Source organism: Aquimarina callyspongiae, assembly GCF_034322225.1.
GTDB lineage: Bacteria > Bacteroidota > Bacteroidia > Flavobacteriales > Flavobacteriaceae > Aquimarina.
In genome coordinates, this window is record NZ_JAXLPA010000005.1 from 230,687 (window position 1) to 576,268 (window position 345,582).

Sequence of the window (345,582 nt, forward strand, 5' to 3'; positions counted from 1 at the left end):
TGCTCTCGTGTAATAGCATTCCATACCAATTGGCCAATTGTTCTTTCCAGTATTGCTGCCATTTGGTTAACACATGTTTTTCTAAGAGATGATGTGCTTTTATAATAATAATAGGTGCGGCAGCTTCAAAACCAACTCTTCCTTTAATACCTATAATAGTATCTCCTACGTGGATATCTCTACCTATCGCAAAAGTGCTTGCCAACTCATTAAGTTTTTGAATGTTTTTTACAGGATCATCATTAACCCCATCTAACCCGATCAACTCTCCTTTCTTAAAGTTTAGAGTTATCGTTTCTTCATGAATTTTATTTAATTGGCTTGGGTATGCTGCATCGGGTAAAGAACGATGAGAGGTTAAAGTTTCTTTTCCTCCAACACTAGTACCCCAAATACCTTTATTGATTGAATATTGAGCCTTCTCCCAGCTATAATTAACTCCGTGTTTTATTAGGTATTCTACTTCTTCCTGACGAGAAAGTCTTAGATCTCTTATAGGAGTAATAATTTCAATTTCTGGGGCTAAAGTTTGGAAAATCACATCGAATCTAATCTGATCATTTCCTGCTCCAGTACTACCATGAGCTATATATTTTGCTCCAATTTTCTTTGCATAATTGATTACTTCTATTGCCTGAAAAATTCGCTCGGCACTTACAGAAAGTGGGTATGTATTGTTTTTTAATACGTTCCCAAAAATCAAGTATTTTATCGCTTTTTGGTAGAATTCATTTAGTATTGTTTTATTTACATGAGAAGAGCTTCCTAGCTCATAGGCTCTTTTTTCTGTATGTTCTAATTCTTCTTCAGAAAAACCTCCCGTATTTACCAAAATGGTATGAACTTCAAGTTTTTTTTCATGAATTAAATATTTTACACAATATGAGGTATCTAAACCTCCACTATAGGCTACTACTACTTTTTCCATAACAACAATTGTTTATTGTTTGTTAGCATTGTTTGCTTAATTTTTTTTAATCTTTTTAGTACTTTTTTATCGTACCATTTATCTTTTTTCTTAGCTATATTTCTAGGATCATACAACATTCCTGTGCAAAGGCACATTTTGTGGTCTTTTGAGGTTAAAATGTCGTAATTGGTACAAGTCTTACAGCCAGCCCAAAATTTTGGGTCATCTGTGAGTTCTGAAAATGTAACTGGTTTATAGCCCAGATCAGAGTTAATCTTCATTACTGCTAATCCGGTTGTTATCCCAAATACTTTTGAAGTAGGATATTTCTTCAGAGAATAATTGAATGTGAACTCTTTTATTTTTTTGGCTAATCCTTTATTTCTAAAACTTGGATGTACAATCAGTCCAGAATGGGCCACATATTTCTCATGTCCCCAAACCTCTATATAACAGAATCCTGCAAATTGATTTCCGGATAAAGCGATGATTGCATTTCCGTTTAGCATTTTGGTTTGTATATATTCTGGAGTACGCTTAGCAATACCAGTTCCTCTTATTTTGGCAGAATCTGATATTACTTCACATATTTCCTGAGCATATGCAAAATGATCCTTATTGGCTATTATGAGATGTACTTTTTCCATAAACGTAGTTCCGCTTACCAAAAGTTGTAATATTTAAAAATTGAAATTGATTTTGTGATATCGAAAACTGAATTCAGAGATATGACAGGAATACATACGATATATAAACTATATCATAAAGATTCTGTGATACTTCTAAAATGAGTTTGAATGTTTCCCGGGGAAGCAGGACGCACCTACTTCAAATAGAATTAGACCCCCAAGGGGCGACGAAAGCGGCGTACAGGAATTGTAGTATTACCTGATATGTTCAATGATTGAACTCTTACTTCTCTTGATATGTTATTTGCCGTTTTCATAATAGTAACTCTAAATCGTCGGCCGAAGCCCCTTTCGTTAACTAGATAGTGCAATATTACGTAAAAATAAATTTACTATTTATACAATTATAATAAACTTTATAATTTTTAGGAATATGTAAAAAAAGAGTTGAATTATTTAATTAATTATAATTCAACTCTTTAATTGTATGATAAAATATAATTTATTCGAAAATTATATTGGTTTTAAAAACCAATAATGAAATCTACTCCTTCACCATTCGGAATATATTTGATTTGTTATCCGATTCTACCTTAACAAAATAAACTCCTGTAATAAGGTTTGATACATTTATATTTATATCAGATTCGTTCACATATTGATTATTCATGATCACTTGCCCATTGAGGTTAATAATCTTAATGGTAGCATTATTATAATTAAAGTTTTTTAAATCAATTGTTACGTTGTTTCGAGTTGGGTTAGGAAATAAAACTCCAGTATCTTCTAGATGATTATCGGTTACTCCTAGACTGGTTCCAAAAATATTTTCAAAACTTTGAGCATATTCATAGGCTCCTGCACATCCGCTGGTCGCATCCCAGTTGATTGACCAAGTCATCATTCCTCCTAAATCCGGATACCCTGAAGCATTTGCTAATGTATAATTTCCTGGTTTTGAACCATTGCCCATCAAATAATCCATTGCTTCTTTTACATCTGTTGGATTAATATATCCACCAGCTGGAGCTGCAGATGTACAAGATGGTAGTCCTACAGCTAATTTACTGGCAGGAAGTCCGTTAAATTGCCCTCCTGAAGTATTAAATCCTTGTATTAACGCTTCGGTCATTGCAATAATAAAATCTCCTGTTGCTGCATTATACGAATTACCATCGATACCTACTTGCCCTCCTGTATTATATAACTGCACTTGAAGCATATCTATTGAATCTCGTAAGGCATGAATTATAGGTAAGTATGCACCCCAAATTCCTGCAAAAGCAGATATTCCTCCTTGAACATATGCTGTCTCAGGTGCCATAGTAAGCAATAGTTTTTTTCCGTTTGCAGTTTGATAATCCGCCATAATCTGCTCTATAGCATCTATCATATTAAGGATTACGGTATCTGTCGGGTTAGTAATATTTGTTCCACCACTAATGGAGATAGAACTTCCCTCTAAATCTATATCCATACCATCAAAACCGTATGTACTTATTATAGAATTCATAGAGTTAATAAATTCATTCTTCTCTGTATCGTTTGTTAATCTAACTTCTGCATTAGCTCCTCCAATACTAATTAATACTTTTTTTCCTTGGTTTTGTAATTCCTGAATTTGTGAAATGAACTCTGACTGACTTTGTAAAGCTGGGGAGAATTGCATATCAGAATGTGATCCTGGTTTAGGTTCTGCAAAAGCAATTTCGATAATATTATATCTATTATCTATTTGATTTAGGTTTATATAGGGCGCACTTGCATTTTCCCAATTATGAAAATAACCGACAAGTCCCGGATTTGGTAATTGAGAAAAGCTTTTAGAGGTAAAAACTACTAATAGTAGTAAGGTAATTTTTGTTTTCATCTGTGTATAAGATTGTTTTAGAGGTCATATGGAACTCGCCAAAACTATCTTGATATGTTTCAAAAATTTAGTTATGACTCGTTTCATTAGTTAAGTTTAAAATGATTGTGAAATATCACCTAACTAACGGTCAGAATTATAAATTATTTCTTCAAAGACTTTTGGTCTTAACCACTTATCCTAGTTTTAAAATGAAGTAATTCTTACTTCTACTACAAAACAATCAAAACTAATAGTATCCTAACTTTTAAGTGAGAATAGAATAAACTTAAAGGTTATATATTACATATAAAAATCGTTATAAATCCTATAAAAAATTGTCGATTTATACAATGTATATTATAAAAACAGATTAAAACAAAAAAGACGGTATAAAACCGTCTTTTAAATTAATTCTTTTAGTAGTATGTCAATTATTATTTTCCTCCACCGAAAGTAAATAATAATCCTAAATTAAATGCAATATCACTTACAGAAGCATCTCCTGTTTTACCTGCATTTAAGTACGTAGCATTAACATTAAGTACCCCGTATTTGAATCCTAAAGCAGGACGGAAGGCAAAATTAGAAGTACTTGCTGCCAACTCAGCTGAGGTTCCATCTATTTCGATTGCTCCAATGGATGCTAGACCTACTGCTAAACTACCATAAGGTCTAAAACCAGATTCAGTAAAGTAATAACGACCATTTATCATATACGTACCAACAGCTACATTACCGATAGATCCAGTTACCGCTCCAGCAGTTAGATCAGATCCTACTAAGAAATCTCCTGTATAAAGAAAAGAGACATCTATGTTATCGGTAACTCCATATCCAAGTTCTACGTGTGCAGAAAGACCACCATCAGTAAAATCTGCAACATCTCCAGACGGTATTGCATAACCAACTCCAAAACCAAGTTTAACCTGAGCGTTCATAGCAGTTAGTCCTAATAAAGCAAATGCAATAAAAAATAATTGTTTTTTCATAATAGATTTAGGTTTTTATCGTTTAAGTGCGTAAATCTATCGATAAAAAACATATTTTAACAATTTTTTATGGAAAAAAGTCCAAGCAAAAAAATAAATAACTGATTACCAGATACTTATGCGAAGTATTTTTTTACCGCTGAAAATCCATTGAATTTAACAAATTGAAGTCTAAGTTTTGCCAACTATTCAAGTTTTGATTTATACCAAAAACTGAAATAGATCTGGCTTATTATTAAGGTAATCTCCAAAAAAGTTGAGCTCTTTCATTCTATCTATAAGAGGTTCGAGATCTTTTTTGTCTTTTAATTCTATTCCAACAACTGCTGGGCCATTTTCTCTACTCGACTTTTTAGAATATTCAAAATGGGTGATATCATCATTTGGACCTAATACTTCTCCAACAAACTGCTTTAAAGCCCCAGCTCTTTGAGGAAATCTAACTATAAAATAATGTTTTAAATCTGCGTATAAAAGTGCTCTTTCTTTGATTTCTGCGGTACGAGTAATATCATTATTACTTCCGCCAACTATACAAACTACATTTTTACCTTTGATTTTATCTTTATAAAACTCTAATGCAGCTAAAGTCAATGCTCCTGCTGGTTCTACTACGATTGCATCTCTATTGTATAAATCCAAAATAGTTTGACAAACCTGCCCTTCTGGTACGGTATACATATCAGAAAGGTGTTCTTTACAAACTTCAAAATTTAAATCTCCTACCTTTTGTACTGCAGCTCCATCAATAAATTTATCAATATCATAAACTTTAGTATTCTTATTATTTTGTATCGAAGTAAACATTGAGGGTGCTCCCTGAGGTTCTACACCAATAATTTTTGTTTCAGGTGACAATGCTTTGAATGCTCCGCATAATCCTGAAGCTAACCCTCCTCCTCCGATAGCTACAAATACATAATCAATAGGAACATCTGATTGTTTACATATTTCTAATCCTATTGTTCCCTGACCTTCTATAATTTTAGGATCGTCAAATGGATGTACAAGAGTCTTTCCTTCTAATTCACAAGCTTTTTTTGCTGCTTTTGATGAGTCGTCAAAAGTATCTCCTTCTAAAACTATTTTTACCTGATCTCCTCCAAACATCTGTGTTTGTTCTACCTTTTGTTTTGGAGTTACAGAAGGCATATAAATAGTTCCTTTGATTCCTAAATGGTTACAGGCAAAAGCTACTCCTTGTGCATGATTTCCTGCACTGGCACAAACAACTCCTTTGGCCAATTGTTCTTCTGTAAGAGAGCTAATTTTATTAAATGCTCCTCGGATTTTATAAGATCGAACACGTTGAAGATCTTCTCTTTTTAGTAAGATATTAGCATCATACTTTAGAGAATAACGAATACTATTCATCAACGGTGTCACCATTGCTACTTCTTTTATAGTAGTTTCTGCTTTTTGTATATCCTCTAACAGAGGAAAATATGTTGTAGTAAGAGTATTCATAAATTAATAATTCTACTTTTTTATAGCTTTCAATATATTCTCTAATCAAATAGGTATATACCAGATTTAAAGCTTCTAAAAAAGAATTAAAACCAAAGCCTGCCAAAGATTACACAATACACATCTCAAAACTTCAACAGGCCCGGTTAAACAAAATGATTACGAAACCAAAACAGGTTCCATTATTGTACTATTTATAGGTTTCATTGCTGTCATAGATGCTCTTAATCTCGCACCTACTTCTTCAATAGGGTGGTTTCTTAATGCTGTATTTACTTCTATAAGCTTTGCATTATCTACACCATTATTTTTACCATTATCATAAGCTTCTCCGATAACATCAGTATCGATTTTCTTCATAAAATCTGTTAATAATGGTTTGCAGGCGTGGTCAAATAAATAACAACCATATTCTGCTGTATCAGAAATCACACGATTCATCTCAAATAATTTCTTACGGGCAATAGTATTTGCGATAAGAGGAGTTTCATGTAGTGATTCATAGTAAGCTGATTCTTCAATAATACCTGATTCAGTCATTGCTTCAAAAGCTAATTCTACTCCTGCTCTAACCATTGCAACCATAAGTACTCCATTGTCATAAAACTCTTGTTCTGAAATCTCTACACCTCCTGCTGGAGTTTTTTCAAAAGCTGTTTCTCCTGTTGCCGCTCTCCAGGATAATAGGTTTCTATCATCATTTGCCCAGTCCTCCATCATAGTTTTCGAAAAATGACCAGTCATAATATCATCCATATGTTTTTGAAACAATGGACGCATAATTTCTTTTAATTCTTCAGATAATTCAAAAGCTTTTATTTTAGAAATATTAGATAGACGATCCATCATATTAGTGATTCCTCCATATTTCATTCCTTCTGTAATAGTTTCCCATCCATACTGAATTAATTTTGAAGCATATCCTGGATCAATTCCTTTTTCTACCATCTTATCAAAACAAAGAATAGATCCTGTTTGTAGCAATCCACAAAGAATAGTTTGCTCTCCCATAAGATCAGATTTAACCTCTGCGACGAATGAAGATTCTAATACTCCTGCTCTATGCCCTCCAGTTCCTGCTGCATAAGCTTTTGCTTGATCCAAACCATGTTTTTGAGGATCATTTTCTGGATGCACTGCAATTAATGTAGGTACTCCAAACCCCCTTTTATACTCTTCTCTTACTTCTGATCCTGGGCATTTGGGTGCTACCATAATTACAGTAAGGTCTTCTCTAACCTGCATTCCTTCTTCTACAATATTAAATCCATGAGAATATGATAATGTAGCTCCTTTTTTCATTAAAGGCATTACTGCATTGACTACCTTAGTATGTTGCTTATCTGGTGTAAGGTTAATCACTACATCAGCTTCTGGTATTAATTCTTCATAAGTTCCTGTATTAAAACCATTATCTGTAGCATTTTTATACGATTGTCTTTTTTCTTCAATCGCAGCTGCTCTAAGTGCATATGAAATATCCAGTCCAGAATCTCTCATATTTAATCCTTGGTTAAGGCCTTGAGCTCCACAACCGACGATTACGATTTTTTTTCCATCAAGGGCTTTTACTCCTTCAGAAAATTCTGAAGCTTCCATAAATCTACACTTTCCTAATTGTGTAAGCTGGTCTCTTAATGATAGCGTATTAAAATAATTTGCCATTTCCTTATTAATTTGATATGTTTTTCCGTTTGGAAATTTGGTTTAATTTTGATTTTATTTTTTTCGATGCTTTTACCTAAATCGATACTTTTAGGTTTTATACTGCTTCGGGTGCAAAATTTTCTAGTATTTTAGAAATATGCATTTTATCTTTTGTTACTGAGATGCGTCCTGAACGTACAAACTGCATTAAACCATATGGTTCTAATTTATGGTATAAAGCTTCTACTTCTCTACGTCTTCCTGTTTTCTCTAAAACAAAATATTCTGGAGTTACAGTGACGATATTAGCATTACTATTTTTTATTACATTTTGTATCTGGCGTTCTTCAAACAACAATTTTGAAGCTACCTTGAACAAAGCTGTTTCTTGGTAAATAGTTTCTTCATCTTTATGATAGAATGCTTTGATTACTTCTATTTGTTTTTCGATCTGTCCAATGATTTTCTTTACTTGTTCTTCAGTTACTTTTACTACAATAGTAAAACGAAATACATCTTTGATCTCTGACGCCGAAGCGGTCATACTATCTAAGTTAATGTGTCTTCTAAGGAATATCGCAGATATTCTATTCAATAAACCGATATTGTTTTCGGTATATACTGATATTGTATAATTTTCTTTGTTCATTACTAACTCATTATATGATTCTGGCTCTCACCATAATGATGAAATTATCTTACTCTAATCTTATATCTGAAACTGATGCTCCCGTTGGAATCATCGGAAATACATTATTTTCTTTTTCTACACATACTTCTAAGAAATATGGTTGATCAGAAGCAATCATTTCTTTGATTGCATCACCTAGGTTCTCTCTTTCTGTTACTCTCTTTGATTCTATATGATATCCTTCTGCTATCTTTATAAAATCAGGATTAGTCATTTCTGTAGAAGCATATCGTTTATCAAAAAACAGCTGTTGCCATTGTCTTACCATTCCTAGAAAATCATTATTAAGAACTACAATTTTTACTGGAACTCTGGTCTGAAAAATGGTGCCTAATTCTTGAATGGTCATTTGATAACCTCCATCACCTATAATTGCAATTACTTCTCTATCTGGTGCTCCCATTTTTGCTCCTATCGCAGCGGGTAAAGCGAATCCCATAGTACCTAATCCTCCAGAAGTCACATTACTTTTGGTTCTGGTGAAATTAGCGTAACGACAAGCTATCATTTGATGTTGACCTACATCAGAAACAATCACTGCATCTCCTTTTGTCTCTTCATTAATTCTCCTTAATACTTCGCCCATAGAAAGACCATCTTTTGATGGATACAACTCTTCTTTTATGACTTTATCATACTCTATTGTATCATAATCTTTGAACTCTTTTAACCAGGATTCGTGGGTATTTGGTTTTACTAAAGAAAGTATTTGGGATAATGTATTTTTAACATTACCCATTACAGCAACATCTGCTTTTACATTCTTATTTACTTCTGCAGGATCTATTTCAAAGTGAATCACATCAGCCTGTTTAGCATAGGTCTCTAAATTGCCTGTAACTCTATCATCAAAGCGCATTCCTATCGCTATAAGTAAATCACACTCGTTAGTTAATTTATTAGGGCCATAATTACCATGCATTCCTACCATACCCACATTAAGTGGGTGAGATGTTGGTAATGCTGAAAGTCCTAAAATTGTCCACGCTGATGGAATTCCAGATTTTTCTATGAAATTCTTTAGTTCTTCTTCAGCTTCTCCAAGGATAACTCCTTGCCCAAAAACAACTAATGGTTTTTTGGCTTTATTAATAAGCTGAGCCGCATTTGTAAGACTTTCTGGATCTGTTTCTGGAACCGGTATATAACTTCTTACTCCTTTGCATTTTTCATAAGTAAAGTCTAATTCTCCAAACTGAGCATCTTTGGTGATATCAATTAATACTGGTCCAGGTCGACCAGATCTTGCTACAAAAAATGCTTTTGCTAATACCGTAGGAATATCTTCGGCTTTAGTAATCTGGTGATTCCATTTAGTAATAGGTGTAGAAATACCGATAATATCAGTTTCCTGGAAAGCATCAGACCCTAATAAGTGAGATCCTACCTGCCCGGTAATACATACCATAGGTGTAGAATCAATTTGGGCATCTGCAATTCCAGTAACAAAGTTTGTAGCACCAGGACCAGATGTTGCTATTGCCACACCTACTCTACCACTTGCTCTGGCATATCCTTGTGCTGCATGAGTTGCACCTTGCTCATGTCGTGTTAATACATGATGCAACTTATCCTGATATTTATATAATTCGTCATACACTGGCATAATGGCTCCACCGGGGTATCCATAGATTAAGTCTACTCCTTCTGCCAAAAGGCATTTGATAACTGCTTCTGCACCAGTCATACGCTCTGTTACTACTTTTGTTTTTTTCTTTACTGTCTGCGTTTGTGTTTCCATACGCGATTTATTTAGAGTCTTTAATACCGAAAGTTCGGATCTGGACTTTTGTTTTATTTAGATTTAGACTTACGTCACTATTTTTTTTAAAACTCATCTGTCACGCATCCTAAAGATGCAGACGAAACTGTATTTGCATATTTATACAAGACCCCTTTGTCAAATTTTAATGATGGTTGCACCCAGGATGCTTTTCTTTTTTCTATTTCTGCATCACTAATATCTACTGAAATAGAATTAGTTTCTGCATCGATTGTAATATGATCCCCATCTTTGACTAATGCTATTACTCCTCCTTCTTGCGCTTCGGGAGTGATGTGTCCAACTACAAATCCGTGAGTTCCTCCAGAGAATCTTCCATCGGTTATAAGTGCAACATCTTTTCCTAATCCAGCTCCCATAATAGCAGCTGTAGGTTTTAGCATCTCGGGCATTCCAGGACCTCCTTTAGGACCTTCATATCGAATGACGACTACATCTCCTTTCTCTACTTTTCCATCTCTAATACCGTCATTTGCGTCATACTCACCATTAAATACTTTTGCTTTTCCGCTAAAACGCAATCCTTCTTTACCAGTTATTTTAGCAACACAACCATCTTTTGCAAGATTTCCAAACATTATTCTTAAATGCCCTGTTGTTTTGATCGGGTTCTCTAATGGTTTTATAACATCCTGTCCTTCTGTTAGATCAGGAACATCTAATAGGTTTTCTGCAAGGGTTTTTCCTGTAACTGTTAAACAGTCTCCATGAAGTAATCCTTTTTTCAATAGATATTTCAATACTGCTGGAATACCTCCTACCTCATGAACATCTTCCATTAGGTATTTACCACTTGGTTTCAAATCTGCCAGAAAAGGAGTCTCGTCACTAATTCTTTGAAAATCTGCTAATGTAAATTCTACATCTGCAGCTCTAGCTATAGCAAGAAAATGTAATACTGCATTGGTAGATCCTCCAAGTATTGTTACCAAACGAATCGCATTCTCTAAGGACTCTTTTGTTACTATATCTTTGGGCTTAATATCTTTTTCAAGTAAAATTCTCATTGCTCTTCCTGCTGCAATGCTTTCTTCTTCTTTATTTTTACTTATCGCTGGATTAGAGGAATTATAAGGTAAAGACATTCCTAAAGCTTCAATTGCAGAAGCCATTGTATTGGCAGTATACATTCCACCGCAAGCTCCTGCTCCAGGGCAGGCTTTTTCTATAACACTTTTATACTCATTCTGAGTAATGGTTCCTGCTACTTTTTCTCCCCAGGCTTCAAAAGCTGATACTACATCTAACTTTTTTCCTTCGTGACATCCTGAAGCAATCGTTCCTCCATATACTAATATAGAAGGACGGTTTAATCGTAACATAGCCATTAAAGCTCCCGGCATATTTTTATCGCATCCTACAACGGTTACCATTCCATCATAACTCATTGCCTGTACAACAGTTTCCATTGAGTCTGCAATAACATCTCTGGACGGAAGTGAGAAACGCATTCCAGGAGTTCCCATAGAAATTCCATCACTTACCCCAATGGTATTGAATATCAATCCCACAACATCTTCATCTTGCGTACCTCGCTTAACTAGTTTTGCCAGATCATTAAGATGCATATTGCACGGGTTACCTTCATAACCGGTACTAGCAATCCCAACTAATGGTTTATTAAAATCTTCGTCTGTTAAACCAATTGCATGAAGCATTGCTTGTGCTGCTGGTTGTGTGTCGTCTTGTGTAACTTGTTTACTGTATTTATTGATGCTCATCCTTTTTGAATGTAAATTATTTACGAATTATTCAATATTTTAACTTTTATTTTATCATATTCCCATAGTATCAAATAAACCGCAGTATAAAATTATTTTGTTGCGATCAAACCATTGCGCTTTATTCAATACTCTTACAATATTCAACCTTTGTTTTAACATATTTAATAACTGATTATCAGCTAATTAACCCTCTTTCATTTACAATCACTATTTGTTAATTTTTGATAAAAAAAATTCCCTTCAAAAATTTGAAGGGAATCTGATACTTCTTAAATCTTATCAATATCCCTTCATCCTGATGAAATAATCACCACGACAATAATGACATTAATAATTATGTTTTTATGTATATTCATTTTAGTAATTCTTATTCTTTAGCTATCTATATTCTAAATAGTGTTATAAAAAAAAGTCCCTTTACTTTCGCAAAGGGACTTTATATATATTTATATTAATAACACCCCTTCATCATCGTGAAATAATCACGACCATGCTAATGACATTAATAATATTTGTATTGTTTGTTTTCATTTACAGATCAAATATAATGAATTATATTTTTGAAAAACAAGCTCTTTGCTATTTTTAATTTAAATTCTATCATTCTTTAAAAAAGAAGCTACCATAAAGGTAGCCTCCTTCTTCATTAAAATGTACTCAACTCAATTTTAATACTTAATAAGTCTTAATGTTTCTGTATCGTTATTAGTCTGTATTTTCACGAAATAATTCCCTGAAGCTGGTATTTGACTTCCTAAGGTTATTTTACCAGGGTTTTTACTGTATTCCCTATTAACTATTTCTTTTCCTACTATATCATAAACACGTATCGTAAATGCATCTTTACCTAACTTTGATACATTTATTGTTACCGTTTCTTCGAACGGATTAGGATACGCTGTAAATATTTTTGCTATAGTTCTTGCTTTTGTATTTGCTGGTCTTTCTGTTATTAAACTTTGCCCAGCAGTAGTATTATAAGCATAATCTAAAATAGTATACGAGGATCCATTAGCGGTTACACTTGCATAGAACCATCCATAATGTGTTGCTCCATTTATTTTAAAAGTAAACCCTATATAACCAGATTTTCCATTCCACTCGGTATATGATGAAGAGCTTATAATAAAATTATTAGAGTTCGCAACAAAATTGCTTGCTGCTCCAACTTCTACACCTTCTCCTAGAATTGTAATTTTATCAGACGTTCCTTCGCAAATAACATCTTTTCCGTAATTAACTAACCTAAGAGTATTTCCTGAAAACCAAGGACCAAAATGCCTATCATCTCCTACTTCTATCTGAAATGGATTCCAGGTGCTTGATGAATTTGTAGTTTTATCAGCCATATCTACATATACAACTGTACCACTATTACCACAAGGAGAACAAGATCCTCCACAATCTACTCCTGTTTCATCTCCATTTTGGATTCCGTCTGTACAGCTAAATCCAGAGCTATCAGTAATCGTTACTGTGTAATCTTCAGTTTCTCCATAATTATGATTGGTCTTACAGACTTCTGGCAAACTGGTTGTATTGTTAAAATATTCCATAATAATACGCATCCTTGTATCTCCAGTAGTTGCTGTATTAGGAATTGTAAAAGTTCCTGTTACAGGAGTGTCTTTAGAAGGTGTTTTTGTAAATACACGCTCTCCTGCATCGGCAAAATCTCCATCTTGATTATAATCAATCCAAACCCCATATCCTTCATTATATGCAGTGCCTCCACCCCAATCTGGAGTAATAGTTATCGTATTAGAACTTCCTTTTGTCAAATTCGTTGAAAGAGAAGTATGGTCACCATATCCATTTGTAGAACGAGTAGTCGTATTACTAATGGTTCCTAATTCTACTTTACTAATAAATTCTCCTGATGTTCTAGTAGATCTATCTTCGCAATAATTTACCGTGGTCGTTCCACCAGCTGTTGTAGCATTAGCTGTATTACTTGAGGTTGATTCGTTTCCAGCTGCATCTTTAGCCTTTACAGAAAAAGTGTATGCTGTATCTGCTGTCAAACCTGTTACATTATATGATGTTGTTGTAACGGTAGCTAATCTTGTAGATCCGTTATACACATCATACCCAGTAACTCCCGTATTATCTGTAGAAGCCGCCCAGTTCAAAGTTAATGTTGTCTCTGCTATATTAGAAACAGTCAAATTACCGGGTGCGGTAGGTGCTTGAGTATCTGTTGTTCCTCCAGAAACATTGATCGTATAATCTTCTACTTCTCCATAAGATATGGATCCACAAGGACTGTTACCATCTCCACTACTATATCCTAAAACTATACGCATTCTTGTTGTTCCTGTTTTGGCAGTAGAAGGGATATTAATGCCTAATTCACGAATAGTGTTACTGGTATTTGTCGTGATTTCAAATTTCTCATCCGCATCTGTAAAATCTCCATCCTGGTTCCAGTCAAACCACGCATATGCTTCGTTATTTGCTCCTCCTTGATACCCAACGAGAGTTACTTTCAGATTTTCAGAAGCTCCTGTAACAACATTACCAGAAATAGTTGTGTAATCGTGATATCCTGCTGCAGTATTAGATGATGTATTATTTATTCCTGCAAAATTTACATTTGTTATATAATCATCTGCACTATTATCTCCTTTCATATCACAATAAGTAGGAGTAGTTGTATCTCCGGTTGTAGTGACATCTACTACGTTACTTGAAGGTGATTCATTTCCTGCAGCATCTTTAGCTTTTACAGAAAAAGAATAGTTAGTATTTGCCGTTAAGCCGGTAACATTATAAGATGTTCCTGTAATCGTAGTTAATCTTGTAGCTCCTCTATATACATCATATCCTGTTACTGCAACATTATCAGTAGAAGCAGTCCAATTTAATGTCAATGTTGTTTGACCAATACTCGAAGCGGTAAGGTTACCTGGCACAGAAGGAGCTTGGGTATCCGAAGTTTGACCTCCATTAACTGTTACTGTATAATCTTCTACTTCTCCTATTCCTGTATCTGCACCACAAGGGTCTGGAGCAAATGTATATCCAGCACGAACCCGCATTCTTAATACAGTATTGGTTACTGCATCAGCTGGAGGTGTTACTGAAGCTGTATATGCAACTGCTCCTGACTTTTTAAGAACCACATCTTCTGTATTGAAAAAGTCATTATCATTATACCAATCAATCCAAACCATTACTTGATTAGGATCCCACTGATTGTTGAGAGTTACCGTCAATGTAGTTGCTTCTCCTTTTTGCAAATTCGTAGTTTGACTGGTAAAATCAGAATAAGGCTGATGTGTACTTGTATTATTAATACTACCAAACTCTACCTTAGTTATCTGTAATGTATTTGAGGCTGTTGACGCTTCGCAAATCTCTGTAAAAACCTGGCAAGGTTCGCAAGATCCACCACAATCTATTTTTTCTTCGTCTCCATTTTTAATCCCATCATCACAAGTAGCAATCTCTTCATTTGAAATGTAGAGCGTATAATCTTCTACTTCTCCGGTTCCTGATGTACCGCAAGGATTGTTATTATTACTTCTGGATACTCTAAGACGCATTCTTGTACCTTCTAATTGAGCATTTGTAGGAACATTGATTGAAACTTCACCAGTGGTTCCTCCTGAAGCTATAGTAACTTGTACTCTTTCATTAGGGTCACTAAAATCTTTATCCTGATTCCAGTCAAACCAGGCATATACTTCATTTGTACTGTTTCCTACAATATCCACTTTTAATGTATAACTATTACCTCTCACTAATTTTGCAACATGATCTGTTTGATTATCATATCCAGTACTGTTTCTTGTAGGGGTTGATACATCTATATTTGCCAGAGTAACTCTTTTTATAGCATCTGGACCAAAATTGCTCGCTGCCTCACAATAGGTAGTTACATCATCTGAAATTAATTGCCCAGCTCTTATACTGGCATCAGGGGTTCCATTAATACCATATTCTTCCATAACGATTTGAGTTCCATTAGAGCTTACTCTCATTTTACCCCAACCATAATGCATTCTACCAGATCTTCTTAAACGAATTCCGAAGTACGCTGTTCTACCTCTCCAGGCTGTATATGTTTCTGAGTCTACCATATGTTGTCCTCTTCCTAAATGGTGTTGTTTACCATTTTTCCATGAACTATTAGGTCCTATTATGGTTCCTTGTGAAAGAGGAGTTAACTCATAGTTATTATTAGCAATAGCATCTTTTCTGAATGTGATCAACTTCACACCAGGATATGTATTATTAGGATTATCGTTTGGATACAACTGCAATTGATAACCTGCACCTGCACCTGACACTTGATCTAATCCAGGCACTAATGTAAATTGTCCTGGTGGCGATGTATATGTTTGTCCTACATTAAATGTAGCATTAGATATTGTATTTCCTGTATATGAACTTCCTACTTTTTCTATACTAAAGTTAAAATCTTTTAACTCTACATTAGATCCTGCTCCAGCTGCAAATGCCGCGTCTAAGAGTTTAAATTTTATACCTAATATAGCTCTCCAACCACTTCCTCCAGAAACACCTTCTAACACACCTTCCATTTTCAGTTTAACCTGAGTAGTGCTTACAGCATTTACTTTTAATAATAATCCGGCTGGTACATTTTCAACGGTATAATGTTTTCCTCTTTCAAGGCCACCTATTTTTACAAACGAAGCATTCTTAAGATCTACGGTAATTTCATTTTCTATACTCCCATCATTTTTTACACTTTCCAAAAATCTATCTGATGAAAACAATACGTGTGGTCTTTCAATTCTAGCTAAAATAGCTTGTCCTGGATCAGGGTTTAAAGCAAAAGTTGTTATATCTGCTTCTTCTCCATCAGAAGATACTTCTGCTCTCAGCCATCCATAAACATATGTATTTGTGGGTGTAGGTATTCTAATAGCCACGTACCCAGTTCTATTACGCCAAGCAGTGTAACTAGGACTTGATAATACTGGTGGCGAATCAACTGAAGATGTTGTTTTTGTCACCCAGGTCCCAGAAGAATTAGCATTTAAGCTACTTCCTTCGGCAAAATATTTTGCATTGATCGTATTTGTATTACACAAAACTTCAAAACCTTGTGCAAAATTATCTATGGTTATATTATCACCATCATATACTTTTAGCTTTGTTCTAAAACGTCCTCCTATTACTAATGAACTAAATTTTGAATTTACATCACTTACAATATTTGATGCAGAATATCCCATATGTAAAAATGGTGAGTATCCCTCATAATACACTTCGTATGTATCTAAGAATTTTATTTTAAAAGTTCCGGATGCAGTATGCAGAGAACCAACACCTCCTGTAATAGCAGGGTTTAAAAATGTAATTGTTACTGTTGAAGAATCAGCTTCTTCACTACTGTTTGCTTTTCCTGTAAAGGCAATTGTTGCATTATTATTATCAATAACATTAATAACCGGAGTTAAACCTCCTGGTACTCCTGTTGCATTAAAATGTGTACCTAATTGTAAATTTCCGGTAACAGCAAATTGAGCACCATCAACCGCTTTTAACCTTTTTTTATTCTGAATCGATCCATCATTTGCAAATGCCTCTAAAAAGTTTAAGGATTTATCTATATCACTATCATTTCTATCCTGATAATTAAACAGAATTCTTGCTCCTAAATCTTTATCTACTCCTGTAGCTATAAGGTTTGCATTTTGCCATAACGGTTTTCTTGCATCGTGATCCAGGAAAGATGTCATACGATTTACTTGCCCAATGGTAAACATTGATTCACAAGGATTGTAGTCCATATGATTTTCGTGATTAATCAACTGGTTAAAACAATTCGTTTTTCCAGTAACACATGATCTACTACCATCTGCATGGGCAGTCCCAGCTTCTGTTGGAGGAGTATCTGCAACTTTATCTCCATTATCATCTCCTGCAACACAACCTCCACCACCAAAAGTGTGGTCTAAACCTAGCCAATGACCGAATTCGTGTGTTAAAGAAGATGCTGGAGGAGTATAAATCATATATCTCCCGTTGTATACCACTCTCGCGATTCCTTCATCAGACATACCTGTAGCTGGAAACCAAGCAATTCCTGATTGCGTGTTACTACCAGCTTTGATTATCAATTGTATATGTACATTCATATACTTATAATTATCCCAGGCAAACTTAGCTATCTCATCATCGTTAACTCCATTAAGCCCGAAACCTTCTTTAGTTTCATGAAAAATGACACCATTTGTTGTGTTTCCATCTGGGTCAATTTGAGCAAGTTTAAACTCGATGTCCATTCCACCTTCTATATTAGCAAAAGCGGGATCGACAGCATCATTAAACCCTTTAAAGTCTTCATTAATATCTTTCACTGCTTGAACAACTAGTTCTTCAGTAACATCTACATTTTGACCACTGGTTAGCGGCCATTCGTTACCATAAATATGAAATACTACAGGGATGACATATTTACTTGCAGCTTTGTATGATCCTGACTTTCTTTGTGCAGCATCTTGCTGCACCTTTTTTTCAAAGGCTTGTGATTTTTTTAATTCTTCAGGGTGGTTTTTATAATATTCTTTTGTTGTTTTATCAAAAGAACAAGATTCTTCTTCTTGAGCATTTATTGAGTAACCAATAAAAAACAAACATATTAGCAATGTTTTGTAATAAAATTTCATAAAAATGTAACGTTTGTGTTAAAAAAACAAAGTTAAAACAACAAGGATTTTTGAATAATAACATCCTATCATATGTTAATACTATATACACTAAGTGTAAGTAAATTCGTATAAGCTTTTGTGGGAAAAACATATTTAAGCTTATTCTATATCATTTCTTTACAAAAGGGAATACAGTAATTTTTACATTCATCTATACGTAATTAGTATAATATATATGCGAGCAGTACATCTTTTATTAAAGAAGAATTTAGGCCAATTATAAATAAGGTTTATATTCCAATTTCAGATAATGGAGATACCAATTATATTTAATTTAAGTACTCATTTTAAGTTAACATATAAAAGCCCCAGTACACGATTGTGCACTGAGGCTTCATTCTTATCTAACTATTTAATCCAAAATTGGTCTTAGTTATACTGGATAATCCATATACCTGTTAATTAGTTTGAACTTTTTACAATTCTAACTACTTCACTTTCTTTATTGGTTTGAATCTTTATAAAGTAGTTTCCTGCTTGTGTAATCTGTTCTCCTAAGCTGATTTTACCGGATTTCTTACTATACTCTTTTTCTATCAACTTTTTTCCTAGTATATCATAAACACTCACAGTTACCATATCTCCATCTAATTTTGATACATCTATTGTAAATGTTTTTCCAAATGGATTAGGGTACACAGTAAGCTTGTTTACCTTATTAAATGCGAACTGTCTATTACTATTAATTACAATCGTATAATCTTCATATTCCCCATAACGTACATCGTTACTACCTGTATCACAGGGATTGTTTTCATTATTATAATAAGAAACCAATAATCGCATTCGGGTGGCCCCCGCTACAGCTGTTTGAGGTACAGATACAGATGTACTTCCTCTCAGGTTCGTGGTTTTGGTTAAAGTGTAAGATTCATCATTATCCGAAAAATCTCCATCTTTATTCCAATCGATCCAAGCATATATCTCATCTGCAGCACCTCCGTTATAACCTGCAATATCAACAGTAAGATTATAACTTGATCCAGTATTTACGTTCCCTGACAGAGAGGTAAAGTCATCATATCCCGTTGAATTCCTAGAAGAGGAATTGTTAATTCCTGCAAAAGTAACATTAGTTACTCCTTCCGGTCCATCGTTCCCTGTTGCTGGGCAATAGGTAACATCGGTCTGACAAGGACTACAAGAGCCGCCACAATCTACACCAGTCTCATCCCCATTCTGGATACCATCATTACAAGTTGGATCAGTCGTACAAGGCTCGCAAGAACCTCCACAATCTACTCCGGTCTCATCTCCATTCTGAACTCCATCGTTACAACTTGGGCCAGAGCCTCCAACTATTACTGTATAATCTTCTACTTCACCTAAATAAGTATCCACACCACAAGGGGTAATCTTAGATGCAGCACCATATCCAATACGTACTCTCATACGTAATGGAGCATTGCTAACAGCTCCTGCTGGGGGTGTAACGTTTGCAGTATAAGGACCTGCTGCAAATCTAGAAAGTACTAATTCTCCAGAATCTGTAAAATCTCCATTACGATTCCAGTCGATCCATACTCCAACAGCATTAAATGTCCAATGTTCATTATTAACCTTTACTGTTAAGGTCGTAGCCTGTCCTGCTGTTAAGTTAGCAGACTGGCTTGTATAATCTGTATATGCTGCATTGGTCGATGTATTATCTATGTTACCAAAATTAACATTGGTAATATGCAACGTTCCATGGGCAGTGGTAGATGCATCACAATAAACAACATCATTTGGATTCTGTGTCGTTGTCACATTTACCGTATTACTCGAAGCGGATTCATTTCCTGCCGCATCTTTCGCTTTTACCGAGAATGAATACGATGTATTGGCCGTTAACCCTGAAACATTATATGATGTTCCCGTTACGGTTGTTAATCTGGTAGCACCTCGATATACATCATATCCTGTTACTCCTATATTATCAGTAGAAGCAGTCCAACTTAAGCTCAACGTTGTTTGCGCTACATTAGACGCTGTCAAATTACCAGGTGCCGTTGGTGCTTGGGTATCATCAGGATTACTAGTAGTAGTTACATTAACTACATTACTTGATCCAGAGATATTACCTGCAGCATCCTTAGCTCTAACAGAGAAATCATAAGCTGTTCCGGCAGCTAAACCGGTAACATTATAAGTAGTTCCTGTAACGGTACCTATGTTCGTACTTCCTCGATACACATCATATCCGGTTACCCCTACATTATCGGTAGAAGCATTCCAATTAAGAGTTAAAAAAGTATTCCCCACACCTGAGGCTGCCAAATTAGTCGGTGTACTTGGAGCCTGTGTATCGGGAGTTCCACTACCTTTAATAAACACAAAATAATCTTCTACTTCATCACCATTGGTTGATGATGTTCCACAAGGATCAGGGGCAGTGTGTAGTTTATAACGCACTCTTAATCTGGTTGCACCATTTTTTGCGGTATTAGGAACTACCACTGTGGTTGTTATACCACCAGCGCCATTGGTTGCCAGTAAAATTTCTTCACCTGCGTCTGTAAAATCTCCATCTTTATTCCAATCCACCCAAGCCCCAAAATAATTAGGGTCCCAGGATTCAATTCCCGGATTAACTGTTAATGTAACAGACTCGCCTTTAACAAGATTGGTTCCCAGACTCGTAAAATCAGAATACGAACTATTATCACTTTTATTATTGATATCAGCAAAGATAACTTCGGCTATATAATTTGTGCCTTGATAACCCGCTGCACAATAATTTGTAGGCATAGGATCAGAGTTTCCATCGGTGATACTAAAATTAGCATTGGTAATATCGAAAAAGATATTATTGGTTCCTCTTACCATAATTCTATTTACACCTCCTTCATTGTTTGGTATAGTAACTTGATGAGAACCATCATTAGGCACCGCAGATGCTAACGTTATTGGGTATGTATTTCCACCATCTGTAGATAATAAAATATCTACATTTGCTGTATTAACTCCATTTCCTGTGGTTCCCGCTACGTTCCAGGTTACTGTTTGTGTAGAACCTACGGGTGCATCAAACCTACTGTTTTGAGAAGTGATCGCAAAAGGGCCGGCATTTCCAGCTACCGTAATAACAGCATCTCTAGAATCTGTATTACCTCCTCCCGGATGGTTATCTCTTACCGTAAATCTAAAATTCATCGTTCTGGAAACAGAAGGTGTTACCTCCCATTCTGATGAAGAATTTCCAGCTTTTACAGCAGAAAGGTCAGGCATATATCGAATTGGAGATGCTGAAGGAGGCTTAAAACGAAATAGAGGGCCGTTAGTTGACGTAGCACGAGGAGGCATCGGAGCTATTTCTTTATCCATTTGGCCCCAAGTATACGTTAGTTGATTAGCAGGAGTATTGGCATCAGTAGCTGACCCTTCTAATATAAATGGAGTAGATCTTGGAATCGTATAATTACCTCCTATACTAGCTACTGGCGCACTATTACCTATTGATCTTAGGGTAGCACAACTTTGAACACTTAAAATATGATTCCACATTTCATCTATTTGTTTCGCATGGAAAAAAACATATGACAACCTTAAATCATAATTAGGAGCACAACCTTGATATGCCATGATACTATTACCTCCTCCAGGTTCAACGGCACCTTCGTCAAGACGATTACCACCACATGAGTTGTTAAACGAATGGTTAGCACCAAATTGATGGCCTATTTCATGAACAAATGTACGATAGAAATATTCATTAACAGATGTGAAAGGATGTGCACCGGTAGCTCCTTCTGCTTTTTTACTATCATTACATACAGCTCTTAAAGCTCCACGTCCAGTCCCATCTGAATCCAAAACATGACCAATATCATAGTTAGCGTTACCAATTGTAGCATCAAGAATAGCTTGAACCTCATTTACTGATGCTGAAGTATTACCATGTGTAAAACCGTCAGTTACTGGGTCAAGAAAAAGAGAATTCTCTATATTAGGTACTAACTCAAATGTAGTTCCAAGATCTCGTTCATAAACCGCATTCACTCTTGTCATCAGTTCATTCAATTCAGAAAGTACTGCGGCTTTCCTTTGTTGAGTTGAACCATTGGTAACGCCTGCCTTATCTGTATAAATTTTAGACAATTCTCCCGTGGTTGCTATAGCCATTCGGTAGACTCTAACACGACCATCATTAGCGTCTCTTCTTGCTTTGTTTAATTTTTCAATTTGCTCTGTACTTTTTTCTAAAAAAGGCCCAACTGCTTGATCTGTTGCTTGACAGCTAATTGGTGCTGATTCTCCCATTTTTGAAGTAACCACATACGTTTTACTATTACCAGTATAAGGTTTGATATTCGTTATGGTAGCATCAGGTTTCATAATCATAGCCCTAAAGTTATTATGCCCCAAACTAAAATGTACCACTTCATTTTCTCCACTAACAGATGTACCAACATAAGATTTAATATCTGGAAACTTTTGAGCTAAATCCGGATGCAAAACATTTGTTTCCTTTACACGGTATTCTTTAAATTTTCCGTCTTCGGCAGGAAGTATAATAATGACATTTGATTGACCAAATGAATTGAATCTTTTTGGACAATGGGATAAAACTTCTTTTAATTTTTCAACACTAAGATCATAAGTGTTTTGGTGTAAAGTTTCTGTATCCTCCTTAGTAGAAGAAATGTTTTCGTTTTCAATTGGGCTACTATTTTGTTTCCAAAAATTATTGGTTTGTGAAAACCCAAAATGGAAAACAAATAAGCCTATAAATAAGACAAGTTGATTTTTCATAATTTAAATTTTAGTAGTTAATGAAGTTTTTGTTAAACAGGAAGCAATACCTTTTGTAGAAGCAAGCAGTGAATTTGAAAACTCACTGTAGCCTTTAGCTATAATACTTTCGTTGTTCACTTGTCCGAAAGTAAACACACGTATATTGCTGTTCCTTTTTTGAGTAATCCTAAAGGTTTACTCTTTTTTAAGTTCTGTCTTCTTTTTAATGATTTTTTCGAATTCTCTAGCTTCTAGTAAAGCTTTTGGGTTCTGTTTGTAGTATTCTTGTTGAGCCTCTTCAAAAAAGTAGCTTTTGTCTTGTTGCCGTCCGAAAATCGGCCACATTATCAATACCATAAGGATTGATAAAAACGAGTTATTTTTCTTCATTAGATAGTTGAATTTGTGTTAGTACACAAAATTAATTCTATTCTAATCCACTGAATTACACTATACTAACAATACTCAATACTATATTACCTATTAAAAGAATATTCATATGATTTTAACATAAAACTTAAATTAACAAATGTTAGTTAATTAAATTTTAAAACATTTATTAATAAAAATGTTAATTTGGAGAAAAATAAGCTCAATGAACTAAATACTATCTCTTTATATTTAACCTCTTCAAATGGAAAGAAAATAACACATATACTTAATACCACCCTCAAACTAATTAGAGCAGATAAATTGGTATCAAACAAACAAAAAAATAATATTAATAACGTTCAAAACTCATTCAAAATTAACCTTAGCAATACCACAAAATAGTTGAAGGTATTACATAGAAAGTTTTAGGTTTTATGAGATTAAAACCACCTTAAAAATATTCAAAGTTATATTTTGAAAAAAAATGTGAGTTTATTGTTTTTTTATCCTTTTTAAGGCTAACTACCTAAACCTTAAAAAGATTATTTTTCATACAGTAGATTACCAATCCGACCCTGGTTTTTACTTCTAGCTTTTTAAATACTGTTTCCCGGTAATTCTCTACTGTTTTAGGACTTAATCCCATTTCTCCTGCAATATCCTTATAGGTAAGTTCTGAGCAAGCATGCTTTAAAAACACCCATTCTCGATCCGTCAATCGTTGTTCTAAGGTTTTAGTGTTTTCTAACGCTATTGCTTCAGAATGCTTAAGTGCGCTTTCTACTTTTCCGGAGTAATAAAACCCTTGTTCGATCACCATTTTCATAGCAAATTCAAAATTCTCTGGATGAATATCTTTTAACAGATACCCTCTTGCTCCACCTCTCAGCATTTTGATAATGGTTTCTTCATCATCCTCCATTGTCAGTGCCAATACTTTTTGTTGTGGTTGATTTTCTTTAAGCCATTGCATGGTTTGTATCCCATCCATTACTGGCATCTTTACATCCAACAATACCAAATCTGGTTTTTTTCTTTTATGCAGATAGTATCGGGTTAGTTCTTTCCCGTTTTTTAGAATTTCTAATACTTCATACCCCTCAAGTTTAGAGATCAGACTCTCTAGCGATTGCGCAAAGAGAAGGTGATCATCTACAATTACAACAGTCTTATTCTTCATTATCAATCGTGTTTGCGTTAAACCTTATCAATATCTTTTAAGGGGTAGTGCAATTTAAGTAATACTCCTTTATTAGGAGCAGACTCATAATCCAATGTTGCTTCAATTAAAGATGCGCGGCTTTTCATATTGAGCAGTCCTGAATTGGCTTGTACGGAGTCCATATCAAAACCAAGCCCGTCATCTTTGATTGTAATTTTTAGGTCTTTATTAGTATAGGCCAAATTTACTAAAAGATTTGTTGCCTCTGCATGTTTTATCGTATTAGAAAAAAACTCTTGTACAATACGGTAGATAATAATCTCATCCTTAGGGTTTATATATAGAGTATCACCGGTAACATTAAACTCTGTATGTAAGAAATTAAGTTTTTTAAATCGATCTAATTCTACCTGTATTGATTTTTCTAGACCAATATTCTCAATTACCTCATGATTTAAGGTTTTAGACAGGCTTCTGATTTCTTGTAAACTATCGCCTACCAGTTTTTTAACATCTTGTAAAGATTCTGAAGATTCTTGTGCTATTGAAGATCCTAATATATTAATTTGCATGACCGCTGTAGATAGTAACTGCCCTATATTATCATGCAACTCCCAACTTACATTCTTAAGGGTTTGCTCTTGTATCTCTAATTTCGAGTTTTGCAGCTCTTCTTCAAAACGTTGTTCTGCTTTGAGTTTTTCAAGTAATAGTTTATTCTTGCGTCGCTGAAAGGCAATAAAAAATGTTATACCAAATATTACAAAAAACAATATAATAACGGTAAAATATACTATTAATAGGATTTGTTCTTTCTCGAGCATACTATAAAACCAATTGTATAGCAAGTATACAGAAAAAAGATTGCAGTATTCAAAATTATCATTCGAATATTCACAAAATTTGGGCTTTCTGACCTAAAATACCTGCTATAAATAAAAATTGGAGTTGCAATCAGATGAAAAACTATCGCTCCAATTGTTATATAAAATGATATCATTTTATAAAATACTAATATCTTATCACTTTGAAGTATTTCGTATAAATAAAGAAGTCCTCCTAACATGATAAGTAATGTTCCAATAATATATGTAAAAGATGAAATTGCTTCAAAATATACATTGGAAAAAATCAAATTCACTATTGCTCCAACTACAAAAATAGCAACCAGAATTTTCATCAACTTTCTAAAAAATAGAGATTTATAATGAAATGCAAAGTAAAGAACATAAAATGAAAAATTTATTATCAAAAAGACATTTTGTAACCAATGGTTTTTTTCCAAAAACGTTCCTTTCAAGAATGGAAACATATCTGCATAATAAATTAACCCTGGTAAAGTACCAAAAAGTTCAATTAGAAAAGTAAACCATAAAAAGTAAACAAAATACCGAGAAGGTTTATCTTCTCGGTATTTTGTAATATAATAAGTTCCTGATAATGCTGCTATCGATTCAAACAGCAAATATGAAAACAAAAATATCATATATTCTAAAAATTCTTCGGTGGAATCCCACTAGATCCGCTATTAAAACTATCTATGTTATAATTATTAGGTTCATCTCCTCCATCTTTTCCTCCACTTCTTGCCGGTGCTCCCGTGGGAGTTAAAAACAATGTTGAGTACCCTCTACCCATTTTACATTTTTTTTCAGGATAGGCTCCATAATACATACGGATTCCAGGGTTTTTGATTCCTTGTTCTGCCGATTCTTGTTTTACATAAGCCAAATACTCTTCTAATTCAGCAACAGACCAATGAAATTCTCGTGCATCTTCAAAGCCTAGCTTCTTTTTTAAATGTCCTCCTTTTCTATTACACCAGCTTTCCTGAAGTTCTCTAGCTTCCTCTACACTAATGCATTTTTTCGGTTTTTGTATTTTTTTTGCCATAACATTGTATTTTTAGGTTACATATATCGCTAATATACCTAAAAAGCTTTCTTAATCACAAGGAACGCCTCCCTTTTTAACATTAAAACTACGGAAAACCCGTAACTATAATCAATTGATATTCAAAAACTTATGAAATCATAAAAAAAACTTAAATTTCTCAACATAGGGGGTTTTCCCCCTATGCGTTCAGGGTTGATATCCCCCTAAAATAAATGTTCAGTTCTAACCAAAACTCTTATTTCTCCTAATGATTCTATATAATTCATTTAAAATCAATCTAAAACCACTACAATATAAATCAGAAATCTAAAAAATCAATTCTCTCAAGGAATACCTATCAAATAATAGACAGGCAGTATACTTTTGATTTTTCTTATAAAAAGAGTAGAAAAAATTATGATCGGATTTTTTTTAGAAACACATCCTATTTGCCGTCTTTCTCAAGGTAATCTACCTAAAAACACACATTTTTTAATATTAAACACCAGCTCCATATAACTTAACAGGAGTTTCCAACCTAAAACGTGTCAATTTGAGTGAAATTCTGTTAAGAATTTTATATTGTCCCTTCGATAAACTCTGGATGTCAAATATTTCAGTACTAAAAACCTATTCTCGATACAATTTTTCTTCTTTTTAATACGAAAAACCACTCGAATTGACGGTTTTCACAATATACCTGATAGTAATCGAGTTCAGGTTAATACACTTTCATTTCCATTTCGTATTGATCGACTGTGTTTTTTAAACCAATTGAATTCAAGAAATTAATTTTATCGGCTAAACGCTCATCTACATTATTAATCTTAATAACATTTGCCATTTTCTGAATTGCAAAAAATAATCTTTCCCAACTTTTATTATCTGGCATTAATACATCGAATTGCGCAAGATACCCAACCTCAGAATCTATAATAAAAAATGACTCCAGGTTATCATTTTTAAAAACTTTAAAAAATCTATATCTTCCTTTTTGGATTGTCTTTAATTGGTTATCCCAAGAATAATACTCCTGATTCGGCAAACTATCTACATCTGCTTCTTTGACACCTATTTCTTTAATATCAACCTGATGTTCTTTATTCACAGTAATGACCCCACTAAAACATTTATAATGTTTACAGATATCAAAACCTATACTTTTATATAATCTTATTGCAATTAAATTTTCCTTGATAACTTCTAAAGAACATTTAGTAATGCCATTTTGTTTTAAATCTTGTAATGCCTCTTTGTATATAGATTTTACAATTTTTCTACCTCTATATTCAGGAAGCACTCCTGTTCCTGTATTAAAAGCGGTTAACTTTCCATTTCTATGATCAATCGCATGTATAATAAATCCAACCAATTTGTTTTGATCAAACATTCCATACGAAAAGCGAAAGTCAACATTAGCCTGTTTCCATCTTTGGATATAATATGCTTTATTCGTTGGCATTTTTACATAATAGCTCTCAAAAGCCTGTAAAAAACAATGTAGTAAATCATCAAAATCTATTTTATCCAAATTCTTAACTATCATTTTTATTACTATTTAAATACATTAAAATTACGCATTTAGAAAAATTATGATGAAAATATCAATTCCAATATTTTGCCTTAATAAATTGAGACAAAATGTATCTAAAATACCTCTTTAAACCAAACACCCTATTCTGGATACATTTCTCCTAAAGTCCAAGCACTCGAACCGACAGGTTTTGTATAAAATATCAAAATACACAACACGTTAAAATCATGTAATTATCTTGAATTTGATATTTTCTCCTGTTCTTTTTTGAGCTATATTATTTATATCCTCTTGAAACAATTGTAAGATTCTAGGATACCCTCCTGTAGTTTGACAATCTCTCATCAAAACGATTAATTTTCCAGAAGGAGTTAATTGAATAGTTCCAGGCAAAACTGGCGAAGTTAACATCGAAGAAATTTTATTGACAATTGTTTCATTCAGTTGAATTGCCATTCTACTTCTTATATTAGAAATAGTAAAATTCATATTTTTCAAACTCTCTTTTTCACTTGAAGTTAACAAGTCAAATTCCGGACCTTTAAAGGCTTTTAAAACTAAAGAATTCTGATCATAATCCTGTCTTAAAACTGAGGCATATTGTTCTTCAAAATTTTCATTTTTTTGATACGGAACAACATCACCTTTTTTCAACTTTTCTAACCTTGTTATCCCCTTAAAAAAAGATCTACTATTAAAAGTAATTTCTGTTTTAAATCCATTTTTAATTCCTACATATCCATACATGTTATTCTTACAATATTTTAATTCCAAAATATCATTTTTATCCACCGAAAATTGTTTATTTTTTTTAATCTTTTTTTTATTCAAAAAAGCATCAACTTCTGCTCCAGTAAGTACAATAATCGTTTGTTCTGAAAATTGTAAAATTGGTCCTTGCATTGTCCATTCCAAAACTGCATCATTTTCATCATTTCCTAAAATAGCATTTGCTAATTTAACAGACATCTGATCCATGGCTCCACTTTTGGGAATTCCATATTTTGAAAAACCAAATCTACCCAAATCCTGAATAGAAGTATAAATTCCTGGTCGTATTATTTTCACTTCTCCATTCATACATTTTCACTTTCTATCACATAAACCCCTTCTTTTAACAACATATTTATATCGTTATATTTTTTTTCTTCTATCGCTATAAATTGAATTTTATCTCCAGGATTTACAAAACAAGGATCATCTGATTTTGGATCAAAAAAATTCAATGGAGTTTTACCAATCACATGCCAACCACCTGGGCTATTTGAAGGATACACTCCTGTTTGACTTCCTCCAATTGCAACAGAGCCTTTTTCAACACTTAAAGATGGAGTCGTTTTCCTAGGCAATATTAATTCATCTTTCAAGCCACCTAAGTATAAAAAACCAGGAAGAAAACCAATAAAATAAACTGTATAAATAGGAGAGGCATGCAATGCAATTACCTCATCAATAGTTAACGATTTTTCTTGAGCAAATTCATCTAAATCAGGAGCCAGATTACTTGAATAACAAATTGGTATTTTCCACAATGTTTTTTTTTGAGCGTTTTCAGAAGCATTATCAGAATACAGTGTTTTTAGCTTCAAAACCTCACTATAGAGATCCTTTATAGCTGATATGTAGTAAATTAACAACGAGTTATATGATGAGATTACTTCAACAATTAGTTTATCATATAAAATTTCAATCGCTTTTTTATAAAAAAGCACATCTTCCAGTAAAATTTCATTAATTTCTGAAGGCCATTCTATCAAAATTGCATTCTCGGCATATCTTTTATACTGTAATTTATACTTCATTATTCTTTATTTCACCCTAAAATTTCTTTCTAAAAACTCATTATATATATATCGTAAAATCTCAACCGATTTTGGATTATCCCCATGCACACATATCGTATCAAAAAAAATAGACAACTTCTCTCCTTCTTTCGTTTTTACCTTCCCTTCAGAAATCATTTTAAACACATGATCAAACACTTTTTTTGGATCTGTGATCACTGCATTGTTTTCCTTTCTAGAAACAAGAGACAGGTCTTTATTATAATTACGATCCGCAAATGCTTCGTGTTTAATATTAAAATTCTCGCCTCCTAATAAAGAAATCATAGAATCTTTTTGCGTAACAATTATTAAACTTTTATCGATATTTTTTACAGATTCTAAAATAGCTTCTCCCACCAATCTATTTTTCATTGCTTCATTATAAAGTGCTCCATGTGGTTTTACATGATGTAGCTTTTGTCCTTTCTCCTCAGTGCATTTTTTAACAAGTTGTATTTGCCTTGTAATTGTATCTATTAAATTGGCATATGAAATTTGCATGACCTCTCTTCCAAAATTCATTCTATCCGGATATGATGGATGCGCTCCAATTTTTACATTATGATGAATTGCTAAATCGATTGTTTTGTTTATAACTTCTTCACCACCTGCATGTGCTCCACAAGCAATATTACACCAAGAGATATATGGCATAATTTCATCATCAAAACCTGTCTCTTCTCCTATATCAGCATTGAAAATAATTGGTTTCATATTCTTACATTTTACAAAACAACTTCCTACAAATTTTCTAACACTTTCCAGGCACTTCTAAAACCAAGGAAAATTGCAATTCCAAGAATCACTAAACCAAGTAAATTTTGCTTCCAGGAATTACGATATTCACCAAGTAAGTTTTCCCTGTTCATCACCCATAATAAAAAGCCCGCAATGATGGGTAATAATATCCCATTAGCTACCTGAGCAAATTGTATAATTTCGATTGATTTTATTCCTAAAGAAGAGAACAAAACTCCAAGTACTAAAATGAAGATCCATACCGATCTGAACTTTTTACTTTTCAAATCACTACTCCAACCTAAACATCCTTTTACTACATATGCGGCTGCTAATGGTGCAGTGATTGCAGATGTAATTCCGGCAGCAAATAAACCAAGAGAAAGCACATATTTTGCCGAAGTTCCAAATACTGGCTCTATGCTTTTTGCTAAATCTGCAGCATTATTGACTTCCATATTTTGCATAGATCCTCCAGCAATAATAATTGCCATGGAAACGAGTCCTCCTAATACGATTGCAATTACTGTATCTTTTCTAACGAGAGGTAAATCTTCTGGAGATTTCCACTTTTCTTTGACTAAAGATGCATGAAGAAACAAGTTATATGGTACCACTGTTGTGCCAATAAGACCTATAATAGTAAGTAATTTATCTGATGAAAAATCTGGAACAAACCCTTTAAAAATTAAACTTAAATCCGGCTTGGTGGCAATCGCAGCTATTATAAAAGCAATACTCATAAAAAGTACAAGTACAATCAAACTGCGTTCTAATATTTTGTAATTACCTATGTATAGAAGTATAAATGCCAATATACCGATCAGGATACTTACGTAATTAATATTAACTCCTGCAACAGTAACTATTGGTGAACCTACTATTGTAGATAATCCCAATACACCGCCACTAATATTTCCAGCTTCGTAAGCAGCGTTACCGACAAAAATTGCTGAAAGGATCACCCCTATTAAAACCCATCTTATGATTTTATTATCAAACTGAGATTTTAATACTTCGCTAAGACCGTTTTGAGTAATTACCCCCAATCGAGCTGCCATCTCTTGTAAAACAATACAAGCAATAATGGATAATACCAATGCCCATAAAAGTGTATATCCAAACTTCACTCCTGCCAGTGTACATACTGTAACTGTTCCTGGACCTATAAAAGCTGCTGTAACTAATGTTCCTGGTCCAATGTTTGAAAACCACTTTTTCATTGTACCGTTCCTTTATCTAATGCATAAATTGCAAAAGAACCTAACCAATGACCTCCTTCATAGCTATCTCCTGCTAAGTTGGGTAACGAGTATTGCACATGATCATTAGCTATATTAATTAAATGTTCATACTCCTTATATTGGTTTGCTAACCCATAAAGCACCCAGGCTCTACTAAAATTAAGTCCATCTAAATGAACCAATTTACCGTCTGTACGATCAGATACTTCTCCAGTTTTTAAAGTAAAACTGGTAGATTTCAGTTCTGGCATAAATTTGTTGATCCAAGTATCAAATGCTGGTTTCTCTAATACTCTGCGCATAAGATCTATTTCTTCAAAACAAGGAGATAAAAAATCATATCCGCTGGGTTCCCATCCTAATGGACAACCAACATCATTCATATAAAAATCTTTTGCTCTAGAGCTTATTGCATTTTTTAACTCTATATTTTGCAAGGTGATTGCATAATCCAGAGCAAAGGATAAACCGAAGGCTGTGTTGGTATGCTCTCCAACTCGAATAGGATAGTTTAGTTTTGGCAAAAATTCTAAATATCGATCTACTATCAGATCAGTCAAAGGTTGTAAGTTTTGCTCTAATTCTCTTGCGATTGGTGCATCCCAGGTATGTAATTCTTCTGCTAGTTTTAATAGCCAAGCCCATCCATAGGTACGTTCATATGAGGTATTATGTTTTCCTTGAAAATATGCTACTTCTTTTTCAATATTATCTTTAGAAATATTTTTTTGCAGTTTTGCTCGTATACTATGTGAATCCTGTAGTTGCGGAAATTCTTTTAGTAACTTTACTAAGGACCAATGTCCGTGTACCGAAGAATGCCAGTCGAAACATCCATAAAATGCAGGGTGTAATTCCTGTGGAGTTCTAATATCCGACTTATCTCCTAGCGTTTGCCCCAATTTATTAGGATATTCGGTTTCAAGACAAGCAAAAGGAAGTTTTGCTAAATTATTAGCCTGATCTAATGTAAGCTGTAAAGATTTTTGGATATCAACTTTTACGGTTTCATCAATATCACTCTCTTTATCTGAATTTTGAGATGTATTGGTTTTATCATTCTGGCAGCTCATTATCAAAGCTGCTATCACAACAATATAGATTCGATTCATGTATCAATAGTTTAGAATTAGACACTATGTGTATTCTAAAGTATCGATTTCTCTATGGATATAAATAGAATTGTTAATAACACGCCTTAATAGTTTATAAACTATTAAATCGTGATCATTTTACCTTCTTTTAAGTACTCTTTTTTGATTCCTTCTAGTATTGTCTCCTGCTGGATAGTTTCATGTTTTAAAGCAATTGTTTTTAAGCAGGTGTATTGTATAACATTAATAATATTGGCTCCGGTAAGTGCATATTTTTTTGACAACTCCTGAAGAGAAACTGTCTCATCTAAAGGTACTTTATCTGGTAAATTTTTCTTCCAGAGAGATAATCGTTCCTGATATGAAGGGTTTTCAAATTCGATAATAGATTGAAACCTACGAGTAAATGCGGTATCTATATTATTCTTGAAATTAGATGCCAGAATAACAAGACCTGGATGTGCTTCTATGCGTTGTAATAAATAGGATACCTCTTGATTAGCATATTTATCATGAGCATCTCTTACATTAGTACGTTTACCAAAAATCGCATCTGCTTCATCAAAAAACAGTATCCACGATTTATTTCTCGCTTTATCAAATAACTTAGATAAGTTCTTTTCTGTTTCTCCAATATATTTTGAGACAATCATTGACAAATCTATTCTATATACGTCTTCTCCGGTATATTTACCTAACAAAGTGGCTGTGAGTGTTTTACCGGTTCCTGGTGGTCCCGAAAACAAAATACGATATCCGGGTTTGATCCTAGACTTCATATTCCAGTCATTTAATACTACGTCATTATAATTTAACCAGGTTTCTATTTCTTTTACCTGGTTTAACGTCTTGGTATTTAATACCAAATCATCCCAACTTAATTGGGTTTCTATACGTTCTGCCGGAAAGTCTTTGCTTAACGTAGGTTTTAGCAATTGCCCCGTAGTAAAAAACTCAACAAATTCTTCATCCAACACAAGTCTTCCACTCATTCTGGGTTCATTATTAGGTACACTATCCAAATACAAAACTCCAGCTGAAGTAAATAGATGAGAAGAGTCAAAATACCTGGTAAGTTCTATTCTTTTATGAATATCATCTCCTGCAATTATAAATTGTAGTGTTTCGCCTGTCGGAATAATCCCTCTATGGTTTTTACCTTTAACTCCTCCAAACTCTGGGAGTTCTCCTCCATTCGGAAAAAAATCGGTAATTATAGCAGTAAAAAAGTTTGGAGATAAGTGCGGAATAAGTGCAAGTAATAAAATAATGACCTCTTCGATAGACAGTTCATGTTTTCTTACAAAAAGTGAGAATGATGAATTATCAGATACTATATTACTAAACTCAGGAAAATTTACAACCTCATTTGTATATGATGCTTTTAATCGATATTCTATTACTTCTCTTATAAAAGAGAGCTTACTATTATAATGTGTTGTATTATGTTCTAGGACTTTCTTCATATTAATATTATACTAAAGGCTCTATTGAAAACACATCTATTTTGGATTTCATAAAACTCCGTGTTCTTTTCATTACCGCGATACCATTTCTGGAACCTTGAAAATTTGTATTTCCCTCAATAGTTTCTATCACTCCTCCTTCTATATCAGTGATAATTCCAGTATGTGTCCAATCAAATGTTGACTTTTGATTTAAAAATATATCTCCCTTCTTAATGAGTGACGGATCTTTTCTTGCTTTACGAAACCTGGTAAGCAACCCTTTATTAAGTCCTGTTGTGCCCACAGTATCACAACTATAAGTAAGCGGCATCAAAGTTTTGAAATTTTTACCTAATGCACTTGCCGCCTGATCAATAATAGCTTGTACAAACCCCATACACCAAAACCAAGGAGAACCATCATTACCATCCATATAACTACGTACCCAAGGACCACTATTAGATTGTCCTTTAATCTGTAATTCATACGGGTGATTTTGTAAGTGATTCTCTGCAACTTCTACAACCAAATCTCTTAAGTTGGTACTTTGTAATGGAGCTTCAAAAGCTTTTTTAAGATATGATGATAATTCGTTAAAAACTTCCTGACTAACAATACCATTTTGAGACAACCCATGAATTTCCTGAAACTTTTTTACAGCTCTCTCTGTTGCAGGTCCAAAATCTCCATCAATTTCTGTAGCTGTTCCACTGGTAGGGTTCCATACAGAAAACAGCGTAAGCCAGGATTGAATTTTCATGACATCTTTTCTGTTATTAGTTCCTCTTCTTTTTTGTGTGTTTTTAATTACTAATTCCTTTTGATATGCTGTCTTTTTCATCTGTATATGTTTATTACAAGAGATCAGATAAAATCTGCAACAATTAAATAATCATTGTTATATGTTTAGTGATTATATTAATCATACAGGTTTCATTTGGCTCAAATTTTAATTAATAAAGTTATTGTTATCAGATTAGTACTTAAAGGGGCAAATCACTGTACTTACCCTAGTGTTTTAACGGTATTTTATCTCAGCATATCTTTTATCTTATTAATTTCGATATTAACTACTTCGTGTTCATTTAACATCTTTTTGAAGTATTCATAACTGGTCACATTCATATGACGAGAAAGTGTAGGCTCATAATATTCCCAAGCTTTTAAGAACGATGTTTGATCCGTCTTGGTAACATCAAGAATCTGTTTATTGTATGTATCTAATTTTTTCTGAAGCTTTTCCAGATCATCCTTTTCATACGCTCCTACCATATGAGCTTCTATATCATCTGTAGTAATTTTATGAGGCAAATAAATACGAATATGATGTATTTTACCAAAAGGTGCTATCGTGGTGGTTTTATCTTTTCCTGCCCAATTTTTAAAAAAATCTCCGAGATATCTTGGGATTTTATTATAATCTAATCCTGTTTTTATATTAACGGCTATATTATCTTTTTCATACTCGTCCTTATTATTCCTATCAAATTCTGATTCAGAAATCTGGCTTAGAACATAATCGACGTATAACTCCTTTCCATTAATAATCTCAACAAATACAATATTCTTATTGTTGAACAATAGATCTTTTTCTCTTAAATGATTATATACATCCAAATTACCTAATAACCCGCTATTATCGATAGCACCTGCATCCATATAGTGACCGTATCCTTCGATTTTAGCTGCTGGACTAAACACCGGAAAACGATTGGTTGTAGAGACGGCTTGATAAAATGGTAGTGTTTTATCTTTATTACTGTATAAATCTGCCAGGTTTTCAGAATACGGAAATATTTTTTCAAAATCTCCTTTATTGTGTTTTACAGACCATAATATCCCACGATTAACTCTTATTCCTGAAGTATTCATTATAAGTGATGGAAAATATCCGGTTTTATTAAAAGCTTTACCCCAATACGTTCTGTAAGGAACATTGCTCAAAGAAGCATTGGTTTTTCCTTCAATTAAGTTTTGATATTTGATCATAGAATAATACGATCTGTCTTGTAAAGGCGTTTTATATGTGAAAGGCCACAGCTTCCTGTAAAAATCCATTCCTAATGCAAAACTTAGATCTGCTGATGCATAATTTTTAAGTGCTATTTTGTTAATCTTTTCTTTTATAGCATTTGTATTTTTCCCATCTTCAGCATACAACCCTGTATATAAAGCTAATCCTAAAGAACCTCCCGAAGCTCCTGACATGGCAACTGTATGATCCAGAAATTTACCTTGGGTCTCTTTTTGTAATTTGTTTAATACAATCAGTGTCCACACATTAGCTTTGAGTCCTCCTCCATAAGAGGATACAAAAAATAAGGTGTTTGCATTTTTTTCTTTTATTGAGGAAACAAAGGGGTTTTCATTAATTATATTCTTACCCGTTACAATGTTTTTCACAGGTTCTAACTCGTGAGTGTTTTGTTCTGCAAACTTAAAACTAACAAAAACCATTATAGCAAATAGTATTACTAACATATAAGTCCAACGAAAAGATTTTGTTTGATTATACGTGCTATGATCATCAAGGTTTTCAGGATTTCTTCTAGCTTTTCTCGCTGCGAAAAAGTACTTACTAATATTTGCCAGAATCCAATAATACGCATACATATAGGCTAATAAAATTGGAATTACACTCGTCATTTCAAAACCAAATACTACGGCTATATTGCAATAAAAAATATAAAATACAGCAATGATGAAATAAACACTGAACATTTTGAGGTATGCTACTGAAGATGTTAGATATCGTATAGGACCAATAAACCATCTAAGTTTACTTTTTTTGTCAAGCGTATCATACATATCTTTTAATTCTCCTCTCGTAAGTCTGAAAAAAACGTAGGAGAACATCATTGTATAAGTAATCAACAGCATAATAATCAAGCCTAGTCTGCTAAATCTACTTCCTGGAATTATTAAGAATATCAAGAATATTACAGTTAGAAAGACACTTAAAAAGAAAGCTTTGGCTAATGTTCTATAGAACTTTTTTATGTCTTGAATTAAATCTTTTTCAATACGATATTTTAATCTCCAATAAATTACAAAAGGAACCATGAAAAATGCTCCTATAATCCAGGGAATCCATTTGACAGGAACCAGAAGGTGTTCATTGAATTTTAAGTTAGGTTCAAAACTATTATAAACAAATACGATCCAAACAGCATATATAAAAATCCCAAGAGCATATCTAAAGTAATTTGCTAATATATCTGCTTGGTATGGTTTACTATTTCTTTTAAATATGAAGAAAGGGTATTTTTTTAGTACTCTTTTAAAGGGATAATGTGTTTCCCAATCAAATTTATCTTTACTATCGTTAAGATCCATTGAATAATAATTATAGATCGGATAGTGAGATAATGCCAAAGCCAGAGCATATACAAAAAAGAAACAAATGACTAACGATATTTTATTGTCTTGTTCCAGCATATATACCATCATAGTATACGCCTGATCCATATTGAGAAGGATCAATAATATGATTGCTATTACTATAAGACTGAGGAAAGATGATTTATAAAAGAACTTAAAAGATCGTATCAAACGATTAAATCCCTGGATAAATTTAGCGAGTCGAGTATCCATATTTGTGTGTTGTGTAGTTATGCCTCAACCAAGTTACAGATAAGTATATTTATACACAATGGGGTTTTTACCCCTTTTTTTGAGGGTTATTAATTAAGGTTTTTATGTCTCATTTTTGTTATTTCTTAGCTCATCTGAAGACTCTTTTATTTCTTTTCTAATTTCAACCTGCTCCATATAGATAGCTTCGAATTTTTCTGAATAATCTTTAAACAAATTTGAATTTGTCATCACCCACATAGATGCTTTATCCTGAACCGCATCAGCTATAATATACCATTCATTATATTCTTCTTCTGCCCAATCTTTTTTATTTAATATTTTTTGTACTTTTTCTACTGATTCCTTATCAAAAAAAGCGATCGCATCGTAAAATTTTGGTGTATTAAATTCTGAATCTAAAAACCAATCAATCCCTTTACTTTCTAAAAGGTCAAAAACCACAAAGCATTTATACAAATATTGAAACACTTTTCCTTTTTTTGAAAGCTCTTCATCTTTATAAAACCTTAGTAGAAATGTGTACAAAACGCTGTACATCTGATCCACTCCTATTCTATCTAGTACTTTTTTAATCATTTTCAATATTTATTAATCAATCGAAGCATTAAACACAAGTATTGAGGTAACATAGTTTGATTTCCAGCTGTTATTGTCATTCTTATCGTCGACGCCCCTTTGTTTTTTAGTTTAAAATCAATTCCTTCAAATGTATAATCTCCCTCATTCATTCCTAAAGATAATTGTTGGGCAAGGGCTCTTTGAGATAATCCTTTTTCATTTTTATAAGATTCAATAAGACTTAATGCTCCTGAAGCTTTTTGACTGATCGTTTGAAGAGATTCTATTTTACTTTCAATTGCAGAAATATCAGCATTCTTATCAGTACTTGTATCAAAAAGTTGGATTGTAGCATCTTGATAAGCTTCATCAGTGTTATTTAAAGCGCCTATAATTTGACCTAAATATGAAATAACATCATTGACATTTCTTTCCGTAGGATCAGTGAAATAACCATTTACCAGATCATTTACATTTGTTTTACTTCTACCTGTTCCTGTAAGATATGCTTGATTACCGCTTGCTATTCCTAATCCAGATAGTTCTCCAGAAGCCTTATTCAGAATAATTTTGATTGAGTTCGGGTCTCTTGCGATATCCAATGATTCTTCGAATGTAAAAATTCTATTATCATGAATTTTTTCTCCCTCTGTAAAACCATCACCATTCTTTTCTAAATACCCTGCATTTACGGTTAATTGAGTTGGAAACTTACTATAAAGTCCATGGTAATTTGTTTGAGTTTCTTCTGATAATGCTTTAAATTTCTCATGATTCGCATAAAGATCAGGAACTCCGTTATGATATCCAGATACTCGCACATCAAAAAACATGATTTTACCATCATTTACTTGATTTAAAATTGGTGTTTCAATCTCTGGTAAGTATCTATTTCTGTTATCCCTGGTATGGGCAGGTACCAAGTTCCATAATGTAGCCGGTCCATGCATTCCATCATGTAGTAGATGGAACCTAATCCAAAACTGTGAATCCCATCTATCTTCTTGTTCTCTGAAAATATAATCATATTGTCTAACTAAGGACCATCCTTGAATTTCTAATCCTCCTGGTGCTGCTCCTGTTGTATTACCAGCTTTATTGGTTAATGGATAAGCCGCAACCATTCCAGCTTTATCTCCTTGCATTCCATGGGTAACTTCAGTCGCAGGAAGCTCTCCATCACTATCTATACCTCCCTGAACTACTTTATCTCTAATCTCATTTAATCGTCTTTGTATTTCGGCTCTTACAGTTTCCATATCCTGATCTTCAGAATTTAACAAGTTAGTTTCAATATAAGTAACCAGTTGTGCTCTCAATTGATCTGCTGTTACCAGTTCTGCTTCCTGCTCAGGAGTATCCGTTTCATCGGTTGTTTGTTCATTTTGAATTTTATTATGTAAATCATCCGGATTATTACTCGCCATCATCACTGTGGCATTAGTTCCTTGAACCGTTATATACAATCTATGGTCTTCTTCCTCCTCATCCTGAAATGTGGCTTCTACAGACCCTAGCTCAAGACCAGAGCCATCATCTGCCTCTTCTTCTCCTTCGCCTTCTTCACCGCCTCCCAATCCAAGCATATTCAAAAATGCTGTACCTGCAGCCATGGCCTTATCGATTAGCCAATCTATACCTTCATTGATTTTCTCACGAGCCAGTTCAATCATTTCTGATATCTTTTCTCCCAGATTACCTAAACCAACCTGATTTGCAAGGAAACTGATCGCCACCGGAATCCCATCGGCTAAAGCAGATTCAAGGAAATTGGCTGCTGATGCTATTGATCCTCTTGCTATTTCTGCAACTCCCGCAATAAAAGAGTTTAATATCTCCAGCATTTCACGGAGCTTCTCTATAAAGGATTGTACAGCATTAAAAAAGGCAATTGCACTATTCACTACCGCCATGATTCCTGTAGGATCCAACATGGATAATAATTTGGTAGTTACTCTTTGAATAATAGTGGTCATGATCCAACCTTTTATTCCATCTACTACAACATTCCACAGATTGCTTATTTTTTCTTGTATATACTCCCAAATAGCGATAGGACCACGTTCTATAACATCTTTTACAAAAGTCCAGATGCCCGTTAGCATATCCAATCCTGCACGTATTTTATCTACTTTATCCTGACCTATCTTTAAAGCCAAACGATCTAAAATATTATCAACGGTAATACCCAATATTTCCATAGACATTCCTAAAATCGATTGGAATGATATATCTGGTGGTGGTTGAATACCTGCTTCTCCCAACTCGCCAAAAAGCCATTTTTGAAGTCCTCCTAACAGGTGATTTACAATATTATTAAAGAATTGTATAAATCCTTGCTTAACAGCTGCTATCAAATTAAGTAGAAAAGCTACTGGATCACGTTTGATATCATTAAATGCCTGTACGGTATTGGCAATAATAGACCCTATCAATTCTGTAGGGAAGTTCATCATAGCCAATATCAATTCGATTATGATTTTTACTACTTCTACTACAAAAGTGAAAAGACGACTTATCGGTTCTCCAAACTGTGCGGCAATTCTCTGGAAAGTTTCAATTGGGCTTATCAGATCTTGAATAGATACAGAATTCCATACATCTGTAAACAACTGTACTATGAATGCTACCGAAATTCCTAAACGCGCTACTAAGGCATCAATACGTTGAGCTGCATTGGTAACTACACCTGTTTGTTGTAATTCCTGGAATTTAGCCTCACCTCCAGGAACAAGTCCCATAAATCCTCGTATAATATTCTCTGTAGTTCGCGCTACGGCTTCACCAGTAAATGGATTTCTTCTTATAATGACTGTAAGTAAGTGAAATCCTGGAATATCATCTGCAAATGTGCTTAACCACGCCAATAAAGCATTCTTAATAATCTCAAGTACTTTGATTGCTACTTCTGCAGCAAAAACGGAAAAATCTTGTAGTAATTCTCCAAAATCTGTGAGTATACCACTAAAAACAGCTGGTATATCTCTTAGGTTTTCTAATGAAAAAGCATCCCAAGCTCTTGTAAATAATGCATTAAATCGTCCTAATAAAGCAAAGAAAGTGGCTAATTGGGTATCAATCCAATCTGCAGTTTCCTGCAAAGTTCCTTTGTTTTTCATTTCTTCGACCTCAGTCTCTTTACCTATTAAAACAAGGAAATCTTCTAAAATCTCTACTGTAGGTGCATTTACCTCTTCATCCAAAGGAAACTTGCGTCCGAGTACTTTGGTTGCTAATACATAGGTTGGGCTATTCGCTTCCAGAAATCCAACTAATGGAGATACCACTGCGTCCTTTATAAAACCTAACACCTGATCTTTTAAAGAATCTGCAAAAGAAACCACATCATTATATAATCCCTGGAAGGTGTTTACCAAAACTCCTACGTTGTAATCAAACGGATCTAAACGTAAGAAATCCATATCATCCCAAGCCTGATTGATCAAACTTTCAATCCTACTGGTTGTAAGATTGAGACGTGTGAGTTCGCCTTCAATCCAATCAAATGCCGTTTGAAGTGCATTATATTCTCTTAGTTTATTTACCAAAAGAACTCCCCAGATAGGAACCAATTCTAGTAACCCTTCTACTATATTGGTAGGTGTTCTCTGTACATCTGCTCCCAAAATAGGATTATACCCAATAATCACTGTTAATAGTGAGTATCCCGGAATAAATCGAGCATATTCATTAAGTCTACTGGCAATAAAACCTGGTAATAACTGAACAGAATTAGATGTTTTTGATATTTCTGGTTTACGTTGCACCGAATCACTTTGTTGTACTGTATGCGTTAATTCGTGTGCTAATAAATGCTGACCTGAATTGGAAGAAGTATCATATTTTCCTTCATTAAAATATATATCGTTTCCGTGAGTAAAAGCCTGTGCTCCCAAATCTCTATTCATTTGTACTGCACTAGAATCAGTATGCACTCTTACATTTCCAAAATCTGCTCCAAATCCAGATTCCATTTGGTTTCTCGCTCCTTCAGGAAGTGGAGAACCGCCTCCTTTAGAACTGTTTAAACGAGATTCAATTGAAGGTTTTCTAGTTTCGTTTGACGAAACACTCTCCGATTTTTGTTGAATAACCGAAGTACTCTCGTCAGCTTCGTGATCTTCACTTTTTTGTAAAAAGCTTTTTTCTTGTATAGATTCTTCCTCTTCTTCTTTTTCCTGAACTTCTTCTTCCTGTTTTTGTATATCTGTAGTTATTCCTGAATCAGCAACTTGTTCGACTCGATCAATGGATTCTTTCTTTTGTATTTCTTCCTCAGGTTGCTTTTGTATTTCTTCTGTTTCTTCTTCTGATTGTTTCTGAACCAATGGTGTTATAGTATCAACAAGTGGCTTTTGTTGTACATCCTGCTCTGTTTCTTCTTGCTGTTTCTGGATAACTGGAGAAGGAGAGAAGAAAGTATTAGTGGTATCATTGCCTTTGGCTACCACAGTATCTGCCATACGATCTGCTTCCACCTCATACTTGTCACCCGTTTTCCCCATATTAAGTTTCGGCTGAATAAAAGCACTATCATCTTTCTCTCCCTTAAAAGGTGAAGAATTATGAGAAGTAGCACTCGAATTATTTAAATTTGCCGATCTAAACATTTTTAAGGTTTTATAAAACTATTTTCATTAATTAAATGGTATTGGTATTCGAATTGAGTTCTTTTTTATTTATCTCCATATAGATATTCACCAGCTAGCATTTTTTTTAAGAATGCTTCTATAAAGTTTTTAAAACTTTTATAGATCATTGATCGTTCTTCTTTTGTATGCCAATAGGTAATAATTTGTCCATCAATCTCTGTTTCTGATTGAGATAAATCAATACACAAAAAATCCCCTGCTCCATTATACGCTATTGGTATCCACTTCTTATTCCACCAATCATATTTCTCCCAATTATCTTTACTGTTTTTATTATCATCCGGAAATAAACGATTAAGGGCCTTCCATTCTTTTATTGTTGCCTCTAAACGGAGTAACCTCCAATCTCCTATCAAATTATCTTTCATCCCTAATTGACCATTACATTGCTTCAAAGATTCTTTATATTCTTTAGGGAATTCTATCTCAAGTTCTTTTTCTGCTCGATCGATTTCAATCTTCGATAAGCCTGGTAATAAATCTCTATATACCTCTGGGGCATTACTTTGTAGCCATTTTTTTATTTGAATCCATTCTTTTTTCATTAATATTCGAATCTTATTATCCTGAAATAGTATTTTCTTAGTTTTTGTTTCAGGTCTTTAATTTTTGCTTCTTTACCAGTTTTAGGATACATAATTTTTGCATCCTTAAGTGTGCGACCTGACTCCTGATTAATATCACTGTCCAATGGCCATAAGTTTGCTACTACGTCTTTTCCTCCAAATTGAATCTCTACTATGTGATCAGCATCCATTCCATCTCCATCACGTCCTGGAAGATATCCGTACTTTTTCAAAATCCTATTGAGTTTACCTCCTCCAGGTGTACCTTCTGTAGATAAAGGCCCTACAATTCTCTTGTCAAAAGTTCTAAAACCTCTTGAAATTCCTATTTTTTCACCTCCTGATAAAGTTCCACCGACATGCGGAGTATATTTTTTAACCTTATTACCTGTACTATCTTTAGCTCCTTTAGCGTACAATCCTTTCATAATCCCCTGAGATCTCGGTTTATCCAAACGTCCACCAAAATATAAAGGTTCGTAATTGGCACTACGGGGTTTTGGCCATACAATCTCAAAAGGATTTTCTTGAGTACCAGGAGTATCTGTTTTGGTTAGTATCCCTGATAAATCGTCAACTCCATACCTTGTCCCGTAATCAGAAATTAAGTCTCCAAGCTCCTCAAATCCAGGTACATTAGATTTTTTCAACTTTGACATTCCCACTCCTAATTGAGTAGCATGTTTTATTACCTTATTTGCCGCTGTTTTAATCTTTTCCAGATCTTTCAATCGATCTTCCATCAACTTAGCATCATCTGCATCTAAATCAGGAATTTCTGCAGATAGCCTATTTCTGGCAATCTCTACCTTTTTCAATATTAATTCAGGATTTGAAGCCATTTTGAGTTTTGGAGGTTTATCACCTTCTTCAAATTGTAATATCAAATGGTGTATGGTACCTAGCATTCTAAAATCATCTTTTACTTCTCTTTCTGGAGTGTTATTTTCTGGAATAGGGATTTTTTCGTCATCTATTGTTCCCATTTCCTTTTTACCTTCTTTAAATCCACCTTTTAATTGATCTGTTTCTTTTGCTTTTTGTTTTTTGAACATTTCCCTCATCATTTTTGGAGGGTTGAATTTTCCTTTTTTGATTTTTGTCATTTTTTGAAGCGACTCCATGGTTATTGGATCTCCCAAAATATAATCCCAATCCATAGTAACAGCTGCTCCCGGAATCGTACGCTTAGCAAAAGGATATTCTCCTTTGAAATCTGTTCCTACTACCGATAAAGAAGCAATAAATGCTCCTACGATATCCAATTCTCCTCCCACAGTAAGGCTTCCTTTAAAGAAATATTTAGGGATGTTTTCGGCATCTTTCTCAGCGGCATTCCCTTTTTTAACACCAATAGTAGGAGCAAAATCCATGTACCCTCTCAATTCTCCTGTTGCATTAACTCCTAGTTTTACATCTGCTGGGGACACTCCTAAATAATTCCATCTTGTGCCTAATCTAAGTTCTATAGCCCCAGAAATTCCAGCTTCGGCTTTTAGTCCGGCAACACCGTTGATACGAGTAGTAAATTCAAGTTGTTTATTAATGTTGGGATTATTTGAATAGATTCCTTTAATAGATATTTCATATAGTTCAACAGGTCCTATTTGATAACCTAACTTTAAGTAAGCTTCTGCCATTACTCTTACGCCAATACCTGGATACACGTTTACATAAGCAAGACGTTGTCTTCCTTTTTTATAGACGTCTTTCATATCGCCTCCAATCTCATTCAATAAACGAACTTTATCGCTAAAAATCATTTCTCCGCTCATAGTCAAGAATCCATCTGGATCTATAACCGCAGCTACTTTACCTGTTAAGAAATTATCATCAGGAGTTGCTCCAGCTCCTCCTTTTCCTTTTTTCTGTGGTTTATCTTTTATGATAATTACATCCATAGATCCCCAACCTGTTATTGCTAACTCATCTTCGTTTTCAAATTTGCGATCTTCTTGTTTTGCTTCTGGTGGAAGTCGTTTTTCTGCTGCTTCCCAAGCTTGTTGTTTAGTAGTAACCCATAATGTTAAGTTTGCCTGTGGTATTCTATCAGAACTATAGGTAACATCTCCTCTGATATCCAGAAGTCCGTTAATATAAGAAGCTTCTAAAGTACCCGTAAAGTTACCCACTTTAATATTCCAATCCCCAGCAAGAGAAAGTCCGGATAGTGCACCTGTAATCCTCGATTTTGAATCCCTTTCTATAGGAATCTCGGTATTACTAATTCCTTTAATTTGAGTTTGGATATTACCTGACCAGGCGTGAACATCATTAATTAATACAAAAGCTCCTATTAATGTCTGATTCCCACTCGCATTCTGATAGCCTGCTAATTGAAAATGTAAACCTCCTGCCAGCACATCATTAATATAAATTACATCTTTGAAACTCTCTTTGTCATAATCTTCTCCAAAAACAAGCCTAGCCAACTCTTCCTTATTCATCATCTTACGCATTAGTGCCTTACTCTTTGCACGCAAAGAAAATGGACCTCCTAACAAAGGTGCTATTCCTCCATAAACTGAACTATCTGCTTTATCGATACCTAATGCTAAATGAGGAACAAGTTTTTTACCTTCAGTACTAAATGCACTATGTTTTAAATGCATAAAATGAGGATCCATCTCATAGGTTTGCGTACTTTCATGCCAACGAATAGGTACTTCATTACGACTACCTAGCGTCCCAAACTTGATATTTAATTTTGGGCCTTCTAAAATTTCGTTTTTGAACTTGATCCCAAATTTATTGGCTACTTCTTTATTGGCTAAATACCAGTCTGACATCAGGCCAAAGGTTTGAATATGTTTTGCTATATATGAAGGAGGGCTAAATTTACTTTGTCCTTTTAAATCAATTGGAATACTGCGCAACTCTTTTAAAATAATTGCGCTGTAATCAACCATTTCTTTTTCTTCTTCAAATATTTTCTTTATTCCCCACTTTGCTAAACGTCTTGTGAGATAACTTCCACCAAAAACTATTACTGGGGTTACTACAGGAGCTACAATGACAGGAACTATTCTTTGAATATCAGGAACCGATGAATTAGAAGATATGTTTAAATTCTTTTTTCTAATAACTGCTCCTTGTTGAACCGTATGTGTAAGTTCGTGAGCTAATAAATGCTGTCCCGAAGTAGAAGAGGTGTCATATTTTCCTTCATTAAAATAGATATCATTTCCATGTGTAAAAGCTTGAGCTCCCAAATCTTTATTCATTTGTACTGCATTAGCATCTGTATGAATTCGAACTCCGCTAAAATCAGTACCAAAACCAGATTCCATCTGTGATTGGGTATTTTTAGGAAGTGGAGAGCCTCCTCCTGTTGAACTATTCAAATTGTTCTCAATATTTGCGCTATTATCTACACCATCTGCCTTTGCTTGTACTTTTATTTCTTCTTTTTCCTGAATCTCTTCTTCCTCTTCTAATTCTTGTATATCTTCATCTTGTTTTTGAATATCAGGAGCTACTATGTTATGTTCAGGTTCTTTTTGAACCTGTTTTTCGGGCTCAAAGGTTTGTATTTCTTCGGTTGCCTGTTCTTGTATTTCTTTTTCAGGTTGCTTTTGTACTTCTTCGACTTCTTCTTCTGACTGACGCTGAATTTGTGCTGTTGTAGTCTCTACATTTTGTTTTTGTTGTATTTCTATATCAGTTTCAGGCTTTGTTTGAACTTCTTCTAAAGGTTGATGTTCCTCCTCTTGTTTTTGAAGATGCTGTATGAGAGTTTCTGACTCTTCCTTTTTCAAAACCTGATCTTCTGATTCTTTCTTTTGTATTTCTTTTTCTGGTTGTTCTTGTAATTCTTCAGAATTTTCTGATTGAGGTTGAATTAATGATATATTATTTTCAACAAATGGTTTTTCTTGAACTTCTAAATCCGCTGTAGTATCTTGCTGTACTTCTTCTGATTGCTGTTGAACAGAAGGCAAAGGATTCATAGATACATTATTATCGTCTTTTCCTTTAGCGATTATTGTATCTGCCATTCTATCGGCTTCGACTTCATATTTATCTCCAGCTTTTCCGATATTTAATTTAGGTTGTATAAAAGCATTTTCCCCTTTCTCATTTTGAAAAAGAGAAGGGTGTGTCGTTGTAGTAGTATTATGTATAGACGCTGCTTTAAACATAAATCAGAGTATCATCATTTAAATTATTAATTAGTTTTTCTAGCTCGCTTCAAAGCATCACTACTGATTATTCTTTTTGTTCCTTTTAATTCATCACTGACTTTAATACTTTTTATCTTAGCCTTTAAGACCGCAGTATCTTTTTCGCTCAACACTAAGTTTTGGATCTTTGCTAATTGTTTCAATTGTGTTGCTTGAGTAATTGCATTTTGTTTTTCTACCCCTCTATTTATAGTATCTCTAGAAACACTTGTCTCTGATAATTCATCTTTTATTTTTTCTTTCTCTGCTTCAATAGCTTTATTTGCATATTTTATAGCTTCTTGGGTATCACCCAACAATAGTTTTGTTTTACTGATCTCAACAATATCTTCTGGGGATTGTGCTCTTTCTTCTAGTCTTCCTGCTAGCTCTTCTAGCTTTTGTCTTGCAATGGTATCATTTGGGTTTTCAATATATTTTTCTTGATACTTAGATAATTCAATCTTTTCGCTTGAAATTGTAATCTCCTGAATGCTAGGATATGCAATCATTATAATGGGTATCGGAAAAAATAAAAGCAATCTCTTTATTGCTTCTTTTTTAATAATATAGTATACCAATCCTGCACTCAGGATCATGAATAAAAATATTCCTAAGAAAAGAAGCACTAGTTCATAAAGATGTAAATCATTTAGTAGTGTTTTCATTTGTTTATTTTTATCGGTTATCTATTCAAAAACAATTACATTTTGTAATAATGTCTTATTCTTCAATTCTAATCTTAATAGATATTTCCCTTCTTCAGAAAACAATGCTTCGCCCATTAGCCATTGTACCGTTTCGAATCGTTTTGGGAGTATCTTAAGATTAATAATCGTACCGTTTTGCACGGTTAAATCCCAAGCAAAACTTCTTATATCATTTACAAATAGCTCTGTTTGAGAAATATCAAAATAATTGACCCCATTACTTGTATTATGTATCTCTAATCCTATCTTAAAAGTGTTCAAATCTCTTTTTGAGATTCTGTCTGAACTGATCACTAATTTTATGATAAGATTCTCGTTCATTTTAAATAACTAAGTTATTTATGGTTCTGATTACAGAGGCTGTACCTGCTTTTGTAATCATCATAGTTCCTCCCGGAAACATAAAAAATGCTTGAACTGTATTCGTAAACACTCTTCCTTGAGCGTCTGATTCTCCATCGATTTTATATTGGTTAGGGATTACCCATTCAAAAGTTCCAAACGAAAAAGGAGACGGTACAGCGTGCCATGCAGCGTGATCTGTTAATCCAGTATTGTTATCATTAAATGGTAAAAAATCTGGATTTGGATTATGAAAAATGGTCGCCGCATTAAACTGGTTAAAATAACCAGACACATTTGTTGCTGGTCCAGGAACTTCTAACCATTGTGTTCTTCCTAAGTTTACGTTTAATGGATTAACTGTTACACTAAGCAACATACATGCTCCTGCTGTTCCTGCCGGAATTGGGTCATGATTGCTTACCACCATATTCAATGAATTTGGTGGTACAACGGTAAACGGAGTTACCTTAGTTCCTCCTGGAGTAGTAATTGTAATGGTTGGGCTTGAAGCCACTGCTGGGGCTTCCCAAACTACAGAAGCTCCGTTATTAATCCCTATGATATGCCCATCTGACACAGTCCAGGTTCCTGCTGTATTAGCCGTAAGTCGTATTCTTTCTCCAACACCAACGGTTGTTCGAGTATCCGGAGAACCATCTGGTGCTGATTTTATTGTTTCTGTGGTAACAGTTGGCGGTGTTGTAGGTGGAGGATTTACTGGTGTTACTGGTGGTAAGGATGGCGCTCCTCCTGTAAAAAGGCTATCAAGAGCAGACATCGTACTTGGTCCTAAAACACCATCTGCTCCCAATGAGGATGCTCTTTGAAAGTTTTGCAGAGCTCTTTTTGTTTCACTACCAAAAATACCATCTACTCCAAATCTTGGAAGCGGAAATCCTGCATCTACCAATCCTTGTTGCATTAATGATACTGCAGCTCCTGTATTTCCTTTTCTTAAAGTTTGTTCATTATCCAGACAAGCTTCTAACACATTATTACCAGAAAACCTTGCTGCAGAAAGATCATGCCCGTCACCAATGGTAAATTGAAGCTTACTAGGAACCATCCCTTCTTGCTGAATAGTATGTGTAAGCTCATGAGCCAATAAGTGTTTGCCTTCTTGAGAATCTGGATTGAATTTTCCTTTATTAAAATAAATATCATTTCCGTGAGTAAAAGCTTGAGCTCCTAATTCTTTGGTCATTTGTTCTGCTGAACTATCTGTATGGATATTTACATTGCTAAAATCTGCTCCAAAACCAGTTTCCATTTCTGCTCTGGTACCACCAGACATTCTTTTTCCTTTTCCTTTTCTACTTTTAAGTTTAGGTTCTATAGAAGCAGAAGGATTTGGATTATTAGATTTAGTTTGTACTTCTTCTTCCTCTTGTTTTTGTACTGATTCTTCCTCTTCCATTTTCTGAACAGGTTCTTCCTCTTCCATCTTTTGAACAGACTCCTCCTCTTCCATTTTCTGAACAGGTTCCTCCTCTTCCATCTTTTGAACAGGCTCTTCTTCTTCCATCTTCTGCACAGACTCTTCCTCTTCCATTTTCTGGACAGGTTCCTCCTCTTCCATTGTCTGAACAGATTCTTCCTCTTCCATCTTCTGAACAGGTTCTTCCTCCTCAGCTCCTCCTTTATTTTTCTCTTTAAACATACTGGGTTGTACCTGTTCTTCTTCTGTAGATTCTTGTTTTTGGATCAATGGAGTTACTGAAGCTGCCAATGGTTTTTTCTGCATCTCATCTTCTGTTTGTCCAATCTTTTTACCACTATCAGAGGTATTTTTATTAACCACCTGATCAGCCATTTTATCCGCTTCTACCTCATATTTATCTCCTGGTTTACCTACATTCAGTTTTTTCTGAATAGTAGGTTTGACAAACGGAGTTTGATTTGATGCCTTGCTATCTTCTCTTTGTCTTCTAAAAAATCTCATCGGTACATTGTTTTTTAATTACTTTAAAACAAGTTGAATACAATCCATCTATATTTATACCATTTACAACTGGTATTACAGATGTTTAACTAGGGATCATGTTTCTTCTTTTATTTCTTTTCGTTTTGCTTTGGTTACTTCACTAATTAAACTTACTAACTGATGCCAACCATCTGCACCTCCAGCAATCACTGAAGCCGTTAACAGGCAATCTAAACTTCTGAATGCGACGTTTTGAAAAATTAATTCTTCTGAAGGAGGGCTCATAAATGTTTCTAAAATTCTAAACCCCACAATAGCTAATAATAACCCTACTGTAAAAGACGTATAGGATGTTTTCATGAAGTTTTTCTTTGACTCTTCTTTCTTATTCTCCTCTCCATCTTCCTGATCTTTATCCTTTTTAGTAATCACAAAAAGCTCATTAAATCTTTCTACCAATGCTAGTATGATAGGAAACGATATTAACAAGGTGCTTAAATCAATCTCTTTAATCGGTTTAAGCTCTAAAATCTCTATCTCTAATCTAGACAATAGAATAACTGTTATAGCAAGAAGAGTTATTATATACAATGTTGCTTTCATCTGTTTATATTTATTGTTTTTCAAAGGTCAGATGGAATCTTTGACGATTACAATAATCATTCGACTGTGTATTTAAAGATTATTTTAATCGTGTCGGTTTCATCTGTTTATATTTATTGTTTTTCAAAGGTCAGATGGAATCTTTGACGATTACAATAATCATTCGACTTTGTATTTAAAGATTATTTTAATCGTGTCGGTTTCATCTGTTTATATTTATTGTTTTTCAAAGGTCAGATGGAATCTTTGACGATGTCATCTGTTTATATTTTAAGAGTATTCGTTAATTCTATAATTATGTTTTGTTCAAGTATTTTAATATTTACCATTCAACAAAAATTAATCTATCTATCCATGGCAATCTAATTATGGTGAGATTCCATGGTAATTTCTCTAGGAGAATATCTTGTGTTTTGCGTTCAACAACAATTCTATATTTGGAATCGTCATTGAGAATTAATTTACCTTCTCGTTTTATGAATCCTTCTCTTAAACCATCTGGTGTAGTGTTTTTAAGAACTTCCCAGTTTTTAAGAATTGCCTCTAATAATTCTTCTGCTTCCTGCTTCAGTTCTTTGGACAACCTTATCGCTTTTTTAATCGGTTTTTGTATCGGGAATCCACATAAAAATTTCTCAAAAACCATATTACTCTCTGGTTGCTGTTCTTTTTTGGTTGCCAGATAGTGTAACAAGTGTATCGCCAATTCTATTTTATCGGGCTTAATATTTCCTGAATCATCTGCTAATTTTGTTGCTATGAAAAAGCGATGTAAATACGGATGTAACAGTACTAGTCCTGCATTGTTTATATATACCTCATCAATTTTTGTTTCATCTTCTATTTTTTCTTCTCTATCAACTATAAAATCTTCTAATTTTATATCGTCTTTATATTCCTTTTGGGGGTTTTGGAATTTTTCAAATTGAAAAACCCCGATTTCTTCACGTATAACATCCGAAGTAATTGATAGAATTTCTGAGCTTACTTTCTTGATTTCTTTTCCCCTCTTTTTAAGGAGTATATTTATAATTTCTAGTGCTAATTCTTTTAAATCGGTTTGTTTGTTATTAGGATATTTATCTATAAAACTGAATACATTATTAATAATGATTTCAGGTTTTTTATCTGATTTCAATTCTTTAACAAGAACTATTTTTAAATCCTTTAGATCCTCTTGCGTAATTGAAGTACTTTGAGATATTTTGTTTAATTCTTCTCTTAAAAATCTTATGGAGAATTGATTTAAAAGTGTTCCTGTTATGTGCCTTTCTTTTATAATTGTTGCAATTAGACTGTAGAGTTCTTGTTTTATATCAATTTGTTTATTACTTGCTATATGCTTAATAATAATTTTCCAAAATTGATCTCTGAACTTTGATGAACCAATGTATTGTTTGAATAATTTACTGTTTTTCTTAGTTGGTATTTTTTTACTAAATATGTTTATCAACATCGCATCGGAGAACTGGTAGATCAGTCTCTGTTGAGCTGTTTTTTTAGATAAAATTACTCTCAGTTTTTGTTCAAAACCTTTATCTAAAACTAGAGCTTTAATAAATTCTAAATCAAAAAAATTATTTCCTGAAGCTATATTCCACCAAGGATTTTGGCCTGTTTTAAGAAAATAGAAGAAAGTATCCAGATCACTTTTTTTCTGATTAGTAATGGGTGAAGATTCTTCAGTTTTTAATGGATTAGATGCTTTTTTTTCAATTATTTGTTTCTGAATTGACTTGATAATATCAAGTTGTAATTGTATCTGATCTTTTACATTTTTGCTATTAATGTTTAGTTCTAATGTATCAAATCTCAAAATCTGATCATCAGTTCCTGAAAGGTTATCAAAAAATGCTTGTAGAGTTGGTAAAAGGCTTTGTTTTAAAAACACATCAAGGTTATCTCTAAGGTAATACGCCGTTTTTGTATCCGGCGTATTTACCTCAAAGAATACTTTATTGATGATGTGTGTTTTATTGGCCATCTATTCTATTAATTGTATTTAAGAAACCTTTGAAATTTATTTTGTTATCTATAACATTACGTGTAATATCTGTCACACTTATTTCTCGAGAAATATTGACACTATCCCCAGCTGTGTTAGTAATTGATCCTACGATAAATCCGGTATTATTATTTCCAGGGTTGATCCCTAGTATTTCAAAAATTGTAAGTATTCTTTCTGAGTATCTACTGACATTTACATCAGCGCAATTAGTCACTAAGGTGATCAATAAGAATTCATACTGTATCAAATCTGAGAAGAATTGTTTATCTGTATCGGTTTTGATATTATCTGGTATCCAATCTCTTTGGTTATTATCAAAGAATGCATCAAATCTTGCAAATGTCTCATCAAGTGGTCGTTCATAACGTTTGATATTCTCTATATCTGAAAAGAAACTATATTCTTCTAATATGAGTGTTATTAGTTTTTGAAGTGTCGGATTATCAGTATTAAGTCCTCCATCTTCATTTACCAGGTTTCTTAAGGTTTCGTGTACAAAATTCACGGTTCCGAACTGTGAAGTTTCACAAGGAATTTCTCTCAGAACAATTTCTTCTGACAAGGTAGATCCGCAGAGTTCTTCATTAGGAATAAACCTATTAACTACTACCTTAACCGTTGCTTGATTAAAACTAATGTTCTCGCCAGTCCATCTTGCTATATTATCTGTTATTTTTATAATGGATGGATCGATCTCTGTTCCGTTATCATCAAGAAGTTGGATTTCCCAATTAAATGACCATCGTTCTCTAGGGTCGCTTTGAACTCCAACAAAGAAATCACTTCTATTACCTCCATAGAACAATAGAGATTCTGCAGCTCTATGAACGGTTATATTATAATCTGAAGGATCTCCATCTACTGTAAATGGGACGTTCCCTAAGTTACTATTAGATGGAGTAAACTCAAATCTATTGTTTCTTCTTGCTACCCCATTGCCTGCTATGGTAGGATCAACTCCGTCTGGAGTTACAATAAACGCGTATCTTCTGCTATCATTAATACAGAAATCATCTTTTTCAAGGCGTATTCCTATAATTGGAGCAGGGATTATGGTTATGGGGATTTCTATACGTACACTATCGGGTCCGCAAGGATCTCCATCTCCTTCAACACTTAACTCTACATTTAAGATCGGGTTTTGAGAGTCACTTAAACCTGTAAATGTATTGGTTACACTTAATCCTGATAGTGTATTATCACCACCAAAACTCCATGTATAATCAAATAAATCCTGATTAAACTCATTTTGATTATCTAACGTAAATGTAACCTCAACTTCATCTGTTCCTTCTTGGATTTCTATTGGATTTGGTGAGAATATTATTCCGAATTGAGGTTTTTTCCATACTGTGATTGTGGAACCAATATCTGTTTGCAATTCACCATTCACTGAAAAAGAAATGGTTTCATTAAAAATATCAAAGACAGTTGGATCTATTTCAATACGATTACCATCTAAAATAGTAATCCCTTGAATACCTGTTGTTATTGATGCATTAGGAGGTGTCAATGTGTATGCAATAATTTCAGTACTTTCTCCTAAACAAACGATATCAGGGTCAAATAAAAGTGTAATCTCCTGTTCTTCAAACACTATATCTTTTGTTATTGCAGGTTCACAAGGGCCATTTGAACCAGTCAAGGAAACTGTAACTGTATTATTCTGTATTGTTTCCAATCGATATGTATGTATAATAGCATCTTGAGTAGTTACACTATTTGGCGTACCATCACCAAAATCCCATTCGAAACTAATACCATCAGGGAGATTGGTTCCTGTAACGCTAAAAGTTACCTGAGCTGTGCCTTCTTCAAAATCATAAACAATTGCATCTACTTCAAAATCAAATTGCGGTTTTTCATACACCGTTATTTTGGCATCGGTAAATTGATCATTTACAGTAAATGAGATTTCTGTTCCGTATAGTTCTGGACTAACTTCTTTAGCATCAAAAACATATCTGTTATCATCATTTAATCTTACTCCACCATTAAATTGTTCTTCGACATCAGCCTTAACTTCTCCATCTTCTGGAATGACTTCGAAAAGTATAGGTTGTGTATCATCATCTAAACAGATAAAAGCAACTGGTAATCTAAGTGATACTTTTTGAGCTGGTATAATAAAATTAACCGGAGCACAATCAGAACAGCATAAATATGGCAATGCAAAATCTGCTAATACGGTTCCTTGGGGTAAATTTGCCGCACTGGCAACTCTTAATCCATCTTCTCGAACCAATAGATCTTTGATTTGTTTTTCTAATTCTACATTAACAATAGTTTCTCCTCTTAGCACCCCTATCCTTTCTCTAAAAGCAACAATTTCTCTTTCAAACACTCCTATTTCCGGACGTATAGTATCTACTGTATTAGGCTTCCCTTTGTATACCATAATAAAAGTTCCACCAGGTTGCACTCCTGCTTTATGTTCTAATCCAGGATGTTTTTCTACAAATTTGGCTAGGGTTTTTTGTGCTAAAATCTCTTCTTTTCGCTTTTGAATATCATCCAATAAAACCTGGATTTTTTCTGCAGCGCAACAATTGACTGTTAACTGGTTTAATAGTAGTTCTACTCTTGACTCAAAACCTCTACGTATATAGCTGCTTTGTTGACTTCTATACAATATGGTATTGATTCTTTTTTGATAACGATCTACTAATGTGCATAATTCTTTTACTGAAGCTGAAAATCTATCCAATCTTGAGGAGTTTAATTCTGAGATCGTTGTAGGAATCAATCTTGCTGTTGCTCTAGCATAGGTTAATAATTCATACGGTAATCTTACAGTAACCGTTCTGGTTTCTTCGTCAAGCTCATTGATTGCTACGTTATCCTTTATCTTATCCTCTATCACCCTTATCAAGGTATCAGCCTCTCTATCTGGATTTTCGGCAATGGCTTCCATAATTACCACACCAATCACATCTTCATCTGTATAGATACTTTCTTCTACAACTTCTACTGGTTGATATACGATTGGTTGGGAAGCAATAAATTCAAAATCAGTAGTACCTTCGAATCTGGCTCTATCTTCTATAAAGGTAAGATCACTAGCTATTCTGAATTCTTTCTTAGGTTCTGTTTCTGTTTTTTCTCTAAAATCGGTTCCGACAGTTCTTCCAAAATCATCTACAGTATAGTATTTGTTTTTTCCTGGTTCTGTAATACTGAAACCTGAAAAGAATTGTGCCACGTCTTGATACAGACATTTTTGTTCTTTTAAAAATGCTAACAGAATAGTATTCAGATCTTCAAAATGACAATTGTATTCTGTAATATCAATATCATCCAGCGTTTCATCGATACTCAAAACCTTAACATCAAATGCAAGTCCTTTTTCTACTTTGATCTCATTAATTTCTTTAAGCGCATCTCTATAATCACGTCCTAAATGCCCTTCAATACGATAGAAATCAAACTTATTAAGACAATAATCTAATGGATTTTGAATATCATCATTGGTTGATAAGTTAGCTGTTTGATACCCTATATTTCTTTGATATTGATATTTAATAGTTTTATTATAATCCCAAACTTTTATAAGGTTATTAGTTGTTTTAAAGTAATAAGGTATTGATCGATCACTTAAGTCGTAGATACAATCTTTTGAAGGTGTTATTTTTATCAGTTCTTCGATATTAACCACATATTCATTTACCATATGATACATACGATCCATGAGGTTTCTGATCTCTTTTAATCGCTCATCTCTATGAGGGATAATAATGGAAGGATAAAATTTATGTCTGCAAATCAAGTATTCTTTATCAGTTACTAACTCTCCTAATAATAAATGTTTAGGAAATGAAGTTTCTGATGGACAGCAGACAATTTTAAGATCAAACAACAATCTTTTTATTTCTTCATACGTGTCATCCAGATCTTTTAAAACATCGTATCTATACTGTATATCTAATGGTATTTTATTTATTGAAAACCCAAAAATCTTTTTAAAGCCATTAGAAATCGCGGCTAATTTTATTGCAGATTGATCGATCTGTAGTAATTTACTAAAGTCAGTAAATAAGCTTGTGATTCCTGTCATCAAATTGAATGATGCAGAAGGTGCGTTATTAATAGAACGAAAATAGCTAGAAATTAAACCTACATATTTCTTTGTGTTATTTTGATTAAGTATCACTCTTTTTACTGCAACCTTTGGCAATCCTAAATAGGATTCTATATTGTTATGTTTTGTAAAGACAGTGTCTGTAATATTCATGGCTTCGACATCTGTTTTGTTGAGCAATAACATTCTTATTTTGGCAACTTGTTCTCTACCTTGCGTATCACAATCTATAGAAGTACATGGCGTTTCTTCTTTAGCATAATTTTCAAGATATAGTACTACAACTTTATTGGCTATACTTTCTAGAGTGTTTAAAGCTGCTGCCTCAACTTCTGTAGCTTCTTCTGAAGTGAATAATTCCAGAATATTTCCGTTATCCTGAAATTTTGGATACTCTGCATCCCTATCTTCAAATAATTTAAAATGTGTATAGGTTTTACCTTCATACTTAACAAGGTCTCCATCTGTTGTAACTCCAGATCCCGCTGATACAGCAATTGAAGTATTTGCTATATATTTTATCTCCAAACCACAAACGATTCCTACTCCACTGAGACATACTCGTGTTAATCTATTTTGATCTTCAAAATAATCAATGATCGTATTAAGTTGTTCTGCAGTCAACACCTGATCTGGAACAAATGATCGATATTGCGTTGTGATTTCTTCTAATTTTATTGTTGCCATGACGTTTCTTCTTTAAAGGTTGCCAATATTCGTTCTTCCTAATATTATTTTATTTCCTGTTTCTTCTGTATTATCATTATCGCAATCATGCAATCTACCTGTGTGATAAATAGTATGAACACTATTCATACAGTTTACTAATTCGTTTACAGAGGTTCTGTAGTTTTCTATATCCGACTTGCTATCAATTATGTTATCACAATGCAATAGCTCTAAAAAGGTTTTATATTTTTCCTGCAGATTAAGCATTTCATTATCTCCATCCGGAACTAGTCCTTTTGGATATCCAATCCAGCAAATTTTTGCCAGAACATGAGCCGGTAGTTCTTCACGAATCAATTGTTCTGCAAAAGTTCTGAAGTCTTTGTTACCAAATCTTTCTGTCCAACCTGGCAAGATAATCGTTACTCTATATGAATACGGATCTACCGGACTACAGGTTTTACAATCAGAGTCCAGACAGGTAGGCATAAAATCTTCTGGAGCCGCATCGGGTAATAAATCTTCTGGCGGATCCGGATCAAATTGATTAAGATTGTATGTATCCGGACGTAATAAAATATGTTCGATCACATACATACCTTCATCTGCACTAATCTCTTTTATCAATTCGATTAGTTTATCTCTAGCTACAACAGATTCTTCTTCTGTATCCGTGAAAGCTATTCTTCTTGCAATTATTCTATTCTCATTTTCTGGGTCTGTAACTTTAGGATTGATCAGGTTAAAATAGGTCTTGGTACCATCAACTGTTAGTTTGAACTCATAGTTATCCGGGTTTTTTGAGAGATGATACGCCAGAAATAATTCTTCGAAAGCATCAGAAAGATTATGATAATGCTTACTTGATGATAATAACACCTGGGTTTCATTTTTTATTCTCCATCGATACTCTGTTATATCATCATCATCTTCTTCTTCATATACTTCTAAAAATTCTGTAACCAGATCTCTTCTCTTATAATCAAGTATTCCTAAAAGTCTAGAAACTCTTTTTTGAAATCCAGAAATGTTAAATGTATCCCAGATTCCATTATCCGTATCTGTAGTTTCTGGGTTACAATAATTAAAGCCTAGTCCTCTTTCACAGCTTATCTGTTTATAATCTTGTAAAAAATTAAGTTTAGCTCTCAAAATCTCATCATTCGCACTTTCATTATCACCATACAATATTTTCATGATGAATACATAATCTGAGAATCGTTCTGCAAAACGCCCTATTAAATGATCCAAAAGTTCATTTCTTCTCTTATAGAATACATCATCTCCAGTATCTTTTCCTTTGACGTTATTCATAATCTCAATAAGATCATGTTCATAGGTAGGATGCTCTGTAATTATCTTTTTTATATCAGTGATATCTTCTACCTCCTGCGTATAAAATGTTTGTTTTGCTCTTAATTCTTCTTCTTCGTTGAGTATCGTATTTTCTAAATACAGTTTTTTTAAATCTTCATCTACAGATAAAAGATCTTTTACCTTTGATAGTTGTTTCAGGTAGTTTGCTAATATCTGATCAAAAAATAGCAAGTATGCTTTTAATTGTTCTGCCTTTGCTTTACGAGCAACTGTTGCATTACCTGGGAGTCCAATAGAAGATATCCCATAAGTATCAGGAAAATCATTCTGAATTGTTGTATAGCTTTCTGGTGTCTGATAAGATCCTTGAGGTATTTCTACGTCTTCGATATCAACACTTTGTTGTTTTGCTTTTTCTTCGGCCTTTAACTGCTCTAAGTACTCCTCGACCTTAGATTGATTTATACCAATAGGTAGTAATCCTTTTGTGAAATTAAAAATGCTTTTATCACAACGAATCGGTTTATGCCAATCTTTAACACATATATTCCAATCACCTCCAAGACCAATTGGACCATCACAGTTTCCGATAGAAATATCCTTGATAACATTGACTCCTTCTATATTCATTATTATTTGAATGATATCAGAAAGTCTTACCTGTTTTCTAAGGTCTGCTTCAATCAATTCTTTTGTATCAATAAATCCTCCTTTTACATCTTCAAAATCAACACATCCCCCTTTAAAAGGTATAGGTCCTTCAAAAATCTGATCAGTAGTATATCCTTTATCAAACATTTGCTCAAGGGAATAAAAACTAATCGTTGGAGAAAAGTAAAAATCTATTGCCTGATAAATAAGTGCCAAAACATATTCTTCATCTGCTCCTGGTTTAAGGTCTATATATGCACAAATAGCTATTGGATCTTCTTGTACCAAGGTAATATCTACAATATCTTCACAAAGGTTTCTGTTTTGATGATAAATATCTCTTACTTTATTTATAACAACATCTGGATCTTCTACATCTTCTTCTAAATCTAATATGATATCATTAAGTCCTTGCAGTTTAAAAGGTGCCGGTATCGTCTGATCCTCATCAAAGGCATTGTACGAAAGCTGGGCTGGATGAACATCACAATTAATATGTATGTATTGTTCATGTGCTTTGATCCATGCGTTTTTAACTCCTTGAACATGTACAAACAAGTTTCTATAATCTAATGCCGTAATTGGTTTGGTTGGAAGTATATTTATTGCTGAGAGAAACTGCTCATGCATTTTAGCAAAATTATTCTCTTTGGATGCCAAAAGGTTTTGTATAGGCATCTCAATACGTTGAGAAAGATCTGTAATGGCATAAGACAACATTTCTAAGATAGTTACACCCGGATCATGAACATTATAATCGGTCCAGAGTTTACTTCCTATCTTCTCGATATATTCTATACCGGTTTCTCTTAGATATTCATAATCCAGATCATTTCCGGTATTTACATTTTTTGGTATGGATATCGTCTCGTTCATTGTGATCTATTGTTATTATACAGATACTACTGCTGGGCATTCTTTATCAGGAGTAACTATTCCTATTTTATGACTAGTAAATTTTACAGATGTAAGAATTACCTTTGCACTTGAAGGCACTACTTTTTTCACTTTTTTGAATTTCTTTTTTCCTTCATCATCAACTCCATCTTCTTGTTTTAATTCAAAATCAGTGATATAGTCTACATATTCGAGTTTCTCGATATAATCTATTACTGAGCTCTCATGTAAAGTTGTTCCAAAATCTATCGATGTTGTTTCCTCAAACGCCCAGGGCGCCAATAATTTGGCTATATCTTTTTGCAATTGAGTAGAGTAAAAATTTTCATCTTTCCCTTTATAAAACTTAGCATTGAGTATGATTTTTACTTCTTCATATACAGGATTAATTACCTGGGTTGTAACATGAAGTGTGTTAAGTTGGTTTATAAAATTCTGAATATCGTTTCTTTTAGTTTTACTAATCCTGGGTTTATAAGGATCATAAACATTTTGATTAATTGTATTAGGAATCACTACCAAAGTCACATCTCCAGGAGATAAAAAAGAGGTTAATGAGGTATGGTTTAAGCAATTTACCTTATAGATATCCGGAAACTCTTGTAATACTAAGTGTTCATAATCCCAAATGGTGATTGCTCTTTGCTTATGTCGCAATCGCTCACTAATTCTTCTGTAAAATTCTGTGTCTGTTTCTTTGAGTTTACCATCAAAAGATCCATATTCCTGGATAGCGCCTTTTACATTAGCTAGGCGTTCGACCAGCTTAGATATAGTTCCTGCCGGAATACCATATTGTAAATGACTTAGATCTTCATTATTGTTTTCAAATTGGGCTAATACCGCTTGTGCTTTAATATCTATTAACTGACTTACTGTATCAAAATCTCTAGGATTATCAATTCTGATCCAATGAAAACCCGATGGGAGTTTGGTATTATCTTTTGTTGCCTCTTTAGGAATAGAGAATTTAACTATTCCTGATTTTAAGAAGTTATCAGTATTGTTGGTAATAATATAATCATCATTAAGAGATAGCCACTCATTATTACAGAGTATGGACCATTTTAATTTTTCTCCTTCGGCAAAATCATTAGTAGTTTCTGGGTTTTCACTACCCTCCAAAGTTTGAATTAAAAGAGAAACACTTTGTAGGCTTTCTGCATTTTCCAAACCAATGTATAATGATCCATTTTTATATATGGGGAGTAGTCTTATTGTCTTATCATCGTTAGTGCCTAAAACAGAGTTTTTCTTTAATTCACTATCTTCTTCTGATATACCAAAAGGATGTTCATGAAAAAGCTTTACATCTTCTTTTCCTAAACTTGCCTGGGCATCATACCCTACTTTTATAGTTTCAACTAATGGAGAGTATGGTTCATTAGGTATTAGTGGTGGATTTGATGTATTAAAAATATCTGTAATTGATAATGCTACAGAAAAGATTCTAGGAAACATTTCATGTAAGAAGGACTGGTTTAAAATAAGCTTAACAAATCCTTTTTTTGAAGAAGCACTAAACTTCTCTTTTGGTACAGGTTTGGTTTGTCTTTTAGGACTATCCTGCCGAAATAAATTTATACTCTGTTCTTCTTGAAGTTTTATAGGAGTAAAAAACAGATCTAAAGTATCTAAAGACTCAGTTGTTGTTTCCGGATCTTTGGTAATCTCAATGGTTCCGCCGGTAAATAATTCATGATCTGTTACTTTGGAGTTCCATTCTCCATTTTCTAAAACTTGTACTTCTGTTTTAAAATAATTATCTCCTTCAACAATTGATGTAAGACTATCGCCTCCTTCAACTTGTCCCTCTGGAGTAACAACAAGTGTGTATATTGATTTACTCAGAATACCTCTGAATTCATTTTTATAAGCGAGGTATTTATCCTTAAAAACTTCTGGTTTATCTTTCCAACTAAGATCTATTGCTACTTTTGTCCAGTTTTTATCCAGTGCCTCTGTAATTCCTATAAAAAAGTTAGATCCTTTTACAGGTTGTGGACCAAAAGGATAGAATGGTTTTGAAGCATCTAATGCCCCCAAATCACTTTCTACAACTATGTCCTGAATAGAGTCAACAGATACATTAATAACAATATCAGTTACCGTAGTTTCAGAAAACAGACTTTGAAATATTGCTCCTTTATTTACTAGATTCGCCTCACTTATTGCTTTGTTTTTCACTATAAATCTAGCAACGGGATCTTGTGTATTATATGATTCTAAGAGTACTTCTTTATCATAATTAACTATTGGATCTGCTCCTTCATCTAGTTTAACCACTAGTTTTAGTTCTTCAGATTTTATTGAGGATGCATTACTACCTTCTACTACAATTGTACCTTCTATCCATTCTTTTTCTCCACTGAACAGAACTGCAACAGAATCTGTAAGATCATTAACACTTAATTTTGAGGTATCAAAACTGCTTAATTTTATAGTAAAAGTGATGGTTCTATTTCCTTCTTTAAGTAATAATACTGGAGAAGAAATACCAAAGCCTGTTTTTGCAAACGGAAGATTAGGATATGCTCCAGTATCCTGTGTAGCACCAGGTGTATCAGTTGGATATCCAAAAGGCCACCATCTGATCTCATCATCTGGAAATCCTTCTCCCAATCCATCAAATGAATTGGCTACAAAAGCATTTTTAATACCTACATTAGTTTCATTAAATATGTTTCTTAAAGAAGCTATAGAGGTTTTATTAGCTACAATCTCATCCTGAGTTTTATATATTCGTTTTTGTCCATTGCTGTCTTTTCCTCCATCCAATGCAGTTCCTTGATCTATTTTTACTCCTGTTGCTTTTTTTGCTAATTCAAACAGAATATGCACTTTATCCTCAACCGGAGCTTTATTATCCAACTTCAATACTTCTTTGTAGTAAAAGTCTAGATGCTTTTTTGATAAAGCATTTAATCTTTCCTGCGAAAATGAGGTTAGTTTTAAAAATGAAGCAAACAGCGTAAGATGTGGTTCTATATTTTTTTGAAGATTACTTTCGTCTTTTGGTTCTTCAAGGTTTTTTAGTTTCTCTACAAAAGCTTTAATCTCTTCTTCATTGATAAAAAAATCATTCCAATCTCCTGATACTGTATTGGTTTCTGTATCAAAATAATTGACTTTCTTTGAGAATAGTATAGCAAATCGCATCCAATCCTCTGTAGTGAGATCATGTAATTTAACGCTTGCGGGATCCAAAGCCTCTATGAATCGCTGACTTTGTGCGGTACCGTTTCGCATCAACAATAAATCATTATGTTCGCAATTGCTACTCATTAATATTTCTTTTTATATTTTCTTAAATATTCGTTCCTTCTTCTTTATAGAATGGAAATACTAGATTGCTTCTGGAATTGGTTGCTCTAATCCTATAATCAAGAATGATCAATAGTTCTCCATCTAATTCATTGGTTTGATCCATATCTATTTTCTCCAGGTCAATTCTAGGTTCGTAATAAAGGATTGCATTTTTGATCAATTCTTTTACAAAAGTTTTTAAAGTAAGATTTAAAGGCTTGAATAATAACTCATCAAGATTACATCCATAATTAGGTACCATAACTCGTTCGCCTAAACGTGTAGATAGTAGGATTTCAAGGCTGCTTTTGATATCAGCTTCATCTGATAACATTTCTACTCTTCCCTTTCCTTTTTTACTAAATTCGGGAGGAAAGCCCCAACCTGTACCTAAAAAAGATGTATTCGTATCCATTTGTGTTATATAATATTATTCTTAAGTTTTGTTTTAGAAATTATCCTCCTATTAAAACTGTAGGTAGGCCTAAAACTATCGTGCCTCCGTGAGCTGTGCTATCGCCCATTCGGGCTGCAGGCATACCTCCAATCATTACGGTTCCTGATCCTACAATTATAGTATCTGGTGGCCCAACACAGGTTGCCATATCACCCACTCTGGCTGCGGGTAATCCTCCTATTAATACGGTCGGTTCTCCCGCTGGTAATATTGGTCCTCCAACGTGTGGAATTATTCCAGTAACCATAGGACATACATGCATATCTGTTACTCTTGCTGCTGGTGGCATATTTTTATCGTTTATAGTTATTAGTTCTTAATTAATGTGATTCATATCGAAACACCTCCCTTACCCTCCTCAAGGAGGGAATTAATTCTCTTTTAACTCTTAGTTTATACTAGTACTGTTTTTTAATTAATCTGTACCAAAGAACCTTTAAGGGTTGCAGTAGCACTAGAAGACATTTCTACTCCTGCGGAGCCTTCTGCCTTAAATTGTGCATTTGCGGTAATATTTACATTGGTTCCTTCTATATTTACATCTCCAGAAGCTGTCATATTGATATCACTTGCGCTTTCGATTGCTATTCCTGAATCATCGATCGTAATGATATTAGAGTTATCATCCTCAATAACTATGGAGCCTGCATCTTCATCCAAAATCATTTTTTTACCTGCTGGTGTTTCAATAGTTATTGATTTTTTATCGTCATCAAATAACACTTTCATTTCGCTACGCGTGATAAATCCTTTTTCATGATTATCATCTGTTGCGGTAATCGGCGCTGGCTTTGCACTACTATGAAGCATTCCTAAAACTACTGCATCATTAGGGTCATCATTAATAAACCCTATGATTACCTCATCCTCTATTTCGGGTCTAAAAAAAGCTCCTCTATTCTCTCCTGCATCCAAAGAAGCTACGCGACACCATATTCCTTGTTCTTCACTATTGACAATAGGTATTTGTACAAGGATTCTATCTTCTCCATCAGGATCTTCTTCTAATTGACTTACAATCCCCACTTGAAGCCCACAAACTCCTGATAATAATCCTGATGCCGGCATTGGGTTAATATCATATGTTTCTGAAAACCATTTAGGGTTTACTCCAAATTGTGCATCGACTGTCCAGTTTCCCTCAGAGATATGATGACTCACAGCGGTTACATAAATTTTTCCGTTAAACCGATCGCCTACTCCTTGTAAATTCAAGATAACTCCTGGTTTTGCCGCTGGTATGCCTTGAAATTTTACTCTTCCTCGTATTTTGGATAATTGTTGAAACATCCATTTAGCATCACTCCAATCCTGCAACTCTGCAGTAGAAAGTGAGCCTCCATGTCTCAATTCTAAATTTTCCAATGCTATTACTGAAGACAAATCTGATGGAGTCAGGTTTCCGTTTAGAGCTACTGAAGGATCTGCTCCTTCTGCTTCTACAATTTCCTGATCGGCATAATTCCAGCTATAGGATGTAACTTTATCTATTTGATGCCTTGCATCTATTTCTGCATCTAAGTTTAAAAGAGTAGCTCCAAAAGTTACAGTCTCTATTGATTCTGCGCCAAAATCAGGTTTTTTGATAGTCAACTTCCCTTCATCCACAAAACACAATTTACCATTAGCTTGTGCTCTGCTTATAATAAAATCCCAATCTGAAATATTATACTGTACGAGTTCTTTATGCTCGTGATTAGTTGCTTCTACATCTTTATCAAGGCCATAACTATCAATGATTTCTTCTATAATTCCGCTATCCTTATTTTCATAGAAATACTTACTTTTTCTTCCTATGGTAAGTTTTACTGCTTCATCTTTACATTCAAGAATCAGATAAGAGCCATTGGTTTTAATCTTAATATTATGCTTGATTACAATTCCTTTAAAAATAGATTCTTCATCAGAATGATACCCTGCTGTTATTTCGATTTCAGCTCCTGGAATGAGTAATTCTTCATTACTTAATTCAAAATCCTGTTTTGCAGGTTCTCCATCGATTAAAATAATCTTGGCAGTAGAAATTCTATTGACTTCTTTTTCTACAACTATAGTTTTTACTTGATATTTCTTAGACAATTCCTGTCCACCAACAAGTACTTTATGAGTAACTAAGTCTGCACTTTTTGAAGTTTGTATTACACTGCCTTCTGCCATTGTTATGATATTTTTTCGATTGGTGGAAAGAAAATTTCTTTTCCTACTTCTAGTTTTCTAAATGATGTTAACTGATTTACTTTTGCAACCTCGAGATAATACTTTGAATCCCCGTATATACGATGTGACATCAGTGGTAACGTATCCCCTTCTTTAACTACTCTTAAATGTGTTAGATCTGGAGATTGGTTGTTTTCTCTTGCTACTCGTAGATCATCTTCTACAAATCCCTGGAATTTTGCTTTTGCTACCGCTCTAATTGGTGTACCATCTGGTTTGAAAAGTTTAAACTCTATACTCATCTCTGTGAGCTTACCTTTAAATAGTAAAGCTCCCCAAGAGATCATCACATAGTTAGGTTCGTGTTCATCTCCGTTATAGTCAAGTATTACTTTTTTAAATTTTTCAATATCATCGATAATCCCTTCTCCTTCATCTTTTAACACCTTATTATCTTCACTACTATTGGGATCACCGCCATAATGCACTAGTACTCCTGATCGGTCAAATAGAAATTCTAATTCTAGATCTTCGGGTAACTTTTTATTAAACCTTGGAGATAAATCACTGGTACCGGAAGCCTGATCCTCGTTTTGTTCAATCTTATAATTGAACGTATACTTCTCGGGATTAATCAAAGTAGTAAATTCGCCATCTCCAACTTTATTATTGAATTCGGGATCGCTGTAGGCTACTACCTTTAATTTTGTTAATTCTCCTGTACTCATGATTACCTTTCAGTTTGTTTAGCTATGATGTCCATAACTTGTTCTACACATTCTGCAATAATGGCATCTTTATCGGCTCCAGAGGCTTTTTTACTTCCGGGATTATCAGCTCCTTTTTTAGCATTATTATCCACATTTATTTTTATGTGTAACTCTTTGATCTCTATAGCTCCCATTTATGTGATAGTGTTATAATAGTTATACACCAGTTCAATAGTTTCTATGACTACTTTGCTTTCTTCTGCATTAAAATCTGCGATTGACCATTTTATTGGATAGGCATGAACAATATTCCAAGAAAGGAGAGGTTCATGCTTTTCGTTCAACAATTTGACAATCATATTGATAGGCTCAAAATCAAAGTTTTCTACTGCCTTTTTACACCAATCTACAACCTTAGAATCCACTAATAATCCTCTTTTAAGAACCAAATTTGGATATTTGGTTCTTACCGGGATTTTATGCTTGAATCTATTTTCTCCACCCTCAGTAATTTCTTCGGTTTCGATATCAACTGTCAACCCTGATACGGATTGGAATTGATGATCTTTTTCACTGGTTGATAAACCGGTGAATTCTACACTGAAGTGAAACCCTACGGGTGGATAATAGGTAGCCATTAGGATGCTAGTTTAAGACTGTTAATTGCAAATTCTGCTGATTCTATTGCTATTTCGTTACCATCTGCTTTAAGATCTGTAGATTGGATTTTTAATAACCACGCATCAGACGCTTCCCAGGTTACAACAGGCTCGTGTTTTTCATCCAGTAAACTAATGGTAAGATCACTTCTATACTGCTCTTCCCCTTCCTGGAAGAATACATTTTTCTTCCACATATCAAAGAATTGCCCTTTTGTAGATACAAATGTTCCTCTTTTGATGGAGATGTTGGCAAACTTGGTCATTCCTGGTTGTTTTTTCTTGAAATAATCATTGTCTGCTCCTCCTCTATACTCGATAAGTTCAGTTTCAAAATCTAAACCCGATACTTCTGTACAATTTAATTCGGTATCACCTCCTATTGTTACTTTAAAATGAAACTTGGGTAATGGATATTCTGCCATGATTTCTATGTATTTTATTGTTTATTTTTATTATTATTTTCTATCGTTTATACAGATTATGCTTCCTGCATTTTGTGAGAGAATTTAAGAATGATAAATTCTGCCGGACGCACTACAGCCATACCTATCTCGATAATCATATTACCATCCAGGATATCGTTTGCGGTCATTGTTTCTCCTAGTCCTACGTTTACATAAAAAGCTTTATCTGGTGTTGGACCTGCTAATGCTCCTGCTCTCCATTGTAATGTTAAGAAGTTATTGATCATTGCTTTTACTCGAACCCAGGTATTCATATCATTTGGTTCAAAAACAAATTGCTCTGTTGCTTTTTTGATAGATTCTTCTGCCATATTAAAGAACCTTCTTACAGGCACATATCTCCATTCTTTATCATTTCCTGCAAGTGTTCTCGCTCCCCATACCATAACACCTTTTCCTGTAAAAGTTCTGATAGCATTAATAGATTTTCCTGCTACTGCATCCACATTTAATCCATCTTGTTGTGTATTGGTAACCTTTACTGTCGGTTTGATCACGTAGTTTACACTTACGTTTGCCGGTGCTTTCCATACGCCTCTATCGCTATCTACCTTGGCGTATATTCCTGCCATTGTACAACTTGGTGGTAACTCCATTGGAAGATTTCCTATTTCTGACAATATTCTGTTATAAGTTGCATTATCTACAGCTTCTACATCACTTAAATTTCTTCCGTTAAGATCACCGTTATTTCTATCTTGCCCTTCAACATTTTTGATCTCTGTGGTAAGATTTGTAAGATTGGTTGCTATATTGGCAAATGCATCAAATGTTGATGTTATCCCTGTTTGCGTATCCAAATCTGTATATGTCTCAAGTTTCTGAAGCTCATCACTAAAGTTTGATGCATTTACATCCAAAAGATTTTTAACTTTTGTATCTGTATTGGCATTTTGCATTTTGGTATATAGCTCTTGTAAATTAGCATACACTTCGTCAATCTTATCTGCCCCTTCAAAATCTATATTAAATGTTGCTAATTCTCCTTCAATTGTTGCGGCCAAAGCTGGGTCTTCATCTTTTATGGTACTTGCTGCAGCATTGGCTTCATCATTTAATGATTCTTTAAAATCTATTAACTCTTTTAAGGATGTTAATAATGTTTCTACCGATGACAAAAAAGCAGTTTTTTGTGCAGGTGTAATTGTAAAAACGGCTGGTGCTACTATTGGTGTTGCTAAATCCAGACCTGCTGCTCCATACATATAGAACAATACATTACTAACATCTCCGGATATGTCTCCTGGAGAAGTTACCAGATCTACCAGTTTAGCTACCGTAGCATTCATACCAGAAGTAGGATCCTCAATAGCAGCTATATTAGTTTTAATCAACTCATATGCATCTGCTTCATAAGAAAAGTGGTTTAATACAATCTCACTTGCATCAAAACTATAATCCAAAATTGTTTCTAAGTACGGATAATAGGCAGCTCCATATTTGATATAATCTTTATCAGAACTAATATTATTCCTTAAATCATTGATATTTGTATCTGTAGGACTAGTTCCATCATAGTTTAATGTATCAATAATAGTAAACCTATCCTGTAGTTCATTACACTGATCTAATGCATCATTATACAAACCATAAAAGTCTGTGGCTGTAATTGCAGTTACTCGTGTTGCATCTGGAAATAGAATTAACGTAGGTTCGTCTACTTTTTTTAACTCTGCCAAACCTGATTTTAAAGCGTTGGTATTATTTATGGCAGTAACCGGAGTATCAGAATCATCTAAATCATTTCCATATCGTCCTACTGAAACAATGTAACAAGGACCTCCTCCATTTGCAAAATACATTTGCAAAGAGTAATACATTAAAAATGGTTGTTTTTCGGTTGGTTGATCAACAATTATTGATCGCTCTTCTGCACCGTTTACCAGCTCATCATTAATGGTTACACTAATAGTTGTTTCTGGTTTTGCAAAACCGAAAAATGTCTCGTATTCTAACATAGATGTTATTCGAGTAGGAATATCTTTTAAATCCCCTTTGATTTTATTGGTTGCTTTCTCGGTATATCCTATAAAAGCCGGAATTGCAGTTTCTACTTGGGCTACGGATGGAGGAAATTTTACAATCTCCTCGATATAGACCCCTGGTGTTTTGTACGTAGTTGCCATAATTTTAATTGTTTTTAAATATAAATTTCAGAATATGTTGTTATCGTATTTGTATTCTCGTCAGTCACTTGTTTTATGATATTTGCCGTCGGATTAGGAAATACGTATTTTTCAATATCATCTGGAAGCGGTGCCACCAGATCATCTTCGGGTTCTATTTCTATAAAACCATTTCGGGTAAGTGGTTTTACTGAGGATGTTTCTAATTCGTTGTCATCTGATTTCTTAATATATTTCCAGATGGTTTTTCTATTATCAAAATGGAGTTTATATACTGGTATTGGATCCAAAAGAAAATTTTTGATATCCTCAGGATCGGTATTATCAATTTCAATAACATCTCTGTTATTGTCACCTATCATTTGTAGTCGAATGATCCCAATTAGTCCTTTACCTTGTTCTTTTTGTATGGATTGATTTATGATCTGTTTCCCCTCATCAGAATCAATATCCTCTGGTTCTATTTCTGCAATAAGATTTAATCGAGCTTTTATCTCTGCTCGTATATTATCTTGCTCTATCTCATACCATAATTGCTGAGTACTTTCTTCTGTCAATAATAAATCTTCTGTTACTAGATCATTAGAAGAATTTAATGATATGTATGTATAAGGATCAGCTTCGGTATCTGGTTTGATATTTGAGAAATAATAAAGTCGGTTTGCTTCTTGAGGTAATGCTGTGTAATTGTCAAATAAATAATCGTTTGAATACAGTAAGAAGGTCAGTGTTAGGTTATCACTTAGAAAGATCTTAGATCTAAACTTTTCATCTTCTTCAGTAACACTATTAAGAATTCTAAAACCATCGTTGTTCTTTCTTAGTATCAATTTATGATTCTCCATTTCTGAGAAAGTACTATAAGAAGGAACAATAGTAAGGTACTGAGAAAAGTCATATTTTTTAAGTTGTTCTTTTTTCTCATCTTCATTCATTGATATGAAAGAAGATTCTCCATCATCTAAGAAATAAGAGTGATGTACCATTACCTGAAAAAGAGTTTTATAAAGTGTTCTAAATGCCATTTAATTATGATTTAGACTTCCATTAATTTCTGTAATAACACTACCTTCAGACTGGGTTACATCTCTTTCGATATGAAGTACACTTACTTTATAGATCACTGAAGGATATTGTTTGCCTCCTAAGGTTCCCCATATAAAATTCATTTCTTCAAAAGAAGGAGTAAATAACTCAACATTGAATTTGAAATCTTTTATGTTATCCATTCCATTCAATTCTCTATCAAAACTGGTATTGGATTGTGTAAAGACTCTCTTGGATTGAAAAAACTCAATGATCTTTGATATACTCTTTAAAGATTCTGTATAATCACTCCTATTTGCGGAAAACATAATATAGAGGTTGAGATAAATCTTATGATTTTTATAAATTACTCTGGTTCCTTCAATCTCATGATTAGGGATATTTTTAAGTGTGGCTTCTTCTTCTGCATGTAATAATGATAACACTACATTATTTGAATCTCCCTGATCATTATTTTCGGATTCTACAAAGGCGATATTATCCAATGAGACTGGTTTTTCTTCAATTTCTATATCAAAGAAATTATTTACTTCTTCAGTAATAATCTGCAATACTTCGAATATCATATTCTTTGCTGTTATAGAATTAAACTTGTTATCAACGCATACCAATATTGTTTCATAACATATGAATAACAATAGGTTCTAATCTTTTACAACATGTTCACACTGCGAATTATGGGGTGGCAATTCTTAATCAATTAAAAGAGGAATAATGTTCTTGATTAAGATGATATAAATGTAGGATGAAGTATGAAAAATTGTTATAGTTAAAACACCAATTCTCCATAGGAAAACAACTTTTTTATAAAGGGGTAAATCTCCCTATATCGTTACTGTTTTATTGTAGTTTTTTAACCAAAAAGAATATAACAAACTCATAATCAACATAAAACATAAAACACTCCCTGAATTCAGTGAGGCTACTTTCACCGAAACAGGTGTGTTTAGAAAGGAAATAGAGTTGAATCTTTGTACTATAAATACAACAGAACTTTTATTATGAAAAATATAACCCACATCATTTTCTTTTTATTGAATCTTGTAGTCATTATTGAAGTTAATGCTCAAGAAACATATTCAGATAACCAACAATCAGAAACTCAAAACAAGTTAGTAACCTATTCTTCTGAACAGAAAAGAGTATTAAAAAAATTATACTACAGTAATGGAAAACTTAAAGAAACCAGGGAAACTTTACTTGGTAGATTAGATGGTTCCTGGAGGTATTATTATCCTAGTGGGCAATTAAAAAAAGAAGGGCAATTTACTAAAGATAGACCTGAAGGTATCTGGAAATGTTATTCTGAAAAAGGAGAGCTTATGATGATCGAAAAATACAATAATGGACTTGAACACGGACAATGGAAATCCTTTTACGATAGTGGAACAGTAAAAATCCAAGGATCTTTTATAAATGGAAAAAGAGAAGGAAAATGGGAGATATTTGATGATCAGGGAATCCTAAGAAGAGTTGTAACTTTTGAAAATGATCACGAAAAAGGCGAAAAGATTATGTTTCAAAACTCTTTAGAGTTAGAAAATTTTTCCACACATCAATCTCTAACTAATTACTAAAACAAAGGATTTATAGTTGATATTATCAAATTTAAAATATGTATTATGATGACTTTCATTTTAATTGGCTTATTCATTTTTTTTATCCTTATCGTATTGTTTTATCAATCTTATTGGTCTAAAGCAGAACAATACTACGATTGTATCAATTATGAAAACTATCAACTTATTAAAGAATCTCCTTTTTCTGAAGAATGCAGTACTTATGAAATTAATAAAAAAGAAGATCAGATTTTATTTAGAAAAAAAGGGTACTCATTATTCTATATACAACTTAAATCAATAAGTAATAAACATGTCGAGTTAATTGGACTTGATGGATATGGAATGAGAAATTCTGAATTCAAGAAATACATTTGCAAGTTGGTACATAAAATTAAGTCAAAACATAACAGAGAATTAGCTGGTTTATAAAATGCGCAAAACAATTATTATCATGGGACTCTTCAGTTTATTATTTGGTGGAAAAACAAAAGCTCAATCTTCAGGTAACTTAAGAGAAATAGCATTAAATGAATTTCTGGGTCAATATGTACCTACTAATTGTATAAAAGCATCACCAGAAACTATAGAAAAGTATAAAAACAAAGTTCCAGATGCTTTGATTAAATTATGGAAAAGCAATGGGTTTGGTAAATATAATAACGGTCTTATTGAAATCATTAATCCAGATGATTTTAACAAAACCCTATGGACCTGGTTAGGTAAAGAAGTAGCTAATTATGTTCCCATCGCAATAAATGGTTTTGGAGATTTATTTTATTATAGAAAACTAACAGAATCGGATGAAGATGTCTGTGTAATCGAACCGCATTATAGGGATATTACAACTTGTGCGTGGAGTCTAGATCTTTTTTTTAATGATTATTTATGTCACAAAACTACTATTGAACACTTATTAAGAGAAGACTTGTTTTATGAAGCTATCGGTAAATATGGCGAATTATATAAAAATGAGATTTTTTATTTTGCTCCAGCGTTGGGTATTGGTGGTAGTGAGGAATTAAAAAACATTAAAAAAGGAAATGCTCAAATACATTTGGATATACTTTTTCAATTGTATTAGAAAACAAAAAAGGTTAAAAACTTGCCTCTACTTATTTTTTACTACCTGTATTCTTAAAATTAAATTTGATAACAAAAATTCCTTATAGAAGCTATTCTTATACTTTATCATTTCATCTTCACTGATGGTTTTCAATTCAAGAATAGTATTAACACTCATACTACACTATGAAGTATTTTCTTAATATTGGTGTTAGGATCTTTATGTTTTATTTATGTTAAATCTGCCTTTCCTTTCTCTATTCTAACAATTCATGAGGGCTAATTCATTATTTTTAAAGGATATATTCTACATTAATATTTTTGCTCTTAAAACCTAAATATCAAGCAATTATATTTATGTCATGTACTTTTAAAAGTTAACTCTTAATTCTAAAAATCATGAAATTAATAAAGAGAATAGGGCTCAAGTCCTTTTTTTTATTGCTTTGTATATTCTATACAACAACTTCTAATGGACAAATGCCTAATGAAATAGAAATCAATAATGGCATTATCAAATTAAAACTAGATCTAACAAGTGGAGGTGCCATCTCCTACCTATCTGATGCTAATAATAATTATAATGTGGTAAACATCCACGATAAAGGAAGATACATCCAACAATCTTATTATAATGGACAACATCTGGATCGTAGAGCTGAAGGGCAACATCCAAATTTTTCGCCTTGGAACTGGAATCCTATACAAGCAGGTGATATTTATGGAAATCGTTCTCAAGTAATCACTTATAGAAGAAATGCTAATGAATTGTATGTTAAAAATCGTCCTATGTTATGGGATATGAATAATAGCCCTTGTGAATGTTATTTTGAAACCTGGGTAACATTTAGTGGAACAGCAGCACACGTCAAAAACAAATTAACCGTATTTCGTACTGATAATCTTTGGCAAACTAGACCTTATCATCAGGAATTACCGGCTTTATATACAGTTGGTGATTTATATAAACTTTATACCTATAGAGGCTCAGCTCCTTGGACGAATGATGGACTGAGTAGAATTAATAATAGCGGACCTCCATGGGCATATTGGAATACTAATGAAAGTTGGGCTGCATTAGTTAATAATAATAACTGGGGAGTAGGTATATACAATCCTATCAGTACTTATTTTGTGGGTGGGTTTAGTGGTTCGCCTGGTGGTGGTCCTTATGATAACCCTACGGGATATTTTTCTCCTCTAATTACAAAGGCCTTAAGTAAAAATGGTACTTTTCAATACGAATATGATCTGATTCTTGGTAACCTTAATGATATAAGAACCTACGTTTATCAAAAACGAGGTGTTAATCCTGGTGGCAATACACTATCCTGGGAGTTTAATCAATCTGGAAATAATGAAGGGTGGATACGTTCTGGGGGAACCAACTCTATTGCTACAACAGGAGGATCACTCAACGTAGGTATTACATCTGGAGATCCACAAATTATCAACCAAAATGTATCTTTTAATCCTAATTCGTTTGATTATTTAAAGATTGGAATTAGAAATTTCACTAATAATGGAGATATGGATTTCTTTTGGAGTAATAGTTCTGGAGGGTTTTCTGCCAGTAAAAGAATAAGAGTATCAGTCGCGCCTAACAATAATAACCTAAATGAATATGTGTTTGATCTAAGAAATGTATCACTATGGAATAATGGTGGTACTATCAATGCAATCAGGATAGACCCTCCTGGTGACGGTAATCCATCCGGAGAAAATGTCAAAATCGATTACATTCGTTTTACAGGAAATACCAGATCCAAAGAAGTTTCAGTTTTAAAAATAGATGAAACTGATAATATTTTAAAAGTATTTCCTAATCCTTTTGCAGAAGAGCTAAATATACATACTAAAGAAAAAAGCTTTATACTTTACAATCTCAGAGGAAAAAAAATCATTACACCACATACAAAGACTAAAAATGGTTTTAATATCATTACCAATAACTTAACCTCTGGTTTATATTATATAAAAGTTGGTAAAGAAGTATTTAAAATTTATAAATCAAAGAATAGATAAGAAAGATATCTCTTTACCTTCGGTCTCTGAAATGTAAAAATACTTAAATGAATTTAAGAGATTCTCGTTTTAGTAAAAAAGCTAAATCTATTTTATAGAAATAAAAAGAGCCCATCTAATAAAATTAAATGGGCTCTTTTATTTAAGTATATTAGGATATTACATCTTCACTTCAGAGAGTTTAACCTCTTTTGCTTCTTTATCCAGTAATACTACCTCATCAAAACCAGCATTCTTGAATTGCTCAAACTGCGTAGCGGCATCACCAATAACTAGATACGCCATTTTGGTTTCATCCAGGTATTTATTTGCTAGTGCTTTATGTTGTTCTAATGTCATTCCTTGGATTATAGCTTCTTCTTTTGCTATATAATCAGTTGTCAGATCATATCTACCTATTTCCTGAAGCATTCCTAGTAATGCACCCTGAGTTTCGAATCTTCTGGCATTAGATTTAATTAATGCATTCTTTGTAAACGAAAGATCTTCTTCTGATATACCATTTTTATACTTCGTAATTTCATCTTTAAAGATCTTTACAGATTCAAATGTAGTATTGGTTCTTACACTTGAAGAAGCTGTAAAAGTACCTGGTATTTTGCTTCCTCCAAATCTTGTTCTTGCACCATACGTATATCCTTTTTCTTCTCTAAGAATAAGGTTAACATTACCTGAGAATGATCCTCCAAGCTTATAATTCATTACAGTCGCAGGAAAATAGTCATCATCTGTACGTGCCATAGAAAGATAACCTATATTGATCACAGACTGTTTTGCATTAGGAATATCAACAAAATAAAGAGAAGCTTTATCTCTATTGTTTACAATTTCGTATTCTGGAATCGTAACTTCTTTTGCTGCCCATTTACTTTCTAAATCTTTAAGAGTAGTAAGCACATTGTCTTTATTGATATTACCTACTATTTGAAATTTACTCACTGATGGAGAAAAATTGTCTTGATAAAATTTCTTAAGATCATCGATAGTTATTGCTTCTACAGATGCAACGGTTCCAGACGTTGGATGAGCAAACATATGCTTCTCACCATAAAGTACTTTATTGTATACGTTTCTTGCTACTACGTTAGGATTTGCATCAGATCTTTTAATACCATTAATAGTTTTGGTTTTAATTCTGGCAAATTCTTCTTCATCCCATCTTGGTTCTAATAAAATTTCTTCTATTAAGTCTACCGTTTTATCAAAATTACGTACTAAGGTATTTCCGCGAATAATAATTGATTCTCTGGTTGTAAACATATTGATAGAAGCTCCTAATAATTCTATTTCTTCTTCTAGCTGCTCTGGAGTTTTAGTTGCGGTACCTTCCATCATAATATCTGTCATAAGGTTTGCAACACCTACCTTATCAAACGAATCTAATAGATGACCTCCTGATATAATTAAACTAAAGTTCACTAACGGAAGTTCATTTTGCTCAATTCCGTATACTTTAATACCATTTGATAAAGAAGTATTCCAGGATGTTGGAATATTTAACTTTGGAGCTTCTCCTTGAGCAGGTTGTACAGAACGATCAAAAGCCGAGGGCGTTTTTTTAATCTCTTCTTCTGCATCAACCACTGCAGTTTCTACATTGTCTTTAATTTCTTCTTCTACAATTGCTGCTTTTTCTGAATCATTGGCAGCAAGATCTGTTTTTCCTTTAGGAACAAAACTTGTTATAACATAAGGCTTGTCCTTAATATATGTATTATAAGCTCTAACCACATCATCTTTTGTTACTGCTTTGATATTTTCGATATCTTGAGTAATAAAACCAGGATCTCCTGCAAATACATTATACTGTGCTAACTGAAATGATTTTCCGAGAACACTACCAATACCATTATAGAATTGTGTTTCGAGACCTGCTTTTATACGCTCAATATCAGTATCTGTAATTCCTTCTTCTTCAAACTTTTTAAAAGCCTCAAATACTCCTGCTTCAATATCAGCCAGGCTCTTACCATCGTTTGCTGTGATATTAACTCTAAATTTACCTGCTAGCTCCATAGAACTGTTCCAGGCATTAGTATCTGATGTTAGTTCTTTTTCTTTTACTAAAACCTTATATAAAGGTGCTTTTTTTCCTTCAGATAATAATTCTCCTAAGAAATCAAGCGCATAAGCATCTTTTGAATATTGTTCTACTGTAGGCCATACCATATTTAATTGTGCTGTTGTAGCAAAATTATCCTCGTGATAAAACCTTTTTGTTTCTGACAACGTAACATTTTGTACAGCCAGTTTTTCTACAGGCTGACGTTTTTTAATTTCGCCAAAATACTTCTCGATCATTGCTTTGGCATCAGCAACCTCAAAATCTCCTGCTAATACCAAAGTGGCATTATTAGGACCATAGAATTTATCATAAAATTCTTTCACATCATCTATAGTAGCATTTTGAAGATCTACTAGCTCACCTATCACCTGCCAGTTATAAGGGTGTCCTTCTGGGAAAATGTTTTTATCAATAACCCAATTAGTATGCCCATAAGGATTGTTATCTACACGTTGTCTTTTTTCGTTCTGAACAACTTCTTGTTGGTTTTTAAAAGCACTATTTGTAACAGTATTAATCAAAAACCCCATTCTATCAGATTCTAACCACATAACGGTTTCCATAGCATTTTTAGGAACTACTTCATAGTAGATAGTTCCGTCTTGCCAGGTTCCTCCATTTAAGGTTCCTCCAACATCCTGGATTTTCTTAAAAAACTGATCCTGAGGAACATTTTCAGATTCCTGGAACAACATATGTTCAAATAAGTGAGCAAAACCAGTTCTTCCAGTTTTTTCTCTATTAGATCCTACTCCATATTGTATTGCTACCGAAACTATCGGATCAGATTTATCCTGATGCAATACTACTTCAAGTCCATTTTCTAACTCATATTTTTCAAAATCGATTGATAGTTTACCGACTTCGTCATTAGATGGTTCTGTTTTTGTTTCCTTATTACAAGAAACAAATCCCAGAAATAAAAAGGATGCTAGTATAACCAACCTCCCAAAGATGTGAGTTTTCATGATTTTGTTTTTTGATTTAAAGGCTAAAATTAACGGATGTGTTTGACTATTCTTATTGAAGTATTAATAAAAAAACGTTAAAAAAGATGTTTTTATCAAAATTTCAGAGCTATTTTAAAGGGTTCTCTTGAGATATCCCTTTTTTATCAATTGCTACCTTGAGTAATACTCTGGTTACATTTAATGTTCTAATTTTATTGAAGTATCGATTTTAAGGTACCAAAATAAAAATCTATTATAAAAAAACAGAGGAGCTTATCCCTCCTCTGTCGCCTATCGTTATACCTGATTATACGCAACCGGCAGTCCCGAAATTTAAGAATCTACAGTTTCTACCATTGTAATTAGGATTTACATAGCAGCAACTTAGGGCTGGATCACAACATCTTGATATTGTTAACATACCCCCGTTAACAGCTTTTTGTTCTCCTTTACTTATTGATTGAACCCCATTTAGATTTGCAATATTTTTCAACATAATTTCAAAATTTAAAAAGTTAATCCATCCAAAACATTTAAAGACACTTTGGATTTGTGTCTATTCTTGCAAGAATATCTTATTGAAAATGTTAATTTTTTATAACATTTGCTTAAATGTTACCTATAAAGGAAATTCTTACCCCTCATTTTAACTTTTTTTCAAAAAAAAAGAGTAACAATCTGATTAACAAGGCTTATCTAATTAGAAAAAACGTTTAATGAAGATAATAGATGCAGATATTAATAAGATACCTATTAACAGCCACCATAAAGAAAAAGTAGAGTCATTTTGTAAAGTATCATCTTCTCCTAGCAATATAAAAGAAGCCCAGAAGTGTGGAGAAGCTTCAGAAAAACTATGAGATTCTAAGTATTTAACTTTGGCATTGTGTAAAGCACTGGATTTGGTTTGTCCTTTACTTAGGTTATTATAAAAAGATTGGATGATAAATGAAGTAGATTGATCGTCGATACTCCATAGAGTAGATACCACACTTTTTGAACCAGAATAAAAGAATCCTCTGGCCAGACTTCTGACACCTTCTCCTATTTCTTGCTCTCCAAGAGTAGTATTACAACCACTTAATACTACTAGAGATGCATTATTTCTTAAAAGATATAACTCTTCTAATGTAAGTTTTTCTTCTTTAAAAGATATCCAGGGTGTAGGTATCTCTACATCTGTATGAGTAGCAAGATGGATAATATTATGATTAGAAAAAGAATTGATAAAATTGGATTTACTGGCCTGATTTCCTAATAATAATTCTCCATCAAAATACTTTTCTAAAATCTTCACCTCTTCATCACTATTTAATAAAGGAGGTAAAGAAGTATCTTTAAAATATTTAGGAGCGAGTCCAAGAAAAGTATTTTTATCAGATACTTTTATGTCATTATTTTTTAAAAACGAATAAGAATACCAATAGCTAATTTCGCTATCCTTTATCAAATATGATTTTAATTGTTCTGAAGTTGATAAAGCCTCAAAAGGAATAAAGGATAGATAACTATCAGGAATCAATCTTACTTTTTTCTTTTTAAGTTTTTTTCTGATACGTTCAGGAAACAAGGTTTCAAACACTTTTAAAGATAGTTGATGATATAACTGTTCTGTTTCTCTTGTGGTAATAGGTTTTTTACATAGAGGTAATAATGTTCTAATATCTTTTCTTAACTCTAAGGTATTACTTGTTTCAAAAAAGTCAACATTATCTTTTGAGATAAACAATGAATATACTCTATTCATATTAGTATATATACCATAACCATCATCAACAGAAACGTGAAACTCAACAATGACTTCTTTATCATTAATTTGGTCTCTTAATGATTTTAAAGAATAAATTTTTGGCTCAGAATACGTTATACCTATACTATCCTGTAACTCTTTTATTTGTCTTTCTTGTAGAATCGATATTCTTTTAAGAGAATCTATAAAAGGTGATCTCTCTAACTTACGGTTTTTAAGAAGGTTTTGAGTTTTAAAGTATTGCTCTTTATATAAACGATCTTTTTCTAATACTTTACCTGGAAGTGCTGCTCTTTGAGTTAGTTTTTGAAGTGTTATATCTTCCATTAAGAGCAAAGCCTTATTTTTTTCCATAAAATAAAAAGCCTGTTCTGGGTTATTACTCAGATAACAAGCTCTGATCGCTTTACCATAAATATCAGTACCTAGTTTACGCCAAAAAAGCCGAGATCTAAACTCTCGTGTATCTACTTTTAGTATATCAATAACAAAGTCAGCAAGTTTAAAATACCGTATACTCTTATCAAGCAGTTCTACTTGCTCCGTTGCTTCATAATTTTTAAGATAAAGCTCTGCTAATTGAGGAAATATTCTTAATAATCTATCCTTATATTTTGATTGAATCAAAATCTCAACATTGCTATCTTCATCAATCTTAAAATCTTTACCTATAAGATACTCTAGGCCTTTATGAGTATGCTCTATTGCTTTTTTGTATTCTTTTTTTAAACCATAACAAAAGCCTATATTAAAATAAATCTGGTATTGTCTAACATTATCTGAAGTGTCTGTAATTTTAAGTGCCTGACTCTGAAACTCTATAGATCGATCAGGGTCCGTTGTATTAAAAAGGTTTCCTTTTCCAATATAAATATCTCTTATTTTAGAAGAATCTTTACTTTCTTCTGCTATCCTCAAAGCTTTATCGTAATACTTCAAGGATTTTGGGATATTTAATATTTCATTTTGATTGTATAAAGAAGCAATAGAAAGATTAACAAAATAACGTGATCGATTAGGTATCTTTATTTTTTGTAAAATTGCTTCTGCTTCTGTAGCGTATAAAATCGCTTTTTGATATCCTTCATCTGATTTAATACTTAATAATACATTAATAGAGTTGTTTAAAGTAAGAAGTCTCTTTCTCATTAATGTATTATCCTCCTGTGATAATAATAGAAACTGTTCAAAATGATCTAATGCTTTATAATAGTCATGGATACTTTTATAAATAAGTCCCAGTTCATTATAAGTTAAAACTCCTTGCCTATTTTTATTGTTAATCTTAAGGACCTCATTAAATGTTTTTATAGCGCTAAGTATCTGGTTATTTTTGCGATAATAATACCCAAGATCAAATAAAATTTTTTGAATAAAAGAAAGGTTATTTGCATTTTGGTTTTTAGCAAAGTTTAGAGCTTTCTTCTCATAAAATATTGCTTCCTTCTTTTCTTTTATCTTATATAACCAATAGGCATAGTCATGATAAAAAAAATGTAGTGAATCTGATTCTTTTTTTTCAAGGGCATTTATCAATGAATCTATTTTAACGATTCTTTCTTTTACAGAAATTTTAGATTCAATAACCAATTTTAAAGTTGCGGTATTTTGAGAAAAAAGTGTGACAAAAAAAAGTAAAAACACCCAAACCACACTCGTTTTTAAACAAGTAAAGTTTAGGTGTCTTAATTTATTTTTCATACAAGAGGTAATATCTATAAGTTATCCTCCTACTTCCATTCCATCTAATCTAGGATCTTCTTCTAGTGTTTCTCCCAAATCTCCATCTCCTTCAGGACGCCCTGGTTTTCTTACAAGCCACATATCTAGATGAGTATCTGTTGGCTGTAAAGGAGTTAATATTATTTGATCCAAAAAATTATCAAAATATTCTTGCCTTACAATAAGAACCTCACGTGCTGTTAAAGAAGGGTCATATTCTACTCTTACCGTCTTTGGCCAAATAGTTGGTCCATCAACTCTTGAGTTTTTTTGATTTAATTCTTTTTTAATTTCCAGAGTCTCAGTTTCTATATTTTCTGTGCTACATGCAAATAGTAATACCGTAATTAAAAGGGGTAAAAAGTGTTTATTTTTCATAAAATAATAATTCTTGATTTGTAAAAATATTTTTTTTTCGTAAAATGTGCTTGATTTTTAGTCTTTTGTTATAATTATACCAAAATCTTACCCTCCTTAGGAGGTATTTATGAGCTTTTTTTCTAATAATTCTCAAATAAATGCGCTTGTAACTGGTGATGACTCTGTTATTCGCCTCTTATATAATACCCTTTTCCCAAAAGTTTTGTCTTTTGTTAAAAATAATAAAGGGTCTAAAGATGATGCTCAAGAAATTTTTAATGATGCCATTTATCAATTAATTGTCCGAGCCAAAGTTAAAGGAGTTCAAATAAATACTTCTTTTGAGGCCTATTTTTATACCATTTGTAAAAATTTATGGTACAAAGAGTTAAATAAAAGAAAAAAAGAGGTAAGAAATGAAGGTATATTAGAACTTAAAGAAAATGACAATCATCAAGAGACAATTTCTGCTATTTTGGAACAAGAACGCTGGGAGTTGTTTGAAGAGATGATTTCAAAATTATCGGGCAATTGTGCAGAGTTATTAAAAGATTATTTTAACAAAGTACCTTATAACGAAATTGTAGATAAATTTTCATACGCCTCTGAAAATGCTGCTTTTCAAAGAGTCTTTAAATGTAAAAAACGACTTATGGAACTTATAAAAAAAGATGCTCGTTATAAAAACCTACGTGAGTGATGAAAGAAGATATACAACTTAAAATAGAACGATATATCAGCGGTTCAATGTCTGCTGAAGAAGTCCGTTTATTTGAAGAGCAAATAGCCAAAGATATTTCTTTAAGAGATGAAGTTCTTTTATCTAAACAAATTAATCATCATTACAAAAACAATAAAAACCAAACGTTATCTCCAGATAATCAATTCACCAGAGATCTTAAAGATTTTATAGAAAGTGAAGAATCTGAACAAATTAAAACCCGAATTAGCAGTATCAGTAAAACCTATCATAACAAAAACACTTTCTCTAGAAAGAAGTTTTTGTTTGTTGCCGCAACAATCGTTTTACTAGCTATGACTACTTTTAGTTTAATTCTATTTAACACAGATACTCCTGATGAATTATTTGCTCAATATTATCATAAAGAAGATCTTCCCTCTTTAGTCAAAAGAGAACGTCAGGTTTCTATTTTAACTCAAGGTGTTATTGCTTTTCACGAAAATGATTTTGAAAAAAGTGCTAAACTTTTACAAGAATATCAAACACAAGAAAAAAACCTCAATCCATCCGTATATATCTATTCTGGAATGGCCTATACCCAATTAGAGGATTACGACTTAGCTCTTAAAGAATTTGATAAAATGATTAATGCTAATACAATTGATAGTTCTAAAGGATTATGGTTTAAAGCATTGGCATATTTAAAAATGAATGATCTTAAAAACCTAGAAACTACTTTAAAATCGATTACTTCATCTTCTTCTAATTTTAAATATTTAGAAGCAAAAGAGCTTCTTGATAAATTATAATTTACAAATACTTCGTTCTTTTTTAATTCGATAAACTCTTATAAACAAACTGATTATCTAATCACTTCTTTCTATTCTTCATTTTCTAAAATTTCAAAAATTTCAATTTTTTTCTCATTCTATGTTTACTTTTCATTTTTGATACTCACTAACTATTAGTTAGATGAAAAAAATATGAAAACACTCTTAGTTACAATCCTCATTAAAGATCAGAAGCTGATCTAATAATTTACTAAGAGAAATTGGCACTCATCTATACTACGATAATAGGTTTTTAACCCCTCTATTAAGTTGTTTCCCCCAAAAACAAAAACAGTAAACCCCCTGAAAAAAATCAGGGATAAAACTGTAAACACCTATTAATCAGTAATATAATTTTGAAAAATTAAAATTCAATATCATGAAAAATAGAAATATTAAACTTTATCTCCTGGAGATAATACTGCTCTTTCTAGCGCTACATTTATCGCATCGAGCGCATTCGCAAGTACATTACGACGAAGGTAGAATGATCATTAATGGGGTACAATTACTTCAAGATAGTAACGATCCCAGTGCTTATTATTATCAACCTGATTTTCCTAGACTAGCTACAAAAGAAGATGGTGATTTTGAACTTATGTGTATGAAATATATAGGTCAAGGCGGCAATGCCAGCGGTGGTCTTTTTCATACTTTAATACAATTTGATCTTCCAGAAGATGTACTTAAAGAAGTAGAAAAAGAACTCAAAGAACAAAAGGGAGGTGCAAGAATTGTTGGACCAATTCCTATGAAACAAGCCCTAAAAGATGGTGAAGATGGTATCGCTAGTTTCAAAATTGTTTCTTCTATCCTCAACAATGTTGATGGTGATAATCCTTTTACACAGAATGTCATTACTTCTGGTCATGCTCCTTTGTATAAAAACTCTAAAGCTGCCATTGCAGCAAAATTAAGTCAGGAAGGAGCTACATTATTGTGGGAATCTTTACAAGGTAAAACATCAGATGTATCTGTAGTAGTTAGTGGATTCTATGAAGCCAAAGTCAAAGGATATAATGCTATTGTCTCTGCTGATATGTCAACTATCTATGAACATTATAGCAAAGTATACAGCTACCAGAAAGATTATACCAAAAGGCAATTACGTAAAGTAACAGACGAAATGGTACAGGATCAAAAACTGAATATTGATGTTTTTGATAGATCTCAAGGTTTAGGTATTAAAACCGATGATATGAGTAGTATACTGTCATTAGTTACTGATAAACTGATTGAACTTATGTTTGATGCAGAAACCGGTTGGGCAAAACAACCTGAAAAAGAAACAGCTGTAGAACAAGGTCAACTTCAAGGAAGAAGAAAAAGAGGATTTTTTAGTAAGCTTTTTGGAGGAGATCAAAATGAAAAATATGTCACTGATAATCAGTTTGTGCTTAAAAAGCGTACTGATATTAAAGTCAATAAATTTTACTTAAATCTCAGTAAGTCTACAACCATTAAAGTACCTGTATATTCTTCTGGTAATATAAGTGGATTGTATGATGTATTTAAAGAAGATCCTGCAAGTAAAGATAAATATTTCAGGGTTGTAGATCTGGAAGATATAGATTTCTTAAAACGAGAAGTCATTTTTCAATTGGATGGAGAATACATTGATTCTTTTGGTGAAATATTAAATTCTGTAAGTGTCAGTTTTAAAAAACAATATGGAGGCGATCAAAACGATGTAACCAGAGACGTTATTATAAAAAGAGGTGATCTGGAAAATGGTTCTGATTATAAGAATATCTTTTATCCCAGACTCGGTATCAAAGGATCTGATTGGTTGGATTATGAATACAAATTAAGTTGGAATTTAAAAGGAGATGATAAAACCATACAGCTACCAAAAGGAAAAGACAATTGGATAAAAACCAATGATGCTGCTGTAGCATTAACCCCTCCGTTTACAAAAAGAGTCGTACAAATTGATGCAGACAGAACATTTTTTAAGGAGTCTAATACTCAGGCCTGCTCTGTAAAATTTTACACCATACTTAATGGGCAACCAAAACCTCAACGTACTGTAATCTTACGAAAAAACGATGCAGAAAATACCACCAAAGTTAATCTGTATCACGATAAAGACGAACCCGTTGTCTATCAAGTGAGTTGGTATAATACTACTGGACAAACCGAACAAAATCCACAACCATTGGATAATGACTATCTGTTTTTAATCCCTCCTCAGGAGTAGAAAAGCAATATCATATAATACATCTTATTAGTTATGAATTATTTAAAAAATCACATACTTGTATTTGTGCTATTTGGGCTATGTATTAGTACAAACGCACAAACAATCTTAATCGATCAAGGAGTTAATGCAGACGGATTATGGTGTTTTCCTATACACAAAAAAGAAAACACATACCTGTATTTACCGCAACGAGCACGTTTATCATTAAACAACGATAGTATTCCTGAGTTTTCATTTTTACGTTATGTACTTGAAAAACCTTCAGAAAATACTACTAATACCATTACAGAAGCTGGAGGTGGAGGGATTCTTAATTTTCTGGTACTATATGATACACCAAAAGAATTAATATCTAATGCAGAACGCTTTTTAAAGAAAAAACTAGAAAATGATGAAATCATACTTAGGGGTCCAATCATTTTTGATAGCGGTAAATACACATTGGTTTCGTCCATTCTTAATCCATCCTCTGGAACTTCTAAAAAAGAAATCTTAGGAACAGGAGTCGCTCCAATTATTGAAAACAGTAAAATCCCGCTTTCATTTGATATCGACCCTGTCAAATCCAAACTATTACTAGAAAGTTTTAAAATGTCGACTCCCGATGTCTCCCTGGTTTTTGAATTAGGATTCTCTGGACTGACAGAAAGTTACGAAGCCGAACTTGAGATAGATTGGTCAGAGGTAAAAAAGAGTCATGCATTTGATGCTGGAGGAAGCATCTACTTTGTGGGCGCCGATGTAGGGTTAGGTTTTGATAAGCTAAGAAAAGATAATGCAATAAAGTTTACTAGTACCGGAAGCGATGAATCTATGGAGAGCCTAGTGCAAACTGTATATAACAAACTATTGGAACTTATGTTTAAACCCACACCTTTAGAACAGGTGCCAGAAGAACATCGTGGAGGTCTTGAAGATGCTATTAGTTCTATGATCAGTCCAGATGGTATGATGGGGAGTAGAAATACCACAGGATTCGGAATTAACGTGGGATATCAATATAAAGAACATAAAACAACCGGAAAAAGTAATATGGTTTTTAAAGGGCGTAGTACCGTAAACAGAAATCACTATATCACTTTTAATGCCGGAAATCTTTACAAGAAATATGGTGATAATAAAGAGATATTTAAAGATGTTCCTCTTTGGGATCCCGCTTTTCAACAGCGCGATGTATATGTAGGTGTTGATGGAAACATCGAAAAAGAATTTGATAAAATGCTGAACAGCGTTACTGTCAAACTAAACAAACAGCATCAAAACGGAGACAACACTCTAAAAGAAGTATTACTCACCAAAGACACTTATAAATCCTCAAACGGAAAAATAGCAATGAAGTATCTCAACCACGAGGATGCTGATAAAAATGAGTGGCTTAACTATCAATATAAAACAACCTGGAAATTTATTGGCGGTGGCACTTTTAATGAAGAATGGAAAACAGAATCAGCTTCAATGATAAATCTATATACACCTTTTCAAAGACGAAGAATCGACCTTTCAGGAGATCTTAAAGTATTTCAAGAGAATAATATTAGAGCTGTTGCTGTAAAAATTAATTATGACTTTTTTGGAGATCCAAAATCCAAACATCTCACTCTCTACCCAACAGATAATATCAGTGATAAATTTTTTGAAATAACGCTTCCAAAAGGAAAAGATGATGTGGATTATACCATCACCTGGTATGTAAAAAATGATGCCCCAATACAAAAAAAAGGGGTCGATCAATATGGATTGATCTTCATAGACGAAATACCAAATTAAAACTTTGAATTATGAATACAATACTTAAACATAGCATACAGATATTTCTTTTTGCATATTCATTTTGTGGATTTGCCCAGGTATTAGATATCGAAAAAGGAATACGAATAGCACTCTCAGATAGTTCTGAAGTACAGCTTTATAAGAAAATTGATGCTTTTGATGAGAATTCTCAGGAATATTATTACCTGCCAACTCATCTTAAATTTTCTACCTCAAAAGATAAAGCACCTGAGTTTTCTCTACTTATGTATGAAGAAGAGAATAAAAACAAAGGAGCTATACTTCATTTTTTGGTAAGCTGGGGACTTGCAAAAGAACAACTTGAAGAAGTTGATTTAGCTCTTAAGAATGCAAAAGGAGAAGATGCAAGACTTATGGGAGCTGTAATCCCAGAACTTGATCAGGAACAAACACAATTATATATCAAGGGAGCTTCTCCCCTGGTTTCAATACTAAATAATTCTATTACCGCAATAGGAAAAACTACCGTATTCCCTAATTCTAAAATTGCTGGTTCATTCAAGTTAAATAGCGAAGAATCTCAAACATTTAATAAGGCCATTCAAGAAAATTCAGAAAGCTTAAAAGAAACATTTCTAGCTATGAATTTCGTAATCAGTTTTAGAAAAAATAAAGAAGTCTATCCTCAAAAGATTTCATACCAATTAGAGCAGAATTTACACGAACTATTAAATAAATCATTATGAAAACAAAAATCAAACAATTATTATGGGGAGCAACGATATGTTTCCTGATGATGCCATTGTTATCATCTCACGCACAGATCGTTGATGATAATAATAAATTAAGCCTCACATTAAGTGATGGTACACAAGTCGTACTTTACGGAGCAGCTTCAAGCTTATCCGATAGAAAATCAAAAAACTACTATTATTTACCGGTTTCACTGAGATTAGGAGCAAAACCAGATAAGACACCAGAGTTTCTTTTCATGAAATATATCACTGAAGAAAAAGAAGCTGATGGAGGAATTGGAGGTGCTTTATTACATATGTTAATGGAATGGGGATTAACACCTGCTCAACAAAAAGAAGTTGAGCAAATTCTAGCAAGCGGCCAGCAAGGTGCTCGTAAAAAAAGTGTTCTCAAAGGAGCTTTGGACGTAAAACCAGATGGAGATAAATCATTAAGAATTATCTCAGCTACATTAACAGATGATAAATTAGCGCCATCAGTAGTACAATCTTTAAGTGCTCCAGTATTACCAGGAGCAAAAGTAGCCGTAGCCTCTAATCTTAGTCCTAATGGGGCTCAACTATTGGCAGCAACTTTTGAGAAAACTAAATCGATCACAGATTTATCTATTGAAATGGGATTTAAATACACTACTCGTATTCCGGCAGCCAAAGGAAGAGTAATCGTTAACTGGAGTCAGATTCAAAGTCATTTTGAAAAAGATTATGCTCAATACAAAGAAAAACGAGGAAAGAAAAGTAGAGGTGGAATCTTTGGTGGTGTTATCGATGCCGTATTTGGTAAAAAAACAGAGGTTAAAAGTAGATCCTATGACGAAGTAAGAACCGTTATAGACCGTATGGTTGAAAAGGAATACATCAGAGTAGATTTTGATGAAAACATTGCAGACGAGCGTGTGACCAAAATCAGAGAAGCCTTTTTTGATTTCTTTCTACAAAAAATGACAGAATCAGGAGATTCTGATGTATTGGCACCGCCAACAGAAAAAGAAAAGAAAGCCATGCCAAATATTAAATATGGTAAAAAATACACCTACAATAGAAAATTCTTTCAAGCTAGTTTTAAAAAGAAAACCGAAACCTATTATCTAAACTATCGATTAGCAGTAGAAAAACCTTTTACCCTAACAGCAAATCTTGCCAGTTGGTATGATGGTGTAAAGAATAATAAAAAATGCGTGTCCTCTATATTCATGAATGATCCATTCTTCAAACATAGAGATATCAATTTAATACTAGATCTTGAAGCTAAAGAGATGTTTGACAAAGAGGTGAACTATGTAACGGTAAACGTTAAGAAAAAACGTAGTTCAGGAAATAGTTTTAATGATTCTCGGACCATTGATACAGAATATCTTAAAAACAATGGTTTAAAAGCCACCATTACCTATGCTCGTGGCGAAGATAAAAACTCAGATGTGTATGAATACAAGACACAATGGAGTTTAAGAGGTGGCAATATCTATCCCAAAGATCCTGAGTGGATCAAAGGAGACTGGCAAGGAGTAACTCTTGAGCCACCTATTGTACCGAGAACAATCGAATTTGAATCTGATCTTGAAGAACTAAGTGCACTAGGTATTGTGAGAGCTACTTTACTCCTACGCTATTATAAATTTGGACAAGAAGTAGAAACCAATATTCCCCTTACAGTATCCAAAGGAGAACCGCTGATTGAAAAAATGATTTTTACAGATCGGGACACACAAGGCTACGCCTATCAATTAGTTCTTACACACAAAGAAAAAGGAAAAATGGCCTTAGGATGGGATGATAAAATCAATGATGATTATGTATATGCTACAATCCCACAAGAGTTAAAAGATGACGATCCTGATTATATCGAAAAGATCATAAAAGCAGGAGAAGCCATTCTAAAACCAGGAGCAGATGGTAAGGTAAGTAAAGCTGCCGGAATTCTTGAAAAATTTAAGGATGTAATCAGTGTAGTTAAAAGTGATTAACATTAAAAGACAACACCTTTTAAACAATTACAAAATTTTAAACAGATGAAAAATTCATATAAAATCATATATGCCTTTATAGCTGTATTCATGGTATCCATGACAATAAAGGCACAACAACAAATATTACTGGATAAACCAGTACGCGCTGGAGAGCTTATTCTCTTTCCAGACTTGAACAAAAAAAGTAATTATTACTATCTACCAGATAAACCTCAGTTAGCATCGCATCCAGATGGAGATCCTATATTTTCATTCCTGCGATATGTGAAAAATGAAAAAACGGCAGCCGACGCTAATGATGGGATTTCAGAAAGTGAAGTTGGTGGAGGAATTGTACACGCTCTTGTTGAGCTAAAAGTTCCTGATAAAATGATTAAAGACGCAGAAAGAGCATTGAGTCGTGTAGATAGTAACGGAAAAATCATTGGACCAGTAGTTTTTAAATCTGGAACAGTATCACTAATATCTTCTGTCGCTAAACCTAATGGAGAATTCGAAGCCAAAGTAATTGGTTTAGGTAATGCTCCTATTCTAGAGAATCAACGTTCGGCAGTATCTGTTCAAGTCAATAAATTAGGATCAAAAATTCTTTGGGAGACATTTAATACTCCTACTCCTGATTTTAGTGTTCACTTTGAAATGGAGGTTGAAGGATATCAGTCACCAAAACGTGTATTAATCGAAGCAAATTTTGATCGAATTTATAAACATCAATCTTTTGAAGCAGCAATTGCAGCACCTGTACTTTCTGCAGAAATTAAAGCCACATTTGATGACCTTATGGATTCTGGGGCAATTAAACTTACCCAGGTAGGAGATGATGAAGAGCTCAATAAACTCAAAGAAGCAGCTTATACACAGCTAATGAATCTGATGTTTGATAAAGTAGGTGGTACAGGAGTGCCTCAGCTAAATCAATTGTTACCTAATAATCAACAAAGTATGTTAGATAGAGCTACCTCACAATTACAGAGAGCTCGCCAGGAAACTAGAGCAGAAAATCATCGTATTGAAAACTTAGAAAGAAGTCGTGAAGAGAGAGAAAGAGCTACTAGACAAAACTCGCAATCAAGAGCAGATTCTGTAAGAACCAATAATGGATTAGCTCCTATTGCCAGAGCTGAAAACAGTGATGAAGACGAAGACGAAAATGATGAAAATAGACCTCAGAGAGAAGCTATGCCTAGTTTATCGATAGCGGTATCATACCAAATGAAACAAGTGCGTAGACGAGGAACATATCGTATAGATTTAAACAAATATACTCAAACGGTGAAGACTCTACCTTTTGATTATAATCTTGGGAATGTAAAAAGTATCTGTGCTTCGTGCTTTAGAGAAATCAATGCCGATGATCCACTAATGAAACAACGACAAGTTAATGCAACTCTAGGTGGTGTCAATATTGACGATTTCAACCATGTCAATTTTGTAAACGTAATTATGCGTAAAAAACATGAGAATGATCAACAAACAGTTGATGAAATCAAAATTGACAAATCTGCCTTTAACAGCAATGGTAACTTCTTTAAAATGCTGTACGGTTGGAAAGGAGATAATGACAGAGATAAATGGTTAGCCTATGACTTTAAAACGATGTGGAGTTTTAGAGGTAATCATAAAGTAGAATCAGAATGGGAAACCACCAAGTTTGGTAGTATCGCATTAGAGCCACCTTTGGTCAAAAAACCTATCTATATAGAAGTCGATGAAGACTTTACACTCGATGAAAACATAAAAGCTGTAGAAATAAAAATATACAGTAAGCTTGGAGAAAAACAAGAAATTAATAGTGTAAACCTTCGCACCAATAAAGCAGAGTTATCAAAAACTATGGAGATCTTACTTCCTAGAGACGTCGAAGATTATGAATATGAGGTTACTTACTTCATAAAAGGGGAAAACCCTAAAAAATCTGACAAACAAAAGTCTGATTACGGTAGGATAGATATAGACAGGTTTATGTAAAGCATAAAAATTGAAAAATCATGAAAACAATATATAAAAAAATAAAAGTAATAGTATTCCTCTTTAGTATATGTACTCTTGGTGCCTATGCTCAAGAAGGTAAAACAACTGTAGAAAATCCAACTACAAGACAAATCTCATTAAAACTACCTTTTACAGGTAATAATGTATCTACCGTTACCGTAGCAGAGATCAACGGAGACCTTATTTATCAAGGAGATATCATTGTAGAGCAACAAGGACGTGGTGGCGCTGCTACGGCAGACGACGATTTAAAATGGCCTGGTTCTAAGGTTCCTTATGTAATTGCCAGTGGTCACCCAAAAAGATCTGATATCTTGGCTGCTATCAGTAGACTAAATTCAAGTACCAATGTTTGTATAGTACCTAAAACTTCAGAAAGTGATTATGTCGAGTTTATTTATGAAGCTGGACGATGTGGTGCTTCCAGAATCGGTAAAAAACCTGGAGGAGGAAGACAAGTTATTAAAGTAGGTAATTTATGTGGCAATACTCAAGGTAGTACGATGCATGAAATTATGCATGCACTAGGGTTTTATCATGAACAAAGTAGAGATGACAGAGATACTTACGTTACGATAAATACTGCGAACATTACTTCTGGGCACGCTCATAATTTTGAAAAATACAATCAAAGTTTCTGGCATTACTTTTTTCCTGAAGGAGAAAATATCGGTGCCTATGATTATGGTTCTATTATGCATTATGGATCAAAAGCTTTTGGTAAACCTGCTCCTGGAGGAGGAAGAATGACCACTATTGTTCCTAAGAGAAGTGGAGTAACTATAGGACAAAGAAGTAGGTTAAGTACTCGTGATATACGAAGCATTAACAGATTATATCCTACTGCATGTAGCAGTGGATCATCTAGCAGTTCTGATACAGCTTCTGATGACGATTCTGGAGGAAGCTCTTTAAACATTTCTTATTCAGTGAGCCTGGTTCCACAAACCACAAGAGTATCGTGCTGGGCTGCCTCTGCTGCAATGATTGTAGGTTGGAGAGATCAGATAAGTATCAATCCAGAAGATATTGCCAGAGGTATTGGCGGTTGGAGAAATTATTTTCACAATGGAGGACTTCCTGCTGATAATGTAGAAATGTTTCATCATTGGGGTTTAACTTATGTTCATCCTCAAAGTTATACTGTACAAGGATTTGCTGATCTGTTAAATAATGGACCTCTTTGGGTAGCAACAAACCTTGACAACGATCCTCATGTAGTAGTAGTTACGGGTATGAGTGGTGACGGAACACCAGATGGAACCATGCTTACAGTACAAGATCCTTGGGAACAAGGTATGACAAGATTTAGATCTTCTAACCGTGGATCTACTTATCAAAAAACGTATCGAGAGTTTATGCTTAATCAGGAGAACCTAGCTCATAGAGAACTAAGTGAACCTACAGCATTTTATGTAGCATACTAAAGTAATAGTAAAGAAAGAAAATCATGAAAAACTTAATTCATATAAAAAGATACCTTCTCATAGGTATACTCTCCATAGCGCTGAGCGTTATGGAGGGTGTATTTGCCCAAACTGTATTTAAACATACAGCTAATACAGGCAATACAAAGGGGCATATCTCTTCTATTAATCATAATAGTACCAATGGTAAAAAAGATAAGATTCTCATAGTTACTCATAATTATGGTAAATCCGGACCTTATGTAACCAAAGCCATTGGTGTATGGTATAATGGTAGTAAATGGACTATCTTTAATCAGGATAGAACACCTTTAAAAGCAAAAACACAATTTAATGTTTTAGTAACTAATAAAAGTTCAAAGGCTTTTGTGGTTAAATCTGGTGCTAATAGTAACTCTATTAAAATCAATCATGCTTCATTAAATAATAATCCAAATGCAACATTTCTAATTACTCCAAATTGGGGAACAAAAGGGCCTTATAATCCTAACCATACTGGAGTAATGTATAGCAAAGGATTCTGGCATGTATTCAATACTAATGGGAAGCCATTTAAAGCCGGAACAAAATTCAACATTTTGATTCACCAAAAGGTATTTAAACACTCGGTTACCAATGCAACAAAAAAGAACCATATTACTTATATAAATAGTTCTAAGACGAACAATCAGGTTAAAGCTGCGGTCTTTACCACTTTTAATTCACAAAATTCAAGGAAAAACTATAACAACCCTATTGGGGTTTGGTATTCTTCTAATAAATGGACTGTATATAATGAAAATAGAACTCCTCTTAAAGGTAATGAGGCATTCAATGTACTTTCTGTAACCAATCCTTCTGGAAACACTGTTGCAGTTATTAAAAAACCAATATATGTTCGCAGACCTCCCGTTGTTAAAAAGGATACTAAACCAGTAAAAGTAAATTCAACAGGGTTAAAGAATATTGGACTTGTAAAGTACATACCTATTAGAACCAATACTTCTACAGCAAGTAAAGAACGTGAAGGGCCAGATATTACCAAATATGAAGATGTAGGATCCTTGTTAGAAGGTGATCAGTATGTTTCATTTATTGAGAAACTGAATGTCTTCAGAAAAATCTATAAAGACAAAAACAGTAACGCTAATGTATATTACTATTTTCCTGCAGAATATACCTTAAAATGGAATAAAGAATCTAACGAATATGCTTTTAATATCTATTATATGTCTTCTGAAGATGGAAAAGGAAGTGTCCTGATCAATGCAGAGCTTACTCCACATATTAGTAGTGATGATGTAAAATTAGCAGAGAGTCTGCTTGCTACAAAACTTAGAAAACCAGTAAAATTAATGCCAATGGACCTTCGGGATGTTCCTAAAGTAGATTTTGGCGCTACACTAACCAATTTTAATGTAAAACCAGAGAGTATTAATGCTAGTATTCCTTCAGATTATCATAAACCAATTATTCTTGATTGGAGAATGGATAGTAATGTTGATGATTTTGTAGGAGCCATGCTTAACAATATTGGAGTAAACATCAATTTAGAGTTCAGGCCGTACGGAGATGAAACTACGGTAATCAATGTACCTATCAATCTTGAGGTTAATTCTCCAATGACATTTGGTAAAATAGAATTCTCGCAAGCTTCAGAAATAGCCAATGGTTGGACAAATACGCTGGATTATCCAGTTATTCCAAAACAACTGGTTTTACTACGTAAACAAGGTAGTAGAAAGTATTTTGAAACTATCGATCTTACCTCTGATGAAGTTGGTAAAGGCGCAAATTTTGAAATCAATAGCGAAGCCAAAACCAAATTATCCAGCGGATCAAATATTGCTGGTATTTGGATGGACTATTCTTTAAATAAAGATTGTAATGAATGTAATCAAGAAGTAAAGAAAAAAATCATTGGTGGTACATCGGGAAGCCAAATTAGCAATTTAGAGATTCAGGTGCTTAATGCCCTAGAATATTCTGAAGCTCACTCTATGAAATTGTTGATCAAATCAATACAAGGAGATCCTAATGGAGTTAGCGAAATTACATTTCCTGCAATTAATATAACTGAAGATGATCAATCACTTGATGGTGTTCAATTATTTGTACCAGAAGGAAAAGAACTCTCTTATAACTATCAGTTAGTCACTATTATGAACGATGGAGAAATACAAACCAGTGCCTGGCAGAAAAGTAATTCAAATCTTTTGGTATTAGGAGAAAATCAAATCAAAAAACTCTATAACCACAAAGAAAAATCTGGAATGGAAAAAGCCAAGGATTCTATACTTGATAAAGGAAAAGATGAGCTTATAGAGAAAGGAAAAGAATTACTTGGAGGCCTTTTTGGCAAGAAAAAGAAAGAAGAAGAAAAAAGTGAAGATGAAAAAGAAAATGATAACCAATAACATTTTAAATTTTAATCACTTTTAACCAATTACATCTGGAAAAACTCCAGAAAATTAAATTCCACGATGTGGATTAAAACATAAAGACATGAGGATCAGTCAATTTTCAGCCAACATAATTTTTGTTTTCATATTATGTTCATTCAATCTATTATTAGCGCAACCAGAATACAGTTCTAAGCAACTAATAGAAGGAATAGCTATTTTTCATGATAAGACTGATCCTCTTTTATTTTATTATCAACCAGGAGATCTCATTTTAAATCATACTGATAACGGAGATCCTGATTTTAGGTTTCTTGATATGCGATATACTGGTTCCAAATGTTATAATGATATAGGAGAAAAGGGGTTTATGAGTATTGTTCAATTTGGTGTCACCATGAAAAAAATTGAAGCTAATGTTTTAAAAAATATAAAAATTCAACTTAAAAAACGCGGCGCTATAAAACTAAAACCTTTACCGATATCTCACATTAATACAAGACTCATTCTACCTGTAGAAGGCAACGATGAGAAAAAATATGAAACTATAGATAATGACGGGGCTTTAGAAGCAAATGACAAATCAGGATATACAAGTTCAAAATCGTTTTGGACCAAAAGAACGTATACCGTAAAACTCACCAAATATGAATCTCAAATACTTAGCAAACAATTAAAAGATGATCTACTAGCGCTAAACTTAAGTTATTCTTATTACTCTGATGTATGGATAAATGACGAGCAAATAAATGGCTCAAAAGAGTTATTAGAGCAATTTAAAAAAGATAGTATAGTAGATGATCAAAATAACCTTCAGAATCGGGTCATAAAAAGTAATACATTAACTATTGGCATTGACACTAAAAAATATCCTAAAGCTATCAAACAAATAGATCTCAATGAAGAGATCCCTCCAACATATGCAGCAATAGAAGTAAAATGTCATGATTTTCTGGAAGAGTTACGTCCTGATTTATATATGAAAATTATTGAGGTTGAAGCAATAACTGTTAATAATAATAAAACCACACAAATAGAGACCAAATTCTTACGTAAACATAAAGATCTATACACACAGCATATAAATTTTCCTTATGCAATACAGATGAATGCTCCAATGCGCTATAGAGTAACAGAAATAGATATTAATGGTGAAAGAACGATTTCTAAATGGAAAGATAAACCTGAATGTTCATCTATTATAGATGTTACTTCAACCGATAAAGAACAGAAAATAACTAACGAAATTGTAGATGTAGAAATTGATAATCAAATTTTTGATAATGAATCATTTACAAAATTAGAATTCTATTTATTTTACAGTATTAATAATAAAATACAAAGCCAAGAATTAATATTCTCTGATAGTGATGATATTCCTTTACAATCTATTAGATATAAAAAGGATAAGAGCACTCCTATATATTACCTTATCAAAAAACATACAATTGATGGTGAAACTATTATAGAAAATGAAACAGAACTAACAGATAATTATTTATATATAAGTAACTAATTTAATGATCATTCTTCCAGCCAGGCATCTGCAATACCTTTTCTGTGAATATTGAAAGGAAACATTTCATTAAAATCTCCAAATTTCGCTTTATAATCATCATCATCTTCAGTGTGTTTCAAATCATCATTAATAGGTTCTTCAACACCTGATATCTCAGTATCTTTTGTTTCTAGATTCCGAAATTCTTTTATTTTCATCACAAGATATTGACCAGCCTCTTCGGGAATTGCTTTGATAATATGTTCGCCAAAAAAAGTGATTATATGCAATTTTCTTTTTAACTTTTTAGTGTATTCTATAGATACTATTTGAGAAAGATATAGTTCTATAATCTCTGAGGAGAAAAAATTCTTATAAGCCATTATTATTCTCTCATCTGTAAGTATTAAAGCTCCAAATTTAGATTTAAAGAAGCAAGAAGTAACTAATGAAACTTGTTCCTTTTCTTCTAAGTATTCAAAAATTAAGTTCACTGATCTTTTAGGGTATAATATCAGTGATCCCTTATATAGCTTTTTTTTAAAAAGATCTTTTAGTTCCATATTATTTACTTTTTTGAAAAAACCGGGAACTATATAATAAGTTCCCGGAAACAGCACCATAGAAAATGAAAGGGGGAATTGTTTTTAATCAATTTTCAAAATCCTATGGGTGTTAATTAATATTCAATACAGATCTATCATTTGTTGCAAGGATAATCTTGAATTAAGATCATTAGATAAGAAGAAGTTCTCTACTTCTCATCAAAAAGGAATCGATATCATTATATAAATTAACTATTTATACTACAGTTAAAAACAAAAGATAATTGAAACGCTTTGATCTCAACCTTTTTTGCATAGTAAATAGCGAGAAGTCATGTGTTTTGAGTTCGTTTTTTTGATGGTTTGGTGTCATGTGATAGATTTATGGGGTAATTGTTTTCATTACAAATGATAGATCAAGGAAAGCTAATATTCGCATTTTCAGCTTCTTCCTTTTCTATTTTTTTCCATTTCTTATAATTTTCTTCATCATTTATCCTCAAAAAAGTAGTGGCTACCAATCCAGCTTGATTATATGCATCTGCTGCAGAACCATGTCTTTTTGCCATTTCATATTGTTTAATAGCGTCCTTAGTAAATTGAAGTTGGTAAGCTTTCAGTTGGTTTTGTACCGGTAGTTCTTTATTAGAACTAAGAGCCGAATACATAAACCATATAAAAATGAGGGCAAGAAGGATTTTGACAATTGTTTTCATAGTTAGTTAGGTTAGGTAAAATGATTCTATTTTACCATGATTCACTATCTTAACAATTCCCCGTACAAATGTAGGTAATAGCTCTCTACCTCGATTACGCTTTAATAACATTATTTTTATGGTTTTACCATAATTTTATACAGCAAATTTACTCATAAAAAAAATAAGTATCTAATAAACAACTAATTAAAATAAAAAAGAAGTTTAAAAACATAATTGCTCGTATCCAAACGCTGCACTTTAGAAAGGTGAATTCTCACTTATAGATATCATACAAAAACCCAAAAAAACCGATAAATAGCACAAATATTTTAGTTAAAATCGATGAAGTTTATTGACAAAACATTTAAAAAAATATAAAAAATCAATAAATCTATTGAAGAAAAAAACCGTTTAAACAATGTTTAAACGGTCTTTAACCTTTAAAGTTAATAACATATTACATTACCCAGGAATGCAATGACCGTTATTGCTACATACTGGCCACAAAAACGGACAATCTGAATCTGAATTACAATTAATTTTTATTCCTCCTTTAATTGTAGTAAGTTCTTTTCTTTTTAATTGTTGCGTGCCTTTAAGGTTTAAAATGTTTTTTAACATAACTGTAAGTTTTAAAATTATATTTATACGATTAATAACTAAGAAGAGCTTCATCTGATTATTATAAAATGACTTATAATTTAAGAATTGATCTTCCGTTTTTTCCAATTACATTTCCCGTTGTTTATTCTTGTTTTCGTATTGCTTTTAGATAAAAATCTTCATTAGCAATCATTCCTCTCACAAAACCCTGAATCACTACAAATAGGAAACATTGGAGGGCAATTTTCACTTGCTCTACACGATATAAAACCATTACCTCCTTTAATAAGGTTTTGTTCTTCTCTATTCAGTTTTCTAGTATTATCAAGGTTTACAATGTTTTTTAACATGACTATTATTTTTTAAAAGTTTTACGTATTGATTTTTGATCGAAACCAGTTATTAGAATGTTTTCTGATTTCTATAGTTTTTTTAAAGAATTGAGAATTATAATAGGTATTCCTACTATAATTATATTAACATGGTCTAATGACTACACGACATATACAACCATTATTAACCCAATTACACTCTAATTCACCAGGCCTACTTTTGGCTTCACAATCTTCTTGGTTGGTAACGCCTCCATTAATACTTACTTTTTGTTGTCTGGTAAGCATTTTAACGTTTGCGAGATTAAAATTCTTTAATGCTTTCATATTTAAAATGATTTGATTATTCCTACTCTTTTATAAGGATTTTCGGATTCCTCCTTGCTCAGATGATATCAGATCAGAGGTCTTCTGATCTAAAAATCCGGTTTTCTGCAAAATCCTACCTCCTCATCACAAAATGGATACCAAGGGGGGCAATCTGCACTTGTTCTACAAGCAAAAGAAATTCCTCCTCCTTTGATACGATTTTGTTCAGTTCGGTTTAGCTTTTTGGTTCCATTGAGATTTACAATGTTCTTTAACATGATTTTTGAATTTAGATTTATACTTTTTTGATTAAAAACAGATGCTAATACAACTACTCGATTTTTTTTTTGGATTTCTCCTGGTTTGGGTAGTATCTGATCAGAGATTATTTGTCCTATTAAACTTGTGTATACTTTTTCAAAGTTGAGGACTTACTTACTAGCATACAAAGGGTTTACATCCATATTTATAAAATTGTACACATATAGATATCGAATAATTTATGTGGGTAAAAGAATTACAATAAAGTTTATTAATTGTGTTTACAATAAAGGCCATTAGCATCTCTATATCTCATTGTAACAAATAAAAAAACCGTCAAATCAAATTGACGGTTTACTATTATAATGCGAATTCTATGTAAGCTAGAAAGTGGATAAAAGCGTCAATTCGAGTGGTATTTCATAGTGAAACGGAGAAAAATTGTATCGAGAATAGTGATTTTTTCTCAAAAAAAGCTATTCTCGATACAATCTTCCCTTGTCGGATCACTCGAATTGACGTGATTTTCTTATATCGAAAATTTATCAGTATTTCCTAATGCTCTTAATGCTTAATTACGGTTTTAAAATAAGTCTTAGATTTTGATTTGATTTGACAATAATAAATCCCTTTTTCTAATTCTGAAGTATTTAAAGTATAAGAATTATTTATTTTCAATTTCTGTAGTTGTGTTGATTTTTTTGCAAAAGCCTGCTTACCAATATGATTAAATAATGTTACTCCTGAAATTATATCACTTTTACCAATTGTTATTGTAATACTATCAGAAAAAGGATTAGGGTAGGTTATAAAAGAACCAGAGCTATCTTCTAATTTAGATCTCACCGCGTCAAGAATATATACTGTTATTGTAACTATGGCTACTTTTTCTCCATCGTCTCCATTTTCATCTTCCAAGTACGTTTTTTTATCTTCATACTCCAATAGATAAAATATCAATTCCTGTTTTTTTGCCATAAACCATAAAGGTTTCTTTATTATGTGAGGATATTTTTTATCTCCAATCTCAGTATCAATTTCAAGGTTATTACTTGTTTCTTCTCCTTCTTCACCTTTTCCAATAGGAGGAATTATTACAGGATCCGTCACACCTATGTTATCATCTACCTTCATTCCTAGTCTGAAATATCTATTTTTTTTCAAACTAGATTTATTTTCTAAGTGCACTTTAGGGTATATAATATCATCCTTATAAAACACCATTTCACGCGATGCTCTTAATTCGATTATTTCTTTCCTAATATTTCCTGGATCAGGTGATTCGGTAATTGATAAAATTACATCAGCAGTTACATAGGGAGTAGATAAAGAATTATTTTGAGAATAAATCTCACAACATATTAGTATCCCTAATAAAGTAAAAAAGTGTTTTGTTTTCATTTGTATATGTTTTTTTGTTGTCGAAAAATCAAATAGAATCAATCTATAATTATTTGAGTTGACATCAACTTATTGATTATGATTTATTCTATAATGAAAGTTCTAAGGTCTTAATTGAAAACAAAGTATCAATTATAACTTGATTCTGGTAAATTCAAGTTTTCATATTTATAAATTTAAACAACGAAAGCACTATGCAAGCCCTAATTTCTTTATGTAATAAGAAGGAGTAACTCCTGTTTTTTCTTTAAATACCTTGATAAAAGTAGTATGGCTTTTATACCCAATCTCTGAAGCTACGGCTCTAATAGTATAAGATCTGAAAACAGGATCTTCTTTTAACTTTAGTAAAACATAATTAACTCTTAGCTCATTTAAATATTGATTAAATGATTGTTTACTTCTTTCATTCAAAGCTTTTGAAAGATATGTTGTATTAGTATGTAATAGCTTAGCAGTAGAATATAAATTGCAATCTTGAGATAAATAAAAGTGTGTATTTTCTAAATCCTGCAGTTCTTTTAGAATTTTTTTAGCCTTTTCATCTTTTATCTCTTGTTTTAAATGAATCGGTTTCTTTTCTTTTTTTACCTCTTTAGTTTCTAATTCTTTTATCAATTCCAAGAATCGTTTCTCGTTATTTTTTGTTTTCCTCCAGTATCTCCCAAAAACAAATAGTAGTATAAGAAAAACACCTATTGACACCAATAAAATTACTTTATTACTTAAGATTGATTTATCTTTTTCCTTTTCAAGATCTTCATTTCTTTTTGCAAAATTCTTAATATCGTCTTCATATAAAAGATCTTTGGCCATAAGCTGTTTATCACTTTTTGCCTTGATAGCATTTTGTAATTTATCGTAGTAAAAAATCTGTTTTGACTGATCTCCAATATCTTTTGAAGTATCTATAGCAAGTTGATACATATCCTCTATCTTATCTATATCGGTATTCTCTCCTATCATAGAAAAATTTGTATCCAGTATTTTCAGCGTTTTTTGATATTCTTTTTGCACATAGTAACATCGAGCAATATAAAAATTAGCTATAACCAGGTTTGTTTTTTGAGCTTCAGAATTTTTAATTAAAATTTCTTTTCCTTCATTAAGAAAACCAAGAGCTTTATGATATTCTTTCTTTTTGTAGTATACATCTCCAATATTGATATAAGCGTACCCTTTAGATACTTCAATATTGTTTTGCTCTGCAAATTTGATTAACATATTATCAACCTCTAAAGCTTCTTCAAACCTATTAAGTTCTGCAAGGCATTTTCCTTTTCCCAATAATGCACTTTTATAGTTTCTTTTATAAACTCCAGAGTTCTCATCAGTTTCTTTGAGCATATCAAGAACTATATTAAATCCCTCTAATGCATCTTTAAACCGGTTTAATTTTAATCTGTTATTCGCTATGTTTGTTAAACTGGAAATCTGAAGTGATCTATTTTCTTTTATTTCGGAAAGTTTTTTAGCTTCTAAATAACATTGGATGGATTCTTCATAAAATCCTAACAAATAATAAGAACTACCTAACATAAGGTTACTACCAATAATCCCAGAAGTATCTTTTAATTTTTGTGCAGCTTTTAATGATCGCTCTGCACTTTTTATAGCAGGAATATGATTAGATTGTAGATATTCTATGTAAGCTATTTGATATGCAGAAAAATATTGAATATCAAAATTATCTTCTTTTATTCCTCTATCTAAAAATACCTTAGACAGCATAAAGGATTTTACAGTATCCTTTTCAATATATAAGGCATCAGTAATGAGGTTTCTTATTTTTTTAATCGAATCAGATTGTGATATAAATAATCTTAGTTCATCTGATATTAAATCAGAAGTATCAACTTCTGTTTCTTTCTGTTGTCCTATAACATTAATTGAAAAAAAAACAGAAAAACACAATATAACGGAACGAAATAAATACACTGAACTAACAGAAGATGAATTGGACATATAAGGTTTTAAGCATCGATTCATTAGTAGTTCTAAAATTAATATTTTTTCCTATACCCTTTCTTTATAACAAGACTAATTTTGTCTATTATAGTTACAGTTTTAAAGAGTCAATATTTAAAAATAGATCTTATCTAATTGTAATAGAGCAATTTTTGTATTACTTCGCAAATAACAAAAACATAATTAACTCTATAATTTTATTATCAATAGGATGCTATATCAACGGAATTTCACTAGGTTCAATAAAATTATTTTGAATCGCATAAATTACAAGGCCCGCAATATTTTTTGCCTCTGTTTTTATAAATAAATTATTTTTGTGTCCTTCTACAGTGCGAGGCGTAATAAATAATTGTTCTCCTATTTCTTTTGCCGTTTTTTGAAAACAAATCAATTTTAATATTTCTATTTCTCTTTCAGTAAGTACATTCTTTTGAATCAAGGTAGGTTGAGGAATTCTAGGTGATACTTGATCTCTTAAAACTCCTACTTGATCTTCCATAAAATAAAACCCCTTTTGATATACCTCATTAATAATCTCTACAAGCTGTTGTGGAGAAATTCCTTTAGGTACAAATGCTGAGGCTCCAGCTTTTAACATAAACCCCATAAAAGACTTCTTATAATGAGATGACATAATAATCGTCTTTATATTGGGGTAATTTGATTTTAAAAATGTGGCTACTTCTGCTCCATTTTTGTTTTTCATATTAAGATCAAGAATTAATACTTCTGGCAATTCTTTTTCAGAGGTCAATTTACTTAATAACTCCTCTCCACTATCTGCTGTAAAGCATACTTGTATTTCGTCTTGTTTTCTTAAGTACTCTTCTAATAATGAAACAATAAGTGCATCATCATCGACAATAGTAACAGATATTTTATTCATAACATATTGTTTTTAAACAGAAATAAAAATGAAGTGCCTTGATTTACTTTTGATTTTAAACGATAGTGTCCTTTTAAATATTGAACTCTTGTCTCAATATTTGTAAGCCCTAATCCTTTGTGTTTATTTTCAACGATAAAACCCTTTCCGTTATCTTCTACAAATAGTGATATCGTACTATTTGTACTTCGTAAATGCAGGTTTATAATTGTAGCATTTGCATGTTTTGTAATATTGGTCAATAACTCCTGAATGATACGAGTTAATTGTATTTTTAAATCATTAGTATGTGAATCATTTCCTCTTATATCATATCGATCATCAATAGGAATATTTTTTTTCCACGGATCTAACAGGTCCTTTATAAGATCATCAAGAGGTGTATACTCTAACAAAGGTGGACTAAGGTCATGTGATATATTTCTTGCTACAGTAATACTCTCCTGGATCAAACTTGTAAATTCCTGGTTTTCTTGATTGATTTCTTGTTGCATTTTAAGTACGGTGAGCTTTCCTATTAAGGCATCATGTAAATCTTTTGCTATTCGTTCACGTTCCTTTTCTTGTGTTTTAATCGTATTTTCTAAAAGGTTTTGTTGATATTCTAATTTAGTTTTTGCTTCTGCTATTTGAGTTTTTGCTATTTTTTGAAAAAAAGCTCGAACCAATACTATTATAAATGTCAATAACAGAAGTAAAAATGATACTATGATTACAATCCATAATGTAATCGTTTCTGGCTTTTGCCATTCTTGCATATGCGATTAGTTAGATATAAATAAAACAGGATTAAAACTAAAAGATGGCCCATCCAAACATAAAATACAAGATCGGAACCACTATCTATCAAAAAATTCATTGGTAAAAGAAGAATAAACTCCAGTGCAAAATAGGATAATATAGAACTATGTAAATATACATCTTGTTTACCCATTTTAAACTCTCCTTTGATTTGCTCAAAGAAATATATGAATACCATAATTACCATTAAACCAGATGTCACTACCTTAGCATAGGATTGAAAAGTAGTAATCGCATTAGAGTCTACGTATATAAATTCGATAAGCATATATAGTATTCCTAGTATTGCTAAACTCCATACCTTTCTTTTATTAATAAAATTAAGATAGAACATTGAGAAAATAATAAGTTCTAAAAAACTCCATATAATAAATGAGATCAGGTTACTACCAATAATCTCTGCAACAATTCTGGACATCAAGTCAATAATTAGACCGGCACCCAAATACCACAAAAATATTCGATTGATTTTATTTAAAAACCTAAAATAATATATCCCCGCAAACAGTCCTATACTGAGCACTAACGGGGAGAGGTATGTTAGAATTTTAAAAAAAAAAGCAAAACTCATATCTAATTATTAAGATATTCCTAATTCACTTAATATTCCAAAATCTGAATTTGGAGGAAAAGGAGGAACAGGTTGTGCCACATCTCTATATATTGATGTCTTATTAAAGTTTTTATTTTCTTCCAACAAGTTTAATACCTGGTTATTGTTTGTGTTAACAACTACCAAATCAGCTACATGTTTTACTGGTTTACTATTGGATATTTGTTTTAATGATAAATAGCAATTATGAATGCATCCTGCCATAAAATCACTTGTTCGAATTACAAAAGCTTGAAAAATTGCATTTTCTAAAGGGTTATTTTTGTATTGTTCATCTATCCAATTATTCCTAAATGTATGATCATTCCAGTTTTGTATCCAGGATATATATTCCTGATAAGATTTATCATATCCTATAAGTTCTTCTATATCCTGATTTAGTGAATCCTTGATTGTTTCTTTTACAGACGAAAATGGAATTGAATACAAATTTCCTTGAATTGGTTTTTGATCAGAAGCAGAAGGGATCACATATAGTTTTAACTGGCCATTGTTATATCCCAGGTAAATATGCAAATAATCAATATTCAAACTAATATTTCCCATGTTAATAGAGAAATAATTGCCAGAATACATAAAAGCTTTTTTAACCAAATCTATTCTGTGTTTTCTTATAAAATCCCATTGCTTAATCGGATGATCTAGTGGGTTAGGTTTCAACGCTCTTTTTCCAGAAATGTTATCGTTTTTTTCTAGTTCAATAGTAGTGTATTTATCCATTTTACTTATTATTAAGGGTTATTAAATAAGAAGGTGATTGTAGTTAGTTTCTACTACTACAAATTACTAAAAAAGCAGTAAAACAAATTATGGATGTTTCCCCATATCAATAAGGCAAAACCATAGCTATTATTAGAAATTCTATTAATTACTATGTTTTATCTTCTGTATTATTTTCATAAATAACACTAAGTTTATACGCTTATTCTTGTCTTATCCAAATTATCTAATAAACAATTATTATTATCTATTTCTCTACTTTCTTATACTAAACAAATTAAAGGGAAATAAGCGTTTTTTAAAACAAGTAATTATACCCGTTTCTTCTAAAAAAATAATTCCGTATTACGGGGAAATAATCGCTTTTATAATAACCATAACTTATTAAAAAAGAAGCATCCACTTATCTTCTTTATCTGAATAAAAAGTGATCAAGTAATTCTACCTGTTTGTTAGATACAGGTAAAACCTTACTTAAAAGACTTTCTTCAATTATAGAAATTTACATATGGGTTAAATAACAAAATACTGGATTGACCAAATAGACATTAAAACGAACTTAAACACCAGAACTATGAAATCTTTAAAAAAAAATCCCCTTATACTAACATTAGTTTGCTGCTGTATTGTAGCCTTTTTAATTATAGGATTTAAATCAGAAAAGAAAAATGACTATATCAATACTCCGACAGATGCAATAACATTTAGTAATCAGGTCCCAAATGGACCAGAAAAAAATGCTACGAAGGACGAATTGTATACATTTGCCTGGAAACAATTTGCTGCATTAAATTGGCCAGCTCAAACTCCTAACAAATATGTAGAAAGAAGTACTCCTAGTAATCATGCAGATTCTTCTTTTTATAGTGTTGAACAAAAGAGCTCTGAAAATATGGACTTGCCTTTAGTAGTGTGGAGTACATTTGCTAGCAAGGCCGAAATGTTTGGTCCTAAATATAATACCAGTAAAAATAAGCAATTACCTGCCTGGAAAGATATATACACTCCTTCTTATTCCTACTCTGATCAACCTACTTCTTTATCATCAACTCCGTCTTCAAAATATACTTTATTTAATAACCTGGATGAAAACGACGAAATTGGAGAAGCCAAAGTGTATGGTGGTAGTGGAAAAGGAAGCAAAACCGGAGGAAATCAAATATTATATGAAGCCAAAGTTAATCAGGTAGAATACGATTATATCAGAGAGTTTAAGCTTCAAAATAAAGATATCGTTCAACATTGGAGCGCCAATACCAAAAGTAAATTAAATAAATTTGGAGGTACTTGCAAGACTGAAGAAGCTAGTAGAGAGGCTGTAATTTGTTTCCCTTGTGCCGATACAAGTTCTGAAGGGGTTATAGAAATAAAAGCAGCCTGGAGAGCATTAACTAATAAAGATAAAGCCGATCGTTTCTACACTAAACAGGTTATTGTTTATGAAGAAGTTAAAGGTAAAATTAAATATACCAATAAAATATATGCTCTGGTTGGTTTACATATTATCCGAAAAACCAAACATCACCCTACTCTTATTTTTACCACTTTTAATCACGTAGATAATATAAATAATGGGATTTACTACGAGAATACACTAAGTGACCAAGGAAAACATCAATATTACAAAAAGGATAAAACTGGTCATCCTAAACCGTATACCGATGCTATTAATGGAGTCTCGAACCCACAATACACCATCCCATCTGGGTACCAATCTGTTAAAAATCAAGATGAAATCCATACTATTCCAACAGATTTGACAGCTTTTAATAAAAAAATACAAAAACAAATCTCTGGAAAAAATAAAAAATCAGTTTGGCAATATTATGAGTTATTAGGAGTACAAGCAATTCCTGTAGATTATGATAACATTACAATAGAAAATATTAAAACCACCTATTCTTCTTATTATCTGGCAAATGATGTTATTGAAACAGATTATACTTTACGAAAGTTTACTGGCACATTTGGTCCTAGAGGTGTAGGGATTTTATTAGAAACTGATAATATCACTGTAGCTTCAAACCCGGATCTAGTGACTCCAATCGAACTACCTCCAAAAAGATATGCTATGGGTGGATGTATGGGATGTCACGGTAATGCACAACAAGGAGGAACGGACTTTAGTTTTCTATTAGGTGGTGGCCCTTTACAAAAACCAGCTGTTCTTGATTATAGCATAACCACCTCGCCAGAAATTGAGAAGTATATTAAGGAGATAAAAAATTAACCTTTTTTACTTAGTACTATCAGTAAACTTTAAAAAACAGAGTACTTCAAACCTATAAATTACTACTTAGTAATTATCCTCATTAGCAAACCAAAAGCAGTTACAAAAATGTAGCTGCTTTTTTTCTGGAATTCAATGGATTTTTAAATAAAATAATAATTTTCGTTACATTTTTTCTGTTTTAAAGATCTTCAAAAAAAACAAAAATATTACTCCGGTAATTTTACCTGATTCTATCAAACAGGTACTTCCATCCTACTCTGAACAAACACATTAACCTAATTTTATTCTATAACCATAAAGATATATGAGATGGCAAAATTACTAATATCGTAAAGGTTATAAAGGCGAAAATCCGAAAAGCCAATTTCAAAGAGAGTAGGAAAAATTAAATACCAAAATCATGAGCAACGAAATTTTAAAAGTAGATCTAATTGAATCAAATGGAAGTCTTAATGTATTTGTTACAAATACAAGTGATAGTGATTATGCATTTATTGCAGAAATCAGCGTTACAATAGGAAACGGAACTAGTTATCATTATGGGCCAGATTTTCAGGTTGGAGGAAGAATGATTCCACCTGGATTAGGGCAATCTAAATTAATTCTTCATACTGGTGGTAATAAAAATTATTCTGCTCAGGTACACTATTGGGTAGCTGATCAAGTAGCTGCTGCTTCATCGTAAATATCTAATGATATATGAAAAAGAAATAAATCGCCTTGTATTTTCTATACAGGGCGATTTATTTCTTTTGATCTATACTGTTTTTCAATACTTCACTTGGTCAGTTTTTTAATTTATTGGCCAGAAAACAATCATTAATTCGACATCCTTGTGTCATAGTTAATTGTCAATATAACCTGGATTATTATAAAGGCTTTTGAGTTTATCTAATAAACGTTCACATCTTCTTTTTAACCCTTGTCTGTTTTTACCACAATTGTCAATAACCATCCTTATATCCATTAAAGCCTGTATTATTTTTTTTCGATATTTAGTATCTGTATCTTTAGGAAAATACAAAGAATTCCTTAATTCATAATATTCTAAAAACACCTCTGTATGAATATATTCTGGTAATTTCTCCATCTTTTCTTTCTTATCATTTATACTCTTTACATCTAAGCATTTTTTTAGTTCATTGATATAATCTCTTGATTTTTTCAGATATTTTTGTGGTGTATTTCTTAAACCTTTTTTAATTACCCCCACCTCTTGTTTTTGATCAATTTGGTCTAACTCAATTTTATAGGCGGCAGCATAAGAAAAGGCTGTTAAATTAAGTAATGCCAAATACAAATGCTTTACCGTACTAGAGGTAGTAATGTCTTCTCTTTTCTTTAGTTTCAAGATACCTTCTTCACAATAATTTAGTATCTTTTTATTGTCATAGTACTCTGCATACTCCCATTCATAGCGATGAATTGTATCAAATTCATATCTCCAACAATACCCGGTCAATGCTAAGGAAAAATCAAATCTTGGGTCAAGGGGAAAATACTCAATTGCTTCAATAGATAATTCATAAGCAAATTTATATTTTCTACACCTTCTAGCAGCCCAACATCCAATAGCATAAATATCTGCTTTATGCTTTTTTGATAGCTTAATATTTTTTATAATTTTTTTTACGTAATTAAAAACTATAAAATTATTAGAATATCTCCTTGTAGGATGTTCGTATCTTACTAATAGAAGCATATATAAAATATATGATATTAAAACATAAGTACGCGAATTTTCTTTATCAAAACAATTTCTTGGTAAAGACGTCAATATACTTGCTTCTACAACAATGTTATCCTGAACATCTAATAATGTTGGAAATATTCTCTTAGCATAGAAGTCATACTCAAATAATATTGGAAAAGCACTAAATATGCTTTCTATAGGGTCAGCACCTCGATCCAACTTTATTTCATCCTTTTTGTATAACTCGTTTGCTAAAAAATCATCTATTACATCCATTTCAAATAATAAATGATCAATCATCTTTTTGGTTTCTTGATATTGTCTATTTACATCTATCAGATTAGCTTCTTTTACTAACGAATTTACTCTATCAATAAAATCCTGTACATGCTCTTCAAAATACTTTTTATCTTTTTCTGTTTTTCTTATTCTAAATAATCTTTCGAAACTTTCTACTTTTAAAGCTATTCTTTGTTCTTCATTCTCTACTTTTTCTTTTCTATTATTAATAATTGTATAATTCTCAATAATCTCAAGATTTGTATTTCTGTTTTCCTTAAGTAACGCAATCAACTCTGAATCACTATCGTTTCTACTAAGTCTATTAGTTATTTTATCTATTGCCTGAGAAAAGCTATTAAAATCTTTTATCCCAAATTCGAACGTATTAAATATAAGTTGAGCAAATAACTGAGGTTTATTTCTAATTACGGATATTCCTATTGGCCTATTTTTAGACTTATTAGGTTCTTCCATTGTCAAATTAGATATCCTTTTTTTAATTTTCTTTATCCCTGTTGTTGAAGAAGACAAGAAGTAAAATATTTTATTTTGATTTTCAAAATGAGATGAAAGGAAGTATGTTTTCAAAATCCCATTTACATCATTATGTTTGGATATTTCTTTTCTGTCAAAGATTTTGAGAAACCCATCAAATTTATATACGTCTTTATTATATAGCTTAAAAGCTTTTTCAAGCTCCATTATCTTGCTTTTACTTTCGTAAAGTATTGAATGAGAAAGTAAGTAGTTTAATTTTGATAAATTGGTTACATATTTACCTTCCGAAATATACATTAGATATGATAACGATTCATTTAAATTTTCGAAGTAATCTTCATTATCTTGGTTTTCATTATTAACCTTTACAAAATATTCTATTCTTTCTAAATGATACTCAATTTCTTTTTTAGAGTTTTTTAAACTTGCAATACTCAATAGTTTAGATCTAAGGTCAAATATTTCCTTTATATAATCATCAATAATGATAATTTTATGTCTTTTAGATAAAAACAGGTATTCTATAATAAATTGTTCATCGGCAATTTCAGAGTCACTTTTATTCTTATTTCTTTTTGGGTAGCAATAATCGACGAGCTCATCAGCATCAATAATATAATAAAACTCAAAATCATCAGATCTTTTTTGAAGTTCATAATCATAATATAATTCTCTTATCTCATCTGTAGTAAGATTATTAAGAATCGAGTTTGATTTATTATCCTTATACATATTCTTCCAGATTCTGTTTTTTAAGGAGGTCTTTTTGAAAATTTTCCATACCTAATAACGGATCAGTTTCTATGATTTCCGCTTCAGAGATATTATTATTCCATCTTATAATTGTATTTATTACTAAAGAAGAAGTTCGATATTGTTCTAACTTTTTCCTTAAAAACTTGATATCTTTTACTGTAAATTTGTTAAACAGTTTATGATCGACTCCTATCGTTAAAGGTTCAATCAAATTTGAAAACTCCATTAAATAATTTTCTGACAATTCGTTATCCACAAAAAGTTGAATTAGTATATCAATAAATTCTTGCTTAGAAAAAAATGGGAGATACTTGTGTAAAAGATATTCATTATCATAATTAAAAATCATAAAATAAATAAGTGAATTTTCTGGGTCTAAGCGCTTCAAATCTTGCATTGAAAATTTATCAAATAATTCTTCCAGGACTTCCTCCGCGTAACCATAGATTTTTTCATTGTTAATTTTCAGAAAATAATAACGGCTAAAAATCATATTTTCATATTCAATAAGTTCAATTACCTCTGTAATTAAATCTACTTTATCTTTAAGATTATAAGGAATTAAACTTTCTAAATGTGAGTTTATTTCTACATCAGGGTTTAGCTTACTTTTTTTAAAACTTATCCAATAATATTCTTCCTCATTTTTACAAAAAATTGGTTTTACAAATTTTAAATTAAGATTATCTTTTTTCTGCTGTAGCTCTAAAGAACCATAAAGTCTTATTGTACTCAAAGTATTATTTTTTACTTAGCCTTTTTTCAGTTACTTTCTCAACCCATTTCATTCCTTTTTCTATAATGCAATCATTTGGATTTCCAGTTTCACTTGGGAGATATGTTTCAATAATTTTTTCTCCCTTTTCTTTACTTATATTAAAATAGTCCATAACGTCTTGCTTTTTTGATTTAGGTATATAACAAGCAACTAGCTCTAGCATGGCGATTGGTAAATCAATTTTTGTACTCCCTTCTATTATTTTGGCTCGTCTATCAATCTTAGTATATTCTTCTAAAACCTCCTGTTTACAATTTATCTTATCAAAGGAATCCAGAGATTTAAAAAAATCTTTAATAGTGCTAAATTCTATATCTTCGCTTTCATTTTTAGGAAGATCACAATTCCCTTGATAATAATTATAATTATCTTTAAAAAAATTCTTAATGTGGCTTTTTAGATAGGATAATGTTTTGTTTTCGCCTGCCCCTCTTTTTAATACAAAAGCATCTTCAAAAGTGTCTTGAGAAATTGTTCTAAAACAATTGAAAATTGATTTCTCCTTAACAATACGGTATGCTCCCGAATCAATAGGGCTCCAATCTAATTCTGAGAAAAAAGATTCCTTTATATTGTCAAAAACAAAAATTGAAGGCCAGGCATGATCACCAATATATGCTGGGACTCCATAAAAAAAGAATATTTTTTTGATATCAAATACCTCATCTTTTTTTGCAGGTTCAACACGGAAAGCTCTATCATTTAATATATTCTCGAATGTATAGAAACAAGTATTATGAGCCAATGGCAATGTATCTATATCATTATCATTCGATAACTTATCAATTATTTCTTTACTTTTCCAATACATACTTAATTTAGATCTGTAATTAAAATATCATTTCACATCCATGAAGGTTTCCCAACTTCCATTGCTGTTGTCCAAAACTTCTTGAATTCTTTTTTTAAAAATATCTATATCCTCTTTATTAATGTTTTTTTCATTCTTACCTGCTAAGTAATAATCAAAATCAGATTTTATTTTTTTTAAGGAATTTGTTGTCATGGTATATTTGACCCATAAATCTCGATTATTAAAAAAAGTTTTGTATGCTCCTATAGCAGTAATTGTAGCTCCAAAAACGAGAATTATAAATCTGGTAATATCATTAAGGCAAATAGTCCCCTCTAAGCAATCAACATTAATTCCGGAAAATATTGTAATAAGTGCTCCTATTAAAGTTATAACACGATGGCTTCGGATAGATTTTCTACGATTATACTTTCTTTTATCATCAAAACTAGATAATTGTTCTTCTAACAAGTTTTTAATAAAGTCTCGTTTTGCAATAACTTCTTCCTCCATAAAATAAGTATTTATATGTATCTATTAAAGGATACACTTATAATGCTAATTTCAAATTGGGGTAAACGTAAACAGTAAAACATTGAGGGGTAATTATCAAATATATAATTTTTTTTCAAAAACTACTATTATTTCCCCATATCCGAAAAAGACTCAATATTAAATCCAAGTATATTATATAAATTTTATAGTAAAAGAATAATGATTTGAATTCATCCCAACCACCCATCGCGATCGAGGCTTCGGTATTGAATCGCTTCAGAAATATGATTACTTTCTATCTGTTCTGCTCCTTCAAGATCGGCAATAGTCCTTGAAACTTTTAAAATTCTATCATAAGCTCTGGCCGATAAGTTTAATCGCTCCATAGCTGTTTTTAATAGTTCTTTTGAAGTATCATTTAATTCACAATATTCTCTTATTTGTTTTACTCCCATCTGAGCATTGTAATGTATCTTCTCTAATTTTGAAAAACGATTGGTTTGAACATCTCTTGCGGATATCACTCTTTTTCTAATATCTACGCTAGATTCTCCTCTTCGCTCTTCACTAAGCTTGTCAAATGGTACTGGTGTTACTTCTATATGAATATCTATTCGATCTAATAACGGGCCAGAAATTTTACTCAAATATCGCTGCATCTCTGCTGGAGAAGAAGTTACTGGCGCATCTGGATCATTAAAATATCCTCCAGGACTCGGATTCATACTAGCTACTAACATAAAACTAGATGGATACGTTACAGTAAATTTAGCTCTGGATATGGTCACTTCTCTATCTTCAAGTGGTTGACGCATTACTTCTAAAACTTCTCTTTTAAATTCTGGCAGTTCATCCAAAAATAACACCCCATTATGTGATAAAGAGATTTCTCCAGGTTGAGGATAACTCCCTCCACCAACTAACGCTACATTAGATATAGTATGGTGAGGACTACGAAATGGTCGTTGCGCCATTAATCCTACTTGTTCTTTTATTCTACCTACAACGCTATGAATCTTTGTTGTTTCCAAAGCTTCTTGAAGAGACATTGGTGGTAAAATACTGGGCAATCGTTTACTAAGCATAGTTTTCCCACTACCTGGCGGTCCTACCAATATGATATTATGACCTCCAGCCGCAGCGATTTCCATACATCGCTTTATACTTTCTTGTCCTTTTACATCGGCAAAATCAAACTCTGGATTATCAAGTTCTTTAAAAAACTCTTCTCTTGTATCTACTATAGTTTGCTCAAGATCTCCTTCTTCATCAAAATAATCAATAACTTCTTTGATATTTTCAATTCCGTATACCTCAAGGTTATCAACGATAGCGGCTTCTTTTGCATTTTGTTTGGGTAAAATAAATCCTTTAAATCCCTCTTCTCTAGCTTTTATCGCAATTGGTAACACTCCTTTTATAGGCTGTAAACTACCATCCAAAGAAAGCTCTCCCATGATCAGGTAATCCGAAATGTTTTTGCCTTTGATTTGAGAGCTTGCGGCTAAAATCCCTAATGCCAGGGTTAGATCATAAGCAGATCCTTCTTTCCTTAAATCTGCAGGAGCCATATTAATGGTAATCTTCTTCCCTGGAAGTTTATATCCATTATTTTGCAATGCGGCAGCAATACGAAAACTACTTTCTTTTATTGCATTATCAGGTAACCCTACTAAATGATATCCAATTCCCTTATCTATATTAACCTCTACTGTGATTGTAGTAGCCTCTACACCAAAAACGGCGCTCCCGAAGACTTTAACGAGCATATTCTATATTTTCCATAAATGTAAAAAATTATGTTAAAAAAAGAATATTCTACATCAAAATATGATAAAACTATTAATTCATTTACATTATTATCAAATAACAAAGTTTCAAGTCTATTTAACCGCAATGATTTCTCTGGCAAATACTGGAACTCCCTTATCAGAATACCCTTCTAGTATTAATTCAAATTGTCCCGTATTATTAGAGGTAAAAAAAGTAATGATAGAGCTTCTTTTATCAAGACTCACATTAGGAAGCCAAATTAACTGATTTCTAAAATCAGGGATTCTTTTCGACTCCTTTTTCTTTTCTGAATTATATTGTTGTACAAAATACTTTTTAAGGGGTAAAGGTTTAAACAGGGCTATTTCATTAATCCCGTTTTTATTTATCGTTTTATAATAATCTCCTTTTTTTGTTTTAATATCAACAATTCCTTGAAAAATCTGAGCTCCTAAATAATGTTTATCTCTAGATACAGAAATACTCTTAACTTTTCTAGCATCTAAATCTATTAACACTGTATGATCTTTAATTATCAAGCCATCGATAATAACCAAAGGTAAATGCTCTGGTTCATTATACGGTGGATATTTATACCTTACCTGAAAGATGTATTTATCATTTTCTATTTTTTTGATCCATACATTATTCACTACTTCTACTAAAGTTTCTTGAAGCGTAGGAAACCGAGTATAATCATCTAAATTATATACTTCTGCTCCATTACCATAAAAAGGTAATGTTTCCTCAACTGGGCTTAAAGTATCTGGCTTTACACTAAAGTACCTATTTCTGATTTGATTATACACACTGCGTTTTACAATCAAATCTTTCATTTCTTTAGTTATCTTAAACTGATTAAATTTCAGATCTTTATATACATTGGGAGTTTGAGGTTTTAATTCGATTATATATTTGTCATTATCGCTCAATACTTCGATGTAACCTTTGTTTTCTACATATTCATTATTTAAGTTAAAACAAAAATTACCATCAATATCAGTGGTAGCAATTTTAACCTCATAATTTTTACCAGGTATAGAAAAAGTTATTTTCTGATTTTCGACATTAAAACCAGAATCTTTACCTGTTATTTTTCCGCATATTAACTCTCCTCTTAATTCTGGAAGTGCAATAGATTTAGAATCTTGGTCTATTAAGGTATTTACTGTTTTTAATTTCTTATGAAAGCTAGTTATAGTAGGAATATCAGGGGTTTTTATTGTGTCCAATTTTCTAACCGAAAAAGAATAATTACCCTTTGGCAACATTTCATTTATACCTTTAAGAGAAACTTGTACCTTTTCTCTTTTACCAAATATTTTTTTATTAGTAATTATTGATACCGCTGGGGTAGTAACATCTATTTTTGAAGGGGTACTGGTTTTTAGAAGTGAAATAGAATCAGCTAGAATAGTTTTCTGATTTCCTTGATAAGGATTTAGAATAGCCAGATCTCCTAGAAAGAAATTACTGACTCCAAAATTTTTCATCCATTGCGTATATCCTATTAGCTTATAATTCCCAGAAGATAAGGATACTGGTAAAAAGAAATCACCTTGTCCTAACCCGTTTTTAAGCTTAATTTTATGTTTAAAGACAATTTCTTTTTTTTCATTTATCAGTTCTACGTAAGCTATTTTACTTAAATCACTTAATATTTTTGTTTTGGCGTTTAGGCAATACACTTTATAATAAAGGTATTCTCCTGTAAACAGGAAAGATGTATTATGATGAATAAAAACTCGTTCTTCTGGAATAGTTTTATATCCATCTACTGTAGACTGACTATATATTATCTTTATTGAAAATAATAGTACTGTAATTGTTATAATGATCTTATTCTTCATGCAAAAAACTGAGTTTTAATCTTCCCAAAAATCAGGACGGATATTGGTACCTAGCACATTACAATCTGTACAAATAGGCATTGTCAATGAATATTCGCTATTAACCGGATCAAAAGCAAAAAATCTATATCCCTCATCTATTCTTCTAATAACAGATCTTTGATCTCCGCTAATTGAAACTATCGAACATTCTTCTTGAAACTCTGGACGTGTAACTTCAGGAAAAAAATCTTCCAGGTTTACAAAAGTTCTTCCCGACGTGACTGATGCAACTTCAAAAAAACCTAAAACACTTTCTTCTGGGTTGTTCATAGAAACAATATTGCCATTAACAAATCCCGGTTGCACCTGAGAAAACAAGGTTTCTGAATCAGAAAAATCTTTAATCGTTTCAAAAAACCTAAATGCCTCTTCTGATTGTACATATTGCCTAACCAAAACACTATATCTGCCTCTTACAACTACATTATCTGGTTCTATAAATTGAACCATAAATCGATTAATATTATTTTCAGAAAGAGTACTAGTGTTATTCAATATTATTCTATTTGAAACTTCGTTTATATAGCACACTCTTTCTTCTCTACTTCTAGGTATTATTTCTAATACCGGAGGTTCTCTTGAAACAATTTCTAAATCAAATTCTGACCAAAAAGGTGGTACAACCTGATAAGTTTCATCAAATTCGTATCTATAAAAATCTGCATTTCCTGTGGGATCAGAACTATCTACAAATATCCCTATTCCTTCGACTCCACTGTCATTTACAACTCGTTCTGCAAATACATTATCTAGCTGAGCTTGCTGAGGAAGGCTTACTTCACTAGATGTATATAAGTTTCCGTTTTGAGTGGTAATTTGAAGACGATATGTCTTGCCTAATTCTGCTGCAAAAGAAACGTTTGAAACATATCTCCCTGAGGTAATTTCAGAAAATTGATATTCGATTTGCTGATCATCGATAACTGTAACTATAGCATTGTTTTCGGGAGCAGGTTCTTTATCTTCTAAACGAAATGTTCTGGAGATCAAAATTTCTTGAAATTTTAGTTCATTAGTAATTTCTGATTCTACAACTAAAATATCTTCAAAACTTTGCTCACTGAACTCAAACTCTTCTACACAACTATTACAAAGTAGTATAAAAATAAAAAGTAAGAATATCTGATTTATATTTTTCAATAGCATCACGATTAGAATTTAAAGTTATACGTTATTGATGGCACTGGTATTGAAAAAATAGAACTTTTAAGTGCTTTTACCTCTCCTGCTTCGGTAACAAAAAATACCGAAAATGGATTATTCCTTCCTAAAACATTATAAACAGAAATCGTCCAAAAACTGTGTCCCAGCTTTTTCTTTTTATGATTTCCTTCTATATTAAATCCTAAATCTAATCTATAAAAATCCGGGATTCTGAATTTATTCCGATCACTAAATACTACTGTTTCTGACCCATTAAAAATAAAATTCCCTACAGGAAACGTAACAGGTCTTCCTGTTTGATAAACAAAATTAGCAGATAGACTATATCGTTTGGTAAACTTATAATTAAGAACCATGCTAATGTCATGTGGTTTGTCAAAATTAGAAGGAAAGAATTCTCCGTTGTTAACGCTCTCTTCGGGAAACAAACCGTCTAACTTAATAAACGATCGTGAATAGGTGTACCCTAACCAACCATTAAATTTTCCTTTGTTCTTTTTAATCAAAAACTCTACACCATATGCTTTCCCTTCTCCTTGTAAAACTTCGGTTTCTATTGTTTCATTCAGTAATACTTGAGCTCCTGTTTTAAAATCAATTATGTTTTTTGATTTTTTATAAAACCCCTCTATACTCAATTCATATAAATCATCATCAAAGTTTTTATAGATTCCAAGTGAATACTGATTTGCTCTTTGCGGTTCAATATTTAAATCTGACAATTTCCAGGTATCTATTGGAGAAATTGTGGTGTTATTTGACAATCTGTGTATATATTGAATTGTATTATTAAAGCTAGCTTTAATTGATAAATCGGGTCTCAAAAGATATCTAGCCGATAATCTTACTTCGGGTCCTCCGTATGTTTCTATTACTTCATTATTACCAAAACTAAGAGTATCTATAACAGATGTTTCATTTCTTGGTCTGCCTTCTTCAAATACTCTTTGATCTCCTTTTCCTAACGCATTATATAGTGAGAATCTAATTCCTGCATCTATAGAAAGTTTATCTGTAAAATTGAATTTTCCTGAAACGAAAGCAGCCGACTCCAGTCCTTTTTCTTTTGGTATTTCTAGTCGACTCACAATGGATTGAGAGTCTAATGGTTTTATAGTACCTGGGTCTACAACATATAATTTACTTGACACCCCATAATCAAACTCATGCTTATCATTAAAAATATAATTCATTTTTAATTTGGCCTCTGTCTCATTAATTGAATAGCCCAAATCAAAATTGTTATTTGTATTTTCTTCAAACTTTATATTAAACTTATATTGACTATTGGCCACAATAAGACTCCCTTTATTTTTATCATCAAAGATATGATCCCATTTTAGAGATACTAATCTATTATTATATACATAGAGCGAATCAGAAGTAATACTAAAATCATCTCTACTTATATATGCATTTGCACTAAGTTTGTTATTATCATTAAATCGATGTGTATACTTTACGTTTGCATCATAAAAAGAGGCCTGACTATCCTTTAAAGATTCTTCATCCAATGAATTTAAAATCCAATTTGCATATGCTCCTCGACCACCTACTAATAGCGAGGATTTATCTTCTACTATAGGTATATTTAAAACTATATTTCCTGTTACAGGACCTAAAGATGCCTCTCCTCCAAAATCTTTTGTATTTCCATCTTTAAGTTCAATATCAAAGACTGAAGAAAGTCTTCCTCCATATTCTGCAGGGATGCTCCCTTTGTATATTGTTACATCTTTTATTGTAAATGGATTCAAAGCAGAAAAAATTCCAAAAAAGTGTTGCGGACTATAAATTACAGCATCATCTACTAAAACTAAATTCTGATCTGATTTACCTCCACGCACATTAAATCCTGCGGATCCTTCTCCTGCTGTTGTAATCCCCGGTAATGCAGTTGCTACTTTAAACACATCTCTTTCTCCTAAAACCAAAGGAATATTTTTAGACTCCTCTATATCGATTTTTTCTGCTCCAGTAGCTGTTTCGGTTATATTTTTACTTGTTTTACCATCAAGGATCACTTCATCTAACAGTTCTAAACTTTCATCCAATTCAAAATTAAACTCGCCATCATTATAAATAACAATTCTTTTCCTTGAATCTTTAATTCCTATTGAACTTGTTTTTAAAATGTTTAATCCATAAGGTAATTCTATCTGATAAAACCCATCTTTATCTGTTTGAGTTCCCTGACCTGTTGCAGAAACTACAATAGCCAAATTAGAAATAGGAGCACCTGTTCTAAGGTTTCTCACATATCCTCTTAATATAAAGCTTTGTCTAGAGCTATTTTTATCTTCTCTTCCTATTTGAACGGTTTGTGTTTTTCCTGAAGATTTTTGTTCTAGATAAAAAGAAGGATTGATTTTTGACTTTTGGTTAGATATATTTTCTTGATTTTCTTTCCCAAAAAAGTTCTCTGGAAGATCGTTATAAATAACATTGTTCTTTAATAATACGATTTCATTATTTTCCAGGATATAATAATTAAGTACCGTTTCTTTAAATATATCATTCAGTATATCTTCAATAGAAGCTTTATTAAAAGTTCCTGATGTTCGTTTATCTCCAAGCCATTCTTTCACAAAATAAAATCGATACTCTGTGGTAGTTTCAATTTTATTTATAATTTCTTCTATTGTAGCATCTGTATAATCAATTGACACCTCAGTTTTGATATCCTGACCAAAGACTATGTAGAGATTTAAAAAAACTACTATAAATAATATTTTTTTCATCCTTCTTTATCTGTTTTAGAAATCAATCCTTCTATCTTTTTAAATAGTGACTTCTTAAAAGCATCTGGGTCTGATTTTTGAAGTTTTTTAGCTATTGAATAATGGCTGATAATTTCATTTTTAAAACTTGGAAAAGTTTCGATTATGATTTTTCTGTTTTTTATATCAATGTATTTTTTATCATAAAAAAGCATATAGTTATAATTACTAATGAATTCATAATATACTTGACCATTCCTTACTCTCTTTCGTCTGCTTTTTAAATGTTTTTTAAACAAAGTTAACATTGGTGTATCCAGCAATACTTCATAGAACCCTTCTTTATCATTTTGTTTGAGGTTATCAGCAAGTACATTAATAAATCGAGTGTTATCAAGAGTAAATTCCTGAACTTTATCTTTAACAAGTTGTAAGGCTACTTCTCCATAGCCTAATTTCAGTTTTGTGATAAGTTGATCTTTATTTATGTCATACTGTATTGGTATATCATAATATTTCTGATCATTATATATAATTGTTCCGTTAATAAAATCTTTAATTTTAAAAAACCTGTGTTTCTCATTAATCGTTCGATATTGATTAATAAAAATGGTACCGTTATATAATCCCGTGTTTTCATTTCCTATTGTAGTATCAAACCATTTATAATAAACATCTGTGTTTGATACTGATTGACTATAAACAAATTGGATTTGCGTATTAAGAAATAAAGTGAAAAGTGAAGAAAAAAGAATTTTGTAATTGTAATTCACCTACTTATTATTTAAAATTAAAAGCTCTTCCTATCATTCAAAATATTTGAACAACAGAACAAAATCTCTAGCAATACCAGAGTCTTTAAAACTTAAAAAAATTACTGACTATCTGTTTAAAGGTATTTTTTTAAGTCACAAAATAATCTTTCTATACGTTAATTAACACAGGCTTAACAAGTGTAAAATTGGTGTGAGTGGTTCGATTGAGCTATAAAATATTTATAATCATCACATTAAAGAAATCATGTAAAATATTCGATTTTATCATTATACCTAAAGTGATAATATTATTATTTAGCTGTCTCTTTGATGTTATTAAAAGAATTATAATCTACTATTTTCTCTAGTATATTATAATTGCAATTCACTTTTCTATATATTTTAATATGGCATTAAAAAAACCTATAGTTCTAATACCAAGATTACGTAAGTCGATAACAAAAATGTAGAATTAAGAATTACTTCTTAATAATTTTAGTGGTGTATATACCTACATCAGAATTTACTCTGATTAGGTAAACTCCTCTACTAAGTTTTTCAATATTGATTTCTTTTTGATGTAGATGATCACCATTAAAAGTTTCTACTAATTGACCATTTACCGTGTAAACGTCAATAGAATTGATTCTTTTATTCATCCCTTGAATAGAAAAAGTATTTTCAGTAGGATTTGGATAAACCTCAACACTTATATTGTTTGGTTTTACATCTTCTACACTTAAGATATTACTACTAATATCCATTTTATAACTAGATCTTCCGTAGGTGGCAGCATACAAATATTTGGTTCCTTCGTGAATAACTAAATCGGTAACAACCACTGATGGCAAATTGGTTCCAAACACTTCCCAATTTACACCATCATCTACAGAGGCCATTACTCCAATATCTGTAGCTATAAAAAGGTTATTAAACTCATCAATTTCAATATCACTTACAGGAATATCGGGCAATCCTGTAGATAAGTCTGTCCAAGATGTTCCTTTATTGTCACTCTTATATACATGTCCATCATAATCTGCATATCTATATCCAGAAAACGTAACATATACATCATTAATATCAGACCTGGATGCCTGTACTTTTGTAACCCATCTTACCGGTAAAGAATCAGATATTTTTGTCCAGTTGGTTCCTCCATTTTCAGTAATCCATACATTCCCATCATCGGTACCTACATAAATAACATTAGAATCTATTGGAGAAACACTAACAGAAGTAATCGTTCCATAAAAGAATTGTACAAAATCAGGTGTTGTACTTAAATCGGGACTAATCGCCGACCAGTTGGCAGCAGCATCTGTAGTTTTATATAATTTTCTGGCTCCAAAAAATAATGTATTAGAATCATTGGGGTCAAAAGCTATTGGCACATCCCAGTTTCTAAAATTTTCTGGAGAGTTTGTAGGTGGTATCCCATTAGTACTGGATACAAAAAAGGTAGCATCATTAGATGATTTAGCAAGGTTTCCAAATTGAGATTGTGCATATATCACACTCGAATTAGTAGGATCTACCAGTGATTGAAATCCATCTCCTCCTAAAATTCTTGACCAATCATTATCCGATCCAGTTGTTGTCCTAATGGTTCCATTATCCTGAGTTCCTCCATAAATTCGATTATCATTCTGTGCATCAACATGAAATCTGTAAAACTGTGTTATGGGTAATTTTAGATTTTTAGTATAAGAATCTCCTCGATTAGAGCTTTCAAACAATCCACCATCATTTCCTAATAATAACTCTAGCGAGTTATTACTCTTAAATGCCATGGCATGTTGATCAACATGAACATTTACAAATACTTGAGACCAATTGTTTCCTCCATCTATAGATCGTTCTACATTAAACCCTACATTATAAAGAACGTCAGGATCAGTGGGATCTATATGAATTCCTCCAAACCACCAGTGAAAACCTACATTAGTGAGTTGATCATGATTAACCTGAGTCCAGTTATCACCACCATCTATGGTTTTATAGGTTCCGTTCAGGTTTCCTGTATTATCAGTGTATAATGCATATAGAATATCTGGATTTGATTGAGAGATATCAATACTTATTCTTCCTTTTTCAACGGTTGTTCCTGGTAAACCTGTAGTGAGTTCTGTCCAGGTGGTACCACCATCTATTGAACGATGAATTCCAGAGGTTACACCTCCATAATCTCTGAACTCTAAAGTTCGTATTCGCTCCCAAGTCACAGCATATATTATATTGCGGTTTGTAGGATGGATTGCCATATCGATAACACCAGTATTATTACCAATAAACAAAACCTGTTGCCAGGTATCTCCTCCATCTGTGGTACGATACACTCCTTTATTTGCATTGCCTTCAAAAAGTGAACCCATTGCACCAACAAAAACCGTTTGGTCATCTGTTGGATCTATTATTACTTTTCCTATACTACCTACATTAGTTAGTCCTTTTGAAACCCAGGTAATTCCTCCATCGTTACTTTTATAGATTCCATCACCATCATAAGCTAATGAATTTCCTCCGGCATTGGGTTCTCCTGTACCTACATAAATCAGATTATTATCTGTCTTAGAGATTTCTATGTCTCCTATTGACAGCATATCCTGATCATCAAAAATTGGGTTCCAGGTAGTGCCATCATCTATAGTTTTAAAAATTCCTCCAGAAGCAGCTCCCACATACGCTGTTGTTGTTTGAGAACTTGGTATTTCAATATCTGTTATTCTTCCACCTACATTTACAGGGCCTACAAATTCCCATATTCCAGGAATTCCTGAATTTTTTGTTGCCAATCTACTTTTCTTCCATTGAATAGCTTTTTTATGTGCTCCTCTTTTAAGTTTCCCGGATGGATAAGCTCGTTGTATGAACATATAATCTCCAGGTATTTCTTCTGAAGTATTAGTAGTTGGTATTGCTTGTTCTTTTATAAGGAATAAAAAAGTAAGTATAACAAAAGGCAGCGTAATAAGGGCTCCCTTTAAAAGGATTACCGGCACTTTATTTTTCATATGAGATGGTTTTAAGCTACAATCATATCTTATTCCCTTTTCAAAGTATGATACAAATGTGAATTGTAAATGTAATAAAATTATTGTGTTAGAATAAGAATTGCCTTTTCAGAATGTGTCCTTCTTCTCTATATTTAAGAAGAAAGTGTTTCTAATTCTAATCGAGAAAGTTCTTTCCAAAAAAAAGAATTTGGCCATCGTTTTTCGGTCATATAGATCATATTCTTTGACATCAAATATTGATCAAAAATACTAGAGAGAGTTTCTGAATAAGTACCCAACAATTCGTTATTATCGTTTTTGATATAAGCTTCGATGGCTAATGAGGCTTCTTTTGCTGTATAGATAGCTGTTGTTACTCCGTGTGAAGAGAGCGGATCAAAGGATAAGGCCGCGTCTCCAATTGCTATAAAGTTTTTTCCTGATAAATATTTAGCTTTAGAAGAGTTTGCATCTCCTCCAATAACATTAATATCAGATTGATTTCCTAGAAAGTCTTTTAAAAACAATGTCTCTGATAATATACTATGCCAATAATTAAAATTTTTAAGATCTCCTTGAATAGGGTTTCCTTTATTTGTAAAAATAGACATCATATTTGTATTCTTATCTAATCCAGAAACAATTCCCCAGCCATACTTAAAGGATTCTATAAATACATCGTGTATCAACTTTGGATGTTTTATTTTAGGAATATGAGAGCTATATGAAATCAAATTATCATATTGTTCTATTGGAATTTTCAGTCTTTTTAGGATAGCTCTATTTCTTCCTGTGGCATCAATGATTATTTTTCCTTGAATAACCTGGTTTTTTTCCTTGGTTAAAACCTCAACCGTAACATCTGAAGCTGAAATATTAAAGTTGACTATTTTTTCATATTCTATAATATGATCATTACATTTTACAGCAAGATGCTTAAGCAATTTACTTTTATTAATTTTTAAACCATTTTTATATTGCGGCTGATGAAAGAAGTCAATATCCGTAATAGTTGTATCTCCCCAACTAGAATGATATCCATACGTTTTTCTTATGGCATTCTGTTCAAATATTTCTAAAAGCTCAAGATTGTATAATAATGGTATTGCCGAAGGAGGCAATGTTTCGGCAAGAGCGATATTAGCTTTCTTACTTGCTCGATTCAAAACCTTATGATCAATTCTTTTTTTCTTCAAAAGAAATGATAAAACTAATCCGGCAATACCATTACCAACTATAATAATATCTGTATGAATCATAAATTACTCTGTATCCTTTTCGCTATAAGACACATAAACCAACTCTGGTAATTCTTTAACATCTAACTTCCGCCCTGCAACAACACCTATTTTATCCCATTGATACACCATGTTAATCAGTCCGTTAAGATATCCTCCTTCGGCATGATATCCTACAAAACCAGTATCCGCGGTACGTAACCAAGCCAAACGATTGGCATATATATTTCTTTTGGTTTCTGGTAAAATATTAGGATCTTTTAGTTTTAAGTAATTTTCATTTGGTAATACCTGTACAGGTAGATTTGCTGCCCACCAAGATGGAATTGGATATTGTGCTTCTACAAATACAGCCTGGCAACTACCGGCGTCAGATTGCCAAGGGATTCCCATCCACTTGGTAAGATCTCCTGGAGTTATTTTCCATAACCAGTTTTTTTCATTTTTAGGATTCATAGATTCTCTAATATCTTCTGAATTCATTTGAAACCCAAAATCGTTATAAAAAATCTCTTCCTGTTCTTCTGAAGTTGCAGCATTTATTCGTACCTCTCTTAATCCGTAAAACCCATAGTCAAAATTATCTTTTTTGGTGACCCATTTATAAGTCATCGTATTTTGAGAGTAAATAAGATTGTGACGCATAGGCCATGTTAACTCTACTCCTGGATGAAAGCCTCCTCCATAAAGTGTTTCTAATACAGCTCTGGTCATCAATAATGGTTTTTTTGCTTCATCTTTGGCGGCTTCCAAAAATCGTTGTCGGTAAAATGCTCCCATCTCATTGATATCCTTAAAATCAAACGTAGGTGGGGTTTCAAATTCTCCGTCTCTCCATTTTTTTAGTTGTTCGTATATCATAGGAGGAATTGCAAACCATTGTGCCGGGCTTCCAGGATAATCAATACCATCTCCTGGATAATATGGTAATTTAAGTTCTTCTGTTCCACTTCCTCTATTTTCTATATCTGTTTTATCCTTACTAGGAATTATAGGTTCATTATCATAGTGATAAGCAGGGTTTCTGAAGAGCTTAAATATTTTTTCCCTTATCTTATTACCGATTTCTTTTTCTGTTGTATTATCTCCTTTACTATAGATATATTTAAAATTGCCCTGATGTGTAAGTTCATCTATGGTTTCTTTGAATGAAGGGGATAAGAAATCACCCAGATTTACCCACTGCATTCTATACAAACGGTAAAACATAGGAAACACCAAACTTAACTCAGGTGTATAGCTGTCATTAGCTGCTCCGGCTATTAAATCATACATGGTCGATAAAGGTTGAATTTGTGGAGCATAATCAGGTGGTGCTGTAGCAACCCAAGCAGAAGACAATTGATCATCCAAATGATGTGTTTTCTTATCCTTCCCTTTTTTAGGAGTAATAGAAGCGGTTACTTTACCATCGCAGATATCATCATACCAATTGGAATTATCTGCAAAATCGTTGTTAAGATCCGAAGGGTTAAGTGCTGCTGACTTTCCATCTGCACCATAAAAAATAAGGGTTCCTTTATCATACTCAATAGTTCCCAGGTTAACAGGTTTTGTATCAAGGCGCATACTAGCGGCTAATTTGCTTACTCCTCCTATAGAGGATGGAAACTCTCCAGCTATGTGTTTGTACGAATTAGTATTATCCACAGTAACCTTATCTGGATTATTTACCAGTTCTTTTCGATAATCATATCCTCCTTCTACTCTCAGTTCTTGATTTAATACGTTTGGATTTCTTCTTTTGGCCCCTATCCCAGGCGCTAGCTTATCCTTTACAAAATTAGGAGATAAGTTTTGGTTTTCTGCAAGTACAGAAAGATCCAAACTATTATTAAAATCGTACCAAAATGGTTTTTTGTTAGCTACTTCTACAGACCAGGTAATTTCAAAATCATCTTCATTAACCGGTCTAATTGGCACACCATTTTCATCACATTCATAGATATAAAATCGTTGTGCTTGTTTTTTTAGTGCCCCATCCTTAGTACGATACTCTTTATCAGTTTCATATAAGTTAGCCCAAGGGATTTCTGGACTAAAAATGACTTGATCCTTTGTCGCTGGACCATTTCCTAATCTTGCGATTCCTATTGAGGGATATATTCTGAATTTTGGTTGTTTAGCATTTGCCATAATAAATGATTTTAAGATTTTTAAAGTTATCGAAAAATCGATGGCGATAAATGCGTAGTTCTACCTGTTTTAAGGTAGCAACATTTTAAAGTAAAATTCTAGATAAGTATATTTTGCAGTAGTTTGAAGCTTCTTTAAGTATAAAAAAAAATTCTTTCTGAGTATCAAAAACTTGCTTTTGTATTTCGTTACTCAAAAATGCTGAAACTTTTTTTGAAACAATTTTATAATGAGTCTTAATTCGAATTTAAAAAATATCTACATAACCATCTTTTATTCTGGTTATATTCTGACTATCAATATTACTTAAACCAAAAGTATCTAATCACTACCATTGCCAAGGTTGAGTAAAAAATGAATAACACAATCCCAAGCCTGTACTTTTCAATTATTTTTCTAATCAATAAATGCATAAATGTGTTCCTTGTTTATATATAAAACAGTTAACTTTTTAAAGACCCTATATTTTTTTATAAAAAAAACCCAACTAAATTCAATAGTTGGGCTTGAACAGAATACATCTAAAAATAAAAGTAGGGTTTATTCTTTAAATGGTGGTCAATATTACGTATATGGCTTTAAAGTCATCACCCTACTTTTTGGCTCATCATTTCTACATAACAAAAAACAACTTAGACAAATGCTTCGTGATGAGTGTGAAACAATTTTTCGTTTAAAAACCGTAATGTTGGTATTTTATCTTTTGTATCTACGAGAATAGAAATATTGTTATTGCTTCCTCCATAAGATATCATTCTTACTGGTATGTAATTAAGTATTTCAAATAGTTTATGAGAGTTCTTATCATTTATTACAGCCTCCCCCACAATACAAATAATACTATGGTTTTGTTCTATAGTAATCTCTGCATACTTTTCTATTTCGTTAACAATTTCATTAAGATAACTAGTATCATCAATGGTTAGGGATATTGCAATCTCTGAAGTTGTAATCATATCAATAGAAGTATTATAATTATCAAAGACTTCAAAAATTCTTCTTAGATATCCATGTGCCATCAACATTCTGTTAGATTTTATTTTTATCGCGGTAATACCATCTTTTGCAGAAATTGCTTTTAATCCTTTTTTATACGTTTTATTAGAAATAACAGTACCTGCCGCTTGAGGATCAAAAGTATTTTTAAGTAACACAGGAATATCCTTTCCTACAACAGGAGATACAGTTTGTGGATGTAAAATTTTTGCTCCAAAATAAGCTAATTCGGCTGCTTCATTATATGTAAGATGAGAAATTGGAGTCGTATGATCAACGTATCTAGGGTCATTATTATGTAATCCATCGATATCTGTCCAGATCTGTATTTCTTTTGCATTTACAGCAGCTCCAATTATTGTAGCACTATAATCACTACCTCCTCTTTTTAAGTGACTGATTTCTTCATTTTTATTTATACATACAAATCCTTGTGTAATGTATATTTGAGATTGAATACTTCTGTCCAGAACTTTAGTAAGCTTTGAAGACACTTTACTTATATTTGGATTTTCTACTGAATCGACAAACATAAATTCTTTTGCATTCAACAATGTATTGGCTACTCCAATTCCATTTAAAAAACCCGAAAAGATAAACGTTAGTAATGTTTCTCCAAAAGTTATTATTCTGGAGTTTACAACTTCAGAATAAGGTTGGCTTGATACATCAAACATCTCAGTAATTATAGAAGAAACTCCATCCTTAAGTTCATTTCTAAGGTTTTGTTCTTCTATTAATGCATCAATTACATCGTTATGTTTGCTCTCTAACCCATGTAAACTTCTTGTTATGGCATTATCATCTCCTAATTGAATGTATTCTACTAATCGTACTAATTGATCCGTAACTCCAGACATGGCAGAACATACAACAATCTTTTGTTGATCATCACTGATAAGAATATCTTTTACTTTTTGTAAGTTCTCTACAGACCCTACTGATGTACCACCAAACTTTAAAACTTTCATTCGATTCTATCTTTTTACACTGCATAATTAGATAAATGTTCACGAAGAATAAATATTTTGATAAAAAAAGCATATATTTATACAATATGTTAAATATATAACAATGAAAACTATAACAGATTGCGTTCACAATATATTGAGACATCAACCATTTCTGGAAGATGCGCTCTCAAGAGATATTATTAATTTTAGCTCATTGGCCTTAGATTTGTTGCCTCAAGTAGAATCAATAATGAGAAAACCTGTTAAACCGGGTTCTATTATTATGGCATTGCGCAGATATCATCCCAGAAGAATTAAAAATACTGAGAATTTAAGAAATCTTGGAGATATCGTTGTTCGATCTGGAATTACTGAGTATGCTTTTTTGAACTCCAACACTATTCTAACCAGTCAATCTAATTTATTGAATAGTGTAAAGGATAAAAGCAAAACTTATTTCACGTATTCCAGTAATTTTCAAGAAAGCAACATATTGGTTTCTTCGGCTTTAAAAGAAATTGTAGAAGACCATTATAAGAATGAAACCTGTATATCTGTTACCGATAATCTATCATCTATGTCGATTTCTTTGCCTGATGATAGTTCTAAATCGATAGGTTTGTATTTCTACATCTTTAAGCTTCTGGCGTATGAAGGAATTCCCGTATTTGAAATTATTTCAACATCAAATTATTTTACCCTATTTCTTGAAAAAGAATATGTAAATGATGCTTTCTTATTATTAAATGAAATCAAAGAAGATTAGTTATATTAAAAAACCTGCTTGATGATACAAGCAGGTTTAAGATATTGTTATTCGGTTTTGGATTATTGATTATTTTTTGGTTTTCCTTCTTCCCACTGAGCTTTCTGAGCTAGTAACCAACTAAAATCTGCTGTAAGTTGACCTGATTTAGGAGGATATCCATTTGTCAGTTTTCCTTTTATATAAACTCCTGCACTAGAATGACATCCCATACAACTTTCGGTACCAAAAATACCAATATTGTTAGGAGCGTTTCCTTCGATTAAAGATGATGCCGGCTGATTTCCTTTTTGAAAAAAAGTTTCCATACTCAAGTTAGTTAGTAATGCCAGGTTAGCGTCACCTCCTGGTTTATTTGCAACAACTTGTGGTAAAACATTTTTTGAAGTATCTGCTGGTTTTACATTTTGGTCCAAAGGATATTGGGTGTCTATTAATTCATAATACCTCCATATACTTTTTTGTTTCGTAAAATATCCTTTTAGAGATTGATTTAGTTTTCTTACTCTTTTTGGTATATCTACCATTCTTTTTGCCTGCGTTTGTGGTATATTACTTTTTGCATAGGTTTTAACAGTATCTTTTCCGTTAAGTGTTGACCAATATGGTCCGTGAGGCCCATTAGTATATTTGGTAGTTCTCACTCCATCAACTAATAAATCTATTCTTGTATTTACTGGACACAACTCACAATCAGGATCTGTCAAAGTAGGTTTTATTCTAATTGTTTCTCCATTCTTTTCTATATTATGTTCCCTAAGGTTATCTATATGTTCAAATGTGGACCATACCCATTGTTTTCCTGTTTTTGTCTTCTGACTGATATGAAATCCTATTAACCCCAAATCTTTAATTTCCCACTTGCCGGTTTTATTGTTTATTACATATCCCTGACTAGTAAAATAACGATCTTTATAATCAGTTGATTCCAGTATTTTCCAAGCTAATTTAATTTCTATAGCACCTTCGTTTTTCCCACCATACTCTCCGCTAGGAAAATTCACAGCGGTAAAACCAGGTTGAGATGAGAATTCTATTTGTCCATTAATATTATATAAGCTGTTATCCATTATGTAATCAAACTCTTCTTTGTTTAAAAGAATCTCATATCGAATTATGTTTCCGTTCTGATCATATAAAGGTCCTGAAAATGCCTGTCCTTCTTCATCCACAATATTTATATTACCGCCGTGTGTAGGAGTTCCTTTAGAGCTTATAATTCTTGTAGTATTGCTTTGGTGAGCTTCTGGAGGAATTGGAACCATACCATCAACAATTTCTAAAACGGTTCTAGGTGAATCCCAACCTGTAGGTTTTTTACCATCCTGTCGATAGACTTCAAAAGACTCTTTCCAGTTCATCCAACTTGGTGTTCCTTTATCTGTAAAATTAGGTAATGGTGTACCAAGACTATCTACTGGCCAATTAATTGCTACAAATGCTTGCCAGCTATACTTATTAAAAGCCTGATTGAGTTCATAAATCTTTCCTTCTGATTTTAATAATTTTTGTAATGCAGGATCTACATCATGAGGAATTTCTGGAGAAAATGTTATCGGCGCAGGAATCTCTGCATAATTATCATTTTCTTCGGTTATTTCTTGCTTACAGGAAATTAAAACTAATGTAATTCCTATACAAATACTGAATTTGAAAAAATAATACCTTAGATATTTAATACCAGATTTAGGATGATTATTCGAGTTTTTCATATTTGATGATTGGTTATGTTATGAATATAATACTCAAATTTCGATATTAAGCTTTATAATTAATAGGGTAGAAATACCCGTTTTTAACAAGAAATTTCTAAGTATAAAAAAAACCTCACAATGTCTATTGTGAGGTTTTGGGATTATTATGCTAAATCAATAATCTTGTATTATTTAACAATAATTCTTTTGGTTACTACAGTTTGATCTGATATAATTTTAATAAGATACATTCCAGTTTCTACTTGATTAATCTTTATTTCTTCTCGTTTATCAAAATTTGACAAATCTTTTACAAAAATCAATTTTCCTGAAAGATCATATATCAATACTTCATTGAGTTTCTTTTGCCCTTCATAAGTCAACATAAAACTTCCATCGTTTGGGTTTGGTGCAATCGAAAATTCATTATCAAATAATTCTTCTTCAACTGACAATGGTTTCTCTACAAAAAATGAAACATTATCGATTAATGCTTTTGCCGGTCCGGTAGACGTATCTGGTATAGAGGCTGTAAACCTTAAAATCACATCTTCTCCGCCTAGATTAATAATATCTTCTAATACATCTCTGCTAATTGAAGAATTAATGCTTCCAGAACGAGGATCTATTCCAAAAGATTGTTGACCAACAGTTGCAATTAAGTTATTAGAAGTATCATAAATATCAACTTCAAGTGTTCTTTCTGCGGTAGGAGTTCCAAAGGTAACACTGTATTCGATTCTTAAATCAAATGATACAATAGCTGATACTGATTGTGAAATATCTGAAGGAAGTGAAATTGTTTGTTCTAGAACATAAGTATCTCCCGCATTTCCGTCAAAACTTGTAAATGCAGCATATATACCGTCTGAAGGATCTACATCAGGAACTATAACACAAACATTGGATGAATTTTCTAATACTGTAAAATTCATTCTACATCCTGATCCTCCACCTGGCCCTGTAGATCTCCAAGGTTCTAAATTTCCACATTCAAAACTACCATTATGGATATACTCGTTTGGATTCTCAGAAACAATTTCACAAGAGGTTCTAAAATTAAATGGTCCTGCCCAGGCGCTAACATCATTATTATCGCAATTCACTCTTATATAAACATCATAAAGCGTGGCAGAAGTAAGCTCAGATAAGGTTATCGAATTTATATTGGATTGTATTAAATCTCCATTACCTTGTACAAACCCACTCGATCCATATTCTAATTCCCATGAACCTTGACTTCCTTGTGTTATATCCCAAGCCAAGTCTGCAGTATTACTTGTAACTGTATTGATAACAAATCCTGATGGCGCAGGACATGATATTTGTGTTCTAAATGTTATTGGCCCAATAGAATCACTAAACCCTCCAGCATCGCAGATAGTTTTGATATAAGCATCATATAAAGTATCTGATGATAGATTTTGTAAAGTATAGGAGTTAGTAGAAGCTGTTTCAGTTATCCCAGAACCCTGATTAAATCCATTTAATCCATATTCTATTTCCCAATTACTATCGGTTCCACCTGCATCCCAGATTAAACGAGCTTCATTTTGAAGAATATCTGTTATTTGTACATTATTAGGAATTAAACAATTAGGTTTTGGTTCACAAACAACTGTTGCATCCCATCCTGTACTTGTTACACTACCATCTGATGTAAAAACAAAAGTCAATGCGCCTGAAGGGTGAGTTGATACAATCTGCCCTGGCGAATTTCCAGAATATTGCCCTATAACAGTTGATGAATTGTCTGGTCCATCATATATTGTTAATCGATCGCAGCAGCTCTCTAAGCTGAATGATTCAAAATTTACTCTTACTCTATCATCTGTAGTGTCTGGACTTATTACTGTAGTAACATTTTCCCCATTAGAGTAGTTTCCATCAGGACCACCTGTATCATAAAAATGATCTCCAGCACAAAAGTTTTCTGTTGTTTTTACAGATACAGGACCTATCCAAACGCCATTGCCTCCAACTGTACAAGTAGATCTAAGATAGAAATCGTAGCTTGTGAATGAATTTAAATTGTTTACTTCATAAGGATTTGTAGCAGCAGATACTACAGTACCATTACCCAAGACGAATCCAGAGAAACCATATTCTATTTCCCAATTTGTTGAGTTATTATCCAACCATTGTAAACCTACATATGAAGGACCTGCAGCTATGGATCCAAAATTCTCTGGATTAGAACATTGCGTACTAAAAGTATGTACAGCCGAAAAATTTCCTGTTCCACAAGGGTTTGTATTTTGTACCCTCCAAAAATAGGCAGTATTATAGCTTAATGATTGTGCTACATAATTGTTTTCTGAAACAACCGTCGATTCTACGATATTTGTAAAACTATTGTCTGTAGCAATTTGTATTTCATATGATTCTGCATTAACATCTTCTGACCATTCAAAGGGCGATCCTAAACTAAACCCTATTTGATTATCTGAAGGAGAAACTAATGTAGATGGAGTAATTGAATTGCCAAATATCTCAAGGTCTAAGTTTACAATCTTTTCAATTCCTGAATTAGCATTTCCTTTTATAGAAAAACTATAGGTTCCAACTGAGAGGTTTTCTGTTCCTGAAACCGTAAGTTCTACAGGAGTTCCTGATAATTGAGCTCCTGTAACTGATGATGGGCTAAATGTTGCCTGTACTCCAACCGGAAGATTTTCTGTGGTAAAAATTACTTCTTCGTTAAAATCTAAAAATGTACGATACTCAAAATCATATACTGCATTAGTAAGTTGACAAACAGATTCTGAGTTATCAGAAATTGACATTATAAATTCTGAAGTCTGAATTGTAAAATTTGTACTGTTTATAGCAAAAAAGATATTATCAGAAGCTTTGATCATAATTCTGGCAGTTGTTGACCCTTCTACATTAGGCAAAACAAAAGTTTCTGAACCGTCATTAGCAATATCATCTTGCAAGATATAAGGATAGGTGTAACCACCATCTACAGAAAGTAAAATATCTACCATATTTGCATTAACAGGTGCTTGATCTGTATTAGCAACATCCCAATTTACGGTTACTTGCTCCCCAACATTCCAGGTTTCTATAGTATTTTGTGAGGTAATCGCAAATGGTCCAGAATTAGCGTCTACCGTAAGTAATACTCCATCTGTATTTGTTTGTCCTCCTTGAGGCGTATTATCTCTAACGGTAAATTCAAATCGCATAGAACGAGCGACAGAAGGTAACACTTCCCAAGTAGGTGTTAAGTTTCCTGCTAAAACATCATCCAATTGTGGAAAATATCTTTTGTTTGATGCTGTTGGTAATTTTGATCTAAACAACGGTCCGTTTATCCAGTGGGACTGAGGAGTAGATGATGAATTGGGATTTTCAGGGTTATTTTGCTCCCAACAGTAAGTTAAACTTCCTACACCATCGATATCATTAGCTTCTCCTTCTAATACAAAAGGGGTAGATTGTGGGATTGTATAATCATTTCCTGCATCAGCTACTGGAGCTGTATTTCCTGTAGGAATAATTTCTGCACAATTACTATTATTTATTGTCCAAATAGCAACATCTCTTATATCAACATAATTAAAATAATCATCAGGTGTACTTTGAACATTTGGAGAGCAAATGCCAGCATACCCCATAATAGAACTTCCACTTCCGGGCTCTACTTCACTATTAAAACCACTTCTACAATTTGAGCTACTTTGTACATGATATCCTCCAAATTGATGCCCAAACTCATGAGCTACAATTAGGTTAAAATGATCAGAACTTGGATCTCTGTGAGTCGTATAACCACTACCTTTTGATCCATCAGTACACACGCAGGCAATACATCCGGCATTACCATAAATGGCATTTTCTTCATGAAATAAATGCCCAACATCATACCTATCTGTTCCTACATTAGGATCATCATCTAATGTATTTTGTAACTGACTATTTAAACTACTTCCTGTTGTATATGGATCCGAAGTAGGGTCTAAAAAAATTAAAGAGTCATTTTCGGGTATAATTTGCATAGTAACCCCAAAATCTCTTTCAAAAATACCATTCACTCTATTTATTGAGGCCACCATAGCTGCCATAACTTTGGCTTTTCTTTCTGTATCGTCACTTTCTGTTCCATCTAGAAAAAATTGCGAATAATCCCCACTCACAGATAATGCTAAACGATATCTTCTTAGATTACCGTCATTGGCATTTCTACCATTTAATACTTGTTGATCTTGTATTTTTGCTGATATTTCTTCAGTTTGACAATCAAACAAAGAAGAGACTTCTTCCTTTGAATCGTATAATATATGAGTATTTTGATTTATCGGTTTTATTACAATTGTATTCTCTCCCGGTTTAATGATTGATCCTTGTATACCTACTTTTGGGTAATAACTAAAACGTATTACTTCTGTTGGATCTTTTAATGCATATCCAACAAAGGTTTTTATTTCAGAATATTTTACAGCTAAATATGGATGCATTACTTCTGTCCTAGAAATAACAAAATCTCTAAAACCATTATTCTCGCCTGGAAATTTTATAATATGTTTTTGGTTTTTTTTATGTAATCTAAAAGGTACTTGTTCTAGCTTGTTTTCTAACTCTCTATTATTAATATCAAAAGTTAAATAAGTCCCATCGATATTCACCTGATTTTTAGAATATCGTTCATTTGATTTTTCCCACCAAATATCCTGTGCTGACATTGAAAAGTGAAACATTGTCAAAAAGAATAAACTGACACATACATACAGTGTATTTTTGTTCATAGATAAATATGATTTTAAATTAATTTATTAAACTTCTATACATTAAATATTTTGCCCATACATCAAGGGGTTCAATAATACTTAATGAAATGGTAAACTTTTTTTCAAAAAAAATCTCTTACAATCTTTGCTTATTTTGTTATGCAATACACTACATCATTATTGACATAGTTGTCCTCATAATAATGTCTATTCATTATCATAATTATGACTTAACAAAAATCTGGTGGGGTAATATTAGTTGTAAATATATATTTTGAAAGGCTACGTTTTCCCACCTTTTTTGGGTGGTTTTTATTTTGTTTTCCTTTACATAAATTACACACTATAAGTAAGTGTCATAAGTAACAGATATGTTACCTCAAAAAGCATTATTTTTTTAGGTAATTAAAATGGAGCATCGTTTAAGAAAACAATCATTTGATTTTCAAATAAAAAGGCATGAAAAAAGGTCTTAATTAAATAAAAAATTAAGACCTTTTTTTATAAGTTAAATTACTTTTTACCAGATTTGTACTCTCTTCTCTGGTTCTAAATACATTTTATCTCCTTCTTTAATATCAAAAGCATCATAGAATGCCTGAACATTTAATAAAGGTTGTATAGCTCGGTTAATACCTGGCGAGTGTGGATCTGTTTTGATCTGTGTTCTTAATGCATCTTCACGAATCTTTGTTCTCCAAACTGTAGCCCAAGACATAAAGAATCTCTGTTCAGCAGTAAATCCATCAATATCTTCTGGTCTTCCGGTTTCAGAAAAATGCATCTGCAGTCCATCGTAAGCACCTAATACTCCACCAAGGTCTCCAATATTTTCTCCTAGTGTAAATTTACCATTGATAAATACACTGTCTAATACTTCAATAGCACTGTATTGTTCTGCCAATGCATCTCCTCTAGTAGTAAATTGTTTTAAATCATCATCTGTCCACCAGTTAGTTAAGTTTCCATTTGCATCAAAACGAGCACCAGAATCATCAAATGCATGAGAAATCTCATGACCTATAACAGCACCAATACCTCCATAATTTACTGCATCATCTGCCGTATAGTTATAAAAAGGTGGTTGTAATATTGCTGCTGGGAATACGATTTCATTAAATAAAGGATTAAAATATGCATTTACTGTTTGTGGAGACATTCCCCATTCACTCTTATCTACAGGCTCTCCTATCTCTTCTATATTCTTTTTGAAGCTCCAATCTGCAACAGCCATGCTGTTTTCAAAATAAGAATTTCCGTCTTTTACATTAAGTGTAGAATAATCTTCCCACTTATCAGGATATCCTATTTTAACTGTAAACTTATCAAGCTTTTCAATTGCTTTTACCTTGGTTTCGCTACCCATCCAATCTAGGGCTTCAATTCTTTTCTGGTAGGCCTTGATGATATTAGCGATCATCTTTTCGGCTTTTTCTTTAGCTTCTGGAGGAAACTTTGCATCTACGTATAATTGACCGATGGCTTCTCCCACAGATCCATTTACACGAGCTAAAGCTCTTTCTTCTAGTGGTCTTTGTTTTATAGCTCCTCTTAATGTTTTACTATAAAAATCCCAATTAGCTTTTTCTATTTCTGGAGAAAGAGATCCTGCTGCCTGATTTAAAGTTGCCCAACGCATTACTGTTTTAAGATCTTCTATATTTGTTCCAGATACTACACTTTGTAATGCTTCCATATATTTAGGTTGCATTACAATAACTGTGTCTAATTGTTTCTTTACTCCAAGATCTTTCATCAATTTGTTCCAGTCGATTGCAGGAGTCATTTCTGTAAGTTGTGCAATAGATCTAGGGTTATTAAAGTTTCTAGTATCTCTACTTTGTACTTTATCTAATCTTGGTTCTGCTAATTTGGTTTCTATTGCCAAAATAGTTTCCGCATTTTTACGAGCTTGCTTTTCTGTTTCACCAATAAACTGGAGCATTCTTGTAATATGATCTACATATTGCCCTCTAATTTCTTTTGATTTTTCATCTTGATCTAAATAATAATCACGATCTGGCAATCCTAATCCTCCAGTAGATATATATGGGGCATTTATATCACTGTTACTTAAATTAGGAAAAGAAACTAATCCTGCAAATGGTGCTGAAGCGGCTGTTTCTGTTGCTAAAACTGTTTGAAGATCATTTAGATTAGTAATTCCAGCTATTTTTTCTAAAGTTGATTTTAATGGAGTTACGCCTGCATTTTTTCTTGATACGGTATCCATAATAGATTCGAAAATCAACAAAGCTTTATATTGATCAGTTCCAGCGGCATATTTACCACTTGATTTTGCTTCTTTAAGAATAGCTAAAACATCATAATCCGTTTTCTTACGTAGCACACCAAAACCTCCCCAACGTGTTCTATCTTCAGGGATTTCTGTGTTTTTCATCCAATTACCATTTACGTAATTGTAAAAATCTTCTTTTGGACTTACGTTAGTATCCATATTGTCCAATACAATCCCTGGGATTTTCTCCACTTCTGCTATTGCATTGGGTTCTTCATCACTACCTTTTTTTGTATCGTCTTTACAACTTACAAAAGCAATTACGAATGCTGCCAAAAAATAAACATTTTTCATTTTTTTATTCATTCTATTATTAAATTAAGATTAGTTATTTAAAATATGACGTACAAATTGATAATTCGTTACTCATATCGGGGCCGAAATTTATGCAAAATGAGATATGTAAGACATATCTTACCATTTTTTAACAAAAAAATAAGGTTTATTTGGATAACATTAATTCACTTTTTATCCCACTTTTTTACTATTTAAGTAACCTCGTGTCAAAACTAAAAGGTTCTATATTAATCAGTTTTACTTTACTAAATTCAGGATGTAAAGGATTAATAAGAAGGTTTTGTTCTCTTGGTATGATAATACTAGGAACCTTTAATCCTAAATATTGATTTTCCGAGATCCAGTTCATAGCAAAATGCTGAATACCTGTTGATGGTGGGATTTCATTCCAATTCTTAGGTAATTCTTTGATATCTATTGAGGATATTGAACTATCTGGCACTTCTATAGAAGCAATTGACATGTCATCAGGTAAATACGCTGCAGGAAGGTGAGCAAGGACTTCGAGGGCAGATAGTGCAGCAGAAGTACTGGTGTATAAAACGGCAACACCTTTTGGATTCCATCTTCCTCCAACGGTTTTTGCACCGATACCAGTAAGGTCTTTAATATATTTTTGTTTGGCTATTCTGTATACAAGCATTATGCAAAGATTCCATGCTCTATGCGAACTAATTCTTCATTCAATAGTTGAAATCCAAACGTAGTATCTAATAATTCTTTTGGTTTTTTTGTGGCTAAAGCTACATTAGGGTGTTCCATCCAACTTTTAAATCGATCTAAATCTCCAAAAATATTTTCTCCCTTAGCATAAAGTTTAGCTAATTGCAATGCTTTAGCGCTTGCTTCAGTGCTTAATTTTTTATTTAACTCATAACGCTGGATAGTCCTTTCTGATAAATGAAGTACATGAGCCAATTCATTAAGGTCAAAATCAATGGTTTTAGCAAGATGTAACAGTGATCTTTTATCTATTCCATTCCTTGACAATTCTATAAAATCATAAACATTATGTAATGGAATATCTATATTAAGATATCGCAACAATCCATTGTTTTCGATACCATCAAAATCCAGTGGTGATACTGCACTCATAGTTTCTTTGATTTTATATACGACAAATATACAAATATTTTAGACAATTGTCTTAATTTGTTTCTAAAATTAAATCTAATTGTTTACTCACTTCTTTCAACCTGGCTTCGACAGATTGGATAGCTACAGTAGATAAATACCTTCCGAGAGGTAAAACCGGTTTAATCAACAATTCATCATCATTAGATTTTTTGGCGATTACTGATGGAAGAGCAGGGCGAATTACAGTGGGCTTTAGTTTAACAATATATTTATCCCCTAGTTTTTTCATAATTTCTTGTGTATGACCATATCTAACATTTTGTAATGTCGTTAACGGAGCTGCTAATTGTGCCTGTGTTTTAGTAATTTTACGATCTTCATTGTTAGTAATCATAAGATGCTTTATAACTACTTTTTCTTTAAGATCCGGAAAAGAATCATTCAATACCCTTAAAAATACTTCTTCTAATCCTTTTGAAACCGTTCCGCCTATATTATCGTAATATCCAGAATCTGCATATTGATCAGATTGCAATTTATTAACTCTACTATTTTTAATTTCTCCTACAGGTGTTATAAAGGGGAAACTAGCATTGATTCTCATAGCTGTTGATAGACTTATTGATCTATTATAATTTTCTAATTGTATATCCTTTAGAAAATCATTGAGGCCCTCCAACGGAGCTAAATGTTTGTAAGTTACTGGGCTAATAATATTATAATTTCCCGTTTGCGTGTGCGTTGTATTAATCAAAAGTAATGGAGGCGTATTTTGATTGGTATTTTTATCTGAAATCATAGGCGTTTTTCTATAATAGGATAAAAACTCTTTATTCAAGAGGCTTTTTTCTTCCTGAAGCCCAAAATACTTGTTGTGTGCATTACTCCATTGTTCTTCTAGGAGTTGTCCTCTGTTTTTAAATTTAAACAAATTGGTAATGTCCTTAAATAAATCTCTTCCCAGCATTGATAATAACGCTTCAGATAAATAGTTCTCTTTATAAATTGCACTTGCTTTATATTTTAAACTTAAACCATTATTATCCGGGTTTAATTCAAACTCAGCTTTTTTATTAAGTAATGATGCATTTTGAGCTTCTGCAAAAAACATTGCATTTCCTACAGTTCCACCAGAGGCACCAGTTAGTGAAAGTAAATTTTCTTTAAAATATCTCCCATTAGACTTTTCATATAAATAGCTATGCACCAAAAACGACCATAATCCAGCTCTTGATCCTCCTCCTTCTGCAGAAACAATTATGATAGGAAATGGAGTTTCTCTATTCTCGATAAGGGCTTTTCTATTTTTTATCCAGTAAAACATATACTCATCCATAGGAGGTCTATGCACTTCTGAAGTTTTAAGGGTAAGTTCGTAATGATTAGAATTAGTTGAGAAATAGCTAGCAGAAAAAATACTTATTATAGTGATTATAGAAAAAAGAGGAAGTTTTAGTTTTTTACCCCATAAAATCAATATAAAACTAATCATAAAAAGACTACACAATGATAATATCATCACTGATAAAGGGTTAATAGCACTAGCCCATTTAGGAATAAAATTAAGTAAGAAAAATAAAATCAAAAGCGCAAAACCTGATATCAGAATAATGCCATAAAACTTTCTTTTAGAAACTTTTTTTAAGAAACTATAACTATTAAATGATAATGTGAAAAATAACAATGTCAAAGCACAATTAGAAATAAAGAGTTTTCCTAGGTCCTTTTCTGCTTGGGTATTAAGAGTCCCTAAAGAAATTATTAGTATGATCAACCCAATAGACAATGCAAATATTATGACATTCTTCATAGGTATCTTCTTTATATAACCTTGCAACTTACCGTATAATTTGGGCTCGGTCATGAGCAATAATAAAAAAATACAAATCAATAGTGTATTTTCAGGATCTAATACATCTGTATACGTATTTTCTAGTTCAAACAATTCCATAGCATGAAGAATTCCTAAAGCAGAAATAGCTAGTAACAATGTTCCTAAAATCCTTGGGATCGTCTTCCTCATATGTATTCGTACCATATAAGGATACTTAACCGTATTTGGTTTATTTTGAAACTTATAATGCTGATTAGGGATAAAACCTATTAAGTTAGATAGAGAGATATCTTTATAATTATGATAGTAAAAATATTTAGGAACATTCCATATCAAGAAAGCAGAAATAACAAGAAGAGAAAAATATAAAGGTACTTCAAACAAAAAAGCATCAGATTGGTTTAATATTAATAGAAGATCTATAGTTTGAGGAAAATGCCATAGTGCGAAATACACAGCCAAAATCAAAAACAAACTAATAAGATTATTAAACAACTCTCCCAAAAGGATTTTGAACCAAATACTAAACCGTTGAAAAAACCATAATAACTTATCCATTAGAAAATACTATTTAATGATATAAATATCCCCAAATAATACTTAAATCTGAATAAGAATTCATTAAAAATATCTCAAACAATGATTTTATTTGTTTACTCACTTAAAATCAGGTTCATAATATTTTTTTGTTAAAAAAAACCAAATTTTAACATTTACTGCAAACCCTGTATTTACTGGTAGAAGCAGATCATAATAGGTAAAAACCATAACTTAAATCGGTATTTAACTTAAAAAAATTATGTTTTTAATGATAAAATTATGTATCTTGTCGTTAATAATGTGTTTTACAACGATAAAAATACATTTTTTGTAAGTTAATACTTACTTTTTTGAATTACAGTTTAACCCTGAAAACTGATCCTTATGAAAAGATTTTTACCCCTATTAGTACTACTTTTTACAAGCGTGGCTTTTGCCAATGTAAAAATTGACATTTCTAGCAAGTTAATGTCCGTAACAGAAAACACTGTAGTAGATGGTTTAGATGAAAACACTGATGAAGGAGTGATTTTTATTACAGAAAGCCTACACATTGAGAATGGAGCTAGAATTAAAGTGAGAAATGCCTGTTTAATTATCCTAGGAGATCTTACCGGAAGCGGTATCATTGATATTGATGAATCTGCTACGGTTACTCTTGAAGGAGAAGAACAAGGTAGAGTTACTTTTATTGACAGACTTTTGGCAGATTCTACTTGTCAACAAAGTACAGATCAAAAAACATTTAAAGAAATTAAAGAAATCCCCCAAGGTCTTAATTACAGTCTTTATACATTATCAGGACGATTATTAGACAAAGGTAAAGTTGATGACTACATCCATAACTATATGGATCCTAAAACATATCTTATCAAGATAGAAGGATATAAACTACGAAAAATAGTTTTCAAAGGTTAATCAATCATTAAAAGTAAGGTAACTAGTGATCCGTGATAAGTTCTTTATCGCGGATCTTTTTTTATGTTAGGTAGTAGAACCTTTAATACAGGTTTAAAATTTAGGTTAGTTAAATACAAACTAATATTTTTGATATAAAAATTTATCATTTCATGATTTCTGTATCAGAAGCATTATCAATAGTTACCAATACTCCCTATTCTTTACAATCCAAAACAGTATCGATTCGAGAAGCAAATGAACTAATTTTATCGTCAGATATTCCTTCACCAATTCATATGCCTCCTTTCAGGCAATCTGCTATGGATGGCTATGCCCTTTTACTTCATAAAAAAGATACTTATACTGTTATTGGAGAAGTAAAAGCAGGAGATTCTGAAGATTTCAAACTAATTCCAGGTCAATCGGTTAGAATATTTACCGGAGCTAAAGTTCCTGATACTGCAGATACAATTATCATTCAAGAGAATATTACTAGAAAAGACGATATTATAACGATTAATAGCACTCTCAATAAAGGGCAAAATATTCGTCCGCTTGGCGAGCAAATACGCAAAGGAGATATTGCACTCTCCAAAGGCACAAAGCTTACTCCTTCTGGCATAGGTTTTTTGGCTGGATTAGGAATTAAAAATGTCGATGTATACATCCCGCCTAGTGTAGCTATAATTGTAACAGGCAACGAATTAGTAACTCCCGGTGAAAAGCTAAATAGCGGTCAAATTTATGAAAGTAATTCTCTACAGTTAGAGGCTGTTCTTTCTCAATTGCAAATAAAAACCATCACAAAATATGTAGTAGAAGATGAATACCAAAGTACAAAAGACACTATAGAACAAGCTATTCAAAATCATAACCTAGTTCTCATTAGTGGTGGTATTTCTGTGGGCGATTATGATTTTGTAAAAGAAGCTTTATCAGAATTAAAAACAGAAGAGTTATTTTATAAAATCAAACAAAAACCAGGCAAACCCCTCTTTTACGGAAAAAACAATTCTACTTTAATTTTTGCTTTACCAGGTAACCCTGCATCATCGTTAACCTGTTTTTATATTTACGTCCTCCCTATAATCCAAAAAATGATGGGACATAAAGATATTGGATTACACAGAAGCCATAAAACCTGCATAACTAATTTTACAAAAAAAGGAGATCGTGCTCAATTTCTTAAAGCTAAAATTTCCAACGAAACTGTAGAAATTCTTGAAGGACAAAGCTCCGCAATGCTTCATACTTTTGCCATTGCTAATGCCTTGGTATATCTTCCAGAAGACAAAAACCAGGTGATTAATGGCGAAATGGTAGAAACAATTTATCTTTCGATTTGAGAATAAAGAAACTCTTAATAAAACCGTTCTAAATTTATTTTTAACAAATAATCTTCTACTTATTTTAAATAAATCATAAAAATTAACCTAACATTCTCAAGTCTTATTTTTTCGTTATATCTTTCAGGAAATAACGAAAAATGTACTCAATAAAAAGCAGAATATGGATCGAAGGTGAAGATGGAGTTTTTCTTGGTGAAGGCAGAATCAAAATCCTTAAAGCTATCAATCAAGAAGGTTCTTTATCTAAGGCTGCCAAATCTCTTGGTATGTCTTATAAAAAAGCCTGGAACCTTGTTAACTCAATTAACAAAAATGCTTCAGCACCTATTGTAGTAACAAATACCGGAGGTAGCGGTGGTGGTGGCACTACGATCACTCCTTATGGTAAAAATATGATTTTAAAATTTGAAGAAATTAATAAAAACTGTTGGGATTTTTTAGATCAACAACTAAAGGACTATCAATTATAATACTGTTATAGATTACTTATGACTACTTTACAAAATCAAAATATTACAGGAATCATACTTGCCGGAGGCAAAAGTAGTCGTATGGGTCAGGAAAAAGGATTAAAACTTCATAATGGTATTCCTTTTATACAACACATTATTAAAGCAATTGAAAGTGTTACAAAAAACATATTAATCATTACAAACCGCCTGGATTATAACCAATTTGGATATCCCTGCTATAGTGACATTATCCCTAACAAAGGACCGGTTGGCGGTATTTATACAGGACTATCCAATACTCATACAACACATAATATCGTATTAAGTTGTGATGTTCCATTTGTAACCTCATCTGTATTAGAAAATCTTGTTCTTAAACATAATACTCAATATGATGTTGTTCAATATGAAGAAACCCCTCTTGTGGCATTATATCATCAATCAACCATAAAACAATTTTTAAAAAGTATAGAAGAAGATAAATTAAGTTTAAAAAAAACGCTCTCTTCCTTAAAAGTAAAAAATATCCCTATTAAAGAAAGTATTGTTCCTTTAATAAAGAATATCAATACACCTCAACAATATAACGAAGCGATACAATGGAATTAAAGGTCTTATATTTTGGAATGATTGCAGAAATAACTAATCGAAATGAGGAATTACTTTTGGTAATACAAGATTGTGATATTTTTCAATTAGAATCTCTTTTAAAAGAAAAATATGAAAGTCTGAAAAATGTTTCTTTTAAAATCGCTGTTGATCAAAAGATTTCTAACACCAGTATTAGATTAAAACCTACTAATGAAATAGCATTATTACCTCCTTTTTCTGGAGGGTAAATTGAAAAAAATGACAAAAAAGAAAAAAACTGTATTCATACAAGGAGCTATAAGTCCTTCATTTATTGCTAACTCTATAGAAAAACACCAATCAAAAACTGCTATTGGTGCTCATAATATATTCTTAGGGCAAGTAAGAGCTGATATTATCGATGGAAAAACTGTGCAAGGTATTACCTACTCGGCTTATACTGAAATGGCAGAAAGTACTTTCCACGAAATTCGAGAGGCTACTTTTGATAAATTCGAACTCACTTGCATGCATATCTATCATAGTATAGGAACGGTAAAGACTGGAGAAATTTGCTTATTTGTATTTGTATCTGCTCCGCATCGAAAAGTTACTTTTGAAGCTCTTGAATTTGTTGTGGAACAAGTTAAAAAAGAAGTTCCAGTTTTTGGAAAAGAAGTTTTTGAGGATCAAACCCACCAGTGGAAAGTTAATTCTTAATTATGGTAGACATTACACATAAAAACAATACACTTCGTACTGCTGTAGCACAAGCTGTAGTAAAAGTTGGTCATACAGAAACTATTGAAGCTATATTGTCAAAAAAAATACCTAAAGGGGATGTTTTTGAAATGGCAAAAACTGCTGGACTATTTGCTGTAAAGCGTACAAGTGATATGATTCCTGATTGCCATCCTTTACCTATAGAATATACAGCTGTTGATTATAAAATCAATAATCTGGAAGTTACAATAGAAATAACTGTAAAGTCAATATATAAAACTGGCGTTGAAGTTGAAGCTATGCACGGTGCATCGGTAGTAGCTCTGACCATGTATGATATGTTAAAACCAGTTGATAAAAACGTTGAAATTCATGCTATAAAACTCCTTCATAAAAAAGGAGGGAAAACCAATTTCAAAGATAGTGGCAAGCCCTATTCTGCAGGAGTTGTTGTTTGTTCTGATTCTATTTCTGCCGGCCATAAAGAAGATAAAGCGGGTAAAGCAATTATTTCAAAACTAGAACAATGCCAGGTTACTATTAGTTCTTACACGATTATTCCTGATGAAAAAGAACAAATAGAACAACAAGTAAAACAACTACAGCAAAATGGTAATGATCTTATTATTTTTACAGGAGGTACAGGGTTATCACCAAGAGATGTCACCCCAGAGACGCTAAATCCACTTATAGAAAGAAAAATTCCAGGAATTGAAGAAGCTATAAGAAATTACGGTCAAAATCGTATGCCTTATGCAATGCTCTCAAGAAGCGTCGCTGGAGTAATTGGAGAAACTTTGGTTTTGGCATTACCCGGATCTACTAATGGAGCTAAAGAATCCATGGAAGCAATATTCCCTGCAGTATTACACATATTCAGAATACTTAAAGGAGGTAAACATGAAGGGCAGTAAAAAATGATCTAATATTTTGAGTATCAATTCGACTAACATATTAACAGATACATTCGGTAGAAAACATAGCTACCTCAGGATTTCATTAACTGAAAAATGTAACCTGCGCTGTACCTATTGTATGCCAGCAGAAGGTATTAAGCTTAGTCCCCAACAACACTTAATGTCTGCCGATGAAATATTTGATATAGCTAATACATTTGTAAAATTAGGCGTAAAAAAAATACGATTAACAGGTGGAGAACCTTTGGTACGAAAAGATTTCCCATTAATTATTGAGAAACTTTCTTCTTTACCTGTAGAAATTGCCATTACCACTAATGGAGTTTTGATAGAACGGTTTCTACCTCTATTAAAAAAGCATAATATTCAAACCATCACAATAAGCCTGGATTCTCTCCAAAAAGAGAAATTTCTTAAGATTACCAGGCGAGATGAGTTTGATAGAGTCTGGCGTACAATTCAATTATTGATTGCAGAAAATATTAAGGTAAAACTCAATATCGTTTTGATCAAAGGGTTTAATGATAATGAAATTATTGACTTTATCAATCTAACAAAAGATCAAAATCTAATTGTCAGATTCATTGAATTTATGCCTTTTGATGGAAATCAATGGAATAAAGATAAACTGGTTTCTCATAAAGAGATTATTGATAAGGTAGATTATGAATATCCATTAGAATTACAAAGAGGTAAAGACGCACCTAATGATACTTCAAGAAATTACTCTATCAAAGGATTCAAAGGTAGTTTTGCGATAATCAGTTCTGTAACTAATCCTTTTTGTGACACTTGTAATCGTATTAGAATTACTGCCGATGGAAAATTAAAAAACTGCTTGTTTTCACAACATGAAATTTCTCTTCTAACTCCATTAAGAAATAAACAATCTATACTTCCTTTTATTGAGAAATCTCTCTTGAAAAAGCACGCAACACGTGGCGGAATGGATACTCCAGAGAAATTAGAGAATCCAGAATTACACTCACAAAACAGAAGTATGACCGCTATTGGAGGGTGATCTTTCCTGGTTTAAAATTACTGTTTCTAAAAAAACCTTATATTTAGACCAAATTATTCCCTAATAAGCCCAAAAATAATATCCCCTTCTCGGATTAACTATTAACTTATTCAAACCCCTATTAACTATGAGAAAAATTTCATGGTTTAAAACTGAAGCAGCCAAATATACTCTTTATGGGGTACTATTCGGATTTGCCTTTCCTATTCTTGCTACCAGTATAGATATAGTAAAATTGGGGCTTGAATTTAATTGGAGCTCTATAGTCTTTGTTCAAAAGAACTACCCCATTCATTATATTATTGATACGGCTCCTTTCTTTCTTGGATTGTTTGCTATGTTTGGTGGTAGAAATCTTGATAAATTACGTGATAAGAATGAGCAGATACTAAAGGCTTCAAAATTTAAACAAGATTTTCTAGCACATATGAGTCATGAGATTCGAACTCCTATGGTTGGTGTTATAGGGATGATCGATTTACTTTTTAAGAATACTCAACTAAATGAACTTCAAAAAGAATATGTAAATACAATACATCAATCCTCATACAATTTATTAGATATTCTTAATCAAATATTAGATCTATCAAAAATGGAAGCCGGTAAATTTGTGCTTTCACCAACTAACTTCAACTTTAAAAATTTAATCAATCAAAATATTAACCTATTTCTTGCGACATCAAAAGCTAAAGGAATCCAATTAATATCTGAATATCAAGATGAATTATCTGAATATATTTTTGCAGACTGTAATCGATTAAATCAAGTTATATCCAATCTTATTGGTAATGCCATAAAATTTTCTAATGAAGGTTCTATCGTTATTAAAACATCTTTGATTTCTCAAAAAAACGATACAGCTATTATAAAAGTTGAAGTTATTGATTCTGGTATAGGAATTAGCAAAAAAGATCAAGAAGAACTTTTTAATCAATACAATCAATTTAGTGACGATGCCATATTAGCTGGTGAAGGGAGTGGATTAGGTCTTACCATTTGTAAAAAACTAGTAACATTAATGGATGGTAAATTAGGAGTAAAAAGTGAACTCGGTAAAGGAAGTAATTTCTGGTTTACTTTTAATGCTAAGATTTCGTCAACTATTAATGATAAACAAGAAAAAATAAGATTTTCTGCTAGCGAACAAAAATACAATCTACACGTATTATTAGTAGAAGATTCTGATACTAGTATTTTGGTGTCTAAACAAATTTTAAAATACCTTGGATGTACTACAGAAGTGGCCAAAAATGGACGAAAAGCAATCGAAATATTTGAAGAAGACGTTTTTGATCTGATTCTTATGGATATTAATTTGCCAGAACTTGATGGAGTGCAAACTTGTGAGCTTCTTCGTAAAAGCTATTCAAAAGTACCTCCTATCATTGCTCTTACTTCAAACGCTCTTCCTGGAGATGCAGAACGCTACATTGCCAAAGGTCTTGATGATTATATTACCAAACCCTTTACTACCGAAATTTTAAATATAAAACTCAAAAACTGGTTTGGGGATCATTTTGGCAATCATTAAGGATTTTTATTTTCTTAATAAATCTTAAAAACACAAGTGTTTTAACTATTTCATAATGAATTACCTCGTCAAAAATCATTATATTGTTATTTATGATAATCCCCTAGTAAAAGGATTTTAATAAAACTTATGTTATGGACAAAAAAAGTATTTTCAATCGTAAAGAACATTTGACTTCCCTACTGTTTATTTTTTTGATTATAGGATATTCAACAAATATGCAGGCATTTACCTTTTTTCAAGATTCAGAAAACTATAACGCTTACAAAGGAAAAGTTGTAGATGTTAATTCTAATAAACCATTAGTATCAGCTACTATTTCTGTAGATCAAACCAACATTTCTACAGTTACTAACGATGAAGGAGCATTTTTACTTAAAGTTCCTAAAAGTATCACCAATGGTACAATAACTGTTTCTTATCTTGGGTACAGAGATAAAAAAATTAACCTTTCTGAATATCCTAATGAAGAACTAAAAATCGGACTTAGTCTATCTGTTACAGAATTATCCGAGGTAAACATTGATCCTAGAGATCCCGAAGCACTAATACGCGCTGTAATGAGTAAAAAAGGTGAAAACTATCTTAGCGATCACACAATCATGACTGCTTTTTACAGAGAAACTATAAAAAAGCGTAGAAAATATGTTTCACTATCAGAAGCTGTAGTAGACGTATATAAAAACCCTTATGAATCTCGTAAAACAGATATTTTAAAATTATATAAAGCTAGAAAAAGTGCAGATTATAAAAAATTGGATACGCTAGCAGTAAAATTGCAAGGTGGTCCAACAAGTACATTATACATTGACTTGATGAAAAATCCTGAAAATGTATTTACCCAAGATATGCTAGGTTTTTATCAGTTTAGTTTTGATAAATCTACAAAAATACACGATCGCTATATCTATGTTCTTAATTTTAAACAGCGCCCAACCATTCCAGAACCTCTTTATCACGGTAAATTATATATTGATGCTGGAACCTTAGCTTTAACAAAAGCCGTTTTTAGTCTTAATACAGAAGATAAAAACGAGGTAAGTAAAATGTTTGTTAAGAAAAAACCTACCAATGCCAAAGTATATATTACCCAAGCCAGATATGATATAGATTATCGTCAAAAAGATGGAAAATGGTATTACGGTTATGGTAGAATTGATCTTGCTGTTAAAATCAATTGGAAGAAAAAACTATTTAACTCTAACTATAAGTTAAATGTAGAAATGGCAGTAACAGATTGGAAAAAGAATGTTGATAATCTAACGCTTAAGCCTAAAGAAAGGTTAAAATCTTCTGTAGTTCTTAGTGATCAGGCTTCAGGATTTTCTGACCCTAAATTTTGGGGCGAATACAATGTTATAGAACCAGAAAAATCTATTGAAAGTGCTATTAAGAAAATTCAAAAACAATTAAGAAAATTGAATTAATCCTAATAGGTACAAGACATCTTAGATAATAGACAAGAACACGCTTAATGCGTGTTCTTTTTATTTGATAATTATCAATTAATAGTAATTTATTATTTTATTACTTTTATGGGCAGGAAAAACAAATAAATTGCAACACTTAGCAATTACATCAAGTCCATTTAAAATAAAACTTTACATCAATATAGAATGCAAAAAATAGCATATACTATACTTCTCTGGAGTACTATTTATACTCTTTCTGCTCAGAAAACTATGGATACTGCTACTGCTAGAGAAGATTTTACCATATTTGAAAGTATCCTAAAAAAAGGGCACCCTGGTTTATATGAGTATATAGAAAACGACTCTCTTGATTATCTTTTTGAAACAACAAAAGAATCATTTTCTGATAGTATTTCTGATATCGAATTGTATAAAAAAATGCTACGGATTACTGATCAGATTCAAGATGGTCATTTAATGCTTTTTGCACCTAATACAATAAAGACGGAGCAATACTATTTTCCGCTAATTGTTAAAATCATTAATACCGAATTATATGTTGATACAGGTGATTTTGAGATTCCGATTGGCTCTAAAATCCTATCAATTAACAATAGAGAAGTATTTAGGATAATAGAGAAATTAAAAAAATATGTAGCCACTGACGGCTATAATCTCACAAAAAAATACAGAGATATTGAATTGAAATTTGGTCTTTTTTATGCCTATGAATATGGCATAGAGAAGCTATTCAACATTAAGTTTATTACCCCTGATGGTGAAACAAGAACTATAGAAATTCCTTCAAAATCATTTGTAAATGTTAGGTTAAGAAATGCTTCAAGAAACTCATACTTTGCAAAATATCATAATCAGAAAAATGGTTTCGAGCATTTCAATAAGTTTATTGACAACAAATCACCATTTGTATATTATAAAGAAGATTTAAAAACTGCAGTATTGGTAGTAAATTCATTTGGCATAGATATTACTACATTTAAATCAAACCTGGTTAAGATCTTCAAAGAGATTAACAAGAAAAAAATTAAACATCTTATTATTGATATTCGTAATAACGATGGAGGTTTCAGACCGAATAGTATTCATTTATATTCTTTTGTCGCTAAAACTCAATTCAAACAAATTCTTGACGAGTTTATAATTTCGCTTTCGGTTCCCGAGCGTGAATATGTTACAAGAACATTTCTTAATGAAAAAGAATTTCTGGAATACAGATTTAAAAATCATGCCATCTTTGATGGTTGGAAAATTACTTTCGACGATCTGGAAGCTATTATGGTTCCTGATAAAAATAGGTTTAAAGGCAAAGTGTATGTATTAACTAGTGGCAGAACCTTTTCTGCAGGATCTACTTTTGCTTTAAATGCTAAAAACGATCCAGATATTACAGTTATTGGAGAAGAAACTGGAGGTGGTTACTATTTTTCTATTGGTAATTTCCCAGTTTATTATGAATTTCCTAACTCTAAAATTACTATGCTGATGTCGATGGAAAAAATCACAAATTATGTAAAAGACAAAACAGTTCCTAAAGGATCTGGTGTACTTCCAGACAAACATATTAATCTTAGTGTAAAAGATCTTATAACAGGTAAAGATCCTCAATTAGATTATATTTTCAGATTGATTGGTGGGTAAGGTATTAACAATTCTACATATTACTTTGTAAGTAATATTAATCAATATATGTATTTACACTGGTTGTAAGTTTACAAGAACTATGAAGCATCTGTTTAAATCGTAAAGCAATGTTCTCATCATTAAATTTCATGGCCTCACTAATACTATTCGATAATACTAGTTCTCCAATCAAATACTCAACAAAATAACTTTGATCATCTGTTAAAAGTACGTATTCCGTCATACACTTTATTTAATAATAACTCCTGTTTTTATAGGCTATACCTAGATAATTAAAACAGTTATAAATTCTGCACTAAAATAAACCTAATATCAAAACTAAAAACAGGTACTCTTATATACTTTTTCACAGATGTATTAACAATTAGACCCGTAAAACGATTGAAACAATATCAATAAACTTATGTTGTTTTCAAAAAACTTACAATAATCTCTGCTAATTTATGCTGATCGTTTTTTTCGATAGGGTGTTGAAATCCTTTTATCACTTTTAATATGCCGTTAGGTAAAACTCCTACTGTATTTTCTGATTCCTTAATTGTAACCATTTTGTCCAAGTCCCCTATCCCAATTAAGGTTTTATGTGATATTTCACCAATATCTTGATCAGTCATCTTTTTTCCATTTGCAAGACCGGTCATCATATTAGCAGTTTTAACTAATACAGATTTCCAATTATCTGCCGAATGAGTTTCTTCTAACATTCTTGCAAAGCCAGGGACTTTTTCAAGGATCACATCAGGGTTTAGCATTTTTGTTTCTCGTTGAGCTGCTTCAATAGTCCAATTAAATTTTGTTCCTAATGTCACTATTTTATCTACCAATATTGGATTTTCTTTTGCAAAACGTAATCCCACATAACCTCCCATACTATATCCAAAAATATGTGCTTTTTCAATCCTATTCTCCTCAAAAAAATCTAAAACATTTTCTGCAAATAATTCTATTAAAAACTCCTTATCTGTAGATTTACCAGAATGTCCTTCAAAATCAAGTGTGTAAACATTATAATGATCAGAAAGTATATTTTTAAGTGGTTCTAATTGCTTTTTATTACCTAATGCCCCGTGTAGTAAAACTATATTATGATGATCCATTACCTGTATATTATTAGTTAGGTCAATTTTGTTTTTCTTAATTTTAAAGGTACAATTTTTGATATCATTACCTTACCTATAAAATAAAAATGAAAAACTATCTATTAAGATCATTCATTGGTTTAATTTTTATTAGCCTAACATCCTGTATTACCTCAAAAAAAGAACCTTATAAAATTCCTGAAAACGCTATTGAACTCATTACTGGAACTTCTGGTAAGACCTGGAAAATTGCTAAACGATATAACGGCGGAACCCGAATGAATATGGGAGATTGTTTTTTATCTTATAGAATTACTTATTTACCAGATATGACTGCAAAAGATAATAATGATGATCATCACGATTGCGGGCCATCGCTTATAGCCAATTGGGAAATAAGCACCAATGAAAAAGGAAATTCTTTTATAAAATTAACTAGTGACCAACTTCCGAAATTAATGGGTGTTGAAAAAAACTACAAATTTTTCAAAATAACATACCTGAATAAAGACACTTTACAATTGCGTTTTAAGCATAAGCAATTTTCAAGTACTTCAAGAATTATTGTAGATACATATGTCCAGGAAGATATTATAGTTAAAAACCGTGATTTCCATAATAAATAACCAAAGTGCTAATAGACTCTAATTTATTTCTAAAGTTATTTTACTAAAATGATCCTTTGGAGCCTCGCATAACGAACAACAATATGTTTTTGGTAAATCTTCAAAACCTGTCACTTTTTCAATTTTTGCTATAGGATCTCCTAAAGAAGGGTCATAGATTGTTTGACAGTCTGTACATTGATACACTTCTATCTCAGCCACTTCTTTTTGAGCAGAGATACCTCCAAGGTTTTCTTCTTCTGTTTCTCCCAAATTCTGAAAATATGTTTTGGTTAATTCTAATAAAATTACAGGAAGATCCATTTGGTCAATATCTTGAGCATACACAATATAGCTTCGTGTATTAGGATCAAATTTTTGGGCATGTAAAACATTATAAGTTGGACGCACCACAAAATCTTTGATTAAATCAGGAGTTTTATTCTCTTCGATTATTACAGAGGTAAAATATAGCGTTCGGTCTCTAGACATTGTAATTGAAAAGGTCATACCGTAGGTACTTATATCATTTTGATCAAAGTTCATGACCAAAAACTTCTTAAGTTCCAGGGCTTTTTGATTGCCTACCGGTAAATGCCAGTTCAACTCCAGAGCAGAATGACGAACATTGATCCCAAACCGTCCCAAAAGCTTTTCTAATGCTAGTTTACAATCTTTAGGAATTCCTTTTATTATAAATGATTTCCAGGGTGTGAGACAGATTTTACCTATACGATTTTCGACACAAAATTCGCACAACGCTTTAAGAAACGTAAGGTCATATTGATTATTTCTCCAATATAAACCTAACCAATATTGGTTAATACCCATTTTATTCATCCCTTCATAATATGGAAACGGTGTGAAAGAAACTTTTAATGGTTTATCTATTACTCTATTGTTTGTATCAATGTTTTGATTTAATGATTGAAACAATTCTTCTACGGTGGTAATTTCTTGATAAACCTTTTCTATTTCTTCGGCAACTTTGGCAATATCCCAAGTAAAAATTAAAACGGGATAAAAAACCTCCTCCCAACCTGGTAATTTCAAAAACAAATACCAATAATCTTCATAAGCAGAAGCAATAAAATTAAGGTCTCCAGAAAACAAGGGAACTATTTGCTGTTGAGGATCGCAGATATTTATTTTTAACTTGGGTTCATATCCAAATTGTTCAAGTATATATAAATATGTGGTTCCTCTCAACCATACCGTAGCGTTAAAAATATCAATTGAAACGTAGGAGCAGCTAATATTTTGTTTTGTAACCGAAGAAAAGAAAGAAGGATCAAAAAACTGATGATTGGCAATAACATTATTGTTTTTATCTTTTAATGGAAAAATAATATCCTGTCTGGACCCAAAATGAAACGTATCTAATCCTAACTTTTCTGCATATTCAATAATATGTTGCAATTCGCTTGGTGATAAAATACCACCTTTGATATCTACTCTTTGTATTTGTTCCATAACTACACTAATTGCATCATTTTATTCAATACCTCTTTGACTTCTGGTTTACAACTACCACAACCTAATCCTGCACCAGTTTTATGACATAACTCTGAAAAATCTCCACAGCCTGATTTTATTTCTTCTTCAAGATTACCCTCTCCTACCTGACTACAAGAACAGATAAGTTTGCCTACAATTGGGCGATCTGACTGTGAAGATCTCAGTAATTCTTCTCTTTTTTCAGAAAGCTCTATTTTTTCTTCAATTAGTCTTTTAAAATCGGCAAACTCGCTTTTATCACCCATTAAGATAGCTCCCACTAACCAATCATTCTTAACAATACATTTTTTATAAAAACGCTTTCCTACATCCATAAAAACTACTTCTTCATAAGAAGAATCATTCTGAGGAATATCAATATTGCCAATACTACAAAGGTCAAGGTTCTCAAATTTTAGAATATTCATAAATACAGATCCTTTATAGATCGCACTAAAATCCCCAAGAAGGTACTTTGCTACAATATCAGCTTGTTGCTCTGCCGCCGCTGTTATACCATATAAATTACCCTGAAACTCTGCAATTTCTCCAACAGCAAAGATGCTGGGATCACTGGATTGTAAGTATTGATTAACTAGAATTCCTCGTCGACAATCAACCCCAGCTGTTTTCACCAAATCAATATTAGGTATCGTACCAATAGAATACACCACTGCATTACAGGTAAAAGATTTTCCTGATTTCAAATTCACTAGCAATAACCCAGATTTCTGATTAAAAACTGTATCCACTTCGTTATCAAAATGAATCTGAATTCCTTTTTCTTGGACATCTTCTGCCAGAAGGCGACTGGCAATTATATCCAACTGACGTTCCATTAATCGATTTCCTCGTTGGACAATCGTAATATTTACTCCTTTTTTCCTCAAAGCTGCAGCCAGTTCTAATCCCAATAAACCACCTCCAACAATGGTCACGTGCTGTTCTTTTTCTGGTAGACCTGTTTGTTTTAAATATCGTTTGAGTTTATCAGCATCTCCACGATCTCTCATCGTAAATCTTCCTGGCAAATGGATCGGAATTTCTTTAGGTACAAAAGCACGACTACCGGTAGCCATAAGTACAACATCATACTGATGTTTTTCCCCATTACTATCAATAATATATTTTCCTTCTTTGTTTATTTCTTTAATCGGATTATTGACAGATAAGGTTACATTAAGAGATTCCATACTTCCTTCTCTCATTTTTTGCAACTGTGCCCATTTTAATTCTTTACTTACATATTCTGGAAGTAATACACGATTATAAAAAGGATAACGCTCCTTAGAAAACACAATAATTTCATCTTCTGTATTATGTTCTCGATAAGTTTGTATAAACCGATATGCAGCAGTTCCTGCTCCTATAATGCAGATTTTCTGTTTTTCTTTTACAAATCTTGAAACTTGTATTGCTGAGAATTTAAAATCCGGTTCTTTGGATATTGGATCAATTATACTTGTTGTAAGATTGTTTGCTCTTGCGTAATCATTACCTAAAACTTTACCCCAATGGATAGGTAAAAACACAACTCCTTTTTTGATGGTATCGCTTATTTTTATCCTAACCCGTACTTTACCTCGTTTACTTTCTACAATTGCAATATCTCCATCTTTCAACCTTCTTAAAAACGCATCTACCTGATTGATTTCTAAATATGGATCAGGAATATGAGTAAGTAATCGATTTACTTTTCCGGTTTTAGTTCTTGTATGCCATTGATCTCTAACACGACCTGTAGTAAGAATCAAAGGATATTTTTCATTTAATAATTCTGATGTTGGTTTAATGAACCTGGGAACTACAAACTTTGCATTTCCTGTATTCGTATAGAATTTTTTATCTCTAAATAAATGAGAAGTACCTGGATGATTATTATGCGGTACGGGCCATTGAAAACTTTTTTCTTCTTTTAACCGTTGATAACTTAATCCACTAATATCAATATTGGTGTCCTTTGTTAGCCTGCAATGCTCTTTATACACTTCTTCTGCAGAATTATAATCAAACCCTTTATATCTCATCCTTTGGGCGAATTTCCAAAAGATTTCTGCATCAGGGATCGCTTCTCCTGGCGGATCAATAAATTTAGATAGATACGTAATACGACGCTCACTATTGGTCATCGTACCTTCTTTTTCTCCCCAACCAGCAGCAGGAAGTACTAAATCTGCATGCTCCAGAGATTCTGAACGATGTGAGATGTCCTGCACTATTACAAACTTTGCATTTTTAAGTGCTTTTTCGACCTTATGAGAATTAGGAAGGCTTACCAATGGATTTGTGCAAACAATCCAAATAGCTTTTAGTTTTCCAGTTTCAAGAGCATCAAACATCTCTGTAGCAGTTAATCCTGGTTTACCCGAAATTTCCTTCCCTCTCCAAAAATTAGTAACCTCACTCCTATGTCTTTCGTTTGTTAAATCTCTATGCGCCGCTAAAAGGTTAGCCATTCCTCCTACTTCTCTACCTCCCATAGCATTAGGTTGGCCGGTTAATGAAAAAGGGCCTGATCCCGGTTTGCCTATGTGTCCTGTAAGTAATGATAAATTTAGTAGTGCATTATTTTTATTTACTCCTATTGAGCTTTGATTTAACCCCATAGCCCAAAGAGTCATAAATCCCTTAGCATTACTTATATAAGAAGCTGCTTTTTTTATTTCTTTGACCGAAACTCCACATATTTTAGACGCATCAGTCAAAGAAGTCTTATTTAATGATTCTTTAAGTGCTTCATAATTATCTGTATGGTTAGATATAAAGGTCTTATCTATTTTTTTCTTATCAACAAGACGTCTGGCAATAGCATTAAGCAAAACAACATCAGTTCCTGGTATAATTTGAAGATGGAGGTCTGCTATATCGCAAGACTGTGTTTTCCTGGGATCTATTACAATAATCTTTACATTTGGATTTTTCTCCTTATGTGCTTCAACTCTTCTATATAAAATTGGATGACACCAAGCCGGATTTGCACCTGCAATCATAAAGCAATCAGCAAGTTCAATATCATCATAAGAAATCGGAACACTATCTTCTCCTAAAGCTTGTTTATAGCCAACTACCGCAGAACTCATACATAATCTTGAATTGGTATCAATATTATTAGTTCCTATAAACCCTTTTGCCAATTTATTAACCAGATAATACTCCTCAGTAAGGCATTGACCAGAAACATAAAACCCAACACTATCAGGGCCATATTTTTTTATCATTGTATTAAACACCGCTGTTGCTCTATCCATAGCTTGATCCCAAGACACTCTTTGACGTTTATGTAGTTTACTCCAACGCATTTCGGGATAGAGAATCCTATCGCTTTTATCTTGAATCACATGGTGTAGATTCATTCCTTTAGAGCACAGCATTCCCCGATTTACAGGGTGATCAGAATCTCCTTCTACCGTAATTATTCCTTTTGGATCTTTTTTTGCAATAATTCCGCAACCAACACCACAATAAGAACAAGTAGTTTTATAAGACTTAAATACAGGCATATATTAATTTCAAAAAAATGTACTAATCTCTCAAAACTAAGTATTGTTACGTAGCTTACATAACTTCATAACCCTTTTCTATAAATGATTTGACATTATTATGAAATCAATAAAATACAAGGCGATAAAAAACAATTTTAAGATTATTGGCTATTGATTTTTAATAAAGTGAAAACAAGAAAAAGCCGGCTACAAAAAATGTAACCGGCAACACAAGAAACACTTAAAGCTACTTAATTCTTTAAGAGTTTCAACACTAAATTTTTATATCGTTAAATGGTATATATTATTTGATCTTAAAAGAATAGTCCTTAATCAAGGAACCAATAAAGTATTTTTAAACTAGTTTAAAGATATTAATATTCTCTAAATAGCTCTTTAAATTTATTCTTTTTAGTAAAAAAATTAACTAATAATATAATCAAGTTTAAAATGGTATTTCTATTTAAATAATTTTTATCTGTTCAAAAAAAACACTTAATGATCAATATTATTTACCTCGGTAATACCTTCTTGCAAGTTTATAAACTCTGTACATTTAAACTTAAATTTAATTTGTATTCGCTTCTGTACTATTTCTATTTTTGAAGCCAAATCAAGTCCTTCTGTCTCCTTATGCATCTCTATATCCAGAAATTCTGCAATAGAAGTTTTTATAATTTCTTCTAAATCCATCATCATAGTTTTACTATTATTAATAACTGTTTCTTTTTTAATTATAGGCTGGTATTCTTTTCATTTCTTTTTCTACAGCTTTATCATCTTCTGTAGAAAATTTAATGGCTAACGAGATTACTGCAGTAAAAACCACAAAGATTCCAATAATAAAATATCCGCTGGATACTGCCTGAGAAGAAGCTATAGCTTGAGCAGCTTCAATAGCTTCTTGATTCATTGATTGATTATTTATAATCGCTGTTTTTTCTGCAATTGCAGATTTTGATTTCAAAATCACAGCTGCTATAAATGCTCCCACGTTTCCTCCTGCTCCTACAATACCCGATATTGATCCAATAGCTTTCTTATTTATAAAAGGAACCACAGAAAAAGTAGCTCCTTCTGCCATTTGCACTGTAAGGCTAAAACCAACAAGAAATATAATGCCTAAGGTTAGTCCATCCATACCCGAAAACAATGACAACATAAAGCCTTCAATTCCTAAAATGATTGCAAGAAAAACCACTCTTCCTCTTAACCCTTTTAAACGACCAAACTTATCTCCAAAAAAGCCTCCTAAAGTTCTTGCAAAAATATTCATTAAAGCAAAAGATAGTACCAGGTTTCCTGCTGTGGTTCTTTCTAATTGAAATGTATTTTGAAGATAGTCATCCATAGTGCCATAAACAGTAAGTTCCATACCAAAGCAAGCAGCATATACTAAAAATAATATCCAAACTCTGTAATCCTGTATAGCATGTAAAAAGCTAACCTCATCCTTCTTTGATTGTGGTAACATTCCCTTAGTTCTCAATTCTGAGTAGTTACCATCAGGAGTATCTTTTGTAAAAAAGAAATATACCAATCCCATTAATAAGCAAATTCCTCCAGCTACAACCATACAATATCTCCAAGCTTCAGTTTCAGATACCCCAAAACTTATAACCGCTGCTGCAATAAGTGGCATGCCTAAACGATTAGCGCCTCCTCCTAAATTACCCCAACCAGCTGATGTAGCATTTGCTGTTCCTACAATATTAGGAGCAAACATAATTGAAGTATGAAATTGAGTAATTACAAAAGAGGCTCCTATAAAACCTATAAATAATCGACAAATAATAAACTGCAAAGGAGTTTGAACAAAACCCAATAAAATAACTGGCACTGCTCCCAGAGTTAATAACCAGGTATAACATATACGAGGTCCATAAACATCGCATAACTTTCCTATTATCAATCTAGCAAAAACGGTTCCTGAAACTGCGACTATTATTGAATTCCATTTTTGATCTGGCGTTAGTCCTAAATCTTTAACAACATCTGGCATAAAGGGAACAATTCCAAACCAAGAGAAAAAACATAAAAAGAAAGCGATTGAAGTTATCCAAAATGTTCTTATCGGTAAACTTCTCAAATTTAACAATTGCAACGATGTAGATTTACCACTTGTATTCATAATTACTTGTTTTAGATTATTTATTATTTCTTATCTGCTCTTTAAAGAACATAAAATCTTATCCAAAACTAAGTATAATTACTTATTTTTAATTTTTAAAAACTAAAAAAATACGTATTGCTAGTGTTAATTATATAGTACAAAATTATCCCTATCCGAAATTAAAAATTTAATAATTTAAGCTTAAAAAACTATCAATAATCAAAATACAAATCGTAGCTTAAAAATTTACAATTACCATAAACAAAGGCCTAACCTTACTTTTACTAAGTGAATACATGACACCTAAATGATACAAACCTCTAAATCAGGTCAAAAGGAGTATTTAAGAAACATAATCCTTTGGATATTTTTATGAAATAAGTATATTTACTTATTAACAACAATTAAATTCATCTTTCCATGAAATTAAAAATTACCGTTGTAATGGTAATATTGTTATCGCTAATTGTTATCAAATCTTATAGCCAATCCAAAAACTACGGTTCTATTAGTTATACTAAAGCCATGGATATTTCTGGAAAACAAAGGACATTATCTCAAAAAATGTCTAAAGCATATATACTAATTACAAAAGGGATTAATAATCGTGAAATCAAGAGAGAACTTGAGTATAGTAGAGCTGCTTTTCAGAGAGATTTAGATATTTTAAAAAAAAATGCTTCGAGTGCTGTCCTAAAACTAAACATTAAAAACATTGAAAAAATCTGGAATAAATTCAAAAAGTTAGCGGATATAAACTCTGATTATAACAACTCACTTGAAGTTATGGAATTAAATACCGATTTATTGAAAGCTTGTGATGAGTTAACTTTAAGTATCCAACAAAGCTCTAATTATAATACTCAGTTTTTTCAGAATAAAAATCAAGATTTAGTAGAAACTATTAATACAATAAGCAAGCAACGAATGTTATCTCAACGATTATGTCTGTATTATATAGTTTATAATATGTTTCCAGATAAACAGGAAGAACATTTAAGAATACTCAATCAAACATTTAATGAATTTAATAATACCTCTAGTAATTTGTTGAAATATGAAAACACTTCTAAAGAAATTAGAAAAGAAATAAATATTGTTAAATCTCAGTGGAAAAAGTTTCAAATAAATCAAAGAGGTTTTATAAATCATGAATTTGCATTACAAGAAGTTATAAAAACTACAAACTCAATTACAGAAAGTTACAATAAAATCACTAAGATTTATTTAGGAATGACTAAATAACTATATAACAACTACCTATGAAATTAATTTATATTCTCGGGCTTTATTACTCAATTCCAATACATTTTTAACACCCATTTTTTTCATTAAATTAAATCTGTGCACCTCAATTGTACGTTTACTTATATTTAATTGAGCGGCTATGTCCTTATTTGTCATCCCAGAAACCGCCATATGTAGTATTTGATTCTCTCTTTTAGTTAATTCAAAAGGGTTTTCTACAGAAGTAACGGAGACTTTACTCCAGGTTTTTGACGGAGTATTTGAAGAAGTATTATATACCAAATCTTTTTCTGCCCTTATTTTCTCTACCAAAACAGAAGAAACATCTCCACTAAAATATTTCTCTCCTCTGCTCACCATAGATAAAGCTTTTAAAAACTCATCTTTACCTGCATCTTTAAGCAGATATCCATCAGCTCCTGCTTTTACAGACTGTAAAATATATTCATCAGAATCATGCATTGACAGCATAATTGTTCTAGCGGGTACATCTAATGAAGTAATTTGTTGTACCGCTTCTATTCCTGTCATCTCTGGCATATTAATATCACAAACTACAACATCTGGCATTAAAGATTTAGTCAATCTTATGGCTTCTGCACCATTTGAAGCTTCTCCTATTACTTCGTATTGTTCTTCTTCTTCTAATATAGCGCGAATACCATCCCTAACCATAAAATGGTCATCTACCAATATGATCTTAATCATGGGTTTGACTTTAGTGTTTAAGACGTTGATACATCTAATTTTTCCTTACTTAACAAAGATATGAATATTTCAAAAACACCTTTATAAATTTAATAATTCAAAAATTGTTAATACGTATTTTTATCTAATTTATATTACAAAAATACGTATAAATACTTATTTTTGTACACACAATAATTAGAAAAAAGTGAACGTCTTACAATTATTCACATATTATATTGGCTAAAAAAAACTCTACATGAAAAACAAACTAAATCTCACCGCCATATTGATTTTTTTTATTATAGTTTTTAAAAGTAAAGCTCAAGAATTAAGTATTGATGCAGATATACGGCCTCGATTAGAGTATTCACATGGTTTCGGAAATCTCATTCCTTCTGATACAGATGCTGGAATATTTGTACAGCAACGATCCAGGTTAAAGTTTATTTATAAAACCGATAAGTTTTCATCACATATTAGTGTACAGGATGTTAGTGTATGGGGTGATACTCCACAAATCTCTGCAATAGATGGAAATAATAGTTTTTCACTTGCCCAAGCTTGGATAAACTTAACACTTGGCAAAGGATGGTCAACCAAGCTAGGTAGACAGGTTCTTTCATATGATGATCAAAGAATTCTGGGAGGTCTAGATTGGGCCATGCAAGGTAGATTTCATGATGCAGCTTTGATCCAATATAAAAATCAAAATAATTTACAATTTGACGTTGGGTTTGCATTTAATCAAAATGGAATAAGTAGACAAACCACACTATTTGACCCTAATAATGATAGTAACGCAAGAGCAGTATTTGATTATAAAGGAATGATCTATACCTGGATACATAAGGATTGGCAAAAAATTTCGGGAAGTCTTCTTTTTGTAAACAATTCTTATCAGAATCTGGATCCTACTGATGGAGAAACTCCAATAGATGGTACGATACATCGACAAACTTTTGGTACTCACATAAAAGTTAAACCAAATAATGATTTTAGCTTGCAAATAAATATATATGGACAAACTGGAGATTTTACAGAAAATATAAACTTATCTGCTTACAACGCTTTACTGGAAATAATATACAAACCACGAAATACCATTTTTGCTATTGGGGGAGAGATTTTAAGCGGCGATAATAATGGCGGTAGTGACGGAAAAATAGAATCCTTCTTCCCAATCTTTGGCACAAATCATAAATTTAACGGATATATGGATTACTTCTATGTAGGGAATCATGCTAATAATGTAGGGCTTCAGGACATATATGCTAAAGCAATAATTAAAACAGGAAAACAATCAAATTTATTAGCTAAAGCTCATTATTTTAATGCAGCAGAGAATATTACCGGAACCAGTGATAAATATCTTGGCACAGAATTAGATCTTGTATTTACTCAACAAATATTACCATATGCTACCTTAAAACTTGGATATTCTCATATGTTTGAAGGAGATAATATGCAAATTCTTAAGGGAGTAACCAATCCAAGTGGTATACAAAATTGGGGATGGGCAATGCTTGTAGTACAACCCAATTTTCTTAAATGGAATCCGACAAAAACCGTTAATACACCATAAACCTATACCTGAAACAAAAAAGTCATAAAATACAAAAGAATGACTTTCATAATTTTCCTATTGTATTATTTACAAATTCGCAGTTTCCTCCGTTCATAATTACGTAATCTTTATATAAAAAATACGTATTTATACTTAATTTTGGTTTTTAAATACGTAATTCATGAAAAAGGTAATAATTATAGGAAACGGAATGGTAGGTTATAAATTTTGTGAAAAATTTACTGCCTCAAAAAAATTCAAAGAATATAAACTTATCGTTTTTGGAGAAGAACCAAGAAGAGCTTACGATCGAGTTCACCTAAGTGAGTTCTATACTGGAAAAACAGCAGACGATTTAAGTATGTCTACTGTAGATTGGTATAAAGAAAATAATATCGATTTACATATTTCTGAAATGATCACAAAAATCAATCGAAAAGAAAAAACAGTATTTAATCACAGAGGCGACAAATACTATTATGATTATCTCATTATTGCTACTGGTTCTTCAGCATTTGTACCTCCCATTTCCGGAGTCGGAAAAGAGGGTGTTTTTGTATATAGAACTATTGAGGATCTCCAAGCCATAGCCAGTTATGCAAACAAATTAAAAACTGAAGGAAAGATGCAATCTGCTGTGCTAGGCGGTGGATTATTAGGGCTCGAAGCAGCCAATGCCGTTAAAGAACTAGGATTAAAAACACATGTGATAGAATTCGCTTCTAGATTGATGCCTAGACAACTAGATAAAGGTGGTAGCAATATGCTTCAGTCTAAAATTGAAGATTTAGGAATAAATGTTCATTTAAATAAACAAACTCAGCTAATACAAGGAAATAAAAGTATTGAAGGTCTGCAATATGTTGATGGTACAGAGTTAAAAATAGATATGCTCGTTATCTCTGCTGGTATTCGTCCGCGAGATGAAGTCGCAAAAGAGTGCGGACTTGATATTGGATCGCGTGGTGGTATCGTTGTAGACAATACAATGAAAACTTCTGACAATAATATTTATGCGATAGGAGAAGTTGCTTTGTATAACAATATGATCTATGGATTAGTTGCTCCTGGATATGATATGGCAGAGATAGCAGTTTCACAAATAACGGGTTATAGTGATAAAACTATGGTAGAGCATATAGATATGTCTACCCAATTAAAGCTCATAGGAACCGAAGTTGCTAGTTTTGGAGATGCTCTGTATGAAGAAAATAATGCAGATACCATTGTTTATGAAAATAAACGAAATGGTATTTATAAACGAATTAATATTTCTAAAGACGGTTCCAAGTTACTAGGAGGCATTTTAGTAGGTGATTCTTCAGATTACAACACACTTTTTCAAATTTACAACACATCAATGGCACTCCCTGAGAATCCTGAAGATCTAATTTTAGGTAATCGTGGCGAAAGTAATGATTCTCTTTTAGGAGATATTATGGATTTACCTGATGATGCTCAAATTTGTTCCTGTGAAAATGTAAATAAGAGTACCATTTGTGGATCGATACAAGATACTTCTTGTAAAAATCTAGATGACGTAATATCCAGTACCAAAGCAGGAACAGGATGTGGCGGTTGCAAACCTATGGTTAACGATTTGGTTAATGCCACTTTAAAATCCATGGGTAAAGAAATAAGAGACACCATTTGTGAACATTTTAATTACAACCGACGAGAACTCTATGACATTATTAAGTTAAAAAACTATCGTAAGTATGATGAAGTATTAGATCATCACGGTACAGGAAATGGTTGTGAAACCTGTAAACCTGTTATTGCCTCTATTATGGGTAGTATTTATGCTGATACTGCAAATGAGGAAGAAGTAATACAGGATTCTAATGATCGTTTTCTCGCCAATATCCAACGTAACGGAACATACTCTGTTGTTCCTCGAATTCCAGGTGGAGAGATCACACCAGATAAGCTAATTGTTTTAGGCAAAGTAGGAAAAAAATATGACTTATACACCAAAATCACAGGAGGTCAGCGAGTTGATTTTTTTGGAGCTCGATTAGATCAATTACCTAAAATATGGAAAGATCTTATTGATCACGGTTTTGAGAGTGGTCATGCTTACGGCAAATCGTTAAGGACAGTTAAAAGTTGTGTAGGGTCAACCTGGTGCCGTTATGGAATGGATGAAAGCGTAAGTTTTGCTATTGCTCTAGAAGAACGTTATAAAGGGCTTCGTTCGCCTCATAAACTAAAAGGAGGTGTTTCTGGTTGTATCCGTGAATGTGCAGAAGCTAGATGCAAGGATTTTGGAGTTATTGCAGTAGAAGGAGGTTGGAATCTCTATGTATGTGGTAATGGTGGTGCAAATCCAAAACATGCAGAATTATTAGCAGAGCAGATAGACAACAAAACTGTTATCAAATATCTGGATAGATTTCTAATGTTTTACATCAGAACAGCAGCTCCATTAGAAAGAACCGCTAAATGGTTAGACAAGCTCGAAGGAGGAGTTGGTTATCTTAAAGAAGTGGTAATCCAGGACAAATTAAAGCTTGCCGAAGATTTAGAGCTACAAATGGCAACACTAGTTGATACCTTTCAATGTGAGTGGACCCAAGCCATACAAGATGAAGAAATCATGAAACGGTTCAATCACTTTGTAAACAGTAATGAAACCGATGATAATTTGGTATTTGTACCTCTAAGAGATCAAAAAATGCCAGAACATTGGAAATAAAAATTTATAGTTTTTAGTACGTCTCTTTTAATCTACATCAGACATAAAAACTGTAAGAATAAGTAATTGCTTATATCAAAAACCTGAAACCTTAAAAAATTATGGAAGAAATATTAGATATATATAAAAACACCTCTATAGAAAATGTAAAAATATGGTTTGAAGTTGCCAAAGTAAGTGATTTCCCAAAAAATGGCGGCGCCTGTATAAAATATAAAAAGAAGCAGATAGCAGTTTTTAATTTTGAAAGAAAGAATACCTGGTACGCATGTCAAAATGTATGTCCTCATAAAATGGAAATGGTATTAAGCAGAGGTATGATCGGTGATCAAAATGGAATACCAAAAGTAGCCTGTCCTATGCATAAAAAAACATTCTCTTTAGAGAATGGAGAAAACCTTAATGGTGACCTTGCTTCTATTGCTACATACCCGGTTAAGATTAAAAATAATATTGTATATATCGGCTTTACAGAATAGTTCTTTCTATTCTTAATAATGATATACATCTAACGTCAAAAAATCATAACTTTGTAAGTATAATAATACAATGTATTTATGCCTACCGATAAATTAACAGAAGCCTATAATCTATTTGATAAAGCCAATACCAAAGATCCTAATAAAGAAAGAGTAAACGATCAATTAATAGCAAAAGAACTTATTTATGGGCAAAGAATGACAGAAACTCTCGAGGAGTTTAATCCAACTGCCTCTGAAGCTTTAAAATTAGCGGCAAGATCACAACATATTTGTCGTTGGGAGATCCCACGTAATAGTTATGCAATGGATCGAGTGGGGTATTTAAAATGGAGAGAAGATTTAAAAAAGTTTCATGCAACTAAAGCTTCAGATATTCTTAAAAGCATAGGGTATGAAACCGAAGTAATAGACCGGGTTTCTTTTTTACTTCAAAAGAAAAAATTAAAAAAAGATGATGACACTCAAACACTTGAGGATGTGATTTGTTTAGTATTTCTTAATTTTTATTATGAAGACTTTTTGCAAAAACATTCCGAAGATAAAATCATTGCTATTTTACAAAAAACCTGGAGAAAAATGTCTGAAAAAGGACACGAAGCTGCTTTAAAACTTTCGTATTCTGAAAAAGCATTAGGTTTAATACAGCAGGCTTTAGCATAATCTTATTGAATTGAAAAAAAAGAATTCTTTAGATCAACATATCTTTAATCGTTTTAGTAAAACGCATAGCATTACTTTAGGTATTGTTATAGTGCTTATTCTCAGTGGTCATTTTTATATACAACAACAACTAAATTCTGTTCTTGAGAATAAGCTCTTTATTACTCAAGAAGTCTCATTTTCAGAACAAACAGAAGTTTTATTTTTAGAATATAAAAAAGAAACGGTTCAAAAAATTGAGCATCTTAAAAAAATAGAATACCTTTTAAATATTCTTGTTATTTCAATCCTAATTTTAGAACTCTTTCTGTTGTTCAGACCAATAACTTCAAAAATTAAAAGATATACTTCTACTGTTCTGTCCTCTCAGAAAAAAGCTGAAGAGATAGCTTCTAAAGAGCAAGATTTAAGAATATTACAAGAACAAAATATACACGAATTAGTATCTCTCACTAAAGCAATTGATCAAACCTTATTATACGCACGAGTTAATGAATTTGGAGTAATTAAAAGTTTAGGAGAACAATTTGCTAAACTGTTGAGCATAGAAAATAAACCTGAGAGAAAAAACATAACCGATCTTTTACATTTAGGAGAAATTCAAAAAACCAGACTTCTAGACCTAATCAATCAAAATAAAGGAGGAGTTTATCACGAAGAATTCAAGGTAAATATTATTGAAAACCAAAATACGTGGTTAGATATTTCAATACTCCCGGTATTTAAAGAATCCGGAGATACAGAAAGATTGTTGCTATGCACAGATATTTCTAAACGAAAAGAAGCTCAGAATGAAGTTGAACGATTAAATGCTGAACAATATAAAAGAAAGGAAGAACTTCAAAAATCTAATGCAAGTCTTATTGTTGAAGCTCAGGAAGAAGAACGAAAACGAATCGCAAAAGAGATACATGATAGCATTGGACAAATGTTAACCGCACTCAAATTTAATATTGAATCCATTAATCTAAATAATATTGATAAGGCTACTCAAAAAATAGAAGGGCTTAAAAAACTATCCAAAGACCTTATTCAAGGAGTTCGGATGGCTACTTTTAACCTTACTCCTCCAGAATTGCAAGATTATGGAATATCAATAGCACTTCAAAAGCTGGCAAAAGAACTATCTAAACTCACAGGTAAGAATATACTTTTTGAAAACATTTCTGGTTTTGAACAACGTTTTGAGTCTCTGGTAGAAACTAATCTTTATCGCGTTACACAAGAAGCTGTTAATAACGCTGTAAAATATGCAAAATCAGAATATATTATGGTTTCGGTAAATCATTCTGATGATCTCTTAAGTATTACTATTAATGACAACGGAAAAGGGTTTGACATTACAAGCATACCTTCTACTCCTTTAAACAAAGCAGAAGGAGGAATGGGTTTGTTCTTTATGAAAGAACGTATGAATTATATAAACGGAAGAATATTTATAAATTCAACTCCTGGTGAAGGAACTCGGGTAACCCTTAACTACAAAATTTCTTAAAAAGATTTTTATACCTTATCTGACTTCTTTTTGATCACTTCATTACGATAATAATCAATAATCCCATCTATAGGTCTTCTTACAATATTTCCTACGGTTAGATTATATGGCCAAACAGCAGCTTTTATAATGTCTTCACTAAAGTGGGCTATCGATCCTATAAAATGAATCGGTACATTTTGCGCTTCTGGAAAACATAATACTCTGTTTTCTACAAACTCTTGAATACCCTCAGTAACAACCTTATAAAAATACCCATTACGCTCACTGGTAAAAATAAATTCTGCAAATGTTGCTAAATAGGTATTTGGGTTTTCTCTTTTGTAAAGGTTCTCTTTTATAGAATCAGAAGATAGATCAAAACGTTTCTCAAAATCTGATGCTACTTCTGGAGGCATTCTTTTATAATAATAATCACGTATTAATCTTTTCCCAAAATAGTTACCGCTAGCTTCATCCATAAGAATATATCCCAAAGAATCTACAACCATATGAATATCATCACCATCAAAATAACAACTATTTGATCCGGTACCCAAAATACAGACAATACCTGGCTCTGTAGTGGCAGCATAAACCGCAGCCACCATATCTTCTTTAACTACAATATTGGCATTAACAAAATAATCCTCAAAAACCTTTTTAAGCATGGCAGCAGGTTTTTTTGTACCACATCCTGCACCATAAAAATGTACATTTTCAATCTTTGTACGAAATGAATCCAGTTCGGGATTTTTACGGATTCTTTCTTCTAACAGAGATTTGCCAAACACAGCGGGATTTAAACCCTCTGTACGAGTTTTAAAGACGATTTCTCCTGAATCATCAAGAAGAATCCAATCGCATTTAGTAGAACCGCCGTCAGCTAATAAAATCATTTGTAAATTTATTTGTAGTTACCAAAAGAGAAATTAATCGATCGTATACTATGTCTCCTCGAGCCTGCTCTTTTCATACACCTGAGCAGACTCAATTAACATTAGACGATATATCTATTTTATTATTATAAATTACCTACGTGAGTGGATAAATCAACTAATTTAGTCGAATATCCATATTCATTATCGTACCAGGATACAAGTTTAAAGAAATTCTCATTAAGTGCAATCCCTGCGTTAGCATCAAATACAGAAGTATGTGATTCTCCAACAAAATCCTGAGATACTACATCTTCGTCTGTATATGCTAAGATTCCTTTTAACTCATTTTCTGAGGCTTTTTTCACAACTGCTTTAAGATCATCATAAGTTACTGATTTTTTAGTCTTTACAGTAAGATCTACTACAGAAACATCTGCCGTTGGTACTCTAAATGCCATTCCGGTTAATTTTCCTTTTAGTTCAGGAATTACTTTTGTAACAGCTACGGCAGCTCCTGTTGTAGAAGGTATAATGTTATTTAAGGCACTACGTCCTAATCTGTAATTTTTTCTAGAAGGAGTATCAACAGTAGCTTGTGTTGCGGTAGAAGCATGTACTGTAGTCATTAAACCTTCATCGATACCAAAGTTATCATCAATAACTTTAGCCAAAGGTGCTAAACAGTTAGTTGTACAAGATGCATTAGATACGATTGTATCAGAAGCTTTTACATCATTATGATTTACTCCCATTACAAACATTGGAGCATCTTTAGAAGGTGCAGAAATTACTACCTTTTTTGCTCCTGCTTTTAAGTGTGCATCAGCAGAGTCTAAAGTGGTAAAGATTCCTGTACAATCCATTACTACATCTACTCCTGCAGCATCCCATTTAAGGTCTTCTGGGTTACGTTCTGCGGTTATACGAATTTCATTTCCGTTTACTACAAGGTTTCCGTTTTTAACTTCAATCGTTCCATCAAATCTTCCGTGTACAGAATCATATTCTAATAAATAAGCTAAATGGTCTACATCTAATAAATCATTGATCGCTACAATCTCTACATTATCGCGTTTAGAAGCAATTCTAAAAGCAATTCTTCCTATTCTTCCGAAACCGTTAATTCCGATTTTCAACATACTCATATTTAATAATTTAGTTGTTTATGGTTTTATAAAATGTGGTTACTAAACCGAAGTGATATCGGCTACTTTTATTAATCCGTCATGTTTAAGTAATCTTTTATCTAGTGCGTCTTTAAGAGGAACAATTGTTACGACTTTATGAACAATACCTATCATAACTTCACTTTTTCCTTCTAGTAATGCTTCTACAGCTCCTACTCCAAGTTTACTTGCTAATACTCTATCATAGCAGCTTGGAGCTCCTCCTCTTTGAATATGTCCCAGTACAGAAACTCTTACTTCATAATCATCCAGGTTTTCTTCAACATATTCTCCTAGTTCAAAAATATTTTTACCTGATTTATCTCCTTCGGCTACTACTATAATACTTGAGGTTTTTCCCGTCTTTTTACTCTTTTTAAGAGAATCAATCAATCTTTCTACTCCCATATTCTCTTCGGGAATCAAGATTTCTTCTGCTCCTGCTCCAATACCAGCATTAAGCGCAATATCTCCTGCATCGCGACCCATTACTTCTATCAAAAACAAGCGATTATGTGAACTTGCCGTATCCCTGATCTTATCAATAGCTTCTACAACAGTATTTAATGCGGTATCATATCCGATAGTATAATCAGTACCATTTATATCATTATCTATGGTTCCAGGAATTCCTACAACTGGAAAATTAAACTCTTCTGATAATTTAAGCGCTCCGGTAAAGCTTCCATCTCCTCCTATTACAACTAAAGCATCAATATTATTTTTGATTAAACTCTCGTGTGCTTTTTGTCTTCCTTCTAGAGTTCTGAATTTTTTAGAGCGGGCAGATTTAAGAAATGTTCCTCCTTTATTAATAATATTACGAACCGAACGAGCGTTGAGTTCTTCGACTTCATTATTAATTAGTCCTTCATAACCTTTATAAACACCAAAGCATTTTATTTCATAATAACTACAAGCTCGAACGACTGCTCTAATCGCAGCATTCATACCAGGAGCGTCTCCTCCTGAAGTAAGTACAGCTATATTTTTAACTTTTTTTGTCATCGAAGCCAAATCTATCGTTAATGGCCTTAATAACCTAATTTGCCAAAAAACTAAAACGTTTTCGGTTAATAAATTCAGTATTTCCTCACAAAAAAGAAGTTATTTTAACACATTTTTCAAGAATTGCGTTAAGAAAAAAATGATATCACAAAGAAACTATTCCTGAAACCTGTCTATAAAAACTTGATTTAAAATAAAAGAACGACATATTAAAATATGCCGTTCTTTTATAAAAATTAACACCCTCTATTGATACAAATCGTTTTGACTTATAACAATCCCATAGAAAATGTTATTAATAATATTCTACCTATTTGATAAACCTTTTAGTAGTAATTTTACCCTTGTCATCATAAATTTTAATAAAATAACTTCCTTGTCGTAAATTCTGGATATCTATTGAATTTGTTTTAGAAACACCTATTAATTTAGAATTCAAGTCATAGATTTCTGTTTTTTTTATGGAACCAGAATATTGGATAACAATCTTGTCCTTACCAGGATTTGGAAATAGTACGGGTTCTTGTGATTCTATTTGTTGCTCAGTTGGATTTATTTTATTTACTTCTGCTCCATTGGGTCCTGAGAATATTTGACTTACTACACCAAGTTGTTCGTTTGTAGGATTACAATCGGTCATTTCTATTCCTGTCCATCTAATAACCCACTCTCTGTCTTTTGCTGTACTAGCTCTTAACGGATTAGGAAAATTTAGAGATCCTACTGTAGGTAAATCTGACGGCGCATCTGTCCATCTTAAATATACCCTGAAACCTGTTGGTGTTATATTATATAAGGAAGGAGCTCCAGAGATGTACCAATGATACCCCTTGTTCCCAACTGATTCTAATGTTACTAAATAATGAGGTGTTGTTTTGAATCCACAAGATTTTGTGTCAACATCAACATAAATACCGGTTGTGTTATAATCTACCCAATCATTTGGAGAAGTAACTCCTTGACCTATTTTAACTTGTGCATTAAGAATAATCAAATTAAAGGCAATAAAAAAAAGAGATAATAAAGTTTTAAGAGAATTCATTGTGTAAAGTTTTAAAATAAATTAGTGTTTTTAGGTTGTTGATTTAGCTAAATCTATATGCAATCTAAATTACTAAAAAACCTTATCCTTCATATGTGGATGAACCACAAAATAAAGGGAAATTTCCCCTTTGTTATTTCCGTTAATGCTATATCAAATTGACGGCAATAAATAACTTACTGTGATGATATAAAAAACGACCTGTAATAACAGGTCGTTTAATCAGTACAAATTACTTTATATTATTCTTTGATCAGAATCTTATACTGCCAAGGTTTAAATTGTAATTCTTTATCAGGTGATCCTTCAATCGTTTCTTCTGAAAGATAGTCTTTGAATTTTCCTGTAAACGTTACTTTAAAGGTAATTGGTGTTTTATTCATATTTGCTATAAAGACCACTTTCTTTTCTTCTTTTTCTCTTACAAAAGCTAACACCTTATCATCTTGTGATGTTTTAAGACGTGTGTAGGAAGCAGCATTTTTTCCACCGTGTAACGCAGGGTTTGTATTTTTAAGTTCTCCTAGTTTTTTATAAAGAGGGAAAAATTTTCTTTTCTTTTTAATTATAGTATCTTTTTCAAAAAACAATAATCGTTTATCCATATCATATTCTTGTCCAGAATAGATTAATGGCATCCCAGGAGCAACGTAAGAAAGCGCCGCAAACATTTCTCCCGAATCTCCCATACGTTCTTTTACAGTTCCATTCCAGGAATTTTCATCGTGATTAGAAGTGAAATTCATTAAAATATCATCTGCAGCATACATAGAGTCTATTTGTGCCATTCTTTTATCCCACTCTTCAACATTAGCTTTTCCTTGAGCAATATCATTCATTTTATGATGAGTATCCCAACCATACCCCATATCAAATGCATTTTTCATTAATTCTGGTTCCCATCCTTCTGCCAGCATAAATACTGGCTTGATTTTTTTAAGTTCTGCAACTGTATTATCCCAAAAATCAACTGGTACCATTCCTGCTACATCACATCTGAATCCATCTACACCTTCTTCTTTAATCCAGTAGATCATATCATTTTTCATTTGTTCTCGCATTTCTACATTATCATAGTTAAGGTCTGCAACATCAGTCCAGTCTGTTCCTACTGTATGTGTAATATTACCATCTTTATCTTTAGTATAGTAATCAGGATGATCTTTCAACCAGGTATGATCCCATCCTGTATGATTTGCAACCCAATCAAGTATAACATAAATCCCATTATCATGAGCTGTCTTTACTAATTCTCTAAAATCCTCAATGGTTCCAAATTCTGGATTTACTTTTGTGTAATCTGATATTGCATAATAACTCCCAAGAGACCCTTTGCTTTTAGTTATGGATATTGGGTATATAGGCATAATCCAAAGTATTTTAACTCCTAATTCCTTCAATACAGGGATATCCTTAGTAAAAGCTTTAAAAGAACCTTCTTCTGAATATTGGCGAATATTAGCTTCATAAATCACAGCGTTCTCCATCATTTCAGCATTGACTGTCAATAAAGTCTCTGCATCTTTTTCTACAACTTCGGTATCAGTTTTTGCAATTGTTTCTTCTTTTTTTGCTTTTGCACAGGATAATATTAATCCTGCTATCATAAAGCTTAAGATGATTTTTTTCATTTATATTATATTAATGGGTTATTTTAATTCTAGAATCATAGAAGTCTTAGACTTCAGTATAAAAGGTTCTGTAATATCAATGTTAGTATCTGTAATAATATCAGTTCCTAGTTTATGGTTTTTAATACCTTCTTTGAAACGATCCACATCTATTTTCTGATCCTTGGTATTATTATTTATTAAAACCATAACGCTTTTTTCTTTGGTATACCTGAAATACACATAGACATTATCAAAAGGGATGAATTGTAGTAATTTTCCTGTATGAATTGCCTGAGCATCTTTTCTCCAGTTAAGTACTTTTTTAGTAAAGGCATGATATGCTTCCTGATCATTGGTTCTACCGTTCTGTGAATCACTATTCACAAATGCATTTTGAGTATCTTGTTTCCACCCTCCTGGAAAATCTCTTCTGATATCTCCATCTCCTTTTTGATCGCGATTACCAAGCATCCCTATTTCATCACCATAATAGATTTGAGGAATACCTCTGGTTGTTAGTATTAATGTCATCGCCATTTTATATTTATTAATATCGCTTTGGTAAATTTCATTAATGCGGTTGGTATCGTGATTTCCCGGAAACAAAAGGATGTTATTTATATCTGGGTATAAAAAATCATTGGTAAAGTTATCATATGCTTTGATCATACCTTTATTCCATGAATCTTCATCTTCATTAAATATAACGGTGATTGCATCGTGTAATGTAAAATCCATTACAGATGGTAAATAGGAGTTATATCCATCAATCGCTCCTATTTTACTATCTTTTTGCCAGTAAGCCATTTGCGCCTGATCATGCATCCAAACCTCTCCTACTATATTAAAATTGGGGTACTCATCCATAATGGATTTGGTCCATTTGGCTATTCCTTCTTTATCATTATATGAATAGGTATCAACTCTTAAACCATCTAAGTCTGCATATTCTATCCACCATATTGCGTTTTGAATAATATAATTAAGTAATAATGGGTTACTTTGATTCATATCTGGCATGGTAGTATCAAACCATCCATCCATACACCCTTTACTATCTATTGCTGAAGCATTGTTATCAAATTGTGTAGTCATACGATAATTACTTCTTCTAAATCCTTCTGGCCACTGATGAATCCATTGTTTAGTAGGTAAATCTTTAATCATCCAATGTTTAGAACCCCAATGATTTGTAACATAATCCATGATAAGTTTCATGTCACGTTTATGCATTTCTGTTGCTAAACGTTTATAATCTTCATTAGTACCAAATCTTGGATCTATTTTATACATATCGCTTTGCGCATATGTATGATATGAATATGTTGGCTCATTATCCTCTAATAAAGGAGTGCTCCATAAAGCCGTTGCGCCCAAATCATCCAGATAGTCTAAATGTTCAATTACTCCCTCTATATCACCTCCATGTCTACCTCCAGGGTTAGAACGATCTGCTTTTTCCACCGTATCAGGGTGTGAATCATTCTTAGAGTTTCCATTAGCAAAACGATCTGGCATTATTAAATAGATAACATCACTACTGTCAAAACCTTTGCGTTGAGCAGAGTTTTCTTTTCTTGGCTTAAGCTCATACGGCTGAGAAAACACAATCTTATTGTTTTCTTTAAAATTAATTGAAACCTTTCCTGCTTTTACATCTTTAGTAATTACAGTAATAAAAAGATAGTTTGGGTTTTCGGTTTTTATAATATCACTAACTTCAATCCCTTCTATTTCTACATCATATTTTGCAATGTCTTTACCATAACACATCAATTGTAGTTCATTATGCTGCATTCCGCTCCACCAAAATGGAGGCTCTATTTTTTCAACCTGTGCATGTGCAACAGCAATAAAGCACCAGGCTAGCAGAACTATTAGTTTACTTTTCATGTATTTGTTTTTTATTATTCTAGAAGTGTTAAAAATCCATAAGAGGATTCTTTTCTTGTACATTTCTGATCCAGATATTAAAACCTATAATCAGAATTGGAATAACTATCCCAGAAATATACTTTTCTGAGATAGTTTCTCTTTTAATCAATACTGTTATAAATTATATATTGATTAAACTATTTGGAGAGATCGTAAATTCTTTTCCGTCAACATAAATGACTAATTCCTGATTTCCTTCAAGATTGAAAGAAGTGCCTTCTTGTGATACCTTTACTTTTAAGATTTGGTTTCTAAAATTCACATTAAAGGTATACCCTTTCCATTCTTTAGGAATTTTGGGAGTAAAAGATAAGGTGTCATTTTTAATTCTTAGGCCTCCAAATCCTTCGACAATACTCATCCAAGTACCAGCCATACTGGTAATATGCAATCCTTCTTCTACTTCTTTATTATAATCATCAAGATCTAATCGGGATGTTCTCAAGTAGAAAGTATATGCCTGATCCATTCTATCCAAAGTTGCTGCCTGTATACTATGCACGCAAGGAGAAAGTGAGGATTCATGAACGGTAAAAGGTTCATAAAAATCAAAATGTCGAGCCAATTCTTCTTTTGTAAATTGATCTTCAAACATATAGAACCCTTGCAATGTATCTGCCTGTTTTATATACGGCGATCGCAAGATTCTATCCCAACTCCACTTTTGATTAATCGGTCGTTGTGATTTATCAAGATCGCTAACCGTTATTAACTCCTTATCCAAGAAACCGTCTTGTTGAAGGTATACCTGATGTTTTTCTGAATACGGAAAATACATTTTATCAGCCACCTCTAGCATCGCATTGATTTCTGACTGATTCAAATTTGTTTTTTCTAGTATTCTGTTATAATCACTTTGATATTCGGTTTTAACTTTTGTAATACTTTCAACACAATATTCTATACACCATTTTGCCAGATAATTCGTGTACCAATTGTTATTAATGTTATTTTCATATTCATTGGGTCCAGTGACTCCAAGAATAACATATTTTTCTTTATCTGTTGAAAACGTAGCTCTCTGATGCCAGAAACGAGCTATTGCTATCATTACTTCTAATCCTTTTTCTGGGATATAACTATAATCCCCTGTATATCTTACATAATTATATATTGCAAATGTCATTGCTCCATTACGATGGATTTCTTCAAAAGTGATCTCCCATTCGTTATGGCATTCTTCTCCATTCATGGTTACCATTGGATACAAAGCTGCTCCATTGGTAAAACCTAGTTTTTCTGCATTTTCTATGGCCTTTTCCAGATGATTATATCGATATGTCAAAAGATTTCTGGCAACTAGTTGATCTTTTGTTGCCATATAGAAAGGAATGCAATATGCCTCTGTATCCCAATAAGTGCTTCCTCCATACTTTTCTCCTGTAAATCCCTTAGGTCCAATATTTAATCTGGCATCTTTACCTAAATAAGTTTGATTTAATTGAAAAATATTAAATCGTATTCCTTGTTGTGCTTTTACATCTCCTTCGATAGTAATATCTGCCATTTCCCATATCTTGGACCATCCTTGTCTTTGTAAATCCAATAACGCATCAAAACCTGATTCTGAAGCTTGTTTCAGTACAGTAGCACTGGCAGAAGATAAATCTTCTTCTTTATGATTAAGTGAAACGGTATATCCTCCATATTTACAAACTTGAGCAGTACTTCCTTTTGATACTTTTAGCGTATACCTAAGTCCAACCCGATTTTTATTAGTTTCTTCCAATGGATGTTCTTCTTGTAATTGTCCATCTAGGTATATTTGGTTTAACATTCCGGTACAAGCGTGAAACTCGGTTTTCATGGTTTTTGAACATATATATGCACCATTACCCTTATGAGCTACCTCATAAGTATCCCAAAACTTGTCATCCCAATTGGTATCTTCATTAGTTATTCCTGAATCCAGATATGGAGTAAAGTCGATCTCTGCATCCTGATTTATTGGACTTACTTCATATTTAATAGCTCCTACCTCATCCAAATCAATACTTAGAAAACGTGTAGACTTAACAATTACCTCAGTTTTGTTTTGTAAGACCGCTTTAAAAGAACGTTGATACCAACCTTCTTTCATATTTAACTCTCTACGAAAATCAGTAACCAATCTACATTTATAAAGATCTAGTTTTTCGCCATTAATTACTACGTCTATTCCAATCCAATTTGGAGCATTAAGTACTTTTGCAAAATACTCTGGATATCCATTTTTCCACCAACCTACTCTAGTCTTATCTGGATAATATACTCCTGCAATATAACTCCCTTGAAAAGTAGGTCCAGAATAAGTTTCTTCAAAGTTGGCACGCTGTCCCATTGCTCCATTCCCTATACTAAATAGGCTTTCTGAGGATTTAACTCTTTCTACATCAAATCCTTCTTCAATAATTGACCAGTTATCTGGTTTTATATAATCCTGATTCATTGGTTTCTTTTTTAGTCCACTAAGCAAATACCTGTTTTTACATTCTATGGTAGTAGAACATAAAGTTTGCTTAGATTGTTCTCGTTTTTTTGGTTGTTATTAATTGATTAATAAATTTTTCTGTTATTTCTGTAAAGTCTTTAAAAACATAATCTGCTTCTTTTAAAACTACAGGATCACCTATTCCAATACTGATCATATTAGTTATATTGGCTGCCTGAACTCCGGCTACTGAATCTTCAAATACTATACAATCTTCTGGAGCTACTTTTAGTTTCTGTGCCCCGATCAAAAATACTTCGGGGTCTGGTTTTGCTTTTGACACATCGGTTCCGTCTACGATTACATTAAACTTTTCTAAAAGCTTAACTTTTTGAAGAATTATTCTTGCATTTTTACTGGCAGACCCTAATGCTACGGGTTGTTTATTAGTGATCAAATATTCAAGGATCTTAGGTACATCAGGTAATATCTCTGTAGTATCCATTTTTGAAATATACTCCAGGTATTCTTCATTCTTTTCCTTCATTAACCTTGTAAACTCTTCTTCAGATATAGTTTTATTTCCCCATTCTAATATTTTTTCTAAGGATCGTACTCGACTAACCCCTTTTAATTGCTCATTTTGTTCTGAAGAAAAAGAAATCCCCAATCCATTGGCCAGGTTTTGCCAAGCCAGAAAATGATATTTTGCGGTATCCACAATAACACCATCTAAGTCAAATATGAATGCTTTTTTCATCTGTTTATATTTACTGTTTTAGTGGTCAGATAGAATTTTTGACGATTAAAACAATCACTATCTATTTTGTTTATTTAAAGATTTTTAAATCGTGTCGGTTTTATTATTAAGCTTCTTTTGGATTATAACTTATTGCATCTTTATTGGTAATGAACAAGTTACACAGTCCAGCTATTAATAAACTTATACCTGCCACTACCATTGCATTAATCGTTTCATCTCCAATAAGTTTATAGGCAAAATTGACTCCACCTATTGCCGCTATAATTTGAGGGATCACAATAAACATGTTGAATATTCCCATAATGACTCCCATTTTTTTGGGGTCAACAGAACTGGATAGCATCGCATAAGGCATTGATAAAATACTACCCCAAGCAAAACCGATTAATGAGAATGATAAAATTAACCAGGTGGGAGAAGGAATAAAATACATAGAGATAAAACCTATTCCTCCCATCATTAATGACCCTAAGTGTACTAGTTTTCTATTGATTCTTCTTCTTGATGTGTAAAAAGTGAGAATCAGGGCAAATGCCATAGAAGATAACCCATAAACTCCCATATATCTTCCTACGTCATTTGATGATTTTTGAAAAGCTGTATTGGCTACTTCAAATGCTTTTGCCGATTCTGGAGTATTCATATCATATTCTGATTGAATTGGAACCGGTGTTTTAAAAACATGTTCTGTTAAGGCTGGATTTGCCAAACTCCACATCGTAAAAAAAGCAAACCAGCTAAAAAACTGAATCAAACCTAATTTTTTCATAGTAAGTGGCATACTTCCTATATTATTAAGAATATCAGGGATGAATTGATTTTTCTTCTTTTTCTCTCTTTCAAACTCTTCCATATCTTCAGGTGGGTATTCTGAAGTAGTAAATACGGTATATAGAATACTGGCAAGAAAAACAAAACCTCCAATTGCAAAGGCCACTTTAACCGACATAGGAACCACTCCTGTTGCTGCAGAATCGCTCACTCCCATTTGAGAAACCATCCAAGGCAAATTACTGGCTACCCAGGTACCGATACCTATAATTAAGGTTTGTGTTACAAACCCATAAGAACGTTGAGAATCTGGTAACTTATCTGCTACTAAGGCTCTAAATGGTTCCATGGATATATTAATGGAAGCATCGAGAATCCATAAAAATCCTGCTGCCACCCATAGTGTTGGAGAATGAGGCACTAGAAATAATGCGATAGAACTAAGTATCGCTCCTATTAAGAAATAAGGCCTACGTCTTCCCCATTTTGGACTCCAGGTTCTATCACTGAGATATCCTATAATAGGTTGAACCAACAAACCTGTTAAGGGGGCAGCAATCCATAACAAAGGGATCGCATCTTTATCCGCACCTAACGTTTGAAATATTCTGGACATGAATCCGCCCTGCAAAGCAAAGCCGAACTGTATTCCCAAGAAACCGAAACTCATGTTCCAAATCTCCCAGAAACCTAATTTGCGCTTGTTCATCAAGTAAAAGTTTTAGTATTACTATGATAAGCGTCAACTTATCAAAACTTATGTTAGTAGAAAGTGAAAATATAAGTTCTGATAGGGGTCAAATATATTATATATTTTTAAATAAATGAGATTACTCCTAATTTTTTTTTGTTGATTGCCTTTGTATCAAGCTAGTATCTATGATAACTGTTTTATACTCTTCTGTTACATCATCTTCAACCTCTAACTTATCGATAAGAAGCTTAGCCGCTCGCACTCCCATCTCTTCTCCATGTTGACTTACAGTTGTTAAACTGGGTATAAAATGTTTTGAAAGAATCCCATCTGTAAATCCAATAATCGAAACATCATCTGGAACTCCTTTACCCTGTTCTTTCAATACCTTAGCGGCAGTTACAGCAAATAATTCGTTAACCGCAAAAATTGCATCGATATCTTTATTTTTAAGAAAATCAGCTATTTCTGATTCACAATTATCAACATCTTCAATCTTAAGAATATATTCTTCTTTTTCAGGAACATCATAGGCTCTTAAAGCCCTGAGGTATCCATTTGTTCTAAGTTTACCTACACTAATATAATCTACTGTAGTAAGGATTGCAATTTTTTTACAGCCCAAAGTCAGAAGGTGATTCGTAGCCGTTTGAGCTCCTTTTATATCATCTATAATTACTTTATCACAAACCACCTCATCAATAATCCTGTCAAAAAGAACTACAGGCATTCCCTGACTCATTGTTTCCTGGATATGATGATAATCTTTTTTGAGTTGAGTTTCTTTGGCAACTGATAAGATAAACCCGTCAGCACTCCCACTAGCCAGCATTTCTAAATTAATTACTTCTTTATCAAAAGAGTTATTTGAGGAACAAATAATCACATTATATCCTTTCTCATTAGCTACCTTCTCTACTCCACCAATAACTGTTGTAAAAAAGTGATGTACAATCTCTGGGATAATAACGCCAATCGTTTTGGTCTTCCTGTTCTTAAGGCTTAATGCAATATTGTTTGGCTTATAGTTATACAGTTTAGCAAAGGCTTTTACTTTTTGTCGGGTATCTAAACTAATCTCTACACTATCTTTTAATGCTTTTGATACCGTAGAAATGGAAACATCTAGTTCTTTTGCGATTTGTTTTAATGTAACTTTTTGTTTCATCTCTTCTTTGGGATTGTGTTTTTGTTTATTAGATGAAATTAACCATAAAATTCTTTAAAGCACTATAAAGAATTGTTATAGCTCATTTCATTCTCCTGAAATTTTTATTAAACCTCAAATTTTAGCACGAAAATATGCGATATGATCATATTTATACTTAAAATTTTAACAGAATTTTAAAAGTTATCCACACGCAAACGTTTGCGTAAAGCTACGGCTGTACCGTAACTAAGATTTTTATATACATTGGCTTTCAGAAAGTGAAAATATAAGGCTAAAAACAATTAAAAACTAATAAATTTTATATGAAAACATTTACTAAAAGCACATTGTTTTTCCTGTGGTTGATTCCGATGAGCTTTTTTGCACAGTCGACTGTCAGTGGTACAGTGACTGATGCTGGAAATGGTCAACCGATTCCCGGTGTGAACATTGTTGTTAAGGGAACAACAAATGGAACTACGACGGATTTTGACGGATTATATTCTTTGGCTAATGTAGGAAACGGAGATATTCTTGTGTTTTCTTATATCGGTTTTATAACCAAAGAAGTTACATATTCTGGTCAAACCCCAATAGATGTTATCCTAGATGAAGACGCAGCAGAACTTGAACAAGTAGTACTTATTGGTTACGGTTCTGCCCGTAAGAAAGATTTAACTGGATCTGTAAGCACAGTTACTTCTGAAGATTTTAATAAAGGAAACATTGTTTCTCCAGAAAACCTATTAAATGGTCGTGTAGCTGGTGTTACAATAAATGCTGGTGGTGCTCCCGGTTCTGGTGCGGCAATCAGAATTCGTGGAGGTGGATCTCTTGCGGCATCCAATGACCCTCTTATTGTAATTGATGGATTACCTGTGAGTAATAACGTAGTAGGTGGATCTCAATCCATTCTTTCTTCGATAAACCCAAATAATATAAAATCATTTACTGTTCTTAAAGATGCTTCGGCTTCTGCAATTTATGGTAACAGAGCATCTGCTGGTGTTATTATTATTGAAACTATTAAAGGAAGTAAAGGGTTAAAAGTTGATTATAATTTTCAATCAGGACTATACACAATTCCTAATGAAGTAGATATATTTTCTGCAAATGATTTTAGAAATTTGGTAACTCAACAAGCCCTTGTAAATCCAAATATCAATCCTTCTTTATTAGGAACAGCCAATACTGACTGGCAAAACGAAATATACAGAAATGCTGTATCTACCGATAATAATATTTCTGTAAGAGGTTCTTTGTTTGATGTTTTACCGGTACGTCTTTCTGTAGGTCACTTAGATCAAGATGGTTTACGATTAACGAGTGGTTTTAAAAGAACTTCTACCTCATTAGTATTGAATCCAACTTTTCTTAATGGCGCACTTAAACTTAATTTAAATGCCAATGCAACTTTTGAAAAAAGAAGATTTGCAGATGGTGTTGAAGGAGCTGCAATCGCATTTGACCCCACTCAACCAGTAAGAGATCCTAATTCTCCGTTTGGAGGTTTTTTTGAATATGATAGCCTCAATGCAGACGGATCTCTAAACAATATCCTAGCTGTAAGCAATCCTGTTGCTTCTCTTTTACAAAGAAACAATCGCAGTACTGTAGATCGTTACTACGGGAATTTTAAAGTAGATTATTCTCTATGGTTTTTACCAGAACTTACTGCCACTGTTAATATTGGTTTTGATGAACAAAACGGAGATGGTTTTAATGAATTATCCCGTGAAAATAGTGGCGGTCAACTGTTAAGTGATGGAACTTTAGATGGTTCAAGAGTAGAATTTACTAGTTATAGAAGAAATACTTTATTTGACTCTTATCTTAATTATAAAAAAGAATTAGGTAACTTAAATCTTGATGTAACTGCAGGATATTCTTATCAAAAATTTAGAGTAGAAGATTTTAATACAGGAGAATTAAGAGGAGATAGCCAATCTAATCAAGCAATTAGAGCATTTGATCCAGATCTGGTATTAGCAGCATTTTTTGGAAGAGCAAATTTTTCATTACAAGACAAATACCTATTAACTCTATCATACAGAAGAGATGGTACTTCAAGATTTAGTGAAGATAATAGATGGGGTAACTTTCCTTCTGCAGCACTAGCCTGGAATATTTCTGAAGAAAACTTTCTATCTGATTCCAGTACTTTAAGTAATTTAAAACTTCGTTTAGGATATGGAGTAACAGGACAAGAAAACATAGGTGCTGGTCAGTTTAATAAACTACCTTACTTAGCTCAGTATCAATTAGGTCAAAATACATCACAATATATATTTGGTAACGCAGCAATTACAGTTGCCAATCCTTCATTAAGAAACGAAGAACTTCAATGGGAAGTTGCTACACAGTACAATATCGGTTTAGATTTTGGATTATTCAGTGATCGTATTAGTGGTTCTGTCGATCTGTATAGAAGAGAAACTGATGATTTATTTATTAGTGGTAGTTTACCGGATGGTGCTAATTTTGGAAACATCGGACCACAAAACCTTGGTGAGCTACTTACTGAAGGTATTGAAGTTAATCTAAATGCTGATGTAATTAGAAACAGAGAATTTACCTGGAATGTAAACTTTAACGCTGCGTTAATTGATCAGGAAGTAGAAAAGCTTGTTGGTGGTGAAGATCAATTAGTAGGACCATCTGTAGGAGGTACTGGAGGTAATATTCAACTTCACAGAGAAGGTTTTGCTCCTTTCTCTTTCCTTGTATTCAAGCAACTTTATGATAACAACGGCGCTCCTATAGAGGGAGCTTATGCTGACCTTAATGGTGATAACATCATTAATAGCGAGGATAGATATATCTATAGAAATCGAGACGCAGATCTTACCATGGGATTCCAGTCTAATATGACGTATAAAGGTTTTGATTTATCCTTTAATTTAAGAGCTAATGTAGGAAACTATGTATTTAATGCTGTAAATGCAGGTGCTACATATAACGCCATTAACAATAACGGAACTTTGTCTAATATCAATACCTCTGTATTGAACACTAACTTTAATGTATTTGGAGATACTTTTCAATCAGATATATATGTTGAAAACGCTTCTTTCTTAAAGATGGATAATATAACTCTTGGATATACATTTAATAAGTTCTTTGGAGATACTTCAACATTCCGTTTATGGACAGGAGTTCAAAATGTATTTACGATCACCGAATATTCAGGTTTAGATCCTGAAATTTTCTCTGGAGTAGATCAAACGATCTTTCCAAGAGCTAGAACATTCTTAATGGGTGCAAACGTAAAATTTTAATTAATAGTTATGAAAATGAATATAAAAACTAATTATTACAAGTATTTACTATTGATGGTTATAACTATCACATTAAATGCTTGTACAAGCGATTTAGATCAGGATCCCAGAGATGACAGTGTTTTTATCGATGAGGAATTCTACTCAGACCCTGCATCTTATGAACAAGCAATAGCAGGAGTATATGGTAATTTATCATTAACTGGTTTAACTGGACCAACATCTTCAAATATTGGAGGTCTGGATGCTGGTACTAGTCAATATGGTCGTGGTATTATGAATATGCAAATATTCACTACAGATGAGATTGTATGGACTTATATTAATGATGAAAGTGGTTTTATAGATGATCTACAAACCTCTACCTGGACAGGTGCTAATACCATTATTCGTGGTTTCTTTAGTAGAGCTATGTTTTCTGTGGCACTTTCTAACGAATTTTTACGTCAAACTACAGATGCTAAATTAGATTCAAGAGGTGTTACCGGCGAATTAAGAACCGAAATAGCATCTTATCGTGCAGAAGCAAGGCTATTAAGAGCTTTGGCTTATTATCATTTAATGGATTCTTACGGAAGAGCTCCTTTTTATACAGAAAATGATCCTGTAGGTAACTTACAAGGTCCTGAATTTAATCGTTCTGAGCTTTTTGAATTTATTGAATCAGAATTAACAGCTATTGAATCAGAACTTGCCGATCCAAGACAAAATGAATATGGAAGAGCTGATAAAGGAGTAGCTTGGGCTATTCTTGCTAAAATGTATTTGAATGCTCAAGTATATATTGACCAAGATAGATATAGTGATTGTATAACGTATTGCGAAAGAATAATCAATGGAGGATATACGTTGGCTAATAACTACAAAGATCTTTTCAGAGGTGATAATGATATCAATCAAGCAGCTAATGAGATTATCTTTCCACTCGTTGCAGATGGACAGTTTGTTCAGAATTTTGGACCTACTACTGTAATGACAAATGGCGCTGTAGGTAGTATCGAGCAAAATGGAGCAAACCTTGGCGTATCTGCCGGAGGTTGGGGAGGTGCCATCAGAATCGCCCCTCAGTTTTCAGAAAAATTTGACGGTACTGATTTTGATAATGATGATAGAAATACCATTATTAAGGAAGAGAGAACTCCTGAAATCACAAATATTACTGATCCTGGAACTGGTTTTGTTTTAGAAAAATTTACTAATGTAACTACAACAGGAGAAACAGGTACAGATCCTAACAACACATTCTCTGATGTGGATTTTCCGTTATTCAGATTAGCAGATATTTACTTAATGTATGCAGAGGCTAGTTTAAGAGGTGGCGGAGGTAATGCAGGAACAGCTTTGGGCTATATCAACGATCTTAGAAATAGATCAAACGCTGCAACAATCACTTCTGGAGATCTTACACTAGATTTTATTATTGACGAAAGAGCAAGAGAACTTTACTGGGAAGGTCACAGAAGACAAGACCTTATTCGTTTTGGATTATTTTCAGGTGGTGCCTATAACTGGGCTTTAAAAGGAAATTCTCAAAACGGTATTTCTATTCCTGGATTCAGAGATTTATTTCCAGTACCTGATGCGGCAAGAGCTGCAAATCCAAACCTGGGTCAAAACCCTGGCTACTAATAACTAAACTCAAAATTTTAAAAATAAAAGCAAAATGAAAAAAGTATCAATAATCATAATAGCATTAGTAACCTTAATTGGTTTTAATGCTTGTACTGACGATGACGCATTAATATTTACTGCGCAAGACCCTGTTGAAGCTATTACATTTATAAATTCTGTATCACCAGAATATGTCTTAACTACTGAGACCCTGGACAATACAGCAGAGAGATTTGTATGGGAATCTCCTGATTTTGGAGTTGACACTGCTATCACTTATGAAATACAAGGTTCTGGAGAATCTACTTTTGCTAATTTTAGATCTTTAGGAACCACTTCTTCTAATGATATTGCAATAACTGTAAGACAAATGTTTGACTTAGCCGGAGACGCGGGGTTAGACAACGACCCTGAAACCTCGCAAACAAATGCCGATGGTACTCCTGTACTTGATGGAGAAGGAAATCCTGTTCCTAATAACTTAGGCGAAATCTTTTTTAGATTAGTTGCTTCTGTTGGAACTACTGATGGAGGACCTTCTACAACTTCAGATGTATTGCCTGTTACTGTATCTTTACCAGAACCAACTGGTGAAGAGCCAATTGTTTTGTTAAGAGAGTTATTCTTTGTTGGTAATGCTACTGCAGCCGATTGGAATAACAACAACAACAACAATCCAATGGTGAGAGATCCTCAAAATGAAAACGTATATAGTTTTAGAGGAAGAATTAATGGTGATGGCGGAGGATTAGCCTTTAAATTATTAGAGATCAAAGGTCAGTGGCAACCACAATGGGGGCCTGATGGAAGCGGTGGAATTACAAATGATGAACTTAACGGTGGAGATCCTGATGCATTTACCGTAGCAGCTGATGGGTACTATGACTTTACTGTAGATGTAGAAAATCTTACCTTTAGCATTGCTCCTTATGACGAGAGTGCCTCAGTAACTTATCCTACAATAGGTGTTATCGGTAATGCTACCAATAATGAAGATGCGGATAATGATGGAACTCCTGATGGATGGCAAAGTGATATGGATCTTACTCAATCCGCTTTTGATCCTCATATATGGTATATTAACGGTATTACTCTAGAAGAAGGAGAACTTAAGTTTAGAGCGCAAGACGATTGGGCTGTAAACTGGGGTAATAATACAGAATTAACTGGATTTGGTACTATGGGAGGTCCAAACATTCCTGTAACCAGAGCTGGAACATATGACATCTGGTTTAATGATCTTGATGGAGGTTATGTTCTTATACCTATAGTTGAATAATATATTCCTAAAAACCAAAAAGGCTGTTGTTTAACAGCCTTTTTGTGTTCTTACCAAACACAAACAAGTCATGAAAAGAATTACCTTTATATTACTAACACTTTGTGGTTTTTTTGCCGCAACTGCACAGACCTTTACCGTTACTCCTTCTGAATTTAATGAGGATGATGAGATTACCATCACACTTTCTAATTTTAACCCAAATACAGAATGGGGAGTAGCCGATGTATATTTATGGGCCTGGTATTTTGATTTGAACGATACCGCTGCTGGAGATTCTCCTACAAACGGGCAATGGACAAACTCTGATGAATCACAAAGATTCACTAATAACGGAGATGGAACTTATTCTTTTACACTTACTCCAACCACTTTTTACGGGGCAACAGGTATCGGGCGCATTGGATTTCTGGCAAAAGCTGATAATGGTAATGATGGTCAAACCGGAGATAACCTTGTCGAGGTTGGTCTATTTCAGATCTCATTAACATCTCCTACCAATACGGTCAATGTTGTAGATAGTGGTAACTCTTTATCAATTGCTGCTACATCAACTGTAAATGCTGATTTTGAATTATTTGCCAATGGTTCATCCATCGATACTCAAAACGCTACAACTGGTTATAACTTTAATTACAATGTTACAGCTGATGCTACCCTTGAATTAGTAGCTACAGAAACCGGTACTACAAATTCTTTGTCAGAAACCTTTTCGGTAATTGTTTCGCCTAACGTTACAGAAGCAGCCGTACCCAATGGTATGGTCGATGGATTAAACCTGGATGCTTCAGATCCAACGACTGCTACCTTAGTATTATATGCTCCTGGAAAGAATTTTGTACATCTAAAAGGTAATTTTCTTGGTAATGACTGGACAAGAGATAATACCTATTTATTAAATAAAGATAGTGCGCAAGATCGTTTTTGGATCACTTTAAACAATCTTCCAAACAATACAGATATTTTATATCAATATTTGGTAGATGGCACAATTTCTATAGCTGACCCCTACTCCACTTTAATATTATCAGAATCCAATGACACTTTTATTGATAATACCACTTTTCCTAATCTGCCAAGCTACCCTACAGGAAAAACCAATCACGCAGTAAGTTGGTTTAAAACAGGAGAAACTCCGTATGTATGGCAAACAACAAACTTTCAACGCCCAGAAGTTACCGATCTTGTGATTTATGAGCTTTTAATACGTGATTTTGATGCGTTACATTCTTATGATGCTGTAAAAGCACGATTGGACTATTTACAGGATTTAGGTGTTAATGCTATTGAACTTTTGCCCGTATCAGAATTTGATGGTAATATAAGTTGGGGATATAATCCTTCCTTTCATATGGCATTGGATAAATATTACGGAACTCCTACTGCATTCAAACAATTTGTAGACGAATGCCACGCCAGAGGAATCGCGGTAATTCTAGATGTGGTATATAATCATGCTACAGGTCAAAACCCATACTATAGAATGTGGAATGATTGTGATGGATGTTATACGGGAAAAGTAACTGCAGAAAATCCAATATTTAATATTGATGATCCTAATACCAGTTTTTCATTTTTTAATGATATAGATCACGAATCAACTGCGACTGAAGCTTATATCGACAGATTAAATGAATACTGGTTAACAGAATACAATATCGATGGTTTTAGGTTTGATTTTACCAAAGGTTTTACCAATACTGTTGGAGATGGTGGTTCTTTTGATCAAAGTCGTATCGATATTTTAACTCGTATGAACACAGCTATAAAAGCTGTAGACGCTAATGCATATGTGATTTTAGAACACTTTGCTCCCAATACTGAAGAAACACAACTTATTAATGAAGGTATGCTAGTTTGGGGGAACGTTAATTTTAACTATAACCAAGCTACAATGGGGTTCAACAATTCAGATTTTGGAGGTGGAGTTTCGTATTTATCAAGAGGATGGACAACTCCATCTGTGGTGGCTTACATGGAAAGTCACGATGAAGAACGATTGATGTATAAAAACCTGCAATTTGGTAATTCTTTAGGAGCCTATAATATTCAGGAGTTATCTACTGCTCTGGATAGAGTCGAAATGGCTGGCGCTTTTTATTTTACAGTTCCAGGCCCTAAAATGATTTGGCAATTTGGAGAACTGGGATATGATTTTAGTATTAATACCTGTGAAGATGAAACAACCATTGACGAAAATTGCAGAACAAGTCCTAAGCCTCTTCGTTGGAACTATATCAATGAACAAGATAGAAAAGATGTATATGATTTATATGCAAAATTGATCGACCTTAAACTCAATGAGAAAATATTCAGAACCAGTGACTTCACCCTAGAAACTTCGGTTGATACAAGAAAATCAATTCATCTTACCGATAACTCTGCAACTGGCAACGAGATCAGATACATAACAATTATTGGTAACTTCAGAACATCTACTTTAACTATTGATCCTGCATTTCAGGAAACAGGTACCTGGTATGATTTACTTAGTGATTCAGGAGCTTCAATAAATGTTACTGATGTAAATGCTCCTATTTCTCTTGAACCTGGCGAATTTAAAATCTATGCCAATGAACAAAGAAGTTTAGGAATTGACGATGTGATTAAAGGAAATAGTTTTGTAGCATATCCTAATCCGGCTACCACTGATTTTAGTATTGAAGAAGCTGTACAAAAAGTTACTATTTTTAATTTATCAGGAGCTATTGTAAAAAAGTTTGATGGTAATTTTCAAGCTGGAGAAAGATTTCAAATAGGAGAGCTTGCCAGAGGATTATATCTTATCGAAATTGAAAATGAAAAAGGAGGAATTTCCCGGACAAAACTTATAAAAGGGTAAACCTAATTTTTACTACTAAATCTAAAAAAGGTGTTTTTTTGAAAAAAACACCTTTTTTATGGGTAATAAATACGTCATTCTGGAACTCTATAGTATCTATGATAGATGATCTAATCAGATATTGTAGTATAATCGAAAAGAATTACTTTACTTTGTAGAAGATCTTCTTCTTATAAAGAAGATTATTTTTTACACAAAAACATCTTAAATTCATAAATACTTAATGCCTAAATTCCCTTTTTACAAACAAGCTGAATCCAAGGATTGCGGACCTACTTGTATAAAGATCATCGCAAAACATTACGGAAAAGTATTAAATACACAAAGCCTTAGAACTCTAAGTGAAACTACACGTGAAGGAAGTTCTTTATTAGGTTTGAGCGATGCCGTAGAGCAGATTGGTTTTAGGTCATTAGGCGTAAAATTATCACTAGAAAAACTTACTGAAGTACCACTACCTTGTATAGTACACTGGAATAAAGTTCACTATGTAGTTGTATATAAAGTTAAAACTACAAGAAAAGGAGACATGACTATTTATGTCTCTGATCCTGCACACGGCTTGATTACTTATACTAAAGAAGAGTTTATTAAAGCCTGGATCGGAAACAATGCAGATGAAACAACAGAAGAAGGAGTCGCATTGTTAGTAGAACCTACTCCAAAATTTTATAGTGATAATCTGGACGAAGAAGAAGAGAAATTTGGTTTTAAATTTATATCCAAATATGTCTTTAAGTATAAGAAGTTTATTTTTCAGCTTATTCTTGGTCTTTCTGCAGGAAGTTTGCTACAATTAATTACTCCGTTTCTTACGCAGAGTATTGTAGATGTAGGAATCGAAAATGAAGATATTGATTTTGTTTACCTCGTACTGATAGCTATGCTTTCACTATTTATTGGACGAACTTTAATCGATGTCTTAAGAAGTTGGATTCTTTTACATCTAAGTACCAGGATTAATATTTCGCTGATCTCTGACTTTTTTATCAAGTTAATGAACCTTCCTATCTCCTACTTTGATGTAAAAATGACAGGAGATTTGTTACAAAGAATTAATGACCATAAACGTATTGAGCAGATACTTACCATGTCTTCGCTTAATGTCTTATTTTCTATGGTTAACCTTTTGGTTTTTAGCTTTGTTCTTATTTATTATAGCCTTTCGATTTTTACTATTTTTGCCATAGGAAGTGTCATCTACTTTGTTTGGATTCTTATTTTCTTCAAAAAACGTAAAAAACTTGATTATAAACGTTTTTCTCAAATCAGTGAAGAACAGAGTAAAGTTATAGAGCTGGTTAACGGTATGCAGGAAATAAAACTGCACAATGCTGAAAAAAGAAAGCGTTGGAACTGGGAGTTTGTTCAAGCAAAATTATTTAAAATCTCTATAGAAAACTTAGCACTAGAACAATATCAAAGTGTAGGTTCTTCTTTTATCAACGAGTTAAAAAATATTTTGATTACTGTATTCTCAGCCAAGTTGGTTATTGATGGAGAGATCACATTGGGTATGATGCTTGCTATTACTGCTATTGTTGGGCAGTTAAATGCTCCAATTACTCAATTAATCAATTTCTTAAGAGAATTACAAGATGCTCAAATCTCGTTGGAACGTTTAGGAGAAATTCATAATAAAGAAGACGAAGAGCAGCCTGGTGATGAAAAATTAAGAGATGTCCCAAAAAACTCAGGCTTTGAGATTAAAGATTTAATTTTTAGATATGTTGGTTCAGACAAACCAGTTTTAGAAAATCTAAACCTAACAATTCCTGCAAACAAAATCACAGCAGTTGTAGGTGTCAGCGGAAGTGGTAAAACCACTTTGATGAAACTATTACTTAAGTTCTATGAACCAGATCAAGGTCAAATATTTATTGGTAATCATGATTTGCAAAACGTTTCTCAAAAATCATGGAGAGATCAATTTGGGGTTGTTATGCAGGAGGGATATGTATTTAATGATACCATAGCGAATAATATTGCGGTTGGTGAAGACTATGTAGATAAAAAGAAATTAGCTCACGCCGTTGATGTAGCTAACATTAAAGAGTTTATAGAGTCCTTACCTCTTTCTTATAATACAAAAATAGGTATGGAGGGAGTAGGTTTAAGTACAGGTCAAAAACAACGCTTGTTTATTGCACGTGCTGTTTATAAAAACCCTAAGTTTTTGTTTTTTGATGAAGCTACTTCTGCTCTGGATGCTAACAATGAAAAAGTGATCATGGAAAAGTTAGATACCTTTTTCAAAGATAAAACCGTTATGGTAATAGCGCATCGTCTAAGTACTGTAAAAAATGCACATCAAATCGTTGTACTAGATAAAGGAGAGATTGTAGAAGTAGGTAATCATCAAGAATTAATCAAAGAGAAAGGAAATTATTTCAATTTGGTTAAGAATCAATTAGAACTCGGAAAATAAAATGCCAGACAATAATATAGACGACATACAATTAAGAAGTGAAGAGGTACAAGAAATTCTAACACGTGTACCTCATTGGATGATACGTTGGGGAAACCTTTTGATTTTGGTTTTAGTGATTTTACTATTATTTCTTTCCTGGTTAATCAAATATCCAGATACCATACCAGCCGAAGCAATTGTAACCACTAAAACACCATTACAAAAAGAGATTGCAAACTTAGGAGGAAAAATCCAGGCTATGCTTGTAAAAGAGGGAGATACCGTTCCTGAAGGAACTCCTCTTGCCATTTTAAGAAATACCGCAAATTATCAAGATGTTTTTATACTTAAATCTATTATTGATACGGTATCTATTAATAATAAATTAGTTTATTTCCCTTTTGAAAAAATTCCAATGCTGGCACTCGGTGATATACAGGCTGATTATGCTGCTTTTGAAAATAATTATATAGGATATAGCCTGAATAAGGAGTTTAAACCTTTTACTGATGAAAATATAGCAAATCAAATTGCTCTATCCACACTATATCGTAGACGAGAAGGAATTCTGAGTCGAAAAAAAATAGGAAAGAGGGAGCTTAATTATAAGAAAAAAGAGTTTGAAAGACAGGAAGATTTATATCAAAGAGGAGTAATCTCACAACAAGATTATGAAAATAAAAGAGTCGAATACTTACAGTTTGAAAATAATTACAAAAACTATGATTCAGAACTTTCTCAGATAACTGCAAATATTGGTAACGCTCAAAAAACATCAAAGGGTACTGAATTTAATCAGCAAAGAGAAGAGATCACTCTTAGAAATAAAGTAATACAATCCTTCGATCAACTTAAAAAGAGTATTAAAGATTGGGAGTTACGATATTTATTACAATCAGATATAGAAGGACGAGTTTCTCTTACTAATTATCGTTATGAAAACGAAAATGTCGCTCAAGGAGATATTGTTTTTGTTGTAATACCTATTGCAGAATCTTCTTATGTTGCTAAGATCAAAGCACCTTCTCAAAATTCAGGTAAAATAAAAGTAGGACAAAAAGTCAACATCAAATTAGAGAATTTTCCAGATAAAGAATTTGGTATGCTTCAAGGAACTGTAGGTTACATTTCATTATTACCAGATAAAGATGGAATGTATATGATTGATGTAGAGTTACCTAAAAAACTTATGACTTCTTATAATCAAGAAATTCCTTTTAAACAAGAGATGAGAGGAGTTGTAGAAATTATTACCGAAGATCTTAGGCTAATTGAACGCTTTTTCTATCAATTCAGGACTTTAATGGATAAATAAATGTTATAGTTTTAAGCTACTACCTTTGGTAATACGACTCTAAATATACTACCCTCACCAGGTCGGCTTTTTACATCAATTTTACCTTGATTTAACTCAATAAGTTCTTTGCATATCTTGAGCCCTAACCCAGTACCTGTTTCATTTTGAGTACCACTAGTTGTAAATATTTCTTCTGTAAATAATTTATCAATATGATTAGGATCAATTCCAACCCCAGTGTCTTTAAACGAAATCTCATAACAGTTGCCTTTCTCCTCAGACACTAACGCTATAGAATCTCCTGGTTCACAAAATTTGATAGCATTGGCAATAAGGTTTTGCGCTACAATCCCGAACATATCTTTATCAGCATAGATAACAGTAGAGTTGAGATCATTAATCAGCTTAATATCCTTTTGTTGTGCTTTTTGTTCAAAGAAATTAAATTTATCACATATTACTTCTGTAATATCAAAGGAGGTTGGCTTAGCATTAAGTTCTTTTAATTGTGATTTGGACCAGTTAAGCAAGTTATTAAGCATTATAGAAGTTTGATGGGTTCTATTTGCTAATAATGGAATAATCTCTTCAAATTCTTCCATAGAAATTTCATTATCATTTATAAGATTCAAGCTTCCTTCTAATCCGTGAATTTCATTCTTAAGATCATGGGATATTATGGAAAAGAGTTTATTTTTAATCTCATTAGATTCGTTTAACTCATTAATATACCTCTTACGTTCTTTTCTTGCTCTAATAATGAGTATTAAAAAAAATGAAATTCCTAAAAGAACACCTAAAATAACATATGCAAACACTCTATATTTAAATAGTTCTGCATTGGTTTGTTGTTCTCTCTTTTCTTTTTCATCAATAAGTTTTATTTGCTCTAATTCTGCCTTATATCTTGCTTCTGTGTCTTCTATTTTTTTGGCACTTATCTCAGCAACACGTTGATCTGATAGTTCTTGATATTTCTTCTGCCAGATCAAAGCTTGTTTATAATTACCTTTTAAAGAATCTAATTTTAAAGAAAATTTATAGTTCTTAAGTAATAAAGAAGTCATTTCTAGTTCAGAAAGTTCTTTACGGGTATAGGTTAAAAATTCTTCGGCTTTATTATAGTCTTTATTATATATTGCAATCAAACCCATTTGCTGTTTAGCATTAAGTAGAAGAGCTTGCCAATTAGTTTTCTTCCCTTCTACTAAGGTAGAATCATAATACTTTTTAGCTTTATTAAAATCTTTATTAAACAAAGCTACCTTTGCTAAAATACTATAGGATTGAGCTATACTTCTTACTTCTTTACTTTCTTTTCCAATTTTTAAGGATTCTAACAATAAAACTTTAGCACTATCTGGTTTCTTATTATCTATATATAGAAGTGCTAGATTATTCATAATACTAATATGACTGATTTTCTTTTCCTTTCTTAGAGTAATTGATTTCTTATAATATTTTTTAGCATCTTCAAAATTTCCAAGACCTGCATAAGAATTACCCATATTGTTATAAACATTGGACAACGCAACACTATCTATATTCTTTTCATAATAACCACTAGCTTCAATAAGGTAATCTATACTTTTAGCATATTTACCTTTTTCATATTCGATTCTGGATTTACTGATATTAATGGCGGCTACCCCAGCCATATAACCCGCTTTTTTATAATATCCTATGGCTTGCTCATAATTTAATAATGCCATGGCCCTTTGATTCATCTCATTATATGCATTGCCTTTTTGCATATATGCCTCTCCCATACCTTTAAGGTATTTTATGTTTTCTGAAATTTCTATAAGTTCATCAGCATATTTTAGAGCATTATCATAATCCTTTTCTACTATTAAATCCTCAACATATATTATTGCCTTTTGAAAAACAGATGAATCTGATAGCTTTGTAATCTTTAATAAGGTTTTATCCATTGAAGTATGTTGAGCTACACTTAATGTACTCTTCAAAAGGAATAAAACACTTATTAAACAAAGAAATCTCATAGTGTAATTTGAATTAAAAAATAGCTTAAAAACCAAATTCATCCACAAAATACACAAATTTATCTAAATAAAACTATTTTGTAAGTATTTTCATACAATTTTATATAGTTTAACCATAAACTCCTTGTATAAAAAAAGCCTTTCATTTTACTGAAAGACTTATATACTTTTTATTATTTCTAAAAAAAACGTCTTAAACAATTATATGATTAAGAATGTTCTTTTTTCTTTTCATTAGTATTTTTCTTTTTTGAAACTACCCAATCGTTAACCAATACTTCTAAAACATTTAAAGGTACAGCTCCATTTGTTAAAACTACATCATGAAATTCTTTAATATCAAATAAATCCCCTAGTTGTTGTTTTGCAGATTTGCGCAATTCAAGAATTTTATTCATTCCTATTTTGTATGCAGTAGCCTGACTAGGCATTACAATATGTCTTTCTACCATTTTTATAGCATCGCTTTCAGCATTTGGAGTATTATCTGTATAATACTTAATTCCTTCTTCTCTAGTCCATTTCTTGGCATGAATACCTGTATCAACTACTAATCGACAAGCTCTCCACAACTCCATTGCTAATCTTCCAAAATCTGAATAAGGGTCATTATACAATCCTATTTCTTTTGGCAAAAATTCATTATAAAGTCCCCAACCTTCAACATATGCTGTATACCCTCCAAACTTTCTAAACTTAGGAATATCTTTTAATTCCTGAGCAATAGAGATTTGCATATGGTGACCAGGAATCCCTTCGTGATAGGCCAATGCTTCCATCTGATATTTTGGCATTGCTTCCATATCATATAGATTAGCATAATAGGTGCCAGGTCTTGCTCCATCAGGAGTCCCTCTTTGATAAAAAGCTTTACCAGCACTTTTTTCTCTAAATGGTTCTACCGCTTTTACAATAATATCGGCATTAGGTTTAGTGATAAATAATTCATCCATTCTAGACTTCATATTATCGATCAAAGCAACCGCTTCTTTTAAATAAGCAGCCTTTCCTTCTTCGGTATTATCATAATAAAACTGTTTATCTTCTTTCATGAATTTAAAGAAGTCTTGTAAAGTACCTTCATACTTTACTTGCTTCATAATATCACGCATTTCATTATGAATACGTTCTACTTCTCTTAAGCCCAATTCATGGATCTCCTCAGCAGTCATTTCTGTAGTAGTAGTTCTTTTTAATGCTACGTTATAAAACGCAGCTCCTTTAGGAAATTTCCAGGCACCATCATCAGTAGTTGCTCTTTGCTGCTGCTCTTCAAGTAATACTATAAGGTTTTCAAAAGCTGGTTTTACTCCCGCTAACAATGCTTTTTCAGCTTGAGTTATTAATGTCGTACTTTCTTCTTCAGAAAGTTTTAACCCAGAAATTTTTCCTTTAAAATCAGTTAACAAAGTGCTTTCTTCATTTGACTTATCAAAAGGACGACCTTTAATAATATTACGACTATCATCTAATACTTTTGTAAACACAAACTTTGGAGGAAGAATCCCATTTTTTTCTCGGATCTTCATATTATCCATAGCTTGGGAAAATAATTCATCCATTCCTTCTAAACGTGAGATGTAAGCTTCTGCATCCTTTTTATCAGCAATTCTATGCATATTAATCATAAAAGCAGGGATTTCTGCTTGTAATCCGTGCATTTGATTTACAGGATAATCATAGAAACGATATTGAAAATCTTCAATCTCATTCTCTAAATCCTGCTTCATCAGTTTATAACTAAGTTGCGTAGCTACATTTAATTTGGTGAAATCTACAGAATCTTTAAGATAAGCTAATCGTTCTTTTACACGTTCTAAGTCTTCAACTTCTTTCTTAGAAGACATGTCATCCCATTTTCCATAATCTTCGGTTTTAATTCCGAGATATGTCTGCATCATTGGTGATCTGGTAATTTCTTCTTGAAATTGTGTTTCGAACCAATCATTTAATTCTTTGGATTTTTCTTCTATTACTTCTGCAGATATCTCTGCAGTATTTTCTGATTCTTTAGCTCCTTTTTTACAACTAATAACCACTAAAAGTGAAAAAAATAGAACTAAGCTAATTTTTGCTTTATTCATGAGGTAATGGTTTTGTAGGTTAGTGTTTTTATTTTAAAACTGAAACTTCTATTGCCGAATCATGATAAACTCTATGCGTTTGCTTGGTAAAATCTGATTCTTTAGCTTTAAAAATATTTGGCACATACGTTTGTGGGTTTAGATCTATAAGTGGAAACCAAGTACTCTGAACCTGAATCTGAATTCTATGTCCTTTCTTAAAAGTATGATGTACATCTTGCAATTTGATATTTACATCTGTTTTTTGATTTGCCACAAAAGGTTCTGGCTTACTAAAATCATTTCTAAATCGTCCTCGCATTACTTCACTACGAACCATCATATGATAGTTAGCCATTTTTAAATATCCTTGAGTTTCTTCTGTATCTTCAGCATCATTTGGATATACATCAATTAGCTTTACTGCCCAATCTGCATCTGTACCTGTTGTCGAAACCTTAAGTTTTGCCAATACTTCTCCTGATAAAGTAACATCCTGATCCAACACTTGAGTTTCAAATACTAATACATCTGGACGTCTAGCTGCAAATCGCTGATCATCTGTCATGTATTTTCTTGGCGTAAATACCATTTTAATATCTTCAGAATAAGGAACTGGTTTTTTAGGATCACTAATAAATTCTGAAAACCCATTTCCAACATCTCCACCTAATTGGTCATTGGCAGTAAGGTAATATGTCTTTTTCTCAGTATTTTTAGGAGGCCAGCTATCATAAGAGTTCCACTCTTTTTTACCCGTATCAAAAATCTGTATTTCTGACAACCCAGTTTTTTCATCGGCATCACCTTTTAAGAAATGATTAAAGAACTTGGTTTCTACATTTTTTTGAAAATTAAGAGATAAATCATCTCCAAAATATACATTACCTACCGCTTGGCGTTTTTTGTTTCTTGCCCAATCTCCATGACTCCAAGGACCAAAAACCATAATATTATAGTTTTTGCTATTTTTTTCTATATTTTCATAGGTTTCAAATGGTCCATATAGATCTTCTGCATCAAACAATCCTCCTACAACCATAACTGCAGGTTTTATATCTTTAAGATGCTGAATAATTCCTCTTTTTTGCCAAAATTCATCATAATTAGGATGCTCTTTAAGTTGTGTCCAGAATACATTATCTTCTTTATAATATTGATCCAAGTTACTTAACGGACCGACATCCAGAAAGAATTGATATTGATCTTTACTAGCCAATTCTGGAAAGGTATACCAGCTTTCTTTAACTGGTTTAGTTTTTTCATAACCAAATACAGCTGTTGCTCTCCAATAACTTAATAAATATGCTCCATTATGATGAAAATCATCAAAAAAGAAGTCACCGATACAAGCTTGTGGAGATACTGCTTTTAAGGATGGATGAGCATCTAACAATGAATATGTGGCATAAAAACCAGGATATGATATACCCCAGATACCAACTTTTCCATTATTGTTAGCTACATTTTTAACCAACCAGTCAATAGTATCATAAGTATCACTAGCCTCGTCAAACTGAGTTCCTTCTTTATTAGGAATGTATGCCCTCATATTATCATAAACTCCTTCACTCATCCAACGGCCTCGAACATCCTGATAGACAATAATATTTTGTTCTTTCATTAAGAACTCATTAGGTCCGATCTTAGAACGAAATTGATCTTCTCCATAAGGTCTGGAGCTATATGGTGTACGTTGCATAAGAATAGGATATGTTTTACTCGTATCCTTTGGTGAATATATAGTGGTATGCAATTTTGTTCCATCTCGCATAACAATATCCACTTCTTGTTTTGTGTAATGTTTTTTTACGTCATAAGTATCGACATTATTTTCCTTGCTTTCTTTTTTAGCTTCTGTTTCTTTATGAGCAACTGTATCATTTTCTTTACAAGAGGAAAAAGAAATTGTTATAAAAAAGACTGCTAATAAAAGTATTCTGATTGATCTCATGGGTTTGAGTTTAGTTTATCGCTGAAGATAAAAAATGGTATTATAACCAACACGGTTTTAAGGAGGTTTTAACACACCCGAATACTCTTAGAAACTCTAAAAAAACAACAAATCACATCTACATTATTTTTCTGGTTGAGTTCTTAATTAGAATAAATACCTATAATAAATACTCATTTATATTACATTACCCCTCTCTCTTTTTTTAACAGGGCACATCTTAAAGACTATTAATCTCATCATTTTCAAATAAATACCTTTAAAACCCGAATCCCTTTTAATTATAGTATGGTTATCAACTACACTTGTATCAGATCGTATTTGATTTCAGGTTCATCACTTGATCTCCTTCAAATTCTATTACTTATCTCCCTCTGTTTCTATGTTATAAATTAAACGTAACATTTTGTCCTTCCTAAACAATTTCCTCTAATCCATTAGATACCATTGTATTTTCTACTTATATAAACCAAGTGGTTTCAGCTGTGTTAAGAATACGAATAAAAGTGAAAAAAAATATGGAAGTAATTCTTATTGTATTCGTATTTGTACTATCCTGTTCATTTAAGGTTATCCTTCTTTAATAAAGAAAACTGTATTTCAGAATCATAAAATATCTTGTGCTTATGTTTTTTAAAATCTTCATCTTTTGCCTTGAAAATATTAGGTACAAAAGTTTGAGGGTTCAAATCTATCAATGGAAACCAAGTACTTTGTACCTGAATCTGTAGCTTATGTCCCTTCTTAAAAGTGTGATGTATATCTTGTAACTTAATAGTAACATTCGTTTTTTGATTTGGTATAAAAGGTTCAGGTTTACTAAAATCATTTCTAAAACGACCACGCATTACTTCACTACGCACCATCAAATGGTAATTAGACATTTTAAGATACTTCTGAGTTTCTTCTGTATCTTCAGTTTCATTGGGATATACATCTATTATTTTTACTATCCAATCAGCATCTGTGCCTGTAGTTGCAACTTTTAATTTTGCTAGTATCTCACCTGTTAATGTTATATCTTCTGTCAATTCTGGAGTTTGATAAACCATTACATCTGGACGTCTGGCTGCAAATCGCTGATCATCTGTCATATACTTTCTTAACTTATATTCCATTTTTATATCTTCAGAATATGGAACTGGTTTTTTAGGGTTGCTTACGAACTCGGCATATCCATCTTGAGCACTATCTCCTAATGTTTCATTGCTTGTTAAGAAAAATGATTTTTTAACAGCATTATTTGGCGGCCATGCTTCATACGAGTTCCATTCTTTTTTACCCGTATCAAATATTCTGATTTCTGATAACCCCGTATTATTATCCCCATTATCTTTTAGAAAATGATTGAAAAACTTAGTTTCTACATCTTTTTGATATGTTATTGATAAATCATCTCCAAAATAAACATTCCCTATAGCTTGTCGTTTTTTAGTTCTATACCAATCTCCATGGCCCCAAGGTCCAAAAACCGCAATATTGTAATTATTACTACGTTCTTCTATATTTTTATATGCTTCTAAAGGTCCATAAAGATCTTCTGCATCAAACAAGCCTCCTACTGTCATTACTGCTGGTTTGATATTTTCTAAATGTTGTATAATTCCTCTCGACTTCCAGAAATCGTCATAATTAGGGTGTTCTGTTAATTGCTTCCAGAAAAAATTATCTTTAAAATACCCTCCCAAATTGTTTAATGAGCCCGCTTTTAAGAAAAAATCATATTGATCCTTACTCTTTAGTTTAGGGAATTCATACCAGGTTTCTTTAACTCTTCCTTCTTTTGGGTAACCGAAAACTGCAGTCCCTCTCCAATAACTCAAAATATATGCTCCATTATGATGAAAATCATCAAAAAAGAAATCACCAATTGGTGCTTGTGGTGATACTGCTTTTACTGATGGATGTACATCTAATAAGGCACATAGAGCATAAAACCCAGGATAAGAAATACCATATACCCCCACATTTCCATTAAAATTAGAAACATTTTTTACCAACCAATCTATACTATCGTAGGTATCACTGGATTCATCTATTTGCTTTCCTTTTTTATTAGGAATATAAGCTCTCATATTATCATATTCTCCTTCACTCATCCATCGACCTCGAACATCTTGATACACAAATATATTTCCTTCTTTCATTAAGAACTCATTAGGTCCGATCTTAGAACGAAATTGATCTTCTCCATAAGGTCTGGAACTATATGGTGTACGTTGCATAAGAATAGGATATGTTTTACTCGTATCCTTTGGTGAATATATAGTGGTATGCAATTTTATTCCATCTCGCATAACAATATCCACCTCTTGTTTTGTGTAATGTTTTTTTACGTCGTAGGCATTAACATTATTTTCCTTGCTTTCTTTTTTAGCTTCTGTTTCTTTATGAGCAACCGTATCATTTTCTTGACAGGAAGAAAAAGAGATTGTTATAAAAAAGACAGCTAATAAAAGTATTCTGATTGATCTCATGGATTTGAGTTTAGTTTATCACTGAAGATAAAAAATGGTATTATGACCAACACGGTTTTAGGTAGATATTAACAACCATATGCTAAAATGGTATGAATTTAAGACGTACAAATCTACGTCTACAGTATATTATAAAAAGAATCTATTTACATAAAATCAATAGAGGTTTTTTAATAAAAATACGCTCATTTATGTTCATCAAAAAAGCCTTTGACACGATGTCAAAGGCTTTTGTCCCTAATTGTAATAATTATAGTTTACCTATATCCCCTATAAATATAGATAACTTGGTTCTAGGGCAGGGTAATTATTGTGCTTGAATGTTAATTTCAATAATATTGTATCCACCTCTTGGATCTCCAGACCAGGTTACTCCTGGACCACTATTGATAACACCTTTTCCAAACTGAACATCTTCTAGAGCTGATACTCGTCTGATTGTTGTGTTTGCATCTGCTGGTCCTGTATTTACATCTGCTTGTCTTCTTACCTGATTTGGACCAAAACCTACTGGTTCATCATCTTCAGTACCTGCATCATATAAGTACGTTTTAGAACTTACATCTGTTCCAGAATATGGGCTACCATCTTCTAAGAATAATGGGAAACCTGCATTGTTATAACTTACAACCCAATCATTTGATTCTACTAACATAGTCCCGAATCCAAACTTATAGTTTTGTCCTTGTGGTACTTCTATAGTAAAGGTATAAGATCCTCCTGGGCCAATTGGTCCACTTTCTGCACTTAGTGCTACAGGAATTCCGAAATCTTTCATATAGTTATATGCTACCATTCTGTTACCATCTTCAGCAATTTCTTCTAAACCGTTAGGCGTTGAAATAGCTTCTCCTTGTGTAAACCATGGATCTCTATCAGTATTAAAAGCATAAATAAATGCTGGTGATAGTGGGGTCAGTGAGGAAGATAATCTTAATGGTGCTCCTTGAGATCCTGCTTCAGTAAACCAGTTATATAACTCACCTGGCATACCATCTTCTGCAATACGCTCTAGTCCTACTCCTCTATCTTCTTCTCCTATAGTAAATAATGGTTCTCCTTGAGCATGTAATACTGCGATACCTGGTGTAATTACAAATCCATTATTTGAACTTGCTGCCATTGATGGATCAGGAGTATTAATAGCAGTAATTGTTAAAGTAAAAGTACCTGCAGAATTACCATCTCCATTTGCATAATCTAATACTGCTGTCATATATATATCTCCTGTTCCTCTTCCTGGTACTAAACGTACTAATGGGTTAGAATCAGCTGGTCCAACATTTGTTCCTGCTGGCGGAAAAGTACTTGGATCTCCATCAGCTTCTGAACCTAAATCATATAAAGAAAGTTGACTTGCGATATCTACACCGTTAAGTGCTTGACCGTTCGGGAATAAATCAATCCCGTCAAGATCTGTTGGAGCTAAAAACCAGTCGTTACTATTACCCATCATGGTAACAGGTGTAAACTTGGTTCCAGGCACTGCTTGGAAAGAGATTTGATATTGCGCTCCATTTGTAGTCAACGGACCAGGAGATCCTGCTCCTACTGGAGTTGTAAACGTATGAACGTTTAAGTAATTAACAGCATTTTTAATTGTTACACTAAAAGTAGTTGTTGGACTTACAACATCATTTGATGCTCCTAAAGATGGGTTCACTTCTTCGCTCCAGTCAGCAGAAGTATCACCTTCTCCATCATACTCAATACTATAGCTATTTAATCTTACTGTAGGTACAAAATCACCAGCCGTCCAGATTCCTGCAGATACTGCTACATTTTCTCTAGCACTTCCTCCTGCACCCCATTGTACGAAATCCATTATTGCGTCAGGATTTGCAAATTGATTCATAGAATATAATCCTAATCCTCCTTCATCGTCTGGCATATCATAAGGTAATACTACTAATTCACCAGCTGCTAATTCAATATTTCCACTTTCCGGAGTAAGGTCTCCTATTTGCACGTATGTACCAGGTCCTAGACATAACCAGTAGGTACTAAGATCTATTGTTGCTTCTCCGTTATTGTATAATTCTACTAGGTTTCTGTTTCCGTATTGTACTTCATTAAATACTACAGAACGTACTTCTACAGGTACTGTTAATACATTTTCTTGTCCAAAAGTAACAGAAGTAGTTTCTGCCCAGTTTGCAGCCCCATTTCCTTCTCCATCAAATACAATACTATTATCTGTACTACTTACTGTAGGTACAAATTCTCCTGCTGCCCAGATTCCAGCAGCAACTGCTACATTTTCTCTAGCGCTACCACCCGATCCATATTGTACGAAATCAACAATAGCATCTGAATCACCAAAAGTATTTGTAGAATATAACCCTAATCCTCCATCGGTATCAGGTAAATCATAAGCTAATACTAAATATCCTCCTGAAGGAATTACAATGTTTCCACTTTCTGGAGTTAAATCTCCAATTCTTTGGTATGTTCCAGGTCCTAAACATAACCAATAATCATTAAGATCTGCTTCTTGATCTCCTTCGTTAAAAATTTCTATTAAATCAGTTCCCTGATATCTAACTTCATTTAAAACCACTTTGTTTTCTACTGCATCGGGTCCTCCATCTGGTGGAGTTACTACATCGTCATCGTCGCTACAGGCAACAAAGACAAATAATCCAAGAATTAAGTAAAATAATTTGTTTTTCATAATTAGTAAATTTTATTTGTTCATCAATTTTTCCACAAATTTAAACCCCGCAATTGCCTGAAAACGGTGACAAAAATCACCACAAAGTGTTAAAAAAATGTTATTTACATATTTTTATAAGCTGTTTCTTAAAAATTTGCTAATTATAAGCCTATAAAAAAAGGTGTCCATATGGACACCTTTTTTTTAAATTATTCTATATACTATTTTATGCTACGTTATTTGATAAAAGTTCAATATGTCTTTTATGTTGAACCAAAACACTTGACGCTTCTAATTTCTTAGTTATACGAGAAACTACTTCTCTTGAAGTGCCTAAATCCGAGGCTATTTGTTTATGAGACATTTGAATCATATTACAATTTTGAAGTTTTGCTTTTTTAGTGAGATAATTTACTAACCTATCTTCTATTTTATAACATACAACTTGTTTTGTTGTATTAAGCAAATCTTCATAGTTACGTTGAAAATCTTGTAAGATAATTCTTGTAAAAGATGGATATTTTATAAACCATTCTTTTACTTTATCTACTGGTAAGCACAATACCTTTGTATCTTTTTCTGTGACTGCAGAAAAACGAACAGCTTCTTGATTAAACAGGTGGTTAAAGCTTAGAATACAACAATGATTAGGATGTATGTAGTATAATAAAAACTCTACTTCATCTTCTTCGGCATACATCTTAATTAGGCCATCCAAAATAATGGGTAAAAAATTAAGGTAGCTACCTTGTTTTACAACATATTCTCCCTTTGGGACACTTTTAAATTCTCCGAATGATACGATTTCTTCTTTTAGTTGTGGTTCGATAAAGGGGAAGCAATTAGAAAGTTCAATCTTTTCAGCGTGCATCTTTTCAACTTAATTTATTGTTAGTACTTAAATAAAGTCGAAAAATCCAGCTATACTTACAACAGAGCTATAATAAAAATCTATTCTGTTATAAGCAATTTATCTTTTTTGATAATTTTTCAATCCCTTTTTTAACCATTTAAGGTATTCCGATTCATCTGGAGTATATGCTGTGGTTGTATTTAACAAATTCATTTCTGAATCTATCAATACATAATATGGTTGTGAATTGTTTTCAAAATTTAACGTTTGAAAAGTAGCCCATTTATCACCAACTGTTTTAATATTTTTTACTCTTCCGTCGGGTTTCAAAAATTTGAACTGATTTTCTTCTGATAACTTTTCTCGATCATCCACATATAGTGAAATAAGAACATAGTCATTTTTTAAGATTTCCATGATCTCAGGATAGCTCCATACCTGTTCTTCCATTTTTCTACAGTTTACACAAGCCCATCCAGTAAAATCCAGCATTATCGGTTTGTTTTGAGCTTTTGCGGCTTTTACACCTTTCTCAAAATCAGTATAGGCATCGAGACCCAACGGTCCATGTGCTTCTTTTTCATATACACTATAGAATAAAGGTGGCGGAAAACCACTTAGTAATTTAAGATTTGCATATGTTGTATTCGTAAGTCCTGGTATTAAATATAATACAAATGCTAATATCAAAACACCTAGAGTTTTTCTTCCGGCACTAAGTTTTTTAATAGGGCTATCATGCGGAAAACGTATTTTACCAAACAGATACAGCGTCATACCAATACCAATAATAATCCAAATAGCGATAAATATTTCACGTTTCAGAATTCCCCAATGCTCTACCAGATCTGCATTGGATAAAAACTTAAATGCTAAAGCTAGTTCTGCAAATCCTAGAACAACTTTTACGGCATTTAACCATCCTCCACTCTTTGGTAAAGAATTTAACCAATTAGGAAAAAGCGCAAATAAACCAAAAGGTAATGCAAGTGCTAAACCAAAACCTCCCATACCAAAACTTAGTTGCATTGCTCCTCCATCACTACTCAAGGAACCTCCTAGTAAAGAACCTAGAATTGGTCCCGTACAAGAAAAAGAAACTAAAGCAAGGGTTAATGCCATAAAAAAGACACCTAGTATTCCTCCTACACTAGTAGCTTTACTATCCATTTTATTACTCCATGAGGCTGGTAATGTGATTTCAAAATATCCAAAAAACGAAATAGCAAAAACTATAAATATTACGAAGAATATAATATTAAGAGTGACATTGGTAGAAATATTATTTAAGATCTCAGGATCTAATGAATCTAACAAGTGAAACGGAAGACTGAGTAATATGTATATTGCAAATATGAAAAAACCGTACAGTACGGCATTAAACAATCCTTTTTTACGATCCTTAGCTCCTTTGGTGAAAAATGAAACCGTTAATGGTATCATTGGGAAGACACAAGGAGTTAATAAAGCAATTAAACCTCCTAAAAACCCTAAAACAAATATGGTTAAATAACTTTTGTCTTTTACATCTTCTTTAGGGAAAACATCCCACCCTTTAATTTTAACATCTAAAGCTTCAGATTTACTACGATCTTCTGTTGTAATACTGGCTACATCTCCTTTATTTTCTTTAGCTTTTCCTGCAAGGTTTAAATCAAACTCTATTACTTCTGGAGCAAGACATTTCTCATCATCGCAAACCGAAAAGAAAACCTCTGCTTTAACATCAGTTAAGCTTTTATTTATCAACTTGATTTTTTGAGAAAAAGTTACCTCGTCCTCAAAATATTTTACATCCATCTCAAAAATATTGTCAAACTTTTCAATCCCTTTTGGTTCAAAAGTTTCTCCAATAAGTTCATATGTTTCTGATGTATTATTATAGGTGAATTCTGTAGGTGTTGGAGCGATCTCATCAGTATCCGCTTCGTTTTGAGAATATAAGTGCCATCCTTTATCCAAAGTAGCCTTAAAATATAACACATAAATATCCTCTGATTCTTTTTCAACACTAGCATCCCATTTAACAGGATCAAACGCCTGTGAGAAAAGTGTATTAGAAAATAATAACGTAGTTAGTAATAATATGAAGTATCGCATCAGGTTATTGTAATTTTTAATATTTGTTTTGTTTGGGGTACTATCTTAAATCTATTATCTGCTCTGTAATTTATAATCCAAAGGATTTCTTTTCCAGAACAAAGTAGCCATACTCTTTCTTTGGCGAATAAGGATAGTTTTTCATCTTTAAAATATTTACTTAACTTCTTTTTACCCTTCATTCCCAGCGGATAAAAATAGTCGCCTTCTTCCCATTTTCTTACAATCAAAGGGTATTTTAACTTTTCTTTATCAACATAAATTGTTTTTAGATCAATATCCGTTATTTCATCTACCATCCTGAATTTCAATGTTCCTGAAGGAATCATTAACATGCTTTCTTCTTCGGGTATCTTATAATAACGATCTGTTATTTCTTCAGCAATAGGGCTTAATAATATATAATCTCTATCTTTTACTAATCTATGTGATTCTGAAAAAATTTGTTTCCCTGATTGTGCGGTAAGAATTTGTGTAATATCATTCCAAGCTGTAAAACCATAATCTTTCAATAAAAAATATAAATAAGCTTTAGGATAACCATATTGGCGAAGTCGATGAATAGATATTCTAATAATATCAGATTCTGAAAATTCGAATAGCTCTTCTTGAAGTTGAAACACTTGGCTTTTAATAAATGTCTTACTCTGCTTCAAATATTCCAGAGTATTCTCAAAATTTTGTAAGAATTGAGGCGCTGTATCTTTTAGAGCCGGGATAACTTCATGTCTAAGTTTATTTCTGAGATACTTAGTACTTGCATTACTACTATCTTCTCTCCAATCTACACTATTTTGCTTGGCAAATGATAAGATTTCTTCTCTCGAAAAGGGAAGCAAGGGACGAATAAACATATCATTCACTTCAGGAATACCGGTCAAACCATCAATTCCAGTTCCTCTTGAAAGGTTGATCAAAAAAGTTTCTAGATTATCATCAGCATGATGTGCAGTTAAAATATAATCAAATTGATACTCTACTACTAATTCTTTAAACCAATCATATCTCAGTTCTCTTGCTGCCATTTGAGTAGAAAGCTTATGATCTTTAGCATATTTATTAGTATCAAAATGTTTGATAAAAAAAGGAGCATTTACCTTATTCGCCACATTTGAAACAAATTTTTCATCCCAATCGCTTTCTTCTCCTCGAAGATTAAAATTACAATGCGCAATACTAAATTCTAATGCAAGAGAGTCAAACAATGCAACTAGTACAGCACTATCTAATCCTCCACTACAGGCAATTAATAATTTACCCCCAGCAACAAACTGAAGATTCTGGTTAATATGATCCTGAAACTTATTTAACAACAAATTCTGTTTTGTTTTTTTGCCTTTTGTCAAATATACGATTTTGTATTGCTTCGACAAGTAAAGAAAAAATCGCTTTTAAACGTTGATTTTCAAGTTTTTAACATCTAAATTGATTTGTTTTTGTTATTTTTAAGAAACTCTTAAACTCCAATACTATGAACAGGATCAATGAACTACAGAAGTATTTTAGAGCAGATGATCAAAAAGATTTTGATAAAAGGTTATTATCCATAGTTCCACACTTACATCCTTACGTAAAACATCGCTTATATATTGCCGAAAGTACAGGAATTTTACCTAGAAATATGTATTGTTCCAATGGTATTATTGATGATGCTATTGTTAGCTTGTATAACGACCGTTACGAACTAGATGTGAATACACTTTCATTAGAACTTAAGCTTTTTAAAATTGCCGACGAACTTATTGATGAGTTATATATTCGAGAAGGATGGCATCAAAAAAATATCAGCACCAGTTATATCTTAAAAGAAGAGCTTAGCAAATTAGAAGAGGTCTATACCGTTGAAGCTGACAATGAACTTATCATGAATGAAGAATTAAGTGATATTTGTTATTATCAACACGTTGAGAAAAAACAAGCTTTTATCTATGACGACACAGATTCTGATATTCTAAAAATTATTGATTCAGAACATTCTACAGAAAACAAAAAACAAAAACTTCTTGGAAAGTTTTATAGCTGGTTACCTATGGAAACTTCTAAAATTATAGATCTTTTTGTATTTGGAAAATTAAATTTTGAAGAAATCGCTACCATCAGAGAAATTACAGCTCAAGAAGTAAAAGAGATTATTATTGATGTTCGCAAAAGTTTCAGAAAAAACCTTATTTAAATCATAGAATTGGATAATTAAACAATTTCTGTTGGTTCATAATTTCACATTCCTTCTAATACTTCTCTCATGGCTTTTGCTTTAAGAAGGCATTCTTCATATTCTTTATCGGGATCTGATTTAGCCGTTATTGCCCCTCCTACTGTATAAGAAATATAGTTTTGCTTTTTGTTATACAAAATACTTCTAATGACTACATTAAAATCAAAATCTTCATCTGGTGTAAAATACCCTACAGCACCGCTGTATAATCCTCTTTTTGATACTTCAAGGTTTTCGATAATTTTCATAGCGGATATTTTAGGAGCTCCTGTCATACTTCCCATAGGAAAAGTAGCTTTGATTACATCTACCGGAGAAATATCTGGTTCCATTTCAGAAACTACCGTCGAAATCATTTGATGTACTTGCTTAAAAGAATACACTTTACATAACTCTTCAACTTTTACAGTACCTTTAACTGCCGTTTTTGATAAATCATTCCTTACCAGATCAACTATCATTATGTTTTCTGATCGTTCCTTGGGATCATTTTGTAAATCAGAGATTAGTTTTTGATCATCATAAATATTATCTGATCTTTTAGCCGTCCCTTTAATAGGTTGAGAAATAATTTTTTGATCTTCTTTTCTTAAATACCGCTCTGGTGATGCTGATAATAAATATTGATCATCCATTCTAAAAAATGTAGCAAACGGAGGTTTAGAAATATCGTTTAAATGATAATAAGTTTGTAATGGATCTATGCAACTATCCTTTGCAAAAAACTCCTGGCAAAAATTAGCTTCATAAATATCCCCTCTATGTATATGAACAAGCATTTGATTTACTTTTTCTTTATACACATCTTTGGTAATACTTAAACTAATCTTCACCTTATCGCAAGATTGTTCTGTATTATCTGCTTTCTCTAAAGAAATTGTTGAAATCGTTTTGAAATCCTCTTCAATTTCATCATCTACCATTCTTAAATAGTGAACTTCCAGCAAATTGTTTTTAAGCAAGAATAACTTTTTAGGCTGAAAAAAGAATAAATCCGGGAAATGAAGATTATCTTGATTTTCCGAGTTTAATCGTTCTACATCATTTTTTAAGTCATATGATAAATAACCAAAAATCCAATCTTTGGTTTGTTGCTGATATTCTTTTAATTTTTCAAAAGCAGTATAATAGTCTGTTTTAATAGATGTAAAAGCATCTACCGCTAGAACCGCATCATAACTAGAGTATTCCTGATTATAACTATTAGAATCTAACCAAATGACTTCGCCAAATTGTTGCCCCCAATGCAATAATCTGTTTTTGAACTCTGATGGATCTGTTACATTGTATTTTTGGGTAATTCGCACTTTGTCATTTAATTTGATGTGCAAAAGTACTGAGAACTTCGTTTAATCCCAACAAAAGAGTTTCTTCTGTTACTGTATTAGATTCTACAGAAAAATTCTCGTAAAACGATGGGAAACTAAAACTTTCTATTATCTCTGCACCAAAACGCGGAAATACACTTTTTGCAAATTCTAATGAACTTAACCCTCCTCTTTTTCCAGGAGATGTACTCATCAATAGTATCTTTTTTCCTTCCAAAAAGTTACGATCTAGACGTGACATCCAATCCATAATATTTTTAAAAAACGCACTCCAACTACCATTATGTTCATTTAAAGAAATAATTAAAGCATCTGCTTCAGAAATTTCTTCTTTTAAGTTTTTAAGAATTTCAGGGAATCCTTGACTTTTTTCTTCGTCCTCACTATAAATTGACAAAGGGTAATCCGTTAATTTTATAATCTTAACAGGGTGTTCCTTAATTTCTGAAGCTACAAATTCTACCAATTTATGATTAATTGATGTACTACTATTGGATCCGGCAAATGCCAAAATATTTTTCATTGTTTTTTTAGTCTGAATTGAAAATCAAATGTAAATAAAATGTATCCCCCAACAAAAAAACACCTGCCATAAAACTATAGCAGGCGTTTTATATACACTCGATTAAAAGTGCCCCAAATATTGTAATTTCTCGACTAGTTATATTTTATAGATTCGATAAACATATAAAGGTTGCGTATCTTTTTAAAAATTTTATATAACTTGACATATATTTTTCGTTGTATTTAGACCGTTTTGTAATTAAATACAATTACTTTCGCCGATGATAATCATTAAATAGTATCGTGACTTTTAGAGACTTAAATTTAAGCACACAATTACTCAATTCGCTAGATGATCTAGGTTTTGAAACTCCCACACCTATCCAAGAGCAGGCTTTTTCAACAGTGATGTCTGGCAAAGATGTGGTAGGTATTGCGCAAACAGGTACAGGTAAAACATTTGCCTATATGCTTCCTATACTAAGAATGCTTAAATATTCTGTACAGCAAAACCCTCGGGTTTTAGTATTAGTTCCTACGCGTGAATTAGTTGTACAAGTAGTTGATGAAATCGAAAAACTCGCTACTTATATTAATGTGCGTGTAACAGGTGTATATGGCGGAACTAATATTAATACGCAAAAAGAAATTGTCTCTCAAGGACTTGATATTATTGTCGCTACTCCAGGACGCTTATATGATCTCGCTGTAAGTAGGGCACTACAATTAAAGTCTATTCAAAAATTGGTTATTGACGAAGTTGATGTTATGATGGATTTAGGATTCAGACATCAGTTAATGAATATCTTTGATATCTTACCTCAGCAACGACAAAACATTATGTTTTCTGCAACTATGACTGATGAGGTAGAAAGTATTATTACTGAAATCTTTATCAATCCTAAAAAAGTTTCTATTGCAAAAAGCGGTACTCCTTTAAATAATATCAAACAATATGGATATAAAGTTCCTAATTTTTATACCAAAGTAAACTTACTCGAGCATTTACTTAGAGATAAGGAGAAGTTTGAAAAAGTGCTGGTTTTTGTTAGTAATAAAAAAATGGCTGATCGATTATTTGAACGATTTGAAAATACCTTTACTGATGAATGTGCAGTTATTCACTCTAATAAAACGCAAAACTATCGACTTAGAAGTATAGAACAGTTTGAAAGTGGAGAACACAGAATTCTTGTTGCCACTGATGTTATGGCTCGTGGATTAGACATTGATGATATCAGTCATGTAATCAACGTAGATACCCCAGGATATCCTGAAAATTATATGCATCGTATTGGTAGAACTGGTCGTGCTCAAAAGGAAGGAGTTTCTATCGTATTAACTACAGAGGCTGAAGGAGAATACCTAAAGACTATAGAAGAGTTAATGGAAATGGAAGTAACACAATCAGACTTTCCTGAACAGGTAGAAATATCTAAAGAACTAACTCCTGAAGAACAACCCAAAATAAAAGAAATTTACAATCCTCATAAGCGTCCTAATGATGATGAAGCAGGGACAGCTTTTCATGAAAAGAAAGAAAAAAACAGAAAAGTAAATCTAGGTGGAAAGTATAAACGAGAGATTAAAAAGAAGTACAAAAAACCGAAAACTAAAGGAGATAAAACCTTTAACCTAAAGCATAAAAAAAGAAAAAAGAAATAAACATTTCAAACCAGTATAAATGAAACATCAGTCATATCTCTTATTTACTTTTTTAATTGTAGCTCTTTCCTGTAAAAAGCCTGTAAAAAACACCTCTAATACAATAAACAAACCCGTTCCGGAAAAAGTATCAGAAGATAGTGGGATATATTCAGTTTTAGTATCTAAAGATGATCAGATTGTGTTTGAGGAATATTATAATAGTAAAAAATCTGATGATTTATGTAATGTACAATCTCTAACCAAAGGAATCATGAGCATTCTTATCGGGATTGCCATTGATCAAAAGATAATTGAGAATGAAAACGAACCAATAGAAAAATATTTTCCTGAAGAATTCAAGAATCTAAAAGATGAAAGAAAAAAACAGATTACTATAAAACATCTGCTCAATCAAACATCTGGTCTTTCCTGGAAAGGTTTTCCTGAACACCAAAATTGGATCAACAGTGAAAACCCAATCACTTTTGTATTACAAAAGAAGTTAGAGTATACTCCGGGAGAAAAATATAATTATAATACTGCTGCAACCCATTTACTCTCTGCCATCATAAGCAGAGCCACAGAAAAAACAACTCTTGAATTTGCAAATGAATATCTGTTTGATACATTGACTATCGATAAAATTGACTGGAAGAAAAGAAATGATGGTTATTATGCTGGAGGAGGTCTTGGTTTAGAAATGAAATCTATAGATTTAATGAAAATAGGCCAATTATTAGAAAACCAAGGAGTATATGATGACAAAAGATTAATCTCTAAAGAATGGGTAAACCAACTTTTTGATACTGCCCAAAAATTACCTACACGATGGGGATTACAAAATTCTACACATGGTTTCTGTTGGTATACATCTGAATTAAAAGGAGATACTATAAATTATGGAATGGGATATGGTGGGCAATTCATTATTATAGTTCCTAATAAAGATTTAGTAATAGTAGCGACACATAATCACGATACTCCTAAAGGTATTGAGCAGCAAATCAAATTTCTTAATAAAAAGCTTCCGCAACTGATTGAAAAATTCGGCAATTAGTCCGTTTTTAATTATATCTAAACATAAATAGTACAGCTTTTGTGATCCCCAATCATAGGTGATGGTATTATGTAGGCAAAGATGATTCTCTAAATTTTGATTTTTGCGAAATTGTAGTAACCCTTATATTTCTGTACATTACACTACTCAAAACACAAAAATTGTCTTATGAAATTGTTCTCACTAAAAATTCTTATAACTTATTTTATGTTTTCATCATTTGCGGTTCAGGCTCAACAGGTGTATAAAGAAAAATTTGCGCATACCTTTTCTATTGTGGCTAGGGATAAAAATACAGGCGAAATGGCTGTAGGTGTACAAAGTCATTGGTTTTCTGTTGGATCTATAGTATCGTGGGGACAATCTGGTGTAGGAGTGGTCGCCACACAGTCTTTTGTAAACCCAGCATACGGCCCTGATGGTCTTAAATTAATGTCTGAAGGCATAAATGCAAAAGAAGCTTTGGATCAACTTGTTGGTAAAGATGAAGGTAAAGACTTTAGACAAGTAGCATTTCTTGACTCTCAAGGAAACGTTGCTGCTTTTACTGGCAAAAAATGTATTGTTTCTGCCCATCATATTATAGGAGATAATTTTTCTGTACAAGCCAATATGATGTTAAACGACAAAGTAGTTCCTGCTATGGCTAAAGCTTTCGAAGAACATAATAATTTACCATTAGCAGAACGCATCGTAAAAGTTTTATTGGCAGCACAAGATGCTGGTGGAGATATTAGAGGTAAACAATCTGCTGCATTGGTAGTAGTAGGTCCAGAACCAGTAAAAAATTCTTGGGAAGATAAAAAAGTTAATCTTAGAGTTGATGATCACAAGAACCCTCTTGAAGAATTACAACGATTACTTCAAGTTCATAAAGCTTATGAGCATATGAACCAAGGAGATTTAGCCGTTGAGGTTGGAGATATGACAAAAGCATTAAAAGAATATGGTGCTGCAGAGCAACTATTCCCAGATAATTTAGAAATGAAATATTGGAAAGCTGTTGCACTTACGAATAATAAAAGATTAGAAGAAGCACTACCTATTTTTAAACAAATCTTTGATAAAGATAAAAACTGGAAAGAATTAACAAAGCGATTGCCCAAATCAGGATTATTAAATGTATCAGAGTCAGATCTTAACAAAATAATCGGACTATAAATAATGGCTTCTATCTTTGCTCATGGATTTACCGCCTATGCCTTAGGAAAAACATTCTCTAAAGAAATTACCGCCACTAAGTTTTGGATTTTAGGTATAGTTTGTGCCATACTTCCAGATGCTGATGTGATTAGTTTTGCTTTTGGCATTCCTTATGAAGATTTTTGGGGACATCGAGGCTTTTCTCATTCGCTTGTATTTGCCTTGTTATTAGGAATAGTCATTACATTTCTTTTCTACAATCGCAAGTTTTTCTCAAAAACCGGTTTTATTCTTATACTATATTTTATGGTATGTACCGCGTCCCACGGTGTCCTTGATGCGATGACTACTGGTGGACTAGGTATTGCTTTTTTCTCTCCCTTTGATGATACTCGATACTTCTTTCCTTGGCGCCCAATTCAAGTTTCGCCAATTGGCGCGAGTAAATTCTTTAGTAAATGGGGCATTAAAGTATTGTTAAGTGAATTAATCTGGATCGGAATCCCAGGAACTATTTATATCTTAGTAACCAACCAGCTCAGACAAAATAAACAAAAAAAAACAAACCTTAAAAACAACGTGATCAAAAAAATCATCCTTGTAACCACACTATTGGTTACTATTATATCTTGTAAAAAGAAGTCAACTTCAGAAGTGATTTCAATATCTCCTGAATTAACAATTAATAAACTTAGTGACCATAACTACATTCATATTTCGACCATTACCCTTTCAAACGGAAAAAAATTTCCTTGTAATGGATTTGTATATGTAAATAACAATGAAGCTTATATTTTTGATTCTCCAGCAACCGATCAAGCCACCACAGAGTTAATTAATTGGTTAAGAGATGAAAAACACCTTACTGTAAAAGGAGTTGTTTTTAACCATTTTCATAGTGATTGTACCAAAGGCATTGATATTTTTAAAGAACAAGGGATTTCAACAATTGCAAGTCATATTACAAAAACATTGATGATAAACGAAGGGTATACAAAACCGGATACTGTATTTAAAAATCAATTAGAATTAACTTTAGGAAGTAAGAAAATTATAAATACTTTTTTTGGAGGAGCACATACTCATGATAATATTGTGTCTTTCTTTCCTGAAGAAAATTTGATTTTTGGAGGATGTATGATCAAGAGTCTTAATGCAAAAAAAGGAAACCTTGCCGATGCCAACTTGGCTGATTGGTCAAAAACAGTTTCCAAAATAAAGGAAGCTTACCCCAATCTACAAATTGTTATTCCGGGACACGGAGATCACGGAGATATGGCATTATTAGATTATACCATTTCTTTATTCAAAACTGAATAATCCAATGAAAGAGCTAAAAGAAAAAAAGAAAAAACCAAAAGTAAGTATAGCCAAAGCGTTTAAAACCATAATATGGCCAAGGCGAAATCTGGTATTTATTGGTTTGATTCTAATTATTTTTAATAGAATCGCTGGACTTATTCTTCCCTGGAAGAGTAAAACATTATTAGATGAGGTAATCCCAAGTAAGGATATGGGACAGTTATATGAATTACTCATTATTGTAGGATCTGCTATTTTGATCCAAGCCACTACTTCCTTCTTATTGACCCGCATACTAAGTGTACAAGCACAATATCTCATCTCAGAACTTAGAGCACAAGTTCAGAAAAAAGTACTATCACTACCGATCAGTTTTTTTGACAATACAAAATCGGGAGCTTTGGTATCAAGAATTATGAGTGATGTAGAAGGTGTAAGAAATCTTATTGGTACAGGTCTAGTACAAATGGTTGGTGGAACCTTTACTGCTATTGTATCTCTGGGAATTCTTATCTATATCAACCCATGGATGACACTCTTTGTTCTGGTTCCTGTTAGTTTATTTGGAATCGTGGCCTTAAAAGCATTTAAATATATACGACCAATATTTAGGGTACGAGGAGAAATCAATGCCGAAGTAAAAGGACGATTAACAGAAACTCTTGCAGGTGTTCGAGTAATCAAAGGTTTTGGTGCAGAAGAACAAGAAAATAAAATTTTTGAAAAAGGTGTTAATCGTTTATTTCAAAATGTAAAAAAGAGTCTTACTGCTACCGCTTTAATGACTAGTTCTTCAACATTCTTATTGGCAGGAATAGCTTCTACAGGAATTATGGGAATTGGTGGGTATTATATGATGCAGGATGTAGATCCTATGACTACTGGAGACTTTTTATTTTTCACGATGGTTCTTGCTTTTATGATTGCTCCTATTGTGCAAATGAGCAATATAGGAAGTCAACTTACAGAAGCATTAGCTGGTCTCGACCGCACCGAAGAATTAATGAACATGACTCCAGAAGATGAGATAGAGGATCGAACCATTATGTTAGATAATATACAAGGTAATATCATATTTGATGACGTATCATTTTCTTATGAAGAAGGAAAAGAAGTATTGCATAACATCAGTTTTAAAGCATCTTCAGGATCAGTTACCGCATTGGTTGGTAGTTCTGGCTCGGGTAAATCAACCATAGCAGGATTAGCTGCTACATTTTTAAATCCTGAATCAGGACAAATCACAATTGATAATCAGGATTTATCAAAAGTAAACCTAGGTAGTTATCGCAAAAACCTTGGTGTCGTTCTGCAAGATGAATTTTTATTTGAAGGTACCATACGAGAAAACATATTATTTCCAAGACCTAATGCCACAGAAGATCAATTGCAGCAAGCTGTTAAAGCTGGTTATGTAAATGAATTTACAGATCGTTTTGATGATGGATTGGATACACGTATTGGGGAACGAGGTGTAAAATTATCAGGAGGTCAACGACAACGAATAGCTATTGCAAGAGCTATTCTCGCTGACCCCAAAATTATTATCCTTGATGAAGCTACCTCAAATTTAGATACAGAAAGTGAAGCCTTAATACAAAAGAGTTTGGGTGAATTAATGAAAGGCAGAACCACTTTTGTCATAGCACATAGATTAAGTACTATCAAAAAAGCAGATCAAATCTTGGTTATTGAATCTGGTAATATTGCAGAACGAGGAACACATGATGAATTAATCGCAGCAGAAGGGCGATACTTCGATTTATACACCTATCAGGCAAGGATTTGATGTAATGGGTATTTAAAAATTTCCTTAAAACCTGTTGAAATCAGCTATTTAATTCGACTTAATTATAAAAATAGGTCGAATGAATACTTTTTTAACAAACTTGTTATTGATTTTGAGTATAGCTATTAGCAGTGGCCAAACCATTGTTGATACTGATGCTGTAAAGCCAGATTATGAATACTTCCTGGATCTTTTCACATCTCAAGATAACCAAACGCATAAAGAAGCGTTAAAATATATAGATACTCATTGGAAAGAGGATTTTGAGATTATGGCAGTAGAATCAGTATATCTACTTAAAAGTCCTTCTAACGGTTTAAAACTTCTAACCCTACTTCAAAAAAAAACTAAAAAATACTACGGTTACGAATTTAATCGATGGTATGAATATATATGGAATAAAAACCCTGCATATAATTCTTCTTATTTCAGCTTTAAAGCAAAGCTACATAGTTTTATAGATCCAAAATTTGAAAAATATTTTATAAACCGTGATGATCAATCCAAAATTAGGCTAGACGAAGTACGTTGGGGCGGCGTGGTTCAAGATGGTATTCCTCCATTACGTAATCCACAAATGATACATGCAACTCGCGCAGAATATCTTAATGATAATGATATTGTGTTTGGCATTTCTATAAATAGTGATACCAGGGCTTACCCCAAAAGGATATTGGCCTGGCATGAGATGTTTACAGATACTGTTGGTGAAATTCCTGTCGCAGGAGTTTATTGTACGCTTTGCGGAACAGTAATTCTTTACAAAACTAAAAGCAACGGGACTGCTTATCAATTAGGAACCAGTGGATTCTTATATCGTTCAAATAAACTTATGTATGATCAAAAAACACAATCATTGTGGAATACCTTATGGGGAACGCCCGTTTTAGGACCGTTGGCTGATAAAGATATCCAACTGGATTATTTAAGCGTTGTAACTACGACTTGGGGAGAATGGAAAAAACTACATCCCAAAACTACGGTATTATCATTACAAACAGGTCATAGTAGAGATTATGGAGAAGGAGTTGCATACAGAGATTATTTCTCTAACGATGATCTCATGTTTTCAGTTTCGACAAAGGATACCAGGTTAAAAAACAAGCAAGAAATTTTAGCAATTCGCCTTCCGGCAGAAACAGATGAAAACATAGCTATTTCTTCAAAATTCCTGAGAAAACATAAAATTCACACAGGTGTTATTAATACTAAAAACTTTACTGTTTTTACTGATAAAAGTGGAGCTCATCGGGTTTACTTTACTAAGAATGTACAGTTCAACTCTTATGATAAAAAAACATTGGCAAAAGATGAAAATGGTACTACCTGGGAATTACAAGAAAATATTTTAAAAAATACAATTACAGGTGAAACATTAAAACGTTTACCTACTCACAATGCCTTTTGGTTTGGATATCACGCTGCTTTTCCTGAGGCTACTTTGATTAAATAAATTGTCTCCATATTAAAATTTTAATATGGAGACAATTTGAAATTAAGCAACATATTGGATTTCCAATCTATTCTAAATTGGAAATATCAAAATGTAAACAAGGCAATTAGGGTTAACTACAACTCTGTGATTGCCATAGGCATCTACATTGTCCATTTGTAGAGCCACCTTGTTGTTTATAACATCCATAGTTTCCAGAACCTCCACCTGGATTCTTACAACTACCGCATGAACCGGATCCTCCAGTTCCAGGAATACCTCCACCAGTAAGGGTTTTCATTTCTGAACGATTTAAAGATTGAAATGATAGATTCGATTTAAATTTTTTCATTTTTTGATTTATTAATAATTAATATATGTCTTTTTAACCTCTCGGTTAGGTAAGATTTACCTCTTCGCTCGGCCGAACAAAATTTTTATACTTCTTCTAAAAGAATATTTTCTACTTGCATTTGAGTATTTTGGAAATTCTCTGCCAATTCGGGTATAACGGATGCTAAGTTTTCCAGGCTATAAGCCTCTGGTAATAAATGTCCGTTTATAAAAAACGTAGGAGTTTTTTCAATTCCCGATTCTTCTACCCATTTAAAATGTTCTTCTTCTATATATTTACTTTCTTCATTTAAATCTTCAGCGTCTAGAGGGTATCGTTCCTTAAACTTATCTAAATCCATCATCTCAAACCAGTCATGCAACATCTTCATCGCCATATTGGTTTCCCTTTCTTTGTTATGCACTTTTTTTAACCAGTAACTTATTAGATAATGACTAGAGGTTATTTTTTGATTGTCATCTTTTCCACTCATTAAAAACCGTAAGGTTATATTAACTTTTTCAGGATATGTTACTAGTAATTCATCAATGATTTCATGCTGAAGTTTGCAGGGTGTACAATATAAATTGCTAACCATAATAATTTTAACAGGTGCACTTGGGTTCCCTAATATTATTTCTTTAGGAATCGGTGTAGTCTTTACCATTCGTTGCCCCAACAATAGGTAACTAAATACAGAAACAGATTCTGCTATTCGTTTATATTTAAAAGTATCAATTTTAACCATTCCTATTTCTTTTAAATAGCCTTTAACCATCACTAAAGCAGTAATAATGATCACAAAAAGTAAAAAGGAAACAATTACTTCTAAAAATGTTATACCTATAATTTCTAAACTGGTAGAAAACTGAAAACCAAAAACAACTGCTTGAATAATTAAAACAGCATTAACCATAAGACATAGGCGACACCATGTTTTGGCTTTGAAATATTGGTAATAAATGGAAAAAAAGATAATTGGAATAGTTAAAAAACTAAGTATTGCCATAATTAGGTGTCCTGAAGACAAATAATTAGAAATACTAAAAAGAATAGTCTGAAATAAGAAATAGGAAAACACTAGATCTGAAAACTTAACAATTCCAAAAACCTGAGCTGCATCAGAGCTTAGAATCTCATCACATCCCGATTTATTTTCTTTTCCTGAATGACAAAAATTTTCTACTGAAGCATATTTAACACCAACATCTTTTGCAACCAAAAAATAACCTGAAGTTAAGCCCAATAAGGAACATAAAAGCAACAAACCATCACCCCAAAAAATATATTTTATATTAGATATTAGTAGTAATGCTATTATGGATACTAAGAAAAAAGTTAAAGCTGTTTTAGTAAGTTTTTCTTCCTTTAGGGATTCTTTGTTTTTTTTATTCTTTATATTCTGATCTGGATATATTTTTATAATAGTTCCACTCCAGCGTTTTAATTTTGAGGTATTTTTTACTAAAGCCTTTTTATCTTTAACAAAAACCAAATCTCCTTCTCCATCATCCATATGTAGTAAATACGGAAACTCCAAATCATTTAAATTTTCTTTATTTATTTTCCCTATATCATTAGGTATTGAAAGTCTTTCGAATACATCCGAAATACCCAGGAGAGATGGGAAATTAGCATTTGAAACTATCAAGTTTTCAAAATATTTTTTTGAAATATTGATTTTATGATATTTCAGATATTTAAAGATAACCTTATACATTCTAATCTTTTTATGAGAGTCAAATGTATAGAACGAAAGGTATTATTTCCCCACCCGAAATGGGTAGTATTTAATTTTCCTTAACAGTGATATTTTCAATAAAAAAATCAAAAACTAATACTATATTCATCAAAATTGTTACAATGTTATTTTTTTATCCGCAATACACACAAATCAATGAATAATTAAAAATTCGCATTGTTATATAAAAAAGATCAATTAGAGGTAAGAATAAAATATTAAAACTCGATAAGATTGTTCTAATTACTTCAAAAAACATCATAAAATGCTCACAAAACACAATTGTTGAGTAATCTTCCTAAATTTTTAGTATCAAAAATTCCATAGTGTTGATTTTTTTAATCAACTGTTAAAATGAATTTGCTTTAAAGATGGAAAACCAAAAAGCATATCAAAAAAGAGGCAAATCTAAGAAAAACACAAACAATTGTTTTTCAATGGATTGAAAGTCTTTTTTCATGAAAACAGAGAAGTGGTTATAAATTTTTAATCCTATATCTATTTGCAATATATACTTTAGTCCTCTCGAGAACATTGATTGTAAACATAAATTCATTAACAAAAATTAAGATATGAAGAAGTGCCTCTATTTTCTTAGATGGTAAGGTATTGAATTGCCCATTAAACGATATATCAAGAGGTAACATTTCTACGCTTTATGATATTAATAAGAGAACAAAAAAAGGGATAAACTCAGGTCTATAGATTTAGATCAGATATTAAAAAACGAAGACAATAAAAGGAAAGATGAAAAACAAAGTTTTATTTTTTTTACTGATTATAGGAGTAGCTGTTATAGCACAAGAACTCCCTACCATAATACCTCCTTCACCAGAGGCTAGGAAAATAATTGAATATGGTAATGTACCTCTTAATTATGCCACAGGAGTACCTAATATAAATGCTCCGTTGTATAACCTAAACTTACAGGGGTATTCAATTCCTATATCATTATCATATCACGCTTCTGGGGTAAAAGTGGATGATGATGAAGGGCAAGTAGGTCTAAAATGGACACTCAGTAATGGAGGAGGAAGAATCAGCAGGACTATTAATGGAAGACCGGATGAACAAAATGAACACCCCAACGCAGGATGGTTCAACATGAATTTTGATTTAAACCTGGTAGAATTAGATGACCTTAGCGATTTAGACAAGGCCAAAATAGCTCAAGGATGTTATGATTTTCAACCTGATGAGTTTCATTACAACCTACCTAATGGAGTAAGTGGTAAATTTTTATTTGATGCCAACAAACAAATTGTATTGATCCCAAATGATAGTAGTGTTTCAATAGATTTTAATAATGATTACACCTTAAATTCTGGTTTTACAATTACCGATCAAAGAGGTCATCGATATGAATTTGGAAGTATTGAATACAACACCGTTTATCTAAACTGTAGTGGAAGAAGCCCTTGCAATACCGATTTTTATACCCCGTCATCATGGATGTTGGATCGTGTATTACTACAAAACGGTGATCAAATTACCTATACGTATAGTCATGATACTTATAAAGAAGATTTTGTTCAATCACAATCACAAGTATTAGCTACTCCATCTATTTATAATGATGGTTCATTACCCGCTCCAGATTCAACATTGAAAACTTGTACGACTATCAACACTTACAACATTAAGTTACTGCAAAGTATTTCTTATAAAAACTTTCAGGTTGTTTTTCAGTATTCTGATAAACCAGGAAGCGCTAATGATTCAGGTAAAAAACTCGATAATTTTAAAGTGTTTAACCTAGGACATCTGGTAGAAGGTTATCAATTTAATTATACGCATAGCAATAGAATGTTTCTGGATAATATTAAGCGTATAGGATCAAGCAATACACTACAAGATTATTATTCATTTGAGTATAATGATTTAGATTCTTTTCCAGAAAAAGGAAGCTTTTCAAAAGATCATTTTGGATATAACAATGGGGTTTTAAATACCAAATTAATTCCAGGAGGAGTTTATGAAACTCCTTATATTCATAACGGAACACGTTTTACAGTAAGTTATAACGGTGCTAATCGTGATCTAAGCGAACCTCATCTTAAAAAAGGTATACTTACTAAGTTAATATATCCAACTAAAGGATGGGCAGAATTTGATTATGAGCCCAATGAAGGGTATTATGGACAATATGAGACATCAAAAAAGAGTATTAGTTATAGCCGTGTGCCGGATGACGATCCATTGGGGTGGCAAACACATTATTCGAATTGGTTTACCACGAACTTTGGGCAAGTTGAGTTTTCAAGTTTTAAGGTATTTATTTTTGATACTGTTGATCCAGGATTAAATTGGGGAAGACCTTCTTTTCAAATAATAGATAATACAGGTGAGGTACATTTCGAAAGAACTTTAAATTTTCGAGGAGAAAACTATCAAGGTGATGTTCCTCTTAAGATTAATCTTCCAAAAGATCGAAGCTATAGAATAAAGTTAAACATATACAATAGTAATGACTATGTGTATAATGTAAGGATTATAGGTAATGCTAAAGAAAGTAACTTAATAAAAAATAAATATTATGGAGGACTTAGAGTTACATCCATTAAAAATTATGATCACAATAGCGAATTATCCGGCCAAAGAGCATTCTCCTATAATAAGTTTGACGCCTCTGATGAATCAAGTGGTAAGGCAGTAGGCAAATTAAGGAATTATGAAGATGAGTTTGTTCATAGTAGGGTGGTTTGGGAAGCTGGTAGTTCTAAGTTAAGGCAACAAAAATTTAAAAAATTACTTTCTGGAGCAACCCAAACACTGGCATATACTAATAACAGCCCTCTTATCTATGAAAATGTTGAAGAAAAATTTATTGGAAAGAATGATGAAGCATATACTATTAAAAGGTATTTTAAGAATCATGGTATAAACCGTAAAGGCTTTAGCTTTGAAACTCATATAGGAACACTATTTAGCATCCCTACAATAGAAGATTACGCTAATGGAATACTTATTAAAGAGGAATACCTCGATGCTCAGCGACGAATAGTAAAAACTACTGAAAACAGTTATGAATTTAAGCTTGACGGCACAAATAGGGCAATTGTGGGAGCTACAGCCACCTGCTATAGAGTAGGAGGTGTTGGCGAGTATGTTTGTCATATCACAACCAATGAATACCTAAAAAGATGGTTTGTCAATACATCTACAACAAACACAAATTTTTATAATGACAAAACTATTATAGAGACGAACCAAAAACTTTATCAAAATGGAAGTCACAAACAACCCACCCAAACAGAAATTACGGATAGTGAAAACAAGAAGATAATAACTCGTACCAAATACCCAGGGGATATTAGTGTGAAAACTGCTGCAGAACAAAAACTAATAGATCAATATCGTATTGCAACACCAATTGAAGTTACCACTATTGTACAGCAAGGAACAAGTTCTGAACAATTAGTTTCTAAAATACACAATGAATATAAAAACTGGAGTAGAAATATAATAGCTCTCCAAAAAGTACAAGCTGCACAAAAAGGTTATGAGTTAGAAGATCGTATCGAATATTTAGCATATGATACAAAAGGTAACCCCTTGGAAGTTTCAATGACCAATGGAATTCATATTATATATATCTGGGGATATAAAGATACGCAACCCATTGTTAAAATTGATAATGCCAGTTATACAGGAATGCCTGCAGATGTAACTACTCTAATTAATCAATTAAAAGAAGTATCTGATAATGAAGATACTTCCAGTGAAGAAAACACCATACGTAACCTGTTTAAACAACTCAGAAATCATCCATATTTCTCTGAAGCACAAATCAATAGTTATACATACGATCCGTTAATCGGAGTGACGAGTATAACAGATCCACAAGGATATACCATCTATTATACCTATGACGATTTTAACCGTCTGAAATTTATAAAAGATGCAGATGGAAACTTGGTCTCTGAAAACCTATACAATTACAAAAAATAATAGTGCAACGAATCAATTAAGGAAAAAAATGAAAATATATACTATACTAATCTTTGCAACAACTTGTATCAGTTTTGGGTACGGTCAGAGTTGCAATCCATCTAATGTACCAATTCCGGGAGCGCCTTCTGTTATTTATAATTGTAATGGGAGTGTAACCTTAAAAAAAGCAACGAATAAACCTAGCACAATAAAATGGTATTGGCAAAGTAGTGCTTCTGCAACAAGCAGGGCAAAACCAGCTAGAACTGATGCAGTTCTTACCAGTGGTACCAGATATTATATAAAAGCTATAACAAGTAATGGTTGCTGGGGTAACGCCAGAGAAATAAACTATGCTGATCCAAGTCAGGGAGTTCCCATTCCTAATTCGGTTACCGTGGTAAATCAATGTGGCAAAAGTACGCTAACCTTCAATGGCAATCCACCAAGTGGAGTTGCATGGTATTGGCAAAGTAGTGCTTCAGGAACAAGTACTTCCAACACAGCTAGAAGTATTACCAGAACCAGTGGCACAAAGTATTACCTAAGAGCAAAATATACTTCTGCCAATTGCTGGAGTACTGCAAGAACCGTAAACTATGCTATTAAAACTACTCCATCAATTCCTGCTCCACCAGTAGTTATTGAAAATTGTGGAAGTACTATTTTAAACTTCTCAACCACTCCCCCAAGTAATACCACCTGGTATTGGCAGAGTACTCCTACTGGTACCAGTACATCCAATACTTCCAGAAGTATTACCCGTACTACAGGAAGTGTGTATTATCTAAGAGCAAGAAATAATACAAGTAGATGTTGGAGTTCTGTCAGGACTGTTACTTATACCGTAAAGAAAACACCAAAACACCCTTCAGTTCAGCCTCCAGTTAACAATTGTGGTAGTACTATGCTTACCAGAGACGAACCTCTTACAGGAGCTACCTGGTATTGGCAAAGCACTGCTACAGGTACCAGTACCACCAACGCTGCCAAAAGTATCACTCGTACTAGCGGCACTGTATATTACATAAGGGCCAGAGATAATAGTTCTGGATGTTGGAGTACGATACGAACCATTAACTATAGTGTTACCCCTAGCCCAGTATGGTATAAAGACAGTGATGGTGATGGATTTGCCAGCACTAAGATTACTCAATGCAGTAATCCTGGAGGAGGATATACTCAGGTTGTACTTCCTCTTAACGATTGTAATGATAGTAATGCAAATTTACACCCAAACACTGTTTGGTGTAAGGAAACCGGAGATTTTACTGAGGATGAAGTTATACAATGTACCAATCCTGGAACGGGATATGTGATGGCAATCCCACCTCCTACCAGCTGTCAGCCATCTGATGTTCTTATTCCTGGAATACCATCAGTTATTAATAATTGTGATGGAAGTGTATCTATTAAGAAAGCAGATGGAAAACCGAGTGATGTAAAATGGTATTGGCAAAGCACTGCAACAGGAATATGTAGATCAAGACCAGCAATAGTAGATCTTGTACTAACAAGTGGTACTAAGTATTATATACGAGCTGTAAATGAATCCGGTTGTTGGAGTGCACCTAGAGAGATTAATTATGTCATTCCAGAAATAACTCCAGTACCAGATGCCCCGACAATTACAGATCAGTGTGGTCAAAATATATTTACTTTTAATGGTACTCCTCCTAGTGGTATCACCTGGTATTGGCAAAATGAAATTAATGGTATTAGCACAATAAATTCTTCTACTTCTATCACTATTACAGAAGGCACTGTTTATTATTTGAGAGCAAAAAACAGCAGTACAGGATGCTGGAGTAGTCCTAGAACAATAAATTATAGTATTAGATATCCTAGAAACTGGTATGCCGATACAGATGGTGATGGTTTTGGAGATCCTAATACTGTTAAAAATCAATGTGATCAACCTTCAGGCTATGTTACCAATGATTTGGATCGATGTCCTAATGAATTTGGAGAACAACAAGGATGTATAAATCCTCCTCATGATCTGAATCTATCAGATCATGAGAATTATGTATATACAAGAGTATATCAGAACCCCATGAACTCACCATCTCTTATACGATACAACAAAGATGTTATAGAGAGTGTTACATATTATGACGGTTTAGGTAGGCCTAAACAACAAACAGCTATCCACGCATCTAAAGACGGTAAGGATATAACTACTCATATTGCGTATGATGGCTACGGAAGACAGGCCAAAGAATATCTGCCATTTGTACCTACAGGAGCTTCTGGAAGTTACAGAAACGTAAATATCAATAATGACATTAATTCATATTATCAAGATGTCTACAAAGATGATTTTACTGGAGTAGCCACCACTGATATCAATGCGTATTCAGAAAGTATACTTGAGGCTTCACCTCTTAATCGTGTTTTAGAACAAGGAGCTCCCGGAGCAGCCTGGAAAGCAGATCGTAATAATGATACCGATCATACGATCAAATTTAATTGGGATACTAATACCGCTAATGAAGTCATCTATTTCAAGGTAGCTTTTGAGAATAATGATTTCGAGAAGCCACAATTGGTAATGAATACCACAGACATCATAAAACCTCATACCATCCCTCCTAGTTACTATACAGCAAACGAATTGTATGTGACCATTACAAAAGACGAGAACTGGCAGCCTGGTCAAACACACCCAGATGATCATACAATCAAAGAATATAAAGATAAACAAGGAAGAGTACTTTTAAAAAGAACCTATGATACTGGTATACCTCACGATACTTACTATGTATATGATGACTATGGTAACCTTACTTTTGTGATTCCTCCAAAGGTAACTACTAGCGATCAGGTCTCTAGTATCGAACTTTCAGAACTATGTTATCAATACCGATATGACTATAGAAATCGATTGATCGAAAAGAAAATCCCTAGTAAAGGATGGGAATATATTGTATATGACAATTTAGATCGCCCCATTTTAACACAAGATGCTAAGCAAGCAGCTAAAAACCCAAAAGAATGGTTATTTACAAAATATGATGCTTTGGGAAGAGTAGCTTATACTGGTAAATTAACTGATAAAAGAAGTAGAAAAATCATACAGGATGAAGTGACTGCTTTTACTAATCCTTTATGGGTCACGAGAAGTACAGCAGCAATTATTGGTGGGGTAACTATGTTTTATACTAATGAGGGATATCCTAATGTACAGCAAGCAGAAGTACTAACTATTAACTATTATGATGATTATGAGTTCGATTTGGTTGGGTTGACCAACCCTGGGACAGCTCAAGGTCAATCCATTAACAATACTCCTAAAACGCTAGCTACTGGATCAAAAGTAAAAGTACTAGATACCAATACCTGGATTACGACGGTAACTTATTATGACAAAAAATCCAGGCCGATCTATGTAGCCAGTAAAAATGAATATCTAAACACTACTGATATTGTCGAAAGTAAACTAGACTTTACCGGTAAAGTTGAACAAACTATAACTACACATACCAAAGGGAGCAATTTACCTATTGTAACCATTGATGTTTTCGAGTACGACCCTATAGGTAGGCTGTTAACCCAAAAACAAACGATAGGTAATCACGAAGAAACTATTGTTTCTAATAGTTATGATGTGTTGGGGCAATTAGAATCCAAAATAGTTGGAGGCGGTCTACAAGAGATAGATTATAGTTATAATGTAAGAGGTTGGTTAAAGAAAATTAACAATGATATCAAAAATGATCATGACCTGTTTGATTTTACGATCAAATACAATGATATAACCGATCCAACTAAAAAACTTTATAATGGTAATATTAGTCAAACATTCTGGGACACAGCTAATGATAATGGTACCAATAACCCTATAGGTAATACATACACTTATACTTATGATGCGCTAAACCGGATTATCAGTGCAGTAGATAATACGGGTAATTATTCACTTACTGGTGTTACTTATGATAAAAATGGAAACATTAATACCTTAAAGCGACAAGGTCATAACAATGAAAGTGCTTCTGCTTTTGGTGTGATGGATGATTTATCCTATACCTACAATGCAGGAAACATTCTAGAAAGTGTTACCGATAGTAGTGGTATAGCAGAAGGTTTTAGGGATGGAAATACCTCTGGAGATGATTATACCTATGATATTAATGGTAATATGACCACGGATCTTAATAAAGGAATCACCAATATCACTTATAACTATCTTAATTTACCAGAAACAGTCACTGTCAATAACACTACACATACCGTAAATATTACCTATATTTACGATGCCACTGGAGTGAAATTAAAAAAGATCGCCACAGAGGGAAGTTCTGTAACAACAACGGATTATGCGGGTAACTATGTCTATAAAAACGGACAATTAGAGTTTTTCAAACATAAAGAAGGTTACGTTGAACCGAATACTTTAGGAGGGTTCGATTATGTGTATCAATTCCTTGATCATAATGATAATATTAGATTATCATACTCTGATAAAGATGGTGATGGTAAGATCGATGTATTGAAAAATAATGCAGATATCGATGGTGATGAAGATTTAGCGCACGAGATTCGTGAAGAAAAGAATTATTATCCCTTTGGTTTACTTCATAAAGGATATAATAATACAATAGTTGGAAGAAAACATAACTATGGGTTTGTTGGAAAAGAAGAGCAAGACGAATTTGGTATAGCTTGGTTAGATTTTGGAGCTAGAAATTACGATGCTTCTATTGGACGTTGGATGAATATCGATCCTCTTGCTGATGAAATGAGAAGGCACTCACCTTATAATTACGCATTTGATAATCCAATCAGTTTTATCGATCCTGATGGAATGGCTCCTTTTTGGATAAATAATGGTGATGGAACTTATACTGCGGAAGCTGGCGATAGTGCTTCGACATTAGCAAGGGATGCCGGAATTTCTTTTGAAAGAGCAAAAGAAATAATGGCTAATACTCCTAATGAAAGTTCTTCTTTGGGTAATATGGGGACTTATATAGATACTAATGATGGTGTTGAAAAATCTGCTGTTGATGAAGGAGATGTAGTGGCTATTCCTGAGCAAAAAACAATCATAGATATCAATAAAGAAGGTATTGAAAATGCCGAGAAAAGCATTTCTGAAGATAATGCATCTATTGATAAATTAAACAAGGATAATGACTCAATTCTAATATCGAAAGAAACCACGCAACAATATATAGATCTTACAAATAAAGTAGGTATTAAGGGTGATATGGGCGACCCAGATAAAGGACCTATTTTAGGAGGGTTAATAACCCAAGCAAGAAGAGAAGCAAAAGTTTATAAGGACGGTAAATTGATTGATCTAAATAATAATTCTATTGATAGTTTGTCAAAAGAGATCGATAAAAAGAATGCAGAAATAAAGAAAAGACAAAGTATTATTAAGAACCCTAATTCTGTTAATAAAAGAAAAAAATCTATTAATCTAAAAAAGAAAAAAATCAAAGGTTAATTTGTTGTCAAGAGATCAAATAAATTCTATTTTTAAGGTAATTGGATTAACAATAATATATTATTCGATTCTCAATGGGTTAACGTATGTGCTTTTCACGAATGTACCCATTGATTTTTTGGATAGTAATGATAAGATTTACCTTTTGGAATTGCTAACATTGACAGTGGTAATGTTAATGACTATAGTAGCATATAAGCTTATCGGGAAAAGATATTTTACTTATGAGAGAAAGAATATTTTTTCTTTTAAGGCTATAATTTTTTATTATAATACTAGCTTTCTTATTAAGGGTTTTAAGAGACCCTATCTATCGTTTTAATGAGATTTTTTTTCGGAAATCTAAATTTTGTTTCTCCGCTCTTCCAAAGCGTACGGCTACTGCTATGCCTCTAGGTTAGTGGCGTTAAAGTTTGGTAGGATGGTAGGAAATAAATCAAAAATAGACTGCTCTTCGAAGTTTGTAACTTCGAAGCAACATATAAAACTAAACCGTAGTATGATAGAATAATTATACTACGGTTTTTGTTTTTACGCTATCCTCCATCCTCAATTTAAAATGAATCTTAACCTTAGATTTGATAACTTTAAAAGAAATCAAAGGTTACGAACATGGAAAATAATATTCGTGGAGGTGATGCTCCTATCCCTTGTCAATTAGAAGCAGATAAAAACTATGCCTGGTGCAGTTGCGGTCATAGTACTGATCAACCTTTTTGTAATGGTACTCATAAAAAAGAAGGTGGTACACCACCAATGATTTTTAGCATAGAAGAATCTAAAGAAGCATATTTATGTACCTGCAAGCAAACCAATAACCCTCCATACTGTGATGGATCACATAATAAGTAAGTTATTATTGGATATAATTGCAAAAAGATTTTAATCTAATTTTAATATTAAAAAACCTTATTCGATATACGATCAAATAAGGTTTCTTTGTATAACAAACAGATTGTAGTTGTTTTACTTTCTGGTCAGAACGTGCTTTTGTTGCCCTCTTTCAAAAATTAACTTCCCTTCTTTTGGTACAAACTCTATAGTAAGCATTGCCCTGTCTGACTTAAACTTATCCTTTTCAACTGGTTCTAAAGGAAGTAAAGGTTTTCCGGTAGCTTTTGCGATCAGAATAGCATCTTTATTCAAGATTTCTATCTCCATCGGAAAATCAGGACTACTATACATTCCCAAGTATGGTTCTAAGTCTTCTTTTTTTAATGTCATAGCAGGTTTAAAATCTGGTAATTCATAATCTGCTCCAATGTAAATTTGTAAAGCTCCCAATACAATAGTTTCTATTGGCAACACAAGTCCGTTTGCAATATAAGACACTCCTATTCTTTCATTTGTAAAATACCCTGCTAAGGATTGAAATCCATCAATTTTTCCGTTATGGCCATATATTTCTTTATCTTGGAAAGGCATTTTCATAACTCCCATTCCTAATCCTTCTTTTATCGTTTTCATTTGATCTAAAGCACTTTCAGAAATTAGTTTTCCATTAAACAAATCATGATAAAATGTATTAAGATCTGTAGGAGTCGCTATAATTCCTCCTGCTCCCATCGGAACACTCATATCTGTCTGAATCGTTTCTGTCCATTCGTCCTCCAGGTCATATGACAGTGCCTCATTTTCTGAAGTATCTATTTTTCCTCCATAGCAAGTATTTTCCAATTTACATGGTATCACAATTCTGGATTGTAGAATGTTCGCATACGACTTACCTTCAATATCTTCCAAAATATAGGATAATAACAAGTAATTGGTATTTGAATATTCTGTTTTTTCATCAGGCTCAAAATCAACCTTTTTCTCTATAATTCTATTCATCATTTGCTTTCTGGTCTGTGGAACCACCATCCATTTCACAAAATCTCTATCATTCGTAAGATTATATAATCCACTTCTATGCCTTAATAAATGTTCTATAGTAATTTTTGAGGCATTAGGGATTTCAGGAAAATAATCACTTAATAAAGTTGCTAATGTAAGTTTCTTCTCATCTATTAATTGCAAAATCATAGTTGCCGTAAACGTCTTGGTGATAGAACCTATACGATATTTTGTATTCTGATCTGCCTTTATATTATTATTTACATCTGCATACCCGATAGAATTCCTATATACCTCTTTTCCGTTTTGAAATATGGAAAAGCTTCCCATTCCCTTATTGTGTTTTTGGATAATTGTAAACAAGCTATCCAATTTTGTTTTGTTAAAACCCTGTGCTGTGATACCATGGCTTATTAAAAGGAATAGTATCATTATTCTTTTTATCATAATTATTTTGTTTTAAGCTAATATTAGCTGTGTTTTAAAATTTGTTTAGAAATTGTTCTGATAACGAAAGGTCATTGCTTTGTGTATACTTACCATCAGGAGTAATTATAATGTGGTATGGCAGGCCCGAAAAATTAAATACCTGCATTACTTGAACCTCATTACCATTGGTGTGTAATTGTATACCCTTTACATTATTCTTATCGAGATAGTGTAACCATTTTTGGCGATTTCGATTGATAGAAACATCAATAAATACTATATTTTCTTTGTTAGAAAACTTAGTCTTCATTTGATCCAATACTGGTTTTTCTCTTAAACAGGGAGCACACCAAGTTGCCCAAAAACTAACATATAGCACCTTACCTTCGAACTGATTTAGTTTTACCTTTTGATTATTAACATCTATAAAGCCAACCGATGGTAAGTGTCGTTTTTCACCCGGTATTTCACCCCATACAACCATAGCATTTTCCAAGCTCCCATCCGGGTTTTCGTAAAATCCTTTTTGGCGAATGATCAAAGGTTGAGCAAAAAGATATATCATAAAAATGATCAACATCCCTCCTCCTATTCCAAACCTATACTTTCTAGCTATTGCTTTGCGTGTGAGCGATAGAGATCCAACAGCAAATAGTAATAAGGTTATAACAAATGGGAAATAGAAGTATCTAAATGGTTTAAAAACCAATAATGCCACTAATAAGAATACCAATAATTTATCCGGAGTTTTTTTGTTTATACAACCAGCAACATAAAAACTTATTACACTCGAAAGTATGGGAACCCATTGTAAGATCGAAAAATTGTAAATAAGTCGGATTTCTCGTAACAACAAAAAGATCAATACATTTATCACTATTATGGTAATTAACCCTAATAGAATACTAACTAATGATGATTTCATGGCTTTTATTCAGAATCTTTATCTAACCAGGTAAAGATTATAGAAGCTACTCTTGAAATGATGAAAACAACAAAACCAAATACTGGAGGAAGCGCTGATACTTTTAAACCACCTGCAAAAATATGGGTAGAAATCTCGCCAATCATATCAACCTGATCAAACATTCCGATAACGCCAATTAACTGTCCTAACATACCCCAAACTACTGTTAACAAGCCTATCGAATTAAGAAGTCGAATATTTTTCTCTAGTCCAGAATGCCCTTTAAGTATTCCTAATACACTTTTTATTATTAAAAAAATTACTAGCAATAATATGATAAAGATGGGAAACATAAAGAACATTCCTCCTTCTTGCATTCTATCAAATAATTGAATAAAGAGTAACGGATTGTGAGTCAATTTTACTATCAATGAAATCATAATTATTATACATTTTAGGATTATATATCCCCAAAACTATTTCTTAATACCGTTTCAATTATTTTTTTGCGTCTACTAACCAGATTAGTCCCGATTAAAACCTGATTAAAACCTTCTTGTGATAAAGGTATATCTATTTTGCTAAACGGGGTATTAAATCCGTTATTCACCTCAAAAAACAATTTTAAATATAAAAATTACGGATATTGTAACCTTATATGATCTCCAGAGAATTTATACTTACCAAAATTGCTAAGCTATTATTGCACACTATCTTTTGGGCAATAGTCTTATTTGGTTATACCTATTTTTTTGGATATAACACTGAAAACATCAATTATGTATTTTCTTTCTCACTATTTTTAATGCCTGTAACCATTGGCACTACCTATACTGTAATAGATATTTTAATCCCCAAATATCTGATCAAAGAAAAATACTTATTGTTTATACTCTATTGTATTTATACTCTTATAGCTTCTGCTTTTTTTATTGTTTTTTCCTTTTTTTATGGATTGGTATTTTTAACAGATATAAAAATCGGAGAAATGGCTCCTATGACTCGTAGCCCCTTATTTTTATTTGTAGCCGTTTATTTTGTTGTTTTTATCGCAAGCGCTCTTAGTTTGGCGCAACATAATTATAAATCCACATCAGCGAATCAGAAACTAAAAACAAAAATCCTTGAAGCTCAGTTAAAACTAAAAGAGCAGGAATTACAATATCTAAAAATGCAAATACACCCACATTTTTTATTCAATACACTAAATACGATGTATGGTTTTGCGTTGAAAAAATCTGAAGAAACTCCTGAAATGATTCTGAAACTTTCTAACTTATTAGATTATTTGTTATACCAGGTAGACAAACCATTTGTACTTTTAAAAGATGAAATGGATCATATTAAAGATTATATTTCTCTAGAAAAAATGCGTTTCAGTGATACTTTAGATATCTCTATGAATTATGAAGAAATGGATGATTCTATCGAGATAGCACCTATGTTATTACTTCCTTTTGTAGAGAACAGTTTTAAACATGGGCAAATAAGAAATAAAAAGTTGTCTATCATCATAGATTTAAAATACGAAGACAATAAATTATTTTTTGACATTAAGAATTCAATTCATAATACCCCAGAAAGTAGTAATAAAGGTATTGGTTTGCCTAATATCAAAAAAAGACTATCTACACTCTATAAGGATACTCATGTATTAAAGATTGATAAAGATCAGGAATGGTTCAAAGTTAATCTTAAACTTAACATCGCTAAAACTTAAAAATCTATGAGCTCAAAAATTTCATGTATCATAGTAGATGATGAACCTACAGCAAGAGAGATCATTGCATCACATCTCTCACAAATTGATCGTATCCAAGTAATCGGAATTTGTAGTAATGCATTAGAAGCATTTAATTGTATTAACACTCAAAAAATTGACCTTATTTTTCTGGACATCAACATGCCCGAGATATCAGGTATTTCTTTTGCTAAATCAATAAATAAGAATATCAAAATCATTTTTACCACTGCTTATCGCGAATATGCAATAGATGGATTTGATCTTCATGCAGTGGATTATTTATTAAAACCAATTTCTTTTGAAAGGTTACTCAATTCGATAAATAATTATTTTGAAGTATACCATAAACAAGAATCGATAAAATCAAAAGAAACCGAACTGAACAATTTTATTTTTGTAAGATCGGATCGAAGAATGAAAAAAGTAGATTTCTCAGAAATTATATATATCGAAAGTTATAGTGATTATGTAAAAATTCATTGTCAATCTAATACTATTATTACCAGAGAAACTATTGGTAATATTGAAGCTAAATTACCCCAACATCAGTTTATACGAACCCACCGTTCTTTTATTATATCTATCCCAAAAATAGATTCTTTTTCTAACGAAGAAATTGTTCTGAATAATAAATCTATTCCGATCAGTCGGAATTATAAATCTGAAGTATTGGGCCGATTAGGTACCGTATAAAAGTGTCTTCAGATAAAAATAATATCTTTTTACACCTATCTAAAGGTATAGATTATCAACCACATACAATAGTGTTAACAATGCCTTAACTATTAATATCGCAACTTCTTTATCAGAAGCTGGTCTTCTTTCTGAACAAATTAATTAAGAAAACTTTAAAACCTTTTTAAACAATGAAGAAACTTTTATTTTTATTTGCTACAGTCTTATTCTGCTACTCTTGTAATAATGACGATGACAATAATAGTGCCCTTTTTGAGGAATTTACTATCCAAGAAGTTAATGATTCAGGAATTAGCGGTTCAGTAATATTTTCAAGATCTACTACTGATACCGTTCTTTTTATTAATGTTACACTTGATGGAACCGAATTAGGCAAATCTTATACAGCTAACATTTATCATAATTCACTATCAACAGGTGGCGATATTGCTATTCCTCTCAGGAATTTTGATGGTTCTACTGAAACAATTATTTCTGGTGATTTCTTCGATTCTTTAAACCCGTTAATGATTATGGGATCTAATCTTACATATGAAGAGTTGATTCAGTTTAATGGTCATATTAAAGTTCTTAGTAATGATGAACAACCTATTGTCATTGCTCAAGGTAATATTGGTAGTAATGCGCCGTAATAATATCTAAAAAAACAAAAAAGCGAGCATATAGCTCGCTTTTTTTATATCTATCAAATAGTTATTACACGTGTAATGCTCTATTCTCTGTTGCAGCCAATGCTGCTTCTTTTATTGCTTCTGTAAATGTTGGATGTGCGTGCGACATTCTTGAAATATCTTCTGCAGATGCTCTAAACTCCATAGCCGTAACTGCTTCAGCAATCAGATCGGCACAACGTGCCCCAATCATATGAACACCTAATACCTCATCTGTTGTCTCATCTGCTAAAATCTTTACAAATCCATCTAAATCTGCACTAGCTCTTGATCTACCTAATGCTCTAAATGGAAATTGTCCTGATTTATATTTTATACCAGCTTCTTTTAGTTCTTCTTCAGTTTTTCCTACTGCTGCTACTTCTGGCCAGGTATAAACAACTCCTGGTATTAAGTTATAATCGATATGTGGTTTTTGACCAGCAAGCGTTTCTGCTACAAATACACCTTCTTCTTCGGCTTTATGTGCCAGCATAGCTCCTTTGATTACATCTCCTATGGCATAAACATTAGAAGCCGAAGTTTGTAAATGATCATTTACTTCAACTTGCCCTCTATCATTTAACTTAACACCCGCTGCCTCTGCATTTAATCCATCAGTATATGGACGACGACCAACAGAAACTAAGCAGTAATCTCCTTTAAACTCTACAGGTTTTCCTTTTTTGTCATCAGCAGTAATTACTACTTCTTTGGCGGTACCTTTTACACCAGTTACCTTATGAGATGTATAGAATTTTACACCTTGTTTCTTCATTACCTTTGTCAATTCTCTGGATAATGCTTTATCCATTCCAGGAATAATTCTATCCATATATTCAACCACAGAAACATCAGCTCCCAAGCGTCTATATACCTGACCTAATTCAAGACCGATAACTCCTCCTCCAATAATCACTAAATGCTTAGGAACTTCTTTAAGTTTTAAAGCTTCTGTAGAAGTGATTACTCGTTTCTTATCAATCTTAATAAATGGTAAAGTAGATGGTTTAGATCCTGTAGCAATAATTGTATTTTTTGCTTCAATTGTATCTACAGTTCCATCTGCTTTAGTAATATTAATATGAGTAGCATCTTTAAAAGATCCTAATCCTTCATAAACATCAATATTGTTTTTTTTCATTAAAAAACTAACACCATCACATGTCTGATCAACCACAGTTTGTTTTCTGGCAATCATTTTTTCTAAATTGATTTTTACATCTCCAGGAATTTCAATTCCGTGATCCGCAAAATGCTTTACAGCATGCTCATAGTGATGAGAAGAATCTAATAATGCTTTACTAGGAATACATCCTACGTTAAGACAAGTTCCTCCAAGTGTTGCGTATTTCTCAATTATTGCAGTTTTCATACCTAGTTGTGCGCAACGAATAGCTGCTACATATCCTCCAGGTCCAGAGCCGATTACGGCTACATCATATGTACTCATAAGAGATTGTTATGTTGTCGTATTATATAAATAAAGAACAAATGTACAAATGTTTTACTTCTTACAGAAGCCAGGATCTTATCAAATTTTTATTAAAAAGCAATATTAGTACTAATTAAAAAGTTATACATTTAGTCCTTTGGTAATCGATTAAAAAAAACAAATGTTTTTTGATCGATAAAACCAGTTATATTTTAATAAAATTGAAGCTAAACAATGCGTTATTTATCTACTCTTTTCTTATTGGTATTAATAGTCTTATGGAGTTCTTGTCGAAATGATTTTGAATCTGGTCCAAGCACCGGGAACTTACAATTCTCAACAGATACTTTATTGTTGGATACTGTTTTTACTAATATTGGTTCTAGTACGTATAGTTTTAAAGTATATAATCGAACAAATGATGATTTTACTATTCCTACAATTGCGTTAGAACGAGGCGAAAGCTCTAATTATAGACTTAATGTAGACGGAATACCAGGTAAATCATTTGAGAACATACAAGTATTAGCCAAGGATAGTATTTTTGTTTTTGTAGAAACAACCACTGATATCACACAACAAACTGGTGATATCGAATTTTTATATACAGATCGTGTTCTTTTTGACACTGGTGGTAATCAACAAGATGTAGATTTGGTTACATTGGTTAAGGACGCTGTCTTTTTATTTCCTTCACGAGATGCTATGACAGGAGAAATCGAGACTTTATTGTTGGGATTAGATGAAAATAATGAAGAGATCCGTATTGAAGGCTTTTTCCTTGAAGATGATCAACTAACACTTACTAATGAAAAACCTTATGTAGTATATGGCTACGCTGCGGTACCTTCTGATAGAACACTAACTATCGAAGCAGGAGCCAGAATACATTTTCATGCCAATTCTGGAATTATCGTGGCCAATAATGCAACTCTGTTAGTAAATGGAGAAGTAAGTACAGATCAGGATCTTATGGAAAACGAGGTCATATTTGAAGGCGATCGTTTAGAACCTGGATTTAGTGATGTTCCTGGGCAATGGGGAACCATCTGGCTAACTGCAGGCAGTACAGGACATGTAATTAATCATGCAACTATAAAAAATGCCACTGTTGGGATTTTAATGGATTCTAATGATGGAGGTGTTGATCCTACTCTTACGATAACCAATACACAAATATATAATAGTGCCAATGTAGGTTTACTTGCTCGAACTGGAAATGTTCTTGGCGAAAATCTCGTTATCAATAATTCTGGACAAGCTTCTCTTAATTGTGCTTTAGGAGGCAGATACAATTTTAATCATTGCACATTTGCAAATTACTGGACCAGTAGTTTTAGGCAATTTCCTTCTGTATTAATCGATAATAATCTACAGATTAGTGCTACAGAAGTAGCAGTGGCAGATCTTGTAGAAGCAAATTTCACAAATTGTATTATCTATGGTAATGAAAACTTAGAATTAATTTTCAGTAAAGTGGGAGAAACCGCTTTTAATTATAACTTTAAAAATTGTTTGATTCGTTTTAATGATATTAATGATCAATTTAGTAGTGATGCTATGTATGATTTTACAGATACCAATTTGTTTGAAAACATAATACTTAATGAGGATCCAGATTTTAAAGCTCCTTTTGAAAACTTACTCACTATTGGTGACGCCTCTGCCGCTAATGGTCAGGCATCCACACCAACATCAGGAACTGATATTTTAGGAACAATTAGAAATGCTACTGCTCCAGATATTGGAGCTTATGAAAGTATTATTTTTGATCCAGATAACTAAACCATTATAGCTATTGATTAATAACGATATTACGTAAAAATATTTTTTTGGTTATTTTTATTCATTATCTAAAAGCGAAACATATGAGAATTTCACAAAAAACAGAGCTTTATATTCTAGCCATTAGCTCTATTTTGATTACATCTTTTTTGTTTTTTATCGATGAAGGAAACTACAACTTTAGTTGGGTTACAGAACCTTTTGTATGGTTGGTTTTTTTATTATATGCCATACCAATTTTTTTAGGTCAGCTACTACTGTTAAAAATTGTTTTAAAAAGATTAAATGGTTTAAACAAAATCATATTAAGCATCTTAATGGGTTCTGTATTGGGAATAACCTGTACTATTGCCCTTCTGTTTAGCGGTCTTATAGTTTTATAAAAAATTACCCGCCATTTAACATATTTCCAAAAAAACATAACGTAAAACTTAAAAATACGGATAAACCACACTGCAAACCAAGGGTTTATACCTATAGGGAATTTTCTTGTTAAAAATTAGATTTGAGTTGATAATCAAACCATATCATCAATAACCAATCAACTAACTAATTTTTATCAGTATGAAAACTAAATTCAGTAACATCTCAAGTATCTTTATATTGGCTTGCTTTGGAATTATGCTCATTATTTCCTGCAGCAAAAACAATAAGAAAGAAGAAAAGAAAGATGTTGATCAAGAAACTGTCGCTTATAATGATTCTAAAGCATCTTCAAGTGACTGTGAATGTGAATCTAATTGGTTTCCGCATAGCCAAACTCCGCCTCCAGAAGAAGGAAAAGGAAGTCCATTTGATACAACTAGTACTACTAACTGTATTTTTCAACAATGGGCTTGGCAGAAGTTTTTGTGGTTAACAAAACCTCAAAGTAATGGAAAAACTCTTTTTGAAAATGAGCTTATACCTGTTAGTCCATTAATGCTACCTGTTAAACCACAATTAGGCCTTTCTTTAGTATTGGATTCAATAGGTCAAGCAGGGCCTGGTGGTATTTTGCTTTCTAATCCAGAGTTTAATAGCAGTCATAAAAAAGCTGATACTGTATACTATGCTATATATGTGGATTCTACTTTAAAGGACGCTACTGAAGCTTTTACCAAACTTATTCTAAAGGACACTACACTACTTAATAATTCATTTACTTTTCCGGTTGGATCATTAGAGGTAAAAACTTCTTGGATCAAAACCAATGCTATACCAGAAGCCCAACTTTCTTCATATTATCAAACAAAAGCAGCCGTATATGAGAATGGAAAATATGTAGAAAGTACTGTTGCTTTATTAGGAGTGCACGTTGTCGGAATCGTCGAGAATCATCCTGAATTTATCTGGGCAACTTTTGAACACTCAGACATGGCTCCTAACTATGATTGGAGTGCTGGTTCTGCCAGTTCAACAGATGAAAAACTACTTTTCGGTTCTGGAAGTACTTCATCCCTTGACGGAATCAAACTTGCATCGGGAAGCGATTTTCCTATAACACCTAATGAAGTATATGACCTTTTTAAATATGGTGTACCTAGAACTCCTGGAAATGGATACATGGAAACCAGTCAAAACGAGCCCGAAAATTATAATAACATAGACAGCTTAAATATTTGTGTGTCTAGTCAATTAACTGATGTTTGGAAAAACTATTTCTATAATGGAGCTTTATGGATAAATACAGATGGATTAAGTCCAACTAAACAAGCTGATACTATAAGAAATCTTGGTGGTAATATTGATAAAGCTACCAAAGGATCTATCGCAAGAGGTTCTTTAAATGCTGCTAATACAACCATGGAAACCTATGTACAAACTTTTCAAAGTAGCACACATAATATTAATGCAGGAAATCTGGTAAATTGTTTTTTATGTCATAATTCTGCAAGCCTTAACGGAACTAATAAATCTCCTCTTTATTTAAGTCACGTTTTTAATGGATATTTTGAATATCAAAAAGGAAAAACACCGAAACAAATAAGCAAAATGAAACTACAAGAATTTGATGCGGTCTTTCTAAAAAATAAATAATACTACTAAACCATATTATAAAAAAGACTTTGGTAATTGAATTACCAAAGTCTTTTTTATTTTTTAATGATAGTACATCTAAATCATTAGGTTGATCCTAATCTTATGCTTTAACTGCTTTAATACTTTTATGAGTTTCTAAAACATGGGCAATCTTTGTCACCACTACCTTAGCATTTTCTTTAGTAAAAATCAATGGAGGTTTAGTTTTAAGCACATTATCATATGGACCATCTGTACTAATAAGGATATATTGATTCCTAAGTTCATTTTTTATTAAGTGTGCTAATGCTGTATCCGGCTCTTTAGTATTCTCCTCTACTATTTCTACCCCTAAAAACAATCCTGAACCTCTTACATCACCAATACAATCAAATTTTTCTTTAAGCTCTAAAAAAAGTGATTTATAGTAATTCCCTACCTCTTTGGCATTTTCTTGTAATTTTTCTTCTTCTATAACATCCAGTACTGATGAAGCTATAGCGCACGAAACCGGATTACCTCCAAAAGAACTAAAAAATTCAACTCCCTTACCAAAAGATTCTGCTATTTTGCTAGTTGTTATTACAGCACCCATAGGGTGTCCATTAGCCATGGGTTTGCCTACAATAACAATATCCGGAACCACCTCTTGTGCTTCATACCCCCAAAAATATTCCCCTAACCTTCCAAATCCCGTTTGAACTTCATCACTAATACAAACTCCTCCCTGCTGTCTGATAGCAGGATAAATCTCCTTTAGATATCCTTTTGCAAGTGGCACCTGACCTCCACAACCTACTATAGGTTCGGTTATAAATGCAGCAATTGGTATTTCTGACTCTTTTATTTGTTCAATAGCTTCTTGAGCATACATCTTTCCTGCTGTACCATCATTTTGAGTATATTTACCTTTATAAGTATCAGGAATTACTGTTTTAAGAACGTATTCTTTCTGCCCTTGTCCTTTTGGGTTATTAAACTTATAATCACTAATATCAATTGCGGTTTGTGTATTGCCATGATAGCCATGTTCCATGACCATCAGTTTTTCTTGTTTGGTATGATTTTTTGCCAAACGAATTGCTAAATCACTTGCTGCACTTCCTGAATTAACAAAATACACCGTATCTAGGGATGAAGGGAATTTTGATAAAAGCTTTTCTGCATATTCTGATAACAAATCATAAACATACCTTGTATTTGTATTAAGCTTTGCCATCTGTTTTTGTCCGGCTTTAACAACCTTTGGATGCGAATGTCCAACATGAGGTATGTTATTGTAAGCATCCAGAAAAGTGTTTCCATATACATCATACATATATTGAAATGCAGATCTATCCATATAGATAGGTGTATCATAACTCACAGAAAGTATTGAACTAATATGGTTATATCTGCGATCTAACGCTTTTTCTATTGGTAATGGTTGCTTAACGTCAAAACCTAATTCAGCACGAAAAGCGCTCTCTGCTTTTATTGGATTAATTTTCAATATGTTATATAACATATTCCAAGCAGATTTTTCACTTACTGAAGCATACTCATTATTTGGGTTTTCCTTTTTCGCATGTGCAGAATTACAAACACTTGTACACAACCGCGCAGCAATCAAATAGTATAATATCTCTATTTCATTTTCCTTAATTGGTAATATAGTGTGATAAGCCTTTAAGATTGGTAAAGCCCAATCCAAACCATTTTCTTTATCATAACAAGCATAGGTAATAGCGATAGCCAGCTCATTAATACGTGGTGAATATGCTAAATCCCCAAAATCAATAATACCGCAAACCTCATCACCTTCTATCAAAACATTCCACTCATTAGCATCATTATGAATAACTGATTTTTCTAAATCTGGAAGAACTGGAGTTACGTATTCTTCAAATTGCTGAAAGAAATAAGTAACAATACTTCTATCTTTTGCATCAGGAATATCTTGAATATAATCTTTATTTAAATTTAGGTATTGAATATCCCACTCCCACTTACGCGATTTAAGCACATAATTATCAAAGTTTTGAAACTTCAAATCAATTTCAGCAAGGAATACCCCAAGAGATTCTAACATCTTTTCTGATACTGTTACATCTCCAATAAATTTCCCTTCCAGAAAAGATAACATTCTGCATATGCTCTTTTTTCCATTTACATCTAGGACTTTAATAAAAGATCCATCTTTAAAAGGAAATGGGTCTGGTATGTTTTTTTGGTTATTTTCTTTAAGAAATAAAAGAGTGGCATTCTCGGCTTCAACCAAATCATACATCTCTTTGGTATACAGATAGGTTTTAAAAATATAGCTATTACTGCTAGTTTTAACTTTATAATTTTCATTATCGTATCCGTTGAGTTTTTTTATCTCAACTTGATCAAAACCAAAATATTCCTGTAATAACTTGTTCATTTTAAAACCTTTATTATACTACAATTCAAAGCTTAAATAATAAAAACACCACTCAAAAGGTCAGTGATTTTTAGTTGTTTTTTATATGATACGAATCTATCAAAAAACAATCTGGCTTACAAACACATAAACAAGTTTAATCAAATTAACAGTCTTATATATCGAAGCAAAGTTTTAATGATCAAAAAACAGGTTTTATCCCATTTCACTAGCCAAAGTGATTGTATTAAGTATCAAAAAAACATACAGAATAATAAATTATATGCAGTATCTTTATATTCTTATTCTTTTCAATCTTATCCCAGTATGAATACATATCTCTTTAAATCTGAACGACTTGGATTTCGAAACTGGTCACTTAATGATCTTGATGATCTTGCTTCAATTAATAACGATGATGATGTTATGGAGTTTTTTCCTTTCAAACCATCAAAAGAAGACACTAAAAGTTTTATTGTCAGAATGCAACAACAGTTTGAAGAAAAGAGGTTTTGCTATTTTGCAGTAGATATATTAGATACCAAAGAGTTAATTGGGTTTATTGGTTTGAGTGAACAAACCTATCTTGAAAATTTTGGCCCCTTTGTAGACATCGGTTGGAGGCTTAAAAAAAGTATTTGGAATAAAGGATATGCTACTGAAGGTGCCAAAGCCTGTTTGGATTATGGGTTTACTCAAATCGGTTTAGAAAATATTTATTCTGTTGCTCCAGAAATTAATGTAAAATCCGAACTTATTATGAAAAAGATAGGAATGCAAAGAATAGAAACTTTTGACCATCCTAAATTAAAAGACTATCCTCAATTAATGTCTTGTGTTTTATACCAAAAAAAGAAACTAGCATGAAATAATCAAAGTGAGTTTTTATAACATCTTAACATCAATCAATAATTATGAAACCTTCTTTTATACACCTAACACTATTTTTTGTCTTCTCAATTAGTTTGAATAATATCGTTTTAGGACAGGAAAAGCAACTTCATTACTCTATTAATCAGGACATGTATAGTAATTTCTCTAAAGCATTTGAAACTCTTGATTATAATCTATTTGCTTCAATTCATAGTCAAGATATGATTAGAATCTCTGGTGGAAATGGAGGAGCCATAAAAAAAGTAAAAGAATATCTCAAAGGGTATCAAAAACGATGGGGTACTCCTGCTAAAAAACCCTCTCCAATAGATTTCAGATTGTTTGAAAGGGTCACTTCTGACTCCTTAGTTTCAGATAGAGGAATATACCGTATTACATACGTCAATAATGATAAAGAGACAAAATATTCTTATGGTCAGTTTCACGTATTACTGCGATTAGAAAAAGGACACTGGAAAATACTTATTGACTATGACTCTAATGAAAATAAAACAATTGATAAGAAGAGTTATGATTCGGCATTTGCGTTAACTAATTATGAAAAATATTGGGTTCATAAAAATTAATCTGCTATTAATGCCACATTTGAAAAATTTTATCGTTACTTAAATTAGCATGAAAAAAATAAGTAAAAAAATAAGACTACTACTTATATTATCGTTGATTCTACTTAATGTTAGTTGTGATCAAATATCTAAAAACGTAGTTCGTCATACAATTGAAAAAAATGAACAGATACAGGTTTTTAAAGAAAACTTCATTCTTACAAAAGTAGAAAATAGAGGAGCTGCTTATAGCCTGGGATCTGATCTTGCTCCTATTCTAAAAATACTTCTTTTACAATTATTACCTATTATCGTATTAATCTTTTTACTTAGACAGCTTATTATAAAAACTAACTATTCCAGAGAAACTATTATTGGTTTTACCTTTATTATTGGTGGTGGAATTGGTAACCTTTTTGACCGAATTATACGTGGATCAGTAACTGATTTTATGATTATGGATCTTGGTATTATAAAAACCGAAATATTCAATATGGCAGATGTATCTATTATGGTTGGATCAGCAATAATTCTTATTACAACTCTATTAAACAAAAATGGATCATTTTTTAAAACATCTAATCAATAAATATGAGCTGGATAAAAGAAATACCATATGACGAGGCTACCGGAAAACTTAAAAGCATTTATGATCGTGTCAAAGGGCCTAATAATAATATAGATAATGTATTATCAATCCATAGCTTACGACCGCATACACTTACCGGACATATGGGATTGTATAAAAATGTACTGCATAATTCTAATAACACTTTACCTAAATGGTATTTAGAAACTCTTGGCGTTTATGTCAGTCACTTAAATCAATGTAGTTACTGTGTGGATCATCATTCTGCTGGATTACAAAGATTAATAAATAATGAAGAGAAATTTCAAAACATCCTTAATTGCCTTACTTCTGATAATATAGAATCATTTTTTGATGGTCATTATCTTAAAGGCTTAGGATATGCAAAAAAACTAACCCTTGCTCATCGTACTATTAACAAATCTGATATCGAAGAATTAAAAAAATTAGGTTTCTCTGACGGTGAAATACTGGAAATCAATCAGGTAGTCAGCTATTTTAATTATGTAAATCGCACCGTAGTAGGCTTGGGAGTCAATACAGAAGGGGATATCATAGGATTATCTCCTAATGATAGTGATGATCCTAATAATTGGGGGCATTCCTAATATTAATTATTTCAAAATAAAAAACGCGTGATTATTAAATCACGCGTTTTTTTATATCATATAATAGAAATACTCTAAGCAAGTACACTATTTACAAACAATGGTTTATCTGCCATCATAGCATTTACATCATCTGCGATAGTATGTAATGCTGATTCATCTTCTACATTAGTAATCACTTTATCGATCAACTCAACGATTTCTAACATATCGTTTTCTTTTAATCCTCGAGTTGTAACTGCAGCAACACCTATTCGAATACCAGATGTTACAAATGGTGATTTATCATCAAATGGCACCATATTCTTGTTTACTGTAATTTCAGCAACACCTAGTGCTTCTTCGGCTTGTTTTCCTGTTACATTTTTGTTTCTAAGGTCGATTAACATCATATGGTTATCTGTACCTTTAGAAATTACCTCATATCCTTTTTCTACAAAAGCTTCTGCCATTGTTGCGGCATTTTTCTTTACCTGAACGATATAATGCAAGAACTCATCAGTTAAAGCCTCACCAAAAGCAATTGCTTTAGCAGCAATGATATGTTCTAATGGACCTCCTTGATTTCCTGGAAACACTGCGCTATCCAGAATGGAAGACATCATTCGTTTCTTTCCGCTTTTAAGAGTAATCCCAAATGGGTTTTCAAAATCTTTTCCCATTAAAATCAGACCTCCTCTTGGTCCTCTTAATGTTTTGTGAGTAGTAGTAGTTACTACATGACAATGAGGAATTGGATCAGAAAGAACTCCTTTGGCAATTAATCCTGCTGGATGAGCTATATCTGCAAAAAGAATAGCTCCTACACTATCTGCTATCTCTCTGAATCTTTTATAGTCAATATCTCGAGAATATGCAGATGCTCCCGCAATGATTAATTGTGGTTTTTCTGCTTCAGCTATTTCTTGGATTTTATCATAGTTTAATCTACCGGTCTCCTTCTCTACTCCATAAAAAACAGGATTATATAATTTACCCGAAAAATTAACCGGAGATCCGTGAGTTAAATGTCCTCCATGAGAAAGGTCAAAACCTAAAATTTTATCTCCTGGTTTAAGGCAAGCATGGTATACTGCTGTATTTGCTTGAGATCCCGAATGCGGTTGTACATTAGCATACTCTGCACCAAACAATTCTTTGGCGCGGTCTATCGCTATTTGTTCCACTACATCTACTACTGAGCATCCTCCATAATAACGCTTTCCAGGATATCCTTCAGCATATTTATTTGTCAATACAGAACCTGCTGCTTCCATTACTTGTTCACTAACAAAGTTCTCTGAAGCGATGAGTTCTAACCCGTTGATCTGACGTTCTTTTTCGTCCTGAATTAAATCAAAAATTTGTTCGTCGCGTTGCATGTTGTTTAATTTATATAATAGATGTCCAAAAATAGGAACATTCCTTAAAATACGTTAATGCAATATTAATAAATATGAACATTTTCTTCACAATTAAAAATATTATATTTTTTCAGTAACTTTCACTTAAATACAATATTTTAGACGCTCGAATATTATATATTTGATATAAGATTTTCCAACAACATATTAAAAAAACTATAATGCCCATAACAGCAAATAACCCAAATAGAAAAACCTGGATACAAACCCCAAAAAATACAGATTTTCCCATTCAAAATATACCATTTGGTGTTTTCCTGACTCGTGATGACATTATTACTATAGGTACTCGTATCGGAGATACTGCTATTGATCTTGGAGCATTACATCAATTAGGATACTTTGACAACATTCCATTAACCGATGATATTTTTCTACAGGATTCTTTGAATGATTTTATTTCTGATGGAAAAAAGACCTGGAGATTGGTACGTAATAGAATTGCAGATATTTTTGATGAAGAAAATGATGCCTTAAAAAATAATGAAGAACATCGCAAGATCGTACTCTTCACATTGGATGAGATCGAAATGCAACTTCCTGTAACCGTTGGAGATTATACTGATTTCTATAGTAGTATAGAGCACGCAACTAATGTAGGAAAAATGTTTAGGGATCCGGAAAACGCTTTATTACCTAACTGGCTTCATATACCTGTAGGGTATCACGGACGTAGTAGTTCGATTATCCCTTCTGGTATTCCAGTACATAGACCACAAGGACAAAAAATAATTAATGGAGCAGAAAGTCCAATTTTTGGCCCATCCCGATTAGTAGATTTTGAGTTAGAAATGGCCTTTATTACTACTGATGCTAACCTTCTAGGAGAACCTATCCCTATTGAAGAAGCCGAAGATTACATTTTTGGTTTAGTATTATTTAATGATTGGAGTGCTCGTGATATCCAAAAATGGGAGTATGTTCCTTTAGGACCATTCTTAGCTAAGAATTTTGCTTCTTCTATCTCTCCTTGGATCGTAACACTAGATGCTTTAGAGCCATTTAGAGTAGAAGGTCCTAAACCTCTAAAAGAACAATTACCTTATCTTCAATATAAAGGCAAGAAGAGTTTTGATATTAATCTTGAGGTAGCCATTCAACCAGAAAAAGCTAAAGAAACTATCGTTTCTAAAAGTAATTTTAAATATATGTACTGGAATATGGCACAACAATTAACCCATCACACTATTAATGGTTGTCCGGTAAATTCTGGTGACATGATGGGTAGTGGAACCATTTCTGGGCCTACTCCGGATTCTTATGGTTCAATGCTAGAGCTCAGTTGGCGAGGAGAAAAGCCTGTGCCACTTAAAGAAGGTGGAAGTCGTAAATTTATTGAAGACAATGATACTGTAATCATTAGAGGGCATTGCCAAAAAGATGGAGTGCGAATTGGTTTTGGAGAAGTGTCTACAAAATTACTACCCGTATTTAAAAAATAATTATAGCTGTAAACCCTTATAAAACCTCAAACAAAAAATTTTTGAGGTTTTTTTATTACCTTTTGGCATCAAAATTGGTTATATGCTCCAAACGATAAACCAAAGACTATTATGAAAAAACTACTACTAATACTATCGATTACTACCCTGATACTTTCATGTAGCAGTGTTAAACAAACAGAAAAAGCTCTGAATACAGGAAACTATGATCAGGCAATAAATATAGCTTTAAACAAACTTAGAACTAACAAAGAGAAAAAAGGAAAACAACCTTATATTCTTATGTTAGAGCAAGCATATGTAAAAGTAAATGACAGAGATAAAAATGCTATTGATTATATGCAAAAAGATGGTAATCCTGCAAACCTGGAACGAATCTATAATACGTATCTAACTTTAAAAAACCGACAAGAGCGTATTAAACCTTTATTACCTCTATACCTTGTCGAACAAGGAAGAAATGCTAATTTTTCTATGGATAATTACGATCAGAGAATTATCAATACCAAAGAACAGCTTTCTGATTATCTATACGATAGCGCTAAAGGTTTACTGTCTTCTGCAAAAAGAAAGACAGACTATAGAAAAGTGTATGATGACTTAGTTTATTTAGATAAAATCAATCCTAATTATAAAAACATTCAGGACCTTATCGAAGAAGCACACTTTAAAGGAACTGATTTTGTAAAGGTTACTATGAAAAACAGAACCAACGTAATCATTCCAAGACGACTGGAAGAAGATCTTCTTAATTTCGGAACTTATGGATTAAATGATCTGTGGACAGTATATCATAGTAAACCTCAACGTAAGATCCAATATGATTATTCGATGGAGGTAGATTTAAGAGAGATCAATATCTCTCCAGAACAAATTAGAGAACGCCAGTTAGAGAAAGAAAAACTGGTTAAAGATGGCTGGGAATATCTTTTGGATGAAAATGATGAGATTGTTGTAGATGACAAAGGAGAAAAAGTAAAAGTTGATAAAATGGTTAAAGTACGATGTGAATATTATGAATTCACTCAGTTTAAAGCGACAAATGTTGTAGGTAACGTACAATACAAAAACCTTAGAACCCGACAACTTCTTGATGCTTTTCCATTAGCAAGTGAATTTGTTTTTGAACATATCTATGCTAATTACAATGGTGACAAAAGAGCTTTAGACGATGATTTAGTTCGTTACCTAGGTCTTCAGTCTGTACCATTTCCATCTAACGAACAAATGGTTTATGATTCTGGAGAAGACTTAAAAAACAAACTTAAAGGTATTATTACCCAATACCGTTTTAAACAATAACTCAAATACGTTAGTTATGAAATATATCTTAGGAATATCCGTGTTACTATTAATATCAATAACCGGATATTCTCAGGATAAAAATTTATCTGATCTAAAACCTTACTTTACAGCTATTGTAGTAAGCGACATTGATGTTTCTATCCAATGGTATGAAGATAAACTTGGATTTAAAGTACGTAACAAAACCGAAGTTGAAGAAAGAGGTTTAAAACAAGCTAACTTACAACGAGCAGATGCTATTATTGAACTTATACAATTAAAATCTTCTCTATCACCAAAAGATATTCTTAAAGAAAAGCCACGAGGAACATTCATTAATGGGTATTTTAAATTTGGTTTTGCTGTTTCAGATTTTGATCAATGGATAAAGCATTTATCTGAATCCAAAGCAGAATTTCACGGTTCTGTTGTAAAAGATCCTGTCTCTGGAAAAAAAATGATTATTATTAAAGACCCTGATGGCAATCGTATTCAATTATTTGAAAACTAGCATACAATAAATTAGTATTTTGAATATATAAATACCGTACTTCAAATGATCGATCAAGACACCTTACTTAATGCCGGTGCTGTATTAAAAAAATATCAGAAAGGGGAACAACTTTTTAAAGAAAACGATATTGCAAAATATTACTATCAGATACAATCTGGGGAGGTGAAAATGAATAATTTTAATGATGAAGGTAAAGAATATATACAAGGTATCTTTGGTCCAGAAAAAAGCTTTGGAGAACCTCCATTATTTGCTGATTTTAGATATCCTGCTAATGCAGAAGCTATTATTGATGCAGAGGTCTGGCAACTTTCAAAAGAAAAATTTTTAAAACTCCTGGAAGAACACCCCTCAATTCATCATAAATTTACAAGCACACTCGCTTTACGACTATATTACAAAGCCATTATGGTTTCCGAAATATCAACTCAGGAACCTGAGCACCGTATCCTCAGAATTTTGGATTATTTTAAAAAGAACAATCAACAAGACCATACAAATAGCACTACTCGCTACAAAATACAATTCACCAGGCAACAATTAGCTGACCTCACAGGTCTTAGAGTAGAAACTGTAATTAGAGCAATAAAAAAGCTGGAACAAAAAGGTGAACTACTAATTAAAGATCGAAAAGTATACAGATAAATATCGTTTTTAAGCCTTTATGATTAGGATCATAAACTCTTACCCTATTCCTGAGATATCTTTGAACCATAACTTAAAAACTATTGTTATGTATTCAAAATTTCTAAAGGATTTCAAAGAAATGTATATGGCATATATACCCCTTATGATTATATTATCTAGCTGCTTAGGATCCGTAGCTGCTATGTATATTCTTATGCAAGAACGTTCATCTTTTCAAATAGTACAATTATCATTATGTGTAATGGTCTGTATGACTTTTAATGCGTCGATTTTAGCTCAGATGAAAGCAAAATTTGTATTCAATCTTTTAATTATTAGCTTACTTACCAATTCTATTCTAACCATAATAAACTTTGGGTATTATATGGCATAATATTAACTACTATGAAAAGAGAGCATCTTATTGATATCGAAAGTAGAGAAGACATACATAAATTAGTTTCTCTGTTTTATGCTAAAATTAGAAAAGACAAAATGTTGGGGTATATATTTAATAATATGATTCACAACTGGGACGAGCATATTGAACGATTAACCGATTTCTGGGAAACCAATTTACTATTTGTAGCAAAATTTAAAGGCAATCCCATTGCCGTACATCAAAAGGTAGACAAAACTTTTAATGGTACAATTACTCAAGAACACTTTGGTAATTGGTTGAATCTATGGTTTGAGACTATTGATCAATTACATCTCGGAGAAAAAGCCGAGATCGCAAAAAGAAGAGCAAGAAAAATGTCTACTCACTTATATATAAAAATGTATGAATCAAGAGTCCAAGACATAACCGTATGTCCCTTTCTTACTGAAAAAAGTAAAAATGTATTTTAAACAAACTCATGTAATACCTGTGGAGTAATCATACTATGAGAAGAATGATGCACTGCAACATTATTACGAATTACAATAAATTGTGGAGATTCATGGAACACTTGAAATTTTGCTGCTATTTCTGAAGATATATCTCTATGATTTAATAAATCTAAATAGTATAAATCCACTTGATCCTCTGTAAGATCAAAACTACTTTCAAAATTACGAATCACCATTCGACTAATTCCACATCGGGTAGAATGTTTAAAAATAGCTTGTGTTTTAGTTTTTGATGCCTTCGCTATTTGGTCCAGTTGAGATAACGATTTAAGCTCTTGCCAAGGTAAGGCTTGCTTTTCTTCTTTTGACTCTTGATTTTCTGATCCAAATAATTTATTAAATATTCCCATTTTCCTCTTTCTATTATTGTATTACAAACTTAATCAAATGATTTTTATTATTGATCATCGTTCTTTTATTGGTCGATATGAATTGTGTAACTTTACAATAAGTCAAAAAGGCATAAACCCCTAGTGTTTACAAGACATTTTGACATATTTATCTATCAGGAATGTTATTTGATCTACCTCAATAAAAATTAAAAAGAAAAGCAGATGAACTTTAATAATTTTACTATAAAATCACAAGAAACCATACAGCAAGCGCAACAACTTGCTCAGGGTTTAGGGCATCAGCAAATTGAGAACGAACATATTTTCAAAGCTATTTTCGATGTAGATGAAAATGTACTTCCTTTTCTATTAAAAAAGCTTGATGTTAATATGAGTTTGTTACTACAGGTTTTAGAAAGCACTTTAGAAAGTTTTCCTAAAGTAAGTGGTGGCGATTTACAATTATCCAGAGAAGCCGGAAAATCTTTAAATGAAGCTAGTATTATTGCCAAAAAGATGAATGATGATTATGTTTCAATTGAGCATTTGGTAATTGCTATTTTTAAATCTAAAAGTAAAATAGCACAAATCCTAAAAGATCAGGGAGTAACAGAAAAACATCTTAACGAGGCGATACAAGAAATTAGAAAAGGAGAGAGAGTAACTTCTCAAAGTGCAGAAGAAACGTATCAGGCATTAAATAAATATGCAAAAAACCTTAATGAACTTGCTGAGAGTGGGAAACTTGATCCGGTTATTGGACGAGATGAAGAAATTCGAAGAGTATTACAGATTCTTTCTCGTCGTACCAAAAACAATCCAATGCTCGTAGGAGAGCCAGGTGTTGGTAAAACTGCAATTGCTGAAGGTTTAGCTCACAGGATCATTGCGGGAGATATTCCTGAAAACTTAAAAAACAAGCAAATCTTCTCTCTGGATATGGGAGCATTAATTGCCGGAGCCAAATTTAAAGGAGAATTTGAGGAACGTCTTAAAGCCGTTGTAAAAGAAGTAACTACAAGTGACGGAGATATCGTATTGTTTATTGATGAGATACATACATTAGTTGGTGCTGGTGGTGGTCAGGGAGCTATGGACGCCGCTAATATTTTAAAGCCTGCTTTAGCGCGTGGTGAACTTAGGGCTATTGGAGCAACAACGCTTGATGAGTATCAAAAATATTTTGAAAAAGACAAAGCATTAGAAAGGCGTTTTCAAAAAGTAACTATTGATGAACCTGATACCGAAAGTGCTATCTCCATTTTAAGAGGAATTAAAGGTAATTATGAGACACACCATAAAGTTCGAATTAAAGATGAGGCCATAATTGCCGCTGTTGAACTATCTCAACGATACATCACCAATCGTTTTTTACCGGATAAAGCAATCGACTTGATGGATGAAGCCGCTTCAAAATTACGAATGGAGATCAATTCAAAACCTGAAGAATTAGATGCATTAGATCGTAAGATTATGCAACTTGAGATAGAAATCGAAGCAATAAAAAGAGAGAATGATGAAGTCAAATTAAAGGTTCTCAACGCAGATCTTGCCAATATCAAAGAAGATCGTAATGAGATCTTTTCCAAATGGCAAAGCGAAAAAGAAGTTGTTGATGCTATTCAAAACACAAAAACAGCTATAGAAGAACATAAACTTGAAGCAGAACGTGCAGAACGTAATGGAGATTACGGTAAAGTAGCAGAGTTACGTTATGGAAAAATCAAAGAAGCTCAGGAAAATCTAGAAAGTCTACAGCATCAGTTAAATGAGCAACAAAGTAAGTCTTCATTAATAAAAGAAGAGGTCACTAATGATGACATTGCAGAAGTTGTAGCAAAATGGACCGGGATTCCTGTTACTAAAATGTTGCAAAGTGAGCGAGAAAAGTTATTAGTTCTTGAAAAAGAATTACAAAAACGCGTAGTTGGTCAGATTGAAGCTATTCAAGCTGTTAGTGATGCTGTTAGAAGAAGTCGTGCAGGTTTGCAGGATCAAAAAAAACCAATAGGATCTTTTCTTTTTCTAGGTACCACTGGTGTAGGTAAAACAGAACTCGCAAAGACACTGGCAGAATATCTGTTTGATGATGAAAACGCAATGACTCGCATCGACATGAGTGAGTATCAAGAGAGACATGCAGTAAGCAGATTAGTAGGAGCACCTCCTGGATATGTAGGATATGATGAAGGCGGACAGCTTACTGAAGCGGTAAGAAGAAAGCCATATTCTGTAATTTTACTCGATGAAATAGAAAAAGCACATCCCGATACCTTTAATATACTTTTGCAGGTACTCGATGAAGGAAGGCTAACAGATAATAAAGGTAGGACAGCAGATTTCAGAAATACCATTATAATTATGACCAGCAATATGGGAAGTCATATTATACAAGAGAAATTTGAAGCAATTAAAGATATGGATACCGCTATGGAAGCTTCTAAAATTGAAATTTTAGGCTTATTAAAACAAACCGTACGACCAGAATTCCTGAACAGAATTGATGATATTATTATGTTTTCGCCTCTTACAAAAGCCAATATCAAAGAGATTGTAAAATTACAATTAAGTAAGGTTTCAGAAATGTTATTACAACAACGTATAACATTAGACGCAACAGAAGAAGCAATTGTATATCTTTCAGAAAAAGGATTTCAACCAGAGTTTGGAGCAAGGCCAGTTAAACGTACCATTCAGAAAGAGGTACTCAATCAACTATCAAAAGAGATTCTTGCTGGTAAGGTTTCCACAGAAAGCATCATATTACTTGATGAATTTGATCATAATTTGGTATTTAGAAATCAGGCAGATTTAGTATCTTAAAAACAATAACAAACTAAGAGTCAACCAGTTTTATATTAAAACTGGTTGATCTTTTTAGTATTATATATAATAAATCAACAATTCTAAGGTTCTTTCAGATTAGGTTATTACGGTTTTACCATAGATATTAACAACTTTATTCCTACAATAGTTAATAACTAAATAATAACTGCATTAAAGTTTTAAGTAAATTGCAATGCACATGAAACCAACCTTAATCATACTCTTTTTCCTAAACATTCACATCTCTTTTGGGCAAAGTAGAAAGGAAATTCTTGTGGACATAAGTAACAAATATCAGCTTATAAGAGAGTTGGTAGATGACAATACTTTAAGACAACATCATATTGAATATACTTGCGAAGAATCATCAGATAAAGGCTCCCTTACTTTTTATTATAATAGTAGAGAATTAAAACACATACTTCATACCTACACTCAGGGTCATGTAACATTTAAGGATGAGTATTACATTTGGGATGATCAGTTATTTTTTCAGTTCGCTATACATAAAATTAGATATAAAGATTACGAAAGGAAAAAATACGGAAAAGTTGAAAAAGTAAATGTCACTCTTACACTCGAGGAACGATTCTATTTTCATGAAGAGAATGCCATAAAATGTCAATTCAAAGATTTTGAAACTCGAAGCAACAAATCCAAAAACCCAAGAACCAATTACGTAAGAAATCAAATTACAAATTGCGAACAAGCACAGAAAGTGTTACTAAAATACCAAGTGTTATTACAACAGCAAGAATTAGATTTAGCCAATGCCTGTGTATTGCCCAAAAGCATTTCTAAAATACTTAAAGATGATGTTATTTACGGAAACATGGGTCTTAACTAAAACTACTTTACAAAAAGTCGTCTGTTAACTACTCTTTCATCAGATACTATTTGTACCATATATATTCCTGACGAAAAATCAACATTTACTCTCTCCATTTCCTGAAAAGAACTTTTAAAAACCAAAACTCCTAAAGCATTATAAATATTAATTTTTCCTTTTTTTCCCGGAGCTGAGATCGTAACATAATTTTCTGCAGGATTTGGATAGATTAAGAATCTTTCATCATTTTGATTATCTCCTATAGATAAGGTATTTGCCCAGGTTTCTCCTTGATTGTTACCCCAAATATACTCAGCAAGGTCTGGTTGATCAATAAATGGATTTCGATTTCGCTGCCAAGTGTAAATAATATTATTTCGATTCATTTCATAATCGTCCGGAGGATCATTTCGGTGCCAATCCAGCAAAGTAGCAAGATCTCCTAATTCTCCAACTGTAGAATTACTTGGATCTCCGTTCACCACATCCAAACCATTATAACGAATGGCAAGAAAAAATATACCTCTCGCCACATCACCCTGCCAACTACCTTGATTACCTGTCGGTCCAGAATATTCACCATAGTCTTGATTTCCTCTAGAACTATTTTCAGGTCCATCGGTAGCACGAAGTCCGTGGGCATCAGAATTAGCATGACGTAATGAATCAGCATTTGTAGTTACAAAAACATTTATTCCATCAGCAATATCATCTGCATCTATACTATTAAAACCTCCTCTTGATCTTGGATATGTATGCTCTCTGTTCCATTTTCCAACATTACTCCCTCCAGAGGTTTGAAAATCCAATTTAGGGCGTTGTTGTTCTGTATACAATAACCACACCTGATTACTATTTAAAGGACTTTGATCGGCCTCTTTTAAAATATCAATTATATCAGAATACGTTTGTGTACGAACCGAATTTGGATCTGCAATTACATTCTGAACAGCTTGAACCAACGCAGCATCTGCTAACCCATTAAGAGTATCATAATAATCTGCCGGAGCTGTATTTGCTACATTTCCAAATGTAGGGTTTAGGGGCGTTCCCCAAGAAGCAGTAGTAAAATCATTATCTACAATTCGTATTTCTTCATTATCATTAAGACGATTAAATCCTGAAGGTAAAGCTCCAAAAACAATCTTCATCACTTCATCTCCTTCATCATCGTTATCATCTGTAATTAGTACGGTAATAGTATCTGTATTTGTTCCCGTAGGAATTGTTACAGATAAACTCCCCGTATAATCACTATTATCAAAAGTTCCGTTAGCTAGAGAAACATTAAAATTAAGATCACTGGTAACATTATTCTGTGTATTAAAAACAATATCAATACTATCACCTTCATTATATTGACTTCCTGTAAGCATATAAGATACACCATTAAAAAGAACACCACTTCCATCATTTAAAACTCCAGGAGTAGGTGTCGTAACAGTATAACTACCATCATTATTACGCTGGATTGATTCTGTGGTCTGATTTCCATTTTGCCCTTCGTTAATTTGTTCGGTTTCTCCTAAAAGTCCTAGTAAAACCGTATCATCTGCATCATTTGTATCATATACCAATGCATCTACCAAGTTACTTGTGGTTGCCAAAGTTCCATCCGGAAAATCAGAATCATTACCCAAATAAATAGCTACTGCATCAGCTCCATTCTGAATTGCATTTTCAAAAATCACAAACTCAGGAACAGGAGAAACATTATTACCACCTATTAAAAAAATACCGTTGACATCTGTTGTGTATCCATCAAGGTCAAAAGCCAGATAACTTGAATCTGCTCCGCTTGTTGACCCATTAAAAAATACTAATACATATCCATTTAGAGAAAAATTAGGAGTATCAGACTTAAGCTCTATAAACTCCATATCATCGGTGCTTGGCGTATCCACATCTAACTCATTAATCACAACTTGTCCATGAGAAAAGTAAACAGTCAATGAAACGATAAAAAGTAAGTAATATTTATTCATAATTTAATTTATTGTCAATCTTGAAATATACAGATATTCTGACTTTGTCTCTGTTATATTTCTATTAAATTTATGCTATAGAAAGAGTTAACAACAAAAATATACCGATTGGTATATTTTTTATTATCTTTGTAAAAATTACCTGTAATACCTTATGTTAAGCAAAGCTGAACAAACAACAGAATTTATTATTCAAACAGTAGCTCCTATTTTTAATAAAAATGGGTATGCAGCTACTAGTTTGAGTGATATTACCAAAGCCACAGGTTTAACGAAAGGCGCTATCTACGGCAACTTTAAAAACAAAGAAGAATTAGCTATTGCATCATTTACGATGACTGTAAAAAAGATGTTAAGACGTATTACTGATCATCAATCCTTGAGTAATTCTCCTCTTGAAAAATTATTCTTAGTTACTGACTTTTATAGAAATTATTATAATTATAGTCAAGAGCTTGGCGGTTGCCCAGTATTAAACATGGGAGTAGATGCCAAACATCAAAATCCAGCACTTTTTCAATATGTACAATATACTATAGACAAAATACAGAATAACGTTGTTAAACTCATTAATGCGGGTAAAGAAGTAAAAGAAATAGCTCCAGAAGTTAACTCTTCTTTATATGCTAAAAGATTATACACCATGATCAGTGGTGCTATTTTTATGACCCATACTATGGAAGATAATAGTTACTTATTACATACTATGGATCAAATCGATAGTATGATTCAAAATGAACTAAAACTTTAAAATAAATTATATTTTTTGAAACAAAATATACCGATTGGTATAAAACTAAAATAAATTATGACAGCACTACCAAAAACCCTAGAAAGTAAAGCGAAAATCAGATTTCAGGATTGCGATCCATTTAACCACCTTAACAACGCTTCATACATCAATTATATGATCAATGCGAGAGAAGATCAAATTGATAAACATTATGATCTTGATATTTTTACTCTGGCAAAGACACAAGGAGTTAGTTGGGTCGTAGGATCCAACCAAATTGCTTATTTAAAACCTGCTTTATTAATGGAAGATGTGGTTATCGATTCGCAATTATTCTATTATTCAGAAAATCAATTACACGTAGAGATTCGTATGTGGAATCACGATAAATCTGAGCTTAAAGCTGTGATGTGGAGCACTTTTGTTCACTTTAATTTATTACAGCAAAAACGCTGGAATCACGATAAAAAATTAATGGAATTATTCGAAAATATCCTAAACCCGTTAGAAGCAAAAAACTTTGAAAAAAGAATTTTACAATTAAAACCACAAAAAGTGTAACAAAAAGGTTTTTTTACAGTCTTATAAAGACATCATCAATCAATTAAACCTAACCACTATGAAATCTTCCGGGGATTTAGGCTCTTCAAACAAAAAGAAGAGCTCATCATATATTTATATAGGATTTTTTATCATAGCTATTTTATCCATGATTATAGTCATTTGGAAAATGGGAATGTTATAATAGCATATTTGTTCAATATCAAAGCTACGCAGACTTTTTCAAGAGTTTGCGTAGATTTAAAAAAATACACCTCTTGTATAATATCACCCCGAGAAACTTCATATAGGGTTTTATAATTACACTCACTCAAATATCATTTATAGAAACTCAACAAAACAACTTCTAATTTAATCCAAAATACATTCTATATCTCTTCTATATCCACACTATAAAAATCATTGGATAAAGACAAAAATTGTTAAATTATAAGGTTTTCAGTATTTTGTTGCTTTTATTGCAATTCGCAAAAACGTATATTATGAAAATCACGAGATCATTTTTTCTACTATCTTTTTTCTTATTTGGATTAATAGCCCAGGCTCAAAGCAGTGATAATACTACTACATATTTCTTTATCAGACATGCAGAAAAAGATCTTAGCGATCCTAATAACCGAAATCCTCACTTAACTCAAGAGGGAAAAACCAGAGCACAAAACTGGTCTCATATTCTTTCTAATGCCAATATAGATATGGTTTTTAGTACAGATTACTACAGAACTCTTGAAACCGCCAATCCAATTGCCAATAGTAAAAATCTAAAAGTTACTCTTTACGATCCAAGAGATCTATACAACTCAGATTTTCAACAAAAAACCAAAGGAAAAACAGTTGTCATTGTTGGTCATAGTAACACTACTCCTGCTTTTGTCAATAAGATATTAAAACAGAAGAAACACTCTTCTATTGATGAAAAAGATTATGGAAAATTATTTGTAGTAACAATTTCTGCCAATAACACAATTATTGATACAGTCTTAAATTATTAACTAGCAACAGTTACCCTCAACATACACAAAGATATCTTCTAGTTCTATTTTAGAGAGTAATGTAAGCTTCTCATCATCAAAAAGTTTATCTAATTGAGATAAAGGAGTTGAAAGATCATCTGTTTTATAATTATTATAATCGACAAATCGTATTCCGCTTACTATTCGTGAATTAAAAGCTTCTCTAAATCTAATTCCTCCACCATTAACTGCGTATTTATACGCTAGATAATCTATGGTAAAATTATCTTTATGAATCCAGTACATAAATTCATCATCATAATCAGTTCCTCCTCCTTCTTTCTTAAAAGTTACTCTAATCTTATAATAAGAAATGTCTTTGATTTTTGATTCTCCAATCAATTCTTTATTTACAGCCGCATCGTTAAGTCCGTATGGTAAATTAGCAAAGTAGTGCACTGAGTTCACCCCATCGCTAATTCTGGTTATCAATGAATCTGCTACCTTCACTGGGCAGTTCTCTATAGATCTTTCTAATCCTCTATTACTTACAATATCATGAGTCAGTCCTTGAGGAGCATTTACAAATCGTTCTAATTCATACACCCCTTTATCACGTCTACTACGATATTGTTTTCCTCTAAAAGTAAAATGTATTACTGCATGATCATATTTTGATCCTCCAGCTTTTTCTATAGTTTTATCAATAATTTCTTGTGCAGAAAATTCATTGATTATTGTTGTAAAAGAAACAAAAACCAATGCAATTATTAGAAACAAAAATCGTGTCATAGCAATATATTTTATAGGGGCTAAAGTAATTTTTATACAATAAATAATTGTAACAATTTTGTTAAACCACCCATAAAAATCAATTAAAATTGTTCGATGATGTTTTTAAATTTTCAAAAAGATAATTATTTTGCGAATCCTAAATCTTATTATAATGAAATATCTAATATTACTTTTAGCTTTTGCTATTTCACAACCTCTATTAGCGCAAGATGCTGAGTCTTACGAAAAGACAATAAAAACGTTTCAAGAAAACTTTAATGCTCAAAATACTGATGCAATTTTTGCTCAATATACTACTGAATTACAAGAAGAAATGACTAAAGAAGGAGTTGCCGGATTTGTAAAAGGTTGTTACAATAAGTTTGGAAATCTAAAGACATTTAGTTTTATTGAAACCGCAGAAGGAATATATAGTTATTTGGTAGAATTTGAAAAAGGTACCCTCGCTATGGATATAAAAATCTCTAAAGAAGGTAAGATTTCTACGATCCAACTTCAGGCACCTTAAAATATTTTATCATATAATCATCATTTAGAAAAGCTTTCTTTCGAGAAAGCTTTGTATTTTTGTGATCTTTATCAATATTGAGTGAGAAAATAAAAATGAATCCGAATAAAATTAACATACTTAACAGAAAAGCCAAGTTCGAATATGAATTTCTGGATAAATATACTGCGGGTATCAAACTGGTAGGAACAGAAATAAAAGCTATTCGAGAAGGAAAGGCAGGGATCGCAGAGAGTTTTTGTGAGTTTAATAATGGAGAACTTTTTGTAATCAATATGAATATTGAAGAATACTCACACGCTACTTATTTTAATCACAAACCCAAAAGTGAACGAAAACTATTACTAAATAAGAAAGAGTTACGTAAACTTGAAAAAGAGGTAAAAAACTCTGGTTTGACAATTATACCTACTCGTTTATTTGTTAATGAACGAGGCTTAGCTAAACTTGATGTCGTTTTAGCTCGTGGTAAGAAAATGTATGACAAGAGAGAGACTATTAAAGATCGTGATAATAAACGAGCACTGGATCGAATTAAAAAGAGTTATAAATAGAAGATTCTTGTAAATCTTCTATTTCTTAATTATCCTTCTTCTTCAGAATTACTATTAATCCAACCCAGTTAATTAATCTGTTATTTGACTAATTTTTATCTTCTAATAGAGGAACAAATCTAAACTCACCTAATTCTCTTTTTTCAAATTCTGTCTCGCTTTTTCGGGTAAACAAGTTCATAATCTGATTATTTTTTCCAACAGGAATCACTAACCTACCTCCTATTTTTAATTGACTCAGCAACGGTTTTGGCACATAAGGAGCACCAGCAGTTACAATAATAGAGTCGTATGGTGCAAATTCAGTCATCCCTTTATATCCATCTCCAAAAGAAAGTCGTTTAGGACGATATCCTAACTTAGATAGAAAAAGCTTTGTTTTTTTAAACAATTCTTGTTGGCGTTCTATACTATATACCTTTGCTCCCAATTCACATAAAACTGCTGTTTGATATCCAGAGCCTGTTCCTATTTCCAAGACACTATCTCCCCTATCGACTTGTAACAATTCACTCTGAAAAGCAACAGTATATGGTTGAGAAATAGTCTGCTCTGCAGCAATTGGAAAAGCTTTATCCTGATAAGCATGATCCTCAAAACCAGAATCCATAAATAAATGCCTTGGAATTTTTCCAATAGCCGCCAAAACGGCCTCATCCTTGATTCCTTTTCGGGTTAAAACATCAACTAACTGCTTTCTTTTTCCAGCATGTCTTAGGGTATCTTTCACTTTATTTGGTTGTTTAGCGGGTCAAAATTACGCAAAGATTTTAATAGAATAATAAACTATTTCACCTCTATTATGAATATTTTGCTTTTTAGATATAATTAGGATTTAAAATTTATAAATAATACTATTTTTGTGTAAAATCTTGAATTATGCTCAAAGCAGGAGTAATCGGTGCGGGACACCTAGGTAAAATCCATTTACGACTTCTCGAACAATCCGAAAATTATGATCTAGCAGGTTTCTATGATACTAGCGAACAACAAGCAAAATCTATAGCCGAAGAATTTGGTTATCAATTATTCAATTCTGTTGAAGAATTGATTGACTCTGTAGATGTTGTTGATATTGTAACCCCAACCTTTGCTCATTTTGAAGTTGCAAAACAAGCAATACAAGCTGGAAAACACGTCTTTATAGAAAAGCCGATCACTAATACTGTTGAAGAAGCTGAACAATTAATTCAATTAGCAGAAACCTATAAGGTAAAAGGGCAAGTTGGTCATGTTGAACGCTTTAATCCTGCCTATACTGCAGTAGCTGATAAAATAGACAATCCTATGTTTATTGAAGCTCATAGATTAGCAGAGTTTAATCCTCGTGGAACAGATGTTCCTGTGGTTTTAGATCTTATGATTCATGATATCGATGCGATATTAAGTGTTGTACATTCTGAAGTAAAGCAGATCAGTGCCAGTGGAGTTTCAGTAATTAGTGAAACTCCAGATATTGCCAATGCACGGATTGAATTTGAAAATGGTTGTGTTGCTAATCTAACCGCGAGTCGAATTTCTCTGAAAAATATGAGAAAATCCAGGTTTTTTCAGAGAGATGCTTATATCTCTGTTGATTTCTTTGAAAAAAAGTGTGAAGTTGTAAAAATGAAAGATGCTCCTGAGCAACCAGACGACTTTGCCATGATACTTCAAAATGCAGAAGGTGTTAAAAAACAAATATACTTTGACAATCCAGGTGTTCCTTCTAATAATGCCATTTTGGATGAACTAGACACCTTTGCACATGCGATCAATAATAACACCACTCCTATTGTTTCTCTTGAACAAGGGAAAAAAGCGTTAGAAGTGGCACTTAAAATTATCGATTGCTTTAAAAATTAAAACAAAATTACTACACAATACACTTAAACATAAAATAATGAAAAACATAGCAGTTATAGGAGCAGGAACAATGGGGAATGGTATTGCACATACTTTTGCACAAAAAGGATTTAAAGTACAATTAATCGATATCTCGCAACAAGCCTTGGATAAAGGCCTGGCAACAATCACCAAAAATCTGGATAGAATGATTGCCAAAGAGAAAATCACTCAAAATGACAAAGAAGATACTCTTTCCAATATATCAACTTACACTAATATTAAAGAGGGAGTAGAATATGCAGGACTAGTCGTTGAAGCTGCTACTGAAAATATAGACCTTAAATTAAAAATCTTTAAAGACCTTAGTGAAACGTGTTCAGAAGACACGATTCTGGCAACCAATACCTCTTCGATTTCTATTACACAAATTGCTGCAGTAACTAAAAGACCAGAAATGGTAATCGGAATGCATTTTATGAATCCGGTACCAATAATGAAACTGGTAGAAATTATAAGAGGATACAATACTTCTGATGAGGTAACCAATACTATTATGGAAGTATCCAAAGACCTTGGTAAAATCCCTGTAGAAGTAAATGATTACCCTGGATTTGTGGCTAATCGTATCCTCATGCCAATGATAAATGAATCTATTGAAACCTTATATAATGGCGTAGCCGGAGTTTCAGAAATAGATACCGTAATGAAACTAGGTATGGCACACCCGATGGGACCATTACAACTAGCTGATTTTATAGGTCTTGACGTTTGTCTTTCTATTCTTAATGTAATGTATGATGGTTTTAAAAATCCTAAATATGCACCTTGTCCTTTATTAGTTAATATGGTAATGGCTGGTAAATTAGGTGTAAAAAGTGGAGAAGGTTTTTATGACTACTCTGAAAGTAGAAAAGCAGAGAAAGTAGCAAAACAGTTCAAATAGTTAGAAATGAATAGTCATCTGGGATTTGTTAAATGAAAAGATATCTATATCTCATAGTTATTTTTCTTGTTTTCTATTCTTGTAAAAAAAAGAGTACAGCGTTTTCTATGCCAGAAAATAAATCTGTAATAACAAGTAATAAAACTCTTCAGAACAACTATTCAAAATATGATTCACTTTTTACTGCAAACCCTAAATTTGTAGCTATAGATTTTGATTTTCCAGTAGGTAAACCTAACGGTAAAGGATACTATAATGCTCAAAAATTTGGAGAAAATCTTCACTTAGGAGATGACTGGAACGGAACCGGTGGAGGCAATACAGATCTAGGTGATCCTATTTATGCAATTGCTAATGGTTATATATCATATGCAGAGAATATAGGTGGAGGATGGGGAAATGTAATCCGTATTATTCATAAGTTTGAAGGCAATTATTATGAATCCGTTTACGCACATTGTGATAGCATCAAAGTTAAACCTGGTAGATTTATTGAAAAAGGTAGCTTAATTGGTACTATTGGAAATGCAAACGGTATTTATTGGGCACATTTACACCTTGAAATAAGAGATAATATCTTTATGGATATTGGTGGTGGATATTCAGAAAACATAAAAGGATATTTAGATCCAACCAAATTTATAGAACAAAACTAATGGCAAAAATTTTTCCATTCAGAGCAGTACGACCAACAAGAGATAAAGTAAGTTTAGTAGCGACAAGATCTTATCAAAGCTATACTGCTGACGAAAGAGATTCAAGGATGGACTACAACCCCTACTCTTTTCTACATATTATAAATCCAGGATATAAATATCAAAAAGAAATCTCTGGAGAAGAGCGTTATAAATTAGTGCGTAACCGATATCTCGAGTTTAAAGAAGATAATATCTTTATGCAAGAAGACACCCCGTGTTACTATGTATACAAAATTGTAAATCGCGAACAAGAATCTTTTTCAGGAATCATCGCTGCAGCGAGTGCAGAAGATTATGAAAATGATATTATTAAAAAGCATGAAGACACTATACAGGATAGAGAAACTACTTTTAAAGAGTATCTTAAAACTGTAGGGTTTAATGCCGAACCGGTATTACTCACCTATCCGGATAATCAAAACATAACCAAAATTGTTGCGGATACAATTAAAAGCAGAGCTGAATATGAGTTTACTACCACATATAGGGATACTCATTTTCTTTGGAAAATAAGTGATAAAAAAGCAATTGAAAGTATTCAAAAAGAATTTGACACTATAGAAACTATTTACATTGCAGATGGTCATCATCGATCAGCTTCTTCTTATCTATTAGCAAAAGAATCCAAAGAGAATAACCTAGAACACAAAGGAACAGAACCTTACAACTTCTTTATGAGTTATTTGATTCCAGAATCAGATTTAAGAATCTATGAATTTAATCGACTTATTAAAGATCTTAATGGTTTAAGTAAAGAAGAGTTTTTAATACGTCTAGATGAATGGTTTCGTATAGAAAATCGAGGAATCGAAGTATACAAGCCTTCTAAACCTCATCATTTTAGTATGTACCTGGATGGAGAATTCTATTCGTTGTATCTCAGAAAAACAAGTTATGAATTTAATAATGCTCTTGATGAGTTAGATGCCCAAATCCTTTATAAAACAGTATTAGAACCTATATTAGGTATAGAGGATTTGCGAACAGATACTCGAATGGATTATTCTCATGGCAAAAATGATATCGTCTTTGTCAAAAGTAAAGTAGATAGTGGTGAGTTTAATGTTGGCTTTGGATTGTTTCCCGCTTCTGTAAAACAAATGAAAAACATCGCTGACGAAGGCCTAAAGATGCCTCCTAAAAGCACCTATATTGAGCCCAAACTAAGAAGTGGTGTAACGGTATATGAATTCTAATATCTAATAAATAACCAGAGATTCTATTGTTTGAATTTATCTACAAAAACGAATCAAGCACATCTAATAAGATGTAAATACAATTCTATTTTTGAGGTTGGTTGCCATTTAGATATATTTGCAAACTATGAGCAACATCCAAAAGAACCTTGAAGAGGTCATAACGTCAATCCCTAAAAATGTCACATTAGTAGCCGTTTCTAAAACAAAACCAGTAACTGATTTATTAGAAGCTTATAATGCCGGACAACGTATTTTTGGAGAAAACAAGATTCAGGAAATGGCTGAAAAATGGGAAACCATGCCCAAAGATATTAGTTGGCATATGATCGGTCATGTACAAACAAATAAGGTGAAGTATATGGCACCTTTTGTAGATTTGATTCATGCCGTTGACAGTTACAAGCTTTTAAAAGAAATTGATAAACAAGCAAAAAAGCACAATAGAATAATAAACTGTTTACTACAACTAAAAATAGCTGAAGAAGAAAGTAAATTTGGATTAACCAAAGAAGAAATCTCCTCTTTATTGAATTCTGAAGAAATTAAAGCTCTTACTAATGTAAATATCCAAGGACTTATGGGTATGGCTACTTTTACTGAAGATATGGAGCAAATCAAAAAAGAATTTGGTATTATTACTACTTTTTTTAACCTACTTACTCCGCAATATCCTGAATTAAAAACCTTATCTATAGGAATGAGCGGAGATTATAAATTAGCTATTGATTGTGGTAGTACCATGGTTAGAATAGGAAGTTCTATCTTTGGAGCAAGAAACTATCATTAATTTAGTTACAAAAGACTAATACTAAATTATTTTATAGCTTTAAAATTTCAAACAAAAAAAGTTAAAATAACACAAATTATAACTGTTTTAATATAAGTATAGGGAAAACAAACAATCGGGATTAAGAATGTATGCAATTTTAGATATAGAAACTACTGGAGGAAAATATAATGAAGAAGGAATTACTGAGATTGCTATATATAAATTTGATGGGCATCAGGTTGTAGATCAATTTATTTCTCTTATCAATCCAGAAAGGCCGATACAACCATTTGTAGCAAATCTTACAGGTATTAATAATCAAATGCTTCGTAACGCTCCTAAGTTTTATGAAGTTGCCAAAAGAATTGTTGAGATTACAGAAGATTGTGTCATAGTAGCTCATAATTCTAGTTTTGATTATCGCATTCTAAGAACAGAATTCTCACGATTAGGGTTTGAATATGAAAGAAAGTCCTTATGTACTGTAGAGCTTTCTAAAAAATTAATTCCAGATCAAAAGTCGTACAGTTTAGGTAAGCTTGTGCGAGGATTAGGAATTCCTCTTTCTGATAGACATAGAGCTGATGGTGATGCTCAGGCTACTGTAAAACTATTCAAACTTTTACTTACAAAAGATCTTGAAAAAAAGATTATAACTGAAACCGTAAGAGCAGATCCTAAAAAGCAAATCGATAATAAATTACTTAGACTAATAGAAGAAGCTCCAACAGCTACAGGAGTATACTATATGCACCGAGAAGATGGTACTATTATATATATTGGTAAAAGTAAGAATATAAAAAAACGATTAAATCAACACTTTACTAGTGACAATAGAAAATCCAGAAGAATCCAGGTAGAAGTAATCCGTATTACATATGAAATAACTGGTAGTGAACTGTTAGCACTTTTAAAAGAGAGTGAAGAAATCAAAATCAATAAACCAAAATACAACAGAGCATTACGTAGAACAAAGTTTGATCAAGCTCTTTATCAGTTTGTAGATGATCAAGGGTATATAAATTTTAAAACAGCAAAAGCTGATGCCCGTAAAAACACTAGCATTACTACATTTAGCAACAAACAACAAGCTAAATCTTTTATGCATCGCTGGACAGAAGAGTATAATCTGTGTTTAAAGTTAATGGGACTTGATAATGGAGAAAGTAACTGTTTTAATTATACGATAAAACAATGCCATGGTGCCTGTATTAAAGATGAATCTGCCGAAGAGTATAATGAAAGAGCACGAAAACTTATCTTTAATAACTCCTTTAACGGTCAAAACATGATTATTGTAGATCGTGGTCGAGATGTTGACGAGCAGAGTATAGTATTAGTTGAAGAAGGAAAATTTAAAGGTATTGGTTATTTTAATCTTAATTTTCAAATCCAAAATATAGAAGTATTACGATCAATCATTACCCCAATGAAGCATAATCGAGATGCTCAACACATTATCCAAAGTTATACCCGAAAAAATAAAAGATTAAAGATTATCAAACTACCCAAGAATGACTAAGTACCTTATATTAATATTTCTTGCTTTCTTCTCACTATGCATTACATCTCAAGAAAATTACAATAATAAAAATATGGTAGTCAGCATGGCTGATCTTGAAAACAACACATTTAAACAAGATACTACAGCCAATGCTTTTTTTATTTACGAAAAAGGATTTAGCAGAGTCGAAAATGGTGGAGGCTATAATCTTCTTACTAATTATCAAGCAAAAGTAAAAATCCTAAACGAACAAGGGTTTAAAAAAGCTACTATTGAAATCCTTTTATACAGAAATAACCGAAAAAAGGAATGGCTTCAGGATTTGACTGCATATACTCATAATATAGAAAATGGTAAAATTATAAAAACCAAAATAGACAAAGATCATATATATAGAGAGAAGTATAATGATAATTACACCCTTGTAAAATTTACTTTTCCTAATCTAAAATCTGGATCTGTTCTAACCTATAAGTATCAGATAGAATCTCCTTTTATATACAATTTTAATGGATGGGACTTTCAGGATGATATCCCAAAACTGTATAGTGAATATATTGCTGACCTTCCAGGTAATTATGTATACAACATACGCCTTAATGGAATTTTGAAATTAGACACAAATGATTCTTCAATTATAAAAGAATGCCTTGAAATAGGGGGTGCATCAGCAGATTGCTCCCATAATATCTACGCCATGAGCAATATTCCTGCCTTTAAAGAGGAAAGTTATATGACGGCCAAGAAAAACTATTTTTCACGTATCGAATATGAACTCAAAGAATTCAAGGGCTTTGACGGGACAAATATAAAATACACTGAAACATGGAAAAATGTCGATAATAAATTAAAGAAAGAGCCTTCGATCGGGCTTCAATTAAAAAAAATAAACATTACAAAAGATGTACTTCCTACATCAATCCAATCAACACCACAAGTTCTTGATAAGGCTAAAGCTATATATAGGCATATTGCAAACAATTACACCTGGAACAAAAAATATCGCATATTTAAAGATGGTAATATTAAAAAAACCATCGAAAATAAAACAGGAAACGTATCCAGCATCAATATATTACTGCATAACACCTTAAAGCAACAAGGGTTTAATGTGTTACCCGTTCTACTATCTACTCGAAGAAACGGTTATGCTACACGTTTACATCCAGTCATCACTGATTTTAATTATCTTATTGTACAACTTTCTATAGATGATAAAATATTTTTATTAGACGCCACAGAAAAAGTACTAAGTTTTGGGGAACTTCCGTTCAGGTGCCTCAATCAATATGGTAGATTATTAGACTTTAAAAATGGAAGCTCCTGGATAGACATTAAAAACAAACAACATTCTTCATTTACTTTCAGAGAAAAAATACAACTCAATAGTAAGCTTGAATTAACTGGTAAAGCAAAACATGTTTTTGCTGGATATCACGCATATAACAAAAGAAAAAAACTTAATAAAGTAAATAAAGAAAAGTACATTCAAGAAATCAAAAACTCGTATTCTGAAGTAAGTATTAATGATTTAATTTTAAAAAATGAAAATGATTTTGAGACAGCCTTTCGGCAAGAATTTGATTTCGTCAGAAATACTGAAGAAATAGATAACCTCATCTATATAAAACCTTTTACCAAGCCTTTTTTCAGCAAAAATCCTTTTAAATTAAATGAACGAACATATCCCGTTGATTTTGGTTATAAGGATTCTTACACCTATTTAGTATCGTTAGAAATCCCAGAAGGATATGAATTCGAAAACATCCCTAAAGATTTATCCTATGCAATTCCTGATAAATTAGGACGAACCAGTATTCGTTTTCAAAAGAACGGCAATACTTTAATCATGACTCACAGGGTAATATTTAATACTTCTTATTATTCTCCAAAATATTATGCATCATTAAAAGAGTTTTTTAATCTTATCATAGATATGGAAAACAACTATTTCATAACCATCAAAAAAATCAGTTAGTTTTAGTATTTTTAATCAAAATCAATACACTTGAATAAAAATTCATCACACAAAACCTGGAAAGATCGATTGCACGAGATCATTTATGAAGCTGATACTCCTGCCGGTAAATCCTTTGATCTAATCATTCTTATAATGATTCTTGCCAGTATTATATTGGTAATGCTCGAAAGCGTTTCTTACATCAATGAAAAACATGCATCGTTGTTTAATATTCTAGAATGGATAATTACTATTGTATTTACCATAGAATATTTTTTAAGGATTATTGCTATCAACAAGCCCAAAAACTACATTTTTAGTTTTTTTGGGATTATTGATTTCTTATCCACGATCCCTAAATATTTATCATTACTCTTTATTGGTACGCATGCACTTGTTGCACTCAGAGCATTACGTTTATTAAGGGTATTTAGGATTTTAAAATTAGCAAGATTTATTGGAGAATCAAATCGATTAGTCAGAGCATTAAAGGCGAGCAGAGCAAAAATAGCTGTATTTCTATTTGCTGTTTTGATTGTTTCTATCATCCTGGGAACCGTTATGTACCTGGTCGAAGGTTCTGAACATGGTTTTAATAGTATTCCTAAAAGTGTATATTGGTGTATTGTTACTCTCACAACCGTGGGATATGGAGACATCTCTCCCGAAACCCCTCTTGGACAATTAATTGCTTCAGTAATTATGATTCTGGGGTATGGTATTATAGCCGTTCCTACTGGTATTGTAAGTGCCGAGTATACCCAACAACATAAGAAAATCAATCTTAATACGCAGTCTTGTGGGAACTGCCACGAGGGCAATCATTCTGATAATGCTAAATTCTGCCATAAATGCGGAGAGAATCTTCATAATGGATAAAACATTAATTGTAATCGTAGGTCCTACTGCTATTGGCAAAACCAGCTTAAGCATAAAACTAGCAAATCATTTTAATTGCGAAATTATTTCTGCAGATAGCAGACAGTTTTACAAAGAAATGAGTATTGGTACTGCTGTTCCTACTCCAGAAGAAATAAGTCAGGCTACCCATCATTGTATTCAACACAAAAGTATTGAAGACACTTATACTGTAGGTGATTTTGAAAAAGAATCCTTAGAATTGTTAAACACGCTCTTTGAACAGAATAATTACGCAATTCTTGTTGGTGGTTCAGGTCTTTATGTAGATGCTGTTACTAAAGGTTTAGATTATTTTCCTGAAACCGATGCACAAGTCCGTCAACAACTTCAGGAAGAATTTAATGTAAACGGAATTGAAGGTTTGCAGGAACAATTAAGGGTTTTAGATCCTGAACATTACAAAAAGGTAGATTTACAAAATCCTCACCGGGTAATCCGAGCTTTAGAAGTATGTATTTCTAGTGAGCAACCTTACTCTTCTTTTCTTACTAAATCTTCTAAAAACCGTCCTTTCAATATTATCAAAGTTGGAATAACTGCAGATAGACAGATTATTTACGATAGAATTAATCAAAGAGTGGATATTATGGTTAATCAAGGGCTTATAGAAGAAGCGAAAAACTTATACCCATACCGATCTCTCAATGCACTAAACACTGTTGGTTACAAAGAATTATTTAATCACTTTAATAATGATTGGGAATTAGATTTTGCAATTTCTGAAATCAAAAAAAACACCCGTAGATTTGCAAAAAGGCAATTGACCTGGTTTAGAAAAGATACAGAGATTTCTTGGTTTGATTATCAGGAAGAATTAGAATTCATTATTTTATATATAGAAAAATCCACTATTAGTAATTAATAGTGGATTTCACATTTATGTAGATTTTACCGTTTTATTTCCCTTTTAAGACTCGTCGCTTCTTACAACTAATCTGAATCCTTCTCCGTGAATATTCAGAATCTCGACATTTTCATCTTTCTTTAGATACTTTCTAAGCTTTGCGATATAAACATCCATACTTCGAGAAGTAAAATAATTATCATCCCTCCATATTTTTGTAAGTGCAAGCTCTCTTGGCATCAAATCATTAAGATGTAAAGCAAGTAGACGAAGAAGTTCATTCTCTTTAGGTGATAGTTTAATAGGTTCTTCTTCTTTATAAGTCAAAAATCTAAGTTTTGAATTTAAGTGAAAACCACCTATTTTAAATTCGAATTGTTTACTATCTGCTACAGACTCTGTGCTTTTACGCTGCATAATCGCCTGTATTTTCATAAGTAACACTTCGCTATCAAAAGGCTTATTAAGATAATCATCAGCTCCTACTTTATACCCTTTTAGCACATCTTCTTTCATTGCTTTGGCAGTAAGGAAGATGATCGGTATTTCTTCATTTTTATCCCTTATCTCTTTTGCTAAAGTAAATCCATCTTTATAAGGCATCATAACATCAAGGATACACATATCATAGTCATCTTTCTTGAATTTTTCGAAGCCTTCCATACCATTTTTAGCGTGTACAACATCATAATCATTCATAACCAGATAGTCCTTTAGTACAGTACCAAAGTTAGGGTCGTCCTCTACAAGCAAAATCTTTTTGTTTTCTGTTTCCATATTTTAAGATATTAACGGTAATTTAATTATAAATGTGGAGCCTTTCCCCCGTTCGCTCTCCACCCATATTTGACCATGATGATCATCTATGATTCTTTTTACATATGTTAGTCCTAAGCCATGACCTTTTACGTTATGAAGATCACCTGTATGTTCTCTAAAGAACTTTTCAAAAATCTTCTTTTGCGCAACTTTGCTCATTCCAATTCCCTGGTCACGAACCTTAAGAACTATGCTATTCTTTACATTTTCTGTATAAATATCAATTTTAGGCTCTTCTTCTGAATATTTAATAGCATTATCCAAAATATTAACCACTACATTCGTCAAATGATTATCATTTGCCAAAACTGTTGATTTAAGAGCTCCTAAATGTGATTTAATATATCCTTCTCTATTTTCTATAATCAACGAAACGTGAGTTACTGCGTCTTCTATAATATGATGTAACTCTTGTCTGTCTTTCTTAATATTTAATTCATTCTTTTCTAACTGCGATATTCTCAATACATTTTCTACCTGAGCATGCATTCTCTTATTTTCTTCCCGGATCATCCCCATATACCGTTTCACTTTCTCCGGATCTCCACCTATTTTTGGATTTTTAATTGAATCCAACGCAAGATTTATCGTTGCTATAGGTGTTTTTAACTCATGGGTCATATTATTTATAAAATCGGTCTTTATCTGAGATATTTGTCGTTGCTGTAATAATTGTGATAAAGCACTTGAATAAGCAACTACAATGACCAATGTAAATATTATAGATAAAATTCCCATTCCCAGGATTGTTGATAATACATATCGTTTTTCTCCTGTAAAATTAACATACAACTGATACCTGCTTACTCCTTCTTCATTCACAAACAAAGGCACCGCATAGGTATTAGAATAATCTAAACTAAAATCTTCAGAACGTACTCTTGTCGCTAAGGCATTACTATAAATTGCAAATTCATAGTCAATTTTAATATCCCGCTCTTTTAATTCTTTTTTCAGCAAACTATGGATCTCCTCTTTCTTTACTCGTCGATGGATAGGAATCAAATTAGCAAACTCTCCTATTACAATCTCATAATCCTTTCTTTGGAGGTCAGTTAACTTTTTTATTCTATCTAACTTATCTTTCGATTTTTGCTGTGTAACATTATTTTTTTTCTCTATTGAGATATCTACATTACGATTTAAAATATTTTTAAGTTTGACGGTGTCTATATTATAATTGATAAAGGAAGAAAATAATTTATAATCTTCTTCTAAAATACCATTTGCGTATGCAAATGTTCTGGTTGTATTATCAATTGTAACATTTAACGACTGTCTTAATGTTTTATCATCCAGTTCTTCTATGTTAGCCAACACCTCTTGAAGGGGAAAAAACATCTCTTCAAACTCTCTGTATTGAATGTTATTAGATACAGAAATAAGAATCTGTTTGGCATTAAAAGAAAACTGTTCTTCATTGTTTTCCACCGTGTTATTAATCCAATACCCCTGAACGAAAATAATCCCAATCAACGATAAACTCATCAGGATTATCAGTAACACGAATAACCTTTTATTCATAGTTCAAAAGTAAGACTTTAACATTTAGCTACTTTATGGTTTAACCAAATGTTAACAAAATGAAAGATTAGGATTACAAACGTTTTATGAAGTAATTTTATCATGAATTTTTAACACCTGATTCTCAGCTTCTTCTAAATCCAGGTTATTTATAACGAAATCAGCCAACGGTATTTTTTGCTTATCATCCCATTGATTTCCTATTCTAGACAGCACTTGATCCCGCGTTACACCGTCTCTTTTGAGCACTCTAGCGATTCTAATCTCTTCTGGAGCGGAAACAAGAATGGTATAATCACACTTTTTATACCCTTCATTTTCAAATAGAATTGCTGCTTCTTTAATCACATATTGTCCTTGCTGTTTGTTTTTCCAATCATTAAAACTTTTTGCTACAGCAGGATGAACAATTGCATTTAATTGCTCCAATAATGATGAATCATTAAAAACTTTATCAGCGATATAAGCTCTATTCAACTTTTTATTATGATATGCTTTTTTTCCTAATAAAGCAACAATCTGTTCTTTTAACTCAACATTTTCATTCATCAATTCTTTAGCTTCTTTATCTGCTATATAAACAGATACTCCCAGCTTTTTAAACAATGCTGCAATAGTAGATTTACCACTACCTATACCTCCTGTTAACCCAACTACTTTCATCTACTTATTTTAAAATAACGTATTGAACCTGCTTATCACGTAATCTTACATCGTGAATAGATTCTGGAATTTGCACAAGTTCTAAAATCAAAAATGAACTATCATCCGCCACATTATTATAGTTTGCTACTACCTTAAAATCCATTGGAGTTATCTCATTATAACGATCCAAACCTACTCGATACACAACGGTCACCTCTTTAGGAAAAATTTTAATTTTATCTCCTTCAGGTACATTTTGTAAGGTAATAGGTACTTCGCTTCTACCTTCAGTAAATTTACTCACCACTATAGAAGCATCTACCTCTGCTGGATAAATAGTAACTGAAGGAGGCAAATCCTGAATATCAATTTCTAATCTTGAACTAAAATCAGAGTTCACTGCTTCTAATTCTAATTCCTTAGTACTTATAGACTGTATAGTATCTACAATTTTTTCAGGACCACTAATCGTTATCGAATCTGGAGAGATTTCTAATCCTTTATCGCTTCCATAACCTGTAGTATATTCTATATTTTGTTCAATTTTTACAGGTATTCTTTTTTCTAAGTTAATATCCAACTTAAGCTTTACAGTATCTTTTTGTACAGCCAAAATCCTTCCTTTAAAATCTAATTCATTTTTAAGGAACTGTGCCTCTTTATTAACAAAAAAATGATATTCATTATCTATATAAGTAGTAGCATTAGCCACATCAAATTCTATATGAGAAGTACTCCAATAATGATTCATTAATCTAAAACCGTTTCCATTAAGTGTTAGCTTAAGGGTTTGATCACTTCTATCATTCAAAATCCTATCATCTGGAAGGTTTATATAACGAATACCTACCTCCACTTCTTCAGTATAGTTTTTAGAAAACTGTGTAAACAACCATAAAAGTGATGTGAATATTAAAAAAAACAAAAAGGTTTTGACGTTGTTTCTTTTAAATGAAAATCTATTCTTTCTTCTGGCAGACATTGGTTTTATTTTGAGAAAAACAGTGCTTTAAACTTCTGTTCTGGTATTTTTTTTAATAGATGAATATAGTAATAAGATTTTAGGAATCCTTTTCCGTATCCATAAAATTGAATCAAAACCGCAATTACCGATTGTATTCCAATAGCAATATTTTTATACATCCAAGAAGCTCCTAAGAAAATAACAACCAAATACAAACTCCAGAATGCAGCAAAATACCAATACCCAAAGAATATTGCGACCCAAGAAAAAACTGTATAAACCAAGAACATTGTTGGGAACCAATAGGTGATTTTTGCAGTTTCTGGATGCCATAGGTTTAAAATAGGCCTAACTAAGCCAAACTTATTGACTTGTGTATAAAACTTATCCCAAGAAATTCTTCTTTTATGAAATACCTTTGCATCAGGGATAAGTGCCGTATCATATCCTAATCCCCACAACCTTATTGTTAAATCAGGATCTTCACCTGGATGAATATTCCCAAAACCTTGAGAAGCCAAAAATGCTTCTCTTGAGAGCCCCATATTAAAACTCCTGGGTTGAAATTTTCCTAATGTGTTTTTCCGCCCTCGTATCCCTCCAGTTGTTAAATAAGAGGTCATACTAAAACTAATAGCTTTTTGAAGATTAGAAAAATCTTTATGTGCATCATCAGGCCCTCCAAAACAATGCACATAATTATCCGAAAGAAACTTTTTTACTTTTGACAAATAATCTTCTGGCAATATGACATCACTATCCAAAATAATAAAATAATTATTTTGTGCCTTTCGCATTCCGTAATTACGAGAATCCCCAGGTCCGGTATTATTTTTTTTGTAATAACTTATATGTAGCGAATCCCTAAAAGATGCTATAACATTTTCAGATGTCTCTGAGGATCCATCTTCTACAATTACAATTTCATAAGCTTCTTGATAATCCATTGCTTTCATGCTCTCTAGCAACTCTTTGATCTCATTAGGCCTGTTATACACCGGAATTATAAAAGAAAAGTCAATTTTCATCTGTTTATATTTATTGTTTTTTAATGGTCAGATGGAATCGCCATGTAATCATACCGATGGGTATCATCCTGATTAATATGGCTTATTTCATATTACAAAGGTAATGGGTATCATAAAAAAATCCCATCTTAATCATCGATGGGATTTTTTACTTACTATATTAATTATATTTTTTTAGTTTATCAGATTATTCTTCTCCAACAAATTTCTCCATTACCATTTGACTTACTCCCATATTAGAGAATCCTCCATCATGATATAAATTTTGAAGTGTTACTTTTTTAGTCAAATCAGAAAACAAAGTAACTGTATAATCTGCACACTCCAGAGCGGTTGCATTTCCTAATGGCGACATTTTATCTGCATATTCAATAAAACCATCAAAACCTTTTACTCCTTTACCTGCAGTTGTAGGTGTAGGTGATTGCGAAATCGTATTTACACGTACTTTTTTATCTCTTCCAAAGAAATACCCAAAACTACGAGCTATAGATTCTAAATATGCTTTATTATCTGCCATATCATTATAATCAGGAAACACACGTTGCGCAGCCATATAAGTCAAGGCTACAATACTTCCCCAATCATTCATTGCATCTTTTTTGTACAAAGTTTGCATTGTCTTATGAAAAGAAAGTGCCGATACATCCCATCCTTTTTCACTCCAGCTATAATTAAGATCTGTATAATGACGACCTTTTCGCACATTTACAGACATGCCAATAGAATGTAATACAAAATCCAGTTTACCACCCAGAATTTCTGTTGCTTTCTCAACAAGGTTTTCTAGGTCTTCTAATGAAGTCGCATCAGCTGGAATTATTTGAGAATTTGTTTTTTCTGCCAGCTCATTAATAGCTCCCATTCTCATGGCAACTGGAGCATTAGTTAAAACAAAGCTTCCTCCTTCTTCAAAAACTCGTTCTGCAGTTTTCCAGGCTATTGAACTTTCATCAAGAGCACCAAAAATAATTCCTCTTTTACCTTTTAATAAATTGTGTGACATTTAATTATAAATTAAAGTAAGTTGTACAAGCGGTAAAGATAACAAAACGACCTAAAACGCTACTATTTTTAACTCATTAATAATGATCTTGCATGCACCAGTGCAGAGTCTGAAATATTCTTTCCACCAATCATTTCGGCAATCTCCCGAACACGCTCATTCTCATCAAGTAATTTTAATCGAGTCACAGTCGTATTCTGCACATCTTCTTTAAAAACCTTATATTGACTCTGTCCATTTGCCGCAATCTGCGGTAAGTGAGTAATACTAAAAACCTGAAGGTTTTTACTCATATTCATCATAAGGTCTGCCATTTTATGTGCCACCTCTCCTGAAACTCCCGTATCGATTTCATCAAAAATTATAGTTGGTAATTGTGCATACCTAGAAAGTATAGCTTTGATCGCAATCATTATCCTAGATAATTCTCCTCCTGATGCTACCTTTTTTAACTCACCAAAAGCGCCTCCTTTATTTGCTGAGAACAAAAATTCCAGTATTTCTTTTCCATTTGGCAAGTATTTTTCTTGTAATTGTAATGAAGCCTTAAATACTGCATTAGGCATCCCAAGTGCTTTTAGAATTTCTTCTAATTCCTTTATCAATTTAGGAAGTGCTTTTTTTCTTTTACTATGGATTTTTGTGGCTACCTCATCCAACTGCAATTGGATAGTACTCACCTCTTGTTCCAATTTCTCAATATCTTCAGAAAGCGATTCTGTTTTTGATACCTTTTGCTGAAGCTCTTCATAGATCACAATCAGCTCTTCAATAGTTGATACCGTATGTTTTACCTGTAGATTATGCAACAACTGTAATCGCTGACTTGTTTCTTCTAGTAATTGAGGATCTGCTTCAAGTTTTTCTAACTCATCTTGTAATGATGCATTAACATCATCTAATTCTATATAAATACTCTGGACACGATCTGACAATTCTTTTAATGCTCCAGAATACGATTCTATTCTTGACAGATTGGCTTTGATCGTGTTTAATTGATCTAACCCTCCTATTTCTTCTGAAGAAACCAAGGACACTGATGCTGATAATCTCTCCTGTATTTCCTCTATATTATTTAACTGCTCATAACGTTCTTCTAATTCGGGCAATTCGCCAGGTTTTAGCTTAGCTTCCTCAAGCTCTTTTAAAAGAAAAGCATTATAATCATACTCTTTTGTAAAATCTTCCTGATTAGCAATCAGGGCATTCATTTCTTTTTTCTTTTCTTTTAGTAGTTTTAAACCCCTCTTATAAGATTTAATCTCTCGATCTGCATCTGCAAGAGCATCCAGGACTTCAAATTGAAAATCATTAGTAGTCACTTGTAACGTCTGATGCTGACTATGAATATCTATTAATCGTATTCCTAATAATGAAAGAGACTGTAAAGTTACAGGCGTATCATTAACAAAAGCTCTCGATTTACCCGAAGGTAATATCTCTCTTCTGATAATCGTCTCATCTTCATAATCCAACTCCTCTTGCTCAAAAAGAGCTTTAAGATCATATTTAGCTACTTGAAAAACTCCTTCTATTACACATTTAGCAGAATTATCTTTTACACTGTTTAAATCTGCTCTTTTACCCAAAAGCAAACCTAACGCACCTAAGAGCAAGGATTTACCAGCGCCTGTCTCTCCGGTTATAGTAATTAAACCAGAATCAAAAGACACTTGTAATTCTTCAATTAATGCAAAATTTTTTATAGAAAGTCCTCTAAGCAAAGGATAGAAAAATTTTATTGTTTTAAAAAAGTAAAGATACTATAGTTTTGAAAAAATTATAACTGTTACTCTTAAATTTTTATATTATCTAAATCCAGAATGGATTGATGTAAAGTTATAATAAAGTTTATCCTAAAGAATGATTTAAAACTTTATATCTTTCCAGTTTTGAGAATATGTGGGAGCTATTCTATTTAATACCTGTATAGTTTCTGCGATATTAACTGAAGGGCCTCCTGATAAAATGCTTGAAATTTCGTCAGCTTTTGAATCAAAAAACACTCGCATCATATATGAATTAGGCCTTGTATTATGCATATCCTGGAGTGGCTTTAGAGCTTCGGTAATAGCTTCTTTTCCTTTTTTAACATTGTTATGCATTTCATCAAGTGCTTCTCTGTGGTAGTTATACATAGCTGTTCTATAACCATCATACGTTCCTGAAAGCAAATCATCATTAAGTCTAAATCTGGTTTGCGTTCCGTCTTGCAAATTCCAACCTAATGAATTACTACCTTGAGCATTACCTACAATATTTTTTGCTTCCTGGTAATACGACGTACCACTATTTAACTCAAAAGAATCCGCATCTACACCAAGTATCGTGTATAAATAAAATGCTAAAACCGAAATTAAATTAGATTCAAAATTATTAGGGTCATAATTAAGAGGTTGAAATTCTAAATAGGTAAAATTAAATTGCTTATCATTAACATTAAAGATTGTAGTAGCATAGTTAGAACCAAATACCGGGCGCGAAGCTTGCACCTGAAGTGTTGCTGAAAAAGTATCATTATTATAACCATTTACAGTGATAAAAAAGCTACAATCAATCCTTTCTTCTGTTCTATAACCTACATTTGTCCATTTTGTATTATTAATGAATTCAGTCAACGATCGTTCCAATGTCTTAAAGACTTGTAAATTAGGGTTTCCTGTTTGCTCTGCATTGATTGCAACAGTGGCATTAAATTCCTGAGCGTTTACTCCAACGCTTATTACAAGTACGATAAGAAAGACGAGTCTATGCATTTTTTAGCTGATTGATTTCATTGAATATATCCTGAGCAACTTCTGTTTTGGTTTTTAACTCAAACGCTTTAATCTCTAATTTATGATTAATAAGTGTTACTTTATTAGTTTGACCTTTAAAACCTGCTCCTTTATCATTTAATGAATTAAGAACAATTAAATCCAGATTCTTTTTCTTAAGCTTATTTTTTGCGTTCTCTTCTTCATTTTCTGTTTCTAGAGCAAAACCTACAAGCAATTGACTTTTCTTTTTTGCTCCCATCCATTTAAGGATATCAGTAGTACGCTCTAATTCTATTGCAAATTCACTATCTGCTTTTTTGATTTTTTGGTCTGAAACATTCTTAGGCCTATAATCTGCAACTGCTGCTGATCCTATAGCAATATCGCAATTATCATACTCTTTAACAACTGCTTCATACATATCTTTTGCACTTACAACATTTACGACTGCTATACTAGCATGTTTAACCTTAAGTGAGGATGGTCCTAAAACCAATGTTACTTGAGCTCCAAGGTTTGCCGCTACAGTTGCTAGTTCTATCCCCATTCTACCACTAGAATGATTCCCGATAAATCTAACAGGGTCAATAGCTTCATATGTTGGTCCTGCCGTTATTAGTACTTTTTGATTTTTTAAAGGAAGTTTTCCTAAAATATCATTTTCTATAAAACCAATGATATTTTCAGGTTCTGCCATTCGTCCTTGTCCTGTCAGACCACTTGCTAACTCACCAGATTCAGCCGGAATCATAATATTCCCGAAGCTTTCTAGCTTTTTAAAAGTCTCATGGGTTGAAGGATGTTGATACATATCCAAATCCATAGCTGGTGCAAAATAGATTGGACACTTAGCAGATAAATACGTAGCTAGCAATAAATTATCACTATTACCCGTAGACATTTTAGAAAGAGTATTGGCAGTAGCAGGTGCTATAAGAAATAAATCTGCCCACAATCCTAACTCTACGTGATTATTCCATTCTGCATTTTCATCTTCTTCATTAAAAAAAGAAGAATATACAGGGTTTTTAGATAATGTAGATAACGTAAGAGGCGTAACAAAATCCTTTGCTGCAGGTGTCATAACAACCCTGACCTCAGCTCCAGATTTTATGCATAACCTCACTAAAGAAGCAGTTTTATATGCGGCTATACCAGCGGTGACACCAATTAAAATCTTCTTACCGCTTAAAATTGACATAGAGACTTATAAAGATTCTGAATCTGTCTTTGTATTTCTATGGTAGATCTTACCTTCTAACCACTCTTGAACAGCTAATGCATGTGGTTTTGGTAATCTTTCATAAAATTTAGAAACCTCAATCTGCTCTTTATTTTCAAAAATCTCTTCTAAACTATCATTATAAGTAGCAAACTCATCAAGTTTTTCTAATAACTCTTTTTTAATATCTGTATTAATTTGAGTAGCTCTCTTAGATATTATAGAAATCGCCTCATAAATATTATCTGTAGGTTGATCTATCAGATTTTTATCTATTGTTGTAGTATTTATAGGCGCGTTGCTTTTTTTCAAATCCATCTTCTCCTTTATTTTCTATTTTAATTTTTCTAATCTTGATCTAATATCCTGAAATATCTCTTCAGCCTTTTCAGTATATTCTCCAGTCTTATAATATTTCTTATAATTATTATAATATGTTTCTGCTATCTCTAAGCGATCTTTAACAAGGCTTTCATAACTACCAACTGCTAAAAGATACTCAGATTCTAACTTGTAATATAAAACTTTTTCTCTAAAAGGAGAACCCGGATAATCAACTAAATAATTATCAAAAGCTGAAATTGCAACCTTATAGTTCTCTCTATGATGATATTGCTTTGCAATTTCAAAAGCTTTCTTTTCTCTCTTTAACCTAAGTTCTGCAACTAATTTATTCGCTTCTTCTAACTTATCACTTTCAGGATAGTTATTAATATACGCTTGTAATTTCTCTATAGCTTCAGAAGTCTCTGTTTGATCCAAACTATATCTTGGAGATAACTGATAATAACTCTTAGCACTTTTATAAGCAGCTTCTTGTTGTTTTTCACTATTAGGGTATGACTTGGCAAATCTTTCAAACTGATAACCAGCCAAGTAAAAATCTCCTAACTGATAATAAGTATCTGCATAATAATACATGATACGTTCTGCTTGTGGCTTACCTCTGAATTGTGGTACAATTTGTTCAAAAAGACGTAATGCCTTTTTATATTTACCTTCTTTATACATGGCTTCTGCCATCGTATATTTAGGACCTATTTCTTCATTTTTGAGCACCTTTTGATACTCACTACAAGACCCTAAGGTTAAGGCAATTAAACAAACTAGTACGTACAATAATCTCTTCATATCTTAAAAAACATCTGGCAAAAATAGATATTTCTACCGTATTACAAAAACTTTAATTCATCTATTCATCCTGTCATACTTAATGAATTACTATTCATAGATTCATTAAATTCTATCTAATGATTAAATTGATCTATAGATTTGGATATAAAAACTCTAACTGAGTTCTGCTTTTATAACTACAAAAACAACGCTGTGTTGCAAATTAAGTAAGGTTTATACCTGTCAAAAACCTTTAATTCTTCATCACATTACTCTTTATCAACAGGGTAATGTTTATCTATTTTATTGTGATCCAAAACAGTATAGCCATCATCATCATAAAAAAAGGCTGGCGTAAAACGTCGATCAAGCTCGAGGTCTTTTAACTCAAAAGAATGTGCTTGATATACTTCTTGTGAAAAAGATTCATCATAATAACTAACGAGTATAAGAATTTCGGCATTCAATTCTTTTAATTTATTTCTATCAAACTGTTGCAATGGACTTGCATCGTCTACAGGGTGTACCAGTGTCCAGGTTGTAGGAAGATATGTGATAGTATCGCGTTCTAATGCTAACTTGTAAAAATTATTTATGTATTTACCTTCTTTGTTTTTTTGTGACAATGCCAAAGTAGCTTCAATCCTTGGTCTTATCATTATGTTTGTATTTTTACTCATCAATCGAAACATAATGCAATCCATTCCATTATGTTTTCTAAGAATCAAACCATCATTAAATCGAATATTAGCCCTTGGTTTAGAGAATCGACCATATAACAAACCTGTGATAAAAGAAAAGCTGAGTAAACCTATTAAAGCTTCAAAAGAAGATATAATCCCAAACACCAATCCTTTTGGAGCCATAGCGCCATAACCAACGGTTGTAATAGTTTGTGCCGAAAAGAAAAATGCATTTAAGAAATCTCTAAACACATTACCCGTTGGAGCAACGATATCAGAGATTCCTAAAAGTGTATAAATAATTGCAAATAGCGTATTGATAAGAGCATACCCCAAAACAACCCATAAAAAAAACTTCCCCCAACTGATATTTATTAGGTAATGGTAGCTATCAGATAATGAGGTGGGTCGATTAATATGTTTTATATTAAAAGAGCCATCAGAGTTGATAAAACGTTTGGCATATTGATTGGAAGATTTACCTAATCCTGGATCTTTTATCTTTTTAGCCATTTTTGAAAAGGTTTATTGATTTTCAATAAACTGTTTTATTTTTTGCGCTAAACCTTTAGACACAGGCACCAGTGGCAAACGTACATGGTCTTCACAAATACCTTTTACTTTTAAAACATGCTTAATCCCTGCTGGATTTCCTTCTTCAAAAGCATAGTCTAATACTGGTAATAACTGATATAACGTACTAAAAGCTTTTTCCGTTTTTCCAGAAAGTCCTAAACGTATCATTTCTGAAAATTCTACAGGAAAACCTTGACCTACCACACTAATAACTCCATCTCCTCCAGCAGCAACTGAAGGTAACGCTAATGCATCATCTCCTGAAATAACAAGAAAATCTTTTGGCTTATCTTTTATAATTTTTAAAACCTGTGTAAAATCTCCTACCGCTTCTTTTATACCCACTACTTTATCTAACTGAGCTAAGCGAAGCGTAGTTTCTGCAGTCATATTAGTACCTGTGCGAGAAGGGACATTATACAAAAGCACCGGTAAAGGCGCATGATCATTTATTGATTTATAATGCTGATATATTCCTTCTTGCGTAGGTTTATTATACATGGGAACCACAGAAAGAATCGCATCAAAATCTGACAAATCAGCTTCTTTCATTTCCTCAAGTATAACCTGAGTATTATTTCCTCCAATTCCTATTACCAAAGGAAGTCTTTTATTATTTATTTTTACAATATGCTCAACCAGTTTTTTCTTTTCTTCTTTAGTGAGCGTAACGGACTCTGCAGTAGTTCCTAGAACTACCAGATACTCAATTTTTCCTTCAATACAATAATTTACTAACGACGTTACTCCATCATAATCTATTGAACCATCGCTGTTAAACGGTGTTGCTAATGCTACACCAGTTCCTCTGAGAAAACCACTCATATTTTATATTATCTGTAAAATTTTTAAATACTTTTTCAATTCTGCAATAAAGAGGTTTGTATCATCCATCGCTGATCCGATTATTAAATCATTAATTCGATTATCTACTTCGGCAAACCCCACTTTTAATTTAGCTTTTGAAAACGCTGCTACATAATTTAATTCTATTTTATTCTCGGTATAAAAGCTTATTAAAACATCATAATCCTTTTTAATAAACTCTTGTAAAGAGCTACTCTTTACACCTCCATTAACTCCAAAGCTTTTATCATTATAATAGGCAGCATCTTTATCATCTGTTATCTCTTTTTGATCTTCTTTATACCCCATTACTTTAAGCCTATCGGATTTTACCCCTAACTCGTTAGCTAATTTTACTAATGACAACACATTTACAGATTGAGAAGCATCTATGAGTACAGCTAGTGTTTTAAGATTTGTAACACTTTTTGATGCCGAATCACTTTTTTTAAGATGCGATTCTATACTTTTTTTTATTGCGTTTTTTTTAAGGCCTTTTAAAATCATTCATAAAAAAGATTAAGTCACAAATGTAGCTATTTTAGGCTTTAAAAAATAACCTATGATTCTTAAGAAAGTATAAAAACTATAGTGATCCAATTCTGCCTACCCAATGCATTAGTTTTGACTTAATAGTTTCATCAAAATACCAGGTAACATAACTTAAAGGAATCACCTCTATACCAACACGATACAAAATTCTGTATCTCTCGATAGAGAAAGAATGCTGAAAGTCACCAGGATATCCAATCAAGTCAATTCCTAAATATTTTCCATCTTTTTCTACAAGAATATCAATCACTAATCCCGAAAGTTGATATCCAATATGGTATTTTAAATCAAAGTTATTTTAACTCAAGAGGTCAAAATCATATTCTAACTAAAAGTATTCTGTATCCTCTAAACCTATCTTTTTAGGTTTAACTTCAATAAGGAATAACATAAAAAAATACATCCCTCCCATCTCAGCAATATTAATCAGAACTGTAAACACTTTATTATAATAAAACAACTCATTGATTGGCAACAGTGCATTTACAAAAACACAACAACAGGCTGCAACAAAAAGTCTAAAACCACCTTCATAACGATCTGCGATATATGTAAAAAAACATATCCCTATAAATATTGTCATGCTAATCAAAATAAGGATAAAAAACCACATCGAGTTCATAATACGTGGTAGTACGAGTTCTGATATAGAGTATATTAAATACCCGATCAATACTATACTTATCACGATTGGAAAAGTAAACAACTTATCTATTTTCATATCATTAATAGCTATAAAATCTTTTAACAACACCATGTTTAATATATAATATATAGACACTGTAATCGCTATACTATTAAAATATCGTATCAAATCAAGATAAACCAAAGTATCATTAAACATTATAACCAACATACTCAATATATACAGGAAGTGATTTTTTTTAGCATGTAAAATATACCCCAGCAAAAGCGAAATAGTTGCAATAGGTTTTACATAAACCAAATTTTTTTTTTCAAAAAAAACAGCGGTTAAAACAACTACCAAAAAAGAAAGGTAAAAGAATATATATGTCTTTTGAATCTTTTTATGCAACGCGAAGAAAATTTATCGTTTCCTGACTGTAAAATACAAATTAACATTTAGTAAAGCCTGATATACTAGAAATAATCTTCTCCATTAGGAATCAAATCATTTTGTTCTATAAAAAATTTAACCAAGAAAAACTGCCCTGATATTTGTAATAATCTAATAATAACCAAAAAGATTTCAAGAGAAACATATAAATGATTGAGAGCCGATGTTATGTTTACAATCAAAAAACACGATGCAGCTACCATTAAGGAATAACTTATCAGGGTTTTACTGTTTAAATACACATAATAACAACATCCTATAAACAATAGAAAAGATGATGTAGAAATGATTAGATACAGCATAGAACTATCAACAGATGGCAAAATGAGCTTAACTACAGAAATCAATATATAAATCACCAAAGCCATAGTAATAACCAAATTAAACGTAAAAATCTTATTCAATTTTATTTTAATTTTTTGAAGGCTTTTCCATAACAAAACAATATTCAAACAATAATACAGGCAAAGTAAAAGACTCATTTCCTTAAAGTATTTCACAAAACCTATCATCGATATGATTTCTATTACTATAATTAAAAACATAGTAAACAAAACCAAATAGTTTACTTTTTTTACTTTAGTAACATACAAATAACTTAGTACTATAATTACCCAAGGTTTTAGGAAAACCACAATTTCTGGAGTAAATATTGTAGCCATTAAGGTTAACACACTGAAGACACAGAACAACTGATACAATGTCTTTGTTTTTTCTATCATCATTTTCAAGGTCTTTTAAAAGCCTTTAAAATTCTTCTGACTTAGGTGTGAAGCATAAGAAATCACATAGCCTACCTAGAAAAAAACAAAGTCAATGGTTTGCTAATCAAAACCAGAACTTAACTCTTTGAACTGAAGATTAAAACTACCTACTGCATAGAGTAATAACAAATGGAAAACTAAAGAATTACGTTTTTATATAAATCCACGTACAATTCATAATTTAAAAACAAGGACTTACAAAAAGCTTAAAAAAACTTCTCTACTATGACATAAAATCCACTTATGATTATACGCAAAGAAGAAGTATATATAAATACATATTTGATCATTTTGACTTTTATAGCATAATTACGCTTAGAAGCTTTATCAATTCACTTTAATAAAAATTATTATAATCAGTACATGTAAATAACTTCTCCCTAATTACTAATAACAAAGAAAAGTCATCTTATATAAAAATTGGGTTGCTACTTGTATCTGAGAAAGGTATCTAAACACACAATAACACCTCTCAATACAATTAAAATAGAAATTAAAACTTTAGTACTTTTTCTTCATTCATTATTTTTTTAATGAGCACAAAAAGTCAAACTATATTCCAAACCATTTATGCTTAGGTTAAACTATTCTTTCCTTACTCATACAATATACTAATTTTTAACTAATTAAAATAGGACTCAAAACAATTAAAAGTTACGATTCCTTTAATCTCAAAGAGGTAGAACTAGCTATTTTAAATCGAACCAGAAAGAAAACCGCCAACAACTGATAAATAGAATTAATAACTTTAAGTTCTAATATTGAAAAGTAAAATTTATCTAATGCAAAACTTGTATCTGAAATCACAAAATTAATCACTGCTAGAAGAAGCCATAAAGATTTAGTTGATCGTACGTTTATATACTGAAATACAACTCCGATCAAAAGTAAATAGAGGATTATAATATATGCAATTCCATAAGGCTTCACATCTCCCATTGAAGGTGTCGTTGCTGCATATATTTCATAAACAACAACAGTCCATATAACAAAAAATACTCCTAGATATATTATATCCGAATTATTATAATCAATAGGTTTGTGGTTTTTATACAGATAATAGAACAATATAAAATAGCAGAGAGTATAACTAATCAATACATAAATAAAGCTATTTTCAATTTTTGTTAGAAGAAAAATATCTCCTAAAAAACACAGAAATAGTATTATCAGAAATAAATTATCTAGTTTTTTAACATTGAACCAATAAAGCATGAAAAATAAGGGAACCGTTGCAGGCTTTACATAAAGCTCTAATTCTGGCCATTGCATAATTGTACTTAATACACAAAGCCCTCCAGCTATAATCAATAAAATTTTTATTAGCGTACGTACTTTCAAATGGTATAATCTTTAAAACCAAAAACATTACAACCTTCTAAAAATAAACTTATTAAGAAATTAAGTTTAAAAAATCATCTTCACTAATTATAGGGATCTGCAATTTATTGGCTTTTTCAAGCTTACTCGGTCCCATATTAGCCCCAGCTACAATATAAGAGGTTTTTGAAGATATTGAACTGGACACTTTTCCTCCATTATCCTCAATCATCTTTTTAAGCTCATTACGAGACACTTTTTCAAAAACACCAGACACCACAAAAGTTTGCCCTTTTAGGGTATCTGTTTGATTTGCCAGTTTCTCTGCTGAAATTTCTAATTGTATTCCGTGTTGTTGTAATCTTCTTACTAAGGTAGTATTTTCTTCAGAGTTAAAAAATTCTCTTACACTTTGTGCAATTTTAATTCCGATTTCATCCACATTTACCAATTCCTCCTCGGATGCAATAATAATAGCATCAATAGTTTTATAGTGTTTAGCTAGTTTCTTAGCAACCGTTTCCCCTACATATCTAATTCCTAATGCAAACAAAACACGTTCAAAAGGAATTTCTTTTGATTTATCAATCCCTATCACCAGGTTATCTGCACTTTTTTCTGCCATTCTTTCAAGAGGAATAACCTGTTCTTTCTTTAATTCGTATAAATCAGCATAGTTAGAGATCAGTCCTTCTTGAACCAATAAAGCTACAGTTTCTCCACCAAGCCCTTCAATATCCATAGCTTTACGAGATATGTAATGTTGTATTCGTCCCACAATCTGCGGTGAACATCCTTGATCATTAGGGCAATAATGTTGTGCCTCACCATCTTTACGGATCAACGTTGTATTACATTCTGGGCATTCTGTTATATATTTTGTAGGTGTTGAATCTTGATCTCTTTTTGCAAAATCTACCCCTACAATCTTTGGTATAATTTCTCCTCCTTTTTCTACAAAAACCGTATCTCCTACTCGAATATCAAGTTTTTCAATTTGATCGGCATTATGCAAAGAAGCTCTTTTTACAGTAGTTCCTGCTAATAATACTGGTTCCAGATTTGCTACAGGTGTAATTGCTCCAGTTCTCCCTACTTGATATGTAATCTCATTAAGAACAGTGGATTCTTGTTCTGCTTTGAATTTATAAGCCATTGCCCATCTAGGGGCTTTTGCCGTAAATCCTAATTCATCTTGTTGTTGTAGGTTGTTCACCTTTATCACCACTCCATCTGTCTCATAAGGAAGGTTATGACGATGCTCATCCCAGTGTTCTACAAAAGTTAATACTTCTTCTATAGAATTAACCAGTTTGGATTCTGCCGGAACCTTAAATCCCCAATTTCTAGCTTTCTCAAGGCTTTCATACTGAGTTACCAGCCCTAATCTGTCACCAACAATATTGTACAACAAACAATCCAGTGGTCGTTTTGCTACTTCTCCACTATCTTGAAGTTTCAAACTTCCTGAAGCCGTATTTCTAGGATTAGCATAAGGCTCTTCTCCCGCTGCGATACGCTCCTGATTCATTTTAGCAAAACCATCATATGGCAAAATAATTTCGCCTCGAATATCAAACTTTGGAGGAAAATCTCCTTTTAGCTTTAAAGGAACCGATTTAATTGTTTTGACGTTAGTTGATACATTATCACCTTGAATTCCATCACCTCTTGTTACCGCCCTAACCAGCTCTCCTTCTTCATACGTCAGGTTTATTGAGGCTCCATCATATTTAAGTTCACATGTATACGAAACATCTCCATCTACTAATTTTTTAATACGTTTCTCCCAATCCAAAAGATCTTCTTTAGAATAAGAGTTGTCCAAAGAGTACATACGTTGTTCGTGCACAACTGTTTCAAAATTTTTAGTCACCTCTCCTCCTACTCTTAGTGTCGGTGAATTAGCATCGTAAAATTCTGGATGTTCTTCTTCTAGCTTCTGAAGCTCTTTTAGTCTTATATCAAATTCATAATCACTTATTGTAGGCGCATCCAGCACATAATAATTATAATTATGTTGTCTTAATTCTTCTCTTAATTGATTGATTTTTTGTTCTATATTCATGTGTCTGGTATCCGTTTACTGGTATCAGATTAAGTATCCAATTTATAATTTATTTTCTTAGAAGCCTATAGCTAAGTACTATGTTCTTTCTGTTTTTAACCATTTTGGTACCTGAACAGGCTTAAACTCTTTCATTTTCATCAGTAAACGATCGATATCATCATCTACTAATAATAATTCATAGTTTTCCATTTTCAAAAAACCTCTACGTACCATATTCTCTAACATCAACAATAAATGATCATAAAAGCCTCCTGTATTAAGCAATCCAATAGGTTTTTGATGTAATCCTAATTGTGACCAGGTAATAATCTCAAATAATTCTTCTAATGTACCAAAACCTCCCGGCATTGTGATAAAACCCTCACTGAGTTCATGCATTTTTAATTTTCGCTCATGCATATTATTTGTAGTCACCAATTCTGTTAATCCTTGATGCACTACCTCTTTCACTTTTAAAAATTCAGGGATTACTCCAATCACTTTACCTTTTTGTTTCAGTGCTCCCTCTGCCACTTTACCCATAATTCCTATTTTGGCAGCACCATAAACCAATGTGATATTTTGATCTGCCAATTTCTCTCCCAGTAAAAGTGCTTGAGAAATCACTTGAACATCATTTCCTTCACTACTCCCGCAAAAAACACAGATAGAATTCATAACTTCTATTTTTTTCTAATTTATACATGCTTTAATCATACGATCATTTTGATATATATCTTTTCTTAAGACAACTGAAGCAAACCCCATATCTCTTATCATATTTTTTGTTGCCTCTCCTAAATATTGATTTATTTCAAAATACAAAACTCCATTATTCTTAAGGTTCTTTTTTGCTAAACTCGCAATCTTTTCATAAAAAACTAATGGATCTCCATCTTCTACAAACAGAGCCTGATGTGGCTCATGATCGAGCACATTTGGTTTTATTTCTTGTTTCTCTAATTCCCTAACATAAGGAGGATTTGATACTATAATCTCAAATTCTTCTTTTAAATCATTTTCTTCCAGTATATCCGCCTTAATAAATTGTATATCCACCTTATTTAAACTTGCATTTTGCTTCGCTACCTTAAGAGCTTCTTCAGAAACATCAATCGCATATACTTTTGAATTAGGTATTTTTTTTGCTAAAGAAATAGCTATGCATCCGCTCCCTGTTCCTATATCTAATATTTTTAAGGTAGTTTTTGTCTTTGCATAATCTTTTATAATCCAATTTACTAATTCTTCAGTTTCGGGTCTGGGAATTAAAACGTGTTGATTTACAATAAATCTTGCCCCATAAAACTCCTCATGTCCTAAAATATACTGAATAGGTTCTTGAGTTTCTAATCTACTTTGGGCACTTTTAAAATTCAATAATTCTTCATCAGAAACTTCTCTAGTCAATTGCAATGCTATATCAACTCTTTTGAGAGAAAAAAACTCTGTGGTAAGCATATAAAAAAAAGATAATGCTTCTTCTGATCCATATTTCTCTGATAAAGAAGCTACAAAACTTGTTCTTAAATCTTTTATTTGCACTCTGAAGTTTTTATTTTATAAATTCTTTATCATCCATTCCTGGCAACTATAGTGTCCAGTATTACCTATTGGTTTTTCTAAAGCCTTAAAACCTACTTTGCGATATAATTTTCTAGCTGATTCCATATAAGGCATTGTTTCCAGATAACATTTTGTATACCCTTGTTCTTTTGCATAACTAAGACAAGTATCAATCACTTTATATCCCAATCCTTTTCCTCTGGCAATCGGTAAAAAGTACATCTTTTGAAGCTCACAAATCTCTGCAATTTCTCCTTCTAATGGAGCAATTCCTCCTCCTCCAATTATTCTTCCGTCAATTTCTACCACATAATACTCACTTCTTGGGTGATTATATGTTTCATACATCATATCCAAAGCCTTGTCTTCATAAGCTGTACCCACTTTTGGAACTCCCATTTCTATCAATACCGTGCGTATGACTTCTGCCAATGCTACATTATCATCAAATGCAATAGAACGAATTTTTATTGTGCTCATTTCTGTTTTTAAATACTACTTTTGTCTTGTTCTAAAAAACATAGCTGTAGGTATTAAACAAAACCATGTTTTTTAATAAAATTAGCTTTACCAATATTACCATATTAGTATTGGAAATATACGTTAAATCTAACTAGTAATCAATGAAGAAGTTTTTATTATTATCAACAATACTCATCACTATTATTGGGTGTTCTGTTTCTAAAAAACCCGAATTTAAATATGTTGATAATATTAAGGTTAAAAATATCAGTATGCGTAACATAACTCTTAACGCAGATGTCATTTTTGAAAACCCAAACAACCTTACAGGAAAACTTTCTATAGAAGACATTCATATTTTTGTTGATAACATTGATGTAGGTGTTATTTCTTCGCAAGAGTTTGATGTTCCTTCTAAAGATGAATTTGCCATACCTCTTCAAGGAACTTTTTCGCTTTCAAAAATCTATAAAGAAAATAAAAAAGGGCTTTTAGGCAATGTTTTAAATGCCATTATCAGAGATTCGATAAATATTCAATATCAAGGTGTAATCAAATATCATTTAGGAAGCTTTTCTTACCCTTATAAAATTAATAAAGAACAAAAAATCCCTTTACAGTAAGTGAGTGTACACAAAAAATATTTAAAGCGATGCATTCAAATTGCCAAAAATGGCTTAGGCACCTCATACCCAAATCCTTTGGTAGGCAGTGTAATTGTTCATAATGACACCATTATAGGCGAAGGATGGCATTATCAATCCGGCAAACCTCATGCAGAAGTCAATGCTATTAATTCTGTGACCAACCCTGATTTATTAAAAGATGCAACTATCTACGTAAGCCTAGAGCCTTGTAGTCATTATGGAAAAACACCTCCTTGCAGTGATTTGATTATCGAAAAAGGGATAAAAAAAGTAGTTATCGGAACAATAGATCCTTTTGCAAAAGTAAGTGGTGCAGGAATTCAAAAACTAATAAATGCTGGTTGTGATGTTGTGGTAGGTATTCTGGAAAAAGAATGCAACGATCTAAACAAGAGATTTTTTACTTTCCACAATAAAAAACGTCCTTATATCATTCTTAAATGGGCAGAAACTCTGGATGGTTTTATTGCTCCAGAATCTACTGACAAAAGAGCTCCTGTATGGATCACTAACAAATACTCTCGGCAATTAACCCACAAATGGCGTTCTGAAGAACAAGCAATTCTGGTAGGCAACCAAACAGTAATTAAGGACAACCCTCAACTTACTACCAGAAACTGGTTTGGTCAAAATCCGATAAGAATTATTATTGACAGAACTAATAAAACCCCTGATAACTCTGCTATATTGGATAACGAAGTAAAAACAATTGTAATTACGACAGAAACCCATAAAAAAGATAATAAACAAAACGTTATTTACGAGGTCATAAACCCTAAAACAAACAGTATTCAAGAGTTTTGCTCTATACTACATTCTCATGATATTCAATCCGTTATTATTGAAGGTGGCACCCAAACTCTTCAATCTTTTATAGATAACAATATCTGGGATGAAGCCAGAGTTTTTACAGGAAATAGCAAATTTAAATCCGGAGTTGAAGCTCCTGTTTTTAAAGAAAACTCGGTTTTTGAACAAAAAATTAATAATGATACTCTAAGAATCTATCAAAATGATTAAGACGATAATATTTGACTTTGGAGATGTTTTCATAAATCTTGATAAACCAGCGACTCAAAATGAGTTATTAAAACTTGGTGATATCAACTTTGATAATGAGCTTCAGGAAATTAATGACACATATGAAACTGGAGATATATCAACTCAGATTTTTCTAGATCATTACAATAAGCTTTTACCAAAAGCTTCAGAAAAACAACTTATCGATGCCTGGAATGCTATTTTACTTGATTTTCCAGAAAGTCGATTAAATTTTATCAAGCAACTTGCTTTAGAAAAAAAATACAAATTAATTCTCTTAAGCAACACAAATGAGCTACATATTGATTGGATCAAAAATAATGTTTCATTTTATGAGGTTTTTAAATCTTGTTTTGATTCTTTTTACCTTTCTCATCAAATTCACTTAAGAAAACCCAATATCAACATCTTTGAATTTGTAATTAGTCAGCATAATTTAATCCCATCAGAAACCTTATTTATTGATGATACCAAGGCCAATACGAATACAGCTGCTGGTTTAGGAATTCACGTATGGAATAACAATCCAAAAAAAGAAGACATCACTGATTTATTCACTATAAAATCTGTTTTATTTTGATCTATCTAATTCTTAGCGTTTTAGCATCAACGTTGATATTTATCATTTTTAAACTATTCTCAAAATACAATGTAGATACTTTCCAGGCAATTGTTACCAATTATATAGTTGCTTCTATTTCGGGCATGGTTGCTTATTCTGAACCAATTAGTTTCTCCAAGATAACAAACAATAGCTGGTTTTTAGGATCCATTATTCTAGGAGTAATTTTTATTTTAGTATTTAACTTAATGGCGATTACAACTCAAAAAAATGGGCTGTCGGTAGCAGCGGTAGCCACCAAAATGAGTGTAGCCATTCCTATAGTATTTGGGATTATAGTATACCAGGAAAGCACAGGTGTTTTAAAAATAATCGGAATTATAATTGCTCTCTTTGCAGTGTATTTAACTGCCATGAAGACAACCAATGGCATAGCAATAAAACCGGAAAATTTAATTTTCCCAATATTAGTCTTTATCGGTAGCGGAATCATTGACACAAGCATTAAATACATGGAAACTCATCATGTAGCGCAAAATGATATTCCTATTTTTTCTTCTACTGTATTTGGTTGTGCTGCCTTAGTAGGGATTTTGATTTCTATTTATAAAATCTTTACTGGCTCATTTACCATCTCTATTAAAAATATTATTGCAGGAATTGCTTTGGGAGTTCCTAATTATGGTTCTATATATTTCTTGATAAAAGCCTTACGTCATGACGGCATGGATAGTTCCTCCATTTTTACCATAAATAATGTTGCTGTATTATTAGTTTCTACCATAGCTGGAATATTATTTTTTAAAGAAAAATTGATTCTAAAAAACTGGATTGGTATTATCTTGGCGGTTATTAGTATTTTATTTGTTGCATTATCCATATAATCTAGTCTAGAATTTGAATAATAAAGACACCTATAAAACAATCAAAACTCCAGGACAGGAGGTTCTATTTAAAGATAAGAATAGTAAATTCTTTGGATACACTTTTCCTGTTCAATCCGAAGAGGAAATTAAATTATGTATTGAAAAGTTAAAAAAACAACATCATTCTGCCAGACATTGGTGTTATGCCTGGCAAATAGGTACAGAAACTATAAGATACCGTGCAAACGATGATGGAGAACCTTCTAACTCTGCAGGCCAGCCTATTTATGGCCAAATTCAATCTTTTGATGTAACTAATATATTAATAGTGGTGGTAAGATATTTTGGAGGTGTTAAGCTAGGAGTTGGTGGTCTTATAAACGCTTACAAAACTACTGCCCAATTAGCTTTAGAAGCTTCAGAAATTATTGAAAAAACCATTGATATACATTTTGCCATTATCTTTGAGTATAAAGACATGAACAAGGTAATGCGAATTATCAAAGAGCACCAACTTAAAATCACCAAACAAGAACTCGAACTAAATTGCAAACTCTATATTTCTGCAAGAAAAAAGATCGCAGATAAAATAAATAGCTTTTTTCAACCGTTGTATGAAGTAGAAATTATAAAATTAGACACTTGATTTGTCACAATTTTGTATTTTTTCTAACAAATAGGTAGGGCATTTGACCGGTTTTCTTGTTTCACTATCAACAAAAACCAAGGTTGTAGAGGCAGTTGTTAATAACTCTCTATTTTTATTATAGATTTCATAGTCGAAGACAATTTTAACTGTAGGAATTTTCCTTAGTGAAGTTTTAACAGTCAATTCGTCGTCAAAGAAAGCAGATTTCTTAAATTTAAGATCTAAAGTAAATATAGGTAGCATAACACCGTTTTCTTCCATGGTTTTATAAGAAATACCCAAAAGAGATAACCAGTGAATACGTGCTAACTCCAAATATTGTGCGTAATTACCGTGATGTACGATTCCCATCTGATCGGTCTCAGAATATCGAACTTTTAGTGAAGTTTCTGATGTAAAAAGCATATTTTTAATTAAAAATGTTAAATAATGCAGTATTTAAAGTATGCAAAAAAAATAATTAATATTCAACCCTTAAAACGTTTTTTTTTTACATTTTTTGTTCACATATTTGTCAAACAAAAGAAGCGAGGAGTTTTTCAACAATTTTCCTTTAATAACCTAATAAAAACAGAAATCTAACCACAGTAATGAATATAACTGCGCAATCAGTTTGGGATAATTGCTTGTCTTTTATCGAAGATAATATCACACCACAAGCTTTTAAAACATGGTTTGAACCTATCAAGGCTGTAAAACTTACAGATAATGCGTTAAGTATTCAGGTACCTAGTAAGTTTTTTTATGAATGGTTAGAAGAGCATTATGTAAATCTACTTAAGGTTTCCTTAACCCGCGAATTGGGCGAGACAGCTAAATTGGTTTACATTATTAAAATGGAAAATACTTATGGCAACAAAAAGCCATTTACAGAAAAAATTCCAAGTGCCAATAGAACTGCTGTTAGCTCACAAGAGGTAGATGTACCTATAAAAAGTAAAAACCCAGAGCTTAAAAATCCATTTGTTATTCCTGGAATTCGAAATGTAAAAATCGAATCACAACTGAATCCTAGTTACAACTTTGATAATTTTTTAGAAGGAGACTCAAATCGATTAGCACGTTCTGCAGGAATGGCAGTTGCCAATAAACCAGGAGGAACTTCATTTAATCCTTTATTAATTTTTGGAGGAGTAGGACTCGGGAAAACACATCTGGCTCATGCTATTGGTGTAAATATAAAAGACAACTATCCAGAGAAGACTGTTTTATACATATCTGCTGAAAAGTTTACTCAACAATATATAGAATCTGTAAAAAAGAATAATCGAAATGATTTTATTCATTTTTACCAGATTATTGATGTTCTGATAGTAGATGACATACAATTGTTATCTGGTAAAGCAGGTACACAAGATGTATTCTTTCATATATTTAATCATTTACATCAAAACGGAAAACAAGTAATCCTTACGAGTGATAAAGCCCCTGTAGATATGCAAGATATCGAACAGCGACTACTTTCTCGTTTTAAATGGGGATTATCTGCAGAGTTGCATCAACCAGATTTTGAAACAAGAATCTCTATAATTAAAAACAAGCTATATCGGGATGGTGTAGAAATGCCAGAAGATATTATCGAGTTTTTAGCTAACAACATCAAAACCAATATTCGCGAATTAGAAGGTGCAATCATTTCTTTGATCGCTCATTCATCTTTTAACAAAAAGGATATTACTATTGATTTAGCCAAAGCGATTGTTGATAATTATGTCAAAAACACAAAACGAGAAGTTTCAATAGATTATATTCAAAAAGTAGTAAGTGATTACTTCCAAATGGATGTAGAAACACTTCAGTCCAAAACAAGAAAGCGTCATATTGTTCAAGCTCGTCAACTAGCTATGTTTTTTGCAAAAAAACTAACAAAAGCTTCTTTAGCCAGTATTGGTACTCAAATAGGAAAAAGAGATCATGCAACGGTTCTTCATGCTTGCAAGACTGTAGACAACTTATCCTCAACAGACAAGCAGTTTAGAAAGTACGTTGAAGATTTAGGCAAAAAGCTTACATTATAATCCCCCGATCTGATGAAAGTCAAAATTCTTATGGTTTGCCTGGGAAACATCTGTCGATCCCCACTGGCAGAAGGAATTTTACAATCCAAACTTGATTCTGATCATTACCAGGTTGATTCTTGCGGCACCAGTAGTTATCACATAGGAGAAAGACCAGACTCACGCTCGATACAGGTTGCCAAAAAATATGATATAAACATATCCAACCAGAGAGCTGCTCAATTTAAAACTTCGGATTTTGATACATATGATTTGATCTATGCGATGGATAATTCTAATTATCAAAACATTACCAAACTCGCTAGAAATCCAGAAGACAAAAAAAAGGTATCACTAATTTTAGATGAGCTATATCCTAAAGGCTCTATGGACGTTCCTGATCCTTATTATGGAGGAGATCAAGGTTTTGAAGATGTTTTCTCTATGTTAGACAAAGCTAGTGACAAAATAGCTAAAAAACTCAAAACCAACTAACCACTCATTTAAAAAACAAAGTTTTTGTATATTTAGTAGCATTAACCCTACTTAAATATACATAGCCATGAAAAAAATCGTCATTTCTGCTATTCTATTATTTTCCATCTATACACATAGCCAAAACATAACCACTGAGTCATTTGCTACTGGTTTTTCAAGACCTGTTGTAATAACTAATGCTGGTGATAGTCGTTTATTTATTGTAGAACAAGGAGGACTTATTAAAATATTAAACTCAAACGGCACAACAAACGCCTCCCCATTTATTGATCTCTCAAATAGATTAGAATCCCCCGTCACAAGAGAAAACGAACAAGGTTTGCTAGGATTAGCATTTCATCCCAACTATTCCTCTAACGGTTTTTTTTATGTGTACTATACAGATCCTAATGATGATTCTGTAATAGACAGATACGAAAGAAATAGCAGCGACCCTAACCTTGGAAACATTAATACAAGGCTAGAAATTCTTAGATTCTCTCAACCTTTTACCAATCACAATGGAGGTAATTTAATCTTTGGCCCGGATAACAAATTATATATAAGCAGTGGAGATGGCGGGAGCGGTGGAGATCCTGGAGATCGCGCGCAAAACATCAATCTTCTTCTAGGTAAAATACTTCGATTAGATATCGACCAACCCAGCCCTTACATCCCTTCAGATAATCCTTTTGTCGGAGTTCCAGGAGCAGATGAAGTCTGGGCATATGGACTACGGAATCCTTGGAAATTTTCATTTGATAGTCTAACTGATGATCTATGGATTGCCGATGTAGGACAACAAGACATTGAAGAAGTCAATAAAACACCAGGGAGCACGACAGGTGTTAATTACGGATGGAGATGCTATGAAGGATCGACCAGTTTTAATCAAACTGGAGACTGCCCAGCAAATAGTAACGAACTCACATTTCCTGTATCCGAATACTCACACACCAATGACGGCCTATTTAAATGCTCTGTCACCGGAGGTTACGTATATCGGGGAACAACATATCCTGCCATGCAAGGCAAATACATATTTGCCGATTATTGTAGCAACGAAATATGTATGATAGAAAATTCTGGAGGATCTATAACATATTTCACAGGAGTTTCTGGAGCAGGATTTGCTACATTTGGAGAAGATATTAACAAAGAATTGTATGTAGCAGGAAGAGATAATGGTGTTGTTTACAAAGTCATAGATGACAATGTACTAAATATATCAGAAAATGATTTTCCTTCGTTATCAATATACCCTAATCCCACAGATAACAATATTACCATTGACTTTAATAAAAAAATTAGTAGTATTGCAATATATGATCTGAAAGGAAAATTAATACAACAAGAAACAATCAATCCCAAAGATCAGCATATAATCGATGTAAGTTTCTTGTCTTCGGGATTTTACATAGTAAAAATCACAGATATCAATCAAAATAATTTTAATCAAAAACTAACTATCAAATAACCTATGGAATTTAAAGCCCTGGATCCCAAAGGAAAATTATATTTAATCCCTACTCGCTTAGGTGATGATGTACCTTTAGAAGTATTACCTATATCTATAAAAAAAGTACTTGAACAAGTAAACCACTATATAGTAGAAAATGAAAAGCCTGCTAGAAGGTTTATTAAAAAAGTAAGTCCAAGTAAATCCCAACGCTCTCTGATAATCCAAACAGTAAACAAATACACCGATACTTCTGAAATCCCAGGATACCTAACTCCTTGTATTAATGGTCAATCTATAGGCTTACTATCCGATGCAGGATGTCCTGGCGTAGCAGATCCAGGAGCTGAAGTAGTAAGGATTGCTCACGAAAAAGGCATACAAGTAACCCCATTAGTTGGACCTTCTTCTATTTTATTAGCAATGATGAGTAGCGGAATGAATGGGCAGAATTTCACATTTAACGGCTACCTACCTATAGACAAAAATGAAAGAAAATCAACTATCAAACAATTAGAGCGAATTTCATTAGAGAAAAGTCAAGCGCAAATTTTTATTGAAACCCCTTACAGAAATGACAAAATGCTTTCTGATTTAAAATCAATACTTCACAACAACACTCGTTTATGTATTGCTAGTGATATTACATTAACTACAGAGTCTATTGCTACCAAAACTATAGAAGAATGGCAAAAAGAAGAAGTAGAACTACACAAAAGACCTACTATCTTTATCCTGCAAAGAGATCACTAAATGATTATAAATTAAGCATCAGGTAAAACTGCCTTAGCTTTTCTATTAGGAACGACGAAAGAAGTGTCATATCCTGCGAATCTTTTCATATAATAACGTACTGTAGTACCAAAAGCATCAGCAAAGCCCTCTACTCCTCCACTACGGAGATATTTCTTAACAGCTCCTGGTCCGGCAAGATGTGCTGCAGCAAGAACACCAGATTCTGTTACCACAATACCATTAATACGTTTACCAACATACCACTTGATATCTCTTCTCAAAATCCATTTATTTCTTGAAAGATTAGCATAAAAAGCTTTCTCCTGCAATTCGGGGTCATTAAGAAACTTATTCTTATTCTTAATTCCTATCATGGCCAATGTACCTTTGCCGAATTGATATTTACCAAGATATCCAAATTGATTCACAACTCCATAATCTCCTCTTGACTCCTTAAAAGCAACCGCTTCTTTAAAACCAATATAAGATTTCCCCAATTTTGGAGACACAAATGCCTCAGGTATATTATCCTCTATTTCATTAAAGTTTGGAGTGATATAATACAAGTCTAAGCCAGAAGTGCTATAAGCGCTCAGATCCGGAGTTTTTGTGGTTTTAAAACTTAACAAAAGAATCCCCCCAATTGTAAGTAAAATAGATAACCCTATTATCCTCTTTATCATATAAAAAATTTCTAAGTAGTCATTCCTAAAAATGTCCCCCACTACTTAAATTTTTGCCGTGCAAATATACAACATTATTTTAAATATCAAACAGCCAAATGTTAAAATAATTATAATGCTGAAAAACAGTGTTTTACGGTAAAAAACTCTTTAAAAAACAGCCAAAAATATTAAAAAAGAACAAAAAACAAGCACTTAAACGTCAAATAGAGTATTTTGATCGAAAAAAAGTAACCTATACATAAATAGGTTTATTCACAATAAAAATCACATTTTGTGAATAAGTTGACAAATATAACCGTTATAAAAAATGAATAACCTATTTTTTTCCTACAAAAAGAGAAGTGATTTTTAGCGTTTAATTCCTTGTTTTTTGATCCAGGATATATACTGCTTTTTATTGCGATTATGCTGAGCAATAGTCTTAGCAAATTTGTGGTATCCGATTTGCTCTATGTTTGCAACAAAAAAGTAATACTCATGCTTTTCATAATTAAGTACCGCGTCAATTGAAGAGATATCTGGCATTGCGATTGGTCCTGGAGGCAAACCAGCATATTTATATGTATTATAAGAGCTATCCAACTCTAAATCTTTATACAATACACGTTTGATAACTATATCCCAATCATTTTGATGTTTTTTTAAAGCATAAATAACGGTTGGGTCTGCATCTAGTTTCCAACTATCATTATATCTATTCATATAAACTCCTGCTACTCTAGGACGCTCATCAACCTTTGCTGTTTCTTTCTGAACAATAGAAGCTAATGTTATTACCTGAGTTGGAGTCAATCCAATGGCTTTAGCTTTTGAGATACGTTTATCATTCCAAAAACGATTATACTCTTTTAACATTCTATCCCTAAACTGTTCTGCAGAAGTGTTCCAGAAAAACTCGTATTTATTAGGGATATACATAGTTAATGCATTATCAATAGTAAAACCTTTATCTCTAAGAAATGATTCTTCCTTAAAAGCTTGTATTAATGAAGTACTATCCGCCTCTATTTGTTGAGCAATCCTACCGGCTAAGTTCTCGAGTCTTTCTTGATTATTAAAATTCACCTGTACTGGTGAGTTTTTACTTCGAAGTATGTTAATAATATCGTTATTATTTAAGTCCTTTTTTAAAATATAACGCCCTGCTTTAATATTTTTAATATACCCCTTTCTCCTAGCTATTCTATCAAAACTATAAATATCTTTTACCGATGGTGTTATCACTTCGATTAATTCTGTATATGTGGCATGAGTTGGTATATATACAACAACATTTTCGGTTTCAAAATTTGTGTTAGGTGAAAAAACAGCTCTATACACATAAAATGCAAAAACCCCTCCTGCTACTAATCCGATCAATACAATTGCTAATAATATTTTTTTAATGTACATATAATAGTTGATATAAAATTTCGTCTTTATAAGTATTATTTACTCTATTCCAATCTTTCTTAACTCCAATTTTACGAAAACCTTTCTTTTCAAACAGTTTTATACTTGTAAAATTATCTTCTGAAATATTGGCATACACTTGATGTAAGTTAAGGTGTGTAGAACCATATTTAACAAGAAGCTCTAAAGCTTCTGCTCCATACCCTTTTCCTCTATCTTCTTTTTCTGCAATTAATATCCCCACTCCTGCTCTATTGTGTGTAGGGTTAAAATCAAAGAGATCTATTAAGCCAAGTGCTGCATCGTCATTAGAACAAATTACTAATCGCAATTGTTTTACTTCATAAATATCTTTATGCGCATTTTCTAAATATTGCTTAATTAAAAATCGAGAATAAGGGGTTTGAGTTGAGCTCATTTCCCAAATCTCTTCATCATTCTCAACAATATAAATAAAATCAAGATCTTCTGGTTCCAGGGCACGCAAATAAATATGTTCACCCTTTAATGTTACCATGGTATCTCTCCTTTAAAAACTTGTTTTGCGGGGCCAATTAAAAACACATCTTCATATCCTTGTGGTGTTTTCTTAAAAGAAACTTTTAACTCTCCACCAGGAGTATGAATTTGTACCTCCTCCTGATCTGTTAATTGAGTGGCGTGCATAGATAGTGCAACAGCCGTAACTCCGGTACCACAAGATAGTGTTTCGTCTTCGACTCCTCTTTCATAAGTACGTACTGCAAATGTATTTCCGTCTTTTTTCTCAACAAAATTCACATTACTACCCGTTTCAAAATATGGGGCTCCATTTCTAATCCTTTTTCCTTCAGAAAAAACATCAAATTCTGGTAATCTTTCAACCACCTCAACATGATGAGGAGAACCTGTGTCTAAAAACAAGTGAGAATCAAATTTTTCAATATCAAAAACATCTTGCATTTGCAGATACACTAAATCATCTTTGATTTCTGCCTGATGCTTTCCATCAATTGCGGTAAACGTTGCTTTATCTTTTATAATCCCCAAAAAAGCTGCAAATGCTACTAAACACCTACCTCCATTACCACACATAGAACTCTCATTTCCATCTGCATTAAAATAAACCATCTTAAAATCATCCTCCTCATTATCAGGGCGTTCCAACAGCATTAAGCCATCTGCTCCAACACCAAATTTCCTGTCACATAGTCTGGAAATCAATTTGGTATTATTTTTGGATATTATAGATTCTCGATTATCAATGATTACAAAATCATTTCCGGTACCTTGATATTTATAAAAACTAAGGGTCATTATCTTTATTAATTATGAAGCAAAGGTACAAAGAATGATCACAAAAAACTGTTGTTAATAGTGAGTTAAATATCAAAAAAAAGTATACTATAGTTGTAATTTTAAAAGTTATACACAGTCTATACTACTGTACTAGTTGAATCAAAAAAAGAAAAGAAGATGAAAAAAATTTTGAGTTTGTTGGTTGTTGCTATCCTTGCGGGAGTATTCACATTAAGTGCCTATAAATTATTTTTAGAACCAGAAAACATTGTTGCCACACAGGATAAGGGCATTCCCAATATGATCCCGGCGACATATAAAGTCACCAATACAAATCTAAATCCTTTAAACGCTAATTCTGATTTTACTGTTGCTGCAGAAAAAACGGTGAATGCCGTTGTACACGTTAAACAGTATGGAATTAGTCGTTCACCAAGAAATCTGATGGAGTTTTTTAGAAATGGCGGTGCTAAAGAAAAAAGAATTCAAGGGGTTGGCTCGGGAGTAATCATTACTGAAGATGGTTATATTGTAACTAACAATCATGTTATTGATGGAGCTTCAGAACTAGAAGTCACTCTAAATAATAATAAATCTTACAAAGCTGAAGTAATAGGAACTTCTCCGCAAAATGATATTGCTTTAATAAAAATCGATACTGAAGAAAAGTTAATTTATATTCCGTTTGGGGATTCTAATAGTGCAAAGATTGGAGAATGGGTACTTGCTGTTGGTAATCCTTTTAATCTAACTTCCACGGTAACAGCTGGTATCATAAGTGCAAAATCGAGAGATCTAGATGAAACCGATAATAATGCACAATCTTTTATCCAGACAGACGCCGCTATTAACCCAGGAAACAGTGGCGGTGCACTTGTAAATATAAAAGGAGAATTAATTGGTATTAATACCGCTATCACTTCTCAGACCGGAAGTTATGTGGGGTACGCCTTTGCAGTACCTTCTAATAATGCTCGAAAAATTGTTGAAGACATACTAGAATTCGGGGATGTCCAAAAAGGTATTTTAGGTATTACTGGTGGAACTATAAACCCTAGAGTTGTAGAAGATTATGATATTTCTACTTCGCAAGGTGTATTTGTAGCTTCTGTTGCAGATGATAGTGGTGCTAAAAAGGCAGGGTTAAAAGAAGGTGATGTTATTAAAGAAATTGATGGTTTACCAATCAAAAAATTCTCTGACCTTACTGGATATGTAAATACCAAAAGCCCGAATGATATTATCAATGTAAAAATATTACGAAAGAAAACAGAACTAACACTACCTGTTAAACTATCTAAATATATAATAGATCGCTATGATATTGAAGCTATTGGTTTAGAAGTAGCCAATCCTCCAAAAGATTATTTAAAAAAGTTCAACATCGATCACGGGGTAGTTATTAGTAAAATTCTTAATTCAAGAATGCAACAACGATACAACCTCAAGGGATTGGTTATAAGCGAAATAGATGGAAAGAAAGTAAATAATGTTCTAGAAGTAAAAAACATTATTGATAATAAATATGAAGATGAAGATATCACTATAAGCCTTGTAGGTCAAAATGGTGAAAAAAGAGAATTTGTCTTTCAATAATCAATTAAAAACCTGTATAAAACAACATCTCCCATTGTCCATATAAAGCAATGGGAGTTTTTTATTAAAAAAGGTTTCACGAAAACGTTTGAAATATATACTTTTGCACGAAATTTCAAGACTGTAAAAACACAACAACATTATGAGTTCTAACGAAGTTTATGAAAAAGAACTTGCCTTTCAGGCAGACAGACGCCGCGCAACGGTGGCATTTATTAAGACTGTAAGCGATTTATGGTATGATAACTCTATCGAGTTGGTACTTTTTAGAAATCAGCTTATTGACAAAAATGTAAGTGAGATTCTTAATTTGCATGAGTATGCCGGAGAGTTTGTTCAAAAACCGATTTCGATTTTTGACTCGGTAGAAATTGCTCAGGCAATTAAATTAATGGATTTACCACCTGCAAAATTAGACATCGGTAAACTTACTTATGAATATCATCTTGCAGGAAACGAATATGATTCTGCTACTGGTTTTGTAATGAATAAGCTTAAAGATGCTAAAAAATTCAAAAGCATATCTCCAAAAGATGTGGTTTTATATGGTTTTGGAAGAATTGGACGTCTTGTTGCTAGAGAGCTAATGACCATTACTGGTAAAGGAAGTCAGTTACGATTAAGAGCTGTTGTAACCAGAGGTAACATTACAGAAGAAGTATTAGAAAAAAGAGCTTCTTTATTAAGAAGTGATTCAGTACACGGTGATTTTGCTGGTACTGTAGAAACTGATATTGCCAATAGCGCCCTTATTATAAATGGTACTACTGTAAATATTATTAGTGCTAACAATCCAGAAGATATTGATTACACAAAATACGGAATCAATAACGCTCTTTTGATTGATAATACAGGTGCTTTTAGAGACAAAGAAGCTTTAAGTCGTCACTTGGTTGCTAAAGGTATCGACAAAGTATTATTAACTGCTCCTGGAAAAGGAATCCCAAATATTGTTCACGGTGTAAACCATAAAGAAAATGATCCTGATAAAGTAAACATTTTCTCTGCTGCATCTTGTACTACAAATGCAATTACTCCTATCCTACAAGCAGTAGATGAAAGTTTTGGAGTAATAAACGGACATTTAGAAACAATCCACGCATATACTAATGACCAGAACCTGGTAGATAATATGCATAAAAAATATAGAAGAGGTCGTGCGGCAGCTTTAAATATGGTAATTACCGAAACAGGTGCTGGAAAAGCTGTCTCTAAAGCATTACCAAGTTTTGAAGGAAAGCTTACTTCAAATGCGATTAGAGTTCCTGTTCCTAATGGATCTCTGGCAATATTGAACCTTAACCTAGACAAAAAGGCCTCTAAAGAAAGTATGAATGCAATTATCAAAAAATATGCATTAGAAGGCAACCTGGTTGAGCAAATAAAATATTCTTTAGATAATGAATTGGTTTCAAGTGATATCGTAGGGTCTTCGGCTCCTTCAATATATGATAGTAATGCAACTATCGTTGACGCCAAAGGAAACAATACTGTTCTTTATGTATGGTATGACAATGAATATGGATATAGTCACCAAGTGATTCGATTATCAAAATATATCGCCAAAGTAAGAAGGTTTACTTATTATTAGAAAGCAAAGATTACACATATCTTTATAAAGGTCGTTATTTTAAATATAACGACCTTTATTTTTATTACACCAAAGTAATCTAATTGTTTTACCATAATACTTTGCCAACATTTTAATAGTAATTGATCCACAACCTTAAGCTTCTATTTGTTATAGATTGTTTTTTTCAAAAAACAATCTTTTAATACAGCTAAGTTTTTCAAACTTAGCTGTATTAATTAAATTACTATACTAGTTTTTGGATAATTATTTTTAGTCGTTACCAGAATTATCCAGATACTCATAACAATTACTACAAAATCGTGCCTAATCAAACTACAATTTCTATTACATTCACTATTTATGTTACTATGTAGATTATTATCTATTATCATGAGTACCATCAAAACATTTACAAAATCCGCATTTACGCTGTTCCATACATCCTTCTATCCAAAGACCTCCATCCGCAATACACGATGCTCTACCTGCCACATCTTCTGGACAAGGAGTGCATCCAGCTACACCTCCATTAATAGATTGCTGTTCGTTTTTACTCAATTTTTGAGCTCCATTTAAGTTTAATAAATTTTTCATAATTAAAATTTTTAGTAAATATTTAAAAGACATCCTTCATTTATGTCTATAAGCACATATTATTTATAGTTTACCCCAATGCACACTCAAACAATTTGTCCCTAGAGATACCCAGTGCACCCTTGTAATTCAAAAGAAATTTGTTGTAGAAATGAGAAAACACCACTCCATTAATACTTTTTTATTCTTGATTTGAATGTTATTTTTAACAATTAGGCTTTCAAGTATATTGTATATCTGATCTTCAATAACACTTAACTTATTGTTTAAAATAAATTGCTAAGCTAAAATTCAGAAAAAAAAAGATCCCTACAATAGTAAATTCATAACTGTACCTCTCTATTTCAAATTTGCTAGTGTTTTATCAAAGAAATTGTACAAGACAAAAAAATCTCTTGACTAAGTCAAGAGATTTTAACCAATATATTATAAGGGTTTTAGTCTAAAAAATTCGTGAAGTCATAAGAGTATTCTGGATAAGCATAACTCTCACTACAAGAACTTGTATATGATTTTGCAACTATAATATTGCCTGATATTTCAACTTATAGTGTTATATCCATTACATTTGATCTTATGGTGAAAAGCTATATTATTAAATTGTTAAACAAATAAAGGATGTGTCGAAAATATTGTTTTTAAACCTCTCGAATTACAACTATATCACTAGATAAAAAAACAAAGTAGCTTTATCGATAAAATAACCTCAAATAAAGGTTATGAAGAAAAGATTATTCAAAAAACCTTGTTGATTTCTTACAATATCGTACATTTATTTGCGTTACAAAAGAAATTAACAACTAACATACTATATAAAGAAGAAACCAACCTGATCTCTATGCTATAAAAGCATTGTTGATTACACTGGTTATATCTGTTATACATGATCAAATCTCACACAAAGATATCTGATCATACAACCATCAAAAACGATAAAATTAAGCTCATGAAATTACCAAAGTATCTATTAATTTTAATAGCATTATTACCATTCTTTGCAACTGCCCAATTACAAGAAGAAAACACTACTGTTAATCAAGCTTTAAAAGAAGAAAAGATTGAAGGTCAGTTTGATATGGTAATAAAGAAATCCGGTAGATATCAAGATTACAAAGTAGTAAAAAGAGTATGGCTTGATAAATTAAAAGGCAACACCATAGATACTATCAAAACATTAGAATCTAAACTTAAGGCTACGAACCTTGAAATCTCAGAACAAAAAGCAACTATAAATGGGCTTCAGGAATCATTAGCTAAGACTAATGAAAATCTCACTTCTGTAACAGAAGAAAAAGATAATATGAGCTTTTTTGGAGCTGCTGTAACTAAATCCAGTTATAAAACCATTATGTGGGTTATTATTGGGGCTCTTTTAGCATTACTAACTTTCTTTATTTTTAGATTCAAAAATAGTAATACTATAACTGTTCAAGCCAAAAAAGCACTGGCAGAAACTGAGGCTGAGTTTGAAGATCATAGACGCAGAGCTCTGGAAAGAGAACAAAAAGTTATGCGTAAACTACAAGATGAGATCAACAAACAACGTAAAGCTGGAGCGAAGTAGTATAAATCTCTGGATTTTTACTAGATTCTTTTGCATCTTTGCACTCCTTATTTGAATTTAAGTAAAGATGCGTATAGATATTATCACTGTAGTACCCGATATTTTAAAAAGCCCTTTTGAAGCTTCTATCATGAAGCGTTCTATAGAAAAAGGTCTTGTCGAAGTTCATCTACATAATCTTAGAGACTACACTACTGATAATTACAAAACTGTTGATGATTACCAGTTTGGTGGTGGTGCTGGTATGGTCATGATGGTTGAACCCATCGACAAATGTGTCTCTAAACTTAAATCTGAACGCGATTACGATGAGATCATTTATATGACTCCAGACGGAGAGACATTAAATCAAGGGATCGCTAATCAATTATCATTAAAAGGAAACATTATTATACTTTGTGGTCACTATAAAGGAGTAGATCAACGTGTGAGAGATCATTTTATCACAAAAGAAATCTCTGTAGGAGATTATGTGTTATCCGGAGGAGAATTAGGAGCTTTAATCCTATGTGATGCAATCATACGATTAATTCCTGGAGTATTAGGTAACGAAACCTCTGCCCTCACTGATTCTTTTCAAGACAATCTATTAGCACCTCCAATATATACCAGACCCGCAGAATATAAAGGATGGAAAGTCCCAGAGGTTTTAACTTCAGGAAATTTCCCGAAAATAGAATCCTGGCGTGAAGAACAAGCCTACCAAAGAACCAAGGAAAGAAGACCTGATTTATTAGATGATTAATCTATAACAGATTAGTTTTTATATCATTCTTTTTAGGTAAAACCTATTTCTAAAAGAATTTACATCTCTCCCTGACGTCCAATTTCGAACTTGGACCTTATGATTATTTTTAATCATATTTTTCAATACATATCTGACATAAAACAGGTAATATTTCTTCTTGTACTAATTCAACCTACACTGATACTATATTAACATATTTACTTTGCTTTATAATAAAATTATGAATATTGCATTTAAGTATACAACCACAACGATCAACTTTACACAACCAAACTCAACACAATGAAAGCTTATACCTTAATAACCATATTATTACTATTAAGTATTGGTTTGAATGCCCAAGAAAAACAATCTATAACTTGCACAACTCCAAAACGAGCTCTACAACAAGAAAAAGATTATTATAAAAAGCACAAAGACCTCATAGAAAAAAACACAACCAGACTTCCTGGAGTTAATACAAGAGCTTACACTCAAAGCATTCATAATGTAATTGTCAAATGGGATGGAGGTTCATTTCAATCTTTTCGCATAGGAACAGCTCCTGGGTTACAAGATATTAAATGGGGACAGGGATTAGGAGCCAATGCAAGACATACTGGTGGACACAGTTATGAAGAATTACGATTAATAGCATTAAATAACCCTGGTGGCCCTGCAAATTTTAACATTGGTGATGAGTTTTATATTACTATGGATGCAGGACTAAGTTCAGAGTGGGTATCTCCTCCTTTAAAATTTGAATGGGAAAATCTAGGAACACCTTCAAACTCTTTAACCATAGAAGTAGAAACCAATTACGGAGTTAATGGTGTTGGACCTTTTGCAGATTGGCAAAGAGATAAAATGATGGAGTTTTATAATCTTGTCAATCCTATCATTAAAGAAATATACGGTCCTCCTTCTAGAAATCATACTGTTTATATTGTTAATGACGGATTTGCAGTAGGAACTAATACTTTTTATAATGGTCCTAATCAAATAAGCTCATCGTATAGAGAAAATGGTGACGGTGACTTAGACCAACCACGTTTAATGATTCATGAATTGGTACATGCTTATCGAGACAATGTTACCGTAAGCAGTGATAGAGAATGGCACTACGAGCCCACTTTAAGTGGTTTTGAAGAAGGAATGGCAGAAGCAGTAGCTGTTATTGTTATGGATATTTTCATTGACCGTTATCCCAATTTTTTTAATGGAGATGAGTTTAAGGTTCATTGGAGTCATGCCAGAGGAATGCCTTTTGACTGGGATTATGATTTCCAAAACCACGATCAATTGACTACCACCGATTTTTTCTCCAGTGATATTGGAACAGGTGCTCATTGGGAACGTTACGGAACCAGCCAGGCGGCTATGCAAAAAATATATGTTGAAGATCAAGAAGTATTTAAAAAATTTAATACCGCATACTATCAGCAGTTAAATGCAAATCACAATTTAATCCCTTCAAGAGATTTAATGATCAATGTTTTTGAATCTGTAATATCAGAAGTCGAGAGAACACCAATTACAGAATGGATTGATAATCAACGAATATTAGATTGTAAAGTGACTCCCGGAAATAAAGTTCACATGCTAACTTTTCATAGTGTAGACCCTCCTAGAATCCATACCTTAGATAATAGAATCCATGTAATAGAGACTCAAAATTTACCCGAAGGAAATGAATGGTCCTGGGATGAAATAGATCAAGCTAATCCTGATAATTCTAAAAGATGGTACATACAAACAAATAATATAAACGGAGAACTTCAGATATATAATTATGACAACACCTTACACCAATCCATTGGTATCCGAAATAACAAACGAAGTTTAGATAACGGAGTTCCAGAGTATTTAGGCCCTTACCAAGGAGCTAATTTTTTAAGATATAACGGTGTATTTACAGGAAATGATGGTAGAAACGATTGTACACAACCCGGATGTGGAAAGCGACCAGAAGCAATTGAAACCCATGATTTTAGAGCTACTTCTACCACAGATAGAAATCACAGTGATTTACCCAACAACCTCCCAGATCCAAATAGCCAAATCGTTTCTGGGCTAAGTGAGCTGGGATTATATCGATATGAAATTAGGTTTGAAGGAAACAATTATACAGGAACCTATTATAGATTACACGGAGATGATCTGGTTCAGAAAGATGGAGTCATTGGTGGAATAAAATCTAATGATGATACCGTTCTAGTTAATGGTAAATTAGTTTTAGAACACGAGAATTTTGGAGAAGAAAATTACGTCACAATACAAAATGGAGCATTTATCGGCAATCGAGACTGGGCTTCAGTTTTAGAAACAGAACCTCATCGACAAGGAGGTCGAGGAGATCGTAGATATTCTGAACCCGGAAAAGTACATTCGATTTACATTAGCGAAGACTGTTCACAACATAAAATTGATTTTCGTAATATCAGGTATGGAGATGGTTTATCTGGATCCCAATTATTCTTATTCAATATTGATGATTTTGAAGATATTGAATTTACAGTAGCTGATGTAAGTGCTTGCGAAGGAGATGATATTACATTATCTGTCTCTAATAATTTTCCTGATATTTTGGACAATGATAGCAGAGTAACCTACCGATGGCTTGACCCTTCTGGAACTGAAATAGCCACAACCGTAGATCACACAATAACAAACGCATCAGAAACATTACATAGTGGAGAATACACTTTAGAAATAACATTATATGGTTGTATAATCAATCGAGAGGTTAATGTTACCATAAACAATACTTCATTTGATGTTACTACTCCAGATACAATAACCATATGCGAAGAAGATACGTTAACCATTGAAGGGAATGAAGTTAGCAATGCAACTTATACCTGGGAGTTACCAGATGGTACGACAATTAATTCCAGGATTTTGTCTATTGTTGATATTACATTTGAGGATCAAGGAACATATGAACTTACAATTACCGCTGATGATTGTAATGGTAGTCCAATTACAAAAACAAAAAATACGATTGTAACTGTATTAAATAAAAATTTTGACCTTACCAATCCAAATGAAATAATCACCTGTCTACAAGACACAATAACTCTTGAAACCGAAGAAGTAAACGGAGCTGTTTACTCTTGGACAGGACCAAACGGTTTCACCGCCAGTACTAGATCAATAACTATAAATAACATAGCACTTGCAGATCAGGGAGATTACACAGTAACAGTTACAGCATCAGAATGCGGGGCAACAGATCCTGTTTCTAAGACCAAAACTACACAGGTCATTGTTCAGGAAAATGATTTTGACGTAACAATTTCTGGGGAAACTTCTATCTGTCAAAATGAAACACTATTCATAGAAGCTAGTCTTATTAATGGAGCCACCTATAATTGGTCTGGACCTGGAGGCTTTACATCCAACAGCCAGCAAATCACAATAACAAATGTAAACCTTACTCATCAAGGAATATATACTGTAAATGTAACTGCTCCAGCCTGTAACGGTCAAATGATAACCAAAACAGAAACAACAGATATACGTATCCAGGAAGATAGTGTGCTATCTCTCACTACAAATGATATAAGTGCCTGTGAAGGAGATAGCGTATTGTTAACTGTTAACGAAATAGAAAACGTAATCTACGAGTGGATTGGTCCTAATAATTTTGCCTTCGATGAACGAGAAGCAATTATTAACAATGTAACTATCGAGCAAGAAGGAACCTATATTGTTACCGCTTCTTATAGAAATTGCGATGGGACCATATCCATAGAAAGTAATCAGGTAATTTTAACAATAGAAGAATTAACAGAAATTGATCTTTCAAACATCCCAGAAGCATTAGAAATATGTAATAATGAGCCTATATTTCAGGAGGCACCCTACTATGAAAATGCATCTTATAATTGGGAAGGACCTAATGGATTTCAGTCTAATGAACAAGCTTTAAATATAACTAATACAGAAGAGTCTAATGCAGGTATATACACTTTGACATTATCCCTTCCTTATTGTGGTTCGACTATAGAAGAAACGCATTTTCTAAACCTTTCGGTTCAATCCTGTGAGGAAACTGTTGAAATCCCATTGTATTTTACACCTAATGGTGATGGTTTCCATGATCAATGGTTGATAGACCCAACACTAATATCTTTTAACTATATTCATATATTTGATCGCTATGGCAAATTGCTAAAACAACTCACCCCAAATAACAACAGTTGGGATGGAAATTATAACGGAAAACAAATGCCTGCTTCAGAATATTGGTATCTCATTAATTATCTGGATAACAATGTAGAACGAGGGCATTTTAGCCTGATTAGATAATTAAAAATAACTGGCTAAGAACTTTTAAATAATAAATATTTTATTATTTTTGCACCCTGATTAGAACAACCTCTGGCGAGAATCGCGAATGTTGCTTTAATAAAACCACAAAGTAAACTATATCAAAATGGAAGATTTAGTAAAATTCGTACAAGACGAATTTGTTACAAGAAAAGAATTACCTGAATTTGCAGCAGGTGATACGATCACAGTATATTACGAAATTAAAGAAGGAAACAAGACACGTACACAGTTCTTTAGAGGAGTTGTTATCCAAAGAAGAGGTTCTGGTTCTACTGAAACTTTTACTATCAGAAAAATGTCAGGAACAGTTGGTGTAGAGCGTATTTTTCCAATTAACTTACCAGCGCTTCAAAAAATTGAAGTTAATAAAAGAGGTAAAGTTCGTAGAGCACGTATATTCTACTTTAGAGGACTTACCGGTAAGAAAGCACGTATTAAAGAAAAAAGAGGATAATTTCCCTTTCTTTTACAAATTAAAAAGCTGTCAAATGACAGCTTTTTTTTATGAACAAAAGTTAACAACTATAGTTCATAACCAGTTGATAACTAATACAATAAGAAATATTGACCGTTCAATCAGTTTTCCTTATATTTATACTAGAAATTCATATCAAACAAGTGATGACACAAGGATTCCTGATGCTATGATTTTCAAAAACGTTCTTTGAATACACAAAGATCACTTGAGATTAAAATAAATATGAAACGAAAGTTATTTTTTTGAGTACATCCTTGAAATAACTTTAAGGGCTTTACTTTAAAATCATTTCAAAATGAAATTCAAAGGAAAAAATTAAGTTTTGACACCTTTTTAATTTTAAGAATCATTAGACTTTTCAGATGAAAGAAATATAAAATTACAATCGTGATTTTAGAAACACACATCTGTATAAGTCGTACGAGTAGCATTAAAGTTAAACAAATCATTATTTGATAAATTTTAAATCTACTCAAAGTCAGAAATATGATGATATGGTTTAAAAAACGAAAGTTTTTATTTTACAGTGGGTAAAACAACTGACATAAATATTCTATTTTTGATGAAGCCATATCAAAATATCCGTATTCTTGATATGGCTTTTTTTGTTTCTTTATGAATACTTCTATTTTTTAAGTAAAAAATTTCCATCTCTTTTTTTTATCTATACTATTTTTTAAGAATTTATAATTCAATTCGTTTAACTCAAAACTAACAACAACCAGGTTGCATTTGCCTAACTAGATTTGTATCTTCGCGCTCGGAAAATCTCCGACAAACACTATTGCAGTATTCTAATACTTAGTCAAAATCTTAAAAAAACTATATGTATTGTTTGTCATAGAAAAATCAAACGACTAATTGTTTTTCTATAAATAGATACTAACTCAACGTAGGTGTCAGGATGGTTTGAGTTCGAAAATCAAGAAGATACCTCAAAAAAAACTAAAATATGGGAGTCGAAACCTCAAAGATCATTTACACCAAGACAGACGAAGCGCCTGCATTAGCAACATACTCTTTTTTACCAATCGTAAAAAAATTCACTCAATCCGCAGGAATAGCTATCGAAACAAAAGATATTTCTTTAGCCTCAAGAATTCTTGCTATTTTTCCTGAAAACTTAACGGATAAACAAAAACAAGCTAATGCTTTGGCAGAACTTGGTGAACTGGCACAAAAACCAGAAGCTAATATTATCAAACTCCCTAATATTAGTGCTTCAGTTCCGCAATTAAAAGCAGCTATTTTAGAACTACAACTTCAAGGGTTTGATATTCCTTCATATCCAGAAGAACCAGAAAATGATACAGAAAAAGAGGTTAAATCCAGATATGACAAGATCAAAGGTAGTGCTGTAAATCCAGTACTTAGAGAAGGAAACTCTGATCGTAGAGCACCAAAACCTGTTAAGCAGTACGCCAGAAAGAATCCTCACTCAATGGGAGCCTGGACCTCTGATTCCAAAACGCATGTAGCAACCATGTCAACTGGTGATTTTAGATCTAATGAAAAATCAGTTACAATTGCAGAAGATGGTGATGTAAAAATAGAATTTACAGATACCAGTGGAAACGCCACTATTTTAAAAGAAAAAACATCACTATTAGAAGGCGAAGTTATTGATGCTACTGTTATGAGTAAAAAAGCATTAATTGCTTTTCTTGAAGAACAAGTAGCAGATGCAAAAGAAAAGAATCTATTATTTTCTCTACATATGAAAGCAACCATGATGAAGGTTTCTGACCCGATCATCTTTGGTCATGCTGTAGAAGTATACTTCAAAGATGTTTTTGAAAAACATAGCGCTGCTTTAGAAGAAATTGGTGTAGAAGTAAACAATGGTTTTGGAGATTTAATTAATAAGTTAAAGAAATTACCAGATGCTAAGAGAACAGAAATAGAAGCTGATATACAAGCTTGCTATGCTAATCGACCAAAACTAGCTATGGTAAATTCTGATGAAGGTATTACTAATTTACATGTACCAAGTGATGTAATTATTGACGCCTCTATGCCCGCTATGATCCGTAATTCTGGGCAAATGTGGGATGCAGAAGGTAAAACTCAAGACACCAAAGCGGTTATACCAGACAGTAGCTATGCAGGTATCTACCAGGAAACTATAGATTTCTGTAAAAAACACGGTGCTTTTGACCCAACTACTATGGGTACAGTTCCTAACGTAGGGTTAATGGCCAAAAAAGCTGAAGAGTATGGATCTCACGATAAAACATTTGAGATCAAAGGAAACGGAACGGTAAAAGTCATCGATGCTTCAGGAAATGTATTAATTGAACACACTGTAGAAGAAGGGGATATCTGGAGAATGTGTCAAACCAAAGATGCTCCAATTAGAGATTGGGTAAAATTAGCAGTAAGCAGAGCTCGAGCTACCAATGTACCTGCTATTTTTTGGTTAGATAAAAACAGAGCACACGATGCTAGTTTAATTACTAAAGTAGAAAAATATCTACCAGAACATGATACTGATGGATTAGATATTAGAATCTTATCTCCTATAGAAGCTACTCGCTTCTCATTAGAAAGAATAAAAGATGGTAATGACACCATTTCTGTTACCGGAAATGTATTAAGAGATTACAATACTGATTTATTCCCTATCCTAGAGTTAGGTACTAGTGCAAAAATGCTTTCTATTGTTCCTTTAATGAATGGTGGAGGTCTTTTTGAAACCGGTGCAGGAGGATCTGCTCCTAAACACGTACAACAGTTTAATAAAGAAGGACATTTGCGTTGGGATTCATTAGGTGAGTTCTTGGCGTTAGCCGTTTCTTTAGAACACTTAGGAGAAACCAATAATAATTCTAAAGCTTTGGTTATTGCTGAAGCCTTAGACAAGGCAACCGAAGAGTTTTTAGAAAACAAAAAGTCTCCTTCTAGAAAAGTAAACGAACTTGATAACCGAGGCAGTCACTTTTACTTAGCATTGTATTGGGCACAAGCACTAGCCGAACAAACTCAAGATACAGATCTACAAGAAGAGTTTAAAGCCATTGCTCAACAATTGGCTGATAATGAAGTAACAATTATCAATGAACTAAATGACGCACAAGGAAATGCTGTAGATATGGGTGGTTATTACTGGCCTAACACTGATAAAGTTGCTAAAGCTATGAGACCAAGTGAAACACTTAACACGATTATTACTATATAATAATTCTAAGTACTATAGAAAAAAGGCCTGTAAAACGAATAATTTTGCAGGCCTTTTTTCATGTTTCAAAAAAAATATTTTTTTTTCTACACTAATGCAACCCTTCAATTTCTCATCTGTCAATACTAAAAGAGAAAGTACTTTTAAAGAAACTTACAATTGATCAACATCATTGGAAACCAACATCCTGCATACGCATAAAGACCTTGTAGAAAAAAGTAAGTCTGGTAATAGGAATTCGCAATACCAATTATATAAGCTCTATGTAGATGCTATGTATAATATCTGTATGCGTATGTTAGGTAATAAAGAAGATGCAGAGGATATATTGCAAGAAAGTTTTATAGAAGCATTCAAAAACTTAAAGAATTTTAGATATGAAAGCACTTTTGGTTCCTGGTTAAAAAGAATTGTAATCAATAAAAGTATCAATCATTTAAAATTAAAAAAAATACCGATTGTACCATATGATCAACAAGAATATCATATTAACCCAGAACCCGAAGAAAAAATAATACAAATGGATGTATCTAAAATAAAGAAAGGTATTAGCCTTCTTCCAGATGGGTACAAACAGATACTAAACCTGTATTTGATAGAAGGGTATGATCATATTGAGATTTCTGAGATTTTAGGAATTACATCATCGACTTCTAAATCTCAATATCATAGAGCAAAGAAAAAACTAATTCAAATTATTAACTCATTATAAAGCAATGGACAGTTTAGAAGAGTTTATAAAAAATAATAAACATCAATTTGATCAGCACAAAGCTGATAAAGATAAGATATGGAAGAATATTGAAGATAAACTTGAAGATAGAAATTCAAAAACTCTCAATATATGGCAATCTCCTTTCCTGAAAATTGCAGCCACTATAGCAATTATATTCAGCATATTTTCTGGTGCTGGATTACTTATAAATTCAGGAATACATACGAATTCAAATAATAGCACCACAAACCAAGAGCTAAATGATATTAACACCTATTACAAAGGGTTAATATCTCTACAGGTACAGATGATACAAGACAACACAAAACTGCAGCCAGAAGATAAAAAAGAGTTTTTATCCTTTATGGACGAATTAGACCAAGAGTATATTCTCTTGAAACAAGAAATGACAAAAAACCTAAACAACGAATACATTTTAGAAGCTATTGTCGATAATTACAAAAAGAGAATAGAGTTAATAGAAAACCTACTGGAACAAATTAATGATTCCAAAAAATCCAATACCAATGAAGGTTATATTTTATAACAAACTAATCCTTATTATATTCTGTCTCTGCTCTGGAACTCATCTTTTAGCACAAGAAAGAGTATCCAAAAAGATAGAAAAGTCATTCGATTTTACCAATGCTGGAAAACTTAAATTGGAAAACAAATATGGTAATATCAAAATAAATGGATGGGATCAAAATGAAATAGCTGTTACTATTGATATAGTTGTAACTAAAAAAGATAAAGACGATGCAAAGGAGCTATTAGAAAGAATAAAGCCTTTTATAAATAAGGCAAGTAATTCTCTTATAATTTTCCTGAATATTGAAGAGAAGAGTAATAATTTCTTTTCTAGAATGCTAAACAAAGCCAATCCTTTTGATTTTGATAAAGGAAGTGTTCAAATCGATTACACCATCCATTTGCCTTTAAACGCTACAGTACAGGTAAAAAACAAGTTTGGAGATATTATTATCAATGACTGGAACGGAAAGCTCAAAGCAAACCTTCATCACGGAGATATGTATATCAATAATGATTTGACTGATGCCGCTATAGAAATGAAATTCGGGAAACTGCAGACCAAATCAATTACTTATGGCGACCTACAACTTAAAAACAGTGAGCTTGATATCGAAACAATCAAAGATTTAAAAATCAACAGTAATGGATCTACTATCGCCATTAATAACATAGCAAACCTTGAAATCTATTCTAGTAAAGATAAAATAACCATTAAAAATCTAGAAAGAGTTCAGGGAGAACTTCGATTTTCGAATATGATATTGGAACAATTAGAAGAAGATATTAATCTTTATATGGAAGTATCTGATTTTTATGTAAATAAAATCTTAAATAGGAATCCAAACATTGTCATAAAACAAAAATCTTCAGAATTAAACATCAATATTTCGGATATCAGTTTTGACTTTAATGCATCATTAGAACAAGGTTTATTAAGAATCCCTAAATCATTTAAAAACATAAAAAACAATGTTATAGATGATAAAAAAAGATTGAGAGATATCACAGCAACTTATGGAAGCAATGATCTGAAAGGAAAATTCCAGATTACTGGCAAAAAGGGAGTTATCATTTTAAAAGAGTAATTACATCATCCACACATTAAAAAAAAGAAGAACAAAAACAATCATCAATAAAATCATTTATCAATCATTACAGCAAACCAATCCTTATGAAAAAACTAAACAAACCATTGATTCTTTTCATGTTTCTTTCGACACTTTGTTTACAAGCGCAAGAATCAGAAAATACAGATTACATCGAGTTTAACGATAGAAAAAATATTGTACACGGAGTTTATTTAGGATTCAATACTGCCTATGGAAAAATTGATGGCAAAGACACAGGAATATTTGGATTAAAAGTTGCTTATGTGGCTAATCGTAAATTTGAAGCAGGTTTTTCTGTAAAAGGCCTTTATTCTCAGCAAAATTTAACAAGAAACACAATTTCCAACAATGAAGATCTTATAAGTGCTTATGGCGGAATACATATAGAACCTATTTTATTTAGCAAATCCAAAATCAATCTTTCATTCCCATTACTAGTAGGTTTTGGAGGGGTTGGATATATAGATGGAGATCGAGAGTTTGATGAAGATATAGATAGTGATAATAGAAAATGGGATGCAATATTTGTCGCCGAACCAGGGATCAGTATACTATACAATCTATCACGATTTGTTCAATTAGAAGGTGGTGTAAAATATAGATTATCAAGTAGGTTTGATATATATCCTGACGGAATAAATAGAATTAATGGGTTTTCTGCCGGTTTAGGCATAAAAATTGGTGTGTTTAATTTAGGTAAAAACCGATATGAAAAAAAAGCTCCTGATGAAAAGCAAAACTGAAGTATCACCAAAAATAAATACGGCTTATGTATTTTCAGAAAACAACCAAGTATATCTTAAAAGAAGTATTCGTGATAAATCCACAAATAGTCATTCTGTACACACCGAAAAATGGCTTCCCATTAGTTTTTGCTGGAAACCTTAATTAAAATTAACATACTGTTATAAACAAGTATAAACGAAGAATTTGTAATTTAACTTTCGCTAATGCGTCTACAATAGTAGCGCTTATCGCCAAAACATTTTCCTTTGAAAAAACACATCTCAATTAACGTAATACTAATTACGATATGTTTGCTTGTGCATTCTATCGTACTTAGCCAGGAAAAATATACCATTAGTGGTACCATTTCGGAGCAATCAAGTAACGAAACTCTTATAGGAGTAAATGTTCTTTTCCCAGAAATGGGTAAAGGTGTAGTCACCAATGAATATGGCTTCTACTCTATCACTTTACCCGAAGGAGTTTATAAACTTCAAGTCAGTTATTTAGGTTTTAAGGATATTATACAAGAAATCAATATTAACGAAGATAAGAAGCTAAATTTTCAGCTCACCGAAGCTTCTGAAACGTTGGAAGAAGTAATCATTAAAGAAAACGTCGAAAAAGTAAGCATCAAAGCACCCCAAATGAGCCTTAACAAACTCAGTGCGGCAACAATCAAACAAATCCCTGTAGTACTTGGAGAGGCAGATGTAATAAAATCCATTGTTTTATTACCAGGAGTTACCAGTGGTGGTGAAGGAGCTTCTGGTTTTAATGTTCGAGGAGGAGCTGCAGATCAAAACTTAATATTACTAGATGAAGCTACTATCTTTAATTCATCTCACCTTTTTGGTTTTTTCTCTGTATTTAATCCAGATGCGATTAAAGATATCAAATTATACAAAGGAGGAATTCCAGCCAAATATGGAGGTCGTGTATCATCTGTGCTTGATATCTATCAAAAAGAAGGGAATAGTAAAGAATATCACCTCAATGGCGGAATTGGAGCTGTTTCTAGTAGATTATTAGCAGAAGGACCTATCAAAAAAAATAAAGGAGCATTTCTAGTTGGAGGACGAGCTTCTTATGCTCACCTATTTTTACCACTCCTGGATAACGATAATACCGCATATTTCTATGATCTAAATACTAAATTGAATTACAAAATAAATGATAACAATAACATATACCTTTCAGGATATTTTGGGCGAGATGTTTTTGGTATCAATGAAAGCTTTGAAAACATCTATGGCAACACGGTGCTTAATCTAAGATGGAATCATTTATTTTCTGACAAGCTATTTTCTAATCTTTCTTTAATCTATTCTGATTATTTTTATGGATTAGAGCTTGATTTTGTAGGGTTCGAATGGGATTCAGGCATACGTAATTTTAATATCAAATATGATTTTAAACATTACCTAAACAATAATTTTCAACTTAATTACGGAGTCAACAATATCTATTTTAGATTTAATCCGGGTGAAATCAAACCTAATCGCCCAGATTCAGGAATTATACGAGAAAAGTTAATTGATAAGTACGCCAATGAATTTGCTGCATATGTAGATGCAGAGCATAAAATCACCGATAACCTTACCCTTCAATACGGATTAAGGCTTAGCAATTTTATAAGATTAGGACAGGATGAATTAAACATTTATCAAAATGACAATCCTCTACTATTTAATCAAGAATTGCAGATATATGAAGCTGCAGATCCAATAGGAACAGAAACCATCAGTAGAAGTGATAAAATAGAAAGTTTTACTAATCTCGAACCACGATTAGCTCTCGCATATGCTTTTAATGATAACACCTCTGTAAAAGCTAGTTATAATAGGATGGCTCAATATTTACACCTATTATCAAATACGAACTCCCCTACTCCATTAGATGTATGGACTCCTAGTGGTAAATACATTAAACCACAATTATTGGATCAGTATGCACTAGGTTATTTTAAGAATTTTAAAGACAACCAGTATACGTTAGAAACTGAAGTGTTTTATAAAGAAATCAAAAATAGGATTGATTATATTGACGGAGCAGATCTCATTGCCAATAATGCTATTGAACAAGATATTCTAAACGGAGAAGCCAGAGCTTATGGTTTGGAATTTTTATTAAGAAAAAATGAGGGTAAATTTAAAGGTTGGTTAGCATATACTTTATCAAAATCAGAGCAAAGAACTCCTGGAAGAACTCCAGAAGAAACCGGAATTAATAATGGTGAGTGGTATAACACTCCTTATGATAAAACTCATGATATCTCTTTTAATGGAAGTTATGAGTTAAATTCTAAATGGAAATTCGGCGCTAATTTTGTCTTCCAGACCGGACAACCTACTAATTATCCTTCAGGGCAATTTGAATTTCAAGGATTAGTAGTTCCTATATTTGATGGGCCACGTAATGATCAGCGTTTACCTTCATATCATCGTATTGATATCTCAGCCACTCTTACTCCTCAAAAAAATAAAAACAGAAAATGGCAAGGAGAATGGGTATTCAGTATTTACAATTTATACAATCGTAGAAATGCAGCTTCTATTACGTTTACAAGAAATCAAGACACTTTTGTAAACGAAGCTATCAGGACTTCAATTTTTGGGGTTATCCCAGCGGTAACCTACAATTTTAAATTTTAAAACTTATGAAAAAGTTACTATACATTATATTCGTTTTTTTTCTATTTGCAAGTTGTGAAGATGTAGTTGATGTCGATGTCCCTAATGGAGAACCGCGATTGGTAATAGACGCCTCTTTTGAGATATATCTTAATGAAACTCCCGTAGATGCAGAAGGAGGTGTTAGATTAACATTATCAGCTCCATTTTTTGATGAAGATGTACCCACAGTAAGTGATGCGACTGTGTTTATCACCAATCTTTCTGATAATTCTATTGTTAATTTTATTGAAACTGGAGAACCAGGGTTTTATATTCCTGAAAACACCTCAATCCTTCCAGAATTTGGCATAGAATACGAACTCACTGTTGTTTATAACTCAGAAACATATAAGGCGACAACGCAACTCATTCCTACAGTGGCAATAGATAATATAGAGCAAGGTGATGGAACTCTTTTTGATGGAGATGAAACAGAGGTGATCGTTTTCTTTACCGATGATGGCAATCGTGATGATTTTTATTTATTTGATTTTGATTTTAATTTATTCCTACCAAGTGAGGATCGATTCTATCAAGGTGAGGCATTTAATTTTTCGTATTTCTATGAAGATCCGGTTGCAGGGAGAGAAGTCACGATAAAAATTCTGGGGATCGATGAAAGGTACTATAACTACAGTAACCTACTTATAGAACAAAGTGAACAAGAAGGTGGAAATCCTTTTCAGACGCCGCCTGCAAGAATACGAGGCAATATCATCAATACTACCAATCCTGATAATTATGCATTAGGGTATTTTAATCTTTCTGAAGCCGATCGTTTTCAGTTTATGATTAGAGAATAACTCAGAAAAATGAGTATTTTTGAAGTATGCATTTTACAAAAACCACAGAACAAGCTTCAAAATACGATCATCTTGAAAAGATGACTATCAATGAGTTATTAACTAACATCAATACTGAGGACAAAACGGTACCAAATGCGGTGCAAAAAGTGATTCCAAAAATTGAAATATTGATTGCTCAAATAGTTCAAAAATTAAAAGATGGTGGAAGATTATTTTATATGGGAGCAGGAACCAGTGGTCGATTAGGCGTTGTGGATGCTAGTGAGTGTCCACCCACTTTTGGGGTTTCTCCTGATGTTGTTATAGGTTTAATTGCCGGAGGAGATACTGCAATTAGAAAATCAGTAGAACACGCTGAAGATGATACTGATCAAGGTTGGAAAGATCTAGAAGAATACAACATTTCCCAAAAAGATGTGGTTGTTGGCATTGCTGCTTCCGGAACCACACCTTATGTTATTGGAGCATTACAAAAATGCAATAACAATAACATTATTACTGGCTGTATTACTTGCAATGAAGGAAGTCCATTAGCTACTACTGCACAGTTCCCGGTAGTAGTTACTGTAGGTCCCGAATTTGTAACAGGTAGTTCTCGGATGAAAGCTGGAACCGCTCAAAAATTAGTACTAAATATGATCTCAACTGCTACTATGATCCAATTAGGAAAAGTAAAAGGCAATAAAATGGTTGATATGCAACTTAGTAATAATAAGCTTGTAGATCGAGGGACTCGTATGGTTATGGAAGAGCTAGACATACAACGAGAACAAGCAGAATCTTTACTTAAAAAATATGGTAGTGTTCGTAATGCAATAATCAACTATGGAAACTAAAAGAACAGATAAAGAACTACTTGGTAAAGGAGTACAACGTATGGCTATTGCATTAATTTTTATGTTTATTAGCCCTGTTATAATACACTCTGCTTTTAAAAATCAAAATCATCCATTATACATCCCTATTTTAATTTTAGGAATTATTGGTGCTGGTTTTGCAATATTTATGGCATTTAGAGGTATTAAAACGATTATGAATTCAATATTTGGTAAAAAATAATATCAAAAACTAAATTTTAATCCCAATTGAGCTCTCCATCTAGAATTCTCTAGATCTACTACCCAAGGCTGTTCTCCATCAGAAATATTAAACTGGTATTGCGGTTGCTCATTTTCAATCCCTACAAAATTGAGAAGGCTAAAGCTCGAATTCACTACATTAGGGACAAAAACCAAACGCCCCCAATCTCTATTGACAAAGTTTAAAACATTAAGCATATCAAGAGATAGTGTAATTGCTTTTCCATTTTTTAAGCTTCTTCGATATTGAAGTTTCATATCCAATTCATGATTCCAAGGAGTTTTAGCTCCATTACGTTCTACATAATCTCCTCTCCTACTTCTTAAATAGCTATTATTTTCTATATAACTATTTAAACGTTGCCATTGCTCCTCTGCTGAAGTTGTTACCACTCCATTACTATCAATAATATCTACCAGATTAATTTCACTCTGATTGGCAGGAACATATATCAGATCATTTCTGGATGAGCCATCTCTGTTAGGATCGCCCTGATAGACAAATGAATATGGACTTCCTGATCGGCCATTATATAAAAATGAGATAGTAGCATTATTATGTTGTCCAAAATTAAAATTATACGAATGGGTAGACACAAATTTATGTCTAAGATCAAAATTAGAAAACGAAAGTCCAGGATCATTACCAAAAACAGCTTGGTTCCATTCAAAGTTTGCTGCAGGAGAGTTACGTACAGTACTTGATATATCTTTACTTACTCCATAACTATACCCTAAATAACCCGAGTAATTTTTTATAGATTTAGAGACTCCTGTAGTAAAGTTATAACGATATCCTTTATCAGTATTTGTCAATAAAAAGACATTGGTAAAATTGGAGTTAATCTTTATATCATCTCCTGTTTGTAGAAAATAAGGTCTATTATCAGCTCCTTCAAAGTTACCTAATTCATCTCTTCTATTAATTGATTTAAAAAATATTCCCTTTAATACCTCTGTATACGTTCCTTCAATAGTTACTTTCCATTGTTGGGGTAATTTAGCCTCAAAAGCAATATTTGTATTCCACTCTCTAGGAAGGGTAAAATCAGTATCTATTAAATTAATTTCTGTAAGATTTGGTTGTGTAGCTCTTAAATCACCCAAGTTTTCTGTTAGAGGTGTTACTTCTGTAGGTCGTAAATCAATATTGAAATATTCGGTACCCGAAATATATTCTGCATATGCGAACCATAAATAAGGGATTCTTCCCGAAAACAATCCTGTACCACCTCTTAACTTATACTTCTTACCTTGATCAAAAGCATAATTAAAACCTATCCTTGGGTTGAATTGTGGTTTTTTGGATATTTTATTGTCAAAACGACTAAACTCTGGTGTATTCAATACTTCATTACTTATTGGTAATGATTCTGGTAAAAATTGAGTATCCAGGCGTATTCCTGCTGTTAATGTAAGTTTATCAGATATCCTGATTTTATCTTGAGCATACAAGCCGGCTTCAATCACAGAAATAGTTGCAGAAGGTCGGTTACTTACAAAATCAAAGTCATTATTATTTATGTTATATACTCCTCTTATTCTACTTGGGCGATCATTTAAAAAATCATCTACAGAACGATACTCCCACCTTCCGTTCCAAGCAGATAAAAACCCATAATCTATATTATTAAATTGGGCCAATCCCCCAAAAGTCAATGTATTATTTTTAGTAACATAAGTTAGTTTATCTGCAACTTGGATCGTTGAAAAATCTGTTTTATACACAGAAGCTTCTCGATACGTTCCCGCAAATATCCTATTGGTAGAGTTAGATGCTATTTGGATATGAGGAAAAACACGCCCATCAAAATCACGATCTTCTTTTACAATATTATATCCTAGTGTAAGATTATTAGAAAGATTGTTCTCAAAGTTTGATTTTAATTCTAAAGCCAAACTATTAGCAACACTATTATGTCTGTATCCTTGGTTTCCAAAATTAAAAATAGAAGTATTCCACTCTAGATTATCGGCATAACTATTCACATAATTATTACGCAAGGTAAGCTTGTGTTTTTCAGAGATATTATAATCTAACCTGGCAAAAACCTTTGTGCTAGCTGTTTTTACAGAAGCATTTGTAAATGTTCCCGGATCATAGTTATACCTGGTGCGTAATCTATCTGCAATCTGTTCTACAACATCAAATGAGATGTTTGAGGTTGCGCTTCCTGGAGCATTTAACACAGGATTATCAGATAGTGCTTGCTCAAAATTAAAATAGTAAAATAGTTTATCTTTTTTTATCGCTCCACCAATACCAAATCCAAACTGTACATCATGAAAACCAGAGACATCTTGTCTGATTCCGTCAGCATATTTCCCTACTAAATTTTGGTTATTTCCAAAGCCATACACTTCACCTTTAAGGGTATTTGTACCATTCTTTGTTACAAGATTTATATTTGCTCCGCTAAAATTTCCTATACTAACATCAAAAGGTGCTATTTTAACTGATAGTTGTTTCACTGCTCCTAAACCTATCGGTTGTGAACGGGATAAACTACCTGGTGTTCCATTTGCAGAAGATCCAGAAGCTCCACTGGCAGGTTCCTGAAAACCAACGACATCATTATTAGCAATTCCATCAATGTTAAGACTATTAAACCTATTACTTGCTCCACCAAAAGAATTAAGATTATTCTCAGGTAAATTTTTTGTCAAATCCTGAATACTTCTATTGATGGTCGGAGTAGTAGAAATTTGGGCTGAACTAAGTAATGTTTCGTTTCCCGTTTTTTGTTTATCTCCAGCAGAAGATTGTATCACTACTGTATCTAAAGCTACATTATCTTCATTAAGAACAAAATTGCGGGTTATAATACTTCCTAAATTAATAACAATATTACTTTCTTCTTCAGTCTTATACCCTAGAAAAGATACTTCTACTCTATAATTAATTGATGGTGATAAGTTATTTATAAGATAAAAACCATTATCCTGAGAAGTAGTACCGTACTTAAAATTTGTTTCGGTATCTACCATAATTATGGTTGCATAAGGAATTGGATTTTGATCTTTATCCTTGATAATTCCTTGTATAGAACCTGTTGTTTCCTGTGCTTGTAATCTAAATGTAATGATTGTAAAAATTGTAAAAAGGGAGATAAGCAATAATCTCATTAAGTCATTTTTATTTTATAAAATCCAAAAAGGCCCTAATAAGTCTTACATGTACATTACAACTTACACTATTTATGGTTTTTTTAACTTTTATAGAATGGGCTTCTTAAATCCCTTCTCTTTTATTTACAGGTGTAGTAGGGTTATATCCAAATCCCGCAATTTCTATGGCAACTCTTAATCGATCAAGAATATACCCAATAGTAGCATAGTGATGCACTGCATGGCTATTTGCATGAGCTAGAATACTTTCTAAAGTATAGCTTACAGTTACTTTTCCTTGTCCTAAATTATCGGTTACATGAATTAAGTAATCTGTATTAACATCTACGTAAGAAATCAACGTCTCCTGAAGTTTATAAATATGTTCTTTTGCTGCCTCTTTATCGGTTGATAAAACTTCATCTCGTTTACGAGCTGTTAAATCAATATTATTAGCATCCAAACCATTAATTATACAATCAAAAAAATCTAGTGTATGCCTGATATGCGAACCTATACTAGAGTAGTATGGCCCTACTGATGCATCCTTGTAAGTTTCTGAATCTATTGCGTCTAATAAGGCGATTGCGTTATTGAGATTATGATTAACTGAAGAAATAATTAGTTTTTTCATAGGCTATTAGACGAATATACATAATTTACTTACAAGATATTATTAATAGAAGTTAAAATTGTGATTTTCGGTTTCTGTCAAAATATAAAATAGATATTTACGTTTATCGTATATCGTTATACACAGCGAACTCACTGACAGTAGGATATTTATCACTTTATTTGAGGTTAAACCATAAAAATCAAGACAAAGTGCGCATTTCATCGATTAATGACGTTTTTTTTTGGAAGTTACGTTATAAATATTGTATAATTGTCATGTAAATAAAAAGCCCCCAAAGACATGAAGAAGTTCTCACTGATCTTATTTTTATCTTGCCTAGTTCCCCAAATAAATGCTCAAGATCTATATGAAGATGCACTTACCGCTGCTAGTTATGCTTACTCACATAGTAAGAAAGCACACGGAGCAAATAATGTATTTCATACTCAGGAATACGCTGATAAAGCAATCGAAGCATTTCAAAAAGTAGAAGATTTAGCAGATCAATGCGGATGTAAAGAAGCAAATGAAACAGCATACCAGGCTAAAACCGATATGGAAAGTTCTTTAGCACAAGATACTTATGAGCGAAGCAGATACTTTGCTAAACGTGCTAAAGATCTTGGATCTAAAGTTTTAGAACAATTAACAATTTGTCAAGATAACGGATCCCCTTATAGTGAAGATACTGCTAGCCTTGATGAAGAAGGAATTGCAGAAGCTACTGCAGAGGTATCTCTTAAACAGCAAGAATTAGAAGAAAAAAGACGTCAGTTAGAAATCGAACAAAGAAAATTAGAGCAGCAAATAGCTGAACAAAATAAAAGGCAAGCTGAGTTTGAAGCAAGACGTGCGGCTGAGTTAAAAGAGCAAGCGCTAATAAAAAACAAAGCTGAACAAGCCCTACACAAATTAGAAAACGCATTACAAGAATTAAGCGTAGTAATCAATGATAAAGAATCAGTATTCGAATCTCAGAAAGATTATGTAAGAAGCGATGTTGAGCTACAAAACGAATCGCTTGATGACACTAAAACTTTCTACGTGAACAGAGCAAAAGAACTTACTAGAACAGCTATGCAACAATTTGCTGGTTATATAGAGAATTAGTGAAGAGTTAATTTTATTTTGTAGCCCCAGAATAAAATTTTTTTCAAAACGGCATCAGTATTGATGCCGTTTTTTATTGCCCTATTGTTAATAAAATAATTGAATTAATAGTTACTAAATTGGAAATATTCCATAATTTTGGAAATATTCCAAAAAAGTAAATATTGAGAGCCATATTACATCTCGATCTGGATACATTTTATGTATCTGTAGAACGTCTCATTGACAGTTCATTAAAAAACAAGCCTTTACTCGTAGGTGGTATTAGTGACAGAGGCGTCGTTGCTGCCTGCAGCTACGAGACCCGAACTTTTGGGGTACATTCTGGTATGCCCATGAAAATAGCCAAAGAATTATGTCCGGAAGCTACTATCATAAAAGGAAACGCTGGAACCTACAGTAAGTATTCTGATGATGTAACAGAGATCATAAAAGAAAATGTTCCTCTATTCGAAAAATCTAGTATTGATGAATTCTATGCCGACCTCTCTGGTATGGATAAGTTTTTTGGCACTTATAAATATGCTACAGAATTACGTCAGAAAATAATTTCAGAAACTGGACTTCCTATTTCTTTTGGCCTTTCACAAAACAAAGTAGTATCTAAAGTAGCTACTAATGAAGCTAAACCTAATAATCAGATGAAAATAGATTTTGGTGCCGAAAAACCTTTTCTCGCCCCTTTATCTATCAAAAAAATACCTATGGTTGGAGACAAAACTTATCATTCGCTCAGAAATTTAGGCGTACGATATGTAAAAACAATACAAGATATGCCTGTAGAAGTAATGCAAGGAGTATTAGGCGTCAATGGTCGTACGATCTGGAAAAGAGCTAATGGTATAGATAATACTCCCGTTATCGCTTTCTCTGAACGTAAATCAATCTCTACCGAACGAACTTTTGACAGAGATACCATAGATGTGTATAAACTTCGTAATATTCTTATCGCAATGACAGAAAACCTCTCATATCAATTACGTAGGGGCAATAAACTTACAGCTTGTATTGCTGTAAAAGTGAGATATTCTGATTTTAATACTTATACCAAACAACTCAAAATACCATATACCAGCGCAGATCATACTCTTATACCTAAAATCCTGGAACTCTTTGATAAACTATATCAAAAACGATTATTAGTGCGATTAATTGGTATTCGTTTTAGCCATTTAGTAAGTGGTAATTACCAAATCAATTTATTTGATGATGAAAAACAACTTAGTTTATACAAAGCATTAGACAATATCCGAATTCGATACGGTGATCGAAGTGTTATCAGAGCCGCTGCTATGGGAGCTAAAACAATCGGTAGGATGCATAATCCATTTAATGGGCAACCACCGATTGTGCTAGCTCACAGAAAACAATGATGTAAATATGTATCTAAATTGCCATTCATATTATAGTCTACGTTTCGGAACTTTCTCTGAAATAGATCTACTAGAACTTGCACAACAAAACCAAGTAAAATGTTTGGCTTTAACTGATATTAATAACACCTCTGCTTGTCTTAATTTCATCAGAAAAGCTAAAGATTATCAAATCAAACCCATTATAGGTATTGATTTTAGAAATAACCATCAACCATTGTATGTAGGACTAGCAAAGAACAATGAAGGATATAAAGAGCTTAATGATTTTTTAGCATATCATCTACATAAAAAAAAGAGTTTTCCTAACATAGCTCCTGATTTTAAAAATGCTTTCATTATCTATCCTTTTAAACAGATCCTATCATCGCAAAAAATTAATTTTGCTTCAAATGAGTTTATAGGTATATGCTCAAAAGATCTTACTAAACTTACATTTTCGAGATATAAAAAATTAAGAAAGAAACTAATTGTTCTACAACCAGTAACTTTCAGAAACAAAAAGGATTTTAACGCACATCGTTTGCTTAGATCTATTGACAATAATATTCTTCTAAGCCGTTTATCAGACGATCAACAAGCTTGTTTTTCAGAACAAATGATTCCTGAAGATGAGATCATAAAACAATTTTCAGAATTTAATTTTATTATAGAGAATACAATCAAGGTTTTAAATCAATGTCATATAGAATTTGATTTTTCAAAAAACAAACCTCCTCTTAATCAAAAAACATATACTGGTAATATTCAAGATGATTATAAATTATTAAAGAAACTTTGTAAACAAGGCCTCTCCTATCGCTATCCTACAGCAGATCAAAAAGTATTGGCAAGGTTAAAAAAAGAGCTTTCTCTCATTAGCAAAATGAATTTTATCCCTTACTTCTTGATTAACTGGAGAATTATCAATTATGCACAAAGCAAAGGATATTATTATGTAGGTCGCGGTAGTGGTGCAAATAGCATTGTAGCATACTTGTTACGGATCACAGATGTAGACCCCATTGAGTTAGATTTATATTTTGAACGTTTTATCAATTCTCATCGCACCAGTCCTCCAGATTTTGATATAGATTTTTCCTGGAAAGATCGACAAGATATTACTCGTTTTATTTTTAAAGAATTTAATCACGTAGCATTATTAGGCGCTTATGTAACTTTTCATTATAAAGGTGCTGTAAGAGAAATTGGTAAAGTATTTGGGTTACCTAAATTTGAAATTGATAAGTTAAGTGAAGGAGATTATAACTACAATTCTCTGGATCACATTCACAAATTGGTGATTATATATAGTCGTCTTATTCAAGGTATTCCTAACTATATAAGTATTCACGCTAGTGGAATATTAGTTAGTGAAAAGCCTTTACATTATTATTCAGCTACAGACTTACCTCCTAAAGGATTTCCTACAGTACAATTTGATATGATTATCGCAGAAGATCTAGGTTTGTATAAATATGATATCCTAGGACAACGAGGGTTAGCTAAAATCAAAGATGCCATTAGAATCATTCAGTACAACCAACCTCAAAAAGCCAATTTTGATATTCATGATATTAACCGATTTAAGAAAGATGATAAAATCAATAGTTTGATACGAGATGCCAAATGTCTTGCCTGCTTTTATGTAGAATCTCCTGCTATGCGTATGCTACTTAGCAAACTTAAAACAGATAACTATTTGGGGTTAGTAGCTGCTAGCTCTATTATTAGACCCGGAGTTGCCAAAAGCGGAATGATGCGTGAATATATTCTCAGAGAACATGACAAAGAAAGAAGAAAAAACTCACACCCTATTATGCTAGATCTTATGAGTGATACTCACGGAATAATGGTATATCAGGAAGATGTAATAAAAGTTGCTCATTTTTTTGCGAAACTTACCCTAGATGAAGCTGACGTATTAAGGCGAGGTATGAGTGGTAAATTTAGATCTCGAGAAGAATTCAAACAAGTTAAAAACAAATTCATCAATAATTGCAGAACTGAAGGATACAAAGAACATCTTATTTCTGAAATATGGAATCAGGTAGCAAGTTTTGCAGGATATGCTTTTCCAAAAGGGCACTCTGCTTCTTATGCTGTAGAGAGCTACCAAAGTCTTTTCTTAAAAGCTTATTTCCCTATAGAATACTTAGTCGCCACGCTAAATAATGGAGGTGGATTCTATAGGCCTGAAGTATATTTACACGAAGCTAAACTTTTTGGAGCGAAAATTATACCTCCTTGTATTAATACTAGTCAATACGAACATATACTACAGGATAAAACTATATTCTTGGGTTTTATGATCCTAAGAAACTTAGATCATAAAACTATTGAATCTATTTTAACAGACCGTAATAAAAATGGAAACTATTCATCATTAGATAATTTTATTAATAGAGTTCCAATAGGTATAGAACAAATTTCTATTCTAATAAAAATAGGAGCCTTTGAGTTTACTAAAAAAAATAAACACGAGTTATTGTGGCAAGCCTATTTTAAAATGAATAACACAGATTATTCTAATAAAAATCAACCTCTTTTATTTACACAAAAACGTAAAGAATATACATTACCCAAATTAACAGCTTCATCCTTAGAAATTGCTTTTGAACAAATCGAATCTTTTGGATTTCCATTATCCGGCTATTACCAGATATTAGCATCAGATATACAAAATAAAAACAGAGCTAATCAATTAAAACAATATCTCAATAAAAACATTGATATTTATGGATATCTAATAGCTATGAAAAGCACTCGTACTTCTAATGGTAAACGTATGGCTTTTGGAACATTTCTTGATCAGTTTGGTGATATTTTTGATACTGTTCTATTTCCCAAGGTCCAGGAAAAATATAAATTAAAATATAAAGGAGTATACCGCATCTATGGTAAAGTAGTAGAAGAATTTGGTTTTCTCAGTATAGAAATCATTAAAATTCTTAAACAAGATTATATTCCTGATCCTAGGTATGCAGAAACACCCATCACCACAAACATATAAGTAAATTCATAAAAAGCATCTCAAGTTTCTTAAAGTTTTGATGTTGTGCAAAAAATAGTAGTATATTAAAATTAATTATTAACCTTTAAATTAAATATTATGCACACAAAAATTTTAGCATTACAAAATGTTCAAAAATTAAGCAAAAAAGAACAATCATTAATTACGGGATCTTATGCTAATGAATGTAATTCTAATGGTGGGGGGTCTACCGGTCAAAGTTGTACTACCGCTTCGCAATGCAGGCCTTTACTTCCTGGGTTTCCTGTAGCTTGTTTTAGAGGATGTTGTATTAGTGCATTCTAAAGTTAATCAGTTAAAAACCTTCATTAAATAAAATGAAGGTTTTTTTATATCTATTTTAAAACTTTCAAGCATAAAAAAACCCTCATCATTTTAGATGAGGGTTTCAAAGAAGGCGGCGACCTACTCTCCCACGATTGTAGTACCATTGGCGCTAACGGGCTTAACTTCTCTGTTCGGAATGGTAAGAGGTGAGCCCCGATGCTATAACCACCTTAAATTGTTTCCTGCATAGGCAGGAATCTTTTTAAAGTATTCCTTATCCTTTGCTAGGAGATTCCCGTCTATACGGGAATACTAATATTGTTGACATATTGATTTAATATACGAGTTTGAGTAACTAAAAGCATTGTTCTAAGCAATTCTCCGTCCTGCTAATTGCTTAGCAGGACGT

The 345,582-nt window shown here is 32.5% G+C and carries 261 protein-coding genes and 1 rRNA gene (1 of these 262 running past the window's edge); 112 read left to right on the forward strand and 150 right to left on the reverse strand.

Annotated elements, in window-relative coordinates:
* The 46 genes from U0D62_RS20695 to U0D62_RS20920 form a co-directional block, all read right to left on the reverse strand.
* A protein-coding gene (locus U0D62_RS20695) for an argininosuccinate synthase (protein WP_322289257.1) crosses the window boundary here: on the reverse strand, positions 1 to 928 show its 5' portion. 263 nt of this gene lie to the left of the window's left edge; 928 of the gene's 1,191 nt are visible here — the first part of the coding sequence; the start codon lies at positions 926 to 928; its stop codon lies off the left edge, out of view.
* Positions 916 to 1,557: a GNAT family N-acetyltransferase gene (locus U0D62_RS20700; protein WP_322289258.1), complete on the reverse strand. Its 642-nt coding sequence runs from the start codon at positions 1,555 to 1,557 to the stop codon at positions 916 to 918. The genes U0D62_RS20695 and U0D62_RS20700 overlap by 13 nt, the downstream gene beginning before the upstream one ends.
* Positions 1,558 to 2,083: 526 nt before the next feature.
* Positions 2,084 to 3,409, reverse strand: coding sequence for a glycosyl hydrolase family 18 protein (locus U0D62_RS20705; RefSeq protein WP_322289259.1), 1,326 nt, complete (start codon positions 3,407 to 3,409; stop codon positions 2,084 to 2,086).
* A gap of 416 nt (positions 3,410 to 3,825) precedes the next feature.
* The gene (locus U0D62_RS20710) at positions 3,826 to 4,380 is read right to left on the reverse strand and encodes a hypothetical protein (protein ID WP_322289260.1); all 555 of its coding nucleotides are present in this window, start codon (positions 4,378 to 4,380) and stop codon (positions 3,826 to 3,828) included.
* Between the two features lie 201 nt (positions 4,381 to 4,581).
* On the reverse strand, positions 4,582 to 5,847 hold the full coding sequence (ilvA, locus tag U0D62_RS20715; RefSeq protein WP_322289261.1) for a threonine ammonia-lyase IlvA: 1,266 nt from the start codon (positions 5,845 to 5,847) through the stop codon (positions 4,582 to 4,584).
* A gap of 159 nt (positions 5,848 to 6,006) precedes the next feature.
* Positions 6,007 to 7,512, reverse strand: coding sequence for a ketol-acid reductoisomerase (ilvC, locus tag U0D62_RS20720; RefSeq protein WP_322289262.1), 1,506 nt, complete (start codon positions 7,510 to 7,512; stop codon positions 6,007 to 6,009).
* Positions 7,513 to 7,609: 97 nt separating this feature from the next.
* On the reverse strand, positions 7,610 to 8,143 hold the full coding sequence (gene ilvN, locus U0D62_RS20725) for an acetolactate synthase small subunit (protein ID WP_322289263.1): 534 nt from the start codon (positions 8,141 to 8,143) through the stop codon (positions 7,610 to 7,612).
* Positions 8,144 to 8,192: 49 nt separating this feature from the next.
* Positions 8,193 to 9,926 (reverse strand): biosynthetic-type acetolactate synthase large subunit, encoded by a 1,734-nt coding sequence (ilvB, locus tag U0D62_RS20730; protein WP_322289264.1) that lies wholly within the window; start codon positions 9,924 to 9,926, stop codon positions 8,193 to 8,195.
* An 86-nt stretch (positions 9,927 to 10,012) separates the two neighbouring features.
* Positions 10,013 to 11,689 carry a dihydroxy-acid dehydratase gene (ilvD, locus tag U0D62_RS20735; RefSeq protein WP_322289265.1) on the reverse strand — a complete coding sequence of 559 codons (1,677 nt, stop codon included), beginning with the start codon at positions 11,687 to 11,689 and terminating at the stop codon, positions 10,013 to 10,015.
* Between the two features lie 671 nt (positions 11,690 to 12,360).
* Complete coding sequence (locus tag U0D62_RS20740) at positions 12,361 to 18,336, reverse strand: GEVED domain-containing protein (RefSeq protein WP_322289266.1); 5,976 nt, start codon at positions 18,334 to 18,336, stop codon at positions 12,361 to 12,363.
* A gap of 444 nt (positions 18,337 to 18,780) precedes the next feature.
* Positions 18,781 to 23,112, reverse strand: coding sequence for a GEVED domain-containing protein (locus U0D62_RS20745; RefSeq protein ID WP_322289267.1), 4,332 nt, complete (start codon positions 23,110 to 23,112; stop codon positions 18,781 to 18,783).
* A gap of 177 nt (positions 23,113 to 23,289) precedes the next feature.
* Entirely contained in the window at positions 23,290 to 23,484 is a 195-nt protein-coding gene (locus U0D62_RS20750) for a hypothetical protein (RefSeq protein ID WP_322289268.1), read from the reverse strand.
* Between the two features lie 508 nt (positions 23,485 to 23,992).
* Complete coding sequence (locus U0D62_RS20755; protein WP_322289269.1) at positions 23,993 to 24,646, reverse strand: response regulator transcription factor; 654 nt, start codon at positions 24,644 to 24,646, stop codon at positions 23,993 to 23,995.
* Between the two features lie 17 nt (positions 24,647 to 24,663).
* On the reverse strand, positions 24,664 to 25,452 hold the full coding sequence (locus U0D62_RS20760; protein ID WP_322289270.1) for a sensor histidine kinase: 789 nt from the start codon (positions 25,450 to 25,452) through the stop codon (positions 24,664 to 24,666).
* A 667-nt stretch (positions 25,453 to 26,119) separates the two neighbouring features.
* A complete protein-coding gene (locus U0D62_RS20765) occupies positions 26,120 to 26,521 on the reverse strand; it encodes a hypothetical protein (protein ID WP_322289271.1) in 402 nt (133 codons plus the stop codon).
* A 703-nt stretch (positions 26,522 to 27,224) separates the two neighbouring features.
* A complete protein-coding gene (locus tag U0D62_RS20770; protein ID WP_322289272.1) occupies positions 27,225 to 28,049 on the reverse strand; it encodes a GNAT family N-acetyltransferase in 825 nt (274 codons plus the stop codon).
* Between the two features lie 213 nt (positions 28,050 to 28,262).
* Complete coding sequence (locus U0D62_RS20775) at positions 28,263 to 29,117, reverse strand: 5-oxoprolinase subunit C family protein (protein ID WP_322289273.1); 855 nt, start codon at positions 29,115 to 29,117, stop codon at positions 28,263 to 28,265.
* Complete coding sequence (pxpB, locus tag U0D62_RS20780) at positions 29,114 to 29,839, reverse strand: 5-oxoprolinase subunit PxpB (RefSeq protein WP_322289274.1); 726 nt, start codon at positions 29,837 to 29,839, stop codon at positions 29,114 to 29,116. The genes U0D62_RS20775 and pxpB overlap by 4 nt, the downstream gene beginning before the upstream one ends.
* A gap of 6 nt (positions 29,840 to 29,845) precedes the next feature.
* Positions 29,846 to 30,577, reverse strand: a complete 732-nt coding sequence (gene pxpA / locus U0D62_RS20785) for a 5-oxoprolinase subunit PxpA (RefSeq protein ID WP_322289275.1) — start codon at positions 30,575 to 30,577, stop codon at positions 29,846 to 29,848.
* Between the two features lie 26 nt (positions 30,578 to 30,603).
* Positions 30,604 to 31,824 (reverse strand): Nramp family divalent metal transporter, encoded by a 1,221-nt coding sequence (locus tag U0D62_RS20790; protein WP_322289276.1) that lies wholly within the window; start codon positions 31,822 to 31,824, stop codon positions 30,604 to 30,606.
* On the reverse strand, positions 31,821 to 32,957 hold the full coding sequence (locus U0D62_RS20795; RefSeq protein ID WP_322289277.1) for a DUF2891 domain-containing protein: 1,137 nt from the start codon (positions 32,955 to 32,957) through the stop codon (positions 31,821 to 31,823). The genes U0D62_RS20790 and U0D62_RS20795 overlap by 4 nt, the downstream gene beginning before the upstream one ends.
* A 104-nt stretch (positions 32,958 to 33,061) precedes the next feature.
* Positions 33,062 to 34,405 (reverse strand): ATP-binding protein, encoded by a 1,344-nt coding sequence (locus U0D62_RS20800; RefSeq protein ID WP_322289278.1) that lies wholly within the window; start codon positions 34,403 to 34,405, stop codon positions 33,062 to 33,064.
* A gap of 7 nt (positions 34,406 to 34,412) precedes the next feature.
* Entirely contained in the window at positions 34,413 to 35,228 is an 816-nt protein-coding gene (locus tag U0D62_RS20805) for a peptidoglycan-binding protein (RefSeq protein WP_322289279.1), read from the reverse strand.
* Between the two features lie 188 nt (positions 35,229 to 35,416).
* The gene (locus U0D62_RS20810) at positions 35,417 to 37,981 is read right to left on the reverse strand and encodes a patatin-like phospholipase family protein (protein WP_322289280.1); all 2,565 of its coding nucleotides are present in this window, start codon (positions 37,979 to 37,981) and stop codon (positions 35,417 to 35,419) included.
* Positions 37,982 to 38,083: 102 nt separating this feature from the next.
* Positions 38,084 to 38,560: a hypothetical protein gene (locus U0D62_RS20815; RefSeq protein WP_322289281.1), complete on the reverse strand. Its 477-nt coding sequence runs from the start codon at positions 38,558 to 38,560 to the stop codon at positions 38,084 to 38,086.
* A gap of 2 nt (positions 38,561 to 38,562) precedes the next feature.
* A complete protein-coding gene (locus U0D62_RS20820) occupies positions 38,563 to 43,152 on the reverse strand; it encodes a DUF4157 domain-containing protein (protein ID WP_322289282.1) in 4,590 nt (1,529 codons plus the stop codon).
* Positions 43,153 to 43,217: 65 nt separating this feature from the next.
* Entirely contained in the window at positions 43,218 to 43,739 is a 522-nt protein-coding gene (locus U0D62_RS20825; protein ID WP_322289283.1) for an SMI1/KNR4 family protein, read from the reverse strand.
* Entirely contained in the window at positions 43,739 to 47,902 is a 4,164-nt protein-coding gene (locus tag U0D62_RS20830; protein ID WP_322289284.1) for an eCIS core domain-containing protein, read from the reverse strand. The genes U0D62_RS20825 and U0D62_RS20830 overlap by 1 nt, the downstream gene beginning before the upstream one ends.
* A 26-nt stretch (positions 47,903 to 47,928) precedes the next feature.
* Positions 47,929 to 48,591, reverse strand: a complete 663-nt coding sequence (locus tag U0D62_RS20835) for a hypothetical protein (RefSeq protein WP_322289285.1) — start codon at positions 48,589 to 48,591, stop codon at positions 47,929 to 47,931.
* A 21-nt stretch (positions 48,592 to 48,612) separates the two neighbouring features.
* Complete coding sequence (locus tag U0D62_RS20840; protein WP_322289286.1) at positions 48,613 to 48,954, reverse strand: hypothetical protein; 342 nt, start codon at positions 48,952 to 48,954, stop codon at positions 48,613 to 48,615.
* A 1-nt stretch (position 48,955) separates the two neighbouring features.
* A complete protein-coding gene (locus U0D62_RS20845) occupies positions 48,956 to 50,920 on the reverse strand; it encodes an eCIS core domain-containing protein (RefSeq protein WP_322289287.1) in 1,965 nt (654 codons plus the stop codon).
* Positions 50,921 to 51,016: 96 nt separating this feature from the next.
* The gene (locus U0D62_RS20850; protein WP_322289288.1) at positions 51,017 to 51,505 is read right to left on the reverse strand and encodes a hypothetical protein; all 489 of its coding nucleotides are present in this window, start codon (positions 51,503 to 51,505) and stop codon (positions 51,017 to 51,019) included.
* Between the two features lie 322 nt (positions 51,506 to 51,827).
* A complete protein-coding gene (locus U0D62_RS20855; RefSeq protein WP_322289289.1) occupies positions 51,828 to 53,489 on the reverse strand; it encodes a contractile injection system tape measure protein in 1,662 nt (553 codons plus the stop codon).
* A complete protein-coding gene (locus tag U0D62_RS20860; protein ID WP_322289290.1) occupies positions 53,479 to 58,278 on the reverse strand; it encodes a PKD domain-containing protein in 4,800 nt (1,599 codons plus the stop codon). The genes U0D62_RS20855 and U0D62_RS20860 overlap by 11 nt, the downstream gene beginning before the upstream one ends.
* Positions 58,279 to 58,290: 12 nt before the next feature.
* Positions 58,291 to 61,104: a hypothetical protein gene (locus tag U0D62_RS20865; protein ID WP_322289291.1), complete on the reverse strand. Its 2,814-nt coding sequence runs from the start codon at positions 61,102 to 61,104 to the stop codon at positions 58,291 to 58,293.
* Positions 61,105 to 61,119: 15 nt separating this feature from the next.
* Complete coding sequence (locus U0D62_RS20870) at positions 61,120 to 64,410, reverse strand: baseplate J/gp47 family protein (RefSeq protein ID WP_322289292.1); 3,291 nt, start codon at positions 64,408 to 64,410, stop codon at positions 61,120 to 61,122.
* Between the two features lie 22 nt (positions 64,411 to 64,432).
* Complete coding sequence (locus tag U0D62_RS20875; RefSeq protein ID WP_322289293.1) at positions 64,433 to 64,846, reverse strand: GPW/gp25 family protein; 414 nt, start codon at positions 64,844 to 64,846, stop codon at positions 64,433 to 64,435.
* Between the two features lie 40 nt (positions 64,847 to 64,886).
* Positions 64,887 to 65,177, reverse strand: coding sequence for a PAAR domain-containing protein (locus U0D62_RS20880; protein WP_322289294.1), 291 nt, complete (start codon positions 65,175 to 65,177; stop codon positions 64,887 to 64,889).
* Positions 65,178 to 65,299: 122 nt separating this feature from the next.
* On the reverse strand, positions 65,300 to 67,045 hold the full coding sequence (gene vgrG, locus U0D62_RS20885; protein ID WP_322289295.1) for a type VI secretion system tip protein VgrG: 1,746 nt from the start codon (positions 67,043 to 67,045) through the stop codon (positions 65,300 to 65,302).
* 2 nt (positions 67,046 to 67,047) lie between these two features.
* Positions 67,048 to 67,773 (reverse strand): CIS tube protein, encoded by a 726-nt coding sequence (locus tag U0D62_RS20890; RefSeq protein ID WP_322289296.1) that lies wholly within the window; start codon positions 67,771 to 67,773, stop codon positions 67,048 to 67,050.
* Positions 67,774 to 67,775: 2 nt separating this feature from the next.
* Positions 67,776 to 67,949: a DUF5908 family protein gene (locus tag U0D62_RS20895; protein WP_322289297.1), complete on the reverse strand. Its 174-nt coding sequence runs from the start codon at positions 67,947 to 67,949 to the stop codon at positions 67,776 to 67,778.
* The gene (locus U0D62_RS20900) at positions 67,950 to 68,393 is read right to left on the reverse strand and encodes a phage tail protein (RefSeq protein ID WP_322289298.1); all 444 of its coding nucleotides are present in this window, start codon (positions 68,391 to 68,393) and stop codon (positions 67,950 to 67,952) included.
* Complete coding sequence (locus U0D62_RS20905) at positions 68,393 to 68,839, reverse strand: phage tail protein (RefSeq protein WP_322289299.1); 447 nt, start codon at positions 68,837 to 68,839, stop codon at positions 68,393 to 68,395. Before U0D62_RS20905 ends, U0D62_RS20900 begins: the two co-directional genes overlap by 1 nt.
* Before the next feature lie 56 nt (positions 68,840 to 68,895).
* Positions 68,896 to 71,007, reverse strand: a complete 2,112-nt coding sequence (locus tag U0D62_RS20910; RefSeq protein ID WP_322289300.1) for a phage tail sheath C-terminal domain-containing protein — start codon at positions 71,005 to 71,007, stop codon at positions 68,896 to 68,898.
* A gap of 14 nt (positions 71,008 to 71,021) precedes the next feature.
* A complete protein-coding gene (locus tag U0D62_RS20915; protein ID WP_322289301.1) occupies positions 71,022 to 72,032 on the reverse strand; it encodes a hypothetical protein in 1,011 nt (336 codons plus the stop codon).
* Positions 72,033 to 72,620: a Pvc16 family protein gene (locus U0D62_RS20920; protein ID WP_322289302.1), complete on the reverse strand. Its 588-nt coding sequence runs from the start codon at positions 72,618 to 72,620 to the stop codon at positions 72,033 to 72,035.
* A 435-nt stretch (positions 72,621 to 73,055) separates the two neighbouring features.
* Here U0D62_RS20920 and U0D62_RS20925 point away from each other — a divergent pair, with 435 nt between their 5' ends.
* The 4 genes from U0D62_RS20925 to U0D62_RS20940 all read left to right on the forward strand — a co-directional run bounded on the left by U0D62_RS20925 (position 73,056) and on the right by U0D62_RS20940 (position 76,703).
* Positions 73,056 to 73,631, forward strand: coding sequence for a toxin-antitoxin system YwqK family antitoxin (locus tag U0D62_RS20925; protein ID WP_322289303.1), 576 nt, complete (start codon positions 73,056 to 73,058; stop codon positions 73,629 to 73,631).
* 45 nt (positions 73,632 to 73,676) lie between these two features.
* Positions 73,677 to 74,045, forward strand: a complete 369-nt coding sequence (locus U0D62_RS20930) for a hypothetical protein (RefSeq protein ID WP_322289304.1) — start codon at positions 73,677 to 73,679, stop codon at positions 74,043 to 74,045.
* Positions 74,046 to 74,067: 22 nt separating this feature from the next.
* Entirely contained in the window at positions 74,068 to 74,697 is a 630-nt protein-coding gene (locus U0D62_RS20935; RefSeq protein ID WP_322289305.1) for a T6SS immunity protein Tdi1 domain-containing protein, read from the forward strand.
* A 380-nt stretch (positions 74,698 to 75,077) separates the two neighbouring features.
* On the forward strand, positions 75,078 to 76,703 hold the full coding sequence (locus U0D62_RS20940) for a T9SS type A sorting domain-containing protein (RefSeq protein ID WP_322289306.1): 1,626 nt from the start codon (positions 75,078 to 75,080) through the stop codon (positions 76,701 to 76,703).
* A gap of 159 nt (positions 76,704 to 76,862) precedes the next feature.
* Here U0D62_RS20940 and U0D62_RS20945 read toward each other — a convergent pair whose 3' ends face one another.
* The 3 genes from U0D62_RS20945 to U0D62_RS20955 form a co-directional block, all read right to left on the reverse strand.
* A complete protein-coding gene (locus tag U0D62_RS20945; RefSeq protein ID WP_322289307.1) occupies positions 76,863 to 79,736 on the reverse strand; it encodes a M16 family metallopeptidase in 2,874 nt (957 codons plus the stop codon).
* A gap of 682 nt (positions 79,737 to 80,418) precedes the next feature.
* Positions 80,419 to 83,169, reverse strand: a complete 2,751-nt coding sequence (locus U0D62_RS20950) for a CHAT domain-containing protein (protein ID WP_322289308.1) — start codon at positions 83,167 to 83,169, stop codon at positions 80,419 to 80,421.
* Positions 83,170 to 83,190: 21 nt separating this feature from the next.
* The gene (locus U0D62_RS20955) at positions 83,191 to 83,568 is read right to left on the reverse strand and encodes a hypothetical protein (protein WP_322289309.1); all 378 of its coding nucleotides are present in this window, start codon (positions 83,566 to 83,568) and stop codon (positions 83,191 to 83,193) included.
* Positions 83,569 to 83,677: 109 nt separating this feature from the next.
* Between U0D62_RS20955 and U0D62_RS20960 the strand changes: the two genes are divergently transcribed.
* The 10 genes from U0D62_RS20960 (at position 83,678) to U0D62_RS21005 (ending at position 99,034) form a co-directional block, all read left to right on the forward strand.
* Positions 83,678 to 84,250, forward strand: a complete 573-nt coding sequence (locus U0D62_RS20960) for an RNA polymerase sigma factor (RefSeq protein ID WP_322289310.1) — start codon at positions 83,678 to 83,680, stop codon at positions 84,248 to 84,250.
* Positions 84,250 to 85,041 carry a tetratricopeptide repeat protein gene (locus U0D62_RS20965; RefSeq protein ID WP_322289311.1) on the forward strand — a complete coding sequence of 264 codons (792 nt, stop codon included), beginning with the start codon at positions 84,250 to 84,252 and terminating at the stop codon, positions 85,039 to 85,041. The genes U0D62_RS20960 and U0D62_RS20965 overlap by 1 nt, the downstream gene beginning before the upstream one ends.
* 400 nt (positions 85,042 to 85,441) lie before the next feature.
* Positions 85,442 to 87,262, forward strand: coding sequence for a hypothetical protein (locus U0D62_RS20970; RefSeq protein ID WP_322289312.1), 1,821 nt, complete (start codon positions 85,442 to 85,444; stop codon positions 87,260 to 87,262).
* A gap of 33 nt (positions 87,263 to 87,295) precedes the next feature.
* A complete protein-coding gene (locus U0D62_RS20975; RefSeq protein WP_322289313.1) occupies positions 87,296 to 89,032 on the forward strand; it encodes a hypothetical protein in 1,737 nt (578 codons plus the stop codon).
* 11 nt (positions 89,033 to 89,043) lie between these two features.
* Positions 89,044 to 89,742 (forward strand): hypothetical protein, encoded by a 699-nt coding sequence (locus U0D62_RS20980; protein WP_322289314.1) that lies wholly within the window; start codon positions 89,044 to 89,046, stop codon positions 89,740 to 89,742.
* Positions 89,739 to 91,715 carry a hypothetical protein gene (locus U0D62_RS20985; RefSeq protein WP_322289315.1) on the forward strand — a complete coding sequence of 659 codons (1,977 nt, stop codon included), beginning with the start codon at positions 89,739 to 89,741 and terminating at the stop codon, positions 91,713 to 91,715. The genes U0D62_RS20980 and U0D62_RS20985 overlap by 4 nt, the downstream gene beginning before the upstream one ends.
* Before the next feature lie 45 nt (positions 91,716 to 91,760).
* A complete protein-coding gene (locus U0D62_RS20990) occupies positions 91,761 to 93,686 on the forward strand; it encodes a hypothetical protein (protein ID WP_322289316.1) in 1,926 nt (641 codons plus the stop codon).
* A gap of 20 nt (positions 93,687 to 93,706) precedes the next feature.
* Complete coding sequence (locus tag U0D62_RS20995; RefSeq protein WP_322289317.1) at positions 93,707 to 95,137, forward strand: M12 family metallopeptidase; 1,431 nt, start codon at positions 93,707 to 93,709, stop codon at positions 95,135 to 95,137.
* A 23-nt stretch (positions 95,138 to 95,160) separates the two neighbouring features.
* Positions 95,161 to 97,533, forward strand: coding sequence for a DUF7452 domain-containing protein (locus tag U0D62_RS21000; protein ID WP_322289318.1), 2,373 nt, complete (start codon positions 95,161 to 95,163; stop codon positions 97,531 to 97,533).
* An 88-nt stretch (positions 97,534 to 97,621) separates the two neighbouring features.
* Complete coding sequence (locus U0D62_RS21005) at positions 97,622 to 99,034, forward strand: hypothetical protein (RefSeq protein ID WP_322289319.1); 1,413 nt, start codon at positions 97,622 to 97,624, stop codon at positions 99,032 to 99,034.
* A gap of 8 nt (positions 99,035 to 99,042) precedes the next feature.
* On the opposite strand, the gene U0D62_RS21010 is transcribed toward U0D62_RS21005, so the two are convergent.
* The 12 genes from U0D62_RS21010 to U0D62_RS21065 form a co-directional block, all read right to left on the reverse strand.
* Positions 99,043 to 99,579, reverse strand: coding sequence for a PH domain-containing protein (locus U0D62_RS21010; RefSeq protein ID WP_322289320.1), 537 nt, complete (start codon positions 99,577 to 99,579; stop codon positions 99,043 to 99,045).
* Positions 99,580 to 99,977: 398 nt separating this feature from the next.
* On the reverse strand, positions 99,978 to 100,277 hold the full coding sequence (locus tag U0D62_RS21015; RefSeq protein ID WP_322289321.1) for a hypothetical protein: 300 nt from the start codon (positions 100,275 to 100,277) through the stop codon (positions 99,978 to 99,980).
* 444 nt (positions 100,278 to 100,721) lie between these two features.
* Positions 100,722 to 100,880 carry a hypothetical protein gene (locus U0D62_RS21020; RefSeq protein ID WP_322289322.1) on the reverse strand — a complete coding sequence of 53 codons (159 nt, stop codon included), beginning with the start codon at positions 100,878 to 100,880 and terminating at the stop codon, positions 100,722 to 100,724.
* A gap of 164 nt (positions 100,881 to 101,044) precedes the next feature.
* Positions 101,045 to 101,212, reverse strand: coding sequence for a hypothetical protein (locus tag U0D62_RS21025; protein ID WP_322289323.1), 168 nt, complete (start codon positions 101,210 to 101,212; stop codon positions 101,045 to 101,047).
* A 126-nt stretch (positions 101,213 to 101,338) separates the two neighbouring features.
* Entirely contained in the window at positions 101,339 to 101,521 is a 183-nt protein-coding gene (locus U0D62_RS21030) for a hypothetical protein (protein ID WP_322289324.1), read from the reverse strand.
* An 89-nt stretch (positions 101,522 to 101,610) separates the two neighbouring features.
* On the reverse strand, positions 101,611 to 101,781 hold the full coding sequence (locus tag U0D62_RS21035) for a hypothetical protein (RefSeq protein ID WP_322289325.1): 171 nt from the start codon (positions 101,779 to 101,781) through the stop codon (positions 101,611 to 101,613).
* Between the two features lie 547 nt (positions 101,782 to 102,328).
* Complete coding sequence (locus tag U0D62_RS21040) at positions 102,329 to 103,165, reverse strand: T9SS type A sorting domain-containing protein (protein WP_322289326.1); 837 nt, start codon at positions 103,163 to 103,165, stop codon at positions 102,329 to 102,331.
* A 192-nt stretch (positions 103,166 to 103,357) separates the two neighbouring features.
* Positions 103,358 to 105,130 (reverse strand): helix-turn-helix domain-containing protein, encoded by a 1,773-nt coding sequence (locus U0D62_RS21045; RefSeq protein ID WP_322289327.1) that lies wholly within the window; start codon positions 105,128 to 105,130, stop codon positions 103,358 to 103,360.
* Positions 105,131 to 105,347: 217 nt separating this feature from the next.
* Entirely contained in the window at positions 105,348 to 106,022 is a 675-nt protein-coding gene (locus tag U0D62_RS21050) for a response regulator transcription factor (protein WP_322289328.1), read from the reverse strand.
* Positions 106,019 to 106,780 (reverse strand): sensor histidine kinase, encoded by a 762-nt coding sequence (locus U0D62_RS21055; RefSeq protein WP_322289329.1) that lies wholly within the window; start codon positions 106,778 to 106,780, stop codon positions 106,019 to 106,021. Before U0D62_RS21055 ends, U0D62_RS21050 begins: the two co-directional genes overlap by 4 nt.
* Positions 106,735 to 107,241, reverse strand: a complete 507-nt coding sequence (locus U0D62_RS21060) for a hypothetical protein (RefSeq protein ID WP_322289330.1) — start codon at positions 107,239 to 107,241, stop codon at positions 106,735 to 106,737. Before U0D62_RS21060 ends, U0D62_RS21055 begins: the two co-directional genes overlap by 46 nt.
* Before the next feature lie 162 nt (positions 107,242 to 107,403).
* Positions 107,404 to 108,156 (reverse strand): hypothetical protein, encoded by a 753-nt coding sequence (locus tag U0D62_RS21065; protein WP_322289331.1) that lies wholly within the window; start codon positions 108,154 to 108,156, stop codon positions 107,404 to 107,406.
* A gap of 574 nt (positions 108,157 to 108,730) precedes the next feature.
* Between U0D62_RS21065 and U0D62_RS21070 the strand changes: the two genes are divergently transcribed.
* Both U0D62_RS21070 and U0D62_RS21075 read left to right on the forward strand, forming a co-directional pair.
* Positions 108,731 to 110,386 carry a hypothetical protein gene (locus U0D62_RS21070; protein ID WP_322289332.1) on the forward strand — a complete coding sequence of 552 codons (1,656 nt, stop codon included), beginning with the start codon at positions 108,731 to 108,733 and terminating at the stop codon, positions 110,384 to 110,386.
* Between the two features lie 403 nt (positions 110,387 to 110,789).
* Positions 110,790 to 111,074 carry a hypothetical protein gene (locus tag U0D62_RS21075; protein WP_322289333.1) on the forward strand — a complete coding sequence of 95 codons (285 nt, stop codon included), beginning with the start codon at positions 110,790 to 110,792 and terminating at the stop codon, positions 111,072 to 111,074.
* 159 nt (positions 111,075 to 111,233) lie between these two features.
* Here U0D62_RS21075 and U0D62_RS21080 read toward each other — a convergent pair whose 3' ends face one another.
* From U0D62_RS21080 to U0D62_RS21140, 13 genes are all read right to left on the reverse strand, one after another.
* Positions 111,234 to 113,594, reverse strand: a complete 2,361-nt coding sequence (locus U0D62_RS21080) for a hypothetical protein (protein ID WP_322289334.1) — start codon at positions 113,592 to 113,594, stop codon at positions 111,234 to 111,236.
* Positions 113,587 to 114,354, reverse strand: coding sequence for a hypothetical protein (locus tag U0D62_RS21085; protein ID WP_322289335.1), 768 nt, complete (start codon positions 114,352 to 114,354; stop codon positions 113,587 to 113,589). The genes U0D62_RS21080 and U0D62_RS21085 overlap by 8 nt, the downstream gene beginning before the upstream one ends.
* Before the next feature lie 4 nt (positions 114,355 to 114,358).
* A complete protein-coding gene (locus U0D62_RS21090; RefSeq protein WP_322289336.1) occupies positions 114,359 to 115,207 on the reverse strand; it encodes a hypothetical protein in 849 nt (282 codons plus the stop codon).
* Positions 115,208 to 115,234: 27 nt separating this feature from the next.
* The gene (locus U0D62_RS21095) at positions 115,235 to 115,702 is read right to left on the reverse strand and encodes a DUF4231 domain-containing protein (RefSeq protein ID WP_322289337.1); all 468 of its coding nucleotides are present in this window, start codon (positions 115,700 to 115,702) and stop codon (positions 115,235 to 115,237) included.
* 212 nt (positions 115,703 to 115,914) lie between these two features.
* Complete coding sequence (locus U0D62_RS21100; RefSeq protein WP_322289338.1) at positions 115,915 to 117,453, reverse strand: YifB family Mg chelatase-like AAA ATPase; 1,539 nt, start codon at positions 117,451 to 117,453, stop codon at positions 115,915 to 115,917.
* Positions 117,454 to 117,567: 114 nt separating this feature from the next.
* Positions 117,568 to 119,307: a hypothetical protein gene (locus U0D62_RS21105; protein ID WP_322289339.1), complete on the reverse strand. Its 1,740-nt coding sequence runs from the start codon at positions 119,305 to 119,307 to the stop codon at positions 117,568 to 117,570.
* Between the two features lie 15 nt (positions 119,308 to 119,322).
* Complete coding sequence (locus U0D62_RS21110) at positions 119,323 to 120,489, reverse strand: DUF4249 domain-containing protein (RefSeq protein WP_322289340.1); 1,167 nt, start codon at positions 120,487 to 120,489, stop codon at positions 119,323 to 119,325.
* Positions 120,490 to 120,500: 11 nt separating this feature from the next.
* A complete protein-coding gene (locus tag U0D62_RS21115; RefSeq protein ID WP_322289341.1) occupies positions 120,501 to 123,254 on the reverse strand; it encodes a TonB-dependent receptor in 2,754 nt (917 codons plus the stop codon).
* Positions 123,251 to 124,006, reverse strand: a complete 756-nt coding sequence (locus U0D62_RS21120; protein WP_322289342.1) for a hypothetical protein — start codon at positions 124,004 to 124,006, stop codon at positions 123,251 to 123,253. Before U0D62_RS21120 ends, U0D62_RS21115 begins: the two co-directional genes overlap by 4 nt.
* A 461-nt stretch (positions 124,007 to 124,467) precedes the next feature.
* Positions 124,468 to 127,002 (reverse strand): VPS10 domain-containing protein, encoded by a 2,535-nt coding sequence (locus U0D62_RS21125; protein ID WP_322289343.1) that lies wholly within the window; start codon positions 127,000 to 127,002, stop codon positions 124,468 to 124,470.
* 134 nt (positions 127,003 to 127,136) lie between these two features.
* The gene (locus U0D62_RS21130) at positions 127,137 to 128,243 is read right to left on the reverse strand and encodes an FAD-dependent monooxygenase (RefSeq protein ID WP_322289344.1); all 1,107 of its coding nucleotides are present in this window, start codon (positions 128,241 to 128,243) and stop codon (positions 127,137 to 127,139) included.
* Between the two features lie 3 nt (positions 128,244 to 128,246).
* Positions 128,247 to 130,358, reverse strand: a complete 2,112-nt coding sequence (locus tag U0D62_RS21135; protein WP_322289345.1) for a LodA/GoxA family CTQ-dependent oxidase — start codon at positions 130,356 to 130,358, stop codon at positions 128,247 to 128,249.
* A gap of 632 nt (positions 130,359 to 130,990) precedes the next feature.
* Positions 130,991 to 132,325 (reverse strand): aspartate kinase, encoded by a 1,335-nt coding sequence (locus tag U0D62_RS21140; RefSeq protein WP_322289346.1) that lies wholly within the window; start codon positions 132,323 to 132,325, stop codon positions 130,991 to 130,993.
* 103 nt (positions 132,326 to 132,428) lie between these two features.
* Between U0D62_RS21140 and U0D62_RS21145 the strand changes: the two genes are divergently transcribed.
* Positions 132,429 to 133,073, forward strand: coding sequence for a hypothetical protein (locus U0D62_RS21145; RefSeq protein ID WP_322289347.1), 645 nt, complete (start codon positions 132,429 to 132,431; stop codon positions 133,071 to 133,073).
* Between the two features lie 62 nt (positions 133,074 to 133,135).
* Here the strand turns inward: U0D62_RS21145 and U0D62_RS21150 are convergent, their stop codons facing one another.
* The 6 genes from U0D62_RS21150 to U0D62_RS21175 form a co-directional block, all read right to left on the reverse strand.
* Positions 133,136 to 134,785: a hypothetical protein gene (locus U0D62_RS21150; protein ID WP_322289348.1), complete on the reverse strand. Its 1,650-nt coding sequence runs from the start codon at positions 134,783 to 134,785 to the stop codon at positions 133,136 to 133,138.
* 170 nt (positions 134,786 to 134,955) lie between these two features.
* Complete coding sequence (locus U0D62_RS21155; protein WP_322289349.1) at positions 134,956 to 139,518, reverse strand: reprolysin-like metallopeptidase; 4,563 nt, start codon at positions 139,516 to 139,518, stop codon at positions 134,956 to 134,958.
* 502 nt (positions 139,519 to 140,020) lie between these two features.
* Entirely contained in the window at positions 140,021 to 142,093 is a 2,073-nt protein-coding gene (locus tag U0D62_RS21160) for a M13 family metallopeptidase (protein ID WP_322289350.1), read from the reverse strand.
* A 190-nt stretch (positions 142,094 to 142,283) separates the two neighbouring features.
* On the reverse strand, positions 142,284 to 142,739 hold the full coding sequence (locus tag U0D62_RS21165; RefSeq protein WP_322289351.1) for an RES family NAD+ phosphorylase: 456 nt from the start codon (positions 142,737 to 142,739) through the stop codon (positions 142,284 to 142,286).
* Entirely contained in the window at positions 142,739 to 143,191 is a 453-nt protein-coding gene (gene parS, locus U0D62_RS21170) for a type II RES/Xre toxin-antitoxin system antitoxin (RefSeq protein WP_322289352.1), read from the reverse strand. The genes U0D62_RS21165 and parS overlap by 1 nt, the downstream gene beginning before the upstream one ends.
* Before the next feature lie 52 nt (positions 143,192 to 143,243).
* Entirely contained in the window at positions 143,244 to 145,565 is a 2,322-nt protein-coding gene (locus U0D62_RS21175; RefSeq protein WP_322289353.1) for a hypothetical protein, read from the reverse strand.
* Between the two features lie 366 nt (positions 145,566 to 145,931).
* Here U0D62_RS21175 and U0D62_RS21180 point away from each other — a divergent pair, with 366 nt between their 5' ends.
* From U0D62_RS21180 to U0D62_RS21230, 11 genes are all read left to right on the forward strand, one after another.
* Positions 145,932 to 146,465, forward strand: a complete 534-nt coding sequence (locus U0D62_RS21180; protein ID WP_322289354.1) for a hypothetical protein — start codon at positions 145,932 to 145,934, stop codon at positions 146,463 to 146,465.
* 152 nt (positions 146,466 to 146,617) lie between these two features.
* On the forward strand, positions 146,618 to 147,793 hold the full coding sequence (locus U0D62_RS21185) for a molybdopterin molybdotransferase MoeA (protein WP_322289355.1): 1,176 nt from the start codon (positions 146,618 to 146,620) through the stop codon (positions 147,791 to 147,793).
* 140 nt (positions 147,794 to 147,933) lie between these two features.
* Positions 147,934 to 148,266, forward strand: a complete 333-nt coding sequence (locus U0D62_RS21190; protein WP_322289356.1) for a winged helix-turn-helix domain-containing protein — start codon at positions 147,934 to 147,936, stop codon at positions 148,264 to 148,266.
* Positions 148,267 to 148,284: 18 nt separating this feature from the next.
* Positions 148,285 to 148,857: a molybdenum cofactor guanylyltransferase gene (mobA, locus tag U0D62_RS21195; RefSeq protein WP_322289357.1), complete on the forward strand. Its 573-nt coding sequence runs from the start codon at positions 148,285 to 148,287 to the stop codon at positions 148,855 to 148,857.
* Positions 148,848 to 149,087 carry a MoaD/ThiS family protein gene (locus U0D62_RS21200; RefSeq protein WP_322289358.1) on the forward strand — a complete coding sequence of 80 codons (240 nt, stop codon included), beginning with the start codon at positions 148,848 to 148,850 and terminating at the stop codon, positions 149,085 to 149,087. The genes mobA and U0D62_RS21200 overlap by 10 nt, the downstream gene beginning before the upstream one ends.
* Before the next feature lie 10 nt (positions 149,088 to 149,097).
* Positions 149,098 to 149,538 (forward strand): molybdenum cofactor biosynthesis protein MoaE, encoded by a 441-nt coding sequence (locus tag U0D62_RS21205; RefSeq protein WP_322289359.1) that lies wholly within the window; start codon positions 149,098 to 149,100, stop codon positions 149,536 to 149,538.
* A gap of 2 nt (positions 149,539 to 149,540) precedes the next feature.
* Positions 149,541 to 150,455, forward strand: coding sequence for a bifunctional molybdenum cofactor biosynthesis protein MoaC/MoaB (gene moaCB, locus U0D62_RS21210; protein WP_322289360.1), 915 nt, complete (start codon positions 149,541 to 149,543; stop codon positions 150,453 to 150,455).
* 16 nt (positions 150,456 to 150,471) lie between these two features.
* Positions 150,472 to 151,479, forward strand: a complete 1,008-nt coding sequence (moaA, locus tag U0D62_RS21215; protein ID WP_416135556.1) for a GTP 3',8-cyclase MoaA — start codon at positions 150,472 to 150,474, stop codon at positions 151,477 to 151,479.
* Between the two features lie 127 nt (positions 151,480 to 151,606).
* Complete coding sequence (locus U0D62_RS21220) at positions 151,607 to 153,010, forward strand: response regulator (protein WP_322289361.1); 1,404 nt, start codon at positions 151,607 to 151,609, stop codon at positions 153,008 to 153,010.
* A gap of 134 nt (positions 153,011 to 153,144) precedes the next feature.
* The gene (locus tag U0D62_RS21225) at positions 153,145 to 154,437 is read left to right on the forward strand and encodes a carboxypeptidase-like regulatory domain-containing protein (protein ID WP_322289362.1); all 1,293 of its coding nucleotides are present in this window, start codon (positions 153,145 to 153,147) and stop codon (positions 154,435 to 154,437) included.
* 189 nt (positions 154,438 to 154,626) lie between these two features.
* A complete protein-coding gene (locus U0D62_RS21230; RefSeq protein ID WP_322289363.1) occupies positions 154,627 to 156,081 on the forward strand; it encodes a S41 family peptidase in 1,455 nt (484 codons plus the stop codon).
* A gap of 37 nt (positions 156,082 to 156,118) precedes the next feature.
* On the opposite strand, the gene U0D62_RS21235 is transcribed toward U0D62_RS21230, so the two are convergent.
* Positions 156,119 to 156,307: a hypothetical protein gene (locus U0D62_RS21235; protein WP_322289364.1), complete on the reverse strand. Its 189-nt coding sequence runs from the start codon at positions 156,305 to 156,307 to the stop codon at positions 156,119 to 156,121.
* Positions 156,308 to 156,485: 178 nt separating this feature from the next.
* Positions 156,486 to 157,181 (reverse strand): alpha/beta fold hydrolase, encoded by a 696-nt coding sequence (locus U0D62_RS21240; RefSeq protein WP_322289365.1) that lies wholly within the window; start codon positions 157,179 to 157,181, stop codon positions 156,486 to 156,488.
* 89 nt (positions 157,182 to 157,270) lie between these two features.
* Between U0D62_RS21240 and U0D62_RS21245 the strand changes: the two genes are divergently transcribed.
* Entirely contained in the window at positions 157,271 to 157,789 is a 519-nt protein-coding gene (locus U0D62_RS21245; protein WP_322289366.1) for a lipocalin family protein, read from the forward strand.
* Positions 157,790 to 157,807: 18 nt separating this feature from the next.
* Here the strand turns inward: U0D62_RS21245 and U0D62_RS21250 are convergent, their stop codons facing one another.
* The 4 genes from U0D62_RS21250 to U0D62_RS21265 form a co-directional block, all read right to left on the reverse strand.
* On the reverse strand, positions 157,808 to 159,241 hold the full coding sequence (locus U0D62_RS21250) for a rubredoxin (protein WP_322289367.1): 1,434 nt from the start codon (positions 159,239 to 159,241) through the stop codon (positions 157,808 to 157,810).
* 2 nt (positions 159,242 to 159,243) lie between these two features.
* Positions 159,244 to 162,765 carry a molybdopterin-dependent oxidoreductase gene (locus U0D62_RS21255; RefSeq protein WP_322289368.1) on the reverse strand — a complete coding sequence of 1,174 codons (3,522 nt, stop codon included), beginning with the start codon at positions 162,763 to 162,765 and terminating at the stop codon, positions 159,244 to 159,246.
* Positions 162,766 to 163,242: 477 nt separating this feature from the next.
* Positions 163,243 to 163,440, reverse strand: coding sequence for a hypothetical protein (locus U0D62_RS21260; RefSeq protein ID WP_322289369.1), 198 nt, complete (start codon positions 163,438 to 163,440; stop codon positions 163,243 to 163,245).
* A gap of 37 nt (positions 163,441 to 163,477) precedes the next feature.
* The gene (locus tag U0D62_RS21265; RefSeq protein WP_322289370.1) at positions 163,478 to 164,878 is read right to left on the reverse strand and encodes an MFS transporter; all 1,401 of its coding nucleotides are present in this window, start codon (positions 164,876 to 164,878) and stop codon (positions 163,478 to 163,480) included.
* 402 nt (positions 164,879 to 165,280) lie between these two features.
* On the opposite strand from U0D62_RS21265, the gene U0D62_RS21270 reads away from it, so the two are divergent.
* On the forward strand, positions 165,281 to 166,105 hold the full coding sequence (locus U0D62_RS21270; protein ID WP_322289371.1) for a hypothetical protein: 825 nt from the start codon (positions 165,281 to 165,283) through the stop codon (positions 166,103 to 166,105).
* Positions 166,106 to 166,120: 15 nt separating this feature from the next.
* On the opposite strand, the gene U0D62_RS21275 is transcribed toward U0D62_RS21270, so the two are convergent.
* Positions 166,121 to 166,816 (reverse strand): response regulator transcription factor, encoded by a 696-nt coding sequence (locus U0D62_RS21275; protein ID WP_322289372.1) that lies wholly within the window; start codon positions 166,814 to 166,816, stop codon positions 166,121 to 166,123.
* Positions 166,817 to 167,054: 238 nt separating this feature from the next.
* On the opposite strand from U0D62_RS21275, the gene U0D62_RS21280 reads away from it, so the two are divergent.
* The 5 genes from U0D62_RS21280 (at position 167,055) to U0D62_RS21300 (ending at position 173,697) form a co-directional block, all read left to right on the forward strand.
* Positions 167,055 to 168,380 carry an alginate export family protein gene (locus U0D62_RS21280; protein ID WP_322289373.1) on the forward strand — a complete coding sequence of 442 codons (1,326 nt, stop codon included), beginning with the start codon at positions 167,055 to 167,057 and terminating at the stop codon, positions 168,378 to 168,380.
* 163 nt (positions 168,381 to 168,543) lie between these two features.
* Positions 168,544 to 171,060, forward strand: coding sequence for a nitrite reductase large subunit NirB (nirB, locus tag U0D62_RS21285; RefSeq protein WP_322289374.1), 2,517 nt, complete (start codon positions 168,544 to 168,546; stop codon positions 171,058 to 171,060).
* A 101-nt stretch (positions 171,061 to 171,161) separates the two neighbouring features.
* Positions 171,162 to 171,539: a nitrite reductase small subunit NirD gene (gene nirD / locus U0D62_RS21290; protein WP_322289375.1), complete on the forward strand. Its 378-nt coding sequence runs from the start codon at positions 171,162 to 171,164 to the stop codon at positions 171,537 to 171,539.
* Between the two features lie 78 nt (positions 171,540 to 171,617).
* Positions 171,618 to 172,202 (forward strand): DUF4202 domain-containing protein, encoded by a 585-nt coding sequence (locus U0D62_RS21295; RefSeq protein ID WP_322289376.1) that lies wholly within the window; start codon positions 171,618 to 171,620, stop codon positions 172,200 to 172,202.
* A 10-nt stretch (positions 172,203 to 172,212) separates the two neighbouring features.
* Positions 172,213 to 173,697, forward strand: coding sequence for a PAS domain-containing sensor histidine kinase (locus U0D62_RS21300; RefSeq protein WP_322289377.1), 1,485 nt, complete (start codon positions 172,213 to 172,215; stop codon positions 173,695 to 173,697).
* A gap of 8 nt (positions 173,698 to 173,705) precedes the next feature.
* On the opposite strand, the gene U0D62_RS21305 is transcribed toward U0D62_RS21300, so the two are convergent.
* From U0D62_RS21305 to U0D62_RS21350, 10 genes are all read right to left on the reverse strand, one after another.
* Positions 173,706 to 174,575: a BadF/BadG/BcrA/BcrD ATPase family protein gene (locus U0D62_RS21305; protein ID WP_322289378.1), complete on the reverse strand. Its 870-nt coding sequence runs from the start codon at positions 174,573 to 174,575 to the stop codon at positions 173,706 to 173,708.
* Positions 174,576 to 174,700: 125 nt separating this feature from the next.
* Entirely contained in the window at positions 174,701 to 175,702 is a 1,002-nt protein-coding gene (gene gap, locus U0D62_RS21310) for a type I glyceraldehyde-3-phosphate dehydrogenase (protein ID WP_322289379.1), read from the reverse strand.
* Positions 175,703 to 175,744: 42 nt separating this feature from the next.
* A complete protein-coding gene (pfkA, locus tag U0D62_RS21315) occupies positions 175,745 to 176,731 on the reverse strand; it encodes a 6-phosphofructokinase (protein ID WP_322289380.1) in 987 nt (328 codons plus the stop codon).
* 310 nt (positions 176,732 to 177,041) lie between these two features.
* The gene (locus U0D62_RS21320; RefSeq protein WP_322289381.1) at positions 177,042 to 177,773 is read right to left on the reverse strand and encodes a T9SS type A sorting domain-containing protein; all 732 of its coding nucleotides are present in this window, start codon (positions 177,771 to 177,773) and stop codon (positions 177,042 to 177,044) included.
* A gap of 242 nt (positions 177,774 to 178,015) precedes the next feature.
* Positions 178,016 to 179,404, reverse strand: coding sequence for an alpha-amylase family glycosyl hydrolase (locus U0D62_RS21325; protein ID WP_322289382.1), 1,389 nt, complete (start codon positions 179,402 to 179,404; stop codon positions 178,016 to 178,018).
* An 18-nt stretch (positions 179,405 to 179,422) separates the two neighbouring features.
* Complete coding sequence (locus tag U0D62_RS21330; protein WP_322289383.1) at positions 179,423 to 181,279, reverse strand: glycoside hydrolase family 13 protein; 1,857 nt, start codon at positions 181,277 to 181,279, stop codon at positions 179,423 to 179,425.
* A 163-nt stretch (positions 181,280 to 181,442) separates the two neighbouring features.
* Positions 181,443 to 183,749 (reverse strand): glycoside hydrolase family 65 protein, encoded by a 2,307-nt coding sequence (locus U0D62_RS21335; protein WP_322289384.1) that lies wholly within the window; start codon positions 183,747 to 183,749, stop codon positions 181,443 to 181,445.
* 70 nt (positions 183,750 to 183,819) lie between these two features.
* Entirely contained in the window at positions 183,820 to 184,491 is a 672-nt protein-coding gene (gene pgmB / locus U0D62_RS21340; protein WP_322289385.1) for a beta-phosphoglucomutase, read from the reverse strand.
* Between the two features lie 106 nt (positions 184,492 to 184,597).
* Positions 184,598 to 185,974, reverse strand: a complete 1,377-nt coding sequence (locus tag U0D62_RS21345; RefSeq protein ID WP_322289386.1) for an MFS transporter — start codon at positions 185,972 to 185,974, stop codon at positions 184,598 to 184,600.
* A gap of 127 nt (positions 185,975 to 186,101) precedes the next feature.
* Complete coding sequence (locus tag U0D62_RS21350) at positions 186,102 to 187,127, reverse strand: LacI family DNA-binding transcriptional regulator (RefSeq protein ID WP_322289387.1); 1,026 nt, start codon at positions 187,125 to 187,127, stop codon at positions 186,102 to 186,104.
* 305 nt (positions 187,128 to 187,432) lie between these two features.
* On the opposite strand from U0D62_RS21350, the gene U0D62_RS21355 reads away from it, so the two are divergent.
* The 6 genes from U0D62_RS21355 (at position 187,433) to U0D62_RS21380 (ending at position 199,844) form a co-directional block, all read left to right on the forward strand.
* Positions 187,433 to 190,387, forward strand: coding sequence for a SusC/RagA family TonB-linked outer membrane protein (locus tag U0D62_RS21355; RefSeq protein WP_322289388.1), 2,955 nt, complete (start codon positions 187,433 to 187,435; stop codon positions 190,385 to 190,387).
* A gap of 15 nt (positions 190,388 to 190,402) precedes the next feature.
* Positions 190,403 to 192,016: a RagB/SusD family nutrient uptake outer membrane protein gene (locus tag U0D62_RS21360; RefSeq protein ID WP_322289389.1), complete on the forward strand. Its 1,614-nt coding sequence runs from the start codon at positions 190,403 to 190,405 to the stop codon at positions 192,014 to 192,016.
* Between the two features lie 34 nt (positions 192,017 to 192,050).
* Complete coding sequence (locus tag U0D62_RS21365; RefSeq protein WP_322289390.1) at positions 192,051 to 193,277, forward strand: SusF/SusE family carbohydrate-binding protein; 1,227 nt, start codon at positions 192,051 to 192,053, stop codon at positions 193,275 to 193,277.
* 70 nt (positions 193,278 to 193,347) lie between these two features.
* Positions 193,348 to 196,119 carry an alpha-amylase family glycosyl hydrolase gene (locus tag U0D62_RS21370; RefSeq protein WP_322289391.1) on the forward strand — a complete coding sequence of 924 codons (2,772 nt, stop codon included), beginning with the start codon at positions 193,348 to 193,350 and terminating at the stop codon, positions 196,117 to 196,119.
* A 223-nt stretch (positions 196,120 to 196,342) separates the two neighbouring features.
* Positions 196,343 to 198,547, forward strand: a complete 2,205-nt coding sequence (locus U0D62_RS21375; protein WP_322289392.1) for a peptidase domain-containing ABC transporter — start codon at positions 196,343 to 196,345, stop codon at positions 198,545 to 198,547.
* 1 nt (position 198,548) lies between these two features.
* Positions 198,549 to 199,844 (forward strand): HlyD family secretion protein, encoded by a 1,296-nt coding sequence (locus U0D62_RS21380; RefSeq protein ID WP_322289393.1) that lies wholly within the window; start codon positions 198,549 to 198,551, stop codon positions 199,842 to 199,844.
* A gap of 11 nt (positions 199,845 to 199,855) precedes the next feature.
* On the opposite strand, the gene U0D62_RS21385 is transcribed toward U0D62_RS21380, so the two are convergent.
* The 8 genes from U0D62_RS21385 to tilS form a co-directional block, all read right to left on the reverse strand.
* Entirely contained in the window at positions 199,856 to 201,760 is a 1,905-nt protein-coding gene (locus U0D62_RS21385; RefSeq protein WP_322289394.1) for an ATP-binding protein, read from the reverse strand.
* A gap of 281 nt (positions 201,761 to 202,041) precedes the next feature.
* Positions 202,042 to 203,916, reverse strand: a complete 1,875-nt coding sequence (locus U0D62_RS21390; protein ID WP_322289395.1) for a DUF885 domain-containing protein — start codon at positions 203,914 to 203,916, stop codon at positions 202,042 to 202,044.
* Positions 203,917 to 203,944: 28 nt separating this feature from the next.
* Positions 203,945 to 205,849 carry a CocE/NonD family hydrolase gene (locus U0D62_RS21395; RefSeq protein ID WP_322289396.1) on the reverse strand — a complete coding sequence of 635 codons (1,905 nt, stop codon included), beginning with the start codon at positions 205,847 to 205,849 and terminating at the stop codon, positions 203,945 to 203,947.
* 560 nt (positions 205,850 to 206,409) lie between these two features.
* Positions 206,410 to 208,326, reverse strand: coding sequence for a CocE/NonD family hydrolase (locus U0D62_RS21400; RefSeq protein WP_322289397.1), 1,917 nt, complete (start codon positions 208,324 to 208,326; stop codon positions 206,410 to 206,412).
* 307 nt (positions 208,327 to 208,633) lie between these two features.
* Positions 208,634 to 211,000, reverse strand: a complete 2,367-nt coding sequence (locus U0D62_RS21405; protein WP_322289398.1) for a spondin domain-containing protein — start codon at positions 210,998 to 211,000, stop codon at positions 208,634 to 208,636.
* Positions 211,001 to 211,208: 208 nt separating this feature from the next.
* Positions 211,209 to 211,853, reverse strand: a complete 645-nt coding sequence (locus U0D62_RS21410; protein WP_322289399.1) for a Crp/Fnr family transcriptional regulator — start codon at positions 211,851 to 211,853, stop codon at positions 211,209 to 211,211.
* A 99-nt stretch (positions 211,854 to 211,952) separates the two neighbouring features.
* Positions 211,953 to 213,935 carry a protein-disulfide reductase DsbD family protein gene (locus U0D62_RS21415; protein ID WP_322289400.1) on the reverse strand — a complete coding sequence of 661 codons (1,983 nt, stop codon included), beginning with the start codon at positions 213,933 to 213,935 and terminating at the stop codon, positions 211,953 to 211,955.
* Positions 213,935 to 215,248: a tRNA lysidine(34) synthetase TilS gene (tilS, locus tag U0D62_RS21420; protein ID WP_322289401.1), complete on the reverse strand. Its 1,314-nt coding sequence runs from the start codon at positions 215,246 to 215,248 to the stop codon at positions 213,935 to 213,937. The genes U0D62_RS21415 and tilS overlap by 1 nt, the downstream gene beginning before the upstream one ends.
* Positions 215,249 to 215,406: 158 nt before the next feature.
* On the opposite strand from tilS, the gene U0D62_RS21425 reads away from it, so the two are divergent.
* The gene (locus U0D62_RS21425; protein WP_322289402.1) at positions 215,407 to 216,108 is read left to right on the forward strand and encodes a hypothetical protein; all 702 of its coding nucleotides are present in this window, start codon (positions 215,407 to 215,409) and stop codon (positions 216,106 to 216,108) included.
* Positions 216,109 to 216,152: 44 nt separating this feature from the next.
* Here U0D62_RS21425 and pabB read toward each other — a convergent pair whose 3' ends face one another.
* Positions 216,153 to 217,457: an aminodeoxychorismate synthase component I gene (gene pabB / locus U0D62_RS21430; protein WP_322289403.1), complete on the reverse strand. Its 1,305-nt coding sequence runs from the start codon at positions 217,455 to 217,457 to the stop codon at positions 216,153 to 216,155.
* Between the two features lie 4 nt (positions 217,458 to 217,461).
* Positions 217,462 to 218,001 carry an NADPH-dependent FMN reductase gene (locus U0D62_RS21435; RefSeq protein ID WP_322289404.1) on the reverse strand — a complete coding sequence of 180 codons (540 nt, stop codon included), beginning with the start codon at positions 217,999 to 218,001 and terminating at the stop codon, positions 217,462 to 217,464.
* A gap of 284 nt (positions 218,002 to 218,285) precedes the next feature.
* Here U0D62_RS21435 and U0D62_RS21440 point away from each other — a divergent pair, with 284 nt between their 5' ends.
* From U0D62_RS21440 to U0D62_RS21465, 6 genes are all read left to right on the forward strand, one after another.
* A complete protein-coding gene (locus U0D62_RS21440) occupies positions 218,286 to 219,647 on the forward strand; it encodes a DEAD/DEAH box helicase (RefSeq protein ID WP_322289405.1) in 1,362 nt (453 codons plus the stop codon).
* A 19-nt stretch (positions 219,648 to 219,666) separates the two neighbouring features.
* Positions 219,667 to 220,686: a serine hydrolase domain-containing protein gene (locus tag U0D62_RS21445; RefSeq protein WP_322289406.1), complete on the forward strand. Its 1,020-nt coding sequence runs from the start codon at positions 219,667 to 219,669 to the stop codon at positions 220,684 to 220,686.
* Positions 220,687 to 220,854: 168 nt separating this feature from the next.
* Positions 220,855 to 221,847 carry a DUF1028 domain-containing protein gene (locus U0D62_RS21450; protein ID WP_322289407.1) on the forward strand — a complete coding sequence of 331 codons (993 nt, stop codon included), beginning with the start codon at positions 220,855 to 220,857 and terminating at the stop codon, positions 221,845 to 221,847.
* A 3-nt stretch (positions 221,848 to 221,850) separates the two neighbouring features.
* Positions 221,851 to 223,149: a subclass B1 metallo-beta-lactamase gene (gene bla, locus U0D62_RS21455; RefSeq protein WP_322289408.1), complete on the forward strand. Its 1,299-nt coding sequence runs from the start codon at positions 221,851 to 221,853 to the stop codon at positions 223,147 to 223,149.
* A gap of 4 nt (positions 223,150 to 223,153) precedes the next feature.
* Positions 223,154 to 224,920, forward strand: coding sequence for an ABC transporter ATP-binding protein (locus U0D62_RS21460; RefSeq protein ID WP_322289409.1), 1,767 nt, complete (start codon positions 223,154 to 223,156; stop codon positions 224,918 to 224,920).
* A gap of 79 nt (positions 224,921 to 224,999) precedes the next feature.
* The gene (locus tag U0D62_RS21465; RefSeq protein WP_322289410.1) at positions 225,000 to 226,373 is read left to right on the forward strand and encodes a DUF3179 domain-containing protein; all 1,374 of its coding nucleotides are present in this window, start codon (positions 225,000 to 225,002) and stop codon (positions 226,371 to 226,373) included.
* A gap of 112 nt (positions 226,374 to 226,485) precedes the next feature.
* Here U0D62_RS21465 and U0D62_RS21470 read toward each other — a convergent pair whose 3' ends face one another.
* Positions 226,486 to 226,704, reverse strand: a complete 219-nt coding sequence (locus tag U0D62_RS21470) for a hypothetical protein (protein ID WP_322289411.1) — start codon at positions 226,702 to 226,704, stop codon at positions 226,486 to 226,488.
* An 85-nt stretch (positions 226,705 to 226,789) separates the two neighbouring features.
* Positions 226,790 to 228,406 carry a thioredoxin domain-containing protein gene (locus U0D62_RS21475; RefSeq protein ID WP_322289412.1) on the reverse strand — a complete coding sequence of 539 codons (1,617 nt, stop codon included), beginning with the start codon at positions 228,404 to 228,406 and terminating at the stop codon, positions 226,790 to 226,792.
* Between the two features lie 768 nt (positions 228,407 to 229,174).
* On the opposite strand from U0D62_RS21475, the gene U0D62_RS21480 reads away from it, so the two are divergent.
* The 3 genes from U0D62_RS21480 (at position 229,175) to U0D62_RS21490 (ending at position 238,670) form a co-directional block, all read left to right on the forward strand.
* Positions 229,175 to 232,378, forward strand: coding sequence for an RHS repeat domain-containing protein (locus tag U0D62_RS21480; RefSeq protein WP_322289413.1), 3,204 nt, complete (start codon positions 229,175 to 229,177; stop codon positions 232,376 to 232,378).
* Positions 232,335 to 237,818, forward strand: a complete 5,484-nt coding sequence (locus U0D62_RS21485) for a DUF6443 domain-containing protein (RefSeq protein ID WP_322289414.1) — start codon at positions 232,335 to 232,337, stop codon at positions 237,816 to 237,818. The genes U0D62_RS21480 and U0D62_RS21485 overlap by 44 nt, the downstream gene beginning before the upstream one ends.
* Before the next feature lie 612 nt (positions 237,819 to 238,430).
* Positions 238,431 to 238,670 (forward strand): CDGSH iron-sulfur domain-containing protein, encoded by a 240-nt coding sequence (locus tag U0D62_RS21490; RefSeq protein ID WP_322289415.1) that lies wholly within the window; start codon positions 238,431 to 238,433, stop codon positions 238,668 to 238,670.
* Between the two features lie 114 nt (positions 238,671 to 238,784).
* Here U0D62_RS21490 and U0D62_RS21495 read toward each other — a convergent pair whose 3' ends face one another.
* The 3 genes from U0D62_RS21495 to U0D62_RS21505 are packed head-to-tail and all read right to left on the reverse strand — an operon-like array spanning position 238,785 to position 241,430.
* Positions 238,785 to 240,101 carry a serine hydrolase domain-containing protein gene (locus U0D62_RS21495; protein ID WP_322289416.1) on the reverse strand — a complete coding sequence of 439 codons (1,317 nt, stop codon included), beginning with the start codon at positions 240,099 to 240,101 and terminating at the stop codon, positions 238,785 to 238,787.
* Positions 240,102 to 240,135: 34 nt separating this feature from the next.
* On the reverse strand, positions 240,136 to 241,008 hold the full coding sequence (locus U0D62_RS21500; RefSeq protein ID WP_322289417.1) for a TlpA family protein disulfide reductase: 873 nt from the start codon (positions 241,006 to 241,008) through the stop codon (positions 240,136 to 240,138).
* 5 nt (positions 241,009 to 241,013) lie between these two features.
* A complete protein-coding gene (locus tag U0D62_RS21505; RefSeq protein ID WP_322289418.1) occupies positions 241,014 to 241,430 on the reverse strand; it encodes a MotA/TolQ/ExbB proton channel family protein in 417 nt (138 codons plus the stop codon).
* Between the two features lie 218 nt (positions 241,431 to 241,648).
* On the opposite strand from U0D62_RS21505, the gene U0D62_RS21510 reads away from it, so the two are divergent.
* The 3 genes from U0D62_RS21510 to U0D62_RS21520 all read left to right on the forward strand — a co-directional run bounded on the left by U0D62_RS21510 (position 241,649) and on the right by U0D62_RS21520 (position 244,062).
* The gene (locus U0D62_RS21510; RefSeq protein ID WP_322289419.1) at positions 241,649 to 242,710 is read left to right on the forward strand and encodes a sensor histidine kinase; all 1,062 of its coding nucleotides are present in this window, start codon (positions 241,649 to 241,651) and stop codon (positions 242,708 to 242,710) included.
* A gap of 6 nt (positions 242,711 to 242,716) precedes the next feature.
* Positions 242,717 to 243,427: a LytR/AlgR family response regulator transcription factor gene (locus tag U0D62_RS21515; protein ID WP_322289420.1), complete on the forward strand. Its 711-nt coding sequence runs from the start codon at positions 242,717 to 242,719 to the stop codon at positions 243,425 to 243,427.
* A gap of 173 nt (positions 243,428 to 243,600) precedes the next feature.
* Positions 243,601 to 244,062 carry a hypothetical protein gene (locus U0D62_RS21520; RefSeq protein ID WP_322289421.1) on the forward strand — a complete coding sequence of 154 codons (462 nt, stop codon included), beginning with the start codon at positions 243,601 to 243,603 and terminating at the stop codon, positions 244,060 to 244,062.
* A 64-nt stretch (positions 244,063 to 244,126) separates the two neighbouring features.
* Here the strand turns inward: U0D62_RS21520 and lpdA are convergent, their stop codons facing one another.
* Positions 244,127 to 245,533 carry a dihydrolipoyl dehydrogenase gene (lpdA, locus tag U0D62_RS21525; protein WP_322289422.1) on the reverse strand — a complete coding sequence of 469 codons (1,407 nt, stop codon included), beginning with the start codon at positions 245,531 to 245,533 and terminating at the stop codon, positions 244,127 to 244,129.
* Between the two features lie 216 nt (positions 245,534 to 245,749).
* Between lpdA and U0D62_RS21530 the strand changes: the two genes are divergently transcribed.
* The 3 genes from U0D62_RS21530 to U0D62_RS21540 all read left to right on the forward strand — a co-directional run bounded on the left by U0D62_RS21530 (position 245,750) and on the right by U0D62_RS21540 (position 249,319).
* The gene (locus tag U0D62_RS21530; protein WP_322289423.1) at positions 245,750 to 247,300 is read left to right on the forward strand and encodes a hypothetical protein; all 1,551 of its coding nucleotides are present in this window, start codon (positions 245,750 to 245,752) and stop codon (positions 247,298 to 247,300) included.
* 83 nt (positions 247,301 to 247,383) lie between these two features.
* Complete coding sequence (locus U0D62_RS21535; RefSeq protein ID WP_322289424.1) at positions 247,384 to 247,683, forward strand: hypothetical protein; 300 nt, start codon at positions 247,384 to 247,386, stop codon at positions 247,681 to 247,683.
* Between the two features lie 181 nt (positions 247,684 to 247,864).
* A complete protein-coding gene (locus U0D62_RS21540; protein WP_322289425.1) occupies positions 247,865 to 249,319 on the forward strand; it encodes a hypothetical protein in 1,455 nt (484 codons plus the stop codon).
* A gap of 103 nt (positions 249,320 to 249,422) precedes the next feature.
* Here U0D62_RS21540 and U0D62_RS21545 read toward each other — a convergent pair whose 3' ends face one another.
* Positions 249,423 to 251,708 (reverse strand): aminotransferase class III-fold pyridoxal phosphate-dependent enzyme, encoded by a 2,286-nt coding sequence (locus U0D62_RS21545; RefSeq protein WP_322289426.1) that lies wholly within the window; start codon positions 251,706 to 251,708, stop codon positions 249,423 to 249,425.
* Positions 251,709 to 252,014: 306 nt separating this feature from the next.
* On the opposite strand from U0D62_RS21545, the gene U0D62_RS21550 reads away from it, so the two are divergent.
* Genes U0D62_RS21550 through U0D62_RS21565 form a run of 4 tightly spaced genes read left to right on the forward strand, consistent with a single transcriptional unit; the run spans position 252,015 to position 254,323 of the window.
* Complete coding sequence (locus U0D62_RS21550; RefSeq protein ID WP_322289427.1) at positions 252,015 to 252,554, forward strand: GNAT family N-acetyltransferase; 540 nt, start codon at positions 252,015 to 252,017, stop codon at positions 252,552 to 252,554.
* A 47-nt stretch (positions 252,555 to 252,601) separates the two neighbouring features.
* Positions 252,602 to 253,147 (forward strand): hypothetical protein, encoded by a 546-nt coding sequence (locus tag U0D62_RS21555; protein WP_322289428.1) that lies wholly within the window; start codon positions 252,602 to 252,604, stop codon positions 253,145 to 253,147.
* A 49-nt stretch (positions 253,148 to 253,196) separates the two neighbouring features.
* Positions 253,197 to 253,715, forward strand: coding sequence for a signal peptidase II (gene lspA, locus U0D62_RS21560; RefSeq protein WP_322289429.1), 519 nt, complete (start codon positions 253,197 to 253,199; stop codon positions 253,713 to 253,715).
* Between the two features lie 2 nt (positions 253,716 to 253,717).
* Positions 253,718 to 254,323 carry a carboxymuconolactone decarboxylase family protein gene (locus U0D62_RS21565; RefSeq protein WP_322289430.1) on the forward strand — a complete coding sequence of 202 codons (606 nt, stop codon included), beginning with the start codon at positions 253,718 to 253,720 and terminating at the stop codon, positions 254,321 to 254,323.
* 74 nt (positions 254,324 to 254,397) lie between these two features.
* On the opposite strand, the gene glyA is transcribed toward U0D62_RS21565, so the two are convergent.
* Positions 254,398 to 255,684, reverse strand: coding sequence for a serine hydroxymethyltransferase (gene glyA, locus U0D62_RS21570; protein ID WP_322289431.1), 1,287 nt, complete (start codon positions 255,682 to 255,684; stop codon positions 254,398 to 254,400).
* A 203-nt stretch (positions 255,685 to 255,887) separates the two neighbouring features.
* Here glyA and fahA point away from each other — a divergent pair, with 203 nt between their 5' ends.
* From fahA to U0D62_RS21600, 6 genes are all read left to right on the forward strand, one after another.
* Positions 255,888 to 257,168, forward strand: coding sequence for a fumarylacetoacetase (gene fahA, locus U0D62_RS21575; RefSeq protein ID WP_322289432.1), 1,281 nt, complete (start codon positions 255,888 to 255,890; stop codon positions 257,166 to 257,168).
* 111 nt (positions 257,169 to 257,279) lie between these two features.
* Complete coding sequence (locus U0D62_RS21580) at positions 257,280 to 258,470, forward strand: hypothetical protein (protein WP_322289433.1); 1,191 nt, start codon at positions 257,280 to 257,282, stop codon at positions 258,468 to 258,470.
* A 16-nt stretch (positions 258,471 to 258,486) separates the two neighbouring features.
* The gene (locus U0D62_RS21585) at positions 258,487 to 258,963 is read left to right on the forward strand and encodes a VOC family protein (RefSeq protein ID WP_322289434.1); all 477 of its coding nucleotides are present in this window, start codon (positions 258,487 to 258,489) and stop codon (positions 258,961 to 258,963) included.
* A 45-nt stretch (positions 258,964 to 259,008) separates the two neighbouring features.
* On the forward strand, positions 259,009 to 259,611 hold the full coding sequence (locus U0D62_RS21590; RefSeq protein ID WP_322289435.1) for a Crp/Fnr family transcriptional regulator: 603 nt from the start codon (positions 259,009 to 259,011) through the stop codon (positions 259,609 to 259,611).
* Between the two features lie 88 nt (positions 259,612 to 259,699).
* Positions 259,700 to 259,987 carry a hypothetical protein gene (locus tag U0D62_RS21595; RefSeq protein WP_322289436.1) on the forward strand — a complete coding sequence of 96 codons (288 nt, stop codon included), beginning with the start codon at positions 259,700 to 259,702 and terminating at the stop codon, positions 259,985 to 259,987.
* Between the two features lie 11 nt (positions 259,988 to 259,998).
* Complete coding sequence (locus U0D62_RS21600) at positions 259,999 to 260,445, forward strand: group III truncated hemoglobin (RefSeq protein ID WP_322289437.1); 447 nt, start codon at positions 259,999 to 260,001, stop codon at positions 260,443 to 260,445.
* On the opposite strand, the gene ytxJ is transcribed toward U0D62_RS21600, so the two are convergent.
* Positions 260,442 to 260,837: a bacillithiol system redox-active protein YtxJ gene (gene ytxJ / locus U0D62_RS21605; RefSeq protein ID WP_322289438.1), complete on the reverse strand. Its 396-nt coding sequence runs from the start codon at positions 260,835 to 260,837 to the stop codon at positions 260,442 to 260,444. The two genes, U0D62_RS21600 and ytxJ, sit on opposite strands and share 4 nt — an antisense overlap.
* Positions 260,838 to 261,041: 204 nt before the next feature.
* Here ytxJ and clpB point away from each other — a divergent pair, with 204 nt between their 5' ends.
* Positions 261,042 to 263,642, forward strand: coding sequence for an ATP-dependent chaperone ClpB (clpB, locus tag U0D62_RS21610; protein WP_322289439.1), 2,601 nt, complete (start codon positions 261,042 to 261,044; stop codon positions 263,640 to 263,642).
* A gap of 202 nt (positions 263,643 to 263,844) precedes the next feature.
* Positions 263,845 to 264,492: a hypothetical protein gene (locus U0D62_RS21615; RefSeq protein ID WP_322289440.1), complete on the forward strand. Its 648-nt coding sequence runs from the start codon at positions 263,845 to 263,847 to the stop codon at positions 264,490 to 264,492.
* A 2-nt stretch (positions 264,493 to 264,494) separates the two neighbouring features.
* On the opposite strand, the gene U0D62_RS21620 is transcribed toward U0D62_RS21615, so the two are convergent.
* Positions 264,495 to 266,459: an endonuclease gene (locus tag U0D62_RS21620; protein ID WP_322289441.1), complete on the reverse strand. Its 1,965-nt coding sequence runs from the start codon at positions 266,457 to 266,459 to the stop codon at positions 264,495 to 264,497.
* A gap of 154 nt (positions 266,460 to 266,613) precedes the next feature.
* Between U0D62_RS21620 and U0D62_RS21625 the strand changes: the two genes are divergently transcribed.
* The 3 genes from U0D62_RS21625 to U0D62_RS21635 all read left to right on the forward strand — a co-directional run bounded on the left by U0D62_RS21625 (position 266,614) and on the right by U0D62_RS21635 (position 268,745).
* On the forward strand, positions 266,614 to 267,210 hold the full coding sequence (locus U0D62_RS21625) for a TetR/AcrR family transcriptional regulator (protein ID WP_322289442.1): 597 nt from the start codon (positions 266,614 to 266,616) through the stop codon (positions 267,208 to 267,210).
* Positions 267,211 to 267,267: 57 nt separating this feature from the next.
* Positions 267,268 to 267,753, forward strand: a complete 486-nt coding sequence (locus U0D62_RS21630) for an acyl-CoA thioesterase (RefSeq protein ID WP_322289443.1) — start codon at positions 267,268 to 267,270, stop codon at positions 267,751 to 267,753.
* A 482-nt stretch (positions 267,754 to 268,235) separates the two neighbouring features.
* Positions 268,236 to 268,745 (forward strand): SixA phosphatase family protein, encoded by a 510-nt coding sequence (locus tag U0D62_RS21635; protein WP_322289444.1) that lies wholly within the window; start codon positions 268,236 to 268,238, stop codon positions 268,743 to 268,745.
* Here U0D62_RS21635 and U0D62_RS21640 read toward each other — a convergent pair whose 3' ends face one another.
* Entirely contained in the window at positions 268,746 to 269,498 is a 753-nt protein-coding gene (locus U0D62_RS21640) for a DUF6503 family protein (protein ID WP_322289445.1), read from the reverse strand.
* 154 nt (positions 269,499 to 269,652) lie between these two features.
* Here U0D62_RS21640 and U0D62_RS21645 point away from each other — a divergent pair, with 154 nt between their 5' ends.
* Positions 269,653 to 270,009, forward strand: a complete 357-nt coding sequence (locus tag U0D62_RS21645; RefSeq protein ID WP_322289446.1) for a DUF3887 domain-containing protein — start codon at positions 269,653 to 269,655, stop codon at positions 270,007 to 270,009.
* A 95-nt stretch (positions 270,010 to 270,104) separates the two neighbouring features.
* Positions 270,105 to 270,563 carry an SsrA-binding protein SmpB gene (gene smpB / locus U0D62_RS21650; protein WP_322289447.1) on the forward strand — a complete coding sequence of 153 codons (459 nt, stop codon included), beginning with the start codon at positions 270,105 to 270,107 and terminating at the stop codon, positions 270,561 to 270,563.
* A gap of 88 nt (positions 270,564 to 270,651) precedes the next feature.
* On the opposite strand, the gene U0D62_RS21655 is transcribed toward smpB, so the two are convergent.
* The gene (locus U0D62_RS21655; protein ID WP_322289448.1) at positions 270,652 to 271,293 is read right to left on the reverse strand and encodes a protein-L-isoaspartate(D-aspartate) O-methyltransferase; all 642 of its coding nucleotides are present in this window, start codon (positions 271,291 to 271,293) and stop codon (positions 270,652 to 270,654) included.
* Positions 271,294 to 271,442: 149 nt separating this feature from the next.
* Between U0D62_RS21655 and U0D62_RS21660 the strand changes: the two genes are divergently transcribed.
* From U0D62_RS21660 to miaA, 9 genes are all read left to right on the forward strand, one after another.
* Entirely contained in the window at positions 271,443 to 272,408 is a 966-nt protein-coding gene (locus tag U0D62_RS21660) for a Gfo/Idh/MocA family protein (RefSeq protein WP_322289449.1), read from the forward strand.
* Between the two features lie 37 nt (positions 272,409 to 272,445).
* Positions 272,446 to 273,333: a 3-hydroxyacyl-CoA dehydrogenase family protein gene (locus tag U0D62_RS21665; RefSeq protein ID WP_322289450.1), complete on the forward strand. Its 888-nt coding sequence runs from the start codon at positions 272,446 to 272,448 to the stop codon at positions 273,331 to 273,333.
* A 107-nt stretch (positions 273,334 to 273,440) separates the two neighbouring features.
* Complete coding sequence (locus tag U0D62_RS21670) at positions 273,441 to 273,989, forward strand: M23 family metallopeptidase (protein WP_322289451.1); 549 nt, start codon at positions 273,441 to 273,443, stop codon at positions 273,987 to 273,989.
* The gene (locus tag U0D62_RS21675) at positions 273,989 to 275,227 is read left to right on the forward strand and encodes a DUF1015 domain-containing protein (RefSeq protein WP_322289452.1); all 1,239 of its coding nucleotides are present in this window, start codon (positions 273,989 to 273,991) and stop codon (positions 275,225 to 275,227) included. The genes U0D62_RS21670 and U0D62_RS21675 overlap by 1 nt, the downstream gene beginning before the upstream one ends.
* 127 nt (positions 275,228 to 275,354) lie before the next feature.
* Positions 275,355 to 276,017, forward strand: a complete 663-nt coding sequence (locus tag U0D62_RS21680) for a YggS family pyridoxal phosphate-dependent enzyme (RefSeq protein WP_322289453.1) — start codon at positions 275,355 to 275,357, stop codon at positions 276,015 to 276,017.
* 127 nt (positions 276,018 to 276,144) lie between these two features.
* Complete coding sequence (locus tag U0D62_RS21685) at positions 276,145 to 277,521, forward strand: exonuclease domain-containing protein (protein WP_322289454.1); 1,377 nt, start codon at positions 276,145 to 276,147, stop codon at positions 277,519 to 277,521.
* Positions 277,514 to 279,481, forward strand: a complete 1,968-nt coding sequence (locus U0D62_RS21690) for a DUF3857 domain-containing protein (RefSeq protein ID WP_322289455.1) — start codon at positions 277,514 to 277,516, stop codon at positions 279,479 to 279,481. The genes U0D62_RS21685 and U0D62_RS21690 overlap by 8 nt, the downstream gene beginning before the upstream one ends.
* 30 nt (positions 279,482 to 279,511) lie before the next feature.
* Entirely contained in the window at positions 279,512 to 280,342 is an 831-nt protein-coding gene (locus U0D62_RS21695) for an ion transporter (protein WP_322289456.1), read from the forward strand.
* Positions 280,335 to 281,246 carry a tRNA (adenosine(37)-N6)-dimethylallyltransferase MiaA gene (gene miaA / locus U0D62_RS21700; protein ID WP_322289457.1) on the forward strand — a complete coding sequence of 304 codons (912 nt, stop codon included), beginning with the start codon at positions 280,335 to 280,337 and terminating at the stop codon, positions 281,244 to 281,246. Before U0D62_RS21695 ends, miaA begins: the two co-directional genes overlap by 8 nt.
* Positions 281,247 to 281,291: 45 nt before the next feature.
* Here miaA and U0D62_RS21705 read toward each other — a convergent pair whose 3' ends face one another.
* The 22 genes from U0D62_RS21705 to U0D62_RS21810 form a co-directional block, all read right to left on the reverse strand.
* On the reverse strand, positions 281,292 to 282,005 hold the full coding sequence (locus tag U0D62_RS21705) for a response regulator transcription factor (protein WP_322289458.1): 714 nt from the start codon (positions 282,003 to 282,005) through the stop codon (positions 281,292 to 281,294).
* A gap of 3 nt (positions 282,006 to 282,008) precedes the next feature.
* A complete protein-coding gene (locus U0D62_RS21710) occupies positions 282,009 to 283,571 on the reverse strand; it encodes a sensor histidine kinase (protein WP_416135557.1) in 1,563 nt (520 codons plus the stop codon).
* An 84-nt stretch (positions 283,572 to 283,655) separates the two neighbouring features.
* Positions 283,656 to 284,234, reverse strand: coding sequence for a dephospho-CoA kinase (coaE, locus tag U0D62_RS21715; protein WP_322289460.1), 579 nt, complete (start codon positions 284,232 to 284,234; stop codon positions 283,656 to 283,658).
* A gap of 4 nt (positions 284,235 to 284,238) precedes the next feature.
* Positions 284,239 to 285,198, reverse strand: a complete 960-nt coding sequence (locus tag U0D62_RS21720; protein ID WP_322289461.1) for a CdaR family protein — start codon at positions 285,196 to 285,198, stop codon at positions 284,239 to 284,241.
* A gap of 5 nt (positions 285,199 to 285,203) precedes the next feature.
* Positions 285,204 to 286,208 carry a glycosyltransferase family 2 protein gene (locus U0D62_RS21725; protein WP_322289462.1) on the reverse strand — a complete coding sequence of 335 codons (1,005 nt, stop codon included), beginning with the start codon at positions 286,206 to 286,208 and terminating at the stop codon, positions 285,204 to 285,206.
* 187 nt (positions 286,209 to 286,395) lie between these two features.
* Positions 286,396 to 287,214, reverse strand: coding sequence for an enoyl-ACP reductase FabI (locus U0D62_RS21730; protein ID WP_322289463.1), 819 nt, complete (start codon positions 287,212 to 287,214; stop codon positions 286,396 to 286,398).
* Between the two features lie 68 nt (positions 287,215 to 287,282).
* On the reverse strand, positions 287,283 to 288,938 hold the full coding sequence (recN, locus tag U0D62_RS21735) for a DNA repair protein RecN (protein WP_322289464.1): 1,656 nt from the start codon (positions 288,936 to 288,938) through the stop codon (positions 287,283 to 287,285).
* Between the two features lie 144 nt (positions 288,939 to 289,082).
* Positions 289,083 to 289,970: a type IX secretion system protein PorD gene (gene porD / locus U0D62_RS21740; protein WP_322289465.1), complete on the reverse strand. Its 888-nt coding sequence runs from the start codon at positions 289,968 to 289,970 to the stop codon at positions 289,083 to 289,085.
* The gene (gene coaBC / locus U0D62_RS21745) at positions 289,963 to 291,174 is read right to left on the reverse strand and encodes a bifunctional phosphopantothenoylcysteine decarboxylase/phosphopantothenate--cysteine ligase CoaBC (protein WP_322289466.1); all 1,212 of its coding nucleotides are present in this window, start codon (positions 291,172 to 291,174) and stop codon (positions 289,963 to 289,965) included. Before coaBC ends, porD begins: the two co-directional genes overlap by 8 nt.
* 6 nt (positions 291,175 to 291,180) lie before the next feature.
* Complete coding sequence (locus tag U0D62_RS21750) at positions 291,181 to 291,513, reverse strand: DNA-directed RNA polymerase subunit omega (protein ID WP_322289467.1); 333 nt, start codon at positions 291,511 to 291,513, stop codon at positions 291,181 to 291,183.
* 15 nt (positions 291,514 to 291,528) lie between these two features.
* Entirely contained in the window at positions 291,529 to 292,326 is a 798-nt protein-coding gene (locus U0D62_RS21755; RefSeq protein WP_322289468.1) for an outer membrane protein assembly factor BamD, read from the reverse strand.
* Between the two features lie 251 nt (positions 292,327 to 292,577).
* Positions 292,578 to 293,504: an ion channel gene (locus U0D62_RS21760; RefSeq protein ID WP_322289469.1), complete on the reverse strand. Its 927-nt coding sequence runs from the start codon at positions 293,502 to 293,504 to the stop codon at positions 292,578 to 292,580.
* Positions 293,505 to 293,516: 12 nt separating this feature from the next.
* Entirely contained in the window at positions 293,517 to 294,392 is an 876-nt protein-coding gene (dapA, locus tag U0D62_RS21765; RefSeq protein WP_322289470.1) for a 4-hydroxy-tetrahydrodipicolinate synthase, read from the reverse strand.
* Positions 294,393 to 294,395: 3 nt separating this feature from the next.
* Positions 294,396 to 294,920, reverse strand: a complete 525-nt coding sequence (locus U0D62_RS21770; protein WP_322289471.1) for a DUF6913 domain-containing protein — start codon at positions 294,918 to 294,920, stop codon at positions 294,396 to 294,398.
* Positions 294,921 to 294,999: 79 nt separating this feature from the next.
* On the reverse strand, positions 295,000 to 295,215 hold the full coding sequence (locus U0D62_RS21775) for a hypothetical protein (RefSeq protein ID WP_322289472.1): 216 nt from the start codon (positions 295,213 to 295,215) through the stop codon (positions 295,000 to 295,002).
* Between the two features lie 78 nt (positions 295,216 to 295,293).
* Positions 295,294 to 295,548 (reverse strand): hypothetical protein, encoded by a 255-nt coding sequence (locus U0D62_RS21780; protein WP_322289473.1) that lies wholly within the window; start codon positions 295,546 to 295,548, stop codon positions 295,294 to 295,296.
* Between the two features lie 518 nt (positions 295,549 to 296,066).
* A complete protein-coding gene (locus U0D62_RS21785) occupies positions 296,067 to 296,768 on the reverse strand; it encodes a hypothetical protein (RefSeq protein ID WP_322289474.1) in 702 nt (233 codons plus the stop codon).
* 693 nt (positions 296,769 to 297,461) lie between these two features.
* Entirely contained in the window at positions 297,462 to 298,148 is a 687-nt protein-coding gene (locus U0D62_RS21790; RefSeq protein WP_322289475.1) for a lysoplasmalogenase family protein, read from the reverse strand.
* A 52-nt stretch (positions 298,149 to 298,200) separates the two neighbouring features.
* Positions 298,201 to 300,195: an NAD-dependent DNA ligase LigA gene (gene ligA, locus U0D62_RS21795; protein ID WP_322289476.1), complete on the reverse strand. Its 1,995-nt coding sequence runs from the start codon at positions 300,193 to 300,195 to the stop codon at positions 298,201 to 298,203.
* A 78-nt stretch (positions 300,196 to 300,273) separates the two neighbouring features.
* A complete protein-coding gene (locus U0D62_RS21800; protein WP_322289477.1) occupies positions 300,274 to 300,855 on the reverse strand; it encodes an LOG family protein in 582 nt (193 codons plus the stop codon).
* Between the two features lie 15 nt (positions 300,856 to 300,870).
* Entirely contained in the window at positions 300,871 to 301,722 is an 852-nt protein-coding gene (gene prmC, locus U0D62_RS21805; RefSeq protein WP_322289478.1) for a peptide chain release factor N(5)-glutamine methyltransferase, read from the reverse strand.
* A gap of 15 nt (positions 301,723 to 301,737) precedes the next feature.
* Positions 301,738 to 302,223, reverse strand: coding sequence for a GNAT family N-acetyltransferase (locus U0D62_RS21810; RefSeq protein ID WP_322289479.1), 486 nt, complete (start codon positions 302,221 to 302,223; stop codon positions 301,738 to 301,740).
* 143 nt (positions 302,224 to 302,366) lie between these two features.
* Here U0D62_RS21810 and U0D62_RS21815 point away from each other — a divergent pair, with 143 nt between their 5' ends.
* Genes U0D62_RS21815 through U0D62_RS21835 form a run of 5 tightly spaced genes read left to right on the forward strand, consistent with a single transcriptional unit; the run spans position 302,367 to position 305,967 of the window.
* Entirely contained in the window at positions 302,367 to 302,828 is a 462-nt protein-coding gene (locus tag U0D62_RS21815; RefSeq protein ID WP_322289480.1) for a hypothetical protein, read from the forward strand.
* On the forward strand, positions 302,829 to 303,872 hold the full coding sequence (gene ribD / locus U0D62_RS21820; RefSeq protein WP_322289481.1) for a bifunctional diaminohydroxyphosphoribosylaminopyrimidine deaminase/5-amino-6-(5-phosphoribosylamino)uracil reductase RibD: 1,044 nt from the start codon (positions 302,829 to 302,831) through the stop codon (positions 303,870 to 303,872).
* The gene (locus U0D62_RS21825) at positions 303,865 to 304,473 is read left to right on the forward strand and encodes an HAD family hydrolase (protein ID WP_322289482.1); all 609 of its coding nucleotides are present in this window, start codon (positions 303,865 to 303,867) and stop codon (positions 304,471 to 304,473) included. Before ribD ends, U0D62_RS21825 begins: the two co-directional genes overlap by 8 nt.
* Positions 304,470 to 305,339 carry a DMT family transporter gene (locus U0D62_RS21830; protein ID WP_322289483.1) on the forward strand — a complete coding sequence of 290 codons (870 nt, stop codon included), beginning with the start codon at positions 304,470 to 304,472 and terminating at the stop codon, positions 305,337 to 305,339. The genes U0D62_RS21825 and U0D62_RS21830 overlap by 4 nt, the downstream gene beginning before the upstream one ends.
* A 13-nt stretch (positions 305,340 to 305,352) precedes the next feature.
* On the forward strand, positions 305,353 to 305,967 hold the full coding sequence (locus U0D62_RS21835; RefSeq protein WP_322289484.1) for an IMPACT family protein: 615 nt from the start codon (positions 305,353 to 305,355) through the stop codon (positions 305,965 to 305,967).
* Here U0D62_RS21835 and U0D62_RS21840 read toward each other — a convergent pair.
* Positions 305,956 to 306,375 carry an acyl-CoA thioesterase gene (locus U0D62_RS21840; protein WP_322289485.1) on the reverse strand — a complete coding sequence of 140 codons (420 nt, stop codon included), beginning with the start codon at positions 306,373 to 306,375 and terminating at the stop codon, positions 305,956 to 305,958. The two genes, U0D62_RS21835 and U0D62_RS21840, sit on opposite strands and share 12 nt — an antisense overlap.
* 185 nt (positions 306,376 to 306,560) lie before the next feature.
* On the opposite strand from U0D62_RS21840, the gene dnaA reads away from it, so the two are divergent.
* From dnaA to U0D62_RS21860, 4 genes are all read left to right on the forward strand, one after another.
* Positions 306,561 to 307,988, forward strand: coding sequence for a chromosomal replication initiator protein DnaA (gene dnaA, locus U0D62_RS21845; protein WP_322289486.1), 1,428 nt, complete (start codon positions 306,561 to 306,563; stop codon positions 307,986 to 307,988).
* Positions 307,989 to 308,000: 12 nt separating this feature from the next.
* Entirely contained in the window at positions 308,001 to 308,462 is a 462-nt protein-coding gene (locus U0D62_RS21850) for a low molecular weight protein-tyrosine-phosphatase (RefSeq protein WP_322289487.1), read from the forward strand.
* A gap of 67 nt (positions 308,463 to 308,529) precedes the next feature.
* Positions 308,530 to 309,921: a PQQ-dependent sugar dehydrogenase gene (locus tag U0D62_RS21855; RefSeq protein ID WP_322289488.1), complete on the forward strand. Its 1,392-nt coding sequence runs from the start codon at positions 308,530 to 308,532 to the stop codon at positions 309,919 to 309,921.
* Between the two features lie 3 nt (positions 309,922 to 309,924).
* Positions 309,925 to 310,656, forward strand: a complete 732-nt coding sequence (locus U0D62_RS21860; protein ID WP_322289489.1) for an SAM-dependent methyltransferase — start codon at positions 309,925 to 309,927, stop codon at positions 310,654 to 310,656.
* An 11-nt stretch (positions 310,657 to 310,667) separates the two neighbouring features.
* Here U0D62_RS21860 and U0D62_RS21865 read toward each other — a convergent pair whose 3' ends face one another.
* The 4 genes from U0D62_RS21865 to dapF all read right to left on the reverse strand — a co-directional run bounded on the left by U0D62_RS21865 (position 310,668) and on the right by dapF (position 314,012).
* Complete coding sequence (locus U0D62_RS21865) at positions 310,668 to 311,321, reverse strand: peptidoglycan-binding protein LysM (RefSeq protein WP_322289490.1); 654 nt, start codon at positions 311,319 to 311,321, stop codon at positions 310,668 to 310,670.
* Positions 311,322 to 311,672: 351 nt separating this feature from the next.
* Entirely contained in the window at positions 311,673 to 312,716 is a 1,044-nt protein-coding gene (gene mltG, locus U0D62_RS21870; protein ID WP_322289491.1) for an endolytic transglycosylase MltG, read from the reverse strand.
* Positions 312,706 to 313,233, reverse strand: a complete 528-nt coding sequence (locus U0D62_RS21875) for a GNAT family N-acetyltransferase (protein WP_322289492.1) — start codon at positions 313,231 to 313,233, stop codon at positions 312,706 to 312,708. Before U0D62_RS21875 ends, mltG begins: the two co-directional genes overlap by 11 nt.
* A complete protein-coding gene (dapF, locus tag U0D62_RS21880; protein WP_322289493.1) occupies positions 313,227 to 314,012 on the reverse strand; it encodes a diaminopimelate epimerase in 786 nt (261 codons plus the stop codon). The genes U0D62_RS21875 and dapF overlap by 7 nt, the downstream gene beginning before the upstream one ends.
* A 159-nt stretch (positions 314,013 to 314,171) precedes the next feature.
* Between dapF and U0D62_RS21885 the strand changes: the two genes are divergently transcribed.
* Positions 314,172 to 315,590, forward strand: a complete 1,419-nt coding sequence (locus U0D62_RS21885; protein ID WP_322289494.1) for a trypsin-like peptidase domain-containing protein — start codon at positions 314,172 to 314,174, stop codon at positions 315,588 to 315,590.
* Positions 315,591 to 315,732: 142 nt separating this feature from the next.
* Positions 315,733 to 317,181: a glyceraldehyde-3-phosphate dehydrogenase gene (locus U0D62_RS21890; protein WP_322289495.1), complete on the forward strand. Its 1,449-nt coding sequence runs from the start codon at positions 315,733 to 315,735 to the stop codon at positions 317,179 to 317,181.
* Positions 317,182 to 317,541: 360 nt separating this feature from the next.
* Here the strand turns inward: U0D62_RS21890 and U0D62_RS21895 are convergent, their stop codons facing one another.
* Positions 317,542 to 317,757, reverse strand: coding sequence for a hypothetical protein (locus U0D62_RS21895; RefSeq protein ID WP_322289496.1), 216 nt, complete (start codon positions 317,755 to 317,757; stop codon positions 317,542 to 317,544).
* A 946-nt stretch (positions 317,758 to 318,703) separates the two neighbouring features.
* Here U0D62_RS21895 and U0D62_RS21900 point away from each other — a divergent pair.
* From U0D62_RS21900 to U0D62_RS21965, 14 genes are all read left to right on the forward strand, one after another.
* Complete coding sequence (locus U0D62_RS21900; RefSeq protein WP_322289497.1) at positions 318,704 to 319,321, forward strand: tRNA (guanine-N1)-methyltransferase; 618 nt, start codon at positions 318,704 to 318,706, stop codon at positions 319,319 to 319,321.
* Between the two features lie 67 nt (positions 319,322 to 319,388).
* Positions 319,389 to 320,066: a tRNA (guanosine(37)-N1)-methyltransferase TrmD gene (gene trmD, locus U0D62_RS21905; RefSeq protein WP_322289498.1), complete on the forward strand. Its 678-nt coding sequence runs from the start codon at positions 319,389 to 319,391 to the stop codon at positions 320,064 to 320,066.
* A 285-nt stretch (positions 320,067 to 320,351) separates the two neighbouring features.
* Entirely contained in the window at positions 320,352 to 324,362 is a 4,011-nt protein-coding gene (locus U0D62_RS21910) for a T9SS type B sorting domain-containing protein (protein WP_322289499.1), read from the forward strand.
* A 127-nt stretch (positions 324,363 to 324,489) separates the two neighbouring features.
* On the forward strand, positions 324,490 to 324,840 hold the full coding sequence (gene rplS, locus U0D62_RS21915; protein WP_322289500.1) for a 50S ribosomal protein L19: 351 nt from the start codon (positions 324,490 to 324,492) through the stop codon (positions 324,838 to 324,840).
* Between the two features lie 976 nt (positions 324,841 to 325,816).
* Positions 325,817 to 328,042, forward strand: a complete 2,226-nt coding sequence (locus tag U0D62_RS21920; RefSeq protein WP_322289501.1) for an NADP-dependent isocitrate dehydrogenase — start codon at positions 325,817 to 325,819, stop codon at positions 328,040 to 328,042.
* Between the two features lie 172 nt (positions 328,043 to 328,214).
* Positions 328,215 to 328,754, forward strand: coding sequence for an RNA polymerase sigma factor (locus tag U0D62_RS21925; RefSeq protein ID WP_322289502.1), 540 nt, complete (start codon positions 328,215 to 328,217; stop codon positions 328,752 to 328,754).
* Between the two features lie 4 nt (positions 328,755 to 328,758).
* A complete protein-coding gene (locus U0D62_RS21930; RefSeq protein WP_322289503.1) occupies positions 328,759 to 329,304 on the forward strand; it encodes a hypothetical protein in 546 nt (181 codons plus the stop codon).
* Positions 329,285 to 330,376: a hypothetical protein gene (locus U0D62_RS21935; RefSeq protein ID WP_322289504.1), complete on the forward strand. Its 1,092-nt coding sequence runs from the start codon at positions 329,285 to 329,287 to the stop codon at positions 330,374 to 330,376. Before U0D62_RS21930 ends, U0D62_RS21935 begins: the two co-directional genes overlap by 20 nt.
* 86 nt (positions 330,377 to 330,462) lie before the next feature.
* Positions 330,463 to 331,143: a hypothetical protein gene (locus tag U0D62_RS21940; RefSeq protein WP_322289505.1), complete on the forward strand. Its 681-nt coding sequence runs from the start codon at positions 330,463 to 330,465 to the stop codon at positions 331,141 to 331,143.
* The gene (locus U0D62_RS21945; protein ID WP_322289506.1) at positions 331,127 to 331,288 is read left to right on the forward strand and encodes a hypothetical protein; all 162 of its coding nucleotides are present in this window, start codon (positions 331,127 to 331,129) and stop codon (positions 331,286 to 331,288) included. Before U0D62_RS21940 ends, U0D62_RS21945 begins: the two co-directional genes overlap by 17 nt.
* A 122-nt stretch (positions 331,289 to 331,410) precedes the next feature.
* Positions 331,411 to 333,780, forward strand: coding sequence for a TonB-dependent receptor (locus U0D62_RS21950; protein ID WP_416135558.1), 2,370 nt, complete (start codon positions 331,411 to 331,413; stop codon positions 333,778 to 333,780).
* 5 nt (positions 333,781 to 333,785) lie between these two features.
* Positions 333,786 to 334,604 (forward strand): DUF4249 family protein, encoded by an 819-nt coding sequence (locus tag U0D62_RS21955; RefSeq protein ID WP_322289507.1) that lies wholly within the window; start codon positions 333,786 to 333,788, stop codon positions 334,602 to 334,604.
* Between the two features lie 26 nt (positions 334,605 to 334,630).
* Positions 334,631 to 335,443 (forward strand): N-acetylmuramic acid 6-phosphate etherase, encoded by an 813-nt coding sequence (murQ, locus tag U0D62_RS21960; protein WP_322289508.1) that lies wholly within the window; start codon positions 334,631 to 334,633, stop codon positions 335,441 to 335,443.
* Positions 335,433 to 335,666: a DUF6095 family protein gene (locus U0D62_RS21965; protein WP_322289509.1), complete on the forward strand. Its 234-nt coding sequence runs from the start codon at positions 335,433 to 335,435 to the stop codon at positions 335,664 to 335,666. The genes murQ and U0D62_RS21965 overlap by 11 nt, the downstream gene beginning before the upstream one ends.
* A 2-nt stretch (positions 335,667 to 335,668) precedes the next feature.
* On the opposite strand, the gene U0D62_RS21970 is transcribed toward U0D62_RS21965, so the two are convergent.
* Both U0D62_RS21970 and U0D62_RS21975 read right to left on the reverse strand, forming a co-directional pair.
* Positions 335,669 to 338,812, reverse strand: coding sequence for a TonB-dependent receptor domain-containing protein (locus U0D62_RS21970; RefSeq protein WP_322289510.1), 3,144 nt, complete (start codon positions 338,810 to 338,812; stop codon positions 335,669 to 335,671).
* A gap of 106 nt (positions 338,813 to 338,918) precedes the next feature.
* Positions 338,919 to 339,428, reverse strand: coding sequence for a DinB family protein (locus U0D62_RS21975; RefSeq protein ID WP_322289511.1), 510 nt, complete (start codon positions 339,426 to 339,428; stop codon positions 338,919 to 338,921).
* A 282-nt stretch (positions 339,429 to 339,710) separates the two neighbouring features.
* Here U0D62_RS21975 and U0D62_RS21980 point away from each other — a divergent pair, with 282 nt between their 5' ends.
* From U0D62_RS21980 to U0D62_RS21995, 4 genes are all read left to right on the forward strand, one after another.
* Entirely contained in the window at positions 339,711 to 340,520 is an 810-nt protein-coding gene (locus U0D62_RS21980) for a hypothetical protein (RefSeq protein ID WP_322289512.1), read from the forward strand.
* A 161-nt stretch (positions 340,521 to 340,681) separates the two neighbouring features.
* On the forward strand, positions 340,682 to 341,893 hold the full coding sequence (gene dinB, locus U0D62_RS21985; protein ID WP_322289518.1) for a DNA polymerase IV: 1,212 nt from the start codon (positions 340,682 to 340,684) through the stop codon (positions 341,891 to 341,893).
* A 7-nt stretch (positions 341,894 to 341,900) separates the two neighbouring features.
* Complete coding sequence (locus U0D62_RS21990) at positions 341,901 to 344,885, forward strand: DNA polymerase III subunit alpha (RefSeq protein ID WP_322289513.1); 2,985 nt, start codon at positions 341,901 to 341,903, stop codon at positions 344,883 to 344,885.
* Positions 344,886 to 344,984: 99 nt separating this feature from the next.
* Positions 344,985 to 345,191 (forward strand): hypothetical protein, encoded by a 207-nt coding sequence (locus U0D62_RS21995; protein WP_322289514.1) that lies wholly within the window; start codon positions 344,985 to 344,987, stop codon positions 345,189 to 345,191.
* Between the two features lie 107 nt (positions 345,192 to 345,298).
* Here the strand turns inward: U0D62_RS21995 and rrf are convergent.
* Positions 345,299 to 345,406, reverse strand: a 5S ribosomal RNA gene (gene rrf / locus U0D62_RS22000).
* Between the last annotated feature and the right edge of the window lie 176 nt (positions 345,407 to 345,582).

What these genes read in the sequence shown, in the direction of transcription:
- U0D62_RS20700 (WP_322289258.1), bottom strand. Translation starts at nt 1,557, where the DNA reads ATGGAAAAAGTACATCTCATAATAGCCAATAAGGATCATTTTGCATAT.
- U0D62_RS20705 (WP_322289259.1), bottom strand. Translation starts at nt 3,409, where the DNA reads ATGAAAACAAAAATTACCTTACTACTATTAGTAGTTTTTACCTCTAAA.
- U0D62_RS20710 (WP_322289260.1), bottom strand. Translation starts at nt 4,380, where the DNA reads ATGAAAAAACAATTATTTTTTATTGCATTTGCTTTATTAGGACTAACT.
- ilvA (WP_322289261.1), bottom strand. Translation starts at nt 5,847, where the DNA reads ATGAATACTCTTACTACAACATATTTTCCTCTGTTAGAGGATATACAA.
- ilvC (WP_322289262.1), bottom strand. Translation starts at nt 7,512, where the DNA reads ATGGCAAATTATTTTAATACGCTATCATTAAGAGACCAGCTTACACAA.
- ilvN (WP_322289263.1), bottom strand. Translation starts at nt 8,143, where the DNA reads ATGAACAAAGAAAATTATACAATATCAGTATATACCGAAAACAATATC.
- ilvB (WP_322289264.1), bottom strand. Translation starts at nt 9,926, where the DNA reads ATGGAAACACAAACGCAGACAGTAAAGAAAAAAACAAAAGTAGTAACA.
- ilvD (WP_322289265.1), bottom strand. Translation starts at nt 11,689, where the DNA reads ATGAGCATCAATAAATACAGTAAACAAGTTACACAAGACGACACACAA.
- U0D62_RS20740 (WP_322289266.1), bottom strand. Translation starts at nt 18,336, where the DNA reads ATGAAATTTTATTACAAAACATTGCTAATATGTTTGTTTTTTATTGGT.
- U0D62_RS20745 (WP_322289267.1), bottom strand. Translation starts at nt 23,112, where the DNA reads ATGAAAAATCAACTTGTCTTATTTATAGGCTTATTTGTTTTCCATTTT.
- U0D62_RS20750 (WP_322289268.1), bottom strand. Translation starts at nt 23,484, where the DNA reads ATGAAGAAAAATAACTCGTTTTTATCAATCCTTATGGTATTGATAATG.
- U0D62_RS20755 (WP_322289269.1), bottom strand. Translation starts at nt 24,646, where the DNA reads ATGAAGAATAAGACTGTTGTAATTGTAGATGATCACCTTCTCTTTGCG.
- U0D62_RS20760 (WP_322289270.1), bottom strand. Translation starts at nt 25,452, where the DNA reads ATGCTCGAGAAAGAACAAATCCTATTAATAGTATATTTTACCGTTATT.
- U0D62_RS20765 (WP_322289271.1), bottom strand. Translation starts at nt 26,521, where the DNA reads ATGGCAAAAAAAATACAAAAACCGAAAAAATGCATTAGTGTAGAGGAA.
- U0D62_RS20770 (WP_322289272.1), bottom strand. Translation starts at nt 28,049, where the DNA reads ATGATAGTTAAGAATTTGGATAAAATAGATTTTGATGATTTACTACAT.
- U0D62_RS20775 (WP_322289273.1), bottom strand. Translation starts at nt 29,117, where the DNA reads ATGAATGGAGAAGTGAAAATAATACGACCAGGAATTTATACTTCTATT.
- pxpB (WP_322289274.1), bottom strand. Translation starts at nt 29,839, where the DNA reads ATGAAGTATAAATTACAGTATAAAAGATATGCCGAGAATGCAATTTTG.
- pxpA (WP_322289275.1), bottom strand. Translation starts at nt 30,577, where the DNA reads ATGAAACCAATTATTTTCAATGCTGATATAGGAGAAGAGACAGGTTTT.
- U0D62_RS20790 (WP_322289276.1), bottom strand. Translation starts at nt 31,824, where the DNA reads ATGAAAAAGTGGTTTTCAAACATTGGACCAGGAACATTAGTTACAGCA.
- U0D62_RS20795 (WP_322289277.1), bottom strand. Translation starts at nt 32,957, where the DNA reads ATGAATCGAATCTATATTGTTGTGATAGCAGCTTTGATAATGAGCTGC.
- U0D62_RS20800 (WP_322289278.1), bottom strand. Translation starts at nt 34,405, where the DNA reads ATGAAGAAAGTCCTAGAACATAATACAACACATTATAATAGTAAGCTC.
- U0D62_RS20805 (WP_322289279.1), bottom strand. Translation starts at nt 35,228, where the DNA reads ATGAAAAAGACAGCATATCAAAAGGAATTAGTAATTAAAAACACACAA.
- U0D62_RS20810 (WP_322289280.1), bottom strand. Translation starts at nt 37,981, where the DNA reads ATGGATACTCGACTCGCTAAATTTATCCAGGGATTTAATCGTTTGATA.
- U0D62_RS20815 (WP_322289281.1), bottom strand. Translation starts at nt 38,560, where the DNA reads ATGATTAAAAAAGTACTAGATAGAATAGGAGTGGATCAGATGTACAGC.
- U0D62_RS20820 (WP_322289282.1), bottom strand. Translation starts at nt 43,152, where the DNA reads ATGTTTAGATCGGCAAATTTAAATAATTCGAGTGCTACTTCTCATAAT.
- U0D62_RS20825 (WP_322289283.1), bottom strand. Translation starts at nt 43,739, where the DNA reads ATGAAAAAAGAATGGATTCAAATAAAAAAATGGCTACAAAGTAATGCC.
- U0D62_RS20830 (WP_322289284.1), bottom strand. Translation starts at nt 47,902, where the DNA reads ATGTTTAAAGCAGCGTCTATACATAATACTACTACAACGACACACCCT.
- U0D62_RS20835 (WP_322289285.1), bottom strand. Translation starts at nt 48,591, where the DNA reads ATGAAAACACTACTAAATGATTTACATCTTTATGAACTAGTGCTTCTT.
- U0D62_RS20840 (WP_322289286.1), bottom strand. Translation starts at nt 48,954, where the DNA reads ATGAACGAGAATCTTATCATAAAATTAGTGATCAGTTCAGACAGAATC.
- U0D62_RS20845 (WP_322289287.1), bottom strand. Translation starts at nt 50,920, where the DNA reads ATGAGATTTTTTAGAAGACAAAGAGAAGATAGCAAGGCATCAAATCAA.
- U0D62_RS20850 (WP_322289288.1), bottom strand. Translation starts at nt 51,505, where the DNA reads ATGAAAGCAACATTGTATATAATAACTCTTCTTGCTATAACAGTTATT.
- U0D62_RS20855 (WP_322289289.1), bottom strand. Translation starts at nt 53,489, where the DNA reads ATGGCCAATAAAACACACATCATCAATAAAGTATTCTTTGAGGTAAAT.
- U0D62_RS20860 (WP_322289290.1), bottom strand. Translation starts at nt 58,278, where the DNA reads ATGGCAACAATAAAATTAGAAGAAATCACAACGCAATATCGATCATTT.
- U0D62_RS20865 (WP_322289291.1), bottom strand. Translation starts at nt 61,104, where the DNA reads ATGAACGAGACGATATCCATACCAAAAAATGTAAATACCGGAAATGAT.
- U0D62_RS20870 (WP_322289292.1), bottom strand. Translation starts at nt 64,410, where the DNA reads ATGAGTAGCAATTGCGAACATAATGATTTATTGTTGATGCGAAACGGT.
- U0D62_RS20875 (WP_322289293.1), bottom strand. Translation starts at nt 64,846, where the DNA reads ATGGATACGAATACATCTTTTTTAGGTACAGGTTGGGGCTTTCCTCCC.
- U0D62_RS20880 (WP_322289294.1), bottom strand. Translation starts at nt 65,177, where the DNA reads ATGCCACCAGCAGCAAGAGTAACAGATATGCATGTATGTCCTATGGTT.
- vgrG (WP_322289295.1), bottom strand. Translation starts at nt 67,045, where the DNA reads ATGGCAGAAGGCAGTGTAATACAAACTTCAAAAAGTGCAGACTTAGTT.
- U0D62_RS20890 (WP_322289296.1), bottom strand. Translation starts at nt 67,773, where the DNA reads ATGAGTACAGGAGAATTAACAAAATTAAAGGTAGTAGCCTACAGCGAT.
- U0D62_RS20895 (WP_322289297.1), bottom strand. Translation starts at nt 67,949, where the DNA reads ATGGGAGCTATAGAGATCAAAGAGTTACACATAAAAATAAATGTGGAT.
- U0D62_RS20900 (WP_322289298.1), bottom strand. Translation starts at nt 68,393, where the DNA reads ATGGCTACCTATTATCCACCCGTAGGGTTTCACTTCAGTGTAGAATTC.
- U0D62_RS20905 (WP_322289299.1), bottom strand. Translation starts at nt 68,839, where the DNA reads ATGGCAGAATATCCATTACCCAAGTTTCATTTTAAAGTAACAATAGGA.
- U0D62_RS20910 (WP_322289300.1), bottom strand. Translation starts at nt 71,007, where the DNA reads ATGGCAACTACGTACAAAACACCAGGGGTCTATATCGAGGAGATTGTA.
- U0D62_RS20915 (WP_322289301.1), bottom strand. Translation starts at nt 72,032, where the DNA reads ATGGCATTTAGAACACTTTATAAAACTCTTTTTCAGGTAATGGTACAT.
- U0D62_RS20920 (WP_322289302.1), bottom strand. Translation starts at nt 72,620, where the DNA reads ATGATATTCGAAGTATTGCAGATTATTACTGAAGAAGTAAATAATTTC.
- U0D62_RS20925 (WP_322289303.1), top strand. Translation starts at nt 73,056, where the DNA reads ATGAAAAATATAACCCACATCATTTTCTTTTTATTGAATCTTGTAGTC.
- U0D62_RS20930 (WP_322289304.1), top strand. Translation starts at nt 73,677, where the DNA reads ATGATGACTTTCATTTTAATTGGCTTATTCATTTTTTTTATCCTTATC.
- U0D62_RS20935 (WP_322289305.1), top strand. Translation starts at nt 74,068, where the DNA reads ATGGGACTCTTCAGTTTATTATTTGGTGGAAAAACAAAAGCTCAATCT.
- U0D62_RS20940 (WP_322289306.1), top strand. Translation starts at nt 75,078, where the DNA reads ATGAAATTAATAAAGAGAATAGGGCTCAAGTCCTTTTTTTTATTGCTT.
- U0D62_RS20945 (WP_322289307.1), bottom strand. Translation starts at nt 79,736, where the DNA reads ATGAAAACTCACATCTTTGGGAGGTTGGTTATACTAGCATCCTTTTTA.
- U0D62_RS20950 (WP_322289308.1), bottom strand. Translation starts at nt 83,169, where the DNA reads ATGAAAAATAAATTAAGACACCTAAACTTTACTTGTTTAAAAACGAGT.
- U0D62_RS20955 (WP_322289309.1), bottom strand. Translation starts at nt 83,568, where the DNA reads ATGAAAAATAAACACTTTTTACCCCTTTTAATTACGGTATTACTATTT.
- U0D62_RS20960 (WP_322289310.1), top strand. Translation starts at nt 83,678, where the DNA reads ATGAGCTTTTTTTCTAATAATTCTCAAATAAATGCGCTTGTAACTGGT.
- U0D62_RS20965 (WP_322289311.1), top strand. Translation starts at nt 84,250, where the DNA reads ATGAAAGAAGATATACAACTTAAAATAGAACGATATATCAGCGGTTCA.
- U0D62_RS20970 (WP_322289312.1), top strand. Translation starts at nt 85,442, where the DNA reads ATGAAAAATAGAAATATTAAACTTTATCTCCTGGAGATAATACTGCTC.
- U0D62_RS20975 (WP_322289313.1), top strand. Translation starts at nt 87,296, where the DNA reads ATGAATTATTTAAAAAATCACATACTTGTATTTGTGCTATTTGGGCTA.
- U0D62_RS20980 (WP_322289314.1), top strand. Translation starts at nt 89,044, where the DNA reads ATGAATACAATACTTAAACATAGCATACAGATATTTCTTTTTGCATAT.
- U0D62_RS20985 (WP_322289315.1), top strand. Translation starts at nt 89,739, where the DNA reads ATGAAAACAAAAATCAAACAATTATTATGGGGAGCAACGATATGTTTC.
- U0D62_RS20990 (WP_322289316.1), top strand. Translation starts at nt 91,761, where the DNA reads ATGAAAAATTCATATAAAATCATATATGCCTTTATAGCTGTATTCATG.
- U0D62_RS20995 (WP_322289317.1), top strand. Translation starts at nt 93,707, where the DNA reads ATGAAAACAATATATAAAAAAATAAAAGTAATAGTATTCCTCTTTAGT.
- U0D62_RS21000 (WP_322289318.1), top strand. Translation starts at nt 95,161, where the DNA reads ATGAAAAACTTAATTCATATAAAAAGATACCTTCTCATAGGTATACTC.
- U0D62_RS21005 (WP_322289319.1), top strand. Translation starts at nt 97,622, where the DNA reads ATGAGGATCAGTCAATTTTCAGCCAACATAATTTTTGTTTTCATATTA.
- U0D62_RS21010 (WP_322289320.1), bottom strand. Translation starts at nt 99,579, where the DNA reads ATGGAACTAAAAGATCTTTTTAAAAAAAAGCTATATAAGGGATCACTG.
- U0D62_RS21015 (WP_322289321.1), bottom strand. Translation starts at nt 100,277, where the DNA reads ATGAAAACAATTGTCAAAATCCTTCTTGCCCTCATTTTTATATGGTTT.
- U0D62_RS21020 (WP_322289322.1), bottom strand. Translation starts at nt 100,880, where the DNA reads ATGTTAAAAAACATTTTAAACCTTAAAGGCACGCAACAATTAAAAAGA.
- U0D62_RS21025 (WP_322289323.1), bottom strand. Translation starts at nt 101,212, where the DNA reads ATGTTAAAAAACATTGTAAACCTTGATAATACTAGAAAACTGAATAGA.
- U0D62_RS21030 (WP_322289324.1), bottom strand. Translation starts at nt 101,521, where the DNA reads ATGAAAGCATTAAAGAATTTTAATCTCGCAAACGTTAAAATGCTTACC.
- U0D62_RS21035 (WP_322289325.1), bottom strand. Translation starts at nt 101,781, where the DNA reads ATGTTAAAGAACATTGTAAATCTCAATGGAACCAAAAAGCTAAACCGA.
- U0D62_RS21040 (WP_322289326.1), bottom strand. Translation starts at nt 103,165, where the DNA reads ATGAAAACAAAACACTTTTTTACTTTATTAGGGATACTAATATGTTGT.
- U0D62_RS21045 (WP_322289327.1), bottom strand. Translation starts at nt 105,130, where the DNA reads ATGTCCAATTCATCTTCTGTTAGTTCAGTGTATTTATTTCGTTCCGTT.
- U0D62_RS21050 (WP_322289328.1), bottom strand. Translation starts at nt 106,022, where the DNA reads ATGAATAAAATATCTGTTACTATTGTCGATGATGATGCACTTATTGTT.
- U0D62_RS21055 (WP_322289329.1), bottom strand. Translation starts at nt 106,780, where the DNA reads ATGCAAGAATGGCAAAAGCCAGAAACGATTACATTATGGATTGTAATC.
- U0D62_RS21060 (WP_322289330.1), bottom strand. Translation starts at nt 107,241, where the DNA reads ATGTCCAGAATTGTTGCAGAGATTATTGGTAGTAACCTGATCTCATTT.
- U0D62_RS21065 (WP_322289331.1), bottom strand. Translation starts at nt 108,156, where the DNA reads ATGGATAAATACACTACTATTGAACTAGAAAAAAACGATAACATTTCT.
- U0D62_RS21070 (WP_322289332.1), top strand. Translation starts at nt 108,731, where the DNA reads ATGAAATCTTTAAAAAAAAATCCCCTTATACTAACATTAGTTTGCTGC.
- U0D62_RS21075 (WP_322289333.1), top strand. Translation starts at nt 110,790, where the DNA reads ATGAGCAACGAAATTTTAAAAGTAGATCTAATTGAATCAAATGGAAGT.
- U0D62_RS21080 (WP_322289334.1), bottom strand. Translation starts at nt 113,594, where the DNA reads ATGTATAAGGATAATAAATCAAACTCGATTCTTAATAATCTTACTACA.
- U0D62_RS21090 (WP_322289336.1), bottom strand. Translation starts at nt 115,207, where the DNA reads ATGTATTGGAAAAGTAAAGAAATAATTGATAAGTTATCGAATGATAAT.
- U0D62_RS21095 (WP_322289337.1), bottom strand. Translation starts at nt 115,702, where the DNA reads ATGGAGGAAGAAGTTATTGCAAAACGAGACTTTATTAAAAACTTGTTA.
- U0D62_RS21100 (WP_322289338.1), bottom strand. Translation starts at nt 117,453, where the DNA reads ATGCTCGTTAAAGTCTTCGGGAGCGCCGTTTTTGGTGTAGAGGCTACT.
- U0D62_RS21105 (WP_322289339.1), bottom strand. Translation starts at nt 119,307, where the DNA reads ATGAAGAATAAGATCATTATAACAATTACAGTACTATTATTTTCAATA.
- U0D62_RS21115 (WP_322289341.1), bottom strand. Translation starts at nt 123,254, where the DNA reads ATGAAAAAAATATTATTTATAGTAGTTTTTTTAAATCTCTACATAGTC.
- U0D62_RS21125 (WP_322289343.1), bottom strand. Translation starts at nt 127,002, where the DNA reads ATGAAAAATAAAGTGCCGGTAATCCTTTTAAAGGGAGCCCTTATTACG.
- U0D62_RS21130 (WP_322289344.1), bottom strand. Translation starts at nt 128,243, where the DNA reads ATGATTCATACAGATATTATTATAGTTGGTAATGGTATTGCCGGATTA.
- U0D62_RS21135 (WP_322289345.1), bottom strand. Translation starts at nt 130,358, where the DNA reads ATGGCAAATGCTAAACAACCAAAATTCAGAATATATCCCTCAATAGGA.
- U0D62_RS21140 (WP_322289346.1), bottom strand. Translation starts at nt 132,325, where the DNA reads ATGAAAGTTTTAAAGTTTGGTGGTACATCAGTAGGGTCTGTAGAGAAC.
- U0D62_RS21145 (WP_322289347.1), top strand. Translation starts at nt 132,429, where the DNA reads ATGAAAACTATAACAGATTGCGTTCACAATATATTGAGACATCAACCA.
- U0D62_RS21150 (WP_322289348.1), bottom strand. Translation starts at nt 134,785, where the DNA reads ATGAAAAACTCGAATAATCATCCTAAATCTGGTATTAAATATCTAAGG.
- U0D62_RS21155 (WP_322289349.1), bottom strand. Translation starts at nt 139,518, where the DNA reads ATGAACAAAAATACACTGTATGTATGTGTCAGTTTATTCTTTTTGACA.
- U0D62_RS21160 (WP_322289350.1), bottom strand. Translation starts at nt 142,093, where the DNA reads ATGAAAAATGTTTATTTTTTGGCAGCATTCGTAATTGCTTTTGTAAGT.
- U0D62_RS21165 (WP_322289351.1), bottom strand. Translation starts at nt 142,739, where the DNA reads ATGCTTGTATACAGAATAGCCAAACAAAAATATATTAAAGACCTTACT.
- parS (WP_322289352.1), bottom strand. Translation starts at nt 143,191, where the DNA reads ATGAGTGCAGTATCACCACTGGATTTTGATGGTATCGAAAACAATGGA.
- U0D62_RS21175 (WP_322289353.1), bottom strand. Translation starts at nt 145,565, where the DNA reads ATGGATAAGTTATTATGGTTTTTTCAACGGTTTAGTATTTGGTTCAAA.
- U0D62_RS21180 (WP_322289354.1), top strand. Translation starts at nt 145,932, where the DNA reads ATGAAAAGATTTTTACCCCTATTAGTACTACTTTTTACAAGCGTGGCT.
- U0D62_RS21185 (WP_322289355.1), top strand. Translation starts at nt 146,618, where the DNA reads ATGATTTCTGTATCAGAAGCATTATCAATAGTTACCAATACTCCCTAT.
- U0D62_RS21190 (WP_322289356.1), top strand. Translation starts at nt 147,934, where the DNA reads ATGTACTCAATAAAAAGCAGAATATGGATCGAAGGTGAAGATGGAGTT.
- mobA (WP_322289357.1), top strand. Translation starts at nt 148,285, where the DNA reads ATGACTACTTTACAAAATCAAAATATTACAGGAATCATACTTGCCGGA.
- U0D62_RS21200 (WP_322289358.1), top strand. Translation starts at nt 148,848, where the DNA reads ATGGAATTAAAGGTCTTATATTTTGGAATGATTGCAGAAATAACTAAT.
- U0D62_RS21205 (WP_322289359.1), top strand. Translation starts at nt 149,098, where the DNA reads ATGACAAAAAAGAAAAAAACTGTATTCATACAAGGAGCTATAAGTCCT.
- moaCB (WP_322289360.1), top strand. Translation starts at nt 149,541, where the DNA reads ATGGTAGACATTACACATAAAAACAATACACTTCGTACTGCTGTAGCA.
- U0D62_RS21220 (WP_322289361.1), top strand. Translation starts at nt 151,607, where the DNA reads ATGAGAAAAATTTCATGGTTTAAAACTGAAGCAGCCAAATATACTCTT.
- U0D62_RS21225 (WP_322289362.1), top strand. Translation starts at nt 153,145, where the DNA reads ATGGACAAAAAAAGTATTTTCAATCGTAAAGAACATTTGACTTCCCTA.
- U0D62_RS21230 (WP_322289363.1), top strand. Translation starts at nt 154,627, where the DNA reads ATGCAAAAAATAGCATATACTATACTTCTCTGGAGTACTATTTATACT.
- U0D62_RS21235 (WP_322289364.1), bottom strand. Translation starts at nt 156,307, where the DNA reads ATGACGGAATACGTACTTTTAACAGATGATCAAAGTTATTTTGTTGAG.
- U0D62_RS21240 (WP_322289365.1), bottom strand. Translation starts at nt 157,181, where the DNA reads ATGGATCATCATAATATAGTTTTACTACACGGGGCATTAGGTAATAAA.
- U0D62_RS21245 (WP_322289366.1), top strand. Translation starts at nt 157,271, where the DNA reads ATGAAAAACTATCTATTAAGATCATTCATTGGTTTAATTTTTATTAGC.
- U0D62_RS21250 (WP_322289367.1), bottom strand. Translation starts at nt 159,241, where the DNA reads ATGGAACAAATACAAAGAGTAGATATCAAAGGTGGTATTTTATCACCA.
- U0D62_RS21255 (WP_322289368.1), bottom strand. Translation starts at nt 162,765, where the DNA reads ATGCCTGTATTTAAGTCTTATAAAACTACTTGTTCTTATTGTGGTGTT.
- U0D62_RS21260 (WP_322289369.1), bottom strand. Translation starts at nt 163,440, where the DNA reads ATGGATTTAGAAGAAATTATAAAAACTTCTATTGCAGAATTTCTGGAT.
- U0D62_RS21265 (WP_322289370.1), bottom strand. Translation starts at nt 164,878, where the DNA reads ATGAATACAAGTGGTAAATCTACATCGTTGCAATTGTTAAATTTGAGA.
- U0D62_RS21270 (WP_322289371.1), top strand. Translation starts at nt 165,281, where the DNA reads ATGAAATTAAAAATTACCGTTGTAATGGTAATATTGTTATCGCTAATT.
- U0D62_RS21275 (WP_322289372.1), bottom strand. Translation starts at nt 166,816, where the DNA reads ATGATTAAGATCATATTGGTAGATGACCATTTTATGGTTAGGGATGGT.
- U0D62_RS21280 (WP_322289373.1), top strand. Translation starts at nt 167,055, where the DNA reads ATGAAAAACAAACTAAATCTCACCGCCATATTGATTTTTTTTATTATA.
- nirB (WP_322289374.1), top strand. Translation starts at nt 168,544, where the DNA reads ATGAAAAAGGTAATAATTATAGGAAACGGAATGGTAGGTTATAAATTT.
- nirD (WP_322289375.1), top strand. Translation starts at nt 171,162, where the DNA reads ATGGAAGAAATATTAGATATATATAAAAACACCTCTATAGAAAATGTA.
- U0D62_RS21295 (WP_322289376.1), top strand. Translation starts at nt 171,618, where the DNA reads ATGCCTACCGATAAATTAACAGAAGCCTATAATCTATTTGATAAAGCC.
- U0D62_RS21305 (WP_322289378.1), bottom strand. Translation starts at nt 174,575, where the DNA reads ATGATTTTATTAGCTGACGGCGGTTCTACTAAATGCGATTGGATTCTT.
- gap (WP_322289379.1), bottom strand. Translation starts at nt 175,702, where the DNA reads ATGAGTATGTTGAAAATCGGAATTAACGGTTTCGGAAGAATAGGAAGA.
- pfkA (WP_322289380.1), bottom strand. Translation starts at nt 176,731, where the DNA reads ATGACAAAAAAAGTTAAAAATATAGCTGTACTTACTTCAGGAGGAGAC.
- U0D62_RS21320 (WP_322289381.1), bottom strand. Translation starts at nt 177,773, where the DNA reads ATGAATTCTCTTAAAACTTTATTATCTCTTTTTTTTATTGCCTTTAAT.
- U0D62_RS21325 (WP_322289382.1), bottom strand. Translation starts at nt 179,404, where the DNA reads ATGAAAAAAATCATCTTAAGCTTTATGATAGCAGGATTAATATTATCC.
- U0D62_RS21330 (WP_322289383.1), bottom strand. Translation starts at nt 181,279, where the DNA reads ATGAAAAGTAAACTAATAGTTCTGCTAGCCTGGTGCTTTATTGCTGTT.
- U0D62_RS21335 (WP_322289384.1), bottom strand. Translation starts at nt 183,749, where the DNA reads ATGAATCAGGATTATATAAAACCAGATAACTGGTCAATTATTGAAGAA.
- pgmB (WP_322289385.1), bottom strand. Translation starts at nt 184,491, where the DNA reads ATGAAAAAAGCATTCATATTTGACTTAGATGGTGTTATTGTGGATACC.
- U0D62_RS21345 (WP_322289386.1), bottom strand. Translation starts at nt 185,974, where the DNA reads ATGAACAAGCGCAAATTAGGTTTCTGGGAGATTTGGAACATGAGTTTC.
- U0D62_RS21350 (WP_322289387.1), bottom strand. Translation starts at nt 187,127, where the DNA reads ATGAAACAAAAAGTTACATTAAAACAAATCGCAAAAGAACTAGATGTT.
- U0D62_RS21355 (WP_322289388.1), top strand. Translation starts at nt 187,433, where the DNA reads ATGAAAACATTTACTAAAAGCACATTGTTTTTCCTGTGGTTGATTCCG.
- U0D62_RS21360 (WP_322289389.1), top strand. Translation starts at nt 190,403, where the DNA reads ATGAATATAAAAACTAATTATTACAAGTATTTACTATTGATGGTTATA.
- U0D62_RS21365 (WP_322289390.1), top strand. Translation starts at nt 192,051, where the DNA reads ATGAAAAAAGTATCAATAATCATAATAGCATTAGTAACCTTAATTGGT.
- U0D62_RS21370 (WP_322289391.1), top strand. Translation starts at nt 193,348, where the DNA reads ATGAAAAGAATTACCTTTATATTACTAACACTTTGTGGTTTTTTTGCC.
- U0D62_RS21375 (WP_322289392.1), top strand. Translation starts at nt 196,343, where the DNA reads ATGCCTAAATTCCCTTTTTACAAACAAGCTGAATCCAAGGATTGCGGA.
- U0D62_RS21380 (WP_322289393.1), top strand. Translation starts at nt 198,549, where the DNA reads ATGCCAGACAATAATATAGACGACATACAATTAAGAAGTGAAGAGGTA.
- U0D62_RS21385 (WP_322289394.1), bottom strand. Translation starts at nt 201,760, where the DNA reads ATGGATAAAACCTTATTAAAGATTACAAAGCTATCAGATTCATCTGTT.
- U0D62_RS21390 (WP_322289395.1), bottom strand. Translation starts at nt 203,916, where the DNA reads ATGAATAAAGCAAAAATTAGCTTAGTTCTATTTTTTTCACTTTTAGTG.
- U0D62_RS21395 (WP_322289396.1), bottom strand. Translation starts at nt 205,849, where the DNA reads ATGAGATCAATCAGAATACTTTTATTAGCAGTCTTTTTTATAACAATT.
- U0D62_RS21400 (WP_322289397.1), bottom strand. Translation starts at nt 208,326, where the DNA reads ATGAGATCAATCAGAATACTTTTATTAGCTGTCTTTTTTATAACAATC.
- U0D62_RS21405 (WP_322289398.1), bottom strand. Translation starts at nt 211,000, where the DNA reads ATGAAAAACAAATTATTTTACTTAATTCTTGGATTATTTGTCTTTGTT.
- U0D62_RS21410 (WP_322289399.1), bottom strand. Translation starts at nt 211,853, where the DNA reads ATGCACGCTGAAAAGATTGAACTTTCTAATTGCTTCCCCTTTATCGAA.
- U0D62_RS21415 (WP_322289400.1), bottom strand. Translation starts at nt 213,935, where the DNA reads ATGCGATACTTCATATTATTACTAACTACGTTATTATTTTCTAATACA.
- U0D62_RS21425 (WP_322289402.1), top strand. Translation starts at nt 215,407, where the DNA reads ATGAACAGGATCAATGAACTACAGAAGTATTTTAGAGCAGATGATCAA.
- U0D62_RS21435 (WP_322289404.1), bottom strand. Translation starts at nt 218,001, where the DNA reads ATGAAAAATATTTTGGCATTTGCCGGATCCAATAGTAGTACATCAATT.
- U0D62_RS21445 (WP_322289406.1), top strand. Translation starts at nt 219,667, where the DNA reads ATGAAACATCAGTCATATCTCTTATTTACTTTTTTAATTGTAGCTCTT.
- U0D62_RS21450 (WP_322289407.1), top strand. Translation starts at nt 220,855, where the DNA reads ATGAAATTGTTCTCACTAAAAATTCTTATAACTTATTTTATGTTTTCA.
- bla (WP_322289408.1), top strand. Translation starts at nt 221,851, where the DNA reads ATGGCTTCTATCTTTGCTCATGGATTTACCGCCTATGCCTTAGGAAAA.
- U0D62_RS21460 (WP_322289409.1), top strand. Translation starts at nt 223,154, where the DNA reads ATGAAAGAGCTAAAAGAAAAAAAGAAAAAACCAAAAGTAAGTATAGCC.
- U0D62_RS21465 (WP_322289410.1), top strand. Translation starts at nt 225,000, where the DNA reads ATGAATACTTTTTTAACAAACTTGTTATTGATTTTGAGTATAGCTATT.
- U0D62_RS21470 (WP_322289411.1), bottom strand. Translation starts at nt 226,704, where the DNA reads ATGAAAAAATTTAAATCGAATCTATCATTTCAATCTTTAAATCGTTCA.
- U0D62_RS21475 (WP_322289412.1), bottom strand. Translation starts at nt 228,406, where the DNA reads ATGTATAAGGTTATCTTTAAATATCTGAAATATCATAAAATCAATATT.
- U0D62_RS21480 (WP_322289413.1), top strand. Translation starts at nt 229,175, where the DNA reads ATGAAAAACAAAGTTTTATTTTTTTTACTGATTATAGGAGTAGCTGTT.
- U0D62_RS21485 (WP_322289414.1), top strand. Translation starts at nt 232,335, where the DNA reads ATGGAAACTTGGTCTCTGAAAACCTATACAATTACAAAAAATAATAGT.
- U0D62_RS21490 (WP_322289415.1), top strand. Translation starts at nt 238,431, where the DNA reads ATGGAAAATAATATTCGTGGAGGTGATGCTCCTATCCCTTGTCAATTA.
- U0D62_RS21495 (WP_322289416.1), bottom strand. Translation starts at nt 240,101, where the DNA reads ATGATAAAAAGAATAATGATACTATTCCTTTTAATAAGCCATGGTATC.
- U0D62_RS21500 (WP_322289417.1), bottom strand. Translation starts at nt 241,008, where the DNA reads ATGAAATCATCATTAGTTAGTATTCTATTAGGGTTAATTACCATAATA.
- U0D62_RS21505 (WP_322289418.1), bottom strand. Translation starts at nt 241,430, where the DNA reads ATGATTTCATTGATAGTAAAATTGACTCACAATCCGTTACTCTTTATT.
- U0D62_RS21510 (WP_322289419.1), top strand. Translation starts at nt 241,649, where the DNA reads ATGATCTCCAGAGAATTTATACTTACCAAAATTGCTAAGCTATTATTG.
- U0D62_RS21515 (WP_322289420.1), top strand. Translation starts at nt 242,717, where the DNA reads ATGAGCTCAAAAATTTCATGTATCATAGTAGATGATGAACCTACAGCA.
- U0D62_RS21520 (WP_322289421.1), top strand. Translation starts at nt 243,601, where the DNA reads ATGAAGAAACTTTTATTTTTATTTGCTACAGTCTTATTCTGCTACTCT.
- lpdA (WP_322289422.1), bottom strand. Translation starts at nt 245,533, where the DNA reads ATGAGTACATATGATGTAGCCGTAATCGGCTCTGGACCTGGAGGATAT.
- U0D62_RS21530 (WP_322289423.1), top strand. Translation starts at nt 245,750, where the DNA reads ATGCGTTATTTATCTACTCTTTTCTTATTGGTATTAATAGTCTTATGG.
- U0D62_RS21535 (WP_322289424.1), top strand. Translation starts at nt 247,384, where the DNA reads ATGAGAATTTCACAAAAAACAGAGCTTTATATTCTAGCCATTAGCTCT.
- U0D62_RS21540 (WP_322289425.1), top strand. Translation starts at nt 247,865, where the DNA reads ATGAAAACTAAATTCAGTAACATCTCAAGTATCTTTATATTGGCTTGC.
- U0D62_RS21545 (WP_322289426.1), bottom strand. Translation starts at nt 251,708, where the DNA reads ATGAACAAGTTATTACAGGAATATTTTGGTTTTGATCAAGTTGAGATA.
- U0D62_RS21550 (WP_322289427.1), top strand. Translation starts at nt 252,015, where the DNA reads ATGAATACATATCTCTTTAAATCTGAACGACTTGGATTTCGAAACTGG.
- U0D62_RS21555 (WP_322289428.1), top strand. Translation starts at nt 252,602, where the DNA reads ATGAAACCTTCTTTTATACACCTAACACTATTTTTTGTCTTCTCAATT.
- lspA (WP_322289429.1), top strand. Translation starts at nt 253,197, where the DNA reads ATGAAAAAAATAAGTAAAAAAATAAGACTACTACTTATATTATCGTTG.
- U0D62_RS21565 (WP_322289430.1), top strand. Translation starts at nt 253,718, where the DNA reads ATGAGCTGGATAAAAGAAATACCATATGACGAGGCTACCGGAAAACTT.
- glyA (WP_322289431.1), bottom strand. Translation starts at nt 255,684, where the DNA reads ATGCAACGCGACGAACAAATTTTTGATTTAATTCAGGACGAAAAAGAA.
- fahA (WP_322289432.1), top strand. Translation starts at nt 255,888, where the DNA reads ATGCCCATAACAGCAAATAACCCAAATAGAAAAACCTGGATACAAACC.
- U0D62_RS21580 (WP_322289433.1), top strand. Translation starts at nt 257,280, where the DNA reads ATGAAAAAACTACTACTAATACTATCGATTACTACCCTGATACTTTCA.
- U0D62_RS21585 (WP_322289434.1), top strand. Translation starts at nt 258,487, where the DNA reads ATGAAATATATCTTAGGAATATCCGTGTTACTATTAATATCAATAACC.
- U0D62_RS21590 (WP_322289435.1), top strand. Translation starts at nt 259,009, where the DNA reads ATGATCGATCAAGACACCTTACTTAATGCCGGTGCTGTATTAAAAAAA.
- U0D62_RS21595 (WP_322289436.1), top strand. Translation starts at nt 259,700, where the DNA reads ATGTATTCAAAATTTCTAAAGGATTTCAAAGAAATGTATATGGCATAT.
- U0D62_RS21600 (WP_322289437.1), top strand. Translation starts at nt 259,999, where the DNA reads ATGAAAAGAGAGCATCTTATTGATATCGAAAGTAGAGAAGACATACAT.
- ytxJ (WP_322289438.1), bottom strand. Translation starts at nt 260,837, where the DNA reads ATGGGAATATTTAATAAATTATTTGGATCAGAAAATCAAGAGTCAAAA.
- clpB (WP_322289439.1), top strand. Translation starts at nt 261,042, where the DNA reads ATGAACTTTAATAATTTTACTATAAAATCACAAGAAACCATACAGCAA.
- U0D62_RS21615 (WP_322289440.1), top strand. Translation starts at nt 263,845, where the DNA reads ATGAAACCAACCTTAATCATACTCTTTTTCCTAAACATTCACATCTCT.
- U0D62_RS21620 (WP_322289441.1), bottom strand. Translation starts at nt 266,459, where the DNA reads ATGAATAAATATTACTTACTTTTTATCGTTTCATTGACTGTTTACTTT.
- U0D62_RS21625 (WP_322289442.1), top strand. Translation starts at nt 266,614, where the DNA reads ATGTTAAGCAAAGCTGAACAAACAACAGAATTTATTATTCAAACAGTA.
- U0D62_RS21630 (WP_322289443.1), top strand. Translation starts at nt 267,268, where the DNA reads ATGACAGCACTACCAAAAACCCTAGAAAGTAAAGCGAAAATCAGATTT.
- U0D62_RS21635 (WP_322289444.1), top strand. Translation starts at nt 268,236, where the DNA reads ATGAAAATCACGAGATCATTTTTTCTACTATCTTTTTTCTTATTTGGA.
- U0D62_RS21640 (WP_322289445.1), bottom strand. Translation starts at nt 269,498, where the DNA reads ATGACACGATTTTTGTTTCTAATAATTGCATTGGTTTTTGTTTCTTTT.
- U0D62_RS21645 (WP_322289446.1), top strand. Translation starts at nt 269,653, where the DNA reads ATGAAATATCTAATATTACTTTTAGCTTTTGCTATTTCACAACCTCTA.
- smpB (WP_322289447.1), top strand. Translation starts at nt 270,105, where the DNA reads ATGAATCCGAATAAAATTAACATACTTAACAGAAAAGCCAAGTTCGAA.
- U0D62_RS21660 (WP_322289449.1), top strand. Translation starts at nt 271,443, where the DNA reads ATGCTCAAAGCAGGAGTAATCGGTGCGGGACACCTAGGTAAAATCCAT.
- U0D62_RS21665 (WP_322289450.1), top strand. Translation starts at nt 272,446, where the DNA reads ATGAAAAACATAGCAGTTATAGGAGCAGGAACAATGGGGAATGGTATT.
- U0D62_RS21670 (WP_322289451.1), top strand. Translation starts at nt 273,441, where the DNA reads ATGCCAGAAAATAAATCTGTAATAACAAGTAATAAAACTCTTCAGAAC.
- U0D62_RS21675 (WP_322289452.1), top strand. Translation starts at nt 273,989, where the DNA reads ATGGCAAAAATTTTTCCATTCAGAGCAGTACGACCAACAAGAGATAAA.
- U0D62_RS21680 (WP_322289453.1), top strand. Translation starts at nt 275,355, where the DNA reads ATGAGCAACATCCAAAAGAACCTTGAAGAGGTCATAACGTCAATCCCT.
- U0D62_RS21685 (WP_322289454.1), top strand. Translation starts at nt 276,145, where the DNA reads ATGTATGCAATTTTAGATATAGAAACTACTGGAGGAAAATATAATGAA.
- U0D62_RS21690 (WP_322289455.1), top strand. Translation starts at nt 277,514, where the DNA reads ATGACTAAGTACCTTATATTAATATTTCTTGCTTTCTTCTCACTATGC.
- miaA (WP_322289457.1), top strand. Translation starts at nt 280,335, where the DNA reads ATGGATAAAACATTAATTGTAATCGTAGGTCCTACTGCTATTGGCAAA.
- U0D62_RS21705 (WP_322289458.1), bottom strand. Translation starts at nt 282,005, where the DNA reads ATGGAAACAGAAAACAAAAAGATTTTGCTTGTAGAGGACGACCCTAAC.
- U0D62_RS21710 (WP_416135557.1), bottom strand. Translation starts at nt 283,571, where the DNA reads ATGAATAAAAGGTTATTCGTGTTACTGATAATCCTGATGAGTTTATCG.
- coaE (WP_322289460.1), bottom strand. Translation starts at nt 284,234, where the DNA reads ATGAAAGTAGTTGGGTTAACAGGAGGTATAGGTAGTGGTAAATCTACT.
- U0D62_RS21720 (WP_322289461.1), bottom strand. Translation starts at nt 285,198, where the DNA reads ATGTCTGCCAGAAGAAAGAATAGATTTTCATTTAAAAGAAACAACGTC.
- U0D62_RS21725 (WP_322289462.1), bottom strand. Translation starts at nt 286,208, where the DNA reads ATGAAAATTGACTTTTCTTTTATAATTCCGGTGTATAACAGGCCTAAT.
- U0D62_RS21730 (WP_322289463.1), bottom strand. Translation starts at nt 287,214, where the DNA reads ATGTCACACAATTTATTAAAAGGTAAAAGAGGAATTATTTTTGGTGCT.
- porD (WP_322289465.1), bottom strand. Translation starts at nt 289,970, where the DNA reads ATGCATAGACTCGTCTTTCTTATCGTACTTGTAATAAGCGTTGGAGTA.
- coaBC (WP_322289466.1), bottom strand. Translation starts at nt 291,174, where the DNA reads ATGTCAATTTTAAGCGGTAAGAAGATTTTAATTGGTGTCACCGCTGGT.
- U0D62_RS21750 (WP_322289467.1), bottom strand. Translation starts at nt 291,513, where the DNA reads ATGGATTTGAAAAAAAGCAACGCGCCTATAAATACTACAACAATAGAT.
- U0D62_RS21755 (WP_322289468.1), bottom strand. Translation starts at nt 292,326, where the DNA reads ATGAAGAGATTATTGTACGTACTAGTTTGTTTAATTGCCTTAACCTTA.
- U0D62_RS21760 (WP_322289469.1), bottom strand. Translation starts at nt 293,504, where the DNA reads ATGGCTAAAAAGATAAAAGATCCAGGATTAGGTAAATCTTCCAATCAA.
- dapA (WP_322289470.1), bottom strand. Translation starts at nt 294,392, where the DNA reads ATGAGTGGTTTTCTCAGAGGAACTGGTGTAGCATTAGCAACACCGTTT.
- U0D62_RS21770 (WP_322289471.1), bottom strand. Translation starts at nt 294,920, where the DNA reads ATGATTTTAAAAGGCCTTAAAAAAAACGCAATAAAAAAAAGTATAGAA.
- U0D62_RS21780 (WP_322289473.1), bottom strand. Translation starts at nt 295,548, where the DNA reads ATGACAATATTTATAGGGATATGTTTTTTTACATATATCGCAGATCGT.
- U0D62_RS21785 (WP_322289474.1), bottom strand. Translation starts at nt 296,768, where the DNA reads ATGATGATAGAAAAAACAAAGACATTGTATCAGTTGTTCTGTGTCTTC.
- ligA (WP_322289476.1), bottom strand. Translation starts at nt 300,195, where the DNA reads ATGAATATAGAACAAAAAATCAATCAATTAAGAGAAGAATTAAGACAA.
- U0D62_RS21800 (WP_322289477.1), bottom strand. Translation starts at nt 300,855, where the DNA reads ATGAATTCTATCTGTGTTTTTTGCGGGAGTAGTGAAGGAAATGATGTT.
- U0D62_RS21810 (WP_322289479.1), bottom strand. Translation starts at nt 302,223, where the DNA reads ATGAGCACAATAAAAATTCGTTCTATTGCATTTGATGATAATGTAGCA.
- U0D62_RS21815 (WP_322289480.1), top strand. Translation starts at nt 302,367, where the DNA reads ATGAAGAAGTTTTTATTATTATCAACAATACTCATCACTATTATTGGG.
- U0D62_RS21825 (WP_322289482.1), top strand. Translation starts at nt 303,865, where the DNA reads ATGATTAAGACGATAATATTTGACTTTGGAGATGTTTTCATAAATCTT.
- U0D62_RS21840 (WP_322289485.1), bottom strand. Translation starts at nt 306,375, where the DNA reads ATGCTTTTTACATCAGAAACTTCACTAAAAGTTCGATATTCTGAGACC.
- dnaA (WP_322289486.1), top strand. Translation starts at nt 306,561, where the DNA reads ATGAATATAACTGCGCAATCAGTTTGGGATAATTGCTTGTCTTTTATC.
- U0D62_RS21850 (WP_322289487.1), top strand. Translation starts at nt 308,001, where the DNA reads ATGAAAGTCAAAATTCTTATGGTTTGCCTGGGAAACATCTGTCGATCC.
- U0D62_RS21855 (WP_322289488.1), top strand. Translation starts at nt 308,530, where the DNA reads ATGAAAAAAATCGTCATTTCTGCTATTCTATTATTTTCCATCTATACA.
- U0D62_RS21860 (WP_322289489.1), top strand. Translation starts at nt 309,925, where the DNA reads ATGGAATTTAAAGCCCTGGATCCCAAAGGAAAATTATATTTAATCCCT.
- U0D62_RS21865 (WP_322289490.1), bottom strand. Translation starts at nt 311,321, where the DNA reads ATGATAAAGAGGATAATAGGGTTATCTATTTTACTTACAATTGGGGGG.
- mltG (WP_322289491.1), bottom strand. Translation starts at nt 312,716, where the DNA reads ATGTACATTAAAAAAATATTATTAGCAATTGTATTGATCGGATTAGTA.
- U0D62_RS21875 (WP_322289492.1), bottom strand. Translation starts at nt 313,233, where the DNA reads ATGGTAACATTAAAGGGTGAACATATTTATTTGCGTGCCCTGGAACCA.
- dapF (WP_322289493.1), bottom strand. Translation starts at nt 314,012, where the DNA reads ATGACCCTTAGTTTTTATAAATATCAAGGTACCGGAAATGATTTTGTA.
- U0D62_RS21885 (WP_322289494.1), top strand. Translation starts at nt 314,172, where the DNA reads ATGAAAAAAATTTTGAGTTTGTTGGTTGTTGCTATCCTTGCGGGAGTA.
- U0D62_RS21890 (WP_322289495.1), top strand. Translation starts at nt 315,733, where the DNA reads ATGAGTTCTAACGAAGTTTATGAAAAAGAACTTGCCTTTCAGGCAGAC.
- U0D62_RS21895 (WP_322289496.1), bottom strand. Translation starts at nt 317,757, where the DNA reads ATGAAAAATTTATTAAACTTAAATGGAGCTCAAAAATTGAGTAAAAAC.
- U0D62_RS21900 (WP_322289497.1), top strand. Translation starts at nt 318,704, where the DNA reads ATGAAATTACCAAAGTATCTATTAATTTTAATAGCATTATTACCATTC.
- trmD (WP_322289498.1), top strand. Translation starts at nt 319,389, where the DNA reads ATGCGTATAGATATTATCACTGTAGTACCCGATATTTTAAAAAGCCCT.
- U0D62_RS21910 (WP_322289499.1), top strand. Translation starts at nt 320,352, where the DNA reads ATGAAAGCTTATACCTTAATAACCATATTATTACTATTAAGTATTGGT.
- rplS (WP_322289500.1), top strand. Translation starts at nt 324,490, where the DNA reads ATGGAAGATTTAGTAAAATTCGTACAAGACGAATTTGTTACAAGAAAA.
- U0D62_RS21920 (WP_322289501.1), top strand. Translation starts at nt 325,817, where the DNA reads ATGGGAGTCGAAACCTCAAAGATCATTTACACCAAGACAGACGAAGCG.
- U0D62_RS21930 (WP_322289503.1), top strand. Translation starts at nt 328,759, where the DNA reads ATGGACAGTTTAGAAGAGTTTATAAAAAATAATAAACATCAATTTGAT.
- U0D62_RS21935 (WP_322289504.1), top strand. Translation starts at nt 329,285, where the DNA reads ATGAAGGTTATATTTTATAACAAACTAATCCTTATTATATTCTGTCTC.
- U0D62_RS21940 (WP_322289505.1), top strand. Translation starts at nt 330,463, where the DNA reads ATGAAAAAACTAAACAAACCATTGATTCTTTTCATGTTTCTTTCGACA.
- U0D62_RS21945 (WP_322289506.1), top strand. Translation starts at nt 331,127, where the DNA reads ATGAAAAGCAAAACTGAAGTATCACCAAAAATAAATACGGCTTATGTA.
- U0D62_RS21955 (WP_322289507.1), top strand. Translation starts at nt 333,786, where the DNA reads ATGAAAAAGTTACTATACATTATATTCGTTTTTTTTCTATTTGCAAGT.
- murQ (WP_322289508.1), top strand. Translation starts at nt 334,631, where the DNA reads ATGCATTTTACAAAAACCACAGAACAAGCTTCAAAATACGATCATCTT.
- U0D62_RS21965 (WP_322289509.1), top strand. Translation starts at nt 335,433, where the DNA reads ATGGAAACTAAAAGAACAGATAAAGAACTACTTGGTAAAGGAGTACAA.
- U0D62_RS21970 (WP_322289510.1), bottom strand. Translation starts at nt 338,812, where the DNA reads ATGAGATTATTGCTTATCTCCCTTTTTACAATTTTTACAATCATTACA.
- U0D62_RS21975 (WP_322289511.1), bottom strand. Translation starts at nt 339,428, where the DNA reads ATGAAAAAACTAATTATTTCTTCAGTTAATCATAATCTCAATAACGCA.
- U0D62_RS21980 (WP_322289512.1), top strand. Translation starts at nt 339,711, where the DNA reads ATGAAGAAGTTCTCACTGATCTTATTTTTATCTTGCCTAGTTCCCCAA.
- U0D62_RS21990 (WP_322289513.1), top strand. Translation starts at nt 341,901, where the DNA reads ATGTATCTAAATTGCCATTCATATTATAGTCTACGTTTCGGAACTTTC.
- U0D62_RS21995 (WP_322289514.1), top strand. Translation starts at nt 344,985, where the DNA reads ATGCACACAAAAATTTTAGCATTACAAAATGTTCAAAAATTAAGCAAA.